Annotated in this window: 420 protein-coding genes, 1 tRNA gene, 1 other RNA gene, 9 pseudogenes and 1 riboswitch (1 of these 432 running past the window's edge); of the genes and pseudogenes, 243 read left to right on the forward strand and 188 right to left on the reverse strand. The window is 63.0% G+C overall.

What is annotated here, in order from left to right:
- Positions 1-175: 175 nt before the first annotated feature.
- Positions 176-394 (reverse strand): hypothetical protein, encoded by a 219-nt coding sequence (locus tag U873_RS0125070; protein ID WP_025130861.1) that lies wholly within the window; start codon positions 392-394, stop codon positions 176-178.
- Between the two features lie 197 nt (positions 395-591).
- Between U873_RS0125070 and U873_RS0125075 the strand changes: the two genes are divergently transcribed.
- The 4 genes from U873_RS0125075 to U873_RS0125090 all read left to right on the forward strand — a co-directional run bounded on the left by U873_RS0125075 (position 592) and on the right by U873_RS0125090 (position 5284).
- Positions 592-993 carry a hypothetical protein gene (locus tag U873_RS0125075; RefSeq protein ID WP_025130862.1) on the forward strand — a complete coding sequence of 134 codons (402 nt, stop codon included), beginning with the start codon at positions 592-594 and terminating at the stop codon, positions 991-993.
- Positions 994-1432: 439 nt separating this feature from the next.
- A complete protein-coding gene (locus U873_RS0125080; RefSeq protein WP_025130863.1) occupies positions 1433-2341 on the forward strand; it encodes a hypothetical protein in 909 nt (302 codons plus the stop codon).
- A gap of 5 nt (positions 2342-2346) precedes the next feature.
- A complete protein-coding gene (locus U873_RS0125085; RefSeq protein ID WP_025130864.1) occupies positions 2347-4356 on the forward strand; it encodes a hypothetical protein in 2010 nt (669 codons plus the stop codon).
- A gap of 28 nt (positions 4357-4384) precedes the next feature.
- A complete protein-coding gene (locus U873_RS0125090) occupies positions 4385-5284 on the forward strand; it encodes a hypothetical protein (RefSeq protein ID WP_025130865.1) in 900 nt (299 codons plus the stop codon).
- A gap of 36 nt (positions 5285-5320) precedes the next feature.
- Here the strand turns inward: U873_RS0125090 and U873_RS0125095 are convergent, their stop codons facing one another.
- Positions 5321-6319 (reverse strand): SIR2 family protein, encoded by a 999-nt coding sequence (locus U873_RS0125095; RefSeq protein WP_025130866.1) that lies wholly within the window; start codon positions 6317-6319, stop codon positions 5321-5323.
- 123 nt (positions 6320-6442) lie between these two features.
- Here U873_RS0125095 and U873_RS0125100 point away from each other — a divergent pair, with 123 nt between their 5' ends.
- A complete protein-coding gene (locus U873_RS0125100; RefSeq protein WP_029978648.1) occupies positions 6443-6889 on the forward strand; it encodes a GFA family protein in 447 nt (148 codons plus the stop codon).
- A gap of 25 nt (positions 6890-6914) precedes the next feature.
- On the opposite strand, the gene U873_RS0125105 is transcribed toward U873_RS0125100, so the two are convergent.
- A complete protein-coding gene (locus tag U873_RS0125105; RefSeq protein WP_025130867.1) occupies positions 6915-8135 on the reverse strand; it encodes an Eco57I restriction-modification methylase domain-containing protein in 1221 nt (406 codons plus the stop codon).
- A 153-nt stretch (positions 8136-8288) separates the two neighbouring features.
- Between U873_RS0125105 and U873_RS36780 the strand changes: the two genes are divergently transcribed.
- Positions 8289-8567: a hypothetical protein gene (locus tag U873_RS36780; RefSeq protein WP_157838124.1), complete on the forward strand. Its 279-nt coding sequence runs from the start codon at positions 8289-8291 to the stop codon at positions 8565-8567.
- 131 nt (positions 8568-8698) lie between these two features.
- Here U873_RS36780 and U873_RS0125115 read toward each other — a convergent pair whose 3' ends face one another.
- The 3 genes from U873_RS0125115 to U873_RS0125130 all read right to left on the reverse strand — a co-directional run bounded on the left by U873_RS0125115 (position 8699) and on the right by U873_RS0125130 (position 11879).
- Positions 8699-10456: a hypothetical protein gene (locus U873_RS0125115; RefSeq protein WP_256244928.1), complete on the reverse strand. Its 1758-nt coding sequence runs from the start codon at positions 10454-10456 to the stop codon at positions 8699-8701.
- Between the two features lie 177 nt (positions 10457-10633).
- Complete coding sequence (locus U873_RS0125120) at positions 10634-11272, reverse strand: antitoxin Xre/MbcA/ParS toxin-binding domain-containing protein (RefSeq protein WP_025130870.1); 639 nt, start codon at positions 11270-11272, stop codon at positions 10634-10636.
- A gap of 211 nt (positions 11273-11483) precedes the next feature.
- A complete protein-coding gene (locus U873_RS0125130) occupies positions 11484-11879 on the reverse strand; it encodes a hypothetical protein (RefSeq protein WP_025130871.1) in 396 nt (131 codons plus the stop codon).
- Positions 11880-12288: 409 nt separating this feature from the next.
- On the opposite strand from U873_RS0125130, the gene U873_RS0125135 reads away from it, so the two are divergent.
- Entirely contained in the window at positions 12289-12732 is a 444-nt protein-coding gene (locus U873_RS0125135; RefSeq protein WP_025130872.1) for a hypothetical protein, read from the forward strand.
- A gap of 34 nt (positions 12733-12766) precedes the next feature.
- On the opposite strand, the pseudogene U873_RS35440 reads toward U873_RS0125135, so the two are convergent.
- From U873_RS35440 to U873_RS0125145, 3 genes and pseudogenes are all read right to left on the reverse strand, one after another.
- A pseudogene (locus tag U873_RS35440) lies at positions 12767-13535 on the reverse strand (NAD-dependent deacetylase).
- A gap of 301 nt (positions 13536-13836) precedes the next feature.
- Positions 13837-14682: pseudogene (locus tag U873_RS0125140) on the reverse strand (YifB family Mg chelatase-like AAA ATPase); the annotation flags it as partial.
- 158 nt (positions 14683-14840) lie between these two features.
- Positions 14841-15101, reverse strand: coding sequence for an accessory factor UbiK family protein (locus tag U873_RS0125145; RefSeq protein ID WP_025130873.1), 261 nt, complete (start codon positions 15099-15101; stop codon positions 14841-14843).
- Between the two features lie 416 nt (positions 15102-15517).
- Between U873_RS0125145 and glnK the strand changes: the two genes are divergently transcribed.
- From glnK to sutA, 4 genes are all read left to right on the forward strand, one after another.
- Positions 15518-15856 carry a P-II family nitrogen regulator gene (glnK, locus tag U873_RS0125150; RefSeq protein WP_002555808.1) on the forward strand — a complete coding sequence of 113 codons (339 nt, stop codon included), beginning with the start codon at positions 15518-15520 and terminating at the stop codon, positions 15854-15856.
- Positions 15857-15889: 33 nt separating this feature from the next.
- Positions 15890-17227: an ammonium transporter gene (locus U873_RS0125155; RefSeq protein WP_025130874.1), complete on the forward strand. Its 1338-nt coding sequence runs from the start codon at positions 15890-15892 to the stop codon at positions 17225-17227.
- A 211-nt stretch (positions 17228-17438) separates the two neighbouring features.
- Positions 17439-17864 carry a secondary thiamine-phosphate synthase enzyme YjbQ gene (locus tag U873_RS0125160; RefSeq protein ID WP_025130875.1) on the forward strand — a complete coding sequence of 142 codons (426 nt, stop codon included), beginning with the start codon at positions 17439-17441 and terminating at the stop codon, positions 17862-17864.
- Positions 17865-17966: 102 nt separating this feature from the next.
- On the forward strand, positions 17967-18290 hold the full coding sequence (gene sutA / locus U873_RS0125165) for a transcriptional regulator SutA (protein WP_025130876.1): 324 nt from the start codon (positions 17967-17969) through the stop codon (positions 18288-18290).
- Between the two features lie 190 nt (positions 18291-18480).
- On the opposite strand, the gene U873_RS0125170 is transcribed toward sutA, so the two are convergent.
- From U873_RS0125170 to U873_RS35445, 6 genes are read right to left on the reverse strand one after another with little or no spacing between them, the layout of a single operon-like run.
- Positions 18481-19176 carry an HAD family hydrolase gene (locus U873_RS0125170; RefSeq protein WP_025130877.1) on the reverse strand — a complete coding sequence of 232 codons (696 nt, stop codon included), beginning with the start codon at positions 19174-19176 and terminating at the stop codon, positions 18481-18483.
- Positions 19176-20072 (reverse strand): tyrosine recombinase XerC, encoded by an 897-nt coding sequence (gene xerC, locus U873_RS0125175; protein ID WP_025130878.1) that lies wholly within the window; start codon positions 20070-20072, stop codon positions 19176-19178. Before xerC ends, U873_RS0125170 begins: the two co-directional genes overlap by 1 nt.
- A 2-nt stretch (positions 20073-20074) precedes the next feature.
- Positions 20075-20800, reverse strand: a complete 726-nt coding sequence (locus U873_RS0125180) for a DUF484 family protein (protein WP_025130879.1) — start codon at positions 20798-20800, stop codon at positions 20075-20077.
- 13 nt (positions 20801-20813) lie between these two features.
- Positions 20814-21644, reverse strand: coding sequence for a diaminopimelate epimerase (gene dapF / locus U873_RS0125185; protein ID WP_025130880.1), 831 nt, complete (start codon positions 21642-21644; stop codon positions 20814-20816).
- Between the two features lie 4 nt (positions 21645-21648).
- Positions 21649-22896, reverse strand: a complete 1248-nt coding sequence (gene lysA / locus U873_RS0125190) for a diaminopimelate decarboxylase (protein ID WP_025130881.1) — start codon at positions 22894-22896, stop codon at positions 21649-21651.
- Positions 22897-22905: 9 nt separating this feature from the next.
- Entirely contained in the window at positions 22906-23058 is a 153-nt protein-coding gene (locus U873_RS35445) for a lipoprotein (protein WP_016966948.1), read from the reverse strand.
- A 240-nt stretch (positions 23059-23298) separates the two neighbouring features.
- Here U873_RS35445 and cyaY point away from each other — a divergent pair, with 240 nt between their 5' ends.
- The 3 genes from cyaY (at position 23299) to rnk (ending at position 24425) form a co-directional block, all read left to right on the forward strand.
- A complete protein-coding gene (gene cyaY, locus U873_RS0125200) occupies positions 23299-23631 on the forward strand; it encodes an iron donor protein CyaY (RefSeq protein WP_025130882.1) in 333 nt (110 codons plus the stop codon).
- Positions 23632-23635: 4 nt separating this feature from the next.
- Positions 23636-23869, forward strand: coding sequence for a DUF1289 domain-containing protein (locus U873_RS35455; protein ID WP_081818712.1), 234 nt, complete (start codon positions 23636-23638; stop codon positions 23867-23869).
- Between the two features lie 142 nt (positions 23870-24011).
- Entirely contained in the window at positions 24012-24425 is a 414-nt protein-coding gene (gene rnk, locus U873_RS0125205; protein WP_025130883.1) for a nucleoside diphosphate kinase regulator, read from the forward strand.
- Between the two features lie 7 nt (positions 24426-24432).
- On the opposite strand, the gene U873_RS0125210 is transcribed toward rnk, so the two are convergent.
- From U873_RS0125210 to U873_RS0125220, 3 genes are all read right to left on the reverse strand, one after another.
- Positions 24433-27279, reverse strand: a complete 2847-nt coding sequence (locus U873_RS0125210) for a class I adenylate cyclase (RefSeq protein ID WP_025130884.1) — start codon at positions 27277-27279, stop codon at positions 24433-24435.
- Between the two features lie 169 nt (positions 27280-27448).
- Positions 27449-27694: a TIGR02647 family protein gene (locus U873_RS0125215; protein WP_025130885.1), complete on the reverse strand. Its 246-nt coding sequence runs from the start codon at positions 27692-27694 to the stop codon at positions 27449-27451.
- Between the two features lie 204 nt (positions 27695-27898).
- Positions 27899-28183: a hypothetical protein gene (locus U873_RS0125220; RefSeq protein ID WP_025130886.1), complete on the reverse strand. Its 285-nt coding sequence runs from the start codon at positions 28181-28183 to the stop codon at positions 27899-27901.
- A 125-nt stretch (positions 28184-28308) separates the two neighbouring features.
- Between U873_RS0125220 and U873_RS0125225 the strand changes: the two genes are divergently transcribed.
- Complete coding sequence (locus U873_RS0125225; protein WP_025130887.1) at positions 28309-28956, forward strand: glutathione S-transferase family protein; 648 nt, start codon at positions 28309-28311, stop codon at positions 28954-28956.
- A 64-nt stretch (positions 28957-29020) separates the two neighbouring features.
- Here U873_RS0125225 and argH read toward each other — a convergent pair whose 3' ends face one another.
- Positions 29021-30415 (reverse strand): argininosuccinate lyase, encoded by a 1395-nt coding sequence (gene argH, locus U873_RS0125230; RefSeq protein ID WP_025130888.1) that lies wholly within the window; start codon positions 30413-30415, stop codon positions 29021-29023.
- On the reverse strand, positions 30405-30638 hold the full coding sequence (locus U873_RS36785) for a hypothetical protein (RefSeq protein ID WP_157838125.1): 234 nt from the start codon (positions 30636-30638) through the stop codon (positions 30405-30407). The genes argH and U873_RS36785 overlap by 11 nt, the downstream gene beginning before the upstream one ends.
- 268 nt (positions 30639-30906) lie before the next feature.
- Here U873_RS36785 and U873_RS37720 point away from each other — a divergent pair.
- From U873_RS37720 to U873_RS0125265, 8 genes and pseudogenes are all read left to right on the forward strand, one after another.
- Positions 30907-31044, forward strand: a pseudogene (locus U873_RS37720) (sensor histidine kinase); the annotation flags it as partial.
- Positions 31041-31787 (forward strand): LytTR family DNA-binding domain-containing protein, encoded by a 747-nt coding sequence (locus tag U873_RS0125235; protein WP_025130889.1) that lies wholly within the window; start codon positions 31041-31043, stop codon positions 31785-31787. The pseudogene U873_RS37720 and the gene U873_RS0125235, both read left to right, overlap by 4 nt.
- A gap of 127 nt (positions 31788-31914) precedes the next feature.
- Positions 31915-32856, forward strand: coding sequence for a hydroxymethylbilane synthase (gene hemC / locus U873_RS0125240; RefSeq protein WP_025130890.1), 942 nt, complete (start codon positions 31915-31917; stop codon positions 32854-32856).
- The gene (locus U873_RS0125245; protein ID WP_025130891.1) at positions 32853-33620 is read left to right on the forward strand and encodes a uroporphyrinogen-III synthase; all 768 of its coding nucleotides are present in this window, start codon (positions 32853-32855) and stop codon (positions 33618-33620) included. The genes hemC and U873_RS0125245 overlap by 4 nt, the downstream gene beginning before the upstream one ends.
- A 16-nt stretch (positions 33621-33636) precedes the next feature.
- Positions 33637-34776, forward strand: a complete 1140-nt coding sequence (locus tag U873_RS0125250; protein ID WP_025130892.1) for a uroporphyrinogen-III C-methyltransferase — start codon at positions 33637-33639, stop codon at positions 34774-34776.
- Positions 34773-36011, forward strand: coding sequence for a heme biosynthesis protein HemY (locus U873_RS0125255; RefSeq protein ID WP_025130893.1), 1239 nt, complete (start codon positions 34773-34775; stop codon positions 36009-36011). Before U873_RS0125250 ends, U873_RS0125255 begins: the two co-directional genes overlap by 4 nt.
- A gap of 157 nt (positions 36012-36168) precedes the next feature.
- Positions 36169-36690: a disulfide bond formation protein B gene (locus U873_RS0125260; protein ID WP_025130894.1), complete on the forward strand. Its 522-nt coding sequence runs from the start codon at positions 36169-36171 to the stop codon at positions 36688-36690.
- Positions 36691-36897: 207 nt separating this feature from the next.
- The gene (locus U873_RS0125265) at positions 36898-37356 is read left to right on the forward strand and encodes an Rsd/AlgQ family anti-sigma factor (protein WP_025130895.1); all 459 of its coding nucleotides are present in this window, start codon (positions 36898-36900) and stop codon (positions 37354-37356) included.
- Positions 37357-37414: 58 nt separating this feature from the next.
- Here the strand turns inward: U873_RS0125265 and U873_RS0125270 are convergent, their stop codons facing one another.
- On the reverse strand, positions 37415-38080 hold the full coding sequence (locus U873_RS0125270; protein ID WP_025130896.1) for an FKBP-type peptidyl-prolyl cis-trans isomerase: 666 nt from the start codon (positions 38078-38080) through the stop codon (positions 37415-37417).
- Between the two features lie 193 nt (positions 38081-38273).
- Here U873_RS0125270 and U873_RS35460 point away from each other — a divergent pair, with 193 nt between their 5' ends.
- Complete coding sequence (locus tag U873_RS35460) at positions 38274-39383, forward strand: AlgP family protein (RefSeq protein WP_043274639.1); 1110 nt, start codon at positions 38274-38276, stop codon at positions 39381-39383.
- Here U873_RS35460 and U873_RS0125285 read toward each other — a convergent pair.
- Positions 39380-39844, reverse strand: a complete 465-nt coding sequence (locus U873_RS0125285) for a TIGR02444 family protein (RefSeq protein ID WP_025130898.1) — start codon at positions 39842-39844, stop codon at positions 39380-39382. The two genes, U873_RS35460 and U873_RS0125285, sit on opposite strands and share 4 nt — an antisense overlap.
- A gap of 50 nt (positions 39845-39894) precedes the next feature.
- On the opposite strand from U873_RS0125285, the gene U873_RS0125290 reads away from it, so the two are divergent.
- From U873_RS0125290 to U873_RS0125300, 3 genes are all read left to right on the forward strand, one after another.
- On the forward strand, positions 39895-41805 hold the full coding sequence (locus U873_RS0125290; protein ID WP_025130899.1) for an ATP-binding cassette domain-containing protein: 1911 nt from the start codon (positions 39895-39897) through the stop codon (positions 41803-41805).
- Positions 41805-42386: a mechanosensitive ion channel family protein gene (locus tag U873_RS0125295; protein ID WP_025130900.1), complete on the forward strand. Its 582-nt coding sequence runs from the start codon at positions 41805-41807 to the stop codon at positions 42384-42386. The genes U873_RS0125290 and U873_RS0125295 overlap by 1 nt, the downstream gene beginning before the upstream one ends.
- A 144-nt stretch (positions 42387-42530) precedes the next feature.
- On the forward strand, positions 42531-43163 hold the full coding sequence (locus tag U873_RS0125300; RefSeq protein ID WP_025130901.1) for a LysE family transporter: 633 nt from the start codon (positions 42531-42533) through the stop codon (positions 43161-43163).
- Between the two features lie 58 nt (positions 43164-43221).
- Here U873_RS0125300 and U873_RS0125305 read toward each other — a convergent pair whose 3' ends face one another.
- The 4 genes from U873_RS0125305 to U873_RS0125320 are packed head-to-tail and all read right to left on the reverse strand — an operon-like array spanning position 43222 to position 46464.
- Positions 43222-43965, reverse strand: a complete 744-nt coding sequence (locus U873_RS0125305) for a hypothetical protein (RefSeq protein WP_025130902.1) — start codon at positions 43963-43965, stop codon at positions 43222-43224.
- 3 nt (positions 43966-43968) lie between these two features.
- On the reverse strand, positions 43969-44556 hold the full coding sequence (gene lpoB / locus U873_RS0125310) for a penicillin-binding protein activator LpoB (protein ID WP_025130903.1): 588 nt from the start codon (positions 44554-44556) through the stop codon (positions 43969-43971).
- Positions 44557-44589: 33 nt separating this feature from the next.
- Positions 44590-44961: a YcfL family protein gene (locus U873_RS0125315; protein WP_025130904.1), complete on the reverse strand. Its 372-nt coding sequence runs from the start codon at positions 44959-44961 to the stop codon at positions 44590-44592.
- A 12-nt stretch (positions 44962-44973) separates the two neighbouring features.
- Positions 44974-46464: a COG3014 family protein gene (locus U873_RS0125320; protein WP_025130905.1), complete on the reverse strand. Its 1491-nt coding sequence runs from the start codon at positions 46462-46464 to the stop codon at positions 44974-44976.
- 451 nt (positions 46465-46915) lie between these two features.
- Here U873_RS0125320 and U873_RS0125325 point away from each other — a divergent pair, with 451 nt between their 5' ends.
- Both U873_RS0125325 and U873_RS0125330 read left to right on the forward strand, forming a co-directional pair.
- On the forward strand, positions 46916-48814 hold the full coding sequence (locus U873_RS0125325) for a cytochrome c/FTR1 family iron permease (RefSeq protein WP_025130906.1): 1899 nt from the start codon (positions 46916-46918) through the stop codon (positions 48812-48814).
- Between the two features lie 81 nt (positions 48815-48895).
- A complete protein-coding gene (locus U873_RS0125330; RefSeq protein WP_025130907.1) occupies positions 48896-49351 on the forward strand; it encodes a YaiI/YqxD family protein in 456 nt (151 codons plus the stop codon).
- Positions 49352-49522: 171 nt separating this feature from the next.
- On the opposite strand, the gene elbB is transcribed toward U873_RS0125330, so the two are convergent.
- Entirely contained in the window at positions 49523-50191 is a 669-nt protein-coding gene (gene elbB, locus U873_RS0125335; protein WP_025130908.1) for an isoprenoid biosynthesis glyoxalase ElbB, read from the reverse strand.
- A 113-nt stretch (positions 50192-50304) separates the two neighbouring features.
- On the opposite strand from elbB, the gene U873_RS0125340 reads away from it, so the two are divergent.
- On the forward strand, positions 50305-51540 hold the full coding sequence (locus U873_RS0125340; protein WP_025130909.1) for a sterol desaturase family protein: 1236 nt from the start codon (positions 50305-50307) through the stop codon (positions 51538-51540).
- Here U873_RS0125340 and U873_RS0125345 read toward each other — a convergent pair.
- Positions 51521-52147, reverse strand: coding sequence for a DedA family protein (locus U873_RS0125345; protein WP_025130910.1), 627 nt, complete (start codon positions 52145-52147; stop codon positions 51521-51523). The genes U873_RS0125340 and U873_RS0125345 overlap by 20 nt on opposite strands.
- 207 nt (positions 52148-52354) lie before the next feature.
- Here U873_RS0125345 and hemB point away from each other — a divergent pair, with 207 nt between their 5' ends.
- Positions 52355-53368, forward strand: a complete 1014-nt coding sequence (gene hemB / locus U873_RS0125350) for a porphobilinogen synthase (protein ID WP_025130911.1) — start codon at positions 52355-52357, stop codon at positions 53366-53368.
- An 18-nt stretch (positions 53369-53386) separates the two neighbouring features.
- Positions 53387-55606: a polyphosphate kinase 1 gene (gene ppk1, locus U873_RS0125355; RefSeq protein WP_025130912.1), complete on the forward strand. Its 2220-nt coding sequence runs from the start codon at positions 53387-53389 to the stop codon at positions 55604-55606.
- Between the two features lie 175 nt (positions 55607-55781).
- Here ppk1 and ppx read toward each other — a convergent pair whose 3' ends face one another.
- Entirely contained in the window at positions 55782-57284 is a 1503-nt protein-coding gene (gene ppx / locus U873_RS0125360) for an exopolyphosphatase (protein ID WP_025130913.1), read from the reverse strand.
- A gap of 577 nt (positions 57285-57861) precedes the next feature.
- Here ppx and trxA point away from each other — a divergent pair.
- The 5 genes from trxA (at position 57862) to U873_RS0125385 (ending at position 63142) form a co-directional block, all read left to right on the forward strand.
- Positions 57862-58191, forward strand: a complete 330-nt coding sequence (trxA, locus tag U873_RS0125365; RefSeq protein ID WP_003206727.1) for a thioredoxin TrxA — start codon at positions 57862-57864, stop codon at positions 58189-58191.
- Between the two features lie 247 nt (positions 58192-58438).
- Complete coding sequence (rho, locus tag U873_RS0125370) at positions 58439-59698, forward strand: transcription termination factor Rho (protein ID WP_007926725.1); 1260 nt, start codon at positions 58439-58441, stop codon at positions 59696-59698.
- A gap of 143 nt (positions 59699-59841) precedes the next feature.
- Positions 59842-61308 (forward strand): 4-hydroxy-3-polyprenylbenzoate decarboxylase, encoded by a 1467-nt coding sequence (gene ubiD, locus U873_RS0125375; protein WP_025130914.1) that lies wholly within the window; start codon positions 59842-59844, stop codon positions 61306-61308.
- Positions 61308-62276 carry a CDP-6-deoxy-delta-3,4-glucoseen reductase gene (locus tag U873_RS0125380; RefSeq protein WP_025130915.1) on the forward strand — a complete coding sequence of 323 codons (969 nt, stop codon included), beginning with the start codon at positions 61308-61310 and terminating at the stop codon, positions 62274-62276. Before ubiD ends, U873_RS0125380 begins: the two co-directional genes overlap by 1 nt.
- Before the next feature lie 215 nt (positions 62277-62491).
- Positions 62492-63142, forward strand: a complete 651-nt coding sequence (locus U873_RS0125385) for a gamma-glutamylcyclotransferase (RefSeq protein ID WP_025130916.1) — start codon at positions 62492-62494, stop codon at positions 63140-63142.
- A gap of 33 nt (positions 63143-63175) precedes the next feature.
- Here U873_RS0125385 and U873_RS0125390 read toward each other — a convergent pair whose 3' ends face one another.
- Together U873_RS0125390 and U873_RS0125395 are read right to left on the reverse strand one after the other, a co-directional pair.
- Positions 63176-63790, reverse strand: a complete 615-nt coding sequence (locus U873_RS0125390) for a flagellar basal body-associated protein FliL (protein ID WP_025130917.1) — start codon at positions 63788-63790, stop codon at positions 63176-63178.
- Positions 63791-63921: 131 nt separating this feature from the next.
- Positions 63922-64899: an NADPH:quinone oxidoreductase family protein gene (locus U873_RS0125395; RefSeq protein WP_025130918.1), complete on the reverse strand. Its 978-nt coding sequence runs from the start codon at positions 64897-64899 to the stop codon at positions 63922-63924.
- Positions 64900-65057: 158 nt separating this feature from the next.
- On the opposite strand from U873_RS0125395, the gene U873_RS0125400 reads away from it, so the two are divergent.
- Positions 65058-65465, forward strand: a complete 408-nt coding sequence (locus U873_RS0125400; RefSeq protein WP_025130919.1) for a flagellar basal body-associated protein FliL — start codon at positions 65058-65060, stop codon at positions 65463-65465.
- A 101-nt stretch (positions 65466-65566) separates the two neighbouring features.
- Here the strand turns inward: U873_RS0125400 and U873_RS0125405 are convergent, their stop codons facing one another.
- From U873_RS0125405 to U873_RS0125420, 4 genes are all read right to left on the reverse strand, one after another.
- Positions 65567-66685 carry an ABC transporter permease gene (locus tag U873_RS0125405; protein ID WP_025130920.1) on the reverse strand — a complete coding sequence of 373 codons (1119 nt, stop codon included), beginning with the start codon at positions 66683-66685 and terminating at the stop codon, positions 65567-65569.
- Positions 66685-69408, reverse strand: coding sequence for a ribosome-associated ATPase/putative transporter RbbA (gene rbbA, locus U873_RS0125410; RefSeq protein ID WP_025130921.1), 2724 nt, complete (start codon positions 69406-69408; stop codon positions 66685-66687). Before rbbA ends, U873_RS0125405 begins: the two co-directional genes overlap by 1 nt.
- Entirely contained in the window at positions 69405-70370 is a 966-nt protein-coding gene (locus U873_RS0125415) for an HlyD family secretion protein (RefSeq protein ID WP_025130922.1), read from the reverse strand. The genes rbbA and U873_RS0125415 overlap by 4 nt, the downstream gene beginning before the upstream one ends.
- Before the next feature lie 185 nt (positions 70371-70555).
- A complete protein-coding gene (locus U873_RS0125420) occupies positions 70556-71005 on the reverse strand; it encodes an EVE domain-containing protein (RefSeq protein ID WP_025130923.1) in 450 nt (149 codons plus the stop codon).
- 197 nt (positions 71006-71202) lie between these two features.
- On the opposite strand from U873_RS0125420, the gene U873_RS37005 reads away from it, so the two are divergent.
- Positions 71203-71352 carry a hypothetical protein gene (locus tag U873_RS37005; RefSeq protein ID WP_015637431.1) on the forward strand — a complete coding sequence of 50 codons (150 nt, stop codon included), beginning with the start codon at positions 71203-71205 and terminating at the stop codon, positions 71350-71352.
- Between the two features lie 33 nt (positions 71353-71385).
- Here the strand turns inward: U873_RS37005 and U873_RS0125430 are convergent, their stop codons facing one another.
- From U873_RS0125430 to U873_RS0125440, 4 genes are all read right to left on the reverse strand, one after another.
- On the reverse strand, positions 71386-71991 hold the full coding sequence (locus tag U873_RS0125430; protein WP_025130924.1) for a 5-formyltetrahydrofolate cyclo-ligase: 606 nt from the start codon (positions 71989-71991) through the stop codon (positions 71386-71388).
- 90 nt (positions 71992-72081) lie between these two features.
- Positions 72082-72260, reverse strand: a non-coding RNA gene (ssrS, locus tag U873_RS34875) — 6S RNA.
- A 23-nt stretch (positions 72261-72283) separates the two neighbouring features.
- Positions 72284-72607: a cell division protein ZapA gene (locus tag U873_RS0125435; RefSeq protein ID WP_025130925.1), complete on the reverse strand. Its 324-nt coding sequence runs from the start codon at positions 72605-72607 to the stop codon at positions 72284-72286.
- Entirely contained in the window at positions 72604-72813 is a 210-nt protein-coding gene (locus U873_RS0125440; protein ID WP_011064144.1) for a TIGR02449 family protein, read from the reverse strand. The genes U873_RS0125435 and U873_RS0125440 overlap by 4 nt, the downstream gene beginning before the upstream one ends.
- Before the next feature lie 235 nt (positions 72814-73048).
- Here U873_RS0125440 and U873_RS0125445 point away from each other — a divergent pair, with 235 nt between their 5' ends.
- From U873_RS0125445 to gcvH, 9 genes are all read left to right on the forward strand, one after another.
- Positions 73049-73606, forward strand: a complete 558-nt coding sequence (locus tag U873_RS0125445; RefSeq protein WP_025130926.1) for a YecA family protein — start codon at positions 73049-73051, stop codon at positions 73604-73606.
- 23 nt (positions 73607-73629) lie between these two features.
- Positions 73630-74964, forward strand: coding sequence for a Xaa-Pro aminopeptidase (gene pepP / locus U873_RS0125450; RefSeq protein WP_025130927.1), 1335 nt, complete (start codon positions 73630-73632; stop codon positions 74962-74964).
- Positions 74961-76148 carry a 2-octaprenyl-6-methoxyphenyl hydroxylase gene (gene ubiH / locus U873_RS0125455; protein ID WP_025130928.1) on the forward strand — a complete coding sequence of 396 codons (1188 nt, stop codon included), beginning with the start codon at positions 74961-74963 and terminating at the stop codon, positions 76146-76148. The genes pepP and ubiH overlap by 4 nt, the downstream gene beginning before the upstream one ends.
- The gene (locus U873_RS0125460) at positions 76141-76626 is read left to right on the forward strand and encodes a DUF4442 domain-containing protein (RefSeq protein WP_025130929.1); all 486 of its coding nucleotides are present in this window, start codon (positions 76141-76143) and stop codon (positions 76624-76626) included. The genes ubiH and U873_RS0125460 overlap by 8 nt, the downstream gene beginning before the upstream one ends.
- A gap of 9 nt (positions 76627-76635) precedes the next feature.
- Positions 76636-77853, forward strand: coding sequence for a 2-octaprenyl-3-methyl-6-methoxy-1,4-benzoquinol hydroxylase (locus U873_RS0125465; RefSeq protein ID WP_177330317.1), 1218 nt, complete (start codon positions 76636-76638; stop codon positions 77851-77853).
- A gap of 138 nt (positions 77854-77991) precedes the next feature.
- Complete coding sequence (locus tag U873_RS0125470; RefSeq protein ID WP_025130931.1) at positions 77992-78993, forward strand: extracellular solute-binding protein; 1002 nt, start codon at positions 77992-77994, stop codon at positions 78991-78993.
- A 138-nt stretch (positions 78994-79131) separates the two neighbouring features.
- Positions 79132-80748, forward strand: a complete 1617-nt coding sequence (locus U873_RS0125475; RefSeq protein WP_025130932.1) for an iron ABC transporter permease — start codon at positions 79132-79134, stop codon at positions 80746-80748.
- Between the two features lie 154 nt (positions 80749-80902).
- Positions 80903-81985, forward strand: a complete 1083-nt coding sequence (gene gcvT, locus U873_RS0125480) for a glycine cleavage system aminomethyltransferase GcvT (protein WP_025130933.1) — start codon at positions 80903-80905, stop codon at positions 81983-81985.
- A 52-nt stretch (positions 81986-82037) separates the two neighbouring features.
- The gene (gcvH, locus tag U873_RS0125485; protein WP_025130934.1) at positions 82038-82421 is read left to right on the forward strand and encodes a glycine cleavage system protein GcvH; all 384 of its coding nucleotides are present in this window, start codon (positions 82038-82040) and stop codon (positions 82419-82421) included.
- A gap of 71 nt (positions 82422-82492) precedes the next feature.
- On the opposite strand, the gene U873_RS0125490 is transcribed toward gcvH, so the two are convergent.
- Positions 82493-83632, reverse strand: coding sequence for a DegT/DnrJ/EryC1/StrS aminotransferase family protein (locus U873_RS0125490; RefSeq protein ID WP_025130935.1), 1140 nt, complete (start codon positions 83630-83632; stop codon positions 82493-82495).
- A gap of 191 nt (positions 83633-83823) precedes the next feature.
- Here U873_RS0125490 and gcvP point away from each other — a divergent pair, with 191 nt between their 5' ends.
- Positions 83824-86703 carry an aminomethyl-transferring glycine dehydrogenase gene (gcvP, locus tag U873_RS0125495; RefSeq protein WP_025130936.1) on the forward strand — a complete coding sequence of 960 codons (2880 nt, stop codon included), beginning with the start codon at positions 83824-83826 and terminating at the stop codon, positions 86701-86703.
- A gap of 233 nt (positions 86704-86936) precedes the next feature.
- On the opposite strand, the gene U873_RS0125500 is transcribed toward gcvP, so the two are convergent.
- From U873_RS0125500 to U873_RS0125525, 7 genes and pseudogenes are all read right to left on the reverse strand, one after another.
- Complete coding sequence (locus tag U873_RS0125500; protein ID WP_025130937.1) at positions 86937-87254, reverse strand: DUF2388 domain-containing protein; 318 nt, start codon at positions 87252-87254, stop codon at positions 86937-86939.
- 70 nt (positions 87255-87324) lie between these two features.
- Positions 87325-87774, reverse strand: a complete 450-nt coding sequence (locus tag U873_RS0125505; protein WP_025130938.1) for an NfeD family protein — start codon at positions 87772-87774, stop codon at positions 87325-87327.
- A gap of 10 nt (positions 87775-87784) precedes the next feature.
- Complete coding sequence (locus U873_RS0125510; protein WP_025130939.1) at positions 87785-88705, reverse strand: SPFH domain-containing protein; 921 nt, start codon at positions 88703-88705, stop codon at positions 87785-87787.
- A 126-nt stretch (positions 88706-88831) separates the two neighbouring features.
- The gene (locus tag U873_RS37725; RefSeq protein WP_370505726.1) at positions 88832-89695 is read right to left on the reverse strand and encodes a methyl-accepting chemotaxis protein; all 864 of its coding nucleotides are present in this window, start codon (positions 89693-89695) and stop codon (positions 88832-88834) included.
- Positions 89687-90439, reverse strand: a pseudogene (locus U873_RS37730) (HAMP domain-containing protein); the annotation flags it as partial. The pseudogene U873_RS37730 and the gene U873_RS37725, both read right to left, overlap by 9 nt.
- 70 nt (positions 90440-90509) lie before the next feature.
- Positions 90510-92288: a GspE/PulE family protein gene (locus U873_RS0125520; RefSeq protein WP_025130941.1), complete on the reverse strand. Its 1779-nt coding sequence runs from the start codon at positions 92286-92288 to the stop codon at positions 90510-90512.
- A gap of 108 nt (positions 92289-92396) precedes the next feature.
- Complete coding sequence (locus U873_RS0125525; protein ID WP_025130942.1) at positions 92397-92714, reverse strand: hypothetical protein; 318 nt, start codon at positions 92712-92714, stop codon at positions 92397-92399.
- A gap of 124 nt (positions 92715-92838) precedes the next feature.
- On the opposite strand from U873_RS0125525, the gene U873_RS0125530 reads away from it, so the two are divergent.
- Positions 92839-93309 carry an Lrp/AsnC family transcriptional regulator gene (locus U873_RS0125530; protein ID WP_025130943.1) on the forward strand — a complete coding sequence of 157 codons (471 nt, stop codon included), beginning with the start codon at positions 92839-92841 and terminating at the stop codon, positions 93307-93309.
- Positions 93310-93337: 28 nt separating this feature from the next.
- On the opposite strand, the gene U873_RS0125535 is transcribed toward U873_RS0125530, so the two are convergent.
- Positions 93338-94705, reverse strand: coding sequence for an inorganic triphosphatase (locus U873_RS0125535; RefSeq protein WP_025130944.1), 1368 nt, complete (start codon positions 94703-94705; stop codon positions 93338-93340).
- 159 nt (positions 94706-94864) lie between these two features.
- Between U873_RS0125535 and argE the strand changes: the two genes are divergently transcribed.
- The 11 genes from argE to coaA all read left to right on the forward strand — a co-directional run bounded on the left by argE (position 94865) and on the right by coaA (position 106363).
- Positions 94865-96022, forward strand: coding sequence for an acetylornithine deacetylase (gene argE / locus U873_RS0125540; protein ID WP_025130945.1), 1158 nt, complete (start codon positions 94865-94867; stop codon positions 96020-96022).
- 136 nt (positions 96023-96158) lie between these two features.
- Positions 96159-97457, forward strand: coding sequence for an amino-acid N-acetyltransferase (gene argA / locus U873_RS0125545; protein WP_025130946.1), 1299 nt, complete (start codon positions 96159-96161; stop codon positions 97455-97457).
- 502 nt (positions 97458-97959) lie between these two features.
- Positions 97960-99357, forward strand: coding sequence for an OprD family porin (locus U873_RS0125550; RefSeq protein WP_025130947.1), 1398 nt, complete (start codon positions 97960-97962; stop codon positions 99355-99357).
- Between the two features lie 272 nt (positions 99358-99629).
- Entirely contained in the window at positions 99630-100268 is a 639-nt protein-coding gene (locus U873_RS0125555; protein ID WP_025130948.1) for a peroxiredoxin, read from the forward strand.
- Positions 100269-100579: 311 nt separating this feature from the next.
- Positions 100580-101173, forward strand: a complete 594-nt coding sequence (ssuE, locus tag U873_RS0125560) for an NADPH-dependent FMN reductase (RefSeq protein ID WP_025130949.1) — start codon at positions 100580-100582, stop codon at positions 101171-101173.
- Positions 101174-101261: 88 nt separating this feature from the next.
- Complete coding sequence (locus tag U873_RS0125565) at positions 101262-102227, forward strand: sulfonate ABC transporter substrate-binding protein (protein WP_025130950.1); 966 nt, start codon at positions 101262-101264, stop codon at positions 102225-102227.
- Between the two features lie 24 nt (positions 102228-102251).
- Positions 102252-103400: an FMNH2-dependent alkanesulfonate monooxygenase gene (gene ssuD / locus U873_RS0125570; RefSeq protein WP_025130951.1), complete on the forward strand. Its 1149-nt coding sequence runs from the start codon at positions 102252-102254 to the stop codon at positions 103398-103400.
- A gap of 9 nt (positions 103401-103409) precedes the next feature.
- Positions 103410-104198, forward strand: a complete 789-nt coding sequence (gene ssuC / locus U873_RS0125575) for an aliphatic sulfonate ABC transporter permease SsuC (protein ID WP_011064108.1) — start codon at positions 103410-103412, stop codon at positions 104196-104198.
- Positions 104195-105001 carry an aliphatic sulfonates ABC transporter ATP-binding protein gene (gene ssuB / locus U873_RS0125580; protein WP_011064107.1) on the forward strand — a complete coding sequence of 269 codons (807 nt, stop codon included), beginning with the start codon at positions 104195-104197 and terminating at the stop codon, positions 104999-105001. Before ssuC ends, ssuB begins: the two co-directional genes overlap by 4 nt.
- 109 nt (positions 105002-105110) lie before the next feature.
- Entirely contained in the window at positions 105111-105326 is a 216-nt protein-coding gene (locus U873_RS0125585; protein WP_011064106.1) for a molybdopterin-binding protein, read from the forward strand.
- Between the two features lie 119 nt (positions 105327-105445).
- Positions 105446-106363, forward strand: coding sequence for a type I pantothenate kinase (coaA, locus tag U873_RS0125590; protein ID WP_025130952.1), 918 nt, complete (start codon positions 105446-105448; stop codon positions 106361-106363).
- 8 nt (positions 106364-106371) lie between these two features.
- Here coaA and U873_RS0125595 read toward each other — a convergent pair whose 3' ends face one another.
- Both U873_RS0125595 and U873_RS0125600 read right to left on the reverse strand, forming a co-directional pair.
- Positions 106372-107010: a TetR/AcrR family transcriptional regulator gene (locus tag U873_RS0125595; RefSeq protein WP_025130953.1), complete on the reverse strand. Its 639-nt coding sequence runs from the start codon at positions 107008-107010 to the stop codon at positions 106372-106374.
- A 142-nt stretch (positions 107011-107152) separates the two neighbouring features.
- Positions 107153-108529 carry a glutamine synthetase family protein gene (locus U873_RS0125600; RefSeq protein ID WP_011064103.1) on the reverse strand — a complete coding sequence of 459 codons (1377 nt, stop codon included), beginning with the start codon at positions 108527-108529 and terminating at the stop codon, positions 107153-107155.
- A 278-nt stretch (positions 108530-108807) separates the two neighbouring features.
- Between U873_RS0125600 and U873_RS0125605 the strand changes: the two genes are divergently transcribed.
- The 8 genes from U873_RS0125605 (at position 108808) to U873_RS0125640 (ending at position 117997) form a co-directional block, all read left to right on the forward strand.
- Positions 108808-109590 carry a gamma-glutamyl-gamma-aminobutyrate hydrolase family protein gene (locus U873_RS0125605; protein WP_025130954.1) on the forward strand — a complete coding sequence of 261 codons (783 nt, stop codon included), beginning with the start codon at positions 108808-108810 and terminating at the stop codon, positions 109588-109590.
- A 38-nt stretch (positions 109591-109628) separates the two neighbouring features.
- Positions 109629-110987: a glutamine synthetase family protein gene (locus tag U873_RS0125610; RefSeq protein ID WP_011064101.1), complete on the forward strand. Its 1359-nt coding sequence runs from the start codon at positions 109629-109631 to the stop codon at positions 110985-110987.
- Between the two features lie 56 nt (positions 110988-111043).
- Positions 111044-112408, forward strand: coding sequence for an aspartate aminotransferase family protein (locus tag U873_RS0125615; protein WP_025130955.1), 1365 nt, complete (start codon positions 111044-111046; stop codon positions 112406-112408).
- A gap of 184 nt (positions 112409-112592) precedes the next feature.
- Entirely contained in the window at positions 112593-113690 is a 1098-nt protein-coding gene (locus tag U873_RS0125620) for a polyamine ABC transporter substrate-binding protein (protein WP_025130956.1), read from the forward strand.
- A gap of 194 nt (positions 113691-113884) precedes the next feature.
- On the forward strand, positions 113885-114979 hold the full coding sequence (locus U873_RS0125625; protein ID WP_025130957.1) for a polyamine ABC transporter substrate-binding protein: 1095 nt from the start codon (positions 113885-113887) through the stop codon (positions 114977-114979).
- Between the two features lie 71 nt (positions 114980-115050).
- Positions 115051-116193 (forward strand): ABC transporter ATP-binding protein, encoded by a 1143-nt coding sequence (locus U873_RS0125630; protein WP_025130958.1) that lies wholly within the window; start codon positions 115051-115053, stop codon positions 116191-116193.
- Between the two features lie 35 nt (positions 116194-116228).
- Positions 116229-117110 (forward strand): ABC transporter permease subunit, encoded by an 882-nt coding sequence (locus tag U873_RS0125635; RefSeq protein WP_177330318.1) that lies wholly within the window; start codon positions 116229-116231, stop codon positions 117108-117110.
- Positions 117107-117997 carry an ABC transporter permease subunit gene (locus U873_RS0125640; RefSeq protein ID WP_025130960.1) on the forward strand — a complete coding sequence of 297 codons (891 nt, stop codon included), beginning with the start codon at positions 117107-117109 and terminating at the stop codon, positions 117995-117997. The genes U873_RS0125635 and U873_RS0125640 overlap by 4 nt, the downstream gene beginning before the upstream one ends.
- A gap of 130 nt (positions 117998-118127) precedes the next feature.
- Here U873_RS0125640 and U873_RS0125645 read toward each other — a convergent pair whose 3' ends face one another.
- A complete protein-coding gene (locus U873_RS0125645) occupies positions 118128-118469 on the reverse strand; it encodes a carboxymuconolactone decarboxylase family protein (protein WP_025130961.1) in 342 nt (113 codons plus the stop codon).
- Between the two features lie 111 nt (positions 118470-118580).
- Between U873_RS0125645 and U873_RS0125650 the strand changes: the two genes are divergently transcribed.
- Positions 118581-119486, forward strand: coding sequence for an AraC family transcriptional regulator (locus U873_RS0125650; RefSeq protein WP_025130962.1), 906 nt, complete (start codon positions 118581-118583; stop codon positions 119484-119486).
- Positions 119487-119518: 32 nt separating this feature from the next.
- On the opposite strand, the gene U873_RS0125655 is transcribed toward U873_RS0125650, so the two are convergent.
- Both U873_RS0125655 and U873_RS0125660 read right to left on the reverse strand, forming a co-directional pair.
- Positions 119519-121930 carry a penicillin acylase family protein gene (locus U873_RS0125655; protein WP_025130963.1) on the reverse strand — a complete coding sequence of 804 codons (2412 nt, stop codon included), beginning with the start codon at positions 121928-121930 and terminating at the stop codon, positions 119519-119521.
- A 110-nt stretch (positions 121931-122040) separates the two neighbouring features.
- A complete protein-coding gene (locus U873_RS0125660; RefSeq protein WP_025130964.1) occupies positions 122041-122619 on the reverse strand; it encodes a DUF6436 domain-containing protein in 579 nt (192 codons plus the stop codon).
- Between the two features lie 109 nt (positions 122620-122728).
- On the opposite strand from U873_RS0125660, the gene U873_RS0125665 reads away from it, so the two are divergent.
- A complete protein-coding gene (locus U873_RS0125665; RefSeq protein ID WP_025130965.1) occupies positions 122729-123667 on the forward strand; it encodes an alpha/beta hydrolase in 939 nt (312 codons plus the stop codon).
- 132 nt (positions 123668-123799) lie between these two features.
- On the opposite strand, the gene U873_RS0125670 is transcribed toward U873_RS0125665, so the two are convergent.
- Positions 123800-124552: a DUF2059 domain-containing protein gene (locus tag U873_RS0125670; protein ID WP_025130966.1), complete on the reverse strand. Its 753-nt coding sequence runs from the start codon at positions 124550-124552 to the stop codon at positions 123800-123802.
- Positions 124553-124981: 429 nt separating this feature from the next.
- On the opposite strand from U873_RS0125670, the gene U873_RS0125675 reads away from it, so the two are divergent.
- Together U873_RS0125675 and U873_RS0125680 are read left to right on the forward strand one after the other, a co-directional pair.
- On the forward strand, positions 124982-125614 hold the full coding sequence (locus U873_RS0125675) for a 2OG-Fe(II) oxygenase (RefSeq protein ID WP_025130967.1): 633 nt from the start codon (positions 124982-124984) through the stop codon (positions 125612-125614).
- A gap of 2 nt (positions 125615-125616) precedes the next feature.
- Positions 125617-126099, forward strand: a complete 483-nt coding sequence (locus U873_RS0125680) for a DUF523 domain-containing protein (RefSeq protein ID WP_025130968.1) — start codon at positions 125617-125619, stop codon at positions 126097-126099.
- Between the two features lie 93 nt (positions 126100-126192).
- Here U873_RS0125680 and U873_RS0125685 read toward each other — a convergent pair whose 3' ends face one another.
- Entirely contained in the window at positions 126193-126978 is a 786-nt protein-coding gene (locus tag U873_RS0125685) for a transporter substrate-binding domain-containing protein (protein ID WP_025130969.1), read from the reverse strand.
- 132 nt (positions 126979-127110) lie between these two features.
- On the opposite strand from U873_RS0125685, the gene U873_RS0125690 reads away from it, so the two are divergent.
- A complete protein-coding gene (locus U873_RS0125690; RefSeq protein ID WP_025130970.1) occupies positions 127111-127548 on the forward strand; it encodes a DUF4399 domain-containing protein in 438 nt (145 codons plus the stop codon).
- A gap of 135 nt (positions 127549-127683) precedes the next feature.
- Here the strand turns inward: U873_RS0125690 and serA are convergent, their stop codons facing one another.
- Positions 127684-128913 (reverse strand): phosphoglycerate dehydrogenase, encoded by a 1230-nt coding sequence (serA, locus tag U873_RS0125695; protein WP_025130971.1) that lies wholly within the window; start codon positions 128911-128913, stop codon positions 127684-127686.
- Positions 128914-129116: 203 nt separating this feature from the next.
- Here serA and U873_RS0125700 point away from each other — a divergent pair, with 203 nt between their 5' ends.
- The 4 genes from U873_RS0125700 (at position 129117) to U873_RS0125715 (ending at position 133314) form a co-directional block, all read left to right on the forward strand.
- Positions 129117-130511, forward strand: coding sequence for an FAD-binding oxidoreductase (locus U873_RS0125700; protein WP_025130972.1), 1395 nt, complete (start codon positions 129117-129119; stop codon positions 130509-130511).
- Positions 130512-130555: 44 nt separating this feature from the next.
- Positions 130556-131221, forward strand: a complete 666-nt coding sequence (locus tag U873_RS0125705; RefSeq protein WP_025130973.1) for a fumarylacetoacetate hydrolase family protein — start codon at positions 130556-130558, stop codon at positions 131219-131221.
- A 163-nt stretch (positions 131222-131384) separates the two neighbouring features.
- Entirely contained in the window at positions 131385-132317 is a 933-nt protein-coding gene (locus U873_RS0125710; RefSeq protein WP_025130974.1) for an SdiA-regulated domain-containing protein, read from the forward strand.
- Positions 132318-132411: 94 nt separating this feature from the next.
- On the forward strand, positions 132412-133314 hold the full coding sequence (locus U873_RS0125715; protein ID WP_025130975.1) for an SdiA-regulated domain-containing protein: 903 nt from the start codon (positions 132412-132414) through the stop codon (positions 133312-133314).
- Here the strand turns inward: U873_RS0125715 and U873_RS0125720 are convergent, their stop codons facing one another.
- Together U873_RS0125720 and rpiA are read right to left on the reverse strand one after the other, a co-directional pair.
- Positions 133315-135261, reverse strand: a complete 1947-nt coding sequence (locus U873_RS0125720; protein ID WP_025130976.1) for an autotransporter domain-containing protein — start codon at positions 135259-135261, stop codon at positions 133315-133317.
- 348 nt (positions 135262-135609) lie between these two features.
- Positions 135610-136281, reverse strand: a complete 672-nt coding sequence (gene rpiA, locus U873_RS0125725) for a ribose-5-phosphate isomerase RpiA (RefSeq protein ID WP_025130977.1) — start codon at positions 136279-136281, stop codon at positions 135610-135612.
- A 333-nt stretch (positions 136282-136614) separates the two neighbouring features.
- Here rpiA and ilvA point away from each other — a divergent pair, with 333 nt between their 5' ends.
- The 4 genes from ilvA to U873_RS0125745 are packed head-to-tail and all read left to right on the forward strand — an operon-like array spanning position 136615 to position 140346.
- Positions 136615-138129 (forward strand): threonine ammonia-lyase, biosynthetic, encoded by a 1515-nt coding sequence (ilvA, locus tag U873_RS0125730; protein ID WP_025130978.1) that lies wholly within the window; start codon positions 136615-136617, stop codon positions 138127-138129.
- Between the two features lie 41 nt (positions 138130-138170).
- Positions 138171-138599 carry a DUF2269 family protein gene (locus tag U873_RS0125735; protein ID WP_025130979.1) on the forward strand — a complete coding sequence of 143 codons (429 nt, stop codon included), beginning with the start codon at positions 138171-138173 and terminating at the stop codon, positions 138597-138599.
- Between the two features lie 26 nt (positions 138600-138625).
- Entirely contained in the window at positions 138626-139882 is a 1257-nt protein-coding gene (locus U873_RS0125740) for an SDR family oxidoreductase (RefSeq protein ID WP_025130980.1), read from the forward strand.
- Complete coding sequence (locus tag U873_RS0125745; protein WP_025130981.1) at positions 139879-140346, forward strand: DUF2269 domain-containing protein; 468 nt, start codon at positions 139879-139881, stop codon at positions 140344-140346. The genes U873_RS0125740 and U873_RS0125745 overlap by 4 nt, the downstream gene beginning before the upstream one ends.
- Positions 140347-140453: 107 nt before the next feature.
- Here the strand turns inward: U873_RS0125745 and U873_RS0125750 are convergent, their stop codons facing one another.
- Positions 140454-141110, reverse strand: a complete 657-nt coding sequence (locus U873_RS0125750; RefSeq protein WP_025130982.1) for an HAD family phosphatase — start codon at positions 141108-141110, stop codon at positions 140454-140456.
- A gap of 144 nt (positions 141111-141254) precedes the next feature.
- Between U873_RS0125750 and U873_RS0125755 the strand changes: the two genes are divergently transcribed.
- Together U873_RS0125755 and ptsP are read left to right on the forward strand one after the other, a co-directional pair.
- Positions 141255-141734 carry an RNA pyrophosphohydrolase gene (locus U873_RS0125755; RefSeq protein WP_011064073.1) on the forward strand — a complete coding sequence of 160 codons (480 nt, stop codon included), beginning with the start codon at positions 141255-141257 and terminating at the stop codon, positions 141732-141734.
- Between the two features lie 22 nt (positions 141735-141756).
- Positions 141757-144036, forward strand: a complete 2280-nt coding sequence (gene ptsP, locus U873_RS0125760) for a phosphoenolpyruvate--protein phosphotransferase (RefSeq protein WP_025130983.1) — start codon at positions 141757-141759, stop codon at positions 144034-144036.
- 73 nt (positions 144037-144109) lie between these two features.
- On the opposite strand, the gene U873_RS0125765 is transcribed toward ptsP, so the two are convergent.
- Positions 144110-144856: an NRDE family protein gene (locus U873_RS0125765; RefSeq protein WP_025130984.1), complete on the reverse strand. Its 747-nt coding sequence runs from the start codon at positions 144854-144856 to the stop codon at positions 144110-144112.
- Positions 144857-144979: 123 nt separating this feature from the next.
- On the opposite strand from U873_RS0125765, the gene U873_RS0125770 reads away from it, so the two are divergent.
- From U873_RS0125770 to U873_RS0125785, 4 genes are all read left to right on the forward strand, one after another.
- Entirely contained in the window at positions 144980-145762 is a 783-nt protein-coding gene (locus tag U873_RS0125770; RefSeq protein ID WP_025130985.1) for a sulfite exporter TauE/SafE family protein, read from the forward strand.
- Positions 145763-145843: 81 nt separating this feature from the next.
- Entirely contained in the window at positions 145844-146653 is an 810-nt protein-coding gene (lgt, locus tag U873_RS0125775; RefSeq protein ID WP_025130986.1) for a prolipoprotein diacylglyceryl transferase, read from the forward strand.
- Between the two features lie 48 nt (positions 146654-146701).
- On the forward strand, positions 146702-147673 hold the full coding sequence (locus U873_RS0125780) for a thymidylate synthase (RefSeq protein WP_025130987.1): 972 nt from the start codon (positions 146702-146704) through the stop codon (positions 147671-147673).
- Positions 147674-147865: 192 nt separating this feature from the next.
- On the forward strand, positions 147866-148453 hold the full coding sequence (locus U873_RS0125785) for an undecaprenyl-diphosphatase (protein WP_025130988.1): 588 nt from the start codon (positions 147866-147868) through the stop codon (positions 148451-148453).
- Positions 148454-148477: 24 nt separating this feature from the next.
- On the opposite strand, the gene cadR is transcribed toward U873_RS0125785, so the two are convergent.
- A complete protein-coding gene (gene cadR / locus U873_RS0125790; protein WP_025130989.1) occupies positions 148478-148927 on the reverse strand; it encodes a Cd(II)/Pb(II)-responsive transcriptional regulator in 450 nt (149 codons plus the stop codon).
- An 85-nt stretch (positions 148928-149012) separates the two neighbouring features.
- The gene (locus U873_RS37290) at positions 149013-149222 is read right to left on the reverse strand and encodes a hypothetical protein (protein WP_256244968.1); all 210 of its coding nucleotides are present in this window, start codon (positions 149220-149222) and stop codon (positions 149013-149015) included.
- Positions 149223-149270: 48 nt separating this feature from the next.
- Here U873_RS37290 and U873_RS0125795 point away from each other — a divergent pair, with 48 nt between their 5' ends.
- From U873_RS0125795 to U873_RS0125825, 7 genes are all read left to right on the forward strand, one after another.
- Positions 149271-151397: a heavy metal translocating P-type ATPase gene (locus U873_RS0125795; protein WP_256244970.1), complete on the forward strand. Its 2127-nt coding sequence runs from the start codon at positions 149271-149273 to the stop codon at positions 151395-151397.
- Positions 151398-151512: 115 nt separating this feature from the next.
- Positions 151513-152376 (forward strand): LysR family transcriptional regulator, encoded by an 864-nt coding sequence (locus U873_RS0125800; protein ID WP_025130991.1) that lies wholly within the window; start codon positions 151513-151515, stop codon positions 152374-152376.
- Positions 152377-152560: 184 nt separating this feature from the next.
- The gene (locus U873_RS0125805) at positions 152561-153637 is read left to right on the forward strand and encodes a putative 2-aminoethylphosphonate ABC transporter ATP-binding protein (protein ID WP_025130992.1); all 1077 of its coding nucleotides are present in this window, start codon (positions 152561-152563) and stop codon (positions 153635-153637) included.
- Between the two features lies 1 nt (position 153638).
- A complete protein-coding gene (locus U873_RS0125810; RefSeq protein ID WP_025130993.1) occupies positions 153639-155363 on the forward strand; it encodes a putative 2-aminoethylphosphonate ABC transporter permease subunit in 1725 nt (574 codons plus the stop codon).
- 50 nt (positions 155364-155413) lie between these two features.
- Positions 155414-156439: a putative 2-aminoethylphosphonate ABC transporter substrate-binding protein gene (locus tag U873_RS0125815; protein WP_025130994.1), complete on the forward strand. Its 1026-nt coding sequence runs from the start codon at positions 155414-155416 to the stop codon at positions 156437-156439.
- Positions 156440-156583: 144 nt separating this feature from the next.
- Positions 156584-157717: a TIGR03364 family FAD-dependent oxidoreductase gene (locus U873_RS0125820; protein WP_025130995.1), complete on the forward strand. Its 1134-nt coding sequence runs from the start codon at positions 156584-156586 to the stop codon at positions 157715-157717.
- A complete protein-coding gene (locus tag U873_RS0125825; protein ID WP_025130996.1) occupies positions 157717-158271 on the forward strand; it encodes a phosphonate degradation HD-domain oxygenase in 555 nt (184 codons plus the stop codon). The genes U873_RS0125820 and U873_RS0125825 overlap by 1 nt, the downstream gene beginning before the upstream one ends.
- A 52-nt stretch (positions 158272-158323) precedes the next feature.
- Here U873_RS0125825 and U873_RS0125830 read toward each other — a convergent pair whose 3' ends face one another.
- Both U873_RS0125830 and U873_RS0125835 read right to left on the reverse strand, forming a co-directional pair.
- Complete coding sequence (locus tag U873_RS0125830; protein ID WP_025130997.1) at positions 158324-159709, reverse strand: DUF3482 domain-containing protein; 1386 nt, start codon at positions 159707-159709, stop codon at positions 158324-158326.
- Positions 159702-161081 (reverse strand): DUF2868 domain-containing protein, encoded by a 1380-nt coding sequence (locus U873_RS0125835; RefSeq protein ID WP_025130998.1) that lies wholly within the window; start codon positions 161079-161081, stop codon positions 159702-159704. Before U873_RS0125835 ends, U873_RS0125830 begins: the two co-directional genes overlap by 8 nt.
- 96 nt (positions 161082-161177) lie before the next feature.
- Between U873_RS0125835 and U873_RS0125840 the strand changes: the two genes are divergently transcribed.
- The gene (locus tag U873_RS0125840) at positions 161178-161690 is read left to right on the forward strand and encodes a dihydrofolate reductase (protein WP_025130999.1); all 513 of its coding nucleotides are present in this window, start codon (positions 161178-161180) and stop codon (positions 161688-161690) included.
- A gap of 92 nt (positions 161691-161782) precedes the next feature.
- Here U873_RS0125840 and U873_RS0125845 read toward each other — a convergent pair whose 3' ends face one another.
- Complete coding sequence (locus tag U873_RS0125845) at positions 161783-163174, reverse strand: L-cystine transporter (protein ID WP_025131000.1); 1392 nt, start codon at positions 163172-163174, stop codon at positions 161783-161785.
- A gap of 242 nt (positions 163175-163416) precedes the next feature.
- Between U873_RS0125845 and U873_RS0125850 the strand changes: the two genes are divergently transcribed.
- The 4 genes from U873_RS0125850 to U873_RS0125865 all read left to right on the forward strand — a co-directional run bounded on the left by U873_RS0125850 (position 163417) and on the right by U873_RS0125865 (position 168940).
- Entirely contained in the window at positions 163417-164472 is a 1056-nt protein-coding gene (locus U873_RS0125850; RefSeq protein ID WP_025131001.1) for a hypothetical protein, read from the forward strand.
- 674 nt (positions 164473-165146) lie between these two features.
- The gene (locus tag U873_RS0125855; RefSeq protein ID WP_025131002.1) at positions 165147-166547 is read left to right on the forward strand and encodes an MBOAT family protein; all 1401 of its coding nucleotides are present in this window, start codon (positions 165147-165149) and stop codon (positions 166545-166547) included.
- Complete coding sequence (locus tag U873_RS0125860; RefSeq protein WP_025131003.1) at positions 166534-167715, forward strand: SGNH family hydrolase; 1182 nt, start codon at positions 166534-166536, stop codon at positions 167713-167715. The genes U873_RS0125855 and U873_RS0125860 overlap by 14 nt, the downstream gene beginning before the upstream one ends.
- Position 167716: 1 nt before the next feature.
- Positions 167717-168940 (forward strand): SGNH/GDSL hydrolase family protein, encoded by a 1224-nt coding sequence (locus tag U873_RS0125865; RefSeq protein WP_025131004.1) that lies wholly within the window; start codon positions 167717-167719, stop codon positions 168938-168940.
- 158 nt (positions 168941-169098) lie between these two features.
- Here the strand turns inward: U873_RS0125865 and ilvD are convergent, their stop codons facing one another.
- Positions 169099-170940 (reverse strand): dihydroxy-acid dehydratase, encoded by a 1842-nt coding sequence (gene ilvD, locus U873_RS0125870; protein ID WP_025131005.1) that lies wholly within the window; start codon positions 170938-170940, stop codon positions 169099-169101.
- A gap of 311 nt (positions 170941-171251) precedes the next feature.
- On the opposite strand from ilvD, the gene U873_RS0125875 reads away from it, so the two are divergent.
- Both U873_RS0125875 and U873_RS0125880 read left to right on the forward strand, forming a co-directional pair.
- Positions 171252-171830 carry a hypothetical protein gene (locus U873_RS0125875; RefSeq protein WP_025131006.1) on the forward strand — a complete coding sequence of 193 codons (579 nt, stop codon included), beginning with the start codon at positions 171252-171254 and terminating at the stop codon, positions 171828-171830.
- A gap of 55 nt (positions 171831-171885) precedes the next feature.
- Positions 171886-173568 carry a DUF4153 domain-containing protein gene (locus U873_RS0125880; RefSeq protein WP_025131007.1) on the forward strand — a complete coding sequence of 561 codons (1683 nt, stop codon included), beginning with the start codon at positions 171886-171888 and terminating at the stop codon, positions 173566-173568.
- Positions 173569-173622: 54 nt separating this feature from the next.
- Here U873_RS0125880 and U873_RS0125885 read toward each other — a convergent pair whose 3' ends face one another.
- Positions 173623-174819: a class I SAM-dependent rRNA methyltransferase gene (locus U873_RS0125885; RefSeq protein ID WP_025131008.1), complete on the reverse strand. Its 1197-nt coding sequence runs from the start codon at positions 174817-174819 to the stop codon at positions 173623-173625.
- A 227-nt stretch (positions 174820-175046) separates the two neighbouring features.
- Between U873_RS0125885 and U873_RS0125890 the strand changes: the two genes are divergently transcribed.
- Both U873_RS0125890 and mutM read left to right on the forward strand, forming a co-directional pair.
- Positions 175047-175859: an HDOD domain-containing protein gene (locus U873_RS0125890; protein WP_177330319.1), complete on the forward strand. Its 813-nt coding sequence runs from the start codon at positions 175047-175049 to the stop codon at positions 175857-175859.
- A 33-nt stretch (positions 175860-175892) separates the two neighbouring features.
- Positions 175893-176705 (forward strand): bifunctional DNA-formamidopyrimidine glycosylase/DNA-(apurinic or apyrimidinic site) lyase, encoded by an 813-nt coding sequence (mutM, locus tag U873_RS0125895; RefSeq protein ID WP_025131010.1) that lies wholly within the window; start codon positions 175893-175895, stop codon positions 176703-176705.
- An 84-nt stretch (positions 176706-176789) separates the two neighbouring features.
- On the opposite strand, the gene U873_RS0125900 is transcribed toward mutM, so the two are convergent.
- The 5 genes from U873_RS0125900 to U873_RS0125920 all read right to left on the reverse strand — a co-directional run bounded on the left by U873_RS0125900 (position 176790) and on the right by U873_RS0125920 (position 181507).
- Entirely contained in the window at positions 176790-177041 is a 252-nt protein-coding gene (locus U873_RS0125900; RefSeq protein WP_011064042.1) for a YfhL family 4Fe-4S dicluster ferredoxin, read from the reverse strand.
- A gap of 134 nt (positions 177042-177175) precedes the next feature.
- Complete coding sequence (coaD, locus tag U873_RS0125905) at positions 177176-177655, reverse strand: pantetheine-phosphate adenylyltransferase (protein WP_003234650.1); 480 nt, start codon at positions 177653-177655, stop codon at positions 177176-177178.
- Between the two features lie 115 nt (positions 177656-177770).
- Positions 177771-179366, reverse strand: coding sequence for a GMC family oxidoreductase (locus U873_RS0125910; RefSeq protein WP_025131011.1), 1596 nt, complete (start codon positions 179364-179366; stop codon positions 177771-177773).
- 134 nt (positions 179367-179500) lie between these two features.
- Complete coding sequence (locus U873_RS0125915; protein WP_025131012.1) at positions 179501-180046, reverse strand: hypothetical protein; 546 nt, start codon at positions 180044-180046, stop codon at positions 179501-179503.
- A 30-nt stretch (positions 180047-180076) separates the two neighbouring features.
- Entirely contained in the window at positions 180077-181507 is a 1431-nt protein-coding gene (locus tag U873_RS0125920; RefSeq protein ID WP_025131013.1) for a coniferyl aldehyde dehydrogenase, read from the reverse strand.
- 149 nt (positions 181508-181656) lie between these two features.
- On the opposite strand from U873_RS0125920, the gene U873_RS0125925 reads away from it, so the two are divergent.
- Positions 181657-182328 carry a TetR/AcrR family transcriptional regulator gene (locus tag U873_RS0125925; protein WP_025131014.1) on the forward strand — a complete coding sequence of 224 codons (672 nt, stop codon included), beginning with the start codon at positions 181657-181659 and terminating at the stop codon, positions 182326-182328.
- A gap of 33 nt (positions 182329-182361) precedes the next feature.
- The gene (locus U873_RS0125930) at positions 182362-183216 is read left to right on the forward strand and encodes a sulfurtransferase (RefSeq protein WP_025131015.1); all 855 of its coding nucleotides are present in this window, start codon (positions 182362-182364) and stop codon (positions 183214-183216) included.
- A 189-nt stretch (positions 183217-183405) separates the two neighbouring features.
- Here the strand turns inward: U873_RS0125930 and U873_RS0125935 are convergent, their stop codons facing one another.
- The 5 genes from U873_RS0125935 to U873_RS0125955 all read right to left on the reverse strand — a co-directional run bounded on the left by U873_RS0125935 (position 183406) and on the right by U873_RS0125955 (position 188900).
- Positions 183406-184239, reverse strand: a complete 834-nt coding sequence (locus tag U873_RS0125935; protein ID WP_025131016.1) for an AraC family transcriptional regulator — start codon at positions 184237-184239, stop codon at positions 183406-183408.
- Positions 184232-185233: a hydrolase gene (locus tag U873_RS0125940; protein WP_025131017.1), complete on the reverse strand. Its 1002-nt coding sequence runs from the start codon at positions 185231-185233 to the stop codon at positions 184232-184234. Before U873_RS0125940 ends, U873_RS0125935 begins: the two co-directional genes overlap by 8 nt.
- A 205-nt stretch (positions 185234-185438) precedes the next feature.
- On the reverse strand, positions 185439-186059 hold the full coding sequence (gene rsmD, locus U873_RS0125945) for a 16S rRNA (guanine(966)-N(2))-methyltransferase RsmD (RefSeq protein WP_025131018.1): 621 nt from the start codon (positions 186057-186059) through the stop codon (positions 185439-185441).
- The gene (locus tag U873_RS0125950; protein WP_025131019.1) at positions 186059-187552 is read right to left on the reverse strand and encodes a pitrilysin family protein; all 1494 of its coding nucleotides are present in this window, start codon (positions 187550-187552) and stop codon (positions 186059-186061) included. The genes rsmD and U873_RS0125950 overlap by 1 nt, the downstream gene beginning before the upstream one ends.
- Positions 187545-188900: a pitrilysin family protein gene (locus U873_RS0125955; RefSeq protein WP_025131020.1), complete on the reverse strand. Its 1356-nt coding sequence runs from the start codon at positions 188898-188900 to the stop codon at positions 187545-187547. The genes U873_RS0125950 and U873_RS0125955 overlap by 8 nt, the downstream gene beginning before the upstream one ends.
- Before the next feature lie 354 nt (positions 188901-189254).
- On the opposite strand from U873_RS0125955, the gene ftsY reads away from it, so the two are divergent.
- The 4 genes from ftsY (at position 189255) to rpoH (ending at position 193472) form a co-directional block, all read left to right on the forward strand.
- Positions 189255-190817, forward strand: a complete 1563-nt coding sequence (ftsY, locus tag U873_RS0125960) for a signal recognition particle-docking protein FtsY (RefSeq protein ID WP_025131021.1) — start codon at positions 189255-189257, stop codon at positions 190815-190817.
- On the forward strand, positions 190814-191485 hold the full coding sequence (gene ftsE / locus U873_RS0125965; RefSeq protein ID WP_011064030.1) for a cell division ATP-binding protein FtsE: 672 nt from the start codon (positions 190814-190816) through the stop codon (positions 191483-191485). The genes ftsY and ftsE overlap by 4 nt, the downstream gene beginning before the upstream one ends.
- Entirely contained in the window at positions 191482-192504 is a 1023-nt protein-coding gene (gene ftsX, locus U873_RS0125970; RefSeq protein ID WP_025131022.1) for a permease-like cell division protein FtsX, read from the forward strand. Before ftsE ends, ftsX begins: the two co-directional genes overlap by 4 nt.
- 113 nt (positions 192505-192617) lie before the next feature.
- Positions 192618-193472 carry an RNA polymerase sigma factor RpoH gene (gene rpoH, locus U873_RS0125975; protein ID WP_025131023.1) on the forward strand — a complete coding sequence of 285 codons (855 nt, stop codon included), beginning with the start codon at positions 192618-192620 and terminating at the stop codon, positions 193470-193472.
- A gap of 146 nt (positions 193473-193618) precedes the next feature.
- Here the strand turns inward: rpoH and mtgA are convergent, their stop codons facing one another.
- Entirely contained in the window at positions 193619-194341 is a 723-nt protein-coding gene (mtgA, locus tag U873_RS0125980) for a monofunctional biosynthetic peptidoglycan transglycosylase (RefSeq protein WP_025131024.1), read from the reverse strand.
- 74 nt (positions 194342-194415) lie between these two features.
- Here mtgA and U873_RS0125985 point away from each other — a divergent pair, with 74 nt between their 5' ends.
- The 4 genes from U873_RS0125985 (at position 194416) to trmB (ending at position 196760) form a co-directional block, all read left to right on the forward strand.
- Entirely contained in the window at positions 194416-194796 is a 381-nt protein-coding gene (locus tag U873_RS0125985) for a DUF423 domain-containing protein (protein ID WP_025131025.1), read from the forward strand.
- A gap of 70 nt (positions 194797-194866) precedes the next feature.
- On the forward strand, positions 194867-195067 hold the full coding sequence (thiS, locus tag U873_RS0125990) for a sulfur carrier protein ThiS (protein WP_043274661.1): 201 nt from the start codon (positions 194867-194869) through the stop codon (positions 195065-195067).
- A gap of 163 nt (positions 195068-195230) precedes the next feature.
- A complete protein-coding gene (locus U873_RS0125995) occupies positions 195231-196025 on the forward strand; it encodes a thiazole synthase (protein ID WP_011064024.1) in 795 nt (264 codons plus the stop codon).
- Between the two features lie 9 nt (positions 196026-196034).
- Positions 196035-196760, forward strand: coding sequence for a tRNA (guanosine(46)-N7)-methyltransferase TrmB (gene trmB, locus U873_RS0126000; RefSeq protein ID WP_025131027.1), 726 nt, complete (start codon positions 196035-196037; stop codon positions 196758-196760).
- Positions 196761-196854: 94 nt separating this feature from the next.
- Here the strand turns inward: trmB and U873_RS0126005 are convergent, their stop codons facing one another.
- The 11 genes from U873_RS0126005 to U873_RS0126055 form a co-directional block, all read right to left on the reverse strand.
- On the reverse strand, positions 196855-197403 hold the full coding sequence (locus tag U873_RS0126005) for an RNA 2'-phosphotransferase (protein ID WP_025131028.1): 549 nt from the start codon (positions 197401-197403) through the stop codon (positions 196855-196857).
- An 80-nt stretch (positions 197404-197483) separates the two neighbouring features.
- The gene (locus U873_RS0126010) at positions 197484-197807 is read right to left on the reverse strand and encodes a DUF3392 domain-containing protein (RefSeq protein ID WP_025131029.1); all 324 of its coding nucleotides are present in this window, start codon (positions 197805-197807) and stop codon (positions 197484-197486) included.
- Between the two features lie 9 nt (positions 197808-197816).
- Entirely contained in the window at positions 197817-199019 is a 1203-nt protein-coding gene (gene hemW, locus U873_RS0126015) for a radical SAM family heme chaperone HemW (protein ID WP_025131030.1), read from the reverse strand.
- On the reverse strand, positions 199016-199612 hold the full coding sequence (gene rdgB, locus U873_RS0126020) for an RdgB/HAM1 family non-canonical purine NTP pyrophosphatase (RefSeq protein WP_025131031.1): 597 nt from the start codon (positions 199610-199612) through the stop codon (positions 199016-199018). The genes hemW and rdgB overlap by 4 nt, the downstream gene beginning before the upstream one ends.
- Positions 199609-200043 carry a DUF4426 domain-containing protein gene (locus tag U873_RS0126025; protein WP_025131032.1) on the reverse strand — a complete coding sequence of 145 codons (435 nt, stop codon included), beginning with the start codon at positions 200041-200043 and terminating at the stop codon, positions 199609-199611. The genes rdgB and U873_RS0126025 overlap by 4 nt, the downstream gene beginning before the upstream one ends.
- Before the next feature lie 25 nt (positions 200044-200068).
- Positions 200069-200689 carry a methionine biosynthesis protein MetW gene (gene metW, locus U873_RS0126030; protein WP_025131033.1) on the reverse strand — a complete coding sequence of 207 codons (621 nt, stop codon included), beginning with the start codon at positions 200687-200689 and terminating at the stop codon, positions 200069-200071.
- A gap of 7 nt (positions 200690-200696) precedes the next feature.
- Positions 200697-201836 (reverse strand): homoserine O-acetyltransferase, encoded by a 1140-nt coding sequence (locus U873_RS0126035; protein WP_025131034.1) that lies wholly within the window; start codon positions 201834-201836, stop codon positions 200697-200699.
- A gap of 162 nt (positions 201837-201998) precedes the next feature.
- Positions 201999-202292 (reverse strand): DUF167 domain-containing protein, encoded by a 294-nt coding sequence (locus tag U873_RS0126040; RefSeq protein ID WP_025131035.1) that lies wholly within the window; start codon positions 202290-202292, stop codon positions 201999-202001.
- Positions 202292-202879 carry a YggT family protein gene (locus U873_RS0126045; protein ID WP_025131036.1) on the reverse strand — a complete coding sequence of 196 codons (588 nt, stop codon included), beginning with the start codon at positions 202877-202879 and terminating at the stop codon, positions 202292-202294. Before U873_RS0126045 ends, U873_RS0126040 begins: the two co-directional genes overlap by 1 nt.
- 24 nt (positions 202880-202903) lie before the next feature.
- The gene (gene proC, locus U873_RS0126050) at positions 202904-203722 is read right to left on the reverse strand and encodes a pyrroline-5-carboxylate reductase (protein WP_025131037.1); all 819 of its coding nucleotides are present in this window, start codon (positions 203720-203722) and stop codon (positions 202904-202906) included.
- A gap of 34 nt (positions 203723-203756) precedes the next feature.
- Positions 203757-204455, reverse strand: a complete 699-nt coding sequence (locus tag U873_RS0126055; protein ID WP_025131038.1) for a YggS family pyridoxal phosphate-dependent enzyme — start codon at positions 204453-204455, stop codon at positions 203757-203759.
- Positions 204456-204659: 204 nt separating this feature from the next.
- Between U873_RS0126055 and U873_RS0126060 the strand changes: the two genes are divergently transcribed.
- A complete protein-coding gene (locus U873_RS0126060; RefSeq protein ID WP_025131039.1) occupies positions 204660-205694 on the forward strand; it encodes a type IV pilus twitching motility protein PilT in 1035 nt (344 codons plus the stop codon).
- A gap of 78 nt (positions 205695-205772) precedes the next feature.
- On the opposite strand, the gene U873_RS0126065 is transcribed toward U873_RS0126060, so the two are convergent.
- Positions 205773-206396 (reverse strand): C40 family peptidase, encoded by a 624-nt coding sequence (locus tag U873_RS0126065; RefSeq protein WP_025131040.1) that lies wholly within the window; start codon positions 206394-206396, stop codon positions 205773-205775.
- 251 nt (positions 206397-206647) lie between these two features.
- Between U873_RS0126065 and U873_RS0126070 the strand changes: the two genes are divergently transcribed.
- Positions 206648-207067 (forward strand): TM2 domain-containing protein, encoded by a 420-nt coding sequence (locus U873_RS0126070; RefSeq protein ID WP_025131041.1) that lies wholly within the window; start codon positions 206648-206650, stop codon positions 207065-207067.
- A gap of 127 nt (positions 207068-207194) precedes the next feature.
- Here U873_RS0126070 and U873_RS0126075 read toward each other — a convergent pair whose 3' ends face one another.
- The 7 genes from U873_RS0126075 to gshB form a co-directional block, all read right to left on the reverse strand.
- Positions 207195-208466: a dihydroorotase gene (locus tag U873_RS0126075; RefSeq protein ID WP_025131042.1), complete on the reverse strand. Its 1272-nt coding sequence runs from the start codon at positions 208464-208466 to the stop codon at positions 207195-207197.
- Positions 208463-209467: an aspartate carbamoyltransferase catalytic subunit gene (locus tag U873_RS0126080; protein WP_011064007.1), complete on the reverse strand. Its 1005-nt coding sequence runs from the start codon at positions 209465-209467 to the stop codon at positions 208463-208465. Before U873_RS0126080 ends, U873_RS0126075 begins: the two co-directional genes overlap by 4 nt.
- 25 nt (positions 209468-209492) lie before the next feature.
- The gene (gene pyrR, locus U873_RS0126085) at positions 209493-209999 is read right to left on the reverse strand and encodes a bifunctional pyr operon transcriptional regulator/uracil phosphoribosyltransferase PyrR (protein ID WP_025131043.1); all 507 of its coding nucleotides are present in this window, start codon (positions 209997-209999) and stop codon (positions 209493-209495) included.
- Positions 210000-210259: 260 nt separating this feature from the next.
- A complete protein-coding gene (gene ruvX, locus U873_RS0126090) occupies positions 210260-210697 on the reverse strand; it encodes a Holliday junction resolvase RuvX (RefSeq protein WP_025131044.1) in 438 nt (145 codons plus the stop codon).
- Complete coding sequence (locus U873_RS0126095) at positions 210697-211266, reverse strand: YqgE/AlgH family protein (protein WP_025131045.1); 570 nt, start codon at positions 211264-211266, stop codon at positions 210697-210699. The genes ruvX and U873_RS0126095 overlap by 1 nt, the downstream gene beginning before the upstream one ends.
- 338 nt (positions 211267-211604) lie before the next feature.
- Positions 211605-212504, reverse strand: a complete 900-nt coding sequence (locus U873_RS0126100) for an energy transducer TonB (RefSeq protein ID WP_025131046.1) — start codon at positions 212502-212504, stop codon at positions 211605-211607.
- Positions 212505-212633: 129 nt separating this feature from the next.
- A complete protein-coding gene (gshB, locus tag U873_RS0126105) occupies positions 212634-213605 on the reverse strand; it encodes a glutathione synthase (RefSeq protein ID WP_025131047.1) in 972 nt (323 codons plus the stop codon).
- Positions 213606-213868: 263 nt separating this feature from the next.
- Between gshB and pilG the strand changes: the two genes are divergently transcribed.
- From pilG to U873_RS0126135, 6 genes are all read left to right on the forward strand, one after another.
- On the forward strand, positions 213869-214273 hold the full coding sequence (gene pilG, locus U873_RS0126110) for a twitching motility response regulator PilG (RefSeq protein ID WP_025131048.1): 405 nt from the start codon (positions 213869-213871) through the stop codon (positions 214271-214273).
- 57 nt (positions 214274-214330) lie between these two features.
- Positions 214331-214696 (forward strand): twitching motility response regulator PilH, encoded by a 366-nt coding sequence (gene pilH, locus U873_RS0126115; RefSeq protein ID WP_011064000.1) that lies wholly within the window; start codon positions 214331-214333, stop codon positions 214694-214696.
- Between the two features lie 11 nt (positions 214697-214707).
- The gene (locus U873_RS0126120) at positions 214708-215247 is read left to right on the forward strand and encodes a chemotaxis protein CheW (protein WP_025131049.1); all 540 of its coding nucleotides are present in this window, start codon (positions 214708-214710) and stop codon (positions 215245-215247) included.
- 140 nt (positions 215248-215387) lie between these two features.
- Positions 215388-217451, forward strand: coding sequence for a methyl-accepting chemotaxis protein (locus U873_RS0126125; RefSeq protein WP_025131050.1), 2064 nt, complete (start codon positions 215388-215390; stop codon positions 217449-217451).
- Positions 217452-217526: 75 nt separating this feature from the next.
- A complete protein-coding gene (locus U873_RS0126130) occupies positions 217527-223427 on the forward strand; it encodes an Hpt domain-containing protein (RefSeq protein WP_025131051.1) in 5901 nt (1966 codons plus the stop codon).
- A complete protein-coding gene (locus tag U873_RS0126135; RefSeq protein ID WP_025131052.1) occupies positions 223420-223878 on the forward strand; it encodes a chemotaxis protein CheW in 459 nt (152 codons plus the stop codon). Before U873_RS0126130 ends, U873_RS0126135 begins: the two co-directional genes overlap by 8 nt.
- A 69-nt stretch (positions 223879-223947) precedes the next feature.
- On the opposite strand, the gene U873_RS0126140 is transcribed toward U873_RS0126135, so the two are convergent.
- A complete protein-coding gene (locus U873_RS0126140; RefSeq protein WP_025131053.1) occupies positions 223948-224508 on the reverse strand; it encodes an NADAR family protein in 561 nt (186 codons plus the stop codon).
- Between the two features lie 193 nt (positions 224509-224701).
- Here U873_RS0126140 and mdcA point away from each other — a divergent pair, with 193 nt between their 5' ends.
- From mdcA to madM, 9 genes are all read left to right on the forward strand, one after another.
- Complete coding sequence (gene mdcA, locus U873_RS0126145; RefSeq protein WP_025131054.1) at positions 224702-226378, forward strand: malonate decarboxylase subunit alpha; 1677 nt, start codon at positions 224702-224704, stop codon at positions 226376-226378.
- The gene (locus tag U873_RS0126150) at positions 226378-227253 is read left to right on the forward strand and encodes a triphosphoribosyl-dephospho-CoA synthase (protein WP_025131055.1); all 876 of its coding nucleotides are present in this window, start codon (positions 226378-226380) and stop codon (positions 227251-227253) included. The genes mdcA and U873_RS0126150 overlap by 1 nt, the downstream gene beginning before the upstream one ends.
- Positions 227253-227552, forward strand: coding sequence for a malonate decarboxylase subunit delta (locus U873_RS0126155; protein WP_025131056.1), 300 nt, complete (start codon positions 227253-227255; stop codon positions 227550-227552). Before U873_RS0126150 ends, U873_RS0126155 begins: the two co-directional genes overlap by 1 nt.
- Positions 227545-228396, forward strand: a complete 852-nt coding sequence (locus U873_RS0126160) for a biotin-independent malonate decarboxylase subunit beta (protein ID WP_025131057.1) — start codon at positions 227545-227547, stop codon at positions 228394-228396. The genes U873_RS0126155 and U873_RS0126160 overlap by 8 nt, the downstream gene beginning before the upstream one ends.
- Positions 228393-229196, forward strand: coding sequence for a biotin-independent malonate decarboxylase subunit gamma (gene mdcE, locus U873_RS0126165; protein WP_025131058.1), 804 nt, complete (start codon positions 228393-228395; stop codon positions 229194-229196). Before U873_RS0126160 ends, mdcE begins: the two co-directional genes overlap by 4 nt.
- A complete protein-coding gene (locus U873_RS0126170) occupies positions 229193-229819 on the forward strand; it encodes a malonate decarboxylase holo-ACP synthase (protein WP_025131059.1) in 627 nt (208 codons plus the stop codon). Before mdcE ends, U873_RS0126170 begins: the two co-directional genes overlap by 4 nt.
- On the forward strand, positions 229816-230751 hold the full coding sequence (mdcH, locus tag U873_RS0126175) for a malonate decarboxylase subunit epsilon (protein WP_025131060.1): 936 nt from the start codon (positions 229816-229818) through the stop codon (positions 230749-230751). Before U873_RS0126170 ends, mdcH begins: the two co-directional genes overlap by 4 nt.
- A 67-nt stretch (positions 230752-230818) precedes the next feature.
- Positions 230819-231235: a malonate transporter subunit MadL gene (madL, locus tag U873_RS0126180; protein ID WP_025131061.1), complete on the forward strand. Its 417-nt coding sequence runs from the start codon at positions 230819-230821 to the stop codon at positions 231233-231235.
- Position 231236: 1 nt separating this feature from the next.
- A complete protein-coding gene (madM, locus tag U873_RS0126185) occupies positions 231237-232001 on the forward strand; it encodes a malonate transporter subunit MadM (RefSeq protein ID WP_025131062.1) in 765 nt (254 codons plus the stop codon).
- 213 nt (positions 232002-232214) lie between these two features.
- Here madM and U873_RS0126190 read toward each other — a convergent pair whose 3' ends face one another.
- Positions 232215-233135, reverse strand: coding sequence for a LysR substrate-binding domain-containing protein (locus U873_RS0126190; protein ID WP_025131063.1), 921 nt, complete (start codon positions 233133-233135; stop codon positions 232215-232217).
- Between the two features lie 154 nt (positions 233136-233289).
- On the opposite strand from U873_RS0126190, the gene U873_RS0126195 reads away from it, so the two are divergent.
- A complete protein-coding gene (locus U873_RS0126195; protein ID WP_025131064.1) occupies positions 233290-233907 on the forward strand; it encodes a hemolysin III family protein in 618 nt (205 codons plus the stop codon).
- Between the two features lie 283 nt (positions 233908-234190).
- On the opposite strand, the gene U873_RS0126200 is transcribed toward U873_RS0126195, so the two are convergent.
- On the reverse strand, positions 234191-235141 hold the full coding sequence (locus U873_RS0126200; protein WP_177330315.1) for a LysR family transcriptional regulator: 951 nt from the start codon (positions 235139-235141) through the stop codon (positions 234191-234193).
- Between the two features lie 61 nt (positions 235142-235202).
- Between U873_RS0126200 and U873_RS0126205 the strand changes: the two genes are divergently transcribed.
- From U873_RS0126205 to U873_RS0126215, 3 genes are read left to right on the forward strand one after another with little or no spacing between them, the layout of a single operon-like run.
- A complete protein-coding gene (locus U873_RS0126205; protein WP_025131066.1) occupies positions 235203-236444 on the forward strand; it encodes a D-amino acid dehydrogenase in 1242 nt (413 codons plus the stop codon).
- Between the two features lie 21 nt (positions 236445-236465).
- Positions 236466-236816 (forward strand): RidA family protein, encoded by a 351-nt coding sequence (locus U873_RS0126210; protein WP_025131067.1) that lies wholly within the window; start codon positions 236466-236468, stop codon positions 236814-236816.
- Positions 236817-236845: 29 nt separating this feature from the next.
- Entirely contained in the window at positions 236846-237748 is a 903-nt protein-coding gene (locus U873_RS0126215) for a transporter substrate-binding domain-containing protein (protein ID WP_025131068.1), read from the forward strand.
- A 331-nt stretch (positions 237749-238079) separates the two neighbouring features.
- Here the strand turns inward: U873_RS0126215 and U873_RS0126220 are convergent, their stop codons facing one another.
- Positions 238080-238799: a 16S rRNA (uracil(1498)-N(3))-methyltransferase gene (locus U873_RS0126220; protein ID WP_025131069.1), complete on the reverse strand. Its 720-nt coding sequence runs from the start codon at positions 238797-238799 to the stop codon at positions 238080-238082.
- Between the two features lie 176 nt (positions 238800-238975).
- A complete protein-coding gene (locus U873_RS0126225) occupies positions 238976-240382 on the reverse strand; it encodes an adenosylmethionine--8-amino-7-oxononanoate transaminase (RefSeq protein WP_025131070.1) in 1407 nt (468 codons plus the stop codon).
- 319 nt (positions 240383-240701) lie between these two features.
- On the opposite strand from U873_RS0126225, the gene U873_RS0126230 reads away from it, so the two are divergent.
- Entirely contained in the window at positions 240702-241253 is a 552-nt protein-coding gene (locus U873_RS0126230; RefSeq protein WP_025131071.1) for a cytochrome b, read from the forward strand.
- A gap of 32 nt (positions 241254-241285) precedes the next feature.
- Entirely contained in the window at positions 241286-241882 is a 597-nt protein-coding gene (locus U873_RS0126235; RefSeq protein ID WP_025131072.1) for a YceI family protein, read from the forward strand.
- A 181-nt stretch (positions 241883-242063) separates the two neighbouring features.
- Here U873_RS0126235 and U873_RS0126240 read toward each other — a convergent pair whose 3' ends face one another.
- The 4 genes and pseudogenes from U873_RS0126240 to ahcY form a co-directional block, all read right to left on the reverse strand.
- Positions 242064-243929: a DEAD/DEAH box helicase gene (locus U873_RS0126240; protein WP_025131073.1), complete on the reverse strand. Its 1866-nt coding sequence runs from the start codon at positions 243927-243929 to the stop codon at positions 242064-242066.
- 230 nt (positions 243930-244159) lie between these two features.
- A pseudogene (locus tag U873_RS34515) lies at positions 244160-244970 on the reverse strand (substrate-binding periplasmic protein); the annotation flags it as partial.
- Between the two features lie 120 nt (positions 244971-245090).
- Positions 245091-245936, reverse strand: coding sequence for a methylenetetrahydrofolate reductase [NAD(P)H] (metF, locus tag U873_RS0126250; protein ID WP_025131074.1), 846 nt, complete (start codon positions 245934-245936; stop codon positions 245091-245093).
- A 187-nt stretch (positions 245937-246123) separates the two neighbouring features.
- Positions 246124-247533, reverse strand: a complete 1410-nt coding sequence (ahcY, locus tag U873_RS0126255) for an adenosylhomocysteinase (protein WP_025131075.1) — start codon at positions 247531-247533, stop codon at positions 246124-246126.
- A 23-nt stretch (positions 247534-247556) separates the two neighbouring features.
- Positions 247557-247663: riboswitch (S-adenosyl-L-homocysteine riboswitch) on the reverse strand.
- Between the two features lie 200 nt (positions 247664-247863).
- Between ahcY and U873_RS0126260 the strand changes: the two genes are divergently transcribed.
- Complete coding sequence (locus U873_RS0126260; protein ID WP_025131076.1) at positions 247864-248268, forward strand: acyl-CoA thioesterase; 405 nt, start codon at positions 247864-247866, stop codon at positions 248266-248268.
- A gap of 122 nt (positions 248269-248390) precedes the next feature.
- Positions 248391-249278: a formate/nitrite transporter family protein gene (locus U873_RS0126265; RefSeq protein ID WP_025131077.1), complete on the forward strand. Its 888-nt coding sequence runs from the start codon at positions 248391-248393 to the stop codon at positions 249276-249278.
- On the opposite strand, the gene U873_RS0126270 is transcribed toward U873_RS0126265, so the two are convergent.
- From U873_RS0126270 to sctN, 9 genes are all read right to left on the reverse strand, one after another.
- Positions 249279-250544, reverse strand: a complete 1266-nt coding sequence (locus U873_RS0126270; protein WP_025131078.1) for a sodium:proton antiporter — start codon at positions 250542-250544, stop codon at positions 249279-249281.
- 168 nt (positions 250545-250712) lie between these two features.
- A complete protein-coding gene (gene sctU / locus U873_RS0126275) occupies positions 250713-251771 on the reverse strand; it encodes a type III secretion system export apparatus subunit SctU (RefSeq protein ID WP_025131079.1) in 1059 nt (352 codons plus the stop codon).
- Positions 251768-252556: a type III secretion system export apparatus subunit SctT gene (gene sctT, locus U873_RS0126280; RefSeq protein WP_025131080.1), complete on the reverse strand. Its 789-nt coding sequence runs from the start codon at positions 252554-252556 to the stop codon at positions 251768-251770. The genes sctU and sctT overlap by 4 nt, the downstream gene beginning before the upstream one ends.
- The gene (gene sctS / locus U873_RS0126285; protein WP_025131081.1) at positions 252553-252819 is read right to left on the reverse strand and encodes a type III secretion system export apparatus subunit SctS; all 267 of its coding nucleotides are present in this window, start codon (positions 252817-252819) and stop codon (positions 252553-252555) included. Before sctS ends, sctT begins: the two co-directional genes overlap by 4 nt.
- Positions 252820-252821: 2 nt before the next feature.
- Positions 252822-253475, reverse strand: coding sequence for a type III secretion system export apparatus subunit SctR (gene sctR / locus U873_RS0126290; protein ID WP_025131082.1), 654 nt, complete (start codon positions 253473-253475; stop codon positions 252822-252824).
- Positions 253472-254404: a type III secretion system cytoplasmic ring protein SctQ gene (gene sctQ / locus U873_RS0126295; RefSeq protein WP_025131083.1), complete on the reverse strand. Its 933-nt coding sequence runs from the start codon at positions 254402-254404 to the stop codon at positions 253472-253474. Before sctQ ends, sctR begins: the two co-directional genes overlap by 4 nt.
- Entirely contained in the window at positions 254401-254844 is a 444-nt protein-coding gene (locus tag U873_RS0126300; RefSeq protein ID WP_025131084.1) for a type III secretion system needle length determinant, read from the reverse strand. Before U873_RS0126300 ends, sctQ begins: the two co-directional genes overlap by 4 nt.
- Positions 254845-255389: 545 nt before the next feature.
- Positions 255390-255857, reverse strand: coding sequence for a type III secretion protein (locus U873_RS0126305; protein ID WP_025131085.1), 468 nt, complete (start codon positions 255855-255857; stop codon positions 255390-255392).
- The gene (gene sctN, locus U873_RS0126310; RefSeq protein WP_025131086.1) at positions 255854-257176 is read right to left on the reverse strand and encodes a type III secretion system ATPase SctN; all 1323 of its coding nucleotides are present in this window, start codon (positions 257174-257176) and stop codon (positions 255854-255856) included. Before sctN ends, U873_RS0126305 begins: the two co-directional genes overlap by 4 nt.
- Positions 257177-257455: 279 nt before the next feature.
- On the opposite strand from sctN, the pseudogene sctW reads away from it, so the two are divergent.
- The 30 genes and pseudogenes from sctW to U873_RS0126460 all read left to right on the forward strand — a co-directional run.
- Positions 257456-258244, forward strand: a pseudogene (gene sctW, locus U873_RS0126315) (type III secretion system gatekeeper subunit SctW); the annotation flags it as partial.
- Positions 258225-258500: a TyeA family type III secretion system gatekeeper subunit gene (locus U873_RS0126320; RefSeq protein WP_025131088.1), complete on the forward strand. Its 276-nt coding sequence runs from the start codon at positions 258225-258227 to the stop codon at positions 258498-258500. The pseudogene sctW and the gene U873_RS0126320, both read left to right, overlap by 20 nt.
- Positions 258501-258509: 9 nt before the next feature.
- Positions 258510-258878 carry a type III secretion chaperone SycN gene (gene sycN, locus U873_RS0126325; protein ID WP_025131089.1) on the forward strand — a complete coding sequence of 123 codons (369 nt, stop codon included), beginning with the start codon at positions 258510-258512 and terminating at the stop codon, positions 258876-258878.
- Positions 258875-259240: a YscX family type III secretion protein gene (locus tag U873_RS0126330; protein WP_025131090.1), complete on the forward strand. Its 366-nt coding sequence runs from the start codon at positions 258875-258877 to the stop codon at positions 259238-259240. The genes sycN and U873_RS0126330 overlap by 4 nt, the downstream gene beginning before the upstream one ends.
- A 5-nt stretch (positions 259241-259245) precedes the next feature.
- Positions 259246-259587, forward strand: coding sequence for a hypothetical protein (locus U873_RS0126335; protein ID WP_025131091.1), 342 nt, complete (start codon positions 259246-259248; stop codon positions 259585-259587).
- The gene (gene sctV, locus U873_RS0126340; protein WP_025131092.1) at positions 259571-261697 is read left to right on the forward strand and encodes a type III secretion system export apparatus subunit SctV; all 2127 of its coding nucleotides are present in this window, start codon (positions 259571-259573) and stop codon (positions 261695-261697) included. The genes U873_RS0126335 and sctV overlap by 17 nt, the downstream gene beginning before the upstream one ends.
- On the forward strand, positions 261694-262128 hold the full coding sequence (locus U873_RS0126345; protein ID WP_025131093.1) for an LcrR family type III secretion system chaperone: 435 nt from the start codon (positions 261694-261696) through the stop codon (positions 262126-262128). The genes sctV and U873_RS0126345 overlap by 4 nt, the downstream gene beginning before the upstream one ends.
- Positions 262129-262170: 42 nt before the next feature.
- The gene (locus U873_RS0126350; protein WP_371261354.1) at positions 262171-262449 is read left to right on the forward strand and encodes an LcrG family type III secretion system chaperone; all 279 of its coding nucleotides are present in this window, start codon (positions 262171-262173) and stop codon (positions 262447-262449) included.
- A 10-nt stretch (positions 262450-262459) separates the two neighbouring features.
- Positions 262460-263392, forward strand: coding sequence for a virulence-associated V antigen (locus U873_RS0126355; protein ID WP_025131095.1), 933 nt, complete (start codon positions 262460-262462; stop codon positions 263390-263392).
- Between the two features lie 9 nt (positions 263393-263401).
- Positions 263402-263908, forward strand: coding sequence for a SycD/LcrH family type III secretion system chaperone (locus U873_RS0126360; protein ID WP_025131096.1), 507 nt, complete (start codon positions 263402-263404; stop codon positions 263906-263908).
- Complete coding sequence (gene sctE / locus U873_RS0126365; RefSeq protein ID WP_025131097.1) at positions 263889-265055, forward strand: type III secretion system translocon subunit SctE; 1167 nt, start codon at positions 263889-263891, stop codon at positions 265053-265055. The genes U873_RS0126360 and sctE overlap by 20 nt, the downstream gene beginning before the upstream one ends.
- A complete protein-coding gene (locus U873_RS0126370; RefSeq protein WP_305809501.1) occupies positions 265003-265953 on the forward strand; it encodes a YopD family type III secretion system translocon subunit in 951 nt (316 codons plus the stop codon). Before sctE ends, U873_RS0126370 begins: the two co-directional genes overlap by 53 nt.
- 123 nt (positions 265954-266076) lie before the next feature.
- Positions 266077-266520, forward strand: coding sequence for a type III secretion system chaperone (locus tag U873_RS0126375; protein WP_025131099.1), 444 nt, complete (start codon positions 266077-266079; stop codon positions 266518-266520).
- 8 nt (positions 266521-266528) lie between these two features.
- Positions 266529-266774: a T3SS regulon translocated regulator ExsE family protein gene (locus U873_RS0126380; RefSeq protein WP_025131100.1), complete on the forward strand. Its 246-nt coding sequence runs from the start codon at positions 266529-266531 to the stop codon at positions 266772-266774.
- Positions 266771-267190: a YscW family type III secretion system pilotin gene (locus tag U873_RS0126385; RefSeq protein ID WP_051586111.1), complete on the forward strand. Its 420-nt coding sequence runs from the start codon at positions 266771-266773 to the stop codon at positions 267188-267190. Before U873_RS0126380 ends, U873_RS0126385 begins: the two co-directional genes overlap by 4 nt.
- 252 nt (positions 267191-267442) lie before the next feature.
- Positions 267443-268258: an AraC family transcriptional regulator gene (locus U873_RS0126390; protein ID WP_025131102.1), complete on the forward strand. Its 816-nt coding sequence runs from the start codon at positions 267443-267445 to the stop codon at positions 268256-268258.
- Positions 268259-268376: 118 nt separating this feature from the next.
- Positions 268377-269210 (forward strand): T3SS regulon anti-activator ExsD domain-containing protein, encoded by an 834-nt coding sequence (locus U873_RS0126395; RefSeq protein ID WP_025131103.1) that lies wholly within the window; start codon positions 268377-268379, stop codon positions 269208-269210.
- A gap of 22 nt (positions 269211-269232) precedes the next feature.
- A complete protein-coding gene (locus U873_RS35470) occupies positions 269233-269655 on the forward strand; it encodes a YscB family type III secretion system chaperone (RefSeq protein ID WP_081818713.1) in 423 nt (140 codons plus the stop codon).
- Entirely contained in the window at positions 269643-271454 is a 1812-nt protein-coding gene (gene sctC, locus U873_RS0126405; RefSeq protein ID WP_025131105.1) for a type III secretion system outer membrane ring subunit SctC, read from the forward strand. The genes U873_RS35470 and sctC overlap by 13 nt, the downstream gene beginning before the upstream one ends.
- A 1-nt stretch (position 271455) precedes the next feature.
- Positions 271456-272760 carry a type III secretion system inner membrane ring subunit SctD gene (gene sctD, locus U873_RS0126410; RefSeq protein ID WP_025131106.1) on the forward strand — a complete coding sequence of 435 codons (1305 nt, stop codon included), beginning with the start codon at positions 271456-271458 and terminating at the stop codon, positions 272758-272760.
- Positions 272723-272929 (forward strand): EscE/YscE/SsaE family type III secretion system needle protein co-chaperone, encoded by a 207-nt coding sequence (locus U873_RS0126415; protein ID WP_043274648.1) that lies wholly within the window; start codon positions 272723-272725, stop codon positions 272927-272929. Before sctD ends, U873_RS0126415 begins: the two co-directional genes overlap by 38 nt.
- A complete protein-coding gene (gene sctF / locus U873_RS0126420; RefSeq protein ID WP_025131108.1) occupies positions 272929-273183 on the forward strand; it encodes a type III secretion system needle filament subunit SctF in 255 nt (84 codons plus the stop codon). The genes U873_RS0126415 and sctF overlap by 1 nt, the downstream gene beginning before the upstream one ends.
- 2 nt (positions 273184-273185) lie before the next feature.
- Positions 273186-273536, forward strand: a complete 351-nt coding sequence (locus U873_RS0126425; protein ID WP_025131109.1) for a YscG family type III secretion system chaperone — start codon at positions 273186-273188, stop codon at positions 273534-273536.
- Positions 273533-274114, forward strand: coding sequence for a YopR/YscH family type III secretion effector (locus U873_RS34840; RefSeq protein ID WP_025131110.1), 582 nt, complete (start codon positions 273533-273535; stop codon positions 274112-274114). Before U873_RS0126425 ends, U873_RS34840 begins: the two co-directional genes overlap by 4 nt.
- Positions 274114-274452: a type III secretion system inner rod subunit SctI gene (gene sctI / locus U873_RS0126435; protein ID WP_025131111.1), complete on the forward strand. Its 339-nt coding sequence runs from the start codon at positions 274114-274116 to the stop codon at positions 274450-274452. Before U873_RS34840 ends, sctI begins: the two co-directional genes overlap by 1 nt.
- Complete coding sequence (sctJ, locus tag U873_RS0126440; RefSeq protein ID WP_025131112.1) at positions 274449-275198, forward strand: type III secretion system inner membrane ring lipoprotein SctJ; 750 nt, start codon at positions 274449-274451, stop codon at positions 275196-275198. Before sctI ends, sctJ begins: the two co-directional genes overlap by 4 nt.
- The gene (locus U873_RS0126445; RefSeq protein ID WP_025131113.1) at positions 275198-275839 is read left to right on the forward strand and encodes a Yop proteins translocation protein K; all 642 of its coding nucleotides are present in this window, start codon (positions 275198-275200) and stop codon (positions 275837-275839) included. Before sctJ ends, U873_RS0126445 begins: the two co-directional genes overlap by 1 nt.
- On the forward strand, positions 275818-276501 hold the full coding sequence (locus U873_RS0126450; protein ID WP_025131114.1) for an HrpE/YscL family type III secretion apparatus protein: 684 nt from the start codon (positions 275818-275820) through the stop codon (positions 276499-276501). Before U873_RS0126445 ends, U873_RS0126450 begins: the two co-directional genes overlap by 22 nt.
- Before the next feature lie 87 nt (positions 276502-276588).
- Entirely contained in the window at positions 276589-278628 is a 2040-nt protein-coding gene (locus U873_RS0126455; RefSeq protein WP_025131115.1) for a patatin-like phospholipase family protein, read from the forward strand.
- Between the two features lie 5 nt (positions 278629-278633).
- Positions 278634-279044, forward strand: a complete 411-nt coding sequence (locus U873_RS0126460; RefSeq protein WP_025131116.1) for a CesT family type III secretion system chaperone — start codon at positions 278634-278636, stop codon at positions 279042-279044.
- 41 nt (positions 279045-279085) lie between these two features.
- Here the strand turns inward: U873_RS0126460 and U873_RS36790 are convergent, their stop codons facing one another.
- The gene (locus U873_RS36790) at positions 279086-279268 is read right to left on the reverse strand and encodes a hypothetical protein (RefSeq protein WP_157838127.1); all 183 of its coding nucleotides are present in this window, start codon (positions 279266-279268) and stop codon (positions 279086-279088) included.
- Between the two features lie 209 nt (positions 279269-279477).
- On the opposite strand from U873_RS36790, the gene U873_RS0126470 reads away from it, so the two are divergent.
- Both U873_RS0126470 and U873_RS0126475 read left to right on the forward strand, forming a co-directional pair.
- Positions 279478-280311, forward strand: coding sequence for an EamA family transporter (locus U873_RS0126470; RefSeq protein ID WP_025131118.1), 834 nt, complete (start codon positions 279478-279480; stop codon positions 280309-280311).
- Positions 280312-280343: 32 nt separating this feature from the next.
- On the forward strand, positions 280344-280730 hold the full coding sequence (locus U873_RS0126475) for an MAPEG family protein (RefSeq protein WP_025131119.1): 387 nt from the start codon (positions 280344-280346) through the stop codon (positions 280728-280730).
- Positions 280731-280797: 67 nt separating this feature from the next.
- Here the strand turns inward: U873_RS0126475 and U873_RS0126480 are convergent, their stop codons facing one another.
- The gene (locus U873_RS0126480; RefSeq protein ID WP_025131120.1) at positions 280798-281970 is read right to left on the reverse strand and encodes a murein transglycosylase A; all 1173 of its coding nucleotides are present in this window, start codon (positions 281968-281970) and stop codon (positions 280798-280800) included.
- A gap of 132 nt (positions 281971-282102) precedes the next feature.
- Here U873_RS0126480 and U873_RS0126485 point away from each other — a divergent pair, with 132 nt between their 5' ends.
- Positions 282103-282552, forward strand: a complete 450-nt coding sequence (locus U873_RS0126485; protein ID WP_025131121.1) for a cytochrome c — start codon at positions 282103-282105, stop codon at positions 282550-282552.
- A gap of 129 nt (positions 282553-282681) precedes the next feature.
- Here U873_RS0126485 and U873_RS0126490 read toward each other — a convergent pair whose 3' ends face one another.
- The 4 genes from U873_RS0126490 to U873_RS0126505 all read right to left on the reverse strand — a co-directional run bounded on the left by U873_RS0126490 (position 282682) and on the right by U873_RS0126505 (position 287307).
- The gene (locus U873_RS0126490) at positions 282682-283077 is read right to left on the reverse strand and encodes a DUF1090 domain-containing protein (RefSeq protein ID WP_025131122.1); all 396 of its coding nucleotides are present in this window, start codon (positions 283075-283077) and stop codon (positions 282682-282684) included.
- 124 nt (positions 283078-283201) lie between these two features.
- Positions 283202-284878, reverse strand: a complete 1677-nt coding sequence (ligB, locus tag U873_RS0126495) for an NAD-dependent DNA ligase LigB (RefSeq protein WP_025131123.1) — start codon at positions 284876-284878, stop codon at positions 283202-283204.
- 223 nt (positions 284879-285101) lie between these two features.
- Positions 285102-286292, reverse strand: a complete 1191-nt coding sequence (metK, locus tag U873_RS0126500) for a methionine adenosyltransferase (protein WP_025131124.1) — start codon at positions 286290-286292, stop codon at positions 285102-285104.
- A gap of 19 nt (positions 286293-286311) precedes the next feature.
- On the reverse strand, positions 286312-287307 hold the full coding sequence (locus U873_RS0126505; RefSeq protein ID WP_025131125.1) for a metalloregulator ArsR/SmtB family transcription factor: 996 nt from the start codon (positions 287305-287307) through the stop codon (positions 286312-286314).
- Positions 287308-287564: 257 nt separating this feature from the next.
- Between U873_RS0126505 and tkt the strand changes: the two genes are divergently transcribed.
- From tkt to fba, 6 genes are all read left to right on the forward strand, one after another.
- A complete protein-coding gene (tkt, locus tag U873_RS0126510; protein ID WP_025131126.1) occupies positions 287565-289562 on the forward strand; it encodes a transketolase in 1998 nt (665 codons plus the stop codon).
- 111 nt (positions 289563-289673) lie between these two features.
- Positions 289674-290753, forward strand: coding sequence for an erythrose-4-phosphate dehydrogenase (epd, locus tag U873_RS0126515; RefSeq protein ID WP_025131127.1), 1080 nt, complete (start codon positions 289674-289676; stop codon positions 290751-290753).
- A 17-nt stretch (positions 290754-290770) separates the two neighbouring features.
- Positions 290771-291934 carry a phosphoglycerate kinase gene (locus U873_RS0126520; protein ID WP_025131128.1) on the forward strand — a complete coding sequence of 388 codons (1164 nt, stop codon included), beginning with the start codon at positions 290771-290773 and terminating at the stop codon, positions 291932-291934.
- A 32-nt stretch (positions 291935-291966) separates the two neighbouring features.
- Positions 291967-292188, forward strand: coding sequence for a hypothetical protein (locus U873_RS0126525; RefSeq protein ID WP_025131129.1), 222 nt, complete (start codon positions 291967-291969; stop codon positions 292186-292188).
- A 60-nt stretch (positions 292189-292248) separates the two neighbouring features.
- Positions 292249-292578, forward strand: a complete 330-nt coding sequence (locus tag U873_RS0126530) for an MliC family protein (RefSeq protein WP_025131130.1) — start codon at positions 292249-292251, stop codon at positions 292576-292578.
- A gap of 254 nt (positions 292579-292832) precedes the next feature.
- Positions 292833-293897: a class II fructose-bisphosphate aldolase gene (fba, locus tag U873_RS0126535; protein ID WP_003229012.1), complete on the forward strand. Its 1065-nt coding sequence runs from the start codon at positions 292833-292835 to the stop codon at positions 293895-293897.
- Between the two features lie 309 nt (positions 293898-294206).
- On the opposite strand, the gene U873_RS0126540 is transcribed toward fba, so the two are convergent.
- Positions 294207-294878 carry a polysaccharide lyase family 7 protein gene (locus tag U873_RS0126540; protein WP_025131131.1) on the reverse strand — a complete coding sequence of 224 codons (672 nt, stop codon included), beginning with the start codon at positions 294876-294878 and terminating at the stop codon, positions 294207-294209.
- 319 nt (positions 294879-295197) lie between these two features.
- On the opposite strand from U873_RS0126540, the gene U873_RS0126545 reads away from it, so the two are divergent.
- From U873_RS0126545 to U873_RS0126555, 3 genes are read left to right on the forward strand one after another with little or no spacing between them, the layout of a single operon-like run.
- Positions 295198-297321, forward strand: coding sequence for a bifunctional diguanylate cyclase/phosphodiesterase (locus U873_RS0126545; RefSeq protein WP_025131132.1), 2124 nt, complete (start codon positions 295198-295200; stop codon positions 297319-297321).
- Positions 297322-297363: 42 nt separating this feature from the next.
- Positions 297364-297876 carry a M48 family metallopeptidase gene (locus U873_RS0126550; protein WP_025131133.1) on the forward strand — a complete coding sequence of 171 codons (513 nt, stop codon included), beginning with the start codon at positions 297364-297366 and terminating at the stop codon, positions 297874-297876.
- A 23-nt stretch (positions 297877-297899) separates the two neighbouring features.
- A complete protein-coding gene (locus tag U873_RS0126555) occupies positions 297900-298196 on the forward strand; it encodes a helix-turn-helix domain-containing protein (RefSeq protein ID WP_025131134.1) in 297 nt (98 codons plus the stop codon).
- Between the two features lie 3 nt (positions 298197-298199).
- On the opposite strand, the gene U873_RS0126560 is transcribed toward U873_RS0126555, so the two are convergent.
- Positions 298200-298652, reverse strand: a complete 453-nt coding sequence (locus U873_RS0126560; RefSeq protein WP_025131135.1) for a GNAT family N-acetyltransferase — start codon at positions 298650-298652, stop codon at positions 298200-298202.
- A 267-nt stretch (positions 298653-298919) separates the two neighbouring features.
- Here U873_RS0126560 and U873_RS0126565 point away from each other — a divergent pair, with 267 nt between their 5' ends.
- Entirely contained in the window at positions 298920-299657 is a 738-nt protein-coding gene (locus tag U873_RS0126565; RefSeq protein WP_025131136.1) for an ABC transporter substrate-binding protein, read from the forward strand.
- Positions 299658-299758: 101 nt separating this feature from the next.
- On the opposite strand, the gene yccS is transcribed toward U873_RS0126565, so the two are convergent.
- The 9 genes from yccS to betI all read right to left on the reverse strand — a co-directional run bounded on the left by yccS (position 299759) and on the right by betI (position 313902).
- Positions 299759-301945 (reverse strand): YccS family putative transporter, encoded by a 2187-nt coding sequence (gene yccS / locus U873_RS0126570; protein WP_025131137.1) that lies wholly within the window; start codon positions 301943-301945, stop codon positions 299759-299761.
- Between the two features lie 343 nt (positions 301946-302288).
- Entirely contained in the window at positions 302289-303467 is a 1179-nt protein-coding gene (locus tag U873_RS0126575; RefSeq protein ID WP_025131138.1) for an NAD(P)/FAD-dependent oxidoreductase, read from the reverse strand.
- Between the two features lie 146 nt (positions 303468-303613).
- A complete protein-coding gene (gene dbpA / locus U873_RS0126580; protein ID WP_256245022.1) occupies positions 303614-304951 on the reverse strand; it encodes an ATP-dependent RNA helicase DbpA in 1338 nt (445 codons plus the stop codon).
- A 241-nt stretch (positions 304952-305192) separates the two neighbouring features.
- Positions 305193-306623, reverse strand: coding sequence for a multidrug transporter subunit MdtD (gene mdtD, locus U873_RS0126585; RefSeq protein ID WP_025131140.1), 1431 nt, complete (start codon positions 306621-306623; stop codon positions 305193-305195).
- Between the two features lie 118 nt (positions 306624-306741).
- Positions 306742-308079: a TldD/PmbA family protein gene (locus tag U873_RS0126590; RefSeq protein ID WP_025131141.1), complete on the reverse strand. Its 1338-nt coding sequence runs from the start codon at positions 308077-308079 to the stop codon at positions 306742-306744.
- Positions 308079-309521 carry a TldD/PmbA family protein gene (locus U873_RS0126595; RefSeq protein WP_025131142.1) on the reverse strand — a complete coding sequence of 481 codons (1443 nt, stop codon included), beginning with the start codon at positions 309519-309521 and terminating at the stop codon, positions 308079-308081. The genes U873_RS0126590 and U873_RS0126595 overlap by 1 nt, the downstream gene beginning before the upstream one ends.
- Positions 309522-309879: 358 nt before the next feature.
- Positions 309880-311583, reverse strand: coding sequence for a choline dehydrogenase (gene betA / locus U873_RS0126600; protein WP_025131143.1), 1704 nt, complete (start codon positions 311581-311583; stop codon positions 309880-309882).
- 143 nt (positions 311584-311726) lie between these two features.
- On the reverse strand, positions 311727-313199 hold the full coding sequence (gene betB, locus U873_RS0126605; RefSeq protein WP_011063942.1) for a betaine-aldehyde dehydrogenase: 1473 nt from the start codon (positions 313197-313199) through the stop codon (positions 311727-311729).
- A gap of 109 nt (positions 313200-313308) precedes the next feature.
- On the reverse strand, positions 313309-313902 hold the full coding sequence (gene betI / locus U873_RS0126610) for a transcriptional regulator BetI (RefSeq protein WP_025131144.1): 594 nt from the start codon (positions 313900-313902) through the stop codon (positions 313309-313311).
- 487 nt (positions 313903-314389) lie between these two features.
- On the opposite strand from betI, the gene U873_RS0126615 reads away from it, so the two are divergent.
- A complete protein-coding gene (locus tag U873_RS0126615) occupies positions 314390-316330 on the forward strand; it encodes a BCCT family transporter (RefSeq protein WP_256245023.1) in 1941 nt (646 codons plus the stop codon).
- 185 nt (positions 316331-316515) lie between these two features.
- On the opposite strand, the gene choV is transcribed toward U873_RS0126615, so the two are convergent.
- From choV to U873_RS0126630, 3 genes are all read right to left on the reverse strand, one after another.
- On the reverse strand, positions 316516-317694 hold the full coding sequence (gene choV, locus U873_RS0126620) for a choline ABC transporter ATP-binding protein (RefSeq protein ID WP_025131146.1): 1179 nt from the start codon (positions 317692-317694) through the stop codon (positions 316516-316518).
- On the reverse strand, positions 317691-318536 hold the full coding sequence (choW, locus tag U873_RS0126625; RefSeq protein WP_025131147.1) for a choline ABC transporter permease subunit: 846 nt from the start codon (positions 318534-318536) through the stop codon (positions 317691-317693). Before choW ends, choV begins: the two co-directional genes overlap by 4 nt.
- A 70-nt stretch (positions 318537-318606) precedes the next feature.
- Positions 318607-319563 carry a choline ABC transporter substrate-binding protein gene (locus tag U873_RS0126630; protein WP_025131148.1) on the reverse strand — a complete coding sequence of 319 codons (957 nt, stop codon included), beginning with the start codon at positions 319561-319563 and terminating at the stop codon, positions 318607-318609.
- Between the two features lie 427 nt (positions 319564-319990).
- On the opposite strand from U873_RS0126630, the gene U873_RS0126635 reads away from it, so the two are divergent.
- Together U873_RS0126635 and U873_RS0126640 are read left to right on the forward strand one after the other, a co-directional pair.
- Positions 319991-321367 carry an L-serine ammonia-lyase gene (locus U873_RS0126635; RefSeq protein ID WP_025131149.1) on the forward strand — a complete coding sequence of 459 codons (1377 nt, stop codon included), beginning with the start codon at positions 319991-319993 and terminating at the stop codon, positions 321365-321367.
- A gap of 456 nt (positions 321368-321823) precedes the next feature.
- On the forward strand, positions 321824-322927 hold the full coding sequence (locus U873_RS0126640) for a GlxA family transcriptional regulator (RefSeq protein ID WP_025131150.1): 1104 nt from the start codon (positions 321824-321826) through the stop codon (positions 322925-322927).
- Here the strand turns inward: U873_RS0126640 and aac(6') are convergent, their stop codons facing one another.
- Positions 322928-323374 carry an aminoglycoside 6'-N-acetyltransferase gene (gene aac(6') / locus U873_RS0126645; RefSeq protein WP_025131151.1) on the reverse strand — a complete coding sequence of 149 codons (447 nt, stop codon included), beginning with the start codon at positions 323372-323374 and terminating at the stop codon, positions 322928-322930.
- Positions 323375-323435: 61 nt separating this feature from the next.
- Positions 323436-323699 carry a hypothetical protein gene (locus U873_RS0126650; protein WP_025131152.1) on the reverse strand — a complete coding sequence of 88 codons (264 nt, stop codon included), beginning with the start codon at positions 323697-323699 and terminating at the stop codon, positions 323436-323438.
- Positions 323700-324011: 312 nt separating this feature from the next.
- Here U873_RS0126650 and U873_RS0126655 point away from each other — a divergent pair, with 312 nt between their 5' ends.
- Positions 324012-324440: a DUF4952 domain-containing protein gene (locus tag U873_RS0126655; RefSeq protein ID WP_025131153.1), complete on the forward strand. Its 429-nt coding sequence runs from the start codon at positions 324012-324014 to the stop codon at positions 324438-324440.
- Positions 324441-324696: 256 nt separating this feature from the next.
- On the opposite strand, the gene U873_RS0126660 is transcribed toward U873_RS0126655, so the two are convergent.
- The 5 genes from U873_RS0126660 to U873_RS0126680 all read right to left on the reverse strand — a co-directional run bounded on the left by U873_RS0126660 (position 324697) and on the right by U873_RS0126680 (position 329449).
- The gene (locus U873_RS0126660) at positions 324697-325857 is read right to left on the reverse strand and encodes a gamma-butyrobetaine dioxygenase (protein WP_025131154.1); all 1161 of its coding nucleotides are present in this window, start codon (positions 325855-325857) and stop codon (positions 324697-324699) included.
- Positions 325858-325878: 21 nt separating this feature from the next.
- A complete protein-coding gene (locus tag U873_RS0126665; protein WP_025131155.1) occupies positions 325879-326355 on the reverse strand; it encodes a thioesterase family protein in 477 nt (158 codons plus the stop codon).
- Positions 326356-326452: 97 nt separating this feature from the next.
- The gene (locus U873_RS0126670) at positions 326453-327418 is read right to left on the reverse strand and encodes an L-carnitine dehydrogenase (RefSeq protein WP_025131156.1); all 966 of its coding nucleotides are present in this window, start codon (positions 327416-327418) and stop codon (positions 326453-326455) included.
- Between the two features lie 110 nt (positions 327419-327528).
- Positions 327529-328416, reverse strand: a complete 888-nt coding sequence (locus U873_RS0126675; protein WP_025131157.1) for a 3-keto-5-aminohexanoate cleavage protein — start codon at positions 328414-328416, stop codon at positions 327529-327531.
- An 88-nt stretch (positions 328417-328504) separates the two neighbouring features.
- Complete coding sequence (locus U873_RS0126680; RefSeq protein WP_025131158.1) at positions 328505-329449, reverse strand: choline ABC transporter substrate-binding protein; 945 nt, start codon at positions 329447-329449, stop codon at positions 328505-328507.
- 194 nt (positions 329450-329643) lie between these two features.
- Here U873_RS0126680 and U873_RS0126685 point away from each other — a divergent pair, with 194 nt between their 5' ends.
- On the forward strand, positions 329644-330603 hold the full coding sequence (locus tag U873_RS0126685; protein ID WP_025131159.1) for a GlxA family transcriptional regulator: 960 nt from the start codon (positions 329644-329646) through the stop codon (positions 330601-330603).
- A gap of 68 nt (positions 330604-330671) precedes the next feature.
- Positions 330672-331850 (forward strand): hypothetical protein, encoded by a 1179-nt coding sequence (locus U873_RS0126690; protein ID WP_025131160.1) that lies wholly within the window; start codon positions 330672-330674, stop codon positions 331848-331850.
- Positions 331851-331869: 19 nt separating this feature from the next.
- Here the strand turns inward: U873_RS0126690 and U873_RS0126695 are convergent, their stop codons facing one another.
- From U873_RS0126695 to U873_RS0126710, 4 genes and pseudogenes are all read right to left on the reverse strand, one after another.
- A complete protein-coding gene (locus tag U873_RS0126695) occupies positions 331870-332286 on the reverse strand; it encodes a DUF3010 family protein (protein ID WP_025131161.1) in 417 nt (138 codons plus the stop codon).
- 34 nt (positions 332287-332320) lie between these two features.
- Positions 332321-332643: pseudogene (locus U873_RS34525) on the reverse strand (helix-turn-helix domain-containing protein).
- The gene (locus U873_RS0126705) at positions 332627-332881 is read right to left on the reverse strand and encodes a type II toxin-antitoxin system RelE/ParE family toxin (RefSeq protein WP_025131162.1); all 255 of its coding nucleotides are present in this window, start codon (positions 332879-332881) and stop codon (positions 332627-332629) included. The pseudogene U873_RS34525 and the gene U873_RS0126705 overlap by 17 nt, the downstream one beginning before the upstream one ends.
- Before the next feature lie 98 nt (positions 332882-332979).
- A complete protein-coding gene (locus tag U873_RS0126710) occupies positions 332980-333894 on the reverse strand; it encodes a LysR family transcriptional regulator (RefSeq protein WP_025131163.1) in 915 nt (304 codons plus the stop codon).
- A gap of 181 nt (positions 333895-334075) precedes the next feature.
- Between U873_RS0126710 and U873_RS0126715 the strand changes: the two genes are divergently transcribed.
- From U873_RS0126715 to U873_RS0126725, 3 genes are read left to right on the forward strand one after another with little or no spacing between them, the layout of a single operon-like run.
- Positions 334076-335413 (forward strand): nucleobase:cation symporter-2 family protein, encoded by a 1338-nt coding sequence (locus tag U873_RS0126715; RefSeq protein ID WP_025131164.1) that lies wholly within the window; start codon positions 334076-334078, stop codon positions 335411-335413.
- Positions 335414-335468: 55 nt separating this feature from the next.
- The gene (locus U873_RS0126720; RefSeq protein WP_025131165.1) at positions 335469-335978 is read left to right on the forward strand and encodes a nucleoside deaminase; all 510 of its coding nucleotides are present in this window, start codon (positions 335469-335471) and stop codon (positions 335976-335978) included.
- Positions 335975-336325, forward strand: a complete 351-nt coding sequence (locus tag U873_RS0126725) for a hydroxyisourate hydrolase (RefSeq protein WP_025131166.1) — start codon at positions 335975-335977, stop codon at positions 336323-336325. Before U873_RS0126720 ends, U873_RS0126725 begins: the two co-directional genes overlap by 4 nt.
- A 107-nt stretch (positions 336326-336432) precedes the next feature.
- Here the strand turns inward: U873_RS0126725 and U873_RS0126730 are convergent, their stop codons facing one another.
- A complete protein-coding gene (locus U873_RS0126730) occupies positions 336433-336834 on the reverse strand; it encodes a lysozyme inhibitor LprI family protein (protein WP_025131167.1) in 402 nt (133 codons plus the stop codon).
- A gap of 236 nt (positions 336835-337070) precedes the next feature.
- Between U873_RS0126730 and U873_RS0126735 the strand changes: the two genes are divergently transcribed.
- From U873_RS0126735 to U873_RS0126775, 9 genes are all read left to right on the forward strand, one after another.
- Positions 337071-338048, forward strand: coding sequence for a dipeptidase (locus U873_RS0126735; protein ID WP_025131168.1), 978 nt, complete (start codon positions 337071-337073; stop codon positions 338046-338048).
- Positions 338049-338259: 211 nt separating this feature from the next.
- Entirely contained in the window at positions 338260-338790 is a 531-nt protein-coding gene (locus tag U873_RS0126740; RefSeq protein WP_025131169.1) for a DUF5943 domain-containing protein, read from the forward strand.
- 15 nt (positions 338791-338805) lie between these two features.
- Positions 338806-340866, forward strand: a complete 2061-nt coding sequence (gene dgcA / locus U873_RS0126745) for a dimethylglycine demethylation protein DgcA (protein WP_025131170.1) — start codon at positions 338806-338808, stop codon at positions 340864-340866.
- A 113-nt stretch (positions 340867-340979) separates the two neighbouring features.
- Positions 340980-342944 (forward strand): dimethylglycine demethylation protein DgcB, encoded by a 1965-nt coding sequence (gene dgcB, locus U873_RS0126750; protein WP_025131171.1) that lies wholly within the window; start codon positions 340980-340982, stop codon positions 342942-342944.
- Positions 342944-344164 carry an electron transfer flavoprotein subunit alpha/FixB family protein gene (locus U873_RS0126755; RefSeq protein WP_025131172.1) on the forward strand — a complete coding sequence of 407 codons (1221 nt, stop codon included), beginning with the start codon at positions 342944-342946 and terminating at the stop codon, positions 344162-344164. Before dgcB ends, U873_RS0126755 begins: the two co-directional genes overlap by 1 nt.
- Positions 344165-344173: 9 nt before the next feature.
- Positions 344174-344944 (forward strand): electron transfer flavoprotein subunit beta, encoded by a 771-nt coding sequence (locus U873_RS0126760; RefSeq protein WP_025131173.1) that lies wholly within the window; start codon positions 344174-344176, stop codon positions 344942-344944.
- Positions 344945-346082: 1138 nt separating this feature from the next.
- Positions 346083-349535 carry a GMC oxidoreductase gene (locus U873_RS0126765; protein WP_025131174.1) on the forward strand — a complete coding sequence of 1151 codons (3453 nt, stop codon included), beginning with the start codon at positions 346083-346085 and terminating at the stop codon, positions 349533-349535.
- A 125-nt stretch (positions 349536-349660) separates the two neighbouring features.
- Complete coding sequence (locus U873_RS0126770) at positions 349661-351529, forward strand: cytochrome c (RefSeq protein WP_025131175.1); 1869 nt, start codon at positions 349661-349663, stop codon at positions 351527-351529.
- A gap of 47 nt (positions 351530-351576) precedes the next feature.
- A complete protein-coding gene (locus U873_RS0126775; protein WP_025131176.1) occupies positions 351577-352833 on the forward strand; it encodes a metallophosphoesterase in 1257 nt (418 codons plus the stop codon).
- Here U873_RS0126775 and U873_RS0126780 read toward each other — a convergent pair.
- Positions 352814-353719 carry a LysR family transcriptional regulator gene (locus U873_RS0126780; protein ID WP_025131177.1) on the reverse strand — a complete coding sequence of 302 codons (906 nt, stop codon included), beginning with the start codon at positions 353717-353719 and terminating at the stop codon, positions 352814-352816. The genes U873_RS0126775 and U873_RS0126780 overlap by 20 nt on opposite strands.
- 266 nt (positions 353720-353985) lie before the next feature.
- On the opposite strand from U873_RS0126780, the gene U873_RS0126790 reads away from it, so the two are divergent.
- Together U873_RS0126790 and U873_RS0126795 are read left to right on the forward strand one after the other, a co-directional pair.
- Positions 353986-355221: a molybdopterin-dependent oxidoreductase gene (locus U873_RS0126790; protein WP_025131179.1), complete on the forward strand. Its 1236-nt coding sequence runs from the start codon at positions 353986-353988 to the stop codon at positions 355219-355221.
- Between the two features lie 14 nt (positions 355222-355235).
- Complete coding sequence (locus U873_RS0126795) at positions 355236-355886, forward strand: c-type cytochrome (protein ID WP_025131180.1); 651 nt, start codon at positions 355236-355238, stop codon at positions 355884-355886.
- 83 nt (positions 355887-355969) lie between these two features.
- Here the strand turns inward: U873_RS0126795 and gbcA are convergent, their stop codons facing one another.
- Positions 355970-357265, reverse strand: a complete 1296-nt coding sequence (gene gbcA, locus U873_RS0126800; protein WP_025131181.1) for a glycine-betaine demethylase subunit GbcA — start codon at positions 357263-357265, stop codon at positions 355970-355972.
- Between the two features lie 290 nt (positions 357266-357555).
- On the opposite strand from gbcA, the gene gbcB reads away from it, so the two are divergent.
- Positions 357556-358656: a glycine-betaine demethylase subunit GbcB gene (gbcB, locus tag U873_RS0126805; RefSeq protein WP_025131182.1), complete on the forward strand. Its 1101-nt coding sequence runs from the start codon at positions 357556-357558 to the stop codon at positions 358654-358656.
- Positions 358657-358726: 70 nt separating this feature from the next.
- Here gbcB and U873_RS0126810 read toward each other — a convergent pair whose 3' ends face one another.
- The 3 genes from U873_RS0126810 to U873_RS0126820 form a co-directional block, all read right to left on the reverse strand.
- Complete coding sequence (locus U873_RS0126810) at positions 358727-359554, reverse strand: nitrilase-related carbon-nitrogen hydrolase (protein WP_025131183.1); 828 nt, start codon at positions 359552-359554, stop codon at positions 358727-358729.
- Complete coding sequence (locus tag U873_RS0126815; RefSeq protein WP_025131184.1) at positions 359551-360996, reverse strand: cytosine permease; 1446 nt, start codon at positions 360994-360996, stop codon at positions 359551-359553. Before U873_RS0126815 ends, U873_RS0126810 begins: the two co-directional genes overlap by 4 nt.
- A gap of 573 nt (positions 360997-361569) precedes the next feature.
- Positions 361570-362610, reverse strand: a complete 1041-nt coding sequence (locus tag U873_RS0126820) for a low specificity L-threonine aldolase (protein ID WP_025131185.1) — start codon at positions 362608-362610, stop codon at positions 361570-361572.
- Between the two features lie 100 nt (positions 362611-362710).
- On the opposite strand from U873_RS0126820, the gene U873_RS0126825 reads away from it, so the two are divergent.
- The 8 genes from U873_RS0126825 to fdhA all read left to right on the forward strand — a co-directional run bounded on the left by U873_RS0126825 (position 362711) and on the right by fdhA (position 373183).
- Complete coding sequence (locus U873_RS0126825; protein ID WP_025131186.1) at positions 362711-363451, forward strand: TraX family protein; 741 nt, start codon at positions 362711-362713, stop codon at positions 363449-363451.
- Between the two features lie 720 nt (positions 363452-364171).
- Entirely contained in the window at positions 364172-365425 is a 1254-nt protein-coding gene (locus tag U873_RS0126830) for a serine hydroxymethyltransferase (protein ID WP_025131187.1), read from the forward strand.
- 23 nt (positions 365426-365448) lie between these two features.
- Entirely contained in the window at positions 365449-366699 is a 1251-nt protein-coding gene (locus tag U873_RS0126835; RefSeq protein ID WP_025131188.1) for a sarcosine oxidase subunit beta family protein, read from the forward strand.
- Between the two features lie 14 nt (positions 366700-366713).
- Complete coding sequence (locus tag U873_RS0126840; protein ID WP_025131189.1) at positions 366714-367016, forward strand: sarcosine oxidase subunit delta; 303 nt, start codon at positions 366714-366716, stop codon at positions 367014-367016.
- Positions 367013-370030: a sarcosine oxidase subunit alpha gene (locus tag U873_RS0126845; RefSeq protein ID WP_025131190.1), complete on the forward strand. Its 3018-nt coding sequence runs from the start codon at positions 367013-367015 to the stop codon at positions 370028-370030. Before U873_RS0126840 ends, U873_RS0126845 begins: the two co-directional genes overlap by 4 nt.
- A gap of 135 nt (positions 370031-370165) precedes the next feature.
- Positions 370166-370798, forward strand: coding sequence for a sarcosine oxidase subunit gamma (locus tag U873_RS0126850; protein WP_025131191.1), 633 nt, complete (start codon positions 370166-370168; stop codon positions 370796-370798).
- A 155-nt stretch (positions 370799-370953) separates the two neighbouring features.
- Positions 370954-371811, forward strand: a complete 858-nt coding sequence (gene purU / locus U873_RS0126855) for a formyltetrahydrofolate deformylase (RefSeq protein WP_025131192.1) — start codon at positions 370954-370956, stop codon at positions 371809-371811.
- Between the two features lie 172 nt (positions 371812-371983).
- Entirely contained in the window at positions 371984-373183 is a 1200-nt protein-coding gene (fdhA, locus tag U873_RS0126860; RefSeq protein WP_015637296.1) for a formaldehyde dehydrogenase, glutathione-independent, read from the forward strand.
- A gap of 99 nt (positions 373184-373282) precedes the next feature.
- Here fdhA and U873_RS0126865 read toward each other — a convergent pair whose 3' ends face one another.
- The 3 genes from U873_RS0126865 to U873_RS0126875 form a co-directional block, all read right to left on the reverse strand.
- The gene (locus tag U873_RS0126865; RefSeq protein ID WP_025131193.1) at positions 373283-373846 is read right to left on the reverse strand and encodes a hypothetical protein; all 564 of its coding nucleotides are present in this window, start codon (positions 373844-373846) and stop codon (positions 373283-373285) included.
- A 150-nt stretch (positions 373847-373996) separates the two neighbouring features.
- On the reverse strand, positions 373997-374671 hold the full coding sequence (locus U873_RS0126870; RefSeq protein WP_025131194.1) for an anti-sigma factor domain-containing protein: 675 nt from the start codon (positions 374669-374671) through the stop codon (positions 373997-373999).
- Positions 374668-375312 carry a sigma-70 family RNA polymerase sigma factor gene (locus tag U873_RS0126875; protein WP_025131195.1) on the reverse strand — a complete coding sequence of 215 codons (645 nt, stop codon included), beginning with the start codon at positions 375310-375312 and terminating at the stop codon, positions 374668-374670. Before U873_RS0126875 ends, U873_RS0126870 begins: the two co-directional genes overlap by 4 nt.
- A 224-nt stretch (positions 375313-375536) precedes the next feature.
- Between U873_RS0126875 and U873_RS0126880 the strand changes: the two genes are divergently transcribed.
- The 4 genes from U873_RS0126880 (at position 375537) to U873_RS0126895 (ending at position 378555) form a co-directional block, all read left to right on the forward strand.
- On the forward strand, positions 375537-376103 hold the full coding sequence (locus U873_RS0126880) for a DUF2780 domain-containing protein (protein ID WP_025131196.1): 567 nt from the start codon (positions 375537-375539) through the stop codon (positions 376101-376103).
- Between the two features lie 136 nt (positions 376104-376239).
- The gene (locus tag U873_RS0126885) at positions 376240-376668 is read left to right on the forward strand and encodes a DUF350 domain-containing protein (protein ID WP_025131197.1); all 429 of its coding nucleotides are present in this window, start codon (positions 376240-376242) and stop codon (positions 376666-376668) included.
- A 10-nt stretch (positions 376669-376678) separates the two neighbouring features.
- On the forward strand, positions 376679-377401 hold the full coding sequence (locus U873_RS0126890; protein ID WP_025131198.1) for a DUF1190 domain-containing protein: 723 nt from the start codon (positions 376679-376681) through the stop codon (positions 377399-377401).
- Positions 377398-378555 (forward strand): glutathionylspermidine synthase family protein, encoded by a 1158-nt coding sequence (locus U873_RS0126895; protein ID WP_025131199.1) that lies wholly within the window; start codon positions 377398-377400, stop codon positions 378553-378555. The genes U873_RS0126890 and U873_RS0126895 overlap by 4 nt, the downstream gene beginning before the upstream one ends.
- A gap of 11 nt (positions 378556-378566) precedes the next feature.
- On the opposite strand, the gene U873_RS0126900 is transcribed toward U873_RS0126895, so the two are convergent.
- Entirely contained in the window at positions 378567-379454 is an 888-nt protein-coding gene (locus U873_RS0126900) for an acyltransferase (RefSeq protein WP_025131200.1), read from the reverse strand.
- Positions 379455-379830: 376 nt separating this feature from the next.
- On the opposite strand from U873_RS0126900, the gene U873_RS0126905 reads away from it, so the two are divergent.
- The 4 genes from U873_RS0126905 (at position 379831) to creD (ending at position 384249) form a co-directional block, all read left to right on the forward strand.
- Positions 379831-380328 (forward strand): ATP-dependent zinc protease, encoded by a 498-nt coding sequence (locus tag U873_RS0126905; RefSeq protein WP_025131201.1) that lies wholly within the window; start codon positions 379831-379833, stop codon positions 380326-380328.
- Between the two features lie 193 nt (positions 380329-380521).
- Positions 380522-381202 (forward strand): two-component system response regulator CreB, encoded by a 681-nt coding sequence (creB, locus tag U873_RS0126910; protein WP_025131202.1) that lies wholly within the window; start codon positions 380522-380524, stop codon positions 381200-381202.
- The gene (creC, locus tag U873_RS0126915) at positions 381202-382620 is read left to right on the forward strand and encodes a two-component system sensor histidine kinase CreC (protein WP_025131203.1); all 1419 of its coding nucleotides are present in this window, start codon (positions 381202-381204) and stop codon (positions 382618-382620) included. Before creB ends, creC begins: the two co-directional genes overlap by 1 nt.
- Before the next feature lie 252 nt (positions 382621-382872).
- Positions 382873-384249 (forward strand): cell envelope integrity protein CreD, encoded by a 1377-nt coding sequence (gene creD, locus U873_RS0126920; protein WP_025131204.1) that lies wholly within the window; start codon positions 382873-382875, stop codon positions 384247-384249.
- A 174-nt stretch (positions 384250-384423) separates the two neighbouring features.
- Here creD and U873_RS0126930 read toward each other — a convergent pair whose 3' ends face one another.
- A complete protein-coding gene (locus U873_RS0126930; protein ID WP_025131205.1) occupies positions 384424-385053 on the reverse strand; it encodes a glutathione S-transferase N-terminal domain-containing protein in 630 nt (209 codons plus the stop codon).
- Positions 385054-385162: 109 nt separating this feature from the next.
- On the opposite strand from U873_RS0126930, the gene U873_RS0126935 reads away from it, so the two are divergent.
- The gene (locus U873_RS0126935; protein ID WP_025131206.1) at positions 385163-385615 is read left to right on the forward strand and encodes a hypothetical protein; all 453 of its coding nucleotides are present in this window, start codon (positions 385163-385165) and stop codon (positions 385613-385615) included.
- Here U873_RS0126935 and U873_RS37010 read toward each other — a convergent pair.
- The 7 genes from U873_RS37010 to U873_RS0126970 form a co-directional block, all read right to left on the reverse strand.
- A complete protein-coding gene (locus U873_RS37010; RefSeq protein WP_177330316.1) occupies positions 385574-385750 on the reverse strand; it encodes a hypothetical protein in 177 nt (58 codons plus the stop codon). The genes U873_RS0126935 and U873_RS37010 overlap by 42 nt on opposite strands.
- The gene (locus tag U873_RS0126945) at positions 385747-386868 is read right to left on the reverse strand and encodes a PepSY domain-containing protein (protein ID WP_025131207.1); all 1122 of its coding nucleotides are present in this window, start codon (positions 386866-386868) and stop codon (positions 385747-385749) included. The genes U873_RS37010 and U873_RS0126945 overlap by 4 nt, the downstream gene beginning before the upstream one ends.
- A gap of 63 nt (positions 386869-386931) precedes the next feature.
- Positions 386932-389361 (reverse strand): TonB-dependent siderophore receptor, encoded by a 2430-nt coding sequence (locus U873_RS0126950; protein ID WP_025131208.1) that lies wholly within the window; start codon positions 389359-389361, stop codon positions 386932-386934.
- A gap of 226 nt (positions 389362-389587) precedes the next feature.
- Entirely contained in the window at positions 389588-390565 is a 978-nt protein-coding gene (locus U873_RS0126955; protein ID WP_025131209.1) for a FecR family protein, read from the reverse strand.
- Entirely contained in the window at positions 390562-391080 is a 519-nt protein-coding gene (locus U873_RS0126960) for an RNA polymerase sigma factor (protein ID WP_025131210.1), read from the reverse strand. The genes U873_RS0126955 and U873_RS0126960 overlap by 4 nt, the downstream gene beginning before the upstream one ends.
- A gap of 307 nt (positions 391081-391387) precedes the next feature.
- Positions 391388-392095 (reverse strand): PolC-type DNA polymerase III, encoded by a 708-nt coding sequence (locus U873_RS0126965; protein WP_025131211.1) that lies wholly within the window; start codon positions 392093-392095, stop codon positions 391388-391390.
- The gene (locus tag U873_RS0126970; RefSeq protein ID WP_305809503.1) at positions 392092-394026 is read right to left on the reverse strand and encodes a putative nucleotidyltransferase substrate binding domain-containing protein; all 1935 of its coding nucleotides are present in this window, start codon (positions 394024-394026) and stop codon (positions 392092-392094) included. The genes U873_RS0126965 and U873_RS0126970 overlap by 4 nt, the downstream gene beginning before the upstream one ends.
- 452 nt (positions 394027-394478) lie before the next feature.
- Here U873_RS0126970 and U873_RS0126975 point away from each other — a divergent pair, with 452 nt between their 5' ends.
- Positions 394479-394925 (forward strand): response regulator, encoded by a 447-nt coding sequence (locus tag U873_RS0126975; RefSeq protein ID WP_025131213.1) that lies wholly within the window; start codon positions 394479-394481, stop codon positions 394923-394925.
- A 136-nt stretch (positions 394926-395061) separates the two neighbouring features.
- Here U873_RS0126975 and U873_RS0126980 read toward each other — a convergent pair whose 3' ends face one another.
- The gene (locus tag U873_RS0126980; protein WP_025131214.1) at positions 395062-397239 is read right to left on the reverse strand and encodes a malate synthase G; all 2178 of its coding nucleotides are present in this window, start codon (positions 397237-397239) and stop codon (positions 395062-395064) included.
- A gap of 494 nt (positions 397240-397733) precedes the next feature.
- Between U873_RS0126980 and U873_RS0126985 the strand changes: the two genes are divergently transcribed.
- On the forward strand, positions 397734-398252 hold the full coding sequence (locus U873_RS0126985; protein WP_025131215.1) for a glycine cleavage system protein R: 519 nt from the start codon (positions 397734-397736) through the stop codon (positions 398250-398252).
- A 225-nt stretch (positions 398253-398477) separates the two neighbouring features.
- Here U873_RS0126985 and rarD read toward each other — a convergent pair whose 3' ends face one another.
- The 5 genes from rarD to U873_RS0127010 form a co-directional block, all read right to left on the reverse strand.
- Complete coding sequence (gene rarD / locus U873_RS0126990; RefSeq protein ID WP_025131216.1) at positions 398478-399365, reverse strand: EamA family transporter RarD; 888 nt, start codon at positions 399363-399365, stop codon at positions 398478-398480.
- Between the two features lie 422 nt (positions 399366-399787).
- Positions 399788-400762 (reverse strand): serine/threonine protein kinase, encoded by a 975-nt coding sequence (locus U873_RS0126995; protein WP_025131217.1) that lies wholly within the window; start codon positions 400760-400762, stop codon positions 399788-399790.
- A gap of 169 nt (positions 400763-400931) precedes the next feature.
- Complete coding sequence (locus tag U873_RS0127000) at positions 400932-402836, reverse strand: PhoX family phosphatase (protein ID WP_025131218.1); 1905 nt, start codon at positions 402834-402836, stop codon at positions 400932-400934.
- A 231-nt stretch (positions 402837-403067) separates the two neighbouring features.
- Positions 403068-403832: a TOBE domain-containing protein gene (locus tag U873_RS0127005; RefSeq protein WP_025131219.1), complete on the reverse strand. Its 765-nt coding sequence runs from the start codon at positions 403830-403832 to the stop codon at positions 403068-403070.
- A gap of 63 nt (positions 403833-403895) precedes the next feature.
- Positions 403896-404636 carry a ComF family protein gene (locus tag U873_RS0127010; protein WP_025131220.1) on the reverse strand — a complete coding sequence of 247 codons (741 nt, stop codon included), beginning with the start codon at positions 404634-404636 and terminating at the stop codon, positions 403896-403898.
- An 89-nt stretch (positions 404637-404725) separates the two neighbouring features.
- On the opposite strand from U873_RS0127010, the gene bioB reads away from it, so the two are divergent.
- The 10 genes from bioB (at position 404726) to U873_RS0127060 (ending at position 417206) form a co-directional block, all read left to right on the forward strand.
- Positions 404726-405781 carry a biotin synthase BioB gene (bioB, locus tag U873_RS0127015; protein ID WP_025131221.1) on the forward strand — a complete coding sequence of 352 codons (1056 nt, stop codon included), beginning with the start codon at positions 404726-404728 and terminating at the stop codon, positions 405779-405781.
- A gap of 168 nt (positions 405782-405949) precedes the next feature.
- The gene (gene bioF, locus U873_RS0127020) at positions 405950-407128 is read left to right on the forward strand and encodes an 8-amino-7-oxononanoate synthase (RefSeq protein ID WP_025131222.1); all 1179 of its coding nucleotides are present in this window, start codon (positions 405950-405952) and stop codon (positions 407126-407128) included.
- Positions 407121-407852 (forward strand): alpha/beta fold hydrolase, encoded by a 732-nt coding sequence (locus U873_RS0127025; RefSeq protein ID WP_025131223.1) that lies wholly within the window; start codon positions 407121-407123, stop codon positions 407850-407852. Before bioF ends, U873_RS0127025 begins: the two co-directional genes overlap by 8 nt.
- The gene (gene bioC / locus U873_RS0127030; protein ID WP_025131224.1) at positions 407845-408657 is read left to right on the forward strand and encodes a malonyl-ACP O-methyltransferase BioC; all 813 of its coding nucleotides are present in this window, start codon (positions 407845-407847) and stop codon (positions 408655-408657) included. The genes U873_RS0127025 and bioC overlap by 8 nt, the downstream gene beginning before the upstream one ends.
- Positions 408654-409334: a dethiobiotin synthase gene (gene bioD / locus U873_RS0127035; protein ID WP_025131225.1), complete on the forward strand. Its 681-nt coding sequence runs from the start codon at positions 408654-408656 to the stop codon at positions 409332-409334. Before bioC ends, bioD begins: the two co-directional genes overlap by 4 nt.
- Positions 409335-409441: 107 nt before the next feature.
- Positions 409442-409738 carry a hypothetical protein gene (locus U873_RS0127040; protein ID WP_025131226.1) on the forward strand — a complete coding sequence of 99 codons (297 nt, stop codon included), beginning with the start codon at positions 409442-409444 and terminating at the stop codon, positions 409736-409738.
- A gap of 297 nt (positions 409739-410035) precedes the next feature.
- Positions 410036-411841, forward strand: a complete 1806-nt coding sequence (locus U873_RS0127045; RefSeq protein WP_025131227.1) for a phenylacyl-CoA dehydrogenase — start codon at positions 410036-410038, stop codon at positions 411839-411841.
- Positions 411842-412062: 221 nt separating this feature from the next.
- Positions 412063-413355 carry a GGDEF domain-containing protein gene (locus U873_RS0127050; RefSeq protein WP_025131228.1) on the forward strand — a complete coding sequence of 431 codons (1293 nt, stop codon included), beginning with the start codon at positions 412063-412065 and terminating at the stop codon, positions 413353-413355.
- 91 nt (positions 413356-413446) lie between these two features.
- Positions 413447-415243 carry an acyl-CoA dehydrogenase C-terminal domain-containing protein gene (locus tag U873_RS0127055; protein ID WP_025131229.1) on the forward strand — a complete coding sequence of 599 codons (1797 nt, stop codon included), beginning with the start codon at positions 413447-413449 and terminating at the stop codon, positions 415241-415243.
- Between the two features lie 184 nt (positions 415244-415427).
- A complete protein-coding gene (locus U873_RS0127060) occupies positions 415428-417206 on the forward strand; it encodes an acyl-CoA dehydrogenase C-terminal domain-containing protein (RefSeq protein WP_025131230.1) in 1779 nt (592 codons plus the stop codon).
- 225 nt (positions 417207-417431) lie between these two features.
- On the opposite strand, the gene U873_RS0127065 is transcribed toward U873_RS0127060, so the two are convergent.
- The gene (locus tag U873_RS0127065; RefSeq protein ID WP_025131231.1) at positions 417432-418361 is read right to left on the reverse strand and encodes a LysR family transcriptional regulator; all 930 of its coding nucleotides are present in this window, start codon (positions 418359-418361) and stop codon (positions 417432-417434) included.
- Between the two features lie 102 nt (positions 418362-418463).
- On the opposite strand from U873_RS0127065, the gene U873_RS0127070 reads away from it, so the two are divergent.
- The 5 genes and pseudogenes from U873_RS0127070 (at position 418464) to U873_RS35485 (ending at position 421823) form a co-directional block, all read left to right on the forward strand.
- Complete coding sequence (locus U873_RS0127070) at positions 418464-419162, forward strand: MOSC domain-containing protein (protein WP_025131232.1); 699 nt, start codon at positions 418464-418466, stop codon at positions 419160-419162.
- Positions 419159-420442 (forward strand): aspartate aminotransferase family protein, encoded by a 1284-nt coding sequence (locus U873_RS0127075; RefSeq protein ID WP_025131233.1) that lies wholly within the window; start codon positions 419159-419161, stop codon positions 420440-420442. Before U873_RS0127070 ends, U873_RS0127075 begins: the two co-directional genes overlap by 4 nt.
- Positions 420442-421167, forward strand: a complete 726-nt coding sequence (locus U873_RS0127080) for a type 1 glutamine amidotransferase (protein WP_025131234.1) — start codon at positions 420442-420444, stop codon at positions 421165-421167. The genes U873_RS0127075 and U873_RS0127080 overlap by 1 nt, the downstream gene beginning before the upstream one ends.
- A gap of 69 nt (positions 421168-421236) precedes the next feature.
- Positions 421237-421551, forward strand: a pseudogene (locus U873_RS34530) (helix-turn-helix domain-containing protein).
- 113 nt (positions 421552-421664) lie between these two features.
- Entirely contained in the window at positions 421665-421823 is a 159-nt protein-coding gene (locus U873_RS35485; RefSeq protein ID WP_011063854.1) for a YqaE/Pmp3 family membrane protein, read from the forward strand.
- 42 nt (positions 421824-421865) lie between these two features.
- Here U873_RS35485 and U873_RS0127095 read toward each other — a convergent pair whose 3' ends face one another.
- The 10 genes from U873_RS0127095 to U873_RS0127135 all read right to left on the reverse strand — a co-directional run bounded on the left by U873_RS0127095 (position 421866) and on the right by U873_RS0127135 (position 432923).
- Positions 421866-423698: a S9 family peptidase gene (locus tag U873_RS0127095; protein ID WP_025131235.1), complete on the reverse strand. Its 1833-nt coding sequence runs from the start codon at positions 423696-423698 to the stop codon at positions 421866-421868.
- The gene (gene pqqE, locus U873_RS0127100; RefSeq protein WP_051586112.1) at positions 423664-424833 is read right to left on the reverse strand and encodes a pyrroloquinoline quinone biosynthesis protein PqqE; all 1170 of its coding nucleotides are present in this window, start codon (positions 424831-424833) and stop codon (positions 423664-423666) included. Before pqqE ends, U873_RS0127095 begins: the two co-directional genes overlap by 35 nt.
- The gene (gene pqqD, locus U873_RS0127105; RefSeq protein WP_025131237.1) at positions 424805-425080 is read right to left on the reverse strand and encodes a pyrroloquinoline quinone biosynthesis peptide chaperone PqqD; all 276 of its coding nucleotides are present in this window, start codon (positions 425078-425080) and stop codon (positions 424805-424807) included. The genes pqqE and pqqD overlap by 29 nt, the downstream gene beginning before the upstream one ends.
- The gene (pqqC, locus tag U873_RS0127110) at positions 425077-425829 is read right to left on the reverse strand and encodes a pyrroloquinoline-quinone synthase PqqC (protein WP_025131238.1); all 753 of its coding nucleotides are present in this window, start codon (positions 425827-425829) and stop codon (positions 425077-425079) included. The genes pqqD and pqqC overlap by 4 nt, the downstream gene beginning before the upstream one ends.
- Before the next feature lie 93 nt (positions 425830-425922).
- Complete coding sequence (pqqB, locus tag U873_RS0127115) at positions 425923-426834, reverse strand: pyrroloquinoline quinone biosynthesis protein PqqB (RefSeq protein WP_025131239.1); 912 nt, start codon at positions 426832-426834, stop codon at positions 425923-425925.
- Positions 426835-426937: 103 nt separating this feature from the next.
- On the reverse strand, positions 426938-427012 hold the full coding sequence (gene pqqA, locus U873_RS35490; protein WP_003194766.1) for a pyrroloquinoline quinone precursor peptide PqqA: 75 nt from the start codon (positions 427010-427012) through the stop codon (positions 426938-426940).
- Between the two features lie 156 nt (positions 427013-427168).
- The gene (gene pqqF, locus U873_RS0127120; protein ID WP_025131240.1) at positions 427169-429631 is read right to left on the reverse strand and encodes a pyrroloquinoline quinone biosynthesis protein PqqF; all 2463 of its coding nucleotides are present in this window, start codon (positions 429629-429631) and stop codon (positions 427169-427171) included.
- 48 nt (positions 429632-429679) lie between these two features.
- Positions 429680-430474: a carbon-nitrogen hydrolase family protein gene (locus U873_RS0127125; RefSeq protein WP_025131241.1), complete on the reverse strand. Its 795-nt coding sequence runs from the start codon at positions 430472-430474 to the stop codon at positions 429680-429682.
- A gap of 111 nt (positions 430475-430585) precedes the next feature.
- On the reverse strand, positions 430586-432268 hold the full coding sequence (locus U873_RS0127130; protein WP_025131242.1) for an NAD(P)/FAD-dependent oxidoreductase: 1683 nt from the start codon (positions 432266-432268) through the stop codon (positions 430586-430588).
- Positions 432269-432461: 193 nt separating this feature from the next.
- Positions 432462-432923 carry an Lrp/AsnC family transcriptional regulator gene (locus U873_RS0127135; protein ID WP_011063845.1) on the reverse strand — a complete coding sequence of 154 codons (462 nt, stop codon included), beginning with the start codon at positions 432921-432923 and terminating at the stop codon, positions 432462-432464.
- Positions 432924-433113: 190 nt separating this feature from the next.
- On the opposite strand from U873_RS0127135, the gene U873_RS0127140 reads away from it, so the two are divergent.
- The 4 genes from U873_RS0127140 to U873_RS0127155 all read left to right on the forward strand — a co-directional run bounded on the left by U873_RS0127140 (position 433114) and on the right by U873_RS0127155 (position 437235).
- The gene (locus U873_RS0127140; RefSeq protein ID WP_025131243.1) at positions 433114-435480 is read left to right on the forward strand and encodes a glucose/quinate/shikimate family membrane-bound PQQ-dependent dehydrogenase; all 2367 of its coding nucleotides are present in this window, start codon (positions 433114-433116) and stop codon (positions 435478-435480) included.
- An 842-nt stretch (positions 435481-436322) separates the two neighbouring features.
- On the forward strand, positions 436323-436562 hold the full coding sequence (locus U873_RS0127145) for a type II toxin-antitoxin system RelB/DinJ family antitoxin (protein ID WP_025131244.1): 240 nt from the start codon (positions 436323-436325) through the stop codon (positions 436560-436562).
- The gene (locus U873_RS0127150) at positions 436552-436845 is read left to right on the forward strand and encodes a type II toxin-antitoxin system RelE/ParE family toxin (RefSeq protein WP_025131245.1); all 294 of its coding nucleotides are present in this window, start codon (positions 436552-436554) and stop codon (positions 436843-436845) included. Before U873_RS0127145 ends, U873_RS0127150 begins: the two co-directional genes overlap by 11 nt.
- Before the next feature lie 93 nt (positions 436846-436938).
- Positions 436939-437235 (forward strand): hypothetical protein, encoded by a 297-nt coding sequence (locus U873_RS0127155; protein WP_025131246.1) that lies wholly within the window; start codon positions 436939-436941, stop codon positions 437233-437235.
- 734 nt (positions 437236-437969) lie between these two features.
- On the opposite strand, the pseudogene U873_RS34540 reads toward U873_RS0127155, so the two are convergent.
- Positions 437970-438553 (reverse strand): annotated as a pseudogene (locus tag U873_RS34540) (hypothetical protein); the annotation flags it as partial.
- Positions 438554-438694: 141 nt separating this feature from the next.
- Here U873_RS34540 and U873_RS34545 point away from each other — a divergent pair.
- The gene (locus U873_RS34545) at positions 438695-439039 is read left to right on the forward strand and encodes a tyrosine-type recombinase/integrase (protein ID WP_256245025.1); all 345 of its coding nucleotides are present in this window, start codon (positions 438695-438697) and stop codon (positions 439037-439039) included.
- Between the two features lie 48 nt (positions 439040-439087).
- Here U873_RS34545 and U873_RS0127170 read toward each other — a convergent pair.
- The 5 genes from U873_RS0127170 to rpsU all read right to left on the reverse strand — a co-directional run bounded on the left by U873_RS0127170 (position 439088) and on the right by rpsU (position 447625).
- Positions 439088-439164, reverse strand: a tRNA-Ile gene (locus U873_RS0127170).
- A gap of 15 nt (positions 439165-439179) precedes the next feature.
- Positions 439180-442923 carry a bifunctional diguanylate cyclase/phosphodiesterase gene (locus tag U873_RS0127175; protein WP_025131250.1) on the reverse strand — a complete coding sequence of 1248 codons (3744 nt, stop codon included), beginning with the start codon at positions 442921-442923 and terminating at the stop codon, positions 439180-439182.
- A 111-nt stretch (positions 442924-443034) separates the two neighbouring features.
- Positions 443035-444882 carry an RNA polymerase sigma factor RpoD gene (gene rpoD, locus U873_RS0127180; RefSeq protein ID WP_025131251.1) on the reverse strand — a complete coding sequence of 616 codons (1848 nt, stop codon included), beginning with the start codon at positions 444880-444882 and terminating at the stop codon, positions 443035-443037.
- Between the two features lie 67 nt (positions 444883-444949).
- Positions 444950-446923 (reverse strand): DNA primase, encoded by a 1974-nt coding sequence (dnaG, locus tag U873_RS0127185; protein ID WP_025131252.1) that lies wholly within the window; start codon positions 446921-446923, stop codon positions 444950-444952.
- 486 nt (positions 446924-447409) lie between these two features.
- Positions 447410-447625: a 30S ribosomal protein S21 gene (gene rpsU / locus U873_RS35495; protein WP_002551877.1), complete on the reverse strand. Its 216-nt coding sequence runs from the start codon at positions 447623-447625 to the stop codon at positions 447410-447412.
- A 200-nt stretch (positions 447626-447825) separates the two neighbouring features.
- On the opposite strand from rpsU, the gene tsaD reads away from it, so the two are divergent.
- On the forward strand, positions 447826-448851 hold the full coding sequence (gene tsaD, locus U873_RS0127195; protein ID WP_025131253.1) for a tRNA (adenosine(37)-N6)-threonylcarbamoyltransferase complex transferase subunit TsaD: 1026 nt from the start codon (positions 447826-447828) through the stop codon (positions 448849-448851).
- Between the two features lie 47 nt (positions 448852-448898).
- Here tsaD and plsY read toward each other — a convergent pair whose 3' ends face one another.
- On the reverse strand, positions 448899-449120 hold the 3' portion of the coding sequence (gene plsY, locus U873_RS0127200; protein ID WP_019094979.1) for a glycerol-3-phosphate 1-O-acyltransferase PlsY. 348 nt of this gene lie beyond the right edge of the window; 222 of the gene's 570 nt are visible here — the last part of the coding sequence; its start codon lies off the right edge, out of view; its stop codon occupies positions 448899-448901.

Consider the following 449120-nt stretch of genomic DNA (forward strand, 5'->3'; position numbering starts at 1 on the left):
GAGAATCCGGGGCGATTCAGATCTATTGCCTCGGCCGGCCGAGCCGTAGCCGAAAACAGCCATTTTTTTGCCATTATCCATGTTTTTCAGGATTGACCGTTACTGTCCGCTATTGGCCGAAAGCGGCCGCTCACGGAATGCCGCTATTGGCCGATTGCTGCCTGCAAAAGCGTTATTAGGATTGCCGAATCCGCATAATCGCATCTGTGATCGCTTTTGCATTTGTGTCTAAGGCTTCCATAGCCATCACAGCGTTGTCTGCAACCACTTCCACGCCATTGGCTGCAAGCCAAACGGCGACCTCCTCGATTGCCGCCGCCAGTGCATGCTGGTTGTGCAGGAGCAATGTCAGGGCGTCCGCAATGGCGATATTGGAAGCCGAGTTACTTGGCATGCTGTCCATCCTGGATATGTGGGGTTTGCAAAGCCTAGCTCATGCGGTGGCAGGAGAATGGTTTAGATACGCATCATCGGAGCCTGCAGCGGCTTTCGACCCTAAGCGGACCTTCGGCAGCACATCTGGCAATATGCCTTTCTGACAAGCCTGTCCTGAATCCATGGCAAAACTGAATTGGCGAGCGCTGTTACACCATGAACAAAGGTCTAAGTGATTACAACCTTGATTACGTACTTACGGTCATTGAAAAGGCCCCAAACACGGAATTGAGTGTGATGTGTGAGCACCTACAGATCGACAGTCGCGATCTTTTGAATCAGTTGGCGATCTCAGTTGCAAGATTGTTTATTACAGGCACCCGCGATTTTCATTACTGTGATGAGGTGATGAATATTGTCATCAGCGATATCATCGACTTGTCCATGCACGAGGATATGCCCCAGCCGGCATTCTCTATCTATCAGGCATTTGACGCAGGCGAGTATTGGCACACCGGTGATGACCGGGATGTATTTCCTTGGGAGAAGTGGTCGCGACCTGAGCTCGAGCGGATTTTGTGTGAGATCGACGACGGCGCAAACGGTCTTTCGATGTAGGTGCGACTTGAGCCTCCAAAGGGCTGCTTTTGGCCGGAAGGTGCCGCTCTCAAATGTCCGCTTTCGGTTGTGGATTCCATCGGTCATCGCCGCTCAGTTTGCTGGTCACATCCCGTGCAAAATGGGTGGTCAAGTCCATGCAATTACGCACATAGTCGTGATACACAGAACGAGTGATTGAAACCACATATCGTTTGCGCGTTTTTTTGCCATCTCCGCTCAGTAGTCGCTTTCCTCTAACTCTTGAGCCTGAGCGACTGCTCACGTGAGCGGCGATGGGACAGTGGCGGTTCTGGAAAATGCTCATTCACGGGTCGTAGTTGCATCGTGCGCGCGATCTATGCAAGTCTCGGTGCAATAGCTGTCAAATGGCCAGTGCTGCTTTGTCGTCGTGGTTTCAACGCCGCGGCATTTCTACGGGCGTAGCAAGGAATGCTTCATGAGTTTTCATGTTCCCGAGAAATACTCCACGCTGTTCGTCGAGGTGCAGCAGCGCTTTCGGATGCTGCTCAAGAAGAGAATCGTCACCGGGATCGATGAAGAAACGCTGGATTGCTGGCTGGCCAACTTCAAAACAGAAGAAGAGCACTACTTCGCCGCCTGTGTGCTGGGTCGATTGATTTTCCGGTCAAAGAGCATGATCGACAGCTCCATTGACCAGTTGCTCCATTGCATGCTGCCTACCTACCTGCGTCAGAAAGAGCTGTATCCCTACGACGATATCGACAGTTTCCTGAGTTCAATCCGCCAGGATGATCCGGCGCACTTCATTCGATTCGTCGGCGTGGACGGCAGCAAGCAGAATGACACCGGCAAAAGTGGTGTGGTGGTGATCCGGCATTACAAACGCCGGGCGAAGATTCCCAAGAGCGTCACGATTCGGCCGGATGCATTGAGCCAGCTCCCCGAGCACGTGAAGTGCGTTGTCTTTCTCGATGACATGCTCGGTACCGGGAAGCAGTTCGAAACCTTTGCCAAGACGCATGCACTGGCCGGAAAATCGGACATCCATATCGTGTATTGCCCGCTGGTCGCCTTTCAGGATGGCCTGGACACACTTGCCAAGCGTTGCCCTTGGCTCACGGTGCTGCCGATCGAAACCCTCAACGCACAACACCAGTTTTTCTGTGAGTCCACCCAGGCGCCCGGCGTCTGGGCCGTTGATGGCACCAACACGGTGGCAGATGCTCGGGCTTTCTATGACCGTCTTGCCACCAAGCGCGGTATTCCTAAATCGACCAGGCATGGCCTGGATCTGCTGCTGGGGTTTGAAGACTCTACGCCCAACAACTCACTGTCGGTTCTCTGGGCGAGCTCAGAGGACTGGAACAACCTGCTGACGAGATAACGTCGATGCCAGCTATTGCAGATGCTTTTCTGAAGAACCGTGCAGACAACCTGCCACCTGATGTCTCGCAGGAATTCATAGTTCCTCACTTTTTTCAGCAAATCAGCATTTTCAAGGACAGCAAGTCCGTGCGCGTGCTGGGCGGGCGGGGATGTGGCAAAACCATGTTCTTGCGATATTTTTGCCATGGGTCGACGTTCAGCCCCCTTAGACCGCAGATCAGCGATGATGAATTTGCCCATATCGGTCTCTACTTCCGTCCAGACACGGGTTTTTGCTCCCTGATCACGCCCGAGTGGCTGGGCAATCAGCAAGATGGCGTGGCCTTTTCTCACTACCTGACGCTTTGCTTGCTCGACGAAGTGACCCAAGCCCTGCAAAAGATCAGTGAAGCCAAAAATCTGGTCAATGGTCCGCTGTCATTGAACAGCATCACGCTGGGCCAGAAGCTGGTGCGGCTCATGCAGCTTAAGGAGCCCACCGTCGAGGCGTTGGCTGAAGAGGTTGATGAGCGTTTGGCCGAGCTCGACCTTTGGGTTCGCAACCCTGGCCGTTGTCCTACTCCGTTGTTCGTGCACTTCACGACGATCATCACCGCGCTTGCCGATGATCTCGCACGGCATGACCCGAGGCTAAAATCCTTGGGTTTCAGGGTGTTCATCGATGAGTTTGAAAACCTGCTGATGAAGCATCGCGAAATTGTGTGCGATGCGATCAAGCATCCCAGCTCACGGCTGGCTGTACACATCGCCCATAAACGTGAGGCCGTCACTGATTTCAAAACCAGTGGGGAGGAGCGAGTTGTAGAGGTACATGACATTCGCACCATCGACATCGAAGCCTTGTTGGTCAATGACAATGATTTTGAGGTGATGGCTGCGGAGCTGTTTCTGTTTCGTCTTCGCCAGGCGGAGGTCAGTGTGTCTTGCCCGGCATTCAAACCTGAACTCCTGCATGACGTGACCCATTTGCCGTACCGCAGTACCGCGTCTTATCGGCAGGACGTGGTGGCCTACACGAAACAGATATTCCCCGAGTTGCGAGCGCCAGAGATTGCGCGTGTGGCACTGGAGGATTTGGCGTTACGCCGGCGTGTTGTGGACATGATTCAGCGAGGGCTCAACTTTCAGGGTCTGACGGGTGTGGTTGACGCCGAAGATCTGGTCAGCGAAAGCGTACCCGAGGCAAGCGTCGTCCTCGGCGCGATTCTCAACCGAAAAAGCCAATCGGGAAAAGAGGCCTTGGGGCTGTTCCAGGACGTGGTCGACAAGGGCAGGTCAAAAAACGATGCCTTCTACAAGACGGGAGGTTGGGTGGATAATAACCTTTACGGGTGTCTGTTCCACCTTTATGCGGGGCTGACAAAGCGGCCAAACATTCTCTACGCGGGGTTTTCCCGCTTCTGCAAGATTGCCGCACCCAATTTGCGGTTTTTCCAGGAGCTCTGTCACAACGCACTGTTGCAGGCGTATCAGCGGCGCTCGGCCGAGGAAATCGACGGTGCGCTGTGCATCGATCTGGATTCGCAGGCAAACGCTGCGGTTCACGTGTCCGACGCCATGTTTGAGGACGTTGTACAGTTGGGCCCCCATGGCGACCGGCTGCTGGATTTCGCAAGACGCCTGGGCGGATTGTTCGAGAAGTTCAACAAGCGCCGCAGCCAAAGCGAACCTGAGATCAACCATTTCTCGATCAACCGGGCTGACACTGCACAGTTGTCTGATGCGGCGCAGGTGATTCTTCGAGAAGCGAAGATCTGGTCGGTACTGGCAGAGTCGAAAGGGACTAAGGACAAGGCGGAATATGACGTCACCCAGTACGAGCTGGTCCTGAACCCGATCTACGCACCGCATTTCAGAATCAGCTACCGCAAGCGGCGAAAGATCACGCTCACCGCTACTCAGTTGGACATCATGCTCACCCAATCCGATAGTCAGTTCGATTCGCTAGTTCGGCAATTGGTGGACTCGCAAGATGATGAGGAAACCGCCAAGAAAACTGGATCGTTGTTCTGAGGTCATCGTGCGATTTATTAGACAAGATTTGATCAACGAACAAGAGCTCGGCCAGTTACCCCTGATGGACATTGCCTTCACAGGCGCTGACGATCTGGACGACCGAAGTGCTTATTCGGTTGAGCGCACAAATCGTTTGGGCGAGCAACGCTTTCGAGTGCGCTATCACCCGGACTCCATGTGCCTTGAGGTCGGTGAGAAGAAGTACCGGGCAAGCGGTGGTGAGCTTGAAGACTTGTCACGTGAGTTTAGCGCCGCGTCCATTGTGATTGATGCCACGACCTTGGACTTTTGCGAAATTGCTTTGCTTCTCTATGCCTATTCCTTCTGTCACAAGAGTCCCAGAATCGGTTTTCTTTATGTCGAACCCAAAGAGTATGTCCGGCGAACCCATGAGGACTCGGCAGTAAACGGCATGGCGTTCGATCTGAGCAGCGGATTCGTGCAGCACGCTATTCCGCCATTTGTCGGCATGCTGGGAACCAAGGACAGCGTTCACCTGGTAGCTTTTCTGGGATTTGAGGGCGGACGGCTCACCCGCGCATTGAGCGCGGACGATGGTCAGTTCATTCGCAAGGTCACGATTGTTTTTGGTATTCCGCCCTTTCAGGCGTCTTGGGATCTGGAAGCGCTGATGGCCAACAGCCGTTTGCTGGAGACGTCTGAGGTTGGGGTTAAATTTTGCGGGGCCAACAATCCAAAGGCCGCGTACGAGGTGCTTGAGAAGGCATATGCTGCGCTCTCGGGGAGTAATGAATGCAACCGGCTGACTGTTTCACCGTTCGGTACCAAGCCCATGGCCATAGGCGCAGCGCTTTTCTGTGCCACACAAAAGCAGCCTCGGGTCATATTTGATCACCCTAGGCGCAAGAAGGGGCGAACCACCGGCATCCACTGCGTGCATTGGTATGAGGTGGACATCAACTGAGGGCTGCTCGTGCGTGTGGAATCGCGTCAGGATCGTCTAACGGGGCCGAGGGAGCTTCAGCTTGCCCTGCCGGGAATCGACGTTCGGCAACGACGTTTTAGGCGGTCTCGTTGTTTCGTGTGTACAGGTGTCGCGTTCCGGGATTGGGAAATGCACGGGGTAATTGGCGATTCTCGTTTCGATCTCGTCCGCTGCCTTCATATAGCACTCTACCCAGGTGGCCTGGGCTATGGGCACGATCTCAACGTTCAGCGAGCGCAACAGTGACGTCACCGGTGTTTCTTTCGGTGCTGCGCCGGCGCAAAGGTGATAGAAAAATACTTTGCCCGTCTGATGCAGTCGGCGTCTCTTGTGCAATAGCAACCACCACAGATCGATCTCGGTAAAGTCCATGCCCAGGCCGACGATGTGAATGTGGTCTCTGAGAAAGTAATCCACCCAAGAGTAGAGCGTCCGGAAGGTGGTGAAATCCAGTAACCCATTTTTGACGGGCGACGAGACCTTGTGCGGCTCTTGTTTGACCTCAATCCCGTCGGTCACATAGTTACGAATTTTTTGCAGTGCGCCGGCGTAGTGATCGAACCCCAGTACCATTGAGCTTGGCCGAGTCGCGTCTCCATGAACATGCCAGACATCGATGCCTGCGGCGGTGTGTCGACGGAAAAGGCTATACCTGGATTCGGGAGCCAGGCAAGTTGAGTGATAAAAGGGACCGGCGAGTGCCTCTTCTATCGTGAAGTCATAATTGGTGGTCATGATGACCTTGAACAAGCGGCATATGCGCTCGTGTGCCGGTATCGGGGCGATCTGCTCGAGCAGCCCGGCGAATGCCACCTTGACCCGGTGCTCTGAACTGGCAAAACGTCCTTGTGCTCGAGCGCAGAGTTCTTCGATGAACATCGACAGCGGCTTTTCTTTGAGGAGCAGGGTCAGGTCCTCCGCGTTGAACTGGTCAGCCAGTTCACAAAGGATTTGGGTCCAGTCCTTTTGCAGTGCCACACGATTGATGCCGTTCCCGAGCAATAAACAGTGCATGATTCCCATCATCCCAAGGAGGTGTCCGGCTCATTCCTTCGCGTGAGCCGCCCAGCAGTCTGATCACTTTCAATCATACCCAGTCATCAAGCGCCCAGGTGCGCGCCCCGAGAGATAATGCTCATGACCATTACAGGATCCTGCCGCTGTGAACAGATCACGTTTGAAATCAAAAGCCCACCTGCCATGACCACTGCCTGTCACTGCGTAGGCTGTCAAAAAATGTCGTCCAGTGCTTTTTCCCTGACGGCGCTTTTCCCAGCGGAAAGCTTCGCCATTACCCAAGGTGAGCCTGTGATTGGAGGTCTGCGCGGCCCGACCCGCCACTATTTTTGCCCAAGCTGTCTGACGTGGTTATTCACCCGACCGGAAGGGGTTGAGACATTCGTGGGGGTGCGCAGCAGTCTGCTGGAAAATCCACAGTTGTATCCGCCGTTTATGGAAACCTGGACAGCTGAGAAGTTGCCGTGGGTCACCACTGCAGCTGCGTTCAGTTATGAGGCCTTTCCGGACCCCTCGGAATTCCCACAGCTTATGGAGCGGTTCCAGGCAGTGGACAAGCGCAATTAAGCTTACACGTTGCAAACCGTATTGATCAGTGTGGAACAGGCATGCTCAGCAGTGTCGAAACCGTGAGGTGCTTGGCGCAGGCCCCTCGCGCTGCTGCCCGGCGCCAAACTGAACACTCCGAGCTGGTTATCCAGCGCACCACTCGTTCGTGGTGTTTCGCCGGCGTGCGTACGCGGAATACGGCTTCGGAATAAGGCGCTTGTCCGCTCACGACAACGGCTTTGTGCTCCAGGCAGCGGGTGCCCACCCTGGGCAGCAGAATGTCGCCAACGGTTGCCTGCTGAAAGTCGGGCGATGGAGCGGTCTTGAACGACACCTCCAACCCGGTTCTTGGAAAGTCCGAGGTGTGAAAGTGCGCGATGCCCAGCTGGGAGAACTGAGCGCGTGTCCGGCTACCTCGCACAATCGACACTTCCATGTCCTTCATCGTTTGGCCTTGGCTGGATTTACGCAATGCCGCATCAATCTCGGCAAATTCATGGTGGCTCAGATCCATGCTTGCCAATGCTTGGGCGGGGCTTACATGGCGCAGTGCAGTGACTTCGAACTGGTCGTTCAGGCGGCCCAGCGAAACGTGGCGGGCTCGGCTTTTTCCATACCGAACGATCAATGCGTATGCCTGAACCTCTGCATAGGTACCAAACGCGGTCTGTGGCAGTTCATAGCATTCAATTTCGCAAGCCTTCTCCAGCAACATTTCGCGAAATTTCAGGCTCTGCGTGCCGCATGGGATGTCGGCACCGACTATGAAAGCTGCCGAGCCGGTTGCCTTGAGTCGGGACAGAGACTCCAGAACGAAATACAGGTCGATCGGCGCCCAGTTGCCGTGAATCTCCAGATCCGGACAAAGCGCTTGAAGGCGTTGAGTAGCTTGTGCAGAAAAACCGTGTATGCCATACGGCGGGTTGCCAATGACGTAGTCGAACTTCGTCTTTGCCAAGGTGTGCGCCAGTTTGTTCACGGCCAGCACATCCTGTTGCACAAAGCTGAATCCAGGAAGTTCGGGGCTCAGGGCGATCATCGAAGGCTCAACTTCAACGCCGAGATAGCTCTTCGGCGCGGCACCAGTGCTGACGGCCTCAGCCAGGCGTCCTGAGCCAGAACCCAACTCAAGCCAATTCCCGCCTTGCGCACCCATCAGGCACACCACCGCGTTCGCCAAAGGTGGCGGTGTCATGACCTGACCTAAGCGGGCACGTGTATTGAAAACTATTCGATAGCGCTTGCCCGCATCGTTCTTCTTCATCTCTCGTCCACCTCCCAGTGAGTGAGAGCTTGTTGGGATTTCGCTTAATTGCTATCGTACCTACCTATGCCAAGAATCGCAACGAAACCATCAGTCGAGCTTCTCGCTGCGCGCAGTGAGCTACGGCGCCATATTTCCGGGCTTGGAATCTCCGTGAACGAGTATTCCCGGCGCTCTGGTGTTCCTCAGTACACCCTGTCGAAGTTCCTCAACGGTCATATAAAAACCATCACTCCAGCGATTGAAGATGCTTTGATTTATGCCAATATTGGCATAATCAGGGATATTGTTGAGCTCACGGAGAACCCGGCCATTCGACGTGCGCTCGGACATGCATGGGATGGAACGGAACAAGGCGCTCAAGCGCTCGCCCTGATGATCGATGCGATGGCTCCAGTCATTCGTTCGGCCCAGATTGGGTCGGTGCCATAACTCTCGTAAGTCGGTCCGCGGTCGCGCAGGCCCGTAGCGTTCCTAGGTGTAGGGAAATTAGCGAGATTATGCTCGGAAGATAAACTGCCAAATTCCAGTACATATCGCGGTAACTCAACCGTGGGAACTCATCAGGCGAGCACAATGCCCAGATGGTAAAACGGGTAGAAAAGCGATCCGTCGGAGGAATGCCGGAAAATGTTATGCGGATGTATGAACGGTTCTAGATTCCGGAAATTGCCATTGGCTAGGCGGATTCTCGTGCAGACTCTGGATATCTCGACCAACGCCTCGGCCTGATTGTTGATCTCGATCAGAAGTCCTGAAATTTCCTCTTCTCCATACACTGCGCCTCTTCGAACTTTCTTGCGCTGAAGTTCAAACAGGTAGAACGAGCGGCTTGCAATCGTTATGCGCGCAACCAATATTCCTCGCCGGCGATTGGCATTGTCCTTGTAGCCCAGCCAAGTCCGGTTCTTGTCGGAAGGTGCCTCAGATAGTGTAAAGGCAGCCAGTGCCAACAATCTGAAGTCTTTGCTCTGCACAAAGCCTTCGCGCTCTGACAACCAAGCCACGCTTGAAAAGAACTTTTTGTGTTTTAGGCGTTGAAGCTCATCCCATACTGCTTGCAGTGCCCCTCCATTCCCCAGGACCCGCTTCGCGGTCGCAGTGAATTTGCCAACACCTTTGTCGTAGCCCTGAGGATCGCCGGTGGAGAATACTCTGGTTGTGCCCGGTGGGACGGGGACGGCGTTTTTCGGAAACAGCGATCGCTCCTCAAGTGTCACGGTATGGGGACATTTTGGCTCCAGAATCTGAAAATTCGGATCTGGTTTGGACCATTGCGCGGATCCCTGATCTGGCTCCTGACGGTCAGTGATAACAAAGGGATCCTGGGGTTTTGGTGTTTCAATCTTGACTCTGATCGTGTCGAGAAGGGCCTGATCCTTTTCGGGATCATCTTTGGAGTATGTAACCCGGCTTATCTCGTAAGGATGATCCTGCGGCTGGCTCATGCCTGTGATTTCGTAGCACAGGAAGGTATTTCGGCTGTTGATCCAGCGACCGCGAACCATCAGCCTGGCGGGGCCCTGAAACCACGGTCTAACCCGCAGGCTCGTTTCTCTCATGTGTTTGCCATGTGCATTGTCCAGCTCTGAATAAAGTAGCTTGGCGACATGTTGGGTGTAGTCGCTGTACAGCGCGTGTGCCAGAAACAGCGCATCGTCGTCAGGAACTTTGGGGTGCGGCTTTACAAGCCAGGTGTGAGGATCTTTCTTGACGTCGGCATAGAGAAGCTCCTGCACCTTCGGCCACGGATAGGTGGTCAATATTCTGGCCATGTCCGACGTGCTGCCATAACACCGGTAAAGGAACTCGATACAGGGGATTAGCAGGTTTTTTTCATTCGGTAGTGGGAAGCTGAGAAACTCGGTCAGCGCGTTTTCCGTTGGCTGGCTTCTAAGTGGATAATCGGTTTTGAAATAGGGGACGGGCTGATGATTGCCTTGGATAGTAACGTAAGACCAGGCACCTTCAGTGAAGTCCACCGAAAACTCTTGGTCTTTTCCGAGATCGGTTTCGGCTATGCATTTTCCCCCTTTCCAAATGGTCCCCAGGCGAAAGCTTCCCAGGCGGCTTACCCCTATCAATGCTGGAGTCAGGCCGGCGGGCACGTCGTTGCGGTCTAAGAACCTGAAAATGACTTCCACGTACGGAATGCTTTCAGCTTCGAAGTTTTTCTTGATGCGCTCGTAAGACCAGACCACCACCGTTCCGTTGCGGATGTGCTTGATGGCTTCGCTGTCATCGGTAGTGCAGAGACTGTCGCGGGGCGGAACTCGCTTTATTCGATGGAACAATTCGCAACTCCGAATACGCAGGAGCATCTAGCTCGTCGCTGATTATGGGCTGACTAAGCTGGACTAAAAGCGTAATTCGCAAATCGTCCTGATCTGTTTGATGCTCCGCCAGAGGGCTCGTACGTTACCTGCAAAACCGCGTCTGCACCAAGTGACCAAACGATGACGCTGTCTGATCGTTTCTTCGCATGATGGCGAACAGAATCAGAGTGACAATCCTTCCGTAGCTTGGGTGAGTAACTCCTCCACTAGGTGTGACCCGACGGTTGTAGAGAGCATTTCTATGGGAGTCTTGCCTGAAAACCGGGACTTCGGTTTGGACAGCCAGCGCATGGCCTTTTCGGTGTCGCCAAAAAAGGATTCGGCTAAGGCAATGGTGTGTGCCAGGCGAAACACGTGATCACTTTGGCTAGCGGTTAATCGCTCATCGGTAGCCAGCTTTGTTTTAAGCGCTGTGGTGGGAAAGATTGCGTCCAGAATATAGGCGCTGATGAGCCCTAAGTCGATCATTGCCGTAAGGGTGGTCGCCTCAAGGCCTGCCTCAATCATGTTGTGAATGTGCTGGACAGTGGCGTCCTCGGGAATACCAAGCAGCGCCGTCATGCGGCTTCGATACCTGGTGTCGAATTGAGCGCGTTTCAGGTTGAGCACTCTGAGAGACTCACGCCCCATGTCGCGGATTGGCGTCAGAATAATTGTGTCGCCGGTGACGGTGATCTCCAGATCGTCTCCAATCGCCAAGCCCATTTCCTCAAGGAGCGCAGCAGGCAAATTGACGATCACGTCGCCACTGCCATCGTTGGTGGCTTGGGCCAAAGCGGTCCAGCGTTTGCCTTCCTTCATCGTCATTCACCCGATACGTCGTCAGCCAAAGGGATGTCCAATGCTCGCGCCTGCAGCGACGCTTGTCATGGAATAAAAGAGAGTTGGTCCAGTGACAGACCTGAAATTGCGATAAGTGGTCCGTCCGGCGATGGATGAGTTTTGGAGCGGCCCTGTCTTGGAGCCGTAAGGGCATTACAACGGCGACAGAGGGCGCGCGGGTGTGGCCGGTTCAGCTCAGGCTCAGGAGGTCACTCAGCGTGATGCTCTGGCGTGTGCCCATACCAAGAAGGACATAAAGCGTGTTTTTTGTGAAAAAAAGCCCTTCGCCTTCGTATTTCAGTTGAAACGTGCTGCGCACCCAGTCGCCTGAATTAAAGCGCCCGCGACTGTCGAACACGACGTTGTGTGCGTAGACCAGCGCCGGTTCCAAACCACGGGAATGCAAAGCGTCATATCCTTCGCCGCAGGGCTCCAGTTCGAGTAGGACCCAGTCTCGCACCAGGCAAAACGATTGCTGGCCAAAATTGGTTTGGACAAAGCTGGCTGCGTCTTCCGCTGACAAGTCACAACCCTTGACGATCTCTCCCTGCCCGTTCAAAAGTTGCTGCAATCGTGCGAGATCCATTACGCAATGCCCTCCGGAGAATGGCTTTTGAATGTGCGGTGGCTGCCTCTGGAAGGCCGCTCGCTGTATGGATAGTACACCGCTAGATTGCCAAGCAGCGGGGGAAGTAATAACTTGCATCACCTTGCTCTTAACCGTCAAAACCGTAGGCAACGCCACGGATGGCGTTATTCCTTATAGACGTCGTGAGAATGATGGACGTAACCTAATTTCCGCTTGCGAAGTGGTTTGGGTGTTTTATTCTCGTGCCGTTGAAATTGTGCGCAGTGATAAAAGCCTGTTGAGGCAATTAGATTTTTGACTGTGAAATCCGCATTTTCCAGAAACTTCGCAACTTGGTGGTGGCCAGTTCATGTAAGTGAAAGCCGAATTTCAATGAAGAAAATACTAAAATCTCAGTGGTTTACTAATGTTTAAAGAAATTATGGATGCGCTTGGAAAAGTAGGATCTAGGTCGCTAACTATCGTGTTAATTGCACTTGCGATCTCAACTTTTGCGGACAATGGAGGCCCTATTGCCGACCCTTTTTCGAAGATCAGTCTAATTCTGCCGTTTCTGGTGTTTTTTTCATCGCTGCTGCTCGTGTGTTGGGTTGATTTGATTCATCGTTTGAATAGCCGGTTGGCTGATCATGATCAGGCAAGCTGGGGGCCGCTGCTTGGAGGCTCACTTTTGGCGTTTTGCTTGACCGTGACTTTTTGGTATGTATCTCACGTGCCTGAACCGCTGAACCTGAAGCTTTTTGGCATGCCCAATTTCATTCGCCTTTTTGCGCTTTATCTCTTCGCTATTGAAACCATCAATATTGGTCGGTCCTTCCGTCAAAGGGAGAGAACCGCAAAGCTGGGATGATGCGGGTAATGAGGTTCGCGCGACCGTTCTTCAATCAGGCTGAGGGTTGAGGGGGCATCAGCGAAACGAGGCTCGGGACATGTTCAGTGGCGCGTCCCACTAAACAAAGCTCCCGAATGCTTGGCTCAGCAACTTGCTCGGGGTTGATGTGCACCACGTAGGCGCCAGCCTGCAAGGCCATCATGGGAATTTCGGCCGCCGGGAAGACAACCCCCGAAGTGCCTATCGAAAGCAGAAGATCACTATCTCTGGCCGCCAGAACCGCTCGTTTCCACGCAGCTGCTGGTAGATCTTGCCCGAACCACACAACACCCGGTCGTAGTTTTCCGTTACACCGCGGACAACGCGGCGGCGACCCTCAAGCCTTCAACGTTGACCAGTTCCTCGAAAGATGAAGCAGGGGGTACGCGATGGCATGCAAAGCATTTGGGTTGTGCGAGGCTGCCGTGTAGATGAATCACCTCCGATGATCCGGCCCGCTCATGTAGGTCATCAATGTTTTGGGTGACCACCGTCACCTCTCGGAGGTTGGCCAATTGCGCAATGGCGTGATGTGCAGCATTTGGCGTGGCTTGTGCGACTTGGGTTCTGCGCCACAAGTACCAACCCCATACCAATGCCGCGTCCTTTCGAAAAGCGCTAGATGTTTCAAGCAATTGGGGGTCATGGCGAGCCCATATTCCGGTCAATGGGTCTCGGAACGTGGGTATACCGCTTTCTGCGGAGACGCCAGCGCCTGTGAACACCACAATTCGCTTCGCATTGCCGATCAGTGCAGCTACCGCTTCGATGGTAGTGGTCATCGCGCCTCCAGTGAAAGCGCTACCTGGGATTATCGTTGTCACTTATCAAGTCTGACCTTGAGCATACAGCGGCGTTCGCGGCCAGCAATGCACCATTCACATGGAGATGAAACGCGATAAGCGTGTTGAAGGCTGTAAGAGATGATTTGCCAGGCGTAAGTGAGCGTGAACGGCGTTCAATGACCATGACCGGACCGAAAGGCCCGTATTTACAGGGCGCTCTCGAAAATCAGTCGTCAGTTCAACCAATGTTCCAGTTGCATTTATTTCCGTTTAGTTGCATTTATTTCCAAATGTCACAGCCGCCGCCTACCAGCGCTGGACCTGAGGCTGAATGGTGAGGCTGGCGAAATGGTCGCTGCGGCCAATGACGCAGGGGCGTGTGGCTGCTCACCGATTGAATCGCCGCCACCTCCAGGGCTTCGTCTTCCTGAAGCGGCGGCAGCAGGCCAGGCAGGCGGCTGGCCAGCAAGGTCTTGCCGGTGCCCGGCGGTCCACTGAACAGCAGATTGTGGGCTCCGGCGGCGGCGATCAGCAGGGCGCGCTTGGCGGCGAGCTGGCCCTGGACTTCGCTCAGGTCGGGGTAGGGCGGTGGATTCGGGGGGAGACCATCGCTGACATGGGGCGCGATGGGGGCGTGCCCGTTGAAATGGGCCACCGCTTCCAGCAGATGATCCACGGCGATTACTTCGAGGCCTGAAGCCAGGCAGGCTTCTTGCGCATTGGCGCGAGGCACCAGCAGGGTGCGTCCGGCATCACGTGCCGCCAGCGCCGCCGGCAGCACGCCGCGTACCGGACGCACAGCACCGGACAAGGCCAGTTCACCGAGGCACTCCATGTTGTCCAGGGCCAGGGCCGGTACCTGCATGCTAGCGGCGAGGATGCCCAGGGCAATGGCCAGGTCGAAGCGTCCACCGTCCTTGGGCAGGTCGGCCGGGGCCAGGTTGAGGGTGATGCGGCGGGCAGGGAAGTCGAAGCCGGCGTTGAGGATGGCGCTGCGCACCCGGTCCTTGCTTTCCTTGACGGCGGTTTCCGGCAGGCCGACCAGGGTTAGGCTGGGCAGGCCGTTGGCCAGATGCACTTCAACGCTGACAGCCGGGGCCTGTACGCCCACTTGGGCGCGGCTGTGGATGATTGCCAGGGACATCGAAAGACTTCCTTGAAACAGCGGGAGCCGCGTCCTGCGGTGCTGCAAGGATAGTTGAGGGGAGTGGGGCGATGGCAGCTTGAATGCAGACAGGATATGTCGTCGGCGCTGTCGTGGCTGTCGCCCGCAGGGCGGGGCCTGCAGGCGAATGCATCAGTTCACTGGGCGGGCGGAGTGAGCCGGGCTTCCAGCTCGGCCACCTTGGCCTCCAGGCTTTCCAGGCGCGCCCGGGTGCGGGCCAAAACCACCATCTGACTGTCGAACTCTTCCCGGCTGACCAGGTCCAGCTTGCTGAAGCCGCTTTGCAGCAGGGCCTTGAACTGGCTTTCGATTTCGTTGCGGGGCAGGGGCGTGTCACCGCTGAGCAAACGCGAGGCGTGGCCGCTCAGGGCGTCGAGAAGGTCTTTGGGCGCGAGCATGGGAGTGTCCTGAATAGCAGATGGCTCGCAGTGTATCACGCACGACAGAGGGGCTTGCGGGTGGCCGGTCTGCACGTTTTTTGCGCATCTGGCCGGGCGCCCGCGCACCGTTATTGTGCGTATCCGGGGCCTCGATTTGCGGTATGCCTCGGCGGTTGCGGGCAAAGGACTGAAATCACTGATTTTTCCCGAGATGGCAAGCTTTCTGCTTAGACCCTGGTGACCCATGCACTGATGCAGTCGCTGTGATGAATGCAGTGCGACAGGCGGAACGGGAAGTGTTTCGTCCGGGGCGGTTAGCTGGCGTCGGCCTGGCTGAGGAAGGCCGACGATGCGTTACAAAGCCAGGCACTGCGCTTAGACTTGAGCCGGGTTTGTTTTCCTGGGGCAAGTCCACCAATTCGGGAGAGAGTTTCATGAAGCTAGTCACTGCCATCATCAAGCCGTTCAAGTTGGACGACGTGCGCGAGTCGCTGTCCGAAATCGGCGTGCAGGGCATTACCGTTACTGAGGTCAAAGGCTTCGGCCGGCAGAAGGGTCACACCGAGCTGTATCGCGGTGCGGAGTATGTAGTCGACTTCCTGCCCAAGGTGAAGATCGATGTCGCCATTGACGACAAGGATCTTGACCGGGTTATCGAGGCGATAACCAAGGCTGCCAACACCGGCAAGATCGGTGACGGCAAGATCTTCGTGGTCAATCTGGAACAGGCTATTCGCATCCGTACCGGCGAAACCGATACCGACGCAATCTAAGCCGCCAAACCCAACGCCCCAGGAGAAAACAATATGACTCTGCGTAAATTCGCAGGGCTAGGAGCCCTTTTGCCCCTCGTAATGCCAGGCCTGGCCATGGCGGCAGACGAAGCGGCGGCTCCAGTCCTCAACTCCGGCGATACCGCCTGGATGCTGACCTCCACAGCCCTGGTGCTGTTCATGACGATTCCTGGCCTGGCGCTGTTCTACGGCGGCATGGTGCGGTCGAAAAACATTCTTTCGGTGATGATGCAGTGTTTCGCCATTACCGGCCTGATCACGGTCCTGTGGTTCATCTACGGCTACAGCATGGCGTTCGATACCACCGGGATGGAAGCCGGCGTGGTCAATCTCAATTCCTTCGTGGGCGGCTTTTCCAAGGCGTTCCTGGCGGGTATCACTCCGGCCAGCCTCACCGGTCCGGCCGCGTTGTTCCCTGAAGCGGTGTTCGTCACCTTTCAGATGACCTTCGCCATCATCACCCCGGCGCTGATCGTCGGTGCCTTCGCCGAGCGGATGAAGTTCTCTGCGATGCTGATCTTCATGGGCGTGTGGTTCACCCTGGTGTATGCGCCGATCGCGCACATGGTCTGGAGCGGCCCGGGTTCCTTGCTGGGCGATTGGGGCGTGCTGGATTTTGCCGGCGGCACCGTGGTGCATATCAATGCCGGTATTGCCGGCCTGGTGGCCTGCCTGGTGCTGGGCAAGCGCAAAGGCTTCCCGACCACCCCCATGGCGCCCCATAACCTGGGCTATACCCTGATGGGCGCGGCCATGCTGTGGATCGGCTGGTTTGGTTTCAACGCCGGTTCTGCCGCCGCCGCCAATGGCACCGCCGGCATGGCCATGCTGGTGACTCAGATTGCAACTGCCGCCGCAGCGTTGGGCTGGATGTTTGCCGAGTGGCTCACCCACGGCAAGCCCAGTGCCCTGGGTATCGCTTCGGGCGTGGTGGCCGGCCTGGTGGCAATCACCCCGGCCGCTGGCACCGTGGGCCCGATGGGGGCTCTGATCATCGGTCTGTCGGCGGGCGTGGTGTGCTTCTTCTGTGCCACCAGCCTCAAGCGCAAGCTGGGCTATGACGATTCCCTGGATGCCTTCGGCGTACACGGCATCGGCGGTATCCTCGGTGCGATCCTTACCGGTGTCTTTGCTGCTCCGTCCCTGGGTGGTTTCGGCACGGTGACCGACATCGCCGCCCAAGTCTGGATCCAGGCCAAAGGCGTGGGGTTCACGGTGATCTACACCGCCATCGTCACCTTCATCATCCTCAAGGTCCTGGATGCGGTCATGGGGCTGCGGGTTACCGAAGAAGAGGAAGCGGTCGGTCTCGACCTGGCCCAGCACAACGAGCGCGGTTACAACCTGTAATCATCGTCGAAACAAAAAGCCCGGCTTCGGTCGGGCATTTTTTTGCCTGGCGTTTGTCATTGAAAAAGGCTGAAAGGATTTTCTGGTGAGCCTTGGCGTGTTTGCCATGGCGATTTTTACCAGGGCAAATGCTTACACTAAAGCAGGATTATTCGGCGCTTTGTTTTTTCCCTGAGCGCGCTAGAATGCGCGCCGAAGCGTGGAGAACGGTATGTGGCAACAGACCCTGATTACCCTGCGGGCCAGGCCCCGGGGCTTTCATCTGGTGACGGACGAGTTGCTGGCCGGCTTGCCTGAGTTGAAGGCATGTCGAGTGGGTCTGCTACACCTGTGGCTGCAACATACCTCGGCCTCGTTGACCATCAACGAGAATGCCGATCCGGCGGTCCGGCGCGACTTCGAGCGTTTCTTCAACACCCTGGTGCCTCAAGGCATGGCCGGGTACGAACATGACGACGAAGGTGCGGACGACCTCCCGGCGCACTTCAAGGCCAGTTTGCTAGGCTGTCAGCTGACTTTGCCGGTAGCGGCGGGGCGTCTGGCGTTAGGCATCTGGCAAGGTGTTTATCTGGGCGAGCATCGTGATCAGGGCGGTGCTCGCAAAGTCCTTGCCACCTTGCACGGTGATAAGGCATAAGCCGCTGAATATCAGTGGATGTTGATTTTTTTCCAGCGGCCTTCGACAGTCGGCACAGCTGGGCTATAACTAATCTGCTTTTCGCAAGTCATGAGGTAGAACATGAGCGACGATGATCTGGAAAACGACGACCTCGAAGTAGGTGACGAAGACGATACCGAAGAAGGTCTTGAAGCGGCCGCCGACGATGTGGCGGAAGACGATGGTGGTGATGCACCAGCGCCGACAGCCAAAGGCAAGGCCAAGGCTGCGGTCTCGGTAGACGAACTGCCAAGCGTCGAAGCCAAGAACAAGGAGCGTGATGCGCTGGCCCGTGCCATGGAAGAGTTCCTGGCCCGTGGCGGTAAAGTGCAGGAAGTCGAGGCCAACGTGGTCGCCGATCCGCCCAAGAAGCCTGACAACAAGTACGGCAGCCGGCCTATCTGAGCCTTGCTACTTGCTTGCTGAAAAAGCCCGCCGTCGCTGCGGGCTTTTTCATGGGCCGCAGAAAAAGCAGCTTTAAGCGGCAAGCGGCAAGCTACAAGCTACAAGCTACAAGCTTGAACCCGGAGGCCCGAAACTGGCAGCTTGAGGCTTGAGGCTTGAGGCTTGAGGCTTGAGGCCGCAAGCCGCTGCCTTATTTCCAGCTGGCCAGCAGCCGTGGCAGCTCGGTCAGGCTGCGAATCTCGGCATCTGGGGCGCGTTCGGCCTCCCAGGCCTTGCCGGCAGGGTTGAACCAGATGGCGCGCAGGCCAGCCTGCTGGGCGCCGGCAATGTCGTCACCCGGATGGTCGCCGATATGCACGGCGGTGTCGGGTGTGGCCCCGCCCCGTTGCAGGGCTTCCTGGAACAGCCGGGCATCGGGCTTGGCGATGCCGATATCCTCGGCGCACAGGGCGAACTTGAAGTAGTCCGCCAGCCCCAGGCGGCGCACATCGGCGTTGCCGTTGGTGACCACGCCCAGGGCGAAGTGATTGGCCAGGGCCTCCAGGGTCGGTAGCACCTCGGGAAAGACCTCCAGCTGATGGCGGGCATGGAGGAACACCTCGAAGCTCTGGTCGGCCAGCCGGTTGGCCTGGGCGTGGTCGTATCCGGCTTCTTCCAGGGCATGAAACAGCACCCGCCGGCGCAGGGCGCTGATCCGGTGCTTGAGAGTCGGCTCGTGGTTCAACACCCGCTCGCGAATGGCCCAGAGATGCTCCACCGGCACGGCCCCCAGGTTCGGCGCGTGCTCCGTCAGCCACTGGCGCAGGGTGGCTTCGGCACTGACGATCACCGGGGCGGTGTCCCACAGGGTGTCGTCGAGGTCGAAGGTGATCAGCTTGATGGTCATTACTCACCGCCTTTGGTGCGTTTGGCCCGTGGGTGGGCGCTGTCGTACACCGCTGCCAGATGCTGGAAGTCCAGGTGGGTGTAGATCTGCGTGGTCTTGATGTCCGAATGCCCCAGCAGCTCCTGCACTGCGCGCAGGTCCTGCGAGGATTCCAGCAAATGGCTGGCAAAGGAATGGCGTAGCATGTGCGGGTGCAGATTCTGCCCCAGCTCACGTTCGCCGGCGGCCTTGACCCGCAGTTGAATGGCACGTGGTCCGAGGCGCCGGCCTTTCTGGCTGACAAACAGGGCGCTGTCCGGCGGGTTGCTCAGGGCTCGCAGCGGCAGCCACAGCGCCAGAGCCTCGCGGGCTTTCTTGCCCACCGGCAGGACCCGGGTCTTGCTGCCCTTGCCCTGGACCTGCACCAGGCCATCCGCCAGGTCCAACTGCTCGAGATTCAGGCTGGTCAGCTCGGAAAGCCGCAGCCCGCAGGAGTAGAACAGCTCCAGGATTGCCTGGTCGCGGTGGGCCAGGAAGTCATCTTCCACGGCGCCATCGAGCAACTGCAGGGTGCGGTCGGTGTCCAGGGTCTTGGGCAGGCGCCGTTCGCCCTTGGGCGGGGCCAGGCCGTTGGCCGGGTCGTGATCGCACAGCCCTTCGCGGTTCAGGTAGTGATACAGCCCGCGCACGGCGGACAACAGGCGAGCCAGGCTGCGGGACGACTGCCCCTGTTGGTGCAGGCGCGCGATCATGCTGCGCAGGGTCTGGATATCCAGGTCGTTCCAGCGCTGCACCTGCTGCTTGTCGCAGAAGCCCAGCACCTTGTCGAGGTCGCGCCGATAGGCTTGCAGGGTATGGGGCGACACCTGGCGCTCACTGCGCAAGTGCGCGCAGTAGGCGTCCAGCTGTTGGTGCATGGTCAGCGTACCGAGCGCAGCGAGTGAGTGAAGCGCGGCAGCACGCGGCCCGTGACCTCGGCAATGTAGCTGAGGAACAGGGTGCCCACCGAACTCTTGTAGTGCTGCGGGTCACGGCTGGCGATGGCCAGGACGCCGTGCATGCCCTGGTGCGCCACGGCGACCACGGCGGTGGAGCCGATCTGCTTGCGCTGCTCTTCGCCGAAGAGAAAATCCAGTTCGTGTTCGCGCAGGCTGCCGCAGATACTCTTGCCTTCCGTCAGCAGGCCGCCGATGGCGCCCTGGGCTTCGGCGGTGGACACCCAGCGACCCACCGGCATGGCGCTGTCGCTGAACAGGATCAGGCTGACGAAGGGCACCTGGAAGTCCTGACGCAGGCTGTCCTCGACGCTCATCACCACCTCTTCCAGGCTACTGGCGTCCATCAGCGCAAGGATCAGGCGGCGGGTCTTGTCGAACAGCCGGTCATTGTCCCGGGCTACGTCCATCAGTTGTGACAGGCGATGGCGCATTTCGATGTTGCGCTCGCGCAGGATCTTCATCTGGCGCTCCACCAGCGAGACGGTGTCACCGCGCTGGTGAGGAATGCGCAAGGCCGGAAGCAGCTCTTCGTGGTCGACGAAGAAGTCCGGATGAGCCTCCAGGTAGGCGGCGACGGCCGCCGCCTCCAGGTTTTCTGGCGCTGATGGGGCGGGCGTTTCGGCGGGAACCTGCGGCTGATCAGTCATGGATTTCGCTCACTTATAGACGCACCTGTCCTTCGTATACGCGCACTGCCGGGCCGGTCATCATCACCGGTTGGCCAGGGCCTGCCCATTCAATGGACAGGCGTCCGCCCGGCAGGTCGATCAATAGGGGCGAATCCATCCACCCCTGGCTGATCGCAGCCACTGCAGCGGCGCAGGCTCCGGTGCCGCAGGCCTGGGTTTCCCCGGCGCCGCGTTCCCAGACGCGCAACTGCGCGCGCTGACGGTCCAGCACCTGGAGAAAACCGACATTGACCCGGGCTGGAAAGCGCGGGTGATGTTCGATTTTCGGGCCCAGTTCGTGCACCGGCGCGCTGTTGATGTCCTCCACCCGCAGTACGGCATGGGGATTGCCCATGGACACGGCGGCCAGTGGGACCTGGCGGCCGTCGACCTCCAGTGTGTAGCTGTCGGCCTGGGCGGGTGCCTCGAAGGGAATGTCCGCCGGCACCAGGCGCGGCGCGCCCATGTTGACACTGATCTGGCCGTCGTTGCGTACATCCAGTTCGATCACGCCGCTCTTGGTTTCCACCCGGATCTGGCGCTTGGTGGTCAGGCGTTTGTCCAGTACGAAACGGGCGAAGCAGCGGGCACCGTTGCCGCACTGCTCCACCTCGGAGCCGTCGGAGTTGAAGATCCGATAGCGGAAATCCACATCCGGGTTGCTCGGAGCCTCGACGATCAGCAACTGATCGAAGCCGATTCCGGTATGGCGATCACCCCATTGCTTGGCGTGCTTGGGCAGAATGTGCGCGTGCTGGCTGACCAGGTCGAGGACCATGAAGTCATTGCCCAGGCCGTGCATCTTGGTAAAGCGCAGCAGCATGGTCTTACTCCGGCAGCAGGCTTTCGCCAGCAAATAACTCGGCTACCGTCTCGCGGCGACGCACTTCAACAGCCTGGTCACCATCGACCAGTACTTCAGCGGCACGGCCGCGGGTGTTGTAGTTCGAGCTCATGACGAAACCATAGGCACCGGCGGAATGCACCGCCAGCAGGTCGCCCTCGGCCAGGGCCAGGGTTCGTCCCTTGGCGAGGAAGTCGCCGGTTTCGCAAATCGGGCCAACGATGTCGTAGGTGCGTGGCTCGCCACCACGCGGGCGTACGGCGCTGACATCCATCCAGGCCTGGTAGAGCGCCGGGCGGATCAGGTCGTTCATGGCGCCGTCGACGATGGCGAAGTCCTTGTGTTCAGTGTGCTTGAGGTACTCGACGCGGGTCAGCAGCACCCCGGCGTTGGCCACGATGAAGCGGCCCGGTTCGAACACCAGAGCCAGGTCGCGACCTTCCAGGCGTTCACGCACGGCCTTGACGTAGTCGGCGGCCAGCGGCGGCTCTTCGTCGCGATAGCGCACGCCCAGGCCACCCCCCAGATCGATGTGGCGCAGGTAGATGCCGCATTCACCCAGGCGATCCACCAGGTCCAGCAGGCGCTCGAGGGCGTCGATGAAGGGTTCCAGGGTGGTCAGTTGCGAGCCGATATGGCAGTCGACGCCGACGATTTCCAGGTTGGGCAGTTGCGCTGCGCGGATGTACACATCCTCGGCGGCGGCAATGGCGATGCCGAACTTGTTTTCCTTGAGTCCGGTGGAAATGTACGGGTGGGTGCCGGCATCGACGTCGGGATTGACCCGCAACGAGATCGGCGCGCGCACGCCCAGCTCGGCGGCCACGAGCTGCAGGCGCTCGAGTTCTTCGGCGGACTCGACGTTGAAGCAATGGACGCCTACTTCCAGGGCACGGCGCATGTCGTCGCGGGTCTTGCCGACGCCGGAGAAGACGATCTTGTCGGCCTGGCCACCTGCAGCCAGGACCCGTTCCAGCTCGCCCCGGGAGACGATGTCGAAACCGGCGCCCAGCCGGGCCAGGACATTCAGTACACCCAGGTTGGAGTTGGCCTTGACCGCGAAGCAGACCAGATGGGGCATGCCGGCCAGTGCCTCGGCATAGGCCAGGTACTGGGCTTCGATGTGGGCACGGGAATAGACATAGGTGGGCGTGCCGAAGCGCTCGGCGATGGCGGACAGGGCTACGCCTTCCGCGAACAGCTCTGCGTCGCGGTAGTTAAAAGCGTCCATGGCGGGCCCTTAGTAGGTGTCGTGCTTGTGCGACTGCGACTTCGCCTGTTCTTCAGGGGACTTGCTGTCATCGGGCAGATACAGCGGGCCTTTCTGGCCGCAGGCGGTAACAAGGCAGGCAACCGCGACGAGCGCAGCAAGGGAAGAGATCAGGCGCTTCATGGCGAAATCCTTGAGAATGCGTAAATTGCGCCCGAGTATACCGGCCACCCGGCAGCTTGCCTATGCAGCGTAACTCCCGTCCAGCGGGCCTTTGCCCAGGGGCCGGAGAAGGCTCTTGAGTCGCGCCTGGCGGATTGCGCATCGCATTTGTCCGCCCGTTCGGTATCCTTTGCATTCGCCGGGGAGCGCCCGTATCTTGCGGCGCTTGAGCGTGAGTAGACACTTTTCGAGGTTCCCGCAATGAGTTTGACTGAAGCCCGTTTCCACGACCTGGTGGATGCCACCCAGCAGACGCTGGAGGATATTTTCGATGAGAGTGATCTGGATATCGATCTGGAGAGCTCGGCCGGGGTACTCACCGTCAAGTTCGACAACGCCAGCCAGGTGATCTTCAGCCGCCAGGAGCCTTTGCGCCAACTGTGGCTGGCCGCCCGCTCCGGCGGTTTTCACTTCGACTACGACGAAGAAAGCGAACGCTGGATGTGCGACAAGAGCGAAGAGCAACTGGGAGAGATGCTCGAGCGCATTGTCCTTGAGCAGGCCGGCATCAAGCTTGAGTTCGAAGGGCTCTGATCACGTGACGCAGCCCGCCGCGGCCCGGCCGCCCAAACCGCTTTACAGCAACGTCAGTCCGGCGGTGAGTTCGCCGTGCATCAGCCTGTGCCGCCTCGATGAGGAAAAGGTCTGCCGAGGCTGTTTCCGGCATGTGGAGGACATCCGCGAATGGCGTTCGGCGGATGATGAACGACGGCGGGCGATCTGCGCCCAGGCGCTGCAGCGCAAACAGAGCGTCGCGCCAACGGGGTTGTAGGTTCGTACCCGTACGGTTTGTTTATTCAGTGTGCTGTGATAGTGTCCAGCTTCGCCTCGCTACATCGAGGCCGGTGAGAACCCCGTCTTATTTGGCGGGGTTTTGCTTTTTTGTGCAGAAAAAATAGGAGTCAGCCAGGATCATGAGTACTGCACCATCCATCATCCTTACCCGCCTTGACGTGCAACGTCTGGAACGTCTGATCGACAGCCTGGACGACTCGCTGCCAGGCGTCATTGCACTGCAAACCGAGTTGGATCGTGCCGAAACCCTGGTGGGCCACGATGAGGTCCCGGCCGGTGTCGTTACCATGAACTCGCGCGTGCATTGCCGTGAAGAAAGCAGCGGCAAGGACTACCACCTGACTCTGGTCTATCCACAGGACGCGAACGCCGATGAAGGCAAGATCTCGATCCTGGCCCCAGTGGGCAGCGCCCTGCTGGGCCTGCAGGTCGGTCAGTACATCGACTGGCCGGCGCCGGGTGGCAAGACCCTGAAGCTGACCCTGCTGGAAGTGGAATACCAGCCGGAAGCCGCAGGCGACTTCCACCTCTGATGCCTGGCTAGGCCTGCTCGAGCGCGTCGTTCAGCGCGCGCTCCAGGCTGGCCTTGTAACGCAGGTAGAGAATGCTCGGGCTTTGCACATCACCGAGCAGGCCGGACAGGTCAAGGTCGGTGATGTAGCAGCGATAGCGCTCCGGTTCGCGGCGCTGCGAGACAATTTCCTGGGCTACCGCGCTGAACAGCTGGTCGCCATATTCCAGTTCGGAAAATTCCCGTTGATTGCAGTACAGCGAGACGTGCACCTGCCCTGGTGCGGCCTTGCCGATAATTGCCTGCACGTCATAAAAGGCTTTGTCGACAGGTGTCAGCGGCGCTGGCCTCGCCTCTACCCGGCGTGCCCGACCGGTGCCTGAGGGCAATATCTGCAAGTAGAGTGTGTCTAAAGGTTTCTCGCCTTGGCTGTTGTCCATGGGCAGCAGTGCTTCGCGGCGGTAGAGAATCGATTGCAGGAATCGCTGCAAAGGCACCAGCAGGCTCTGTTCGTCGTGATAGGGCAGGGTCTGCTGCCAGAGGGCGTTGTGCTCGTCGAGCACATAGAGTTCCGCCTGGCTGTCGATGATCCGGTAGAACACCTGGATGCAGCCCGGCTGGCCCATGGGCAGGATCAGCGCCAGGTCATGATCTTCCAGGGCGTTCGGGTCCAGGTGCAGGGGGCTGTAGCCGGCCTGCTCCTGACCCAGGTATTCCTGCAGCGCCGCCAGCGTCGCCAGGGCCCGATGCCGGACCTGCCCGGGCACCAGCTCGAGAACGTGATAGTGCTGTTGCACCTGGATCAGGTAGCGGTAGTTGAGCTGGCTGAGCAGCAGGCTGTGGGCGGTTTCGAACAGCCCCTCCACCCGTTGGGCGATGAACTGGGCGCGGTTGTGGCAGAAGCAGCGTACCCGCAGTCGCGGTTGCGGTGCGGTTGGCAGATTGTTCAGGTAGGTGCGCAGGCAATCGAGCAGCGCATGCTCGCCGTCGTAACGCCCGACCATGACTTCATTCCAGCTGTTGAGGCTGACCTGGTCCAGGGTCAGCACCAGGTTTTCGCGCACCCCGGCGTAGCTCAGGGAGTCGGTGCGCTCGGTGGTCATGAGGATGTTCAGGTCGCGGTGGTGCTTGAGCGGGTCGACGCCGACGTTCACCAGGATCAGCACCTCGGCGGGCACACTGGCGTGCAGCAGTTGTTCTTCGCTGACGGTGGTCAGTGGCAGGGCAACGGTCTGTTGCAGGCTGCCCAGCAGGTTGAACAGCTCGAATTCGCTCAGGTCGCTGCTGCCGGGGTGCAGCGCCAGGCGGGTGCTGCTGTCGATCACCCCGTTGCGATGGCACCAGGTGAGCAGTTCCAGCAGTTCGCGGCTGCGCTTGATGGGCGCGAAATGCTCCCACTCCAGGGCGGTCAGGTTGCCGTTGTACAGCCCCCAGTGGACCTGCCCAGGTTCCTTCTTGTTTGGCGACTGCACCAGGGTCAGGGTGTCTTCGGCCAGGTCCGGGGCGATGCCCGGGTTGATGAATTCGATCTTGCCCGCCTTGCGTTCGAAGGCGGCGTACAAGCGCCGGCCCAGTACGTTCAGGTCACGCTTGTTGATCAGGCTGGCGGCCTGCTCGGTGCGAGCGAACTGGGTCAGGAAGCGATAGCTGTAGTTGAGCTCGTTGACCAGGGCCCGGCGTTCGGCGCCGACCTGGCGCACCTTCCATTGGCTGCGACTGTCCAGCAGGGCCAATTGGCGCTGATCCCAGCCCCATTCGTTGGCCAGGCGCTCCAGCAGTGCCCGCTGCCAGCTCGGGCTTCGGCCCGCGTTAGCGGTGGTGAGTTTGCGATTGACCTTGAGGTACAGGCTGCGTCGCACCAGTTCCAGGCGCTCGGTTTCGCCACGGGCCTTGAGGTATTCCTCGATGCGCCGGTAGACCACGATGTAGGGGTCCAGCTCGTCCAGGTCCAGGCGGTTGGCGAATACGGCCTGCTTGAAGCGCAGGCTCAGGCAATGGACCTTGGGGTGCTCGCTGGCATAGACCTCGATCAGCAGCAGCTTGAGCACTGACTTGTAGGGCGATTCGATGCCCTTGAACAACTGCCAGAGTCCGGCGCCGATGAACTCGCCGGGAGGGATGCGCGCCATGTGGCCCAGGTCCAGATTCTCCTCGGCGGGAACAAAACGCTTGGACAGCAGTGTGTGAATGTACTGCTCGTAGCGGGACTCTTCGTACACCGGCACCAGCCACCACAGGGGCGTGCGCCCGGCCAGCCAGATAGCGGTGCGGTAGAACTCGTCCAGCAGCAGGTAGTGCTGGGTGGTGCCGCAATCATCCGAACTCAGTTGGGTGTCCCGTTCTCCGCGAACAAAGCGGCTCGGCTCGATCAGGAAGAAGTGCGCTTCTGCGCCCTGGCCGGCCGCCCAGGTTTCCAGCAACTGGCATTTCTTCTGCAACTCGGCCAGCTCGTTTTCGCCAAGATCCGGAGCGTGGCATACCCAGACATCCATGTCGCTTTGATCGGCCTGGGCCAGGGTGCCCAGGCTGCCCATGAGGAATAGCCCATGAATCGGCCGGGGCGGGTTGCCATGGCGAGCCTTGTAGGAAAAGGATCGGGTCAGGCGCTGGGCTTCGGCCAGCGCCTGCGGGTCGGGCTCGTAATTGGACAACCCCGCTGGAGTGGCGCCGGACACGTAACCGGGCAGCAGCGGGTGATTGACGTGAAAGAACAGCGGCAGCAGGTTGAGGACCACTTGCTGGCGGGTCGACAAGCCCTCCATGGCCCGGGCCATGCGTCCTTCATTGAGACTCAGAAAACGGGCGCGCAGTTGGCTGAGAACCTTGCGATCGATTCCTTCATCCAGGTCGGGGCGGATTTCATGGGTATGGGGCATTTCAAGCGGAGCCTGAACGTGACGGTATTAGGGACGGCGAGCAGTTTACCGTCAGACAGGGGTGAGTCTTAAACTGATTTTGTTTTTTGACGCCAGATTTCTAGCGTATTGGCGGGAGGTTGCCTACGGAATCCGACAGACGGGAACCCCGCAGGCTGAGGCGCAGTGATCAGGCGGTTTCTTTGACGCTCAGGATGGTCAGCAGGCCCTGGGCGTGCTCGGCGGCATCCCGGCCAAGGCTGGTCAGGTAGCCTCCATCGGGCTGGGTGATCAGTTCCTTGTCGAACAGGCGTTGGGCGGCGGCGATGGCAGAAGGGGCAGCGGTCTGATGGATTTTCAGGCCTTCCTGGGAGTTGTCCAGGTTGAAGAGTGCAAGGATTTCCAGTTCGGCAACCAACTCAGGGGTATACGACATAAGGACTCCAGACTTTCTAGGAATGAGAGGTCAGCGTTCTTAAGGTGACCGCAGATGCGCGGCGTGTCCAGCGTTCGCTGAGGACTTTTACACCCGGGGGCAGCGGTGTTTGGCCGCAGGGTGGTTGCAGTGTAGCCAGGGCGGGGGCAACGGGTCGTATCGAGTGCAGGAGCGCTGGGGTCGGGCGCGCCCCTGCAGGGCGGCTCACTGCTTTTCGGGAGGCAGTTCCGGCAGGGCGCGCAAGGCCGCTTCGTACCACTGGGTGTCGAAGGCGCGGTCTTCCTCGAGGATCGCATCGATCTCGATGGCCAGGACGTGGGCCATCAGGTTGAGGATCTCTTCCCGCTCGTAACCCACCAGGGTCAGCTTGTTGAAGGTGGCCTTGGCCGCCGGCGGGTTGTCGCTTTCGATCTGGTTCTCGATGGCTTCGATCAGGGTGTTTTCGGCGAACTCTTCTTCGTCGATGTCGATTTCGGTTGGCTCGCTCATGGCAGGCTCCTCAAGGAAAGGTCGCCAGTTTACTCGCATTCAGGGGTGGGGTGCTGCTGGCCAGAGCGGGATTAACCTTCTATAAAAAAGCCCTGCCAACCCCTGCACGGCCTGGAGGCTATGGGATGTACAAGCTTTATGGGTTTGCCATCAGCAACTACTACAACATGGTCAAGCTGGCCTTGCTGGAAAAGGGCCTGCCCTTCGAGGAGGTGTTGTTCTACGCCGGCCAGAGCCCAGCGGCGCTGGCCATCAGCCCGCGAGGCAAGGTCCCGGTGCTGGAGGTGGAGCGGGGCTTCATCAGCGAGACCAGTGTGATCCTCGACTACCTGGAGCAGGTCCAGCCCGAGCCTGCCCTGTTGCCGCAAGATGCGTTCGAGCGGGCCCAGGTGCTGGCGCTGGCCAAGGAAATCGAGTTGTACATCGAGTTGCCGGCCCGGGCCTGTTTTCCCGAGGTGTTCTTTGGTGTGACGGTACCCGAGGCGATCAAGGAGAAGGCTGGGATCGAGTTGCTGCAAGGTTTTGCCGCGTTGCGCCGGCACGCCAGGTTCGAGCCCTATGTGGCGGGCACTCGCCTGAGCCTGGCGGACCTGTATTTCCAGTACAGCGTGAACCTGGCCCTGGTAGTCGGGGACAAGTTGTTCGGGATTGATTTCCTGGCCGAGATGCCGAAAGCGAAGGCCTTGCTGGAACGCCTGGAGCAGACACCCAACGCCAGGCGCATCGCCGCTGACAAGGCTGCGCTGATCAGCGCCAGGCGCTCCGGGAAATAGGCGGCGAAAATGCAAGCGCCCGCGCCGGCAAAGGGTTGCCGGCGCGGGCGCTTTGGGTTTTGGCTTAGCGGCTGGCCAGCAGCGCCTGGCCGCGAATCACGGCAGCCCGGACCTGGGCCGGTGCAGTACCGCCGATGTGGTTGCGGGCATTCACCGAGCCTTCCAGGGTCAGCACGGCGAACACGTCCTGCTCGATCTGGTCGCTGAACTTGCGCAGCTCTTCCAGGCTCATTTCCGCCAGGTCCTTGCCGGTTTCCACGCCGTACTTCACCGCATGGCCGACGATTTCGTGACAGTCACGGAACGGCAGGCCACGGCGTACCAGGTAGTCCGCCAGGTCGGTGGCGGTGGAGAAACCGCGCAGGGCCGCCTCGCGCATGATGGCGTGCTTGGGCTTGATGGCCGGGATCATGTCGGCGAAGGCTCGCAGCGAGTCGCGCAGGGTGTCGGCGGCGTCGAACAGCGGTTCCTTGTCTTCCTGATTGTCCTTGTTGTAGGCCAGGGGCTGGCCCTTCATCAGGGTCAGCAGGCCCATCAGTGCGCCGAATACACGGCCGCTCTTGCCCCGTACCAGTTCCGGCACGTCGGGGTTTTTCTTTTGCGGCATGATCGAGCTGCCGGTGCAGAAACGGTCCGGTAGATCGATGAACTGGAATTGCGCGCTGGTCCACAGCACCAGCTCTTCGGAGAAGCGCGACAGGTGCATCATCGCCACGCTGGCGGCGGCGCAGAATTCGATGGCGAAGTCCCGGTCCGAAACGCTGTCCAGGGAGTTGCCACCGACAGCCTCGAAGCCCAGCAGTTGGCAGGTCAGTTCGCGGTCGATCGGGTAGGTGGTGCCGGCCAGTGCAGCGCTGCCCAGGGGCATGCGATTGGTGCGCTTGCGGCAATCCACCAGGCGCTCGTAGTCACGGCTGAGCATTTCGAACCAGGCCAGCATATGGTGGCCGAAGGTCACGGGCTGGGCCGTCTGCAGGTGAGTGAAACCCGGCATGATGCTCTCGGCTTCGCGTTCGGCCAGCTCCAGCAGGCCTTTTTGCAGGCGAGTGATTTCAGCCAGGATCAGGTCGATCTCGTCCCGTAGCCACAGGCGGATGTCGGTGGCCACCTGGTCGTTGCGGCTGCGCCCGGTGTGCAGTTTCTTGCCGGTGATGCCGATGCGGTCGGTCAGGCGCGCCTCGATGTTCATGTGCACATCTTCCAGGTCCACGCGCCAGTCGAAGCTGCCGGCCTCGATCTCGCCCTGGATGGTCTTCAGGCCATCGATGATGCTGTCGCGCTCGGCATCGGTGAGCACGCCGACCTTGGCCAGCATCGTGGCGTGGGCGATCGAGCCCATGATGTCGTGGCGATACAGGCGCTGGTCGAAAGTGACAGAGGCGGTGAAGCGGGCGACGAAAGCGTCGACGGGTTCACTGAAGCGGCCGCCCCAGGACTGATTGGTCTTGTCAGTGCTCATGAATTCGCTCGTGATCTGCTGAAGGAAGATGGCGTGAAAAACAGGCGCCGATAATAACAGGGTTGCCCGGACTGTCGCTGGCACTGGTCGCCAGCTTTTTTTTGCCGGGCAGCCGCCAGATGGCTTGTCGCCGACCTCGGGGGCGCAGAGACTGAAGCCGGAACCATCCAGGGCGTGCCGGAGTAAAGTCGATGCCTTGAGTGCGGAAGGTGATATCGATCAAACGATATTTATCGATTGAGCAATATCGTCTTGGCAACCGTCTACAGTTGGACAGGAGGATCGGCACAATGGCGTGACACCCTCGTGTGTTCGCAGTGCCGGTTCATTGAGTTCACGCCGCTTCGGTCCAGACAACCCGCCCATGAAACGAGGCGGGCGCGGGCAGGGTGGACGCCGACCAGAGTAACGAGGGGGGCTTCGTGTTGAATACCGGCATTCCCTGCGACGCCGTCGCGCATCCATCGACCTTGGGCGGTATCGGGCAGGTACGGGTAAATATTGGTGCCCGACTTGCGGCACTTTTTGGCCTTCGCACTAGTCTTAGCGTGGATCGCCGTGACGGAGGTCACTCCACCTGTCTACGCTATCCTTGTGCGAGACTCACGCAGGAATCCAGCGCAATATGAATGTCCTGATCGTTGATGACGAACCCCTAGCCCGCGAGCGCCTGAGCCGGATGGTCAGTGAGCTTGAGGGATACAGTGTCCTGGAGCCCAGCGCCACCAATGGCGAAGAGGCATTGAGCCTGATCGACAGCCTGAAGCCGGATATCGTCTTGCTCGATGTTCGCATGCCCGGGCTGGACGGCCTGCAAGTCGCCGGCAAGCTGTGCGAGCGCGAGACGCCTCCGGCGCTGGTGTTCTGCGCGGCCCCGGACGAATTCGCCCTTGAGGCTTTCACTGCCAGTGGCGTCTGCCACCTGGTCAAGCCCGTGCGTTCCGAACTCCTGCTGGAAGCCTTGAAAAAGGCCGAGAGACCCAACCGAGTGCAATTGGCGGTCCTGACCCGGCCTGCGGCAGAGAGTGGCAGCGGTCCGCGCAGCCATATCAGCGCCCGGACCCGCAAAGGCATCGAACTGATACCCCTGGCCCAGGTGGTGTACTTCATCGCCGACCACAAATACGTGACCTTGCGCCATGAGGGGGGCGAAGTGCTTCTTGATGAGCCCTTGAAGGCATTGGAGGACGAGTTCGGTGAGCGTTTCGTGCGTATCCACCGTAACGCGCTGGTGGCCCGCGAGCGGATCGAGCGCTTGCAGCGCACCCCCCTGGGGCATTTCCAGCTGTACCTCAAGGGGCTCAATGGCGATGCGCTGATTGTCAGCCGGCGGCATGTGGCAGGCGTGCGCAAGATGATGCAGCAGCTCTAGATCGGCACTTGAGGTTGGTATTGAGGGGGAGCCTGGCGTCGGGAGGACGCTGCGTTTCTGATACAAGTCAAAGCTGCTTTGGCTGAGCTGTTATTATCTGCCGTATCTATTCAGTACGGATTGATCCATGTCCTCTCGCGAAATCCGCATCGCTACCCGCAAAAGTGCTCTGGCCTTGTGGCAGGCCGAATACGTCAAAGCCCGTCTGCAGGAGGCCCATCCCGGCCTCGTCGTGACCCTGGTGCCCATGGTCAGCCGCGGCGACAAGCTGCTGGACTCGCCCCTGTCGAAAATTGGCGGCAAGGGCCTGTTCGTCAAGGAGCTGGAAACCGCGCTGCTGGAAAACCAGGCTGACATCGCCGTGCATTCCATGAAAGACGTGCCCATGGACTTCCCCGAAGGCCTGGGCCTGTACTGCATCTGTGAGCGCGAAGACCCTCGGGACGCCTTTGTCTCCAACACCTATGCCAGCCTTGAGCAGTTGCCCGAGGGCAGCGTGGTGGGCACCTCCAGCCTGCGCCGCCAGGCCCAGTTGCTGACCCATCGTCCCGACCTGCAGATCCGCTTCCTGCGGGGCAACGTCAATACTCGCCTGGCCAAGCTGGATGCCGGTGAGTACGACGCCATCATCCTTGCGGCCGCAGGCCTGATCCGCCTGGGGTTCGAGGACCGCATCAGTTCCTCCATCAGTGTCGAGGACAGCCTGCCCGCCGGTGGCCAGGGCGCGGTGGGCATCGAGTGCCGCAGCGTCGACACCGAGATTCACGCCTTGCTGGCGCCTCTGCATCACGCCGATACCGCCAGCCGAGTAACCGCCGAGCGAGCGCTGAACAAGCACCTGAACGGCGGCTGCCAAGTGCCGATTGCCTGCTACGCGGTATTGGAAGGCGAGCAACTCTGGCTGCGCGGCCTGGTGGGCGAGCCCAGCGGCGGCCGCCTGCTCAGCGCCCAGGCGCGCGGCCCGCGGGCGTCGGCTGCCGAGCTGGGCGTGCAAGTGGCGGACGAGCTGCTGGCCCAGGGCGCCGATGACATTCTGCGTGCAGTCTACGGCGAGGCGGGCCAAGAGTGACTGGCTGGCGCCTGCTGCTGACCCGGCCGAGCGAGGATTGCGCCGCGCTGGCGGCGATCCTGGCCGAGTCCGCGGTATTCAGCAGCAGCCTGCCGTTGCTGGAGATTCAAGCCTTGCCAGTTACCGAGGCGCAGCGCGCGACAGCGCTGCAGCTGGAGGCCTATTGCGCGGTGATCGTGGTCAGCAAGCCTGCGGCGCACCTGGGCCTGGATCTGTTGCGGCAATATTGTCCGCAGCTGCCACGCCAGGGCTGGTTCACCGTGGGCGCCGCCACTGCGCAGATCCTCGAGGATGCCGGTGTGCAGGTGTCCTATCCTGCGCAGGGTGATGACAGCGAAGCCTTGCTTGAACTTCCCCGATTACGCGAGGCTATCCTGCGGCCTGATCCGCGAGTGCTGATCGTGCGGGGGGAGGGGGGCCGCGAGCTGCTCTCTGAGCGCTTGCGCGGCCTAGGTGCTAGTGTCGATTATCTGGAACTGTACCGCCGTTGCCTGCCGCACTACGCCGAGGCTGCGCTGCCCCAGCGGATTGCGGGGGAACGCTTGAACGGGCTGGTGGTCAGCAGTGGACAGGGTTTTAGTCACTTGCGGCAGTTGGCCGGCGCGGCCTGGCCGCAGTTGGCGAAGATGCCGTTGTTTGTTCCAAGCCCCAGGGTCGCCGACATGGCGCGTGCCGCCGGGGCGGAAAAAGTTGTGGATTGTCGCGGCGCCAGCGCCGCGGCTTTGCTAACGGCGTTACGGGAGCAACCCGTGCCCGTTCTCTAACGCAAAGGATGGATACGTGAGCGAAACAGCCTTGCCTAAAGATGAAGTCCGGCCGGTGCCCGAGACACCGGTTGAACCCACGACCCCAACCGTTGAGCGTCGTGGCAACGGGTTGGCGATACTGGCCCTGCTGCTGGGGGCGGCGGGTGTTGCTGCCGGCGGCTGGGGGATCTGGCAGGTGCGCAGCCTGCAAGCCAATCACCAGCAGCAGTTGAATCAGCTGCAAGCACTGGGGGACCAGGCCCAGAGTTTCAAGCTCAGTGAGCAACGCTTGAGTGCGCGGTTGGAACAGCTGCCGGCGGCCGATGAGCTGGAAGACCGGCGCCGCCTGGTCGCCCAGTTGCAAGCGGATCAACAGCGCTTGAACCAGCGCCTGGAGACCGTGCTGGGTGCCAGCCGCAAGGACTGGCGCCTGGCCGAAGCCGAGCACTTGCTGCGATTGGCCAGCCTGCGATTGTCCGCGCTGCAGGACATCACCAGCGCCCAGGCCCTGGTTCAGGGTGCTGACGACATTTTGCGGGAGCAGAATGATCCGGGCTCCTTCGCCGCCCGTGAGCAATTGGCCAAGAGCCTGGCGGCCCTGCGCAGCACCGAGCAGCCGGATCGTACCGGCCTGTTCCTGCAGTTGGGCGCCCTGCGCGATCAGATCCTTGAACTCAGCGCGGTGGCTCCGGAGTACAAGGACCGCGGCGATTCGCTGCTGGGATTGACCGCCGACGGCGACGGCGCGAGCCGCTGGGCCCAGTGGTGGGACCAGATCTCCCGCTACTTCCGCATCGACTTCAACGCCGACAAGAACATTCGCCCACTGCTGGCTGGCCAGGGGCTGACCCAGGTGCGCCTGGCGCTGAGCCTGGCGCTGGAGCAGGCACAATGGGCCGCCTTGAATGGGCAGGCAGCGGTCTATACCCAGGCGCTGACCGAAGCCCGCGATGTGCTGACCGGCAACTTCAACCAGGACAACCCGCAAAGCAAGGTCATGCTTGAGCGCCTGGTGGAGTTGAGCAAGCAGCCGGTGACTGTGGTCACGCCGGACCTGGCCAAGACCCTGAGTACGGTCCAGGCCTACCTGGAGCGGCGCAACCTGAATGCGCAGGACTCGATCAAGCCTCTGCCCAAGCCTGCGGCGGACACCGCCCAGGAGACGAGTCCATGAAGCGCGCCTATGTGATTGTGCTACTGGTCATTGCCGCTATCGGCTTGCTGGGACTGGCAATCGCCGAGCACCCCGGGTACGTGTTGATTGCCTATAGCAGCTTTCGCTACGAGTCCAGCCTGTGGGCGACCGTGGCGCTGATTGCGCTGATCTGGCTGGTGATCTGGGGCATCAAGTTGCTGGTCGAGCTGGTGATGGTGTCCGGTGGGGTGGTCAATCCCTGGTCGCGGCGCAATCGCAGCCGCCGAGTGCAGATCGCCATCGAGCAGGGCCAGATGGACCTTGCTGAAGGGCGCTGGGCCAGTGCCCAGAAGCATCTTCATCGCGCCGCTGAGGCTGAGCGGCAACCGTTGCTGTACTACCTTGGTGCCGCCCGGGCGGCCAACGAGCAGGGCCACTATGAAGAATGCGATCGCCTGCTGGAGCGAGCCCTGACCCGTCAGCCCCAGGCGGAGTTGGCCGTGGCGCTGAGTCATGCTCAGTTGCAGACCGATCGCGGTGATACCGAAGGTGCGCTGAGCACCCTGCAAGCCATGCATGAGCGTCATCCCCACAGTGTCCAGGTGCTGCGCCAATTGCAGCGCTTGCATCAGCAGCGCGGCGACTGGTCGGCGCTGATCCGCCTGCTACCGGAACTGCGCAAGGACAAGGTCCTGCCAGCCAGCGAGCTGCAGGAGCTGGAGCGCCGGGCCTGGGGCGAGAACCTGACCCTGGCCGCGCGCCGAGAAGAGGATCAGACCGCAGGACTGCAATCGCTCAATCGTGCCTGGCAGCAACTGACCTCGGCGCAGCGCCAGGAGCCGCAACTGGTGCTGGCCTATGCCGAGCAGTTGCGCCAACTGGGCGCTTCGGCCGAGGCCGAGGAAGCACTGCGTACCGCTCTCAAGCGCCACTACGAAAGTCATCTGGCCCGGCTGTACGGCCTGGTGCGTGGCAGCGATCCGTCACGGCAATTGCAGACGGCCGAGCATTGGCTCAAGGATCATCCGGATGACCCGAGCCTGTTGCTGACCCTGGGTCGCCTGTGCCTGCAGAACAGCCTGTGGGGCAAGGCCCGGGATTACCTGGAAAGCAGCCTGCGGCTGCAGCGCAACCCGGAAGCCTGTGCAGAGCTGGCTCGACTGCTGGCGCAGTTGGGCGACACCGAGCGTAGCAACCAGCTGTTCCAGGAAGGCCTGGGGCTGCTGGACGAGCGCCTGCTGGCTTCTCCGTTGCCGGTGCCGGCCCGGGTCTGAGACGCCCACCGGGGCCGGTTGCCTGTTGCAGGTCACCGGCCTTCCTGGGTCTGATTGGACCTTGGCTGATCATCGATCATCTGCGGCATAGCGCTCCTTGAAAGGAGCGAGCGCTTTCTCTACCGTGGCAGCCTGTTTCTCCCGTTACGGATATCTCATGTCGCTGGCCGGCTCTCGCTTGCTGTTCTCCCTGGTGTTCCTGGTGGGGGCCTTGGCCTCGTGGGCAGCGTTCAACCTGCAATCCGGTGGCGGCCTGGATTCCTGTCCGTTGTGGGGAGTCCAGCGTTTGCTGTTGCTGATGTTCGGCGGGGTCAACCTGCTGGCGGTGATACAGGGGCCGGGGCGCCGGGGGCGGGTGGTCTACTGGGGGATCAACCTGCTGCTGGGGGTGCTCGGGGTGATCACCGCCGGGCGCCATGTGCTGCTGCAGAACATTCCTTCCGAACAGCTCCTGGCGTGCTTGCCGGACATGCCATTCATGCTGCGCAATCTGTCCTGGTGGCAGGCGCTGCAACTGACCTTCATGGGCACCGCAGACTGTGCCGAAGTCTCCTGGACCCTGCTGGACATGAGTCTGCCGGAGTGGAGCCTGCTGTTTTTCGTGAGCCTGCTGATCTTCAGTGGCTACCGCCTGCTACGCCTGATGCGCGCTGCCCGCAACGCTGTGGCGTTGCCCTGAGTCAGTGTTTGGCTGAGGGCGGAGGATTAAACGCTTGTATGAACTTTATCTCCTGCGTACCTTGAAGCTGTTGTCGAGCGGGCATAATCTGGCCCGCACGCGTCACTGGAATTATGTTGCTCGATGCTGTTGCACCTGACCGGATCCAGAGTCTCCAACGGGGGGCGGCGGGCAAGCGGCATGACCCATAGGGGAAGAGAGATCACCATGCTCGAAAGTTGTCAGAATGCTCAGGAACGCTGGGGTGGAGTGCACCTGCTGATCGACCGATGGTTGCAGGAGCGTCACGAACTGGTTCGAGCCTATGATGCGCTGGGCGCCGAGCCCGAGGCACTGAGCGAGAGCAAGAAACCCCTGCAGGAATTCTGCGGGATCCTGGTGGACTATGTTTCCGCCGGCCATTTTGAAATCTACGAACAGCTGACCAGCGAAGCCAAGGCTTTTGGCGACACGCGCGGGCTTGAGCTGGCCGACACCCTCTATCCGCGCATCGACGTGATCACCGAGAAGCTCCTGGCGTTCAACGACCTGTGCGATGCCGGCCAGTGCGTGGCGCAGAAGTTCAAGGAACTGGGTGGCCTGTTGCACGAGCGCTTCGAGCTGGAAGATTGCCTGATCGAAGTGCTGCATAACGCCCACAAGCAGGAAGCCGTGGCACAAGCCTGAGACCGGCACCCAATAAAAAAACGGCACGCTTCGGCGTGCCGTTTTTCGTTGTGGCGCTTCAGCCGGAAACGCCGAGCAGTTCGATGTCGAACACCAGTGGCGTATAGGGTGCGATCAAGTCGCCGGCGCCTTCTGTGCCATAGGCCTGACTCGACGGAATCACCAGGCGCCATCGGGCCCCGGTGGGCATCTGCGACAAGGCGCTGCGCCAGCCGGCGATCACGCTGTCCAGGCGAAACCACTGTGGCTGCTGGGTCTGGTCGAACACAGTGCCATCAGGCAGGCGCCCGGTATAACGCACCTGCACCGATCCGTTGGGGCTGGCCTTGTTGCCGCTGCCGGGGCTCAACTCGGTCAGCAGAATGCCCTCCGCCAGTTGGCGAACTCCGGGCTTGGCCTTTTCCTCATCGAGAAAACGCTGCTCGTTCTTCAGCGCAGTTTCTGTCTGGGACTTGGCCGACTGCTCGCTGATCCGGGTGTCGTGCTCGGCGAGAATCTGTTCGATGCGTTCGCTTTTCAGCGCCAGTGGCTTGCCTTGGTAAGCCGCTCTCAAGCCTTCGACCAGGGCCTGGATCTGCAGGTCGGGCACTTCGTCGCGCAAGCGCTCACCCAGGCTTGCCCCCAGGCTGTAGGCAAGATCGTGGGCACTATTGGGTGGTGCTTCGGTAGCCGCTTGAGCCAGTGGCAGGAACAGGCTCAAGGATAAAAACAGGTAACGCGACATGGGCACTCTCCGGCCTGAATTGCGGTGGATTATGCCAGCGACAAAGCGCTCGTTGGTGAGCAACTTCGGTGGGCGCGAAGAACATTTTCAATCGGCTGCAACGCCAGGCTTTCGATACTGTCAACATGCCCTAGCGGCGGTAGCAGCAGAGGTCTAGTATGAGCCGCAACTCACGTCAGCCAGGAGGTAAACCATGTCGGCCAATAAGAAGCCTGTAAATACTCCGTTGCATTTGCTCCAACAGCTGTCGGGCAGCTTGCTCGAACATTTGGAAAACGCTTGTTCCCAAGCCTTGGCTGATGCTGAAAAATTGCTCGCCAAGCTGGAAAAACAACGGGGCAAGGCACAGGAAAAACTGCACAAATCGCGTACTAAACTGCAGGACGCCGCGACAGCTGGCAAGGCCAAGGCACAAGCCAAGGCCAAGACCGCAGTCAAGGAACTCGAAGACCTGCTCGACGCGTTGAAAGAGCGTCAGGCGCAAACCCGTACCTACATTCTGCAACTCAAGCGCGACGCCCAGGAAAGCCTGAAACTGGCTCAAGGCGTTGGTCGTGTGAAGGAAGCAGTAGGCAAGGCATTGAGCTCTCGCGATGCCAAGCCGGCAGCCGTTGCAGCGAAGAAGCCCGCCGCCAAGCCCGCCGCTAAAGCAGCAGCCAAACCTGCAGCCAAGCCAGCAGCTAAACCGGCTGCGAAAAAACCTGTCGCTGCCAGCGCGGCCAAGCCCGCAGCCAAGCCTGCGGCCGTTAAATCTGCTGCGGCAAAACCTGCTGCCAAGCCTGCCGCCAAACCGGTTGCAGCCAAACCCGCAGCTAAAGCCGCTGCCAAACCAGCGGCCAAGCCTGCTGCCAAACCCGCTGCGAAACCTGTTGCAGCCAAACCTGCAGCCAAGCCCGCGGCGAAACCTGCGGCTAAAACTGCAGCTGCCAAACCCGCTGCGGCTAAACCTGCAGCCAAACCAGTGGCCAAGCCTGCTGCTGCAAAAGCACCGGTAAAGGCTGCCGCCAAACCCGCAGCCAAACCCGCTGCCAAGCCAGCAGTAGCCGCCAAGCCTGCCGCTGCATCGTCGGCCGCCAAGCCTGCCACAGCCAAGCCTGCTGCCAAACCGGCGGTGAAAAAGCCAGTGGCCAAACCAGCGGCCGCCAAGCCAGCCGCGGCCAAACCTGCGACCCCTGCAGCCAAGCCGGCGGCACCTGCAGCGGCTGCGGTCAAGCCAGCAGCGCCAGCGGCTCCTGCACCGGCTGCCAGTGCACCCGCAACTCCCGCTGTGCCTGCGGCCAGCACCCCCTCCAGCGCTTCCTAAGCGCCGGTCACCGCGAGGCGCAGCACTTGCAGCGCATCGCGGTTGAGGTCGGCGGCTTCGGCCGCCAGTCCTTCCAGCCAAGCCTCCAGACTCTGTGCCTGAGCTGCGGGCCACCCTTGCGCTCGTGCCTGCAGACGCAGCAGCAGTTGCCGTTCGGCTTCCAGTTCCAGGCTCTTGAGCTGTTCACGCAAGGCGCTTAATTCGGTGTCTGCGCTCGCTGCCTCGCGCCACCCGATCCGCAGGTTGCGCAAAGGCTGCACCACCTCCCGGTCCCAGGGTACCGTCAGCTCTTCAAGCTGCTTCAGGCGATGTTGATCACAGCCTATTCCCTGTCGACCCAGCCAAGCCCCGCAAAGCAACAGGCAGACATTGGCCCCGCTTTCCTGCAATTGCAGGCAGGCCTCCTGCACGCCGGGCAGGGCATAGGTCTTCAGGGCAAAGCTCCACAGGTCAGAGGACATAGTGCTACTCGCGCCAGTTGCGAACGAAGCTGGTAGACTCCGCCGCCATTATGATTCGACTTCAGAACCTGACTTTACAGCGTGGTCCGCAACGTCTGCTAGAAGACGCCGAGCTGACCCTGCACGCCGGCCATAAAGCCGGCCTGATCGGTGCCAACGGCGCCGGAAAATCCAGCCTGTTCGCCCTGCTGCGCGGTGAGCTGCACCCGGACTCGGGTGACTGCTTCCTGCCGGCCGACTGGCGCATTGCCCACATGCGTCAGGAGGTCGATACCCTCGAGCGCCTGGCGGTGGACTATGTGCTTGACGGCGACCTGCGCCTGCGCCAGGTGCAGCATGACCTGGCCGCCGCCGAAGCGGCCCACGAAGGTGCTGCCCAGGCGCGCCTGCATGCCGAACTGGACAGCGCCGACGGCTACACTGCCGACGCCCGCGCCCGCAAACTGCTGGCCGGCCTGGGTTTCACCAACGAGCAGATGGACCGCCAGGTCGGCGACTTCTCCGGGGGCTGGCGGATGCGCCTGAACCTGGCCCAGGCGCTGATGTGCCCGTCGGATCTGTTGTTGCTCGACGAACCCACCAACCACTTGGACCTCGACGCCATCATCTGGCTCGAAGAGTGGCTCAAGGGCTACCCCGGTACTTTGCTGCTGATCTCCCACGATCGCGACTTCCTCGATGCCGTGGTCGATCACGTGGCCCACGTGGATCAACGCAAGATCACCCTCTATCGCGGCGGCTACAGCGCTTTCGAACGGGCCCGTGCCGAACGCCTGGCCCAGCAACAGCAGGCCTACGAGAAGCAGCAGGCGCAGCGTGCGCACATGGAAAGCTACATCGCCCGCTTCAAGGCCCAGGCCACCAAGGCCCGCCAGGCCCAGAGCCGGATCAAGGCCCTGGAGCGCATGGAAGAACTGTCGGCAGCCCATGTCGACTCGCCGTTCGACTTCACCTTCCGCGAGTCGACGAAGATCTCCAGCCCCCTGATCGACCTCTCCGACGCGCGCCTGGGTTATGGCGAGCGCACCATCCTGGAGAAGGTCAAGCTGCAACTGACGCCGGGTGCGCGGATCGGCCTGCTGGGCCCCAACGGTGCCGGCAAGTCGACCCTGATCAAGAACCTGTCCGGTGAGCTGCAGCCCCTGGCCGGCCGCCTGACCCGTGGCGAGAACACGGTCGTCGGCTATTTCGCCCAGCATCAGCTCGACTCTCTGGATGCCAAGGCCAGCCCGTTGCTGCACTTGCAGCGCCTGGCTCCTACCGAGCGCGAACAGCCCCTACGCGATTTCCTCGGCGGCTTCGACTTCCGTGGCGCCCGTATCGATGAGCCGGTGCTGAATTTTTCGGGCGGTGAAAAGGCCCGCCTGGCGCTGGCGCTGATCGCCTGGGAGCGGCCGAACCTGTTGCTGCTCGACGAACCCACCAACCACCTGGACCTGGAGATGCGCCTGGCCCTGACCATGGCCTTGCAAGAGTTCAGTGGCGCGGTGCTGGTGGTCTCCCACGATCGCCATCTGCTCAAGAGCACCACTGACAACTTCTTCCTGGTGGCCGACGGCAAGGTCGAAGAGTTCGATGGCGACCTGGACGACTACACCCGCTGGCTGGTGGATTACCGCCAGCGCAATGCCCCGGTCAGCAATGCTCCGGTCAATCCGGACAAGACCGACAAGAAGGCCCAGCGCCAGGCCGCTGCCGCCCTGCGCCAGCAGCTGGCACCGCACAAGCGAGAAGCCGACAAGCTGGAAACCGAGCTGGGCAAGGTGCATGAGCGCCTGGCCAAGATCGAGGCCAGCCTCGGCGACAGCGGTTTGTACGAGGCAGCGCGCAAGGATGAACTGCGGGACCTGCTGGCCGAGCAGGCCAAGCTCAAGGTCCGTGAGTCCGAGCTGGAAGAGGCCTGGATGGAGGCCCTGGAACTGCTGGAAAGCATGCAGGCCGAGCTGGAGGCGCTGTCCTGATGGAGGCGCTGCAGTTGCCGTTGCCGGCGCAGTGGATCGGTCCGTTGTGGGTTGGCGTGCAGATCTTGCTGATTCTCTTGGCGGGCTATCTGGCCCAGCGTTTCGTGGCCCGTGGCCTGACCCGCCTGGGCGAGCGTTACCCGTTCCCGCCGCAATTGCTGATGCCGCTGCGCGGCGGCCTGCGCTGGCTGATCATGGGCAGCGCGGTGATCTTCGTCCTGGAGCGTCTGGGGGTGTCCGCCACAGTGCTGTGGACGGCCCTGTCCGGCTTCGTCGCGGTGGCGGCCGTGGCCTTCTTCGCGATGTGGAGCGTGCTCTCCAACCTGCTGTGCGCGATCCTGATCTTCACTGTCGGCCCGTTTCGCCTGGGGGATGTGGTGGAGCTGGTGGACACCGTCGACAAGCCCGGGGTCAAGGGCCGGGTCGTGGCGATCAACCTGCTGTACACCACCCTGATCGAGTCCGAAGAGGCCGGCACCGGCAGCGCCATGGTGCAGGTGCCCAACAGCCTGTTCTTCCAGCGCTCCGTGCGCCGGTGGCGCGGCAGCGACGTGCTGCCCGTGGGGACGGGCGAAAAGTAGCCGCTCACTGCTAGAGCGCGCCTGTAGCCGCTGTGGCAGTGACTGCCAGGGTCGAGTAGCGCCTGTCCGACAAAAAAACATGGTCAGTCGCCGGTCGGAGGATTAGCTTAGGCAGTCACGACCAAATTCGATCCGAGGTGTGCGATGGCTTTTGAGACATGGCTGGCGTTTTTTGCCGCCAGTTGGGTGATCAGTCTTTCTCCCGGGGCAGGTGCCATTGCGTCCATGTCCTGTGGTCTGCAATACGGTTTCTGGCGCGGTTACTGGAACGCTTTGGGCCTGCAACTGGGCCTGGCCATGCAGATCGCCATTGTCGCGGCCGGCGTGGGCGCCATCCTTGCCGCCTCTGCCACCGCCTTCTATGCCATCAAATGGTTCGGTGTGGCCTATCTGGTCTACCTGGCAGTGAAACAGTGGCGGGCGCTGCCCAGCGACCTCAGCGACGACGCGGCCATCCGTCCCATCGGCAAGCCCCTGGCCCTGGTGTTCCGCGGCTTCCTGGTGAACATCAGCAACCCCAAGGCCCTGGTGTTCATGCTGGCGGTGCTGCCGCAGTTCATCGATCCTCATGCGCCATTGCTCAAGCAATACCTGATCCTCGGCGCCACCATGATCGTGGTCGACCTGATTGTCATGGCCGGCTACACCGGGTTGGCGTCCAAGGTCTTGCGGCTGTTGCGCACCCCGGTCCAGCAGCGGCGGATGAACCGCACTTTCGCCGGGCTGTTCATCGGCGCAGCGGGCTTGCTGGCAACCATCCGCAAGGCTGCGGTGTAGGTTCTCCGGCGATAAAAAAAGGCGACCCCATGGGTCGCCTTTTTCGTTGGCGTAAGCGTTAGCGCAGAATCACCGGCGCCGTGTCCGGCGGCAGGTTGTTGCGCATCGGCGCCTGCCCCTGCTGCTCGTAGCCGCCACGGCCCAACTGCTCGGCCATCTGCCGAGTGACATCCTCGCCCAGGGCCTTGGACACTTCGCGCACCACCCGCGGCCGGTTCAGCGAGACGCGGATGTCGCGGCTGTTCACCAGCTTGGTGTCCTGGCCTTCGCCCATGGCAGTGAATGCCGAGGTGATCTCGAAGGTGCGGGTGTTGATCAGGCTGAAATCCGCCACCAGGGTCAGGCCCAGCACCGCCGAGTAGCTGTTGGTATTGGCCAGCTCGTTGATGTCCTGGGTGAAGTCGATGTCCGACACGGTGCCGAACAGCACATAGTCGGCACCCTTGAAGTTGCCGGCCTTGATGCGCTTGATCACGTCATAGACGTTGGCCTTGGACGCATCGGTGTGGGGCGAGCCCTGCACCAGCTGGAACATCCCGGACTTGAGGATCCCGCCCTTGATGTCACCGGTGAACTTGCGCAGTTCGCCTTCTTCGATGTAGCTGGTGCTGGCTTCCAGTTCGTTGTAGCTGGCCGAGCCGCTGGAGCTGTAGTAGCCCTCGCGATAGTTCTGCTGGGCCGAGACTAGGTGAATGTACTCCTGCACACGCTCCTGGTAGGCCAGGTCCGTGACTGCGACTTTCGGCGCCGCCTGCGCGCTGAAGGCGTAGGCCAGGGCCAGGATGCCAATCCATGCACGCATCGTTTAGCGCTCCGTGGTCTTGCGGATCTCTTTTTCGTCCATCCACTCGGCCAGACCGCTCTCGACGTCGATCAACTGCAGGCTGAATTTGTAGAAGACGTCCTTGTAATCGCTGCTGCGCTTGACGATGGAGCTGATGGAGCCCTCAAGGCGGTATTTGGCGGCGATCATGTTGCCGGTCTTGGCCACGGTGGATTTCTTGTACAGGCCGCTCTGGTTCTGCAGCTTGAGCTGGTCGACCTGGCTCTGCATGGCGGTGTTATCGCTGGCGAAGCGGGCGGTGCCGGACTTCATCAGTTGGGTCTTGATCGAGGTGGTGATCTCGCGGGTGTCGATGTACTCGCTGGTCTTGTTCTTCACGTCGTAGACCTGCACCACCGGGCGGCCCTGGAGGATGCCGGACTGGGCCAGGGAGCGGGTCATGGATTCGGCGATCATCTGCAGGTCGGTGGAGCCGAACTCGTTGGTCACCAGTTCCACGGCCTTGCTGTCGCCGTAGCTGATGTTCTTGCCACCCAGTACCGGGGAGTTGTTGGCGCAGCCGCTGGCCAGCAGGGCGGCCACGGCGAGGAAGGAAAAGCGTGCAAACATGGAAGTGTTCTCTTGATCGGGTTCAGGGACGGCTTATTGGGTTTTGACTTCCATGCGAAAGTCGGTGGCCTTGGGCACCGGCGCGATGGCCGGCAGGAAGGTGGCCTGGGCCGCGTACAGGTTGAAGACTTTCCAGCTTTCCTCGTCGGCCACCGGGAAACCGTCGTCGCCCAGCCAGACGAAGCGGTAGTACATCGTCATGTTGGTGTGGCTGGTGTTGTTCAGTGCCACCTTGACCGTCAGGAAGCCGTTTTCACGGGCGACCCGCATCGCACCGATGGCGATATTGTTGAACTTGTTCATCACCACCACCTTGCTCGCGGCACTGCCGGGGGCCGGAGGCGCAGGGGTGGTGCAACCGGCCAGGAGGGCCAGTGCGGCAACAGCGAGAAGTTTCACGCGCATGAGGAGCTCCGCTTAGGGACGTTGGTTGCTGGCCATGGCCTGGCCGGCGTTGTTCGGGATGACCTGGGCAGCCAGGCCGCTGCTGAATACCCGGTTGCCCACCACGCGCAGGGCGATCACCTGGTAGCGCTGGTCGACCTTGACCTGTACCTGGGTGCCCCCCAGAGCGTTGGGCAGGCTCAGGCTGTGTTCGCCCTGCTTGAGGCGCAGGCGCGCCACCTGAGTGTTGTCCGGCAAGGTGCGCCAGGTGCGGGTGTCGGCGCCTTCGGTGATCGCCGAAGCCAGGCCGACGGCGAGGCCGGCCAGCGGATTGACTTCGTTGAGGTTCTTTTGCGCGATGCCACGACTCACGGCGCGCACGGTGGTACGCAGGATGATCCCCGGCATGTCGTCACGCAGGGCCCGGCGGGACATGGCAGTGGTGCTGTTGAGCAGGGTCAGGTTCTGCTGCTGGCCGTCGATGCCGATCTGGGCGAAGGCCTGGGTCGAGGTGTCGGCCTTGATCACCGGGAATGACAGCGGGGTGATCACCAGATGGTCGTTGATCGGCAGGGGCAGGGGAATGCGCACCGAGTCACGCGCCGGAGCCAGGCCGCTTTGCACCACGATCAACACGTCGCTTTCGTCAGCCGCGAGGACCGGCACCAGCGCCTTGATCGGGGCCTGGGCCGAAGCCTTGCGCTTGGACTTGGTCGAGGATTTGCCAGGGGCTTCAACCGCTACCGGCGCAGCGGGCTCATCCAGGTTCAGCAGTGCCTGCTCCAGCAGTGGAGTATTGGGGCGCAGCTCGGCGGCCTTGCGGTAGCCGGGTGCCGCCAGGTCCTTCTCGCCCAGGGCTTCATAGACGAAGCCGGCCAGGTAGTGGCTGAAGGCGCTCTGATAGCTGTTCTTCAGGTTGACCACGTCTGGCGCATCGAGGGCTTCCACCGGGTAGCCCTTGAGGTCCTTGTACTGAGTCTTGACCCCCTGCTTCTCGGCCTCGTCCTCGCGCTTGAGGTATTCCTTGTCCCGCAGCTCGGCGATCACCGCTTCGCGCTCGTGGGTTTTCTTGATCGCCATGCGGGCGCCATCGAAATCATTGCTGGCCAGCAGGTTCATGGCCATCTGGGTGGTCAGCATGACTTTTTCGTAGTCGTAGCCTTCGTAGCGGCGGACCTTGTCATTGACCAGAAAGCTGCCGAACTGGGCCAGGTACTTGTCGCTGTCGAACTTGACCGAGTCTTCCCAGTTGCCCACCACCTGGTCGGCATGGCCCCAGGCAGCCTGGCTGCCATTCAGATCGCCCTTGGCTCGCAGCAACTCGCCTTTCTCGAAGTAGTAGAGGAGGTCCTTGTCTTCACCCTGGTTGTTCTTTTCCAGCAGGGTCAGGGCGGCATCGAGATTGCCGGCACGCAATTGCTGGTTGGTTTCCTGAAGTTCGCTGTCGTAGCTGCGAAAGGCCGAGCAACCGGCGAGCAGGGTGACTGCGCTGAGGGCAATCAAGGTGAGGGCGCGGGATGCCATGGGTACTTCTTCCCTGAATGAGACAGCCTGGCGTGCGAGTCGGGCTGGACGAACTCACTGGCAGGAACAATGGCTACCCTGCCAATTCCTCATAAGAAGAGGAGCTTAAATGCCTTATCGCGATAACGAGGGCGCGGCATTATAGACGTGGATTCTGACGCTGTAATGGCTTTTTAGATGCAATTTGATTGGGTATTGCCACTATTCAGGCCGCTGTTCGTTGAGCCTCGATGGGGTATCAAGAACGGGGGTTCCCCTTGGTGGGGGGCGGGCACGCCATGGTGTTGAGCGCCTGCAGGCCGCAGTGCTCCTGCACGCTTGCGGTGCAGTGCGGGCTTGACCCAGGCCGGCCTGCGGCAGTTGAACATGTTTCTGCGGGCCGATAAGCCTTGAGTGAAACCGATAGGGAGGGAACAATATGTTACTTCGTATTTCCCTTTGAGATTCATTCATGACTGCCCCTTCCCGTTTACTGGCATTGCTGGTGCTGCCGGTGCTGGTGCTCTGCAGCTTCAACCTGCTGGCCGATACCGTTGATGGCGCGCCCAAGGCCCTGCATTTGCTGGACTACATTGGCGCCGACTACCCGGCCACCGTCGAGGCAGGCCAGGTTATCGATGAGTCCGAGTACCGCGAGCAGGTGGAGTTTCTCGGAGTCTTGCAGGGGTTGATCGGCGATCTGCCGGCCAAGCCGGAGAAGGCGGAACTGGAGCAAGGCGTTGCCAGCCTGCGCAAGGCGGTTGCCGATCGGGTGGACGGTGACCTCGTGGCTCGCCAGGCGCGGCAGATGGGGGCCCGGCTGGCGGTGGCTTATGAAGTCAGCCAGGCGCCGATCATTACCCCGGACCCGACTCGCGGTGCGCCGTTGTATGCCCAGCATTGCTCGGTCTGCCACGGCGCAAACGGTGCCGGCGACGGCCCGGCCGGTGTCGGCATGACTCCACCACCGGCCAACCTGCGCGATGCCGCGCGGCTCGATCGGTTGAGCCTGTATGCCATCTACAACACCCTGGGGCTGGGTGTCGAAGGCACTGATATGCCGTCTTTCACCGATCAGTTGGATGATCGCCAGCGTTGGGACCTGGCTACCTACATCGCCAGTTTCAGTGCCGACCCCGCTGCCGCCAAAGGCGCGCAGAGTTTCAACCTGTCCGATCTGGCCCGGCAGACTCCCGGCGAAGTGCTGGCGGCCCAGGGCCCGCAAGCGGCGGCCAGCTTCCGCGCCCAGCGTGCCCAGCCACCCCAGGTCAAGCGTGGCCCGGCGCAGTTGCTGGACTACACCGCGTCGACCCTGGACAAGAGTCTTGCGGCCTATCGCAACGGCGATCACGAGCAAGCCTACGACCTCTCGGTAGCGGCTTACCTGGAAGGCTTCGAGTTGGTGGAAAGCTCCCTGGACAATGTCGATGCCACGGTGCGCAAGGACACGGAAAAGGCCTTGATGGCCTACCGCCAGTCGCTGCAGGACGGGCTGCCGGTGGCCCAGGCCGAGCAGCGCCTTGATGCGGCCAAGGCCAAGCTCAAGGCGTCCGCCGAACTGTTGGGCGGTGACAGCCTGAGCGCGTCCCTGAGCTTCATCTCCGGCCTGCTGATCCTGCTGCGTGAAGGCCTGGAAGCGATCCTGGTGCTGGCGGCGATCCTCGCGTTCCTGCGTAACACCGGGCAGCAATCGGCGGTGCGCAGCGTCAACGTCGGTTGGGGCCTGGCCCTGCTGGCCGGCCTGGGAACCTGGGCCCTGGCGGCGTACGTGATCGATGTCAGCGGCTCCCAGCGGGAACTGCTGGAGGGCGCTACCGCGCTGTTCGCCAGCGTCATGGTGCTGTGGCTCGGGGTGTGGATGCACGACCGCCGGCATGCGGCGGCCTGGCAGGACTACATCAAGAGCAGCCTGGTGGGCGGTGGTGGGCGTTTTGGTTTCGCGGTGCTGGCATTTTTCTCGGTCTACCGCGAGTTGTTCGAGGTGATCCTGTTCTACGAGACCCTGTGGCTGCAGGCCGGCCCTGCCGGGCACAACGCGGTGCTGGCCGGTGGCGCCACCGCCCTGGTGCTGCTGGTAGGCCTGGCGTGGGTGATCCTGCGGGGCTCGGCCAAGCTGCCGCTGACGCTGTTCTTCAGCATCAACGCGGCGCTGCTCTGCGCCTTGTCGGTGGTGTTTGCCGGGCACGGGGTCAAGGCGCTGCAGGAGGCGGGTATCTTCGGCACCCGCCCGGTGCCATTCTTCGACTTCGATTGGCTGGGCATTCATGCCGACGCCTATTCGCTGGCCGCCCAGGCGCTGGCCATTCTGGCGATCGTGGTGCTCTATAGCCGCAGTCGGATGAGTGAGAAGCGGCGTTTGCAGGCTTCTTGAGCCACAGGCTGTACTGATCGCGGGCACGCCCGCCCCTGCGGGGGCGGCTTGCCCGTTTTGCATGTTGCAGGGAGAACTTCAATGCGTGTCTGGATCGATGCTGACGCTTGCCCCAAGGCAGCCAAGGACCAGGTGGTGCGCTTTGCCCTCAAGCGCCAGTTCGAAGTGGTGCTGGTGGCTGGGCAGGCGCAGATCAAGCCGGCCTTTGCCTGTGTCAGGTTGATCGTGGTGCCCAGCGGCCCGGATGCGGCCGATGACTACCTGGTGGAGCACGCGGTGCCCGGTGAACTGGTGATCTGCAGCGACGTGCCGCTGGCCGACCGGCTGGTGAAAAAGGGCGTGGCGGCCCTGGACCCGCGGGGCAAGGAGTTCGATGCACAGAACATGGGTGAGCGCCTGGCGGTGCGCAACCTGTTCACCGATCTGCGGGAGCAGGGGCAGGTCAGTGGCGGGCAGGCGCCCTATGGCGATCGTGAGAAGCAGGCCTTCGCCAATTCCCTGGATCGGATCCTGACCCGGCTGGCACGCCAAGGTTGAAGGGGGGAGGGAGCGGGTTGTAGAGAGGCGGCTTGCTCCCGCTCAAGGGCGCAGCAGTGGTGAAATCGGCTGATGCGCAGTACCTGGTTCACCGCGTCAGCCGATCTTGCGGGCGCTATGCGCGAGTGCCTCAACCTGGCCCTGCGGGAGCAAGCGCCCTCGCTACAGGCTTTACTGCTCGCCTTCGTGGGTCAATTCCAGTACCCGGTCCACCAGCTTGTTGATGCCCGAGGCGGCTTCGCTGATGGATTGCGCAAGCATGTACGCGGGGGTGCTCACCAGCTTGCGCGCCTTGTCCTCGATGATGTCGCCCACCGCGCATTCAGCGTGGGTGGCGCCCATCTTGCCCAGGGCCGCGGCCGTGTCGGCGTCGTTGCCGATGGTGCAGGTCACGCCGGGGCCGTAGATCTTCGCCGCCAGGGCTGGGGCGATGCACATCAGGCCCACCGGCTTGCCCGCTTCGGCAAAGGCTTCGGCCAGGGCCAGGACGTCTGCCTGGACACTGCAGGCGGCGCCTTCGGTGGCGAAGCTGGAGAGGTTCTTGGCGGCGCCAAAACCGCCAGGAACGATCAGTGCGTCGAAGTCCTCGACCTTGGCTTCGCGCAGGTCCTTGACCTGTCCCCGGGCAATGCGCGCCGACTCCACCAGGACGTTGCGGGTCTCGGGCATGGCTTCGCCGGTCAGATGGTTGAGCACGTGCATCTGGGGAATGTCAGGGGCGAAGCACTGTACCTGGGCGCCGCGTTGGTCGAGGCGCAACAGAGTGATCACGCTTTCGTGGATCTCGGCGCCGTCAAACACACCACAGCCGGAAAGGATCACTGCAACTTTTTTGCTCATGGGTTTTTCTCCAGATTCATGGCGCTAAATGTCCGCCGTTTTGTCACCTGTCGCCATAGGGGAATGTCAGGCTCGGACCTAATCTTGGCTATCGATTCCGATCAGGTCGCGCCATGAACCTCATTCTCTATGCGGTGCCGTTCTTCTTCGTGTTGATTGTCGCCGAATTGTTGGCCGACCGCTGGCGGGGAGTGCACAACTACCGGGTTGCCGATGCGGTCAATAGCATCAGCACCGGCGTGTTGTCCACCACGACAGGCCTGTTGACCAAGGGCCTGGGGCTGGTCACTTACGCCTTTGCCCTCAAGCACCTGGCGCTGTTCGAGCTGTCCGCGCAGAGTGCCTGGGTCTGGGTGGCGGCCTTTGTCCTGTATGACTTGTGCTACTACTGGCTGCACCGCTGTGGCCATGAGCGCAACATCCTCTGGGCCGCCCACTCGGTGCATCACCAGAGCGAGGACTACAACCTTTCCACGGCGTTGCGCCAGACCAGCACCGGGTTTCTCCTGGGCTGGATCTTCTACCTGCCCCTGGCGGTGCTTGGGGTGCCGCTGTCGGTGTTCGTCACTGTGGCGGCCCTCAACCTGCTCTATCAGTTCTGGGTGCACACCCGGCACATCGGCAAGCTGGGCTGGTACGAGTGGTTCTTCGTCACCCCGTCCAACCATCGGGCGCATCACGCGCAGAACACTCTTTATATGGATCGCAACTACGGCGGCGTGTTCATTCTCTGGGATCGGCTGTTTGGCACTTTCCAGGAGGAGGATGACAACGAACCGGTGGTGTTCGGGGTGACCACGCCGCTGGCCAGTTGGAACCCGCTATGGGCCAACCTGCAGTTCTACGCGCAGTTGTGGGATGACGCCCGGCACACGTCCAGTTATTGGGACAAGCTGCGGATCTGGTTCATGCGCACCGGTTGGCGTCCGGCGGACGTGCAAGCCCGCAATCCTTTGCCCAAGCCGGACTTGAGCCGGTTCCGCAAGTTCGAGGTGCCTTTGCAGAGGCGTCGGCAGGTCTATGTGGTGCTGCAGTTCGCAGTTTATGTGGCGCTGGGCAGCTACCTGATGAACGCCGAGGACCGCCTCTCGACCCAGGCCCTGGTCCTGGGCTGGAGCGCCCTGGCATTTGGCCTGTTCGTGCTGGGGGCAGCCCTGGAAAACCGGCCCTGGAGCTTGAAGCTGGAGCTGGCACGGCTGCTGTCGAACCTGCCACTGGTGTGGCTGGCGCCCATCGTCGGCCTGTGGCCGGCCGGCCACCTGGCCTGGGTGGCGCTGGGCTGCTACAGCCTGTTGAGTGTCAGCCTGCTGTACTGCTGCGGCCAGCGCTTCACTCGACTGGCGTCGTAGATTCCTTGGCCTTGGCGTGTTCACCGGCCTGTTCGGCTTCGTAGATCTGCTTGGCCAGGCGCGCGTTCTTGAACCGCCGGCGCAACCACAGGCCAAAGCCCAGCACCAGCAACGCGCCCAGTACCCAGAGCTCGTACTTCTTGATGCTGCCGAGCATGCCTTCCATGACGGCGCCGAAATGGTAGGCCGCCGAGGCGAGGGCGATTGCCCAGATGGCCGCGCCGATACCATTGAGCAGCAGGTAGCGTCCTGGCGGATAGCCGGACAGGCCGATGGCCACCGGCATCACCGTGCGCAGTCCGTAGACGAAGCGAAAGCTCAGCACCCAGATGTCCGGGTGCTTGCGGATGTGCTCCAGCGCCCGGTCACCCATCATTTGCCAGCGCGGCTTGCGCGCCAGCAACTTGCGGCCATGCTTGCGTCCCAGGAAGTACCACAGCTGGTCACCGGCGTAGCTGCCGAAGAAGGCAACCACCATCACCAGGTTGATATCCATGTATCCGCGGAACGCAAGAAACCCGGCTAGAACCAGAATGGTTTCGCCTTCGAAAAACGTACCGAGAAAGAGGGCGAAGTAGCCGAAATCCTGAAGAAATTGTTGGAGCATTGTCTGGATGCTGGCGAAATGAACGCGCAGCCTACCCCTTCGACGACGTTCGGGAAAGTATCGAAATGTGTCTCGACGTGAACATTCCCCCCTATGACAATGAGTGTTGCTGTCGGTCAACACCTTGAGCACAACTGTCATCTGTTCGTCATAATGCCCGCTTATAACTGTTCCGCTCGCCCGCCAGCGCGGGCCCTGGAGTCCGCCGTGAGCTTTACCCCCGCCAACCGCCTGTTTCCTGCCACTCGTCTGCGGCGCAACCGCCGGGATGATTTTTCCCGCCGTCTGGTGCGTGAGAATCGCCTGAGTGTGGATGATCTGATCCTGCCGGTGTTTGTGCTCGAGGGTGAGAATCGCCGTGAGGTGGTGGCCTCGATGCCTGGGGTCGAACGCCTGACCATCGACCTGCTGCTGGAAGAAGCGGCCCATTGGGTCGAGCTGGGGATTCCGGCGCTGGCACTGTTTCCGGTGACGCCGGCCGGGCTCAAGTCGCTGGACGCCGCCGAATCCTGGAACCCCGAAGGTATCGCTCAGCGCGCCACCCGCGCTTTGCGTGCGCGGTTTCCCGCGCTGGGGGTGATCACCGATGTGGCCCTCGATCCATTCACCACCCACGGCCAGGACGGTATCCTCGACGAACACGGCTACGTGCAGAACGACATCACCGTCGACGCCCTGGTGCGCCAGGCCCTGTCCCACGCCGAGGCGGGGGCCCAGGTGGTGGCGCCGTCCGACATGATGGACGGGCGGGTCCAGGCGATCCGCGAGGCACTGGAGCTGGCGGGGCACGTCAATGTGCGGATCATGGCCTACTCGGCCAAGTACGCCAGCGCCTACTACGGGCCTTTCCGTGATGCGGTGGGTTCGGCGCTGAACCTGGGCAAGGCCGACAAGGCCTCGTACCAGATGGACCCGGCCAACGCTCACGAAGCCTTGCAGGAAGTGGCCGCGGACCTGGCGGAAGGGGCGGACATGGTCATGGTCAAGCCGGGCATGCCGTACCTGGATATCCTTTTTCGGGTCAAGGATGAATTCAAGGTCCCGACCTTTGTCTATCAGGTCAGCGGCGAGTACGCCATGCACATGGCGGCGATCCAGAATGGTTGGTTGGGTGAAGGGGTTATTCTTGAATCCCTGACCGCTTTTAAACGTGCAGGTGCCGATGGCATCCTGACTTACTTTGCCGTTCGTGCTGCTCAATTGTTACGAGAGCAAAAATAGCCCTCCCAGGAACACGCGATGAATACTGAAGGACTCTCAGAAGTTGCCGTAAAAGACGCCCAGCCGGTGATCGAGCCCGTGGCCGAGACCCCGCCGGAGCTGGAGCCCGCGCCGGCGGCCGGCGTGGCGGAGGCGCAACCGGCGCCGGCTATCGTCATTCCCAACCTGGATGACAGCAGCCTGTACATCCACCGCGAGCTGTCGCAACTGCAATTCAACATCCGCGTGCTGGAACAGGCGCTGGACGAGTCCTACCCGCTGCTGGAGCGCCTGAAGTTCCTGCTGATCTTCTCCAGCAACCTGGACGAGTTCTTCGAGATCCGCGTGGCCGGCCTGAAGAAGCAGATCACCTTCGCCCGTGAACAGGCCGGTGCCGATGGCCTGCAGCCGCACCAGGCGCTGGCGCGCATCAGCGAGTTGGTGCACGGTCACGTCGATCGTCAATACGCGATTCTCAACGACATTCTGTTGCCGGAGCTGGAGAAACATCAGATCCGCTTCATCCGTCGCCGCTACTGGACCACCAAGCTCAAGACTTGGGTGCGCCGCTATTTCCGCGACGAGATCGCGCCGATCATCACCCCCATCGGCCTGGATCCGACGCACCCGTTCCCATTGCTGGTGAACAAGAGCCTGAACTTCATCGTCGAACTCGAAGGCATCGACGCCTTCGGCCGCGACTCGGGCCTGGCGATCATCCCGGCGCCGCGCCTGCTGCCACGGATCATCAAGGTGCCGGAAGAAGTCGGCGGCCCTGGCGACAATTATGTGTTCCTCTCGTCGATGATCCACGCCCACGCCGATGACCTGTTCCAGGGCATGAAGGTGAAGGGCTGCTATCAATTCCGCCTGACCCGAAACGCCGACCTGGCGGTGGACACCGAGGACGTCGAAGACCTGGCCCGTGCCTTGCGCGGCGAGCTGTTCTCCCGTCGCTACGGTGATGCGGTGCGCCTGGAGGTGGCCGACACCTGCCCGAAACACCTGTCGGACTACCTGCTCAAGCAGTTCAACCTGCACGAGACCGAGCTGTACCAAGTCAACGGCCCGGTGAACCTGACGCGGCTGTTCAGCATCACCGGTCTGGACAGCCATCCGGAGCTGCAATACACGCCGTTCACGCCACAGATTCCGAAACTGCTGCAGAACAGCGAGAACATCTTCAGCGTCATCAGCAAGCAGGACATCCTGCTGCTGCACCCGTTCGAATCCTTCACTCCCGTGGTCGACCTGTTGCGCCAGGCCGCCAAGGATCCGCACGTGCTGGCGGTGCGCCAGACCCTGTATCGCAGTGGCGCCAACTCGGAGATTGTCGACGCCCTGGTGGACGCGGCGCGCAACGGCAAGGAGGTCACCGCGGTGATCGAGTTGCGGGCGCGCTTCGATGAAGAGTCCAACCTGCAGATGGCCAGTCGCCTGCAGGCGGCCGGTGCGGTGGTGATCTACGGTGTGGTGGGGTTCAAGACCCACGCCAAGATGATGCTGATCTTGCGTCGCGAAGCCGGCGAGATCGTGCGCTATGCGCACCTGGGCACCGGTAACTACCACGCGGCCAACGCCCGGCTGTACACCGACTACAGCCTGCTGACCTCCGACGACGCCCTGTGCGAAGACGTCGGCAAGCTGTTCAGCCAGTTGATCGGCATGGGCAAGACCCTGCGCATGAAGAAGCTGCTGCATGCGCCGTTCACCCTGAAGAAGGGCATGCTCGACATGATCGCCCGGGAGACTCAGTTCGCCCTGGACGGCAAACCGGCGCACATCATCGCCAAGTTCAACTCGCTGACCGATCCGAAGATCATCCGCGCGCTGTACAAGGCCAGCCAGTCGGGCGTGCGCATCGACCTGGTGGTGCGGGGCATGTGCTGCCTGCGTCCAGGTATTGCCGGGGTCTCGCACAATATCCACGTGCGCTCGATCATCGGCCGCTTCCTCGAGCACACCCGGGTGTTCTACTTCCTCAATGGCGGCGAGGAACAGATGTTCCTTTCCAGCGCCGACTGGATGGAGCGCAACCTCGACAAGCGGGTCGAGACCTGCTTCCCGGTGGAGGGCAAGAAGCTGATCCTGAGGGTCAAGAAGGAGTTGGAGAGTTACCTCACCGACAACACCCACAGCTGGAGCCTGCAGTCCGACGGTCGTTACATCCGTAACACGCCGACCGGCAACCAGAACCCGCGCAGCGCCCAGGCGACCTTGCTGGAGCGCCTTGGCAGCCCAGTGTTGCCAGTGCGCTAAACGCTACAGGCGCCCATGAAAAAGGCCAGCCCGATCACCGGGCTGGCCTTTTTTATTGGCTTGCGTGGGTGACCTGTAGGAGCTGGCTTGCCAGCGAAAGCGCCGGTAAGGGTGATTCAAGGCTTGGGGGCCTCTTCGCCGGCAAGCCGGCTCCTACATCCGCGGTGGGGCAGGGTCAGCGGACGTTGAGTACGATACCGACCCGGGTCAGCCAGTCCGCTTCAAGGGCGAAGTCGGCCTGGGTCAGCTGGTTTTCGTCCAGCCAGTTGGCCGGGAATTCCACGTCCAACTGGTCGCCGTTGGCGCTGAGTTTCACCTGGGGCATTTGCTGGGTGCCGCGGATATGGTGGAACAGGATGGCGAAACGCAGCAGCACACAGAGGCGGATCAGCTTGATGCCGTCGTCGCCGAACTCGGCGAACTTCTCCTTGGGAATGTTGCGGCGATGGCCGCGTACCAGCAGGGCCAGCATCTGCTGGTCTTCCCGGGAGAAACCGGCCAGGTCGGAGTGTTCGATCAGGTAGGCGCCATGCTTGTGGTAGTGATAGTGGGCGATGTCCAGGCCCACTTCATGGACCTTGGCCGCCCAGCCCAGCAACTCACGCCAGACACCGTCCTCCAGGTCCCAGTCCGCCGCCACCTGGTCGAAGGAGCGCAAGGCCTTGCCCTCGACCCGCGAAGCCTGTTCCAGGTCCACGTGGTAGCGCTCCATCAGCGAGCCTAGGGTACGTTCACGCACGTCTTCGTGGTGATGGCGGCCCAGCAGGTCGTAGAGCACGCCTTCACGCAGGGCACCTTCACAATGGTCCATGCGTTGCAGTTCCAGGGCGTCGAAGATGGCTTCGAGAATCGCCAGGCCGGCGGGGAAGATCGCCCGGCGGTCGGGCTTGATGCCTTCGAAATCGATCTTCTCGGCATCGCCGAGCTTGAACAGCTTGCGCTTGAGCCAGGCCAGGCCTTCGGCATTGACTTCGCCGCTGCCCTGGCCGCCGGCCTTGAGGGCCAGGCCGATGGCGCGGATGGTCCCGGAGGAGCCGATGGCTTCGTCCCAGGTCAGGCGGTGCAGGGCGTGCTCGATGCTCATGATCTCCAGGCGCGCTGCGGTGTAGGCCTGGGCATAGCGGGCGGGGGTGATCTTGCCGTCGCGGAAATAGCGCTGGGTGAAGCTCACGCAGCCCATCTGCAGGCTTTCGCGCAGCAGCGGTTCGAAGCGCTGGCCGATGATGAATTCGGTGCTGCCGCCGCCAATGTCGGCCACCAGGCGCTTGCCCGGGGTGTCGGCGAGAGTGTGGGAAACCCCGAGGTAGATCAGGCGCGCTTCTTCGCGGCCGGAGATGACTTCCACCGGGTGGCCGAGGATTTCCTCGGCGCGGTGGATGAATTCGCCGCGGTTGCGTGCTTCGCGCAGGGCGTTGGTGCCGACGATGCGTACGGTGCCCAGGGGCATGCCGTTGATCAGTTGGGCAAAGCGCTTGAGGCAGTCGAGCCCGCGCTGCATGGATTCTTCATTGAGCCGACGCTCTTCGTCGATGCCGGCGGCCAGCTGAACCTTTTCACCCAGCCGCTCGAGAATGCGGATCTCACCGTTCCGGGCCTTGGCCACGACCATGTGAAAGCTGTTGGAGCCCAGATCTATTGCAGCGATCAGGGACAGATTCTTGGCTTGGGATTGGGGCATGGTTGGGGGTCTCGGTCGATAACCTCGCCATCCTGCCACGATCACAGGCTCGCGCCAACGCGCAGTGTCCAATGGCTTGATTCAACGCATGAAACCGCTCGCCGCAGATCCTGGCGAGCATTCTCGGGCGAGGGATGCAGGGCTCCTCAATCGAGGTTTCGAGCGCAGTTGCAGGCAGCGGTAGCGGTTCTCGGGACCGCCTCGACTTCCCCGGCAAAAAAGCTATGTGCGTGCTGCTCGGTTTGACTCGCGAGCGGGGCAGGGAGGGCTCTTGTACATTTTGTGCACGACCGTTCATCCGACCTGAACGGGGCGTGGAAGCTGGGCAGTTTGTCGCCAGAACAGTTGCCCCTGGCCCTGGCCGCTTGGTACGCCGCATATAAAGGCGTGCAGGAACCGCCTTTGCGGGGCCGTGCAGGCCGGCGGAATCGCCTTGGCAGCCGCCGCTTCTTCCCCAGCTGAGCTATACCCAAATTCATGGGGCACCATAGTGAGAGTCAATCATCTCCGGCTTCCTGAACGAGGGAAGGGCAGATATGATGGGCCACGTTTTTTTGCTTACAACCTGGAGAATTCCATGAGCAGCGATCTTATCAAACACGTCAGCGACGCCAGCTTCGAGGCCGACGTACTCAAAGCCGAAGGCGCTGTACTGGTCGACTACTGGGCTGAGTGGTGCGGCCCATGCAAAATGATCGCTCCGGTTCTGGACGAAATTGCTGAAACCTACAAAGGCAAGCTGACCGTTGCCAAGCTGAACATCGACGAAAACCAGGAAACCCCGGCCAAGCATGGCGTGCGTGGTATTCCGACCCTGATGCTGTTCAAGAACGGCAACGTTGAAGCGACCAAGGTCGGTGCGCTGTCGAAGTCGCAACTGGCGGCATTCCTCGACGCCAACATCTGATTGTCGGTTTTGGCGTGATTGAAAAGGCCCCGCAATATGCGGGGCCTTTTCGTGATTGAGGGCTAGACGCTCCGAAACTCAGGTGTTACATTCGGTCCCGCACTGGTTCCTCCAGTGCCCCCTGCAAGCCGTCGCCGACGCTCTCCTTTTCGAATTAGTACGCGATCCTGTCGCCTTCTCTGCGGCGCGGCCTCATTAAGCCAAAAGCTTAATTTCCCCCCTCTATAAATGATTACGTCATTCCTATATGAATCTGACTGAACTCAAGCAAAAGCCGATTACCGAACTGCTCGAATTGGCCGAACAGATGGGCATAGAAAATATGGCCCGTTCGCGCAAGCAGGACGTGATTTTCTCCCTGCTGAAAAAGCACGCGAAAAGCGGTGAGGAAATCTCCGGTGATGGCGTGCTGGAGATCCTCCAGGACGGCTTCGGCTTCCTTCGCTCCTCCGATGCCTCCTACCTGGCCGGCCCGGACGATATCTACGTCTCGCCAAGCCAGATCCGTCGCTTCAACTTGCGCACCGGTGACACCATCGTTGGCAAGATCCGCCCTCCCAAGGAAGGCGAGCGTTACTTCGCGCTGCTCAAGGTCGACACGATTAACTACGACCGTCCCGAGAACGCCAAGAACAAGATCCTGTTCGAAAACCTGACGCCGCTGTTCCCGACCGTGCGCATGAAGATGGAAGCCGGCAACGGTTCCACTGAAGACCTGACCGGTCGCGTGATCGACCTGTGCGCCCCGATCGGTAAAGGCCAGCGTGGCCTGATCGTTGCTCCGCCAAAGGCGGGCAAGACCATCATGCTGCAGAACATCGCGTCGAACATCACCCGCAACAACCCGGAAGTTCATCTGATCGTGCTGCTGATCGACGAGCGTCCGGAAGAAGTGACCGAGATGCAGCGCACCGTGCGCGGCGAAGTGGTCGCCTCCACCTTCGACGAACCGCCAACCCGCCACGTGCAGGTTGCCGAGATGGTGATCGAGAAGGCCAAGCGTCTGGTCGAGCACAAGAAGGACGTGGTGATCCTGCTGGACTCCATCACCCGTCTGGCCCGTGCCTACAACACCGTGATCCCGAGCTCCGGCAAGGTACTGACCGGTGGTGTGGATGCCCACGCCCTGGAGAAACCGAAGCGTTTCTTCGGCGCTGCGCGCAACATCGAAGAGGGCGGCTCGCTGACCATCATCGCCACCGCGCTGGTTGAAACCGGCTCGAAGATGGACGAAGTGATCTACGAAGAGTTCAAGGGTACCGGCAACATGGAGCTGCCTCTGGACCGCAAGATCGCCGAGAAGCGTGTGTTCCCGGCCATCAACATCAACCGTTCCGGCACCCGCCGCGAAGAGTTGCTGACCGCCGACGACGAGCTGCAGCGCATGTGGATCCTGCGCAAGCTGTTGCATCCCATGGATGAAGTCGCCGCCATCGAGTTCCTGGTCGACAAGCTGAAACAGACCAAGACCAACGATGAGTTCTTCCTGTCGATGAAACGCAAGTAAGTCGAGCGGGACCGCAGAAAGCCGGGGAAACCCGGCTTTTTGCTATCTGATTATTGATCAAACGGCAGTTCACTGTTCTGAACAGTGGGGTTCGGCGCTAAACTGCCTGCCCTGAACGCCACGGCGAAACACGAGGCTCAAGCATGCAGTATCGCGACTTGCGCGACTTTATCAGCGGCCTGGAACAGCGCGGTGAACTCAAGCGCATCCAGGTTCCGGTGTCCCCAGTGCTGGAAATGACCGAGGTCTGTGATCGCACCCTGCGTGCCAAAGGCCCGGCCCTGTTGTTCGAAAACCCCACAGGCTATGACATTCCGGTGCTTGGCAATCTGTTCGGCACTCCCGAACGAGTAGCCCTGGGCATGGGCGCCGAGGCCGTCAGCGAACTGCGGGAAATCGGCAAGTTGCTAGCCTTCCTCAAGGAACCGGAACCGCCCAAGGGGCTCAAGGACGCCTGGTCCAAGCTGCCGATCTTCCGCAAGATCATTTCCATGGCGCCCAAGGTGGTCAAGGATGCGGTGTGCCAGGAAGTGGTGATCGAGGGTGATGATGTCGACCTCGGCATGCTGCCGGTGCAGACCTGCTGGCCGGGCGATGTCGGCCCGCTGATCACTTGGGGCCTGACGGTGACCAAGGGCCCGAACAAGGATCGGCAGAACCTGGGCATCTACCGCCAGCAGGTGATCGGCCGCAACAAGGTGATCATGCGTTGGCTGAGCCACCGCGGCGGCGCCCTGGATTACCGCGAGTGGTGCGAAAAACACCCGGGCCAGCCGTTCCCGGTGTCCGTGGCCCTGGGCGCGGACCCTGCGACCATTCTCGGCGCCGTGACCCCGGTGCCGGACAGCCTTTCCGAATACGCCTTCGCCGGCCTGCTGCGGGGCAACCGTACCGAACTGGTGAAGTGCCGCGGCAATGACCTGCAGGTGCCGGCCACTGCCGAGATCATCCTGGAAGGGGTGATCCATCCTGGCGAAATGGCCGATGAAGGCCCGTACGGCGATCACACCGGCTACTACAACGAGGTCGACAGCTTCCCGGTGTTCACCGTGGAACGCATCACCCATCGCATCAAGCCGATCTACCACAGCACCTACACCGGCCGGCCGCCGGATGAGCCGGCGATCCTCGGCGTAGCGCTGAATGAAGTGTTCGTGCCGATCCTGCAGAAGCAGTTCCCGGAAATCACCGACTTCTACCTGCCGCCCGAAGGCTGCTCGTACCGCATGGCGGTGGTGACCATGAAGAAGCAGTACCCGGGGCACGCCAAGCGCGTGATGCTGGGCGTCTGGTCGTTTTTGCGACAGTTCATGTACACCAAGTTCGTTATCGTCACCGACGACGATATCAATGCCCGGGACTGGAACGACGTGATCTGGGCCATCACCACGCGCATGGACCCCAAGCGCGACACGGTGATGATCGACAACACGCCGATCGACTACCTCGACTTCGCCTCGCCGGTCTCCGGCCTGGGTTCGAAGATGGGGCTCGATGCCACTCACAAGTGGCCTGGAGAAACCACCCGCGAGTGGGGCCGGGTCATCGTCAAGGATGAGGCGGTCACCCGCCGGATCGATGCCATCTGGAATCAGTTAGGAATAGATTGATGCGTGTAACCTTGCAGCCCTCCGGAGCAGTGCTTGAGACGCTGCCCGGCGAGCGGATTCTCGATGCGGCGCGGCGTTTGGGCTATGAATGCCCGCAGAGCTGCCGCAATGGCAACTGTCATGTGTGTGCTGCGTTGCTGGTGGAGGGCAGCGTGCAGCAGGCTGGCGATGTGAGGGATCACGGCGAGTTCTACACTTGCATTGCAGAGCCGCTGGAAGACTGCATCGTGCTGTGGGATGGCGTCCTTGCGCTGGGAGAATTGCCGGTGCGCAGCCTGTCGTGTCAGCTTACTGAATGCCTGGAGGTTGGCGGTGACGTCTGGCGTGTCAGGCTGCGGGCGCCGGCCGGCAAGCCGCCGCGTTATCACGCCGGGCAGTACCTGATGCTGGAACGCGACAATGGCGAGAAGTCGGCATTCTCCCTGGCTTCGGCGCCTCACAGCGGGCGGGACCTGGAGTTGCATGTGCTGGTGCGTGAAAACAGCGCTCAGAGCCTGATGGCGCAACTGCAGCGCACGCGCATGGCGCGGGTCGAGCTGCCTTTTGGTGACACCCACCTGGCCGAGCTGCCGGATGGCCCGTTGGTGCTGATCGCCGCCGGTACCGGTATGGCGCAGATGCACAGCCTGATCGAACATTGCCGGTCCGAGGGCTTCAAGCATCCGGTGCACCTGTATTGGGGAGTGCGTCGTCCGGAAGACTTCTACCAACTGGATCACTGGGACGAGTGGCTGCAATTGCCCAACCTCTACCTGCACAAGGTGGTCAGTGACCTGTGCGGCTGGGAAGGGCGCTGCGGCATGCTGCATGAAGCAGTCTGCGAGGACATCGCCGACCTGTCGGCGGTGCACGTCTACGCCAGCGGCTCGCCGGCGATGATCTACGCCACCCTGGATGCGCTGGTGAACGCCGGGATGGATGCCCATCAGATGCGCGCCGACGTCTTTGCCTACGCCCCGCGGCCCTGACTGCATCGGGCCGGCATGCCGCGTTATAACGCTGTATATAGCCCATCGGTATTTATCTAATTAAATAAATGCCGGTAGGTTATATATATGCCTCCAACTTAAGTGGCCAGCGCTTAGTGGCACTTAACTTGCCTTGAAACATATGTGTCTTGCAGTTACTGCCAAGCGTTCTATTTAGTAACTTCTTTTACGCGGGGAGCCGAACGCTATTCGCCATGACAGCCCTTGAATCCAGTTATCTGAATCTGGCTTATCCTCCCCGGCTCGACCTTGGGCCGCAGTTGACTCGCGAGCAGTTGCTCAACTCCATGCAGTCCACCATGTCCCGGCATAAAGGCGGCCCGGTCTGGCTGTTCGCCTACGGTTCATTGATCTGGCGTCCTGAGTGCTCGGCGGTGGAGCGTATGCGTGGGCGCGTGCATGGCTACCATCGGGGCCTGTACCTGTGGTCCCACGAACATCGCGGTACACCGGAGCGGCCGGGGCTGGTCTTCGGCCTGGACCGCGGCGGCTCCTGCAGCGGTTTTGCCTATCGCTTGCCGGAGGAGCAACTGGATGCTTCGCTGTATGCCCTGTGGCAGCGTGAGATGCCCTATCCCTCCTATCGCCCACACTGGCTCAACTGCCGTCTTGAGGATGGCAGCCTGGTGCAGGCCCTGGGGTTCGTGCTGGAGCGCCACCTGCCCAGCTACGCCGGCAACCTACCGGATCATGTGTTGAACCAGGTGTTCGAAAGCGCTTGCGGGCGTTATGGCACGACCCGCGACTACGTCGAGCAGACCGTCCAGGCCCTGCGCAGCCACGCCATGCCGGATCGCAACCTGGAGGCGCGGCTCAAGCGCTGCAAGACGTCGAGCGCCTGCTGAGCCGCTCTGCCCAGAGCGGCCCAGGAGTGTTTGTCAGTCGCCGTCCCCCGGCAACAAGTGTTCCTGAATCTTCTGGCTGCGAGACTCGGACAGCTGTCCCTTGTCGTCGAAGCGCAGCACGATCAACCAGTCATACACCGATTCCGGCCAGGATTTCTGCCCGGTCAACTTCTCGCCGTCGCCACCGAAAGCCTCGATCAGCTTGTAGATCTTCCCGTGGTGCCAGGCAATCAACAGGACCTGGGCCTGGTTGTCCTTGCCCAGGGACTTCACCAGCTTGTCGAACTCGTTGTTGTCATAGGGTTGTTCGATGTTCAGGTTCAGACGCTGGGCGAGCGGTACCAGGGTCAGTCGCGGGCGCGCGCTGTCCTTGCTGTCGCTGGTAGCGATCAGGCGCTGGGGAACCAGGCGCTGGCCTTCCAGTTGCAGCGGGTCAAAATACCTCCCATAGGCCTGGGCACGCTCCTCGCCCCTGGGGCTCAGGCCGCTGCCCTGGTCAGGTTTTTCCGCGTGGCGAACAATCAGCACGGTGGTATTGCGCAGCCCCTGCACATCCCGGGCAAGGTCCTGCGCCGGGGTGTGCATGGCCATCATCAATGCCGGTAGCGCCACCAGCCCCCGTAGTAGCTTGCGTAGCCTCATGCTCATCATTCGCCCTCTGGTTGGGGAAGGTGCTGCGCTCGAACCGCAGCGAAACCTGCCCATGATTGAAGACGAAAATGCCCTGAGGGGTGGGTGAGCCGGAAGAAAATCTTCAGCAGCACGCCACCGTGGCGGGCTCAGCGAACCTGCACCACCACCTTGCCCACGGCCTTGCGCTGGCCGAGATCGTCGATGGCTCGGGCAGCCTCGGCCAATGGATAGACTTGAGATACCAACGGCTTGAGCTTGCCCTCGGCGAACCAGCCGAACAGTTGCTGGAAGTTTGCCGCGTTGTCCTGGGGCTGGCGCTGGGCAAAGGAACCCCAGAACACGCCCACCACGGCCGCTCCCTTGAGCAGCGCCAGGTTCACCGGCAGCTCGGGGATGCGTCCGCTGGCAAAACCCACCACCAGCAAGCGTCCGTTCCAGGCGATGGAGCGGATGGCCTGGTCGAACAGGTCGCCGCCCACCGGGTCGTAGATCACGTCGGCGCCATTGCCGTCGGTCAGGCGCTTGATCTCGTCCTTCAGGCTGGTTTCGCTGTAGTTGATCAGCTCGTCGGCCCCGGCGGCCTTGGCCACCGCGAGTTTCTCCGCGCTGCTGGCGGCGGCGATCACCCTCGCCCCCATGGCCTTGCCGATCTCCACGGCTGCCAGCCCGACCCCGCCCGAGGCGCCGAGCACCAGCAGGGTTTCACCGGGTTGCAGGTTGCCGCGTTGCTTGAGGGCGTGCATCGAGGTGCCGTAGGTCATGCTGAAGGCCGCCGCGGTGTTGAAGTCCATGGCGGCGGGAATCGGCAGCACGTTGTAGCCCGGCACGGCCACCTGCTCGGCAAAGCTGCCCCAGCCGGTCAGGGCCATGACCCGGTCGCCGGGCTTGAGGTGGCCGATCTTTTCGCCTACGGCGCTGACCACGCCGGCTGCCTCACCACCCGGGGAAAAGGGGAAGGGCGGCTTGAACTGGTATTTGCCCTCGATGATCAGGGTGTCCGGGAAGTTGACTCCCGCAGCGTGCACGTCCAGCAGGATCTCGTTCTTCTTCGGCACGGGACTTGCGACCTCTTCCAGCATCAGCGTTTCGGCGGGGCCGAAGGCTTTGCACAGCACGGCTTTCATCAGGGCTATTCCTTTGGGAGTGGTGGCCGATAAGTGTAGGAGTGTGAATCAGGCGGTCAACGAGCATGCCCGGTCCTGATAGCCAGCCATAAGCTTGTGCTTGGGCTCAGGCGGACGGGCCTTTATGCTAGGCCGCAAACCGGATTAAGGAGTGAATTGTGAAAGCGTGGATCATGTTGCTGCTGGCCCTTTCCCTGCCCATGGCAGCCGTGGCCGAAGAGGCCAAAGAAGGCGAAGCCCCGAAAGTCAGCTACATCAGCCTGAGCCCGCCATTCGTGGGCAACTACGGCCTCGATGGCAGTCCGAAGCTCAAGGTCTACAAGGCCGATGTGGCACTGCGAGTGACCGGCGATGCCTCGGCCCAGGCGGTCAAGGCCAATGAGCCGTTGATTCGCAACCAGTTGGTGGCCTTGTTCGCCCAGCAGACCAGCGACACCATGAACAACGTCGAGGCCAAGGAAAAGCTGCGCCAGGAAGCCCTCAAGCAGGTGCAGCAGGTGATGAACGACGAGACCGGCAAGCCGGTGGTGGAAGACCTGCTGTTCAACAACCTGATCATCCAGTAGGCCTGCCCGCTGTAGGAGCTGGCTTGCCAGCGAAGACGCCCGAGAGGGCGATACAGGGCTGAGGCCCCTTCGCCGGCAAGCCGGCTCCTACGAGGTGTGGGTCATGAGGCCAGGCTCTTGCGAAAGCGTGCCAGGGCGATGGCGAAGAACAGCAGGCCGATGGTCGCCAGGGCCAGCAGGTCGGGCCAGACCACATTGACCCCGGCATCACGAAACAGGATCGCTGCACTGAGGCTGACAAAGTGCGTCGAGGGCGAGCCCTGCATCACCCATTGCAGCCACTGCGGCATGCTGTCCAGGGGGGTGCTGCCACCGGACAACAGCAGCATCGGGATGATCACCGGAATCGCCAACAGGCCGAACTGCGGAGTCGAGCGAGCCAATGTGGCGAGGAAGATGCCCAGGGCGGTGCTGGCGAACAGGTAGAGCGCGGTGACCATCAGGAACAATCCCATGGAGCCCGCCAGTGGCACCCCCAGCACGCCTTTGACTATCACCTCCAGCGACACCCAGGTGCACAGCACCACCACCAGCATATTGCTCCAGACCTTCGCCAGCATGATCTCCAGGGCTGTCAACGGCAGTACCAGCAGGTGGTCGAGGGTGCCGTGTTCCCGTTCACGCAGCAGCGCGGTGCCTGTGAGCACAATGGCCAGGATAGTGATGTTGTTGACGATCTGGATCACCGCCAGGAACCAGCCGCCTTGCAGGTTGGTATTGAACAGCGCGCGGGTGGTCAGAAGGGCCGGGGTCTGGCTCGTGGCATCCGCCTGATTGGCATAGTTGAGCAGCTCGCGCTGGAAGATCCGGCCAATGTAGCCGGCGCCCATGAAGGCCTGGCTCATGGCGGTGGCGTCGACGTTGACCTGGACTGCGGGCTGGCGCCCGGCCAGCAGATCGCTCTGGAAGTTGGCCGGCACATTGATCACGAAGGTGTACCGGCCACTGTCCATCACCGCGTCCAACTGGTCATAGGGCAGTGGCTCCGGAGCCTGGAACTCCGGGGGTTGCAGGGATTCGGTCAACTGGCGCGACAGCAGGCTGTGGTCTTCATCCACCACGGCCACGCTGGCGTTGTGCACCCCGATCACCGAGCCGGCGGCGGGCAGGTAGATGGCCACGGTGAAGGCGTACAGCAGGAACAGCAACAGGACGCTGTCGTGGCGCAGGCTGGTGAGCTCCTTCAGGCCCAGGCGCAGGATATGGGCAAGCCGATTCATCAGACCTCCTGCTTTTTCAACATGACCAGGCTGAGCCCGGTGAAGCCGAGGAAAAACCCGACCAGGGCCAGGCACTGGGGCCACAGCTCGCGCAGGTCGAGGGCTTTGGTGAAGGTGCCGACGGCGATATCGAGGAAATACCCGGCCGGGAACAGCTGCCCCATGATCGCTGCCGAACCGTCCAGGGACGAGCGCGGCACGATCAGCCCGGAGAACTGGATGGTCGGCAGGCTGGTGATGATCATGGTGCCGAGAATCGCCGCGATCTGGGTGCGGGTGAAGGCCGAGATCAGCAGCCCCATGCTGGTGGTGGCCAGCACGTAGAGCACGCCGCCCAGGGCCAGGGTCAGGCCGCTGCCCTTGAAGGGCACGCCGAACAGCCAGCGGTTCATCGCCACCAGCAACGCCAGGTTGATCAGGCTGACCGCCAGATAAGGTGCCTGCTTGCCCAAGAGAAACTCCAGGCGGGTCAGGGGTGTGGCGTAGAAGTTGGTGATCGAGCCCAGCTCCTTCTCGCGGACGATGCCCAGGGCCGTGAGCATGGCTGGGATGAAGGCCAGGATCAGTGCCATGACCCCGGGGCCGATGGCGTTGACGCTGACCACGTCCTGGTTGTACCTGAAGCGGGTTTCCAGCTTGGCTGCGGGCCTGGAGTTGAGGGCCGGGCTGCTCTGTTCCGCCAGCCGTTCCAGGTTGGCCTGGTGCACGGCCTCGACATAGTTGCGGCTGGTTTCCGCGCGAAACGGCATGCCGCCATCCAGCCAGGCGGCCACCGCCGGCTGGCGACCGGCATACAGGTCTCGGCCGAAGCCGGGCGGGATCTCCAGGGCCAGCTTGATGTCCGAGCGCTGCAGGCGCCGGTGCAATTCGGCGGAGCTGCGAATGAGCGGTTTTTCCTCGAAGTAGCGCGAGCTGCGAAAGGCCTCCAGGTAGGCGCGGCTTTGCGGCGTCTGGTCCTGGTCGTAGACGGCGAAGGCGAGTTTTTCCACATCCAGGGAAATGCCATAGCCGAAGATCACCATCATGAAGATCGCCCCCAGCAGGGCGAAGCCCAGGCGCACCTTGTCCCGCAGCAGTTCCTTGCCTTCCCGGGTGGCCACCGCCAGCAGGCGGGCCAGGCTCAGGCCCGAGCGGGGCGGCGCGATGGCGGTGGCGCTGGCCGGTGCCGTGGCCTCCGGAGGCGGTGGGCTGTCCGGTGCTCCCTGCGCCTCCTCCAGGCAGCGGACGAAGGCCGCCTCCAGAGTGTCGCCGGCAAACTGTTGCTGCAGCGCTGCCGGGGTGTCGCAAGCCAGTACCTTGCCTGCGTGCATCAGCGAGATGCGGTCGCAGCGTTGCGCCTCGTTCATGAAGTGGGTGGACAGGAAGATGGTCACGCCCTGTTCCCGGGACAGTTCGATCAGCAGGCGCCAGAAGTCGTCGCGGGCTGCCGGATCCACGCCGGAAGTGGGTTCGTCGAGGATCAGCACTTCCGGGCGGTGCAGCACCGCGACCGCCAGGGACAAGCGCTGGCGCAGGCCCAGGGGCAGGGCGCCGGACTGCTGTTCGGCAATCGCTCCGAGGTCGAAGCGCTGGATCAGTTCCTCGATGCGCGGAGCGCTTTCGGCGGTCGGCAGGTCGAACAGGCGAGCGTGCAGCTCCAGGTTCTGGCGCACGCTGAGCTCGCCATACAGGGAGAAACTCTGGGACATGAAACCGACCCGCTTGCGGGTGGCCAGGTCCTTGGCGTTCACCGGGTTGCCCAGCAGCTTGGCACTGCCTTCACTGGCCGGCATCAGCCCGGTGAGGACTTTCATGGTGGTGGTCTTGCCACAGCCATTGGAACCGAGGAAGCCGAAGATTTCCCCGCGGCCGATGGCGAAGCTGACCTTGTTGACTGCGGTGAAGTCGCCGAAACGCAGGGTCAGCTCGTGGGCTTCGATGGCGATGTCCTGGTTGTCGCTGCAGCGGGGCGGGATCACCAGTGACTGATTGTCATGGCCCGTGTCGCCCTGGAAATGGGTGAAGGCGTCATCCAGCTTGCCGCTGGGCGTCACTTGCGCCAGTTCCTGGCTCAGGCCCTGGGCAATCATCCGGCCCTGGTCGAGCATCAGGCAGTGTTCGAACTGCTCGGCCTCCTCCATGTAGGCGGTGGCCACCAGCAGGGTCAGTTGCGGGCGTTGCTGGCGCACGTCCTCCACCAGCTCCCAGAAACGCCGGCGCGAAAGCGGGTCGACCCCGGTGGTGGGTTCGTCGAGGATCAGCAGGTCCGGTTCGTGGATCAGCGCACAGCACAGGCCGAGTTTCTGTTTCATCCCGCCGGACAGCTTGCCCGCCGGACGTTCGGCGAAGCGCAGCAGATCAGTGGCCAGCAGCAGGCTGTGCATGCGCTGTTCGCACTCGTCCTTGGGCAGGCCGAACAGGGTCGCGAAGAAGCGGATGTTCTCGCTGATGGAGAGTTCGGGGTACAGGTTGCCCCCCAACCCCTGGGGCATGAAGGCGATGCGCGGGTAGAGGCTGCTGCGGTGGCGGCGCTGGGAAATGGCGCCGCCGAGCACTTGCAACTCGCCTTGCTGGAGTTTCTTGACCCCGGCAATCAGCCCGAGCAGGCTCGACTTGCCGGCGCCGTCGGGGCCGATCAGGCCGCAGCGGGTGCCCGCCGGCAGGCTGAAGCCGATGTCGATCAGGGCCTGCTGTGAGCCATAGCGATGGCTGAGCCCGCTGGCTTGCAGCGCCAGGGCGCTCATTTCAGGTTGGCCGGCCAGTCCACGGGAGCGGTGCGCACATAACCGGCGCCGGGCATTCCCGGTTTGGCCTGGGGCACGGCGGCGGGTTGAGTCAGGCGCACCTTGACCCGGAACACCAGCTTCTGGCGTTCGTCCCGGGTTTCCACCTCTTTGGGGGTGAACTGGGACTTGGCCGCGACGAAGCTGATCTTCGCCGGCAGGGGCTGGTTGGGCAGGGCGTCGAGGAGGATCCGCGACTCGTCGCCAACGGTCAGGCGGCCGGTGACCGAAGTCGGCAGGTAGAGGTTCATGTACTGGTCGTTGGGGTCGATCAGCAGCAGCACACGGCCGCCGGCGCCCAGCACTTCGCCGGGTTCGGCCAGGCGCAGTTGGATGATGCCGTCGATGGGCGCCCGCAGGCTGCTGTCGTCGATTTCGCTGGTGAGCTGGGCAACCTGGGCCTGGGCGGCGCCGATGGCGGCCTTCACTGCCGCGACCTGGGCCTGGGCAGCCAGCACCGCGGCGTTGCCGGTGTTCAGTCGGGCCTGCTGCTGATCGATGATCTGCTGGCTGGCGAAGCCGCGCTTGAACAGTTCCTGGGAGCGCTTGAGTTCCTGGTTGGCCAGCAGCAGTTCGCTCTGGCGCAGTTGCACATTGGCTTCTGCTGCGGACAGGTTTTCCCGGGCCCGCACCACCTCGGCCTCGGCCTGGCTGCGCTGGGCCTCCAGGGTGCGGGTGTCCATGCGCGCCAGCAACTGGCCCTGGAGCACCTTGTCGCCTTCATTGACCCGCACTTCTGCCAGGCGCCCGGGGATCTTGCTGGCGATCTGAACTTCGGTGGCCTCGAGTCGACCATTGCCCATGCTCAGCCCTTCGGGCAGGCGATCCTGCAGGGACTTCCAGTAACCGAAGCCACCGGCGGCAACCAACAGAATCAGGAGGGAAACAGCAAAAAGGCGGGAAGAACGGTGGTTCGTCGACATGTGTTCTGCGTCCTGCGGCAATAGCGTCCTAGTCTGACGAAGCAAGGCTCTTGCTAGCTTGATGCTCGTCAAATGAAAGGGCCAAGCCTAACCCTATTGTCCGCAGGCTGCATGGTGATCAGGACAAAAATGCGCTGAAGCCTGGGTCTTTGAGGCTGCGCTGTCCCGGCGCCCAGGGCTTGTACTCAACGCAGAGCGAGTATGGCCGCCCACTGATCGGCGCTGACCGGCATCACCGACAGGCGACTGCCTTTTTGCACCAGGGGCAACTCGGCGAGGGCTGATTGCTGCTTGAGGTAGTCCAGGCGCAGGACCTTGCCGAAGGTCTCCACATGGGCCACGTCGATCGCGCTCCAGGCGTTCTTCTCGGCACTGGACTTGGGGTCGAAATAGACGCTGTCCGGTTCCAGGGCGGTCGGGTCCGGGTAGGCGGCCCGAATGATCCGGCCAATGCCGGCGATACCCGGTTCCGGGCAGCTGGAGTGGTAGAAGAAGAATTCGTCGCCTACCGCCATGGCGCGCAGGAAGTTGCGCGCCTGGTAATTGCGCACTCCGTCCCAGCGGGCTTGGCCGAGGTGCTGCAAACCCTGGATCGAGAGCTCGTCGGGCTCGGATTTCATCAGCCAATAGGCCATCTTTCTTACCCTCCAAAGGGTGATTGGGCAGGTTGTCGGGCAATTTTATGACAAACCGACGGTCGGTTGACGTCAGCGTTTGCGTGTCGGTTCACGTTATCGCAGAATGCCGGGATTTTAAGCTTGACGCTGCTGCACGGGCCGTTGTTAGAACCGTTGCTGTCATCGTGTGTGACTTGCCCGAGGGGGGGCAATCGATGAAACGCCAACCGGATTTACTATGGATTTTGGTTATTTTGTTCGGTTTGGGCGTTGTGACCACCGGTTATGCGCAGAGCTTGTGGGCAAGCAAGACCGATGCCCCCATCGAAATCGCACAACAGCAGCCGCAGCCTTTCAAGCGCTGAACCATCTCGGGTGCCGCTGATCGAACGCGGCACCTATCGAGCGAAGTACCAGCCCCGATCCGTCACCGTTCCCTGCAAGGGTACATCCCAACTGGCCTGGTCCAGCTTTCCGACTTTCTGACATTCATGGGCCAGCCCCAGCAGCTTCGGCTTGCGCCAGTTCTGGCGCCGCGCAAGGTAGGCCAGGCTGCGGTCATAAAAGCCGCCACCCATCCCTAGGCGTCCACCTTCTTCATCAAAGCCAACCAGGGGCAGCAGCACCAGGTCCAGGGCCCAGACCTTGCGTTGCCGCGCGCAATTGACCCGGGGCTCGAGAATGCGAAAACGATTGGGCCGCAGCGTTTCTCCCGGGAGGATGCGTTGGAAAACCATCTTGGTCCGGGGCCAGGCGCTGAGCACCGGCAGGTAGGTGGCCTTGCCCCGGCGCTGGGCGGCACGCAGCAGCAGGCGCGGGTCGATTTCACCGTCGGTGGGCAGATACAGGGACAGGTGCCGGGCCCGACGAAACACCGGGTCCTGTGCCAGTTGGCGGTACAGGCCGAGGGCTGCCTGGCGTTGTTCGGCAGGGCTCAGGGCGCGACGGGCCTTGCGCAGCATGCGGCGAAGTTGCGGGCGGGAAAGCGGCGCAGGTTCGGTCATGAAAGAGGCTATGAGAAGGTCGGATTTGGCAGAACAGCCTACCCGGAAAAACCAATGCCAGCATGGATAACTGGCATTGGCTGACAATTCAGGCTCCCCAGGCGAACCGCTGTCGACTTAGCCCTTGAACCCGAAAGTTCAAGGCGGAAGATGCAGCAGGCTTTAAGGCTTTCCGTCTAGCGGACATGCACACCAGCCCAACGTGCAACTTCCAGGGTAGTGCGAATCGGCTCAGGGACATCGCCAACTGGCAAGCACCCCAGGGAGTGGCGGGAGTATACCGCAACCGCTGTCAGGAATCAGCTTTGCTTGTGTCCGAATCAGTGGCCAGGACCAGGTCGACACGCTCCAGCAGGTCGCGCACCTGTTCACGGGTTGTCGCATTGGCTTGCACGTCCGGGCGCTCCTGGCGGTGCAGCAGGTCGTGGGTGATGTTCAGCGCGGCCATGACCGCAATGCGATCGGCACCAATGACTTTGCCGCTGCTGCGGATCTCGCGCATCTTGCCGTCCAGGTAGCGGGCGGCGCTGACCAGGTTGCTGCGTTCTTCCTGGGGACAGATGATCGAATATTCTTTGTCGAGGATCTGCACGGTAACGCTATTGCTTGAACTCATGAGTCTTGCTCCAGGGCCTTGAGGCGCGAAATCATCGATTCGACCTTACGCCGGGCGATTTCGTTTTTTTCAATGAGGTGCGCGCGTTCCTCGCGCCAGGTCTTTTCCTGAGCTAATAAGAGTGCGTTTTGACTCTTTAGTTGCTCGACCCGGGTAATAAGCAGCTCGAGTCTGGCCATCAGTGCGTGCAGGTCGGTGTCTTCCATTGTGTCCCACTGAAGTTGGTCTGATGAGTGGCAACTGGCTGGGCAGCGTCTGGACGGGGTGAACAATCCTGGCGCATCGGGCGCTGTCCGGTCGGTAATCTGTCGGTCGCCCAAGGCCCTGCGGACCTCTGTAGCGGGGCGCAAGGCACAACACGGCGCTGGCAATGAATGATGACACGCCCTACGATACAAGGCCTTCATTCTAGACATTGCGCCGCCTGGCGCCTAGCTGCCCATGCCCATTCAGAATTCCCCGTATAACGCCTTCGCCACCCTGCTCAGCAGCAGCGGTCATCCTGTTTCCCCTGCCGAATTGCACGGCCTGTTGCTGGGGCGCAGTTGCGCCGGTGCCGGCTTTGAGGTCGATGGCTGGCTGGTGGACGCCGCCGAACTGCTCGAAGGCGAGCCGCAAGACAACGTACGCAACGCCTTGATTGGCCTGCAGGAAATGGTCAAGGGCGAGCTCACCAGCGATGACATGACCGTGGTCCTGCTGCTGCCCAGCGATGATGCGCCCCTGACCGAGCGTGCCGCGGCCCTGGGCCAGTGGTGCCAGGGGTTCCTCGCCGGTTTCGGCCTCAACTCCCGTGACAGCAGTGCCCTGAGCACGGAGGCCACGGAAGTGTTGCAGGACCTTGCAGCGATTGCCCAGGTGCAGGACGCCTTGGAAGAATCCGAGGACGGCGAAAGCGACTATATGGAAGTGATGGAGTACCTGCGGGTTGCCCCGTTGCTGCTGTTCACCGAAACCAACAAGACCGTTGCACCGGCTGCCAAGCCTTCTCTGCACTGATCGACAGGGAATTCTGTCTGCCCATGATTCATATCCCGAAATCGGAATACGGCCGTCGCCGCAGGGCGCTCATGGCGCAGATGGAACCCAACAGCATCGCGATCCTGCCGGCTGCGGCCGTGGCCATTCGCAATCGCGACGTGGAGCACGTCTACCGCCAGGACAGCGACTTCCAGTACCTCAGTGGCTTTCCCGAGCCCCAGGCCGTGATCGTGCTGATACCCGGTCGCGAGCATGGCGAGTACCTGCTGTTCTGCCGCGAGCGCAATGCCGAACGCGAGCTCTGGGACGGTCTGCGGGCCGGCCAGGAAGGAGCAATCCGTGACTACGGTGCCGATGATGCCTTCCCCATCACCGATATCGACGACATCCTCCCGGGCCTGATCGAAGGGCGTGACCGGGTCTACTCGGCCATGGGCAGCAACCCTGAGTTCGATCGCCACCTGATGGACTGGATCAACGTGATCCGCTCTAAAGCCCACCTTGGCGCCCAGCCACCGAACGAATTCGTTGCCCTGGATCATCTGCTGCACGACATGCGCCTGTATAAATCGGCGGCAGAAGTGAAGGTGATGCGCGAGGCGGCACGGATTTCCGCCCAGGCCCATATCCGGGCAATGCAGGCCAGCCGTGCCGGCCTGCATGAATTCAGCCTGGAGGCCGAACTGGATTACGAGTTCCGCAAGGGCGGGGCGAAGATGCCGGCCTATGGCTCCATCGTCGCGTCGGGGCGCAACAGTTGCATCCTGCATTACCAGCAGAATGACGCCGTGCTCAAGGACGGTGACCTGGTGCTGATCGACGCCGGTTGCGAGATCGATTGCTACGCCAGCGACATTACACGGACCTGGCCGGTCAATGGCAAGTTCTCGCCTGAGCAGCGGGCGATCTACGAGTTGGTGCTGGCTTCCCAGGAAGCGGCCTTTGCCGAGATTGCCCCGAACAAGCACTGGAACCAGGCCCATGAGGCAACGGTTCGGGTGATCACCGCCGGCCTGGTGACGCTCGGCCTGCTGCAAGGTGAGGTCGACGAGCTGATTGCCAGTGAGGCCTACAAGGCGTTTTACATGCACCGTGCCGGTCACTGGCTGGGCATGGATGTACATGATGTCGGCGAATACAGGGTCGGCGGCGAGTGGCGGGTGTTGGAGGTCGGCATGGCGCTGACCGTCGAACCGGGCATCTATATCTCCCCGGACAACCAGCAGGTAGCGAAGAAATGGCGCGGCATTGGCGTGCGCATCGAGGACGACGTGGTAGTGACCAAGCAGGGCTGTGAAATTCTGACCGGTGGCGTGCCCAAGCGTGTTGCCGAGATTGAGGCACTGATGGCCGCAGCCCAGGGTGGTGTGGCATGAACCGGGTCAATCTGGCGATCATTGGCGGCGGCCTGGTAGGCGCCAGCCTGGCCCTGGCGCTGCAGGCCGGAGCCAAGGCCCGGGGCTGGAAGATCGTGCTGATCGAGCCCTTTGCCCCGGGCGACAGCTTCCAGCCCAGCTACGACGCCCGCTCTTCGGCCCTGTCCTTCGGCGCCCGGCAGATCTATCAGCGCCTGGGCCTGTGGCAGTCGATTTCCCGACGCGCCGAGCCGATCAAGCAGATTCACGTGTCCGACCGTGGGCGGTTTTCCACCGCGCGCCTGTCGGCCATGGAAGAGGGTGTCCCGGCCCTGGGCTATGTAGTGGAAAACGCCTGGCTCGGCCAATGCCTGTGGCAGGGCCTGGACAAGGACGTGATCAGCTGGCGCTGCCCGGCCGAGGTCACTCGCCTGGAGCCGCTGCAAGGCGGTTATCGCCTGACCCTCAATGATGAAACCACCCTGGAATGCGACCTGGCGGTGCTCGCCGACGGCGGACGCTCCGGGCTGCGCGAGCAACTGGGCATCGGGGTCAAGCATCGCCCCTATAACCAGAGCGCGCTGATCGCCAACATCACCCCCAGCGAAGCCCACAATGGCATGGCGTTCGAGCGCTTTACCGATGACGGCCCGATGGCCTTGCTGCCGCTGCCGGAGAATCGCTGCGCACTGATCTGGACCCGCCAGGGCATGGATGCGCAGCGCCTGGCCGAGTTGGACGAGCGGGCTTTCCTCAGCGAGTTGCAGGGTGTGTTCGGCTATCGCCTGGGCACCCTCAAGCAAGTCGGCGCGCGGCACCTGTACCCACTGTCACTGGTAGAGGCCGAAGAACAGGTGCGTCCGCACCTGGTGGTGCTGGGCAATGCCGCCCACAGCCTGCATCCGATTGCCGGCCAGGGCTTCAACCTGTCATTGCGCGATGCCCAGGCTCTGGCGGATGCCTTGCTGGCCAGCGAGCGGACGCCGGGGGACTTCTCGGTGTTGCAGGCCTACCGCGAGCGCCAGCGCCTGGACCAGGACCTGACCGTGGGGTTCTCCGACCAGGTCACGCGATTGTTCGGCAGCAAGCTGCCTCTGCTGTCGGTGGGGCGCAATCTGGGCCTGCTGGGGCTGGACCTGCTGCCTCCGGCCAAGCGCTGGTTCGCCCGTCAGGCCATGGGCCTGGGTACCCGCCCGGATGCGTGACTGGTTGACCCGGCGTGTCGGCAAGGCACGTTTGTTGCGCTGGTTGCTCAGCCTGTACCCACCCTATCTGGGGGCGGGTGTGCGGGTGCGGCACATCAGCGAGGATTTCCGTGAAGCCCAGGTCGCCATGGGCTTGGGCTGGTACAACCGCAACTATGTCGGGACCCAGTTCGGCGGCAGCCTGTATTCGATGGTGGACCCGTTTTTCATGCTGATGCTGATGGAGAACCTGGGGCGCGACTACTTCGTCTGGGACAAGGCTGCGGCCATTGATTTCATCGCCCCGGGCAAGGGCCCGGTGTTCGCTCGGTTCAACATCGATCAGGCGTTGCTCGACGAGATCCGCCGGCAGACCGCCAATGGCGAGAAATACCTGCCGCAGTTGCAGGTGGAGATTCATGATGGCTCCGGCACCCTGGTGGCGCGGGTCGATAAAACCCTTTACGTGCGGCGCAAGCCGCAAGCGAGACAGGCCTAAAGCATGGAAATGCGCGCAGATGTGCTGATTGTCGGAGCCGGAATGGTCGGCAGTGCCTTGGCGTTGGCATTGCAGGGCAGCGGACTGGAAGTGCTGCTGCTCGATGGCGGCTCCCTGAGTGTCAAACCCTTCGATGCCCAGGCGCCGTTCGAGCCCCGAGTCAGCGCCTTGTCGGCGGCCAGCCAGCGGATCCTGCAGCGCCTGGGTGCCTGGGACGGGATCGCCCGGCGCCGCAGCAGCCCCTATTGCGACATGCAGGTCTGGGACGGCAGCGGCACCGGGCAGATCCACTTTTCGGCCGCCAGTGTGCATGCCGATGTCCTCGGGCATATCGTCGAGAACCGCGTGGTCCAGGATGCCTTGCTCGAGCGGCTGCATGAATGCGACATCGGCCTGCTGGCCAATGCGCGACTGGAGCAGATGCGCCGTTCCGGTGATGACTGGCTGCTGACCCTGGCCGACGGTCGGGTCCTGCGCGCGCCATTGGTGATCGCTGCCGATGGTGCCAACTCGGCCGTGCGCCGTCTCACCGGTTGCGCCACTCGCGAGTGGGATTACCTGCACCACGCCATCGTCACCAGCGTGCGCAGCAGCCAGCCTCACCAATTGACAGCCTGGCAGCGTTTTACCGACACCGGCCCGCTGGCGTTCCTGCCCCTGGTGCGGGACGGGCAGCACGATTGGTGCTCCATCGTCTGGTCCACCACGCCTGCTGAGGCCGAACGCCTGATGGCCCTGGACGACGAGGCATTCTGTGCCGAACTGGAGCGTGCCTTCGAAGGTCGACTGGGCACTGTGCTGGCCGCCGATCCAAGGCTCTGCGTGCCACTGCGCCAGCGGCATGCCAAGCGCTACGTGGCCGAAGGCCTGGCCCTGATCGGCGACGCCGCCCATACCATCCACCCGCTGGCGGGGCAGGGGGTCAACCTGGGCTTTCTCGATGCCGCGGTGCTGGCCGAGGTGCTGCTGCAAGCCGCCAGTCGTGGCGAGCGCCTGGCCGAGGTCAAGGTACTGAGCCGCTTCGAGCGTCGGCGCATGCCCCACAACCTGGCGCTGATGGCGGCCATGGAAGGCTTCGAGCGGCTGTTCCAGGCCGATCCGCTGCCAATGCGCTGGTTGCGCAATACCGGGCTCAAGGTGATCGACCAGATGCCCGAAGCCAAAGCCGTCTTCGTGCGCCAGGCCCTGGGCCTGAGTGGCGACCTGCCGGAACTGGCCAGGGCCTAGCCGGCGCCCGGCGCAGGGTGTCCTGTGCCCTGGCGCCCTCGCGCAACATCTGGTAACTCCTCAACGCCGGGTTCGGTTGAGATGGCAAATGGGAGTCCTTATCATTTCGCTTCACTTTGAAATCGAGAGACCGCTCCCATGTTGGCACCGAAGCGTCTACTGACCGCCCTGGCACTCACACTCATCGGCGGCACTGCCTACGCCGCCGATGAAGTCGTGGTCTACTCCTCGCGTATCGATGAGCTGATCAAGCCGGTATTCGATGCCTACACCCAAAAGACCGGGGTGAAGATCAAGTTCATCACCGACAAGGAAGCGCCGCTGATGCAGCGGATCAAGGCCGAGGGCGAGAACGCCACCGCCGACCTGTTGCTGACCGTGGACGCCGGCAACCTTTGGCAGGCCGAGCAGATGGGCATCCTGCAGCCGTTCACCTCCAAGGTCATCGACAGCAACATTCCTCTGCAATACCGCTCATCCAACCACGCCTGGACCGGCCTGAGCCTGCGGGCGCGGACCCTGGCCTACTCCACCGACCGGGTCAAGCCTTCCGAACTGACCACCTACGAAGCCCTGGCGGACAAGCAGTGGGAAGGCCGCCTGTGCCTGCGCACTGCGAAGAAGGTCTACAACCAGTCGCTGACCGCCACCCTGATCGAGACTCACGGCGCCGAAAAGACCGAAGAGATCATCAAGGGCTGGGTCAACAACCTGTCCACCGACGTGTTCTCCGATGACATCGCGGTGCTGGATGCGATCAACGCCGGGCAATGCGATGTCGGCATCGTCAACACCTACTACTACGGCCGCCTGCACAAGCAGAAGCCGAACCTGGCGGTGAAACTGTTCTGGCCGAACCAGGGCGACCGTGGAGTGCACGTCAACCTGTCGGGCATCGGCTTGACCCGGCATGCGCCGCACCCTGAAGCCGCCAAGGCCCTGGTGGAGTGGATGACCACGCCTGAAGCGCAGAAGATCTTCGCCGACGTCAACCAGGAGTTCCCGGCCAACCCGGCGGTGGCGCCTTCCGCGGAAGTGGCCAGCTGGGGCAAGTTCGTGGCGGACACCCTGCCGGTTGAAATTGCCGGCAAGCGCCAGGCCGAAGCGATCCGCTTGATGGACCGCGCTGGCTGGAACTGAGCCTGCCGTTATACTGCGCCCCGCTTTTGCGGGGCGTTTTCTTTCGCGGCTGGGCTGTTGGGACGAGGGAGCAAGCGCCCTTGCCATCCGCACAATCTGCAAGCGCCTTTGTCTGTTCCACCTGCCCGAGAGTTTTTTGTGGCCCATCCTGCCCAACGCCGCTGGTATCCCCTGGTCTTTGCCGTCGCGGCCCTGGTCCTGCTACCGCTGAGTGTGCTGCTGTTGTCCTGGCAGGCGATCGACCCGCAGATCTGGTCCCATCTATGGGATACGCAGATGCCACGGTTGTTGAGCAACACTCTGACCCTGGTACTGGGGGTCGGGCTTGGCGTCACGCTACTGGGGGTGAGCCTGGCCTGGCTCACCAGCCTCTGCGAATTCCCCGGGCGGCGCTGGCTGGACTGGGCGCTGATGCTGCCGTTCGCAATCCCGGCCTATGTACTGGCCTTTGTCTTTGTCGGCCTGCTGGATTTCTCCGGCCCGGTGCAAAGCCTGCTGCGAGAGTGGTTCGGCAGCGGCCTGCGCCTGCCCAGGGTGCGCTCCACCGGCGGGGTGGTCCTGGTACTGGTGCTGGTGTTCTATCCCTATGTCTACCTGCTGGCACGCAATGCTTTCCTGGCCCAGGGCAAGGGCCTGATGGAGGCCGCCCGGGTGCTCGGCCAGTCGCCCTGGCAAGCGTTCTGGCGGGTGGCGCTGCCCATGGCGCGACCGGCCATCAGTGCCGGGGTGGCCCTGGCGCTGATGGAAACCCTGGCGGATTTCGGCGCGGTGTCGGTGTTCAATTTCGATACCTTCACCACCGCCATCTACAAGACCTGGTACGGCTTCTTCAGCCTCTCCAGCGCTGCGCAACTGGCCAGCCTGTTGTTGCTGGCGGTGATGCTGGTGCTGTACGGCGAGCGACGTGCTCGGGGTGCCAGCCGCACGGGCAACGAGCGGCCCCGGGGCAAGGCCCTGTATCACTTGCAGGGGCTCAAGGCCGCGGCGGCCACGGGCTGGTGCCTGCTGGTGTTCGCCTGTGCCTTCGTGATCCCCCTGCTGCAATTGCTGGTGTGGTTCTGGCAGCGTGGGCGCTTTGATCTGGATGAGCGCTATGCCGGGCTGATCATCCACACCCTGTACCTGGGCGGCATGGCGGCGCTGATCACTGTCAGCGTGGCCCTGCTGCTGGCTTTTGCCCGGCGTCTGGCGCCGACCCGGGGCATTCGCGCCGGGGTCAGTCTGGCCAACCTGGGTTATGCCTTGCCCGGCTCGGTGCTGGCGGTGTCGATCATGCTGGCCTTCAGCTACCTGGATCGGGAGCTGGTGATTCCGTTGTCGGGGTGGTTGGGCGGGGCGGGCAAGCCGCTGTTGCTGGGCAGCCTGGCGGCGTTGCTGCTGGCGTATCTGGTGCGCTTCATCGCGGTGGCCTACGGGCCTCTGGAAAACAGCCTGGAGCGAATTCGCCCGTCATTGCCCGAAGCGGCTCGCAGTCTGGGGGTTGGCGGTCCACGACTGTTTTTCAAAGTGTATCTGCCGCTTCTGCTGCCCGGGACCTTGAGCGCGGCCTTGCTGGTGTTTGTCGATGTGCTCAAGGAAATGCCCGCCACCTTGCTGATGCGCCCGTTCGGCTGGGACACGCTGGCGGTGCGGATCTTCGAGATGACCAGTGAGGGGGAGTGGGCGCGTGCTTCATTGCCGGCGCTGACCCTGGTGCTGGTGGGGCTGCTACCGGTGATTGGGCTGATTCGTCGCTCGGCCCATCGAATCGGTTAGGTGCCAGCCCTCCACCTTGCGGCTACAATGCGCGGCATTCGGTGCGGTCTGTTGTTTGGCCGGGACGCTGAGATCGGCTGTAAGCCATACATATCAAGGCTTTCACCCTTGCAGCGCCAGTCCGCACCCTCGCCACGCCCGGAAGGAGAAACCCATGGGACAGCGTACGCCTCTGTATGACCTGCATCTCGCCCTCGGCGCGAAAATGGTCGATTTTGGCGGTTGGGATATGCCCTTGCACTACGGCTCGCAGGTCGAGGAACACCATCAGGTGCGACGTGATTGCGGTGTGTTCGATGTATCCCACATGACCGTGATCGATGTCGGCGGTGCCCAGGCCAAGGCCTGGCTCCAGCAGTTGCTGGCCAATGATGTCGAGCGCTTGCAGAGCCCCGGCCAGGCGCTGTACAGCACCATGCTCAATGAGCGCGGCGGTATCGTCGACGACATGATCGTCTACCGCCTTGAAGACGCCTATCGCCTGGTAGTCAACGCCGCCACCCGGGAGCAGGACCTGGCCTGGATGCAGGCGCAGCGTGGGGACTTCCAGGTGCAACTGCACGAACGCCCGGAGCTGGCCATGCTGGCGATCCAGGGCCCCCAGGCGCGCAGCCGGATCGCCGAGCTGGTGAGCCAGTCACGGGGCGCCCTGATTCAACAACTCAAGCCCTTCGAAGGCCGTTGCGATGGCGACTGGTTCATTGCCCGCACCGGCTACACCGGTGAGGACGGTCTGGAAATCGTCCTGCCCGCCGAGCAGGCCCCGGCATTCTTCAACGACCTGGTAGGGGCGGGGATCTCGCCCATCGGCCTGGGCGCCCGGGACACCCTGCGCCTGGAAGCCGGGATGAACCTCTATGGCCAGGACATTCACCAGGATGTATCGCCGCTGGCGGCGAACATGGCCTGGAGCATCGCCTGGGAACCGGCCTCGCGCAGATTCATCGGCCGTACTGCCCTGGAGGCCGAGCGAGCCGGTGGCGTGAAGCAGAAACTGGTCGGCCTGGTGCTGGAAGAGCGCGGGGTTTTACGGGCGCGCCAGGTGGTTCGTATCGCCGATGTTGGCGAAGGTGAGATCACCAGTGGTAGTTTCTCCCCTACGCTGAGCAAATCGATCGCACTGGCGCGGGTGCCGATGGCTACCGGCGACCGTGCCGAAGTGGAAATCCGTGGCAAGTGGTACCCGGTCCGGGTGGTCAAACCGACCTTCGTGCGCCATGGCAAGACCTTGATCTAACCCATTACAGCCGGCATTGCGCCGCTGACACTTATTCTTGAGGACACAGAACATGAGCGATATCCCTGCCCACCTGCGTTTTGCCGATAGTCACGAATGGGCCCGTCTGGAAGCCGACGGCAGTGTGACCGTGGGTATTAGCGATCACGCCCAGGAAGCCCTGGGCGACGTGGTGTTCGTCGAGCTGACGGAAGTCGGCACCGTGTTTGGGGCAGGGGACCAGGCCGGTGTGGTGGAGTCGGTGAAAGCCGCTTCCGACATCTACGCTCCGGTGGCCGGTGAAGTGATCGCGGTCAACGAAGAGCTCAGCGCCAGCCCCGAGCTGCTCAACAGCGATCCTTACGGTGCCTGGATCTTCAAGCTCAAGCCGAGCAACCCGGCTGATCTGGACAAGCTGCTGGACGCCGCAGGCTACCAGGCCGCCATCGGCGAATAAGCCCATGCCGCCAGCACGCCTGCCCGGATACGGGGACAGGCGTGCCGGCAGATGCTTCTGCAGCTCGGCCTTTAAGGCTGCAGCACCTCTTTTACCGCGGCCACCGCACGTTCCACATCGCCCTTGTTCATGGCGGTGAACATGGGCAACGAGACGATCAGTCGACCGACTCGCTCCGCCACCTTGAACATCCCCTCCTTGAAGCCGCGCTCGCGGTACAGGCTCAGCAAATGAATCGGCGGGTAGTGATAGCCGATGCCGATCCCCCGTTCCTGCATCTGCTCCATGAAGGTGGCACGGGCCGGCTTGCCGTCCTGGCGTTCGGGCAGCACCAGCTGGAACAGGTGCCAGTTGCTGTGGGTGAAGTCCGCCGGTGGCAACTGGGCGCCATAGCGGGCTTGGAAATCACTGCCAAAGCACTCGAAGTAATGCCGGGCCAATTCACGCCGGTGGGCGGTGATCGCTTCGATATGGGCAAACTGCCCCAGGCCGATGGCCGCCGCGACGTCGGTCATGTTGAACTTGCCCCCCAGCACATCCACGTCCAGACCGTCGAAGCCGGTGCGGGTGACCCCTTGCAGGCGGTACTTCTCGGCCAGGCGCACTTCCTCCGGGGTGTTCAGCACCAGGCAGCCGCCCTCGGACGAGGTGACGTTCTTGTTGGCCTGGAAACTGAAGGACACGAAATCGCCAGTGGCGCCGATTCGCTGACCGTCCCAGCTCGAGCCCAGGGCCTGGGCTGCGTCTTCCACGATCCGCAGGCCGTGTTTTTTGGCCAGGGCATAGAGGCGGCTCATGTCCACCGGCAAGCCGGCCAGGAACACCGGGATGATGGCCTTGGTACGGGGGGTGATGGCTGCCTCGACCTGGTCCAGATCGATGTTGCGCGTCACCGGATCGATGTCGGCGAACACTGGCGTGGCACCGACTTCGAGAATCACGTTGGCGGTGGCGACCCAGGAAATCGGCGTGGTGATGACTTCATCCCCAGGGCCGATACCTGCGATCCGCAGGGCGATTTCCATGGTGCAGGTGCCGGAGTTGAAGGTGCGCACCGGACGCCCGCCGAAGAATTCCGAGAGCTGGGCTTCAAAGGCCTGGACCTTGGGTCCGCTGGTGATCCATCCCGAGCGCAATACATCGCCGACGGTGGCGATGGTGGCTTCATCGATGGTGGGTTTGGAAAACGGCAGAAAAGGCAGTTGGCTCATGACGATGGGACACCCGATAGGCGGACGATGACAGCGTGGGTTGTGGCGCACCGGAGCGGGTGCGCTGGCGCCCTGCATGATGGTACCGATTGCCTCGGGATGCCAGTGCGTCGACCGGCGAAATCGGCTGCTATGCTGCTTTGCACCCTGTTGTATCGACGCCGAGCGCCGCTTATCGGAGAGAGCCTGTCATGTCCCAGTCGCCATCCCTGAGCCAGTTACGCGAGCCCAATGCATTTCTCCAGCGGCACCTGGGCCCTGATGCCGAAGAGCAGCAGGCCATGCTTGCCAGCCTCGGGCTGGGGAGCCGGGATGAGCTGATCGAACAGACCGTGCCGCCGGGCATTCGCCTGAATCGAGCCCTGGACCTGCCTCCGGCCCTGGATGAGCCGGCCGCCCTCGCCAGGCTCAAGGGCTATGCCGCACAGAACCAGGTCTGGACCAGCCTGATCGGCATGGGCTATCACGGCACCCTGACGCCGTCGGTGATCTTGCGCAACGTGCTGGAGAACCCCGGCTGGTACACCGCCTACACGCCTTACCAGCCCGAGATCGCCCAGGGCCGGCTCGAGGCCCTGCTGAACTTCCAGCAATTGACCATTGACCTCACCGGCCTCGACCTGGCCAACGCCTCGCTGCTGGACGAGGCCACTGCGGCGGCCGAAGCCATGGCCCTGGCCAAGCGCGTGGCCAAGTCCCGGAGCAATCTGTTCTTTGTCGATGAGCACTGCCATCCGCAGACCATCTCCGTGGTGCGCACCCGTGCCGAGGGTTTTGGTGTCGAGCTGGTCGTCGATGCTGTGGATAACCTGGCGGCCCATCAGGTGTTCGGCGCCTTGCTGCAATACCCCGATACCCATGGCGAGATCCGCGACCTGCGGCCGCTGATCGACCAGTTGCATGCCCAGCAGGCCCTGGCGTGCGTTGCAGCGGACCTGCTCGGCCTGCTGTTGCTGACTCCGCCGGGGGAACTGGGGGCCGATGTGGTCCTGGGGTCTTCCCAGCGTTTTGGCGTGCCCATGGGCTACGGCGGTCCTCATGCGGCATTCTTCGCCTGCCGCGACGAGTACAAGCGGGCGATGCCCGGGCGCATCATCGGTGTGTCCAGGGATGCCCGGGGCCAGGTGGCCCTGCGCATGGCCCTGCAAACCCGGGAGCAGCATATCCGCCGCGAGAAGGCCAACTCCAACATCTGTACCGCCCAGGTGCTGTTGGCCAATATCGCCAGCTTCTATGCGGTCTACCACGGGCCTGAAGGGCTCAAGCGCATTGCCCAGCGGGTGCACCGGCTGACCTGCATCCTCGCCGCCGGCCTTGAGCGCCACGGCATGGTGCGGATCAACCGGCATTTCTTCGACACCCTGACCCTGGATGTTGGCGGCAGCCAGACGGCCATCATCGAGAGCGCCAAGGCGCTGCAGATCAACCTGCGGATTCTCGGGCGCGGCCGGCTGGGGCTGAGTCTGGATGAGACTTGCGATGAGACCACTGTCGCCCGGCTGCTGGATGTGTTCCTCGGCGCCGACCATGGGCTGGACGTTGCCGAGCTGGATGCCGAAGCGCTGGAGTCGGGTCTTCCCGAGCACCTGTTGCGCCGCAGCCGCTACCTGACTCACCCGGTGTTTTCTGCCCATCGCAGCGAAACCGAAATGCTGCGCTACCTCAAGCAATTGGAAAACAAGGACCTGGCGCTCAACCAGTCGATGATCCCCCTGGGCTCCTGCACCATGAAGCTCAATGCCAGCAGCGAGATGATCCCCATCACCTGGCCGGAGTTCGCCAACCTGCATCCCTTTGCCCCAAGGGAGCAGGCTGCCGGCTACGGTGTGCTGATCGAAGAGCTGGAGCGCTGGTTGTGTGCCATCACCGGTTTCGATGCGATCTGCATGCAACCCAACTCCGGGGCCCAGGGTGAATACGCCGGGCTGCTGGCCATTCGTCGCTATCACGAGAGCCGTCACCAGGGCGAGCGGAGTATCTGCCTGATCCCGGCCTCGGCCCATGGCACCAACCCGGCTTCGGCGCAGATGGCCGGGATGCAGGTGGTGATCGTCGAGTGCGACGAAGCCGGCAACGTCGACCTGGACGACCTGCAAGCCAAGGCCCAGGCCGCGGGCAATCGCCTGTCCTGCCTGATGGCGACTTATCCTTCGACCCACGGCGTCTATGAAGAAGGCATCAGCCGCATCTGCGAAGTTATCCACAGCCACGGCGGCCAGGTGTACATGGACGGTGCCAACCTCAATGCCCAGGTGGGGCTGGCTCGGCCCGCAGACATCGGTGCCGATGTCTCCCACATGAACCTGCACAAGACCTTTTGCATTCCCCATGGCGGCGGCGGGCCGGGGATGGGGCCGATCGGCGTGCGCGCGCACCTGGCGCCTTTTGTTGCCAATCACCCGGTGGTGCCGCTCGACGGTCCGCTGGCGGAAAACGGCGCGGTCAGCGCAGCTCCCTGGGGGAGTGCGAGCATTCTGCCCATCAGCTGGATGTACATCGCCCTGATGGGGCCGCAACTGGCAGATGCCAGCGAGGTGGCAATCCTGGCAGCCAACTACCTGGCCGAACAGCTCAACGGAGCCTTTCCCGTGCTCTACAGCGGGCGCAATGGTCGGGTGGCCCACGAATGCATCCTCGATTTGCGCCCGCTCAAGGCCCTGACCGGCATCAGCGAGGAAGATGTGGCCAAGCGCCTGATGGACTACGGCTTCCATGCCCCGACCATGTCGTTTCCGGTGCCGGGTACGCTGATGGTGGAGCCCACGGAAAGCGAGTCCAAGGCCGAACTCGACCGGTTTATCGAGGCCATGCTGAACATTCGCGCGGAGATTGCCCAGGTACAGGAGGGCAACTGGCCTGCCGAGGACAATCCGCTCAAGGGCGCGCCCCACACGCTGGCGGACATCACCGGACTCTGGGAGCGGCCCTACAGCATCGAGCAGGCGGTGCTGCCCAGCGCCCACACCCGCGCCCACAAGTACTGGCCGACGGTGAACCGGGTGGACAACGTCTACGGTGACCGCAACCTTTTCTGCGCCTGTGTACCGCTGGACACCTACCGCGAGCCTTAGTCCCTCGCTTGTGGCCAGGGAGCTTGCTGGCGCTCGGTCGACCGGCTCCGGCGCGTAGCGGTCGCAAGCTCCGAGTCTGCGGCGGCCCTTGAGGCCTCAGTCATCTCCTCTGAAGGCGCCTGGCCTCGGTTGCACCCCGCATGCCTGGTGGCTTGCGAGGCCTTTTGTCGGGTGTTTTTCCGGCAAAAAAAATGCCGCTCATTCGAGCGGCATCATGATTTCCTTATGCGATGTCACTCCCCAGCCACCGCATTCTTGGCCAGGATCGCGTTGGCCAGCTCCATATCGGTGGCCTTGAGGCCGGGGTTGTCGGCACGAACTTTCTGCATGGCGGCTTCCAGATAGGGGCCGCGAATGCTGCCTTCACTGGCGACGAAGCTGCCGGCATCGTCCTGGGCGGCCACGATCAGCTTGTGGTCCTTGAAGGTCAGGTAGGTGGAGCCGGTGGTGGCACCGGAGGAAATGACGTTACGCCAGAAGGTGTCGGCCATTGCCGAACCAACGGGAAGAGAAAGCAGGGCAAGGGTAACGACAGCTATTTTCAGACGCATGATGGGTGACTCCAACTGGGGGGATCTGCACTGTTTGATTCTAGATAGCCTGGCGGAGTTCCGTGACCCATCAGTCAAGGTTTTCGACCAGCAGGACGGCCCCTTCCTGACCGGTCACCCGCACCCGGGCGCCCACGGGGGCATCGGCGCCCTTGGCGATCCACACGCCGTCGGCAACCTTGATCCGGCCGCGGCCGTCGACGATCGCCTGATGCACCACGAAGGTCTTGCCGATCAGTTCCTGGCCCCTCAGGTTCAGGTTGGGCTGGTCGCTGGGACGCGCCACGCTGCGCTGGCGTCGCCACCAGTACAGCGCCGTCATAACCGACAGCAGGCCGAACAAGAGGAACTGAACTTCCCATGACAAGCCGGGAATCAGGAAGGTCAGGACCCCCACGGCGGCGGCTGCCAGGCCGATCCACAGCAGATAGCCGCCGGCACCGAACACCTCGAATATCAGCAATACGGTGCCCAGGGCCAGCCAGTCCCAGAACGATAGTGCTTGCAGGAATGCCAACATGGATCGCGCCTCAGACCTTCTTGCCGTCGAACGTGGCTCTGACGATCTCGCCGATGCCGCCCACGGCGCCAATCACCTGGCTGGCCTCCAGCGGCATCAGGATCACTTTGCTGTTGTTGGCCGAGGCCAGCTTGCCCAGGGCATCGACGTACTTTTGGGCCACGAAATAGTTGATTGCCTGAACGTTGCCGTTGGCTATCGCCTCGGACACCACCTGAGTCGCTCGGGCCTCGGCCTCGGCCTGGCGCTCCCGGGCCTCGGATTCGAGGAAGGCTGCCTGGCGCTCGCCTTCGGCTTCCAGAATCTGCGCCTGCTTCTTGCCTTCGGCGGTCAGAATGGCTGCTGCCCGCAGCCCTTCGGCTTCGAGGATCTGTGCGCGCTTGACCCGCTCGGCCTTCATCTGCCCGGACATGGCCGCCATCAGGTCGGCGGGCGGGCTGATGTCCTTGATCTCGATCCGGGTGATCTTGATCCCCCAGGGCGCAGTGGCTTCGTCGACGGTGCGCAGGAGCTTCTCGTTGATCCCGTCACGCTGGCTGAGCATCGCATCCAGCTCCATGGAGCCGAGCACGGTGCGGATGTTGGTCTGCAGCAGGTTGCGGATGGCGTGCTCGAGGTTGTTGACCTCATAGGCCGCCTGGGCGGTATTGACCACCTGGAAGAAACACACGGCGTCGATCTGCACCGTGGCGTTGTCGGCGGTGATGACTTCCTGTGGCGGAATGTCGAGCACGCTTTCCATCACGTTGATCTTGCGTCCGATGCGGTCCATCACCGGAATGATGATGTTCAGCCCCGGCTTCAGGGTGTTGGTGTAGCGGCCGAAGCGTTCCACGGTCCATTGGTAGCCCTGGGGCACGACCTTGAAACCCATGAACACGATGGCCACGGCGAGGCCGACGAAAAGTAACAACACGCTTCCGATCTGCATAACATTCTCCTGCTCAGAGGTGATCAAGGGGCACAGGTGGGCGAGTGTACGGCGGCGCCCGGTCGTGCGCAGAGATACCGTGGCCCTTGTATCATCAGGACACACATCACCGGCGTGCCCGTGGCCTCACAGTTGGAAGCGGGTGACCGAGGTCTGCAAGGTGGCCACGGAGTTTTCCATCTGCTCGACGGTTTGGGTCAGCTCACGCATGGCCTGGCTGTTGCGCCGGGCTACCAGGCTGATCATCTCCACCCGTTGCGCCACTTCGCTACTGGCCTTGGACTGCTCGCCGATGGTGAGGGAAATCTCCTCCACCATCACCGCCGAGCGCTGGGCGCCCTGGCGGATCTCGTTGATCGAGGTGCCCGCCTGCTGGGCCATCTGGACCCCGTCGTTGACCCGGCTGACCCCGGTTTGCATGCTGTTCACGGCTTGTTCGGTGGTTTCCCGGATGCGTTCGATCATGCCGGTGATTTCCCGGGTGGACTGTGCGGTGCGGGCTGCCAGATTGCGCACTTCGTCAGCCACCACGGCGAACCCCCGGCCGGCTTCCCCGGCTCGGGCGGCTTCGATGGCGGCGTTCAGGGCCAGCAGGTTGGTCTGCTCGGCGATGCCGTTGATCACCTGGATGATCGAGTGGATCTCTTCTGAGGACTGGCCCAGGGCGGTGATGCTGCGGGAAGACTGGTTCACCGCCTCGGCAATATGGCTCATGCCGTCCACGACCCCGAGGATTACCTGGCCGCCGCTACCGGCCAGGGATTCGGACTGGGCGGCAATGCCCTGGGCATTGCGCGCGTGTTCGGCCACCTGGGCGATATTGCTGATCATCTGCTCCATGGCGGCGGCCATGTTGGTGGCGCCGTCGGCCTGCTCGCTGGCGCCGTCGGCAATGCTCAGCGACGTGTCGCTGAGGCTGTGGGAGCGGCCACGCAACTCTTCGCTTTCATGACGGATGGTGGTGATCATCTGCCGCAGGTTGTCTTGCATTTCTCCAAGGGCCTGTTGCAGTTGGCCGGCCTCGTCATGCCTGTCGACGCTGATGGGCGTGGTCAGGTTGCCCTGGGCAATGGCCCGGGCCGTGGCCACGGATTTTTCCAGGGGTTTGAGCACCCGGTTGAGCAGTTGCCGGGTCAACAGGGCCAGTGCCAGGGCGGCCAGCAGACTGCCGCCGATCAGCCACCAGGCGGCCTGGCGGACCGCACTTTCACTGAGTTCGCGGGTTTGGGCGGTGCTGGCTTCGATCTGGCTGCTGAGGGCGGCGTTGCGGCTCTCCACTTCGCTGAAGCGCTGGGAGAACTCCGGCATGTGCAGGCGCGCGGCCTGTGGGTCGTTGAGGGCCTGCCCGGCGATGTTCTCGGCGGCATGAATGTAGTTTTCCAGCACCGGTTGCAGCTCGGTGATGGCGTTGCGGATTTCCGGAGCCAGGGGCAACCTGGCGTTTTCCGCCAGGGCCTTGCGGAACCAGTCGCCGTGTTCGCGCAGGCTGTTGCGGACCTCATCGCCAGCGGCGGCATCGCCGGGCTGGCTGCTCAGGGCCTCCAGCACATCGGCCCGCAGGGCGTCGTGCATCATGTCGGCCTCCAGGTGGTTGCGCAGGGCGCTGGCGTTGAGCTCGTTGTCCACCAGTGCCCGCGCCAGGCGTGACTGGCCCCATAAACCCAGCCCGGCCACCAGGGCAATGGCCAGGAGGCTGACAACCCCGGTGGCGAGCATGTTTTGACGAATGTTCATACCGGGCTCCTTGCTTATCTCGGCGGTGATTCAAGCGTAGTCCAGCGCCTGGGGTTCGCCTCCGGTGCTGCTATGGGGGCTGGTTGCCGGGCGTGACCCGTAGCACTTCCTCAAGGCTGGTCAGGCCTTGGGCAACCTTGTGCGCGGCAGCCAGGCGCAGGCTGCGCATGCCATCGGCGCAGGCCTGGCGGTGCAGGCGGGCAAGATCCAGGTCGCGATGGATCAGGGCCTTGAGGGATGAACCCAAGGGCATGATTTCGTAGACCCCGGTGCGCCCGTGGTAACCGGTACCCCGGCATTCGGCGCAGCCCACCGCGCGCTGGCCGTCGGCAGCAGGTGGCAGGTGCTGGGTTCCGGTCAGGTTTTCCCAGTCACCCGCCGTCAGCTCGGCGGGAACCTTGCAGTAGGGGCAGAGGGTGCGCAGAAGGCGCTGGGCCATGACCCCGATCAGGGTGGCCTTGATCAGGTAATGGGGCACCCCCAGTTCCAGCAACCGGCTGATGGCGCCGGGGGCGTCGTTGGTGTGCAGGGTGGACAGCACCAAGTGCCCGGTGAGCGCAGCCTGGATGGCCATTTCCGCGGTTTCCAGGTCGCGGATCTCGCCGATCATGATGATGTCCGGGTCCTGGCGCATCAGGGCCCGGACACCGCTGGAAAAGCTCAGGTCGATGTTGTGCTGGACCTGCATCTGGTTGAACGCCGGCTCGATCATCTCGATCGGGTCTTCGATGGTGCACAGGTTGACCTCGGGGGTCGCGAGCTTTTTCAGGGTGGTGTAGAGGGTGCTGGTCTTGCCCGAGCCGGTGGGGCCGGTGACCAGGATGATGCCGTTGGCCTGAGTGGTCATGGCCTGCCAGCGGCTCAGGTCGTCGGCGCAGAAGCCCAGCTGGTCGAAATCCTTGAGCAGCACCTGGGGGTCGAAGATGCGCATCACCAGCTTTTCGCCGAAGGCGGTGGGCAGGGTCGAGAGCCGCAATTCGATTTCGCTGCCTTCGGGCGTGCGGGTCTTGACCCGGCCATCCTGGGGTTTGCGTTTTTCCGCGACGTTCATCCGCCCCAGGCTCTTGAGGCGGCTGACGATGGCCAGGGTGACCTGGGGCGGGAACTGGTAGACGTTGTGCAACACCCCGTCGATGCGAAAACGCAGGGTGCCTTGCTCGCGGCGGGGCTCGATGTGGATATCGCTGGCCCGTTGCTGGAAGGCGTACTGGAACAGCCAGTCGACGATATTGACGATGTGGGCATCGTCGGCATCGGGTTCCTGGTCGCTGGCCCCGAGTTTGAGCAACTGCTCGAAGCTGCCCAGGCTGCTGGCCTTCTGCTCGCTGGTGGCCCCGCTCACCGACCTGGCCAGGCGATAGAACTCCAGGGCCAGGCGCTGGATTTCCACGGGGCTGGCCACCACTCGCCGGATCGGGCGCTTCAGGACATGGGCCAGATCGGCCTCCCAGGCACTGACGTAGGGCTGGGCACTGGCCACGGTCACGCCCTGGGCATCCACGGCCACGGCCAGGATCTTGTGCCGTTGGGCGAAGGTGTAGGACATCAGGGGGGTGATGCTGGCGACGTCGATGCGCAGGGGATCGATGCGCAGGTAGGGCTGACCGGCCTGCTGCGCGAGCCAGCAGGTGAGGCTGTCCAGGTCCAGGCGTCGGTCCGGGTGGTGCAGGTCCGGCAGGTGCTGGTTGGCGAGGAACTCCAGGGGATGCAGGGAGCTGCCGAGCCCCTGGCGACGGGCGCTCATCGCCTGCTCGGCAGCCTCCTGGCTGATGCGGCCCTGGCCAAGCAGGTCCCGCAGCAGGTCATTGAGGTCCAGCCAGCGATCCTGGGAAGTGTGCGCTGTGGCCATTGAGGCTCCTTGGGGCAATAGAGAGATGGGTCTCTGACCACAAAGTGCCAAGAATAGTCCCGCCAAGCCGAGGAGCCGTCGGCCAAGGGTTGCAGGGTTTTACCGGCTTTAGCCCGCGGCCTGCAGGCGGGCTGGTTCGGCCAGTTGCAGTTCCACCGAGCAGACGCTGATCAGGTTGCGCAGCTTTTCACTGATCACTCGGGCCCGGTGCCAGCTCAGGCCGTCGAGCTCCACTTCGATGTACAGCGTGGCGTCTTCTTGCAGCACCGCGACCCGTTGTGGCACCAGGAACTGCAGGGCGAAATGATTGAGCACCCGACACAGTACGTCGGCTTCGGCGTCGGCGACGACCTGATAGTGCACGCGGCAGTGAGCGTTGTTGACGCACCAGGCGTCGGCGCGGGGAGCAGGGTCAGGAAGGGGCATGGCGGTCTCCAGATCAGTGGAGAAATTTTTACATGCGGTTTCGGGTATTTCTTATCTAAGATTGGCTAGTTCTGGATTAAATCGAATTGTTCTATTCGATAAATATAAATTTAAGGAATTGATTATGCATAGCGAGCTGGACGCCTACGATCGCCGGATTCTCGCGTTGCTGCAAGAGGATGCTTCGCTCTCCAGCGCACAGATCGCCGAGCAGGTGGGATTGTCCCAGTCGCCGTGCTGGCGACGGATTCAGCGCTTGAAGGAAGAAGGGGTGATTCGCGGCCAGGTGACCTTGCTCGACCGCAAGAAGATCGGCCTCAACACGCAGATTTTTGCCGAGATCAAGCTCAACGCCCACGGGCGCTCCAACTTCACCGAATTCACCGAAGCGATCCGCGGGTTTCCGGAGGTGCTGGAGTGCTATGTGCTGATGGGGGCGGTGGATTTCCTGCTGCGCATCGTGACCGCGGATATCGAGGCGTATGAACGGTTCTTCTTCGAGAAGCTGTCCATGGTGCCGGGGATTCAGGAAGTGAACTCGATCGTTGCCTTGTCGGAGATCAAGTCCACCACCAGCCTGCCGGTCATGGGCTGAGCGGCGGCGGGCTGGGGCGGCGCTGCCGTTACATGCGCAGCAGGGTCTTCCAGGCACGGTTCTGGAACACCGCGATGGCCTGCTGCTTGCGGGCATCGAGGGTTTCATCGGTGATCGGCTCGTTGGCCAGTTGTGCCAGTTTGTTCAGTTCACCGTAGAGACGGTCCAGTTCCGCAATCTCCAGCACGGCCCGGGCGTGATGCAACCAGGCCTGGATGCGTTCGATACGCGGCAGTTGCTCGGCCAGGTCTTCGGGTTGCTGCTGGTAGCGCGGCAGCTGCAGGGAGGTAGCTTCCTCGGCCAGCAGGCGCGGCAGCCAGCTGCCCAGTTGCGCGGCGCCCTGACGGTTGCCACGGGTGTTGCGGTCGCCGGTCCAGGCGCGGGCCAGCAACCAGCGCGAGGTGTTCAGGGAGAACAGGCCCCAACGCACGTCCTGCAACTCTTCGATGAACTGCTCCGGTGCGGCCTTGCGCACGTCTTCGTCGTCGAGGCCGGCCTGCACCAGTGGCCGCCAGTCTTCGAGCAGGGCGTCCAGGGCGCTGCGCAGTTGCGCAGTGGACTGGCGTGGCGCGGCCTGGCCCAGGCTGCTGGCCAGGGCCCGCAGTTCGGCGAGGTTGTCTACCCAGTCCTGCAGCAGGCGCCAGTGACCGTTGAAGCGATATTGCTCGGCCAGGCGCTGGCTGCTTCCCAGCAGGTGCCAGGCGAGGGCGGCGAAGGCGTCGTCCAGCGCCAGTTCGGCACTCAGTTGCGGGGCGGGCAGGCTCAGGGAATAGCTGTCGGCATCGAACAGGCGATAGCCACGCTCGGCCTTGCTGATGTCGCAGGGCATCAGTGGCAGGGTGAGAGCCAGCTCGGCCGCCAGTTCCAGCAGCGCGGCCGGTTCGCCCTCACGCAGCTCCAGTTCCAGCTCGCAGATTTCTTCCTTCTGCTTGCCGGCAATGACCTGGCCCAGGTCCAGGGCCGCCTCGATCACTACCTTGGCCTTGCCACGGCCCCAGGCGATTTCTGCACGCTCACGAACAAAATCCGTGGTGAACAGTGGCTTGAGGGTCTTCTTGTCCAGCTCGGCCAGGGCCTCGGGCCAGCACTCGCCTTCGAGCTTCTTCACGTCGAGCTTGGCTTTGGGCAACTGCCAGTCGTACTCGTTGCGTTCGGACAGGCCGGCGACACTCTGGCCGCTGGTCTTGAGGGTCTGGATCACTGCGTCACCGTCGCGGCGCAGGCGCAGGGCAACCTTGGCCCGGGCCAGGTCGCGTTCTGGGGTGTCGAAGTACTGGTTCATCAGTTCACGGCGTTCCCAGCCACTTTTGTTGCGCTTTTTCAGCAGCGGGTGCTCGCGCAAAGCGGCGAGGGTTTCGCGGCTGACGCGGAGTTTGATTTCGGTTTCTTTCTGCATGGCCGGAAAATCCAGGATCGGGAGCGCAGCCGGGGAAGAGTTGGCTGCCAAGGCCGTGCAGTGTACAGGACAAGGCGCCAGGAGGTGCCGCGACGGTTCCTTCCGTTCACGTGATGCCTCTATGATTGACCTCATCTTGGGATCTTCCGGAGCCAGCTCATGTCATTGCCGTCCATGAAGGATCAGTTCGCCGCATTGATCGCCACGCCATCGGTGAGTTGCACCCAGCCGGCCCTGGACCAGTCCAACCGCCCGGTGATCGACCTGCTGGCCGGTTGGCTCGGTGATCTGGGGTTCGCCTGCGATATCCAGCAGGTCGGCCCGGGCAAGTTCAACCTGCTGGCCAGCTTTGGCAGTGGCCCCGGCGGCCTGGTGCTGGCCGGGCACAGTGATACGGTGCCGTTCGACGAGGCGCTGTGGCAGACCGATCCGCTGAAGCTGACCGAGGCTGATGGCCGTTGGATTGGCCTGGGCAGTTGCGACATGAAGGGTTTTTTCGCCTTGATCATCGAGGCGGTGCAGCCCCTGCTCGAGCAGCCGTTCAAGCAGCCCTTGCTGGTCCTGGCCACCTGCGACGAGGAAAGCTCCATGGCCGGGGCGCGTGCCCTGGCCGAGGCCGGTCGTCCCCTGGGACGTGCGGCGGTGATCGGCGAGCCTACGGGGCTCAAGCCGATCCGCCTGCACAAGGGGGTGATGATGGAGCGCATCGAGATCCTCGGGCGCAGCGGCCACTCCTCGGATCCGAGCCTGGGCCGCAGTGCCCTGGAAGCCATGCATGACGCCATCGGCGAACTGCGCGGGCTGCGCCTGCTGTGGCAGCGTGAATACCGCAATCCGCAGTTCAGCGTGCCGCAGCCGACCCTGAACTTCGGCTGCATCCACGGGGGCGACAATCCCAACCGCATCTGTGGCCAGTGCTCCCTGGAGTTCGACCTGCGGCCCTTGCCGGGCATGGACCCGCAAGCCCTGCGCGAGGCGATCCGGCAGAAGCTGCGGCCGATTGCCGAGCGCCATGAGGTGAAGATCGACTATGGGCCACTGTTCCCGGCGGTGCCGCCGTTCGAGCAGCCCGAGGATGCCGAGTTGGTGCGAGTGGCGGAGCGGCTGACCGGGCATCGCGCCGAAGCAGTAGCGTTTGGCACCGAAGCGCCTTATCTTCAGCGCCTTGGCTGCGAGACTCTGGTGCTCGGCCCCGGCGATATTGCCTGCGCCCACCAGCCGGGGGAGTACCTCGAAATGTCACGCTTGCAGCCTACCGTGCATCTATTACGAGAGTTGATTGAACATTACTGCCTGACGCCGGCCCAATTTCAGTAAATTGCCGGTGCCTTTGTCCGTACCCATGAGGAGAGTAAGCGTGTTGCCAAGCCTGTTCCGACGATAACCATCAGCCCGCTGTGCGTTTCCCGTTTCGTCCTTTCATAGGCTGCTTTTTATTTACAGGCTCAGGTTCATGCCCGAATACGTCAATTGGCTTCGCCACGCGTCTCCCTATATCAACGCCCACCGCGACTGCACCTTCGTGGTCATGCTGCCCGGCGACGGCGTTGAACATCCCAACTTCGGCAACATCGTTCACGACCTGGTGCTGCTCCACAGCCTGGGCGTACGCCTGGTGCTGGTGCACGGCTCGCGCCCGCAGATCGAAGCCCGCCTGGCCGCCCGTGGCCTGACGCCGCATTACCACCACGGCCTGCGGATCACCGACGCCGCGACCCTGGAGTGCGTGATCGACGCCGTTGGCCAGCTGCGCATTGCCATCGAGGCGCGGCTGTCCATGGACATGGCCTCTTCGCCGATGCAGGGCTCGCGGTTGCGGGTGGCCAGCGGCAACCTGGTCACCGCCCGCCCGATTGGCGTGCTGGAAGGCGTCGACTATCACCACACCGGCGAAGTGCGTCGGGTCGATCGCAAGGGCATCAACCGCCTGCTGGACGAGCGCTCCATCGTGTTGCTGTCGCCCCTGGGCTATTCGCCCACCGGCGAGACCTTCAACCTGGCCTGTGAAGACGTGGCCACCCGCGCGGCCATCGACCTGGGGGCCGACAAGCTGTTGCTGTTCGGCGCCGACCTGGGGCTGCTGGACGAAAATGGCAAGCTGGTGCGCGAGCTGCGCCCGCAGCAGGTCCCGGCCCACTTGCAGCGTCTGGGCAGCAACTACCAGGCTGAGCTGTTGGATGCAGCGGCCGAGGCGTGCCGCGGCGGGGTCGGACGCAGCCATATCGTCAGCTATGCCGAGGACGGCGCCTTGCTCACCGAACTCTTCACCCGCGACGGCGGCGGCACCCTGGTGGCCCAGGAGCAGTTCGAGCGGGTGCGCGAGGCGGCGATCGAGGATGTGGGCGGCTTGCTGGACCTGATCAGCCCGCTGGAAGAGCAGGGCATCCTGGTGCGGCGTTCCCGCGAGGTGCTGGAGCGCGAGATCGAGCAGTTCAGCGTGGTGGAGCGCGAGGGCATGATCATCGCCTGTGCGGCCCTGTACCAGATTGCCGATTCCGATGCCGGCGAGCTGGCGTGCCTGGCGGTGAACCCCGAGTACCGCCATGGCAAGCGCGGCGACGAACTGCTGGAAAGGATCGAGGCCCGCGCTCGGGCCCAGGGCCTGAAGACCCTGTTCGTCCTCACCACCCGTACCGCTCACTGGTTCCGCGAGCGTGGTTTCGTGCCCAGCAGTGTCGAGCGCCTGCCATCGGCCCGGGCCTCGCTGTACAACTACCAGCGCAATTCGAAGATCTTCGAAAAAGCCCTCTGAGCCCGCCTCTTTGCACAACTAGCCGCCACGGCCCGATCAATCGATCGAACCGCGGCGGCCAGCTGCACATGTCAGAAAAATTTCATTTCGATACAAAAACTGTAACAAATTGACGGGAGGATAGGCTCTTAGCCATGATTGCGTCGCTTTTTTGATCCTGAATGACGTTTTGCGCTTGTACACGCAGGGGATCTTGGGGGCTGAGCCAGGGGAATATCTTTCAGAAATAAGCTTGCAAGCGTCTACGCTGCATCTCTTGTCGGGAGAGTGGCGAGCTTTATTCCTGAAAGGTATGAAAAAGAATTAAACAATTCTTTTTGGGTTTATGAGTAATTCATTACCCTGCATGGACCAAATAACTGCGATTAGACCATGGTCGTAGACACAGATCGTTACGATTGACTTATCGGTCACGGTCTGGCGCTAATCGCGCATCTGTGGCACCCGGGCATTCGATCCGGGGCCAGGAACCACAAAAATTAGAAAACGAGAGGAGCGATACATGAACAAGTCCACCTTGGCCCTGGCTGTGGCCGTAGGGGTTTTGGCGCAGCAGGCAGGCGCCGCGGGTTTTGTCGAAGACAGCAAAGCTACCTTGGGGCTGCGTAACTTCTACATCAATACCGACAACCGCGACGGCGATACCAAAGCCGCGAAGGCCCAGAGCAAGCAGGAAGAATGGGGCCAAGGCTTCATTTTCAACTTCACCTCTGGCTACACCGAAGGCACCGTAGGTTTTGGCCTGGACGCAATCGGCCTGCTGGGCGTGCGTCTGGATTCCGGCGGCGGCACCAACGGCGCGAGCACCACTTCTTCCGGTGGCACTGTTTTCCCGACTCACTCCTCCAGCGGCAAGAACGCTCAAGCGGTGAACGATTATTCCAGCCTGGGTCTGACCGGCAAGGTCAAGGTTTCCCAGACCGAGCTGAAAATCGGCACCCTGATGCCTAACAACCCGGTGATCAAGTACAACGATGGTCGTCTGCTGCCACAAACCTTCCAGGGTGGCCAGATCACTTCCAACGAGATCAAGGACCTGACCCTGACTGCAGGTCAGATCGAGCACGCCAAGGGCCGTAACTCGAGCAACAACGAAGGTCTGTCCATCGCTGGAGCCAACGCCGGCTCCAACTATGATGCCGGCAAGTTCAGCAACAAGTTCTACTACGGTGGTGCGGACTACAAGATCACCAAGGATCTGACCGCTTCGTACTACTACGGCGAGCTGAAGGACTTCTACTCGCAGAACTTCCTGGGCCTGGTGCACAACTGGTCCATCGGTCCTGGCGTGCTGAAAAGTGACCTGCGCTACTACCGCAGCCGTGACAACGGTTCCAACGGCGACACCGCTGCCTACTACACCACCGGCTACTACCCGGACAAAGGCCTGTCGGCAATCACCAAAGGCAAGGTCGACAACAACCTGTACAGCTACCTGGCCCTGTACTCGGTTGAAGGCCACACCTTCGGTGGCGGCTACCAGTACAGCAACGGTGATAGCGATTTCCCTTGGTTGAACCAGGGTGACGGCTCGTCCAACAGCACCATTACCGACATGCAGATCCAGAAGTTCGCCCGTGCTGGCGAGCGTACCTGGCAGGCTCGCTACGCCTATGACTTCGCCAAGGTCGGTGTGCCTGGCCTGACCGCCGGTATCATCTACCTGCGTGGCAACAACATCGACACAGCCGGTAAAGTTGGCGCTGCGCAGAAAACCACTCTGGGCACTGGTGGCACTGAGTGGGAACGTGACCTGACCCTGTCCTACGTGGTTCCGCAAGGCCCACTGAAGAACCTGGGTCTGACCTGGAAAAACGCCATGTGGCGTAACGACATTCCGGGCCAGCGCGACCAGGACGAAAACCGCCTGATCGTCAGCTATTCGATCCCGCTGAAGTAATTGCGGTTGAAGCCTCGCCCGGCGCAATGCCGGGCGAGGTGTTGCTTCAAGTCAGGCCCACCCCCGTGAGCCCTTCCTGAGTCCCCCTCTTTTTACAGCTACTCAAGGCCTTCTCGAACCTTGTTGAGAAGGGTGGTCTTCCTGTGTCCGATGGTCCAGTGAAGAGATTTTTAATATTCAATTAAGTTATTAATAAATCGATATATATTCTTTTTAAATAGTCTCCCGTGCAGGCAGAGTAGCTCCATAACGCACTCACAGGAGCAGCACCCATGAGCCTCAGACTGGGCGACATCGCCCCCGACTTCGAACAGGATTCCAGTGCCGGCAAGATTCGTTTCCACGAGTGGCTGGGCGACAGCTGGGGCGTGCTGTTTTCCCATCCGGCGGATTTCACCCCGGTGTGCACCACCGAGCTGGGGTTCACTGCCAAGCTCAAGGACGAGTTCGCCCAGCGTTCAGTGAAGGCCATTGCCCTGTCGGTGGACCCGGTGGACTCCCATCACCGCTGGATCGAGGACATCAACGAAACCCAGCACACGGTCGTCAACTTCCCGATCCTGGCGGATGCCGATCGCAAGGTCTCGGACCTCTACGACCTGATCCACCCCAATGCCAGCGACACCTTGACCGTGCGTTCGCTGTTCGTCATCGACCCGAACAAGAAGATTCGCCTGACCATCACCTACCCGGCCAGCACCGGGCGCAACTTCAACGAAATCCTCCGGGTGATCGATTCACTGCAACTCACCGACAACTACAAGGTGGCCACCCCGGCCAACTGGCAGGACGGTGACGAGGTGGTGATCGTGCCGTCGCTCAAGGACGAGGAAGAGATCAAGCGACGCTTTCCCAAGGGGTATCGCGCAGTGAAGCCCTACCTGCGCCTGACCCCGCAACCCAACCGCTGACCCACTAACCGCTGTAGGAGCCGGCTTGCCGGCGAAGGCGGTGGTGAGGCCGGTTCAAGTTTCGCGGACCCTTTCGCGGGCAAGCCCGCTCCTACGCAGCACGCAGGAGTAACAGATCCACAAGGCAGGGGATTTGGGCCGTTTCGACGGCCTATTTTTTTGCCTGTCGTCCAGGGATTTGCATATGCATATATGGAATAAACAAATGAATAAATAAGATTTATGGATATAAAAATAGGCTGTTAATGTCTGTTCAGTCCGGCGAGATCGCATCCCGCGAATCGCTCTCTTTCGTTCAAGGAATTCCCTGCATGCTGGTGGTCTCTCTCGGTGGCAGTCCCAGCCAACGCTCCCGTTCCGGGGTGCTGCTGGAGTTGTCCAAGCGCTGGTTACAGCAGCAAGGCGTGGAAGTGGTCGGTTACCAGGTCCGGGACTTCCCGGCCGAGGATCTGCTTCACGCACGCTTCGACAGCCCCAAGGTCATCGACCTGCTGCAACAGATCGAACAGGCCGATGGCCTGCTGATCGCTACGCCGGTCTACAAGGCATCGTTCTCCGGCGCCCTGAAAACCCTGCTCGACCTGCTGCCGGAGCGCGCCCTGAGCCACAAGGTGGTGCTGCCCATGGCCACCGGCGGCAGCATTGCCCACATGCTGGCGGTGGATTACGCCCTGAAGCCGGTGCTGTCGGCGCTCAAGGCCCAGGAGATGCTCCAGGGCATCTTTGCCGAAGACAGCCAGATCGCCTACGGCGAGGGCAGCGCCCAGCCACAGTTGGCCCCAGCCCTGGAGCAGCGCCTGCACGAGGCCCTGGAGCAGTTTCACAGCGCCCTGGCCCGTCGTCCCAAGCCGCTGGATCCGAACCTGCTCAATGAACGCCTGTTGAGTGCTCGCTGGAGCATTTGAGCTTCACCCTGATTGAAACACTCGCCTTACTCGCCCGCCAACGGGCAAGCAGGTGCAGCCACAACCCCACAGCAAAAAGGAGAGCGCCATGCGCCCTGTCATTTTGCGTCGCGGTCTGGTCGCTCTGTTTGCTGCGGCTGTGTCCTTCGGCGCCATTGTTCAAGCTCAAGCCGACACCTTGCGTATCGGTTATCAGAAATACGGCACCCTGGTGTTGCTCAAGGCGCGGGGTTCGCTGGAGAAACGCCTGGCGCAGCAAGGTGTCGACGTGCAATGGACCGAGTTCCCCGGCGGCCCGCAACTGCTGGAAGGGCTCAATGTCGGCTCCATCGATTTCGGTGTGACCGGCGAGACACCACCGGTGTTCGCCCAGGCTGCCGGCGCCGACCTGCTCTATGTGGCCTATGAGCCACCGGCTCCCCACAGCGAAGCGATCCTGGTGCCCAAGGACTCGCCAATCAAGACGGTGCAGGACCTCAAGGGCAAGAAGGTGGTGCTGAACAAGGGCTCCAACGTCCACTACCTGCTGGTTCGCGCCCTGGAAGACGCCGGCCTCAAGTACAGCGACATCCAGACCGTGTTCCTGCCTCCGGCCGATGCCCGCGCCGCGTTCGAGCGTGGCAGTGTCGATGCCTGGGTGATCTGGGACCCCTACCAGGCGGCCGCCGAGCAGCAACTGCAGGCGCGCACCCTGCGTGACGGCAGCGGCATTGTCGACAACCACCAGTTCTACCTGGCGACCAAGCCCTACACCCAACAGCATCCCGAGGTGATCAAGGCCCTGGTGGAGGAGGTGCGGGCGGTAGGCGAGTGGTCCAGGGCCAATCCGCAGGAGGTCACCGAACAGGTGGCGCCGCTGCTGGGCTTGTCCACCGATATCACCCTGACTTCGGTCAAGCGCCAGGGCTATGGCGCAGGCTTCCTGACCCCGGAAGTCATCGCCGCACAGCAGAAGATCGCCGACAGCTTCTATCAGCTCAAGCTGATTCCCAAGCCGCTGCGCATTGCCGATGTGATCTGGACACCGACCGCCACCGTGGCCAAAGCGCCGTAATTCGACCCCTTAGGAGACCACTCCATGAGCCTCAACATCTTCTGGTTCCTGCCCACCCACGGCGACGGCCATTACCTTGGCACCGCCGAAGGCGCTCGCGCCGTCGACCATGGTTACCTGCAGCAGATTGCCCAGGCGGCCGATCGGCTCGGCTTTGGCGGCGTGCTGATTCCCACCGGGCGTTCCTGCGAGGATTCCTGGCTGGTGGCGGCCTCGTTGATTCCGGTGACCCAGCGCCTGAAGTTCCTGGTGGCCCTGCGCCCGGGGATCATTTCCCCGACGGTGGCGGCGCGTCAGGCGGCGACCCTGGATCGGCTGTCTGGCGGCCGGGCGCTGTTCAACCTGGTGACCGGTGGCGATCCGGACGAACTGGCCGGCGATGGCCTGTTCCTCGACCATGAAGAGCGCTACCAGGCTTCAGTGGAGTTCACCCGTATCTGGCGCCGGGTATTGGAAGGCGAAACCGTGGATTACGACGGCCAGCACATCAGCGTGAAGGGCGCCAAGCTGCTCTATCCGCCGCTGCAGCAACCCCGCCCGCCGCTGTATTTCGGCGGTTCCTCGGAAGCGGCCCAGGACCTGGCGGCCGAGCAGGTGGAGATGGTTCTGACCTGGGGCGAGCCGCCGGCCGCCGTGGCCGAGAAGATCCAGCAGGTGCGAGACAAGGCCGCCAAGCTTGGGCGCACTGTGCGCTTCGGCATTCGCCTGCACGTGATCGTGCGGGAAACCAATGCCGAGGCCTGGCAGGCCGCCGAACGCCTGATCTCCCACCTGGACGATGACACCATTGCCCGGGCCCAGGCGTCCCTGGCGCGCTTCGACTCCGTGGGCCAGCAGCGCATGGCGGCCCTGCACGGTGGCCGCCGCGACAGGCTGGAAGTCAGCCCCAATCTGTGGGCCGGCGTCGGCCTGGTGCGTGGTGGTGCCGGCACCGCCCTGGTGGGCGATGGCCCTACCGTGGCGGCGCGGATGCAGGAATACGCGGACCTGGGCATCGATACCTTCATCTTCTCCGGTTATCCACACCTGGAAGAATCCTATCGGGTGGCGGAACTGCTGTTCCCGCACCTGGACATCGAGCGGCCCAAGCTGCCCGAGACCGCAGGTTATGTCAGCCCGTTCGGAGAGATGGTCGCCAATGACATCATTCCCAAAGCCGCGTCCCAGAGCTGAGGTGCGGTCATGAATGGACAACGCATAGTGCAGCGGCTGGCGCCCTGGGGGCTGCCGCTGCTACTGCTCGCAGTGTGGCAGTTATCGGTGTCGGCCGGCTGGTTGTCGACCCGCATCCTGCCGGCTCCCAGTGCAGTGATCGAGGCCGGTGTCAGCCTGGTGCGCAGCGGCGACATCTGGACTCACCTGGCCATCAGCGGCTGGCGCGCCGGCCTGGGTTTTGTCATCGGTGGCGGCATCGGCCTGGCGCTGGGCTTTATCACCGGCCTGTCGAAGTGGGGCGAGCGGCTGCTGGATAGCTCGGTGCAGATGATCCGCAATGTGCCGCACCTGGCGCTGATTCCCCTGGTGATCCTGTGGTTCGGCATCGATGAGTCGGCGAAGATTTTCCTGGTGGCCCTGGGCACGCTGTTCCCGATCTACCTCAACACCTACCACGGCATCCGCAATGTCGACCCGGCGCTGGTGGAGATGGCCCGCAGCTACGGCCTGTCCGGCTTCGCCCTGTTCCGCCAGGTGATCCTGCCCGGCGCCCTGCCTTCGATCCTGGTGGGGGTGCGCTTTGCCCTGGGCTTCATGTGGCTGACCCTGATCGTCGCCGAAACCATTTCCGCCAGCTCCGGCATCGGCTACCTGGCAATGAACGCCCGGGAGTTCCTGCAGACCGACGTGGTGGTGCTGGCAATTGTTCTGTACGCGGTGCTCGGCAAGCTGGCGGACCTGGCCGCGCGTGGCCTGGAGCGGGTCTGGCTGCGCTGGCATCCGGCCTACCAAGTCGCCAAAGGCGGTGCCCAATGACGGCTCAACAACCTCCGCGGCTGCTGCAGGGCATTCCCCTGGCAGTGCGCAAACTGCAAAAGACTTTCGGTTCGCGGCAGGTGCTGCGGGAAATCGACCTGCACATTCCCGCCGGCCAGTTCGTGGCGGTGGTAGGGCGCAGCGGCTGCGGCAAAAGTACCTTGCTGCGCCTGCTGGCCGGCCTCGACCAGCCCAGCGCCGGCGAACTGCTGGCCGGTTCCGCGCCCTTGAGCGCCGCCATTGAAGACACCCGGCTGATGTTCCAGGAAGCGCGCCTGCTGCCCTGGAAAAAGGTCATCGATAACGTCGGGCTCGGGCTCAAGGGCAACTGGCGCCCGCAAGCCCTGCAAGCTCTGGAAGCCGTGGGCCTGGCGGACCGCGCCCAGGAATGGCCTGCGGCCCTGTCCGGTGGGCAGAAGCAGCGCGTGGCCCTGGCCCGCGCCCTGATCCACCAGCCGCGGCTGTTGCTGCTGGACGAGCCGCTGGGGGCGCTGGATGCCCTGACGCGGATCGAGATGCAGCAGTTGATCGAACGCCTGTGGCAGCAGCATGGCTTCACCGTGCTGCTGGTCACCCACGATGTCAGCGAAGCGGTGGCGATTGCCGATCGGGTGATCCTGATCGAGGACGGCGAGGTCGGTCTCGACCTGCACGTCGAGCTGCCACGCCCGCGGGTGCGGGGTTCCCATCGCCTGGCGGCGCTGGAAACCGAAGTCCTCAACCGTGTGCTGTCACTGCCCGGCTCGCCACCGGAACCGGAACCCGTTTCACCCTTGCCCACGCAGCTGCGCTGGGCGCTCTAGAGCAGCGGTAAGTTTCCAGCTGCAAGCGGCAAGCAAGAGCGTCGTGCTTGTGCTTGCAACTGACGGCTTGAAGCTTGCAGCTCTGTTTTTCGACCTTAGGAGAAATACCATGACCATCAAGGCCATCAACGTACGCAACCAGTTCAAGGGCACCATCAAGGAAATCGTCGAAGGCGACGTGCTGTCGGAAATCGACGTGCAGACCGCTTCCGGCATTGTCACTTCGGTGATCACCACCCGCTCGGTGAAAGAGCTGGAGCTGTCGATTGGCAGCGAAGTGATCGCCTTTGTGAAGTCCACCGAGGTATCGATCGCCAAGTTGTGAACGACGCACGATCAAGGCCCCGAACGGTGCGAGCCCTTCGGGGCTTTTTTCATGGGCGCTGTAAATAACGGTCAGATTTGATACTTTCCCTGCTTTCGGCAAGGCCTGACAGTACAGACATGACAACAAAGCAGGGTCCAAACGTGGGGTATCTGGAGTTCGATCGCGACCATTGGTCCGCTCTCCGGGCCGCAGAGCCGATGAACCTGTCGCCCTCCGATATGGAGGCGCTGACCAGCCCGACCCAGCCCATGGCGCCCGATGAAGTGCGGCAGGTCCTGCTGCCGCTGTCGCGCCTGCTGCATTTGCATGCGGCCCAAGTGCAGTCGCTCAAGGTGCCGCAGATCGGTTTCAAGGCCCCCTACGTGATCGGTGTTTCCGGCAGCGTGGCGGTGGGCAAGAGCAGTTTTGCCCGGGTCCTGGCGGCGCTGCTGGCCTATTGGCCGGGCAAGCCCAATGTGCACCTGGTGACCACGGATTCGTTCCTGTTCCCGCTGGCCACCCTGCAGGAAAAAAACATCCTGCACCGCAAGGGCTTTCCCGAGTCCTATGACGAGCCGCTGTTCGTGGATTTTCTCCAGGCGGTGTGCCGCCGGGGCGAAGCGGCGCGGATTCCCATCTATTCCCATGTGCGCTACGACATCCTGGCCGATGAGGCGCAGTCGGTGGAGGCGCCGGACATCATCATCCTGGAAGGCTTGAATGTGTTGCAGGGGGAGCAGGGCCAGGGCCTGAATGCCCTGGATTTCATCGACTTCTCGATTTATGTCGACGCCCCTGAAGCGACCATCAAGACCTGGTACCTGGAGCGGTTCGTCTACCTGAAGAACACGGCCTTCCAGTCGGCGGATTCCTATTTCAACAAGTACAAGGGCCTGTCCGATTCCGAGGCGCTGTCAGTGGCCTCCGATACCTGGGACCGGGTCAACCTGAAGAACCTGGTTGAAAACATCCTGCCGACTCGGGAGCGGGCCAACCTGATCATCCACAAGTCGGCGGACCACAGCATCGACCGATTGCTGCTGCGCCAGGCCTGAGCCGGCGTTCAGCGCGGGGTGGTGCGCTTGGCCAGGTAGGGCGGCAGGTACAGGCCCAGGTAGGCATCGAACACGCGCATGCCTTCCTCGGCCATGCGTGGGGTGATCTGCCCGTGCTGCTGCACAGAGCGGGCATACACCCGATCTCCCAGCTCCATGGCCAGGGCGAACACGTCCACATCGGCGGGCAGCGTTGGCAACTCGAAATGATGATCGAACAGCTTGTGCATCAGGTCCCCCAGCTCGATGTCGTGCTGGCGGTCGGCCTGGGTGACTTCGGTCAGGCCGTGCTGGGCGAGAATCAGTTGGCGGGCCGCCGCGTCCTCGCCGTAGATGTCGAGCATGCGTTGTTCCACCAGGCGCGACAGGTCGCGCCAGCTGCCGAGCCGCTCATGATCGATAGGTTCCAGCAGGCAGGCGCGGAACGCCGCGTGGACATCGGCGGTGAGGGCCTCCAGCAGGGCCGGGACGCTGGCGAAGAAGTGATAGACCGAGGATGGCGGGATCTGCGCCTTGTCGGCCACGCTGTAGATCGACAGGCTGGCCACGCCCTCGGCCGCCAGCAGGGTTCGTGCGGCGTCGAGTATCGAGTCGATCCGGGCCTGGCTGCGTGCACGGGGTTTGCGAAGCGGTGCGGTGCGCGTCATCAGTCTCTCCTACAGGGCAGCGGGCATTGTACGCGAGTGGGCGGTTATCCCTGTAGCCGCAGCCTGGGGCGCATCCGAATCACGGGCATAAAAAAAACGCCGCCGGGATAAACCCTGCGGCGTTCTTCAATGCAGCTGGCGCTTACACGGTGTGCAGGTACCAGTTGTATTCGAGGTCGGAGATGGAGTGTTCGAACTCCTCCAGCTCACTTTCCTTACAGGCGACGAAGATATCGATGTATTTCGGATCGATGTACTTGGCCATGACTTCGCTGTCGTCCAACTCGCGCAGGGCATCACGCAGGTTGTTCGGCAGGCTCTGCTCGTTCTGCTCGTAGGAGTTGCCTTCGGTCGGCGCCCCCGGCTCGATCTTGTTGGTCAGGCCGTGGTGCACGCCCGCCAGGACCGAAGCCATCAACAGGTAGGGGTTGGCGTCGGCGCCAGCGACCCGGTGTTCGATGCGCACGGCATCGGCCGAGCCGGTCGGCACGCGGATGGCCACGGTGCGGTTGTCCAGGCCCCAGCTTGGCGAGTTCGGTACGTAGAACTGTGCGCCAAAACGACGGTAGGAGTTGACGTTCGGGCAGAGGAAAGCCATCTGCGCCGGTAGGGTCTCGAGCACACCGCCGATCGCGTGACGCAGTGCGGCGTTCTGCTCGGGATCCTCGCTGGCGAAGATGTTCTTGCCATCTTTGTCCAGAACCGAAATGTGAACGTGCAGACCATTGCCCGCCTGGCCCGGGTAAGGCTTGGCCATGAAGGTGGTGTCCATCTCATGGTCGTAGGCGATGTTCTTGATCAGGCGCTTGAGCAGGACCGCATAGTCGCAGGCCTTGATCGGGTCGGCGACGTGGTGCAGGTTCACTTCGAACTGCGCCGGGGCGCTTTCCTTGACGATGGCGTCGGCCGGGATGCCTTGTTCCTTGGCACCTTCGAGGATGTCCTGGAGGCAGTCGACGTATTCGTCGAGGTCGTCGATCAGGTAGACCTGGGTGGAATGCGGGCGCTTGCCGGAGATCGGCGAGCGTGGCGGCTGTGGCCGGCCGTTCACATTCTCCTGGTCGATCAGGTAGAACTCCAGCTCGAAAGCGGCGCAGATGGTCAGGCCCAGTTCGTCGAACTTGGTGACGACCTGGCGCAGCACTTCCCGCGGGTCGGCGAAGAACGGATCGCCTTCCAGTTCGTGCATGGTCATCAGCAATTGCGCGGTAGGGCGCTTCTGCCAAGGCTCGTTGCACAGGGTGTCGGGGATTGGATAGCAGATCCGGTCAGCATCGCCGATGTCCAGGCCCAGGCCGGTGCTTTCCACCGTGGAGCCGTTGATATCCAGGGCAAACAGCGAGGCCGGCAGGTTGATGCCTTTCTCGTAAACCTTGTGGAGGCTGGTGCGTTCGATGCGCTTGCCGCGCACCACACCATTCATATCCGCAATCAGAAGGTCAACGTACAGAACTTCTGGATGTTCCTTGAGGAACGCGTTCGCTTCGTTGAGCTGAACGGCACGCGGGGGTACCGACATGATGCAACACCTTTGTTGTTAAAAATATCAATCATTGATCTTTTCTGGTTTCAGTCAACCCGAACGGCATGCCGAAGTCAAGCAAGGCCTTTTATGCCCTAATAAAGGGCTACCGAGGCTCTTTTGAGGCAAAACAGGGCGTTTTTTGGGCCTTGACCACCATGTGCACCGCAGGCTTGAGCGGGCCGTGTTGTATTTTTTACGGGGGTGTTGTGTAAAAAAATGAACAAGGCTAAGCTCGAATCAAACCCATAACAGCAATAATACCGGGGTGTTTCATGTCTCGCCTGCCGTTAATCGGCGTCACCGCCTGCTCCAGGCAGATCGGTTTGCATGCCTATCACATCAGTGGCGACGAGTATGTCCAGGCAGTAGCCAGCGCAGCCCAGGGCTTGCCGGTGATTCTTGCCTCCATGGCAGACTTGCTTTCCCCGTCCGATATTCTGGACGGTCTGGACGGCATCCTCTTTACCGGCTCACCTTCCAATATAGAACCTTTCCATTACCTGGGGTCGGCCAGTGCACCAGGCACTGCTCATGATTCTGCACGGGATGCGGCCACCTTGCCGCTGCTCACTGCCGCCGTCGAGGCCGGGGTGCCGGTGCTGGGCATCTGCCGTGGCTTTCAGGAAATGAACGTGGCCCTGGGCGGCAGCCTCCACCAGAACGTGCATGAGGTGGGGCCCTTCAACGACCACCGGCACGCAGAAAAACCAGGCCAGCCCCTGGATGACTGGTACGCGCCAGCCCACGACGTGCACATCCAGGCAGGTGGCGTCCTGGCGGGCCTGGGCCTGCCCCGGGATATCCAGGTCAACTCGATTCATGCCCAGGGCGTAGAGCGCCTGGCACCAGGCCTGCGGGTCGAGGCGCTGGCGCCTGACGGCCTGATAGAGGCGATCTCCGTCGATACCGCCAAGGCATTTACGTTGGGGGTGCAATGGCACCCCGAATGGCAGGTAAGCTGCAATCCTCACTACCTGGCGATTTTCCAGGCTTTTGGGGATGCCTGTCGCAAGCGGGCAAAACAGCGCGACGCCGAAGCGTCATACAACGCCTGACTTAATAGAGAGTCAGGAAACTCAGCCTAGAGGCATTTATGAGTAACAACCTCGACCAGCTCACCGATTGGTTGAAAGACCACAAGATCACAGAAGTCGAATGCATGATCGGCGACTTGACCGGGATCACCCGGGGCAAGATCTCGCCGACCAACAAGTTCATTGCCGAAAAAGGCATGCGCCTGCCCGAGAGCGTGCTGTTGCAGACCGTGACCGGCGACTATGTCGAAGACGACATCTATTACGAGCTGCTGGACCCGGCGGACATCGACATGGTCTGCCGCCCCGACCAGAACGCGGTGTACCTCGTGCCCTGGGCCATCGAGCCCACTGCCCAGGTGATCCACGACACCTACGACAAGCAGGGCAACCCGATCGAGCTGTCGCCGCGCAACGTCCTGAAGAAGGTCCTGAAACTCTATGCCGACCACGGCTGGCAGCCGATCGTGGCGCCGGAAATGGAGTTCTACCTGACCAAGCGCAGCGACGACCCCGACTACCCGCTGCAGCCGCCGATCGGTCGTTCCGGTCGCCCGGAAACCGGGCGCCAGTCGTTCTCTATTGAGGCGGCCAACGAATTCGACCCGCTGTTCGAGGATGTCTACGACTGGTGCGAGCTGCAGGAGCTGGACCTGGACACCCTGATCCACGAGGACGGCACGGCGCAGATGGAGATCAACTTCCGTCACGGCGATGCATTGTCCCTGGCCGACCAGATCCTGGTGTTCAAGCGCACCATGCGCGAAGCCGCGCTCAAGCACGACGTGGCCGCCACCTTCATGGCCAAGCCCATGACCGGCGAGCCTGGCAGCGCCATGCACCTGCACCAGAGCATCATCGACATCAACACGGGCAAGAACGTCTTCTCCAATGAAGACGGGACCATGAGCCAGCTGTTCCTCAACCATATCGGCGGGCTGCAGAAGTTCATTCCCGAGTTGTTGCCGCTGTTCGCCCCCAACGTCAACTCGTTCCGCCGCTTCCTGCCCGACACCTCGGCGCCGGTGAATGTGGAGTGGGGTGAGGAGAACCGCACCGTGGGCCTGCGGGTGCCGGATGCCGGGCCACAGAACCGCCGGGTGGAAAACCGCCTGCCGGGCGCCGACGCCAACCCCTACCTGGCGATTGCCGCCAGCTTGCTGTGTGGCTACATCGGCATGGTCGAAGGCCACAACCCAAGCGCGCCGGTGGTCGGTCGTGGTTACGAGCGGCGCAACCTGCGCCTGCCGCTGACCATCGAGGATGCGCTGGAGCGTATGGAAAACAGCAAGACCATCGAGAAGTACCTGGGCCAGAAGTTCATCACCGGCTATGTCGCGGTGAAGCGGGCCGAGCATGAAAACTTCAAGCGCGTGATCAGTTCGTGGGAGCGGGAGTTCCTGTTGTTCGCCGTCTGATCCGCCGGGCGCCACTGCCCGCCAGTGGCGCCTTCACTGACACTTAGGAGAGATTGATGACTCATAAAAACCCGCAAACCCGCGAGTGGCAGACCCTTAGCAATGATCACCACTTGGCACCTTTTAGTGACTTCAAACAGTTGAAGGAAAAGGGGCCGCGGATCATCACCCATGCCAAGGGTGTGTACCTCTGGGACAGTGAAGGCAATCAGATTCTCGACGGCATGGCCGGCCTGTGGTGCGTAGCCATCGGTTATGGCCGTGACGAGCTCGCCGAGGCCGCCAGCAAGCAGATGCGTGAGCTGCCTTACTACAACCTGTTTTTCCAGACTGCCCACCCGCCTGTGCTGGAGCTGTCCAAGGCGATTGCCGAGGTGGCGCCGGAAGGCATGAACCACGTGTTTTTCACCGGCTCCGGCTCCGAAGGCAACGACACCATGCTGCGCATGGTTCGTCACTACTGGGCGATCAAGGGCCAGCCGAACAAGAAAACCATCATCAGCCGGGTCAACGGCTACCACGGTTCCACGGTGGCCGGCGCCAGCCTCGGCGGCATGACCTACATGCACGAGCAGGGCGACCTGCCGATTCCGGGCATCGTCCACATCCCGCAGCCGTACTGGTTCGGCGAGGGTGGCGACATGAGCCCTGAAGAGTTCGGTATCTGGGCCGCCAACCAGCTCGAAGAGAAGATCCTCGAACTGGGCGTGGACAATGTCGGCGCCTTTATCGCCGAACCGATCCAGGGCGCCGGAGGCGTGATCATCCCGCCGGACAGCTACTGGCCGCGGATCAAGGAAATCCTCGCCAAGTACGACATCCTCTTCGTCGCCGACGAAGTGATCTGTGGCTTTGGCCGCACCGGTGAGTGGTTCGGTAGCGATTTCTACGACCTCAAGCCGGACATGATGACCATCGCCAAGGGCCTGACCTCCGGCTACATCCCCATGGGCGGCTTGATCGTGCGCGACGAAGTGGTGGCGGTGCTCAATGAGGGCGGCGACTTCAACCACGGCTTCACTTATTCCGGGCACCCGGTGGCCGCCGCCGTAGCCCTGGAAAACATCCGCATCATGCGTGAAGAGAAAATTATCCAGCGCGCCCATGAAAAAGCGGCACCTTATTTGCAGAAACGTCTGCGCGAGCTGAGCGATCACCCGTTGGTGGGCGAAGTTCGCGGGGTAGGGCTGCTGGGGGCCATCGAACTGGTCAAGGACAAGGCCACCCGGGCGCGTTACGAAGGCCGTGGTGTGGGCATGATCTGCCGGCAGTTCTGCTTCGACAACGGCCTGATCATGCGCGCCGTGGGCGACACCATGATCATTGCGCCGCCCCTGGTGATCAGCGAAGCGGAGATCGATGAACTGGTAACCAAGGCGCGCAAGTGTCTGGACCTGACCCTGAGTGTGCTCGAGGGCTGAGTGCTAGGCTTTGAGCGCGGTGCTTGCGGGCACTGCGTTCAAAGCAGATATAAAGGCCTGGTCTTTTCTTGAAAGCCGGCCTTGGATCTTGCCAGACTACCCGCCGTTCCGTTTGCCCGGACTCTGGCCGCTGAACGAGTGGTTAAAAAGAATAATTGGAGCATTACGCATGAAGGCATTAGGTATGAAGTTAGCTGGCAAGACCCTCCTCGCCATGTCCCTGATGGGCGTGATGGCGGCGGCAGCACAAGCGGACGATAAGGTGCTGCACGTTTACAACTGGTCCGATTACATCGCGCCGGACACCATCAAGAAGTTTGAAGCCGAATCGGGCATCAAGGTTGTCTATGACGTGTTCGACAGCAATGAAACTCTGGAAGCCAAGTTGCTCGCCGGCAAGTCCGGATATGACGTGGTAGTGCCTTCCAACAACTTCCTGGCCAAGCAGATCAAGGCCGGTGTCTACCAGGAACTGGACAAGTCCAAGTTGCCGAACTGGAAAAACCTCAACGAATCACTGCTCAAGGCGGTGTCGGTGAGTGACCCGGGCAACAAGCACGCCTTCCCTTACATGTGGGGCTCGATCGGTATCGGTTTCAACGCCGAGAAGGTCAAGGCCGCGCTGGGTGCCGATGCGCCGACCAACTCCTGGGACCTGCTGTTCAAGCCGGAAAACGCCGAGAAGTTGAAGTCCTGCGGCATCAGTTTCCTCGATTCGCCAACCGAGATGATTCCGGTGGCGCTGCACTACCTGGGCTATCCGACCGACAGCCAGGACAAGAAGCAACTGGCTGAAGCCGAAGCGCTGTTCCTCAAGATTCGTCCTTCGATCGGCTACTTCCATTCCTCCAAGTACATTTCCGACCTGGCCAACGGCAACATCTGCGTCGCCGTGGGTTATTCGGGTGACGTCTACCAGGCCAAGGCCCGCGCTGCCGAAGCCGGTGACAAGGTCAAGGTCAGCTACAACATCCCCAAAGAGGGTGCTGGCAGCTTCTACGATATGGTCGCCATCCCCAAGGATGCTGAAAACGTCGAAGGCGCCTACAAGTTCATGACCTTCCTGCAGAAGCCGGAAATCATGGCCGAGATCACCAACGCCGTGCGTTTCCCCAACGGTAACGCGGCTGCAACCCCATTGGTCGATAAAGACATCACCAGCGACCCGGGCATTTACCCACCTGCTGATGTACAGGCCAAGCTGTACGCGATTGCCGACTTGCCGGCCGCAACCCAGCGCATCCTGACCCGCAGCTGGACCAAGATCAAATCCGGTAAATAAGCCGGTTTGCAGCACTACCCTGTTGCCGTCGTCATGGCGAGGGCGGCAACAGGAAACAATTAAATGACAGAAAGTTTTGCTGGATTGGTTTATCGAGGGTAAGTTGCGCGCCGGTTTTGTTGCTGGGCAGTCCAGGGCTGTCAGGTAGCGCGGGGCCACTTGAGCCCAACTATTCAAGTTAAGAGGACCTCCACTTGCCTATTTCTTTATTTCGCAAGGCCATGCTGGTCGCCGCCAGCCTGACGCTGGTGGCTGGCGCTCAGGCGGCACCGACCGTGCATATTTATAACTGGTCCGATTACATCGGTCAGAACACCCTGGCAGAGTTTGAAAAAGCCACGGGTATCAAGCCGGTGTATGACGTATTCGATTCCAATGAAACCCTGGAAGGCAAGTTGCTGGCCGGGCGTACCGGCTATGACGTGGTGGTGCCGTCCAACCACTTCCTGGGCAAGCAGATCAAGGCCGGGGCCTTCCAGAAGCTCGACAAGAGCCTGCTGACCCATTATTCGAACCTTGACCCGGCCCTGCTCAAGCGCCTGGAAATGAACGATCCGGGCAACCAGTACGCGGTGCCGTACCTGTGGGGTACCAACGGCATCGGCTACAACGTGGACAAGGTCAAGGCCGCCCTGGGTGTGGACAAGATCGATTCCTGGAGCGTGTTGTTCGAGCCGGAGAACATCAAGAAGCTCAACAGCTGCGGCGTGGCTTTCCTCGATTCCGCCGATGAAATGATGCCTACGGTCCTCAACTACCTGGGGCTGAACGCCAACAGTACCAATCCCCAGGACTACAAGAAGGCCGAGGCCAAGCTCCTGGCGGTACGCCCTTACGTGACCTACTTCCATTCCTCCAAGTACATATCCGACCTGGCCAACGGCAATATCTGCGTGGCCATCGGTTTCTCCGGCGATGTGTTCCAGGCCAAGGCCCGGGCCGCGGATGCCGGCAAGGGCGTGAACATCGCCTACAGCATCCCGAAGGAGGGCGGTGCCCTGTGGTTTGACATGCTGGCGATTCCCAAGGATTCGACCAACGTCAAGGAAGCCCACGCCTTCATCAACTATTTGCTGCAACCTGAGGTGATTGCCCAGGTCAGTGACTACGTCGGTTACGCCAACCCCAACCCGGGGTCGGACAAGCTGATGGAGCAATCCATCCGCACCGATGAAGCGGTCTATCCACCGCAGGCAGTGCTCGACAAGACCTATGTATCCACCGAGTTGCCACCCAATATCCAACGCTTGATGACCCGCAGCTGGACCAAGGTCAAGACGGGCAAGTAGTACTACAGGCTCAAACTATCCAAGGCCCGCCGGCGTGCGGCGGGCTGCAAATTTTGTTGGGAGTTTCGCAAATGGCAGTTGCCTCCGGCGCCTATAAGAAAGCCCTCGAGGGCGACCAGACACCTAAACAGGTGCTGGTCAAAATCGACCGGGTCACGAAGAAGTTCGACGAGACGGTTGCCGTGGACGACGTGTCCCTGGAAATCAAGAAAGGCGAGATCTTCGCCCTGCTCGGCGGCTCGGGTTCGGGCAAGTCCACCTTGCTGCGGATGCTGGCCGGTTTCGAACGGCCAACGGAGGGGCGAATCTTCCTCGATGGCGTGGACATCACCGACATGCCGCCCTACGAGCGGCCGATCAACATGATGTTCCAGTCCTATGCCTTGTTCCCGCACATGACCGTGGCGCAGAACATCGCCTTCGGCCTCAAGCAGGACAAGATCCCGACCGCTGAGGTCGACGCCCGAGTGGCGGAGATGCTCAAGCTGGTACAGATGAGCCAGTACGCCAAGCGCAAGCCGCACCAGCTTTCCGGTGGCCAGCGCCAGCGCGTGGCCCTGGCCCGCTCCCTGGCCAAGCGCCCGAAACTGCTGTTGCTCGACGAGCCCATGGGGGCCTTGGACAAGAAGCTGCGCTCGCAGATGCAGCTGGAACTGGTAGAGATCATCGAGCGCGTCGGCGTGACTTGCGTAATGGTGACCCACGACCAGGAAGAGGCCATGACCATGGCCGAACGCATCGCCATCATGCACCTGGGCTGGATCGCCCAGATCGGCAGCCCGATCGACATCTACGAGACGCCGGTCAGCCGCCTGGTGTGCGAGTTCATCGGCAACGTCAACATCTTCGAGGGCGAAGTGGTGGACGATGCCGAGGGCCATGCAGTGATCACCTGCAAGGACGTGGACCGCAGCATCTATGTCGGCCACGGCATCAGCACTTCGGTCCAGGACAAGTCGGTGACCTACGCCATTCGCCCGGAAAAGCTCCTGGTGACCGCCGAGATGCCGACCTGCGAATACAACTGGTCCAGCGGCAAGGTGCACGACATCGCCTACCTGGGCGGCCACTCAGTGTTCTACGTCGAGCTGCCGAGCGGCAAGCTGGTGCAATCCTTCGTCGCCAATGCCGAGCGCCGTGGCGCACGGCCGACCTGGGGTGACCAGGTCTATGTCTGGTGGGAAGACGACAGTGGCGTGGTACTGCGCTCATGAACATGCGAAAGCTCAAGCGCCGACTCAGTCGAATAATTCCCGGTGGCCGCCAGCTGGTCATCGGGGTCCCGTTCATCTGGCTGTTCCTGTTCTTCATGCTGCCGTTCTTCATCGTCCTGAAGATCAGCTTCGCTGAAGCGGACGTGGCTATCCCGCCGTACACCGAGATCTACAACTTCGTCGACCAGAAGCTGCAGGTGCTGCTCAACCTCGGCAACTACGCGATGCTGGGAGACGATGAGCTGTACATCGCCGCCTACCTCGGCTCGTTGAAGATGGCGTTTTTCAGCACCATCCTCTGCCTGCTGATCGGTTACCCGATGGCGTATGCCATCGCCACGGCGCGCAAGGAAATGCAGACCGTGCTGGTGCTGCTGATCATGATGCCGACCTGGACCGCGATCCTGATCCGCGTCTACGCCTGGATGGGCATCCTCAGCAACAACGGCCTGCTCAATGGCTTCCTGATGTCCATGGGCCTGATCAACGAGCCGCTGCAGATCCTCAACACCAACCTCGCGGTGTATATCGGGGTGGTCTATTCCTACCTGCCGTTCATGATCCTGCCGCTGTACGCCAACCTGGTGAAGCACGACCACAGCCTGCTGGAAGCGGCGTCCGACCTGGGTTCGAGCACGTTCAACAGCTTCTGGCAGATCACCGTACCGCTGTCGAAGAACGGCATCATCGCCGGCTGCATGCTGGTGTTCATCCCGGTCGTGGGTGAGTTCGTGATTCCTGAGCTGCTGGGCGGCCCGGAAACCCTGATGATCGGTAAGGTGCTGTGGCAGGAATTCTTCAACAACCGTGACTGGCCGGTGGCTTCCGCCCTGGCGGTGGTGATGCTGGCGATCCTGATCGTGCCGATCATCCTGTTCAACCGCAGTCAGGCCAAAGAAATGGAGGGCAAGGAATGAAGCGCTTCAGTTTTTCCAGCCTGATGCTGGTGATCGGCCTGTTGTTCATCTATCTGCCGATGCTGATCCTGGTGATCTACTCGTTCAACGCCTCCAAACTGGTGACGGTATGGGGCGGCTGGTCGATCAAGTGGTACGTTGGCCTGCTGGACAACACCCAGCTGATGGGGTCGGTGGTGCGCTCGCTGGAGATCGCCTGCTACACCGCGATTGCCGCGGTGGCCCTGGGTACCCTGGCGGCGTTCGTGCTGACTCGCATCACTCACTTCAAGGGGCGCACGCTGTTCGGTGGCTTGGTCACCGCGCCGCTGGTCATGCCCGAGGTCATCACCGGTCTGTCGTTGTTGCTGCTGTTCGTGGCCATGGCGCAGATGATCGGCTGGCCCCAGGAGCGGGGGATCGTCACCATCTGGATCGCCCACACCACGTTCTGTGCGGCCTATGTGGCGGTGGTGGTGTCGGCGCGCCTGCGTGAGCTGGACCTGTCCATCGAAGAGGCGGCCATGGACCTTGGCGCGCGTCCGTGGAAGGTGTTCTTCCTGATCACCATTCCGATGATCGCGCCGTCCCTGGCAGCCGGCGGCATGATGTCCTTTGCCCTGTCCCTGGACGACCTGGTATTGGCCAGCTTCGTCTCCGGCCCGGGTTCCACCACCTTGCCGATGGAAGTGTTCTCGGCGGTGCGCCTGGGGGTCAAGCCGGAGATCAATGCCGTGGCCAGCCTGATCCTGCTGGCGGTGTCCCTGGTGACCTTCCTGGTCTGGTTCTTCAGCCGCCGTGCCGAAGAAGCCCGCAAGCGGGCGATCCAGCAAGCCATCGAGGAGAGCGCTGCCGACTCCTGGAAGCAGCCGGACGTGCGTCGCCCGCAGAGTGTGGAAACCGCCTGACCGGTGTGTTGCCCTGAAAAAAACCTCGCCCCGGATTGGGAGCGAGGTTTTTTTTGCCCTGGGTTTTCCCTTCGTGCCGATCGGGATAACGCCGGGGCAAGCGCCACGCAGCGCGTTGCTCGCCGTGGGATCAGGGCTTCAGGCTGTCATACGCCTCCAGGGTGCGCAGCGAGTAGATATAGGCCGCCCCGGCGTTCAGCGAGATCGCCGTGGCCAGTGTCGCGGCCACTTCCTCGCGGGTGGCGCCGGCCTTGATCGCAGCGTCGGTGTGTACGCCAATGCAGCCGTCGCAGCGGGTGGTGATGGCCACGGCGATGGAAATCAGCTCGCGGGTCTTGGCGTCGAGCACGTTGTTTTCTTCAGCGGCTTCACCCAGGGCCATATAGGCCTGGACCATTTTCGGGTTGCTTCTGCCCAGGGAAGCAAAGGCTTTCTTGATGGTAGGCAGCAGTTCTGACCAGTTGTGGAACATCGTATTCACTCCGGGATGGGTTGGGGTGTACTGTTGCGACACCCTCAGTCTTGACCATCCTGGTGCGCCTCGTTTGTCCGATTCGCTCAGGTATCTGCCCGATACGCTCATATGAATGCCATCGATACTCTCATTGCCCAGGCCGGCGTTCGCGGCAGCCTCGATCTGCGCTGCCAGTTTCAAGGCGACTGGGCGCTGGACCATTCCCAGGAGGCGTTGGGTACGGCGCCTTATCACATCGTGCTGGCGGGCGGATGCCGGATCCAATTGCCTGACGGCCAGCGCCAGACGTTGCGCGCGGGCGACATTCTGCTGTTGCCCGGTGGTTCGGGGCATCTGCTGCTGAGTGCCGGGCGCGAGGTGGCGCCGAACCTGCCGCGGGTGGAAGAGGGCGGTGTGTTGCCGGTGCATCGCTTCGGCGAGCCCGGCATCGAGCTGGATATGCTGTGTGGGCGTTTCCACTACAACCCGGCGTCCATGCTGCTGTCGGCCCTGCCACAGCATCTGGTCATTGGCGGCGCCGATCTGGCCGCCGACAGCTCGCTGAGGGCATTGGTGCAGCTGTTGCGCAGTGAGGCAGAGGCAGAGCAACTGGGCGCGGGGGTTTTACTGGATGCGCTGTCCTCGGCCCTCTTCACCCTGATACTGCGAGCTTACCTGGCCCAGGTGCAGCCGTCGGCGGGGCCCCTTGCCCTGCTGAGTGACAAGCGCCTGAAACGGGCCTGGCAGGCCATGCTGGAGGCCCCGGCCAATGATTGGACCATTGAGCGCCTGGCGGGCATTGCGGCCATGTCCCGGGCCACTTTCATGCGGGTTTTCGTGCGCGTGGCGGGGGTATCGCCCTGGGTGTTGCTGACACAGGTGCGTATGGAGCGTGCGTTCAATCTGCTGAGCCATTCGCCCCTGGGCTTGAACGAGATTGCCGCCCAGGTCGGTTATCAATCCCAGGCGGCGTTCAGCAAGAAGTTCAAGCAGGTCTACGGGCAGGCGCCAGGCCGGGTGCGTCGGGCCCTGTAGGTGACGCTTGCCGGCCATGGCTGACCTCTGCCTTATTGGACGGCGCGCGCCGGTAGCAGTTTCAGGGTGCTTCGGGTGTTGGCGGTGACTTCCTCGTCGCTGAAGTGCGCCTGCTGGTACACGCCCTCGATGAAGGCCTCGGCCTGATCGTCATAGTGCTTGTCGAACAGTACGCCGCTCTGGCCCACCGGGTTGATGGTCAGGCTATGGGCCGGGTCGGCGAAGTCGATGATGCGCCGGGTCGACGGGCCATACACCACCGACCAGGGCGCGGGGCCGATCTTGGCGGTGAGGTTGTTCGGCACTTCATGGCTGCCGGGAGCCTCCAGCGGACCGACGTTGAACAGGCGATCCAGGGGCTTCTGCATGCCCAACGGATGGCCATGGGTCAGGGTATGGGCGGTGCCCCAGCGCCACTGCGCCGGGTTGTCTCCCAGGGTGCGCTTGAGGTGGTCGATGCTGGCGCGCCAGGCCACCTTCAGCGTATCGGCCCGGCTTTCACGTTGAGGCGTGGTGCGGTCGTCCCACCAGGGGGAGTCGGGGTCCGCGGCCAGGCGCGGCAAGGCAGCATCCACCACCCGGGCCTGGATCAGGGCATCGAAATAGGCATCGCCGAGCTTTTCATGGAAGGTGGCGTTGGCCAGTTCGAACAGGAACTGGTTGAACAGGGTGGCGCTGGTGGAATCCAGCGGGTAGTCGCCTGGCCACTTCGCCAGTTGCTCCAGCAGTTTCAACTCTTCGGGAGCGCTGACCACTTCCCGCAGCACCGGCAGCAAGGGTGCCAGGAGGCGTGGGCCGTAGGCAGTGGTGGTACCCAGTTGCAGCTTCTGGGTGTTCTCCAGGTCCCACTTCAGGTTCTTGTCGCTGAGTTGCCGGTCCAGTTGCTGGCCGCGGTCGGCGAGGTTGTAGTAGCCGGGAATCTCCATGCCAGTGGGAGACACCGGCTGGAAGTTGGCCGAGACGATATAGCCCCGGGCCGGGTTTTCCTCCTGCGGATTGGCGCTGAAGGGGTAGAAGCCTTCCTTGTCCGCCATGGCGGTGCTGCCATCGAGAATGAACGCCGGCTTGGCGCCGACCGGGCGCTTGGGCAGCAGCGCAGACGCCCACCAGCCGATATCTCCCTTGGCACTGGCCCAGATGATGTTCAGGCCCGGTGCCTGGACCTTGGCCGAAGCCGCACGGGCCTTGGCCAGGGTGTCGGCGCGGTTGAGCTGGTAGAAACCGTCGAGGATCGGGTTCGGGGTTTCCAGAAAGGCCCACCACATGGCCACTGGGGCCTTGCCTACGGTGGTGCCGAGCATGTCGTTGATGATCGGGCCGTGGGGCGACTGGCGCAGGGTCAGGGTGACCGGTGCCTGGCCTTTGACCGCGATCTGCTGTTCGCTGCTGACCAGGTCGACCCATTTGTCCTGGTACCAGACCTGGTTGGGGTTCTGCGGGTTGAGCTTCTCGGCGATCAGGTCGAGGTCGTCGTTCTGGAACATCGTCAGGCTCCAGCCGAAGTCCAGGTTGTGGCCGAGAAAGGCGAAGGGTACCAGGGCCTGGTGATGACCATAGAGTTCGAAGCCGGGGGCCGAGAGCTGGGCCTCGTACCACACCGACGGCAGTGAATAGCGGATATGCGGATCACCGGCCAGCAGTGCTCGGCCACTCTTGGTTCGGGCCCCTGCCACTGCCCAGGCGTTGCTGCCCTCGAACTGCGGCAGGCCTGCATCGGCCAGGGCTTGCTGGCTGAGGCGGGCGATCTGGCCCAGTTCCTGCCAATCGATGGCGGCCAGGGGCAGGGCGGCTTGCGACTTGCCCTTGGCCAGCACGCCCTTGGGCTGCCAGTCGAGGTCGAAGACCTTCAGGTAGTCATTACCCAATTGGTCGCGGATATAGGTCAGCAGCGGTTCTGTGCGAAAGGCCATGGCGAAGCTGTAGGCCATGAAGCCGGCAATGCTGATGGTGTCTTCTGCGGTGAACGGCCGCTTGTGGATGCCCAGGACGTCGAATTCGAGAGGGCTGGCGTGGCTGTCCTGATACTGGTTGATGCCGTCCAGATAGGCCTCCAGGGCCTTCCATGCGGGGGACTGGCGATCGAGCCCGGCCACATAGCTGTCGGCGCGCTCGCGAATGCGCAGGCTGCGGAACAGTTTGTCGGTGTCCAGCAGCTTGGGGCCGAGGACTTCGGCCAGTTCACCGCGGGCCAGGCGCCGCAGGGACTCCATCTGGAACAGTCGGTCCTGGGCGTGGACATACCCCAGGGCGCGATACAGGTCGGCTTCGTTCTCGGCACGTATATGGGGCACGCCGCGCTCGTCGTAGCGCACGGTGACCGAGCCCTGCAGGCCTTTGAGTTCGACCTGGCCCTGGCGCGTCGGCTGCTTGCTGTACAGATAGGCGCCGGCCCCCGCCAGCAGGGCGAGGATCAGGATGGCGACGACGGTCAGGCTGCGTTTCATGGGGGCTCCTTGCTGTTGTTGTGTCCGGTGCCGTTCCGGGAGAGCTGCCAACATGTAGCACAAGTCTCGGGCTGCGCGTATGGGGCAGTCCTTGAATAGTCGCGAATGCCTTAGTCGGCAGCGGGTGGCCACGGGCAGTAGCAACCGACCGCCAGGGTATGGGTGGCGTTGACCGCGCGGTTCTCCTGCAGTGCTTGAAGGATGGGCTCGATGAAGCTGTTGCTGGAGTTGCAGGTCAAGCCTTCGCTGTAGGGGCCGAAGTAGGCCAGCTTGCCGCTGCGGTCCCAGATTGCCACGGCCGGGCTGGCGGGGATCTGTTCGGCTCCGGGCAGGTGCTCGAGGGTTTTCAGCTGGCCCAAGGTGGCGGGCAACTGGCCGTGGCTGCCAGGCTTCTGCACCGCATAGAACTCCACGCCCCGGGGGCCGTAGATGTCGATCAGTTCGGCCAGATGCTGCTGGTTGCCGACGTTGCAGGGGCAGGCCGGGTCCCAGAAGTGCACCAGGCGGATCGCCCCGGGACCGGCCAGCTCGGCGGGCAGTTGCAGGGGATCGCCGGAGAACATCGCGGTGTGCTCGCTGAAGGCTCGCAGATACCGTCCCTGGAACCAGTCGTAGGCAGCCCACAGCACCAGGGCGCAGATCAGTACAAGCAGGCTGGCTAGCAGGGTCGTGCGGTGGCGCTGGGGCATTGGGAACGGTCCTCGAAGGTCGCGTAGCTTGCCATGCTTGCCGCGACAGATGAATATCGCAGGCCGATAAAGCCTGTTTTGTTCCTGGTACCCCGTTTTGGAAACCCCCATGTCCGTGACCTTCGACCCCGATCATCTGCGCACCAGCCTGCAACCCTTGGTTGCCGGGCAGCCCTTGTCGGTGGAGGGGCAGGCCTACCAGCGCTTCTACGGTGTGGATTTTGCCGGGTGTGCCACGGTGCCGCGCAGCCGCCTGGGGCGTTTTCAGGTGGACGGTTTTGAGGTGGTCAGCCAGGTCTGGTGGCCGCAGGAACCACGGGCAACTCTATTCCTGTTCCATGGCTTCTACGACCACATGGGCCTGTATCGGCACGTGATCGAGTGGGCCTTGCAGCGCCAGTTCGTGGTGATTTCCTGCGACCTGCCCGGGCACGGCCTATCCAGTGGCGAGCGGGCCAGCATCGATGATTTCGCCGTGTACCAGCGGGTGCTGCAAGGCTTGTTCGCCGAGGCCCGCTCCCTGGATCTGCCCCAGCCCTGGCACTTGTTCGGCCAGAGCACGGGAGGTGCGATCATCATGGATCACCTGCTGTTGCAGGGCAGCGAGAGTCCGGCCCAGGGGCAGGTCATGCTGCTCTCGCCCCTGGTGCGGCCGCGAGCCTGGGGTTGGTCGATGCTCAGTTATTACCTGCTACGGCCTTTTGTCACCGGGATTGCCCGGCGTTTCAGCGAGAACTCCAACGACCCGGACTTCCTTGCCTTTCTCCAGGTCGATCCGCTGCAGCCCCAGCGCCTGCCCACGGCCTGGGTCGGTGCACTGGCCCGCTGGATCAAGCACCTGGAAGCGGCGCCCCGCAGCTCGAGGCAACCGGTGATCGTGCAGGGGCAGGCGGACATGACCGTGGATTGGGAGCACAACCTGCAGGTGATTCGCAGCAAGTTCGCCACACCCGAGGTGCTGATGCTGCCCGAGGCACGGCATCACCTGGCCAATGAAATTCCGTTGTACCGCGACCAGTATTTCGCCTTTCTTACCCAGCATGTCTGACCGGCCCTCTCCGAACGTGCGGCGTCGCCCGTAGCCGCTGCAGGCTGCGCTTTATCTGCCCGGCACTGCGCCGGCGGCGGCAGGGATGCTGAGAGAGGCCTGTTCTCCTGGCTATCGGGAGAAGGGGTGGGGTCAGGGCGCCAGGCTTGAGGTGCTCTGGCCCACGGCGAGGCCGGCGCGAATCGCTGCCAGGGCCGCTTGATAATAGGCCTTGCCTTCGCTGGACTCGGCAAAGGTCGCGAACTCTTCCAGCTCGGTGTCGGACAGCTCCCGATAGACATACAGCAGGGTGTTGTTCAGGTCATTGCCGATCTGTTGCATCAGGCGCTGGCGCTGGCCGTTGAGCATGCCCTGGGCCTGGCCGCCCCCCAGCAGGCCGGGAATCATCTGGCTCAGGCTGTCGGCGGCGACCCCGGCAATCGCCAGGCTGACTTCTGCCCCGGCTTCCCTGGCCGGCAGCGCTTGCGCCAGATGGCCGATGATCAGTTGGCGGTTGTCACTGGCCTGCATTTTCGGCAAGCCCTGGGCATTCTTGGCCAACTGGTCGCGACGGGTCGCCAGCAGTTCGGCGGCGACGATCTTGCGACCCAGGGGCGACTGGAAGAAGGCCAGTGCGGGTGCTGGATCCACCAGGTTCTGCCGCAGTTGCGCTTCGGCGCGACGGTCAACGGCCTGGGGCGCGAAGCGCTGGTTGCTGTTATCCACCAGGGCCTGGTAGACCGCCGGTGGCAAACTGTTCTGGTAGCGCTGCTGGGCGGCGCTGAGGGCATCATTGAAATGCGCGCGTTGTTCCGGCCAGCCGGCGACCTTGTACAACTGGTCGTAGCTGTCTGCCCAGGCAGGCAAGGCGCAGAACATCAACAGTGAGAAAAGCAGACGACGCATAGGGACTCCTGTCAGCAGGCGACTATTCTCCGGGGCAAGGCGGTGGTTGTCGAGAATTCGTATCAGGTTCGTCCCTCGGCAAGTGCTGATGTCCGATGGCAGGTCGTGCCGGCGACCCGGTTGGGGCGCGGCAGGAGGCGTGGAGCATGCCTGGCCTGCTCCGGGCAAGGCTTGGGCGATAGCGCCGCGCGCCAGGCGGATCGTGGCCTTTTCGGCGTGCTGGCAAAAGTCTGCGAAGCGGCATTGCGGGGCTTGCCCTGGGCGCGATCCCAGGCGGTATCGCCTGTCATGCCTTGCACCTTTTGCGATGGCCATCGGGCTCGTCGGCAACGGTCTTCACTCCTGAAGTAATGACGGAAAAGTGCAGGTGAAAAAAATGCATCGTCCTCCGCTCTGTGGCTCTGTCGAATTTATCCGATGCTGGATACTATGCGCGCCATGCACATACCCTCTGATCACCCGCTGTTGTTGCGAATCGTCGACGACCTGGCCGTTTGTGGCTGGTCGCAGCAGAGCATTTTCCTGCCCGAGGCTTTGACCCTCGAACTGGCGGCCGAGTGCCGCAAACGTGCAGCCGAAGGTGAGCTGGCTCCCGCAGCGGTGGGGCGAGGCCCGGCCCAGGAGATTCGCGAGGGGATTCGGGGCGATCACATCCAGTGGATCGAACCTGGCGAGGCTGGAGCCAGTGACACCTACCTGGGGCTGATGGACAGCCTGCGCGAGGCCTTGAATCGGGGGTTGTTTCTCGGGCTCGAGGATTTCGAATGCCACTTTGCGCTGTACCCGCCGGGCGCCTTCTACAAGCGTCACGTGGACCGTTTTCGCGATGACGATCGGCGCATGGTGTCGGCGGTGATCTACCTCAACTCGCAATGGCTGCCGGAGCACGGCGGACAGTTGCGCATGTACCTCAAAGACCAGGGACAATACGATGTGGTCCCTGTAGGGGGGCAACTGGTGGTGTTTCTTTCCGGCGAGGTGCCCCATGAAGTCCTCCCCGCGACCCGCGAACGCCTATCCCTGACAGGCTGGTTCCGGCGTCGTGGCAACGAGCCATTTTGATGATGCACAAGATTCTGGTCAGCCGCTGCCTGCTGGGTCACCGCGTACGCTACGACGGTGGGGCCAGCGGGCCGTTCGCTCAACTCGCCAGTTGGCAGCAGGAAGGGCGGGTGGTTGCCCTGTGCCCGGAAGTGGCCGGCGGCTTGCCGACGCCGCGGGCGGCGGCAGAGATTCCGGGCGGGCAGGGGGTGGACGTACTGGAGGGCAAGGCACCGGTGCTGACCCGCGACGGCGAGGACGTCAGCGGCGAGTTCCTCGGCGGTGCCCGGCAGGCCCTGGAGCTGGTGGAGAAACACGGGATTCGCATTGCCGTACTCAAGGCCAATAGTCCTTCCTGCGGCAATCTGCTGACGTATGACGGCACCTTCAGCGGGGTCCGGGTCCAGGGCGAAGGGGTTACCGCTGCGCTGCTGAGGCGCCACGGGGTCCGAGTCTTCAGTGAGTTGCAACTGGCCGAAGCCGCTGCTGCCCTGGCCGCCCTGTAGCCTTAGCTGCGGGTGGGACAGAGTCTGCCGGGCTTCCTGCGCCCTGGAAGTCCTCGGCACCCCCGCCCCATCGATATCCTTGTAATTGCCGATCTACTGCCCGGCTTCGGCCTTGGGTGGCTTGCTCGCATCCATGCCGAACCATTTTTCCGACAGGGCCATCAGCCGCCCATCGGCCTTGATCCGTTGCAGGGCGCTGTCCAGGCTCGCACGAAAGGCCGGGCTGCCCTTCTGGAAGGGAATGGCCAGGCTCAGGGTCGGTCCTACCTTGGCGCCTTCCTTCACCGGCAGGCGGCTGTCACGAATGGCGTAGGGAATCAGCAGGCGGTCGCTGATGGCGGCATCGATCTGCTTGTCCGCCACGTCCTTGATCGGCTGCTGGGCATCGGGATAGCTGCGCAGGTTGATACCTTCTACCGTGCGCGCCTGATCGACGAACTGACTGCCCTGGGCCACGCCCAGCGCCTGGCCGCGCAGGGCCTGCAGGGAAAACAGCGGACGCTGCTCTTCCTTGCGCACGATCAACTGCGCACTGGAATAGCTGTAGGGCTCGCTGAAATCGAAACGATCCTTGAGTTCCGGGGTCACTGCTATGTGGTTGATGGCGACATCGAACCTGCCGCTTTCGACTCCGGGCAGCAAATCGGCGGACTCGGTCACCACGAAGTCCGCGCGCACGTCCAGTTCGCTGGCCAGCAATTGCCCCAACTCGACCTCGAAACCGGTCAGCTTGCCGTCATCCTTGAAGTTGAAGGGTGGCGTATTGGCTTCCAGGGCGATGCGCAGTTCCCCGCGGTCATTGATGTCGTCCATCAGTTCGGCTTGAGCGCAGGTGCTCACAAGGGGCAGCAAAAGTATCAGGCCAGGCAGGAAACGCATGGTCACTCCTTGAATTTATATGAGCGATGCGCCGTTCAGGCTCGCTTTGCTAAGGTGATGAGTGCCTTCGACAACGAATTGCCATGAAGTTGTCATCACCGTAAAAGATTTACGGAAAAACTGGAGAAGATAATGAAAAATTTTATGTCGCGTGCTGCCTTGACCGGTCTGTTGCTGGGGGCCTCGATGCTTGCCGGTGCAGCGGAAATCCCTCGGACCCCGGCTCCTGCCGGTGCCAAGGTGTTGATCGTTTCTCCCGCTGACGGGGCCACCGTGGACAAGACCTTCACGGTCAAATTCGGCATTGAAGGCATGGCCCTGGCCCCGGCTGGCGACCAGACCCCGAACACCGGCCATCATCACCTGCTGATCGACGTCGATCAGTTGCCGGCCGAGAACCTGCCGATCCCGATGGACGCCAACCACCTGCACTTCGGCAAGGCCCAGACCGAAACCGAAGTAACCCTGGCCCCGGGCAAGCACACCCTGCAACTGGAGCTGGCGGACAAGAACCACGTGCCCTTCAACCCGGTGATCGTCTCCAAGAAAATCACAGTAACGGTGAAATAAACGTAAATGCCGCACAAAAAAGGGAGCCTATGAAGGCTCCCTTTTTTGTGCAACTAGCTGCAAGGTTTCAGCTACAAGCCGCAAGTAAGAGCGGGCTCTGGCTTGCAGCTTGGAACTTGCCGCTGGTAGCTGCTTTTAGAACAGCACGCGGCAACGGATGGTGCCGTTGATGTGCTGCAGCTTCTCTTGCGCCAGGTCCGAGTACTCGGCGTCGACGTCGATCACCACGTAGCCGACCTTCTCGTTGGTCTGCAGGAACTGACCGGAGATGTTGATGCCGTTTTCGGCGAAGACCTTGTTGATCTCGCTCATCACGCCCGGGATGTTCTCGTGGATGTGCAGCAGACGGTGCTTGCCCGGGTGGGCCGGCAGCGCTACTTCCGGGAAGTTGACCGAGGACACCGAGGTACCGTTGTCGCTGTACTTGACCAGCTTCTCTGCCACTTCCAGGCCGATGTTGGCTTGGGCTTCAGCGGTGGAGCCGCCGATGTGCGGGGTCAGGATCACGTTGTCCAGGCCGCGCAGCGGGCTTTCGAACATTTCGTCGTTGGAGCGTGGCTCCACCGGGAACACGTCGATGGCGGCGCCGATCAGGTGCTTGTCCTTGATCGCGTCGGCCAGGGCGTCCAGCTCGACCACGGTGCCGCGGGCGGCGTTGATCAGGATCCCGCCCTTCTTGATGGCGCGGATCTCCTTCTCGCCGATCATCCACTGGGTGGCCGCGGTTTCCGGCACGTGCAGGGTGACGATATCGGACATGCCCAGCAGGTCGTGCAGGTTGCCTACCTGAGTGGCGTTGCCCAGGGGCAGCTTGGTCACGGTGTCATAGAAGAACACCTGCATGCCCAGGCCTTCGGCCAGGACAGACAGCTGGGTACCAATGGAGCCATAACCGACGATACCCAGCTTCTTGCCGCGGATTTCGAAGGAGTTGGCCGCGCTCTTGATCCAGCCGCCACGGTGGCAGGAAGCGTTTTTCTCGGGGATGCCGCGCAGCAGCAGGATGGCCTCGGCCAGCACCAGTTCGGCAACCGAACGGGTGTTGGAGTAAGGCGCGTTGAATACGGCGATGCCGCGTTCGCGAGCGGCGGACAGGTCAACCTGGTTGGTGCCGATGCAGAAGCAGCCCACTGCGACCAGTTTCTTCGCGTGGTCGAAGATCTCTTCGGTCAGTTGAGTGCGGGAGCGAATGCCGATGAAGTGTGCATCGGCGATCTTTTCCTTGAGCTGGGCTTCCGGCAGAGAACCGGTGAGGTACTCGATGCTGGTGTAGCCGGCGGCCTTGAGGACGTCGACAGCGGATTGGTGGACGCCTTCGAGGAGAAGGAACTTGATCTTGCTCTTATCGAGAGAAGTCTTGCTCATCTGCGTAAACCTGTGTCCCGGAGAAAAATGGCAGGGAAGTGGACAGCTTGAGCTGACCTGGGCGGCACTGGGCCGACACCGCAGAAGGCCCTTGGGCACTCTGCTGCGGGGGCGGTATGCTAGCATACGCGCCCCGCTAAACACTCATTCCTGCGACGTGAAGCGTTCTCAGGATGACCATGAATTGTTCGAGAGTTCTGTCGATGACCAATCCTGCCCTGATTGATGAGCTGAAGACCCTGGTTGAGCCTGGCAAGGTGCTGACCGACGCTGACTCCCTGAATGCTTACGGCAAGGATTGGACCAAGCATTTCGCTCCGGCCCCGACGGCCATCGTGTTTCCCAAGACCACCGAGCAGGTCCAGGCCATCGTGCGCTGGGCCAATCAGCACAAGGTTGCCCTGGTGCCTTCTGGCGGGCGCACCGGGCTCTCGGCTGCTGCCGTAGCGGCCAACGGCGAAGTGGTGGTGTCTTTCGACTACATGAATCAGATCCTCGACCTGAACCTGACCGATCGCACCGCTGTGTGCCAGCCGGGTGTGGTCACCGAGCAGTTGCAGAACCTGGCGGAAGACAACGGCTTGTACTACCCAGTGGATTTCGCCTCGGCAGGTTCCAGCCAGATTGGCGGCAACATCGGCACCAATGCCGGCGGAATCAAGGTCATTCGCTACGGCATGACCCGTAACTGGGTAGCCGGCATGAAAGTGGTCACCGGCAAGGGCGACCTGCTGGAACTGAACAAGGACCTGATCAAAAACGCCACCGGCTACGACCTGCGTCAGTTGTTCATTGGCGCGGAAGGCACCCTGGGCTTCGTGGTGGAAGCCACCATGCGCCTGGACCGGGCGCCGAAGAACCTGACGGCCATGGTCCTGGGGACCCCGGATTTCGATTCGATCATGCCGGTACTGCACGCGTTCCAGGGCAAGCTTGACCTCACGGCCTTCGAATTCTTCTCCGACAAGGCCCTGGCCAAGGTCCTGGCCCGCGGCGATGTCCCGGCGCCGTTCGAATCCGACTGCCCGTTCTATGCCCTGCTGGAGTTCGAAGCCACCACCGAGGAAGTGGCCAACCACGCCCTGGAAACCTTCGAGCACTGCGTCGAGCAGGGTTGGGTGCTGGACGGGGTGATGAGCCAGAGCGAGACCCAGTTGCAGAACCTGTGGAAGCTGCGCGAGTACATCTCCGAAACCATCTCCCACTGGACCCCTTACAAGAACGACATCTCGGTCACTGTCTCGAAAGTGCCGGCGTTCCTCGGGGAAATCGACGCGATTGTCGGCAAGCATTACCCGGATTTCGAAATCGTCTGGTTCGGCCACATCGGCGACGGCAACCTGCACCTGAACATCCTCAAGCCGGACAACCTGAGTAAGGACGAGTTCTTCGCCAAGTGCGCCACGGTCAACAAGTGGGTGTTCGAAACCGTCGAGAAGTACAACGGTTCGATTTCCGCCGAACATGGCGTGGGCATGACCAAGCGCGACTACCTGACCTACAGCCGCTCGCCAGTGGAGATCGAATACATGCAGGCGGTCAAGGCGGTGTTCGACCCCAACGGCATCATGAACCCGGGCAAGATCTTCGCTGTTTGAGCCCAAGCAGCGTCCTGATAAAGCAGACGAGCAGGAGTCGGTAAATGAGCTATCAGCACCAGTATGTCGACGGAACCCGGATTCATTTCCCGGTGGGCAAGGTGGTATGTATCGGTCGCAATTACGCCGAGCATGCCAAGGAGCTGGATAACCCAGTTCCTACCGAGCCTCTGCTGTTTATCAAGCCGGGCAGTTGCGTGGTGCCACTGGAAGGCGGTTTTGCCATTCCCACCGAGCGTGGCTCGGTGCACTACGAAGCCGAGATCGCGGTGCTGATCGGCAAGCCGCTGTCCACCAAGCCCAGCCGTGAAGAAGTGCTGGATGCCATTTCCGGTTTCGCCCCGGCGCTGGACCTGACCCTGCGCGACAAGCAGGCCGAGCTCAAGGCCAAGGGGCTGCCTTGGGAAATTGCCAAGTGTTTTGACGGCGCAGCGGTGATCGCGCCGTTCGTGGTGGGCAGCACCTTTGCCGATCTGACCGACATCGGCATTCGCCTGACCATCAATGGCGAAGTGCGCCAGGATGGCAACAGCAGCGTCATGCTCAACCCGATCGTGCCGATGATCCAGTACATGGCCGGCTGTTTCTCGCTGCAGGCCGGTGACGTGATCCTGACCGGTACCCCGGTCGGTGTCGGGCCGTTGAACGTCGGTGATGAGCTGGTGCTGGAGTTGCCGGGCGCCAGTCGTTTCACCAGCAGCGTCCGCTGATCCGAAACTTTTTGCGGGTGGCACGGGAATGCCGTGCGCCTCGCAGAAAGGGCGCTGCCTTTTACCGTTTTTTCACATATCTTCCGGATAATTCCCAAGTTTATGGTTCGCGAACCTGAAATTCGTGTGCTATTACCTATGGCCGATCTCTGGAACTCTTGTGATGGATGCCCCCCCTCTGTCTGACCCTCATGGTGTTCGCCGATTGCGTGTGCGGCTGTGCATGCGCTGGTATTCCTGGCTGTTGCTGGTGGGCGTGATCGCTTATGGCGTTGCCAGCATCATGCATTGGGATGACCGCGGCGCCCTCTGGGTGCAGGAGGGGTTCGTCGAGCCTGCCGAACGCAGCGCCAGTATCTGGCTGCCCGCCTACCGTGCGGTCATCGATGCCAAGGCATTGCCTGGCATGGAGCGCGATGAGGCTTCCGACCTGGCCTATAGCCCGCAAACCAAGACCCTGTTCTCGGTCATGGGCAAGCACCCGTTCCTGGCCGAGCTGACGCTGCAAGGCGACGTCCTGCGCAAAATCCCTCTGGTGGGCTGGAGCAACCCGGAAGGGGTGGCGGTCATGGAAAACGGCCTGTTGGCGATTGTTGACGAGCGCCAGCATTCGCTGGTGATCGTCAAGGTCGACGCTGCCACCAAGGAGCTGAATATCGCCGACTTCCCGAGCTACGACCTGGGCCCTTCTGCAGACCAGAACAAGGCGTTCGAAGCGATCGCCTGGAATCCGCGCAAGCAGCAGCTGTTGCTGGGTGAGGAGCGTCCTCCAGCGCTGTTCACCTGGAGCAGCGATGGCAGCCAGGTCCTCAAGGGCGACAAGCAGAAGCTGCCCAGCGACGAACTGGACCTGCGCAACCTGTCTGCCCTGGGCATCGATCCACGTACAGGCCATACCCTGGTGCTGTCGGCCGACTCCCATTTGCTGCTGGAGCTGGACGAGGCGGGCGAGCAGGTCAGCTTCATGGCGCTGCTCGGTGGTTTCAACGGCCTGAAAAGCACCATTCCCCGCGCCGAGGGCGTGGCCATGGACGAGGCCGGCAACCTGTACATCGTCAGCGAGCCCAACCTGTTCTATCGCTTCGAAAAGCAATAAGCCTTCCGATTCCGGCCTGTACCCGGCCGATTAAGTTTGAATTCAGTCAGCTGTGATATTTCATCAGCCTGTCCTGAATTCGAGCTTTTCGACCATGTACCGCCTGACCCGTCTGCACCCTGCCTTCCTGATCCTTGGCCTGCTGGTCGTCCTGCTGGCGGTCTTGGCCCACAATCACCGCCTGTGGCAGCGGGCCTGGTTTGACTGGCAGTCCCTCTGGCAGGCCGCCGACCCTCAGTCGCTGGGGCTTGGCGACTATCGTGCGAGTCTCCAGGCGCAGCCTATCCAGGGGCTCGACGAAGTCTCGGCCTTGACCTACGACCCACTGCGCAAGAGCCTGTTCACCGTCACCAACAAGAACTCCGAACTGATCGAGCTCTCCCTGGATGGGCAGATCCTGCGCCGTATCGATCTGCTGGGGTTCGGCGATCCCGAGGCGGTGGAGTTCATCAGTGCCGACACCTATGTGATCAGCGACGAGCGCCAGCATCGGCTGATCAAGATCCAGTTGCGCGACGACACCACTTTTATCGATGCCGCGGATGCCGAACAGATCAGCCTGGGTGTTCATATGAGTGGTAACAAGGGATTCGAAGGGCTGGCCTATGATGCCTCGGGCAAGCGTCTGTTCGTGGCCAAGGAGCGGGATCCCATGCTGATTTACGAGGTCCACGGGTTTCCCCATTTCAAACCGGAAAAAAACTACTCGGTGCACGTCATCAACAACCCCAAGCGCGATGCCGGGCTGTTTGTGCGTGATCTGTCTAGCCTGCAATACGACGAGCGCAGCGGCCACTTGCTGGCGCTGTCCGATGAGTCGTTTCTGGTGCTGGAGCTGGACATCGACGGCCGCCCGCTGAGCAGTCTCTCGCTGCTCGGCGGGCGCCATGGCCTGAAAAATCGTGTCCCTCAGGCGGAAGGGATCGCCATGGATGACGAAGGCTCGCTGTATCTGGTCAGCGAGCCGAACCTGTTCTATGTGTTCAAGAAGCCCTGATCAGAACATCCACTGCACGCCCAGTGAATAGCCGGTCTGGCTCCCTTCGGCATGCCCAAGGCGGCTGTTGACCTCGGCGTACATGCCCAGTTGTGGGGTGATCGCCAACTGGCTGCCGACTTGCGCGCGGCCAAAGCTCTTGTCTACTGAACCCAGTTTGGCCGTGCGCGCCTGGCCATCGGCGCGGGCGGTTAATTGCAGGTCATCGAGGCGGCCGTCGGCCAGTTCCTTGACCCAGGCGATGTCGCCGTAAGGCAGAAGGCTCAAGCCGTAGGGCAGGGCAACGGCGCCGCGCACGCGCCAGCCAAGGCTGGCTTCCAGGGAGTCGAAAGACTGCTCTTGGTACTCCAGCGCGGTGCGCAGATCCTGTTTCTCATGGAATTTGTCGATACGGTAATGGGTGTAGTCCAGGCCGGCGAATGGCCCGCTTTTGATGGCGCCGAAGTCGAAGTCATAACCGCCCAGTACGCGCGCGCCCAAGGACAGCGCGTCGGTGTTGCCGCTCAGTTGCTGGTTGAGCAGGATCGGGCCGCCACTGGCCTGGATCAGCAGGTTGCGCTTGGCATCAAAGCGTGTGCGGCCGACGTTCAAGTCGCCGGCCAGCCAGCTCGGTCCGCCATCATTGAGCAAGGCGTAGACCGCCGCCTGCCAGGTGTCGCTGTCCAGTTTGCCGCGGTGCTCCAGCTTGTCGCGACTATTGAGGTAGCTGAGGCTGGCGCCGATGTTCAGGTTGGAGCTCAGCTGGTAGTCGCCCAGGGCATGTACGCCCAGGCGCCGGGCGTCACGGTTGAGCGGGCTGTCGAAGCCGCTGTCTGGGGTGTATTCGCCGTCCACGCCCACTTCGCCATCGAAGCTGCCGACCTCGCGGCTGGCCGCCTGAAGCGTGAGCCAGCGCCGATCATGCAGGCGCACCATGGCTTGGTGCTGGCGTTGCAGATTGTCTTGCATGTTGCGCGCAACGGCACCGCCGGAGGCCGTTGAGGCCATCAGGTCGGCGTTGGTCAGCTCGAGCACCAGGCGGCTGAGCAGGCGCGAATAGTCGCGCAGGCGCTGGTTGATGCGTTCCTGGCCGAAGGCATCGGTGAGCACGGCTTTGTTGTCCTCTGCCGGGTCGTGCCAGGTCGAGCCGCCAGGGATTTTCGGGTTGTTGGTCTGGGTGTAGCCGTCCAGGGCGCCCAGCTCCCAGTTGGTGGCTTCTATATACAGAATCGGGATGTTCAGCGGCTCGAAAGGCTCGCCATCACTGCAGCAGCCGGTGCCTTTGGGGTATTGCGGGTCCAGGCCGGGATTGGTGAACAGCGGAATGTTCAATTCCTTGGCAATCTGGAAAGTGTGTTCGCGCAATGACGCCAAGGCCGGGTTGGCGGTGCTGTTCTGGCCGGCGTGGGCGTACATCATGTCGCCGGTGATCAGGCTGTCGAGGTTGATCATCGCCAGCATGTTGGCCCGTTGGCTGGCGCTCAGTGAGTCGACAAAGGCTTTGGAGCCGCGCAGGCCTTCCTCTTCGGCGCCGAAGCCGACAATCTGCAGGCCGTTTTCCAATTGCAAGCCGCCAAGGTTCTTCGCCACCTCGGTCAGCACGCTGGCGCCAGAGCCGTTGTCGTCCAGGCCTTGCAAGGTAGGGCGGCCAAAGTAGGTGTCGAAATGCGCACCGATCACCACGTATTGCGGCTTGGTGCCGGCGGCGTAGGCCACCACGTTCTGCGAGGCGCGACTGCCGTTGTTCCAAGTGAAGTTCTGGCGGCTGATGCTATAGGCCGAGCCCATCTGGCTTTGCATCCAGTCTGCCGCGCCGATGAAATTGGCGGTGCCGCGATACCGGCCGGGGTAGTCGTTGATCAACTTTTCCAGGGTGGTATTGGCGTGCTGGCCGTAATCGTAGGCCTGGGTTTGCGTTGCCAGCAGGCTGCCGATAACGCTGATTGCGAGGGCGAGGGGCTTTATCACAAAGTCTTCCTTGAGCTGAGAAGGAGGGGTTAAGCCCAGACCCTTTGCACGATGCGCGCCTCATTCCCTGGGCGATTGCGAAGTGGCGCATTGTTAAACGCGTGGGTCGCCTGGCTGTAATTTGTAACGGATTTGATACCAATGAAGGCGTGGGATGCCGTGACTCAGTGCACGGTTTTGGAGAGGCATGCTGCGAAAAGTAGCGTTTTTGTTACACGGATCGGGTGAGCGAGCAGGATTGAATGTGGGAGCGGACCTGCCTGCGATGGCGCCACCTCGGTGCTACTGACACACCGATTCGTTTGCATCGCAGGCAAGCCAGCTCCTGCATGAAGCTGGCCGTGCGCTTTAGGCGTTGAGGGTTTTCACCCCTTCCGAAGTCCCCAGCAACAGTACGTCTGCCGGGCGCGCGGCGAACAGGCCATTGGTGACCACGCCGACAATGGCGTTGATCTGGCTTTCCAGCTCCACCGGGTTGGTGATCTGCATGTTGTGCACGTCGAGGATGATGTTGCCGTTATCGGTCAGCACGCCTTCGCGGTACACCGGATCACCGCCCAGCTTCACCAGTTCCCGGGCTACGTGGCTGCGGGCCATGGGGATCACTTCCACAGGCAGCGGGAAGTTGCCCAGTACCGGCACCAGCTTGCTGGCGTCGGCGATGCAGATGAAGGTCTTGGCCACGGCGGCAACGATCTTCTCGCGGGTCAGGGCAGCGCCACCGCCCTTGATCAGGTTCAGGTGCTCGTCGCTTTCGTCGGCGCCGTCGATGTAGAACTCCAGGTCGCTGACGGTGTTCAGTTCATACACCGGAATCCCGTGGCCCTTGAGGCGCGCGGCGGTGGCTTCGGAGCTGGCCACGGCGCCGTCGAAGGCGCCCTTGTGCAGGGCCAGGGCATCGATGAAGCAGTTGGCGGTGGAGCCGGTGCCGACCCCGACGATGCTCTTGTCGTCGAGTTGCGGGAGGATAAGGTCGACGGCGGCCTGGGCGACAGCCTGTTTGAGTTGATCCTGGGTCATGCGGGCTCCGAAGCGGGCAAGGGGGGCACAAAGGCCGGCATTATAGGCGCCGGCGCAGGTCAGGTCATTGCCCGTTTGGCTAATCGGCCAGGGTCGGCGGTGGTGATCGGGGTGGGTTGCTGGCGCCGAAGGGCGAAGCGTTCCCGGGTTGTTGCAAGCCAGCCGTGAGGGTGGAGGCCGCGAGGGTTTTGCTGTCGAGCGCGAGCACGCCTGCTCTGCATCATCAGCGGGGGCAGGGCGGCGGGCTTAAAACCTCTGTTTTCGTGTGGTCGCCCGGCTGAACGCTGGGTTAGACTCCTGGGCCCTGCCCAACCCGCTCAGTGATGCTTTCCGATGCTCGAACAGTACGTCAAGAAGATCCTCACCTCGCGCGTTTACGACGTTGCCGTAGAAACCCCATTGCAGACTGCCCGCCAGCTCTCCGAGCGGCTGGGCAACAAGATCTGGCTCAAGCGCGAAGACTTGCAGCCGGTGTTCTCGTTCAAGATCCGTGGTGCCTACAACAAGTTGACCCAGCTCAGCGAGGCCGAGCGCGCCCGTGGCGTGGTTACTGCCTCGGCGGGCAACCATGCTCAGGGCCTGGCGCTGGCCGCCAAGGTGCTGGGGGTCAAGGCGACCATCGTGATGCCCAAGACCACGCCGGAAATCAAGGTCGAAGGCGTGCGTTCTCGCGGTGGCAAGGTGGTGCTGCACGGTGACAGCTTCCCGGAAGCACTGGCCTATTCGCTCAAGCTGGTGGACGAGAAAGGCTACGTCTACATCCATCCCTACGACGATCCCCATACCATTGCCGGGCAGGGCACCGTGGCCATGGAGATCCTGCGTCAGCACCCGGGCCCGCTGGACGCGATTTTCGTTCCGGTCGGCGGCGGCGGGCTGATTGCCGGCATCGCGGCCTATGTGAAGTACCTGCGTCCCGAGATCAGGATCATCGGTGTCGAGCCGGATGATTCCAATTGCCTGCAAGCCGCCATGGCTGCTGGCGAGCGGGTGGTATTGCCGACCGTGGGAATCTTCGCCGACGGCGTGGCGGTGGCACAGATCGGCCAGCACACCTTCGACATCTGCAAGGATTACGTCGATGAAGTGATCACCGTCAGTACTGACGAGATCTGCGCGGCGATCAAGGATATCTACGACGATACCCGCTCGATCACCGAACCTGCCGGTGCTCTGGGCGTGGCTGGGATCAAGAAATACGTCGAGCAGCGCGGCGTCAGCGGCCAGGTCCTGGTGGCCATCGACTCCGGCGCCAACGTCAACTTCGACCGCCTGCGCCATGTGGCCGAGCGCGCCGAGCTGGGTGAAGGCCGCGAAGCCATCATCGCCGTGACCATTCCCGAGAAGCCGGGCAGCTTCAAGGCCTTCTGCGAGGCGGTGGGCAAGCGCCAGATCACCGAGTTCAACTACCGCTACAACACCGGCAGCGAGGCGCACATCTTTGTTGGCGTGCAGACCCACCCGGAAAACGATCCTCGCAGCGCCCTGATCGCCAGCCTGAGCGAGCAAGGCTTCCCGGTGATCGACCTGACCGACAACGAACTGGCCAAGCTGCACATCCGCTACATGGTCGGCGGCCATGCCGAGAAGGTCAGCGACGAAGTGGTGCTGCGTTTCGAGTTCCCGGAGCGTCCGGGGGCGCTGTTCAACTTCCTCAACAAGCTGGGCGGGCGCTGGAACATCTCGATGTTCCACTACCGCAACCATGGTGCGGCGGACGGCCGCGTGGTGGCGGGCCTGCAAGTACCGGCCGACGAGCGCCACCTGGTGCCGGCGGCCCTGGAGCAGATCGGTTATCCGTACTGGGATGAAAGCGACAACCCGGCGTACCAGCTGTTCCTTGGCTGAACGACTACGCTGAGGATCGGAGCCTTTAAGGAAGCGATGACATGGAAACACTGACCACGCTGAAGACGCTTCATGTGCTGGCTACCGTGCTGCTGCTGGGCAGTGCGCTGGGTCTGGCGATCTGGGTCTGGCGCCTGCGCCGCCAGGGCGACGCCACCGTTTATACCCGGGTGCTGCAGCGTCCGGGGCTGTTCGGCTGGTTGCTGCTGGCGCTGGGGTTGCTGGCTCTGCCTTTTACCGGGTGGTGGCTGGTGCACCTGATCGGCTGGCCCTTGGGGCAGACCTGGGTCCTGGGTTCCAGCGTGCTCTATACCTTGGGCGCACTGGCGTGGCTGTGGCTGATGGTGCGGCTCAACCGCCTGCGGCTGGCCAAGGTTGCCAGTGGCCTGACCTTCACTCTGGTGCTGGCGGTCTTCAGTGCCGTGTGTTTTGTCGCCATCGCCGGCCTCATGGGTGCCAAGCCGGTCTGATTCCGGTGTAAGCCTTAAGGATTGCCATGAAGGTTGTTCTGGTGGGGGCCACGGGATTTATCGGCCGTCATCTGCTGGCGGCGTTGCATGCCGCCGGCCATCAATTGATCGCTACCAGCCGTTATCCACAGCCGCGGAGCCTGCCCGGGGTGGAGTGGCGACAATTGGATCTCGATCACCTGGGCCGCGAGTCCCGGCCCTTTGTCCTGCCTGCCGATACCGATCTGCTGATCAATGCCGTCGGCCTCTTGAGCAGTGATGCCCAGGCATTGGCCCGGACTCAGGACCAGGGCACTCGGGCGCTGTTCGATCTGGCGGCGGCCCAGGGTGTGCGGGTGCTGCAGATTTCCGCGCTGGGCGCCGGGGCACAGCCCCATGTACCGTTTCTGGCCAGCAAGGCTGCGGCGGATGAATACCTGCTGCGCCTGGCTATCCCGGCGGTGGTGTTGCGGCCATCCCTGGTACTGGGTGCCGGCGGGGCCAGCAGTCGCTGGCTGGCGCGGCTGTCGCCCTGGCCGCTGATCCCGCTGTTGTCGTCCCGGGCGCAGTTGCAGCCCTTGCATGTGGATGACCTGAGCGCCGCGGTACTGGCGCTGCTCAGGCACTGGCCCGAAGCATCCATGGTGTTGCCGTTGGTGGGCCCCGAGCGGATCACCCTGGCCCAGTTGCTCGATCTCCTGCGGGCGGCCCAGGGCTGGGCTCCAGCGCGTTATTTCCAGCCGCCGTCGATGATCCTGACAATGCTCGCCGGCCTGGGTGATCGCCTGGGCTGGCGGGCCTTGAACCGCCAAAGCTTGAGCATGGCTCGCACCGATAACCTGGCGGATTCCGAGGTCCTGGCGTCGGTCTGTGGTTACCACGCGGCGCCCCTGGCGGCGCGCCTGAATGATTGGCCGCAGGCCGGGCAAAGCACGCAACTGACTCTGCGTCCCTTGTTGCTGGCGGTGCTGGTGCTGATCTGGCTGGGGACGGCGGCGGTGTGCATCGGTCCCGGTTATGACTGGGGCCTGCGGATCATGGCCGAAGCCGGTGTGCGCGGCGCCTGGGCGACACTGGCAGTGGTCGGTGGCTCGCTCTGCGACGCCGTGCTGGGCGCCGGCCTGCTGCTGCGGCGCTGGCGCCGGCGAGCCCTGCAGGCGCAGTTGCTGCTGATGTTCGGCTACACCCTGATCATCAGCCTGATCCTGCCGCATTTCTGGTTTGACCCTTATGCCGCCGTGGCCAAGAACCTGGTGCTGATGGTGGCGACCCTTTGGCTGTTGTGGACCGAACCCCGCCGATGAGCGCTTATCTGCTGTTGAAAACCCTGCACATCCTGTCGTCGACGATTCTTTTCGGCCTGGGCGCCGGTTCTGCCTATTACGCGTTACGGGCCTGGCGCGGCGGCAAGGTGCAAGTGATCGCCGTGACTTTCAGGCACCTGGTATTCGCCGACTGGGCCTTCACCGCCACCACGGCGGTATTCCAGCCCTTGAGTGGCTTGGGGCTGGTGCACCTGGCTGGCTGGCCGATCCAGCAGGCCTGGCTGATGTGGAGCCTGGGGCTGTATGTACTGGCGGGGCTGTGCTGGCTACCGGTGGTCTGGTTGCAGATCCGGGTGCACAAGATGGCCGAACAGGCGCTGTGCGATGGCACGCCGATGCCGCTCAAGGCCAGCCTTTATATGCGCTGGTGGTTTGCCTTGGGCTGGCCGGCGTTTCTGGCCTTCATGGTGATTTTCTACTTGATGGTGGCCAAGCCGGCCTGAAGGCCTGTCGCCGCTGCCCGGGGCACGAGCCAGCCCCAGGCGCGCAAGCCCTGGCCGCGGTAAGCGGTCTTGGGCTTGCGCGGCTTTCAGTGGCGGTGACGGCGATTTCAGTCACGCAAGCTGATGACCTGCCAGCCGCGCTTCTCGGCTTCGGCCCGCAGGTTCGGGTCGGGATCGACAGCCACCGCAGTGGTCACTTGCTCCAGCAGCGGCAAGTCGTTCATCGAGTCGCTGTAGAAGTGGCTGCCCTCGAGGCTGTAGCCGGTTTCTTCCAGCCAGCGGTTCAGGCGCGTGACCTTGCCCTCGCGAAAGCACGGTACGTCGGTGCTGCGCCCGGTGTAGCGGCCGTCCTGCATTTCGCATTCGGTGGCGATCAGGGTTTCAACCCCCAGGCGCTCGGCGATAGGGGCGGTGACGAAGCGGTTGGTGGCGGTGATGATCACCAGCTTGTCGCCGGCGTCCCGGTGCCTGGCCAGTAGCGCCAGGGCCTTGGGCAGGACGATGGGCTCGATGCAGTCGCGCATGAAGTCGCGGTGCCATTGTTCGAGCACGGCCATCTCGGTGCGGCCGAGGATTTCCAGGCAGAAGTTCAGGTACGCGGCGTTGTCCAGCTTGCCGGCCAGGTAGTCCTGGTAGAACTCGTCGTTACGGGTCTTGTAGGCGATCGGGTCGAGGAAGCCTTTCTCGCACAGGTAATCGCCCCAGGCGTGGTCGCTGTCGCCGCCCAGAAGGGTGTTGTCCAAGTCGAATAAAGCCAGACGCATTGCAGTTACTCACTGAAAAGTCGCTGAAAAAGGTGCCCAGAATACGGTCTTTTCACAAGAGTGCACATAAGGTAAGCAGCCTCGTTGCTGCATTCCCAAGCTTTGTGGAACAATGCGGCGACATGCGTTTGCGAGGTTGTAGCCGTGATCGACCCCGATGGTTTCCGCCCCAATGTCGGGATCATTCTGACCAATGATGCCGGACAGGTGCTATGGGCTCGCCGTATCAATCAGGACGCCTGGCAGTTTCCTCAAGGGGGCATCAACCCCGACGAGACGCCGGAAGACGCCTTGTACCGCGAGTTGAACGAAGAAGTGGGCCTGGAGCGCGAAGATGTGCAAATTCTCGCCTGCACCCGGGGCTGGTTGCGCTATCGTTTGCCGCAACGTCTGGTCAGGACCCACAGCCAGCCGCTGTGCATTGGCCAGAAACAGAAATGGTTTCTCCTGCGCCTGATTTCCAACGAACAGCGGGTGCGGATGGATTTGACCGGTAAACCGGAGTTCGATGGCTGGCGCTGGGTCAGTTATTGGTATCCGTTGGGCCAGGTGGTGACATTCAAGCGCGAAGTGTATCGCCGCGCTCTCAAAGAGCTTGCCCCGCGCCTTTTAGTGCGCGACTGACGACGGAGTTCGACCCCGAGCCATGCTCAATACGCTGCGCAAGATCGTCCAGGAAGTTAACTCCGCCAAGGATCTCAAGGCGGCGTTGGGGATTATTGTATTGCGCGTCAAAGAGGCCATGGGCAGCCAGGTCTGCTCGGTCTACCTGCTGGACCCGGAAACCAACCGTTTCGTGCTGATGGCCACCGAGGGCTTGAACAAGCGCTCCATCGGCAAGGTCAGCATGGCCCCCAACGAAGGCCTGGTGGGCCTGGTGGGCACTCGGGAAGAACCCCTCAACCTGGAAAACGCCGCCGATCACCCGCGCTACCGCTACTTCGCCGAAACCGGTGAAGAGCGATATGCCTCGTTCCTCGGCGCGCCGATCATTCACCACCGCCGGGTGGTGGGTGTGCTGGTCATCCAGCAAAAGGAGCGTCGCCAGTTCGACGAAGGCGAAGAAGCCTTCCTGGTGACCATGAGCGCGCAGCTGGCCGGGGTTATCGCCCATGCCGAAGCCACGGGCTCGATCCGTGGCCTGGGCCGCCAGGGCAAGGGCATCCAGGAAGCCAAGTTCGTCGGCGTACCGGGCTCCCCCGGCGCGGCGGTGGGCAGCGCGGTGGTGATGCTGCCGCCGGCCGACTTGGATGTAGTGCCGGACAAGCACATCACTGACATCGATGCCGAACTGACTCTGTTCAAGAGCGCCCTGGAAGGGGTGCGTGCGGACATGCGTGCGCTGTCGGAAAAACTCGCCACCCAGTTGCGCCCCGAAGAGCGCGCCTTGTTCGACGTCTACCTGATGATGCTCGACGACGCTTCCCTGGGCAGCGAAGTGAAGACCGTGATCAAGACCGGGCAATGGGCCCAGGGCGCGCTGCGCCAGGTGGTCACCGATCACGTCAACCGTTTTGAACTGATGGACGATGCCTACCTGCGCGAGCGGGCCTCGGACGTCAAGGACCTGGGGCGCCGGCTCCTGGCCTACTTGCAGGAGGAGCGCCAGCAGACCCTGGTCTACCCCGACAACACCATCCTGGTCAGCGAAGAGCTGACCCCGGCCATGCTCGGCGAAGTGCCGGAAGGCAAGCTGGTGGGGCTGGTGTCGGTGCTGGGTTCGGGCAACTCCCACGTGGCGATCCTGGCGCGGGCCATGGGTATCCCGACGGTGATGGGCCTGGTGGACCTGCCGTACTCCAAGGTCGACGGTATCCAGATGATCGTCGATGGTTACCACGGCGAGGTCTACACCAACCCCAGCGATGTGCTGCGCAAGCAGTTCGCCGATGTGGTGGCGGAAGAGCGGCAACTGGCCCAGGGCCTGGACGCTCTGCGCGATCTGCCCTGCATCACCCCTGATGGCCATCGCATGCCGCTGTGGGTCAACACCGGCCTGCTGGCCGATGTGGCCCGGGCGCAGAAGCGCGGCGCCGAGGGTGTCGGCCTGTATCGCACCGAAGTGCCCTTCATGATCAACCAGCGCTTCCCCAGCGAGAAGGAACAGCTGGCGATCTACCGCGAACAATTGGCGGCCTTCCACCCGCAACCGGTGACCATGCGCAGCCTGGACATTGGTGGCGACAAATCGCTGTCGTATTTCCCGATCAAGGAAGACAACCCCTTCCTCGGCTGGCGCGGCATCCGCGTGACCCTCGACCATCCGGAAATCTTCCTGGTGCAGGCCCGAGCCATGCTCAAGGCCAGCGAGGGCCTGAACAACCTGCGGATTTTGCTGCCGATGATTTCCGGCATCCACGAACTGGAAGAAGCGTTGCACCTGATCCACCGTGCCTGGGGCGAGGTGCGTGACGAAGGCACCGACGTACCGATGCCACCAGTTGGGGTGATGATCGAAATTCCTGCTGCGGTGTACCAGACCAAGGAACTGGCGCGCCAGGTGGACTTCCTCTCGGTGGGCTCCAACGACCTGACCCAGTACCTGTTGGCGGTGGACCGCAACAACCCGCGGGTTGCCGACCTCTACGACTACCTGCACCCGGCGGTGCTGCAAGCCTTGCAGACCGTGGTCCGCGATGCTCATGCCGAAGGCAAGCCCGTGAGCATCTGTGGCGAAATGGCCGGTGATCCGGCGGCGGCAGTGCTGCTGATGGCCATGGGTTTTGACAGCCTGTCGATGAACGCCACCAACTTGCCGAAAGTGAAGTGGATGCTGCGTCAGGTCAGCATGACCAAGGCCAAGGAGCTGCTGGCAGAAATGATGACCATCGACAACCCGCAAGTTATCCACAGCTCGCTGCAACTGGCGCTGAAGAAACTCGGATTGGCGCGGATGATCAACCCGGCGTCAAGCAAGACCCTGTAATCGAGGTGTCTTCTTCGCCGGCAAGCCGGCTCCTACAAAGGCCTGTGTAGGAGCCGGCTTGCCGGCGAACGCTTCAAACCCTCAGCTCGACCTCTCCCAGATGCCCGCCATACGGGCCGAAACTGCGCTCCAGCAGATGCCGTGAACCGTCGGCGTTGACGATCAATGCCGTGCTTGCTCGGGTGCCGTAGCTGGGGCTGGCGATGAACACGCTGGACAGCAGGTTTTCCGTGGCCAGCCCGACTCCGGTATCGGGCAGCTCGGCATATGGCGCGGTCTGCGGGTCGCTCAACAGCGCCAGCAGGGCCTCGGGCCGGGGATCATGCAGCACCGCTTGCAGCGCAGCCCTGGCCTTGAGCAGCTTGGGCCAGGGCGTATCCAGCCCGGCGTTGGACAAACCGTAGACACCGGCTGCAAGGCGCTGGGGCTCAACGGCCTGGGCGTTGTAGTGCCACAGCTGGTCCGTGGTCCCCAGCAGCAGGTTGAACCCGGCGTACTCCACCGAGCGTCCCACCACATCGTGCAGATAGTCTTCCAGGGGAGTGCTGCCGGCGAGAAAGCGCGCCACCAACTCGCCGCGGGAGCGTCGCGCCGGGGGCTGGTGGGGGTTTCGGATATTGGTCAGGGCGGCGAAGCGGCCATCGGCCCCCACGCCGAGCCAGGTGCCACCGGCCTCCAGATCGCGGCCGGCGTGGATCTGTGGCGATTCCGGCCATTGTGCCAGCGGCAGGCTGGGCCGGGCATAGAACTCATCACGGTTGGCCGCGACGATCAACGGCTGCGGATGACCCGGTCGCCAGGCGAAAACGATCAAGCACATGAAGGTGGCCCCCTGTGTGTTTTGGCTCACTTTACCCACAGAACCGATGGGTATCCATCGCCATTCAGTGGAGTCCAAGGCGGCGCATCCGTTACCATGCCGGTCTATTTTTCGGATGCTCCCATGGAATTTCTGCTCTATCTGCTGTTGGGCGCCTGTGCCGGGGTGCTGGCCGGGCTGTTCGGTGTGGGCGGCGGGATCATCATTGTCCCGGTGCTGGTATTCAGTTTCACCCTGCAGGGGTTCGATGCCTCGATACTGACTCACCTGGCGGTCGGTACGTCGCTGGCCAGCATCATCTTCACCTCGATCAACTCCGTACGCGAACACCATCGCCGTGGTGCGGTGCGCTGGCCGATCTTTGCCTGGATGACGCTTGGCATCTTGCTGGGGGCCGGGTTCGGAGCGCTGACCGCCGAGGCCATTTCCGGCCCGCACTTGCAGAAGATCATTGGCGTCTTCGCCTTGGTGATCGCTCTGCAAATGACCCTGGAGCTCAAGCCCAAGGCCAGTCGCCAGGTGCCCGGAAAACTGGGCTTGGCCGCGGTCGGCAGTGTGATCGGCTGGGCTTCGGCGATTTTCGGTGTGGGTGGCGGCTCGCTGACGGTGCCGTTCCTCACCTGGCGCAGCGTGCCGATGCAGCAGGCCGTGGCCACGTCCTCGGCCTGTGGTTTGCCCATTGCCCTGGCCAGCGCCTTAAGTTTCATGATTCTGGGCTGGCATGATCCGCTGCTCCCGGCCCATAGTCTGGGTTTCATTTATCTGCCGGCGCTGTTGGGCATCGCCCTGACCAGCATGGTGTTTGCCCGTATTGGCGCGCGCCTGGCCCATAGGCTGTCGCCGCGTTTGTTGAAGAGGCTGTTTGCCGCACTGCTGTTCTGTGTGGGGCTCAGTTTCCTGTTCTGAGTGCTGCCGCAATCCTGGCTTAATCCTGGCGTGACAGGTTTGCCCGGGAATTTAGAGTTCTAACCCTTACGAGGAGTCGCAATGCTGCCTTACCCGCAGATTGATCCGGTGGCCCTGGCCATCGGCCCGCTGAAAATCCACTGGTACGGCCTGATGTACCTGATCGGCATCGGCGGAGCCTGGCTGCTGGCGTCGCGCCGGCTGAACCGCTTCGATCCGACCTGGAGCAAAGAGAAACTCTCGGACATGGTGTTCTGGATGTCCATGGGGGTGATCGTCGGCGGACGCCTGGGTTATGTGCTGTTCTACGACCTGAGTGCCTACCTGGCCAATCCGACCCTGATTTTCGAGGTGTGGAAGGGCGGCATGTCGTTCCACGGTGGTTTCATCGGCGTGATGCTGGCGGCCTGGTGGTTCGGCAAGCGCAACAACAAGACCTTCTTCGAACTGATGGACTTCGTCGCACCGATGGTGCCGATCGGCCTGGGTGCCGGGCGGATCGGCAACTTCATCAACGCCGAACTGTGGGGCAAGCCGACCGATCTGCCCTGGGCGATGATCTTCCCGCCGTTCAGCGACCCGTCGCAGTTGCCCCGTCACCCTTCGCAGCTCTACCAGTTCGCCCTGGAAGGGGTGGCCCTGTTCGCGATCCTGTGGCTGTTCTCGCGCAAACCCCGGCCGACCATGGCGGTTTCCGGTATGTTCGCCCTGTTCTACGGGATCTTCCGCTTTATCGTCGAGTTCGTCCGGGTGCCGGACGCGCAACTGGGCTATCTGGCGTGGAACTGGTTGACCATGGGTCAGGTTCTTTGCGTGCCAATGATTCTCGGCGGCCTGGGGCTGATCTGGCTGGCGTATCATCGCGCTCCGGCCAAGAGCGCGGCGCAATAAATTCGAACCCCGGGACGCAGGTCCCGGGTTCAAGGATGCAGGTACTTCATGAAGCAATATCTTGATCTGGTGGCCCACGTCATCAACAACGGCACCAAGCAGGCCAACCGCACCGGTGTGAACACCATCAGCTTCCCCGGGGCGATGCTGCGCTACGACCTCAAGGAAGGTTTTCCGGCCATCACCACCCGCAAGATGGCCTTCAAGTCAGCCATCGGCGAGATGGTCGGCTTCCTGCGCGGGGTGAACAACGCGGCGCAGTTTCGCGCCCTGGGCTGCAAGGTCTGGGACCAGAACGCCAACGAAAACGCCCAGTGGCTGGCCAATCCGTTCCGCCAGGGTGATGACGACCTGGGCGAGATCTATGGCGTGCAATGGCGCAAGTGGCCGGCCTACAAGCAGATCAAGACCAGCAACCAGGCGGCCATCGACCTGGCCCTGAGCCAGGGCTACCGGCAGATCGCCGCGGGTGAGGAAGAGGGCCAGGCCTACGTGGTGCTGTACAAGGCCATCGACCAGGTCCGCCAGTGCGTCGACACCATCATCAACGACCCAGGCAGCCGGCGGATCCTGTTCCACGGCTGGAACTGCGCGCAGCTGGACGAAATGGCCCTGCCGCCGTGCCACCTGCTGTATCAGTTCCACCCCAATGTCGAGACCCGGGAAATCTCCCTGACCCTCTACATCCGCTCCAACGACCTGGGCCTGGGCACGCCGTTCAACCTCACCGAAGGGGCTGCGCTGTTGAGCCTGATCGGCCGCCTGACCGGCTACACTCCGCGCTGGTTCACCTATTTCATCGGTGACGCCCACGTCTACGAGAATCACCTGGACATGCTCAACGAGCAGCTCAAGCGCGAGCCGTTCCCGATGCCCAAGCTGGTGATTTCCGAGCGCGTGCCGGAGTTCGCCAAGACCGGTCAGTACCAGCCGGAGTGGCTGGAATTGATCGAGCCGAGCGACTTCTCCCTGGAAGGCTATGAGCACCATGCGCCGATGACGGCGCCGATGGCGGTCTAAGCGATTCTTCGGCAGTACCCGAGGGCCGCGCAGCAGACACTGCGCGGCCCTTGTCGATTCACCCCGTTGCCTTTTTCGACCTTGCCCGGGAGGTATTCCGGGTATTGCCGTGCCTGGCGGGCGACTACGCTCCTGGGAGCGGCCCTGCGAGGCGCGGGGTGTTGTCCTTGTGATAGTGAGCGTGAGCCCTGTATGGAAGAACTCAATCGCAGCCTGTTCCTGCTCATCAATGCCAGTGCCGAGGCGTCGTTGCCGGTGCGTGAGCTGGCGGTTTTCCTCGCGCAAGGGTTGGTCCTGAGCGTACCGCTGCTGCTCCTGGTGTTCTGGGTCTTCGGCGATCGGCGCCAGCGCATGATCGTCCTGCTGGCGACCCTGAGCATCGTCTTCGCCCTGGCCTGCAACCTGTTGATCCGCGAGCTGTGGTTCCACCCGCGGCCCTTCATGCTGGGCCTGGGGCAGAATTTCCTGGCCCACGCCCCCGGCGCCTCGTTTCCCAGCGACCACGCCAGCGGCATGTTCGCCATGGCCTTTGCGTTGATCCTTGCGTCACTGCGCAAGACCGGTGGGGTGATGCTGGCCCTGGCGCTCCTGGTGAGCTGGGCGCGGGTCTACCTGGGGGTGCATTTCCCTTTCGATATCCTTGGCGGTTGCCTGGTGGGGCTGTTCAGCGCCTGGCTGGTGCGTCGGAGCATGATCTGGCGGCAGCTGGACCAGCGTTTGCTGGCGCTGCTGGAGGGGATCTATCACCGCCTGATACCGATGGGACGCCAGGGTTCTTGAAGCCGCGAGGCCTGAGCTGCGGGCTCAATGCCCGTGGCTGCGCCCGACATGGGAGGGCTCGGCCTCGCTGGGGGCCACCGAGCCGCTGACCTCCAGGCGCTGGAGAATCCCGCAGTGGTCCAGGTCCGGCTCTTCGCCGCAGCGCTGACGTAGGTCCAGCAACTGGGCCTGGAGCACCAGCAGCCCGTCGATGCGCGCCTTGACGTGGTGGATATGCTCGTCGACCAGGGCGTTGACGCTGGCGCATTGCCCTTCGGGGCTGTCTCGCAGGTTCAACAGGCTGCGAATCTCCTCAAGGGTCATATCGAGACTGCGGCAGTTGCGAATGAAGGTCAGGCGCTCGGTGTGGGCTTGGGTGTAGAGGCGGTAGTTGCCTTCGCTGCGGGCCGGCTCCGGCAGCAGCCCCTCGCGCTCGTAGTAACGGATGGTCTCGACCTGGCAGTCGGTGAGTTTCGCCAGTTCGCCAATCTTCATTGTCGTCGTCTCCGAATAGGGGCTTGACCCTATAGTGGCTACAGGGTGTTCACTTGGCAACAAGCACCTTAATTCGGAAGGGACCCTAATGAGCGATTCTCTCCACAGCCCGCGCAAAACCGCGGATCAGCAGCCCCAGGCTGATCACGATCACGATCACGATCACGATCACGATCACGATCACGATCACGATCACGATCACGATCACGACCACGGTCACAGCCATGGCCCCAGCCATTCCCAGGCACCCGCGGGCCAGTTGCAGCCGGTCAAGGCGCACGATCATGCCGCCCACGGCGCATCCTGCTGCGGTTCCGCTGGCCTGGCGCCGTCCAGGGTCACCTTGAGCGAGACCCCGACCGCCGGCGCGCGCCTGAGCAGCTTCCGCATCGAAGCCATGGACTGTCCTACCGAGCAGACCCTGATCCAGAACAAGCTGGGCAAGCTGGCCGGGGTCCAGGCGCTGGAGTTCAACCTGATGAACCGCGTGCTGGGGGTGACCCACGACCTGCCGGACACGGCGCCGATCATCGCGGCGGTGAAATCCCTCGGCATGCACGCCGAGCCCCTGAACCCAAGTTCGGACGCCGCGCCGGCAGCTGCGGCGCCGGTGAAAAAGCCCTGGTGGCCGCTGGCCCTGTCCGGGATCGGTGCCCTGGCGGCCGAAGTCATCCATTTCACCAATGCTGCCCCCGATTGGGTGATCGCGCTGGTAGCCCTGGTGTCGATCCTCAGTGGCGGCCTGGGTACCTACAAGAAGGGCTGGATTGCCCTGAAGAACCGCAACCTCAACATCAATGCCCTGATGAGCATCGCCGTCACCGGCGCGGTGCTGATCGGCCAATGGCCGGAAGCGGCGATGGTGATGTTCCTGTTCACCGTGGCCGAACTGATCGAAGCCCGCTCTCTGGACCGTGCTCGCAACGCCATCAGTGGCCTGATGCAGATGACCCCGGAACAGGTCACGGTGCAACAGGCGGACGGCAGCTGGCGTGAGCAGGAGGCAAAAAGCGTCGAGCTGGGGGCGCGGGTTCGGGTCCGGCCCGGCGAGCGCATTGGCCTGGACGGCGAAGTGCTGTCCGGCAACTCCACCATCGACCAGGCACCGATCACCGGTGAAAGCCTGCCCGTGGAAAAGACCGTGGGCGACAAGGTCTTCGCCGGCACCATCAACCAGGCCGGCTCCCTGGAGTTCCGGGTTACCGCGGCCGCCAACAATTCGACCCTGGCGCGCATCATCCATGCCGTGGAACAGGCCCAGGGCGCCCGGGCACCGACCCAGCGCTTCGTCGACAGCTTCTCGAAGATCTACACCCCGGCGGTGTTCGCCTTTGCCCTGGGCGTGGCGCTGATTCCGCCCCTGTTCATGGCCGGTGCCTGGTTCGACTGGATCTACCGTGCCCTGGTGCTGCTGGTGGTGGCCTGCCCGTGTGCCCTGGTGATCTCCACCCCGGTGAGCATTGTCAGCGGCCTGGCCGCGGCGGCGCGCAAGGGCATCCTGGTCAAGGGCGGGGTCTACCTGGAGGGTGGCTACAAGCTCGATTACCTGGCCCTGGACAAGACTGGCACCATCACCCACGGCAAGCCGGTGCAGACCGACTTCCTGCCCCTGGATCCGCTCGCCGAAGACTCGGCGCCCGCCCTGGCCGCCAGCCTGGCCGGGCGTTCCGACCACCCGGTGTCCCTGGCCATTGCCCAGGCGGCTGTGGATAAACAGCTGGCGATGCACCCTGTGGATAACTTCGAGGCCCTGACCGGCCGAGGGGTGCGCGGTGAAATCAACGGTGAGCTGTATCACCTGGGCAACCACCGCCTGGTGGAAGAGCTGGGCCTGTGCTCGCCTGCCCTGGAAGAAAAGCTCTTCGCCCTGGAGAAGCAGGGCAAGACCGTGGTCCTGCTGCTGGATCGCAACGGCCCGCTGGCCCTGTTCGCCGTGGCCGACACCGTCAAGGAGTCCAGTCGCGAAGCCATCCAGCAGCTGCATGAGCTGGGAATCAAGACCCTGATGCTGACGGGCGACAACCCGCATACGGCCCAGGCGATTGCCGCCCAGGTAGGCATCGACCAGGCCCGGGGCGACCTGTTGCCTACCGACAAGCTGCAAGCCATCGAAGCCCTGTACGCCGAAGGCCACCGGGTGGGCATGGTGGGCGACGGGATCAACGACGCCCCGGCCCTGGCCCGCGCCGAGATTGGTTTTGCCATGGCAGCGGCGGGCACCGATACCGCTATCGAGACCGCCGATGTGGCCCTAATGGACGACGATCTGCGCAAGATCCCGGCGTTTATCCGCTTGTCGCGCCAGACCTCGGTGGTCCTCAAGCAAAATATCGCTCTGGCGCTGGTCATCAAGGCGATCTTTCTTGGGGTAACCTTTGCCGGACTGGCCACCATGTGGATGGCAGTATTCGCCGACATGGGGGTCAGCCTGTTGGTGGTGTTCAACGGCTTGCGCCTGCTGCGCAAATAGCCAGGGCAGCGGCGAGCTACAAGCTGCAAGCGATCGAGGTGAGAGTCAGCGTGATGAACCTACAAGGACCTGTATCGGCTTGCAGCTCGCAGCCACAAGCGTGTCGCGGCCTTCCATGTTGAGTGCGGAGCTCAAGGCCTTCTACATGGTCGCTCGCCTGGGCAGCATCACCCAGGCGGCGAAGAAGCTCGGTCTCAGCCAGCCCACAGTGACTACCCAGATCCGCAATCTGGAAAGCCAGTATTCGGTGGAGCTGTTCTTTCGCGGTGGCCGGCGCCTGAGCCTGAGCGATGAGGGCGCGCGCCTGCTGCCGATGGTCAAGGACCTGTTGCAGCAGGAGGCCGACATCGAGTTCTTCCTGCGTAACAGCGGCCAGGTGCAGGGCACTCTGCGCATCGCGGCCACGGCGCCTTATTACATCCTCGACCTGGTGAAGACCTTTCGCCAACGCTTGCCGCAAGTGGAGGTCTCGGTGGAAATCGGCAACTCCCAGCAGGTGCTGGAGGCACTGGAGGAGTACCGGGTGGATGTGGCGGCATCCTCGCAGTTGCTGGAGGATTCGCGGTTGATCCGCCGGGTACTGGGCAGCGATCCGCTGGTGCTGGCGGTGCACCGCAATCATCCCCTGGCCGCCCTGGACCATGTGCCCCTCAACGCCCTGGCCGGACACACCCTGTTGATGCGCGAACCCGGGTCCACCACCCGCAGCCTCACCGAGGACCTGCTGAAGAACGCCAACGTCAGCTTCGGCCCACTGTTGGAAATCGGCAGCCGCGAGTCGATTCGCGAAGCGGTGCTGCGCAATATCGGCATCAGCATCATTGCCCGCCAGGAGGTTCCTCACGATCCGCAGTTGCGGGTGCTGAGCATCGAAAATGCACCGCAGATAGCCGAATACCTGTATTGCCTCAAGGAGCGCAAGAACGCGCGGCTGCCTGCGGCTTTCCTCGGGCTGGCCCAGGAAATGGCGCCTCTTTAGTCACAGCTGCTCCGGCCGCCATCCCTTGCCCGGCGCCTCATCATGCCCCCGGCCGCTACCGGCTCTGTGGCCCGGCGCCAACCCAAATCTGCCAATACCACTATCGGCAGCTTTTGCCTGTTTGCCACAAGAGCTACGCATTCGCCCCCTAGGATGGGTTTCATCTGCCAGATGAGGCCCGTCCATGAACAACCCGACTGCAACTGCCCTGAGCAACCCCGGCGCACCGATGAAGATTCGCGGTGTACAGAAGCGCTTTGGTGCCTTCACCGCGCTGGATAACGTTTCCCTGGACGTGGCCGCCGGCGAACTGGTGTGCCTGCTGGGGCCGTCTGGCTGCGGCAAGACCACCTTGCTGCGCTGCATCGCCGGCCTTGAGCGCCAGGACCAGGGCGAGTTGTACCTGGGGGAACGGGATGTGTCGCTCCTGCCGCCACAGGCCCGTGACTACGGCATTCTGTTCCAGTCCTACGCGCTGTTTCCCAATCTCACCGTGGAAGCCAACATCGCCTACGGCCTGGCCGGCAGCGGGCGCGAGGAAACGCGCAAGCGCGTGGCGCAGATGCTGGAGCTGGTTGGCCTGTCCGGCAGCGAAAAAAAATACCCCGGCCAGCTTTCCGGTGGGCAGCAGCAGCGGGTCGCCCTGGCCCGGGCCTTGGCGCCGGCACCTTCGCTGCTGCTGCTGGATGAGCCAATGTCGGCCCTGGACGCCCGGGTCCGCGAGCACCTGTGCACCGAACTGCGCCAGCTGCAGCGGCGCCTGGGAATCACCACCCTGATGGTCACCCACAACCAGGACGAAGCCATGCTGATGGCCGACCGGATTGCCGTGATGAACAACGGCAAGGTCGAGCAGTACGCTACGCCCCAGGAAATCTACGACCGTCCGGCCACGCCGTTCGTCGCCGAGTTCGTCGGCCAGGGCAACTGGCTACCCTTCAGCCGCAACAGCGACAGCCATGCCCAGGTCGGCGGGATGAATGTGCGCCTGGCCGACGATTCGGCCAAGGCCGCCTCGGGCCGCTTGTTCTGCCGTCCGGAAGCCATCAGCGTCAACCCGCCGGTGCATGAGGAAAACCTGTTCGCGGCCAAGGTCCGGGAAATCACCTTCCTCGGCAACCGCTGCCGCATGAGTTTTGAACTCAATCATTTGCCAGGGCATCCGCTGCTGGCCGAACTGGCACCGGAAGCCATGCCGCGACTGGGCGCCCAGGACATCTGGGTCGCCTTGCCGCCGCGCAGCCTGCAGGTGTTTGCCTGATATGAGCGTGCAAATGTCCCTGCCGCTACCTGCAAAGCGGGCGCGGCAGACTTCCCGTGCCGAACTCGGCGACCGTCTGTTCGTCGTGGGTGGCAAGTTCCTGCTCCTGCTGTTGCTGGGGGTTGCGGTGCTGCTGCCGCTGCTGGCGATCTTCTGGCGCGGCTTCAGCGCCGAGGCCGGGCAGGGCGGTGGCCTGGTCGCGGCCCGTGAACTCATCAGCAGTGACAATTTTCACTGGCTGCTCGGCAACAGCCTGAAAGTCTCCCTCAGCGTTGCCGCCATCGTGGTGCCCCTGGCCTATCTGTTCGCCTACGCCCTGCAGCGCACGCTGATTCCCGGCAAGGCGATCTGGCGCGGCCTGTCGCTGTTGCCGCTGATGGCACCGTCGATGCTGCCGGGTATTGCCCTGGTCTACCTGTTCGGCAACCAGGGCATGCTTCGCGGTCTGTTCGCCGACAACATCTACGGTTTCTGGGGCATTGTCCTCGGTGAGGTGATCTACACCTTCCCCCATGCCCTGATGATTCTGCTCTCGGCCCTGTCCCTGGCGGATGCGCGGTTGTTCGATGCGGCGTCGAGCATGGGCGCGAGCCCGGCCAAGGCCTTTCGCAGCATTACCTGGCCGGCCACCCGGCAGGCGGTATTCGCCGCCTTCTGCCTGGTGTTCACCCTGACCATCACCGATTTCGGCGTGCCGGTAGTGGTCGGCGGCGACTACCAGGTGCTGGCCCTGGAGGCCTACAAGGCGGTGGTCGGCCAACAGCAGTTCGGCCGCGGCGCGCTGATCGGCATGGTGCTGTTGCTCCCGGCGCTGTTCAGCTTCGGCGTCGATGCCTGGTTGCGTCGCCGCCATGGCGACTCCATGAGCGGCCGGGCCCAGGTGTTCAGGCCGGCGCCGTGCAAGCGCCGCGATGCCTGCTACCTGGCCATCGTGCTGTTGATCTGCGCAGCGTTGCTGCTGGTGTTCGGCATGGCGGTGTATTCCTCCCTGGTGAAGTTCTGGCCCTACAACCTGTCGCTGTCTCTCAATCACTATCAGTTCAATGACACCGCCGGCGGTGGCTGGCTGGCCTACCGCAACAGCCTGACCATGGCCCTGTGCACGGCGCTGATCGGCAGCGTGCTGATCTTCACCGGTGCCTACCTGATGGAGAAGACCTCGGGGCAGCGCGGCCTCAACCTGGCGCTGCGCATGCTCAGCTTCGTGCCCATGGCGGTGCCCGGCCTGGTGCTGGGCCTGGGCTACGTGTTCTTTTTCAACCTCAACGGCAACCCGCTGCATGTGCTCTACGGCACCATGACCCTGCTGGTGGTGTGCACCATCGCCCACTACCTGACCACCGCGCAGATGACCGCCACCACCGCCCTGCGCCAGCTGGACGCGGAGTTCGAGGCGGCTGCGCTGTCGCTCAAGGCGCCGCTGTACCGGCACTACCTGCGGGTCACGGTGCCGATCTGCCTGCCGGCGCTGCTGGACATCGTGCGCTACCTGTTCGTTTCGGCGATGACCACGGTGTCGGCGGCAATCTTCCTCTACAGCCCCGACACCATCCTCGCCGCCGTGGCCGTGCTGAACATGGACGATGCCGGCAATGTCGGCGGCGCCGCGGCGATGTCGACCCTGATCCTGTTCACCTCGGCCGGCGTCTCGCTGTTGCTGGCCTGGGCGTCGCGGGGCCTGCTGCGCCGCTCCCAGGCCTGGCGCCAGGGCGCACCCGGTCACTGATTCCGTTCACCTCCCCCAACCCTGATCTGCACTCACTAAGGAACCGCACCATGTTCAAGCCCCTGGCTCTTGCCGCTGCCGTCCTCTCTGCTGTCAGCCTGAACGCCTTTGCTGCGAAAACCGAACTGACGGTCTATACCGCCCTCGAAGCCGAGCAACTGAAGTCCTACAAACAGGCTTTTGAAAAGGCCAACCCGGACGTGGAGATCAAGTGGGTACGTGATTCCACCGGCATCATCACCGCCAAGCTGCTGGCCGAAAAAGCCCGTCCGCAGGCGGATGCGGTGTGGGGCCTGGCGGCGTCCAGCCTGGCGATCCTCGACCAGCAGGGCATGCTGCAGAGCTATGCACCGAAGGACCTGGGCAAGATCGGCCCGAACTACCGCGACGCCGCCAACCCGCCGGCCTGGGTCGGCATGGACGTGTGGGCCGCGACCATCTGCTTCAACACCGTGGAGGCCCAGAAGCAGGGCCTGACCAAGCCGGTGAGCTGGCAGGACCTGACCAAGCCCGAGTACAAGGGCAAGATCGTCATGCCTAACCCGGCATCCTCGGGCACCGGCTTCCTCGACGTCAGCGCCTGGCTGCAGACCTTCGGCGAGAAGCAGGGCTGGCAGTACATGGATGAGCTGCACCAGAACATCGGCCAGTACGTCCATTCCGGTTCCAAACCGTGCAAGCTGGCCGCCGCCGGTGAATTCCCCATCGGCATCTCCTTCGAGTACCCGGCGGTGCAGTTGAAGCGCCAGGGCGCGCCGCTGGACATCGTCCTGCCCAAGGAAGGCCTGGGCTGGGAAATCGAAGCCACCGCAGTGATCAAGGGCACCCCCCACGAAGAGGCGGCGAAGAAGCTCGCCGACTTCTCCGCCAGCCCGGCGGCCATGGAGCTGTACAAGGAAAACTTCGCCGTGCTGGCCCAGCCCGGCATCGCCAAGCCGCAGACCGAACTGCCGGCGGACTACGAGCAGCGCCTGATCAAGAACGACTTTGCCTGGGCTTCGAAGAACCGCGACGAAATCCTCAGCGAATGGCGCAAGCGCTATGACGGCAAGTCGGAAAAGGTCGCCGCACAGTAACGCCCAGGGCAGCTGTGGCGAGGGAACTGGCTCGCGCTGGGCGGTGAAGCAGCCCTGAGTCCGGACAATGCGCTGCAGCTGCCTGGGAGTGCTGCGCACTCCAGCGGGCGCACGCTCCCTCGCCACACTCAATGAGACATGAACATGACCAATCACAGCGATCTGCTGATCGTCGGCGCCGGCATCCTGGGCCTGTCCCACGCCTATGCCGCCGCCAAGCGCGGTTTGCGGGTGCAAGTTTTCGAGCGCAGCGCCACGCCCCTGGGCGCGTCGGTGCGCAATTTCGGCCAGGCCCTGGTCACAGGCCAGCCGCCGGGGATGATGCTGGAGCTGGCCAAGGCCAGCCGGGAAATCTGGGGCGACTGGCAGCAGTTGGCGGGCGTGCAGCTCAAGCGCAACGGTTCCTACCTGTTCGCCCGCAGCGAAGCCGAAGAGCACCTGCTGCAGGCCTTTTGTGCCGGCCGGGCGCAGGAACACGGTTACCGGGTCGAGCTGCTGCGCGGCGCGGCCTTGAATGACCTGTATGGTGGCCAGTTCCGCCATCACCGGGCGGCCCTGCACGGCCTGGACGACCAGCAACTGTATTCCCGCGAGGCGATTCCGGCGCTGATCGACTACCTGCGCCGGGACCTGGGGGTGCAGTTCCACTTCTCGACCCTGGTTCGGGACATCCAGCCGGGGCTGTTGCACAGCACCGCCGGCAGTTTTCGTGGCACGCGGACCCTGGTCTGTTCGGGCCACGACTACCAGACCCTGCTGGCCGAGCCGATTGCCCAGTTGCACCCGCAGGTCTGCCGCCTGCAGATGCTCCGCGCCCGTCCCCAGGCCGAGCTGAACCTGCAGCACGCGCTGCTCACCGGCTTGAGCTGTGTGCATTACGGTGCCTTTGCCGACCTGCCGGAAGCGGCGGCGGTGCAGGCCGAGATCCTGGCCCAGGCCCCCCATCTGCATGAGCATGGGATTCATCTACTGATCAGTCCGACCCCCTATGGTGAGCTGATCATCGGCGATTCCCACGATTACGGCGGGGATCCGTCGCCATTCAACGGCGAACAGGTGGATAACTGGATGATCGAGCTGGCCGAGCAGACCCTGGGCTGCAAGGTCCAGGTGGTGGAGCGCTGGCAGGGTGTCTATGGTGCCCGTGGCCCGGCGCCGTTTTCCTTCCTGGAGGCGGCCCCCGGGATCAATGTGTCTCTGATGCATACCGGGGTCGGCATGAGCGTCGGTCCGGCCATGGCCGAGCGCAACATCGCCCGGATACTGGAGGAGCAGTGATGAATCGACCGCAGCAGGTGATCGCCGAGGTCTTCGGCCTGTATGAGCGCTTCGGTGACAGCGACTACATCGGCGAGCCGGTGTCGCAGATCGAGCACATGTCCCAGGCCGCTCAGTTGGCCATGGCCGAGGGCTATGACGATGAAGTGGTGCTGGCGGCGTTCTTCCACGATATCGGGCATATCTGCGTGCAGGATGCCGAGAACATGGGGGGCTATGGCGTGGTCAGCCATGAACGCCTGGGGGCGGACTACTTGCGCCGGGCGGGTTTCAGCGAACGCCTGGCACGGCTGGTGGAATACCACGTCCAGGCCAAGCGCTACCTGACCTTCAAGGACCCCGGTTATTACCAGCGGCTGAGCGAAGCCAGCCGGCGCACCCTGGAGTACCAGGGTGGGGTGATGAGCGCGGCAGAGGCGGCAGCCTTCGAACTCGACCCGTTATGGGCGGTGAGTTTGCGCATGCGTCACTGGGACGAGCAGGCCAAGGAAATGTGGGTCCCGGTGATGGATATGCAGGTGCTCAAGGACAAGGCGCTGACTGTATTGGCCTGAGGGCCCTTTCGCCGGCAAGCCGGCTCCTACAGGGCTTGCCGGCGAAGGCGATCTACGACACCAGCAACGTCTCAGCCAGCGCCTCGATCTGCTCCTGACGCTCGGCCTGGCTCAGGCGCGCATGGGGATTGAGCGACGACCACTGCGGATGAGCCCTAGCCTTGCTCAGGGCTTCCGGCAACTTGCCCTCGCGCCAGCTCTTATCCTCCGGCGTGGCCAGGCGAATGCTGTCCATGGCCGCATGCCCGCGCAGGTTCAAGGCCTGTACCAGCTGGCGCTGACGCAGGGCCAGCAGGCGCAGCACGCTGTCATCCACGGTCAGTTCGCGCTGGCCCTTGAGCTTGCCCAGCAAGCGGCTGCCGTAGCTGCGGGCGGTTTGCAGGGCGCCACCGGCAATAGCCCCGGCCAGCGCCGCGGCGCCCAGGGTCAGGCCACCAACCAGCAGGTCGACCCCGGCTCCGGCCGCCGCGCCCGCGGCGATGCCGCTGCCTACCCGCACCCCCAGTTGCTTGAGGGTTTCCGGGTTGAACAGGTCGTCGCCCCAGCGCCCGTCCAGTAGCGGCAGGTCGCTGGTCGACGCGTCCTCGGGGCGGAAGGCGTAGAGCTTGAGCAAGGCTTCGACGCAGCGCTGCTCGCGCTGGCGGATGGCCTGGCGCAGTTCGCCAATGGCTTGTTGTTCCTGTTGGGCGTCGCTGGCCACGCTGCGGCGGCAGGCGGCGCAGTCCACCAGCAGTTCGGCAATCAGCCGCGCTGCGCTGTGCTGGCGCGCCCGGCGCTGGGCCTGCTGGTCGTCCATCAAGCGTTGCAGGGCCGGGCGGGCGTGCTCCAGCAACAGCGCCAGGCTCTCGTACAGGCGCTGTTCGCCGTCTTGGGGCGGCGCCACGCTGTCGAAGCGCACCAGGGCATGCAGGCCCAGGCGGGCCAGGGCTTCACGCCAGTCGCCTTCGCGCTGGTCGGCGCTGCTGACGAAGTTCAGCACCGGCAGCAGCGGCTTGCCGCAGCCAGTGAGCACCTCAAGCTCGTCGCGGTATTTGGCCAGCACCGGTTCCCGGGCATCGATCACATACAGGCCGGCGTCCGAGGCCAGCAGCTGGCGCAGCACCTTGGCTTCCTGTTCGAAACGCTGGCGGGCCTCGCTGCCGTCGAGAAAGCGTGCCACCCGCGCCGGGCCATCCAGGCGTTCGCCCGGGCGTTCCAGGCGTTCCAGGTAATCCAGCAGGGCGATGGCGTCCTCAAGGCCGGGGGTGTCGTACAGCTCCAGCAGGGCTTCGCCCTCCACCGACAGCCGCGCACCTTCCACATGCCGGGTGGTGCTGGGGCGATGGGACACTTCCCCGAAACCCACGTCCCGGGTCAGGGTGCGCAGCAGCGAGGTCTTGCCCACGTTGGTGTGGCCGACCACCGCCAGTTTCAGCGGCTTGTGGCGGGCATCAGTCATGACCGGTCTCCAGCCAGTTGAGGGGGGCGCAATCGGCGAACGGCAGTTCCAGCTGTTGCAGGGCGCTGTGCCAGTCACCCAGGCGCTCGGCATCCAGGGCCTGGCCGGGCGGTGCCTGCAGCAGCCAGACCCGGGTGGCGCTGGCATTGCGCGCCAGCTCGGCAATCAGCCCCAGGCTGCCGCGGTCCGGCGAACGCCGGGGATCGCAGGCGATCACCAGGCGCGCCGGGGGGAAGCGGCTCATCTGTTCCAGCAGGCGATGGCGTGATTCGCGGCTGTCGAGGATGCCGGCGTCCTTGACGTTATCCGGCAGCTGCGGCGGCCAGGGGCGCTGGTCGTCGAGCTCGATGGCCACCAGCAGCGCGCCGCTGCTGTCCAGGGTGTTGGCTGCGCCTTCGACCCGGTGCAACAGTTCGGGAGCCGCATCGTTGACCCCCAGGCGTTCGCTGCTGGGCATCAGGGGTTCACGCAGTTGCGCGTAGCCCGGCAGGTTGAGGTCCAGTTGCAGGCGTGCCTGTCCGTGTTTCCAGCGCCAGCGGCAGAACAGCATCAGCAGCAGACGCGGCAACACGCCGTAGATCACCACCAGCACCACCAGCCAGATGGCCCACATCTGACGGACCAGCTCAGTGTTGTAGACATCCCGGGTACTGGCCTGGATGGTCGCCAGGCTCGGGGCGCCCAGGCCCAGTGACCGGGGCAGGGCGCTGAGGAAGTTGGTGATGGCAGCGAAGGCATCGGCGCCCAGCAGGGTACTTTCCCAGACAAAGCTGTAGCGATGGGTGGTCAGCAGCAACAGCAGCATGGCCACGGCGCTGAGCAGGGCCAGGCACCACAGGCCGTTGATCAGGCTGCCCAGGGCCCAGCGGTTGAGCTTGCGCCGTTGCAGCAACAACAGCAGGGCCGGTGGCAGTTGGGCGGCCTTGGCATCCCGGGAGAATTTCTCGCTGAGCCACAGCCACAGGCGGCCCAGGCTGGCACCGTGCTCGCCGGCGAACAGCAGGCCGGCCAGCCAGCTCAGCAGCAGGATCAGGTTGATCCCCAGCAGGCTGCCCAGGGCCCAGAACACGTTCACCGGCTGCTGGGTGTTGCCCAGGGCGCTGAAGGCCAGGCCGGCGCCGCTGATGACCGCCAAGACCGAGAGTGCCAGCAGTGCCAGCCGCGCACCTTGCTGCCAGTGCAGCAGGGCACTGTGCAGGCCGTCACGCTGGGCCAGCCACAGGGCGCGGTTCTGGATCCGGGTCGCCAGGTCGCCGCCCTGGTTGCGGGCCAGGCGGTTGGCTTCCTGATCTTCCAGCGGGCCGGCGTGCTCCTCGCGCAGGCGCACGGTTTCGGTCAGCCACAGGCGTTGCAGGGGAGTCAGTGCAGTCACGCGTCATTCCATCGCTCAAAAGTGCGCTGAGCATAACTGCTGCAGCGCGGATCGGGGTACGTTGCCAGGTCCTGGTCCTCTGGTATCCTCGCCGGCATGAAAAAATCTCTCCCTCTCAGCCTGATCGCGGCCCTCGGTGAAAACCGCGTGATCGGCGTCGACAACAGCATGCCCTGGCATTTGCCGGGGGATTTCAAATTCTTCAAGGCCACCACCCTGGGCAAGCCCATCATCATGGGGCGCAAGACCTGGGATTCGCTCGGCCGGCCCTTGCCGGGGCGGTTGAATATCGTGGTCAGTCGTCAGACCGATCTGGCGCTCGAAGGTGCCGAGGTCTATCCGTCGCTGGAAGCCGCGGTGGCCCGGGCCGAGGAATGGGCCCTGGAGCAGGGCGCCAGCGAACTGATGCTTATTGGGGGCGCACAGCTCTATGGACAAGGGCTGGAGCAGGCAGATCGCCTGTACCTGACGCGGGTAGCGTTGAGCCCGCAGGGCGATGCCTGGTTCCCAGAGTTCGATGAACAGCAGTGGAAGCTGGTATCAGAGGTACCGAACCCGCCCGAAGGCGACAAGCCGGCGTACAGCTTCGAGGTGTGGGAGAGAAGCTGACAGCAGGCAGCTGCAAGTTTCAAGCTTCAAGCTGCAAGCAAGAGCCCGTCGGCTTCTACTTGCAGCTTGTAGCTGGCGGCTTGCAACTGCTTTTATACGTGCTCCAGCTCCGAATGCTCATCGGCGTCCAGCAGCGCCTTGTCGGTCTGCTGCATCACCTGGCTGGTGATCGCGCCGGCGGTCATCGAACCGCTGACGTTGAGGGCGGTGCGGCCCATGTCGATCAGCGGCTCCACGGAAATCAGCAGCGCCACCAACGACACCGGCAGGCCCATGGCCGGCAGCACGATCAGCGCGGCAAAGGTCGCGCCACCGCCGACCCCGGCCACACCGGCCGAACTCAAGGTCACGATGGCCACCAGGGTGGCGATCCACAGCGGGTCCAGTGGGTTGATGCCTACGGTCGGCGCTACCATCACCGCCAGCATCGCCGGGTACAGGCCGGCACAGCCGTTCTGGCCGATGGTCGCGCCGAATGAGGCGGCGAAGCTGGCGATCGATTGCGGAATGCCCAGGCGCCGGGTCTGGGCCTCGATGCTCAGGGGAATGCTCGCGGCGCTGGAGCGGCTGGTGAAGGCGAAGGTCAGCACCGGCCAGACCTTGCGGAAGAAGCGCAGCGGGTTGATCCCGGCCAGGGCCACCAGCAGGCCGTGAACCACGAACATCAGGCCCAGGCCGATGTAGGACACCACCACGAAACTGCCGAGCTTGATGATGTCCTGCAGGTTGGAGCCTGCGACCACCTTGGTCATCAGCGCCAGCACACCGTAGGGGGTCAGCTTCATCACCAGGCGCACCAGGCGCATTACCCAGGCTTGCAGGGTGTCGATGGCGTTGAGCACCTTCTGGCCCTTGTCGGCATCGTCCTTGAGCAGTTGCAGTGCGGCGACGCCGAGGAAGGCGGCGAAGATCACCACGCTGATGATCGAGGTCGGCTTGGCCCGGGCCAGGTCGGCGAAGGGGTTCTGCGGGATGAACGACAGCAGCAACTGCGGCACGTTGAGGTCGGAGACCTTGCCCGCGTAGTCGCTCTGGATCACTTGCAGGCGCGCCAGTTCCTGGGTGCCGGCCACCAGGCCTTCGGCGGTCAGGCCGAACAGGTTGGTCAGGCCGATGCCCACCAGTGCTGCGATAGCGGTGGTGAACAGCAGGGTGCCGATGGTCAGGAAGCTGATCTTGCCCAGGGACGAGGCGTTGTGCAGGCGCGCCACGGCACTGAGGATCGAGGCGAACACCAGCGGGATCACGATCATTTGCAGCAACTGCACGTAACCGTTGCCCACCAGGTCGAACCAGCCGATGGAGGCCTTGAGCACCGGATTGCCGGCACCGTAGAGGCTGTGCAGGGCGATGCCGAACACCACGCCCAGCACCAGGGCCAGCAGGACTTTCTTGGCCAGGCTCCAGGTGGTGTGGCGGGTTTGTGCCAGGCCCGCCAGCAAGGCGAGGAACACCAGCAGATTGAGGATCAGCGGCAGATTCATTGTGACTCCGATAAGACGAGTGCCAATCGCGGCTCAGGGCGATTGCGAACCGGCAAGCCTAACAGCTTGAAATCTATTGAATTAATAACGATATCGCATGGCGACTGTCGTTTTTGGAATAAGCGGCTGGCGCTCAGGCGCATGTGGCTGGCGCTTACGGAACGCAAGCGGTCGTGTAGAGACGAGAACTGTCACAGGGATTTGTTAGCGTCGAGTGCTTTCACTCAGGGAGAAAACCGCCGATGAAACTCGTCCCGAAACTGCTCGCCGCCGCACTCTGCCTGGGCCTTGCCGGTCAGGCCCTCGCCACCGAGTTGAAGCATTGGCCGCCAGAGCAGGCCAAGCAGCTGGACGCGATGATCGCAGCCAACGCCAACAAGGGTAACTACGCGGTGTTCGACATGGACAACACCAGTTACCGCTACGACCTGGAAGAATCCCTGCTGCCCTACATGGAGAACAAGGGCCTGATCACCCGCGAGACCCTCGATCCCTCCCTGAAGCTGATTCCGTTCAAGGACAGCGCCGAGCACAAGGAAAGCCTGTTCAGCTACTACTACCGTCTCTGTGAAATCGACGACATGGTCTGCTACCCCTGGGTGGCCCAGGTGTTCTCGGGCTTCACCCTCAAGGAACTCAAGGGTTACGTAGACGAGTTGATGGCGTCGGGCAAGCCGGTGCCGAGCACCTATTACGACGGTGACGTGGTCAAGACCATCGAGGTCAACCCGCCCAAGGTCTTCACTGGCCAGGCCGAGCTGTACAACAAGCTGATGGAGAACGGCATCGAGGTCTACGTGATGACCGCCGCGTCCGAAGAGCTGGTGCGCATGGTCGCTGCCGACCCCAAGTACGGCTACAACGTCAAACCGCAGAACGTGATCGGCGTGACCACCCTGCTCAAGGATCGCAAGACCGGCGCCCTGACCACCGCGCGCAAGCAGATCAGCGAGGGCAAATATGACGAGAAGGCCAACCTCGGCCTGGAGCTGACCCCCTACCTGTGGACTCCGGCCACCTGGATGGCCGGCAAGCATGCGGCGATCCTGACCTACATCGATGAGTGGAAGAAACCGGTGCTGGTCGGTGGTGACACGCCCACCAGCGACGGCTACATGCTGTTCCACGATGTCGACGTGGCCAAGGGCGGCATCCACCTGTGGATCAACCGCAAGGACAAGTACATGACCCAGCTCAACGGCATGATCGCCAAGCACGCCGCGGCCCAGGCCAAGGAAGGGCAGCCGGTGACCGCGGACAAGAACTGGGTGATCGTCAAGCCGGAAGACATCCAGTAACCCCTTCATCCCGTAGGAGCCGGCTTGCCGGCGAAGAGGTCCGCGAGGCTGCGGCGCTCTCGGGGGCGCCTTCGCTGGCAAGCCAGCTCCTACAGCAAGCCAGCGCACACCTTCTTCCGTAGGAGCCGGCTTGCCGGCGAAGAGGCCCGCAAGCCTTGCGTCGCTCTCGGGGGCGTCTTCGCTGGCAAGCCAGCTCCTACAGCAAGCCGCCGTGCCCCTTCCTCCGTAGGAGCCGGCTTGCCGGCGAAGAGGTCCGCAAGTCCTGCATCGCTCTCGGGGGCGCCTTCGCTGGCAAGCCAGCTCCTACAGCAAGCCGCCGCACACCTTTCTCCGTAGGAGCCGGCTTGCCGGCGAAGAGGCCCGCAAGCCTTGCGTCGCTCTCGGGGGCGCCTTCGCTGGCAAGCCAGCGCCTACAGCAAGCCGCCGTGCCCCTTCCTCCGTAGGAGCCGGCTTGCCGGCGAAGAGGTCCGCAAGTCCTGCATCGCTCTCGGGGGCGCTTTCGCTGGCAAGCCAGCTCCTACAAGCGGCGTGTGCCGTTCGTTGTCGGGTCAAGATGGGAATGTTTCAACTTGTGACCGCCAAACCCCCTCTGCCATAATCGCGCCCGTTTCCTATCCCCCGCCTGCTCTCCCTTGTGCCGGGTTTGTCCCCGACTGCACGTAATGGACTACGTTGTGAGCTATCTCTCGATCGAATTCGGCCTCTGTTTCATCCTGTTCTTCATGCTGTATTGGGGGCTGGGCTTCAGTCTGCGTTTGCAGAACGCCCTGCTGCTGGTCGCCAGCTACGCGATCCTCGCCAGTTTCAGCCTGAACTTTCTCTACATCCTGCTGGGCTACACGGCCCTGGTGTACCTGCTCGGCCTGTTGAGCCAGCGTTACCCCGGGCGAGGCTGGGTCAACGGCCTGATGTTGCTGCTGGTGCTGGGGGCTTTCTACCTGTTCAAGTACCAGGACTTCTTCACCAGCACGGTGCAGAACGCCTTCGCCCAGTTCGGCGTCGAGGTGTCGCTGCCGCTGCTGGAAGTGCTGCTGCCGGTGGGGCTGTCGTTCTACGCCTTCCACTCGGTCAGCTACCTGGTGTCGATCCACCGCCGTGAGCTGACCCCGGGCTCGCCTTTCGACCTGGCGCTGTACCTGGCGTTCTTCCCCAGCCTGATCGCCGGCCCGGTGAACCGGGCGCTCCCCATGCTGGCGCAGATCAATCCGCCGCAGCTGCGCCAGGTGCTGGAGCCACAACGGGCCCTGGGGCTGATCGCGGTGGCGGTGGTCAAGCTGTTCTTCCTCAGTTCCTGGCTGGCCAACGAATGGGTCGACCCGGTATTCGACAGCCCGGTGGCGTTTTCCGCCGAGCAGATCCTGCGGGCGGTCTACGGCTATTCGTTCCTGATCTACTTCAACTTCAGCGGCTACACCGACCTGGTGACCGGCATCGCCCTGCTGCTGGGGTTCCGCCTGCCGCAGAACTTCAACTACCCCTACGCGGCGCGCAACCTCAAGGAATTCTGGGGCCGCTGGCACATCAGCCTGTCGACCTTTATCCGCGACTATGTGTACATCCCCCTGGGCGGCAACCGTGGGCCGGTCTGGCGCGGCAACCTGAACATGCTCCTGGCAATGCTGATCTCCGGCTTGTGGCATGGCGCCAGCGCCAACTTCATCATCTGGGGCGCGCTGCACGGGATTGGCCTGGCGCTGTACAAGCTGTGCAGCCCGCTGCTGGCCCGGGGGCCGAGCTGGATCGGCGCCGATCTCAGCGCCCGCCTGCTGACCTTCCACTACGTGGCCTTCGCCTGGATCTTCTTCCGCTGCGCGACCCTGGCCGATGCCCTGGACATGCTCAGCGGCCTGGGCGACCTGTCCTTCGCCGGGCTGGCCAGCGCTGCCGTCTCGTTGCTGGGCTGCCTGTTGTTCGTCGCCTTCTACCCACGGATCGTGGCGCTGCTGCGCCGGCTGTTCGACGCCGCCACCGGCTTGCCGTGGCTGCTCTATCCAGTGCCGCTGGGGCTGTTCATCTGCGTGGTCATCTTCGCCTCACCGTCGGGCGTGCCGGGGTTCATCTATGCCAGTTTCTAACCGTTCGCCCTTGTCGGTCAGCCTTGGCAGCGCGGCCAAGGTGCTCTATGCGCTATTGGTAACGAGCCTGTTGCTGGTGTGGTTCAACCAGCAGTCGATCCGTCTCTATTGCCAGCAGAAGTACCACGAAGGTTGCGAGATCCCGGGCTTGTCGCAGAACCCGCAGTGGCGCTTCGGCGCGCAGCTCAACCAGGCCCTGGAGAACGCCAGGCTGGCCTTTGTCGGCAGTTTTGACGCCGCGGCCGACCTGAGCCTGGTGGCCCAGGCGGAAGCGGCCGCGGATGAAGAGCCGACGCCGCCACCGCAGGTTGCGGTTGTGCCTGTTGCCAGCCACCCGGTGCCTGCAGCCAACCTCCATCCGACCCCGGCCCAGCCGGTCGCCGCGCATCCCGCGCCCGTTGCCGAGGCTGTCGCGGTTGCAGCGCCTGCGGTGCATCCGCAACCGCTGGCAGCGCCGCCCGTGGCCCACCCGCCAACCGCGGGTCAGCCGTACAGTGACCATCCGCTGAGGGTCAGCCTGGCGACCGGCGATGAGGTGTTCTTTGTCGGCGATTCGTTGATGCAGGGCGTGGCACCACACATGGCCAACACCTTGCGCAAACGCTACAACGTCAAGAGCCTGAACCTCAGCAAGCAAAGCACTGGCCTTGCCTATCCGAGCTTCTTCAACTGGCCCAAGACCGTTGAAAGCACCCTGGCCGGCAACCCCAACATTCGCCTGATGGTGATCTTCCTCGGCCCCAACGACCCCTGGGACATGCCGGAGGTCAAGGGCAAGCCGTTCCTGCGGTTCAAGAAGCCGGACTGGGAAGAAGCCTATCGCCGGCGCATCGATTCGATCCTCGACACCGCCCAGGCGCATAATGTGCAGGTGATCTGGGTCGGCCCGCCGAACATGGAGAAGGCCAAGCTGTCTACGGCAATGGCCTACCTGAGCGACCTGTACCGGAGCCAGATCGAGCTGTACCACCAGCACTTCGTCTCGGCTAACGAGATTCTCGGCTACCAGAACGACGAGTTTTCCTATTACCGCACCACCGGGGATGGCAAGAAGGTCAAGACCCGGGTCGACGACGGTATCCACTTCACCACCACTGGGCAAAAGCTGATCGCTGAGCGTGTGATCTCGCTGATCAACTTTCCCAGCCAACAATTGACGGAGCACTGATATGGGGCGACTGCAAGGCATTGCGCTGTTGCTGGGCATCACCTTGCTGAGCAGTTGCAGCCCGACCACCGAGGTTCAGGCCACTCCCGCTTCGGCGCTGGCCAGGCCCGGAGCCGGGGCGAAGAAAGTCGTGGCCACGGGTACCGACCCGAACCTGGCGCTGCTGGCACGCAAGTTCAGCACCTCCAACCGTACCCCCATCAGCATCGTGCAACTGGGGGATTCGCACACGGCGGCGGATCTGTTCAGCGGCGAACTGCGGCGCCTGCTGCAGGCGCAGTACGGCGATGGCGGTATCGGCTTCGTGGCCGCCACACCGGTGCCCGGTACTCGCTACGAGCGGGTGATCCTCAGCATCGCCAAGCGCCAGTGGTCCCAGGTGTCGGCGCGCAACCAGCAGAGCAACCAGTTTCCCCTGGGGGGCTACCTGTCGTTGCCGACGACCCCGGGCGCGCGGGTGCATATCGCCGAGCGCCAGCCGAGCAACCAGCAGTACCGGATCTCCGCGCTGTACCAGGCGTCCAGCAACAGCACCTTGACCGCCCGGGACAACCTCAACAAGAGCAGCCGCATGCTGGCGGCAACGGGTGGGCAGTGGCGCTTCAGCCCGCCGTTCAACAACCTGACCCTGCCCCTGGACCTGAGCGTGGCCAACAACCAGGGCCTGGCGCTGGGGGGCTGGAACATTCTCGGGCAGAAGAGCGCCGGGGTGATCTACTCCTCCCTGGGGATCAATGGCGCGCGCCTGGATGTGCTGGACAAGTGGCAGCCCGGCTGGCTGGACGTCCTCAAGGGCCTGCGCCCGGACATGGTAGTCCTGGCCTACGGCACCAATGAGGCCTTCGATAACGACCTGGACCTGCAGCTGTATCGCAGCCAGTTGCAGGAGAAGGTCGCGCTGCTGCGCAAGAACCTGCCCAAGACCGTGATCCTGCTGGTGGGGCCGCCAGACTCCATCAAGCGCCGCAATGCCGGCAGTTGCGCCGCCTCGCAACCCCAGCCATTGCGCCCGTTGATCCAGATCCAGAAGGACGTGGCGAAGAACAGCCGCACCCTGTTCTGGGACTGGCAAGCCTTCATGGGCGGGGACTGTTCGATCATCAAGTGGCAGGCCAACGACCTGGCGCGGGGTGACCTGATCCACCTGACGGCCGATGGCTATCGCAAGAGTGCAGACGGGCTGTATCGCTACCTGCGCGGGCAGTTGGGTGAACGCACTCCCTGAGGGCCCTTTCGCCGGCAAGCCGGCTCCTACAGGGGTTGCGTCGGGTTTGAGCGGCCGTTTGTGGTAGGAGCTGGCTTGCCAGCGAAGGCGCCCGGGAGGGCGCTGCAGGGCTTGAGGGCCCCTTCGCCGGCAAGCCGGCTCCTACAGGGGCGTTTTGATCACAGGCCGTCGAGCATGGCCTTGTTGCGCACCGCGCCCTTGTCGGCGCTGGTGGCGAGCAGGGCGTAGGCCTTGAGCGCGGTGGTCACCTTGCGTGGACGTTTCTCCACAGGCTTCCAGCCCTTCTTGTCCTGCTCGACACGGCGCGCCGCCAGTTCCTCGTCGCTGACCAACAGGTTGATCGAGCGGTTGGGAATGTCGATCAGCACCTTGTCACCGTCCTGCACCAGGCCGATGGCGCCGCCGGCAGCGGCTTCCGGCGAGGCGTGGCCGATGGACAGGCCCGAAGTACCGCCGGAGAAACGCCCGTCGGTGAGCAGGGCACAGGCTTTGCCCAGGCCCTTGGACTTCAGGTAGGAGGTTGGGTAGAGCATTTCCTGCATGCCCGGGCCGCCCTTGGGGCCTTCGTAGCGAATGATGACGATGTCGCCTTCCTTCACTTCGTCGGCGAGGATGCCACGCACGGCGCTGTCCTGGCTTTCGAAGATCTTGGCGTTGCCTTCGAAGACGTGGATCGACTCGTCGACCCCGGCGGTCTTCACCACGCAGCCGTCCAGGGCGATATTGCCGTACAGCACCGCCAGGCCGCCTTCCTTGGAGTAGGCGTGTTCGAAGCTGCGGATGCAGCCGTTTTCACGGTCGTCGTCCAGGGTGTCCCAGCGGGTCGACTGGCTGAACGCGGTCTGGGTCGGGATGCCCGCCGGGCCGGCCTTGAAGAAGTGGTGCACGGCTTCGTCGCTGGTCTGGGTGATGTCCCACTTGGCGATGGCTTCTTCCATCGAGCGGCTGTGCACGGTCGGCAGGTCGGTGTGCAGCAGGCCGCCGCGGGCCAGAGAGCCGAGGATGCTGAAGATGCCGCCGGCGCGGTGCACGTCTTCCATGTGGTACTTCTGGATGTTCGGCGCCACCTTGCACAGCTGCGGCACGCTGCGGGACAGGCGATCGATGTCGCGCAGGTCGAAGTCGATCTCGGCTTCCTGGGCGGCGGCCAGCAAGTGCAGGATGGTGTTGGTCGAGCCGCCCATGGCGATGTCGAGCATCATGGCGTTCTCGAACGCCTTGAAGTTGGCGATGTTGCGCGGCAGTACCGACTCGTCGTTGTCGCCGTAGTAGCGCTGGCACAGCTCGACGATGGTGCGCCCGGCCTGCAGGAACAGCTGTTCGCGGTCGCTGTGGGTGGCCAGGGTCGAACCGTTGCCCGGCAGGGCCAGCCCCAGGGCCTCGGTCAGGCAGTTCATGGAGTTGGCGGTGAACATGCCGGAGCACGACCCGCAGGTCGGGCAGGCGCTGCGCTCGTACTCGGCAACCTTCTCGTCAGAAGCGCTGGAGTCGGCGGCGATGACCATGGCGTCCACCAGGTCCAGGCCATGGCTGGCGAGTTTGGTCTTGCCGGCTTCCATCGGGCCGCCGGAGACGAAGATCACCGGGATGTTCAGGCGCAGGGCGGCCATCAGCATGCCGGGGGTGATCTTGTCGCAGTTGGAGATGCACACGATGGCGTCGGCGCAGTGGGCGTTGACCATGTATTCCACGGAGTCGGCGATGATCTCGCGGCTCGGCAGGGAATACAGCATGCCGTCGTGGCCCATGGCGATGCCGTCGTCCACGGCGATGGTGTTGAATTCCTTGGCCACGCCGCCGACGCGTTCGATTTCGCGGGCGACCAACTGGCCCAGGTCCTTGAGGTGCACGTGGCCCGGGACGAACTGGGTGAAGGAGTTGGCAATGGCGATGATCGGCTTCTTGAAGTCGGCATCTTTCATCCCCGTGGCGCGCCACAGGGCACGGGCGCCGGCCATGTTGCGGCCATGGGTGGACGTTTTCGAACGGTAATCAGGCATGAAGCACTCCGGGCGGCTAATCAGGTGACAAATGGGGAGTGAGCTTCTACTGACCTCGGGAACACTCAGAAATGGCCGTGTGTCCGAAGCTGCCGATGACCCCGCGGGATCGCCGCGAGACTCAGCCTGAGCTCATAAACCCGCCGGGGGATGACTGGCGATGAATCTGCCGATTCTACACCGCTGGCGCCAGGAAGGAATGCCGTGGCCGCTCTGCGGCGTGAAGAGTGTCTTGAGCCGCTACCCGCTGCGCGAATTCGGGGGGCTGAGGTAGACTGCGCGCCCTTCGACCGCTCTCCAATGGATCTGGAATGACCGCGACACTTCGAACCTTGAGGTTTTACCTGGGCATGGGCCTGGTGCAGGGCGCGTTGCTGCTGGCCGTGGTCTTTTCCGGCGAACTCTCGGAGCTGGCCATCGGCGCGGCCTGTGCCGCGGTGCTGATGGGCGGCGGTATGCTGCAGCTGGCTCCCGAGCGCCGGAGTGAATGGCGCACCTGGGGGGCGGCGATGGCCCTGGCCCTGGCTACGGCGGGGCTGGTCATGGCCTGTGGAGGGCTGCCTTTGACCTCTCGGGTGCTGGGCAGCCTGGCCGCGGGGCTGATCCTGCTGACTGTCCTTTGCGCGGCCGCGCTGCAAGGGCGTGACAGTCTGGGGCGGCGCTTTCTGGCTTATGCGCTGTGGGTGCTGCTGGCGCTGCCGATGCCGTGGATCGCCCAGGCGATCTTCAAGCACTGGATCACCCGCTCCCATCTCGATCCTTTCAAGGACGGCTTTCTGTCGCTGGTGTTCTTTGCCGGCCCGACCCTGGCGTTTTCCCTCGGCCTGTTCCTGGTGCGCCTGTGCCTGCCGCTGCTGCGGCGCCTTGGGCGTCCGCTGGCGGGGGGCTAGCGGTGGCGGTTTATCCGCGTCACCTTGACCACACATCTTCATAAAAGGATTTGCCATGCCTGCGCTGAGTCGCTCGCTGTTGTTTTACATCGCTATTGCCCTGGTGCAGGGCTTGCTGTTGGTCGCCGGCCTGTTGCATGAACAACCCGCAGTGAGCTCGGCCCTCTGGACCCTGGCTCTGGTGGCCGGGAGCAACCTGCAACTGCTTGGCAGTGCAGTGCGCGAGCGCGGCACCTGGGCCCTGGTCATTGGCCTGAGTGTGCTGTTGAGCGGGTTTTCCTACTGGGTGCTGCTGAACAATGCCAATGGCTGGCTGAGCATGTTCTGGTCGTTCACCGCGCTTGTACTGGGCTATATCGGTACTGCGTTCATCTTGAGCTGGCCGACCCGCGAGGGCCTTGGTCCACGCTACCAAGACCTGTTCCGGCATGCCTGGAACAACGCCTTCATCGTGATCCTGGCGTGGTTGGTGACCCTGGCCTTCAGCATGCTGCTTTGGCTGTGCGGTGGTTTGTTCAGCCTTCTCGGCATGTCGCAGTTGGATGAGCTGTTCGGCTCGCAGTACTTCATGTGCTTCAGCATGCCGCTGTTTTTCTCCCTGGGCATGCGCATGGGCCGCGTGAACCAGAGAGTCATCGGCTTGCTGCGGGATATCCTGCTGACGGTGTGCCGCTACCTGCTGCCGTTGTGCGCACTGATCACGGTGGTCTTCACCCTGACCCTGGCATTCACCGGCCTGCAGCCGATCTGGAGCACCGGCTATTCCTCGCGAATCCTGCTGTGCCTGGTGGCCAGTAATCTGTTCCTGATCAATGGCGTGTTCCAAGACGGTCGGAGCGATGCCAGCTACGCCAGATTGCTCAAGCTGCTGATCAACGCCAGCCTCTGCTGTCTGCCCTTGCTGGTGCTGATGGCCGGTTATTCGAGCTGGTTGCGGATTGATCAATATGGCCTGACGCCATCACGTGTTCTGGCCATGTTCCTCGTGGCCCTGGCTCTGGTCCACAGCCTGGCGGCGCTCTGGGCGGTGCTAGGCAGGCAGGGGGCCTGGCTCGCCCGCCTGAGCCGCAGCAACCCCTGGGTCGCGCTGTTGAGTTTCGTCGCGCTGTTGTTGCTGTTCACCCCGGTGCTGGACCCGCAGGCGCTGAGTGCCAGCAACCAGGTACAGCGCCTGCTGAGCGGGCGTACCCCAGTGGCCGACTTCGATGTCAGGGCGCTGCGCCGGCATCTGGGCGAGCCCGGTCGGGCGCAGTTCAATGCGTTGCTCGAACAGGTGCGCCAGGGGCAGGTTCTGCAGGAGCCGGACCGGACCAGCCTGCGCGAACTGCTGGAATCGGTTTCCCGGGATGACCAGTCCGTCGATTACTTGACCGCCAAGGTGCAATGGCTAGGCCCGGAGGTGGATGATAGCGCGCAATTGGTCGAGGTGCTGACGTCCAGAAGTGACTGCACGCCGCCCGGTTGTTTCGCCTGGGCGGTGGACCTGAATGACGACGGTGTCAACGAAGTGCTGCTGATCGGCAAGCACGCCTGGGAGTCTTCGGCGATGCTCTTTGCCCGTGATGGGCAGGGCAAGGTCCTCTGGCGTTACACGGGCAAGTTCAACGGGATCCCGGATGCTGCGGGGCTGATCGCGCAGATCCGCGAGGGCAAGATCAAGCCGGTGCGCCCGCACTACAAGACGTTCAAGGTCGACGGTGTGGAGCTGGACTTCCAGCAGGCCTACCGGCACCCATGACGGGCTGAAACAAAAAATCCCGGCACATGGCCGGGATTTTTCTGTTCACTGCACTCAGCTGTTGGGCAGCAGGCGGCAGGTGATGCTCTTGATGTAGCGGGTTTCCTGGATGGCCGGGTGCACCGGGTGATCCGGGCCCTGGCTGCCGCGCTCCAGCAGCTGGATGTTGCGGTCCAGGTGGCGGGCGCTGGTCAGGAGGATGTTCTGCAGGTCGTCCTCGGGCAGGTGCATGGAGCACGAGGCGCTGACCAGGATGCCGTCCTTGCTCAGCAGGCGCATGGCTTGCTCGTTCAGACGGCGGTAGGCGCCTTCGCCGTTCTTCATGTCCTTCTTGCGCTTGATGAAGGCCGGCGGGTCGGCAACGATCACGTCGAAGCGCTCTTCAGCGGCTTTCAGCTCTTTCAGGGCTTCGAACACGTCGCCTTCAACGCAAGTCATCTTATCGGCGAAGCCATTGAGCGCGGCGTTGCGCTCCACGCCGTCGAGGGCGAAGGCCGAGGCGTCGACGCAGAACACTTCACTGGCGCCGAAGGCCGCGGCTTGCACGCCCCAGCCGCCGATGTAGCTGTACAGGTCGAGTACGCGCTTGCCCTTGGCATAAGGCGCCAGGCGGGCACGGTTCATCCGGTGGTCATAGAACCAGCCGGTTTTCTGGCCCTGGATCACCGGGGCTTCGAACTTCACGCCGTTCTCTTCCAGGGCCACCCACTCCGGCACCAGGCCGAACACGGTTTCCACGTAGCGGCCCAGGCCTTCGGCATCGCGGGCGGCGGAGTCGTTCTTGAACAGGATGCCGCTGGGCTTGAGCACCTGGGTCAGGGCTGCAATCACGTCGTCCTTGTGGGCTTCCATGGTCGCCGAGGCGATCTGCACCACCAGGATGTCGCCGAAACGGTCCACCACCAGGCCCGGCAGCAGGTCGGAGTCGCCGTAGACCAGGCGGTAGAACGGTTTGTCGAACAGGCGCTCGCGCAGGGACAGGGCCACGTTCAGGCGGTGCACCAGCAGGGACTTGTCCAGGGGCAGCTTGGCATCGCGAGACAGCAGGCGAGCGCAGATCAGGTTGTTCGGGCTCATCGCGACGATGCCCAGGGGCTTGCCGCCGGCGGCTTCCAGAATGGCCTGGTCACCTGCCTTGAAGCCGTGGAGTGGGGTGGCGGCTACATCGATTTCGTTGCTGTAGACCCACAGGTGGCCGGCGCGCAGGCGGCGATCGGCATTGGCTTTGAGGCGCAGGCTTGGCAGGGACATGACGTCGCTCCGGAAAAAAGGGCGCGATTATACCCCTTCGCGGGGTTCAAGCGATGGCCATTGGACCTGCGGCCAGGCCTTGTGGACCAGGCCCGGGGGTAAAGTTCCTGTCCGAACGCCCAACATTGTCTGGTTAAGGGTTAGAATCGCCGCCTGACCCAGAGTGCGTACCTATGTCCCAAGAGCTATCAGCCGAACAGATTCAACAGGCCCTGCAAGGCATCAGCGTGCCGCCCCAGCCGCAAATCATGGTGGATTTGCAGATGGAGCAGTACATGCCCGATCCCGACCTGGAAGTGATTGCCAAGCTGATATCCCAGGACCCGGGGCTGTCCGGCGCACTGCTGAAGATCGTCAACTCGCCGTATTACGGCCTGAGCAACAAGATCGCCTCGATCCAGCGTGCGGTGAACCTCCTGGGCAGCCGTTCGATCATCAACCTGATCAATGCGCAGTCGATCAAGGGCGAAATGAGCGACGAGACCATCGTCACCCTCAACCGCTTCTGGGACACCGCCCAGGACGTGGCCATGACCTGCCTGACCCTGGCCAAGCGCACCGGCTCCCAGGCGGTGGACGAAGCCTATGCCCTGGGCCTGTTCCACGACTGCGGCGTGCCGCTGATGCTCAAGCGCTTCCCCAACTACATGGCGGTGCTGGAAGAGGCCTACGGCAGTGCCGGGCCGGAGCGGCGGGTGGTGGACACGGAAAACCGTGCCTTCAACACCAACCATGCGGTGGTCGGTTACTACACGGCCAAGTCCTGGCGCCTGCCGGAGCATGTGACCAATGCCATCGCCAATCACCACAATGCCCTGGCGATCTTCAGCGACGAGTCGTCGCGCAACAGCCAGTTGAAGAACCTGCTGGCGATCCTGAAGATGGCCGAGCACATCTGTGCTTCCTACCGGGTGCTGGGCAACCAGGTCGAAGACCATGAATGGAACAGCATTGGCCACCTGATTCTCGATTACGTCGGCCTGTCGGACTACGACTTCGAGAACCTCAAGGAAACCGTGCGCGAGCTGGGCGCGCACTGATTATTCATACCGCGATGAATGCCCGAGGCGCAGATGCCTGAATTACCGGAAGTCGAAACCACCCGGCGCGGGATCGCGCCGCATCTGGAAGGCCAGAAGGTCAGTCGGGTTGTCGTGCGTGAACGGCGCCTGCGCTGGCCGATTCCCGAGGACCTGGATGTGCGCCTGTCCGGGCAGCGCATCGTGCAGGTGGAGCGGCGGGCCAAGTACCTGTTGATCAACGCCGAGGTCGGCACCCTGATCAGCCACCTGGGCATGTCCGGCAACCTGCGGCTGGTGGAAGTCGGCTTGCCGGCGGCCAAGCACGAGCACGTGGACATCGAGCTGGAATCGGGCCTGGCCCTGCGCTACACCGACCCGCGGCGCTTTGGTGCCATGCTCTGGAGCCACGACCCGCTGAATCACGAACTGCTGATACGCCTGGGGCCGGAGCCGTTGACCGACCTGTTCGATGGCGAGCGTTTGTATCAGCTGTCCCGGGGACGCTCCATGGCGGTCAAGCCGTTCATCATGGACAACGCCGTGGTGGTGGGAGTGGGCAATATCTACGCGACCGAAGCGCTGTTCGCTGCGGGCATCGACCCGCGCCGCGAAGCCAAGGGCATTTCCCGGGCGCGCTACCTGAAGCTGGCGATCGAGATCAAACGCATCCTCGCGGCAGCCATCGAGCGCGGCGGCACCACATTGCGCGACTTTATCGGCGGTGACGGCCAGCCGGGGTACTTCCAGCAGGAACTGTTCGTCTACGGCCGTGGCAATGAGCATTGCAAGGTCTGTGGCACGGGCCTGCGGGAAATCAAGCTGGGGCAGCGTGCCAGCGTCTACTGCCCGCGCTGCCAGAGCTGAAAAACTTCGCCGGCCAGCCGGCTCCTGCAGGCGTTCGCGGGGGCCGGTCTGCCGGTGCAAGCGCCAGCACAGGCGCTGAATTCCTCACGCCTTGCCGGTGATCTTCCGGTACTTGGCCATCAGCTCTTCTTCGGTTTCCGGGCGCGCTTCATCCAATGGAATGCAATCCACCGGGCACACTTGCTGGCACTGCGGCTCGTCGTAGTGGCCGACGCACTGGGTGCACAGGTTCGGATCGATCACGTAGATCTCTTCGCCTTGGGAAATGGCCGCGTTGGGGCACTCGGGTTCGCAGACGTCGCAGTTGATGCAATCGTCGGTGATGATCAGGGACATGGGGGACTCCGGCCTGGGCGGCAGGCCCGGGCATGTAAAATCGAATGCGCGCAATTGTGCCGTATTGGCGCCCGCAGTGCACGCGGGCGCGATGGCTGACGCCTGGCAAGGGCCCCGGAGCGGGGCCGGGCGGCTTACTTCTTGAAGCGCAGGGTCAGTGCGTCGGCGACCGCCGGGTGGACGAACTTGGTGATATCCCCGCCCAGGGCGGCAATTTCGCGGACCAGGGTCGAGGAAATGAACGAATAGCGCTCGGAGGGCGTCAGGAACAGGCTTTCCACATCCGGTGCCAACTGGCGGTTCATGTTGGCCAGCTGGAATTCGTACTCGAAGTCCGAGACTGCCCGCAGGCCACGCAGGAAGACGTTGGCGTTCTGCTCCTTGGCAAAATGCGCCAGCAGCGTGGAGAAGCCGACCACTTCAACGTTGGGCAGGTGCCTGGTCACCTCGCGCGCCAGCTCTACACGCTGCTCCAGGGGGAACAGCGGGTTTTTCTTGGGGCTGGCGGCAACGGCGATGATCACGTGGTCGAACAGCCGCGAGGCGCGCTCGACCAGATCGCCATGGCCCTTGGTAATCGGGTCGAAGGTACCTGGGTACAACACTCGGTTCATCGCGTCGTCCTGGCGGGAATCCGTTGGGGAGTCGGATGGTATCGCAGCATTCCCGGTGGGCCAAGTCGCCTTTTAAGGAAGAAAGCACTATAGACGCCGGGAATACCTGCCTTTTTCAGGCTGTTTTCAGACGCTCCGCCAGGGCTGTCGCCAGTTGTGCAGTCAGGCCGTACACCGACAGCTGCGGGTTGGCGCCGATGCTGGTGGGGAACAGCGAGCCGTCGTGAATCGACAGGTTGTGCAGTTGATGATGGCGCCCGAGGCTGTCGGTAACGGCGTTTTTCGGGTCTTCGCCCATGGCGCAGCCGCCCATCACGTGGGCGCTGCCCAGGCGCGTGCGGTACAGCGCCAGGTCCAGGCCGTCGATCTGGCTGCGCACCTCGGCGAGGGTCTTGGCGAACCGGGCATCGCTGTGCAGCGGCTTGACCGCCTTGGCGCCGCCGGCGAACTGGATCTCCGCCATGCTGTGGAAGGCCCGGCGCAGGCCATCCCAGGCGTAGGGCGAAACTTCGTAGTCGAGCACTGGAGTGCCGTCGCCCCGCAGTTCGACGTTGCCACCGACGCTGTCCGGGTGAAACCCGTCCCGTAGCAGGGCGAGCATGGCGTGGGTGTGGGGCAGTTGCTCCATGGACAGGCCGCTCTGGGGCCCGAAACCGCCCAGCAGGGTACTGGCCAGGGCCGGTTGCAGGGGCGGTACTTCGAGTTTGTAGGACATTTTCCCGGTGGTGCCGTCCTGCCATTGGAAATGGTCGGAATAGATCGACTGCGGCGCACCGTAGAAGGGGTTGATGACTTCGTCGAACTGCCCGGCGGAGAAGTTCACCAGGTGCAGGAAGGTGCGCTTGCCCAGGCGCGAGTGCGGGTCCGGGGCGTCGGAACGCAGCAGCAGGGCCGGGCTGTTGATGCCGCCGCCGGCCAGTACGTAGTGCCTGGCCTTGACGGTGATGGTCCGGCCGGTGGGGGCCACGCAACGCTCGTCCATGGCCACGCATTGCAGGCTGGAGACCTTGTCGTCCTTGATCTGCAGGCGATCGGCCCGGGCCAGGTACAGCAGTTCGCCGCCTTTCTCCAGGGTCGCGGGAATGGTGGTCACCAGCATCGACTGCTTGGCATTGGTCGGGCAGCCCAGGCCGCAGTAGCCGAGGTTCCAGCAGCCGCGCACGTTGCGCGGAATCACGTGCCAGCTGTAGCCCAGGGCCTCGCAGCCCTTGCGGATCACGTCGTTGTTGGCGTTGGGCGGCATGACCCAGGGCGCGACCCCCAGGCGCTGTTCCATTTTCTCGAACCAGGGCGCCATCTCGGCGGAGCTGTGGCCCACCACACCATGTTCCCGGGCCCAGTGCTCCAGGGTCGGGTCGGGGGTGCGAAAACTCGAGGTCCAGTTGATCAGGGTGGTGCCGCCTACGGCGCGGCCCTGGAGGATGGTGATGGCGCCGTCCTTGCTCATGCGCCCGATGCCTTCCTGATAGAGGCTGGTGTAGGCCTGGTCTTCGAGCATCTTGAAGTCGTCGCTGGTTTTCAGCGGGCCTTCTTCGATCAGCAGCACCTTGTAGCCGGCAGCGCTGAGGATTTCGGCGGTGGTGCCACCGCCGGCGCCGCTGCCGATGATGGCGACATCGGCTTCCAGGGTCAGGTCCTGCTCCAGCTGCGAGCCGTTGTAGGTTTTCCAGCCACGGTTCAGGCCTTCGCGGAACAGATCAGGTACAGGCATATCGGGTGCTCTCTTATTATTGATGTCGTGGCAAGTTCCGGTGGCCGCTGCCGCGGGTTGCGATGGTCGCCGGATAAAACCGGCGCTCGGGGCCCTTTGAACGTCCTCTGGGCCTTGTCGCGATAAACGGCAGGTCAGACCTTGGGCGGACCGGGGTAGCCGCAGTGAACCCAGGACTCGGGGCGGGTGTACCAGGCCATCATCACCAGTTGCAGCAGCGAGGCATGGCCCATGCGCAGCAGGGACAGGAAGCTGTTCTCCCAGCGACTGAGGAAATGGCGGATATCGTCGCCACTGGCGTTCTCCCAACTGCCCCAGATCCCGGTCAGCGGGCCGCGGGTGACCGCCATGCCCAGCACGTCGAACAATTGCTGGGTGAGCTTGAACATCTCCGGCGACAGATGGTTGAGGGCGTTGTCCAGGTTGCGCAGGGTGCCGTCGATGGCGGCGGGCATCTGCTCTGCGGCGACCGCGCCTTCGAGCATCACCGGGATCAGGGCGCGCAGGAACGGCAGGTCGTTGCTGCGCAGCAGGGCGAAGCCACTGGCGGGTGTGCTGGCGGAGCAACCGCTGAGGCTGGCGCCGAGCCCGGCAGTGGCCAGGAAGGCGCTGGCACAGAGGCCGATTTTCAGCAGGCCGCGCCGTGACAGCGCGGGTGTTTCAGACAGGCTAGGGGTGATCATTATTGTTATTACCCGGCGATGTACTGGTTAACGGATGAACAGCTTCTGGATGAGCTTCTGGATCGATTTTCCATAGGGCGGGTAGATCAGGCGCGCTGCGTTGAAGCGCTGCTTGATGAACACGCCCTTGGCTTTGCTGAACGTCAGGAAACCCTCATGGCCATGGTAGTGGCCCATGCCGGAAGGGCCGATGCCGCCAAACGGCAGATCGTCCTGGGCCACATGCAGCAACGTGTCGTTGAGGCAGGCGCCGCCGGAGTGGGTTTCGTTGAGCACCCGCTGCTGCTCGGCCTTGTCATAGCCGAAGTAGTACAGCGCCAGGGGCCGTGGGCGCTGGGTGATATAGGCGAAGGCCTGATCCAGGGTCTTGTAGGGCACGATCGGCAGGATCGGGCCAAAGATCTCGTCCTGCATCACCGTCATCTCGTCGGTAACGTTCAACAGCAGGCTGTGGCCCAGGCGCCGCTCCTGGTTCTGCTCGAACAGCGGCACCAGCTGTGCGCCCTTGCTGGTGGCGTCGCTCAGGTAGCCGTTGAGCCGTGCCAGCTGGCGCTGGTTGATGATCGCGGTGTAGTCGGGGTTGTCTGCCAGGGTCGGGAAGAAGTTGCGCACGACCTGGCGATAGGCTTCGACAAAGTCGCCGACGCGTTCTTCCGGCACCAGTACGTAGTCCGGGGCGACGCAGGTCTGCCCGGCGTTCAGGGTCTTGCCGAAGGCGATGCGTTCCGCGGCATCCTTGAGGGGCACGGTGCTGGAGACAATGGCCGGGGACTTGCCGCCCAGTTCCAGGGTCACCGGAGTCAGGTTTTCTGCAGCGGCGCGCATTACATGCTTGCCGATGCTGGTGGCGCCGGTGAACAGCAGGTGATCGAAGCGCAGCTTGGAGAAGGCCATACCCACTTCAGCTTCGCCCAGGACCACGCACACCAGGTCCTCGGGGAAGACCCTGGCCAGCAGCTGCTTGAGCAACTGGCCGGTGGCCGGGGTCGATTCGCTGAGTTTGAGCATCACTCGGTTGCCGGCGGCCAGGGCGCCCACTAGCGGGCCCATGCACAGGTACAGCGGGTAGTTCCAGGGCACGATCACCCCGACCACGCCCAGGGGCTGGTAGACCACCTTGGCCGAAGCCGGCTGAAAGGCCAGGCCGACGGCGCGCCGGGAGGGTTTCATCCAGCTCTTGAGGTGTTTCCTGGCGTAGTGGATGCCATGCAGGCTGGGCATCAGCTCGGCCAGCAGGGTTTCATCGGCGCTGCGATTGCTGAAGTCCTGGCTGATGGCGTCGATCAGCGCCTGGCGCTCAGTGTTCAGCAGTCCCTGCAGGGCATTGAGCCATTGCTGGCGCTGGGCTGCCGGCGGCATGGGATTGGCGGCATAGGCCCGGCGCTGGGCTTCGAACAGCTCAAGCAGCTCGTCCTGTTGCTGAAGGGAATCCTGCAGGTAAGCGATTTCGGCAGACATGGACGGGCTCCGGTTTTTTTATGGGTGGCTAGTTTTTTAGAGCTTATACTCTAAATTGTCAATTACCCTCCTGTGCCGACCGTGATTTATCCGCTTGGGGATAGACCGTAAGATGCAGGCCTGCCTCCACACGATTAAAGCTCAAGCCCATGGCCCCACGCATAAAAACCCGCGAACGCATTGTCCAGTTCAGCCTGGAGCTGTTTAACCAGCAGGGCGAACGCAATGTCAGCACCAACCATATTGCGGCGCACATGGAGATTTCTCCGGGCAACCTCTATTACCACTTCCCCAACAAGCAGGCGATCATCGCCGTGCTGTTCGCCGAATACGAAACCCTGGTGGACAGCTTCCTGCGTCCGCCGCCGGGGCGCGCGGTCACCGTGCAGGACAAGCGCTACTACCTGCAGGCACTCTTGGCGGCCATGTGGCGCTATCGCTTCCTGCACCGCGACCTGGAGCACCTGCTGGACAGCGACGCCGAGCTGGCGGCCCGCTACCGGCGTTTCTCCCAGCGCTGCCTGATCCAGGGCATGGCCATCTACGGGCGCTTCGTCGAGGCGGGGATCATCGCCATGGACAAGGTGCAGATCGAATCCCTGACCCTCAACGCCTGGATCATCCTCACCTCCTGGGTGCGCTTTCTGTGCACCACCCGGGAGAATTCCACCCACCTGAGCGAGGAGGCGATCAAGCGTGGGGTCTATCAGGTGCTGGTGCTGGAAGCCGGGTTCGTTACCGACCAGGCCCGGGAGGCGGTCAACGGCCTGTTCGACGAGTTTTACGTGCCCCTGGCCCAAGCCCTGGAAGAAGTGCAGTAGGATCAGCTTCCGAGTTATTCACAGGAGCCCGCTATGCCCATCGCGCAATTGATCAGCCCGCTTGCCCTGGACCAGAGGAAGCAACAGCCCGGGCTGGTGATCCTGGATTGTCGATTTGCCCTCGAAGACCCGGACTACGGGCAACGCAGCTATGCCGAAGGGCATATTGCCGGGGCGCATTTCGCCGATTTGAACCGGGACCTGAGTGCTCCGGTGATCAAGGGTGTGACCGGTCGGCACCCGCTGCCCGATCCGCTACAGCTGCTGGCGCGCCTGCGGGCCTGGGGGATCGAGGATCACAGCGACATCGTGCTCTATGACGACGGCCCCGGCGCTTTTGCCGCCCGCGCCTGGTGGTTGCTGGCCTGGCTCGGCAAGCGTGACGGCGTGTTCATTCTCGATGGTGGCCTCAAGGCCTGGCACGCGGCCGGCCTGCCCCTGAGCCTGGATCCGCCGCAGACCGTGCCGGGACAGTTCAACGGCCAGCCGGACCACCGCCTGCTGCTGGATGCCGAGCACTTGCAACAGCGCCTGGGCCGGCCGGAGCTGACCTTGCTGGATGCCCGGGGCTTGCCGCGCTTTCGTGGCGAGGTGGAGCCCATCGATCCGGTGGCCGGGCATATTCCCGGAGCGCAGTGCGCAGCATTCACCGACAACCTGGGCAGCGACGGGCGTTTCCTGCCGGCGGATCAGCTCAAGCAGCGCTTTGCCGAGAAGCTGGGGGACCGCTCCCCTGAGCAGCTGGTGGCCTATTGCGGTTCCGGTGTGACGGCTTGCCACAACCTGTTCGCCCTGTGCCTGGCGGGTTATCCCCTGGCGCGGCTGTATGCCGGTTCGTGGAGCGAATGGATCACCGATCCTCAACGGCCTGTCGCCACCGGTGACTGAACCAGTGGTCGAGAGGGGCAGCCGTGTGGCGAGGGAGCGCGCTTGCGCTTGACGGCCAGGCCGTCACACCGCCTGGCTGTGGGGATCGTCCGCAGGCGGGTTGCACCAGGGATTAGGGCCGCTACGCGGCCCAGCGGGAGCAAGCGCCCGCGCCACACACTGGCTCAGTGGCTTGTCGGGCCGGGGCCTTCAGTCCGAACGCCGGGCATTGCGGTAGGCCGCCGGCGCCACGCCATAGACCTGCTTGAACTGGCGGCTGAGGTGGCTCTGGTCGGCGAAACCCAATTGTGTCGCCACTTCCAGGGGCAGGCAGCCATCGCGCAGCAAGGCCCGGGCCTTGGCGATGCGTTGTTGCATCAGCCAAGTATGGGGTGGAATGCCGGTTGCCCGGCGGAACACCCGGGCAAAGTGGAAGGGCGAGAGGTTCACGGCCGCCGCCAGCTCCTCAAGGGAAGGCGGTGCCGCCAGTTGCGCGCTCAGCAGTTCCTTGGCTTGGACGATGGCCCGGTGTTCCAGCCCCGGCTCACCGGGCGCCTTGACCCCTGCATGGCGGCGCAGCAGCAGGAGCATCATCTCGCGCCACAGGGTCTGCTGTTGCAGGGCGGTGGCGGGGCTTTCCAGCAGGTGATGCAACTGCGCGAACCCTTTCACCAGGTCCGGATCGCGGTACAGCGTGGCGCCAAAGGCCGGCAGGCTGCCGCTGGGCAGTTCCAGCTCGTCGAGCAGGCCGAGGATCTGCTGGTTGTCCGGGTAGAAGGCGCGGTACAGCCAGCCGTCTTCGGCGCCTTTGGCACCGGTGTGCAACTCGTCGGGATTGATCAGCACCAGGGTGCCGCTGCCCGCCAGGTGCTCGGCGCCGCGATAGCGGTAGCGCTGGGCACCGGCCATGATCATGCCAATCACATAACCGTCGTGCACATGGGGCACGAAGCGGTGTTCGATATAACGTGCCGCCAGAAGCTCGACCCCCGCCAGTGGCGCGGTCTGCCAGAAACGGATCGACTCGCGGTTGGGCTTATCCATGGCGGCCCAGGCTCGTCAACCACTGTGGAATGCGTCGCTCCAGGTAGTAGCCGGGGCGTTTCAGGCTGCCCTCGACAAACCCCACGTGGCCGCCCTTGGCCTGCAGTTCGAAGCGGGTGCTGGCGGACAGTTCACTGGCTTCGGGCAGGCTGTGGCGGAACACGAAAGGGTCGTCCGCCGCCTGGATGATCAGGGTTGGGGTGCGGATCTCCCCGAGAAAGTAGCGGCTGGATGCGCGACGGTAATAGTCCTGGGCATCGCTAAAGCCATGCAGCGGCGCGGTGACCCGGCCGTCGAAATCCCAGAAGGTACGCATCTTCTCCAGGGATCCCAGCTGCGCCAGGGTCGCCAGGCCATCATGGCGGCCGTCGTGCTGGAACTGGCGCTGCTTGTCCTTGATGTAGGCCAGCATCTCGCGCATGAAATGGGCCTGGTAGATCTTGGAAAACCCCTGGCCGATACGGTCGGCGCACTGGTCCAGGCGAAACGGCACCGATACCGCCGTGGCCCCTTGCAGCGGGCTGGCGCTGCCGCTTTCCCCCAGGTACTTGAGCAGCACGTTGCCCCCCAGGGAATAACCCACGGCGTACAGCGGTGCCTGGGGACGCAGGGTGCGCAAATGCTCGATGGCGGCTGCCAGGTCTTCGCTGGCCCCGGAGTGGTAGCTGCGGGGCAGCAGGTTGGGTTCGCCGGAGCAGCCGCGCCAGTTCAGCGCGGCGCTGGCCCAGCCCTGGGCGGCCAGGGCGCGCTGCAGGCCGGCCACATAGGGCGAGTTGGAGGAACCGGTCAGGCCATGCAGCACCAAGACCAGAGGGGCCTCGGCGCTATGAGGTCCGTGCCAGTCGAGATCAAGGAAGTCACCGTCCTCCAGCCATAGGCGTTCGCGCTGGCGTTCGAGGTGGGTGGTCGGGCGCCACAGTGGGCCCCACAGGGTCTGCAGGTGCGGGTTGCCCAGGCCGAAGGCGGGGGTGAAGCGATCTGGCGAGTCAGGCACGGGGAGGCTCTCGATGCAGCGGTGCGCAACCCGGGCGGGCCGCGCGCCTTGTTCCAGCCGGCTGAAGCACCGGCTCACGATCTGCTGGGTCTAGCTCATTTGGCGTTGAGCATGGCGTCGAAATGCGCATTTCGCGGCCTGAGCTGCGGGCGCTCAGGCATGTTTGCCTGGCCTGAGCGTCGCTGGCGGGATCGTGAGCCGCTTCTTAAGCGGCGTTGTCTGCCATACGTTGCCACAAGGAGTAATACACCTGCCCGGATTTTTGTTCACGGTGCAGGCGCCAGCTCCCCGGCAGGCCCAGGGTCGAAGGCGGGGTTTCGCTTTCGGTGTAGATCCAGGCGTCGTTCGCCAGCCAGCCGCGCTCTTCCAGCAGGGCGCAGGCCGCCGGCAGCAGGTTCTGGTTGAACGGCGGGTCGAGGAATGCCAGGTCGAACGGCGTTGCCGGCTGGGTTTCCAGGTAGCGCAGGGCATCGGCGGTCTGCGCCTGGCCGACGGTGCAGCGCAGGGTGCCCAGGTGCTCGCGCAGGCTGGAGATCGCTACGCTGCTGCTGTCCAGGGCCAGGCCCGTGGCGGCGCCACGGGACAGGGCTTCCAGAAATACCGCGCCGCTACCGGCGAACAGGTCGATGACCTTGGCCCCGGCCACATAGGGGGCGAGCCAGTTGAACAGGGTCTCGCGCACCCGGTCCGGTGTCGGTCGCAGCCCTGGCAGGTCGGGAAAGCTCAGTTTGCGGCTGCGCCATTCGCCACCAATGATGCGCAACTGGCCCACGCCATTGTGCTGGTTGTGGACGGGTTTCTTGCTGGGACGGGCTGGACGGGCCATCAGTGCTCCGGAACCCCGAGCGGCTGCTCGGCGGGTTTGTCAGTAGGGGGCGGCAACGGCTTTTGCGCAACGGTCGGACCGGCGCTGACGATGACCATCTTGTCGACGCTCAGGTGTTTGTTCATGGCGGCCTTGACCTGTTCCACCGTCAACGCCTGGGATTGACGCATGAAGTCTTCCAGGTAGCTCAGCGGCAGGTTGTAGAAGCCCATGGCGCCCAGCTGGCCGACGATATCGGCGTTGCTGGCAGTGGACAGCGGGAAGCTGCCGGCCAGTTCGCGCTTGGCGTCGTCCAGTTCCTTCTGGGTCGGGCCGTTCTGCAGGTAGTCGGCGAACACGTCTTGCACCAGTTTCAGGGTGCCTTCGCTCATTTCGGCGCGGGTCTGCAGGTTGATCATGAACGGGCCGCGGGCCTGCATCGGGGTGAAGCCGGAATAGACACCGTAGGTCAGGCCGCGCTTCTCGCGCACTTCGCTCATCAGCCGGGTGCCGAAACCACCCCCGCCGAGGATCTGGTTGCCCAGGGATACAGCGGCGTAGTCCGGGTCGTCACGGTCGATGCCCAGTTGCGCCAGCATCAGGTTGGTCTGGCTCGAAGGAAACTCGATATGGCCGATGCTGGCCTTGGGTTCTACCGGTTGCTCGACCTTCGCCAGGGCGGGGCCTTTTGGCAGTGCGGCGGAGACTTGCGCGGCAATCGCCTCGGCGTCGCTGCGCGAGAGGTCGCCCACCAGGGCGATCACCACATTGCCGGCGGTATAGGCCTTGGCGTGGAATGCCTGCAGTTGCGCCAAGCTGATGTTCGGAACGCTCTTGGCATTGCCTTCGCTGGCATGGGCATAGGGATGGCTGCCGTACAGGCGCTGCATCAGTTCCAGGCTGGCCAGCTTGCCAGGGTTCTGCTTCTGGTACTCGAAGCCGGCGAGCAACTGGTTCTTGATCCGCGCCAGGGAGTCGGCAGGGAAGGTCGGCTTGCCCACCACTTCGGCGAACAGATCCAGCGCCGGCTGGCGCTTATCCACAGCGCTGAGACTGCGCAGCGAGACCACGGCCATGTCCTTGTAGGCGCCGTTGCCGATATCTGCCCCCAGGCTTTCAAAGCCCCGGGCGATGGCGCCCACATCCTTGCCAGCCACGCCCTCGTTGAGCATGGCGTTGGTCAGCAGGGCCAGCCCGGAGGTGTTGCCGTCCTGGCTGCTACCGGCGGAGAAGATCAGGCGCATGTCGAACATCGGCAACTCGCGGGCCTCGACGAACAGCACCTTGGCGCCTTCGGCGGTGTTCCAGGTCTGTACGTCGAGGGTGCGGTGGGCCGGCGCCTTGCCATCCAGCTCGGCCAGCGATTGCAGCTTCTGGCTGGACTTGGCGTTGTCCAGGGCCTGGCTGGCATCGGACTCGCCAGAGCGCGACAGCAGGTAGAGGCCGCCTGCGGTGAACAGGGCGACCAGCGCCAGGCCCAGCAGGACTGGCGAAGCATTCTTGCGCTTACTCATGAGCGGACTCCTCAGGCAGTACATGGGCCACGCTCATACGCTCCCGGGTGAAATAGGTGCGGGCGGCCTTCTGGATGTCTTCCGGGGTCACGCTTTGCAACTCGGCAAGCTCGGTGTCCATCAACTTCCACGACAGGCCGACGGTTTCCAGCTGGCCGATGGTGGTGGCCTGGCTGGTGATCGAGTCGCGTTCGTAGACCAGCCCGGCGATGACCTGGGCCCGCACCCGCTCCAGCTCCTCGGCGGACGGCGGGGTGGCCTTCAGTTGGTCCAGCAGGCGCCACAGCCCGGCTTCGGCCTGGGCGATGGTTTTCTTCTTCTGGCTGTTGGGGGTGGCGGAGAGCAGGAACAGGCTGTCACCGCGGCTGTAGGCGTCGTAGCTGCTGGAACCGTTGGACAGCAATTCTTCACCGCGCTCCAGCTGGGTCGGGATGCGTGCGCTGTAGCCGCCATCCAGCACCGCGGCCGCCAGGCGCAGGGCGTTCACCGAGCGCTTGTCCTCGGCGGTGGCGATGCTCGGCACGTTGAAGGCCAGCATCAGGCTCGGCAACTGGGTCTTCACGTGCAGGGTGATCAGGCGCTCGCCGGGCTCGGCCAGTTCCAGCGGGGTCTTCGCGGGCGGTACCTCACGTTTGGGGATCGCGCCGAAGTAGCGCTGGGCCAGGGACTTGACCTCGTCCGGGGTCACGTCGCCAACCACCACCAGGGTGGCGTTGTTGGGCGCGTACCAGGACTGGTACCAGTGGCGCAGCTCCTCGACCTTCATCCGGTTCAGGTCGGCCATCCAGCCGATGGTTGGCGTGTGGTAGCCGCTGGCCGGATAGGCCATGGCCTTGAAGCGCTCGTAGGCCTTGGACATCGGCTTGTCGTCGGTGCGCAGGCGGCGTTCTTCCTTGATCACTTCGATCTCGCGGGCGAACTCGTCGGCCGGCAGGCGCAGGCTGGCCATGCGGTCGGCTTCCAGCTCCAGGGCCACGCCCAGGCGGTCACGGGCCAGCACCTGGTAGTAGGCGGTGAAGTCGTCGCTGGTGAAGGCGTTTTCTTCGGCGCCCAGGTCCCGCAGGATCAACGATGCCTCACCGGGGCCAACCTTCTCGCTGCCCTTGAACATCATGTGCTCCAGGGCGTGGGACAGGCCGGTCTGGCCTGGGGTTTCGTAGCTGGAGCCGACCTTGTACCAGACCTGGGACACCACCACCGGTGCGCGATGATCTTCGCGGACCACGACCTTGAGGCCGTTGTCCAGGGTGAATTCGTGGGTGGGTTGGGGGTCGGCAGCCAGGGCTGCAAGGGGCAGACAAACTGTGCTGAGCAGCAGGCCTGCGGCGCGGCGGGCTAGAGCATTCATTCGTTTTTAAACCTGTTGAGCTGCCCGCTTGGTCTTAGCCTGCGCGGGCGAGGAGGTGCTAGGATACTGATCCGTTTTACTGGCGGCCACGCCTATCAGGTTCTCGCGGATCAGGATGTACTTGAGCAGGTTGTATGGGTTGCCGGCAAGAAGCGCTGTTTTATCCGCTAAACTTCGCTCTTTCGCCGATTTTGCCGTTCTAGTCCTAAGTAAAATCGATCGTTGAAGTGCTTTTGGGCATTTCGACAACATGTTGCGCGTGAACAAGCTGGGCTAAATACAGTCTGTTCTGCATCGAATATTTATTTACCGAAGCGCCCTATGGCGCATCGCTACCTTGAGATAGCCGTCTCCATGTTTGGTTCCAACGACGACAAAAAGACCCCAGCCCCGGCTGGCGAGAAGAAAGGCCTGTTCGGATGGCTGCGCAAGAAACCGCAGGAAGCCGTCGTCGAGCAGCCCCCCGTTCCTGTTGAGCCGGCTCCGGCACCAGTTGCTGAGCCTGCTGCGAGTGTTTCCCCGGTGGTGGAGGTCGCTCCGGCCGCACCTGTGGTGCTGCCGCTAGCCGAGCCGATTCTGCAGCCTCAGCCCGAGCCCGAGCCGGCACCGGTTGTTGCGGCCGAGTTGCCGCTGACCCCGAGCCCCGAACACAAGCCCTGGCTGACCCTGCCGGTGGCGGAAGAGCCGGTGGCCTTGGTGGAGGATGCCCAGGCGGAGCATGTGACTCCGCCGATTCCGGCCGTGACCGCCAGCCCTGAGCCAATCGTTGCAGAGCCGGTGATTTCCCCGGCCCCTGTGGTCGAGGAGCAAGCACCAGTAGCGCCGGCATTCACCGCCCCCGAGCCTGTTGCTCCTGCTCCTGCTCCTGCTCCTGCTCCTGCTCCTGCTCCTGCTCCTGCTCCTGTCGCGCAAGCGCAAGTCGAGCCAGTAGCCGCTGCGCCGGAAGCCGAGCCCGTTGCCGAGCCTGCTCGCAGCGAGGAAGCCAAGGTCGGGTTCTTCGCCCGTCTCAAGCAGGGCCTGTCCAAGACCAGCGCCAGCATCGGCGAAGGCATGGCCAGCCTGTTCCTGGGCAAGAAGGCCATCGACGACGAGTTGCTGGAAGACCTGGAAACTCGCCTGTTGACCGCCGATGTCGGGGTCGAGGCCACTTCGGTAATCATCCAGAACCTGACGCAGAAGGTTGCGCGCAAACAGTTGACCGACTCCGATGCGCTGTACGCCTCGCTGCAGGCCGAACTGGCCGGCATGCTCAAGCCGGTGGAGCAGCCGCTGAAGATTGTCTCCCAGAACAAGCCGTTCGTGATCCTGGTGGTAGGCGTCAACGGTGCCGGGAAGACCACCACCATCGGCAAGTTGGCGAAGAAACTGCAGTTGGAAGGCAAGAAGGTCATGCTGGCCGCGGGCGACACCTTCCGCGCCGCGGCGGTGGAGCAGCTGCAGGTGTGGGGCGAGCGCAACAAGATCCCGGTAATTGCCCAGCACACCGGCGCCGACTCGGCCTCGGTGATCTTCGATGCGGTGCAAGCGGCCAAGGCGCGCAATATCGATGTGTTGATCGCTGACACCGCCGGCCGCCTGCACACCAAAGACAACCTGATGGAAGAACTGAAGAAGGTACGCCGAGTGATCGGCAAGCTCGATGCCGACGCGCCCCATGAGGTGCTGCTGGTGCTCGACGCCGGTACCGGCCAGAACGCCATCAACCAGGCCAAGCAGTTCAACCAGACCGTGGAATTGACCGGCCTGGCCCTGACCAAGCTCGACGGTACGGCCAAGGGTGGGGTGATCTTCGCCCTGGCCAAGCAGTTCGGCTTGCCGATTCGTTACATCGGTGTGGGTGAAGGCATCGATGACTTGCGTACTTTTGAAGCCGAACCCTTTGTCCAGGCACTGTTTGCCGAGCGGGAGCGTTCATGATTCGTTTCGAACAGGTCGGTAAGCGCTATCCCAACGGCCACGTCGGCCTGCATGAGCTGAGCTTTCGCGTCCGTCGCGGCGAATTCCTGTTTGTCACCGGCCACTCCGGTGCCGGCAAGAGCACCCTGCTGCGCCTGCTGCTGGCCATGGAGCGCCCGACCACCGGCAAGCTGCTGCTGGCCGGCCAGGACCTGGGGCAGATCAGCAACGCGCAGATCCCGTTCCTGCGGCGGCAGATTGGCGTGGTGTTCCAGAACCACCAACTGTTGTTCGATCGCACCGTGTTCAACAACGTAGCCCTGCCGTTGCAGATTCTCGGCCTGTCCAAGGCGGAAATCGCCAAGCGCGTGGATTCGGCCCTGGAGCGCGTGGCGCTCTCGGATAAAACCGATCTCTACCCCGGCGACCTGTCCACCGGCCAGCAACAGCGCGTGGGCATCGCTCGGGCCATCGTCCATCGTCCCGCTTTGCTCCTGGCGGACGAACCCACCGGTAACCTCGACCCGCGTCTTGCGGCGGAAATCATGGGCGTGTTCGAAGATATCAATCGCCTGGGCACCAGCGTGCTGATCGCCAGTCACGACCTGGCCCTGATCGCCCGCATGCGCCACCGCATGCTGACCCTGCAGCGCGGCCGATTGATCGGCGACGGGGAGGCAGGCGTATGAGTGCTACACGTACCCCTAAAGTCGCGGAGCGCGTAGCGCCCAAGGCCTCCGAAGCACCACCGCCGAAGAAAAAGCGCGACGAAGACGACGGCCCGGATTTCGGCACCCTGCTGCACGCCTGGATCGAGAGCCACCGCGCCAGCCTGCTGGACAGCCTGCGGCGCCTGGGCAAGCAGCCCATCGGCAGCTTCTTTACCTGCCTGGTGATGGCCGTGGCCCTGAGCCTGCCCATGGGCCTGTCGTTGTTGCTCAACAACGTCGAGCGCCTGGGCGGTTCCTGGCAGCGCGCGGCGCAGATCTCGCTGTATTTGGCGCTGGATGCCAGCGCCACCGAAGGCGAGAAGCTTCGCGAAGAGATCAAGGGGCTGCCCGGCGTGGCGGATGCCGAGTTCATCAGCAAGGAAAAGGCCCTGGAAGAGTTCCAGCAGCAGTCCGGGCTGGGCGAGGCGCTGCGGGAGCTGCCCCATAACCCATTGCCGGGCGTGGTGCTGGTAACGCCGAACGAGGTGGACAAGGCAACGCTGGAAGCCCTGCGTCAGCGCTTGGCGGAAATGCCCAAGGTGCAGCTGGCACAGCTGGACCTGGTGTGGGTCGAGCGGCTGGCGGCGATCCTCAAGCTGGGGGATCGCTTTGTCTTCGGTCTGACGGTGTTGCTGGTTTCTGCATTACTTTTGGTGATAGGCAATACCATTCGTCTTCATATTGAAAACCGCCGCACCGAGATAGAAGTGATTAAACTCGTCGGCGGCACGGACAGTTATGTTCGTCGGCCCTTCCTCTATATGGGCGCGCTGTATGGTTTTGGCGCGGGGATCCTGTCCTGGGGAGTGCTGGCGTTCGGCCTGGACTGGCTGAACGATGCGGTAATCGGCTTGGCCGGCTTGTATGGCAGTGATTTTGCCCTCGCCGGTGTCCCGGTTGCCGATGGTCTGTCGCTCTTGCTAGGGGCGGTGCTGTTGGGTTATATCGGTGCGTGGATTGCGGTGGCCCGCCACCTGAGGGAGCTGGCACCGAAGTAATGTCTTTTTGCTTGTATTGACCTTTCAGCATTTATGGGAACTTGTTTCGCGGTTTCCGGTCAATTTTCGCAGTGCTGAATGGCACGAGTTATGTGAGTCGGAGGTTTTTTCGTATGACCACTTCTTTGCAACCTGCTTATGCATTGGTTCCAGGCGCAAACCTGGAGGCTTATGTACACACGGTGAACAGCATTCCATTGCTGACCCCGGAGCAGGAGCGTGAACTGGCCGAGAGTCTCTACTATGAGCAGGATCTTGAGGCGGCTCGGCAGATGGTGCTCGCCCACCTGCGTTTTGTCGTACATATCGCCCGCAGCTATTCCGGCTACGGGCTGGCCCAGGCCGACCTGATCCAGGAAGGCAACGTTGGCCTGATGAAAGCCGTGAAGCGTTTCAACCCCGAGATGGGTGTGCGCCTGGTGTCCTTTGCGGTGCACTGGATCAAGGCGGAGATTCACGAGTTCATCCTGCGTAACTGGCGGATTGTGAAGGTTGCGACCACCAAGGCGCAGCGCAAGCTGTTCTTCAACCTGCGCAGCCAGAAGAAGCGTCTGGCCTGGTTGAACAACGAGGAAGTCCATCGCGTGGCCGAAAGCCTGGGCGTGGAGCCTCGCGAAGTGCGCGAGATGGAGAGTCGCCTGACCGGTCAGGACATGGCCTTCGATCCGGCTGCCGAAGCGGACGACGACAGTGCATTCCAGTCTCCGGCCAACTACCTGGAAGACCATCGCTACGATCCTGCGCTGCAACTGGAAGATGCGGACTGGAGCGACAACTCCAGCAGCAACCTGCATGAGGCGCTGGAAGTGCTGGACGAACGCAGCCGGGACATCCTCTACCAGCGTTGGCTGGCGGAAGAGAAAGCGACGCTGCATGACCTGGCGCAGAAGTACAACGTTTCGGCTGAGCGGATCCGCCAGCTGGAAAAAAGCGCGATGAACAAGCTGAAACTGTCCATCGCCGCCTAAGTGTCAGGCACCCCGCAAAACGCCCCGAGATGATCGGGGCGTTTTTGTTTGTGCGCCTGCCGTAGGGGCCGGCTTGCCGGCGAATCCCCGGCCCGTCACCCGTCTCGAACATGCTCGAGAAGAGCGGGTACAAAGCCGATTCCGACTCACTCAGCCCAGGGCGCCCTGCGCGACTCGTTCAGCCGATTCAGGTAGTCCGCTCCGCCCAGCTGGCTCATCTGCCGACGGATCCAGCCGGCCCGTTGCAGGACGTAGGTGCTGGGGCGCGCTGCGCTCCATACCCGCGGGTTGGGCAGGACCGCAGCCAGCAGGCTGGCCTGTTGTCGGGAGAGATTGGCGGCACTGACGCCGAAGTGATGGCGCGCAGCCGCTTCGGCGCCGAACACGCCTTCGTCCCATTCGACGCTGTTGAGGTAGACCTCAAGAATCCGCTGCTTGGGCCAGAGCACCTCGATCAGCGCGGTAAACCAGGCCTCCAGGCCTTTGCGCAGGTAGCTGCGGCCGGACCACAGGAACAGGTTCTTCGAGACTTGCTGGCTCAGGGTGCTGGCGCCACGGATCGAGCCGCCGCGTTCGTTGTGGGCAAAGGCCGCTTGAATCGCGTCAAGGTCGAAGCCCCAGTGATCGGGGAACTTCTGGTCCTCGCCGGCGATGACCGCCACCTTGAGGTTGTCGGAGATTTCATCCCAGGGTTTCCAGGTGCGTTGCAGGTCGATGGGGTCGTTGTCGACCCAGGACTCGATCTTGCGCTCCACCATCAGGGCAGTGCCCGGTGGTGGCACGAAACGTAGCACCAGTACCAGCAGGACACTGCCGACCACGAACCACATCAAGGCTTTTACAAGGCGACGAAACAGAAAACGCAGCATAGAGATGGCTTGGCCGAACCCGTTGAGCGCGCCATTATACAGACCCTTTGTGCTGAATCTGACTGGAGTTCCTCATGTTGCGTGGCTTCCTGATGCTGGCCGCCTTCTTCGGTTTCACCGGGGTTGCCCTCGGCGCCTTCGCCGCCCACGGCCTGAAAAACCGCCTGAGCACGGAGTACCTGGCTATTTTTCATACCGGCGTGACCTATCAGCTGGTGCATACCCTGGCGCTGTTCGGCGTCGCCCTGCTGGCGGCGCACATTCCCGGGCGCCTGGTGACCTGGGCCGGCGGAGCCTTCATCCTGGGCATCCTGCTGTTCTCCGGCAGCCTGTACCTGCTGACCCTGACCGGCATCAGCAAGCTGGGCATCATCACCCCCTTCGGCGGTGTGGCCTTCCTGGTCGGCTGGTTCCTGCTGGGGCTCGCCGCCTGGCGCCTGCAAGTCGCCGCCTGACGCTTGTAGCTGACCTTTAGGTCATGATCGGGCTAGAATGCTGGCCCCTAAAAATGATGGCGGCCTTGGCATGCGCATTCAGTTGAACGGTGAATCCCTTGAACTGCCCGACGGCTCGACCGTTGCGGCCCTGCTGAGCCATCTGGAACTGACCGGACGGCGGATCGCGGTGGAACTCAACCTGGATATCGTTCCGCGCAGCCAACACGCCGAAACCATCCTCAACGAGGGCGATCAGGTGGAAGTGGTTCACGCCATCGGTGGCGGCTAGTCACTGGCGTCAACCGCGCTGCTGCTAATCTGCGCAGCGCCCTGGCCCGATTCCGGGCCCTCTCATGGACGACAGGCGTTCACCGGCCCCGGATCGAGGGTCACCAGCGCCCCGGGCCTGATACAGAATTCTGCAAGAACCTCACCCCAACAGAGGATTTCCGATGAGCAACGTTCGTAGTGACAAGCCTTTCGTCCTGGCCGGTCGGACGTACCAGTCGCGTTTGCTGGTAGGCACCGGCAAGTACCGTGACATGGAAGAAACCCGCCTGGCCATCGAGGCCTCGGGTGCCGAGATCGTCACCGTCGCGGTGCGCCGGACCAATATCGGCCAGAACCCGGGCGAACCGAACCTGCTGGATATCCTGCCGCCGGATCGCTACACCATCCTGCCCAACACCGCCGGTTGCTATGACGCGGTCGAAGCCGTGCGCACCTGCCGCCTGGCCCGTGAGCTGCTCGATGGCCACAACCTGGTGAAGCTGGAAGTGCTGGCCGACCAGAAGACCCTGTTCCCCAACGTGCTGGAAACCCTCAAGGCCGCCGAAGTGCTGGTCAAGGAAGGGTTCGACGTGATGGTCTACACCAGCGATGACCCGATCATCGCTCGCCAGCTGGCGGAAATGGGCTGCATCGCGGTCATGCCCCTGGCCGGCCTGATCGGTACTGGCCTGGGGATCTGCAACCCGTACAACCTGCAGATCATCCTCGAAGAAGCCAAGGTCCCGGTGCTGGTGGATGCCGGTGTCGGCACCGCCTCCGATGCCACCATCGCCATGGAGCTGGGTTGTGAAGCGGTGCTGATGAACTCGGCCATCGCCCACGCGCAGCAGCCGGTCATGATGGCCGAAGCCATGAAACACGCGATTGTCGCGGGCCGCCTGGCCTACCTCGCCGGTCGCATGCCGAAGAAACTCTATGCCAGCGCCTCCTCGCCGCTGGATGGTCTGATCAAGTAAGAGCCATTGATGACTGAATCAAACGACACGCCAATCCAGCCGGAAGAAGGCGACGAGCGCCAACACCGCCGTATCAAGAGTTTCGTGATGCGCGCCGGGCGCATGACCGAAGGCCAGCAGCGCGGCCTGGACCAGGGGGCACCGCTGTACGTGCTGCCCCTGGCCGATGCCCCGGTGGATTACGACCAGGTGTTCGGCCGTTCGGCGCCGCGCTCCCTGGAGATCGGCTTCGGCATGGGCCACTCGCTGCTGGAAATGGCCGCGGCGGCTCCGGAGCAGGATTTCATCGGTGTGGAAGTTCACCGTCCGGGTGTTGGCGCGCTGCTCAACGGCGTGCTGACCCAGGGCCTGACCAACCTGCGGGTCTACGATTGCGACGCCATTGAGGTGCTCAACCGTTGCATCGCCGACAACAGCCTGGATCGGCTGATGCTGTTCTTCCCCGATCCCTGGCACAAGAGCCGGCACCACAAGCGCCGTATCGTCCAGGCGTCCTTTGCCGAACTGGTGCGCAGCAAGCTCAAGGTCGGCGGCATTCTGCACATGGCCACCGACTGGGAGCCCTATGCCGAGTACATGCTGGAAGTGATGAACGTTGCCCCGGGTTATCGCAACCTGGCCGAAGACGGCAAGTGCGTACCGCGCCCGGCCGAACGCCCGATCACCAAGTTCGAACGTCGTGGCGAGCGCCTGGGCCACGGTGTGTGGGACTTGAAGTTCGAAAAGCTCGCCTGAGCCACGCAAACCCGCGGTTGTAGGAGCTGGCCGAGCGGCGTTCCGCTTGCCAGGGAAGGGGCCCTCAAGGACGCCTTCGCCAGCAAGCTGGCTCCTACAAGGGCTTGATGAAACCGACCGGTACCTGGTCGGTCAGCCACACCCCATTCTCCGCCTGATAGAAGGTGAACCCCTGGGCCTGCATGGCCTGGGCGTCGATCTGCAGGATCACCACCTGGCCATAACGCTGGCCCACGGCCCGGGCGGTATCGAGGTCCTGGGACAGGTGCACGTGATGGCGTGACCCCGGGATCAGTCCTTTCTCGTTGATCGAAGCCATGAAGCGCGTGGCGGTGCCGTGGAAGAGCACGGCGGGCGGTTGCCGGGCCTCCAGCTGCAGTTGCACGTTTTTGTTGGAGTGCCCCTGGACGGCGCGAATCCGCTGGCCGTCGGCGGACAGGGCGAAGCGCTTCTTGTCATTGCCTTCGACCACCAGCGCGATCAGTTCCCGGCTCATTTGCCGGCCGTGCTTGGCCGCGCCGCTGATCAGCGCGTCGATATCGCCCCAGCCTTCGCTGTCCAGTTCCAGGCCGATGGCCTGGGGTTCGTGGCGCAGCACGTAGCTGAGGAACTTGCTGCTTTCCTCGATGATTTTCTGGCTCATGCTCTTCCTTGATAACGGGGGGCCGTTAGATTGCGTTGGCTGGCAAGCCGGCTCCTACGGGGTAGGAGCGGGGCTCAAGGTCAGCGGCGATCAGCGACCACGCCAATCAGCACCAGCACCACCAGCAGCACCGGCGCCAGGCTGTAATTGTTGAACTGGCTCAGGCCGCGGACGATCCACGGTGTCGCATAGATCAGGGCCAGGCCGCTGCCGATCATGCACAGCAGGGCCATCAGCGGCACCCGCAGGGCGCCGGCCATGCCACCCAGGCGTTGTTCGACCCAGCCCTTGATGTCTGCGCCGAACAGCACCAGCAGGCAGCCCACCAGCGCCAGGGAGATTTCCGAAAGGTTGCTGCGACTCCAGCGGGACACGGTGGCAAGCAGGTCGAGTACCAGATCCATGTGATTTCCTTAGATCAGAAAGTATTGCAGCAGGTCGTTGAGGAAGAGTTGCCCACGGGGCGTGGCCGCCAGGCGTGAGGGTTCGACCTGCAACAGGCCGCTTTGTTCGGCCTGGCGCCGGCCTTCGGCGAGGCTCGCCAGGTCCAGCCCGGTGCGCTGGGCGAACAGCGCCGCGTCGACGCCGTCGGTGAGGCGCAGGGCGTTCATCAGGAACTCGAACGGCAGCTCTGCATTGCTCAGGGCCTTCTCGCCGGCTTGGTACTGCTTGGCCGGGTTCAGGTAGTCCTTGGGCAGGCGGGTCTTCCAGGTGCGCAGGATGCGCCCGTCCGGGTGGCTGAGCTTGCCGTGGGCGCCGGCGCCGATGCCGATGAAGTCGCCAAAGCTCCAGTAGTTCAGGTTGTGCCGCGCCGCACGGCCCGGCTGGGCGTAGGCCGAGACTTCGTACTGGGCATAGCCGTGCTCGGCCAGCAGGGCCTGGCCGGCTTCCTGGATATCCCACAGGGTGTCGTCTTCCGGCAGCACCGGCGGCTGGTTCCAGAACACTGTGTTGGGCTCCAGGGTCAGCTGGTACCAGGACAGGTGGGTCGGCTTCATCGCAATGGCCTGGCGCAGGTCGCCCAGGGCGTCGTCCAGGGACTGGTCCGGCAGGCCGTGCATCAGGTCCAGGTTGAAGTTGTCGAACCCGGCCTGGCGCGCCATGCCGGCAGCGCGAATGGCTTCATCGCCGTTGTGGATGCGGCCCAGGGCCTTGAGTTTCTGTTCCTGGAAGCTCTGGATGCCAATGGACAGGCGATTGATCCCCAGGGCGCGGTAGGCGGTGAACTTCTCTTGCTCGAAGGTCCCGGGGTTGGCTTCCAGGGTGATCTCGATGTCGCTGGCGAAGCGGATACGCTGTTCCACGCCCTTGAGCAACCGGCCCAACGCCTGGGCGCTGAACAGGCTGGGGGTGCCGCCGCCGAAGAAGATCGAGCTCAGCTCGCGGCCGTGCACCGCATGCAGGTCCTGGTCGAGGTCGGCCAGCAGGGCGTCGACGTACTCCTCTTCCGGCAGCGTCGGGCTGGCGGCGTGGGAGTTGAAGTCGCAGTACGGGCATTTGCGCACACACCAGGGGATGTGGATGTACAGCGCCAGGGGCGGCAATTGGGGCAGGGCCGCCCGGGGCGTTTGCGCGCCGCCGTGAATCAGCGGCGACGCGGAGGGCTCATGACTCATTTCAGGCCCAGGCGTTGCCGCAGAATGGCCATGGCGCGGGCGCGGTGGCTAAGCTGGTTTTTCTCCACGGGGCCCAGTTCGGCACTGGAGCAGTCACGCTCGGGCACCCAGAACAGCGGGTCGTAGCCAAAGCCGTGCTCGCCGCTGGCGGCGGTCAGGATGCGCCCGTGCCACAGGCCCTCACAGAGGATCGGCAACGGGTCGTCGGCGTGGCGCACCAGGGCCAGGACGCAGACGAACTGCGCGCCGCGCTGGGCTTCGGGCACGTCCTTGAGCGCTTCCAGCAGCTTGGCGTTGTTCGCCGCATCGCCCTGGCCGTCGGCGTAGCGCGCCGAGTAGATGCCCGGCGCGCCGCCGAGGAAGTCCACCGCCAGGCCGGAATCGTCGGCCAATGCCGGCAAGCCGGAAATGCGCGCGGCATTGCGCGCCTTGAGGATGGCGTTTTCGACGAACGACAGGCCGGTTTCTTCCGGCTCGACGCTGCTGAACTCGCCGATCGAGCGCAATTGCACCGAAGCGCCGAGCATGGCCTGGAGTTCTTTGAGTTTGCCGGCGTTATGGCTGGCCAGTACGAGTTGCGTGAGGTTCATTATTCGCCCGGGAATAGCTCTTGGTTGAAGCTGAAGCTGTTGGTGTCACCGCCAGTTTGCACATTGATGGTGAACGTACGGTTTTCCTGCTGCTCCACCGGGAACTGGGCGATGTAGTAGATCGCGCCCTGTTCAGTGATCTGCCGGAAGTTCAGGGTGATGCTCTTGCTGGTCAGGTCCTTCACCGTGCCACTGACCTGGGCGACCAGCGGTTTGCCGTCCTTGATCAGGGAGACGTTGATGACCCCCTGGTTCTTGCTGCGGATCAGCTCTGCAGCCTTGGCGATGTCCGGTTGCAGGTAGGTGGAGTTAAAGGTGTTGTAGTGCACGGTAACGTCACCGAACACTTCCTGGCGCTCGCCCTTGATCGGATCCGCCGCCAGGGCCGCAAGGCTCAGGCAGGCAGTCAGTAGAAACGTAATCCAGCGACCCATGATCGTTCTCCTCGATGCAGCGTGGTTAAACCGCGACTTTGTGATCCTGCAGGCCGGGACTGCTGACGCGGTAGATGCCGATCTCTCCTAAGAGATTAGGCCATAGCTTACTGGCCCACCCGTGGCGGTGTTGTTGATCGACGGCAAGGCGATTGATGACCCGGGCTTCGCGCTCGCGGCACAGCTCTTCGAAGTCCTCGAAGGTGCAGAAGTGGATGTTCGGCGTGTTGTACCAGGTGTACGGGAGGAATTCCGAGACCGGCATCCGACCCTTGCTGGCCAGGTACCAGCGGCAGCGCCAGTGACCGAAGTTGGGGAAGGTGATGATGCACTGGCGGCCGACCCTGAGCATCTCGTCGAGGATCTTGTCCGGGTAGTGCACGGCCTGCAGGGCCTGGGTCATGACCACGATATCGAAGCTGTTGCTGGCAAAGTTGCCCAGGCCCTTGTCCAGGTCCTGCTCGATGACGTTGATGCCCTTGGACACGCATTCGGCGATGTTGTCCGGGTCGTTTTCCAGGCCGTAGCCGGTGACTTGCTTGTGTTCCTGCAGCCAGCTCAGCAGCTCGCCGTTGCCGCAGCCCAGGTCGAGGACGCGGCTGCCGGCGGGGATCCATTCCTGGATGATTTCCAGATCGGCTCTCATCGATTCCTCACAAGGTGATGCGGTTCATGTAGTGACTGAAAGCCTGCAGGTAGCGCGGGATCGGGATCAGGAAGGCGTCGTGCCCCTGGGGGGCGTCGATTTCCAGGTAGCAGACGTCCTTGCGCGCGGCCATCAGTGCGTCCACCAGTTCCCGGGAGCGGGCCGGGGAGAAGCGCCAGTCGGTGGTGAAGGACATCACGCAGAACTTGGCAGTGGCGTTGGCGAAGGTCTTGGCCAGGTCATCGTCGAAGTTGGCCGCCGGGTCGAAGTAGTCCAGGGCCTTGGTCATCAGCAGGTAGGTGTTGGCGTCGAAACGCCCGGAGAACTCCTCGCCCTGGTAGCGCAGGTAGCTTTCGACCTGGAACTCGACGCTGTGGAAGTCGTAATTGAGCTTCTCGCTCTTGAGGCCGCGGCCGAACTTCTCGCCCATGGAGTCGTCGGACAGGTAGGTGATATGGCCCACCATCCGCGCCAGCATCAGCCCGCGCTTGGGGATCACCCCCTGCTCCTGGAACGAGCCGCCGTGGAACTCGGGATCGGTGAGGATCGCCTGGCGCGCCACTTCGTTGAAGGCGATGTTCTGTGCCGAGAGCTTGGGCGCCGAGGCGATGGCCAGGCAGTGCCGGACCCGGTCCGGGTAGGTGATGGTCCATTGCAGGGCCTGCATGCCGCCGAGGCTACCGCCGATCACCGCGGCCCATTGGCCGATGCCCAGGCGATCGGCCAGGCGTGCCTGGCTGTGTACCCAGTCTTCCACGGTGAGTACCGGGAAGTCGGCGCCAAATGGCTTGCCGGTGTCCGGGTTGAGGCTGCTGGGTCCGGTGGAGCCGTTGCAGCCGCCGAGGTTGTTGAGGCTGACGACGAAGAATTTGTTGGTGTCGATCGGCTTGCCCGGGCCAATGCAGCTGTCCCACCAACCGGGCTTGCGGTCGTCGGGACTGTGGTAGCCGGCGGCATGATGATGGCCGGACAGGGCGTGGCAGATCAGAACCGCATTGCTGGCGCTGGCGTTGAGCTGGCCGTAGGTTTCATAGACCAGGTCGTAAGCGGCCAGCGCGCGTCCGCAGGCCAGGGCCAGAGGATCGTTGAAGTGCGCTGTTTGCGGCGTGACCAGACCAACAGAATCGGGGGGGAAGGCAGTTGGCATCGACCCTGCTCTCATTTAAATGAGGCGTAAGTCTAAAGACCGCTGCACCCAGCGGCAAGCAAAGCCCGGGGCTGTGTTCGTTGCGGGAAATGACCTGGGAGGTTCGCTGGCAAGCCAGCTCCTACAGCGGACACAGGACGTAGGAGCCGGCTTGCCGGCGAATCAGGCGGGGCGAGCCAGCCCCGGCAGCTCCGGCAGCTTCTTCGGCGCTTGCAGGCGCACCCGCTTTTGCCGGTTCAGCTCGCCGCTGACCAGGCTGACGTGGCTCTTGGGAATGCCGAAGGCCTTGGCCAGGAACGCCATCAGGTGGGCATTGGCCTTGCCTTCGACGGGCGGGGCGGTCAGGCGGATCTTCAGGCGATCACCGTGCAGGCCAGCGAACTCATCGCTGCTGGCCTTGGGTTGCAGGTGACAATCGAGGATCAGATCGTCACCGTCCCAGCGGAAATAGCTCATCAGATCAGGCCAAACAGCTCACGGGGCATGAAGGTGTAGAACGCCATCCGTGGGATCAGCCACTGTTGCAACAGCTGGATCACGATGAAGGCCAGGATCGGCGAGATGTCGAGGCCGCCCAGGTTCGGCACGATACGGCGGAACGGCGCCAGGAACGGCTCGCTGATCTGGTAGGCCAGTTCGGCGCCCGGGCTCTGGCTGCCAGGGGCGACCCAGGACAGGATCACGCTGATGATCATGGCGAAGAACCAGATCTTCAGCAGCAGGGCGAAGATGCCGATCGGGGCCCAGAGCAGCAGGCCAAGCACGTTGAAGGGGATGTAGCTGAGGGTGAGGATGATGGCGAACAGCACCATCTGCACGATCAGCGCCAGCACCAGCGAGGACAGGTCCAGGCCGAACACGCTGGGGATGATCCGGCGCATGGGCTTGAGCAGTGGCTGGGTGGCCCGCACGATGAACTGGCAGATCGGGTTGTAGAAGTTGGCCCGTACCACTTGCAGGATGAAGCGCAGCAGGACCACCAGCAGATACAGGCTGCCGAGGGTCTGGATGACGAAAATGGCAGCGTCGTTGAGTCCGAACATCATTGATTCCTTTGTAAGGGCGAATTAACGGCCGAGTTGTTCAGCCATTTCGGCCGAGCGGTGCGCGGCGGCACCCAATGCTTTTTCCACCAGGGCTTCAAAACCGTCAGCCTGGAATGATTTGATCGCCGCCTCCGTGGTGCCGGCCGGCGAGGTCACTCGGCGGCGCAGTTCGGCGGCGTCGACATCACTCGAAACCGCCATGTGGGCAGCCCCCAGAGCGGTCTGCAGGGTCAGTTGGGCGGCGGTTTCCCGCGGCAGGCCGAGTTTTTCCCCGGCCGCGGTCATGGCCTCGATCAGCAGGAAGAAATACGCCGGTCCGCTGCCGGAGACAGCGGTCACTGCATCCAGTTGCTGTTCCTGTTCCAGCCACAGGGCGATGCCGACGGCGGACAGCAGCGCCTCGGCCTGGTGGCGTTGCTCGGCGCTGACCCGGGCGGTGGCGTACAGGCCGCTGACGCCCTGGCGCAGCAGCGCCGGGGTGTTGGGCATGCAGCGCACGATCGGCTGCTCGCCGAGCCACTGGTTCATGCTGGCGCAGGTGATGCCGGCGGCGATGGACACCACCAGTTGCTGCGGCTTCAGGCTCGGGCGCAGGGCCTCGCACACCGCTTTCATGGCCTGGGGCTTGACCGCCAGGACGATCACCTCGACGCCGTCGATGGCCTCGGCGTTATCGGCAAACACCTGGATGCCGTGTTCGGCGGCTACCTTGGCACGGGTTTGCTCGCCCGGGTCGCTGGCGCGGATCTGCGAGGCATCCAGGCCCTTGGCCCGCAGGCCACCGATCAGGCTGGCCGCCATGTTGCCGGCACCGATAAAAGCGATACGAGTGGTGTTCATGACAGGTCCTTATGTGAGGTCGGGGTCAGTCGCATCAGGACTGACTGTAGTCGCGGGCACCAAACAGCGCGGTACCGATCCGCACCCAGGTGGCGCCTTGGGCGATGGCCGCTTCCAGATCGTGGCTCATGCCCATGGAAAGTGTGTCCAGGGGCAGCCCGAGGCTGTCCCGCAGTTGGTTGTTCAAGGCCTGAACCGCGGCGAAGGCCGCGTCCTGGGCATCCCGATCCTCGGTGGGTTCGGGGATTGCCATCAAGCCGCGCAGTTGCAGGCGTGGCAAGGCGCTGATGGCGGCCGCCAGGGCGGGCAGCTCGGCTGGGGCGCAGCCGGACTTGCTGGCCTCGCCACTGACATTCACCTGAATGCAGATGTTCAGCGGCGCGAGCTCGGCGGGGCGCTGCTCGGACAGGCGTTGGGCAATTTTCAGACGGTCCACGGAATGCACCCAGTCGAAGTGTTCGGCGATAGCGCGAGTCTTGTTCGACTGAATGGGGCCGATGAAGTGCCAACTCAAGGGCAGGTCGGCCAATTCCTGCTGTTTGCCCAGGGCTTCCTGCAGGTAGTTTTCGCCGAAGTCACACAGACCTGCGGCATGGGCTTCGCGCAGGGCCGCGGCGGGCTTGGTCTTGCTCACGGCCAGCAATCGGACGCTGTCCGGGTTACGCTGCGCAACCTGGCAGGCGCTGCGGATCCGCTCGGCTACCTGGGCAATGTTGTCTGCTATCGTGGACATTCGATTTCGTCTCAAAAGTACCTGCGACCGGCTGCCTGCGACCCTGGCCGCCACCTGCCGCGTGAATCCACCAGACCCGGTCTGCCAGCCGGCCCGAGCAATGCTCAAGGGCCGCGCCGGAGGTTGTCCGCTACCGGGCAATTGAATCTGCCGGGCGTACAGGGGTCTGAAGCTCGCGGCATTCTACTGGAATTGGGGAGCACTATGGACATCACCGAACTCCTGGCCCTGAGCGTCTCCCTGGGCGCTTCCGACCTGCATCTGTCTGCCGGGTTGGCGCCCATGCTGCGCATCGATGGCGATATCCGCCCGAGTGGTGGCCCGCCCCTGGACGCGGAACAGGTGCAGGGGTTGATCCAGGGGCTGATGAGCGAGCCGCAGCGTCAGGCATTTGCTGCCCATCAGGACCTCGATTTTGCCTATGAACTGCAAGGCCTGGCGCGATTTCGGGTCAATGCCTTCCGCCACGCTCGGGGCGCTGGTGCGGTACTGCGCCTGATTCCCCAGCGCGTACGGAGCCTGGAGGAGCTGGGGCTGGGTGAAGTATTTCGGCAGATTACCGAGCTGCCCCGGGGGCTGGTGCTGGTGACCGGGCCCACCGGCAGCGGCAAGTCCACCACCCTGGCGGCGATGATCGATCACCTCAACCAGCATCGGCAGCAGCATATCCTCACCATCGAGGATCCCATCGAGTTCATCCATCCGCAGAAAAACTGCCTGGTCCACCAGCGCGAGGTGCAACGCGATACCCAGGGGTTTGCCACGGCGCTGCGCGCGGCCTTGCGGGAGGACCCGGACGTGATTCTGCTGGGAGAGCTAAGGGACCTGGAAACCATCCGCCTGGCGCTCACCGCCGCGGAAACCGGGCACCTGGTGTTTGCCACCCTGCACACTTCATCGGCTGCCAAGAGCATCGATCGGCTGGTGGATGTATTTCCGGGAGAGGAGAAAGCCCTGGTGCGCTCGATGCTGGCCGAGTCGCTGCAGGCGGTGGTTGCCCAGGTGCTGGTGAAGAAAGTCGGTGGCGGCCGGGTGGCGGCCCACGAGATCATGCTGGGCAGCCCGGCCATTCGTAACCTGATCCGCGAGGACAAGGTGGCGCAGATGTATTCGGCGATCCAGACCGGGGGCGGCCAAGGCATGCGCACCCTGGACATGAGCCTCAAGGCATTGCTCGGGCAGGGGCTGATCAGCCGCGATCAGGCCCGGGAGCAGGCGCGGATGCCGGAGAGCTTTTGACGGGACTGGAAATGCATTCGCCGGCAAGCCGGCTCCTACAGGTGGGTGTAGGAGCCGGCTTGCCGGCGAAGCGGGGTATCAGCGTTGCACGACCCGCAGGGGCGCGTGCTCCTTGGGCAGGACCCGCTTGGCAACCACGTAGTGGCTCTGCCAGTAGGGTTTTTTCAGTGTGTCGATGGTCACCGCCTTGCCGCGCCGCGGGGCGTGGATGAAGCGGTCTTCGCCCAGGTAGATGGCGACGTGGTTGACCTTGCGGCTCTTGATGTTGAAGAACAGCAGGTCGCCGGGTTTCAGGTCCTTGCGCTCGACCTTCTGCCCGTGGCCGCTGGCCATGGCATTGGAGGTGCGTGGCAGGTCCACGGCGGCGACGTCGTTGAAGGCATAGCGCACCAGGCCGCTGCAGTCGAAGCCTTTACTTGGGCTGCTGCCGCCCCAACGATAGGGTGTACCGAGGACGTTGACCGCGCGGCTGAGGACCGTGGTGCTCGGCCGGCCGGCGTTGTTGGCCACCAACTTGCTGTCGGCCTTGCTCAGGCGGGTGGGGTGCTTGATCGAAGTCTTGTTCTTGGCGGTGACCGTCGAAACGTGAGATTTCGGGGTGTAGCCATTAACGTTGGGAAGTCGTTGCTCACGGTTGGTGGCGTGGGCGGCCAGTGGCATTAATAGGCAAATGGTTAGCCATGTCTTGAAAAATGGACGCATTAGGCAAGGCTCTTATTTGGTTAGCGCGCAACTTTATAACAGCTTTCAGGTCACTTCCGAGGCCGTTTGTCGATTCAACCTTGGGGTCAACTTCGGCAAAGAGGTGGCAACTTGACGCAGAAAACCGTCAGAAGTCAGGCAGTACAAGGCTTTGGCGCAAGAGAAGGTAACATTGGTCACACGTCGAACGCCTGTAAAAAAGTCACAAAGTTTTTAAGAATATTTATCTATCACCTGCAAAGAGGCTCTTAATGAACACCTATCGTCAGGATGCATCCGCCCATGACACCCATAGCAAGGTGATCGGCTACCTGTTGTGGATCTTCGGTTTTACCGGTGCCCACCGCTTCTATTACGGCAAGCCGGTGACCGGGACCATCTGGTTCTTCACCTTCGGCCTGCTGGGCATTGGCTGGCTGATCGACTTGTTCCTGATTCCGTCCATGGACCGGGAAGCCGACCTTCGCTTTACCGCAGGTCCGGTGGAATACAGCGTGGCCTGGATTCTGCTGACCTTCCTCGGGGTTTTCGGCGTGCACCGCATGTACCAGGGCAAATGGCTGAGCGGGGTGCTCTACCTGTTCACCGGCGGCCTGTTCTTCCTCGGGGTGCTGTACGACTTCTGGACCCTGAACGATCAGGTATCCCTGGAAAACGCCAAGCGCCGTTGATCCCGTCATCGGCGCAGACGGTGCTGGCGCAGCATGTAGCCACTGCCGCAGGGCGCCATCAGCAGCGGCGGCTCCTTCGGAGCCGTTCGCAACCTGCGGCAGCGGCTACAGGGTGTTTGCCAGGCAATCAGCCCTGATAGCTGATATGCCCGTCCACCAGGGTGTAGCGCACCGCGCCCGGCAGGCTATGGCCGAGGAACGGGCAGTTTTCGCCCTTGGACAGCCAGCGCTCGCCGGCCACGGTGGAACTGGCCGGGTCGAACAGCACCAGGTCCGCCGCACCACCGGCTGCCAGCTTGCCTGCCGGCAGGCGCAAGGCCGCGGCCGGGCCGGCACTCAGGCGCGCCAGCAGGGTCGGCAGGTCCAGCAGGCCGTCCTGCACCAGGGTCAGGGCCAGGGGCAGCAGCAATTCGACGCTGCTGATACCCGGCTCGGTGGCGCCGAACGGTGCCAGCTTGGCGTCCCGCTCGTGGGGCTGGTGATGACTGGAGATGGCTTGCACCACCCCGGACTTCACGGCTTCGCGCAGGGCGTCGCGGTCGGCCCGCGAGCGCAGCGGCGGCTGCACGTGGTACAGGCTGGAGAAGTCGATCAGCGCCTCATCGGTGAGGATCAGCTGGTACAGCGCCACATCGGCGGTGACCGGCAGGCCGCGGGCTTGCGCCTGGGCAATCAGTTCCACGCCGCGGGCACTGGTCAGTTGGCTGAAGTGCGCGCGCACGCCACTCTGTTCCACCAGCAGCAGGTCCCGGGCCAGGGCCACGGTTTCCGCGCTCTCCGGAATGCCCGGCAGGCCGAGGAAGCTGGCGGTGGGGCCTTCGTGGGCCAGGCCGCCTTCGGCCAGGTCACGGTCCTGGGAGTGAAAGATCACCGTCAGGTCGAAGGTGGCGGCGTATTCTAGGGCACGGCACAGGGTGCGGGTGCTGCGGAAGCCTTCCAGGCCGTTGCCGAAGGCCACGCAACCGGCATCGCGCAGGGCAATCAGCTCAGCCAACTGTTCGCCTTCCAGGCCCTTGCTCAAGGCGCCGATGGGGAACACCTTGCTGTTGCCGGCCTCCCGGGCGCGGTCGAGGATCAGCTCGGCCACGGCCGAGGTGTCCAGTACCGGCTTGGTCCGCGGTGGGCAGCACAGGCTGGTGACGCCGCCGGCCGCGGCAGCGCGGGTTTCGCTGGCGATGCTGCCCTTGCGGCTGTAGCCCGGCTCGCGCAGGGCGACGCTCAGGTCCACCAGGCCGGGTGCGGCCACCAGGCCCTTGGCGTCGATAACGGTGACGGCATTGAAACCGCCGGGAGCGGCGCCGATGGCGACGATCTTGCCGGCTTCCAGATGCAGATCGGTGGTTTGATCCAGGCCGCTGCTTGGATCGATGACGCGGGCGCCGAGAATGCTGAGCTTCACTGGGCGTTCTCCTGCTCGAATTGTCGCTGGGCGGTCTGCCCGCTCATGGCCATGGACAGTACCGCCATGCGCACTGCGATGCCGTAGGTCACCTGGTTGAGGATCACCGAATGCGGGCCGTCGGCCACCGCCGATTCGATCTCCACGCCGCGGTTGATCGGGCCCGGATGCATGACGATGGCATCGGGCTTGGCCCCGGCCAGGCGTGCGGTGGTCAGGCCGAACAGGCGGTAGAACTCGCCTTCGCTGGGCAAGAGGCCGCCCTGCATGCGCTCACGTTGCAGGCGCAGCATGATCACCACGTCCACATCTTTCAGGCCTTCGGTCATGTCGGTGTAGACCTTCACGCCGTACTGCTCGATGCCGATGGGCAGCAGGGTTTTCGGCGCGATCACGCGGATGTCCGGGCAGCCGAGGGTTTTCAGCGCCAGCATGTTCGAGCGCGCTACCCGCGAGTGCAGGATGTCGCCGACGATGGCCACCGAAAGGTTCTCGAAGCCGCCCTTGTGCCGGCGGATGGTCAGCATGTCGAGCATGCCCTGGGTCGGGTGGGCGTGACGGCCATCGCCGCCATTGATGATCGCCACCTGCGGGCACACGTGTTCGGCGATGAAGTGCGCGGCGCCGGAATCGCCGTGGCGGACCACGAACATGTCGGCGGCCATGGCTTCGAGGTTGCGCAGGGTGTCCAGCAGGGTTTCACCCTTGCTCGCCGAAGAGGTCGAGACATTCAGGGTGATCACGTCCGCCGACAGCCGCTGGGCCGCCAGTTCGAAGGTGGTGCGGGTGCGGGTGGAGTTCTCGAAGAACACGTTGCATACGGTCTTGCCGCGCAGCAACGGGACTTTCTTCACCGCCCGGGCGCCGACTTCGAGGAACGAGTCGGCGGTGTCGAGGATTTCCGTCAGCAGCTCGCGGTTCAGACCGTCGAGGGACAGGAAGTGGCGCAGCTGGCCCTGATCGTTGAGCTGCAGCGGGCGCTTGGCGTCTAGAGGCGTCATCGCAATGGACTCTTAAAAGGGCGAGTTAGAGGGCGAGGTCTTGGAGCTCGAGTTGAAGCGGCGCAGGACCGGACAATTTTACCCGCTCGTGGGCTGCCAGCGACAGGGTCGCGCCCACCACATTCGGACGGATCGGCAATTCACCGGCATCCAGGTCCAGCAGGCAGACCAGGGTCACGCTGGCCGGGCGGCCATAGTCGAACAGCTCGTTGAGGGCGGCGCGGATGGTCCGGCCGCTCATCAGTACGTCATCGATCAATACCAGGTGCTGGCCTTCGATCTCGAACGGCAGTTCCGAAGGGCGTACCTGCGGGTGCAGGCCGTTCTGGCTGAAGTCGTCGCGGTAGAAGGACACATCCAGGGTGCCCAGGGGCGAGTCGCTGCCCAGGGCCTCCAGCAGGGCCTGGGCCACCCACACGCCGCCGGTACGGATACCGATGAAGCGTGGTTCGCTGATGGCGCGCTTGGCCAGGTGAGCATTGAGATCAGCGGCCATCTGGCTGATCAGGGCGGCGGGATTGGGCAGGCTCATGGTGGCTCCTTCGTGGGCTCGCGCCTGCTGCCGGGCAGCGGGCGCGTGGACTTAGAACCTGTTCAGGATCTGCTGCGCTTAGCTGATGCGGCGTTAAAGATGGCTTCGAAATGCTCATTTAGGTGCCTAAATTCTGCTTTCTTTGCCATTTTTGCCTTGCCTGAGCGTCGCTCGCTAGATCGTTAACAGGTTCTTACGGCTGGTGTTGGGCCAGGAGGCACGCAGCCCTTGAGCCGCGCATCTTCGGGATGTCTGGGTCTTCAGGTGTTCAGCAGTGCGGGGTTTTCGTCGAGCCAGCCCTGCAGCAGCAGGGCGGCGGCGATGGCGTCCACCGGGTTGTCGCGGTAGCTGCCTTTCTGCCCGCCCCGGGTCAGGCGTTCGCCCTTGGCCTCGAAAGTGGTCAGGCGTTCGTCATGGGTATAGAAGGGCACATTGAAGCGGCCGTTCAGGCGTCGGGCGAACTTCTCGGCACGCAGGCACATATCGCTGGGCGTCCCGTCCATGTTCAGGGGCAGGCCCACCACTACCGCATCGGGTTTCCATTCCTTGATCAGGGCCTCCACCTGATTCCAGTCGGGCACGCCGTTCTGGGCTTTCAGGGTGCACAGCTCGCGGGCCTGGCCGGTGATGGCCTGGCCGACGGCGACGCCGATCTGCTTGGTGCCGTAGTCGAAGCCGAGGATCAGTCGCAGGGCCATCAGGCGTGGCCCGCCTGGCTGGTGAGCAGGCTGAGGTTGACCCCCAGGTGCCGGGCCGCGGCTTCCAGGCGCAATTCGCTGCTGGTGTTGAACAGGATGTCGGCGTCGAAAGGGCAGGTCAGCCAGGCGTTGTCCGCCAGTTCGGCTTCCAGTTGCCCGGCTTCCCAGCCGGCATAGCCCAGGGCTATCAGGCTCTTGGCTGGCCCCACGCCGTCGGCGATGGCGAACAGCACGTCCTGGGACGTGGACAGTGACAGGCCTTCAAGTTCCACCGTGGCCTGGTAGACCGGGCCAGTGGGGTGCAGGACAAAACCGCGATCGGTCTGCACCGGCCCGCCGCTGAAGATCGGCACATGCTGGCACAGCAAGGGCGTGTCTTCCTCGGGGCGCAGTTGTTCCAGAATCTCGGCGAGGTTGAGGTCCAGGGGCCGGTTGATGACCAGGCCCATGGCACCACTGGCGTTGTGCTCGACGATGTAGGTCAAGGTTTGCGCAAAATTCGGGTCGGCCATATGGGGCATGGCGATCAGGAAGTGATGCTTGAGGTAGCTGGGGCTGACATTTTTCATGAGCGCTAGTGTGGCGTTGGCGGGGCCGGCTGACAAGCGCAACCCTGTTGCAGGCGCTGGCTTGCCAGCGAAGGCGTCATTGAAGGTTGCACAGGGCTTGCGGGCCCCTTCGCCGGCAAGCCGGCTCCTACGGGGGGCGGGGGGTGTTGTAGGAGCTGGCTTGCCAGCGAAGGCGTCATTGAAGGTTGCACAGGCCTTGCGGGCTCCTTCGCCGGCAAGCCGGCTCCTACGGGGGCGGGGGTGTTGTAGGCGCTGGCTTGCCAGCGAAGGCGTCATTGAAGGTTGCACAGGCCTTGCGGGCTCCTTCGCCGGCAAGCCGGCTCCTACGGGAGGGCGGGTCAGTTGCTGGAGAGCTTGTCGCCCCGGGCGAAGCGCCAGGTGCGGATGATTTCCAGGCGGTCGATGTCCGACAGGTCGCCGGTAAAGGGTGCAAACGGTGCCGCCAGGCGCACGATGCGCTGGGCCGCCTGGTCCAGCAGCGGCTGCCCGGAGGACTCCAGCACCAGCACTTCATACAGCGAGCCGTCGCGGTTGATCGAGACCATCAGCCGCAGGTTGCCGTAGATCTGCTTGCGCCGGGCTTCGTCGGGGTAGTTCAGGTTGCCGATGCGCTCGACCTTCTTGCGCCATTCGTCCTTGTACCAGGCGCCCTTGTCGCGCATGGTCGAGGCCGCGCTCAGGCGGTGGATCCGTGGGCGCTTGGCGTACAGCTGCTGTTCATTGGCCAGTTCGGCTTCCAGGCTGGAAATCTCGCTGGACAGCTGGGAGCTGTCAAACGTCGGGGTATCGGCCTTGGGGGTGGGCTCTTTCTTGACCTCTTCTCGGGGCACCACGGTCTTTTTCGGCTTGGGCGCGGTGGTGGCGACCGCGGCCTTGGGCGCGACCTCCTTGACCTGCGGCTTGACCGATGGTGGCGGCGTGACCTTTTTTACCGAGTTGTCCTGGAAGGGCGCCACTTCGGTGGTCTTCGGCAGGGCTTTCTTGTCCAGGGTGCCGCTGCCCTCCTGGTTGTCCTGGGCGAGGAAATCGGCCTTCTTCGGCTTGGTCTCGCTCTTGAAGGTGGCCAGGGTGATTTCCAGGGTCTTGCTGATGGCCTTGGGTTCGGCGAAGGAGAAGCCCAGGCCGAGAATCAGTGCCAGGTGCAGGAGCGCCGCGAGGAACAGGGTAAACCCCAGGCGATCGGCCGCACGCACGCCGCCATGGGCAAGCTCGGGGGGCAGATCGGACGGGAGGCTCATAGGCAGTTCGACATCACTGGAGGCATTGCACAACCAACATCACGGTTTCTCAGGCGGCGCATGATAACGCAATGTTGGTTTCAAGCCTCCAGCAGCAAGCGGCAAGCGACCAGCTGCAGGTGACACAGATCAAGCTTGCGGCTTGTTGCTTGTGGCTTGCAGCTTGCTCTGTATGGCATCCATCAGCTGTGCGCCGATGTTGGTGCCGAAGGCGTTGTCGATTTCGCGGATGCAGGTCGGGCTGGTGACGTTGATTTCCGTCAGGTGCTCGCCGATCACGTCGAGGCCGACGAACAGCAGGCCCTTGGCCCGCAGGGTCGGGCCGACCTGGGCAGCAATCCAGCGGTCCTTGTCGCTCAGCGGGCGGGCTTCGCCACGGCCGCCGGCGGCGAGGTTGCCGCGGGTTTCACCGGCCGCGGGGATGCGCGCCAGGCAGTAATCCACCGGCTCGCCGTCGATCATCAGGATGCGCTTGTCGCCGTCCTTGATCGCCGGCAGGTAGGCCTGGGCCATGATCTGCTGGCTGCCGAGCGCGGTCAGGGTCTCGAGGATCACCGACAGGTTCGGGTCGCCTGCGCGGTGGCGGAAGATCGACGTGCCGCCCATGCCGTCCAGGGGCTTGAGGATCACGTCGCCATGTTCGGCGGCGAATTCGCGCAGCACGTCGGCGCGACGGCTGACCACGGTGGGCGGCGTGCACTGGGGAAACAGGGTGGCGAACAGCTTTTCATTGCAGTCGCGCAGGCTCTGGGGCTTGTTCACCACCAGCACGCCGGCGCTTTCGGCCTGCTCCAGCAGGTAGGTGGAGTAGACGAACTCCATGTCGAAGGGCGGATCCTTGCGCATCAGGATCACGTCCAGATCGCTCAGCGGGCAGTCGATCTCGGCGTCCAGCTCGAACCATTTCTCCGGGTTGGCGAAGACCTGCAGCGGGCGCATCCGTGCCCGGGCCACGCCGGCACCCTGGTACAGGTCGCGCTGTTCCATATAGAAGAGGGTCCAGCCGCGTTCCTGGGCGGCCAGCAGCATGGCCAGCGAACTGTCCTTCTTGTAGGAGATGCTGGCGATAGGGTCCATGACAATCCCGACGCGAACGCTCATGGGTGGGTTCCTTCAAAAAATGGGTGGACGCAAGGCTGGGGCCTGCCACCTGAGCGGCACAGCCTCCGAAAGTGGCGTCAGAGTGGCGCTGACATGAGCCTGGGTCAAGGAAAAACCACTGCCTGGCGTGGTCCATAGATTGCAGGGGGGAGAGTGTGCTAAAAAGGCTCGCATGCCGGGCCGAGGCCTTGAAGTTCAAGGGTTTGGGGCGTTGGCCAGGGGTACCGGATCAAATCATTCGCTGGGGCGATGGCAGAGCAGATATGGAACAGCATTCCAACGCCTTGAAGGTGATGGTGATCGACGACTCGAAGACGATTCGCCGCACGGCCGAAATGCTGTTGAAGAACGTCGGCTGCGAGGTGATCACCGCAGTGGACGGCTTCGAAGCCCTGTCGAAGATCGTCGACCATCATCCCGGGATCATTTTCGTCGACATCATGATGCCGCGGCTCGACGGTTATCAGACCTGCGCGCTGGTGAAGAACCACAGTGCGTTCAAGTCCATTCCAGTGATCATGCTGTCCTCCAAGGATGGGCTGTTCGACAAGGCCAAGGGCCGGATCGTCGGCTCCGACCAGTTTTTGACCAAACCCTTCAGCAAGGAAGAACTGCTGAGCGCAATCAAGGCCCACGTCCCGGACTTTGTCGCGCTTGCGCCACAGTAGACACGCACAGCGGCGTCCGGCCAGCGGGCCGGGCGCCAATACCGTATGGGGAAGACCATGGCTCGTATTCTGATCGTCGATGACTCGCCGACTGAAATGTACAAACTCACCGGCATGCTGGAAAAGCACGGCCATGAAGTGCTCAAGGCCGAGAACGGCGCCGACGGCGTGGCCCTGGCCCGTGAGGAAAAGCCCGATGCCGTGCTGATGGACATCGTCATGCCCGGCCTCAATGGTTTCCAGGCCACCCGCCAGTTGACCAAGGACGCCGAGACCAGCCATATCCCGGTGATCATCATCACCACCAAGGATCAGGAAACCGACAAGGTCTGGGGCACCCGCCAGGGCGCCAAGGACTACCTGACCAAGCCGGTGGACGAAGAGACCCTGATCAAGACCCTGAACAACGTCCTGGCCGGCTGACCGCCCCGGCCATGAGCGAATCCCAGACCGCCTTCGAGCTGCTGCTGGAGATCGACCAGCGCTGCCGCCTGCTGGCCGCCGACCTGCCGTCCCAGGAAACCCGCGAGCACAGCTGGAGCGGCATCGGCTTTCGCCTGGGCGAGCACTGGTATGTGGCGGCCATGGGCGAGATCAGCGAGGTCCTGCCCGAACCGCGCTACACCCTGCTGCCGGGGGTCAAGCCCTGGGTCAAGGGCGTGGCCAACCTGCGCGGGCGGCTGCTGCCGATCATGGACCTGTGCGGTTTCTTCGGCCATGAACTGTCGCCCCTGCGCAAGCAGCGGCGGGTACTGGTGGTGGAGTACAAGGAACTGTTCGCCGGCCTGCTGGTGGACGAGGTGGCCGGCCTGCAGCATTTTGCCCAGGACAGCCTGGAGCCCGGCGTCGGCGACGCGGTCTTGGCAGCGATCAATCCCTACCTGCAGGGCCAGTTCCGTCGCGAGCAGGTCTGGCAGGTCTTCAGTCCCTTTGCCCTGGCCCGCTCGACGGATTTTCTCGAGGTGGCCGCGTGAAGGGCGCTCCGGCGCTGGTGCAACCCGTTCGTCGTGCCATGGGAGGCCCGTGCTTCCCTGGGTCAACCCATGCTGCCCCGGTGATGCGTGCGCCCCGGGCACCTGAATGCGGGACCGCCCGCTCGCCACAGGCCTGATCGATGACCAAAGCCAAAACCGGCAAGCCCCTGGAGGGCTCCCGCAGTCGTTCGCAGATCATCGTGCTGTTCATCGCGCTGATCGTGTTCATCATGCTGCTGTTCGCCAACTTCGCTTACCTCAATACCCAGGCCACCTACGACAAGCAGTACATCGGCCATGCCGGTGAGCTGCGGGTGCTGTCCCAGCGTATCGCCAAGAACGCCACCGAAGCGGCGGCCGGCAAGGCCGCGGCGTTCAAGTTGCTGGGGGATGCGCGCAATGACTTCGCCCAGCGCTGGGGTTATCTGAAGAAGGGCGACCCGGTCACCGGCCTGCCCGGCGCCCCGGTGGTGCTGCGCCAGGAAATGCGCGCGGTGCAGTTGGATTGGGAAAAACTGCTGAAGAACACCGACGCCATTCTCGCCAGCGAACAGACGGTGCTGTCGCTGCACCAAGTGGCGGCAACCCTGGCGGAAACCGTACCGCAGTTGCAGGTGGAATACGAAAAGGTCGTGGAAATCCTGCTCCAGCGCGGCGCCCCCGCGGCCCAGGTGGCCATGGCCCAGCGCCAGTCGCTGTTGGCCGAGCGGATCCTGGGGGCGGTCAATACCGTGCTGGCCGGTGACGAAAACGCGGTGCAGGCGGCCGATGCCTTCGGGCGTGATGCCGCGCGTTTCGGACAGGTGCTCAATGGCATGCTGCAGGGCAACCCGGGGCTGAAGATCAGTCAGGTCGAGGATCCCGATGCCCGCGCCCGCCTGGGGGAGATTTCCGAACTGTTCGAATTCGTTTCCGGCTCCGTGGACGAAATCCTCGAAACCTCCCCCGAGCTGTTCCAGGTCCGTGAATCGGCGAGCAGCATCTTCAGCCTGTCCCAGACCCTGCTGGACGAGGCTTCACTGTTGGCCACCGGTTTCGAGAACCTGGCCGGCAGCCGCAAGCTGGACACCATCGGCGGCTATGTCCTGGGCCTGCTGGCGCTGGCCTCGATCATCCTCATCGGCCTGGTGATGGTGCGCGAGACCAACCGCCAGCTGCGCGAGACCGCCGAGAAGAACGAGCGTAACCAGAACGCGATCATGCGCCTGCTGGACGAGATCGAAGACCTGGCCGATGGCGACCTGACGGTGACGGCCTCGGTAACCGAAGACTTCACCGGCACCATCGCCGACTCGATCAACTATTCCGTCGACCAGCTGCGGGACCTGGTGGCCACCATCAACCTCACCGCCGGCCAGGTAGCCGGCGCAGTGCAGGAGACCCAGGCCACCGCGATGCAACTGGCCGAGGCCTCGGAGCACCAGGCCCAGCAGATTTCCGAAGCCTCCACGGCGATCAACGACATGGCCCAGTCCATCGACCAGGTGTCGGCCAATGCTGCGGAGTCCTCGGCGGTGGCCGAGCGTTCGGTGGAGATTGCCAACAAGGGCAACGAGGTGGTGCACAACACCATCCATGGCATGGACAACATCCGCGAGCAGATCCAGGACACCGCCAAGCGCATCAAGCGCCTGGGTGAGTCTTCTCAGGAAATCGGCGATATCGTCAGCCTGATCGACGACATTGCCGACCAGACCAACATTCTTGCCCTGAACGCGGCGATCCAGGCGTCCATGGCCGGCGATGCCGGTCGCGGTTTCGCCGTGGTCGCCGACGAAGTGCAACGGCTGGCCGAGCGCTCCTCGGCGGCCACCCGGCAGATCGAGACCCTGGTGCGGGCGATCCAGACCGACACCAACGAGGCGGTGATCTCCATGGAGCAGACCACCAGCGAAGTGGTGCGCGGTGCGCGCCTGGCCCAGGACGCCGGGGTGGCCCTGGAAGAGATCGAGGGCGTGTCCAAGACCCTGGCGGCACTGATCCAGAGCATTTCCAACGCGGCCCAGCAGCAGACCTCCTCGGCCGGGCAGATATCCCTGACCATGAACGTGATCCAGCAGATCACCTCGCAAACCTCGTCCGGCTCGACCGCGACCGCCGAGAGCATCGGCAACCTGGCGAAGATGGCCAGCCAACTGCGCCGCTCGGTGTCGGGCTTTACCTTGCCGGCGACCCGGGGGCCGGCGCCGAATGACAACCGTTGACGCTAAAAAACCAGGTTCAGCGCTCCATGAGCTCGCGCAAACAGGTTCTGACAGAAGGTTTTGACTGGAGTGGGTATGGTTGATCGGCACGACTATGTGGCCTTGGAATGGGTCAAGGGTGAAATTGCCGAGACCCTGAAGCAGGCCTATCAGGCGCTGGAGCATCTGGCCGACGACCCCCAGGCCCCGGATGCCCTGGGCCAGTGCCTGGAGGGCATCCACCTGGTGCACGGCAGCCTGCAGATGGTGGAGTTCTACGGGGCCGCGCTGCTGGCCGAGGAAATGGAGAAGCTCGCCCTGGCCTTGCAGGAGCAGCGCGTCGCCCAGCGTGACGAAGCCATTCGCCTGCTGCGCCAGGCCATCAGCCAGTTGCCCCAGTACCTGGACCGGGTGCAGAGCGCCCGGCGCGACCTGCCGCTGGTGGTGCTGCCGCTGCTCAACGACCTGCGCAGTGCCCGTGGTGAAAGCCTGCTTTCGGAAACCAGCCTGTTCAGCCCGCAACTGCCCAGCCTGCCGCCCCTGAGCGACAAGGCCCTGGCGGCCCTGGAGCCGCTGGAGTTCCCGACCCAGCTGCGCAAGCTGCGGCACATGCTGCAGAGCGCCCTGGTGGACTTGCTGCGCGAGCAGGACGATGAAACCAGCCTGGGCCACATGGCCAAGGTCTTCGAGCGCCTGGAGGCTTTGTGCCAGGATGCGCCGCTGGCGCCCTTGTGGCATATCGCCTCGGCCCTGGTGGAAGGCATGCGCCAGGACGTCATCGCCAACAGCCCGGCGGTGCGCAGCCTGCTCAAGGATGCCGACAAGGAGCTCAAGCGCCTGCTGGAGCAGGGCATGCCCGGAATCAACCAGCCGGCCCCTGATGAGTTGCTCAAGAGCCTGCTGTTCTATATCGCCAAAGCGCGCCATCCCACGCCATTGATGCTGACCATGAAAGAACGTTACGGACTGGATGACGCATTGCCCGACAGTGCGCTGGTCGATGAAGAGCGGGCCCGCCTGACTGGCCCTGACCGGGACGCCATGCGCTCGGTATTGATGGCGGTGTGCGATGGGCTGGTGCGGGTCAAGGAGCGCCTCGACCTGTTCGTGCGCAGCGACCGCCAGCATGCCGATGACCTGGACAGCCTGTTGTCGCCCCTGCGGCAGATCGCCGACACCCTGGCAGTGCTGGGGTTTGGCCAGCCACGCAAGGTGATCATCGACCAGCTGGCGGTGGTCCAGAGCCTGGCCCAGGGCCAGCGTGCGCCGGATGATGCGGTGTTGATGGATGTCGCCGGGGCCCTGCTCTATGTCGAGGCGACCCTGGCCGGGATGGTCGGCACCGTGGAGCCGGAAAACCGCGAGGACAGCCGCCTGCCCACCACCGATCTGAGCCAGATCCATCAGTTGGTGATCAAGGAGGCACGGATCTGCCTGCAGCAGGCCAAGGACCTGATCGTCGAGTACATCGAGGCTGACTGGGAGCCCGAGCAGCTGGTTGCTGTCCCCGAGTTGCTGACCCAGGTGCGCGGCGCCCTGGCGATGATTCCGCTGCCCCGTGCCGCCGGCCTGATGGAGGCCTGCAACCAGTTCATCAGCGAGCGTTTGCTGGCCGCCCAGCCCCACCCGGACTGGCAGAAGTTCGAGCACTTGGCGGATGTGATCACCAGCCTGGACTATTACCTGGAGCGCTTGAGCGAGGACCACGAGGCGCCGGGGGAGAAGATCCTCGATATCGCCGAAGAGGGGCTGGCCGCCCTGGGTTATGTGCCGGTGGTCCGGGCCCCGCTGGCGGAGCCGTCTGCGGGGCTTGACGAGCAGGCCTCTGCGGCGCTGGACGATCCCCTGGCGGCGTCCCTGGCCCAGGTGCTGGCAGTGCCGGTGTCGGCCCTCAACCCGCCGGCCCTGGTCACGCCGGGCAGCTTGTTGCCGCCCCCGGGGGATGAGCCGCCGGTGGATGACGAGTTGCGGGAAGTCTTCCTCGAAGAAACCGAGGAAGTCCTGGAAATGCTCCACGAGTACCTGCCGCGCTGGCTCGCCGACCCTCAGGGCAAGTCTGCCCTGAGTGAACTGCGCCGGGCCTTTCACACCCTCAAGGGCAGCGGGCGCATGGTGCGTGCGCTGGTGCTGGGGGAACTGGCCTGGGCGGTGGAGAACCTGCTCAATCGGGTGCTGGAGCACAGCGTGGCGCCCAGTGCCGAGATCCAGCAACTGGTGGGCGACACCCTGGCGCTGCTGCCGGGGCTGATCGCCGAGTTTGCCGCCCAGGAGCAGCGCCAGCGTGATGATGTCGACCGTCTTGCGGCTCGTGCCCATGCCCTGGCCACAGGCAATGCCGCGGCGAGCACCGCGGCGTCTCGGGACGAAGCCCTGGACCCGCAGCTGCTGGAGATCTTTCGCAGCGAAGCCCAGACCCACCTGGACAGCATCAATCGCTTTCTCGATCAGGCTGCCGAGCAGTTGCCACTGCAGGCCAGCGATGAACTGCAGCGCGCCTTGCATACCCTCAAGGGCAGCGCCTCCATGGCCGGGGTGCTGCCGATGGCCGAGCTGGCCGGCCCCTTTGACCAATTGGCACGGGAATACCGTGCGCACCTGATTGCGCTGGATCTGGATGAAGTGGAACTGCTGCTGGAAGCCGAAGGCCTGTTGCGACGTGGCCTGCGGCAGTTGGACAGCGACCCGCTGGCCCCCATCGACGGCGCCCGCTCACTGGTGGGCCGTGCCCTGGCCCTGCTGGGCGAGCGCCTGGAAAACCTGCTCAGTGCGCCGGACAGCGCGCCCCGGGCCAAGCGTGATCCGCAACTGATCAACAACTTTCTGGCCCAGGGCATGGATATCCTGCTGGATGCCGAGAGCCTGCTGCTGCGCTGGCAGCAGCATCCTGGCGAGCGCCAGGAGCTCAGTGCCCTGCTGGATGAACTGACCACCCTGGGCGAAGGCGCGCACCTGGCGGACCTGCACCCGATGGATGAGCTGTGCGAGGCCCTGCTCGACCTCTACGGCGCGGTGGAGGAGAGCAGCCTGGCGGTCAGCGAACGGTTCTTCCATGAGGCGCAAGGTGCCCATGAGGCCTTGATCAACATGCTCGACGAACTGGCGGCGGGCCAGGAGGTCAGCCCCCGTCCGGAGCGCGTCCAGGCCCTTCGCGAGTTGCTGGACGAGGCGCTCGATCCGTCCGCCACCGGCCTGATCAAGAGCGACGGCAGCCGCACCCTGAGCATCAGCGAGCTGGGGGCTGCCACTGCTCGCCTGGAACAGGCTCCGGCCGCACCGGCCGCGGACCAGGAGATCGTCGAGATCTTCCTCGAAGAGGCGGTGGATATTCTCGACAGCGCCGACCAGGCCCTGCAGCGCTGGTTGGGCGACCCTGAAAACGGCGCGCCGCTGTCGTCCCTGCAGCGGGACATGCACACTCTGAAGGGCGGCGCGCGGATGGCCGAAGTCGCTCCCGTGGCCGAACTGGCCCAGGAGCTGGAGTCGCTGTACGAGGGGCTGGTGGACCGGCGCTACAGCTACAGCCCGCACCTGGGCCTGCTGTTGCGCAGCAGCCACGAGCAGTTGGCATTGTTGCTCGAACAACTGCAGGGGCAACGCGCCCTGGATGACTCGCGGGGCCAGGTCGAGGCGGTCCGCGCTTATCGGCAGCAGGCTGCCAGCCCCACCGACGTGCCGGAGAGCGCTGTGCCGGAAGACAGCACGGCCCAGGACCCGGAACTGCTGGAGATTTTCCTGGAGGAAGGTTTCGACATCATCGACAGCTCGGCCGCAGCGCTCGGCCGCTGGCAGGCCGACCCCCAGGCGCGCCAGGAGGTGGAAACCCTGCTGCGCGACCTGCACACCCTCAAGGGCGGTGCACGGATGGTGGAAATCGCCCCCATCGGTGACCTGGCCCATGAACTGGAATTTCTTTTCGAAGGCCTGTCCGCCGGCTTGCTGCAGCCCAGCCCGGTGCTCTTCACCCTGTTGCAGAAGAGCCACGACCGACTGGCCCAGATGCTCGATGCCGCCCGGGCGGGGCAACCCATCGAGGCCGCGCAGAAACTCATCGAGGCCATCCATGACTTGAGCCACCCTCGTGTGCCGTCCGGTCCCGGCCAGGATGCACCGCTGCTGCTGGCCAAGCCGGAAGCCGTGGTCCCGGTGCCGGACGCGGCCGGCGCAGGAGACATGGTCAAAGTCTCCGCCGAACTGCTGGACGACCTGGTGAACCTGGCCGGGGAAACCTCGATCTTCCGGGGGCGCATCGAACAACAGGTCAACGATGCCCGGGTGGCCCTGGGCGAGATGGAAACCACCATCGAGCGCATGCGCGATCAGTTGCGGCGGCTGGACACCGAAACCCAGGGGCGGATCCTCAGCCGCCAGCAGGTGGAGGCCGAGCGCCTGGGCTACGAAGAGTTCGACCCCCTGGAAATGGACCGCCACTCACAATTGCAGCAACTGTCCCGGGCCCTGTTCGAGTCGGCCTCGGACCTGCTGGACCTCAAGGAAACCCTCGACCGGCGCAACCACGACGCCGAGAACCTGCTGGCGCAGCAGGGGCGGATCAACACCGAGCTGCAGGAGGGCCTGATGCGCACGCGCATGGTGCCTTTCGAACGCATGGTGCCGCGGCTCAAGCGCATCGTCCGCCAGGTGGCCGAAGAGCTGGGCAAGGACGTGGAGTTCGTGGTCGGCAACGCCGAAGGGGAGATGGACCGCAACGTTCTCGAACGCATGGTTGCGCCGCTGGAGCACATGCTGCGCAACGCGGTCGATCATGGCCTGGAGTCGGCCCAGGCGCGCCTGGCGGTGGGCAAGCCGGAGCAGGGACGGATCACCCTCGACCTGTCCCGGGAAGGGGGCGACATCATCTTCGACATGCGCGACGACGGTGCCGGTGTGCCCCTGGAAGCGGTGCGCAAAAAGGCCATCAAACGCGGATTACTGGACCCGCAGGCGCAGCTCAGCGACCGCGAGGTGCTGCAGTTCATCATGCAGCCGGGGTTTTCCACCGCCGAGAAGATCACCCAGATTTCCGGACGCGGCGTGGGCATGGACGTGGTCCATGAAGAAGTGCGCCAACTGGGCGGCACCATGAGCATCGATTCGATTGCCGGGCAGGGCGTGCATTTTCGCATCCGCTTGCCGTTCACCGTCTCGGTCAACCGAGCGCTGATGGTGCAATGCGCGGACGAGCAGTACGCGATTCCGCTGAACACCGTGGAGGGCATCGTGCGGGTGCTGCCGGGCGAGCTGGATGCCTTTTACCAGCTTGATCCGCCGCACTACGAATACGCCGGCCAGGGCTACCAGCTGTGTTACCTGGGGGAGCTGCTGCATACCGTGCCGCGGCCAAAGCTGCTGGGCCAGGTACTGCCCTTGCCGGTGCTGCTGGTGCACTGCAACGACCAGCGGATAGCGGTGCAGGTGGACGCCACCTTTGGCACCCGGGAAATCGTGGTCAAGAGCCTGGGGCCGCAGTTTGCCGCAGTCCAGGGACTGTCCGGGGCGACCATCCTCGGCGATGGCCGGGTGGTGCTGATTCTCGATCTGCTGGCGCATATCCGCGCGTTGCAGGTCCAGGCGCCACTGCCGCGCCTGGCGGGTGACGAACCGGCCAGCGAGGTGCAACCGCCACGGCCGATGCTGGTACTGGTGGTGGACGACTCGGTCACCATGCGCAAGGTCACCAGCCGCCTGCTGGAACGCCACGGCATGAACGTGCTCACCGCCAAGGACGGGGTCGACGCCATGGCGTTGCTGGCCGAGCACACGCCGGACCTGATGCTGCTGGACATCGAGATGCCGCGCATGGACGGTTTCGAGGTGGCGATCCAGGTGCGCAACGACCCTCGCCTGCAGCACTTGCCGATCATCATGATCACCTCCCGTACCGGCCAGAAGCATCGCGACCGGGCCATGGCCATCGGCGTCAACGACTACCTCGGCAAGCCCTACCAAGAGTCGGTGCTGCTGGAAAGCATTGCCCTGTGGAGCAAGACCCATGCTTGATCACCGCGCCAGCACTCTCACCGGGCTGCTGCTGCCCCTGGCCGACCGCACCCTGATCCTGCCCAATGTCGCGGTGGCCGAGCTGATCGACTACCAGCAGGGCGCCTTCGACCTGGATTCACCGCCCTGGTACCTGGGGCGGGTGCTCTGGCGCGAGCGCTGGATTGCGCTGATCAGCTTCGAGTCGGCCTGTGGCGCTCGGACGGTGATTGGCGAGCGGGCGCGGATCGTCGTGCTCAACGCTCTGGGTGGGCGCCCGGAGCTGAAGTTCATGGCCTTGCTGGTGCAGGGCATTCCCCGCTCCTGCAAGCTCGACAGCCAGTTGAGCTATGTCGATGTGCCCCTGGCGCCGCTGGAAAAGGCCGCGGTGCAGGTGGCCGAGCAGGTGGTCAAGGTGCCGGACCTGCTGGCGCTGGAAGAGTTGCTGGTGGATGCCGGACTGTCTCTCTAGGGTGCGCGCCGGCCGCTTGGTGCCTGCAGTGCTGTCCGGGGCGCCGGCCGGCGAAGGTGCCGCGTGGCATCAGGCGCCTTGCAGCCGCTCCCGCACTTCCATCAGGGCATAACCCAGCAGGTTGAGCCCGCGCCATTGCTCCGGCCGGCTGGCTTTGGGGTCTTCGGCGGCCAGGCCAATGCCCCAGATTCGGTCCACCGGGCTGGCTTCTACCAGCACCTGATCGGTGGTGGACAGCAGGTATTCACCCAGGGCCGGGTGCTGGCTGAATTTGGCCAGGTTGCCGCGCACCACGATCTCGAAACGTGCCTCGGTCCAGCGGGCATCATCGAAACCGCGCACTTCACGGCCCAGTTGCTTGACGTCCGCCGGAGTGACCGCCTTGAGGATCCGCGAGTGGGTTTCCCGGTCGTCGAACAGCAGGGCCTTGCCGGCCATCATGAAATGCTCGGCGCTGGGGTAGTGAATGCCCTCAAGCTCGAAACCGCTGGCGAACCACTGGCTGAAGCAGCTTTGCGAGATGCGTCCGTCGCGGGTTGGATGGTGCCCCCAGAACATCAGGTAGTCGGGCTTCAGGCCCAGGCTGATCTGCTCCAGCAGCGTCTGGTTTGAGCGAATCGGTGTGTTCATGCTGACTCTCATCGTTGTCTGCCTCGACCGTTGATTGGCCGTTCCGGCGCGCATTGTGTACCGATTGGGGGATGGGGCGCCAATGGCCTTGCAATCATTACGCTCAGCGTAACTATCCGGCGTCATGCTTGATTGATGCCCTCCGTTTTCACTCCTATGGTGACTGCCACGACAGCGAACCTGTGGAGTGAGCATGACAACAACAATTTCCCCCGACGCGCGCTGGTCGCGGCGGCGCAGCGAAAAGCTGCGGCGCCTCGAGCAGGTGCGGGCCCTCGCCGACGGCGTGGTGTTGCCGACCGACAAGATTGTCGCGGCGCTGGAAGCGCTGATCCTGCCGGGCGACCGGGTGGTGCTGGAGGGCAACAACCAGAAGCAGGCGGATTTTCTCTCTCGCTCCCTGGCCAAGGCAGATCCGGCCAAGCTGCATGACCTGCACATGATCATGCCCAGCGTCGGCCGCTCCGAGCACCTGGACCTGTTCGAGCGCGGCATCGCCCGCAAGCTCGACTTCTCCTTTGCCGGCACCCAGAGCCTGCGCATCAGCCAGTTGCTCGAGGACGGGTTGCTGGAAATCGGTGCGATCCATACCTACATCGAACTCTATGCGCGGCTGGTGGTGGACCTGATCCCCAATGTGGTGCTGTCCGCCGGTTTCATGGCCGACCGTGCCGGCAATATCTACACTGGCCCCAGTACCGAGGACACGCCAGCGTTGATCGAACCGGCGGCCTTCAGCGACGGTATCGTCATCGTTCAGGTCAACCAGTTGGTGGATGACGTCAGCGAGTTGCCCAGGGTGGATATCCCGGCCTCCTGGGTCGACTTCGTGGTGGTGGCCGACAAGCCGTTCTACATCGAGCCGCTGTTCACCCGTGACCCGCGCCACATCAAGCCGGTGCATGTGCTGATGGCGATGATGGCGATCCGCGGCATCTACGAAAAACACAACGTGCAGTCGCTGAACCACGGCATCGGTTTCAACACCGCGGCCATCGAGCTGATCCTGCCGACCTACGGCGAGTCCCTGGGGCTCAAGGGCAAGATCTGCCGCAACTGGACCCTCAATCCCCATCCGACCCTGATCCCGGCCATTGAAAGCGGCTGGGTGCAAAGCGTGCATTGCTTTGGCACCGAACTGGGCATGGAGAACTACATTGCCGCACGCCCGGACGTGTTCTTCACCGGTCGCGACGGCTCGCTGCGCTCCAACCGGATGTTCTGCCAACTGGCCGGGCAGTACGCGGTGGACCTGTTTATCGGTGCCACCTTGCAGGTGGACGGCGACGGCCACTCCTCCACCGTGACCCGCGGCCGCCTGGCGGGGTTCGGCGGGGCGCCGAACATGGGCCACGACCCCCGCGGGCGCCGCCACGGCACCCCGGCCTGGCTGGATATGCGCGTCGATCAGAGCGATGCGCCCGAGGCCATGCTTGAGCGCGGCAAGAAGCTGGTGGTGCAGATGGTCGAGACCTTCCAGGAAGGCGGCAAACCGACCTTTGTCGAAACCCTTGACGCGGTGGACGTGGCGCGCAAGAGCGGCATGCCCCTGGCACCGATCATGATCTACGGCGACGACGTCACCCACCTGCTGACCGAGGAGGGCATTGCCTACCTGTACAAGGCCCGCTCCCTGGAAGAGCGCCAGGCGATGATCGCCGCCGTAGCCGGGGTCACCGCCATCGGCCTGCGACACAACCCCAAGGACACCGCGCGCATGCGCCGCGAAGGCCTGATCGCCCTGCCGGAAGACCTCGGCATTCGCCGTACCGACGCCAGCCGCGAACTGCTGGCGGCGAAAAGCGTCGCCGACCTGGTGGAGTGGTCCGGCGGCTTGTACAACCCGCCCGCCAAGTTCAGGAGCTGGTAATGCACGCATTCAATCTGCAATCGCGCCCCTTGAACCTGGCCGAACGCTTGGCGGACCTGGCGGTGGACGCACTGATCGACGAAGCCGACCTGTCGCCCAAGCCGGCCCTGGTGGACCGCCGCGGCAATGGCGCCCACTGCGACCTGCACCTGGGGCTGATGCACGCCTCGGCGCTGTCCCTGTGGCCGGCCTTCAAGCAGATGGCCGATGCCGCGCTGGAAAGGGGCGAAATCGGCCTGCCCCTGCGCGAAGCCCTGGGCCATATCGGCCGTGAAGGCGAGCGGGCGATGCTTGCCACCACTCAGGGGGTGAATACCCATCGCGGAGCGATCTGGGCCCTGGGCCTGCTGGTGGCCGCTGCCGCGCTGGAGCCTGAATCCACAGGGGCCAGCAGCATCGCGCTGCGGGCTGCCCGCCTGGCGCTGCTGGAAGATCGTTATGCGCCACGGCCCCTGAGCCACGGCGCCCAGGTGGCGCTGCGCTACGGTGTGCGCGGTGCCCGGGAAGAGGCGCAGCAGGGCTTTCCCGCGGTGCTGCAGAGGGGGCTGCCCCAGCTCAGGCGCAGCCGCGAGCAGGGCCATGGCGAACAGAACGCCCGGCTCGATGCCCTGCTGGCGATCATGAGTCGCCTGGCGGACACCTGCGTGCTCTACCGCGCCGGCGAGGCGGGCCTGCAGGCGATGCAGCAGGGCGCCCGGGCGGTGCTCGAGGCGGGGGGCAGTGCCAGCCTGGCCGGCCGCCGTCGCCTGCACGAGCTGGACCTGCAACTAGTGACCTTGAATGCCTCGCCCGGCGGCGCCGCAGACCTGCTGGCAGCCAGCCTGTTGCTCGACCGGATCGAATCCGGCGATGCCTTTATCCAGGGAGCGATGTAATGGAAACCTTGAATTTCGAATTCCCCGCCGGCCAGCCCGGCCGTGGCCGTGCCCTGGTGGGCTGTGTCGGTTCCGGCGACCTGGAGGTGCTGCTGGAGCCGGGGCAGGCCGGCAAGCTGCTGATCCAGGTGCAGACCTCGGTGAATGGCAGCGCCTCCCGTTGGCAGCACCTGTTCGAGCGCATGTTCGATGGCCAGACGCCGCCGGCGTTGCTGATCGACATCCATGATTTCGGCGCCACCCCCGGCGTGGTGCGCCTGCGCCTGGAACAGGGCTTCGAGGAGATCGGCCATGACTGACAGTGCACGTTTGCTGAACAAGCACAGTTTCGTCGAGCTGGGAGCCCGACAACGGGCCCGGGCGCTGCTGGACGACGGCAGCTTTCGCGAATTGCTCGACCCGTTCCAGCGGGTCATGTCGCCCTGGCTGGAACGCCAGGGCGTGGTGCCCCAGGCTGATGACGGGGTGGTGATCGCCAAGGGCAGCATCGCGGGTTCGCCGGTGGTGATTGCTGCCATCGAAGGCGCTTTCCAGGGCGGCAGCCTCGGTGAAGTGGGTGGGGCGAAGATTGCCGGCGCCCTGGAGCTGGCCGCCGAAGACAACCGCAACGGCATCCCGACCCGCGCCGTGTTGCTGCTGGAAACCGGCGGTGTGCGCCTGCAGGAAGCCAACCTGGGGCTGGCGGCGATTGCCGATATCCACGCCGCGATCGTCGACCTGCGCCAGTACCAGCCGGTGGTCGGCGTGGTGGCCGGCAGTGTCGGCTGCTTTGGCGGCATGTCGATTGCCGCCGGGTTGTGCAGCTATCTGCTGGTCACCCAGGAAGCGCGCCTGGGGCTCAACGGCCCGCAGGTGATCGAGCAGGAAGCGGGCCTTGAGGAATACGACTCCCGGGACCGGCCGTTCATCTGGAGCCTGACCGGCGGTGAGCAGCGTTTCGCCAGTGGCCTGGTGGACCGCTACGTGGCCGACGATGTGGCACAGATCCAGGCCCAGGTTCGCGAACTGCTGGCCCTCGGTTTGCCGCCGCGCCAACGCAGCCGCGAGGCCGACCTGTATCTGCAGCGCCTGGCCCGCCTGGACACGGCGCCGCAAATCGATGCGGCAACGGTTCGTCATCTGTATCAAGGAGACCGCTCATGAGTGTCTGTTCCCTGAGGGGGCTGAACTGGTTCAACGCCTTGGCTGGCGGGGCGAGGGAGGTCAAGGACCTGCCGCCGTCGCTGAAGGTGGCGGACGGTCAGTTGGGCGGCCAGCCGGTGCGTTTCATTGCCGTCGTGGCCGATCCTGAAAACCGCTTTGTCCGTGCCCGCCAGGGTGAGGTCGGCCTGCTCGAAGGCTGGGGCCTGGCCAGGACGGTGGATGAAGTGATTGCCGCCGACCAGGATCAGGCTCACAAGCGAACGCTGATCGCCATTGTCGATGTGCCCAGCCAGGCCTATGGCCGGCGCGAGGAGGCCCTGGGCATCCATCAGGCCCTGGCCGGTGCCGCCGACAGCTACGCTCGGGCGCGGCTGGCCGGGCACCCGGTGATTGCCCTGCTGGTGGGCAAGGCCATGTCCGGTGCCTTCCTGGCCCACGGCTACCAGGCCAACCGGCTGATTGCCCTGCGTGACCCGGGCGTGATGGTGCACGCCATGGGCAAGGCCTCGGCGGCCCGAGTGACCTTGCGCAGCGTCGAGGAACTGGAAGCCCTGGCCGCCAGCGTGCCGCCCATGGCCTACGACATCGATAGCTACGCCGGCCTCGGCCTGCTCTGGGAAACCCTGTCGGTGCAGCAGATCGAGCAACCGACGGCGCAGGACCTGGCCCGGGTCGAGGAGTGCCTGCTGCAGGCCGTGGCCGATGTGCGGGCCAAGGGTGTGGACCTGGGCAGCCGCCTGGGTGCAGCGAACCGCGCTGCCTCCAGCCGGGTCCGGCAACTGCTGCGGGAGCAGTGGTGAAGGGCGCCGGCCCCTGGCTGCCCCACGATCTGCTGTGGGGCATGACCCCGGCGCAGTTGCCGGCCGACGCGCCGGCCTGGGCCCATGCGGTGCTGGCGGCCGGGCAGCCGGTGGTGGTGCGCCGGGCCCTGACTGCACCCGGGCTGGTGGCCGTAGGGCTGCGTGGCACGTCCCGGGAGCAGCGTTATCCGGCGTTGCTGGAGCTGGACACCGTGCAACGCGGGGTGTGCCCTGAGGCGTTGCGTCATGTGGCGTCGTCTCGGCAATGGCCGGCGCTGCGGGCACTGGATCGACTGCGGGACGAGCTGGACGCCCTGGAGTGGGCATGGGGCGTCAGTGGCAGTGCCGGTCTCGAGTTGGCCAGTGGCGTTGGCGCGTTGCATCAGGGCAGCGATCTGGACCTGATCCTGCGTGCGCCAGAGCCCCTGTCCCGGCCCCGTGCCCGGGCGTTGCTGGCGCTGCTCGACAGCGCCAACTGCCCGGTGGACATGCAATTGCAGGTGCCTGCAGGGGCCTTGGCGTTGCGCGAGTGGGCCGGCTCGGCGCCCCGGGTGCTGCTCAAGAGCGCGGAAGGCGCGAGGCTGGTGAGTGACCCCTGGGACGTTCGGGAGCAGGCAGCGTGAGCAGCCTGCTGGTGTTCCCGGGCCAGGGCGCGCAGCAGCCGGGCATGCTCCAGCGCCTGCCGCCAAGCCCCGAGGTGCTGGCGTGCCTGCAAGAGGCCGGCGAGGTGCTGGGCCAGGACGTACTGCAGCTGGATTCGCCCCAGGCCCTGGCCTCCACCCGGGCAGTGCAGCTGTGCCTGCTGATCGCCGGGGTGGCTACTGCCCGGACCCTGCTGCAATCGGCGGCCACGGTGGACTACGTCGCTGGCCTGTCCATCGGCGCCTACCCGGCAGCGGTGGTGGCGGGCGCCCTGGAGTTCGCCGATGCCCTGCGCCTGGTGAGCCTGCGGGGGGAACTGATGCAGCAGGCTTATCCACAGGGTTATGGCATGACCGCGTTGATCGGCCTGGAGCTTGCGGCCGTGGAGGCGCTTCTGGCCCAGGTTCACAGCCGGGATATGCCGGTGTACCTGGCCAATATCAATGCCGACAGCCAGGTGGTGATCGCCGGCAGCGACGCCGCGATGCAGGCGGTGGCCGAACGGGCCCGTCGCTCGGGCGCGGGGGTGGCCAGGCGCCTGGCGGTCAGCGTGCCGTCCCATTGCCCCTTGCTGGAGCAGCCGGCCCAGGCCCTGGCGGCGGCCTTCGCCGAAGTGCGCCTGCAGGTTCCCCGGATCGGCTACCTGAGCGGCAGTCGGGCGCGGCCCATGCGTGGGGTGGAACAACTGCGCGACGACCTGGCCTGCAACATGTGCCGGGTGGTGGATTGGCGCGGCACGGTGCAAAGCGCCTACGAGCGTGGCGTGCGCCTGCAGATCGAGCTGCCTCCCGGTGCGGTGCTGACCGGGCTGGCGCGTCGGGTATTCGAGCAAGGAACGGTCATCGCCTTCGACGGTGCCCGCCTGGACACCTTGCAGGCACTGCTGCGCGAGGAGGGCAACCGCGACCGATAGAGCACCGACTCAGGCTGACGAAGCACAAGAACAACAACTTCGACGATGCACTTTGAGGACAACGACAATGATTATCTACGGTGTGGCCTTGCTGGCGATCTGTACCCTGGCGGGCGTGATTATCGGTGACATGCTCGGCGTGTTGCTGGGAGTGAAGTCCAATGTCGGCGGGGTCGGCATCGCCATGATCCTGCTGATCTGTGCGCGCCTGTGGATGCAAAAGCGCGGCGGCATGACCAAGGATTGCGAGATGGGCGTCGGCTTCTGGGGTGCCATGTACATCCCGGTGGTGGTGGCCATGGCTGCCCAGCAGAACGTGGTCACCGCCCTGCACGGCGGACCCGTGGCGGTGTTGGCCGCCATCGGCTCGGTGCTGCTCTGCGGTTGCACCATTGCCCTGATCAGCCGGACCCACAAGGGCGAGCCATTGCCGGCCGAGCCGCTGGAGCCGGGCGCCGATGCAGCGCCGGCAGGGGGGCGTTGAGATGTGGGATCTGATCGAGAAAGGCCTGGAGCACAACGGTCTGGTCACGGCGTTCGCTTTCGTCGGGGCGATCATGTGGGTCTCGGTGCTGCTGTCCAGGCGCCTGACATTCGGCAGGATTCACGGCTCGGCGATTGCCATCGTCATCGGCCTGGTGCTGGCCTGGGTCGGCGGTACCGTGACCGGCGGGCAGAAGGGCCTGGCGGACCTGGCGCTGTTCTCCGGCATCGGCCTGATGGGCGGGGCCATGCTGCGGGACTTCGCCATCGTCGCCACGGCCTTTGAGGTACAGGCCACCGAGGCGCGCAAGGCCGGGATGATCGGCGCAGTGGCGCTGCTGCTGGGCACGGTGCTGCCGTTTATCGTGGGTGCGAGCATCGCCTGGGCCTTTGGCTATCGCGATGCGGTGAGCATGACCACCATTGGCGCGGGGGCCGTGACCTATATCGTCGGCCCGGTGACCGGTGCGGCCATCGGTGCCAGTTCCGATGTGGTGGCCCTGTCGATTGCCACGGGCCTGATCAAGGCCATCCTGGTGATGGTGGGCACACCCATGGCGGCACGCTGGATGGGCCTGGACAATCCGCGTTCGGCGATGGTCTTCGGCGGGCTGGCCGGAACCGTCAGCGGCGTGACCGCAGGCCTGGCGGCCACCGACCGGCGGCTGGTGCCTTACGGCGCCTTGACCGCCACCTTCCATACCGGCCTGGGTTGCCTGTTGGGGCCGTCGCTGCTGTTCTTCATCGTCCGCGGCCTGGTGGGCTAACCCCTGCAGGAGCCGGCTTGCCGGCGAACAGGCCCCAGAGACGTGCACCGCTCTTGCGGACGCCTTCGCTGGCAAGCCAGCTCCCACATAGGAGGGTGGAGCCACAGATGCCGTGCTTTTGTAGGAGCCGGCTTGCCGGCGAACGGGCCCCTGAGACGTGCACCGCTCTTGCGGACGCCTTCGCTGGCAAGCCAGCTCCTACAGGGGCGGGTGTCAGGACGGGGCTTGGCGGTTGGCGTACATCCGGCATTCGGCCAACAGCGCCAGCAGGTTCGGGTCGCGCTCCTTGGCCTTGAGGAACACCACGCCGATATGCTGCTGCAGGCGATAGCGCGCCTGCAGCGGTATCAACTTCACGCGGTTTTCATAGACCGCGGCAATCCTTCCCGGCAGCAACGCATAACCGACCCCTGAGCTGACCATGCTCAACAGGGTGAAGATATCGTTGACCTGCATCGCCACCTTGGGCTCGAAGCCCGCCTGCTTGAACACCCGTGCGCCGTCCTGGTGGGTGGCGAAACCCTGGGTCAGGGTGATGAAGGTGGCGTCGCGCACGTCGGCCAGGTCCACCTCGTGCTGCTGGGCGAAGGGCGAGTCGGCGGGGGTGGCGAGGAAAATGTCGTCGGAGAACAGCGGCAGCTGTTCGCAGTCCGGGTCGTTGACGCTGTCGTCCAGGGAAATCAGGATGGCGTCTACTTCCATGTTCTTGAGCTTGTACAACAGGTCGATGTTGGAGCCCAGGATCAGGTCGATGTTCAGCTCGCTGCGCCGCAGCTTCAGGCCCATGATCAGTTGCGGCACGGTTTTCACCGTCAACGAGTAAAGCGCGCCGAGCTTGAAGCGTTCTGCAGAGAAGCCCGCGGCTTCCCGGGTCAGGCGCACGCTCTCGACCACGTCCTGCACCAGCTTCTGCGCCCGCTCCTCCAGCACATAGGCACTTTCCAGCGGGGTCAGGTTACGCCCTTCATGCTTGAACAGTGGGCAGCGGAGGGCGTTTTCCAGGGAGTGGATGGCCCGGTGCACGCTGACATTGCTGGTCTGCAACTCGCTGGCGGCGCGGGCCAGATTGCCGGTGCGCATGAAGGCCAGAAACACTTCGAGCTTTTTCAGGGTCAACTCTTCGTCGATGAGCATGGTCCGGACTCTGGTGAGGAGGGCCTGATGATGCACGATGAGTCAGCCGGTGGCCGCTGGTTTTTTACCGGCCACGCCCCAATAGAAATATTGCGCTTTCAAGCTGCAGGCCTGAGCCTTGCGTGTTTTTTCATGTTTTCAGGGTAAGCGAACGATGTATCACGGAGAAAGATTCAACGCCTGGACCCACCTGCTGGGGGCCATCGCGGCGTTTGTCGGCGGCATCTGGCTGGTGGTGCTGGCCAGCCTCGACGGCAGCCCGTGGAAGATCGTCAGCGTGGCGATCTACTCCTTCACCCTGCTGGTGCTCTACAGCGTGTCCACGGTCTATCACAGCGTGCGCGGACGGGCGAAGAACATCATGCAGAAGGTCGACCACTTCTCGATCTACCTGCTGATCGCCGGCAGCTATACACCGTTCTGCCTGGTGACCCTGCGCGGGCCCTGGGGCTGGACCCTGTTTGGCATTGTCTGGGGGCTGGCGCTGATCGGCATTCTCCAGGAGATCAAGCCGCGCTCCGAGGCGCGGATCCTCTCCATCGTGATCTATGCGGTGATGGGCTGGATCGTGCTGGTGGCGGTCAAGCCGCTGTTGGCGGCCCTGGGGCCTGCCGGGTTTGCGTGGCTGGCCTCGGGCGGGGTGCTGTACACCGTGGGCATCATCTTCTTCGCCCTCGACAGCCGCCTGCGCCATGCCCACGGCATCTGGCATCTGTTCGTGATCGCCGGCAGCCTGCTGCACTTCGTCGCGATCCTGTTCTACGTCCTGTAGGAGCCGGCTTGCCGGCGAAGAGTCCCTCGGGACTTGCGCCGGGCTTTCGGGCGCCTTCGCTGGCAATCCAGCTCCTACGGGCGGGATGCTGCGGTTTGTTGTAGGAGCCGGCTTGCCGGCGAAGAGGCCCTTGGGACTTGCGCCGGGCTTGCTGGCGCCTTCGCTGGCAAGCCAGCGCCTACGGGCGGGATACTGCGGTTTGTTGTAGGAGCCGGCTTGCCGGCGAAGGGGGCCTTGAGGGTTTGCCCCGGGCTTGCGGGCGCTTTCGCTGGCAAGCCAGCGCCTACAAGGGGTGGTCGAGTTGGGCCTGGGCCTGGCGAGCGAAGATCTCCAGCAGGCTGGCCAGGGTGTGGGGCGGCGGTTCGGCGGCGCGGGTCACCGCGTACAGGGTGATCGGCAGCGCCGGGCTCAGGGGACGGATCGCGGTGCTGGCCGTTGAGGCGCCCAGGGCGGTGAAGGGATCGATCAGCGCCAGCCCGGCGCCGGATTCCACCATGGCCCGGGCCAGGGAATAGGTTTGCACGGCAATGTGCACCCGCGGTGCCGGCTCCACCGACTTGAGGTAGCTGTCGAGCCGGGCCGACAGCGGATCGGCGCTGCTCAGGCCAATCAGTGGCGCATCCGCCAACTCCATCAGCGCCAGGGGTTGGCCGCGGGTTGCCGCTGGCCAGTAGTCCAGCGGCGCCAGCGCCACCAGCACCCCCTGGGCCAGGGCCTGCCCGCTCAGTCCGGGGTGATCCGGGCGTTGCAGGGTCAGGGCCAGGTCGATCTCGCGCATCAGCAGGTTCTGCACCAGTTCGCGGCTGTGGGCGCTGGACAGCTCGCACAGGCTGTCCGGGTAGCGCCGGGTCCATTCGCTGATGGCCGGAGGCAGCAACGCCAGGGCCAGGGCCGGAGTGGCGCCGATGCGCAGGCTCTGGCCCGGCTCCCGGCGCAGGCTCTGGGCCAGGCGCCGGACTCCTTGCAGGCTTTCACTGACCTTGTCCACTTCGCGCTCCAGCTCCAGGGCCTCCGGGGTTGCCTGGAGCTTGCCGCGCACCCGCAGAAACAGCGCAAAGCCCAGTTGCAACTCGGCGTGCTGCAGCACCTTGCTCACCGCCGGTTGCGAGACGTGCAGCAACTGCGCGGCACCGCTGATGGAGCCGGTCTGGCGGATGGCCTGGAAGATTTCGATATGGCGCAGGCGCATGGGCAGTCCATAACCTTTGTTTATGGGAGGTCCATCTTTATTCATTGTTCGCCCGCTGTCACCTGCCCCTAACCTGAAGCCGTTCAACAACAGGCCAGGGGCAATCATGAGTCAGCGGGTGTGCATCATCGGGGGAGGGGTCATCGGCCTGGCCAGTGCCTACGCTCTGGTTCGCCAGGGTTTCGAGGTGACGCTGGTGGAAGCCCAGGACTCCCTGGGCAGCCAGACCAGCTTTGCCAATGGTGGGCAGCTGTCCTATCGCTACGTGGCGCCCCTGGCCGATGCCGGCGTGCCCTGGCAGGCGCTGGGGTGGATGCTCAAGGGCGACTCGCCGCTCAAGCTGCGGCCGCGCCTGGACCCGGCGCAATGGCGCTGGATGGCGGGATTTCTCGGGGCTTGCCGGCGCTCGGTGAACCAGCGCAATGGCGCGCACCTGCTGCGCCTGGCACTGCTCAGCCAGGCCACCTTGCAAGGCTGGCGTGAAGAGGACCACCTGCAGGGCTTCGACTGGCGGCGCAACGGCAAGCTGGTGACCTTCCGCGAAAGCGCAAGCTTCGAGCATGCCCGGCACAACCTGGCGGACCGCCATCGGCAGCAGGTGCTGTCGGCCGCTGAATGTGCGGCCCTGGAACCTGCCCTGGGGGATGTGCCGTTTGTCGGTGGCATCTACACCGCGGATGAAGAGGTCGCCGATTGCCATGGGTTCTGCCAGCAGTTGGCGGCGCGGCTGCGGGCTTCCGGGCGCTGCGAGATCCTCCTGGGCCAGCGAGTCCGGGCCATTCGCCATGCCGGTGACCGGGTCCAGGCCATCGACCTGGGCGATTACCAACTGCCGGTGGAGCACCTGGTTCTGGCCGCCGGCCATCGCAGCGCCGACTTGCGCCTGCCGGGACTGCACCTGCCGCTCTACCCGCTCAAGGGCTACAGCCTCAGCGTACCCATCGGCCCGCAGCACCGGGCGCCGGAGATCAGCCTCACCGACTACAACCGCAAGATCGTCTACGCCCGCATCGGCCAGCAGTTGCGGGTCGCGGCCATGGTCGACATTGTCGGCTTCGACCCGGCACCGGACCCTGGGCGCCTGGCCCTGATGCGCCGCCAGGCGGCCGAAAGCTTCGCCAACGCCGGTGACTACGCGGCCGCGGTCGAGTGGGCCGGCATGCGCCCGGCCACCCCCAGCGGCGTACCACTGATCGGTGCCACCGCCTACCGCAACCTGTGGCTCAACCTGGGGCACGGCGCCCTGGGTTTCACCCTGGCCTGCGGCAGCGGCCAACTGCTTGGCGAACTGATCGGCCAGCGTTCCACCAGTATCGACATGCAGGGCCTGACGCCCCGCGTGGCCTGAACCTTGAACAGGAGTTTCTTGATGAGCATTCAGCGTATCCACAGCAACAACCGCCTCAGTGGTGCCGTGACCTTTGCCGAACTGGTGTTTCTTTCCGGTCAGGTGCCGGGCCCGAGCAGCGATATCAGCGGCCAGACCCGCGAAGTGCTGGAGAAGATCGACGCCTTGCTGGCCGAGGCCGGCAGCGATAAGGACCACCTGCTCAGCGCGACCCTCTATCTGAAGGATATCCAGGCTGACTTCGGCGCCATGAACGAGGTCTGGTCGGCGTGGCTGTCCCCGGGGCAGGCGCCGGCCCGCACCACTTTGCAGGCGGCCCTGGCGCGTCCGGAAATCCTCGTCGAAATCAGCGTTATCGCGGTGCGCCGCTGAATCACCCTTACCCACAACGGAGAATAACAATGCATAAGATCACGTTGCTCGGCTGCACCCTGGGCCTGCTGTTCGGCGCCACGGCTCAGGCCGGTGAGGCGCCGCTGGACGGCACCCTGGCGAAGATCGCCAACAGCGCGAGTATTACCTTGGGTTATCGCGATGCTTCGGTGCCGTTTTCCTACGTGGGTGACCACAGCGGCAAGCCCATGGGCTATTCCGTGGAGCTGGCGGGCAAGGTGGTGGAGCGCATCCAGCAGCAGCTGCAACTGCCCAAGCTGGCGGTGAAGTACAACCTGGTGACGTCCCAGACCCGCATTCCCCTGGTGCAGAACGGCACCGTGGACCTGGAGTGCGGCTCCACCGGGGTGACAGCCGAGCGGCAGAAGCAGGTGGCGTTTTCCTATGGCTTCATCTACGTCAAGGGCCAGCTGCTGACCGCCAAGGACAGCGGAATCAAGAACTTCGCCGACCTGCGGGGCAAAAACGTGGTGACCACCGCGGGCACGACCAACGAGCGGTTCCTCAAGAGCTATAACGTCGAGCACAAGATCGATATGTTCGTGATCAGCGCCAAGGACCACGGCGAAGCGTTCCAGATGCTGCAGTCGGGACGTGCGGCGGCCTTCTACATGGACGATGCGCTGCTCTATGGCGAGCGGGCCAAGGCGCGGGACCCGCACAACTGGGTGGTGGTGGGGGAAGAGCAGTCACGGGAGATCTACAGCTGCATGGTGCGCAAGGACGACCCGCAGTTCCTGGCTCTGGTCAATGCGACCCTGGCGGACCTGTATCGCACCGGAGAGATCAACGGCATCTACCAGCGCTGGTTCCAGCAGCCGATCCCGCCCAAGGGCCTGAACCTGGAATTTCCCATGACCAGCGAGCTGAAGGCGATCATCGCCAAGCCGACCAGCGATCCGGTGGAATAACCGGCGAACTGCGAAGTGGCGCTTGCCTGTAGGAGCCGGCTTGCCGGCGAAGGGGCCATTGAACCGGGCGCATGCCTTGCGGCTGCTTTCGCTGGCAAGCCAGCTCCTACGATGTGTTGCGGGGGGCGTGTAGGAGCCGGCTTGCCGGCGAAGGGGCCGTTGAACCGGGCGCATGCCTTGCGGCTGCTTTCGCTGGCAAGCCAGCTCCTACGGTGTGTTGCGGGGCTCGTGTAGGAGCCGGCTTGCCGGCGAAGAGGCCGTCGCGCCGGGCGCATGCCTTGCGGGTGCTTGCGCTGGCAAGCCAGCTCCTACCCAGGGATGAATGGCGGGGTCAGAAATCGCCCCAGAGTTGCTGCGCCACCGCCAGGGCCACCACCGGTGCGGTTTCGGTGCGCAGCACCCGTGGTCCCAGGCGCGCAGGCAGGAAACCAGCGCCCTGCGCCTGCTCCACTTCGGCGTCGGACAAGCCGCCTTCCGGGCCGATCAGGAATGCCAGGGTCCCGGGCTTGGCATGGCTTTCCAGGGGCGCTGCCACCGGGTGCAGCACCAGCTTGAGGTCGGCCGTGGATTGCTTGATCCAGTCTGCCAGCAGCAACGGCGGGTGGATCACCGGCACTCGTGAGCGGCCGCATTGCTCGCAGGCGCTGATGGCCACCTGGCGCCAATGCAGCAGGCGCTTGTCGGCGCGCTCGTCCTTGAGCCGGACTTCACAGCGCTCGCTGAAGATCGGGGTGATCTCGGCAACCCCCAGTTCCGTGGCCTTCTGGATCGCCCAGTCCATGCGCTCGCCGCGGGACAGGCCCTGGCCGAGGTGGATCTGCAGCGGCGATTCGTCCTGGCCGGCAAAGCTCTCATCGAGCCGGACCCGCACGCGCTTCTTGCCGGCTTCCACCAGCGTGCCGCGAAACTCCATCCCCGAGCCGTCGAACACTTGCAGGGCGTCGCCTTCGGCCATGCGCAACACGCGGGCGATGTAATGGGCCTGGGCCTCCGGCAACTCGTGTTCGCCAAGGCTCAGGGGGGCATCGATAAAGAAGCGGGACAATCTCATCAGGGATCTCTGTTGAATCTGAATGGTCGGTGGCGAGGGGCGCTTGCTCCCGCTCGTTGGCGAAGCCGTCCGTACATGCCTCGGGCGCTTGCATGAGATGGCTTAGGCCTCTGGTTCCTGGACCGCAGCGCGGTCCAGCGCGAGCAAGCGCCCTCGCCACAAGGAGCGAAAGCCTTTCAGCCCGGATCGCGAAAGCCCGGGTGGAAGTCCTTGGGTACTGACACGCTGACCTTGTCGCGGGTGGCAAGATCGATACCTTCGCTGGCGACTTCGGCCAGGAAATCGATCTGCTCCGGGGTGATCACATACGGTGGCAGGAAATACACCACACTGCCCAGGGGGCGCAACAGGGCGCCGCGTTCCAGGGCGTGCTGGAAGACTTTCAGGCCGCGGCGTTCCTGCCATGGGTAGGCGCTCTTGCTCGGTTTGTCCTGGACCATTTCGATGGCCAGCACCATGCCGGTCTGGCGTACTTCCGCAACATGGGGGTGATCGACCAGGTGCGCGGTGGCGCTGGCCATGTGCCGGGACAGGGCCTGGTTGTTCTCGATGACGTTGTCCTGCTCGAAGATATCCAGGGTCGCCAGGGCCGCCGCACAGGCCAGCGGGTTGCCGGTGTAGCTGTGGGAATGGAGGAAGGCCCGCAGGGTTGGATAGTCGTCGTAGAAGGCGCTGTAGACCTCATCGGTGGTCACGCACGCGGCCAGGGGCAGGTAGCCGCCGGTCAGGGCCTTGGACAGGCACAGGAAGTCCGGGCGGATACCGGCCTGCTCGCAGGCGAACATCGTGCCGGTGCGACCGAAGCCCACGGCGATCTCATCGTGGATCAGGTGCACGCCGTAGCGGTCGCAGGCTTCGCGCAGCAGCTTGAGGTACACCGGGTGGTACATGCGCATGCCGCCGGCGCCCTGGATCAGCGGCTCGACTATGACGGCAGCGACGCTGTCGTGGTGTTCGGCCAGGGTCTGCTCCATGGCGGCGAACATGTTCCGCGAGTGTTCCTCCCAGCTCATGCCTTCGGGGCGCAGGTAGCAGTCCGGGCTCGGCACCTTGAGGGTGTCCAGCAGCAGGGCCTTGTAGGTTTCGGTGAACAGCGGCACGTCGCCTACAGACATCGCGGCGATGGTCTCGCCGTGATAGCTGTTGCTCAGGGTGACGAAGCGCTTTTTGTTCGGTTGCCCGCGGTTGATCCAGTAATGGAAGCTCATCTTCATCGCCACTTCGATGCATGACGAACCGTTGTCGGCGTAGAAGCAGCGAGTCAGCCCTTCGGGGGTGATCTGCACCAGGCGCTCGGACAGTTCGATCACCGGCTGGTGGCTGAAGCCGGCGAGGATCACGTGTTCGAGCTGGTCGACTTGATCTTTGATGCGCTGGTTGATCCGTGGGTTGGCATGGCCGAACACATTGACCCACCAGGAACTGACCGCGTCCAGGTAACGCTTGCCCTCGAAGTCTTCCAGCCAGACGCCTTCACCGCGCTTGATCGGGATCAGGGGCAGTTGTTCGTGGTCTTTCATCTGGGTGCAGGGATGCCACAACACCGCGAGATCGCGTTGCATCCACTGGTTATTCAGGCTCATGTACAGTCTCCTGGGGCGGCCCGCCAGGTACGCGGGCGAACAATCGGGCAAGCCTATGCAATGCATGGCCGTGGGACAACCTATTGTGTGGAGCGGCCGCTTCAATGGCGGCACTTGCTGTGCAAAGACGTGTCCAAGGAGGGGCGAGACACCAAGGGCTGGCCAGCAAGGGGGAGAAAACAGGGGGCCTTAATCTTTTCTTAACGCGCTCGCCCCACACTCATCATCGTATTTCTCGATATTTCAAAGCGAATTTTTCCGCTTTAATTCGATAGGTAAATCGTTAGTCTTGCTCTGCGTTTCTTACAGGATTCAACTCATGCAGCTACGTAATTCTTCTTCGCGCTATGGCTGGGTCAGCATTGTTCTGCACTGGGGTGTGGCCCTGGCGGTGTTCGGACTGTTCGCCCTGGGCCTGTGGATGGTGGGTCTGGACTACTACAGCACCTGGCGCAAAGATGCGCCGGATCTGCATAAAAGCATTGGCCTGACGTTGTTTGCGATCATGTTGCTGCGGGTGCTGTGGCGGTTTGTCAGCCCACCACCACCGGCACCGGCCAATCATGGACCTCTGACCCGTCTCGGGGCCAAGTTGGGGCATGCATTCCTCTACCTGGGCCTGTTTGCGGTGATGATTGCCGGTTACCTGATTTCCACCGCCGATGGCGTGGGTATTCCGGTGTTTGGCTTGTTTGAAGTGCCTGCCCTGGTCTCCGGACTACCGGACCAGGCAGACGTAGCAGGTGTGGTGCATCTGTACCTGGCCTGGGCGTTGGTGATTTTCGCCGGCGTTCATGGCCTGGCTGCTCTGAAACACCACTTTATCGATCGTGATGCGACCCTCACCCGTATGCTGGGCCGCAAAGCCTGATGTTCAACCTTGACTCAAAAGGAATAGAAAGCATGTTGAAAAAGACTCTCGCCGCTCTGGCAATCGGATCTGCCCTGTTGACGGCCGGTCAAGTGATGGCAGCGGACTACGTGATCGACAAGGAAGGCCAGCACGCCTTCGTCGATTTCAAGATCAGCCACCTGGGCTACAGCTTCATCACCGGTACCTTCAAGGACCTGGACGGCAAGTTCAGCTTCGACGCGGCCAAGCCTGAAGACGCCAAGATCGAAGTCAATGTGCGCACCGCCAGCGTGTTCACCAACCACGCCGAACGTGACAAGCACATCACCAGCAAGGACTTCCTCGACGCTGGCAAGTTTGCCGACGCCAAGTTCGTCTCCACCAGCGTCAAGCCCACCGGCAAGAACGCCGACGGCAAGCTGACCGCCGACGTGGCGGGCGACCTGACCCTGCACGGGGTGACCAAGCCGGTCGTGGTCAAGGCCACTTTCCTGGGCGAAGGCAAGGATCCATGGGGCGGCTACCGCGCTGGCTTCGAAGGCACCACCAGCTTCAATCGCCAGGATTTCGGCAAGATGATGGACCTGGGCCCGGCGTCCAACAACGTCGAGCTGTACATCACCTTCGAAGGTGTGAAAGCGAAGTAAATCTCGCAGGCTTCAACAAAACGCCGACCTTGTGTCGGCGTTTTGCATGGTGGCGGTCGTTGCCGGGTCAGCCTGTGCATGAAGGCTGTGTTGATTCTGGCTGAGGCTTCCTGGATGGCCCGCCATAAAAAAACGCCCCGGGTCTTGCGACCAGGGGCGTTTTTCATTTCAGCGTCGGGATTCAGCGGTTGCGTGTCAGCAACGCAGGCTTTTCGCCCCGTGGACGGCTTGGCAACTGGTCCAGTTGCTCAGGCGTCGGGAAACGATCGGCCTTGGATTCCTTGTGCATGATCTTCGGCTGGTTGCCCCGTGGGTTTTGCACGGCAGGTTCCTGGCGCGAGCTGTCATCGCGGTTTGGTCGGCGGTTGCTCGAGTCTTCGCGACGGCCCTGGCCATCACGCGGGGCACCACTGCGTGGGCCATTGCGCTTGGCTGGAGCAGTGCCGGTGGAGCTGCCATTGCTGTTGCGTGGATTGCCCGAGCGACCCTGGCCGCCTCCGGTGCCGCCACGTGGCGAGTTGCCTGCGCCTGCGCCCTGGACAGGCGCGCCTGGACGGCGGCCACGGCCCTGGTTGCCCTTGTTCTGGTAAGGGCTGACGTAGTCAGCACGGTTGCCGAAGTTGTCCACATCGTCGTCGAGGAACTCGTCCGGCGCGCGGTCGGCACGTGGTGTTGGCTGGCGCTGTTCGCGGGCCGGGGTGCCTTCACGAGGTTTGTGCTCGCGGGCCGGGCGCTCGCCACGGGCCGGCTTGTCCTTGCCGCCCTTGTCCTTGCCCTTGTCCTTGCGACCACCGCCGCCACCGCCACCATTCGGGCCGTCGCCACGAGGGCCACGAGCATTACGCGGGTTGCGTACATCCGGGCGCTCGCGCACTTCCGGCTTCTCGGCTTCCACGGCACTGGCATCGAAGCCCATCAGGTCGCCGTCGGCGATTTTCTGCTTGGTCATGCGCTCGATGCTCTTGAGCAGCTTCTCTTCATCCGGGGCCACCAGGGAGATGGCTTCACCCGAGCGACCGGCACGGCCGGTACGGCCGATGCGGTGCACATAGTCTTCATCGACGTTGGGCAGCTCGAAGTTGACCACGTGAGGCAGTTGGTCGATATCCAGGCCGCGGGCGGCGATATCGGTGGCCACCAGGATCCGCACGTCGCCGGCCTTGAAGTCGGCCAGGGCCTTGGTGCGGGCGTTCTGGCTCTTGTTGCCGTGGATCGCCACAGCGCTCAGGCCGTGTTTGTCCAGGTACTCGGCCAGGCGGTTGGCGCCGTGCTTGGTACGGGTGAACACCAGGACCTGTTCCCAGGCACCGGCGGTGATCAGGTGTGCCAGCAGCGCGCGCTTGTGGCTCGCCGGCAGGCGGAATACCCGTTGCTCGATACGCTCTACCGTGGTGTTCGGCGGGGTGACTTCGATGCGCTCGGGATTGTGCAGCAGCTTGCCGGCCAGGTCCGTGATGTCCTTGGAGAAGGTCGCGGAGAACAGCAGGTTCTGGCGCTTGGCCGGCAGGCGGGCGAGGACCTTCTTGACGTCATGGACGAAGCCCATGTCGAGCATGCGGTCGGCTTCGTCGAGCACCAGGATTTCCACGTGGGACAGGTCGACGCTGCCTTGGCCGGCCAGGTCCAGCAGGCGGCCGGGACAGGCCACCAGCACGTCCACGCCGCGGGCCATGGCCTGCACCTGCGGGTTCATGCCGACGCCGCCGAAGATGCAGGCGCTGACGAACTTCAGGTCGCGAGCGTACAGCTTGAAGCTGTCATGCACTTGCGCGGCCAGTTCGCGAGTCGGGGTCAGGACCAGTACCCGCGGCTGGCGTGGGCCATGGCGCTGGGACTTGTCCGGGTGACCATTGGGAAACAGGCGTTCCAGGATCGGCAGGGCGAAGCCGCCGGTCTTACCAGTACCTGTCTGTGCCGCGACCATCAGATCGCGACCTTGCAACACGGCGGGAATGGCCCGCTGTTGCACCGGAGTAGGCTGGGTATAGCCGGCGGCTTCGATGGCACCGACTAAAGCCTCGGAGAGACCGAGGGAAGCAAAGGACATGAGTAATCCTGTTTTAGTGAGGGCTGGGCCCAAAGGGATAATCTTGCCGGGCGTGAATGGCGTTTAAGAGGACGCAATCCCGTCCGGTCCTGCTGGCCTGAAGACTCATCGACCCCAGGCTCGCGCGGGCCGGATTGGCTGCGCCGTAGCGTGGTCGAGATGCCTTGAACAGGGTCCAGCGTCCGGGCGTGAGCCTGGCGGGAGGCCGGAGTATAACAGAGCATTGAGTGTGCGCTGCTTTCCTGCTGCTCAACGGCTTTTTTCTGATTCGCGGGTCGATGAGGACCTGACCGGGGGCAAGGCCGGCTCCGCACCGTACTTGGCGCTGAGTTCGGCGTAGGCCGGCTCGCGCTTGAAACGCTTGAGTTCGGCGCCGAAGCGCTGCACCAACAGGTCCATGCCGGCGTTGCGTCGCACCGCCAGGTACTGGCTCTGATGGCTGATGACCACGGGGTTCTGGCTGACCTGGTCACGAATGCCCAAGGTGTCCAGCAGGTGCTGGCCAACCCGTTTGTCGGTGATCAGCAGGTCGATCCGTCCCAGCAGCAGCTTGCCGAAGTTGGCCTCGTGAGTGGGGGCCGGCTCGCGGTTGAACAGGGTCGAGCCGCTGAAGTCATCGCTGTACAGGTAGCCGGGGGAGGTGCCGATGGTCAGTCCCTTCAGTTCATCGAGGTGTTTGAACGGATGGGGGCGCTGGTTGGCATAGAACATCACGAACTCGACCTCGGAGAGCGGCTCGCTGGGGTAGAGCAGGGTGCTGTCGCGCTGGTCGCTGTGGAAAATGTCCAGGGCACCGTCGGCCTGGCCGGTCTCGAGCATGGCCAGGCAGCGCTTCCAGGGCAGGAACTGCCATTCCACCTCTATTCCCAGGCGCTGGAAGACAATGGCCGTGGTCTCGTAGTCGAGCCCCAGGGACTGGCCATTCTCCTCGTAGACATAAGGTGCCCAGGGTTCGGTGACAATGCGCAGCTTCTCGCCATGGGCGGCGAGGCTCAGGCAAGTGCAGAGAAGGGCTGTCAGCAACTGGGCGATGACGGACATGGCTGGAGATTACGACGAGAGATCATGCAATTGCTAGGGGCAGTTCCAGCCGCTCTAGTTCAAGCCTGACATCAACAAAAAGGCCCCGCTTTGCAGCGGGGCCTGAGGAGCTTTTGCGCCTTAGCGCGGCAACTTCAGGTTGTTCCAGATCGCCAGGCTCGGGTCGGCCTGGTTCAGGGTATAGAAGTGCAACCCGGGCGCGCCGCCCTGCAGCAGACGCTCGCACATCTCGCTGATGACCTGCTCGCCAAAGGCCTGGATGCTGGCGCTATCGTCACCGTAGGCTTCCAGTTGCTTGCGGATCCAGCGTGGGATCTCGGCGCCGCAGGCGTCGGAGAAGCGCGCCAGCTTGCTGTAGTTGGTGATCGGCATGATGCCCGGCACGATCGGGATGTTGACCCCCATTTCCCGTACGCGGTCGACGAAATAGAAGTAGCTGTCGGCGTTGAAGAAGTACTGGGTGATTGCACTGTCGGCGCCGGCGTTGGCCTTGCGCACGAAGTTGCTCAGGTCGTCTTCGAAATTGCGTGCCTGCGGGTGCATTTCCGGGTAGGCGGCGACTTCGATGTGGAAATGGCTGCCGGTCTCTTCACGAATGAAGCTCACCAGATCATTGGCGTGGCGCAGCTCACCGCTGGCCATGCCCATGCCCGAAGGCAGGTCGCCACGCAGTGCAACGATGCGCTTGATGCCGGCCGCCTGGTACTGCTGCAGCAGGCCGCGCAGGTCGTCCTTGCTGTCGCCAACGCAGGACAGGTGCGGTGCGGCAGGGACTTTCACTTCGCTCTCCAGCTGCAGCACGGTATTGACCGTACGATCGCGGGTCGAGCCACCGGCACCGTAGGTGCAGGAGAAGAAATCGGGGTTGTAGCCGGCCAGCTGACGGGCAGTGGCGAGCAGTTTTTCATGCCCAGCATCGGTCTTGGTAGGGAAGAACTCGAAGCTGTAACGACGGTCTTGGGACATGGAGGGAACCTCCAGCTACAGGCCGCAAGCCGCAAACTGCAAGAGCAGCGGGGGTGCGCTCGTCTCTTGTGCCTGAACCTGGCTGCCTGGAACTGTTTAAGCAAATAGGGGCGAAGCCCAAGGCCCAGGCGGCAAGCTGGGCTTGTGGCCCGGCTTGCCGCCTGAAGCTCAAGGCTTGCAGCTGCTCTTAGTACCGATAGGTGTCTGGCTTGAATGGGCCTTCGACGGTCACGCCGATGTAGTCGGCCTGTTGCTTGGTCAGTTGAGTGACCACGCCACCGAAGCCGCGAACCATTTCCAGGGCCACTTCTTCGTCGAGCTTCTTGGGCAGAACTTCAACGGTCAGGCGCTCGGCTTTCTGGGCCGGCGACAGGTCGGCGTATTTCTGGCCGAACAGGAAGATCTGGGCCAGGACCTGGTTGGCGAACGAACCGTCCATGATGCGGCTTGGGTGACCGGTGGCGTTGCCCAGGTTCACCAGGCGGCCTTCGGCCAGCAGGATCAGGTAGTCGTCGTTCTGTGGGTCGAAATCGCCATGGCCGGTGCGATGGATCTTGTGCACCTGTGGCTTCACTTCTTCCCATGCCCAGTGCTTGCGCATGAAAGCGGTGTCGATTTCGTTGTCGAAGTGACCGATGTTGCAGACCACGGCGCGCTTTTTCAGGGCCTTGAGCATGTTTGCATCGCAAACATTGACGTTGCCGGTGGTGGTCACGATCAGGTCGATCTTGCCCAGCAGGGCCTTGTCGATGCTGGCCTCGGTGCCGTGGTTGATACCGTCGATGAATGGCGAAACCAGTTCAAAGCCATCCATGCAGGCTTGCATGGCGCAGATCGGGTCCACTTCGGACACCTTGACGATCATGCCTTCCTGGCGCAGGGACTGGGCCGAGCCCTTGCCCACGTCACCGTAGCCGATGACCAGCGCTTGCTTGCCGGACAGCAGGTGGTCGGTGCCGCGCTTGATGGCGTCGTTGAGGCTGTGACGGCAGCCGTACTTGTTGTCGTTCTTGCTCTTGGTCACCGAGTCGTTGACGTTGATGGCCGGGATCTTCAGTTCGCCCTTGGCCAGCATGTCCTGCAGGCGGTGCACGCCGGTGGTGGTTTCTTCGGTCACGCCGTGAACGCGCTCCAGTACCGCCGGGTATTTCTTGTGCAGCAGTTCGGTCAGGTCGCCGCCGTCGTCGAGGATCATGTTGGCATCCCAAGGCTGGCCATCCTTGAGGATGGTCTGCTCCAGGCACCACTCGTATTCGGCTTCGGTCTCGCCTTTCCAGGCGAACACAGGAATGCCGGCAGCGGCGATGGAGGCAGCGGCCTGGTCCTGGGTGGAGAAAATGTTGCAGGACGACCAGCGCACTTCGGCACCCAGGGCAACCAGGGTTTCGATCAGCACGGCGGTCTGGATGGTCATGTGGATGCAGCCGAGGATTTTTGCCCCCTTGAGTGGCTGCTCACCAGCGTACTTGCGGCGCAGACCCATCAGGGCCGGCATTTCCGATTCGGCGATGATGGTTTCGCGACGGCCCCAGGCGGCCAGGGACATGTCGGCGACTTTGTAGTCGTTGAAATCTGCAGGCGTGTTGACAGCGCTCATGAAGAGCCTCCATTCGTAATGTATGCGAATGGGCGCCGTTGTGCGTTTAGTGACCGATCGCGTCATCACGATCAATCAACGCCCCATCCGAGCCTGACAGGCCAGGCCTGCTGCAGCGCCCCTCGGACAGGTGGCGGGAAAACGGTATCCAGTACAGATGACCGTTTTTGAATCGGTGGCGATTATAGCCGCCTGAGCCACACTTCCAAAAGTGTTTATGTCGACTGCATGAAGTTCATTAATAGCGACCATAGTCGATGGTGCATGGAGGCTGACCGGCCGGTCTGCCATCATGTCGCGCATCAATCGGCAGGACGGTCAGGAGTGAATATGAATTTCCACACCCGCAAGTGGGTAAAACCCGAAGACCTCAACCCCAACGGCACGCTGTTCGGCGGCAGCCTGTTGCGCTGGATCGACGAAGAGGCGGCGATCTACGCGATTGTTCAGCTGGGCAACCAGCGGGTGGTCACCAAGTACATTTCCGAAATCAACTTCGTCAGCGCCTCACGCCAGGGCGACATCATCGAACTGGGCATCACCGCCACCGAGTTCGGTCGCACTTCCATCACCCTGACCTGCGAAGTGCGCAACAAGATCACCCGCAAGTCCATTCTCACGGTGGAGAAAATGGTCTTCGTCAACCTGGGTGAAGACGGTTTGCCAGCGCCTCACGGGCGGACCGAGATCAAATACGTGAAGGACCAGTTCAAGGAAGACGAGCCCGCCGAGTGAGTGACCTGCATGGCCGGTTGCCGGAGCCGCCTGGCGCCAGTAACGGCTAAACCCGGGTAAGCACTGAACAGCCCTGCAACCTGTGTGTCGTAGCTACATGACCCACGGGTTTCAGGAGTCCCATGGACACTCAAGAAGACGGCAAGACCCCCGACCTCTCCGCGAAAGAGCGGCATGAGGTTGAACACAACCAGCCGCCTCGCGCGGCGGTCCTGCATGAAATCATCCGCACCCAGGGCGATCAGGAACTCGAACGCAGTGTCGCCGCTCTGTGGTGGTCGGCCCTGGCGGCGGGCCTGACCATGGGCCTGTCCCTGATGGGCATGGGCCTGCTCAACTCGCGCCTGCCCGATGGCGAGGCCTTCAAGGTGATCGCCAGTTTCGGTTATTGCGCGGGCTTTCTGGCGGTGATTCTCGCGCGCCAGCAATTGTTCACGGAAAACACCCTGACCGCGGTACTGCCAGTGATGAGCAAGCCGACGTGGGGCAACGCCGGGCGTTTGCTGCGCCTGTGGGGCGTGGTGCTGGTGGGCAATCTGTGCGGCACCCTGTTGGTGGCCTACGTGATGCTGCACTTGCCGATATTCGACAGCAGGACCGATCAGGCCTTCCTGGAAATTGGCCGCAAGGTGATGGAGAACGACCGTGCGCAGATGTTCTCCAAGGGCATCATCTCCGGTTGGATGATCGCCACCATGGTGTGGATGATCCCCTCTATGGAAAGCGCCAAGCTGTGGATCATCATCCTCATTACCTACCTGATGGCGCTGGGGGACTTCACCCATATCGTGGTGGGTTCGGCGGAGGTGTCCTACCTGGTATTTGCCGGCGAGCTGACGTGGCGGGATTTCTGCTGGGTATTCGCCGGGCCGACCCTGGCAGGAAACATCATCGGTGGCAGTTTCATCTTCGCCCTGATCAGTCATGCCCAGGTGCGCAGTGAGAGTGGCAGGTCGAACCGGGACGCGGACCGGGCAGCAGTGCCCGATCCACGCCGGATCAAGAAATGATCAGTGCGCCTCGGTTTCGGCCTTGGTCGCCGGCGCATCGCTGGTGACGTGGCGTACCAGCTTGCCGATGCTCAGGCCCTGCAGCAGGATCGATGACAACACCACGATGTAGGTGATGCTCAGCACCAGGTCGCGCTCCGGTCCCAGGGGCAGCGCCAGGGCCAGGGCCACCGACACGCCGCCGCGCAGGCCGCCCCAGGTCAGTACGCGGATGGTGCCCCGGGGAACGCTGCGCCAGCGCCGCAGCAGGAGAATCGCCGGGGCCACGGTGAGCAGGCGCGAAAGCACGATGGCCGCCGCCAACAGGCTGGCGGCTGCCAGGTGCAGCCAGTTGAATGGCAGCAGCAACAGCTCCAGGCCGATCAGCGCGAACAGCAGGGCGTTGAGCATGTCGTCGAGCAATTCCCAGAAACCATCCAGGTAGCGCCGGGTCATCTCGTTCATCGCCAGGTTGCGCCCCAGGTTGCCGATGATCAGGCCGGCCACCACCATGGCGATCGGGGCTGACACATGCAGTTCACTGGCCATCGCCGAGCCGCCGATCACCAGGGCCAGAGTCAGCATCACTTCGATCTGGTGCTGCTCGATGCTCTTGATCATCAGGTACACCAGGTAGCCGATCAGCGCGCCGAACAGCACGCCGCCAATGGCTTCGTGGACGAACAGCCAGGAGGTGGCGCCCAGGGTCGGGGTCTCGCCCAACTGGGCAATGCCCAGCAATACGGTGAACACCACCACCGCAGTGCCGTCATTGAACAGCGACTCGCCGACGATCGTGGTTTTCAACGGCTTGGAGGCATTGGCGGTCCGCAGCACGCCCAGTACCGCAATCGGGTCGGTGGGGGAAATCAGTGCACCGAACAGCAGGCAATAGAGGAAGCTCACCTGCCAGCCGAACAGGCCGAAGATCCAGTAGGCCAGGCTGCCAATCACGAAGGTGGCGATCAGCACGCCCACCGTGGCCAACAGCCCGATGGGCCAGCGATAGCTGCGCAGGTCATTGAGGTTGACGTGCAGGGCGCCAGCGAAGAGCAGGAACGACAGCATCCAGTTCATCAGCAGATCGCCGAAGTCGATCTTGCCGATCAATTCCTCGACATGCTCCTCGAGCCCGGGAAAGCCCAGGTAGCTCAAGCCTTGCAGCAGCAAGGAAAACAGCAGGGCGGTCACCATCACGCCGATGGTCGGCGGCAGGCCGATAAAGCGGAAGTTGACGTAGGTCAGCAGGGTCGTCAGGCAGATAAAGGCAGCGACAAGTTCAAGCATCCGGGGTCCTTTGGAGGGGTGCGTGAGAAGACTGCCCGACGTGTCGGGCATGACTTTGATGCGTGGTTTTCCACAGGAGATACATCCAGCGAGGCTTTAGTCTCCGTCTGCGTTGACCGCAGGATTGACACGCCGTTACCGCTTGGCGTGAAAAAAACCGCAGGGATGTTACAGCTCCGGTGGTGATGCCTGTTGCTGGCTGTCGAGCCAGCGCAACACTTCGGCCGTGGTCTGAATCAGGTCGGCGGGGATGTACTGGTCGACATGACCGTCCTGATGCAGCGCCCGGGCCAGCGGCACGCGGTGCAACACCGGGATGCCTTCTTCCTCGGCAATCCGTCGCACCTGCAGGGCCAGTGCGTCGGTATGTTTCAAGGTGACGACCGGCAGCGGCGTCTCACCCTTCACGTAGCGAATACCCACGGCGATGTGGGTGGGGTTGGCAATGATCACTGAGGAGCGCTTGACGTCGGCACGCAGGTTGCTCGACTGCAGCTCCTGGTGAAACTGGCGCCGTTTGCTTTTGATCTCCGGGCTGCCTTCCATCTCTTTGTATTCGCGTTTGACTTCGTCCTTGCTCATGCGCAATTGCTTGGTGTGCTGGTAACGCTCGAAGGCGTAGTCGAGCGCCGAGATCACGATGAATCCGACACCGCAGACCAACAGCAGTTGCCCCAGCAGCTGGCCGATCACCGGTGCGACACAGCTCAGGCCACAGCCAGGCAGGCGAACCAGGGCATTGATGTTGTCGGCCAGAATCGTCCACACCAACACCGAGAGCAATGCGACCTTGAACAGCGACTTGAGAAAGTCCACCAGGCTGCGGATCGAGATGATCTTCTTGGCGCCTTCCACCGGGTTGATCTTTTGCAGATCGGGCATGATCGATTCACTGCTGAGCAGAAAACCGTACTGCGCCAGATGTGCCGCGATCACCACCACGGCCGCGACGACCAACAGCGGCAGGCAGAGGTAGATCATCTCCTGGAACAGGTTCTCCACCATCAACTGCAAGGCCAGCCGGAAAGGCAGGTTCAGATACGCCTCGGGCATCAGCATCAATTGCCCGAGGTGCTCCATGTAGTACTCGGAAAACCCCATGAGTGTGGCGATCAATGCAAGGATCAGGGCGGTGGACACCACTTCCCGGCTTTTGACGACCTTGCCTTTGGTCCGGGCATCGCGAAGCTTCTTCGGTGTGGGTTGTTCGGTTTTCTCCGCGCTCATGGTGTCTCCAATACCGGGCGCAGTTGGCGCAGCGGGTCGATGGCGATCAGCAGGCTGTCATAGGCGTGGTCCATCAACACGTTCAGGTACAGCACCAGCAGCAGGCTGGCGACGATACTTTTGATCGGCATGGAGAGGATGAACACGTTCAACGACGGGGCGAAGCGGCTGATCAGGGCCAGACCGAATTCGGCCAGGAACATGGCGATCAGCAGAGGCGCGGCCAGCAACAGGCATAGGCGCAGCAGTTGTCCGAACTGACCGTAGAAAAAGTCCACCCACTGGCTACCGATGTAGGGGAAGAAGGTCGCGACCGGCCAACTGACGTAGCTCTGGTACAGCGCGCCGATCAATGCCAGGAACGCGCCTCCGGTGAAAAACAGGGTGATCAGGGTTTGTGTCAGCAACAGGCCGGTAGGGCTGGTCTGGCTGCCAAGTGTCGGGTTGAGTGTCGAGGCAATGGAGGCGCCGCGCTGGTTGTCGATGATGAAGCCGGTGGCCTCGATGGCCCAGAACGGGATTGTCACGACAAAGCCGATCAGCAGGCCGAGCAACACTTCTTTGCCGATCAGCATTGCCAGGTCTATGCCGTCGAGCGTTACCGGCAACGTACCGGCGATGGTCGGGTAGGCGAACAGCGCCAGCGAACAGGCCACGCCATTGCGCACCAGGCCGCCACCGAGCATTTGTTTGCTGAGAATCGGCATGACCACAAAACAGCTGATGATTCTGGGCAGCAGCAGGGTATAGGCCAGCAGAAGCTCTTGCAGGTCCTGAATGCTCATCGCACGAGAGGAATTTTCAGCAGGGTCAGCTCGGCAAAGGCATAGAGTTCATTTCCCATCCAGCCAGCTGTGACAAACAGGGTGATGACCACGGCAATCAGTTTGGCGACGAACCCCAGCGTTTGCTCCTGGATTTGGGTCAGCGCCTGCAGCAACGACACCAGTGTGCCGACGGCAGCGGCCATGAGTACGGTGGGCATCGACAGAATCAGTACCAGCCACAAACCCTGACTGGTGAAATGAAGGATCTCGGCGTTGTTCACCTTCAACCTCCGTAACTGATCACAAGGCCGTGGGTCAGCCGCGCCCAGCCGTCCAGCAGGACAAACAGCAGCAACTTGAACGGCAAGGAGATGGTCATCGGGGACACCATCATCATCCCCATCGCGAGCAGGATGTTCGAGATGATCAGGTCAATTGCGATAAATGGCAGGTAAATCAAAAAGCCGATTTCAAAGGCGCGGGTCAACTCGCTGACGGTGAACGCTGGTAGCAGGATCAGCAGGCTGTCGGGTTCGAGGCGGTCCGCGTACTCGCTGGGCCAGACCTGACGGGTGCTGTCGACGAAGAATTCGTGTTCGCGGGCCAGTATCTGCTTTTTCAAAAAGCCCCTATACGGCTCCATGCCCTCGTCTAAAAACTGCTCCACCGATTCGGTGTTGCTGAGACTGACGTCATGCGTGCGCAAATAGTCGCGGGTGGCGAAACCCACCGGGGCCATGACGTACAGGCTCAAGATGATCGCCAACCCGTACATCGCCATGTTTGGCGGGATCTGCTGCACGCCCAAGGCATTGCGCAGTAACGAGAAGACCACGGTCATCTTGATGAATGAGGTCGCCATGACCGCGATGAACGGCAGCAATGCCAGCAGCGCCAATCCGAAAATCAGGCTGAGCTCGTCAGGCAGTTGAATCATGTGGGCTGATCCTGCAACAAGCGGGTGATGCGCACGCCCAAGCGATCCTGAATATTCACCAGCTCACCCACGCCCAGGCAGCGCTGGTTGACGAGGATTCGCACTTCGCCCTCGAGCGGCGTGGCCAGGTCGATCAACGATCCTGGTTGCAGGGTGGCCAGGGTGTGCAGATCGAGGGTCTGACGGCCGACTTCGAAACTGACCTGGACCGGGAGTTGCTCCAGGCTGGCCAGATCCGGCAGGGTTTCGACGGGCGCTTCGTTGTGCATGGTGAGCAATTCCAGTTGAGAATCGTGGTGGCGAAATCGTGCCCATGGGCGGTCTTCGACTACGCCGAGCAAAGGACTGGCGGCGTCGTGACGTGGTGGCAGGAGTAACAGGTCACCGGTGGCCAGTGAATGCAGTTGCGCGGGGAGCAGGCAGACCGGTCCCCATTGCAGCGAGAGTCGCAAGGCTACGGCCGTCAGCTCCGCCAACGGGCGTGCGGGCACGTGCGCCAGCAGTGCGTCAGGGTCACTTTCCAGCCAGATCACCAAGCGCTGTGCGCCGCGTGACAGCGTCAATGCCAGTGTCGGTGTGTCCGTGCCAGGCTCGGCCTGGCACGGTTCAATGCTTTTCCAGATGAGCCCCGGCAGCACTGCTGTTTCCAGCTCCAGCAATGCCAGTTGCAGCGGTGGCGGCAGGTTGCTGAGCGCGGCCTCCTGCAGCAGGGGTTCAAGCCATCCGGCCAGGGCTGCACTGTGGCAGCGCCAGCGCAGGAACAGACCTTGCCAGTGGACATTGAGCCGTACATCCAGCGCCTCGGGTTGCGGCACAATCGCCAGCCGGGCTTCACCGTCGGCGAGCGGGTAGCGCGTGCGGCAACGACTGACTTTCTGTTGCAGGGCCAGTGTGTGTGGGGCAACGCGAGCCAGCGTCAGGCCGCTCATGAGTCTTGCTCCCACTCGTCTTGCACGTGCCGGCGCTGACGAGAGCCCTGGTCGCTTCCAGATTGATGCTGGTTAAAGGTCAGCTGGATCGGTTGTCCGGGGTTCAGGCGTTGCAGGCGCTCCATCAGGTCGCCACGGGCGAGTTGAAGCTGCAGCAGGCTGCCGGGACTGGCCTGAATGTCGACATGCAGGTGTCCATGAGAATGGGCGAGCTGGATGCCGACCTGTCCCAGTTGCGTCAGGTTCACCTGCAGCAGCGTGGTGCTGCCATTGCGGGTAATTGCGGCATGGATCTGCGGTTGCAGGGTTTGCAGCAACTTGTCGAGGTCTTTACTCAGCGGTGGCGGCTCGATGTTGTTGAGCAAGCGAGCCAGTAGCTTGTCACCCGGGGTCTGGGTCATGCCTGCAGCCGCCGTTGGCTCTTCGAGCAGGGCACTCAAGGGCGGCTGTTGCTCCTGCTCTGGGGAAGAATCCTGCTGCTCCGAGGGCATTTCAGCGACGGGCCCAGTGGCAGACGGGCCAGGGGGAACGGGCAGCCCCGGCTCCTCATGCTTGGCGGTTACCGGGGCGTTTTCACGCTGGCCTGCTGCAACAACGGGGCGCTCGGGCGCCACCTCCGGCTGTTTCTCCGCAGCTGTGGGAAGCCGCGGTGGTACGGATTCAAGCTCCGATTGCGCGCTGGCCTGGTGTTTTTCCGCGGGCTCATCCGTCGGGCCAATGTCTGACTCAGGCTCAGTGAGCGGTTTTCGCTGCTGGCTGGGTTTATCTGCTGCTTAGCGCAAATCACCCTCCGGAACCCACGATGCATCTGGGTCGCCGCTATCGAGCCTGTGCGCCTCTTCGTCCCGGCGTTGCTCATGGGCATCCGGTTTATGGTTGAGTGCCCGCTCGAATTCAGCCTGACGTGCCCGGTCGGCGGCAACTCCTGTCGGGGCTGGTGTACGGGCAAAGACTTCCTGCGGAAAGTCTGGTGGGGAAGTTCTGCTCATGAAATGGCCTCGGCACGACGAAAATCTTCGAGCTCCTGTTCTTCTTTGAACTCAAGTAGCAGCCGCTCCTCGGCGAGGGCGTGGCGGTTCAGTTCGGTGAATTTTTCCACTTGCTGTTGGGCCTCCTGCAAGCGACGTCGGCTCAGGCGCAGGCGTTCGCGCTCCTGAGCCAGGTTTTCCGCGTGCTCGGCGATGGCCTGCTCCAGTGCGGCCTCTTTTTCTCGCAGCAGGGCCACTTGTTGCTGCCATTGTTCAAGTGCTTTGCGGTTCATGGGCTTGGCCTTGCAGCGCTCGAACAGCTGGTGTTCTTGCGCCTGGCGCCACTGCCGGTATTGCTGGTGTTCGGTGATCGCGGACTGATGGTTGCGGTGGGCTTCGGCGACCTTCTGTTCCTGGCGTTGCAACGCCTGTTCGGCGCGTTCGACGCGCAAGCTCTTGATGCGCAGCAGGGTGGGCAACGTCATCGGGTCAGGCTCGCGAGCTGTTCAAGGCAATGGGGCAGATCACTGGGTTCGTGGGTGCCTTGACGCAACCAGGCACGGATATCGTCCATTTTTTCGATGGCTCGATCAGCCACGGGGTCTTGGCCTTTCTGGTATTCACCGATCTTGATCAGCAATTCGACTTCTTCGTAACGAGCCAGCCATTCGCGCAATTGGTTGGCGCCGTTGCGGTGTTCAGGGCTCACGATCTGGTTCATCACCCGGCTGACCGATCGCAGCACATCGATGGCCGGGTAATGGTTGGACGCGGCCAGCTTGCGCGAAAGGATGATGTGCCCGTCGAGAATCGAGCGGGTCTCGTCCGCCACGGGTTCGGTCATGTCATCGCCTTCGACCAGCACGGTATACAGCGCGGTGATCGAGCCTTTGTCCGACTGGCCGGCCCGCTCCATCAATCGCGGCAGGGCGGCGAACACCGAAGGTGGGTAGCCGCGCCGGGTCGGCGGTTCGCCCGCGGCCAGCCCGATTTCGCGCTGGGCCCTGGCAAACCGGGTGACCGAATCCATCAGCAGCAGTACGCGTTTGCCCTGATCGCGGAAGTACTCGGCAATGGTGGTGGCGACAAACCCGGCCTTGGCACGCTCCATGGCAGGTCGGTCCGACGTGGCGACCACCAGCACCGAGCGCTTTAGGCCTTGTTCGCCGAGATCGGACTCGATGAACTCGCGAACCTCACGCCCCCGTTCACCGACCAGCGCCAGGACGATGACGTCGACGTCCGCGCTGCGCATCAAGGTTGCCAGCAGCGTACTTTTACCGCCGCCGGCCGCCGCGAAAATGCCCATGCGCTGACCCTCACCGCACGTCAGCAGACCATCGATGGTGCGCACGCCGAGGCAAATCGGCTGTTCGATCAGCTTGCGGCTCATGGGGTCTGGCGCATCGCGGTAAACCGGGTACCAGGCAGCAGGCTCACCGAGGCTGATGCCGTTGAGCGGCTGGCCGAGGCCGTCAAGCACCTGGCCCAGCAAGTGATCGCCGACGCCAACCTGGTGCATGGTGGCGGTCGGGCTGACTTCGGTGTTCGAGGAAATGCCGAGCATTTCACCCAGCGGGGTCAAGAGCGCCTGATGCTGCTGAAATCCGATGACTTCAGCCATCAGCGACAGCGACTGGTCCGGGTTGCGCAATTGGCACAGTTCGCCCACGCGTACGCCCGGGACCACCGCTTTAAGCAGTGTGCCGGTGACCTGAGTGACCCGGCCGCGAATTTGAATCAGCCGACATTTATCGATGGCCTGCTGCATCTGGCCGGTGATGTGTTCGAGTGAGAGGTGCATGGTCGGCTTGGGTGGAGGGGTGACGGCCACTATAAGTAAAGGCCCGCTGCAGTGATTTCAGTGCCGGTCGCAAGTTTTTAGAAATTGGTTGGCGCAAGGCCTAAAAAAAAGCGACCGATTTTGGCAGAGCCCCTGGCAGGCGGGTTTCTACAATGGGGCTCACATCAGCGTTTTCTGCAAGCGAGTGCTTCCATGGCCAATATTCAGAGTGTCGTTCCTGCAGTGTCATTGCCGGACCGACAGGACCCATCGGGTATTGAGCGCGACAGCCGGCCGACCGGCAGTTTCCAGGGGGAGCGTGTGCAGTACGTTTCTGCCAGCCAGTCGATGGCCGACGCCGCTGAAGAGCTGACTTTTGCGTTCTCCGAGCGGGTCGAAAAGTCGTTGGCCAAGCGCAACGTCAGCGATGGCCATGCGCGGATCAGCGAAATCCTCGAAATGCTGGAGGAGCACCTCAAGAAAGTCCCGGACCTTGAGTCGCAACAAAAGCTCGAGGCCCTTGTTGCGCACCTTGGCAGCGGCCAGTTGAGCAATCTGGCGCAGCTCAAGGCGTACCTCAAGGGGTTCTCCCGGGAGATCAGCCATCAGTTTGTTGCCCTTTCCCATGCGCGCCAGGAACTGGCCGGCAAGACCGACGCCTGGGCGATGGTCGAGCTGATTGATCAGGCTCTGCTGGAGATGGCCCAGGAGCATGGGCATGCCATCGAGCTGGGGGTGCAGATCGGGCCGCTGGCCAAGGAGGCGGCAGAGCAGGGGGTCGGCGACATCCAGTCACTGCGAGACACCTATCGCGATGCGGTCATGGACTATCGCGGGCTGAGTGCGGCGTGGAACGACATTCACGCGCGTTTTGGCAATAGCGCACTTGAAGGCGTGACCGGATTCCTGATGAAGGCATTGAGCGCCGACCTCGACAGCCAGCAGCTCAGGCTCGACCCGGTCAAGCTCGAACGGGTAATGAGCGACATGCACAAGTTGCGGGTGCTGACGGGGCTGTCGAACCAGGTCAATGCGCTCTGGCAGGCGCTGGTAACGGGGGAGCGAGGTCATGGCATACGGGCCTTCTGACCTGATGGGCGGGGTGATCGGCCTGGTCGACAAACGCTGGGCGAGTGTTCAGGACGTGCAGCGTCTGATCGCGCCGCTGGCGATCAAGGATGCGGCACGCCGGATCCATTTCTTTCGTGAGATCAAGCGTCTGATCCGCCTGATTCCTACGGAAATCTTTAGCGATGAGGAGCAGCGTCAAAACCTGCTCAATGCCTGCCAGCTTGCGCTGGACCAGGCAATCGATCAGGAAGAAGACGAATGGCAGGCACAGTGAGTAAACGACATGCCCTGGATTGACCAAGCCTTGGCCCAGTTCTGCCAGGACCTCGGGGTGGCCGTACCTGCTCCGGCGGGGGCGCTGATCCAGCTGGAGTTCGAGGAAACCGGCACCCTGCAACTTGAACAGCATGACCGCAAGCTGACGCTGTGGCTGGCCGTGGATCTGGCGTGGCATCAGGTTCATCAGGGGGGGATTCGTGCCCTGGCGTTGACCTTCAGCGGCACTGGGCCGCAATTGCCACTGCGCTGTGCGTGGGCGAGTGGCCGCCTGTTGCTGCTGATCACCCTGGATGAGCGACGTATCACTGCCCCGGTACTGCACCAGGCGTTGCATACCCTGAGTTCGGCGCGCCGCACGGTGCTTGAGCCGTGAGTCGGATCAGTGCCCCGCACATCGGCATCGAACGGCTGACCGAGGTCGGGGAACAGCATCGCAGCTGCGCCTTGCCCGAGCGGTATGTGCTGCCGCCCGATGGTCATTCGCTCGAGACCCATCTGGATAACCTCTACCCGGCGGATCTCGCCGGGCGTCGGCTGCTGGCCTTTGCCTGCCCTACTGAAGGCTTTCACGAGTTGCTCCGGCCACAGGCGTTTCGCCAGGCCCTGAAAGACCTCGCGCAGCAGATCTCCTCACCCGAGGTGCCCGAGTTGCAGGCGGCGTTGGCGCTGCTGCAAACCCGTAGCGAAGATGAGTATCTGCTGCAGATGGCCCTCCATATGCTGCACAAGGTATGACCCCAATGATGTTAGAGCCGGTACAGCAAAACCTGTTGCTCCTGCTTGGCTGGCTACAGCTGCAGTGCGGCCAGCCGGGTCGAGCGCGGATATTTCTTGAAGCCCTGCTGGTGGTCGAGCCAGCCCATGGCCAGGCGCGTCGGGCACTGGTGGTGGCGCTGTTGCAACTGGAGGAGGGGGTCTTGGCCGAACGTCAATGCGACCGGTTGCTGGCCGATGGCGAAGGTGACCTGGCGCTGTGGGGCTGTATCAGCCGTGCTTGCCAGTTGCAGGGGCGCATGGCCGATGCGCGCGTCGCTTACGAGCGGTTCCTGAGCCCGCGGGAGTCTTATGAACGCGTTGTCTGATTTCCTCAGGAAGGTGGGCGAGCGCCAGGACATCATGCTGGCCGTGATGCTGCTGGCCGTGGTCTTCATGATGATCCTGCCGCTGCCGCCCTTCCTGCTCGACATCCTGATCGCGATCAACATCACCGTGTCGGTGGTGTTGATGATGATGTCGGTGTACGTCAGCTCACCGTTGCAATTCTCGGTATTTCCGGCGGTGTTGTTGATCACTACGTTGTTTCGGCTGGCGTTGTCGGTCAGCACTACGCGCATGATTTTGCTTGAAGCCGACGCTGGTCAGATCGTCTACACGTTCGGGAATTTTGTGGTGGGCGGCAATCTGATCGTCGGTTGCATCATCTTCCTGATCATCACCATCGTGCAGTTCCTGGTCATCACCAAAGGTGCCGAGCGCGTGGCCGAAGTCAGCGCGCGGTTCTCCCTGGACGCCATGCCCGGCAAGCAGATGAGTATCGACGGCGACATGCGCGCCGGTGTCATCGACGTCAATGAGGCGCGGGACCGGCGAGCAGTGATCGAGCGCGAGAGCCAGATGTTCGGCTCGATGGATGGCGCGATGAAATTCGTCAAGGGCGATGCGATTGCGGGCCTGATCATCATCTTCATCAACATTCTGGCGGGCATTACCATCGGTATCACCCAGAAGGGCATGACCGCCGGCGACGCCTTGCAGTTGTATTCGGTGCTGACCATCGGCGATGGCATGGTCAGCCAGGTGCCTGCCCTGTTGATTGCGATCACGGCCGGGATCATCGTGACCCGGGACTCCTCGGATGGCGCCTCGGACCTGGGCAATGACATCGGTGTCCAGGTCGTTGCGCAGCCCAAGGCGTTGCTGATCGGTGGAGTGCTGCTGGTGTTGTTCGGGCTCATCCCCGGGTTCCCAACGGTGACCTTCATGGTATTGGCTGCCGTGGTGGGCGGTGGCGGCTACTTCATGTTGTTGCGCCAACGCGGACTGGCAGCCGAGAACAACCCCAGGGACTTGCCAACGCTGTTGGCCCAGGGGGCGGGTGCCGCGTCATCGGCCAAACCCAAAGCCAAGCCCTCAGGCAGCAAACCCAAAAGCTCGCGGTTGGGCGACAAGGAAGAGTTCGCCATGACCGTGCCGTTGTTGATCGATGTCGACGCGGGCATGCAGCAGGAGCTTGAGGCGCTCGCCCTCAATGACGAACTGGTGCGGGTGCGACGTGCGCTCTACCTGGACTTTGGCGTGCCGTTTCCGGGCATTCACCTGCGCTTCAATGAGGATCTGAAAGACGGCGAATACCTGATTCAGTTGCAAGAGGTGCCGGTGGCACGCGGGCGACTGCGCAGTGCGCGGTTGCTGGTGCAGGAGCGAGCCAGTCAGCTGGAGCTGATGGGGGTGCCGTTTGAAGAAGGCGAGCCGGTGTTGCCGGGCCAGCCGACGTTGTGGGTCGACGCCGCGCACGAAGGACGGCTGGAGCGCTCCGGTTGCGCTTTCCTGAGCATGGATCAGGTGCTGACCTGGCACCTGTCCCACGTGCTGCGTGAATACGCCGAAGACTTTATCGGCATCCAGGAAACCCGCTACTTGCTGGAGCAGATGGAGCACAGCTATTCGGAACTGGTGAAAGAAGCGCAACGCATCATTCCGTTGCAACGCATGACCGAGATTCTCCAGCGCTTGGTGGGCGAGGACATTTCGATCCGCAATATGCGGGCGATTCTGGAAGCCATGGTCGAGTGGGGGCAGAAAGAGAAGGATGTGGTGCAACTCACCGAGTACATCCGCAGCAGTCTCAAACGCTACATCTGCTACAAGTATTCGAGCGGCAATAACATCCTGCCGGCCTATCTGCTCGACCAACTGGTGGAAGAGCAAATTCGTGGTGGCATCCGCCAGACCAGTGCCGGCAGCTATCTGGCACTGGATCCGGCTGTGACCCAGTCCTTTCTCGAGCAGGTCAGGCAGACCGTCGGTGACCTCTCGCAAATGCAGGCCAAACCGGTGCTGGTGGTGTCGATGGACATCCGCCGCTACGTGCGCAAGTTGATTGAAAGTGATTACTACAGCTTGCCCGTCCTCTCGTATCAGGAGCTGACCCAGCAGATCAACATCCAGCCATTGGGCCGGGTTTCGTTATGACGCGCGACCCGTTGATTGATTGGCTGCAGGCGCGGGGTTACCGCATCCGTGAGCATTTTTTGCGCAAGAGCACGCTGCCCCTGGGCTGGAAGTTCGTGCATGGCGGTTGCGAACTGGCCTGGCGTTGTGAGGGCAAGCGCGTGTGGATCGTCATGCTGCGTCGAACTGATGGACGCCAGGGGCTGTGCAATTCCTTTGCCGCGTTGTACGTGCTGGCGGCGGCAGTCCTTGCGCAGCTGGGGCCTCACGCCAGCCTGTACGGCCAGGTGCAAGCGATGTCGGGCAGTCCGTTGTTGGCTGGGCGTATGGAGCGCTTCTACCGCCACTGGGCCGGCGCGATCGAGCCTCTGCCAGGCTGGTTCGAGTTGGAGGCCGGGCGGGTGTGTTCGCTGCGATCAATGAGAAAACGACAAAAAATCGACTGTACCTGACAGGAAACCCGATGCCCTCTCCCTACTATAGGAGCCATGGACGTGTCTGACGAAACCCACGCCGCAACCGTTCAAGCCGCTGTCCTGGCCATTGAAGACAACGAACATCGCGCGCGCCTGCTCAGCGAAATGTGGCAAGGCCTGGCGTTGTCCGATGAGGTCCGTGATCAGGTTTTTCAATCGCGGGACAAGTCTCTGGTCCAGGCGGCAGAGCAAGAGCTGTTAAAGGAAGTGCAACGGATGCGGGCTTCCCGCCCACCCGTTGCCGATGAAGGAAAACGATTACGCCGTCCGACTTCGATGCGTGGACTTGCGGTGTAAGGAACCCCCTATGCAAATCAAGCATTACCAACAAGATCTGTCGGGCTTGCTCAATCAGCTGCAGGCCTTGCCCATGGATCAACTGCGCGGCAGTCGGTCCGAGTCGCTCGCAGAGCTTCAGGCGCTGATCAAAAGCCGCAACATCAGCTTCACGCATGACGGGCAAACCCTGTCGGCTGCCCAGGTCGAAAAGCTGCTGGCGTATTTTCTGCCGCCTGGCCCGAACGCCGACGGCGGGCTGTATGAGCTGCAGGTCAAGTCCGGGGTCGAGTCCGTCAAGCAACTGATCAATCAGTACGCCGATGCCCATCCGGGGCAGCCGTGGCCGCTGAAGGAGTTTCTCGCCAAGGCGCATTTCGGGCTGACCGCTGACCGCATCGACGATGACGTGCGGGACGTCTATGGCGAGGTTCTGCTGATCCAGGACGGCAAGCGCACGGCACTGCGCGACGAGCTCAAGTTGCTGACCGCCGAACTCAATATCTTCAGCAAGATCCAGTCGCAGATCAACGCGAAGCTGGCGGCCAAGAAGGAGATCGAGATCGAGCCGGGGCTCAACCTGTTTGATCGCACCTTGTACGGTTATCCCGATGACAAGAGTTGGCAGGCCAGTTCGGAATACAAGTTGCTGACCGGGCTCGACACTTACCGTGCAGGCAATCCGCTGAGCATCAAGGCATTCCTCAAGGGTGATCCCAAGGAAAGTGGTGCGATGAAGGATGGCGACTTGCAGAACAAGTATGAGTTTAAGGACGAGAACAACCCGATCGCCAACTTCTCCACGACGGTGAGCGATCGCGCGCGTCCGATCAACGACAAAGTCAGTGAAAAAACCACGCTGTTGAACGATGTCAGCTCGCGCTACAACACCGCGATCGAGGCCTTGAATCGCTTTGTCCAGAAGTACGACAGCATGATGCGCGACATTCTAAATGCCATATAGGAACGGTTGATGACCCAGCAAGAACACGATGTTTCCGAGGCGGTCGAGAAGGAGCTGGAGGCGTTTTTGCGCGATGGCGGCACGCTGGCCATGCTCAAGAATATCTCCAGCGACAGTCTGGAGCAGCTTTATTCCCTGGCCTTCAATCAGTACCAGGCTGGCAAGTGGCAGGACGCCCACAAGATCTTTCAATCGCTGTGCATGCTTGATCACTACGACGTTCGGTTCTTCCTCGGGCTGGGCGCGTGTCGCCAGTCGCTGGGGCAGCTCGAGCTGGCATTGCAGAGCTTCAGTTATGGCGCGTTGATCGACATCAATGAGCCCAGATTTCCGTTTCATGCTGGCGAGTGTCACCTGCAACTGGGTGATCTCGACGGAGCCGAGAGTGGCTTCTACTCGGCTCAGGCCTTGGCCTCGGCACAGCCGGCACACGCGGTTTTGGCCGAGCGTGCCGGCGCCATGTTGGAAGCCGTATTAGCGAGAAAGGATCAACACAATGAATCCGATAACGTTTGATCGCGTTGCGTTTGCCACAGGGGGCGTTTCTGCAAGCGATCCTGTGGTTCGTCCACGCAATGATCGAGAGGGGGGCGCACTTACGGTCTCCCGGGTCGAGGCGGATGGCCGTCAGGCCATTCATTCCCAGGGTGTGCAACTGACGGCGCCGCTGGCGGCCAGTCAGCAGCCTGTGGATGCCAGCACTCGGGCGGACGTCAGGCGTCTGCTGCAGTCGGTGCGCGAGGACAGTGCACTGGCCCAGCGGGTGGTCGCTGAAAGCTCGCGTCTGGGCTTGGCACGGCTCAGTTCGGTGGAAGACTTCGAGATTGAGCTGGCCAAGCTGACTGGCGAACTGGAGTCCACGCAGAAGAAGCTCAAGCTCGAAGAAATCAAGCAGGCGCGTGAGCAGAATCTGCAAAAGATGGAAGAAAACCAGAAGAAGATTCTGGAGTCGACCGAGGCAGCTAAAGAAGCCCAGAAGTCTGGTCTGGTCGGCAAGATCTTTGGCTGGATCAGTGCCATTGCGTCGATCATCGTCGGTGCCATTCTGGTCGCTACCGGCGTGGGTGCAGCGGCTGGCGCATTGATGATTGCCGGCGGTGTCATGGGGGTGGTTTCCCAGGCGGTGCAACAAGCGGCGAAGGACGGATTGATCAGCAAGGAAGTGATGGAAAAGCTCGGACCGGCTCTGATGGGGATTGAAATCGCCATCGCCGTGATCGCTGCGGTAGTCAGTTTCGGGGGGGCTGCCGTAGGGGCGGTCGCCAAGGTGGGTGCAAAAATCGGCGGTAAGGCCGCCGAGCTCACCGCCAGTCTCGCCGGCAAAGTGGCGGATCTGGGAAGCAAGTTCGGCAATGTCGCCAGCCAGTCGCTTTCCCATGGCGCCAAGCTCGGGATGCAGATTAGCGATGTGACCCTGGATGTGGCCAATGGTGCGGCGCAAACCGCCAATTCGGTGATGCAGGCCAAGGCCGCCGACAGACAGGCGGATGTTCTCGAGGGGCGTTCACAGCTTACCCAGGTCCAGGCGGTGCTCGATAAGCTCAAGGAGGAGCTCAGCCGCATGGTCGAGTCGTTCTTGCAAGTCATGGAGCTGATTTTCCAGATGCTCAATGCCAAGGACGACAGCCTGCACAATCTTTCCAGCCGCCCTGCGGCTATCTGAGGAGCACATTATGATGATTGAAACAGGGTATGGCGCTCAGGGCCTGGGGCAAATCGGCAACACCCAGCCGCTGGAAAAACCCCAAGCGGCCGCGCGCGGTGAAACCGTGCACCAAGCGGGCCTATCGTCCGGCGCGGCGAAAAGGAGCTCGGGTGTCGAGCTGATTGAACCGCGTCAAGTGTTCAAGCCAGAGGGGCTGGGCAAGGTCAGCAGTGAGCTCAATGGCACTGTGGATATGCTGGTGCTGCTGCTTCGCTTCGCGCAGAAGGCGCGTGAACTGGGCATCGTTCAGCGCGACAGCGAGAACAAGTCGATTATCAGTGCGCAGAAATCCCAGGTGGACGAAATGCGCAGCGGCTCCAAGTTGATGATCGCCATGGCCGTGATCTCTGGTGTGATGGCTGTTGGCTCGGCGATCACCGGGGCCATCGGTGCGATCAAGAACGGCAAGGCGATCAGCCAGGAGAAAACCCTCGAGAAAAACATCTCCGGGCGCAACGAACTGATCGACGCCAAGATGCAGGCAATGGGCAAAACCTCGAAGGCGGATCGCGCCGAAATCGGCCGGATCTGGTCCAAGGACCAGGCAGCCGACACCAGCGCGCTGAAGTTGACCGGGCAGGGTGTGGATAGCCGCAATGCCAAGCTGCAAAGCATCAACTCGGTCAATCAGGCGCTCGGACAGATGTCCAGCAACGCGGTGCAGGTCCAGCAGACGGCGGTTCAGGCCAATGCCAAGGAAGATGAAGTCAATGCGTCGATTGCCCAGAGCGGAAAGCAAAGGGGCGAAGACCAGGTGAGCTTCAACTCCGAGTTCTGGAAAGAGATGCTGCAGCTGCTTGCGCAGTACACCCAGAATCACAACCAGGCGGTACGAGCAGCAGCTATCGGCGCTTGATGTGATTTTGTCTATAGGAAAAAAGCCGCATTGATGCGGCTTTTTTCTTAAAAGAAAAGCCCGTCAGTGACAAAGCCGTTGCATGGCCGGGTGCTAGCATTTGCCTAGCTCGAGGAGACATGCATGGATTTGAGTATCAAGGTCAATCAGCTGCTTGCCGAATTCGCCAGTCGCAGTGGCCTTCCCGCTTTGTCGTTGGATAAAGAAGGCGTTGCAAGCCTTCTGTTTGACGATCAGTTGGGCGTAACGCTGGTATTGCTGGCCGGACGTGATCGACTGGTTCTGGAAGCCGATGTGGCGGGGATTGAGACCGTTGGTGACGGGATTTTCCGCCAACTGGCGAGCTTCAATCGACGCTGGTATCGCTTCGACCTGCATTTTGGTTTTGACGAGGAAACCGGTGTGGTGCAGTTGTACGCCCAGATTCCGGCCGCCGAGTTGACCTTGTTACGCTTCGAAACCACCTTGGCCAATCTGCTGGATCACGCCGAGTTCTGGCAGAAATTGCTGCCCGCACAGGACAGTACCGCCCAAGTGCAATCCATACCTGCCGGCATGAGGGTTTAAGCAGAGCTATGAAGATAGACAGCGCTGGCATTTCACTCGCGGCCAAGAGCGACGAGGTGCAAGTGTCCGGGAGTTTTGCCGGACGCTCGCTCAGTCAGGTGCCCAGCCGCCAGGCAGGAGTTGCCAGTGTGGCTGATCTGGGGCGCTGGCTGGCGACGCAAGTGGCTACCGATCAACAGAGTGAGCAGCACCTGCAGCGCTTGGTTGATGGCGATGTATCGGCGGTTTATGAGCGTCAGGTTCGTCAGCCATGATCAAGGCGCTGCTGTGCAGTGTTTTTTTGTTCCTGGTTGGCTGTGTCGGTGTGTCACCCGCGCTGCCGGTGCAGGGGGTGAATGTGAAGGGCGAGGTGCGCATGCCGTCCCCCGTCACGCGCCCGGCCTATGTCACTGTTCGTCTCTACGCCCAGGTCGAAGGGACGCCGCGACTGATCGCCCAGGCTCGCTACCGGGTGGCGGCGTTGCCCGTGCATTTCGCCTTTCGTCTGATGCCGCAACAGGTGGTCGGTGAGGGGCTATTGTTGCGCAGTCAGTTGGCCTGGTCCGAAGAGGGGCCTGTTCAGGCTCGAAGTTGGCAGCCTGTGGTGACCGACAGCAACATGAAAGTAAATCTTGGGCAACTACCGTGTTACCCCAAGTGTGCTGTTCGGTCAGCATCGATGCATCTTTGAAATTTTTTGTATCGTTTTTTTACTGGTTGCTTTGTTAAGTATTCGGATAATTCGCTCGTTATAGAAAGATAGGCGTTAGTTGGTTAAATAAGAGCAATTATTCTAATTCGATAATTAACCATTGTTTTGCAACTGTCGTTAGGCAGCTCATTGTTCAATGCGTCACGTCGTATTACGTCGAGGGTGAGTTGTCGTACGTCGCCTACCTGGGCGCGGTACAAACTGTATGTGCAGGTAGGGGTCACAAAAAAAATGCAAGGTGCCAGCGTCCGAGCTCGGAAACAAATAAAGCTGTGCCGATGGGCTATTCCTACGTTTGAGTTTGTCTCGAACGGTGAAGCTGGGATTTATATCCTGATTGAGGGGCAGCTCACACTTCAAGATTGCAATACAACAGTTTGTCTCATGCCGGGTGAACTGGTTTTCGCTCGTAGAGGCAACTACGTCATCAGTACGGGCGGACATGAAAGTTGTTTAATCTGGATTCCATTATCTGTCCGGTTCCTACAAGAATTCATTCAACGTTTCGGTTCACTGTTGAGTGAGGTCGAGCGCTGGGACGGACCTGGAGTCAGTCTTGTCGCGTTTGCCAGTACTCCATTGATGGCTGACTGCATCAAGGGGCTCGAAGGCTTGATGGTGCACGAGCACCCACCGATGCTGGCCTTGTTGCGGGTCGAAGAATTGTTGATGTTGTTTGCGTTCAGCCCTCAAGGACCGGCGCTGATGTCGGTGCTGCGCCAACAGGGCAGTCGGCATGTCGAGCGACTGCAGGTGTTCATGGAGCAGCACTATCTCAAGGAGTGGCGGCTCTGTGAGTTCTCTCGGCAGTTCGGCATGGGCTTGACGACGTTCAAGGAGCTGTTCGGTTCAGTCTATGGCGTTTCCCCTCGTGCCTGGATCAGCGAGCGGCGTATCCTCTACGCCCATCATTTGTTGCTTAACAGTGAGGTGAGTATTGTGAACATCGCGATGGAAAGCGGTTTTTCCAGTCAGTCCTACTTTACCCAAAGCTATCGTCGCCGTTTCGGATGTACGCCCAGTCGCTCCAGGCAAGGAAAGGAATAGCGTCAGACTAAAAAAAAATGACGTTTTTTGTAAGTTTGGTCCATTGGCCCTCAGTAAGATTGGTCGCAGTGAAAGATGCTGGCGGGTGTGCTACGAAACGAGATAGTCAAGGCAGAGAATGAGCCAGGAAGATCATAATCAACGTCCTCAAGCCGGAATTTTCGCAGGCCGCCGGGTCTCCGTAGTGGGGCAGGATGCCCGGAGTCGAGGCAGAGCTGCGGGCTGTGTATCAGCCGGCTTGTACCGTGAATGGGGAATCATCAGCGCACGCCAGTTGAGCTTGTTACAGCGCCTGTTGTCGCGTGTGCAACTGGAGCAGCTGTTTCAGTCCAATTGGCTGCAGCAGCGTCTTGCCCGCGGAATGGCCCTTGAGCGTGGGGACATTCAATTGGTGTTGCGTTACGCCTCGGCCCAGGGCGAGGACTGGTGTGACTGGCTGGGCGACCGAATCAACCTGGCCTCGAGCCAGGCAATCATCGATTGGGTCCTGTTGCCGGTCTACAGCTGGTGGGAAAGCCTGTTCGACGAAGCCATCCCCAGTTGGCGTTCTGCACTGATCGAGTATGAAACCCAGGCTCGTCAATTGCGCATCAGAGCCGAGTTCTGGCGCCAAGTCAGCGCAACCGATTCGCAACTGTCTGAGCAGGAGTTGGCCAAAGTCGAGCGCTGTGAGGCCAAGACCCAGGCCGAAATGGCGGCGCTGCTGCTCAAGCTGAGTGATGTTTGCGAGCAGGCGAGATTGGCCTGGCCCAATTGGAATCAAGGGATGGCTGTGTTGCTGGCTGACGGCAAGCTCGATGGCTTTGCGCCTGTGCCGGTGGCGCTGACCTCGCTGTGGGAGCCGTTGGGCAAACTTGACGAGGACGCTGACGCAGCGGGCGCAGTGCAGCACTTTCTGCGAGAACGGAGCCTGTGTCGGGCTCACGATCATTTTTACTGGCAGAGCCTCTGACTGCCAGATACGTTGAGGAACTATGGAACATTTACTGACTGGATTGGCCGCGCGAACGGGCCAAGGGCCCTTTGTGGTCGATCGATCAGGTCGCTATCACCTGCGGATCGACGGGCATAGCCTGTATTTTCGGCGTCAGGGTGATGACCTGGTGCTGTTCAGTCCGCTGAACTGGCAGGTTCAGATCCAATCCCCAGCGGATCGAGACTTGCTCGTCAACTTGCTGGGCCAGGTGACCCGTTGGAGCCGGCATTATCCCCAGGCGCTGGCGACCGACGAACAATCCAATCTCATTCTTGAAGCACGCCTTGATCTGGGTGTCCTCGGGCTCGACGAACTGGAGCAGGCAATGGCGGCGCAGGTCGTCATTCTGGAAACGATCAAGCCAGAGCTGCTGCTGGCCGGCCTGGAGCCGCAGTGGAAGCAAACGTTATGGCGTCCTTGAGTGTTTCGCGGTACTTGGGGCTGGTGCTTGCGTGGCTGTTGACTACCACCGCCCACGGCCAGGATCTGGACTGGCCAGCCGTCCCCTACAACTATGTTGCGCAAGGTGAAAGCCTGCGCGATGTGCTGGCCAATTTTGGCGCCAACTACGACGGCTCGGTGATTGTCAGTGACAAGGTCAATGACCAGGTCAGCGGGCGCTTCGACCTCAAGGATCCGCAGTCCTTCCTGCAGTTGATGGCCTCGCTTTACAACCTCATCTGGTATTACGACGGGGCTGTTCTGTATGTATTCAAATCCACCGAAATGCAGTCGCGGCTGGTCAAGCTGGAACAGGTCAGCGAAACCGAACTGAGGCAGGCGCTGGAAGCGGCCGGGGTTTGGGAACCGCGTTTTGGCTGGCGCCCGGACATGAGCGGGCGGCTGGTGTATGCCGCTGGCCCTTCGCGCTACCTTGACCTGGTGGAGCAAACTGCCATGGCCCTGGAGCAGCAACACGCATTGCGCAGTGAAAAAACCGGCGACCTGGCGGTGGAGATCTTCCCGCTCAAGTACGCGGTCGCTGAGGACCGGCGAATCAAGTACCGCGAGGATGATATTGAAGCCCCTGGTGTGGCGACTATCCTGGCCCGAGTGTTGAGTGACGCTAACGTGGTGTCGGTCGAAGGGCAGGACAGCCCACGGCAGCCGGTACAGTCCGGGCGGGCGGTGGTTCAGGCCGAGCCCTCGCTCAATGCCATCCTGGTGCGCGATACCAAGGAGCGCATGCCGATGTATCGGCGCCTGATAACGGCGCTGGATCGTCCGTCGGCGCGTATCGAAGTCGGCTTGTCGATTGTCGACATCAACGCAGAAAACCTCGCCGAACTGGGGGTGGACTGGCGCGTCGGGATCAGTGCCGGTCCTCGCCATTTGGTCGACATCCGCACGACTAGCCAGAATCTCGGCGGTCCCGCTTCCGCTGCGGAAGCCGGTGCCAGTCTGGTAGACAGTCGTGGCCTGGATTTCCTGCTGGCGCGAATCACCTTGCTGCAGAGCCAGGGGCGCGCGCAGATCGGTTCGCGGCCGACTGTGCTGACTCAGGAAAATACCCTGGCGGTGATCGACCACAGCGAAACCTATTACGTCCGTCTCATCGGTGAGCGTGTGGCTCAACTCACGCCCATCACTTACGGGACCATGCTCAAACTGACGCCGCGGGTGATCCAGTTGGGGGACAAACCGGAAATCAGCCTTAGCCTGCACATCGAGGACGGCAACCAGAAACCCAACAGTTCCGGGCCTGGAGGCATTCCCACTATTGCCCGTACCGTGGTCGACACTGTGGCGCGCGTCGGGCACGGCCAGAGTCTATTGATCGGCGGTATCTACCGCGACGAACTCAACGAGTCGGTACGCAAGGTGCCGCTGCTGGGCGATATCCCGTACCTGGGCGCACTGTTCCGTTTCAAGTCCAGTCTGACTCGCCGTTCGGTGCGACTGTTCCTGATCGAGCCGCGGCTGATCGACAACGGTCTCGGTCACTTCGTGGCGTTGGGCAGCAAGCGTGGCTATATGGATGAACTGCTGCAGATCGATGAGTTGTCGAACCAGAGCCTTTCGTTGCAGAAATTGCTCGGCACTGCGCAGTGCCAGGCTCTGGGGCCGGCTCGCGAGTTGCAGCAGATACTGGCGCAGGCCGGTAAGGACTCTTCGCTGACCGCCTGCAATCAGGGCAACGACACCCCGGGCTGGCGCATTGCCGAAGGGGCCTGCGTCGAAGGTGTCGAACAGTGCGTCCGTGCGCCTGAGAAGCCCTGAAATGAGCTGGAAAATTCGTTTCTACAGCGGCCTCAATCAAGGGGTCGAAGTACCGCTGGCCGAAGGGCGCGTGGTCATCGGTAGCGATCCTTTGCAAGCCGATCTGGTGCTGGTCGATGAAGGTATTGCGCCGGTCCATCTGGTGTTGGAGGTCGACCCGCAAGGTGTTCGCCTGCTGGAGTGGGCTGAAGGGCATCAGCCGCTTCAGGAGGGCCAGCCGCTGGCCGGCGGCAGCACGTTGCAGGCGCTGGTGCGACAGGCTTGTGGGCCGTTGCTGTGGGCCTTCTGTGCTCAGGAACGGCAGTTTTTCGAGCAGTTGCCGATGGCTGCCAACCCTCAAGAACGACGTGCGCCGGCGCCCCGGGCTTATTGGGCCGGGCGCCTGATGCTCACCGCCAGCCTGTTGCTGCTGGTGGGGCTCGTGGGGCTGCTGGGAGCGCCATGGTCGAGTGGCAGCAGTGGTATGAGCAGCGAAGATCCGCTCGTTGCGTTGCGCATGTTTTTGCGTGATCGCCAGTTCCAGTCCGTGCAAGTCGGTGAGCCTCAGGCCAATGGCAGTATCACGCTCACCGGCTACCTGGAAGATAACCGCACACGGCTGTCACTGCAGCAATACCTGGAGCGCAGCGCACTGACGTATCGGCTCGACGTACGCAGCATGGAAGAGATTCGCCAAGGGGTGGAATTCATCTTGCAAAAGTTCGGTTATCGCCAGGTACGCACTGTCAATGCCGATCAGCCCGGCTGGATTCGCCTCACTGGCGAGCTGGCGCTGGAGGATGATCACTGGCTGCAGATCGATAACCTGCTAAAGGCCGATGTCCCCGGCTTACTGGGTGTGGAAAACCGCGTACGCCTGGCCGGCTCGCACCTTAAGCGACTCGACCAGATGCTTGCCGATTTCGGGCTTGAAGCGGCGCTGGCCTATCAAGACAAAGGTGAACGCATCGAGTTGCGCGGGGCGCTTGATGAGGCTCAGCTCAACCAGTTCTATAAGTTGCAGCGTGAATTTCGTCAGGAGTTCGGTGCACGCCCAGCCCTTGAGCTGCTCAGCCGCAACAAGCGCGCCAGCAGCGATGAGCTGGAGTTTGTGGTGCGTTCGGTGTCCTTGGGCAAATTGCCTTATGTGGTGCTGGGCGACGGCCAGAAATACCCGGTTGATGCGTCGACTCCCCAAGGCGTGAGGGTGTTGGCGATCAATGCTGACGCTGTGGTCGTCAGTCGCGGCAAGCAACAGTTCATCATCAATCTCAAAGGAGAGCCGCTTAATGATGACGGTTTTGGAGGAGCGTCTGCGCGCCGCTGACGTAGATTTTGAACGGCAGATACGCACGCAGTTGGAGCAGGCCCAGGCCCAGGTCAAATGTCGCTTGATGAGCGGCGGTGAGCCTCGGCAATACCAGCAATGGCAGATGGAAGCCCAGGCAGTCGAGGCCGCCATCAATATTCTCAACACGCTCAAGGGAGCTTCGTGATGGCATCGATCTTTACCAATGACAGCAGCGTCAACACCCTCGACAAAGTCGCGGATAACCTCAAGGAACAGGCGAACAACGCCAATAAGGAAGTTGGCGACGCTATCGCGGCGCTCAAGGACTCCGCCGACAACCCGGCGCTGTTGGCCGAGCTTCAGCACAAACTCAACAAATGGTCGGTGATTTACAACATCAACTCGACCGTTACACGTTCGATGAGAGACCTGATGCAAGGCATCTTGCAGAAAATCTGATGATGGACAGTTCATTGAAAGGGCTGATGGCAGAACTAGCCCTGGCCGGTACCGGCCACCATTGCCACGAAGAAGCCCAACAGATTGCCAACTGGCTCGAGCAGGTTGAAGGGCCGGCGCAAGTCGTGTGCCTGATCCGTCTTTCCAGCCTGATGAATCAAGGGCATTACCAACAGGCGTTGGTGTTGGGCGAGCGTCAGTCGTGGCCGGAGCTGGAGCCCTGGCTGGCGTTGTGTGAATGGCGACTGGGTCTGGGGTCGGCGCTGGATCGGCGTCTGGCCGGGCTGGCTGCGAGCGAGGACCCGCGCCTGTTGCAGTTTGCCCATGGCATGCGCAACCCGGAGGGGGCATGAACAAAATTGATGGGGCGCCCGCTCAGTTGCCGCTGCGCCATGGACTGGATGCAAGGCCCGCAGCGCCGGCCGAGCCCGGTCAGGTGCAGGCCTTCGAGGCGGCGATGAAAAGCCCTCCAGGGGCGTCCCGGCCGGCTCCGACCGATGCCCCGCTGCAGCTGTGGTTGCAAGGTGCGAGCCTGGCCACAGCCCTGACGGGGATGGACCGCACGCAGCAGCGCGAGACGGTCTGGAAATGGTATCGCCAGGACCTGCCGGAGTCGGCTGAGGGCCGTCGTGACGAGCTGCGCGAGTGGCTCATGCACGGTTTGTCGGATCGCTTGCTGGCGCATTTCCCGCAACAGCGAGGCGGGCTTGAGCCCGATCGTCTGGCGCTCAAGGATCTGCTCAAGGAGCAGGCCCCTTTTGGCAAGCAGCAGGAGACGCTGTTGCTCAATGTACTGGGCGAGATCAAGGGCGTTGAGGGTAGCGAGTACCTGAGCTCCCTGGTGCGCAGCGAGTTGCAGACGCTGATTCCGCTCAACGCAATGATTAAAAACTTGATGAGCTTTACCCACTCACCCGATCTGGAGTCGTGATGGACGTTAATCAGATAAGTCAGGCCGCGGTCACCTCGCTCGATGAGCTCAAGACCCCCCAGGCCAGTGTCGGGCAAATTGCCGATTTCGAGCAGGCGATGGCCAAGGGCGCTGAGAGCCTTGGGGGCGACCTGCTCAATGAGATCGGACAGATGAAAGAGCGTTTCTCCCAGGCCAAGCGCGAGCTTGAGGTCGAGTTGTCGACCCCCGGCGATGACCCGAGCAGCCTGATGCAGATGCAGTGGTCGTTGATGCGCATCAGCATGCAGGAGGAACTGATAGCCAAGACGGTCGGACGCATGAGTCAGAACGTCGAAACGCTGATGAAAACCCAATAAGGTGTTGCGTGAAGAGACTCAATCGAACGCTGATGTTGCTGACCGTTTTGCTGCTTGCCGGTTGCAAGGTCGAACTCTATGCCGGTATCAGTCAGAAAGAAGGCAATGAAATGCTCGCGTTGCTGCGCACCGAGGGAATCGAAGCGTCCAAGCAGCCGGACAAGGATGGCAAGATCAAACTGCTGGTCGAGGAGTCCGATATCGCCGAGGCCATCGATGCGCTCAAGCGCAAGGGCTATCCGCGTGAGAGTTTTTCCACACTCAAGGATGTGTTCCCCAAGGAGGGGTTGATCTCCTCGCCGGTCGAGGAGCGCGCCCGGCTCAATTACGCCAAGGCTCAGGAAATTTCCCGGACACTGTCGGAAATCGACGGTGTGCTCGTGGCGCGCGTCCATGTGGTGTTGCCCGAAGACCGTGACGGTTTGGGCAAGAAATCTTCACCGGCCTCGGCGTCGGTGTTTATCAAGCATGCGGCGGACATTCAGCTCGACGCTTACATTCCGCAGATTAAACAATTGGTGAACAACGGCATCGAGGGCCTGAGTTACGACCGCATCAGCGTGGTCCTGGTGCCTTCGGTGGACGTCCGCCAGGTTCCACTCGCGCCGCGATATGACACGGTGTTCTCGATTCAGGTGACGGAAGCCTCTCGTGGGCGTTTGCTCGGGCTGTTCGGTCTGCTGGTCGCGCTGTTGCTGGTGAGTAATCTCGGCCAGTACTTGTGGCTGCGCAGCAGGGCTTCGTAATGACGTTGTTGCTGACGCCCTATCAACTGCGGTTTTGTCCTGCCCGCTACATCCACCCTACGCGCGTCCCGCCTGCGCTGATGCAACTGGCCGACACCCTGAGCCATTGGCGTCGGCACAGCGGGATCAATGCCTGGCTGCTCAGTGAATGCGCGCTGGACATCGACTACGAGTTGCCAGCGACCCTTGGAGGGTTGGCGTTCTTCGAGCAAGCGGCGCTGGAGAAGACCCTCGGTTACCTGGGCGCGCTGCTGCATGGCCAGGCTATTCGCCAAGTGCTGGACGCGAGCAACCTGCGCCGGGTTCATGCCGCAATCGGTGAGGCCGGGCATCGTTACTGCCTGGAACAGCTGGAGCTGATCATAGGTACTTGGCCGCCAGGCTGGCAGCTGCCATTGCCTGAAGGTGAGCTCGGTGATTGCCTGCGCCAACGCGCGCTGGCGTTCTGGTTGCTGGCCTGCGCTGACGCCGCCCCGGGTTTTGCCCGACGTGTGGCCTTGCGCCTGGGGCTTGCCGAGCCCGGTTTGCCCGCGCCTGCGGTGCATTGGGTGATGAGCAGCAACCAGCGTTCATTGGCCCAGGCGTTGTGCCTGAAAATCGCCCGACAAGTGAGCCCGCAATGCTTCCATTTATTGAAATAAAAGCCTCCGAAGTACGACTCGCGCCGGATCAGGTCTTGCTGCGTAGCAGCGACTATCAGGATTACCTGACGGCGGGCGAACTGGTCGACATCGCCCGTAAACGCGCCGCTGAAATCGAACAGGCCGCCCATGATGTCTACGTGCAACAGAAGGCGTTGGGCTGGCAGGCCGGTGTCGAAGAGGCACGTATCCGCCAGGCCACGCTGATTCAGGAGACGCTGCTGCAATGTCATCAGTATTACCGTGAGGTCGAACAACAGATGAGCGACGTGGTGTTGCAGGCAGTGCGCAAGATTCTCCAGCACTACGACAACATCGAGCTGACATTACAGGTCGCGCAGCAGGCGCTGTCGCTGGTCAGCAATCAGAAGCAGGTGATTCTGCATGTGCAGCCGGATCAGGTGGTTGAGGTGCGCGAGCAGATCTCCCGAGTGCTCAAGGACTTCCCGGAAGTGGGCTATGTCGAAGTCATTGCCGATGCCCGCCTGGACCAGGGCGGCTGTATCCTGGAGACCGAAATTGGCATTATCGATGCGAGCGTGGACGGTCAGTTGAGCGCTCTGGAAGCGACCTTGAAGCAAGCCTGGATGCACAAGGACAGAGTCATCGCGACTGTGAGTGAGAGTGCCGTCGAAGCACCCACGCTTGAAGTTCTAAATTGACAAAAATACGTCCGATACTGGAAAAACAAAAAAAGTCATTCCCTTAGTCTTTGCTCCTGAAAGAACCAACGTTCCCTGGGAGCCACTATGTTAATTCCTTCCTCAATCAACGCGCTTGCCAGTACCGGCAAGCCGCAGGAAATCACCCCGCCGAAAGACTCGCAACCGGCCAAGGGCACCTTGTCTACCGACGCCGTGGGTCAGAGTCTGACGGCAGCGCTCAAGAATACGGTCGGCATCGCGGTCAGCGCGCAATTGCCGGACTTCAGCCGTGCCAGCCTGGTCACGCCGCAGCCTGAAGGTGCGTCGCAGTTGATCGCCGACGCGGCCGGACAGCGCAAGATCACGCTGCGCAGTTTCGAGAACGGCGTTACCGAACTGCAGTTGACGCGTCCACCCTTGACCAGTCTGGTCCTCAGCGGAGGGGGGGCTAAAGGCGCGGCGTATCCGGGGGCGATTACGGCGCTTGAAAACAAGGGCGCGCTCGAAGGTATCAAGAGCATTTCCGGCTCGTCGGCCGGCGCTATCACGGCTTCGCTGCTGGCGTCCGGGATGAACGCCACTTCGTTCAAGAATCTGTCGGACAGCATGGACCTGATCTCCCTGCTCGACAGCGGTACAGGCTGGCAGAAGAAAGCCCAGCATCTGATCTCCGGTGCCGGCACCCTGATGACCGGGGGCAAGTTGGGCGTCGTCGGCAGCATCATTCGGCTGCTGTCCAACATTCTGCCGCGCATGGGCTCTGAAGCGGCGCCGTTGGAGAAGGTTCTGCGCACGGAGTCCAGCAAGTCCGTACTGAGCCAGATCGCGGCTCATCCGGACGTTGCTCGGCAACCCGCCGTCAGCGCTATCGCGCAAAAACTGGAGAAAGGCGGGGCGGTGACATTCCGCGACCTGGCCGTGCTCAGCAAGCAGATTCCGCAGATTAAGGAACTGAACATGACCGGCACGGCCATGTTTGAAGGGCGTCCGCAGTTGGTGGTGTTCAGCGCCGAGCTGACCCCCGACATGGACATCGCCCATGCTGCGCACATCTCAGGCTCGTTCCCGCTGGTGTTCAAGAAATCCGCTGAAACCGCGCAGCCGTTCCAGGAACAGGGTGAGCGCACGCTGTTTCAGGACGGTGGCGTCATGCTCAACGTGCCAGTGCCAGAGATGATCGATCGGCAGTTCTCGAACAGTCCGTTGCGTCAGGCCGATAACCTCATCCTCAAGTTCCCTGAGGATGAGGTTGCACAGAAGGGCCCTGGCCGAGGCGCGATCAATCTGGCGGAGGGGATTGTGGGCGCTCCACTGGGCGCACGAGCGGCATTGCAGGATCGTGGGCTCGCCGCGTTCGAAGACCAGACCGTTGTAGTGCCGCTCAAGACTGAATCGGGCGACTACAGCGGGATGCTCAGCGGCACCCTGAATTTCACCATGCCCGACGCCGTCAAGAATTCGCTGCAGGCGTTGTTGCAGGACGAGGTGGGTGGCCACCTCGACAACCGTTTGCAAGCCCGCGAGGCCCACACGTTTGCGACGATGGAAGGCGCTTTGCTGGCGCTGGACGATGAAATGCTGGCCAGTGTCGCCCAGCAAGACCCGGTGCGCACAGCGGACGTTGTGCAGTTCCGGCAGGCGGTGGGCGAGGCGTTATCCGGTCTGACGGTGGCGATCGTCTCGGCCGAAGACATGAAATTGACCGACGACATGCGTTCGGCCTTCTCGCAGTTGGACGCTTTGGCGACGACGCCAGAGCGCAAGGAGTGGTTGAGCAAAACCTTGAATAACGCGGATAACAAGGACCATCAACGTTTGCTCGGCGCTCTGCGCAACACGCCGGTGGAGTCGCCAGTGCTGAAGGCGGCGGTGGACGAAATGCGCAAGCGTGATGTAGCGGTGATTGCCGACAACATTCGCAAGGAAGTGATCTTGCCGTCCCTGTTCCGGACTGGTCAGCCGGACTCCAACGTAGCATTGCTGCGCCGCGTCGAGCACAGCCTGATGCGTGCCATCAACCCAGCGCAGATCAATCAGGCTCTGGATGATCTGGCCGACAACTACGGTGCGCGGAACAAGCCCTGGAGCAAGGCGTTCAGCTCTACCACCATCGACATGGCCCGGGCCTGGCGGATCAAGGAGTAAACCCCATGAGCGTAAAAGCCTGGCTGGACCAATGGGACCTGGAGTTGCCGCCAGAGGCGCAGCATACCTGCCGCCTGCGCATTGGTGAGGGGCCTGAATTGTTGCTCGAGCGCACACCAGGCGGCTGGTTGATTGCCTTGCGCCTGGGCGCGTTGCCCAGCCCCCTGCTGCAGGGTGTGGTGCTGCAATTATTGCAGGTCAACAGCCCGTTCTCGGTGCTTGCCCCGGTCAGACTGACGGCTGACGTTGCCGGTGATCTGGTGCTGTGGATCGAGGCGCTTGAGGGGCAGGCAGACGTCGAGCAGTTGAACGCCTGGTATGGCAAATTGCTGCAAGGCCATACCTCGTTCAGTTCGTTGACTGCGCCCGGCGCGACCCTGACTGATGCGCCTATGCGAAGTGGGGTATTTGTCTGAGCTGACTGTTTGAATAACACCGGGCCCTTATGGGCCCGGTGTCATTTCAAGCGGGCATCCACATGGCAAGGTGCGGTGACCAGGCGCGTGGTCATGAGCAGGCCGGCGTGAGGAGTGTTCATCACGAGGTCGCGGGCGGCATCGGGCAACCGATCCTTGATGCCGAATTCAGGGGTGTCGATACCGAGCGCGGCAACGGCAAGTGCAGATAAAGCGGCTGGCACGGGCAAGGCCTCTGTCTGTAGTCTTGACGCTCTGATCGGGCATACGCATGCCGGCTTTGCTTCTGCAGCGGCTCAGGTCCAGCAAATCGAGCCGTAACCGGAACGATCGGAATAGATAGGCGCAACTGCGTGCGGCGTGATCGGCGTCACTATAGACCGCCGCCGAGCCTAGATGAATCGATTCTCTTCAGGCAATCAGGGAGTGTGAGGTGCTGGCGACAAGTCTGGTTCTGGTGGCCGCGCTGCTGCATGCGGCCTGGAATACCCTGATCAAGTTCAGTGGCGAACGCCTCCTGGTGGTGGCTTGCATGGACAGCGTGGCGCTGCTGTTCGTCGCCGGCATGCTGTTTTTCCTGCAAGCGCCGCCGCCGGAGATCTGGCCCTGGATCCTGGCCTCGGCGGCCTTTGAATTGCTGTATCGCTATCTGCTGATCCAGGCCTATCGCGTGGGGGATCTGGGGCTGGTCTATCCACTGATGCGCGGGCTGTCGCCCCTGGTGGTGCTGGCACTGACCCTGTTTTTTGCCGGCGAGGTACTCAGTACCCAGCAAATCCTTGGCATCCTGTTGATCCCCTTTGGCATGCTCTGCCTGCTCTGGCAGGGAGGAGGCGGTGCGCGCCTGCCCTGGTCGATGCTGCCGGTGGTGGCGTTGATTGGCCTGTGCATCGGTTGCTACACCTTTATCGACGGGCAGGCCTTGCGCCGCTGGCCGCACCCGCTGGACTACCTGACCTGGGTCACGCTGCTCAGCGCCTGGCCCTTTCCGCTGGTGGCGATGGTGTGGAAACGCCCGGCTTTTGCGCGGTTCTGGCGTGAGCAATGGCGCCTTGGCCTGAGTGTCGGATTTTGCGTGTTGTTCAGCTACGCTCTGGTGCTTTGGGCCATGCAGCTGGGATCGATCGCCGAAGCGGCGGCGCTGCGTGAGATCAGTGTGATTCTGGTGGTGCTGTTCGGTATGCGCTACCTGAAAGAACCTTTCGGCCGGCCACGGCTCTTAGCCTGTGGGTTGGTGCTGATTGGCATGTTGGTGATGAAGTTCTGACCTCAAACAACTCTAAAAAAGGAATTTGCGCTATGACTGTCGCTTTCTGGTGTGTATTGATCGCTATCTTGTTGCCGTACCTGTGTACCGGCGTGGCCAAGTTCGGTTCAGGCAAGTATGGAGCTGGACAGAACCACGATCCGCGAGCCTTCCTCGACACCCTGCAAGGTTTTGCCCGGCGGGCGCACAATGCCCAGCTCAACAGTTTCGAGGTGACCCCGGCGTTTGCCGCTGCGGTGATCATCGCCCATGTAGCGGGCAACGCCGAACTGGTGACCCTCAACGTGCTGGCGGTGTTGTTCATCACCAGTCGCCTGCTGTACATCATCTGCTACCTGGCGGACTGGGCCATCCTGCGTTCCCTGGTGTGGTTCGTCGGCATGGCACTGATTGCCAGCTTCTTCTTCGTTTCGGTCTGACGCTTCGGCGCTTGGTCGCCTGCAGCAGCGACTGCAGGCGAGCGGTTGGCAAGCCGGATCGCTCCGGTCATTTGCTGTCTGGAACGTCCGGCACCTTGGGTAGCGCCATGCCCTTGGGCCAGAGCATCCAGATCTGACCCTGCTGTTTCATGTCGCCGGCCAACTGGCCGGCGGCGTCTCCGGTACCCCAGAACAGGTCGGCGCGGACTTCGCCGGTAATTGCGCCTCCGGTGTCCTGGGCGGCCACCGGGCGTACCAGGTTACTGCCGTCGGGGCGGGTGGTGGATAGCCACAGCAGGCTGCCCAGGGGGATCACCTTGCGATCCACGGCAACACTGTAGCCAGAGGTCAGCGGTACGTTCAGCGAGCCTCGCGGGCCCTCGTTGCTGTCCGGGTTGCGGTTGAAGAACACATAGCTCGGGTTGCTTCCCAACAGCTCGGGAATCCGCGTCGGGTGGGCCTTGGCCCAGGCGGCAATGGTACCCATGGTCACGTCTTCCTTCTTCAGCTCGCCCTGCTCCACCAGCCAGCGGCCAATGGGACGATAGGGGTGGCCGTTCTGGTCGGCATAGCCGATCCGCAGTTGTCGTCCGTCGTCCAGCTGGATCCGCCCGGAGCCCTGGATCTGCAGGAACTGCAGGTCCATCGGATCGGTCAGCCAGGCAATTACCGGCGCCTTGACCCCCTTGGTCTCGATGGTCGCTGCATCGTCATAGGGCTTGAGTACCCGCCCCTCGAGCCGGCCTCGCAGGCGCTTGCCCTTGAGCTCCGGGTAGAGGCTGTCCAGGGCGACGATGATCATGTCGTCCGGCACGCCATACACCGGCACATTGGCAACCGGGGTCTGGGTCAGGCTGCCGGGATACACCGGTTCGTAGTAGCCGGTGATCAGGCCGCTGCTGCTGCCATTGCCCGAGCGCAGGCCATGGACCTCCAGATGCTCCTTGAGAAAACGGCGTATGGCTTGCGGAGTTTGCGGCACCGTGGCGGCCGCGGCGCAGGTGGCGCCCCACACCGGATCGGCTTTCAGGCGGGTGCAGGCACTGCGCCAGGAGCCGAAGCCGGCCAGCAGGTCGTTGTCGGCAACGCTGGGCAGGGATTCCCAGGTCGCGCTGTTGTAGGTAGCCAGGGCGTGAGTCTGTGGTTTGCCACTGTCACCGCCGTTGCAGCCAGCGAGCAGTGCCAGGGCTGGGAAGGTCCAGAACAAATGGCGGCGCCAGCTGAGGAAGCTCGGGTTCATGCTGTGTGTCCTTGAAGGGTTTTCCGCAACGCTCTTGGGTCGGGACAACCCATATTATTAATAGGGCTATTGGTGTTTGCCGGGGAGGCGAGGATACTGGCCGCCGTTTCCGTGACCTGAACTGAAGCCACCATGACGCTAAAAAGACTTTCCGTTGTATTGCTGGCCTGCCTGACGCTCTCCGCCTGTGGCGGTGTCGATCCGAACTCTCCTTTGGGCCAGCGCAAGGCGATCTTCAAACAGATGCTCAAGACTGGCGAGGACCTGGGGGGCATGCTCCGTGGGCGGATTCCCTTCGACGGCGCGCGTTTTGCCGAAGGCGCAGTGAAGCTCGACAGCCTGTCCCATGAGCCCTGGAAACACTTCCCTGAGGTCAAGGAAGAGGATCACACCAGCGCCACCGATGACGTCTGGCGCAAACAGGCGCGTTTCCAGGAACTGGCGCGCAACCTCGAGGCAGCCACCGGTGAGCTGGTGACCATCAGCCAGGTCCAGCCCTACAAGGCCAGCAACCTGGGGCCTGCGGTGCAGAAGGTCGAGGACGTCTGCAGTGCCTGCCATAAAGAGTTCCGCAACCACTGATTGCCAGGCTCGGGTGAACAATCCTGCCGGGTGGGGCAAGCCTGGGTGTGCTTGCCTGTCCCGCAGGCCCGAACCTCCTCGCAGCGATTGACTTGAGCACTCCAGGTGGCGTGGCCGGGCCCTGTGGCTTTACTTGTCCAGTTCGTCCAGGGCTTGCTGCAGCTCCTTGCGCGATTCGGCGAGCTTGTCCTTGCGCTTGTTGATCTTCTCCGAGTCGCCCTTTTTCATGGCCTTTTCCAGGTCGGCCTGGCGCCGGCTGACTTCGTGCTTGGCCTCCAGCACCTTGTTTTCCCGCTCTTTTTTCAGTGAAGCGTCGGTGCAGTGGGCGGTGACTTCACTCAGGGCCCGTTCCAGGCCTTGCTGCTGAGCGCTGTTGCCATAGGCCTTGGCCTGTTCGATCTGGGTCATGATGGCCTGGCGCTTGGCGGCGCAGCCGGTCAACTGCGGGGCGGGTTCGGCAGCCAGCAGCGGTGCGCTCATGAGGCTGCACAGGGTCAGGGCGGTGAGCGTGGGAAAAAGCTTCATTGACGGCTCCAGGTGAAAAAGATCAAAAAATAACCAAATAAAAATACGCTGGGGTGCAGCGGGAATGGTCTCTTGGAGCCTATTCCCGCCTGGGTGGTTCAACAGTCGTCCCCAGGGTGACGGATTAAAAACCTTCGATTCCAGCGGTGTTCAGGGTGTCGCGCAAAGCCAGCACCTCTGGGGCGCGGAAAAATGCCGCCAATTGGGCAGCGCGTTCTGCGCCGATACCGGCCTCATTCTGCCAGTCCTGGCTGCTTCTTGGCGCGAGCGTTTGCCACGGCCCACTCAGGTCGGCAGCTCCGCTGGGCGGTAGCCCCAACGCTTTCAGCCAGCGTGTGAAGGGCTGCTGCCTGGCTTCGTGCAAGCTCCTGAGCAGGCGAGCGCTGCTGCGTTCGCCGAAGCCGGCAATGTTAGCAAGCTCTGCCTGATCGAGGGTCAGCCAATCCAGCAGGCCTTTGATACGGCCTGTTTCAATCAATCGAGCCCAGGTGTGCTCCCCGACATTCTGCATGTTCAATCCTTGCTTGCTGCTGAGCCAGGTCAGTCGCGCGAGGAACTGCCCTTCACAGCCGGGTGATGGCTGCCAGCAGCTCAGGGGGTGAAAGTCGGCCTGTGTCGGGGCCTGGATGGCCCGGCGTTGCGCGTGCCTGAACACCACGCTGTCCAGGCGGGGGATGGTCAGGCCGGCGAGGCTGATAGCCACCTGGTCACCGGGAATGATGTCCAGGGCCCGCCAGCGCTGCAGCGAGCCGACGCTGACGCGGCGGACCTGCCGGTCGTCCAGGGTGACCGGCTCGATCTCCAGCAGGGGCGTGATGCGCCCAGTGCGTCCGATGCGAAATCGCACCTGGCGCACGCTGGCGAGGGCCTGGGCGTAGGGGTATTTCCAGGCGGCTATCCAGTAGGGAGCCTTGGCCTGCCAGCGTTCGGCGGCGGGGCGCCGGCTTTGCCGCAGGATGATGCCGTCGCTGGCAAAGGGCAGGGGCGAACGGTACCAGTGTTGCCGCCAGCGATGGACGTCGGCGAAACGGGCGATGGCGTGGCTGAATTCACGGCCTTCGGCAAACCCCAGTCCTGCGAGCTGCTCCAGGCGTTCCTCCAGGTTGGCGGGGCCTTGAGGCCAGTCCCAGACAAACAGGCCGATCTGCTCGGCGTCCGCGCTCGCCATTGGCTTGCGAGCCATCCATCCGGCCACCCGGCTGCGGGCATTGAGGCTGCCGGAGCTGGCCTGCACGTGTTGCTCCAGGCGCTGATAGAGCTCTCCTTGCACAAGCAGGTCGATAGGCTGTGGCAGCTGTTTGGGAATAGCCGCGATCTGCCGTGCCGCGGCGCTCCAGTCCTGCCCCTGCAAACCGTCACCCCGGCTCAGTGCCTGATGGAAGCGGCCCTGCCGATAGATCAGGGTCACGGCGACACCGTCGACCTTGGGTTGTACCCAGACTTCCTCGCGATCCTTGAGCCAGAGCTGTACGGCATTGGCATCGGGGAGTTTCTCGACGCCCGTGTGGGCAACCGGATGGGCGATGCTGCCGCGGGCGCCGAGCAGGGGCTGGGCTGGCGCCCTAGGTATCTGTGGGAAGCATCGCTCGAGGCGGTTCAGGCGCAGGCGTGACTGATCGTAGATTTCGTCGGCCACCAATGACTCGCCATGCAGGTGATAGCGCGCATCCCAGTGCTGCAGCCGTTGCTGCAGGGCAGTGATTTCCTCGATGGCTTGCGGGGTGGGCCAGTCGGGGCAGCGGGCTTGGGCGTCCAGCGAGATGAGCAGCAGCATCAATAGCAGGTGGAGTCTTGGCAGCATGGGGAGCGTCCTTGCTCTGGGGGCATGCTGTAAAGGGTAGGGGCTGGAGGAGTGGGCGCGCGAAGGAGGTGTTTGCCAGGTATGTCCCCGGTGCGAAGGCGCCTTTCGCGACGGGCTGGCAGTGGCGCAACGCGGGCGTTCCGAGGGAATCGGGGGAAACCTTCGGCTACAAAAAAGCCCCGCCGGGGTTGCCGGCGGGGCTCTGGATGTGGCCAGGTTCTGCTTACAGGCCGGCAGCGGCGCGCAAGGCGTCGGCGCGGTCGGTTTTTTCCCAAGTGAAGGTGGTGAAAGTATCTTCGCCCACGGTCTTGGTTTGCGGAGCACGACCAAAGTGGCCGTAGGCAGCTGTTTCCTGGTACATCGGGTGCAGCAGGTCGAGCATGGTGGTGATCGCGTAAGGACGCAGGTCGAAGTGCTCGCGGACCAGCTTGACGATCTTGTCGTCGCTGATTTTGCCGGTGCCGAAGGTGTTCAGCGAGATCGAGGTCGGTTGGGCTACGCCGATGGCGTAGGAGACCTGGATCTCGCAGCGCTCGGCGAGGCCCGCGGCCACGATGTTCTTGGCCACGTAGCGGCCGGCGTAGGCGGCGGAACGGTCAACCTTGGATGGATCCTTGCCGGAGAACGCGCCACCGCCGTGGCGGGCCATGCCGCCGTAGCTGTCAACGATGATCTTGCGGCCGGTCAGGCCGCAGTCGCCCACCGGGCCGCCGATGATGAACTGGCCGGTCGGGTTGATGTGGAACTGGGTGTCCTTGTGCAGCAGCTCGGCTGGCAGCACGTGCTTGACGATCAGTTCCATCACGCCTTCGCGCAGGTCGGCGTAGGACACTTCCGGGTTGTGCTGGGTCGACAGCACGACTGCGTCGATGCCGACCACGATGCCGTTTTCATAGCGGCAGGTCACTTGCGACTTGGCGTCGGGGCGCAGCCATGGCAGCAGGCCCGATTTGCGGGCTTCGGCCTGGCGGTGCACCAACTGGTGGGAGAAGGCGATAGGTGCCGGCATCAGCTCGGTGGTTTCGTTGCTGGCGTAGCCGAACATCAAGCCCTGGTCGCCGGCGCCCTGGTCTTCCGGCTTGGCACGGTCCACACCCTGGTTGATGTCGGGGGACTGCTTGCCGATGATGTTCATCACGCCGCAAGTGGCGCCGTCGAAGCCGACGTCGGAGCTGGTGTAGCCGATTTCGCAGATCACATCGCGAACGATCTGTTCCAGGTCGACCCAGGCGCTGGTGGTGACTTCGCCGGCAACGATGGCAACGCCGGTCTTGACCAGGGTCTCGACCGCAACGCGGGCGTGCTTGTCCTGGGCAATGATGGCGTCCAGTACCGCATCGGAAATCTGGTCGGCGATTTTATCCGGATGCCCTTCAGACACGGACTCGGAGGTGAAAAGGGAGTATTCGCTCATCTCGACGGTTTCCTAAAATTTACCGATGGTGAGTGTCGCCAGCCGGTCGCTGAAAATGGCGAACCTGGATCTGGAAACCATTACGTAAGCCCACATAGAGGCTTTCCCCGGGAGTCAGTCCCGCAGCGGTGGCCCAACGGGCCAAATCATCTTGTTCGAACCCTAGCCAGAGATCGCCGCAAGCCTCTTTGGCCCAGCTCTGGTTGTGGCTGCACAAGTCTGTCACTAACAGGCTGCCGCCTGGTTGCAGCAGTTGGGCCATCTGCTTGAGGGCCTCGGCCGGTGCGGCGAAATGGTGCAGGACCATATTCAGTACCACGCAGTCGGCGTTGAGTTGCACACCGTCCAATGCATCGGCCAGTTTCAGACTGACGTTAGCCAGCGTTTCGCGCTCACACAGCTGGCGTGCCAGTTCAAGCATCGCCGGGCTGTTGTCCACCGCGGTTACCTGGGCAAAGCGCCGGGCCAGCTCGGGGAGAAATCCACCGTCGCCGGGCCCGACTTCAATCGCCGTGGCCGCAGGGTTGAAGCTCAGTTTGTCCAGCAGCGCGAGCACACTGTCGCGGTACTGGGGCAGTCCTGCGATCAGGTCCTGCTGGGCGCGGAACTTCTCCGCCACCCGGGAAAAAAAGTCCTGGCTGGCGGCAGCCCGTTGCCGGTGCACCAGGCCGATCCGCCCCTGGACTTCGATCGGCAGAGCCAATTGATCGACTTCATCGAGCAAGGCTGCATGCAGCTTGCCACCCAGCAGCTCGGTGTGGGGCAGGGCGCGGCGATAGAAAATCGCATTGCCTTCACGGCGGGTCGCCACCAGGCTGGCCTGGGCCAGGACTTTCAGGTGATGGCTCATGCCGGATTGGCCGATGGCGAAGATCTGTGCCAGCTCCAGCACGCCGAATGAATCGTTGCTCAGGGCGCGCAATACATTCAGCCGCAGTGGATCGCCACCGGCCTTGCACAGGGCAGCCAGTTCGTCGCAATCGTCATGGGCAAGGGTTGGTGCACGCAAGTTCATAAGGGCAGCAGTCTAGTGATGCAGGAAGGCCCCTGCAAGGCCAATATCAAAAAGTTTTGATATTGGTTGCCAGGCCTTCGTGGAGGCCTGTGTACCTCCAATCAACGAGCGACAGCGGGCGTTCACCAGTCGATTCAACCTCTATCTGTGGGAAAAACATGCCTGAGTGACTATCTGTCATTGCCCCGGCCTGGCGCCTGAGGGAAAATGCAGGCCTTTTTTCCGTTTCGTTTTATTCAATCCCCAGGAGATCAGCGATGCCAAGCCGTCGTGAGCGTGCCAACGCCATTCGTGCCCTCAGCATGGATGCCGTGCAAAAAGCCAACAGCGGCCATCCCGGTGCCCCCATGGGTATGGCGGATATCGCCGAAGTACTTTGGCGTGACTACCTGAAGCACAACCCGAGCAATCCATCCTTCGCCGACCGTGACCGCTTCGTGCTGTCCAACGGTCATGGCTCGATGCTGATCTACTCGCTGCTGCACCTGACCGGCTACGACCTGTCGATCGATGACCTGAAGAACTTCCGCCAGCTGCACAGCCGTACCCCGGGCCACCCGGAATTCGGCTACACCCCGGGCGTGGAGACCACCACCGGTCCGCTGGGCCAGGGCCTGGCCAATGCCGTGGGCTTCGCCCTGGCGGAAAAGGTCCTGGGTGCGCAGTTCAACCGCCCGGGTCACAACATCGTCGATCACCACACCTACGTGTTCCTGGGTGATGGCTGCATGATGGAAGGCATTTCCCACGAAGTCGCTTCCCTGGCCGGCACCCTGGGCCTGGGCAAGCTGATCGCCTTCTACGATGACAACGGCATTTCCATCGACGGCGAAGTCGAAGGCTGGTTCACCGACGACACGCCCAAGCGCTTCGAAGCCTACAACTGGCAGGTGATCCGCAACGTCGACGGCCACGATCCGGAAGAGATCAAGACCGCCATCGACACCGCGCGCAAGAGCCCGCTGCCGACCCTGATCTGCTGCAAGACCACCATCGGCTTCGGTTCGCCGAACAAGCAGGGCAAGGAAGACTGCCACGGCGCGCCACTGGGGGCCGAGGAAATCGCCCTGACCCGTGCCGCCCTGAAGTGGAACCACGGCCCGTTCGAAATCCCTGCCGACATCTATGCCGAGTGGGACGCCAAGGAAGCCGGTCGCGCGGCGGAAGCCGAGTGGGACCAGCGTTTCGCCGCCTACTCCGCAGCTTTTCCCGCTGAAGCCAACGAACTGGTGCGTCGCCTGAGCGGCGATCTGCCGGCAGACTTCGCCGAGAAGGCCAATGCCTACATCGCCGAAGTGGCGGCCAAGGGTGAAACCATTGCCAGCCGCAAGGCCAGCCAGAACACCCTGAATGCCTTCGGCCCGCTGCTGCCCGAGTTCCTCGGTGGCTCGGCGGACCTGGCCGGCTCCAACCTGACCCTGTGGAAAGGTTGCAAAGGCGTCAGCGCCGAAGATGCCAGCGGCAACTACATGTACTACGGCGTGCGTGAGTTCGGCATGACCGCGATCATGAACGGCGTGGCCCTGCACGGCGGCCTGGTGCCTTACGGCGCGACCTTCCTGATGTTCATGGAATACGCGCGCAACGCGGTGCGCATGTCGGCCCTGATGAAGCAGCGGGTGATCCACGTTTACACCCACGACTCCATCGGTCTGGGCGAAGACGGCCCGACTCACCAGCCGATCGAGCAACTGACCAGCCTGCGCACCACGCCAAACCTCGACACCTGGCGTCCAGCCGATGCCGTGGAATCGGCGGTGTCCTGGAAGCACGCCCTGGAGCGCAAGGACGGCCCTTCGGCGCTGATCTTCTCCCGGCAGAACCTGCAGCACCAAACCCGCGATGCCGGCCAGATTGCCGACATCAGCCGCGGTGGCTACGTGCTCAAGGACTGCGCGGGCGAGCCTGAGCTGATCCTGATCGCTACCGGTTCGGAAGTGGGCCTGGCGGTTCAGGCCTTCGACAAGCTGAGCGAGCAGGGCCGCAAGGTGCGCGTGGTTTCCATGCCGTGCACCAGCGTGTTCGACGCCCAGGATGCGGGTTACAAGCAATCGGTGCTGCCGTTGCAGGTCAGCGCGCGGATCGCTATCGAAGCCGCCCACGCCGATTTCTGGTTCAAGTACGTGGGCCTGGAAGGCCGCGTGATCGGCATGACGACCTACGGCGAGTCGGCGCCTGCGCCAGCCTTGTTCGAAGAGTTCGGCTTCACCCTGGAAAACATCCTGGGCCAGGCCGAAGAGCTGCTGGAAGACTAAAAAAGCACGCGGTGGCCTGGCCACCGCGATCCCCTGCAGGAATGGGTTCGCCGATTCCTGCAGCCGGGTGCGCATAACAAGTTTGTCTGCCTGTGCCTGATCGAGAACCCCATGCCTCAACCGCGTCCCTATAAAGTTGCACTCAACGGCTACGGCCGGATTGGTCGTTGCGTCTTGCGTGCTCTGTTCGAGCGAGGGGCTGCGGCCGGGTTCGAGATCGTCGCCATCAATGACCTGGCGGACATGGCCAGTGTGGAATACCTGACACGCTTCGACTCTACCCATGGCCGGTTTCCCGGTGAGGTGAAGGTCGATGGCGACTGTCTGCATATCAATGGCAATTGCGTGAAGGTGTTGCGCAGTGCCACCCCCGAAGGCATCGATTGGGCGTCCCTGGACGTCGATCTGGTGCTGGAATGCTCCGGTGCCTACCACACCCGCGAAGACGGCCAGCGTTTTCTCGACGCCGGCGCCCCGCGGGTGCTGTTCTCCCAGCCGATGGCCAGCGAGGCGGATGTCGACGCCACCATCGTCTACGGGGTGAACCAGGATTGCCTGACCGGTGCCGAGCGGCTGGTGTCGAGCGCGTCCTGCACCACCAACTGCGGTGTGCCGCTGCTGCGCCTGCTGGACCAGGCCATCGGCCTGGAATACATCTCGGTGACCACCATTCACTCGGCAATGAACGATCAGCCGGTAATCGATGCCTATCACCACGAGGACCTGCGCCGTACCCGTTCGGCGTTCCAGTCGGTGATCCCGGTGTCCACTGGTCTGGCCCGTGGCATCGAGCGCCTGTTGCCGGAACTTGCCGGGCGAATTCAGGCCAAAGCTGTGCGGGTGCCGACGGTCAACGTGTCCTGCCTCGACATCACGATGCAGACCGTGAGTGATACCGACGCCACCGAGGTCAACCGGATCCTGCGTGAGGCCGCCACCAGCGGCCCGCTCAAGGGCTTGCTGGCCTACACCGAGTTGCCTCATGCCAGCTGTGATTTCAATCACGATCCCCATTCGGCGATCGTCGATGCTAGCCAGACTCGTGTTTCCGGCCCTCGGCTGGTGAACATCCTGGCCTGGTTCGACAACGAATGGGGCTTTGCCAACCGAATGCTGGATGTTGCAGGCCACTACCTGCAAACAGCTGCTCCACTTTCTGTCTCTAAACTCTCTGCTTCTAAAGAACAGTAACCCAGGAATTGCGACCCATGACCGTGTTGAAGATGACCGACCTCGATCTGCAAGGTAAGCGCGTGCTGATCCGTGAAGACCTCAACGTCCCAGTCAAGGACGGTGTCGTCACCAGCGACGCGCGGATCCTGGCTTCGCTGCCGACCATCAAGCTGGCCCTGGAAAAAGGCGCGGCAGTGATGGTCTGCTCGCACCTGGGCCGTCCCACCGAAGGCGAGTTCTCGGCCGAGAACAGCCTCAAGCCGGTAGCCGACTACCTGAGCCGTGCCCTGGGCCGTGAAGTGCCGCTGGTGGCCGACTACCTGGGCGGCGTTGACGTCAAGGCCGGTGACCTCGTGCTGTTCGAGAACGTGCGCTTCAACAAGGGCGAGAAAAAGAACGCCGACGAACTGGCCCAGCAATACGCGGCCCTGTGCGACGTGTTTGTGATGGACGCCTTTGGCACCGCGCACCGCGCCGAAGGCTCGACCCACGGCGTCGCCAAGTTCGCCAAGGTGGCGGCTGCCGGCCCCCTGCTGGCCGCTGAACTGGATGCCCTGGGCAAGGCCCTGGGTGCCCCGGCCAAGCCGATGGCAGCCATCGTCGCCGGCTCCAAGGTGTCGACCAAGCTCGACGTGCTCAACAGCCTGAGCCAGATCTGCGACCAGTTGATCGTGGGCGGCGGCATTGCCAATACCTTCCTGGCGGCCGCGGGTCACCCGGTGGGCAAGTCGCTGTACGAGTCGGACCTGCTGGACACTGCCCGTGCCATCGCTGCCAAGGTCAGCGTGCCGCTGCCGGTGGACGTGGTCGTGGCCAAGGAGTTCGCCGAAAGCGCAGCAGCCACCGTCAAGCTGATCGCTGATGTGGCGGATGACGACATGATCCTCGACATCGGTCCGCAAACGGCCGCGCAGTTCGCCGAACTGCTGAAATCGTCCAAGACCATCCTCTGGAACGGTCCGGTGGGCGTGTTCGAGTTTGACCAGTTCGGCAATGGCACCAAAGTCCTGGCCCAGGCCATCGCCGATAGCGCCGCATTCTCCATCGCTGGCGGTGGCGACACCCTGGCCGCCATCGACAAGTATGGCGTGGCCCAGCAGATCTCCTACATTTCTACCGGTGGCGGTGCCTTCCTCGAGTTCGTCGAGGGCAAGGTCCTGCCGGCAGTTGAAGTCCTGGAAGCCCGGGCCAAGGCCTGAGGCCCGGATTGGCCGGGCAAAGGAGTGTTCTGATGGTCAAGACGTTGTCACTGTTGATCGCCGTGGCGTTGCTGGCGGGGTGTTCAAGCGCCCCTGAGGCAAAGCCTGAGGATGCCGCCGGCGAGCCGGAGAAGGGCTGTTACCAGGCGGACTGGCAGGCCGAGACGGCCCCGGTGATCAACAAGCGCCTGGGCCCCGAGGGGCTGGAGAAGTACGAGACACCGTCAAAGGCCAGGGAACAGGGTTGCCCATGACGGGTCAGATTGGATAACGCAACGTGCTGGGGCCCGCGGGCCGCCCGCCGAGGAACATCGATGAAAGGTTTGATCGCCGTGGCGATGCTGGGCTTGCTTGCAGGGTGCGCCAACCTCAACCTGCTCAAGTCGCCCACCACCGACAACTGGACCACCTGGGTCTGCGACAGCCAGGCACAAGTGCTCTGGCGTTACACCGACGACAGCCGCAAGGCCGTCGACGTGCGCCTGGGAGGCGACGATCAGGTGCGCCGCCTGAAGCTTGAACCCAGCGGTTCGGGTTCGCTGTACAGCGATGACATGCTGGCGTTTCACGTAAAGGGTGAGGAAGGCCTGGTGTACTGGGTCGCCACCAATGACTTGATCGGCCGCGGCTGCAAGGCGCAATGACGGCAGCCTGTGCCCGAACCTGATGCCTCCTCCAGGTGTCCGGCGCTTGCAGCACGGCCGTGTCAGCTGGAGGCGTGAAGCCAGGCCCTCGAATGCGATTGCGTTCATTCGCGGCCTGGGATTCACAGGACTGGAATACTGTTTTACCGAATCCGCAGAGCGGGCTGACCCCCGATCTGCAATCACTTGAATAGCAGCCGCCGCTCCGGCAGGCTTGCACGATTAACGACCCTCGACCGGGAGAGACACACACAATGGCACTCATCAGCATGCGCCAGATGCTGGACCACGCAGCCGAGTTCGGCTACGGCGTTCCAGCCTTCAACGTCAACAACCTTGAGCAGATGCGCGCCATCATGGAAGCCGCTGACAAGACTGACTCCCCGGTGATCGTTCAGGCGTCCGCCGGTGCGCGCAAGTACGCCGGTGCACCTTTCCTGCGTCACCTGATCCTGGCCGCCATCGAGGAGTTCCCGCATATCCCGGTGTGCATGCACCAGGACCACGGCACCAGCCCTGACGTTTGCCAGCGCTCCATCCAACTGGGTTTCTCCTCGGTCATGATGGACGGCTCCCTGGGCGAAGACGGCAAGACCCCGACCGATTACGAATACAACGTCCGCGTGACCCAGCAGACCGTGGCCATGGCTCACGCCTGCGGCGTGTCGGTTGAAGGCGAGCTGGGCTGCCTGGGTTCCCTGGAAACCGGCATGGCCGGTGAAGAAGACGGCATCGGAGCCGAAGGCGTGCTGGATCACAGCCAGATGCTGACCGACCCGGAAGAGGCCGCGGACTTCGTCAAGAAGACCCAGGTCGACGCCCTGGCCATCGCCATCGGCACCAGCCACGGCGCCTACAAGTTCACCAAGCCGCCTACCGGCGACGTGCTGGCGATCGACCGGATCAAAGAGATCCACAAGCGCATCCCCAACACTCACCTGGTGATGCATGGTTCCTCTTCGGTTCCGCAAGAGTGGCTGGCGATCATCAACCAGTACGGCGGTGACATCAAGGAAACCTACGGCGTGCCGGTTGAGGAAATCGTCGAAGGCATCAAGTACGGCGTGCGCAAGGTCAACATCGACACCGACCTGCGCCTGGCGTCCACCGGTGCCATGCGTCGCCTGATGGCCACCAACCCGAGCGAATTCGACCCGCGCAAGTTCTTCGGCGCCACCGTGACCGCCATGCGCGACGTGTGTATTGCCCGTTACGAAGCCTTCGGTACTGCAGGCAACGCTTCGAAGATCAAGCCGATCTCCCTGGAAGCGATGTTCCAGCGTTACCTCAAGGGTGAGCTGAACGCCAAGGTCAACTAAGCCTTTGCGCTGAACGAAAAAGCCCGCAGTGATGCGGGCTTTTTTGTGCCCGGAATTCCCGCCTCCGTAGCCGCCGGCAACCCGGCTCCCACAGGAGATCCAGGCGTTTATTGTAGGAGCTGGCTTGCCAGCGAAGAGGCCCTTTAGGCCTGCGCAGCGTTCAAGGACGCCTTCGCCGGCAACCCGGCTCCCACAGGGGATCCAGGCGTTTATTGTAGGAGCTGGCTTGCCAGCGAAGAGGCCCTTTCGGCCTGCGCAGCGTTCAAGGACGCCTTCGCCGGCAACCCGGCTCCTGCACGGGGAGGGGGTTTAGATTTTGTTGTGGTCGATGTCCAGCTTGCTGAAGGTCACCTTGCCGCCTTCGCTGGTGTAGCCGGTGTTGTCCTGCACATAGACCCCAGCCTTGAAATACAAGGGCTTGTCGCGCCAGGTGGCGCTCAGTTGGGTGTCCCACTGGTAGCCCGCCGCGCTGATGCCCAGGGCGCCGCCCGGACTGAGGTGGATCAGGTAGGAAAACTCCCGATCCATGGGCACGTTCTCGGCAATGGTGATGACCCGGCCTTCCTCGTCGTCCGGACGCAGGCGCACCTTGGCCACGATGTTGCCGCTGCCCTTGCTGGTCTTGTACTGGTACTCGACCTTCACCAGGGGCTTGGTGCTGTTGTAGGCGTGGATCTGGCCGATGACGATCTTGCCCGACGAGGGCACCTGGTTCACCGCGAGGGTGGCATACAGCAGGTTGTCGGCTTCGGGATAGGTCCAGTTGCGCAGCGTGCCGTTGGCGTAGGTCTCGCGCAGTTCGGTGCGCGGGTAGATGGCATTCTCGGTTTTCGAGCCGGTGACCGGCGACCAGAAGAACAGCGTGCCGGTGTCGGAGTGGAAGTACTGGTCCTTGAAGCCTTGGACCAGCCTCGGAGTGTCGATGGTGGTCGGTGGGCTACCGACAGGAACGCTGAGGTTCCAGGTTGCCAGGTCGATCATGGTGAAGATTCCGCAAGGAGCGGCCTGCAGCAGGCCGGTGAAGGCTTTGGTCTGAGCTTCTCAGGGCGTCTTTATAGCGCAGAAGCACGCCTGGGAAAGGTCCGTACGGCAGATAGTTGGCGCCGGCAAAATGTCGAAATGCCATCTTTCCCGGTTTTCCTGCTGCAAAAGTGTGACCGTTAGTCGGGAGTCGGGGCCATTGGCAGAGCGATGGCGTACTGACAGCTTCTGCTTTGCGGTATCCGGGTCTAGAGTGAAACCTCAGTTTTTGTCAGGTTTTCTCAACCGTTCGGTCTTATCTACAGACAAGAGAAGCAGCATGGAATGCGTGCAACCGGAGGCAGCCCAAGGTCACTCCACTCTTTTGATCGTCGATGACTATCCTGAAAATCTCCTAAGCATGCGCGCGTTGTTGCAGCGTCAGGATTGGCGGGTGATGACCGCTGCCTCCGGCGTGGAGGCCCTGGGCCTGTTGCTCGAGCATGAGGTGGACCTGGTGCTGCTGGACGTGCAGATGCCCGGCATGGACGGTTTCGAGGTCGCCCGGCTGATGCGTGGCAGCCAGCGCACCCGGTTGACCCCGATCATTTTCCTCACCGCCAACGAGCAGTCCCAGGACGCCGTGATCAAGGGCTATGCCAGTGGCGCGGTGGACTACCTGTTCAAGCCTTTCGACCCGCAGATCCTCAAGCCCAAGGTCCAGGCGCTGCTCGAGCATCAGCGCAATCGCCGGGCCCTGCAGCACCTCAGCCATGACCTGGAGGTGGCCAGGGCATTCAATGCCTCGGTATTGGACAACGCTGCCGAAGGCATCCTGGTGGTGGACGAGGGCGGTTACGTACGCTTTGCCAATCCGGCTGTTTCACGCCTGCTCAGTGCCCAGGTGAAGGAGCTGGAGGGCTCGCCCTTTCTCGACTACCTGCAAAAGCCCCATGTTCCCGACTGGAGCGATTCGCAGCTGTACGCCTGTTATCGCCGGGGTGAAACCTACCGCCTGCATGACGCTCTGCTGCGCACCGTCCCCGGCCAGCAGATCAGCGTGGCACTGTCCTGTGCGCCACTGCCCAGCGAGCAGAAGGCCATGGTGGTGACCCTGCTGGACATGTCTGAGGTGCGCCACTTGCACCAGCAGTTGGAGTACCAGGCCGTGACCGACCCGCTGACGGGGCTGCTCAACCGCCGGGGCTTTTACCAGACGGTGGAAAACATCCTGTTGCGCAGTGATCGCTCGGACAAGTCCCTGGTCCTGCTGTACCTGGATCTGGACGGCTTCAAGCGGGTCAACGATTCCCTGGGCCATGACGCCGGCGACCGGGTATTGCGCTGGGTCTCGGAGCAGTTGAAGGAGTGCCTGCATTCGTTCGACATTCTCGGGCGCATGGGCGGGGATGAGTTCACCGCCTTGCTGGAGCTGAGATTCCCCGAGCAGGCAGCGAAGATCGCCGAGAAACTGATCGAGCGCCTGTCCATCAACCAGCAGATCGATGGCCTGGAGGTGGTGCTGGGGGCGAGTATCGGCATCGCCATTTACCCCGACTGCGGCTCCAACCTGGATGGCCTGCTGCGGGCCGCGGACATTGCCATGTACGAGGCCAAGCGTGCCGGTCGACAGCAGTACCGCTACTACGATCACGAAATGAACGGACGCGCCCGCTCCCGGCTGATGCTCGAGGAAAGCGTGCGCAGCGCGGTGGAGCGCAAGGAATTCACCCTGGTGTATCAGCCCCAGGTGGCCATTGCCGATGGGCGCTTGCGCGGGTTCGAGGCGCTGCTGCGCTGGCGGCATCCGAGTGTTGGCGATGTGCCGCCGGGGTTGTTCCTGCCTTTGCTTGAAGAGGCCCGGCTGATCAGTCGGCTGGGCAGTTGGATCTATCAGCAGGGCGCCGCCCAGCGCAAGGAATGGGAGCAGGTGTTCAGCCCTGATCTGGTGCTCGGCATCAGCCTCAGTGCCACCCAGTTCAGCATGCCCAACCTGGCCTCGGAACTGCGTCAGGTTCTGATGCGCCATGGCTTGGAACCGCGCCAGCTGGAAGTCGAGGTGACCGAGGCGGCGTTGACCCAGAACCTGGATGACACCCGCAAACAGCTGCAGTTGTTGCATCAGTTGGGGGTGCGGGTGGCCCTGGACGATTTCGGTTCAGGCAGCTGTTGCCTGGCCTACCTGCGTGATTTGCAGCTGGACACCCTCAAGCTCGACCGGCACTTGATCGCCCGCTTGCTCACGTCACCGCGGGACGCCGCGATTGCTCGCAGCGTGATCGATCTGTGCAAGCAGTTCGGTTTGCTGGTGATCGCCGAGGGCGTGGAAACCCTCGAGCAATACCAATGGCTCAAGGCTTGCGGCTGTGAGTACGTGCAGGGTTTCCTGGTGGCCCGACCCTTGACCGTCAGCACCGCCAGCCAGTTCGTCCAGCCGTTCGACTGGAGCGCGCTGCAGGCTTGAATTCGCTACACTGGCGACCTTTGCATCTTGCGTTGTTCCCCCATGACTGCACTCAAATACCTCCAGGCCTATCCCGCTGCCTTGCAAGAGCAAGTGCGCCAGCTGATTGTCGAGGGGCGTCTGGGCGACTACCTGAGCCAGCGTTATCCGGCCAAGCATGGGGTGCAGAGTGACAAGGCGCTGTACAGCTATGCCCTGGAACTGAAGCAGGAATACCTGCGCAACGCACCGCCCATCGACAAGGTGCTGTTCGACAACCGCCTGGACCTGACCCATCGCGCCCTGGGCCTGCACACCTCGGTGTCCCGGGTGCAGGGGGGCAAGCTCAAGGCCAAGAAGGAGATTCGCATCGCCTCGCTGTTCAAGGAAGCGGCGCCGGAATTCCTGCGGATGATCGTGGTGCACGAGTTGGCGCACTTCAAGGAATCCGATCACAACAAGGCGTTCTACAAGCTCTGCGAGCACATGCTGCCGGGCTATCACCAGTTGGAATTCGACCTGCGGGTCTACCTGACCTGGCGCGACCTGCCAGCCAGGGTAGAGGTGTCGGGTTGATCCTTAGCGACCAGGAGTAGGCGATGGATGTGAGCAAGACCAAGAGCAGTTTCTACCGCCGGCTGTATGTGGCGTACCTGATCGACAGCGGTCTGGCCAGTAGCGTGCCGGCGCTGACCGAACTCACCGGCATGCCCCGGCGTACAGCCCAGGACACCATCGCCGCTCTGGCGGACCTGGACATCCACTGTGAGTTCGAGCAACAGGACGGCGCCCGCAATCATGCCGGTTGCTACCGGATTCACGATTGGGGCGCGATCGACAAGGCCTGGATCGAGCCGCACCTGCCGCAGATCAAGGCCGTGCTGGGTTATCCCTGAGGTTCAGGCGCGGCGCATGCCGATATGCGGGATGTCGTCTTCCAGGTATTCATCACTGGCGACATTGAACCCGTAGCCGGCGTAGTACCCCTGCAGGTGCGCCTGGGCCGAAAGGTAGATCGGGGTATCGGGCCAGTGCCGTTGCGCCTGTTTCAGCGCCTGCTCCATCAAGCTGTGGCCCAGGCCTTGGCCCCGGGCCTGGGCAGCGGTCACGACGCGACCTATCACCACGTCGCCGCCCTGGGAGATCGGGTCCAGCAGGCGCAGGTAGGCCACCAGGCTGTCGCCGTCCCAGGCCATCAGGTGGCAGGTGTCGCCTTCAAGGTCGCGTCCATCGACTTCCTGGTAGGGGCATTTCTGTTCCACGACAAAGACTTCGGTGCGCAGTTGCAAGATCGCGTACAGCTGTTCCTTGGCCAGGTCGGTGTGGTGTTTGCAGACCCATTCGATGGTCATCTTCATATCCTGTGAAAAGTGCTGCGCGAAATAGTAAGCAGATCGGCGCAGTATGTCTTGTCGAGTGTGCCCGGGAGCTTGTTTCTGTGAGTTGGGTCAAAATGCCACTATTGTGTTTCCTGACGCTTGTCTTCTTTGTGTAATCTGCTTTCAGGTTCTGTGCATGAGCTAATGTTAGGACCTGGGTCGACCTGCCGAGTCAGGGCCGGGCCCCTGGAGTGTGGGCTGGAACGCGCCGGGCCCTGTGCCCGCTAAGGATCTTTTAGCATGCTGCGATTGCATCGAGCTTTGGCCTTGATCGGATTGCTGTTGCTGAGTCAGGGCGCTTCTGCAGAGAAGCTGCGGCTGGTTGCCGATGTCTGGCCCCCCTTTACCGACGCGACTCTGGTCAATGGCGGTGTGGCCACCGACATTGTCAGCACGGCCCTGGCCCGTGCCGGCTACTCCAGCGAATTCGAACAGGTGCCCTGGGCCCGGGCCCTGCTGGGCATTGGCGAGGGGCGCTACGACGTTCTGGTGAATGCCTGGTACAACGACGAGCGCACCCAGTTGGGGCAGTTCTCTTCGGAGTACATGGTCAACCGGGTGCGCTTCATCAAGCGCAAGGATGCGGTTCTGGAATACAGCAACCTCAAGCAGCTGCATCAGTACCCGATCGCCGTGGTGCGCGGGTATGCCTACTCATCGCAATTCGACAACGACCCTGATCTGCAGAAAGTGCCGGTGCACAACTTCGCCATGGCCGTGCGCATGCTGGCAGCGGACCGGGTCAAGCTGACCCTGGAAGACGAATACGTAGCCCGCTATTACCTGGCCCGGGAATCACCGCGGGTGCGCAATGCCGTGGAGTTCCTGCCCAAGCCCCTGAGCGAGAACAGCCTGCACATCCTGGTCAGCCTGAAGAACCCCGAGCACGCACAGATCGTGGCCAGGTTCGACAAGGAAATTGCCGCCATGAAAGCCGACGGCAGCTACGACCGCCTGCTGCGCCAGCACGGCATGTAACCGGGCAGTGGGCTTGTGTAGGAGCTGGCTTGCCAGCGAAGAGGCCCGCGGATTTCCCGCAGCTCCCGCGGCCCCTTTCGCCGGCAAGCCGGCTCCTACGGTTATTCAGCGCTGCTGGTGTCCTTGATCAGGTGCGCTGCCAGGGTCCGCAACGGGCCCAGCTGGCGGCAAATCAGCGCCAACTGGGTCTGCACCAGGCGCTGGCCTTCGTCGATCTCGTCGGGCATCTGTTCCAGTTCATTGGCCAGCGCTTCCTCGGCGTCGCTCTGAAGGGCGATTGGGGTCTTGTTGGCCAGGCCCTGGGCAATCTCGTCGATGCTCGCCGTCAGGCTGGCCCCGGCGCCCTCGATCAAGTGTTCGCGAACTTCGTCCGGCAGCCGGGTTTCCCGGTGCGCGCCCAGGCCCGAGAGGTAGCTGAGCAGGGTGTGGGACAGCACCAGGAAGCGAAAGCCCACGTCCGCTTCCTTACGGAAATGCCCCGGTTCCATGAGCATGTTGGCCAGGGTGGTGGACAGCGCTGCGTCGGCGTTGTGGGCGTTGCGCCGGGCCAGGCGGTAGGCCAGGTCATCGCTCTTGCCGGCGGCGTACTGCTGCATGATCTGGCGCAGGTAGATGCTGTTGCAGGTCAGGGTGTTGGCCAGCACCTTGTTCAGGCGCCGGCCCTGCCAGTCCGGCAGGAACAGGAACACCGCCAGGCCGGCGATCAGGCTGCCCAGCAGGGTATCGAACAGCCGGGGCAGGAACAGCCCGTAGCCATCGCCCACCTGGTTGAAGCAGAACAGCACCATCAGGGTGATGGCGGCGGTGGCCAGGGTGTAGCGAGTGGTGCGGTTGGTAAAGAACACTACCCCGGCGGCAATGGCGAACAACGATTGCACCAGCGGGCTGGGGAACAGGTCGAACAGCGCCCAGGCGATGGTCAGGCCGATGGCGGTGCCGACGATCCGCTGGCCCAGCTTGCGGCGGGTGGCGCCGTAGTTGGGCTGACAGACGAACAGCGTGGTGAGGATGATCCAGTAGCCCTGGGACGGGTGGATCAGGTGCACCATGCCGTAGCCGATGCTCAGGGCCAGGGGCAGGCGCAGGGCATGGCGGAACAGCAGTGAAGTCGGCGTCATCTGGGTGCGCAGGCGCACCCAGACATCCTTCAGGTTGCGCGGCGAGCGGTCCAGCAGGCTGCTGTCGGTGGCATCGGCCAGGGCATCGGGGTTGCTGGCATCGCTGAGCAGGCGGTCGAGGGTGCCGAGGTTGGCGGCCAGGGCCCGCAGCGAACGCAACAGGCCGCGCCAGGCCGGGTTGCTCTGGATCCGCAGGTGCTCCAGGGACGCATGCAGATCGCCCAGGGCCTCGGCGAAGCCGGCGTCATAGACGAAGGGCTGGCGCAACTGGATGGATTCACCCAGGGCACGGCAGGCCTTGCCCTGTTGGCGCAGCAGGCGCTGGCAGCGAAACAGCACGTCGCTGTGGAAGAAGGCGTCAGTCAGGGCGTTGTAGGGGTAGTGGGACGAACTGGCTCGCTCGTGGATGTCCTGGGCGAGGAAATACAGCTTCAGGTAGCGGCTGACCTTCGACCCCGGACGGCCGTTGCCGACCCGGTGCAGGATGATCTCCTTGGCCGCGTTGAGGGCCGCCACCACCTTGCCGTTCTGTCGGGCTAGCTCCAGGCGCTGGGCTTCCACATCCAGCTGGCGGATAGGCTCGAACAGCGACGACTTGAGCTTGAGATAGAAACCCAGTTCACGGAACAGCCGGGCCAGGCTCTGCTGCACCGGCTGGTTGGAGAACAGTGCCTGCCACAGCACCGAGAGCAGGCCGTACCAGGCGGCACCTGCCACCAGCAACAGCGGCTCATGCCAGAAATCGATCACCGCGCCGCCGCGCTGGTCGACGCCGATCATGGTGTAGACCGACAGAATCAGGGTTGCCGAAGCGATGGCTCCGTAGCGTTCCCCGAGGGCGCCGAGCATGGTCAGGCCGAAGCTGGCCAGGGCCAGGGCGATGGCGAAGATCCAGGGGTAGGGGAACAGCAGTTCCACCGACAGTGCGGCGATGCTGAAGCACACCAGGGTCACTGCCAGGGCATTCAGGCGGCCTTGCCAGCTGTCGTCGGTTTCCGCCAGGGCGCTGGCGATGATGCCCAGGAACAGGGGGATCAGCAGGGCCATTTCATCCTGGTACCAGCACAGCGCCATGCTGCCGGTCAGGGCGATGAACACCCGCACGCTGTAGCTGAATTTGTCCAGTGCCCAGAGACGGCGCAGGGATTGGCGAAAAGAGGTCGATGACATGAAGTGGGTAAGGCCTTCCGGGGCGATGCAGCTAAATTGAGCCAGTATTGACGACGGCGCAATGCCGCCGTCACATCCTTGAGCAAAATCTGTTCCTCTTTGCGAGGTTCGATCTGGGGTGTGAGCGCTGGGGCGGAGCCTGAGAGGCGGGCAGGTTGGGCGATGGGGCTGCTTGTGAGGCAGCTCGTGGGACAGTGGTACTGGACTGGGCCCGGCTACGCGGGCCCGCGGGAGCAAGCGCCCAGGCCAGACAAACCACAGCAACCATGGACGCTACACGAGCAGGAATTCCAGGAGCGGCGGTTGCGGCAGCCAGCAGGCCTGCCGCAGGTGTTCGGGAGGATCAGGCGTACTGCGCGGCCGCGTAGCCCGAGGCCCAGGCCCACTGGAAGTTGAAACCGCCCAGGTGGCCGGTGACGTCCAGTACTTCGCCAATGAAATACAGCCCCGGGCTTTTCAGTGATTCCATGGTCTTGGACGACACTTCGCGGGTGTCGACGCCGCCCAGGGTCACCTCGGCGGTGCGGTAGCCTTCGGTGCCTGCCGGCACCAGTTGCCAGTTGCCGAGCTTGCCGGCCACCTCCGCCAGCTCCGCCGGGGTGTACTGCTTCATCGGCTTGGAGACGAACCAGTGATCCGCCAGCAGGCCGGCCATCTTCTTGGTGAAGATCTCCCCCAACAGGGTCTTGAGCTCGCTGTTGGGGCGCTCCGCCTGCTGCTGTTGCAGCCAGCCCAGGGCGTCGTGGTCCGGCAGCAGGTTGATCTCGACGGCGTCGCCGGGCTGCCAGTAGGAGGAAATCTGCAGGATCGCCGGGCCGCTGAGGCCGCGGTGGGTGAACAGCAGGTTCTCGCGAAAGCTCTGGTCGTTGCAGCTCACCAGGCAATCCACCGAGGTGCCCGACAGCTCGCCGCACAGCTCCTTGAGCTGGTCGGTGATGGTGAAGGGCACCAGGCCGGCGCGGGTCGGCAGCAGTTGGTGGCCGAACTGTTTGGCCACCTGATAGCCGAAGCCGGTGGCGCCCAGGGTCGGGATCGACAGGCCGCCGGTGGCGATCACCAGGGACTGGCACTGCACCGGCCCCAGGGTGGTTTGCAGCAGGTAGCCCGACTCCAGTTTCTCGATCTGCTGGATCGAGGTGTCCAGGTGCAGCTCCACGCCCACCTGGTCGCACTCGTCCAGGAGCATGCCGAGGATGTCGCTGGACTTGTTGTCGCAGAACAGCTGGCCGAGCTTTTTCTCGTGGTAGGGCACGCCGTGCTTGGCCACCAGGCCGATGAAGTCCCACTGGGTGTAGCGCGCCAGGGCCGATTTGCAGAAGTGCGGGTTCTGCGAGAGAAAGTTGGCCGGCTCGGTGTACATGTTGGTGAAGTTGCAGCGGCCGCCGCCGGACATCAGGATTTTCTTCCCGGCCTTGTTGGCGTGGTCCAGCAGCAGCACCTGGCGTCCCCGGCCAGCCGCGGTCAGGGCGCACATCAAACCTGCGGCGCCAGCGCCAATGATCACGACTTCGGTAGAGCGCAAAACGGTGTCCTCTCACAAAACTCACGACAGGCGCCTGCCGTAGGAGCTGGCTTGCCAGCGAAGGCCGCGCCGCGGTCCGTGGCGCGGACCGGGTTATGGGTGTTTGGCGGCGCCTGGAGCGCCGCCCGAGCGCTGCTGGCGCGGGGTCAGAGAATCCGCACGCGCAGCGAACGGCCCTTGATCTTGCCGCTGTTGAGGCGCTGCAGGGCCTGCTTGGCGATGCTGCGGTCCACGGCCACGTAGGCCTGGAAGTCGAAGATCGCGATCTTGCCGACCTGGGTGCCGGGAATGCCGGCTTCGCCGGTCAGGGCGCCGAGGATGTCTCCTGGACGCACTTTGTCCTTGCGCCCGGCGCCAATGCACAGGGTGCTCATGGCCGGTAGCAGCGGGCCGCCGCCCTGGCTTTTCAGGCTGTCGATCTGTTCCCAGTTCAGCGGGGCTTTCTGCAGTTGCTCGATGGCCTGGGCGCGGTGAGCTTCGGACGGCGATACCAGGCTGATGGCCACGCCTTTCTCGCCGGCACGACCGGTACGGCCGACGCGGTGGATGTGGATTTCCGAGTCCCGTGCCAGTTCGACGTTGATCACCATGTCCAGGGCGTCGATGTCCAGGCCGCGGGCGGCGACGTCAGTGGCCACCAGCACCGAGGTGCTGCGGTTGGCGAACATCGCCAGCACCTGGTCGCGGTCGCGCTGTTCCAGGTCACCGTGCAGGCCCACGGCGGACATGCCCTTGGCGGTCAGGTGGTCGACGGTTTCCTGTACCTGCTGCTTGGTGAAGCAGAAGGCCACGCAGGACTGAGGGCGGAAGTGGTTGAGCACCTTGACCACCGCGTCCATGCGTTCTTCCGGGGAAATTTCGTAGAAGCGCTGTTCGATCTGGCTGTCGGCGTGCAGGGCTTCGGCCTTGACCTGCTGCGGATCGCGCATGAACTTCGACGCCAATTGCTTGATGCCCACCGGGTAGGTGGCGGAGAACAGCAGGGTCTGCCGACGCTCCGGGGTGTAGGCGATGATTTCCTCGATCGGGTCGTAGAAGCCCATGTCGAGCATGCGGTCGGCTTCGTCGAGTACCAGGGTGTTGAGGCCGTCGAGTTTCAGCGAGCCCTTGCGCAGGTGCTGGGAGATGCGTCCCGGGGTGCCGACGATAATGTGCGCACCGTGCTCCAGGGAGGCGATCTGCGGGCCGAAGGACACGCCGCCGCACAGGGTCAGGACCTTGATGTTGTCTTCGGCGCGGGCCAGCCGGCGCACTTCCTTGGCCACCTGGTCGGCCAGCTCGCGGGTTGGGCAGATCACCAGGGCCTGGCAGCCGAAGTAGCGCGGGTTGATCGGGTTCAGCAGGCCGATGCCGAAGGCCGCGGTCTTGCCGCTGCCGGTCTTGGCCTGGGCGATCAGGTCCATGCCCTTGAGGATCACCGGCAAGCTCTGCGCCTGGATCGGCGTCATCTGGGCATAACCGAGGGAGTCGAGGTTAGCCAGCATGGCGGGAGACAGGGGCAAAGTATTAAAAGCGGTGGCGATGGTGGTCACGGGACTGGCCTGCAAAACAAAATGTCGCGCAGTGTATCAGTCCCGCTGCCACAACCTGCAAATTCTGGACGAGCAGCCGCGCAGGGGCGGTTCCGGGTAGGAACTGGCTTGCCAGCGAAGGCGGCCGCGAGGTTGGCGCGGGGCTCGGGGCCTCTTCGCCGGCAAGCCGGCTCCTACGGAGGGGATGTGCGGGTCAATGCTCGATGTGCTGCTCCTCGAGCTTGCGTGCGCGGCGGCCATCGGTGGGCGACAGCTGGAGGAAGATCGCCGCCGCCAGCATCGCCATGATGCCCACGGTGAGGAAGGTCAGTTGGAAGGCGCCGAGCACGGTGTCCACGCCATCGTTGCCGACTTCGGCGGTAAAGCCGCCCAGCAGCGCACCGGCGCAGGCCACCCCGAGGCTCAGGGACAGTTGCGCCACCACCGACAGCAGGCTGTTGCCGCTGCTGGCGGCGGCATCGTCGAGGTCGATCAGGGTCACGGTGTTCATGGCCGTGAACTGCAGCGAGTTGATCGCCCCCAGCACCGCCAGCATGCCCAGCAGCAGCGGGTAGGGCGTCTGTTCGCTGACCAGGCCCATGCTGGCCAGCATGATGCCCAGGGCCAGGGTGTTGCCGGTGAGCACGATGCGGTAACCCAGGCGTTCGATCAGCGGGCGGGCAATGGACTTGGCCAGCATCGCCGCGGCCGCCAGGGGCAGCATGCTCATCCCGGCCTGGGACGGTGAGTAGCCCAGGGCGACTTGCAGCAGCAGCGGCACCAGGAATGGCAGGGCACCACTGCCCAGGCGGGCGAACAGGTTGCCGAGGATGCCCACGGCGAAGGTCCGCACCTTGAACAGCGACGGGGCGAACAGCGGGTTGTCGATATGCCCGGCCCGCAGCCAATAGGCCGCCAGGCAGGCCAGCCCGCCAAACAGCAGCAGCATCACCCGCAGGTGGGGCAGGTGCAGCTCGCCGAGGCCCTCCATGGCGATGGTGATCAGTACCATCGCCGCGCCGAACAGCAGGAAGCCCAGGCCATCGAAGCGCGTGCGCTCGCTGCCCCGCAGGTCGGGGATGAAGCGCCATACCGCGTAGCAGCCGAGGGCGCCCACCGGCAGGTTGATCAGGAAGATCCAGTGCCAGGTCAGGTACTGCACCATCCAGCCGCCCATGGTCGGGCCGATCAGTGGCCCCAGCAGGCCGGGAATGGTGATGAAGCCCATGATCCGCACCAGTTCCGAGCGCGGGTAGGCCCGCAGCACCACCAGCCGTCCCACCGGCAGCATCAGCGCGCCGCCCAGGCCCTGGATCACCCGGGCGCCAATCAGTTGGGTCAGGGTGTTGGACAAGGCGCAGAGCAGGGAGCCGATGCTGAACAGCAGGATGGCGCCGAAGAAGATCTTCTTGGTGCCAAAGCGATCGGCGATCCAGCCCGAAGCGGGAATCAGCAGGGCCACGGTGAGCATGTAGGCGATGATCACCCCCTGCATGCGCAGCGGGTTTTCCGCCAGGTCCTGGGCCATGGCCGGCAGCGCCGTATTGAGGATGGTGCCGTCCAGGGACTGCATGAAGAAGGCGATGGCCACCACCCAGGGCAGCCAGCGGGCGGTGGTAGCGTCGAGAGGCGGGCGTGCGGGCATGGGACCTCGATGTCAGTTCAGGTAGGAGCCGGCTTGCCGGCGAAGGACGCGCTGCATTCGGGCCGGGGCGTTGCATCGTTCGCTGGCAAGCCAGCTCCTACAGCTTTGCGGGCAGTTCCTACAGGGTCAGGGTCAGGCGGCTGACCAGTGCCCCTGGCAGATGCATCGAAGCGGTCTGGCGCTGGCCGTAGGTACTGGCCGACAGCAGCAGCTCGCGCTGTTCGGTCAGGGCTTCCAGCTGCGAGCCCAGCAGGCTGTAGACGCTGTCATCGAAACGCATGGTGCTCACCGGGGCCTGGATCTCGCCGTTCTCCACCCAGAAGGTGGCGAAGCGGGTCATGCCGGTCAGGCGTGCGGCGGGCAGGTCCGAGTAGTTCAGGTACCACAGGTTGCTGATGTACAGCCCAGTGCCCAGTTGCTTGAGGATCTGCTGCTGGGACAACTGGCCCGCGGCCATGTTCAGTGCGCTGGGGTATTCGCCGCTGCCGGCGCCGTTGGCGGTGAGGCCATACTCGGCGGCGCTGCGGGAGTTGATCAACTGGGCGTTGGCAGCACCCTCGGCGATCAGCTTGAGGTCACTGCGGGGGTAGCCTTCATCGGAAAACGCCGGGCTCAGGGAGCCGCTGACCTGCTCGTCCAGGTTGACCAGGGGGCTGAGGCGGGCATCGCCAGCGTAGAGCTTCTGCAGCGGGCTGTGCTTGCTGGCGATGGACTGGGCCGAGAAGCCACCCCAGGCCAGCATGCCCATGATTTCCTCCAGCGCCGCCGGGGCCAGGTACGCCCGATATTCTCCCGGGGCCAGGGTCCGCAGCGGCCGGCCAAGGAACTCCAGTTGCTGACGGGCCTGCTGGAAGCGCTGGGCGAAGTCCTGGTCGCTCCAGGTGTGACCGGCGTAGCTGGCCTTCACCGCTTCGCCGTTGTCGTGGAACAGGCTGAAGTCGAAATTGAAGCTGTTGGCCTGGTGCCAGCCAAAGGCCCCGGCAGAGCTGGCGAAGCCACGACTGATGGGGCCGGCGGCATAGATGCCCACCAGGTCCAGGCCGGCGGCGGCCTGGGCGATTTGCGCCACCACCTGTTCGCTGCCGGGCAGCGGCTGCTCCTGCACGTGGTGGGTCTTCCAGCTCGTGTGGTTGAGCATCAGGTACGGGTCGGCCGGCAGCAGCGGCAGGGTGTCCCGCAGTTGCTGCAAGCCTTCGGCCAGGCGCTGGCGGTCCGTCTCGGGATCGTTGCTCAAGGTGATACTGAGGTCGGCGTGGCGGCCGTCATCGATCAGCTTGAAATGCAGGCTGGCCTGCTGCACCTGGCCAGCCTGGCGCACCTTGGCGTGGTTGAAGCGGATGAACGCCGAGGCTTCGGCGGCGTAACCCAGGGTGAACTGCTCCGACTCCTTGAGCGCATCGCCGAGCCACTGCACCAAGGCCTTGAACTGATCGGCCTGATTTATCGTCCTGGTCATCAGGCGTCTCCTCCAAATACGTCAATCTTGCTGAACACGCAGGCCGGCGAAGCATGGCCAACGCGGATCACCTGGTTGGGTTCACCCTTGCCGCAGTTCGGTGTGCCCAGCACCTGGAAGGTGCTGCGGTCGCCGACGGCGCTGAGGTTGCGCCAGAACTGCGCGGAAATGCCCCGGTAGTTGGGGTTCTTCACCACGCCCTTGAGTTCGCCGTTTTCGATCAATTGCCCCCACTCGCAGCCGAACTGGAACTTGTTGCGCGCGTCGTCGATGGACCAGGAGCGGTTGGTGGACATCAGGATGCCGTGCTCGATCTGGCCGATCAGCTGTTCCAGGGGCTGGTCGCCGGGCTCGATGTTGAGGTTGGCCATGCGGTCGATGGGCGCGCGGTTCCAGCCACAGGCGCGGCTGTTGGCCACGCCGTCCAGGCCGCTGCGGTACTGCGACAGGGCGCCACCCAGGGGGCGTACCAGCAGGCCTTCGCGGATCAGGAACTGCTTGTCGGCGGCGCTGCCGTCGTCGTCATGGCTGTAGCTGGCCAGCTCTTCGGGGATCTGCGGGTCGAAGGTCACGTTGAGCAGCGACGAGCCATATTGCAGGCGGCCGAAGTCCTGCTGTTTGACGAAGCTGGTGCCGGCGTAGTTGCGTTCGTCGCCGAGGATCCGGTCCAGCTCCAGAGGGTGGCCGATGGACTCGTGGATCTGCAGCATCATCTGGTCCGGCATCAGCAGCAGGTCGCGGGTGCCTTGCGGAGTGTTCGGGGCCAGCAGCAGTTGCAGGGCCTGGTCGGCCACCCGTGGCGCCGCCCCCAGCAGCCCGCAACGGCTGATCACGTCACCGGAGCCCTGCTGGCCGAAGTTCTCCCGGCCCAGGCTGCGGGTCTGGCTGTCGCTGCCGTCGTAGGCGGTGACGTCCAGGCCCGGATAGACGAAGCGCTGGGCCTGGCGCAGCTCGGCACCGGCACTGTTGAGGTAGATCTGTTCGACCTGGGTGACGCCGATGCCCACCTGCCAGTTCACCAGGCGTTCGTCCTTGGGCACCGAGGCCGATTCATCGCCGAGCAGCTGGTAGCAGTCGCTCAGGGACGGGAAGGGCTGTTCCAGGTTCGGCGACAGGTAGTCCGCGCGATGACTGGACACCGGCTGCTCGCGCAGGTCCAGCAGGGCGTGGGCGGCAATCACCCGGGCCTGCTGCTCGGCTCGATCGAGAGCTGCCTGCAGGCCGCTTTGCGACAGGTCGTTGGTGGCCGCGTAGGCTTCCACGCCCCGCACTCGCACGGTCAGCATCGCGCCTTCGTCACGGCCCAGGCTGGGTGGTTCGGCAACGTTCTTGCGCACCGACAGGTACTGATCCGACTCGCGCACATAGCGCAGGGAAAAGAATTCGGCGCCCGTGCGCAAGGCAGCGAAGCGCTGCTTGAGCTGGGGGTGAAAGTCGAACATGGAGGACCTCCTTGTGAGGCTCGATAGCGGGCCGGCGCGTTTCGCCAGCAAGCTGGCTCCTACAGGTATAGGTGCTGATGGGCTCGGGGACGAAAGGGGATGTGCAAGTTGCAGAACTGTAGCCGCTGCCCAAGGCTGCGATCAAGGACGCAGCCCTTGCCGCCAGGCGATGGCCGAGCGTGCTGAAGGCTGGAGCGGGACGGGGAGGTTGATGGTTGTCGATCGACAGCCGGAGGTTTTCGTTCGCGCCTGTTCCAGGCCCGGGGCCGGGAGGGAGGCATGGGCGGGGAGTGTGGTGCCGCAAGGGCGGGACGAGGGTGGAAGTGGCGCCGACCCAGGCGGTCGGCGCCAACATCGTTTACTGCGCGGTCGGGCCTACTTCACGCATCGGCTTGCCACGTACCGGGGCTTCGCCCGCAACGTAGTAGTCGGCCTTGCTGCGTGGCAGTGGCTGGCGGCCACGGATCTTGTCGGCGATTTTCTCGGCCATCATGATGGTCGGCGCGTTGAGGTTGCCGGTGGTGATGATCGGCATGATCGAGGCATCCACCACACGCAGGCCTTGCATGCCGTGCACGCGACCCTGGCCATCTACCACGGCCATGTCGTCGGTGCCCATCTTGCACGAGCAGGATGGGTGGAACGCGGTCTCGGCGTGCTCGCGGACGAATTTGTCCAGCTGCTCGTCGGTCTGCACTTCGATGCCCGGGCTGATCTCGCGACCACGGTAGGCGTCCAGGGCCGGTTGCTGCATGATTTCCCGGGTCAGGCGGATGCCATCGCGAAACTCCTGCCAGTCCTGCTCGGTGGCCATGTAGTTGAAGAGGATGCTCGGGTGCTGGCGCGGATCCTTGGACTTGACCTGCACACGGCCACGGCTCGGCGAGCGCATGGAGCCCATGTGGGCCTGGAAGCCGTGTTCCTGCACGCCGTTGCTGCCGTTGTAGTTAATCGCTACCGGCAGGAAGTGGTACTGGATGTTCGGCCACTCGAATTCCGGACGGGTACGGATGAAACCGCCGGCTTCGAACTGGTTGCTGGCGCCGATGCCGGTGCCCTTGAACAGCCATTCGGCACCGATGGCCGGCTGGTTCCACCACAGCAGCGATGGGTACAGCGATACCGGTTGGGTACAGGCGTACTGCAGGTACAGCTCCAGGTGGTCCTGAAGGTTCTCGCCGACACCCGGCAGGTCGTGGACCACCGGGATGTCCAGGCTTTCCAGGAGCTTGGCCGGGCCGACGCCGGAACGTTGCAGCAACTGCGGCGAGGCGATGGCGCCGGAGCTGACGATGACTTCCTTGCGCGCACGGGCTTCCACGCGCTCTTCGGTGCTGCCTTGCAGGTAGCTCACGCCCACGGCGCGCTTGCCTTCGAAGAGGATCTTGTCGGTCAGGGCGTGGGTGACGATGGTCAGGGTCGAGCGCTGCTTGGCCACGTCCAGGTAACCGCGGGCGGTGCTGGCGCGACGGCCTTTAGGGGTGACGGTACGGTCCATCGGACCGAAGCCTTCCTGCTGGTAGCCGTTCAGGTCTTCGGTACGCGGGTAACCGGCCTGCACGCCGGCTTCGACCATGGCGTGGAACAGCGGGTTGTTGCCGGCCTTGGGTGTGGTCACGCTGACCGGACCGTCGCCGCCGTGGTAGTCGTTGGGGCCGATGTCACGGGTTTCCGCCTTGCGGAAATACGGCAGGCAATCCAGGTAGGTCCAGTCTTCCAGGCCAGGCAGCTTGGACCAGCCGTCGTAGTCCATGGCGTTGCCGCGGATGTAGCACATGCCGTTGATCAGCGACGAGCCGCCCAGGCCCTTGCCGCGACCGCATTCCATCCGGCGGCCGTCCATGTGTGGCTCGGCATCGGTTTCATAGGCCCAGTTGTAGCGACGGCCTTGCAGTGGGTACGCCAGTGCCGCGGGCATCTGGGTACGGAAGTCGAAACGGTAGTCCGGGCCGCCGGCTTCCAGCAGCAGGACGGTGACGCCTGCGTCTTCGGTCAGGCGGGTCGCCAGGGTGTTACCGGCAGAGCCGGCACCGATGATGATGTAATCGTATTCTTTGGCCATTGGAGCCTCCGTGGGGAGCTGCAAGCCTCAAGCTTCAAGCGGCAAGAAACAGCGGCGAAGCAGGCTTGGCAGGAAATGGGGAGCGGGCGGCAAGCAAGGCTGTTGCCTGTACTTGCCGCGTGTAGCTAGCTGCTGACCGCTGCTCAGAACACCGAGGCGTAGTCGCCCAGCTCGACCTGCACCGACTTGATGCGGGTGAAGTTGTTCAACGAGCTGATGCCGTTCTCACGGCCCACGCCCGACTGCTTGTAGCCGCCAACCGGCATCTTGGCGTCGGATTCGCCCCAGGCGTTGATCCAGCAGATACCGGCTTCCAGTTGATGGATCACGCGGTGGGCGCGGTTCAGGTCCTTGGTCACCAGGCCGGCGGCCAGGCCGAAGTCGGTGTCGTTGGCGCGACGGATGACTTCTTCCTCGGTCTCGTAGGTGAGGATGGCCATCACCGGGCCGAAGATTTCTTCACGGACGATGGTCATGTCATCGGTGCAATCGGTGAACACGGTCGGGGCCACGAAGGCGCCCTTGGCGAATTCGCCGTCGGTCAGGCGCTCGCCGCCGCACAGGACGCGGGCACCTTCTTCTTTACCCTTGGCGATGTAGCCCAGCACGCTTTCCATGTGCGGGAAGCTGACCAGCGGACCGAAGTTGGTGTTTTCGTCTTCCGGGTTGCCGATGCGGATGCGCGCAACGCGCTCGGCGATCTTGGCTTCGAAAGCGGCCTTCAGGTGGCTCGGTACGAACACCCGGGTGCCGTTGGTGCAGACCTGACCGGAGCTGTAGAAGTTGGCCATCATCGCGGTGTCGGCGGCGCGATCCAGGTCGGCGTCGTCGAAGATGATCAGTGGCGACTTGCCGCCCAGTTCCATGGTCACGTCTTTCAGCGAGGAGCTGGAAGCGCTGGCCATGACCTTCTTGCCGGTGTCGGTGCCGCCGGTGAAGGAGACTTTCTCGATGCGCGGGTGCTCGGTCAGCCAGGTGCCGACTTCGCGGCCGCTGCCGGTCAGAACGTTGAACACGCCATCCGGCAGGCCGGCTTCGGTGTAGATCTCGGCCAGTTTCAGGGTGGTCAGCGAGGTCACTTCGCTCGGCTTGAAGATCATCGCGTTACCGGCCGCCAGGGCCGGTGCGGATTTCCACAGGGCGATCTGGATCGGGTAGTTCCAGGCACCGATACCGGCCACTACGCCCAGGGGCTCGCGACGGGTGTAGACGAAAGAGGTGGTGCGCAGCGGGATCTGCTCGCCTTCGATGGCTGGCACCAGGCCTGCGTAGTATTCCAGCACGTCGGCGCCGGTGACGATGTCCACGTACTTGGTTTCGGAGAAGGCTTTACCGGTGTCCAGGGTTTCCAGGGCGGCCAGTTCGTCGTTGCGCTCGCGCAGGATCTCCACGGCGCGACGCAGGATGCGCGAACGCTCCATGGCGGTCATCGCGGCCCAGATCTTCTGGCCTTTCTCGGCGCTGACCACGGCACGTTCAACGTCTTCCTTGGTGGCACGTTGCACTTGTGCGAGAACTTCACCGTTGGCCGGGTTGATGGCATCGAAAGTGGCGTCGCTGCCGGCGTCGGTGTAGCCGCCGTCGATGTAGAGTTTTTGCAGTTCGAAACGGGCCATAGTGTCCTCGCAAGTGCATTAAGTAGTTGGCTTGACCACCGCAGGCGCCCGGAAGTTCGGGGCGCGCTGATCAGTGGCGGTTCAGGGGCCGAGCGTTTTTGGTTGTGCTCTAGCGCTCCTGCTTAGCCAGTTGGAAATCCATGTATTCGTAAGCGATCTGTTGCGCCTGCTCGGTGTCGAAAGCGTCTCCCGACAGTGCACCGCGCAACCACAAACCGTCGATCAGGGCTGCCAGACCACGGGCCGCGCTGCGTGCTTCATCCAGAGGCAGAACGCGACGGAACTGGCAGCACAGGTTGGAGTAGAGGCGGTGATCGTTGATCCGCTGCAACCTGTGCAATGACGGGTGGTGCATGCTGGTGGCCCAGAAGGCCAGCCAGGTTTTCATTGCCGGGCCATTGACCTGGCTGGCGTCGAAGTTGCCTTCGATGATCACCTGCAGATGGGCCCGCGGGCTGTCATCTGTCAGCGCCTGACGGCGCTCGGTGACGTTCTCTATCAAGGCGTTCATCAGGTACCGCATGGTGGCGGCGATCAGGCCATTCTTGTCCTGAAAGTAGTGACTGATGATGCCGTTCGAGACACCGGCCAAACGGGCGATCAGCGCAATGCTGGCGTCCCCCATTCCGACCTGATCGACCGCTTGCAGCGTGGCTTCGATCAATTGCTGGCGGCGTATGGGTTGCATACCGACCTTGGGCATCTGCTACCTCTCCTTAGGCCCGTCGACGGGCGTCATACGCCTGTCGACTTGTGGGCCAGTCTATTTTGTTTTGATTGAACGTTCAATCAACAAAGAATAAGATCTGCGACAAATCGTCGCTGCCTGAAGGAGTTCTTCCTCCTCGTAGACGGCGCAATAACGACCTCCGAAATAGCCCGAAACCTACATGTGGCATGGCGTGGACCGGCAAGAGAACGGACGTGTTGAAGGGGCAGGACGCTCTGGGGACCAGGGGATGAACTGCAGGTTCGTCACCGACCTTGGATGCGGGTGCGCAACGCGGCTTTTGCGGTTTCGGGTTTTTTCGGGGTGTCTTTATAACACCCGACGATCGGCTGCCAACTAACCGATTGGTCGGGTGCCGTGTTGCCTTGTGTCCTTCTCTCGCACTGCCTGGAGCATCTGTGCAATGAGTTCTGCCTCGCTTATAAAGACCCCACCGGAGAAGGTGCGGGTCAACGGTTGGGTGTTCTACACCTCGACCGCGTTGATCCTGTTGTTGACCGCCATTCTGATCATCGCCCCGCAAGAGGCCGGCAGAATGCTGGGCATTGCCCAGGCCTGGCTGTCCCGCAGTTTCGGCTGGTACTACATGGTGGTGATCGCCGCCTATCTGGTGTTTGTGGTGGGCCTGGCGTTTTCCTCCTACGGCAAGCTCAAGCTGGGCAGCAAGGACGACACCCCGGACTTCAGCTACGGCGCCTGGGCGGGCATGCTGTTCTCCTCCGGCATCGGTATCTCGCTGCTGTACTTCGGTGCCTCCGAGCCCCTGGACCACTACTTCAACCCACCCGAAGGCGTGGCCGGCAGCAACCTGGCCGCACGCCAGGCGGTGCAACTGACATTCCTGCACTGGGGCCTGCATGGCTGGGCGATCTACGCCCTGGTCGGCCTGGCGGTGGCGTATTTCGCCTACCGGCATAACCAGCCGCTGGCACTGCGTTCGGCCTTGTACCCGCTGGTGGGTGAGCGTTGGGTCAAGGGCGCGGCCGGCCACGCGGTGGACGGCTTCGGCATGTTCGTGACCCTGCTGGGCCTGGTGACCAACCTGGGGATCGGCTCGATGCAGGTGTCTTCCGGCCTGGAAAACCTGTTCGGCATGGAGCACAGCAACACCAACCTGCTGATCGTGATCATCGTCATGAGCACGGTAGCGACCATCGCTGCGGTGTCCGGTGTGGAAAACGGCATCCGCCGCCTGTCCAACCTGAACATCGTGCTGTTCAGCGGCCTGCTGATCTTCGTGCTGCTGTTCGGTCCGACCCTGCACCTGCTCAACGGCTTCGTGCAGAACATCGGTGACTACCTCAACGGCGTGGTGCTCAAGACCTTCGACCTCTATGTGTATGAAGGCGACAGTGCCAAGTCCGATCGCTGGCTGGGCCTGTGGACCCTGTTCTACTGGGCCTGGTGGATTTCCTGGGCCCCTTTTGTCGGCATGTTCATTGCGCGGATTTCCCGCGGCCGCACGGTGCGTGAACTGGTGGCCGGCGTGCTGCTGATTCCCCTGGGCTTCACCCTGGCCTGGCTGTCGATCTTCGGTAACTCGGCCCTGGACCTGGTGATGAACCATGGGGCGGTGGAGCTGGGCAAGACGGCGCTGGAACAGCCGTCCATGGCGATCTATCAGTTGCTTGAGCATTACCCGGCGTCGAAGATCGTGATCGGCGTGTCGATTTTCGTCGGCTTCGTGCTGTTCCTGACCCCGGCCGACTCCGGCGCGGTGATGATGGCCAACCTGTCCTGCAAGGGCGGTAACGTCGACGAAGACGCCCCGCACTGGCTGCGGATCTTCTGGTCGGTGGTGATCACCCTGGTGACCATCGGCCTGCTGTTCGCCGGCAACTTCGAAGCCATGCAGACCATGGTGGTGCTGGCGGGGCTGCCGTTCTCGGTGGTGCTGGTGTGCTTCATGTTCGGCCTGCACAAGGCCATGCGCCAGGACGTGCAGATCGAACAGGAGCAGGCGCAGTTGGCCGAACGCGGACGTCGTGGTTTCAGTGAACGCCTGACCGCCCTCGACCTGCAACCGACTCAGTCGGTGGTCCAGCGCTTCATGGACCGAAAGGTCACTCCGGCGCTGGAAGAAGCGGCGGCGCAACTGCGGGCCCAGGGCCTGGACGTGCAGACCCTGCTCGGCAAGTCCAAGCGCTGCATGGGCGTGCGGATCGAGATGGAAGAGGGCAACCCTTTCGTCTACGAAGTGAGCCTGGACGGCTACCTGGCGACGCCGAGCGAATCGGCCGACGCCGAGGAAGAGCGCACCCGCTACTACCGCGCCGAGGTGTACCTGCACAACGGCAGCCAGGAATACGACTTGATGGGCTTCACCCAGGAACAGATCACCCGTGATGTGCTCGATCAGTTCGAAAGCCATCGGCAGCTCCTTGGCCGTGTCTATAGCTGAGTGAAGTCACGGGCCGCTCCCGCTGGAGCGGCTCTACCGGATGCAGGAGCCGGCTTGCCGGCGACGGCGCCCTCAAGCGCTGCAAGGCTTCAGGGCCTCTTCGCTGGCAAGCCAGCGCCTGCAGAAGGTGGTGTGCCGTTAAAGCAAAACGCCGCGATTGCTCGCGGCGTTTTTGTGTCTGCTGCTTAACCCAGGTTCTTGCCGAGCAGCGCGTGGTAGAGCTCGCTGTCGCCAAGAATGCCCACCACCTGCTGGTTGTCGTGGAGCACCAGTTTGTTGCCGGTCTGGTAGCGGATCTGCAGGGCGTCGCGCATGCCGATGTTGGAGTCCACCAGGGTCGGGCGCCGTCCCAGCTCCTCCACCGCTTGTCCTGGTATCCAGTTCTGCAGGTCCATCTGCGAGCCGTTGCGGCGGGCGCCCTTGATGGTGTTGCCTTCTGCCAGGTCCAGCCAGGAGTCGCCGCCCGGGTCCAGGCACACCGAACCGTTGACTCGCTTGCAGTTGTCCAGGCTGCGCATCAGGCTGCGGCCGCACAGCACGTTCAACGGGTTGGTGTGGGCGACGAAGGTGCGCACGTAGTCGTCCGCCGGGTTGAGGACGATTTCTTCCGGCTTGCTGTACTGGATGATCCGGCCGTCTTTCATGATGGCGATGCGGCTGCCGAGTTTCAGTGCTTCGTCCAGGTCGTGGCTGACGAACACGATGGTCTTGCTCAGCTTGCGCTGCAGTTCCAGCAACTCGTCCTGCAGGCCCTGGCGAATCAGCGGGTCAAGGGCCGAGAAGGGTTCGTCCATCAGCAGGATGTCGGCGTCCATGGCCAGGGCGCGGGCCAGGCCGACCCGTTGCTGCATGCCGCCGGAAAGCTCGTCGGGTTTCTTGTTGCGCCACTGGGTCAGGCCCACCAGCTCCAGTTTCTCGTCCACCAGTTTGCGCCGTTCCTTTTCCGGCCGGCCCTGCATCTCCAGGCCGAAGCTGATGTTCTCGCGTACCGTCAGCCAAGGCATCAGGGCGAACTTCTGGAACACCATGGCGATGCGCTGGGTGCGCATCATCTTCAGTTCCGCCGGGCTGCAGGAGGCAATGTCGATCTGCTTGCCTTCGTGCTCGACGAACAGTTTGCCGCGGCTCACGGTGTTGAGGCCGTTGATGCAGCGCAGCAGGCTGGATTTGCCGGACCCGGAGAGGCCCATCAGCACGCAGATCTCGCCTTTCTCGATGTCCAGGCTGGCATTCTCGACGCCGACGATCTGCCCGGTCTTCTTCAGGATCTCGTTGCGGGTCATGCCCTGGTCCAGCAGCTTGAGGGCCTCGCGCGGGTCCTTGGAGAAAATCACATCGACCTTGTCGAAGCGGATAATGCTCATGCGTCACCTCCTACTTTGGCTTCAGGTTGCTTGCAGATGCGGTCGAGCATGATCGCCAGCAGCACGATCGCCAGGCCGGCTTCGAAGCCCAGGGCGATGTCCGCGGTGTTGAGGGCGTTGACCACCGGCTTGCCCAGGCCGTCGGCGCCGACCAGGGCGGCGATCACCACCATCGACAGCGACAGCATGATGCACTGGGTGATGCCGGCGGCGATGCTCGGCATGGCATGGGGCAGTTCAATGCGCGACAACAACTGACGGCGCGAGCAGCCAAAGGCCTTGCCGGCATCCATCAACTCTTGTGGAACATCGCGAATGCCCAGGTAGGTCAGGCGAATCGGTGCGGCAATGGCGAACACCACGGTGGAGATCAGTCCGGGCACTACGCCCAGGCCGAACAGGGTCAGGGTCGGGATCAGGTAGACGAAGGTGGGCACGGTCTGCATCAGGTCCAGCACCGGGCGCATCATGGTGTAGAACAGCGGCTTGTGGGCGGCGACTATCCCCAGGGGTACGCCGATGAGTACGCAGACCAGGGTGGCGAACAGCACCTGGGCCAGGGTTTCCATGGTTTCCTGCCAGTACCCCAGGTTGAGGATCAACAGGAAGGACAGCACGACAAATACGGTCAGGCCCCATTTGCGCTGGATCAGGTGCGCGAGCAGGGCGATCAGGCCGATCAGGGCCAGGGGGTTGAACCAGGTCAGCGCGAACGTCACGCCGTGAATCATGGTTTCCAGGGTGGTAGCGATCGCATCGAAGGTACTGGCGCCGTGTTTCGTCAACCACTCTACGAAAGCCGCGATGTACTGGCCCAGGGGGATTTTCTGATCAATGAGCATGGTATTGAACGTCCGCATGCAAGGAAAAAACAGCCCGGGCGGGCGGGCCCGCCCGGCGTAAGCGTGCTACTTAGTTGGAGGCCTGCGCGAGCTTGGCTTTCACGGCTTCAAGGCCTGGTTTGCCGTCAATGGTGGTCACCCCTGCGAGCCAGGTGTCGAGCACCTGCGGGTTCTTCTTCAGCCAGGCCTTGGCGGCCGCATCAGGCTTCATCTTGTCGTCCAGCACGTTGCCCATCAGGCTGCTTTCCATGTTCAGGGTGAACGACAGGTTCTTCAGCAACTGGCCAACGTTGCTGCATTCGCTGGTGTAGCCCTTGCGGGTGTTGGTGTAGATGGTCGCCTGGCCGAAGTTGGGGCCGAAGAAGTCATCGCCGCCGGTGAGGTACTTCATCTTGAAGCGGGTGTTCATCGGATGGGGTTCCCAGCCCAGGAACACCACGGCGGTGTCGCGTCGTTGTGCGCGTTCAACCTGGGACAGCATGCCCGCCTCGCTGGACTCCACCACCTTGAAGCCGGCGTCCTTGAGGCCGAAGGCGTTCTTGTCGATCATGCTCTGGATGGTGCGGTTGCCGTCGTTGCCCGGTTCGATGCCGTAGATCTTGCCGTCCAGCTCGGTCTTGAACTTGACGATGTCGGCGAAGTCCTTCAGGCCCTTGTCATACAGCGACTCGGGCACGGCCAGGGTGTACTTGGCGTTCTCCAGGTTGGCCCGAACGGTCTCCACGGTGCCGGCGTCACGGTACTGCTTGATGTCGTTTTCCATGGTCGGCATCCAGTTGCCGAGGAACACGTCCATGTTCTTGCCATCGGCCAGGGACTTGTAGGTCACCGGCACGGAAATCATCGTGGTCTTGGTCTTGTAGCCCAGGGCATTGAGCACGACGCTGGTGGTAGCGGTGGTCACGGTGATGTCGGTCCAGCCGACATCGGAGAAGTTGACGGTACTGCATTGTTCCGGTTCTGCGGCTTGTGCCAGTAGCGGCAGACTCAGCATGGCGGCCAACAACAGCGAGGGGGAACCTTTCATGGGGGGGACTCCTGGATGTTTTTCTGGCGGCGTATGGACCGCGCTTATAAGTGTGGCGGTTGGTGTGCCGGGGACAGCTCTACCACCGTGCCGTGCAATCGAGTCGAGACTGATCATGTACCAGTGAAAAACTGTCGCCTACAGGGTGCGTCGTATCCAGTACAGGGAGGGTCGCATCCAGTGTCGGTGAGGTCGCATACAGTGTTTTTCCGCAATTTTTCCTTCATCTGAGCCGCAAAAAACGCCCAGAACCCAAGCATGGCGCCTGGCGGCGTTGGTGGGCATGAGTGGGTCGGTGTCAGACGTTGCGGGGTACGGCAAAAGCCCGATGATGCGCCCTTCTCGGCGGATTGCAGCTTGAGCGTAGCAGCTCCGCCAGAGGGCGCTTTGGGCGCCTGGGCAGTGCTCATCGAGGGGTCACGCAGTAATGGCTATCAGTGTTTTCGACTTGTTCAAAATCGGCATCGGTCCTTCCAGTTCCCACACGGTCGGACCCATGCGTGCGGCGGCGCTGTTTGTCCAGGCATTGAAGGCGCGCCAGCTGCTGGAGCAGGTGCGACGGATCGAGGTGCAGCTCTTCGGCTCGTTGTCCGCCACCGGCATCGGCCACGGCAGCGACAACGCAGTGATCATGGGGCTGATGGGCGAATGGCCGGACGCAATCGATCCGTCGCTGATCGGGACCCGCATCGAGCGGTTGCGCGAAACCGACACCCTGCTGCTGGACGGGCGCCTGCCGGTGCCTTTCCTCTGGTCCCGGGACATGCGCCTGCTGGACGAGAACCTGCCCTTTCACCCCAACGCCATGACCCTGGTGGCCGAGGGGGAAGGAGGGGAGCTGTACCGCGACACCTACTATTCAGTGGGGGGCGGCTTTGTCGTCGACCAGGCCCAGGCCAGCAGTGGCGTGGCGGACCTGGACCGCAGCGAGTTGCCCTACGATTTCTCCAGCGCGGTGGAACTGCTGGGCCTGTGCCAGAAGCACAACCTGCGGGTGGCCGAGCTGATGCTGGCCAACGAGAAGGTCTGGCGTTCGGAGGAGGAGATCCGCACCGGCCTGATGGCGCTCTGGCGGGCCATGCAGGCATGCGTGGAGCAAGGCCTCAAGCATGAGGGCATTCTCCCGGGCGGGCTCAACGTGCGGCGTCGCGCGGCCAAGTTGCACCGCAGCTTGCAGGAGTTGAACAAGCCCAATGTGATCGGCTCGACCCTGAGCGCCATGGAGTGGGTCAACCTGTTCGCCCTGGCCGTGAATGAGGAGAATGCCGCCGGCGGGCGCATGGTCACGGCGCCCACCAACGGTGCGGCCGGGATCATTCCCGCTGTGCTGCACTACTTCATGAAATTCAGCGAGGAGGTGACCGACGCCAACGTGGTGGATTTCTTCCTCGGCGCAGCGGCCATCGGCATCCTGTGCAAGAAGAACGCCTCGATCTCCGGCGCCGAAGTGGGCTGCCAGGGCGAGGTCGGGTCGGCTTGCGCCATGGCCGCGGCCGGCCTGGCGGAAATCCTTGGCGCGACCCCCGAGCAACTGTGCAACGCCGCGGAAATCGGCCTGGAGCACAACCTCGGCCTGACCTGCGATCCGGTGGGCGGGCTGGTGCAGGTGCCTTGTATCGAGCGCAACGCGATTGCCGCGGTCAAGGCGATCAATGCTGCGCAAATGGCCTTGCGCGGGGATGGCCAGCACTTCATTTCCCTCGACCGGGTGATTCGCACCATGCGTGATACCGGCGCGGACATGCATGACAAGTACAAGGAAACCTCTCGTGGCGGGCTGGCGGTGAGTGCCGTGGAATGTTGAACCGGCCTTGGGCCCGGTGGGGGCGGCCAGTGGTGCCGGCCCGGGCCATGGCGCGCGCAAATCGCCCACGATCCCGGGGCCGCGCCACCTTTTAGCGCGTCGCAGATAGACACGTCGCGGCCCCGGCTGATGAACGCCCCCGTTCGTCGGCCGTTTGTGCTTTGAGTGACACTCGCCGGTTCCAGCAGCAGGTGCTGGCCGCGCAAGTGCTACCTAAGTGCTCACAGCTTGTTCGCCGGGCGTTTGCCTGCGCCCTGCCGCGCTTCTAATCCGCACATTGAGAAGGGGCTATATAGACGGGTCGCGACGTCGTTTTCAGGAGTTATTGAATGCCCATTCAACTTTAGGCATGGCAATTGCTCTGTGAATATCAAGCCCGTCTCCCTTGAGGAACAGGGCACATAAAAAGAGCCTCCGCCTGAGGCCATCACCCGCTTTGTGTGAGGAGATATCGCGATGACGTCGTTCAACTCCGGGGCCCAACCCCAGAACCGTGCGCCTCAATCCATCGGCTTTCTGCTGCTGGACAATTTCACGCTGATTTCCCTGGCCTCCGCAGTCGAACCCCTGCGCATGGCCAACCAACTGTCCGGTCGCGAGCTGTATCGCTGGACCACCCTCAGCGTCGATGGTGGCCAGGTCTGGGCCAGCGATGGCCTGCAGATCACGCCTGACGCCTCCATGCACAAAGCCCCCAGCCTCGACACCGTGATCGTCTGCGGCGGCATCGGCATCCAGCGCACGGTGACCCGCGAACACGTCTCCTGGCTGCAAAGCCAGGCCCGTCAATCGCGCCGTCTCGGCGCGGTATGCACTGGCAGCTGGGCCCTGGCCTGTGCCGGCCTGCTGGACGGTTTCGATTGCAGCGTGCACTGGGAATGCCTGGCGTCGATGCAGGAAGCCTTCCCCCGGGTTGCCATGAGCACCCGCCTGTTCACCCTCGACCGCAACCGCTTCACCAGCTCCGGCGGCACCGCGCCACTGGACATGATGCTGCACCTGATCAGCCGCGATCACGGCCGCGAGCTGTCGGCAGCAATCTCGGAAATGTTCGTCTACGAGCGCATTCGCAACGAGCAGGATCACCAGCGTGTGCCCCTCAAGCACATGCTTGGCACCAACCAGCCCAAGCTGCAGGAAATCGTCGCGCTGATGGAAGCCAACCTCGAGGAACCGATCGACCTCGACGAACTGGCGGTGTACGTCGCGGTATCCCGGCGCCAGCTGGAGCGGCTGTTCCAGAAGTACCTGCATTGCTCGCCGTCGCGCTACTACCTCAAGCTGCGGCTGATCCGCGCCCGGCAACTGCTCAAGCAGACGCCGATGTCGATCATCGAGGTGGCATCGGTGTGCGGCTTCGTGTCGACACCGCATTTCTCCAAGTGCTACCGCGAATACTTCGGCATTCCGCCGCGGGATGAGCGCATCGGTTCCAACACCACCCAGCAAGTGGCGATGATGCCGCTGCCGCAAGCCATGGTGCTGTCGCCGCTGTCCGGCCCGCTGTCGGCCCTGAGCCAGGCGCGCAACGAGTCGACCTTCGCCAGCGTGCGCCTGTAGTCACAAGCGTTTCTTGAAATACACCACGCGCTCGGTTTCAACGAAGCCGAGCGCCTGGTGCAGGCTCTGGCTGACCAGGTTGTCCAGGCTGGTGTCCGAGGCCATCTCCACGCATCCGTGCTGTTGCCCCCAACTGGCGACCTGTTCGATCAGGTGCTGGGCGATGCCCTGGCGACGGTAGCCGGGGAGCACAAAGATGCCTTCGAGAAAGACCACGGGGGAGCTGTCGGTGCCGTTGACGTAGTCGTGGCGCAACGCCGCCTCCGCCAGGCCCACGGCCTCACCGTTCTCGGCATGGGCCAGCCAGCACCCGTAGCGCTGAGGCTCGGCCAGCATCTGCCGGATTTCCGCCTGGTGCTCGTCCGGCGGGCAATCGGGCCACAGGGCCTGGCGCAATTGCAGCCACCCGCCAGTATTGGCGGGTGAGCCTGGTTGAATGGAGATCATGGGCGTGCCTGTATTTTCCGCAGGACCCGCACTCTAGCAATTGCCTCGGGTCCGGGGAAATTCACGCACGTTTTTGCTGCAGGTACTCGGCCAGGGCTGGCAGCAACTGGCGGTCGATGGCCTGGCGCACTGCCGGCAGAATCGTCGCATTGCCGGTGAGCATCTGCTCGACCATGCCCTTGAGCGCCTTGGCTCGTGCATCGCTCAAGCCCCTTACCGCACATTCACAGGCCTGCTCGGCGCTGGCGCCTGCGGGCATCTCGAAACCCAGGGCCCGCAGTTGCCCCAGCAGGTCGTCCTGATCAATCAAATCCGCATGCATCATGACTCTTATCCTTTTTCAGGGAGCGTGGTCGTCAGTCGATTCTGGTAGGCCGTCCCGGTGGCGGCAAGGGCAGATTGTCGCGATGGCCCGTTTACCTATGAACAGGTCGTTTTCGGCTAACTCGACGATCGGCAGGCGATGGCCACTGCCGGTTGCAACGGCTGTGCAATTGTCTCCCGGGGCTTGCTTGTGGGGCCTGGGGCTTGCATAAAGGCGGGTACTCAAGCGGGTCGGTCGCCTAGGACCAGGCTGCACCGCCGGTGGCGGTTTGACAGAACCACCGCTGGATTGGAAACCATGGAGCTGTAGTCGATGAAACTGATGTTCAGAGTGTGTTGGGCCGGTTTGTTCTGGATGATTTCCAGCGCGGCTTCGGCGTCTCCCGAGTGTGCGGATTTTCTCCGAGCCATGGCCGAGCCACCGCCGTCCCTGGAGTTTTTGCGCTGTGAGTCGGCGCCGGCATCCCAGGGGGCCCCGCTGACCGCCAGCTACAGAGTCAAAGGCCGGGATGCCCATGAGGTCGAGCGGTATCTGCAGCGGAAAATGGGCTTGGAGCATGACCTGAGGTTCGTCTGCTGTGGCTGGGAAACCCAAGGCTTCTTTTCCTATCGAGACAAAGCCAGCGATCGTCGTTACCAGATCGGCATGGGGTCTGAAGAGACGCCCTACAACCAGCGGCAGGACTGGGACAAGATCGGTTATTTCTACGTGACGGTGGTGTTCTATACCGAGGAAGTCTGAAGGCGCCGGAATGGCCCTTTTACCTACGGCCAGGTCGTTTTCGGCTAATCGATGCCAGGGCGGAGTCGGCAGACTGCAAGCAGCTGGCGTCGTGTGGGTTTGGTCACCTTCTCACCGCAGCTCCTCAAAGCAGTAGTCCCTGCCTCGATCCTGTCACGGCTTGATCGGGGCTTTTTTTTGCCTGTGGAAGGCTCGCCGGCAAGTTTCGCCGGCAAGCCGGCTCCTACGGGGGAGCTGGGGGCGGGTGGGGTGAGGATCAGCGTTCCAGCACGAGGATTCTGGAGAGCAGTTCGTCACGGTCGATGTAGCACCCCTGGAAATGCCGGGCGCCGCTGGCCGGATCGAAGGCATTGCGCGCGTGCAGGGTACGGCGGTTGTCGAAACACCAGAGCTGGCCCGGGTCCAGGCGGCGAATCACCCGGAACCGGGCCTCGCGGGTCATGGCGATAAAGCGCCGGTAGGCGCGATACAGCACCGGCATCTGTTCCTCCGAGGTGTCGAACGGGCCGCGCAGGAAGTTGGCCATGCGGATTTCCGCGACCTGGCCCAGGGCGTCCAGGGCAATGATTGGCGCCAGGCAACGGTAGTCGCTGTGGCGGTCCTTGTTGCGAAACTCCACGGGAATTTCGCACAGCGCACGAAACGCCTCGGGGGCTTCCCGGCGTAGGGCATCGGCGATGGCAAAGCCGTCGACGAAAATGCTTTCACCACCCTCTGCGTCATTCACCAGGCAGTGGAGAAATTGCAGCCCCGGCTGCAGTTCGCGGGTTGGCAGGTCGCTGTGCAACGGCAAGTTGAAGGCGGTATAGGCGTTGCTGTCGGCATCGGCCTTGGATTGCACGTTGAACAGCACGCCGAAATTGCTTTCGCGGATAAACGAGATGCGCTTGGCGATCAACGCCAGGGAGCCGGGTTCGGTGGGTGCTCCCCGAACCTGGGTCAGGCCGGTATCGCGCAGGGCCCGCAACCATTGCAGCAGTGCTTGAGGATCCTCCATCAGCGCCCGGTACTCGAACACGGGCAGCTGCAGGCTGGCGTCCCACAGCTGGCGTCGAGCCCTGGCGGCCTGCCGTTCCTCGCGTGATTGCCAGTCGTAGGCGTGGGCTCGCAGCCAGCCGGGGTCGAAGCGGCTGCGGTGGCCGTCCGCCCAGTCGAGGTTCAGGCAGCCATCGGCATCGATGCGCGCTGCAGTGCACGCGAGGTCTTCGGCAACATCGACGATTTCCAGCACCTGTTCGCGGGTCACGCTGTAGACGCATTGCGAGCAGGGGCAGTTATCCCGCAGCCATTGATGGTGAAAAGGGCTGAGACGCCCGTCGGCCCAGTGCACCTGGACCCGGTCCGGCAGGACCTGGGCACTGGCCAGCGCGCTGATCAACGGATAACTGCGGTAGTCGGCAAGGGCGGCGGTGTTCACGGCGATCTCCTGTTCTGCTGATTATTTTTCCGCGGGCAAGCCGATCACCCGGCCCAGGTAGGTCGGGCGCGGCAGGTCGGCCTGCTCGGCGGCCAGGGTTTGCAGGCGTTGCAGCACCGGCTCGCTGAACGGCGCCGAACGCGGCCCGGCCAGGTCGACGTGGAGCAGCATCTGCTCGTTACCGGCCAGCTCCAGCGGGTCACCGACCTGGTGCAGGCTGTGGTACAGGTGCAGGCGCTTGCGGTCGTGGCCGATGATCTGGGTATGGACTTCGACCTCGCTGTCGAGCTTCACCTCGTGCAGGTAGTTGAGGTGCAACTCCAGGGTGAACAGCGAGTGGCCGCTGGCTTCGCGGTTGTCGCTGTCGAGCCCCAGGCGATCCATCAGGGCATCGGTGGCGTAGCTGAAGATCAGCAGGTAGAAGGCATCGCGCAGATGGCCGTTGTAGTCGACCCAGTCGCGGATGATGCGGGTGCTGTAGGTGGTCAAGGCAGGCATAGGGTCACCGGATAACTGTAGGAGCCGGCTTGCCGGCGAAGGCGTCCGTTGGGTTTGAGGGCCTCTTCGCTGGCAAGCCAGCTCCTACGGGGTTGGGTTAGTCGTGAAAGTGCATGCCGTGCTTGGACTTGGTGGTTTTCACCGCCTCCAGCACCGCCAGCAGGCAGTCATCACGATAGCGCTCCAGGGCCGCAATGCTGTGGCTGCCCAGTTGCTCGGCGGTGCCTTCGACCACATCGTCGATCAGCTTGTCGGTCAGCTCCGGGGCCGGCAGGTAGGTCCAGGGCAGTTGCAGCGCCGGGCCGAACTGGGCCATGAAGTGGCGCATGCCGGCGTCGCCGCCGGCCAGGGTGTAGGTGAGGAAGGTGCCCATGAACGACCAGCGCAGGCCGGCGCCAAAACGGATCGCATCGTCGATTTCCCCGGTGGTCGCCACGCCGTCGTTGACCAGGTGCAGGGCCTCGCGCCACAGGGCTTCGAGCAAACGATCGGCGATGAACCCGGGGACTTCCTTGCGCACGTGCAAAGGCCGCATCCCCAGGGATTCATAGACCTTGATCGCGGCCTGGACCGCTTCGGGTGCGGTGCGCTGGCCGCCCACCACCTCCACCAGCGGCAGCAGGTACACCGGATTGAACGGGTGGCCGACCACGCAGCGTTCCGGGTGGCTCGAGTCCTCGTAGAATTCGCTGGGCAGCAGGCCCGAGGTGCTGGAGCCGATCAGTGCGTCAGGCTTGGCCGCGGCGCTGATTTTGCGGTGCAGTTCCAGCTTGAGTTCCAGGCGCTCGGGGGCGCTTTCCTGGATGAAGTCGGCATCCTTCACGCATGCCTCGATGGTGTCGACGAAGCGCAGGCGCTGTTGGGATGCTCCAGGGGCCAGCCCTTGTTTTTCCAGCGCGCCCCAGGCATTGGCGACGCGCTTGCGCAGGGCCGCTTCGGCGCCGGGCGCCGGGTCCCAGGCCACTACGTCGAGGCCGTGGGCCAGGGCCCGGGCCACCCAGCCGCTGCCGATCACGCCGCTGCCCAGAGCGGCGAAGGTTTTGATGTTGGTGATAAAAGTCATCGCGTCTTCCTGGAAAAAGAGTCTGTAGAACCGGGCTCGCCAGCGAAGCGGTTGGCGGCCTTGCGGGCCTCTTCGCCGGCAAGCCGGCTCCTACGGGGGGGGGGAGCGGCTTAGCCGCGTTGCTTCAGGCCCATTTTCTGCCGGCCTTCGGCGGGGGTCAGGACCCGGGCGCCGAGGCGGCTGAGGATCTCCGTGGCCCGTTCCACCAGTTGGCCGTTGGTGGCCAGCACACCCTTGTCCAGCCACAGGTTGTCCTCCAGGCCGACCCGCACGTTGCCCCCCAGCAGTACCGCTTGCGCGGCCATGGGCATCTGCATGCGGCCAATCCCGAAGCCGGCCCAGACCGCGCCCTGCGGCAGGTTGTCGACCATGGCCTTCATGGTGGTGGTGTCGGCCGGTGCGCCCCAGGGAATGCCCAGGCACAGTTGGAACAGCGGGTCATCCAGCAGGCCTTCCTTGATCATCTGCTTGGCGAACCACAGGTGGCCGGTGTCGAAGATTTCCAGCTCGGCCTTCACTCCCAGCTCCTGGATACGCTTGGCGCCGGCCCGCAGCTGGGCCGGGGTGGAGACGTAGATGGTGTCGCCATCGCCGAAGTTCAGGGTGCCGCAGTCCAGGGTGCAGATTTCCGGCAGCAGCTCCTCGACGTGGGCCAGGCGGGTCAGCGGGCCCACCAGGTCGGTGTTGGGGCCGAACTCCATGGGGTTCTCGCCGCTGCCGATCTCCAGGTCACCGCCCATGCCGGCGGTGAGGTTGACGATGATGTCGATGTCGGCTTCGCGAATGCGCTCCATCACTTCGCGGTACAGCGCTACATCGCGGCTGAACTTGCCGGTGGCGGGGTCGCGCACATGGCAGTGGACCACGGTGGCGCCGGCCTTGGCGGCTTCTACGGCGGCCGCGGCGATCTGTTTCGGGGTGACCGGCACGTGGGGACTCTTGGCGGTCGTGTCGCCAGCACCGGTGAGTGCGCAGGTGATGATGACGTCGTGGTTCATGGTGCGGTTCCTTACAGGCGTGTTTGCTGGGGGCGTGAGCTGGCCGTGCGCAGCCCGGGGCGGGCTGCGGGGCGCTGGTGGCGGTGGCTTATTTGCTGGTCAGTTGCAGGTGTTCGGCGGCCGGCCGGCCATCGAAGGTGGTGACCCCCTCCAGCCAGCGCTGCTGGTCCTGCGGGTGGTCCTTGAGCCATTGCCGGGCGGATTCCAGGGCATCCTTGTGATCCAGCAGCGGCTGCATCATGCGGCTCTCGTCTTCGGCGCTGAAGGTCAGGTTGGTCAACAGCCGGTGCACGTTCGGGCACTGCTCGGCGTAGTTCGGCGCGGTGACGGTCCACACCGTGGCCTGGCCTTCGTTGGGCCCCAGGGCGTTTTCGCTGCCGCTGAGGTAGGTCATCTTGAAGTTGACGTTCATCGGGTGCGGTGCCCAGCCGAAGAACACGATGGCTTCGTTGCGTTTCACCGCCCGGGCCACCGCCGACAACATGCCCGCCTCACTGGATTCCACCAACTGGAACTGGCCCAGGCCGAACTGGTTCTTGGCGATCATTTCCTTGATCTGGGTATTGGCTCCCGAACCCGGTTCGATGCCGTAGATCTTGCCTCCCAGTTCCTTCTGGAACTTGGCGATGTCGGCGAAGGTCTTCAGGCCCTTGTCTGCCAGGTAGGCCGGCACGGCCAGGGTGGCGCGGGCGTCCTTGAGGCTCGGTTCGTCCAGGACCTTGACCTGGTTGGCGTCGACGAAGGGGGTGATGGTCTGGGTCATCAGCGGGTTCCAGTAGCCCAGGAACAGGTCCAGGCGCTGGTCACGGATGCCGGCGAAGATGATCTGCTGGGAGGCGCTGGTCTGCTTGGTCTTGTAGCCGAGGCCGTCGAGCAGGACCTGGGTCAGGGCGCTGGTGGCGATCACGTCGGTCCAGTTGACCACGCCCAGGCGCACGTTCTGGCAACTGGCGGCATCGGCGGCCAGGGCCCCGTTGCTCAGAAAAACGCTACCACTAAGCGCAAGCACACAGCTGCTGATCAGTTGTTTCATGATGCTTTCCTCGGCAGGTCGTTATTGTCGGTCCCGGCGTCTTTGTGCGCAGGTGATGCCAAGGTACGCAGGCGCCGCCGCTGGCAAGCGCACAGCGGCGACCGACTCTTGCACTGCAGCGACCTGCCCCCTTGTGGCACCGGGGCATTTGGCGTATCACAAGGCCCACGCTGGCCGTCACCGGAGTGCGTTGCATGTCCCAGGACTTCTACTTCCTGCTGATGCCGGGGTTCTCCGCCATCGGTTTCATTTCCGCCATCGAGCCGCTGCGGGTGGCCAACCGCTTTCGTGGCGAGCTGTACCGCTGGCATGTGCTGAGCGCCGACGGCGGCGCGGTGCTGGCCAGCAATGGCATGTCGGTGAATGTCGATGCGGCCCTGGAGCCGCTGAACAAAGGCGCAACCTTGTGGGTGGTGGCCGGTTTCGAGCCGCTGAAGTTCCTCACCCCGGCCCTGGAGCACTGGTTGCGGCGGCTGGAGGTGGAGGGGGTGACCCTGGGCGGGATCGACACCGGTAGCGTGATCCTCGCCGAGAGCGGTTTGCTGGAGGGGCACCGGGTGACCTTGCACTGGGAGGCCATCGAGGCCTTCAAGGAGTCCTACCCGCAACTGAGCGTGACCCAGGAGCTGTTCGAGATCGATCGACGGCGCATCACCTGTGCCGGCGGCACGGCATCCATCGACATGATGCTCGACCTGATCGCCCAGGCCCACGGCCCGCAACTGGCGGTCCAGGTCAGCGAGCAGTTCGTGCTCGGGCGCATTCGCCCGCGCAAGGATCACCAGCGCATGGAAGTCGCCAGCCGCTACGGCATCAGCAACAAGAAGCTGGTGCAGGTGATCGGCGAAATGGAACAGCACAGCGAACCGCCCCTGAGCACCCTGGCCCTGGCCGAGTCGATCAAGGTCACTCGGCGCCAGCTGGAGCGCCTGTTCCGCCTGCACCTCAACGACACCCCGAGCAACTTCTACCTGGGCCTGCGCCTGGAGAAGGCCCGCAAGCTGCTGCGCCAGACCGACATGAGCGTGCTGGAGGTGAGCATTGCCTGCGGGTTTGAATCGCCTTCCTACTTCACCCGCAGCTACCGCGCACGTTTCGTGCAGTGCCCGCGCGAGGACCGGCGCCAGTTGGGAGGCGGCCGGGAGCTGGTTTGACAGGGTTTTATAGTTAATTATACTCGCGACTATAAATTATAGTCCTGGCAATAATTGAGTATAAAACCATGTCGAAAAACACCGGTTTCGTGTTTCGTCGTCCTGCCCTGGCGCTCAATATTGCCGATGGCCTGGTGGGCTCCGGGATCCAGGACTACAGCTCGGGGTTGTTCCTGGCGGCGCCGCGGCGTACCGGCAAAAGTACCTTCCTGCGCGAAGACCTGCTGCCCGAGTGCCTGCGTCGAGGCTGGCTGGCGGTCTATGTGGATCTGTGGGCCAACCGCGAAAAAGACCCCGCCGAGCTGATCGCCGGGGCCATTGCCGGCGCGCTGGTGCCGTTCGAAAAGGGCATACGCAAGCTGGCCAAGTCATGGGGGGTGGAGAAGCTCAGTTTCCTGCGGACCCTGTCCTGGGACTTCAGTCGATCCCAACTGCCGGAAGGGGCCACCCTGACCCAGGCTCTGGAGCTGTTGCACAGCGCGGCGGGCAAGACCGTGGTGCTGGTCATCGATGAAGCCCAGCATGCGCTGAGTTCCGAGGCCGGGTTGAATGCCATGTTTGCCCTCAAGGCCGCCCGTGATCAGCTCAACCAGGGCCGCGACATGGACACCAGCGGCCTGCGCCTGGTGTTCACCGGGTCCAACCGGGACAAGCTGGCCCATCTGGTACTCAACCGCAACCAGCCGTTCTTCGGGTCGAGCATCACCCCCTTTCCCTTGCTGGGGCGTGACTTCACCAAGGCCTACACCGCGCACCTGAACGCTCACTTGGCGTCCACCAACCAGTTCAATGCCGAGGATCTGGACCAGGCCTTCGAGTGGGTCGGCCGGCGCCCGGAAATGCTCCGCAGCATCATTGGCCAGGTGGCTCTGGAACTGGGTGAGGCGAGCCAGCTCAACGAGCTGTTGCGCAGCAGTGCCGAAATCCTACGGGCCGGGGTCTGGAGCGAATTTGAAAGCGCCTGGAACGGCCTGACCGCCGCGCAGCGGGCGGTGCTGGAAGTCATGGTCGAGCGCTCGATCAGCAACCTGCCCTTTGCACCCTTTACCGATGACACCCTGGCAGCAGTGGGCGAGGCCCTGAAGGCCTCGGGCAGCAGCACCATGCCCGGCACCCAGACCATCCAGGCCTGTATCGATGCCCTGCGGGAAAAGGAGCTGGTGTGGAAGTCCAGCCGTGGCGCCTATGCCCTGGAGGACAACTCGTTCGCTGACTGGCTGCAGCACTACCGGCGCAAGTCGGCCTGAGCCCAGGGCTGGCGCGGCCTCACTTCTTCAGCAGCGCCGCGCAGGCGGCCTTGTAGGCTTCATGCTGGTACTTGTTCAGGCTCGCCGGCAGGTCGAAGGCGTGCTTCTTGTACTGGGCATTGAGGGTCTGTGGCGACAGCAGGGTCACCGCGCAGTCTTCCAGCAGTTGGAACACACCTTCGATCTTGAAGGTGGTGGGGCCGCCGGCGAACTCGCCCTTCTTGCTGCGTTTCTTGATGGCGATGTGCTGGATCCCGTTGCTTTTCACGAAGGCTGCCACTTGAGCTGCAAAGGCCTTGACGTTGGCGGCCTCGTCGTCATCCTCCAGGGCGATTTTCTTGGTGGCGATGGCCAGGTGCTGAGGGGCGCCGTCTTGCAGGGTGGCGAGGGCGAAGATGGCTTCGCTGCCCTTGATTTCGATACCGCAGATGCTCATGAGTAACCCTTTCAATCAGTCAGTGAGGCGCAGCTTACAGCTCTAGCTGGTCGGCGCGTATACCGAAGACGGCGGCAATTTTTTCCCGGGTGGTCTTGCGGGGGCGGGCCACGCTCTCTTGTTGGGCGAAGGCCGGCTGAGAGATCCCCAGGCGCTTGGCTACCTGGTCCTGGGTCAGGTGCAGGTGCTCGCGCCAGGCCCGGATCGGCGTGGCGCCATCGACCATGTAACTGACCACGCCATGGGGGATCAGGCCAGGCTCCTTCTGCTGCGCAACGTACTGCGCGTAGGGAATTACCACGAACGCCGGCTGCCATCCGGGCTGTGGATGATCTGGAGGTCAGTAGATGCCTTCATCACGTTTTTTTGACCTCTCGAACACTGACGATATGGATGACCCATCCCAATCGAACAGCACGCGGTACTGGCCAACCCGCAGGCGATAGGCATAGGTGTGGCCGGACAGGGCTTTGACGTTGCCATTGGCGGGCATGTCGGCCAGCAGGGCGATCGCATCACGAACCTGGACCTGGTGTTCGGGGTGCAAACGCAGCAATTGCTTGACCGCTTTCCGACTCCAGAGGATTTCGTGCATGCGGGCTATATAAGCCTTTCATAAGGATTGCGACTCCTTGCTTATATCCACTGCCCGGCCAAGCGCAGAACCTTGTCCCTTTGTTGCCCGCGCCGCCGTTACCAGGTCGTCGACTGCCCGCGCCGATCCACCTCGTACACCTTGTGCCGCAGCAAGCGTTCCTTGAGCCAGCGTTCGGCCTTGCCCAGCACCCGTTGCCGGGCCCAGAGCAGGTCCACCCCCACCAGCCAGTCGGTGTGGGGGTAGGCGTTCAGTTGCAGCTCCACCAGCTCGCCCTTGGCCAGCTCACGCTGGATCAGTTGCCGGGGCAGGGTGGCCCAGCCAAGGCCGGCGCGGACCATCTCCAGGAGTGCCAGGTAGTTTTCCGCCTGCCACAGTTGGCTGCAGCGCAGGTATTCGCTGCTGGGCAGCTTGTCGGCATGGGCGCTGAAGGCCAGGCGTCGATGCACATGCAGATCGTCGAAGGTCACGCTGTCCAGCCGGGCCAGGGGATGATCCGGGTGGCAGACGTGCAGCATGATCAGCTTGCCCATCTGCTGGAACTCCAGTTCCTGGGCATAGCCAGGCTGGGAAAAGGCGATCCCCAGCACCGCTTCGCCCCGGGCCACCAGCTCGCTGGCATCACCGGACAGTGGGTGACGGATCAGCAGGTCGACATAGGGGAAGGCCTGCTCGAACTCGCGCAAGGCCGGCATCAGCGGGCCGTAAGGGGTTTCGATGACGATGGACAACTGCGGCTCCACCACCTCGGACAAGCAGTCGGCGTTGGCCTGCAGAGTCAGGCAGCGCTCCAGCACCGCCTCGGCCTGCAGCAGCATCTTCTGCCCGGTGGCTGTCAGCACCGGGTTGCGGGCACTGCGGTCGAACAGCTCGACCCCCAGGTCCGCCTCCAGGTTGCCGATGGCCACGCTGACCGTGGACTGGGTCTTGCCCAGCTTGCGTGCAGCGGCCGAGAACGAGCCGCTGTGCGCGGCCTGTACGAACATCTGCAGTTGATCCAGCGAAAAGCGCATCGCGGCTCCCGGCCCTGGGACAGGGCTGTCTGATCCATCGTTAAAAGCGATGGCTGCTCATTTGTTTCATCGTATTCAAGCACAGATCATGGACGCCGACGTTCGTACATCCTGCCGGGGCACCGCTCCCGGATGCCTGCCAGAACAACAACAAGAGCTGCACCTTCAGGAGATCTGCGACATGAACATTCCCCGGGTTCACCCAGTGGACGAGGTCCTGCCCGTTCGCCAGCTGTTCACCTTCGGCTTGCAGCATGTGCTGGTGATGTATGCCGGTGCGGTGGCGGTGCCGTTGATTCTAGGCAATGCCCTGGGCCTGACCCCGGCGCAGGTGGTGCTGTTGATCAACGCCAACCTGCTGACCTCGGGCATCGCCACCCTGATCCAGACCCTGGGGTTCTGGCGTTTTGGCGCGCGGCTGCCGTTGATCCAGGGCTGCTCGTTCATCGCCCTGGCACCGATGATCATGATCGGCAAGCAGTTCGGCCTGGCCGAGGTGTTCGGCGCGGTGATCGCCGCGGGCGTCATCACCATTGCCCTGGCACCGCTGTTCAGCCGTCTGCTGCGGTTCTTTCCACCGGTGGTGATCGGCAGCCTGATCACCATCATCGGCATTTCCCTGATGCCGGCAGCGGCGATCTGGCTCGGCGGCGGCAACCCGGCGGCGGAGGATTTCGGCGCGCCGGCCAACCTGCTGCTGGGGCTGGCCACGGTCGCCGTGACCCTGGTGATCTACGGCAAGTTCTCGGGCTTTATCGGCAACCTCAGCGTGCTCATCGGCTTGCTGGTAGGCAGCCTGATCGCCGCGGCGTTCGGCATGACCGACTTCGCCCAGGTGAGCCAGGCGGCCTGGTTCGAACTGAGCCGGCCCATGGCCTTCGGTGCCCCGCAGTTTTCCCTGCTGCCGATCCTGATCATGACCCTGGCGATGCTGGTGATCATGGCCGAGACCACCGGCAACTGCCTGGCCATCGGCAAGCTCACCGGCAAGCCGACCACCCAGCGCACCCTGGGCGATGCGTTCCGCGCCGATGGCCTGTCGACCATGCTCGGTGGCCTGTTCAACAGCTTTCCCTACAACGCCTTTACCCAGAACACCGGGCTGATCGCGCTGTCCAGGGTCAAGAGCCGCTTCGTGGTGGCGGCAGCCGGGGCAATCATGGTGCTCATGGGGCTGTTTCCCAAGCTGGGTGCCCTGGTGGCCGCGGTGCCGACCCCGGTGCTTGGCGGCTGCGCCATCGTGATGTTCGGCATGACCACCGTGGCCGGCATCCAGGAACTGTCGCGGGTGAAGTTCGAGGGCACGCGCAACGCCATCGTGGTGGCGGTGTCGGTCAGCGTCGGGGTGCTGCCGATGTCCTTCCCGGCGCTGTTCGCCCATCTGCACGGTCCCCTCAAGCTGGTGCTGGAAAGCGGCATCTTCCTTGGCGCCATCACCGCCATCGTGCTCAACCTGCTGCTCAACCCCCGTGAGCCCGCCGCCCAGGTGCTGGCAGCCCATGTCGAGCTCAATGACTGACGTTTTTCTCGCCGCCATTGCTGTGGCGGCTCCTGTCCATGAAAAGGAGGTCAAGATGACCCAGATTCTTTCTTCCATCCCTGCCGGCGTCACCGAACTGGACCTGCACCTGCTGCGCCAGAGCATCCTGCTCGCCGAAGAGGCCAAGGCCCGTGGCCGTCATCCGTTCGCCGCCCTGGTGGCCGATCGCGACGGCAAGGTCATCGCCAGCGCCGGCAACAACTCGATGCCCCCCGAAGGCGACCCGACCCAGCACGCCGAACTGGCGGCAGCGGCACTGGCGGCCAAGCGCCTCAGCCCCCAGGCCCTGGCCGAGTGCACCCTGTACACCAGCGCCGAGCCCTGCTGCATGTGCGCCGGGGCCATCTACTGGACCGGCATTGGCCGGGTGGTCTACGCCTTGTCCGAACATGAGCTGCTGGAGTTGACCGGCGATCACCCGGAAAACCCGACCTTTTCCCTGCCGTGCCGTGAAGTCTTCGCTCGGGGGCAGCGGCAGATCCCGGTGTTCGGGCCGATGCTGGAGAGCGAGGCTGCGCTGGCGCACAAGGGCTTCTGGAAATGAACGGCGGCCTATCCATCCATGTGGTGGACGTCGCCAGCGGCAAGGTGGCCGAAGGCATGGCGGTGCGGGTGCGGCCTGTGGGCGGCGCCTGGCTGTGCCAGGGGCGGATTGGCAGCAATGGCCTGTTGAACGAGCTGAGCGAACTGGCGGCAAGCGTTGGCCAGGGCGTCTACGAAGTGGAGCTGGAGGTGGCGGCGTTCTATCGCGAGCAAGGCCAGGGGCTGCCGTCGGTGCCCTTCCTCGAGGTGCTGGTGTACCGCTTCGGCCTGGACGACCCGCGCCAGCACTACCACTTGCCCTTCAAGCTCACCGCCTGGGGCGTCTCGTGCTTTCGCGGCGGCGCCTGAACCCCCGGAGCCCGTAGGAGCGAGCTTGCTCGCGAAGCTCTTCCCGTCGCGACAGGGATTTGCGCCGGAGTTTCTTCGCGGGCCAGCCCGCTCCTACCGGGGGCGGGTCATTCCTGGGCGATGGACTCGATGAACTCCGAGCGTTCGTCGCTCATCCGCGCCAGGCAGTCATTGGTGGCGATGCTGTAGGCCTTGGTGCCGGGCTTGGCCGGGAAGGATTCCAGCGCGCAGTCGGCATCGCGCTGTTTCTGCCACAGCTGCTGGGCGTTCTTGACCTTGGCGCTGATGTCGCTCAGTTGCGCCTTGTCGTTGCCGTACAAGGTACCGAGGCGTTCCAGCAGACTCTGCACGTTGTCGCCCAGCAATTGCTCGGCGGTGGTCCGGTTGTAGGTCGCGCATTCCAGGGTCTGCACGTCGTTTTCCACACCGTCGCAGGGCGTGTTGTCGGCCTCTTCGGCCGCCTGTACGCCGGTCGCCATCAGTACCAAGGCCAGGAAGATCGGTTTCATTGCATCACTGCCCCTAATCCGGTGAAGCATCCACTAAAGGCGCGAATTCTGGCGCAAGCCCCGGGCAAAGAACAGAGGCCACCCATGCCCTCCGTCCGGCCCTTTGTCAGTGCTTGACGCTTTCGGCAATTCCCCTGTCGTTTTTGCACCGAGGCGCCCCGGCCCTCAGGCATATGCTGGCCCCAAAGCGCCGGCAGACGATTCGGCGCAGGAATCGCCAATAAGGGGACAGCCTGATGAGCCCAGCCGAATTACACGCCGACAGCATCGTTATCGACGGGCTGATCATTGCCAAGTGGAACCGCGAGCTGTTCGAGGACATGCGCAAGGGCGGCCTGACCGCGGCCAACTGCACCGTGTCGGTGTGGGAAGGCTTCCAGGCCACCGTCAACAACATCGCCTCCAGCCAGAAGCTGATCCGTGAAAACAGCGACCTGGTGATGCCGGTGCGCACCACTTCGGACATCCGCAAGGCCAAGGAACTGGGCAAGACCGGCATCCTCTTCGGCTTCCAGAATGCCCATGCCTTCGAAGACCAGATCGGCTACGTCGAGGTGTTCAAGCAGCTGGGCGTGGGCATCGTGCAGATGTGCTACAACACCCAGAATCTGGTGGGCACCGGCTGCTACGAACGTGATGGCGGGCTCTCCGGGTTCGGTCGTGAGATCGTCGCCGAGATGAACCGCGTCGGGGTCATGTGCGACCTGTCCCACGTCGGCTCCAAGACCAGCGAGGAAGTGATCCTCGAATCCAAGAAGCCGGTCTGCTATTCCCACTGCCTGCCCTCGGGGCTCAAGGAGCACCCGCGCAACAAGTCCGATGCCGAACTGAAGTTCATCGCCGACCACGGCGGTTTTGTCGGCGTGACCATGTTTGCGCCGTTCCTGGCCAAGGGCATCGACTCGACCATCGACGACTACGCCGAAGCCATCGAATACACCATGAACATCGTCGGTGAAGACTCGATCGGCATTGGCACCGACTTCACCCAGGGCCACGGCCAGGACTTCTTCGAATACCTGACCCACGACAAGGGCTATGCCCGGCGCCTGACCAACTTCGGCAAGATCATCAACCCGCTGGGCATCCGCACCGTGGGCGAGTTCCCCAACCTCACCGAGACCCTGCTCAAACGCGGCCACAGCGAGCGCGTGGTGCGCAAGATCATGGGCGAGAACTGGGTCAACGTCCTGAAGGACGTCTGGGGCGAGTGAATGCCTCCGGAGCCTACTGCGCTCGTCGATAGCTGCGTCAGGTCCTCACGCCAAGCTCGCCGTACGTTCCGTACTGTCTCGCTTGTCGTTCCGGTCCTTCCTTGCTCTCGACGTCCTCGCTACGGCTCCACAGGCATTCACAGAGCTTTTTTATGAATGCAAAGCCAAGGCTTTGCTAAGCCAAAAACGAATTATCTGGAGTCACGTTTCCATGGCCAAGATCGCCCCGCAATTGCCTATCGAAGTCGACAGCGAAACCGGTGTCTGGACCTCCGACGCCCTGCCGATGCTCTACGTGCCACGGCATTTTTTCGTCAACAACCACATGGGCATCGAAGAAGTGCTGGGCAGCGACGCCTACGCCGAGATTCTCTACAAGGCCGGCTACAAGTCCGCCTGGCACTGGTGCGAGAAAGAAGCCGAATGCCACGGCCTGGAAGGCGTGGCGGTGTTCGAACACTACATGAAGCGCCTGTCCCAGCGCGGCTGGGGGCTGTTCAAGATCCAGGACATCGACCTGGATAAAGGCACTGCCAGCGTCAAGCTCGAGCATTCGGCGTTCGTCTACGTCTACGGCAAGGTCGGGCGCAAGGTCGACTACATGTTCACCGGCTGGTTCGCCGGCGCCATGGATCAGATCCTGGCCGCCCGTGGCAGCAAGATCCGCACCTTGGCCGAGCAGCTTTACGGTGGTTCCGAAGAAGGTCACGAAGATGGCCTGTTCGTCGTCAAACCGTTGTAAGCGGAGTTAAGAAAAATGGCTTTCGAAGCGATGTTCCAGCCGATCCAGATCGGCAAACTGACCATCCGCAACCGTGTCCTGAGTACTGCCCACGCCGAGGTCTACGCCACTGATGGTGGCATGACCACCGAGCGCTACGTGAAGTACTACGAGGAGAAGGCCAAGGGCGGCATCGGCCTGGCCATTTGTGGTGGCTCCTCGGTGGTGGCCATCGACAGCCCCCAGGAATGGTGGAGCTCGGTGAACCTGTCCACCGACCGGATCATCCCGCACTTCCAGAACCTGGCCGACGCCATGCACAAGCATGGCGCCAAGATCATGATCCAGATTACCCACATGGGCCGGCGCTCGCGCTGGGACGGTTTCAACTGGCCGACCCTGATGTCGCCGTCCGGGGTGCGCGAGCCGGTGCACCGTGCTACCTGCAAGACCATCGAGCCGGAAGAGATCTGGCGGGTGATCGGCAACTACGCCCAGGCCGCGCGCCGGGCCAAGGCCGGGGGCCTGGACGGGGTCGAGCTGTCGGCGGTGCACCAGCACATGATCGACCAGTTCTGGAGCCCGCGGGTCAACAAGCGCACCGACGAATGGGGCGGTACCTTCGAGAAACGCATGCGCTTCGGCCTGGAAGTGCTCAAGGCGGTGCGCGCTGAAGTGGGCGACGATTTCTGCGTGGGCATGCGCCTGTGCGGCGACGAGTTCCACCCGGACGGCCTGTCCCACGAGGACATGAAGCAGATCGCCAAGTACTACGACGACACCGGCATGCTGGACTTCATCGGCGTGGTGGGCTCGGGCTGCGACACCCACAACACCCTGGCCAACGTGATCCCCAACATGAGCTTCCCGCCGGAGCCGTTCCTGCACCTGGCGGCGGGCATCAAGGAAGTGGTCAAGGTGCCGGTGCTGCACGCACAGAACATCAAGGACCCGAACCAGGCCACGCGGATTCTCGAAGGCGGCTACGTCGACATGGTGGGCATGACTCGCGCCCACATGGCCGACCCGCACCTGATCGCCAAGATCAAGATGGGCCAGATCGACCAGATCAAGCAGTGTGTCGGCGCCAACTACTGCATCGACCGCCAGTACCAGGGCCTGGATGTGCTGTGCATCCAGAACGCCGCCACCTCCCGTGAATACATGGGGGTGCCGCACATCATCGAGAAAACCACCGGGATCAAGCGCAAGGTGGTGGTGGTCGGTGCCGGCCCGGCCGGCATGGAAGCGGCCCGCGTGGCTGCCGAGCGCGGCCACGACGTGACCCTGTTCGAGAAAAAGGAGGCCATCGGCGGGCAGATCACCACCGCCTCCAAGGCCCCGCAACGGGATCAGATCGCCGGCATCACCCGCTGGTACCAGCTGGAGCTGGCGCGGCTGAAAGTCGACTTGCGCCTGGGCACCGCGGCGGACACCGCGACCATCCTCGACCTGCGCCCCGACGTGGTGGTGCTGGCGGTGGGCGGCCATCCGTTCATCGAGCAGAACGAACACTGGGGCGCTGCTGAAGGGCTGGTGGTCAGCAGCTGGGACATCCTTGACGGCAAGGTGGCGCCGGGCAAGAACGTGCTGGTCTACGACACCATCTGCGAATTCACCGGCATGTCGGTCACCGACTATATCGCCGACAAGGGCGCACAAGTGGAGATCGTCACCGACGACATCAAACCCGGCATCGCCGTGGGCGGCACCTCGTTCCCTACCTACTACCGCAGTCTGTACCCCAAGGAAGTGATCATGACCGGGGACCTGACCCTGGAGAAGGTCTACCGCGAAGGCGACAAGCTGGTGGCGGTGCTGGAGAACGAATACACCGGCGCCCGCGAAGAGCGAGTGGTGGACCAGGTGGTGGTGGAGAACGGCGTGCGTCCCGACGAAGAGCTGTATTACGGGCTCAAGGAAGGTTCGCGCAACAAGGGCCAGATGGACGTCGAGGCGCTGTTCGCGATCAAGCCGCAGCCGTGCCTGAGCGAGAGCGGGGAGGGCTACCTGTTGTTCCGCATTGGCGACTGCGTATCCCAGCGCAACACCCATGCCGCGATCTACGACGCACTGCGCCTGTGCAAGGATTTCTAAGCCACTTCCTGTAGGAGCCGGCTTGCCGGCGATCGGCACTGGCGAGATACCGCGTCCTGCCTGATCGCTGGCAAGCCAGCTCCTACAAGGCCCAGGTCTTTGGGAGCTCCACCATGTTGAACACCCTTCTTCCCATTCTGTTGTTTGCCGCCGTCGGCCTTGCGGTCCTCGGCGCGCTGCGACGCGTGGCCATGTGGCGCCGGGGGCGAGCCTCCAAGGTCGATCTGCTCGGCGGGCTGCTGGCCATGCCCAAGCGCTACATGGTGGATCTGCACCATGTGGTGGCCCGGGACAAATACATGGCCAACACCCACGTCGCCACCGCGGGCGGTTTTGTCCTGGCTGCGGTGCTGGCGATCCTGGTGCATGGCTTTGGCCTGCATAACCGCATCCTCGGCTACGCCCTGCTGCTGGCCACCACGCTGATGTTCGTCGGCGCGCTGTTCGTCGCCAAGCGCCGGCGCAACCCACCGGCGCGCCTGTCCAAGGGGCCGTGGATGCGCCTGCCGAAAAGCCTGCTGGCGTTCTCGGTGAGTTTCTTCCTGGTGACCTTGCCGGTGGCTGGCATCCTTCCGGAAAACTTCGGCGGCTGGCTGCTGGCGGCGATTCTGGCGGTCGGGGTGCTGTGGGGCGTGTCCGAGCTGTTTTTCGGCATGACCTGGGGCGGGCCGATGAAGCACGCCTTCGCCGGCGCCTTGCACCTGGCCTGGCACCGTCGCGCCGAACGTTTTGGTGGCGGTCGCTCCACGGGTCTCAAGCCCCTGGACCTGGCAGACCCGTCCGCTCCGCTGGGGGTGGAAAAGCCCAAGGATTTCACCTGGAACCAACTGCTGGGCTTCGACGCCTGCGTGCAGTGCGGCAAATGCGAGGCCGTGTGCCCGGCCTTCGCCGCCGGCCAGCCGTTGAACCCGAAGAAACTGATCCAGGACATGGTGGTGGGCCTGGCCGGAGGCACCGACGCCCAGTTCGCTGGCAGCCCGTACCCATCCCTTGACGGCAGTGGCAAAGCCATTGGCGAACATGGCGGCAACCCGCACCAGCCCATCGTCAACGGCCTGGTGGACGCCGAGACCCTGTGGTCCTGCACCACCTGCCGGGCCTGCGTCGAGGAATGCCCGATGATGATCGAGCACGTCGACGCCATCGTCGACATGCGTCGCCACCTGACCCTGGAAAAGGGTGCCACCCCGAACAAGGGCGCCGAGGTCCTGGAAAACCTCATCGCCACCGACAACCCCGGCGGTTTCAACCCGGGTGGGCGGATGAACTGGGCGGCGGACCTGAACCTGTCCCTGCTCAGTGAAAAACAAACCACCGATGTGCTGTTCTGGGTCGGCGACGGCGCCTTCGACATGCGCAACCAACGGACCCTGCGGGCCTTCGTCAAGGTGCTGAAGGCGGCCAAGGTGGACTTCGCCGTGCTCGGCCTGGAAGAACGCGACAGCGGCGACGTGGCCCGGCGCCTGGGGGATGAAGCAACCTTCCAGCTATTGGCCAAGCGCAATATCCAGACCCTGGCCAAGTACCGCTTCCAGCGCATCGTCACCTGCGATCCCCACAGTTTCCATGTGCTGAAAAATGAATACGGCGCCTTCGACGGCAACTACCTGGTGCAGCACCACAGCACCTATCTGGCCGAGCTGATCGGCGCTGGCGCATTGAATCTTGGTCAGCACAAGGGCAGCAGCGTGACCTATCACGATCCTTGCTACCTGGGTCGCTACAACGGCGAGTACCAGGCCCCGCGGGACGTACTGCGGGCCCTGGGTATCGAGATCAAGGAAATGCAGCGCTCGGGCTTCCGTTCCCGTTGCTGTGGCGGTGGCGGCGGGGCGCCGATCACCGACATTCCCGGCAAGCAGCGCATACCCGACATGCGCATGGAAGACATCCGCGAGACCGGCGCCGAGCTGGTGGCCGTGGGTTGTCCACAGTGCACGGCGATGCTCGAAGGGGTGGTGGAGCCGCGGCCGATGATCAAGGACATCGCCGAACTGGTGGCCGATGCCTTGCTTGAAGATGCCGCCCCGAGCAAAGCGCCGGCCTCGGTGAAACCCGAACCTGCGGAGGTGCACTGATGAGCGACATTATCCGCCGTGATCCCCGGGCCGAGTGGATCGCCCGCAACCGCCTGCACCCGCTGCATGCGGCCATGCAGCCGGCGCAACACAGCTGGATGGGGCCCAATGGCCTGATTCGCAAGAACCCCCACGGCATCGGTTTTATCGGGCCCAACGGCCTCAAGCGCATCGACCGCAGTGGCGCCCAGCAGGGTGGCAGTGCCAAACGCACGGCAGCGGCCGAGGTGCAGTTGCCGTTGCATCAGGTGCCGCAGCCGGCGTTCTACATCAGCGTGGTGCCGGACATGGTCGGTGGTCGCCTGAGCAGCCACGACCGCGACCTGTTGGGCCTGGCCCATCAACTGGCAGGCCAGGACGGTGCGGTGCTGGCTGTGGTGTTTGGCGAGCACAAGGAGTCGGCCTTTGCCACGGCGGGTGTCGACCGCCTGTTGGTGCTGGTGGGCGACGAGTTTGAAGGTTATGCACCGGAGCAGCGAGTGCAGGGCTTGCGGGCTGTGGATAACCAGTTCAGCCCGCGTCACTGGCTGCTGCCTGACAGCCGCACCGGTGGTGGCGAACTGGGTCGGCGCTTTGCCGCGGCCCTGGGCGAACGCCCGGCGACCCGGGTCTGGCAGGTCAAGGACGGGCAGTGCATCGGCCGTGCCGGTGCCGGCCTGCAGGATCTGGCACAGCCGGTGGCACGCTTGATCCTGGCCGCGGCCGAATGCGCCGAGCCGGTCAGCGAAACCCGCCACGAAGCCTTGCCCGTGGAGTTATCCACAAGCGTGGCCCGCAGCCTGGCGCGGATCGAGGACCTGGGCGCGGTGGCGGTGGACCCGGCGGCGATTCCCATGGCCGAGGCCGAGTTCATCTTTTCCGGGGGCAACGGGGTCAAGGACTGGCCACTGTTCCACCAGACCGCCGCGGCCCTGGGGGCCACCGAAGGCGCTTCGCGGGTGGCGGTGGACGACGGCTTCATGGCCCGTGACCGGCAAGTGGGGGCCAGTGGTATCTGGGTCACCGCGCGGGTCTACGTGGCCGTGGGGATTTCCGGGGCGATCCAGCACCTGCAGGGCATCGGTGCCTGCGACAAGGTGGTGGCGATCAACCTCGACCCGGGCTGCGACATGATCAAAAGAGCCGACCTGTCGGTGATCGGCGACAGCGCCGAGATTCTTCGAGCCTTGATCGCGGCGGTACAGCTCTACCGCAACGGCGCCAAGCGCGATGCGGCTTAAGGGGACGTTATGAACAGCAATGTGATCAGCCTGGTATCGATTGGCGCGCACCCGACCTCGGGCCGTCCACGGCGCGCCGAACAGGATGCCCGGGCGGTAGAGCTGGGCCTGCAACTGGCCGGTGGGCAACTGCAGGTGCTGCATGCCGGCGACGTCGCCGAACCGGCCCTACGCGCCTACCTGGGCATGGGCCTGGAGCAGTTGCATGTATTGGAGCAACCGGCGGGCGCCGACGCCCTGCCGGCCCTGACCCAGTACCTGCGGCACGCCGGGGCGCAGGTGGTGCTCACCGGCAGCCAGGCGGAAACCGGCGAGGGCTCGGGCATGCTGCCGTTCCTGCTGGCAGAGAACCTGGGCTGGCCGCTGGTGGTGGGGCTGGCCGAGGTCGAATCCCTGGCCGATGGCGTGGCCCATGTGCTGCAAGCCTTGCCCCGGGGCCAGCGGCGCCGGCTCAAGGTGCGCCTGCCGTTCCTCGCCACTGTGGATAACGCCGCGCCGAAACCGCGCCAGAGCGCCTATGGCCCGGCGTGCCGTGGTTTGTTGCAGGCCGATCAGGTTGTGGTGGTGGAGGACCAGTTACTCACAGCCTGCAGCCTGCAACCGGCCAAACCCCGGCCCAAGCGCCTGAAAGTGATCAAGGCCAAGAGCGGCGCGGATCGCATGAAGGCCGCCACCGCCAAGGCCAGCGGCGGCACCGGCCAGGTGCTCAAGGGCGCCAGCCCGGAGGCCGGCGCCGAAGCCATTCTCAAATTGCTCATCGAAGAAGGCGTCGTACGCTGAACCCAGGTTCATGCAAAAACCTCAAGCCGTGCCCCTAGCGTAGGAGCCGGCTTGCCGGCGAGGGGGCCGTTAGGGTTTTGCACACCTCTGGGCAGCGCCGTTCGCTGGCAAGCCCGCTGCTGCCAGAGTCGCGATCGGGTTACTCACAATCCCTGTGTGCGTACCTGTGGATAAGGTGTTCGCGCCTTGCTCAAGCCCATGTGGAACAAGCCCTGTAGCCAGCTGTACGAAATTTGAACAGCCTAAGCTGCCGATTTTTATGGCTTTTTTCCCAGGGTAGAGAAATAGCCGAAAAGACTTTTGCACAGCACTTGCCCCCAAAGTCTGTTGGCGCTTCTGTGGATAAGATGTTCGCTTACCGCTGCAGGCCCCGCAAAACCTGGCTTTGAATGGTTTGATCAAAAAACACCCAACTATGCTGTTCTGGCTCGATTATTCGGGTAAAGCCTCGATATTTCGCGGCTTGCAGGGGTTTTCCACAGTCGCTGCTGCCCCAGGCCCCAGTTGCCCCCAAAGTCTGTTGGCCGTTCTGTGGATAAGGTGTTCGCCTTCCGCTACAGGCCTTTTAATACGGCTGTTCCAGAGCTTTGTTCAATAATTGATCAATTGCGGGAAAAACGGCAGTTTGCCCATAAGTCACGGATTTTCTTGCCATTGCCCACTGAAATATCCCCAACGCCTGGGCACTTGCCCACAGTTGCTGTGGGTCAAGCTGTGGACAAGATGTTTGCGCAAGGCTGCAGCCCGCGTAATCCATAGCGTGTACGGCAATAGATCAAATTTCATACAGTTCTAATGGCTTTCTTGACAGTGCCAGGTGGCCTGTCTTCACTGATGGCACAAGGACTTAGCAGCTACTTATCCACATTCGGTTCAGGGAGCGCAGGCAATGGATTGTCGTTTATCGCAGGCTTCCCCGATCCGGATTTCCCTACCTCGACGTACCCGGCGTCGCGCCGCCAACCAGCGCGCTCGTCTATAGCCCTGCCCGCGAGCCATCGGCTCCGACGCCATCACTGATCCCCCTGTTTGTGTTTCTGGCGCCAAGGCCTGCCTGTCCGGCTGCCTGCTGCGCGCTCGGCTTCACCCATTAGAGGCGACCCCAGAGTTGCCCCATCTGCCTGAGAGGAACTTTGTCATGACTCGGATCGCGACCCCCATCAGCGAGATCCAGGAACGCTACGACGTGATCGTCATCGGCTCCGGCTATGGCGGCGGCATTGCCGCTTCCCGTCTGTCCCGGGCCGGGCGCCGCGTCTGTCTGCTGGAGCGAGGGCGCGAGATCCAGCCCGGCGAGTACCCCAACACCCTGGCCACCGCCACCGAGGAGTTGCAGGTGCACGATCCCGACGGCCACATCGGTTCGCGCACCGGGCTATTCGACCTGCACGTCAATGCCCAGCAGAACGTGGTGGTCGGCTGCGGCCTGGGGGGCACTTCGCTGATCAACGCCAACGTCGCCCTGGAGCCCGAGCCCGGGGTGTTCGACGATCCGCGCTGGCCGCGGGCGGTACGCGAGCACCGCGATACCCTGCTCAAGGAGGGCTATGCCCGGGCCCGGGAGATGCTCAAGCCCAATCCCTATCCCGATTCGGCGCCGACCCTGCCCAAGCTCAAGGCCAACCAGAAGTCCGCGGAGTTCCTCAAGCAGGGCACGCATTTCTACAAGCCGCCGATCAACGTGACCTTCGCCAAGCTGCCCAACAACCTCAACCACGTCGGGGTCGAACAGTTGCCCTGCAACCACTGCGGCGACTGCGTCTCGGGCTGTAACAACAAGGCCAAGAACACCACCCTGATGAACTACCTGCCGGATGCCTGCAACCATGGCGCCGAGATCTTCTGCCAGGCCCAGGTGCGCTACCTGGAGCGTGACGGCGATGGCTGGATCGTGCACTTCCAGTACCTGGACAGCGGTCGCGAGAAGTTCTCGGCACCGACCCTGTTCGTCAAGGCCGACATCGTCGTGCTCAGTGCCGGCACCCTGGGCTCCACGGAAATCCTCCTGCGCTCCAAGGCCAAGGGCCTGTCCACCTCGGACCAGCTGGGCGAGCACATGAGCGGCAACGGCGACATCCTCGGCTTCGGCCACAACTGTGAGCAGACCATCAACGGCATCGGTTTCGGCACCCACCCGGCCAGTGAGATGGAGCCGGTGGGACCGTGCATCACCTCGATCATCGACATGCGTACCCAGGGCGACTGGCGCAGCCGCATGGTCATTGAGGAAGGCTCGATCCCCGGCGCCCTGGGCCGGGCCATGGTACCGAGCATGGCGCTGTTCGCCGGGACCCTGGGCAAGGCCACCGACGACAGCCTCAGTGGCAAGCTGGGGTACAAGGAACGCGAGGCCGAAAGCTTCCTGCGCGGGCCCTACCACGGTGCGCTGCACAACATGCAGACCTACCTGATCATGAGTCATGACAATGGTCGCGGTCGCATGCTGCTGGACGCCAAGGATCAGCTGCGCATCGACTGGCCGGGGGTTGGCCAGCAACCCAACGTGATTCTTGGCAACGAGCGCCTGTACCAGAGCACCAAGGCGCTGGGCGGAGTCTGGGTGGAGAACCCGATCTGGACCAAGCTGCTCAAGCACAGCATCGTCTCGGTGCACCCGTTGGGCGGCTGTGTGATGGGTGAAGATGCCGGCCAGGGCGTGGTCAACCACAAGGGCCAGGTGTTCAGCGGCGTCAGCGGCAACCAGGTCTATCCCGGGCTGTATGTGGCGGACGGCGCGGTGATTCCCACCTCGCTGGCGGTCAATCCGTTGCTGACCATTTCAGCGGTCAGCGAGCGCAACATGCGCCTGCTGGCAGAGGATCGCGGCTGGAAGATCGACTACAGCCTGCCCTCGGCCCCGAGCAAGGCGGTGGCGGCGCCGACCCTGGGGGTACAGTTCACCGAAACCATGAAGGGCTATTTCTCCAACGCCTTCACCCAGCCCCAGGGCACCGACCTGGCGCTCTATGAGGCGGCGGCCAAGCGCGGCGAGGCGCAGAACTCGCCTATCGAATTCACCCTGACCATCACGGCCAACGACCTCAATCGGATGATCAAGGAGCCCGAGCACGCCGCGACCCTGGTGGGCACCCTGGAGGCTCCGGCGCTGTCGGCACAACCCCTGGTGGCCAGCCACGGGGTGTTCAACCTGTTCGAGGAGTTCCAGCAGCAGGTGGGCGTGCGCCACATGAACTACGACATGCGCCTGAGTGCCGAGGACGGCAACGAGTACTATTTCAGCGCCTTCAAGACCGTGCCCGAAGACCACGGGGTACTGAATATCTGGCCCGATACCAGCACCCTCTACGTGACCCTGTACCGCGGCCAGGACAAGAGCGGCCCGGTGCTGGGCTCCGGGGTGATGCACATTCTGCCGGCGGACTTCGCCAAGCAGATGACCACCATGAAGGTGCTCAACGCCCGCAACGAGCGTGAGCGCATCGAGGCCCTGGCGCGTTTTGGCAAGTTCTTCGCCGGGATTCTCTGGGAGAGCTACGGCGGCGTGTTCGCCGGGGACATCTACTTCAACCCCGACGCGCCGCCACGGATCAAGCGGCCCCTGGATGCGCCGGTGCCGACGGTGCAGTTCTTCGAGACCGAAGACCGGGTGCAGCTGCGCCTGACCCGCTACCAGGCCGGCAGCAAAGGCCCGGTGATGTTGGTCCATGGCCTGGGGGTGGGCTCCAACATCTTCTCCACCGACACCATCCAGACCAACCTGCTGGAGTACCTGTGCAAGCACGATTATGACGTCTGGCTTCTGGATTTCCGGGTCAGCATCCTGCTGCCGGCGAGCAAGCAGGAGTGCAATGGCGACCAGATCGCCGCCTATGACTTCAAGGCCGCCATCGGCCAGATCAAGCAAGCCACCGGCGCCCGGGACGTGCAATGCGTGGTGCATTGCTATGGCGCCACGACTTTCTTCATGTCGTTGCTGGCGGGCCTGCAGGACGTGCGTTCGGTAGTCTGCTCGCAGATTGCCGCCGACACCGTGGTGGCCACCGCTACCGGGATCAAGGCCGGCCTGCACCTGCCGGGAGTGCTCGACGCCATTGGCATCAAGTCCCTGACCGCCTATGCCGACAGCAAGGAAAGCTGGTTCAACAAGCTCTACGACACGGCCCTCAACGGCTATGCCCGGCTTGAGGCCCAGGGCTATTGCACCAACCCGGTGTGCCACCGCATCACCTTCATGTACGCCTCGCTGTACCGCCACGACACCCTCAACCAGAGCCTGCACGACAACCTGCACGAGCTGTTCGGCGCCTCCAATATCGAGACCTTCGAGCACCTGGCGCTGATCTGTCGCAAGGGGCACCTGGTGGACTTCAAGGGGCGTGACGTCTACATGCCGCATTTCGACCGGCTGAAGTTGCCGATCTGCTTTATCAGCGGCGCCGACAACCAGTGCTACCTGCCGCAAAGCACCCTGAAAACCTATGAACGTCTGTGCCAACTCCATGGCCCCGAGTTGTTCAGCCGCCACGTGGTGCCAGGTTACGGGCATATCGACTGCATTTTCGGCAAGAACGCCGTGGTGGATGTGTACCCGCTGATGCTGGCGCACCTGGAGAAGACCGCCCAGGGCTGACGACGGCCGGCTCGCGGCCTGCGGCGCGCCCGTACCGCAGCCGGGCTTGGCGATAGGTACCGCAGGGCAGGCTCCGGGAGCCTGCCCTGTGGCAGCGGCTACACATGGATGCAGGGAAGGCTCAGATGAACGCTTATATCCGCTGGTTCCAACGCTTTATCTGGATGGGCATCGCCATGAACATGGTGTTCGCCCTGCCGGCGCTGTTTGCCCCGGCATTGCTGACCGCGGTGGTCGGCCTGCCGCCGGTGCTGTCCGATCCCTGGCTGGAAAACGCCGGCATGCTGCTGGTGGGCATCAGCCTGTTCTACATGCCTTCGGGCTGCAACGCGCCACGCTTCGTGGTGCATTCCTGGCTGTGCGTACTGTCGCGGCTGATAGCCGTGGCGTTCTGGATCTACCTGATCGACACCAGCAACCAGGCCACGGTGTTCGTGCCCATGCTGATGGGCGACCTCAGCATGTTCCTGATCCTCGGCATCCTCCTGTACCTGGGCAGCGCCCCGGCCAACCGGCCCTGGGCCTTGCTCTGTGCCGGGCTGCACGACTGGCGCCAGTACTGGGCCGCGTGCTGGAAGCGCCACAGCTTTCGCGTGGGCAGCCTGGTCCTGCTGCTGGTCCTGGGGGTGGTCGGCTATGCCACCTGGGTCAACATGATTCGCGAGGTGCCCCAGCCGCCTGAAGCCTCCGACGAGGATCACTTCAAGTACGCCGCCATCGGCCTGGGGATAGAGGCGCGGATTCCCTACTACCTGTTTGCCGTCCTGCCGCAGATGTGCCCGGAAAAACTCCCGCGCCCCGGTGGCTACGAGGTCTTCGGCTTTCTGTATGAGAATGGCCGGGACCTGCCGGTGGGCATGGCCAAGCGTCAGTTGGGCTACCCCACGGTGGAGCCCAACTGCGCTCTGTGCCACACCGGTGCCTACCGCGTCAGTGCCAGCGATGTATCCCAGGTGGTGCCCACCGCTCCGGCCAACCTGATGCAGCTCCAGGCCTTCCAGTGGTTCGCCTACGATTGCGCCAGCGATCCGAAATTCACCGTGGACGCGGTGATGAACGCGATCAACGCCAAGTTCCAGCTGGGCTTTGTCGAGCGCCTGTACAACCGCTACCTGATCATCCCCATGGCCAAGAGCGCGCTGCTCAAGCAGAAGCAGGCCTATGCCTGGCAGAAGCTGCGGCCGCAGCAGGGCCCGGGGCGCACCGACACCTTCAACCCGACCAAGATGGTGGTGTTCGGCTTCCCCGACGATTCCACCATCGGCACCGTGGACCTGCCGCAGATCTGGAACCAGAAGCCCCGGGAATCGATGTACCTGCACTGGGACGGCAACAACAACCAGATCCGCGAGCGCAACTACGCCGCGGCAATGGCGGTGGGCGCGACCCCGGAATCGGTGCTGCCCCAGAGCTTCAATCGGGTCACCAACTGGCTGCTGGGGCACCAGCCACCGGCCTGGCCGTTCGCCATCGATCAGGCCAAGGCCGCCCAGGGCAAGCCGCTGTGGGAGGCCAACTGCGCCGGCTGCCATGACTTCGGCAAGGCCGATACCGGCCAGGTCACCACCAATATCCAGGCACTGGGCACCGACCCCCATCGTCTGGACTCCTTCACCAGCGGCCTGGTGCAAGCCTTCCACGGGTTCAAGAAGCCGCCTTTCGACTTCGGCGCCTACCGCAAGACCCAGAGCTACAGCAACACCCCCACCGACGGTGTCTGGCTGCGCGCGCCCTACCTGCACAACGGCTCGGTGCCGAGCCTCTGGGACCTGTTGCAGGCACCGGAGCTCAGGCCCCAGGTGTTCTACACCGGCTCGGATGTGTATGACCCGCAGAAGGTCGGCTTCATCACCAGTGGCGCGGCGCTACAGGGGCCGGGCCACTTCAAGTACGACACCCACCTGGAGGGCAACAGCAACAGCGGCCATGTGTACGGCACGCAGCTCTCCGACCTGCAGAAATGGCAGTTGATCGAATACATGAAGACCCTGTGACGCCCGTTCGGCGCCTGTGCAAAGGGACCATCAAGAGGGATGCCAGCATGTCATTTGTGAGCAATCTGGAACATGAATACGAACAGGTGAAAGCCCGGGTCGACGGCTTGCTGGCCAGGCTCGACCTGGCCTGGAAAAAACTCCGCAGCCAGCTTGAGCCGCAGGAGCTGCAGGCAATCGTGCAACTGCTGCAGCGCGCCCATGACCAGGCGCAGTACGCCCTCATTCACGGCGACTTGCCCCCCGGGCAGGCGCCGGTGCCCTGGGAGCTGGCCCACGGTCTGTCGGTGCTGCACCTGGGGAACGCCTCGCCCTTGCCGCAAACGGTGGACGAATTGAAGACCCAGGTGATGAAGGACGGCACCCTGCTGGGCTGTCGCCAATGGGAGCTGCTGGACCTGCGCTGGAGCGAGGCCCTGCTCAACTGGATCGAGAACCTGCGCAAGCATGCGCCCTTCGGCACCACGCCGGCGCTGATCGAGATGGCCGACAACGTGCTGCTGGACATGGCCGGAGACTGGGGCACCGGGTATTTCCAGCCCGATTCGGCAGCGCAGCGGGTGGCGGACCTGATCACCCAGGACAAGCCGGATTTCACCATCCACCTGGGCGATGTGTATTACGCCGGCACCGGCAGCGAAGAGAACGCAGACCTCACGGACTGGCCCATGGGCAGCCAGGCGTCATTCAGCCTCAACTCCAACCACGAGATGTACAGCGGCGCCCACGGCTACTTTGCCGAGATCCAGACGCTGTTTCCCAAGCAGCAGGGCACCAGCTACTTTGCCCTGTTCAACAGCCACTGGCTGATTGTCGGCCTGGACAGCGCCTATGCCGCCGACGAAATGAACCTGTACATGGACGGCAACCTGAACCCGCCGCAGCAGCAATGGCTCAAGGACCTGGTGGCCAGCAAGGGGCAGGGGCGCCGGATCATCGTGCTCAGCCATCACCAGGGGCTGGATATCAGCGGGCAGCAACAGACAGCGCTGTACCAGCAGGTGGTCGCGGCCCTGGGGCGGGTGCCGGACTACTGGTATTGGGGGCACCTGCACAATGGCATCTGCTACGCGCCCAGTGCCGGCATGTACGGACGCTGCATCGGTCACGGGGCGATTCCCTATGGCCCCACCAGCGAGCTCAAGGGCAACCCCCGGGTGCAGTGGTCGGAAACCTTGTCGGCCGATGACCCGAACTATCCGCTGCGGGTGCGCAACGGTTACGTGAGGGTGAAGTTGCAGGGCGAGACGATCACGGAGGACTTCATTGGCGAGAATGGTGCCACTAGCTGGCCGCTTCGTTGACGCTGGAAAAGGATTCGCAACAGGTCCAGAAACGTTCGAGGGCGGGTGAGACAAACTTTTCGCCATGACGTAGAAGATAGAAGTGCCGCCGCAACGGCGGCAGGTCACTGCTGAGGGCGATCAGTGAGCCACAGCTCAGTTGCTCCTCGACCACCCAGCGTGAAAGGCAACTGATTCCCAGGCCTGCGGCCACGCTGTGCTTGATGGCTTCGGACCCGCCCATCACCAGGGTATCCGGCAAATAGTGCAGCTGTGGCAACAGCAGGTGGTTGACCTCATCGCGCGTGCCGGAGCCGTCTTCTCGCAGCAGCCAGCGAGCCTGGCGCAGTGCCTCGAGCGACACTCGGCCCTGGTTGGCAAACGGGTGGAATGGGGCCGCTACCAGGATGAGGTCATCCTCAAGCCAGGGCTCCACCAGCAGGTGGGGTGAGCGGCATGGCCCTTCGATCAGGCCTACGTCGGCATCGAATCCCTGTACCTGATCGATCACCGTGCCGGTGTTGGCAATGTTGATGGTGACCTGGATGTTCGGATGCGTCTTCTGGAACGAGGCCAGCAACCGTGGCAACACGTAATTGCCGATGGTGCTGCTGGCCGCCACCGCGAGGTTGGCCGGCATGCTGGCTGCGTTGCCAAACTGCTGTTGTAGCTGCTGCACGTCATCCAGCAGGCGCAGCGCCTGTGGCAGCAGGGCACGGCCTGTTTCGTTGAGGTGCAGGCGCTTGCCTACGCGTTCGAACAGCCGGCTGCCAAGCTGCGCTTCCAGTTCGTTGAGGGCGGCGCTGGTCGCCGACTGTGACAGTGAAATGGATTCGGCAGCGGTGGTCGTGCTGCCTGTACGGGCGACCGCACAGAATATGTGTAGCTGACGGAAACTGAAGGCCATGGTCTTTACCTGTTTTTCAGGTATTTGATAGCGAAATTATCCGTTTAACAAATTTACTTGGTCGTCTTAAGGTTTAAGCGTTATCTCACCAGAGAAACTTCCCATGCATAGCCTCGCCGTCAATCTCGGGACCGGACAGCCGGACCCTGGTTTCCCGCCTCTGTCCCTGCCTGTTGCTGAGCCTTGTCTTGGCTTCACTGGCCTTCTCCTGGCCTGCGCCCCCCTGATGCCGGCTTGAGCCGCAGTCATCCACCCGGAGAAACGTGATGAACCCTTTCGACAAACGCGGCGGCCTGGATCGTCGACACTTCCTGCAGGCCAGTGTTCTCGCGGGCCTGGGTCTGGCCACTCAACCTTTGCAAGCGTTGGCCGCAAGCCTGGAACAACAGCCTTTTGCCAATGGCGAACGGGAGTTGATCGCTTACCCGCAGAAGCGGCCGCTGATGCGCATCACCACTCGTCCACCCCACCTGGAGACCCCGTTCGAGGTGTTCAACCAGGGACTCTTGACCCCCAATGATGCGTTCTTCGTGCGCTATCACCTGGCCAACATTCCGACCCGGATTGATCCGGGTACCTATCGTCTGAAGGTGTTCGGTTGTGTACGCCAGCCGCTGGACCTGAGCCTGCAAGCACTGAAGGCACTGGGGGACCCGGTGGAGGTGGTTGCAGTGAACCAGTGCTCGGGCAACAGTCGCGGCTATTTCGAACCTCGGGTTTTTGGCGCGCAACTGGGACACGGTTCCATGGGCAACGCGCGCTGGATCGGTATGCCGTTGCGCAGGGTGCTGGAGCAGGCCGGGGTCGAGGACAACGCCGTTCAAGTAACTGTTCGCGGTCTCGACCAACCCATCCTGCCGGCAACGCCGACGGTAACCAAGGCGCTGGACATCAACCATGCACTGGCCCCGGAGCCGTTGATCGCCTGGAGCATGAATGGTGAGGATCTGCCCTTTCTCAATGGCTACCCGATCCGTCTGATCGTGCCGGGCTACTACGGTACCTACTGGATCAAGCACCTGAGTGAAATCGAGGTCATTGATCATGATTTCCAGGGGTTTTTCATGAGCAAGGCCTATCGCGTGCCCGACAACCAGAGCCTGTCTGTAGCGCCCGGTAGTGAACTGACGGCCAGCCGCCCGATCGCGGTTTTGCCGGTGCGCTCATTCGTCACCAGTGTGCACAGTGGACAGCGCCTGCCGATGGGGCAACTGCAGGTCTTGCGCGGCATTGCCTTCGACGGCGCCGGTGCCGGTATCCAGAGCGTGGAGTTTTCCGATGACAACGGCCGTACCTGGCACGCCACCCGCCTGAGTGAAAGCCTGGGGGTCTATTCGTTTCGCGAATGGCTGGCGGACTGGCGACCGCGTCAGCGCGGCATCGTCCAGCTACTGGTACGAGCACGCAACGTTCAGGGCCAGACCCAGCCAATGACACCGACCTGGAACCCCGGTGGCTATGCCCGGCACTCCGTCGAATCACTGCAACTGCAGATTATTTGAAAGGGCCTCATTCCATGAGCAGACTTCCTTGCCTCCGGGTCATCGTGCTATTGGCGGCCCTCGTTTTACTCACGGGCTTGCAGATGAGCTGGGCCGCTCCACTGAGCCTCGAACTGCCAGCGGAAACCGCGCGCTTCGAGCCGTCATCCCTGCCGGGCTATGCCATTGCCAACGCCAAATGCAGCATTTGCCATTCAGCGGACTATATCCAGTTGCAACCACCTGGCATGAGCCTGCAGCAGTGGCGCGGCGAGGTGGCCAAGATGCAGCATGCCTTTGGTGCGCCGGTCGATGATCGAGAGGGGGATGCGATTGCAGCCTACCTGGAGCAAACCTATTCGGGAGAGCCCCGCGCCAAGGTCGCGGAGCCGCCAGTGGCAAGCGTACAGGGCAGCGTCCGGCAGGACGCCATGAGCGTACTCAATGCCAACGGGTGTCTGGGGTGTCATGCCATTGATCATCAAGTGGTCGGTCCGGCCTATCAGGCAGTCGCCGAGCGTTACCGTAACGATCCCAAGGGCGAGCAGACACTCATCGAGCATATTCGAGAGGGCGGCGTAGGGCGCTGGGGAGCAATCCCGATGCCGCCTTTTTCGACCCTGAGTGAGGTGCAGCTCAAGACGCTCAGCGAGTTCATCCTCGGGCAGCCTGAGACCGCGCCTTAGTCGTACCCGCCTGGAAGACAGCTGGAAAATAGCGTTCAGGCAGCCATTGCAGGAGCGAGCAGGCTCGCCCCTGCAAGAGCGTGTCAGCCGTGTACGGGTACGCCCTTGAGATAAGGCGCCGGTTCCGCACCGAGGTTGCTCAGCATGCGCTCGCTGTACCAGTCGACGAAGTTGACCACGCCGAACTCGTAGGTCTTGGAGTACGGACCCGGCTGGTAGGCGGTGGAGTTTATGCCGCGCTGATTCTCTTCCGCCAGGCGCCGGTCCTGGGCGTTGGTGGCGTCCCATACCTGGCGCATGCGCTCGACGTCGTAGTCCACGCCTTCCACCGCGTCCTTGTGCACGATCCACTTGGTGGTGACGATGGTTTCCTGGGCGCTGATGGGCCACACGGTGAACACGATGATGTGGTCGCCCATGCAGTGGTTCCACGAGTGCGGCAGGTGCAGGATGCGCATCGAGCCCAGGTCCGGGTTCTTGATCCGCCCCATCAGCTTGGCGCAGCCCTGCTTGCCGTCCAGGGTCATGGACACGGTGCCCTTGAGCAGCGGCATGCGCACGATGCGGTTGCGCAGGCCGAAGCTGGCGTGGGCGTAAGGGATCTTCTCGGCTTCCCAGGCGGCAGCGGAGGCAGCCACGTGGTCCTTGAAGGCCTGGTCGGCCCGCGGGTCGGTGACGTCGTCCCATTCCAGCAGGGTTTTCAGCAATTCGGGGTGCGAGCCGCCGCAGTGGTAGCACTCGCGGTTGTTCTCCAGCACCAGCTTCCAGTTGGCCTTTTCGTGCAAGGTGGTCTGCACCGCCACCTTGGTGTTCTCCATGTCGTAGGGCTCCATGTAATGGGCCAGGGTGGAGAGGAAGTCGTCGATGGCCGGCGGGTTCTCGGCCAGGGAGATGAAGATGTAGCCGCCGGCAGTCTTCACGTTCACCGGTTTCAGGCCGTACTGCTTCATGTCGAAGTCGGCGCCCATCTCGGTGCCGGCGAACAGCAGGCGCCCGTCCAGTTCGTAGGTCCACTGGTGGTAGTGGCAGACCAGCTTGGCCACCTTGCCCTTGTCGCTGGTGCACAGCCGTGAGCCGCGGTGGCGGCAGACGTTGTGGAAGGCGTGGACCACGCCGTCGGCGCCACGGATGACGATGATCGGGTTCTTGCCGATCTGCAGGGTGATGTAGTTGCCCTTGGTGGGAATCTCGCAGGTCATGCCGGCGATCAGCCATTCCTTCTGGAAGATCTCCTGCATGTCGATATCGAACAGCCTTTCATCGCAGTAGAACGGCTGCGGCAGGGAAAAGGTCCGTTCGCGTTCCTGCAGCATCTGTGCAGTGGCCTTGCGTGCGGGTTCCAGTGGATCGCCCAAGCTCAGGGTTGCGGTGACGTCCATCGTTCAAGTCCTCATGGCCGTTCGGTGCGGCCGGCGAATTAAATAGTGGCTACGGTGGGTGCTACGCAAGTCACGAAAAATCGGCTGTCGTGTTGGAGGCGAGTGTGGGTCCGCAGACGCCTTGAACCTTATCCATGGGCGACATGGCCCAATCTGTTCCCGACGCGCAAGCCCCTGTACCTGGGGGCTGGTCGCGATAAGCATGTGAATGTCGCAGATAGGTAAATGGGCGCGGGAAGCCTTACGCAGAATCGCTGACAAGACGCCGACGCCCGGCCGTGGAGATCAGCATGTCCAACACCTTCCTCAACCCGGTCACCACCCAGACCTGGGCCAATGGCCGTCACATCGTCCGTTGCGTCAAAGTCATCCAGGAAACCTGGGACGTGCGGACCTTCTGCTTCATGGCCGACCAGCCGATCATGTTCTTCTTCAAGCCGGGGCAGTTCGTCACCCTGGAGCTGGAGATCGAAGGCCTGCCGGTGATGCGCTCCTACACAATCTCCAGCTCGCCGTCGGTGCCCTACAGCTTTTCGGTCACCATCAAGCGCGTGCCCGGGGGCAAGGTTTCCAACTGGCTGCATGACACCCTGCACGAGGGCCAGGAACTGGCGGTGCACGGGCCGGTGGGGCTGTTCAACGCCATCGACTTTCCGGCGCCGAAGATCCTCTACCTCAGCGGCGGCGTCGGCATTACTCCGGTGATGTCCATGGCGCGCTGGTTCTACGACACCAACGCCAACGTCGACATGGTGTTCATCCACAGCGCCCGCTCACCCAAGGACATCATTTACCACCGCGAGCTGGAGCACATGGCCTCGCGGATCGACAACTTCAGCCTGCACCTGATCTGCGAAAAGCACGGTCTGGGCGAGCCCTGGGCCGGTTATCGCGGTTACCTGAACCACAAGATGCTGGAACTGATGGCCCCGGACTTCCTCGAGCGGGAGGTGTTCTGCTGCGGCCCCACGCCTTACATGAGCGCGGTCAAGCGCCTGCTGGAAGCCGCCGGTTTCGACATGACGCGCTACCACGAGGAGTCCTTCGGCGCGACCCCGGCCGAAGCCCGGGCCGATGCCGTGGAGCACGCCGAACAGGCGGCCGAGGCGCCGGAACCGGACCTGGCGGACCTGCATCAGGTGGAGTTCACCGCTTCGGGCAAGAGCATCCGCGTGGCCCCGGGGGAAACCGTGCATGCGGCCGCGGCCAAGCTCGGCCTGATGATTCCCAAGGCCTGCGGCATGGGCATCTGCGGCACCTGCAAGGTGCTCAAGCTGGGGGGCGAGGTGGAGATGGAGCACAACGGCGGGATCACCGAGGAAGACGAAGCCGAAGGCTACATCCTGTCCTGCTGCAGCGTGCCCAAGGGCGACGTGCGGGTGGAGTTCTGATCGCCGCCAAGCCGGCTCCTACAGCCGTTTCCTGTAGGAGCTGGCTGGCCAGCGAACCGAGACAACCAGGTTACTGATACAGCGCCGGGCGCCGATCCAGGTGCACATGGTTATGTTCACTGATGGACTTGTGCCAGGCCTGGGCCAGGTCCAGGTCCGCCAGCAACAGTTGTTCACGGCGCTCCCGATCCTTGCCCGCCAGGGGATAGCCATCGGCATCGACAATGGTCGAGCCTCCGACCCAGTCCACTCCACGCTCCTCGCCGCAGCGATCGCAGGCGGCAATGAACATCCGGTTGACCGCCGCGTTGGCCTGGACCCGGACCATTTCCGCCGGGCGCTCGCTGGCCGGGCGCGGGCCGTCCGGCCAGTTCACCGGGGCGCACAGCAGGGCGGCGCCGGCCAGGGCGGGCAGGCGCACCCACTCGGGGAACTCCAGGTCGTAGCAGATCATCATGGCGATCGGCCCGAAGCGCGTGGCCACCACCGGCGGCGGTTCGTCGCCGGCGGTGAAGATCAGGTTTTCCTGATCCCACAGGTGGGCCTTGCGGTACACCGTCAGGCTGCCCTCGGGCTCGATCAGCGCGGCGCTGTTGGCCACGCGTTCATCGTCCAGGCGCTCGCAGAAACCGGCGACTATCACCACCTGCAGTTCCTCGGCGAGGCTTTTCCACAGGCTCAGGGTCGGCCCGTCGAGGGGCTCGGCCAGGGCCAGGGCCTCTTTCAGGTCGGTGAACACATAGCCGCTTTGCACCAGTTCGGGCAGCACCACCACCTGGGCGCCGCGGGCGGCGGCCTGGCGGATGGCCTCGGCGCTGAGGGTGCGGTTGTAGTCCAGGTCGCCGATCCGTGGCGCCAGCTGCTGGCAGGCCACTTTCAGGGTGGGCTGGGGAATCATTGGGCGCCTCCTTCCAGTTGCTGTTCGCTGGCCTGGATGGCCAGACGCTCCGCATCCAGGTCGAGGTTGCGGGTCAGGCCCCAGTAAACCAGCCCGGCCACGGCCAGGCCAATCACGAAGGCAATGTCGGCGCCGCCCAGTGCCACCGACAAGGGGCCCTGGTAGAAGCTCAAGGACATGAACGGCACCATTGCCAGCAGGCCGAGGAAGTACGCCAGCAGCCCGGCGCTGGACCAGCGGCCGTAGATCCCGGCGGGGTTGAAGATGTCGCTGATGGCGTAGCGGCCTTTGCGCACCAGGTAGAAGTCCGCCAGGTTGACCGCGGTCCAGGGCACCAGGAAATACAGCATCAGCAGGACGAAGGTGTTGAAACTGCCCAGGTAGCTTTCGGGAATGTTCATGGCGATCAGGAAGATCACTACCGCCACCAGCAGGATCCCGGTCACCCGGCTCTTGAGGTTGGGCTTGATCGATTTGAAACCGTCGATGGCGCTGATGCCGGTGAGCATGGCGCCGTAGCAGTTGACTGCCATGATGCCCACCAGCGCCGGCACCGCAATCAGCACGGTGAAGGTGCCGAACCCGGGAATCACCCGGTTGCCCACTTCGCGCACGCTGGCGATGGCGTCCGGCGAAGGCAGGGCGGAAGCCAGAAAGGCCCCCAGGGACATCAGCCACAGGGCCGAGCCGGCGGCGCCCAGGTAGGTCCAGAAGATCACCTGGCGTGACGGCGTCTTGTGTGGCAGGTAGCGCGAGTAGTCGGAGACGTACACCGAATAGCTGATCTGGTAGCCGGCGGCGGCCGACAGCTGGATCAGGAACGCCGACCAGGAAAAGTGCGCATCGGCCACTGCGGCGTCGGCCTGCAGGGTCAGTAGGGCGCTGACGGTGAGCACCGCGAACACACTGATCATCACGTAGGTCAGCCAGCGTTGCACGGTGTGCAGCAGGTCATGGCCGATCACCGCGATCAGCACCGCCACGGCGATCATCAAGGTGTACCAGGGCGCCCGGGCGCCGGGAATCACCGTGTTGATGGCGTCAGTGGCGAGGATCACGTTGAACACGTTGAAGCCGATGTAGACGAACACCACCGCGGTGAAGGGCACGATGGCGCCCCGCAGGCCGAACTGGGCGCGGGACTGGATCATCTGCGGCAGGCCCATGCGCGGGCCCTGGTTGGCGTGGAAGGCCATGCAGAAGGTGCCCAGGCACACGCCGATGACGATCGCCAGGATCGCGTATTGCAGGCTCAGGCCCAGGGCTGCGCCGGTGAATCCGGTGACCATGGTGGTGAGCACGAAGTTGCCGGTGAACCAGAACGGGCCCTGGTGCCAGACCTTGCCGTGGCGTTCATCGCGGGGCACATAGTCGATGGAGCGGGTCTCGATCTTCAGGCCGGGAGGCGGGGCTTTCTCGGTGACGCAAGAAGAGGTCGTCATGGGGTACAGCCTTGTTTTTATAGGTCGACCCTGGAGTCTCGGACAAACGCAGCGGTTGTTGAATCAGTGGGGGCAAATAATCAGTTCAGGAATCTGTGAACTGATGGCGGCCGGAGGAGACGTCGGCGGGATTTGCGCCTGGCTTGCGGGCCCCTTCGCTGGCAAGCCAGCTCCCACGGGAGGGGAGAGGACGTGGCCTTTGTAGGAGCCGGCTTGCCGGCGAAGGCGTCGGCGGGATCGGCGTCTGGCTTGCGGGCCTCTTCGCTGGCAAGCCAGCTCCTACGGAAGAGGGGCTGGCGCGGCCCTTGTAGGAGCCGGCTTGCCGGCGAAGGCGTCGGCGGGATCGGCGCCTGGCTTGCGGGCCTCTTCGCTGGCAAGCCAGCTCCTACGGAAGAGGGGCTGGCGCGGCCCTTGTAGGAGCCGGCTTGCCGGCGAAGGCGTCGGTGGGATTTGCGCCTGGCTTGCGGGCTCTTCGCTGGCAAGCCAGCTCCTACGGGAGAGGAGCTGGCGCGGCCTTTGTAGGAGCCGGCTTGCCGGCGAAGGCGTCGCAAGGATCGACGCCTGGCTTGCGGGTCAGGCGCTCATCACCGTGCGGATATCCGCCGCCAGCTCCCGCACCCGTTCTTCCTCGGTGTCCCAGGAACACATGAAGCGCGCGCCACCCTTGCCGATGAAGGTATAGAAGCGCCAGCCCTTGGCCGTCAGCGCGGCAATCGCCGGTTCCGAAAGCTGCAGGAACACGCCGTTGGCCTGCACCGGGAACATCAGCTCAACGCCGGGAATGTCTTCCACCAGTTGGGCCAGCAACTGTGCGCAGTGGTTGGCGTGGCGCGCGTACTTGAGCCAGGCGTCGTTTTCCAGCAAGCCGACCCAGGGCGCCGAGAGAAAGCGCATTTTCGAGGCCAGCTGGCCGGCCTGCTTGCAGCGGTAGTCGAAGTCTTCCGCCAGTTTGTGGTTGAAGAACAGGATCGCCTCGCCCACCGCCATGCCGTTTTTCGTGCCGCCAAAGCACAGCACGTCGACCCCGGCCTTCCAGGTCAGCTCCGCCGGGGTGCAGCCGAGGAAGGCGCAGGCGTTGGAGAAGCGTGCGCCGTCCATGTGCAGGTTCAGCCCCAGTTCCTTGCAGGTGGCGCTGATGGCGCGAACTTCTTCCGGGGTGTAGACGCTGCCCACTTCGGTGGCCTGGGTCAGGGTCACCACCCGCGGCTTGGGGTAGTGGATGTCCTGGCGCTTGAGGGCCACCTCGCGGATCGATTCCGGGGTCAGCTTGCCGTTATGGGTGCCGGCGATCAGCAACTTGGAGCCGTTGGAGAAAAATTCCGGGGCGCCGCATTCGTCGGTCTCGACGTGGGCGGTTTCCGAGCAGATCACGCTGTGGTAACTCTGGCACAGCGACGACAGCGCCAGGGAGTTGGCGGCGGTGCCGTTGAAGGCGAAGAACACTTCACAGTCGGTTTCGAAGAGTTTGCGGAAATGATCCGAGGCGCGAGCGGTCCACTGGTCGTCGCCGTAAGCGCGCTCGTGGCCGTGATTGGCCTGCTCCATGGCTGCCCAGGCTTCGGGGCAGATGCCGGAGTAGTTGTCGCTGGCGAATTGTTGGCTCTTGTCGGTCATGGCCGGCTCCGTGGTCGATGATGGTGCGCACTTTAACCAAGAATAATGGCCCAGCACACGCTCTGTTTATGCCGGAATAATGCATGGCCTATAAGGATTTATGCGTGACGCGATGCTGAAACCCGATACTGCCCGGCGCGACGGGGCACTGGATGCGCTGAAATGGCTGGCGCTGCTGAGCATGGTCCTCGATCACCTGCGATATGTGGGCCTGAGCCTGGACTGGCTGTACGTACCCGGGCGCCTAGCGTTTCCCTGGTTCTGCCTGGCCATGGCGGTGAATCTGACCCGGGCCAGGGTTGAAACCGACAACCGACCGGGACAATGGCGTTACCTGGGCTGGTTGTTGCTGTTCAGCCTGCTGAGCGAGATTCCCTATCGCCTGTTCATTCCAGACCCCGACACCTTGAATGTCCTGCCCACCTTGGCCCTGGGGCTGCTGGTGGCCCGGGGCTGGCAGCGACGCCAGGGCCTGGACCTGGGGCTTGGCCTGCTGGCCTTGCTGCTGGCGGTGGTTTTCAGTGAGCGGCTGATGTTCGGCGCCTTCGGGGTGCTGCTGCCGCTGGCCCTGGTGCTGGTGCTGCGTCGGCCCTGGTATTTCAGCCTGCTGCCTGGGGCGTTGTGCCTGGCGGCCAATCAATGGCAGACCTTGTTCCCGGTGGCGCGCCTGGGCAACCCAGTGGCGACTTATGGTATTGCCGCCTGTCTGCTGGCGCCGTTGCTGGGGCTGTTGCTGCTGCAAACCTTGCACGGCCGCCTGTTCCCGGCGATGCGCCGCTGGGCCTACCTGCTGTACCCGGCGCACTTTCTCCTGCTGTTGGCCCTGCGCACATCCCTGTAGGAGCCGGCTTGCCGGCGAAGGCGTCGGTCGGGTTTGCGCTCGGCTTTAGGGCCTCTTCGCTGGCAAGCCAGCTCCTACGGGGGAGGTGGTGGCCGCTTTTGTAGGAGCCGGCTTGCCGGCGAAGGCGTCGGTCGGGTTTGCGCTCGGCGTTAGGGCCTCTTCGCTGGCAAGCCAGCTCCTACGGGGGGGCGCTTTTGTAGGAGCCGGCTTGCCGGCGAAGGCTGCCGTCGGGTTTGCGCTCGGCGTTAGGGCCTCTTCGCTGGCAAGCCAGCTCCTACGGGGGAGGTGGTGGCCGCTTTTGTAGGAGCCGGCTTGCCGGCGAAGGCGTTCGTCGGGTTTGCGCCTGGCTTTAGGGCCTCTTCGCTGGCAAGCCAGCTCCTACGGGGGAGGTGGTGGCCGCTTTTGTAGGAGCCGGCTTGCCGGCGAAGGCGGCAGTCGGGTTTGCGCCTGGCTTGAGGGCCTCTTCGCTGGCAAGCCAGCTCCTACGGGGGAGGGGCGTTGCGGTGCGGGGGAGGGACAGGCCCGATCCAGAGCCGTTGGCGGGTGGCGCAGGCGGGCATCTATCCGTGGGCGCCAGGGCATGTCGTAAACGCACCTTTGCGTGGCGTCCATAGGCATTTGAGTTCGCCGTCCCGGTCATACCATCGCATCCAAAGGGCGCAGCTGTAAGGCTCGCCTCACCGAGACGAAAGGCGCAGCGCCGCCGCTGGGAGAGACGTGATGTTCAGCAAGCAAGACCAGATCCAGGGTTACGACGATGCACTGCTGGCGGCGATCAATGCCGAGGAACAACGCCAGGAAGATCACATCGAGCTGATCGCGTCGGAAAACTACACCAGCAAGCGGGTGATGCAGGCGCAAGGCAGCGGGCTGACCAACAAGTACGCCGAGGGCTATCCGGGCAAGCGCTACTACGGCGGCTGCGAGCATGTGGACAAGGTCGAGGCCCTGGCCATCGAGCGCGCCAAGCAGCTGTTCGGCGCCGATTACGCCAACGTCCAGCCGCACTCCGGCTCTTCGGCCAACAGCGAGGTGTACCTGGCCCTGCTGCAGGCTGGCGACACCATCCTCGGCATGAGCCTGGCCCACGGCGGCCACCTGACCCACGGGGCCAAGGTGTCGTCCTCGGGCAAGCTGTACAACGCCGTGCAGTACGGCATCGATAGCCGTACCGGGCTGATCGACTACGACGAAGTCGAGCGCCTGGCCGTGGAACATAAGCCGAAGATGATCGTCGCCGGCTTCTCGGCCTACTCCAAGACCCTGGATTTCCCGCGCTTCCGGCAGATCGCCGACAAGGTCGGGGCGCTGCTGTTCGTCGACATGGCCCACGTTGCCGGGCTGGTGGCCGCCGGTCTGTACCCCAACCCGCTGCCCTATGCCGACGTGGTCACCACCACCACCCACAAGACCCTGCGCGGCCCTCGTGGCGGGCTGATCCTGGCCAAGGCCAACGAAGAGATCGAGAAGAAACTCAACGCCGCGGTATTCCCCGGCGCCCAGGGCGGCCCGCTGATGCACGTGATTGCGGCCAAGGCGGTGTGCTTCAAGGAAGCGTCGGAGCCGGGCTTCAAGGCCTATCAGCAGCAAGTGATCGACAACGCCCAGGCCATGGCCGGCGTGTTTATCAAACGCGGCTACGATGTAGTGTCCGGCGGCACCGACAACCACCTGTTCCTGGTCAGCCTGATTCGCCAGGGCCTGACCGGCAAGGATGCCGATGCTGCCCTGGGCCGCGCCCATATCACTGTGAACAAGAACGCCGTGCCCAACGATCCGCAGTCGCCGTTCGTCACGTCCGGCCTGCGCATCGGCACCCCGGCGGTCACCACCCGCGGATTCAAGGTCACCCAGTGCACCGAGCTGGCGGGCTGGATCTGCGACATCCTCGATCACCTCGGCGATGCCGACGTCGAGGCCAATGTCGCTCGCCAGGTGGCGGCCCTGTGTGCTGATTTCCCGGTTTACCGCTGAGAGCCGCAACTGGAGCAATGACTATGCAACGCTATTCGGGCTTCGGCCTCTTCAAGCACTCTCTCAGCCACCATGAAAACTGGCAGCGCATGTGGCGCACGCCGACCCCGAAAAAAGTCTATGACGTGGTCATCGTCGGCGGCGGCGGGCATGGCCTGGCCACCGCCTACTACCTGGCCAAGGAACACGGCATCACCAACGTAGCGGTGGTGGAGAAGGGCTGGCTGGGTGGTGGCAACACCGCGCGCAACACCACCATCGTGCGCTCCAACTACCTGTGGGACGAGTCGGCGCAGCTCTACGAGCACGCCATGAAACTCTGGGAAGGCCTGTCCCAGGACCTCAACTACAACGTGATGTTCTCCCAGCGCGGGGTCTACAACCTGTGCCACACCCTGCAGGACATCCGTGATTCCGAGCGCCGGGTCAGCGCCAACCGCCTCAACGGCATCGACGGCGAGTTGCTCAACACCCAGCAGGTGGCGGACGAGATCCCCTACCTGGACTGCTCGAAGAACACCCGCTACCCGGTGCTCGGCGCCACGGTGCAACGCCGCGGCGGCGTGGCCCGTCACGACGCCGTGGCCTGGGGCTTTGCCCGGGCCGCCGACGCCCTGGGCGTGGACCTGATCCAGCAGACCGAAGTCATTGGCTTTCGCAAGGAAAATGGCGTGTGCATCGGCGTCGAGACCAACAAGGGCTTTATCGGCGCCAAACGCGTCGGGGTGGTCACCGCCGGCAACTCCGGGCACATGGCCAAGCTCGCGGGCTTCCGCCTGCCGATCGAATCCCACCCGCTGCAAGCACTGGTGTCGGAGCCGATCAAGCCGATCATCGACAGCGTGATCATGTCCAACGCGGTGCACGGCTACATTAGCCAGTCCGACAAGGGCGACCTGGTGATCGGCGCCGGCATCGACGGCTGGGTTGGCTACGGCCAGCGTGGTTCCTACCCGGTGATCGAGCACACCATCCAGGCCATCGTCGAGATGTTCCCGATCCTGTCCCGGGTGCGCATGAACCGCCAATGGGGCGGCATCGTCGACACCAGCCCGGACGCCTGCCCGATCATCTCCAAGACCCCGGTGCCGAACATGTTCTTCAACTGCGGCTGGGGCACCGGCGGCTTCAAGGCCACTCCGGGCTCGGGCAACGTGTTTGCCGCGAGCCTGGCCAAGGGCGAGATGCACCCATTGGCCGCACCTTTCTCCATCGACCGTTTCCACAACGGTGCGCTGATCGATGAACACGGCGCTGCTGCGGTCGCCCACTAAAAGGACAAAACCCTATGTTGCATATCTTCTGTCCTCACTGCGGCGAACTGCGCTCCGAAGAGGAATTCCACTCGTCCGGCCAGGCTCACATTCCACGGCCCCTGGACCCTAACGCCTGCACCGACGAGGAGTGGGGCGACTACATGTTCTTCCGCGACAACCCCCGTGGCCTGCATCACGAGTTGTGGATCCACGCTGCCGGTTGCCGCCAGTACTTCAACGCCACCCGCGACACCGTCACCTACGAAATCCTTGAAACCTACAAGATCGGCAGCAAGCCGCAATTCACCGCCAAGGCTGCTGGAGAGAAGGTATGAGCCAGACCAATCGCCTGTCCAACGGCGGACGCATCGACCGCAACAAGGTCCTGACCTTCACCTTCAACGGCCAGAGCTACAAGGGCTTCGAGGGCGACACCCTGGCCTCGGCCCTGCTCGCCAACGGCGTGGACATCATCGGCCGCAGCTTCAAGTACTCCCGGCCCCGAGGCATCTTCGCCGCCGGTTGTGAAGAGCCCAATGCGGTGCTGCAGATCGGTGCCACCGAAGCCACCCAGATTCCCAACGTGCGCGCCACCCAGCAGGCGCTGTACCAGGGCCTGGTAGCCACCAGCACCAACGGCTGGCCCAGCGTCAACAACGACATGATGGGGATCCTCGGCAAGGTCGGCGGCAAGCTGATGCCGCCGGGCTTCTACTACAAAACCTTCATGTACCCGCAATCGTTCTGGATGACCTACGAGAAGTACATCCGCAAGGCCGCAGGCCTGGGCCGTTCGCCCACCGAGAACGATCCGGACACCTACGACAACATGAACCAGCACTGCGATGTGCTGATCGTCGGTGGTGGCCCCGCCGGCCTCGCCGCCGCCCTGGCCGCCGCCCGCAGTGGCGCCCGGGTGATCCTCGCCGATGAGCAGGAAGAATTCGGCGGCAGCTTGCTGGACAGCCGCGAAAGCCTGGACGGCAAACCGGCCTCGGAGTGGGTAGCCAGCGTGGTTGCCGAGCTGCAGTCCCTGCCGGACGTGTTGCTGCTGCCGCGGGCCACGGTCAACGGCTATCACGACCACAACTTCCTGACCATTCATCAGCGCCTTACCGATCACCTCGGTGACCGTGCGCCGATTGGCCAGGTGCGCCAGCGTATTCACCGGGTGCGGGCCAAGCGCGTGGTGCTGGCCACCGGCGCCCATGAGCGGCCGCTGGTCTATGGCAACAACGATGTGCCGGGCAACATGCTGGCCGGCGCCGTCTCCACCTACGTGCGTCGTTACGGCGTGGCCCCGGGCAAGAAACTGCTGCTGTCCACCAACAACGACCACGCCTACCGTGTGGCCCTGGACTGGCTCGACGCCAGCCTGCAGGTGGTGGCCATCGCCGACGCGCGGCACAACCCCCGCGGCGCCCTGGTGGAAGAAGCCCGGGCCAAGGGCATTCGCATCCTCACCTCCAGCGCGGTGATCGAGGCCCGTGGCAGCAAGCACGTGACCGGCGCGCGGGTGGCGGCCATCGACGTCAAGGCGCACAAGGTCACCAGCCCCGGCGAATGGCTCGACTGCGACCTGATCGCCAGCTCCGGCGGCTACAGCCCGGTGGTGCACCTGGCTTCGCACCTGGGCGGCAAGCCGGTGTGGCGCGAAGACATCCTCGGTTTCGTGCCCGGTGAAGCACCGCAGAAACGCGTGTGCGTGGGCGGCATCAATGGTGTCTACAGCCTCGGTGATGCCCTGGCGGATGGTTTCGAAGGCGGCGTGCGCGCGGCCAGCGAAGCCGGTTTCCAGGCCGTGGAGGGCGTGCTGCCCAAGGCCCTGGCCCGTCTTGAAGAGCCGACCCTGGCGCTGTTCCAGGTGCCTCACGAAAAAGGCACCGCTCGGGCACCGAAGCAATTCGTTGACCTGCAGAACGACGTCACCGCTGCCGCCATCGAACTGGCGACCCGCGAGGGCTTCGAGTCGGTGGAGCACGTCAAGCGCTATACCGCCCTGGGCTTCGGTACCGACCAGGGCAAGCTGGGCAACGTCAACGGCCTGGCCATTGCCGCCCGTTCGCTGAACGTCAGCATCCCGCAGATGGGCACCACCATGTTCCGTCCGAACTACACGCCGATCACCTTCGGCGCCGTGGCCGGCCGGCACTGCGGGCACATCTTCGAGCCGGTGCGTTTTACCGCGCTGCATCACTGGCACCTGAAGAACGGCGCCGAGTTCGAGGACGTCGGCCAGTGGAAACGTCCCTGGTACTTCCCGAAAAACGGCGAGGACCTGCATGCCGCGGTCAAGCGCGAATGCCAGGCGGTGCGCGACAGCGTCGGCCTGCTGGACGCCTCGACCCTGGGCAAGATCGACATCCAGGGCCCGGACGCCCGGGAATTCCTCAACCGCATCTACAGCAACGCCTGGACCAAGCTCGACGTGGGCAAGGCCCGCTACGGCCTGATGTGCAAGGAAGACGGCATGGTCTTCGACGATGGCGTCACCGCCTGTCTGGCCGACAACCACTTCCTGATGACCACCACCACCGGCGGCGCGGCTCGCGTGCTGCAGTGGCTGGAGATCTACCAGCAGACCGAATGGCCGGACCTCAAGGTGTACTTCACCTCGGTCACCGACCACTGGGCCACCATGACCCTGTCCGGGCCCAACAGCCGCAAGCTGCTGAGCGAAGTCACCGACATCGACCTGGACAAGGACGGCTTCCCGTTCATGACCTGGAAGGAAGGCCTGGTGGGCGGCGTGCCGGCCCGGGTGTTCCGCATCTCGTTCACCGGCGAGCTGTCCTACGAGGTCAACGTCCAGGCCGACTACGCCATGGGCGTGCTGGAGCAGATCGTCGAGGCTGGCAAGAAATACAACCTGACCCCCTACGGCACCGAGACCATGCACGTGCTGCGGGCCGAGAAGGGCTTCATCATCGTCGGCCAGGACACCGACGGCTCGATGACCCCGGACGACCTGAACATGGGTTGGTGCGTGGGCCGCACCAAGCCGTTCTCGTGGATCGGCTGGCGCGGCATGAACCGCGAAGACTGCGTGCGTGAGCAGCGCAAGCAACTGGTGGGCCTGAAGCCGATCGACCCGACCCAGTGGCTGCCGGAAGGCGCGCAGCTGGTGTTCAACCCCAAGCAGGCGATTCCCATGAGCATGGTCGGTCACGTGACCTCCAGCTATGCCCACAACTCCCTGGGTTATTCCTTTGCCCTGGGCGTGGTCAAGGGCGGCCTCAAGCGCCTGGGCGAGCGGGTCTTCGCGCCCCTGGCCGATGGCCGGGTGATCGAGGCGGAAATCGTTTCCTCGGTGTTCTTTGACCCCAAAGGTGATCGCCAGAACATTTAGGGCTAGGAACCGGCTTGTGTAGGAGCTGGCTCGCCAGCGAAGGCGGCCTCAGGGCTGGCACCAGGCTCAAGGGCCTCTTCGCCGGCAAGCCGGCTCCTACAGGGCGTTATCAACAGAATTCAGCACAGGTGCTCTATGACCGCAGTCAACGTTTACCCACAGCGCCCCACCAGCGGGGCCAAGGCCGAATCGTCGTTGCACCACGCCGACCTGCCGAGCCTGGTGGGCAAGGGCCGCAAGAACGCCGGGGTGACCCTGCGCGAGAAAAAACTCCTTGGCCACCTGACGATCCGTGGCGACGGCCACGATCCGGCTTTCGCCACCGGGGTGCACAAAGCCCTGGGCATCGAATTGCCAGGCGCCCTGAGCGTAGTGGTCAAGGGCGAGACCAGCCTGCAATGGCTGGGCCCGGATGAGTGGCTGCTGATCGTGCCCAGCGGCGAAGAGTTCGCCGCCGAGCAGAACCTGCGGGCCGCCCTGGGCGAGCTGCATATCCAGATCGTCAACGTCAGCGGCGGCCAGCAGATTCTCGAACTGTCCGGGCCCAACGTGCGCCAGGTGCTGATGAAGTCCACCAGCTACGACGTGCACCCCAACAACTTCCCGGTGGGCAAGGCGGTGGGCACGGTGTTCGCCAAGTCGCAGTTGGTGATCCGCCGTACCGGCGAAGACACCTGGGAACTGCTGGTACGCCGCAGCTTTTCCGATTACTGGTGGATGTGGCTGCAGGACGCCGCCGCTGAATACGGCCTCAGCGTCCAGGCCTGACGCCCGGCTTTGGCTGTGAGCGGTAGGAGCGAGCTTGCTCGCGAAAGATCCAAGGGCGCTGTGGTCTTCCGGGACATCCGTCCTTCGCGAGCAAGCTCGCTCCTACAGCGAATCGACCGCGCTGCGGTTGCCTTAACGAACAGGAGTTATCCCGTATGAGCCGCGCCCCCGACACATGGATTCTCACCGCCGACTGCCCCAGTGTGCTCGGCACGGTGGACGCGGTGACCCGCTTTCTGTTCGAGCAGGGCTGCTACGTCACCGAGCACCATTCCTTCGATGACCGGCTCTCGGGGCGCTTCTTCATCCGCGTGGAGTTCCGCCAGCCCGACGGCCTCGACGAGCAAGGTTTTCGCCAGGGCCTGGCGCAGCGGGCCAAGGCCTTCGAGATGAACTTCGAACTGACCGCGCCCAACTACCGGCCCAAGGTAGTGATCATGGTCTCCAAGGCTGACCACTGCCTCAACGACCTGCTCTACCGCCAGCGCATCGGCCAGTTGCCCATGGACGTGGTGGCGGTGGTGTCCAACCACCCGGACCTCAAGCCCCTGGCCGACTGGCACCAGATTCCCTACCACCACTTCCCCCTCGACCCCAACGACAAGCCGTCCCAGGAGCGCCAGGTGTGGCAGGTGATCGAGGAGTCCGGCGCCGAACTGGTGATCCTTGCCCGCTACATGCAGGTGCTGTCGCCGGAGCTGTGCCGCAAGCTCGACGGCAAGGCGATCAATATCCACCACTCCCTGCTGCCGGGTTTCAAGGGTGCCAAGCCTTATCACCAGGCCTACAACAAGGGGGTGAAGCTGGTGGGAGCCACGGCGCATTACATCAATAACGACCTGGACGAGGGGCCGATCATCGCCCAGGGCGTGGAGGTGGTGGACCACAGCTACTACCCCGAAGACCTGATCGCCAAGGGCCGGGATATCGAAGGCCTGACCCTGGCCCGGGCGGTGGGCTATCACATCGAACGGCGGGTGTTCTTGAACGGCAACCGCACGGTAGTGCTCTGATGATTCTTGGGGCTGCTGCGCAGCCCTTCGCGAGCAAGCTCGCTCCTACAGGCGTTGCGCCTGTTCGCATGAAAGCGGTTGTGAAAACGAAACAGCATCTGTACCCGAGCAATCCACGTGTTTCCCCCCTTTGGGTTACGCGGTTCCATAACAACAACAGCGAGGTGAAAGCATGTCTGGTAATCGTGGTGTCGTGTATCTCGGCAGCGGCAAGGTCGAAGTACGGAAAATCGACTATCCAAAAATGCAGGACCCGCGCGGCAGGAAGATCGAGCACGGCGTCATCCTGCGCGTGGTCTCCACCAATATCTGCGGTTCGGACCAGCACATGGTCCGTGGTCGTACCACCGCCCAGGTCGGCCTGGTCCTGGGTCATGAAATCACCGGCGAGGTGATCGAGAAGGGCAGTGACGTCGAGAACCTGAAGATCGGCGATCTGGTCTCGGTGCCGTTCAACGTGGCGTGCGGGCGCTGCCGCTCCTGCAAGGAGCAACACACCGGGGTCTGCCTGACCGTCAACCCGGCCCGCGCCGGTGGTGCCTACGGCTACGTCGACATGGGTGACTGGACCGGTGGCCAGGCCGAGTACGTGCTGGTGCCTTACGCCGACTTCAACCTGCTGAAGCTGCCGAACCGCGACAAGGCCATGGAGAAGATCCGCGACCTGACCTGCCTCTCCGACATCCTGCCCACCGGTTATCACGGCGCTGTGACTGCCGGTGTCGGCCCGGGCAGTACCGTTTATGTGGCCGGTGCCGGCCCAGTGGGCCTGGCGGCCGCTGCTTCCGCGCGCCTGCTGGGGGCGGCGGTGGTGATCGTCGGTGACGTCAACCCGGTGCGCCTGGCCCACGCCAAGGCCCAGGGCTTTGAGATTGCCGACCTGTCCAAGGACACCCCGCTGCACGAGCAGATCGCCGATTTGCTCGGCGAGCCGGAAGTGGACTGCGCAGTGGACGCCGTGGGCTTCGAAGCCCGGGGCCACGGCCATGCCGGCGCCCAGCACGAAGCCCCGGCCACCGTGCTCAACTCCCTGATGGGCGTGGTGCGGGTGGCGGGCAAGATCGGCATCCCCGGCCTGTACGTCACCGAAGACCCGGGTGCGGTGGACGCCGCAGCGAAGATGGGCAGCCTGAGCATCCGTTTCGGCCTGGGCTGGGCCAAGTCCCACAGCTTCCACACCGGCCAGACGCCGGTGATGAAGTACAACCGCCAACTGATGCAGGCCATCATGTGGGACCGCATCAACATTGCCGACGTGGTGGGGGTTGAAGTCATCAGCCTCGACGACGCCCCGCGCGGCTATGGCGAGTTCGATGCCGGCGTGCCGAAGAAATTCGTCATCGACCCGCACAAGCTGTTCAGCGCTGCCTGAGGTTTGCGGCAATAGGAGCAAAGGGCGACCCACGGGTCGCCCTTTGGCGTTTCAGGGAGCAGGCCAGGGCCGGACGCAGTGAGCGCCGGCGATGACAGGTCAGTAACCCCGGCCCGGGTAATCGAACCAGTGCTCTCCACTCAGGATCTCTTCCATGTGGTCATCGCTGAGAATGCCGGGCGCATCCCGTTGGAAGCGCGACCGCCACTGGGGCAGCCACCAGTAATTCAGGGCCGTGCTTCTTGGCAGAAGCACCATGCTCATGACAGATCGATCGATGAGCCCGCGCTGGTACAGCTGGTGACTGCGGTCCATGAAGTCCAGGTAGTAGTCGAGGGGCAGGGACAGCATCAAGGCCGTGGTGTGCACCTTTTCCGTCTGGGTTCGCTGTGGGTCCTGCAGCAGGTTCAGGGCTTCGCAGTAGTAAAGCTCGGGTTGGCGGGCGAATGCCTGGGCCTCGGGAACTTCAAGAATGCCCAGGGCACTGCCGTCGTCGCGCCAGTCGGCTCCCTGGCGATCGCTGAAGTGCTGGCGGATGAAGTCGGTCAAGGGGCCTGGGGCCGCATCAGTGCATTGGCGGCTATCAACCGGGGTGCCGATTCGCCAGAGCAAGACGACGATTGCCAGGGCCAGCAGGAGGCCGCTGTAGAGCGCAGCTTTCATAAGAGTCCGTTCGAGTGATGGCGCCAGGTGGCGCAGGGTCTTCCATGGCCGGCAGGGGGCTGCCTGCAAGGGCGCGGGTGGGGGCCTGGGCGCGGAGTTTACCTTGAGGGCGTTCGCGGGCAAGCCCGCTCCTACGCCAGCAGGTGCCTGTTACAGCGCCGCCAATTGCCCCTGGTACAGCACCGGGCCGGTGGGTTTCCCGGTGGGCGAGCCGCCGTGAGGTTCGAGGCTAACCGCCAGGGCAATCGGTGTGCCCAGCAGGTCGCGCTGGGCCTGGGTCAGGTTGATCCGGCCCTTGCCTCCCACGGGCACCACGCCAAGGGAAATCGGTTTGCCGTCGGCCGGGATCGCCCAGAGTTCCAGGCTGCGGTCCAGGCCGATGGCCGCCAGGGTCAAGGGTTCGACTTGCAGGTACTGGGCATGGGCCTTGATCTGCAAGGCCGGTTCCTGGCTGGCGCTGAGCAGGGTGGCGCTATAGCGCACCTGGTCGTCCTGCCGGATAAAACCGATGTACAGGGTCGCCAGCACGGCGCAGGCGGCAATCGCCAGGCGCAGGCGCATCCACAGCGGGTTCTTCTGCGGCAGGTGCAGGACCTGGGGCTGGATGCGCGCCTGGATACCCTGCCACACATGCTCCGGCACTTGCTGTTCGGGAAGGGCTTCGGTCAGGCTGGCGAGGCTTTCCTGCCACTGCGCCAGTTCTTCACGCAGGGCCGCGTCGTCCAGCAGCAGTGCTTCGAAGCGCCGACGCGCGGCGCCCTGCATCAGCCCGATGGCGTAGTCGGCGGCCAGGGCGCGGCGTCGTTCAGGGGTTTGATAATTCATGATTCAAGGCACCTGCGCAGGCGTTCCATGCCCCGGCGAATCCAGGATTTGACCGAGCCCAGGGGCGCCGCCAGGTGGTCGGCCAACTCTGAACAGGACAGGCCCTGGAAGTAGGCCACGGTGATCGACTGGCGTTGCATGCCCTCCAGGCTTTCCAGGCAGTGGTTCAGGGCTCGGGCTTCACGGGCGCTGTCCAGCAGCTCGTGGGCCGAGGGGGCTTCATCCACCAGTTGTTGTGCTTCGAGTTCGCCAAGGGGGCGCTCGCGCTGCTTGCGCAATTGGTCGATGGCCTGGTTGCGGGTGATGTTGATCATCCAGGTCAGGGGCGCGGACAGGTGCGGCTGGTAGCGCGCTGCGTTGTGCCAGATCCGTACGAAGCTTTCCTGCAGGACTTCCTCGGCCAGGTCCCGGCGGCCCATGAAGCGCAGGGCGACGCCGTTCAGGCGCGGGGCAACGCTGCGGTACAGGCTTTCGAAGGCGCGGCGATCGCCCAGTGAGCACTGGGCCAGCAGGTGCCTGAGCTGATCGGGGTCGAGTGCGGAAATGGCGATTCTCCAGGCGAGCGGCAGGTGGACGGACCACGATTGGCAGCGGCCGATGCAGCCAGAGGGTAGTCCAGGGTGATCGGTTGTTCCATTCACGGCTTGCTACCTCATGCTACGGCCGGTGCCGATGCACGCTGCGCCGGTCGTCGATGCTGGATATACGCAGGGCGGCGGGCCGTGGATGCGGGATTCTCGACTAAAATCCAGAAGGTGCGGGCGCCGCTGCGCCATTTTCGGAACATTCGCCCGGCTATTCAGTCAAAAGGCTGTTTTCCAGCCACCCGAACACGGATGGTTTCCTGCCCCATGAGGTTGTTTCGATGAATATTCCACGCGGTTTCGCCCTGGCTACCCTGATGACCCTGGCAGCCGGTTCGGCCCTGGCCGGCGGTTTCAGCCTGAACGATGCGGCCAACGCCATTTCCGGGATGCAGGGCGGCGACAAGGCTGCCGCCGCGGCCCCGACCTCCCAGACCGCCGGCCTGCTCGGCAGCCTGGGCTCGCAGCTGAATGTCACCCCCCAGCAAGCCATCGGCGGTACGGGCGCGATGCTCGGCCTGGCGAAGAACCAGTTGAGCAGTTCCGACTATTCCCAGTTGAGCAAAAGCGTGCCCGGCCTGGACAAGCTCTCCGGCAGCAATGCCCTGGGCAGCCTGGGTGCCCTGAGCGGCGTGCTGGGCCAGTCGTCCGGGCAGACCAAGGGCCTGGACAGCGCCCTGGGCAACGTCAAGGACACCAATGACCTGAACAACGCCTTCGGCGCCCTGGGCATGGACAGCGGCATGATCGGCCAATTCGCGCCGGTGATCCTGCAGTACCTCGGTCAGCAGGGCGTGGGCGGCTCGCTGCTGCAAAGCCTGAGCGGCATCTGGGGCGTGGCCAAGTAAGGCACCCTTGTACCGACGCCGGGCATGCCGGAGTCGTTGATCCTCGAGGGATTTGTTCCAGGCCTGTTTCGGAGTTTTCGCCGAATCAGGCCTGTGTTATATCTCGCGCCCGTTTTTTCAAGGAAGCTCGAACGCGATGTTCATGGATGCACTGAAGATGTCTCTGCCCGCTGATGCGGTGCTCGGTTTCATGCTCTACATGCTGGGCGCGGCTCTGGTGTTTGCCCTCTACGCGTTCATCTACACGCGCCTGACCCCCTATAACGAATTCGCCCTGATCCGCCAGGGCAACAGCGCCGCCGCCATTGCCCTGTCCGGCGCCTTGCTGGGCTTTGCAATCCCGGTGGCCAGCGCGATTGCCCATTCCATTTCGATCATCGACTTCCTGCTCTGGGCCGGTATCGCCGCGGTGGTGCAGTTGCTGGCGTTCTTTGTCGTCAGCCTGACCCTCAAGGGCCTGTCCCAGCGTATTGCCAACCAGGAAAACGCCGCGGCGATCCTGGTGGCGTCGGTCTCTGTCGGTGTCGGCCTGCTGAACGCAGCCTGCATGACCCCCTCGGTCTGAGGGCGCCGTCATGAAACGCAGTAAAAGCGTGCGCCTGGTGCTGCTGGGCAGCGTGCCGTTCGCCCTGGCCGCCTGTGACGGCCAGCCCCAGGCGACCCGAGAGGTTCGCCAAGTCCAGCATTTCACCAGCCCGCAGGAATGTGAGCAGGCGCAGATTTCACTGGATATCTGCCAGTCAGCCCGCGACGACGCCTGGGAGCGTAGTGACGTGGTGGCCCCGCGTTACAAGGACTTGCAAGACTGCGAGGAGGACTTCTACCCCGGCCATTGCAAGGTCTCCATCTACAACCGGACCTACATACCGACCTTCCAAGGTTTTGCCCTGACCAGCCAGCGCACGGTGCCGGTCAAGCCCGGCGAGGAGGAGCAACAGCAAGCTGGCTCCGGTTCCAGCGGCACCACCAGCAGTGGCGGCAGCGCGATGAGCGTCGGCAATGGCGGCTCTTCCAGTTCCGGCTCGAGTTTCTGGCGCTGGATCGGCCTGGAACCGGAGCCACGCTACTTCAGCGAGGCCCTGTACAAGGAGCGCGACGGTCGTGGCGGCTCGCAGTTGAGCACCCTCACCCAGCAAGTGGAGGCCGGCAAGACCTTCAGTAATGCCAGCAACGGTGGTCGTTTCGGCATTTCCAGTCCGGAGCGCTTCACTCGCGCCGGCGACGCCATGGCCGGCGCCCATGAGGTGGTCAGTCGAGGCGGTTTCGGTTCCGGGCACAGCTGGGGGTTCGGTTCTTGAAACGCATCCTCAGCACCCCGCGGGCGGACTGGCAGGCCACGGCGGAGCAACTGGGCTTTGCCTTCCACACCTTCGACGGCGAGCCGTACTGGGACGAGTCGGCTTACTACCGCTTCAGCTTGCGGCAGATTGAGGACGACCTGGAGGACCCGAGCCAGGAACTGCACGAACTGTGCATGGCCCTGGTGGCCGAGGTGGTGGACAGTGAAGAACTGTTGCAGCGCTTGGCGATTCCCCCGGCCTTCCATGAATTGATCCGCCAGTCGTGGAAGCAGGGCGACCCTCATCTCTACGGGCGCATGGACCTGTGCTACGACGGCAGCGGCCCGGCCAAGCTGCTGGAAACCAACTACGACACCCCGACCTCGCTGTATGAGGCGAGTTTCTTCCAGTACGTGTGGCTCGAGCAGCAGATGCAGCGCGGGCAGTTGCCGGCCGGCTGCGATCAGTTCAACAGCATCGAGGACAAGCTGCTCCAGGCGTTCGTCCAGGGCGGCTTCAAGTCGCCGATGCACTTTGCCTCGGTCAGGGATTCCCTGGAGGATCGCGGCACCGTCGAATACCTGCGCGATATCGCCCGCCAGGCTGGCCTGGGTACGCGGCTGATCGCCATCGAAGACATCGGCCTGAATGCCGGCGGGCGTTTCGTCGACCTGCTGGAGATGCCCATCGAGAGCCTGTTCAAGCTCTACCCCTGGGAGCAGATGTTCCACGAAGCCTATGGCCCGGCGATTGCCGGCAGCCGCACGCAGTTTGTCGAACCGCCGTGGAAGGCGATCCTCTCCAACAAGGGCGCCATGGCCCTGCTGTGGGAGCGCCATCCGGGGCACCCGAACCTGCTGCCGGCGTTTATCGACGACGATCCCAGCGCCAGCCTGGGCGCGGGTTGGGTGCGCAAGCCGTTCTTTTCCCGGGAAGGGGCCAACGTGGAAATCTGCACCGCAGAGGACGAGCGCTTGGCCGAGACCGGGCCCTACGGTGGCGGCCCCTGCATTCGCCAGCAGTTTCACCCGTTGCCGGTGTTCGCCGGCAATCACACGGTGATCGGCAGTTGGCTGATCGGTGATCAGCCGGCGGGCATCGGCATTCGTGAGGACAGCTCGCCGATCACCAAGGACAGCAGCCGCTTCCTGCCCCATGTGATCAGCGATTGATCAAGGATTGATCAACGGCCCTCAGCGAGCAGTTGGCTGATGCGCCGGTCCTTGTCGGTCCACAGCTGGTTGACCCAGTCCTGGACCTGCTGGCGGAACGCCGGGTCGTTCTCGTAATCGCCGTGCCACAGCGCCGGGTCCAGTTCGCGGGTACGGATATCGATGATCACCTTGGGCACGCTGCCGCTGATCAGGTCCCAGAAACCCGGCGTGTGCGCCTGTGGATAAACCACCGTGACATCCAGCATCGCATCCAGTTGCTCGCCCATGGCCGCGAGGACAAAGGCCACGCCGCCGGCCTTGGGCTTGAGCAGGTGCTGGAAGGGCGAACCCTGCTGCTCACGCTTGGCGGGGGTGAAGCGGGTGCCTTCCAGGTAGTTGACCACGGTCACCGGCTGGCGCTTGAACAGCTCGCAGGCGGCCTTGGTGATGTCCAGGTCCTTGCCTTGCAGTTCCGGGTGCCGGGCCAGGAAGGCCTTGCTGTAGCGCTTCATGAAGGGGTAGTCGAGGGCCCACCAGGCCAGGCCCAGGAAAGGCACCCAGATCAGTTCCTTCTTGAGGAAGAACTTGAAGAACGGCGTGCGCCGGTTGAGGGTCTGGATCAGCGCCGGGATGTCGACCCAGGACTGGTGGTTGCTCACCACCAGGTAGGAGGTGTCCTGGCGCAGGTTCTCGCCGCCACGAATGTCCCAGCGGGTCGGGATGCACAGGGAGAAGATCAGCTTGTCGATCTCGGCCCAGGTCTCGGCGATCCACATCACCGCCGCCGAGGCGTAATCGCGCAGGCGTCCCGGCAGGACCAGCTTGAGCAGGGCGAACACCATCAACGGGCCGAACAGCACCAGGGTGTTGAGCAGGAGCAGCAGGGTGACGAAACAGCCGGTGAGCAGGCGGCGCATAAGGCACTCTTTACAATCTTTTGGGCGCGCCATGATAAGCAGCTTCGGCGGACAGGCCAAATTCTAGTGTGCTGACGAATGTTTCACCTGGGGTGGGGTAGGCTTTTTCCTGGGGCTCAACCGAATGCCCCTGTGGCGCGGGTGCCCGTTTGGCTCGTCGGGGCGCAACGGTCGCAAGGCCCGCCGCCGAGGATTGCCTGCGACGGCACATCGGCTGAAGCTGGGCGCGCCAGGTTCTGCCGCGCCCGGGCGCCTCGCCACGCCACGAACGGCCGAGTGAACCCTGTGCTGAATCCAAGATACAAAGATCCTGCGAACCAATTGACCGGCAGCGGTCTAAAATCCCGCTGCCCCATTCCACGAGGAAACCTGCGCCGTGAAATCCGTCCTTGCACTTTTGTCTCTGCTGGCGCTGCCGGTCATGGCCGCCGAGCCGACCCTGTACGGTCGTTATGAATACATCCGCCTGCCGGAAATCGGCGAGACCCTGCAGGCCAAGATGGACACCGGGGCCCTGACCGCGTCGCTGTCGGCCAGGGATATCCAGACCTTTAGCCGTGACGGCGAGGATTGGGTGCGCTTTCGCCTGGCCACCAAGGATGCCGGCGGCAAGGTCTACGAGCACAAGGTGGCGCGGATCAGCAAGATCAAGAGCCGCTCCGACGAGGACGATGGCGAGGAGCCGCAGTCGGCCAAGCGCCCGGTGGTGGAGCTGGAGATGTGCCTGGGCAACGTCAAGCGCACGGTGGAGGTCAACCTCACCGACCGCAGCAGCTTCAACTATCCGTTGCTGATCGGTGCCAAGGCCCTGCGCGAGTTCGGCGCGGCGGTGAACCCGGCGCGGCGCTACACCGCAGACAAACCGGACTGCTGATCCAGCCTGCCGTCTTCAGACGGTAGCTGGCGTGCATGGGCCCGTGCACCGGCCCCAGTGGCTCATGCGCGCCTCCCGACCTGTGTTGCCCGCGCTTTTGCCCGGCCTCGCACCGGCGTTTTCTCAGGGTTTGATTGACGGCGTATAAGGCATCCGGCACCGTTCGCCCATTGAACTTCTGTGCCTGGATGCCATGCCCCATATCCTGATTGTCGAAGACGAAGCGGCGATTGCCGACACGTTGATCTTTGCCCTGCAGGGCGAAGGCTTCACCACCACCTGGTTGAGCCTGGGCCACGGCGCCCTGGAATATCAGCGGGCGACCCCGGCGGACCTGGTCATCCTCGATATCGGCCTGCCGGACATCAGCGGTTTTGAAACCTGCAAGCAGCTGCGGCGCTTCAGCGAAGTGCCGGTGATGTTCCTCAGCGCCCGGGACGCCGAGATCGATCGGGTCGTGGGCCTGGAGATCGGTGCCGACGATTACGTGGTCAAGCCGTTCAGCCCGCGGGAAGTGGCGGCGCGGGTCAAGGCGATCCTCAAGCGCATGGCGCCACGGACGCTGGTCGAAGCCCCCCCGGCGCTGTTCGTGATTGACCCGGAGCGGGTGCAGATCAGCTACCGGGGGCAGCCGTTGAGCCTGACCCGGCATGAGTTCCGTCTGCTGCAGTGCTTGCTGGAGCAGCCCGAGCGGGTGTTCAGCCGTGAGCAGTTGCTGGACGCCCTGGGGGTGATGGCGGATGTCGGCTACGAGCGCAATATCGACAGCCATGTAAAAAGCCTGCGGGCCAAGCTGCGCCTGGTGGCGGCCCAGGCCGAGCCGATCCAGACCCACCGGGGCCTGGGCTACAGCTACAGCCCGGGTCACGCCTGATGACCTTAGGGCTGCGGATCTTTCTGGTCTACCTGCTGTTCATCGGCCTGACCGGTTACTTCGTGTTGAATACGGTGATGCAGGAAATCCGTCCCGGGGTGCGCCAGTCCACCGAGGAAACCCTGGTGGACACCGCCAACCTGCTGGCGGAGATCCTGCGGGACGATTTCAAGGCCGGCACCCTGAGCGAGAACCGCTGGCCGGAGTTGTTGCGGGCCTATGGCGAACGCAAGCCGGCGGCGAGCATCTGGGGCCTGGCGAAGAACCAGGTCAACCACCGCATCTACGTGACCGATGCCCAGGGCAAGGTGGTCCTGGACTCCAGCGGCCTGGCGGTAGGCCAGGACTATTCGCGCTGGAACGATGTCTACCTGACCCTGCGCGGGCAATACGGCGCACGTTCGAGCCGGGCCTTGCCGGACGATCCCAATTCCTCGGTGATGCACGTGGGCGCGCCGATCCGTGACAACGGCCAGATCATCGGGGTGGTCACCGTGGCCAAGCCCAACAGCTCCCTGCAGCCCTATGTCGACCGCACCGAGCGGCGGCTGCTGTGGTACGGCGCCGGGCTGATCGCCATGGGCCTGCTGCTCGGTGCGTTGCTGTCCTGGTGGCTGAGCGCCGCATTGCGGCGCATGACCGCCTACGCGTTAGCGGTGAGCGAGGGGCGCAGGGCCGAGCTGCCGCATTATCGCGGCGGGGAACTGGCGCAACTGGCCAGTGCGGTGGAGCACATGCGCACCCAGCTGGAGGGCAAGGCCTATGTCGAGCGTTACGTGCACACCTTGACCCATGAACTGAAAAGCCCTCTGGCGGCAATCCGTGGGGCGGCGGAACTGTTGCAGAGCGAAATGCCTTTGGCGCAGCGCCAGCGATTCGTCGGCAATATCGACAGCGAAAGCGCGCGCATGCAGCACCTGATCGAACGCCTGCTGAACCTGGCGCAAGTGGAGCAGCGCCAGGGGCTGGAAGAGCGGGTCGAGGTGCCGTTGGCGCCGTTGTTCAAGGAGTTGCTCAATAGCCAGCATGGGCGCATCGAGGGCAAGCAGTTGCAGGTCGAGCAGGCGATCGCTGCGGACCTGATGTGGTCGGGAGAGCCGTTCCTGTTGCGCCAGGCCCTGGGCAACCTGCTGGCCAACGCCCTGGATTTCAGCCCTGTCGGCGGCCTGCTGCGCTGCACTGCGCAGCGTGTGGAAGACGGCGTGGAATGGGTGCTGTTCAACCAGGGCGAGGCAATTCCCGATTACGCCCTGCCGCGCCTGTGCGAGCGGTTCTATTCCCTGCCGCGTCCCGACAGCGGGCGCAAGAGCACGGGCCTGGGGCTGAATTTCGTCGAAGAGGTGGTGCAACTGCACGGCGGCCAGATGCGCATCGAGAATGTGCCCGGTGGTGTCCAGGTGACCCTGCGTCTGCGCTGATTCGTCTGGCGAGAGAGCCCGCCTCCGCTGGGGTGTTGGGCGCCTCAGGGGCCGTCACTGCCTCAGTGTTCCCCCTGGTTCCCGGCCCCAGGATTGACCAGCGCTGTGCATCGGGGCGCCGGCCGGCCGCGGGGAACAGGCCCACGCCACCGTCACGCTGGCCGGGGATTCTCCACAGAGTCTCCACATTGCTTCCATCAAACCCCCATCCCCGCGCGCCAGACTCTCTCCCATTCGCACAAGGAGAGATCCATGAACCGCAATCTGAGCTTCAAACTCGGGGCCATCGCCCTGTTGATTATCTTGTTGCTGATCCCGCTGATGATGATCGATGGCCTGATCTCCGAGCGTCAGCAACTGCGCGACGGCGTGCTTGAAGACATCGCCCGCAGCTCCAGTACCCGCCAGCAGATCAGCGGGCCGGTGATGGTGGTGGATTACCGCAAGACCGTGCGCACCTGGAAGACCGACGAGAAAACCCAGAAGCGCTACCAGGAGGCCCATGAGAAACAGGGGCGGTTGTACTTCCTGCCGGAGCACTTCGAACTCGACGGCAAGGCCCAGACAGAGCTGCGGGCCCGGGGTATCTACGAGGCCCGGCTGTTCCATGCCGACAACCACATCAGCGGCCAGTTTGCCGTGCCCGAGCAGTACGGGATCAAGGACGACTTCGCCGATTACCAGTTCGACGCGCCTTTCCTGGCGGTCGGTATCAGCGATATCCGCGGCATCGAGAACGCCCTGCAGTTGCAGCTCAACGGCCAGACCCTGGACTTTGCTCCGGGCACCTTCGTCAGTTGGCTGGACGAAGGTGTGCATGTGGTCTTGCCGCCCCTGGACGTGAAGAAAGCTACCCGCCTGGACTTCGCCTTCGACCTGCGCCTGCAGGGCACCGGGCAGTTGGAAGTGTTGCCGGTGGGCAAGACCAGCAAGGTGCGCCTGTCTGCCAACTGGCCCCATCCAAGCTTTATCGGCAACTACCTGCCGGCCCAGCGCGAGGTCACTGAACAGGGTTTTGTCGCGGCCTGGCAGACCTCGTTTTTCTCCACCAACCTGCAACAGGCCATGGAGCGCTGCGCCGTCTCCAGCGAGTGCCATGACTTCAACGGCCGCAGCTTTGGCGTGAGCTTCATCGACCCGGTGGACCAGTACCTCAAGAGCGACCGGGCGATCAAGTACGCGTTGCTGTTCATCAGCCTGACCTTCGCCGGTTTCTTTCTCTTCGAAGTGCTCAAGAGCCTGTCGGTGCACCCGATCCAGTACGGCCTGGTGGGGGTGGCCCTGGCGTTCTTCTACCTGCTGCTGTTGTCACTGTCCGAGCACCTGGGCTTTGAGCTGGCCTATGGATTGTCCGCCGGTGCCTGTGTGCTGCTGATCGGTTTCTACGTCAGCCATGTGTTGCACAGCTGGCGCAACGGCGCGGCGTTCGCCGCTGCCCTGGCTGCCCTGTATGGCTTGCTGTACGGCCTGTTGAGCGCCGAGGACTATGCGCTGCTGATGGGCTCGCTGCTGCTGTTCGGCCTGCTGGGTGTGTTCATGGTGCTGACCCGCAAGCTGGACTGGTACGGCATTGGCTTGCGCAAGGAGCCGGCGCCCCTGTCGTTCGACCTGGAGGTGGGCCATGAGTAGGTGGTTGGGACTGCGCGAGGATCAGTGTCTGCGCGAACACCTGGCAGTGCGGATCGCCGGCCTGTTTCCTCCTGCGGCGTACCGGCAGCCGCGTCGGCCGATCGGCCCCTGCAAAGAGCGGGAGGTGGTTGCAGGAGCCGGCCGGGTGGCGTCGTATTCGCCACGCTTCACCGATTAGGCCGGCGGGCGGGTGTCGAGCATCGACCCACGCTGGCTGACCTCGGCGTACCAGGCGGCGAGTCTGGGCTGGTCCTGGCGCCAGTCCAGGTCCGGGTGGCGAAAGTCCAGGTAGGCCAGGGCACAGGCGACGCTGATGGCGGCCACATCGAAGTGGCTGGCCAGCTCGGCAATGGCCTCGGCTTCAAGCACCGCCAGGGCGCGGCGGATCTTGTCGCGCTGGCCTTCGAGCCACTGCTCCCAGTGTTTTTCCGGGGCCCGCAGCGCCAGCTCGTAGCGGATCAGCACCGAGGCGTCCATGACTCCGTCGGCCAGGGCTGCCAGGGTCAGGCGCCGCCAGCGGGCCGGGCCTTCGCGAGGGATCAGCGGATTGCCGACATGTTGCTGGTCCAGGTAGTCGAGGATCACCCGGCTGTCGTACAGCACCTGGCCGTTATCCAGGCGCAGGGCGGGAATCTTGCCCAGGGGGTTGTCGTGGTTCAGCGCCGCATCCGGGTTGACCGGAGTCAGCTGGGACGCCTGCAGGGCCACGCGGTTCAACTGACCGGTTTCGTGCAGCAGCACCATGACTTTGCGTACATAAGGTGATGCCGGGTTGTGGAACAGCGTCATGCTGGGGGTGGACATGAATATTCCTCGCGGGTGGGAGTGTGGCAAAGGCTCACGCCCCCGGGATCTTAGCGCAGCCTGGAGCAGGGGCTACAGGGCGCAATGCAGGACAGGCAAGGAGTGAGGAATGCGCGAACGGTATCTTAGACATGGGTTGTACAGCCTGGCCTTGACCCTGCTGGGCGGGCTGGCGGTGTACCTGGCCCTGCAGTACGAGTTTCGCCGTCATGGCGAGGGCGAGCCGGAGCTGATCATGGCATTTGCCTACATGGCCTGCTATTGGGCGCTGCCGGCCCTGGTATTGCCGGCTCTGGTGTACACCCTGCTGACCCTGTGGGGCCCCAACCCGGTGACCCAGCCCTGGCGCTGGGGCCTGGCGGCCAGTTATGTGCCGCTGCTGGGGCTGGCGCTGTTCAGCGTGCTGGTGGCCATCGAGGCACTGATGGAGAACCGCATGTTCATTCCGGTGATGCTGGTCGGCCTCGCGCTCTCGATGTACCTGTGGCGCGGTTTTCCGGCACCGGGCTCAGGCCGCAGGTTAGCGCCGCAGCAGGCCGCGCAGGGCGATCAGCGTCGGTAGGCCCAGGCCGATCCAGCTCAGGCTGTCCCAGACCCCGTCCCCCAGCAGCGCCGCAAACAGCCCGGCAGCGCTGAGCAGGGCGATCAGCGCCGGTAGGCCGAAGACCTTCCAGAAGTTTGACTGCCGGGGCTTCATGGCCGTGTCTCCGGGGAGGGCCTGCCGGCTCGGCGGCGGACGATCCACAGGTACAGGCCGCTGCCCAGGACGATGATGGTCAGCACGTCCATCGAGGCCCACAGCACCTTCATCGGCATGCCGCCGTAGTCACCGAAGTGCAGGGGCTGGGACATGCCCATGGCATCCATGTACCAGGGGCGCTCGGCCACCGCAGTGACCTCGAGGGTACTGGCGTCGATCAGTACCGGGGTCAGTAGGTGCGAGGTCAGGTGGCTGCCGCCCTTGAGGAACACCGCATAGTGATGCTCGCTGGAGAAACGGGTGCCGGGAAAGGCGATGAAGTCCGGTTGCATGCCCGGGACCACGTCCCTGGCGATTTCCAGCAGGCGGCTGGCCGGGGCCAGTTGGGCCAGTGGCGGAGCGTCGCGGTAGGGGGCGACCATGGCGCTCAGGCTGTCATTGCGCCAGGCGGCGATGATCAGGTCGGCGCAGGCGCTGATGACCCCGGTCACGCCCACCACCAGGGCCCAGGTCAGGGTTACCACGCCGATCAGGTTGTGCAGGTCGAGCCAGCGCAGGCGGCTGGACTTGTCCTGGCGCACCGTGGCGAATTTCAAGCGGCGCATGAACGGCAGGTAGAGCACCGTGCCGGAAATGATCGCCAGGATGAACAGCAGGCCCATGAATGCCAGCAGCAGCTTGCCCGGCAGCCCGGCGAACATGTCCACGTGCAGGCGCAGCATGACCATCATCAGCCCGCCGTTGGCCGAGGGCATTTCCAGCGCCTCGCCGGTACGGGCATCGAGCATAAAGGTGTGGGATGAATTGGGTTCGGTGCCGGCGGTCCTGGCCATGATCGTCACCACCCCGTTGGGCTCGTCGTCTTCCCAGCCGAAGTACTGCATCACCTCGCCCGGGCGATGGGCTTGGGCGGCCTGCACCAGTTGCTGCAGGTCCAGGTGCGGGGTGCCGGCGGGCATGTCCCGCAGCTCGGGGGCGTCCCCCAGCAGGTGGTCGATCTCGTGGTGAAAGATCAGCGGCAGGCCGGTAAGCGCCAACAGCAGCAGGAATACGGTGCAGATCAGACTGGTCCAGGTGTGGATGAAGGACCAGCGGCGGATCGTCTTGCTTTTCATTTCTTTGCCTTCAGATGCACCAAAGCCGTCCTTGTCGGACGGCCTGGTGGTGAACTCAGCCGGTTACCATTGATAGGTGGCGCTGGCCACCACGCTGCGCTGGTCGCCGAAATAGCAGTAAGAGCCATCGCAGGTGGACAGGTAGTCCTTGTCGAACAGGTTGGTGGCATTGAGTTTCAGCGAGGCGCCCTTGAGGCTGCTGTCCAGGCGGCCGAGGTCGTAGTGCACGGCAGCGTCGAACACGGTGTACGCATTGGCCTTGCCCAGCCAGGTATTGCCCTGGTCGCCATAGGTATTGCCGGTATAGCGGGCACCGGCACCGATGCCGAATCCGTCGAGCACGCCACTGTGCCAGGTGTAGTCGGTCCACAGGGAGGCTTGCTGGTTGGGCATCAGTTGCAGGCGGTTGCCTTTATAGATGCCTTTTTGTATCTCGGACTTGGCCAAGGTGTAGGCAGCGATGACCTTGAGGTTCTCGGTCACATCGGACACGGCTTCCAGCTCCAGGCCCTTGACCTTCACTTCACCGGTCTGGCTGGTGATCGACTCGCCCCCCGCCCCGATACTGGTCACCTGGACGTTTTTCTGGGTCAAGTCGTAGACCGCCGCACTCAGCAGCGTATTCGAACCTGGCGGCTGGTACTTGATGCCCAGTTCCCACTGCTTGCCCTCGGTAGGCTTGTAGGACTCGGTAGGCGAGGCACTGGCATTGCTGGCCGGCTGGAACGATTCGGCGTAGGACAGGTATGGCACCACACCGGAATCAAACACGTAGCTCAGCGCCGCATTGCCGCTGAAGTTCTTGCTGCGGTCGGTGTTGGTCACGTCGTTCTTGTTGAAGTAAGTGGTGCCTTGGTGCACCCAGTCTTCACGGCCACCCAGTGTCAGGCGCCATTTGTCCAGTGCCATCTGGTCCTGGACGTAGAGGCCGGTCTGCACGGTTTTCTGGTTGTAATCGTAGTAAGCACCGGAGCGCGCCGGGCGTACGATCGGCTGTCCATAGACCGGGTTGAAGATATTGGTCTTGCCACCGTCACCGTAGATCGACAGGTAGGAGGTGTCGGTGCGTTGGTGATCCAGGCCGATCAACAGGGTATGGCTGATGTCGCCGGTGGTGAAGTCGGCCTGGAAGTTGTTGTCGACGGCGAACTGGCCGATGTCTTCGTTCACGTTGGTCGAGGTACGGCTGATGTTACCCGCCGCATCTGCCGGGGAGTAGGCGTAGGAGCCAACGGTCAGTTGCTGGAAGGCCAGCTCCGACTTGGTGTAGCGCAGGTTCTGGCGGAACTGCCAGACGTCGTTGAAACGGTGCTCGAAGGCATAACCCAGGGCGTAGTAGGTGCGATCATAGAACTCGTAGTCCGGGTCGCCGAGGTTCTTGTGATGGGAAACGTCGCCCAGGGGAGACTTGATCTTGGTGCCCTGGATTGGCATGAACTGGCTGGTCGCCCCGGTATCGTCGCGGGTGAACTGCGAGAGCAGGGTGAGCTTGGTATCGGTGTCGATGTTCCAGGTCAGGCTGGGGGCGATGTTGTAGCGTTTGTTATCGATGTGATCGACCTGAGTGCCAGCATCCCGCACCACGCCGCTGAGGCCGTAGAGGAATTGCCCTTCATCATCGATCTTGCCGGTGCTGGCGAAATTGATCTGGCGATAGTTGTCGCTGCCGTACTGAATCTGCACGGCATGGCTGGCCTCGGCGCTGGGGCGTCGGCTGACCATGTCCAGCAGGCCACCCGGAGGGGTCTGGCCATAGACCGAGGACGCCGGGCCTCGCAGCAAGGCAAGGCGATCGAGGTTCCAGGTTTCTGCCTTCGGGTTGGCATACACGCCGCGAGGCAATGGCAGGCCGTCGAGGAATTGTGTGGGCTCGAAACCACGTACCAGCATCCAGTCGTAACGGGTATCGCTGCCATAGCTGGCGGAAACGATACCGGGCATGTAGCGAACCGCATCATCAAGATTCTGCACGTTGCGGTCTTCCATCTGCTGACGGGTAGCCACGGAGATCGAGCGCGGCGCCTCAACCAGAGCAGTGTCGGTCTTGGTGCCAGCGGCGGTGCGGGTGGCCACATAGCCTTCCACCGGGCCCCAGGCCGTTTCATTGCTGCCCTGGGCCGTGATACTGGTCTCCGGCAAGGCCACCACGCCTTCGGTGATGGCCACCAGGCTGTAGGTGCCGGCGCTGCTGTGCTCCAGTTGCAGGCCGGTGCCACGCAGGGCTTCGCGCAGGGCGCCCGGGGCGTCGAACTGGCCTTTGACCGGGGCCGAGGTCTTGCCCGCGGCCAGGGACGGATTCAGGCTCAGGGCCAGGCCGGCCTGGCTGGCGATCTGGTTCAGGGTGCTGGCCAGCGGGGCCGCCGGCAGGTTGTAGGCGCGCACGCTGGACGCCTGCTCGGCGGCAATCAGTGGCGAGCTGAGCAGGGGAGCGCTGAAGGCAATGGCAACGGCCAACAGGCTGGGGCGCAACAGGGTGTCTAGCGAGCGGGACATACGGCAGCTCCTGAATGGAAATGTTTCGCAATTGCCTATCTGCCGAACGAAACTGCAAAAGTGATAGAGCGAATTGAAAATAATTTAGATTCAGCAGCCGGCCCTGCTGAAAGCAGCGCCGTAGCAGGGCACGGAAGCCCGTGGCGTGCTGCGCTGCAGCCGCCATCCGTTGCGGGTTATCGAAGTTTTCTCGGGCCAGGCCCCGTGCCGGCCACGGGGCCGGGTTTCAGGGCTGGGTGTCGGATTTGGCGACCACGGTCACCCACCAAGGGGCGTGGCGTTCAATCTTCACCGGCAGGGTCGGCAGCAGGGCATCGAGTGCCAGGTCCGGGTCCTGCAGCGGGAAGCTGCCGGTGATGCGCAAGTCGGCAATGTTCCCTGCGACCCCCAGGTAACCGCGACGATAGCGTCCCAGTTCGTTGATCAGGTCGCCGAGGCGGGCGTTGTCCACCACCAGCATGCCGCGGGTCCAGGCGTCGGCCCCGGGGCCCAGAGCCTGCAGTGAGCCCAGGCCGTCCTGGCGCATCAGCACCTGCTGGCCTGCCTTGAAGACTTGCTCGTCCTGGCCGGCTTGCGGCCGCGCGGCCACCGCCGATTGCAGCACGCCGAGGCGGGTGCCCTGGTCTTCACGCTTGACCAGGAACCGCGTGCCCAGGGCGCGCATCCGGCCATCGCGGGTCTCGACGATGAACGGACGGCTGTCGTTGTGCCCGGTCTCGATGAGAATCTCGCCTTCTTGCAGAACGATTCGTCGCTGCTGCTCATCGAAGCGCACATCCAGTGCACTGTGGGTATTGAGATTGATCACCGTGCCATCGGACAGGTGCAGGGTGCGCTGTTCGCCGGTGGCGGTGCGCTGGTCGGCCAGCCAGTAATCCACCGGCAGGTAACGCTCCCCGGCAAACAGGGCCAGGCCGGCCACCAGCACAATGCTGGCGACCCCACGACCGAGTTTGCGTACGCGCCGGCGCAGCCCCTCGCGCGATTGCAGCAAGGCACTCCGCGCCGGGCCCGAAGCCACGCTGAAGCGTTGATCAAGCATGCCCAACTGGCGCCAGGCCCGTGCGTGTTCCTCGTGGGCCGCGTGCCACTTGGCGAATTCCTCGCGCTCCAGCGCACTGCCGCCGCCATCCAGCGACAACTGCCAGGCGATGGCGGCGTCCAGGACCCGGGCAGACACCGGCTTGGAACTGATAGGGGTCATACCGGCTCCCCGTACAGGGCGATATAGCACTGGCGGATGCCCTGAGCCAGGTACTGGCGCACCCTGGGCACCGAGACCCCGAGGCGCTCGGCGATCTCGGCGTGGCTCAAGCCGTCGAGGCGGTTATAGAGGAAGGCGGCCCGGGCCTTGCTGGACAGCTTGCCCAGCAGGCGGTCGATGGCCTTGAGGTCTTCGAGGATCATCTGCTGTTCTTCCGGCGACGGTTGTTCGCCTTCCGGGATCAGCATCAGCTCACTGAGGTAGGCCTGTTCCAGCGCGGCGCGGCGGAAGTAGTCGAACAGCAGGCCCTTGGCAATCGCCACCAGAAAGGCTCGTGGCTCCCGCGGCGCCTTGAGTTCGTCGCGGCCCAGCAGGCGCACGAAAGTGTCCTGGCTCAGGTCTTCGGCCCGCTGCGCGCAAGCCACGTTGCGCCGCAGCCAGGCCAATAGCCAGACACGATGGTCGCGGTACAACGCACCAACCAGCTCATTGTGAGGGCTTTGGACTGACGACAACGGAACTCACCAATCGAGAAGTTTAAACTAACGAGAATTATTCGCGATTGTCGCAGAGGCGAAACAGTGGCGCAATTGACGCTGGTCGGCTGCCTTGCTGCTGACGCTGGCGGGTGTTGCAGACTTTTGTCTGAAGAGGACGCCCGTTGTGGCGAGGGCGCTTGCTCCCGTTGGCCTGCGTAGCACGGCCAAGGCCCGGGGTCAGTTGGATTCGGGACTCAGGTTTACCGCCGCGGCGCGCCGGGGCAGCGGTCGAGCGAGGGCGAGCAAGCGCCCTCGCCACAGGAGCTTGCGCCACAGCTGTGGGTCAGAACGAAGGTGCCTGCTGCCGACGTTTCCACTGGCCCAGGCGCTGCTGCAGGTTCAAGGGACTGTGGATCTGCTGTTGGCGCGCCCGATGGAACAGGATCAGCGCCAGCTCCGCCGTGGCCAGGGCGTCGGCCGCCGCGTGGTGCCGCTCCACCACCTGCAGCTTGAACCACTGGGTCCAGTCATCCAGCCCGGCTTCGCGGATATTGGCCTGGGGGCACAGCAAGGGCGCCATGTCCGCCACATCGAGGAAGTGGTGCTGCAGGCGATAGCCCAGGCTGTCCTTGAGTGCCCGGCCGAGCATGTGCTGGTCGAATGGGGCGTGAAAGGCCAGCAACGGGCTGTCGCCGACGAACTCCATGAAGTCCAGCAGGGCCTCCACCGGGTCGCAGCCGGCGGCGATGGCGCTGGGGCCCAGGCCATGGATCAGCACACTGGGGCTCAACTTGTGCCCCGCGCGCTGCAGAGTGCGTTCGAACTGCTGGCTGAAATCGATGGCGCCGTCCTCGATCACCACGGCGCCAATGGACAGCACCTGGTCACGGTTGAGGTTGAGGCCGGTGGTTTCCACATCCACCACCACCCAGCGCTGCTCGCGCAGGCTGCATTCGCTCAGTTCGGCATAGGCCGGCAGGCAGTCGCGGCGCAGTTGCTGTTGCGTGGTCAGGGCGCTGACCGCAGGACGGAGCCAGGCAAACAGGCTCATAGCTGGTACCGCAGGGCCAGGCTGCTTTGCAGGCGCTGGGCCTGGCGCAGGGATTCTCGCAGGATGCGCCGGTCCAGGTGGTTGAGGCTGTCGGGATCGACCCGATTGGAATAGGGCTGGTTCTCCCGGGTCTGGCGCTGGTGCTGTTGCATGCGGGTCTGCTGGATGAAGTGGTAGGCCTCTTCATAGGCGGCGCCGTCCAGGGGCTCGATGACCTGCCTGGAAACCAGCTGGCGCAGGCGCTCCAGGGTATTGATCGCGCCGATGCCGTTGGCCAGGGCCAGCAGCCGGGCGCCGTCGACAAAGGGCGTGAGGCCCTGGACCTTGAGGTCAAGGGTGGCTTTCTCGCCGTTCTTCCTGGCCAGGACGAACTCGCGGAAACGCCCCACGGGCGGGCGCTGGCGCAGGGCATTTTCCGCCATCATGCGTTGGAACAGGCGGTTGTCCGCGACCTGGTCGAGGATGCCCCGGCGCAATTGCTCGGTGCTTTGTTCGTCGCCCCAGACCACCCGCAGGTCGAAGTAGATGCTCGACCCCAGCAGGTTCTCCGGGGTCGCCTCGCGGATGAAGGCGGCAAAGCGTCGGGCCCATTCGGCACGGGACAGACACAGCTCGGGGTTGCCGGCCATGATGTTGCCCTTGCACAGGGTGAAGCCGCACAGCGCCAGGCTCTGGTTGATCTGTTGCGCCAGGGGCAGCAGCTTGCCGCGGACCTCTGCGGCGTGGGCCGCGTCTCGGGCCTCGAACAGGATGCCGTTGTCCTGGTCGGTGTGCAGGGTCTGTTCGCGCCGGCCTTCACTGCCGAAGCACAGCCAGGTGAAGGGCACGCCGGGGTCGCCCTTGTCGGCCAGGGTCAGTTCGATCACCCGGCACACGGTGTGGTCGTTGAGCAGGGTGATGATGTGGGTGATCTGGGTCGACGAAGCGCCGTGGGCCAGCATGCGCTCCACCAACTGGCCGATCTCGCCCCGCAGGGCCACCAGGTGTTCGACCCGTGGCGCATTGCGGATAGTGCGCGCCAGGTGCACCAGGTCGACCCGTTGCAAGGAAAAAAGATCGCGTTCGGACACCACGCCGCACAGGCGCTGTTCCTTGACCAGGCAGACGTGGGCGATGTGTCGCTCGGTCATGGCGATGGCGGCGTCGAAGGCGCTGTGGTCGGGGCTGAGGAAGAACGGCGCCTGGGTCATGTGCCGCTCGATCGGCTGGTTGAGGTCCTGGGTGCCGTCGGCCACCACCTGGCGTAGATCGCGCAGGGTGAAGATGCCCAGGGGCGCCTTGCGTTCGTCCACCACCACGATGCTGCCCACTTGCTGCTCGTGCATCTGCGCCACGGCTTCACGCAGGGGAGTCTGCGGGCTGCAGGCCACCGGGTGGCGCATGGCCAATTCACCGAGGCGGGTGTTCAGCGAGTATTGGGTGCCGAGGGTTTCCACGGCCTTCTGCTTGACCTGCTGGTTGACCTGATCCAGCAGGCTACTGACACCGCGCAGGGCAAAGTCGCGAAATTCCGCAGACAGGGCGAACAGCTTGATGAAGGCGCCCTTGTTCAGTTGCAGGCAGAAGGTGTCTTCGGCGGCCCGGTGCTCGGTGCGGGTCGCTCGCTCTCCGAGCAGCGCGGCCAGGGGAAAGCACTCGCCGGTGGTGATTTCGAAGGTGGTTTCGGTGCTGCCCTTGGCGGCGTGGGTGCGTTCGCCCACCACACGGCCCTGCTTGACGATGTAGAAGTGCTCAACCGGTCCGTCGGCAGGCTTGATGATGCTGTCGCCCGGACCGTAGAAACGCAGTTGGCATTGTTCCACCAGATAGGCCAGGTGCAGGTTCTCCATCTGGTTGAAGGGCGGGAACCGCTGCAGGAACTGAACGGTCCCTTGAATGTTCTGCAACACCGCGGTCTTCCCGGCCTGGATGAAGGCGTCCGTTTTATTCATAACGATTACCGCAGTCTTTTTGGATTTGTTGTGGTCGTATCGCAGCCATGGTCGGTCCCCCTGCCTGGGGTGCCCATTGGACGTAAGTCTAGGTCCACGGGTTAAACGCTCGGGGCCCCGAGCGTGGGGTGTTGAAAACAGCCCGGGAGGCGAGTTTGAGCGACAGGCAGAGGGGGGATTTGCCGGTCGCGGACGGGTTTCCGGCATTCTTCGCCAACGTGGATGGGCCACGACCCTGCTGGCTGTTACCGCCATGGATTGGCGTGTCTTGCCTGATGATGCCCGGCCAGTTTGCGCAGCGCGGCCATTTGGCTTTGAACCGCCTGCGATCAATGCAAAAAAGCTCTGATCAAGACTCTTGGAAATTTTTCCGACGAAGTGCACATTGGAGGCCTGCTTAGCGATGTCTGACCACTGTGCTAGGGGATTGAACTGTTCATGTAGAGAAATGTATGCCCGACCACGATATTTTGAGTGATGCCGAGCGCGAGGCGCTGAGTGCGGTCATGCTGGAGCCCGATCTACCAGCCCAGCGGGTATTGATCGCTGATGACGACAAGGATGCACGGGAGTTGCTGGCGGAGATTCTCGGCCTGGATGGTATCCGTTGCATCACGGCCGCCAGTGGCAAGGCTGCACTTGAATTACTCGAATCGAACAAGTCCATCGGCCTGCTGATCACCGATCTGCGCATGGCCCCCTGCAGCGGCCTGGACCTGATCCGCCAGGTGCGCGAATCGGAACGGGCAGCGTTGCCGATCATCATCATTTCCGGCGATGCCGATGTGCGTGACGCCATCGCCGCCATGCACCTGAGCGTGGTGGATTTCCTGCTCAAGCCCATCGATACCAGCAAGCTGCTGGCGCTGGTGAAACACGAATTGGGCGTGGTCCTGTAGCCGCCTTCAGTGTGGCGAGGGAGCCGGGTGGGGCTGTTCTTGAGCCGGGCGGGAGCCTGTGAGCCCTGGGCTGGAGGGGACAAACCGCAAGAAAAAAGCCCCGGTCACTGGACCGGGGCTTTTTTAGTGGCGCAGGTTACAGGCCGTTCTTGGCCTTGAACTCGCGACGACGACGGTGCAGCACCGGCTCGGTGTATCCGTTGGGCTGCTGGGTGCCCTCGATCACCAGTTCGACCGCCGCCTGGAAGGCGATGTTGCTGTCGAAGTTCGGTGCCAGCGGACGGTACAGCGCGTCGCCGGCGTTCTGCCGGTCAACCACCGGGGCCATGCGCTTGAGGCTTTCCATCACCTGGGCCTCGGTGACGATGCCGTGGCGCAGCCAGTTGGCGATGTGCTGGCTGGAAATGCGCAGGGTCGCGCGGTCTTCCATCAGGCCGACATCGTTGATGTCCGGCACTTTCGAGCAACCCACGCCCTGGTCGATCCAGCGCACCACGTAGCCGAGAATGCCCTGGGCGTTGTTGTCCAGTTCGTTCTTGATCTGCTCTGCCGACCAGTCCGGGTTGACGGCCAGGGGGATGGTCAGGATGTCGTCCACCGAAGCGCGGGGGCGCTTGGCCAGTTCGGCCTGGCGGGCGAACACGTCGACCTTGTGGTAGTGCAGTACGTGCAGGGCTGCTGCGGTCGGCGACGGTACCCAGGCGGTGTTGGCGCCGGCCAATGGGTGAGCGATCTTCTGCTCGAGCATGGCGGCCATCAGGTCCGGCATGGCCCACATGCCCTTGCCGATCTGGGCGCGGCCTTGCAGGCCGGTGGCCAGGCCGATGTCGACGTTCCAGTTCTCGTAGGCGCCGATCCACTTCTCGGCCTTCATGTCGGCCTTGCGCACCATCGGGCCGGCCTCCATGGAGGTGTGGATCTCGTCGCCGGTGCGATCGAGGAAGCCGGTGTTGATGAACACCACGCGCTCGCTGGCCGCCTTGATGCAGGCCTTGAGGTTGACCGTGGTGCGGCGCTCCTCGTCCATGATCCCGACTTTAAGGGTGTTGCGTGGCAGGTTCAGCACCTCTTCGATGCGACCGAACAGCTCGTTGGTGAACGCCGCTTCTTCAGGGCCGTGCATCTTCGGCTTGACGATGTACACCGAACCGGTGCGGCTGTTCCTGCGCGAGGTGCTGCCGTTGAGGTTGTGGATCGCCGCGAGGCTGGTGACCAGGCCATCGAGGATGCCTTCCGGCACTTCGTTGCCGTTTTTGTCGAGGATCGCGTCGTTGGTCATCAGGTGACCAACGTTGCGCACGAACAGCAAAGAGCGGCCGTGCAGCTTCACCGGCGAACCGTCGACGCCGGTGTATTCGCGGTCGGCGTTCATGGTGCGGGTGAAGGACTTGCCACCCTTGGACACTTCTTCCGCCAGGTCGCCTTTCATCAGGCCGAGCCAGTTGCGGTAGATCACCACCTTGTCATCGGCATCGACTGCGGCGACCGAGTCTTCGCAGTCCATGATGGTGGTCAGGGCCGCTTCCATCAGCAGGTCCTTGACCCCGGCTGCATCGGTCTGGCCGACCGGGCTCTGGGCGTCGATCTGGATCTCGAAGTGCAGGCCGTTGTGCTTGAGCAGGATCGCGGTCGGGGCCGCGGCGTCGCCCTGGTAGCCGATCAGCTGGGCATCGTCGCGCAGGCCGCTGTTGGTGCCGCCCTTGAGGCCGACCACCAGCTTGCCGGCGACGATCTTGTAGCTCACCGAGCCAACGTGGGAACCGGCGGCCAGCGGCGCGGACTCATCGAGGAAGGCGCGGGCGAAGGCGATGACCTTGTCGCCGCGAACCTTGTTGTAGCCTTTGCCTTTTTCCGCGCCATCGGCTTCGCTGATCGCGTCGGTGCCGTACAGCGCATCGTACAGCGAGCCCCAGCGGGCGTTGGAAGCGTTGAGGGCGAAGCGCGCATTCATCACCGGCACCACCAGCTGCGGGCCGGCCATGCGGGCAATTTCTTCGTCGACGTTCTGGGTGGTGGCCTGGAAGTCCGCGGCTTCTGGCAGCAGGTAGCCGATGTCTTGGAGGAAAGCTTTGTAGGCCACGGCGTCATGGGCCTGGCCGGCGCGGGACTGGTGCCAGGCATCGATCCGCGCCTGGAAATCATCGCGTTTGGCGAGTAGGGCTTTGTTCTTCGGTGCCAGGTCGTGAATGACCTTGTCGGCTCCGGCCCAGAACGCGTCGGCGGTGAGGCCGGTACCGGGAATGGCTTCGTTGTTCACGAAGTCGAACAGGACTCTGGCGACCTGCAGGCCACCGACTTGAACGTGTTCAGTCATTGCTTGCCTCACTCTGCTCAGCTATTTCGCTTTTCAGCTCTTCAAATTAACAATGAAGCCGGCGGCCATTTAAAGCACAACCCTGTTCACCAGTACATGCCATTGCGGGCGGCTGGGTCCTTCCAATCAACGGCGGAGCCTTGCTGATGGGCGTTGCGGGGGTTGCGGTCAGGCCTTGGCGGACATCGTTCCAACGTTATGTAGTGCGCGCTGCGGCATACTACATGATGAACTGCGGTTGTGAAAATCAGACTAAATACGTCGTTCCGCGACTCGGGAAAGCAGTGCGGTCACGCTGGGGAACGTGATGTTCTCAAAAAACCGGTGGATTGTTCCATATAAATACAAAAAGTTGTACACGATTTGTGTTTTACCTCCCTGGCTGAGGTTTTTCCCGGAAGAAGCCGGCTCTGCAGGCCAGTATCCGCAGGACCAGGGCGCGAAGGGCGAGGCTGCCTATAATTGCTCTTCCACCATAAATAGAGGGCTGCGCCATGGACCATCTCGTTCTCACGGTATTCGCCCCGGACAAGGCCGGACAAGTCGAGCGCATTGCCCAGTGCATTGCCGAGCATGGCGGCAACTGGCTGGAAAGTCGCCTGTCGCGCATGGCCGGGCAGTTCGCCGGTATCTTGCGAGTCGGGGTGCCCGCCGAAGCCTACGATGAGCTGGTGGATGCCCTGCAGGGGCTCTCGGCCCAAGGGATCCGGGTGCTGATTGCCGAAAGCGGTATCGAACAGTCCTGTACCTGGAAACCCATCGCCATGGAGCTGGTGGGCAATGATCGCCCGGGAATCGTGCGCGATATCACCCGGTTGCTGGCGGAGCAGGGGGTCAACCTGGAACGCCTGGTCACCGAAGTGCGTCCGGCACCCATGAGCAGCGAACCGCTGTTTCATGCCGAGGCGATTCTGGCAGTGCCCCTCACCCTGTCCCTGGAAGTGCTGCAATCGCGGCTGGAAACCCTGGCGGATGATTTGATGGTAGAGCTGGTATTGCGCAGCGACGCCTGATTCCCGCCTTGCGGGTTATCCCGTTAAACCGTGCATGTGCCTGTGGATAACCTGTAGAGACCCCGCGCCAGCCCACGGCTGTCGGGGGTTACCGGCAACTGATCAAAAAACCGGCAGTTTCAAGGGCTTGTGCACAAATGGCGGGGATCAGGTTGTGGATAACCTTGGGAAGAACGGCTGCAGGCCATGAAAGACATGGCCTGTAGAGGGTTGTACGTTTATTGATCAGCGGCGACCGCGCAGGCTGAACCAGGCATCGACGCTGTATACCGCAAGACCCGCCCAGATGAACATGAAGGCCAGCAGGGTGCTGGACGACAGGTGCTCGCCGAACAGCAGCACTGCCTGGAGCAATACCAGGGTCGGCGCCAGGTATTGGAGGAAGCCCAGAGTGGTATAGGGCAGGTCGCGGGCGGCAGCATTGAAGCACACCAGGGGGATCAGGGTGATCGGGCCGGCGGCCACCAGCCACCAGGCTTCGGACGAACTCCAGAATGCGGCATGGGCGCTGCTGGCCTCCGGGTGCAGCAGCAGCCAACCCAGGGCGATGGGCACCAGCATCCAGGTTTCCACCACCAGGCCGGGCAAGGCCTTGACCGGAGCCTGTTTGCGGATCAGCCCATAGAAGCCGAAGCTCAGCGCCAGCATCAGCGAGACCCAGGGCAGGCTACCCACTTGCCACACCTGCTGGGCCACACCGACTGCTGCCAGGATCACCGCCAGCCACTGCATGCGCCGCAGGCGTTCGCCAAGAATCAGCATGCCCAGCAGCACGTTGACCAGCGGATTGATGTAGTAACCCAGGCTGGCCTCAAGCATGCGCCCGTTGTTCACCGACCAGACGTAGGTCAGCCAGTTGGCGGCGATCAGGGTGCCGCTCAAGGCCAGGATTGCCAGGCGCTTGGGGTTGTCCCGCAGTTCGCGCCACCAGCCCGGGTGTTTCCAGACCGTCAGCAGCAGGGCTCCGAACAGCGCCGACCAGAGCACCCGATGGACGATGATCTCCACGGCAGGCACGCTGGCGATGGCTTTGAAGTAGATCGGAAACAGACCCCAGATGATGTAGGCGGTCAGGCCCAGGATGTACCCGCGGCGCGGGTTGGCGGCTTGCATGCAGAGTCCTTGCTTAGGCAGCTAACAAAGACGGGATTGTAAGGACAAATGTCTAGACCTGTCCTGACTTTCGCGCAGCCAGTTTCTGTGGGGGGCGGCGTGTGAGGGAGGGTGATCTTTCGGGCCTCTTCGCTGGCAAGCCAGCTCCTACGGTTGGCGCTATTGGGAGGCGGGTTTCTGTGGGGGCGGCGTGTGGGGGAGGGTGATCTTTCGGACCTCTTCGCTGGCAAGCCAGCTCCTACGGTTGGCGCTATTGGGAGGTGGGTTTCTGTGGGGGCGGCGTGTGGGGGAGGGTGATCTTTCGGGCCTCTTCGCTGGCAAGCCAGCTCCTACGGTTGGCGCTATTGGGAGGCGGGTTTCTGTAGGAGCCGGCTTGCCGGCGAAGGCGATCTCGCGGGCTTCTTCGTCGCCCGCGCATGGATTCAGAACAGTTTGAGCGGCTCTTCGTTGAGGGCTGCCAGTTGCTCGCGCAAGGCCAGCACCTGATCGCCCCAGTAACGTTCGCTGCCAAACCAGGAGAAGCTGCGGGGGAACGCCGGATCGTCCCAGCGCCGGGCCAGCCAGGCACTGTAGTGCATCAGGCGCAGGGCTCTGAGGGGTTCGATCAGGGCCAGTTCGCGCGGGTCGAAGTCGTGGAACTCGCTGTAGCCATCCATCAACTCGGACAGTTGGCTGAGGCATTCCTGGCGGTCGCCGGCGAGCATCATCCACAGGTCCTGTACGGCCGGCCCCATGCGGCAGTCATCCAGGTCGACGATATGGAACATTTCGTCGCGGCACATCATGTTGCCGGGGTGGCAATCGCCGTGCATGCGGATGTTCTGATGCGCGGTGGCCTGGTAGACCTCCTCCACGCGCTTGAGCAGGTCGCGGGCCACCGATTCGTAGGCCGGCAGCAGGCTCTTGGGAACGAAGTTGCCCTCCAGCAGGGTTGCCAGGGAGTCGTGGCCGAAGTTCTGCACTCCCAGGGCTTCACGATGCTCGAATGGGCGGGTGGCGCCCACAGCATGCAGGCGGCCCAGCAACTGACCGAGGCGATAGAGCTGGTCCAGGTTGCCCGGTTCGGGGGCCCGGCCGCCACGGCGGGGAAACAGGGCGAAGCGAAAGCCCGCGTGCTCGAACAGGCTGGCGCCTTCATGAATGATCGGCGCCACCACGGGCACGTCGCATTCGGCGAGTTCAAAGGTGAAGCGGTGCTCTTCGAGAATGGCGTCGTTGGTCCAGCGCTGTGGCCGGTAGAACTTGGCAATCAACGGTTCGCTTTCGTCGATGCCCACCTGATAGACGCGATTTTCGTAACTGTTGAGCGCCAGGACTCGAGCGTCGCTGAGAAAGCCGATGCTTTCCACGGCGTCGAGAACCAGGTCGGGGGTCAGTGTTTCAAACGGGTGCGACATGCTTACTCCTGCGCGCAGCAGGCTGCCGCGTCCGGCCAAGCATGGTAGCGCAGACCGGCAGGCAAAGGGGGAGGGTTTACCGGGTACGCCGAGGTTCTCGGGCAGGGCTTTTGCCAACCGGCCGGCCCCGGCATTGGAAATGCAGAAGCCGGCTTGGCGAGGATGGCGGTCAGGCGCCGATGATGCCCCCGTCTTCCCGGGTGATGGCCATCACCGAGGAGCGCGGCTTGCCGTTGGGCAGGTGTTCGGGGAAGGTCGAACCGCCGTTTTCCCCCGGGTGCTGGATGCCCACGAACAGGGTCTTCTGGTCCGGGGCGAAGGCGATCCCGGTGACTTCGCAACCGACCGGGCCGACCATGAAGCGGCGGATCTCGCCGCTGTCCGGGTCGGCGCAGAGCATCTGGTTGTTGCCCATGCCGGCGAAGTCGCCGCTGTTGCTGTAGTCGCCGTCGGTGAGAATCCACAGGCGCCCGGCCTTGTCGAAACCCAGGCCGTCGGGACTGTTGAACATGTTCTGCGGGTTGATGTTGGACGAGCCGCCCTTGGGCTGGCCGGCATGCACGCTGGGGTTGCCGGCGACCACGAACAGGTCCCAGGAGAAACTCATCGCCCCATGATCATCGCCGCCGGTGCGCCAGCGCAGGATCTGCCCGTAGACGTTCTTCTCCCGCGGGTTGGGGCCGCCCACCGGTTGGCCGTCTTCACCGCGCTTGGAATTGTTGGTCAGGGTGCAATAGACCTGGCCGTCCTTGGGGCTGACCACGATCCATTCCGGACGGTCCATGCGTGTGGCTTGGACCACGCTGGCAGCCAGGCGGGCCTGGATCAGCACCTGGGCCTGGTCGGCGAACCCGCTGCTGGCGTCGATGCCGTTCTTGCCGTGGCTCAACTCGATCCACTGGCCCTGGCCCTTGGGGTGGTCCGGGTTGCTGTCGCCGGCGTCGAAGCGCGCCACATACAGGGTGCCGTGATCCAGCAGGTCGCGGTTGGCCTTGGGATTGCGGTGGTTGATCTTGTCGCGGCTGATGAACTTGTAGATAAATTCACCACGCTCGTCGTCGCCCATGTAGACCACGGCGCGACCGTCGCGGGTTTCGGCCAGGGCGGCGTTCTCGTGCTTGAAGCGGCCCAGGGCGGTGCGCTTGACCGGGGTCGATTGCGGGTCGAACGGATCGATTTCCACCACCCAGCCGTGACGGTTGAGTTCGTTGGGGTTCTTCGCCAGGTCGAAGCGCGGGTCGTGGGGGTGCCAGTTGATCTCCTTGCTGGCAACCACTGCGCCGTAACGCTTCTGCGCGGCGTCGAACTTCTGCTCGGCGTTGCTGCTGCCGAAGCAGTCGGTGAAGTTCTCTTCGCAGGTCAGGTAGGTGCCCCAGGGGGTCTTGCCGTTAGCGCAATTCTGGAAAGTGCCGAGGACTTTCTTGCCCTTGGGATCGGCGGCGGTCTGCAGCAGTGCGTGGCCGGCGGCCGGGCCGCTCAGGCGGATCGGCGTGTTGCCGTGGATGCGCCGGTTGTAGCGCGAGCCCTGGACGAATTGCCACTGGCCGTTCTTGCGTTGCACTTCGATTACCGACACGCCTTCAGAGGCCAGGGCCTTGCGCACGTCCGCGGCGGATTGCGGCTGGCCGCCGTGGGGATAGAGGTAGCGGTAGTTGGTGTATTCGTTGTTGATCGCCATCAGCGCACGGTGCCTGTCGTCCGGAAAGGCGAACAGGCTCATGCCGTCGTTGTTGTCGCCGAACTGCACTTCCTGAGCCTGGGCGGTGCCGTTGCCGCTCGGGTCGAAGGCCGGGCCGTTCTTTTGCAGGGGCTGGCCCCAACTGATCAGCACCGAGGACTTGTAGCCCGGTGGCAGGGTGATGCTGTCGCTGGTGGCTGCGGCAATCCCGGCAAATCCCAGCAACTGGCTGTTACCGGCGCTGACACCGGCGGCCAGGGCGCTGCGGCTCAGCAGGCTACCGCCGAGAAACAGGGCGGCGCCGCACAGGGCGCCGGCACCGATGAAGCCTCGGCGGCTGAGGCCGACCATCTGTTCCAGGTCGGTGGGTTGGTCTTCTTCTAGTAACAGGCTCATATCAGGCTCCCTGCGGGTTTTTGCAGCCACCTTAATGAGCGCCTATGACGAATAGGTTGCAGTCAGACGTCGCCGCCGGGGCGAATGCCCTGCCTTCGCTGTGGGCGACATCAACCGCTGGCGTACTGGCCAGGCGAGCCTCGGGTGATAGTCGGCAAGCACGGCCGCGGTTGCCTGCTGACGCCCATTGCAGAGTCTTTCTGGCCGCACCAGGTACGCTGCAGGCCTTGCTTAGAGCGGGGTGCCGAGGAGTACGTGGGAGGGCGAGAACTGCACCTGGACCGGGTGTTTCTCGGCCAATTGCAGGGTCTTGAGTTGCAGCGGCTCGGCCAGGGCACAGAGCGTCTGGCCGTTGGGCAGGGTGATCCGCACCTCGCAGGGACCGTCTTCGGCGTCGAGAATCTGCTCGATCGTTCCGCTGAGACAATTGTGTCCAGTTGTTACCGGGGCGCCGACTGCCTGAACATCCAGCCAGCCGGCCTTGATCAGCGCCACCACTTCGGTACCGGGCAGCAGCTCCAGGCGCTGGGTGCTGTCGTGGGTGATCTGGGCGTTGAGCACCAGCCCCTCGGGCAACTCCAGGCTGATCAGGTCGTTGCAGCCTTGCGCTGCGATCATCCGGACCTTGCCATGCAGCTGGTTGCGGGCGCTGGTGCGCAGCATCAGGCGGCCCAGCAGATCGAGGTCGCTGGCGTCTTCCGCGGCTTCCAGCACCTGGGCCTGCAGCACCTGCAAGCGCTGATAGAGGCGCAGCACACGCTGGCCCTCGACAGAAAGCTTGGCGCCACCGCCGCCCTTGCCGCCGACACTGCGTTCCACCAGCGGGCTCTGGGCCAGGTTGTTCAATTCGTCGATGGCATCCCAGGCCGCCTTGTAGCTGAGGCCGGCACTTTTGGCCGCCCGGGTGATAGAGCCCTGTTCGGCAATGTGCTGCAACAGGGCGATACGCTGCGGGCGGCGGACGATGTGCTGGGTCAACAGGGTGGGCAAGGACATGGCGGGAGGCTTCGAGCACGGAAGATGGATTGGGAGTTTGCGGCTTGAGCGACGAGAGTCAAGTCAGGTGGAGGGACCGGGCCTTGGGGTCCGGGCCAGGCAGTACACGTCCACCCGCTGGGCTCCGGCGTCAAGCAGCAAGCGGGCCAGGGCCTGGGCAGTGGCGCCGGTGGTCAACACATCGTCCACCAGGGCCAGATGGCGGCCGGCGACAGGTGCATGAGCGGCCAGGGCGAACGCCTGGCGCAGGTTGCGATGACGGGCCCTGGCATCCAGTCCCTGTTGTGCCGGGGTGCCCTGGATACGCTTGAGCAACTGGGCATCTACCCTCAGCTGCAGTTGACTGCCGAGCCAATGGGCGAGCATGCCCGCCTGGTTGAATCCACGTTGGCGCAGGCGACGGCGGGACAGCGGTACCGGCAACAGCAGGTCCGGGCGAGGCAGGTCCTCATCGAAGCGATATTGCAGCAATTGCCCGAGAAGTTCGCTCATCAGCCGGCCATAGGGCCATTTCTCCTGATGCTTGAAACGACTGATCAGGCTGTCCATCGGGAAGTCGTAGCGCCAGGGCACTATGACCCGCTGAAAAGCCGGAGGCCGCTGCAGGCACTGGCCGCAGACCATTCCGGCTGCGGGCAGTGGCAGGGCACAGATCGAGCACTGGGCGCCGAGCCAAGGCAGGTCGTCCAGGCAGGGGCTGCACAGGGCCAGCGCCGAATCGCTGGGCTCATCGCACAGCAAACATGTTTGTATGTTTTTTGACCAGATGTAAACCGGTCCTTTGTATTCTGGTTGACAGCGCATGACGCTTCCTTAAATATGCCGAACATCCGTGTCGCGGGTGGGGCTTTCCTGCCCCCCGCCGCCTGCCCAGCATAATCAAGGAATCGCCCATGAGCGCCAGCACCACCGCTACCCTGCGTCATGACTGGACTTTGGCTGAAGTCAAAGCCCTGTTCGTCCAGCCGTTCAATGACCTGCTGTTCCAGGCGCAAACGGTGCACCGCGCGCATTTCGATGCCAATCGGGTCCAGGTTTCCACCCTGCTGTCGATCAAGACCGGCGCCTGCCCGGAAGATTGCAAATATTGTCCGCAGTCCGGTCACTACAACACCGGCCTGGAGAAGGAAAAGCTCCTCGAAGTCCAGAAAGTCCTGGAAGAGGCTGCCCGGGCCAAGGCCATTGGTTCCACGCGTTTCTGCATGGGCGCTGCCTGGAAGCATCCGTCCGCCAAGGACATGCCCTACGTGCTGGAGATGGTCAAGGGCGTGAAAGCCCTGGGCCTGGAAACCTGCATGACCCTGGGGCGCCTGGATCAGGAGCAGACCGAATCCCTGGCCAGGGCTGGCCTGGATTACTACAACCACAACCTCGACACCTCGCCGGAGTTCTACGGCAACATCATTACCACCCGTACCTACAGCGAGCGCCTGCAGACCCTGGCCTACGTGCGCGATGCCGGCATGAAAATCTGCTCCGGCGGCATTCTCGGTATGGGCGAGTCCCTCGATGACCGCGCCAACCTGCTGATCCAGCTGGCCAATCTGCCGGAGCATCCGGAGTCGGTGCCGATCAACATGCTGGTGAAGGTCGCCGGTACGCCATTGGAAAACGCCGATGACGTGGACCCGTTCGACTTCATCCGCATGCTCGCGGTGGCGCGCATCCTTATGCCACAGTCCCACGTACGGCTGTCCGCCGGCCGCGAGGCTATGAACGAGCAGATGCAGGCCCTGGCGTTCTTTGCCGGTGCCAACTCGATTTTCTACGGCGACAAACTGCTGACCACCGCCAACCCCCAGGCCGACAAGGACATGCAGTTGTTCGCGCGATTGGGCATCGCCCCGCAAGCCCGGGAAGAACATGCCGATGAAGTGCACCAGGCGGCCATCGAACAGGCCCTGGTGGAGCAGAAAAGCAGCGAGCAGTTCTACAACGCTGCAGTCTGAGCGGCCGCTCGCCTGTAGTCGCTGCCGTCGACTGCGACCGGTTGGACGCCGCTGTGTTGCGCCGCCTGCCGCCGCCCCGTTGGGCTGGCAAGGCTGGTGGCGCAGAGGCCCGACCTGTCGCAGTGACGGGCAGTTGCTACAGATCATTTCCTGATCATCGAGGCCTGCATGTCTTTTGATCTCGCCGCGCGCCTTGCTGCCCGCCGTGCCGAACATCTCTATCGCCAGCGTCCGCTGCTTGAAAGCCCTCAGGGGCCGCAAGTGCTGGTCGATGGCCAGCCGTTGCTGGCTTTCTGCAACAACGATTACCTGGGCCTGGCCAACCACCCACAGGTGATTGAGGCCTGGCGCGCCGGTGCCAGTCGCTGGGGCGTGGGCGGTGGGGCTTCTCACCTGGTGATTGGCCATAGCGCTGCGCATCATGCGCTGGAAGAGGCCCTGGCCGAATTCACCGGGCGTCCTCGTGCGCTGTTGTTCACCACCGGCTACATGGCCAACCTCGGTGCGGTCACCGCATTGGTGGGCCAGGGCGACACGGTGCTGGAGGATCGCCTCAACCATGCGTCGCTGCTGGATGCCGGGCTGCTTTCCGGTGCGCGCTTCAATCGCTACCTGCACAACGACGCGGCGAGCCTGGCCAAGCGCCTGGAAAAGGCTTGCGGCAATACCCTGGTGGTCACCGACGGCGTGTTCAGCATGGATGGCGACGTTGCCGACCTGCCGGCCCTGGCCCGGGAAGCCCAGGCCAAGGGTGCCTGGCTGATGGTGGACGACGCCCATGGCTTCGGGCCTCTGGGCGCCAATGGCGGAGGATTGGTCGAGCATTTTGGCCTGGGCCTGGAGGAAGTTCCGGTGCTGGTGGGCACCCTGGGCAAGGCTTTTGGCACCGCCGGTGCGTTTGTCGCGGGCAGCGACGACCTGATCGAGAGTTTGATCCAGTTCGCCCGGCCTTACATCTACACCACCAGTCAGCCACCGGCCCAGGCTTGCGCCACCCTGAAAAGCCTGGAGTTGCTGCGCAGCGAGCACTGGCGGCGTGCGCACTTGGCGAGCCTGATCGGTCAATTCCGCCGGGGTGCCGAGCAGATTGGCCTGGAGCTGATGGACAGCTTTACCCCGATCCAGCCCATCATGATCGGCGACAGCGCCCGGGCCGTGCGCCTGTCGCAGATGCTGCGCTCACGGGGGACCCTGGTCACGGCGATCCGTCCACCCACCGTGCCGGCCGGCAGTGCGCGGTTGCGGGTGACCCTGTCCGCGGCCCACAGCGAAGCTCAGGTCCAGCTATTGTTAAACGCGTTGGCAGAGTGTTTCAGTGAACTGCAAGCGGGGCCGAGCCATGCGTGATCGACTGATTCTGTTGCCTGGCTGGGGGCTGGGGGTGTCACCTCTGGAGCCCTTGGCCGCAGCGTTGCAAGGCCTGGACGAGCATTTGCGGGTAGAGATCGAGCCGCTGCCGGAGCTGGCGTCCAGCGATCCGCAGGAGTGGCTGGATGAGCTCGACGCAGCCTTGCCGGACAACGCCTGGCTCGGCGGCTGGTCCCTCGGAGGCATGCTTGCCTCGGAGCTGGCGGCGCGGCGCGGCGAGCGTTGCTGCGGCTTGCTGACCTTGGCCAGCAACCCCAGCTTTGTCGCCCACGAGCACTGGTCCAGTGCCATGTCTGCGGACATCTTCGACGGCTTCCTGGCCGGTTGCGCTGCCGATCCTCGCACGACCCTCAAGCGTTTTTCCCTGCTCTGTGCCCAGGGCGCCGCCGACCCGCGGGGCCTGTCGCGACTCTTGCTGGGTGGGGCTCCGGTCACCTCGCCGGCGGTGCTGATGGCGGGCTTGGAGTTGCTCGCGCAACTGGACACGCGGGACGCCCTGCAAGGGTTTCGCGGACCGCAGTTGCATCTGTTCGCCGGGCTGGATGGCTTGGTTCCTGCCGAAGCCGCGGGTGAATTGCTGGCATTGCTGCCGGATATAGAAGTTGGTCTGATTGAACAGGCCAGCCACGGGTTTCTTCTGGAGGACCCCCACGGAGTGGCGGGGGCGATCCAGGTTTTCTTGCATGAGTCTGGTGATGACTGACCTGTCTGTTCCTGCCTTTCCCGGCAACTTGCCTGACAAGCGTCAGGTCGCGGCTTCGTTTTCCCGTGCGGCGGCCAGCTATGACAGTGTTGCCGATCTGCAGCGCGCGGTCGGCCAGCAGTTGCTGGACCGTTTACCTGAAGGTTGGACGCCCGCTCGCTGGCTGGATCTGGGGTGTGGCACTGGGCATTTCAGTCGGGTGCTCGGAGCGTGCTTCCCTGATAGCCAGGGACTGGCGGTGGATATTGCCCAGGGCATGCTGGCTCACGCCAGGCCTCTGGGGGGCGCCGAGCATTTCATTGCTGGGGATGCCGAGCGCCTGCCCCTGCAAACAGACAGCTGTGGACTGATCTTTTCCAGCCTGGCGGTGCAATGGTGCGCCGATTTCACGGCGGTGCTCAGCGAGGCACGGCGCGTGTTGAAGCCAGGTGGTGTCCTGGCGTTCGCCAGCCTGTGCGTCGGCACCCTGCATGAGCTGCGTGAGAGCTGGGGCCAGGTCGACGGCCAGGTGCACGTCAATCGCTTTCGTGAGTTCGAACGCTACCGGCAACTCTGTGACGCCAGCGGCTTGCAAGTGCGTAGCCTGGAGAAGGTTCCCCATGTCCTGCATTATCCGGATGTACGTAGTCTGACCCATGAATTGAAAGCCCTGGGCGCGCACAATCTGAATCCCGGGCGCCCGGGCGGCTTGACAGGGCGGGCGCGGATCGCCGGGCTTATCGAGGCCTATGAGGGGTTTCGTCAGGCCGAGGGATTGCCCGCTACATACCAAGTGGTCTATGCCGTGTTGGAGAAACCGCTATGAGCCCTGCCTATTTCATCACCGGTACTGACACCGATGTCGGCAAGACCACCATTGCCGCAGGCTTGTTGTACGCAGCCCGGCTGGCCGGGTTGAGCACTGCGGCGGGCAAGCCGGTGGCATCCGGCTGCGAACCGAGCCCCCAGGGCTTGCGCAACGCCGATGCGCTGGCGCTGCTGGCACAGTCGTCATTGTCATTGAGTTATCAGGAGGTCAATCCGATTGCCTTCGAACCGGCGATTGCTCCGCACCTGGCTGCGCGGGAGGCCGGGGTGGCGCTGACGGTGCAGTCGCTGCTGACGCCCATGCGCCAGATCCTGGCCAAGGGTGCAGATTTCACCCTGATCGAAGGGGCGGGGGGCTGGCGAGTGCCCTTGGCCGATCAGGACAACCTGTCGGACCTGGCCATGGCCCTGGGCCTGCCGGTGATCCTGGTGGTGGGGGTGCGCCTGGGGTGCATCAACCATGCCTTGCTCACCGCCGAGGCCATTGCCCAGGACGGTCTGCAACTGGCAGGTTGGGTGGCCAATATCATCGATCCTAAGACCTCTCGTCTGGAAGAAAACCTTGCGACCCTGGCCGAACGATTGCCAGCACCGTGCCTGGGAAGAGTGCCGAAGCTCAAGGCTGCTGGAGCCGAGGCGGTAGCGGAGCACTTGCAGTTGGACCTGCTGGACTAGATTTTGCCTATGACAAGGCATATTGCCATTAGTGTTTTTGACGGGCGTTTTCTTGACAGGTCTGCTTCAATTACCCTCGTCACTCATTCTCAAGGTCGAGACCTCCCATGGAAATCTCCGGGAACAACGCTTTCTACGCCGGACTGAACGCGATTCAGACCGGGCAGAATCGTGTCGATCAAGCCGCTGGCCAGATCGCCAGCACGGCCGTTGAGCGCTCCGCCGGCAGCCAGTCATCAGAACTCCAGGTGAATCGCCTGCGTGGCGTGGATCGCAGCCAGGAATCAGACCTGGCCAGCAGCATGGTGGAAATGTCCATGGGCAAGATCCAGGCTGAGTTGGGCGTCAAGGTGGCCAAGGCATCTGACGAAGTCCTCGGTACCCTGATCGATACCTACGCCTGATACCCCTCCTTCTCTGGCCCGATTTCCTGATGGAAAGCGGGCCTGCTGCATGCTTTTACTTTCTATAACACCTTAATTCCGCTCGATAGCTGAACGCCGCCAGGTCGCCTCCTACACTTTCACGGCAAGTGCTGTGGGCGTTCGGCTGCGCGTGCATTTGTGCCTCGGTGACGAAAGGCGTTTGCACGATGCTTGACAAGATTTGGGCGTAAACGTATGTTTCAAACAACTGTTTGACCGCTATAAAAATTCAACGCGGTTGTTCATTCCCGGTTACATCAGCAGAGGTTTATCGCTATGCCTGACTACAAGGCCCCCTTGCGTGATATTCGCTTCGTACGTGACGAGCTGCTCGGTTATGAGGCGCACTATCAGAGCCTCCCGGCTTGCCAGGACGCCACTCCAGACATGGTTGACGCCATTCTCGAGGAAGGTGCGAAGTTTTGTGAGCAGGTGCTGGCTCCGCTGAACCGTGTGGGCGACCTGGAAGGTTGCACCTGGAGTGAAACCGGCGTTAAGACCCCGACCGGCTTCAAGGAAGCCTACAAGCAGTTCGTCGAAGGTGGCTGGCCAAGCCTGGCCCATGACGTCGAGCATGGCGGTCAGGGCCTGCCTGAATCCCTGGGCCTGGCGGTCAGTGAAATGGTCGGCGAAGCCAACTGGTCGTGGGGCATGTACCCGGGCCTGTCCCATGGCGCGATGAACACCATCTCCGAACACGGCACGCCTGAGCAGCAAGAGGCTTACCTGACCAAGCTGGTATCCGGTGAATGGACCGGCACCATGTGCCTGACCGAGCCGCACTGCGGTACCGACCTGGGCATGCTGCGCACCAAGGCCGAACCTCAGGCTGATGGTTCCTACAAAGTCACCGGCACCAAGATCTTCATCTCCGCCGGTGAACACGACATGGCCGACAACATCGTCCATATCGTCCTGGCTCGCCTGCCGGATGCGCCGGCTGGCACCAAAGGTATCTCGCTGTTCATCGTGCCCAAGTTCCTGCCTAACGCCGATGGCTCTGTTGGCCAGCGCAACGCAGTGAGCTGCGGTTCCCTGGAACACAAGATGGGTATCCACGGCAACGCCACCTGCGTGATGAACTTCGACGCGGCCACCGGTTTCCTCATCGGCCCGGCGAACAAGGGCCTGAACTGCATGTTCACCTTCATGAACACTGCTCGTCTGGGTACTGCCCTGCAGGGCCTGGCCCACGCCGAGATCGGTTTCCAGGGCGGCCTGAAATACGCTCGTGATCGCCTGCAGATGCGCTCCCTGACTGGCCCGAAAGCGCCGGACAAGGCCGCTGACCCGATCATCGTGCACCCTGATGTACGTCGCATGCTGCTGACCATGAAGGCGTTCGCCGAAGGCAACCGGGCCATGGTCTACTTCACTGCCAAGCAGGTCGACATCGTCAAGTACGGTGTGGACGAGGAAGAGAAGAAAAAGGCCGACGCCCTGCTGGCGTTCATGACTCCGATCGCCAAGGCGTTCATGACCGAAGTCGGCTTCGAATCCGCCAACCACGGTGTGCAGATCTACGGTGGCCATGGTTTCATCGCCGAGTGGGGCATGGAGCAGAACGTTCGCGACAGCCGCATCTCGATGTTGTACGAAGGCACCACCGGCATCCAGGCCCTGGACCTGCTGGGCCGTAAAGTACTGATGACTCAAGGCGAGGCCCTCAAAGGCTTCACCAAGATCGTCCACAAGTTCTGCCAGAACAACGAAGGCAACGAAGCGGTCAAAGAGTTCGTCGCACCGCTGGCAGCACTGAACAAGGAATGGGGCGAACTGACCATGAAAGTGGGCATGGCCGCCATGAAGGACCGTGAAGAAGTCGGTGCTGCTTCGGTGGATTACCTGATGTATTCCGGTTATGCCTGCCTGGCCTACTTCTGGGCTGACATGGCGCGTCTGGCGGCTGAGAAGCTGGCAGCCGGCACCACCGAGGAAGCCTTCTACACCGCCAAGCTGCAGACTGCGCGTTTCTACTTCCAGCGCATCCTGCCGCGGACCCGCACTCACGTTGCAACCATGCTGTCGGGTGCCAACAACCTGATGGACATGAAAGAAGAAGACTTCGGCCTGGCTTACTAAGCCTTAGCGGATGTCATGCAAAAAGCCGCTGGCCCCTCGGGGCCAGCGGCTTTTTTGTAGCTGCAGAATCTTGGTGAAAATTCCCGACTAAATCGCTAAGCAGATACGATTGCCTGCCGTTAAAGAGATGGCAATGTGATGTCTGTCACACTGCATGTGCTTAACTTCTGCAAATAGAGGCACAATGCCATCTATTGGTCAGCCGGGTCGGAGTTTTACCCTTGCCGCGTTCTTCCGCTGTACGTTTCAGTCATTTTCTACCGTCTTTACTGCTTTTGCTTGCTGGGCTGGCGGCCGCCTACGTCAAGGACCTCAACGTCTTCTTCACTTCACTGTTCAACGTGCTGCCAACCCTGGTGCTGTTGCTCGGTGGAGCCTATTGCGCGGTGTACCGTCGCCAGCGCGAACTGTTCCTCATGGTCACGGTGTACATCGCCTACTTCCTGCTGGACACCCAGACCGACTTCTACCGGGATAACGGTAGGGTCCGCGAGGATGCGGCGGTGGTGTTCCACCTCTGCTGCCTATTGCTGCCTTTGCTGTTCGGCCTGTTCGCCGCCTGGCAGGAGCGCACTCACCTGTTCCAGGACATGGTGGCGCGTTTCGCCGTGTTGCTGGCCTTTGGCAGTGTGGCCCTGGGGCTTGAGCAGAGTTACCCACAGGCGTTGCTGAACTGGCTGGCGGAAATTCGCTGGCCAGCCCTGCACGGCAGCTGGATGAGCCTGATCCAGTTGTCCTATCCGGTGTTCTTTGCTGCCTTCCTGCTGTTGGCCATCCAGTACTGGCGCAGCCCGCGGCCGTTGCACGCCGCGCAGTTGGTGGGGCTGCTCGGGCTGTTCTGGATGCTGCCCAAGACCTTCATCCTGCCGTTCACCCTGAACATCATGTGCAGCCAGGTGATGCTGATGATCGCCGCAGCGGTCGCTCACGAGGCGTACCAGATGGCGTTCCGTGACGAGTTGACCGGCTTGCCTGGGCGCCGAGCCCTGAATGAGCGCATGCAGCGGTTGGGCCGCAACTATGTGCTGGCCATGACTGACGTCGATCACTTCAAGAAATTCAACGACACCCATGGCCATGACGTGGGTGACCAGGTGCTGCGCCTGGTGGCCAGCAAACTCTCGAAAGTCACCGGTGGCGGTCGGGCCTATCGCTACGGTGGGGAAGAGTTCGCGGTGGTGTTTGCCGGCAAGAGCATGGACGAGTGCATGCCGCACCTGGAGATGATTCGCGAGGTCATCGCCACCTACAACATTCAACTGCGCAACCAGGACAACCGTCCTCAGGACGATCAGCAAGGCCGACAGCGGCGCGGGGTTGCTGCGGCTTCCAGTGTTTCGGTCACCATCAGCATCGGGGTTGCCGAGCGCCTGATGGAGCACCGTACGCCCGAGGAGGTACTCAAGGCCGCCGACCAGGCGCTCTACAGCGCCAAGGGCGCAGGGCGTAACTGTGTGGTGGCATTCGGACAGAACCGTCGCGGCGCAGTGCGCATGGATACGGCTGCGGGTTGAGTGATGATGGCGCATTCAGCGCCTGCACAGTCATTGGCAGGTCGAGGGCGGCAGCAGTAGGTTGATTTGATCTGCTGCCGGAGGAATCACCATGCCCGAGTATCAAGCCCCCCTGCGCGACATGCGCTTTCTGATCGACCACGTCTTTGACTTCCATGCCGGTTACGCGGCCCTTGGGGCTACCGATGCCAGCCCGGACATGGTCAGCGCGATCCTCGAGGAAGGGGCCAGGTTCTGTGAAAACGTCCTGGCCCCGCTGAACCGCTCCGGTGATGAGGAGGGCTGTCATTTCGACAATGGCGTGGTGACCACCCCCAGGGGGTTCAAGGAAGCCTTCGCCCAATATGTGGAGGGCGGCTGGCATGGGCTGGCCGCCGACCCCGCATACGGCGGCCAGGGGTTGCCTCACTCGCTGGGGCTGGTGATCAGCGAGATGGTGGGGTCCAGCAACACTTCCTGGGGCATGTACCCGGGGCTGACCCACGGCGCCATGTCGGCGATTCATGCCCATGGCACCCGCGAGCAGAAACAGTTGTACCTGAACAAGCTCACCGCCGGGCAATGGACCGGCACCATGTGCTTGACCGAGGCCCATTGCGGCACTGACCTTGGCATCATCAAGACCCGCGCCGTGCCTCAGGCCGATGGCAGCTATGCGCTGTCCGGCAGCAAGATCTTCATCTCTGCCGGTGAGCACGACCTGAGTGAAAACATCATTCACCTGGTCCTGGCCAAGCTGCCGGATGCACCGGCCGGGACCAAGGGCATTTCGCTGTTCATCGTGCCCAAGTTCCTGCCAGACGCGACGGGGGAAGTGGGCGAGCGCAATGGGGTGAGCTGCGGCTCCATTGAGCACAAGATGGGGATCAAGGCGTCAGCCACCTGCGTGCTGAACTTCGATGGCGCCCAGGGCTTCCTGATCGGCGAGGCCAACAAAGGCCTGAACTGCATGTTCACCATGATGAACCACGCACGCCTGGGCACCGGAATGCAGGGGTTGTGCCTGGGCGAAACGAGCTTCCAGGGGGCGATCAAATATGCCAACGAGCGCTTGCAGATGCGCGCCCTGACAGGCCCCAAGGCCCCGGAAAAGACCGCGGACCCGATCATCGTCCACCCCGACGTGCGACGCATGCTGCTGACCATGAAGGCCTTCAACGAGGGCAACCGGGCCTTGGCCTATTTCACCGCCCAGTTGCTGGACGTGGCCCATTTGAGTGATGACCCGGCGCAGCGTCAGGAGGCGGATAACCTGCTGGCATTCCTCACCCCGATCTGCAAGGCGTTCATGACCGAGACCGGGTTGGAAGTCACCAACCATGGCATGCAGGTGTTTGGCGGCCACGGCTTCATCCGCGAGTGGGGCATGGAGCAGTTGGTACGTGATTGCCGCATTGCCCCCATCTATGAGGGCACCAATGGCATCCAGGCCCTGGATCTGCTGGGGCGCAAGGTGCTGGGCAGCCAGGGCAAGCTGCTGCTGGGCTTCACCAGAATCGTGCACAAGTTTTGCGTGGCCAACGCCGAGCATCCGCAGCTTGTGGGCTATATCGCGCAACTTGACGGCTTGAACCGCCAGTGGGGCGAATTGACCACCAAGGTGGGCATGGCGGCGATGAAGAACCCGGATGAAGTGGGGGCTGCCGCCCTGGATTATCTGATGTACAGCGGCTACATCATCCTGGCCTATCTTTGGTTGCGTATGGCCCTGGTGGCTCAGCAGCAGTTGGAGTCCGAGCAGGGTGATGGAGACTTCGCCAAGGCCAAGCTGGCCACCTGCGAGTTCTACTTCAAGCGCTTGCTGCCCCGCACCGGCGCTCATCTGGCGGCGATTGAGTCTGGCAGTGATTGCTTGATGAAGCTGCCGGCCCAGTTGTTCGCGCTGTGACCTTGAGCTGCCCTGAATAAAGCCTGCTGCTGCGGGCTTTATCCTGCTGGCATTTGTCGATGACTAAAAATAACAAAAAAGTCACTAGTTGACCCTATGTGTCTTAAAAGTTGTTCGGGTACACTCGGGTTTTCGTAAATGGGCCTGTTTCGGCCCACTTGTCTTCGATCTTGCGAGGTTTGCCATGGCTGACTACAAAGCCCCCCTGCGCGATATGCGCTTCGTCCTCAATGAAGTGTTCGAGGTCGCCAAACTCTGGGCCCAGTTGCCGGCTTTGGCTGAAACCGTAGATGCCGAGACAGTCGAGGCCATTCTCGAAGAGGCAGGCAAGGTCACTGCCAGAAGCATCGCGCCCTTGAGCCGCAGCGCCGACGAAGAAGGTTGCCATTGGAACAATACCGAGGTGACCACCCCGCAAGGTTTTCCACAGGCCTACCAGACCTACGCCGAGGGTGGCTGGGTTGGCGTGGGAGGCGATCCGGAGTTCGGTGGCATGGGCATGCCCAAGGCGGTGTCCGCCCAGGTCGAGGAAATGGTCAACTCCGCAAGCCTGGCATTCGGCCTGTATCCGATGCTGACCGCTGGTGCCTGTCTGTCGATCAATGCGCATGCTAGCGAAGAACTGAAAGCCGCGTACCTGCCGAACATGTATGCCGGTGTCTGGGCCGGCTCCATGTGCCTGACCGAGCCCCATGCCGGTACCGACCTGGGGATTATCCGCACCAAGGCCGAGCCTCAGGCGGATGGTGCCTATGCCATCAGCGGGACCAAGATCTTCATCACCGGCGGTGAGCACGACCTGACGGAAAACATCATTCACCTGGTGCTGGCCAAACTGCCGGATGCCCCGGCCGGCCCGAAGGGCATTTCCCTGTTCCTGGTGCCCAAGTTCATGGTCAACACCGATGGCAGCCTGGGGGCGCGCAACCCGGTGAGCTGTGGTTCGATCGAGCACAAGATGGGGATCCAGGCTTCGGCCACCTGCGTGATGAACTTCGATCAGGCCATTGGTTACTTGGTGGGTGAGCCGAACAAAGGCTTGGCGGCCATGTTTACCATGATGAACTACGAGCGCCTGGGGGTCGGTATCCAGGGCCTGGCGACTGGTGAGCGCTCTTACCAGAACGCGGTGGAATATGCCCGTGATCGCCTGCAAAGCCGTTCGCCTACCGGTCCGCAAGCCAAGGACAAGGTCGCCGATCCGATCATCGTGCACCCGGATGTACGGCGCATGCTGCTGACCATGAAGGCTGCCAACGAAGGTGGCCGCGCATTCTCGACTTACGTGGCGATGCAACTGGATACCGCCAAGTTCAGCGAAGACGCCCAGACCCGCAAACGCGCGGAAAGCCTGGTGGCACTGTTGACACCCGTGGCCAAGGCATTCCTCACCGATCTGGGGTTGGAAACCACTGTTCATGGCCAACAGATCTTTGGCGGCCACGGCTACATCCGCGAATGGGGCCAGGAGCAATTGGTTCGCGACGTGCGGATCACCCAGATCTACGAAGGCACCAACGGCATTCAGGCGCTGGACCTGGTGGGCCGCAAGATCGTCGGCAGCGGCGGAGCGTTCTATACCTTGTTCGCCGATGAGATTCGCCACTTCACCGCCACCGCCGATGAGCAACTGGCGGAGTTCACTCGCCCCTTGAATGCGGCGTTGGACAACCTGGATGAGTTGACGGCATGGCTGCTGGATCGGGCAGTCAGCAACCCCAACGAAATAGGCGCGGCCTCGGTGGAGTACCTGCAGGTGTTCGGCTACACCGCCTATGCCTATATGTGGGCATTGATGGCGAAGGCCGCCTTGGGCAAGGAGCAGGAAGAGGATTTCTATGCCAGCAAGCTGGGCACTGCACGTTTCTACTTTGCCCGTTTGTTGCCGCGGATCCATTCGTTGACCGCGTCGGTCAAGGCAGGTAGCGAGTCCCTGTTCCTGCTGCAGGCTGAGCAGTTCTGACGTGTAAGTAATCTCTTACATGACGTGCTGCAGATCGCCCATATCGGCAGATGACGGCTGGAGCTAATCTACTTCACATGGACGTCGCGCAGGAAGCGCAAAGCAACAACACGGACACGTAGGATTCCGCCAGGATGGTGGAGTGAAAAGGATGTCAGGGAAACAGTCTGCAAAGCCCCGCTTCGGCGGGGTTTTCTTTTGCCCGGATTTTTTGTTGCTGTGGTTTCAACCCAGCACTTCCACCACTCCGACACCGCTCAGGCGCCCGTCCTGAGCGTTCATCGAATCCTCCAGTAGCGCACGCAGCAATTCCAGTGTCCCTTGCTGACGCTGCAGATCACGACAGACCAACCCCACCTTCAACGGCACCCTGGGCTCACTCAGAGGTTTCCACAGCAGCTCCTTGTTGCCGTGCTGCTGTTGTGACCGCCCCGGCAGCACAGTGGCCAGCTGTGTATGGGGCAGGCTGTCGAGAATGCCGGCCATGTTGTTCAACTCCGCCTGGACTTGTGGGCGTCTCCCCAGATTGGCCAGTTGTGCCTGCCAGATCTGGCGGATCTGAAACTCCTCACCCAACAGCAGCATGGGCAACTCTGCCGCCTGGCTCATGGACACTTTCTTGAACTCACGCAGTGGGTGTTGCTCGGGAATGACCAACGTCAACTCGTCTTCGTACAGCGGTACACCGTGCAGCCCTGGCTGGCGGGGCGGCAGGTAGCTGATGCCGATGTCCAGCGAGCCATTGAGCAAGCGCCGCTCGATCTCCAATCCAGTCAGCTCGTAGATCTGTACCACCAGATGCGGCTGGGCCTTGCGCACCCGTTCGAGCATCTGTGGCACCAGGCTGGTGTGCACCGTTTGCAGCACGCCAATGGCCAGAGTGCGCAGGGCCTGGCCCTTGAAGTTGCGCAGGGCTTCACGGGCCTGTTGCAGGCCGTCGAGCAGGGGCAGGGCATGGTTGTACAGGGTGTGGGCGGCGAGGGTCGGCAGCAGGCGCTTGCTGCTGCGCTCGAACAGGCTGACGTCGAGGTTCTGCTCCAACTGGCGGATTTGCTGGGAGAGCGCCGGTTGTGAGATCGACAGGCGTTCTGCAGCACGCCCCACATGGCCTTCTTCATACACCGCGACGAAATAACGCAGTTGCTTAAAATCCATAAGTATTTCTTATCGAAAAAGCTTAAAAAACGAAATGGCCCGAAGCCCTGGAGAGGCCTAGTCTAGCGCCTATTCACTAGGCTTACAGGGCCACGAAGGGCGATGAATACCGTTTATGTCGATGGTGTTTACATAGGCAAGGCAAAAAATATCGGTCAGGGTCTGCTGAACGATACCGACAAGCACTCGGTTGCCAACCGTCTCTGGTTGTGGCCACAGGGCCTGGGTAGCGACGAGCATGGCGATCCTCGCTTTCACACCGGCCCTGAACGAGCGCTGCACCATTATCCTGCCGAACATTACAGGCACTGGCGTAAACGTTATCCGCAGTTCGACTGGGGCGCGCCGGCCTTCGCGGAAAATCTTTCGACTCATGGCCTGACCGAAGAACAGGTCTGCCTGGGAGACATGTTCCGCTGGGGTGGGGCGTTACTGCAGATCAGCCAGCCTCGTTCACCCTGCTACCGCCTGAGCCAGCGCTGGGGCTTGAGCAATCTGCCTCGGCAGGCCCAGGAAAATGGTCGCTGTGGCTGGTTCTATCGAGTGCTCAAGCCCGGCTTCGTGCAGGCGGACGAACCCTTCGAACTGATCCAGCGCAGCTATCCCGAACTGACAGTGGCCAGTGCCCTGCACTACTTCTTCCAGGAGCCACTGGAGCCTGCCGGGCTGCAGAAACTCATAGACTGTCCGGCGCTGTCTTCGCGCTGGCGTGACATTGCCATCAAGCGTCTGCGCACTGGCTGCGTCGAGGACTGGTCAGCGCGCTTGCTGGGCTTGCCCCTGGAGGGCCTGCGAGCATGAATCTGTTCGGTTTGCGCCGTACCTCTCCGAGTCTGGAAGACCTGGCCGTCGAGCCGGGTGCGTCCATCCCGGACACTTCCCTCTCCAGCGAGTGCCTGATGCCCAGTGTGCAGCGTCCTCAGCCGGTATTCGTCCGCGGCCAGGGTTCCTGGCTGTGGGACAGTGACGACCGCACCTACCTGGACTTCACCCAGGCCGGTGCCGCCAACAGCCTGGGCCACAGCCCTTCGGCGCTGGTCAATGCAATTGCCGCCCAGGCCCAGTCGCTGATCAACCCCGGTTCGGGCTTCTACAACCGCGGCATGCTCAAGCTTGCCGATCGCTTGTGCCGCAGCACTGGCAGTGATCAGGCTTACCTGCTGAGCAGCGGCAGTGAAGCCTGCGAGGCGGCGATCAAGCTGGCACGCAAGTGGGGGCAACTGCATCGCGGCGGCGCCGCAGGCATCATCACCGCCAGCCGAAGCTGCCATGGCCGAGGTTTTGCCGCGCTGTCGGCGGCCGGCGTGGGGGCTTCGGGCAACCGCTTCGAACCGCAATTGCCGGGTTTCAGCCAGGTGCCATTCAATGACTTGCCGGCCCTGCATGCCGCGGTGGACGCGCAAACAGTGGCGATCATGCTCGAGCCGATCCAGAGCGAAGCCGGAGTCATTCCGGCCACCGAGCATTATCTCAAGGGAGTCGAGCGTCTGTGCCGTGAGCTGGGCATTCTGCTGATCCTCGATGAGGTCCAGACCGGCGCTGGCCGCTGTGGCACCCTGCTGGCCGAGCAGTTGTATGGCATACGCGCCGATATCATCAGCCTGGGCAAGGGACTGGGCGGTGGCGTGCCCCTGGCGGCCTTGCTGGCACGAGGCAAGGCTTGCTGCTTCGAACACGGCGAACTGGACGGCACCCATCACGGCAACGCCCTGATGACCTCGGCCGGCCTGGCGGTGCTGGACAGCCTGCAAGAGCACGGTTTCATGCAGCAGGTGCGGACTAGCGGTCAATACCTGGGGCAGGGGCTGAATCGCCTGGCGGTTCGTTATGACCTGGGCGAGGTTCGTGGCCATGGGCTGCTCTGGGGCATGTCCCTGACAGACGACTCGGCAGAAGCCGTGGTCAAGGCCGCGTTGCAGGAGGGGCTGTTGCTCAGTGCCCCGCAAGCGGACTGCCTGCGCTTCACTCCGGCACTGACGGTCAGCAAGGGCAATATCGACGAGATGCTCCTGCGCCTGGCCCGGGCCTTCTCCCGGGTGCGCACGGCGCAATTGCAATGTCGTAAAGGAGTATCCGTCTAATGCGCGTGCTGATCCTGCAGCACTCCTGCGCAGCCGGCCCGGGCCGGATCAACCAGTGGTTGCTGGAGCGGGCGAGTGCCGTGCATATCTGCCATCTCTATGCCCAGGCACGGTTGCCGCGGCTCGACAGCTTCGACTTGCTGATCGTCCTGGGGGGCCCCATGAGCGTGCATGACGAGGTTCAGGCTCCCTGGCTGGCGGCGGAAAAACGCCTGCTGCGCAAGGCGTTGTCCGCAGGCAAGCGGGTGCTGGGCATTGGCCTGGGAGGCCAACTCCTGGCGCAGGCTCTGGGGGCTCAGGTGCGCCCTAGCGCTGTCAGGGAAATTGGCTGGTGGCCGGTGGAGAAATACCCCCATGCCCAGGATTCGCCCCTCGGGCTGGCGCTGCCGGAACGCCTGATGGCCTTTCATTGGCATGGTGAGAGTTTCGACCTGCCCAAGGGCGCGCTGCCCCTCTATCGTTCTGCAGCCTGCGCTCACCAGGGTTTCATCTGGCAGGAGCAGGCCATTGGCCTGCAATGCCTGTTGCAGAGCGACCTGCAGAGCATCGAGGCGCTCTTGCAGAGCCGCCCCAGCGACTGGCTGAACGCCGAGCACAGCGCCAAGCCGGACAGCGTCGAGGACCAACAGGCGATTCTTGCCGGGATCCCTCATTGCAGCGGCCTGGCGCCGACCCTATTCCGAGTCCTGGATTATCTGTCAGGGCCACATCCGACCTTACGTTGACTGAATTACTGAACCGTCTCGCGGTATAACGCGTCGCCCCGTGTCCGATTTTTCGCACGGGGCGTTTTTTTGTCTCGGTCTTTTTCAAAACCCCACTTTGACCTTGAAAATGTCGCCGATTACAGGCTCGTTGTACTCATCGGCAAGACCACCATGCGCCGTTTCGACGAGGCTTGCATCGCCGCTGCTCCCGCGCAGGTCCCCGCAGAACAGATCAAGCAGCTGCGGTGACGCAATCAGGTCAGCCAGCCGGTGTTTGCGCGTTATCTGAATACCAGCGCGTCCAGGGTGAAGAAGTGGGAGACCGGTGAAAAGCACCCCAGCGGCATGGCGCTCAAGCTGTTGAGCATCGTGCAGAAGCACGGTATCGAGATGCTCGCCTGATACTTGGCAGGAGAGCTGGAGGCGAGCAGGCGCAATCGGTCTGAACCCTGGCCTGGGCCCAGGGTCGATTGCAGGTAAGGCTCGCCCGAGCCGATGACCCTCAGGAGCTGCCCATGGACTTGATCCGTATTATTTTCGCCATCCTCTTGCCGCCCTTGGGGGTCTTTCTGCAAGTAGGCTTCGGCGGCGCCTTCTGGCTGAATATCCTCTTGACCCTGTGCGGCTACATCCCCGGTATCGTGCACGCGGTATACATCATCGCCAAGCGCTGATCCCCAGACTTGCCCGTTCCGATGGAGCGGGCAAGGCGCTGTTCAGTGCTGCCCCTGCAGTACCTTGCAATAGAACCGCCATTCCTGCTCCAGCGCGTGGGCCTGATTGCTGGCCTTGCGAAAACCATGACGCTCATCCGGGTAGTAATGGGCCTCGGCGGCTATGCCCTGGTCTTGCAGTGCCTTGAGCATGTCGCGGGTTTGCTCGGGCACCACCACGGCGTCCAGTTCGCCCTGGAAAAACACCACCGGCACGCTGATCTTGTCCGCGTGCAGCAGCGGGGTCCGGGCCTGGTAGCGTGCGTTGTCCTGTTCCGGATCGCCGATCAGCCAGTCCAGGTAGTCACCTTCGAACTTGTGGGTGGCGCGTGCCAGGGCTACCGGCTCGCTGACCCCATACAGACTGGCGCCAGCGCAGAAGACCTTGGCGAACGCCAGAGCGCAGAGGGTGGTGTAGCCTCCGGCGCTGCCGCCGCGGATGAACGCCTGCTGCGGGTCGATCAGCCCTTGCTGGTCCAGGTAGGCCACCACTGCGCAGGCGTCCTCCACGTCCACTTCGCCCCAGCGCAGGTGCAGGGCCTGGCGATAGGCACGGCCGTAGCCACTGCTGCCGCGGTAGTTCAGGTCGGCCACGGCAAAGCCGCGCTGGGTCCAGAACTGGATGCGCGGGTCGAGCATCGGGTAGCAGGCGGACGTCGGGCCACCGTGGATGAACACCACCAGGGGCGGCCGGCTGACACCGTTCATGGCCGTGTAGAAGAAACCGTGAGCCTGGCCTTCTCCACTGGGGTAGCACAGGGTTTGTGGCCGGCTGATGCGCTCTGCCGGCAGAGGCGCGACCCCGCCCGCCAGTACCTGAACCTGATGTGTATCGCGGGCGATGGCGATCACTGCAGAGGGGCTGATGGGCGATGCAGCGATGCAATACAGGTGCTGCTCATCCAGCGCCAGGCTGCGAAAGCGACTGTAGCCGCCGCTGAAGTCCTGTGGTGAACCGGCGCTCTGGTGCAGCCCTAGGCGTCCAAAACCGTGTTCGGTCCAGGTGCCCAGCCAGGCATCTTCACCAAGGGGGATCCAGGTACAGCCACCCAGTTGCCAGGGCGCCGGAGCATGGTCGGCAGCTGCGCTTGGTAATGGACGCAAGCCATGGTCGGCCTCGGCCCAGGGTTGCCAGAAGCCCTGGCGATCACTGAGGCAGTAGAGCTGGCCGTGCTGATCGAATCGTGGTTGTTGCAGGGACTCCTGTTCACCTTCTCCGGCCACGCAGCGAGGGTCGCCCCAGGTTCCGTTGGCCAGGCGTTCGGCAAGCATCAGGCGGGTGCAGGTCCAGGGTTGATGGGGGCGGTCCCACTCGATCCAGGCCAGGCGCTGGCCATTGGGGCTCAGGGTTGGGGCAGCGTAGAAGTCTGCTCCAGCGGCGAGCAGGTGTTGGCGCCCGCTTTCAATGTCGATGCTGACCAGTCGATGTTGCTTGGCATGCTCTTCGACTGCCAATACCTGATCGCCATGACTGTGCAGGTCACCGTAACGGCATTCGCCCTGAGTCAGGGCCTTGGGTGCGCCGCCCGCCAGGGCTTGCCGATACAGCTGTTGGTCTGATTCGTTGACGAACACCAGCACCTCGCCACTGAGGCAGAAGGCACCACCACCGTATTCATAGACCCGGCTGCGAGCGCTGAAGCCTGGCGGCGTCAGGCAATGGGCCTGCCCCTCCCGCCAGTGCCAGATCCGGCAGCTGGCGTCGGTGGGACGGTACTCATTCCAGAGCAGGCCATGGGCGGTCAGTTGCAGTTCGGCAAAGTCGACCCCGGCAGCGGTGGCCAGGCTGGCGCTGAAGGGCTCAGCCCTTGGCGATGAGGCGGGAGTTTCGTTCATTGCGAAAGGCCAGTTGCTCGATGGTTTGGGTAGCGGTTTCGGACGCTTCGCGGGCTTGGAGAATTATCCCGTGGTGCTCCGATTTGCTGCACACCGGGTCGGCATTGCTGGCGTCCCCCGTGAGCATGAAGGCCTGGCAGCGGCAGCCACCGAAGTCCTTTTCCTTCTCGTCGCAGGAGCGACAGGGCTCCGGCATCCAGTCGTACCCGCGAAAGCGGTTGAAGCCGAAGGAGTCGTACCAGATGTGCTGCATGCTGTGGTCGCGCACGTTGGGAAACTGCACCGGCATCTGCCGCGCGCCATGACAGGGCAGGGCGGTGCCGTCCGGGGTCACGGTGAGGAAGATGCTGCCCCAGCCGTTCATGCAGGCCTTGGGACGTTCCTCGTAGTAGTCCGGGGTGACGAAGATCAGCTTGCAAGGATGTCCCTGGGCTTCCAGCTTGGCACGGTATTCATTGGTGATGCGTTCGGCGCGGAGCAGTTGCTCGCGGGTCGGCAGCAGGCCGACGCGGTTGAGCTGGGCCCAGCCGTAGAACTGGCAGGTGGCGAGTTCGACGAAGTCGGCTTCCAGGGCTATGCACAGTTCGATGATGCGGTCGATCTTGTCGATGTTGTGCCGGTGGGTGACGAAGTTCAGCACCATCGGGTAGCCGTGGGCCTTGACCGCGCGGGCCATCTCCAGCTTCTGGGCGAAGGCTTTTTTCGAGCCGGCCAGCAGGTTGTTCACCTGCTCGTCACTGGCCTGGAAGCTGATCTGGATGTGGTCCAGGCCGGCTTTCTTGAAGTCGCTGATCTTCTGTTCGGTCAGGCCGATGCCGGAGGTGATCAGGTTGGTGTAGAACCCCAGCTTGCGTGCCTCGCCGATCAGCTCGGCGAGGTCCTGGCGCACCAGCGGCTCGCCGCCGGAGAAGCCCAGCTGCGCGGCGCCCATCTCCCGGGCTTCGCGAAATACCTTGATCCACTGCTCGGTGCTCAACTCCTTGCCCTGCTGGGCAAAATCCAGGGGATTGGAGCAGTAGGGGCATTGCAATGGGCAGCGATAGGTCAGCTCGGCCAGCAGCCACAGCGGCAGGCCGATTTCCGGCTTGCCGGGCACGGCGGCGGGCTCAGCCGAGTTCGATCCAGTGTTGAGCACGGGCGACCTCCATGAACTGCTCGATGTCATCGCCAAGCTCGGGCACCCCGGGGAACTGGACCTCCAGCTCGGCAATGATCGCCGCCACGTCGCGCTCGCCGTCGATCAGGCCACCAATCAGTGCAGCGCTGTCATTGAGCTTGATCATGCCTTCCGGGTACAGCAACACGTGGCCCTTTTGCGCCGGCTCGTACTGGAAGCGATAGCCGGGGCGCCAGCGTGGGGTTTTGCTGCGGTCGAAATTCATAGGCTGATCCCCTTATGCCAGACCCGCTGGTCGGTGACGCTGTGATAGGGCGGGCGGTTCAATTCATAGGCCATGCTCATGGCGTCGAGCATGCTCCAAAGGATATCCAGTTTGAACTGCAGAATCTCCAGCATCCGCTCCTGGCCGGCGCGGGTGGTGTAGTGCTGCAGGGTGATCGCCAGGCCGTGTTCCACATCTCGCCGGGCCTGGCCCAGCCGGGTGCGGAAGTACTCGTAGCCGGCCGGGTCGATCCAGGGGTAGTGCTGGGGCCAGCTGTCCAGGCGCGACTGGTGGATCTGCGGGGCGAACAGTTCGGTCAAGGAGCTGCTGGCGGCCTCCTGCCAACTGGCCCGGCGGGCGAAATTGACGTAGGCATCCACCGCAAAGCGCACGCCGGGCAGCACCAGTTCCTGGGAGCGCAGTTGGTCCGGGTCCAGGCCCACGGCTTGGCCCAGGCGCAGCCAGGCCTCGATGCCGCCGTCTTCCCCGGGGGCGCCGTCATGGTCCAGCAGGCGCTGGATCCACTCACGACGGATTTCCCGGTCAGGACAGTTGGCGAGGATCGCCGCGTCCTTCATGGGGATGTTCACCTGGTAGTAGAAGCGATTGGCGACCCAGCCCTGGATCTGCTCGCGGCTCGCCCGGCCTTCATACATCGCCACGTGATAGGGGTGATGGATGTGGTAGTAGGCGCCTTTGGCGCGCAGTGCCTGCTCGAATTCGGCAGGCGACATGGGGGTGTCGGTCATGTTGATTCTCCGGGTGTTTCGGCCGCTTTGCGGGCAGACCCGCTCCTGCGCATAGAGGCCCAAGGCTCTGGTCGAGCTTGTAGTCGATTGGTCCTACAGCTCAATACTCATTCCGTCGTAAGCCACTTCCACCTTTCGGCGTACCAGTTCGGCACGTTCGGCGGAGTCTTCGTCAAGGATCGGGTTGGTGTTGTTGATGTGGATCAGCACCTTGCGCTGGCGGGGCAGTTGCTCCAGTACTTCGAGCATGCCGCCGGGGCCGTTCTGGGCCAGGTGGCCCATTTCCCGGCCGGTGCGGGTGCCGACGCCGCGGCGCTGCATCTCGTCGTCTTCCCACAGGGTGCCGTCCAGCAGCAGGCAATCGCTGGCAGACATGATTTCCAGCAAAGGACCCTCTACCTTGCCCAGCCCTGGGGCGTAGAAGAGTTTGCCGCCGCTGCGCAGGTCCTCGACGATCAGGCCGATGTTGTCTCCCGGGTGAGGATCGAAGCGGTGGGGCGAATAAGGAGGGGCCGCGCTGCGCAGGGGCAAGGGAGTGAAGCGCAGGTTGGGGCAGGCAGGAACGGTGAAGCTCTGGTCGAGCTCGATGCGGTTCCAGTTCAGGCCGCCGTTCCAGTGGCTGAGCATCTTGAACAGGGGAAAGCCGGTGCTCAGGTCTTCATGGACCATGTCGGTGCACCAGACCTGATGCGGGCAACCTTCGCGCAGGCTGAGCAGGCCGGTGGTGTGATCGATCTGGCTGTCCATGAGGATGATGGCGCCGATCCCGGTGTCCCGCAGCGCACGGCCCGGCTGCATGGGGGCGAAGCTCTGGAGCTGGGCACGGATGTCCGGGGAGGCGTTGCACAGCACCCAGTTCACCCCGTCATCGGAAATCGCGATGGACGATTGAGTGCGCGCCTGGGCCCGCAGGCTGCCGTCGCGAAACCCTGCGCAGTTCACGCAGTTGCAGTTCCACTGCGGAAAACCACCGCCGGCGGCGGAACCTAGAATCTGGACGAACATGAATGCTCCCTGGATGAGGACTGGAAAAAAGATGGAGAACTGAAAATAAAAACGCCCCGGACGGGCCGAGGCGTTGCGCTGCGTTTCTGGCCAGAGGCAGAAATTAGCGGCTGGCGAAGTACATGGTGACTTCGAAGCCGATACGCAGGTCGGTGTAAGCCGGTTTGGACCAAGTCATAAAAGTGCTCCTATGGGGTGGATGGGACGATTGTTGCCTATACATATAGTCCACCTCCAGCGGGAGATGTTCAGATGCTTAGGGGGCTATCTTACTAAATTCCTGCTGCAGGTTGCCCGCAATTCTGAAGAAAGCTCATTGCAGCGCGGGTAATGATCATTCTGCCACTTGCCAGGGCGAACCCGGGCAGGGCCCGTTGGCCCAGGCCCTCCAGCCTCCGCTCGCTTCCTTGAGGTGCTCGGCGGCCTGGGCCGTGCCCTCAGGCGTGAGCGCGTCGATGCAGGTCTGCAACTGCTGCAGGTAATCCGACGGATGGCCGGCCAGCTTTGCCTGCCATAGCAGTTCCATGGCATGGAGCAGGGGCAGCGTTGCTGGTTCGAACTGGCGCGCCAGAGCCGTCCGCTGTTCGTTCCAGGCCGGTTCGCTGAGCGACATGATCCCCTCAGGCAGACGCTGGAGGAACTCTTCGAGGTGCTGGAGTAGGTGCGTGGCGTTGGCGTTGGGAGATTGCACGCCGAACAGCAGGCCGGTCTGGCCATTACGCTGGCGCACTGCACTGAATACCGCATAGCCCAACTGCAACTCGACTCGCAGCCGTTGATAGAACGGTGTCTGGCAGACCTGCCCCAGCATGCGCCAGGCCGCTTCATCGGCAAGGCTGGCACCCGGTGTCGGGCAGAACAGCAACAACCCATGTTCGCCGGGCTCTCCAGACAAGCAGTGCCACTGGTACCGGCCTTCAGGCGCTGCCGGCTGGCGGAGGGTGGTATCCGCCGTACCGGGCATTTGATGCAGCGCCCGGCTGAGGGCTTCTTGTGCACTGGCCGGCAATGCCAAAGCCAGCCCATCCCAGCGGGCAGCGGCCCACAGTGCTTGCAGTGCCTGCGGGCCCTGCGCTGATGGGCCGCTGGGCAGGGGTTGCTCGCTGAATATCTTCAGCAACTGACGGATCGGCATCAACGGTGCTTGGTCGGTGGTCGCCTCGTTCTGCAGCCAGAATGATTCGGTGGGATGGCTGAGGGTCTTCAAGGCTTGCTGCAGTACGGCAGGCAGAGGGGCGTGCAGGCCGCTCAGTGTCAGCAACCAGTCTGGTCCTGCCGTCGAGAAACCCAGTTCCACCCCGGCTTGGCGAGCATCAATGCGCAACGGCTCCAGACTGCGATCCAAGCGCGCGTGGAGGCCGGCCGGTGCGGGCGAGGCCAGGCGCCAGCGCAACCTCAGTGCCGCCTCGGCACTCTCGCTTGGCAGCGCCTGGCTGAAGCTCAAGGCCGACGGTTCTCGCCTCCCCCGGGAACGGTCCTGGGCAAAGGTACGCAGTCCCCGATGAGCGCTGGTCTGGCCGCGAATCAATCCCGCCCGCGGTGCTTCGCTGGTCGGGCGCAGGAACGGGTTGGGCGGGGGCAGGCGCCAGTCGCTGCTGAAGTTGTCCATCGCCTGGGGCTGCAGTTGCTCGAGCACTTGCTTGAGGGCAACCAGCCCCAGCTCATCCAGTTCGCCGACGATTTGCCGGCAGTCTCGTTGCGCCAGCTCCAGGGCGCTGCTGGACTGGCTCCGGCGTTGTTGCAGCAAGGCATATTCTTCCTGCAACTGTGGCCAATCGGCCTGGGCGCTGAAGAACCCCAGCCATTCCATCAGCAGCGCCTGGGTCTGAGCCGCTGCTGTCGGTTTTTCTGTGCAAAGGCCGAGCTCCAGGTGCAGCAGGGCTTGTCCGGCAAACTGGTACAGCGGCGTCGCTTTCAGGCTATGGGCCAGGTGACGTTGCTGCAGTTCGGCGAGCAGTCCGCCGGGTTTGGCCGATTGCAGCCAGGTACAGAGAAAGTCCAGTGCGGCAGCTGCGCCCTCGGGTAGCTGTTCAAGGGCAAACAGCAGATCCTGGCGCTGTGCGCCGAGTTGTTGATAAGTCGTGGTGGAGGATGTCAGCAACGCGGGTGGGCGACTCTGCGCAATACGCTTCCCACTGGGCAACTCCACGGCGCAGCGCTCGGCCAGGGCCCGAAGCTCTTCCAGGGGCTGTGGCCCGGCGAGGCTCAGGGTCATCTGCCCGGTCTGGTAGAAAGCCCGATAAAACTGCTGCAGGGCGTGCTGGAAAGCACTGTTGGGCAGGTTCAGGCTGTAGCGGTTGCCCGCGTGAAAGGCCCGCAGGGGATGGGCCGCAGACAAGCCGTCATACAGTGCGAACTGACGTTGCGCCGCCCCATCCCGGGACCAGGCGATGAACTCCGCGTGCAGGACTTCCCGTTCCCGTCGCTGATCTTCCAGGCTCAGGCGCGGCCGGCCGAGCATGTCGCCCAGGCGCTCGAGGGCACCGGCAAACGCTGCGACCGGCAGCTCGAAAAAGAACTCGGTACTGCGCTCGCAGGTCTTGGCGTTCAGTTGCCCACCCTGGGCGCGGACATAGGTCATCAGTCCCTGATCGGCGGGAAAGCGCTCGGTACCGAGAAACAGCAAGTGTTCCAGGAAGTGCGCCAGGCCCGGCCAGGCCAGCGGCACATCGTGACTGCCGGCAGCTACACGCAGGGCCGCCGCGCAGCGTTTCAAATGGGGAGCATGACGCAAGGACACCTGCAGGCCGTTGGCCAGGGTTTCCAGGTGGGGCAGAGGGTGGTTCAGCGCGGGCATGAGCACTTCCAGAACAGAGAAGCGCTCATGCTAGCGGATATCCCTGGATCAGCGCTTGTTCAGGTCGTCGTAAAGCTCGGGACGGCGATCGGCAAGATAGCGGTTGAGCGCTCGAGACTCGGCCATCAACTCTCGGTCCAGGGTGCCGATGATCAAAGCCTCGTCGAGCCCGGCCAGGGCAATCCGGCTACCGTCGGGGGCGGCGATGCTGCTTTGCCCGCAGTAGCGGATCTGCTCTTCATGGCCACAGTAGTTGGCATAGGCCACGTAGCACTGGTTCTCGAAGGCCCGGGCGCGAATCGTCACGTCGGCGACGAAGTCGTAGGGCACCATATTGGCGGTCGGCACCAGAATCAGCTCGGCACCCGCCAGGGCCAGGCGACGCGCATTTTCCGGGAACTCGATGTCGTAGCAGATCAGGAAGCCGAGCGTCCAGCCGTCCAGTTCCACGAGGGGGAAATCATCGTCGCCGGCGCTGAACATCGAGTGGTCGAGGTCGCCGAACAGATGGGTCTTGCGGTAGTTGCACAGGCGCTGGCCATGGGCATCGATCAATTGCACGGCGTTGTAGATCTGGCCGTCGGCACTGCGCTCCGGGTAGCCATAGAGAATCGCCGTGCCGGCCGCCTGGGCGATGGCGGCGATGCGCTGGGCCGACGGGCCGTCCTGAGCCTCCGCCAGGGCAGCAACTGCTTCCAGGCCAATGTTGTAGCCGCTGAGGAACATCTCCGGCAGCACCAGCAGATCGGCATCGGTGGCTTCCATGGCCACCTGATGCAGGCGTTGCAGGTTGCCGGCCACATCCAGCGGCCGTGGCGGGCACTGATACAGGGCGACGCGCATGGTCTTCACTCCACTCACTGACAGACCGGCCACTGTAGCCGTTGTCACAGGTTCATACGACATCCCCGCAGAGGGTACCTGCGGGGACGAGCACCTGCCCGGCCGCCGGTTTCAGTCGGCCAGGGCAATTGGCCCGATCTCGTGGAACACATCCCCTGGGCCCGGGTTCTCGGCATGAGTGGCGCCACCGAAGTGCTTCATGATCCCCCACACCGCGTTCAGCGAGGTCTGCACTGCGCCTTCGACCCAGGCCGGGGTCCAGGACACGTCGTCGCCGGCGATGAAGATACCGCGCTGCTCGGCGGGCATGTCGTCCTGCATGAAGTGCGCATACATCCGTTGGTTGTAGCGATAGTGGCCCGGCAGCGCGCCCTTGAAGGCGCCGAGGAAGTGCGGATCGGCCTCCCAGGACACGGTGATCGGGTCGCCGATGATGCGACTGGCGATGTCCACCTTGGGGTAGATCTTCTTCAGCGCGTCCAATGCCAGCTTCACGCGTTTTTCCACCGGCTGCGGAAGCATCTTCAGGGCATCGCTCATCCATGAGTAGGACAGGCAGATCACCCCCGGCTTGTCGTCGCCATTATCGAACAGGTAGGTGCCGCGGGTCAGACGGTCGGTGAGGGTCATGCTCATCAGATCGCGACCGGTTTCCGGATCCTTGTCCTTCCAGAATGGCCGGTCGACCATGACGAAGGTTTTCGACGACTGCATGTAGCGGGTGCGGTCCAGGGCCATCCACATCTTCTGCGAGAACAGCGACTCCTCGCATTCAATCTGGGTGGTCAACAGCCAGCTCTGGCAGGTGGTCAGTACCGCTGCGTATTCCCGGGTATCGCCCCAGTTGTCGGTGACGCTGAAACGGCCGTCGGCAGCCCGGGCAATGCGCTTGACCCCGGTGCGCGGCGCGCCGTGGTGCAGCGAGCTGAGGCTGGTGCCGGCCGGCCAGTGAGCGCAGCGCTCAGGGACGTGGCGCCAGATGCCCAGGGGCACCTGCTCGACGCCGCCCACCACCAGGTGCTGGTGATCGTCGCAGTTGGTCATCACCACGCGGAAGATTTCCAGCATCGAGTTGGGGAAGTCCGAGTCCCAGCCACCGGTGCCGAAGCCCACCTGGCCGAACACTTCACGATGGTGGAACGACAGCTTGGCAAAGGCCTTGGAGGTGGCGACGAAGTCGTAGAAGGTGCGGTCGTCCCACAGCGGCACCAGGGTGTTCCACAGCTCCTTGAGGCGCGGCACGTCGCGGTCGCGGATTGCCTGCTGGATCTCGCTGAAGCGTGAGCCATCTTCCAGGGCGTCGGCCCAGGCGTCGGCGACTTCCTGGAACAGTGCCGGCAGGTCGGCGAGCTTCTGAGCGTAGTGGGTCTGGCCTTCGAGGTCGATGACCGTGCTGCCCGAGGCCGGGGTCAGCGGGTTGGGAAAGGGCTTGGTCTGCAGGCCGAGCTTGTCGACGTAGTGGTAGAAGGCCGTGGATGACACAGGAAAGCGCATGCCACCCAGCTCGGCGATGATCCCTTCGGCGCCTTCGAAGGCCTGGGAGCGCAGGCGGCCGCCCATTTTCGATGCTTCGTAGACCACCGGCTTGAGGCCCAGCTTCATCAGCTCGTAGGCCGCCACCAGCCCGGCGATGCCGGCGCCGACAATTGCCACTTCGGTGCCGTGCTGGGCCTGGGGAATACTGCCCAGGCCGGCGGGATGCTCGATCCAGTCGTCGAAGGCGAAAGGGAAGTCCGGGCCGAAGATGGTGATCGGCTTCTTACCGTCTGCAGGATGGCGATTGTTCTTGTTCATGGCTGACCTTGGCGGGCGGCTCAGCAGTGTGCTGAGTATAGGAAAAGATGGCAGCCATTTTAGAGAGGGTAAAACACGTTAATAAGACGCAAACTGTCGTCGTTATGCATTGTTATTTATCTATGTGACGAACCATTATCGCAAAACGACGAGTTCATCTTGGCTATGCCGTTGCGAGTGCGCCGGGACTGCCTCACAGCGCATGGCCGCGATCGATCTTGCTGCTGAGGATGATCGAGGTGGTGGTCTTTTCCACGCCATCGACGCTGCCGATCTGGTCCAGCAATTGGTCCAGTTGCTCTGGCGAGTCGGTGCGCAGCCAGGCCACGTAGTCGAATTCGCCACTGACCGCGCACAACTGCTGGACCTGGGCCATGCCGCTCAAGCGACGCAGGACTTCCTTGCCGGAACGCGGCTGGACCTTGATGCCGACATACGCCTGCAAGCCGCCATCGACCACACGCTGGCCCAGGCGCACGCCGTAGCCGGTGATCACCCGGGTTTTCTCCAGGCGTGCCAGGCGCGAGGTCACGGTGGTGCGGGCGATACCCAATTGCCGGGCCAGCATCGCCACGCTTTCGCGGGCGTTGATCTGCAGCGCGGCGATCAATTGACGGTCGACTTCGTCAAGAACGGGAGGGCGGCTATCGGACAAGGTGGGCTCCAGCACGGCTATCGAGAGCGCCCATGTTACAGCCTCGCTCTCGGTCCCGGGCGGTGACGAGTGCTGCGCCTGCGTGCAAGCGCCGGAATTTTTTTGAAACAAATGGCCTGCGGCAGATTGTCATAAGTAACTGGTTAGTACATTCTCGCGGACTGGTTTACAGATGGCAGAGGTATTCACGATGAGACACACAGGGGCTGCCGCCGGCAGCAAAGGGTTGCTTGCGGGGTTGGGTATCCTGATTGCCCTGATCGGGTTGGGCCTGGCCGGAGGCGGGGGTTACCTCGTCAGCCTGGGGGGCAGTGCCTATTTCCTGCTGATGGGCCTGGCGATGCTGGTTTCCGGGTTGCTGATTGCGCGTCGCAATCCGCGTGGTGCCTGGCTGTACGGCGTGGCCCTGGTGCTGACCGCGCTCTGGGCCGTCTGGGACGCGGGCCTGGAGTATTGGCCGCTGGTTTCGCGGGTGCTGACCTTCGCCGTGATAGGCCTGGTGGTGGCGCTGGTCTATCCGACCCTGATGCGAGCTTCCGGCGCCCGTGCCGGGCGGGGTGCCTATGCTGTGGCGGGATTGCTGGGAGTCGGCGTTGTGGCGACCTTCGGCTACATGTTCGTACCTACTCACGTGGTCTCGGCTGATCAGGTGCCGGCGATCCAGCCAGTGGCTCCAGGCACTGAACAAAAAGATTGGGCCCACTGGGGCAACACCACGGCGGGCAACCGTTTCGCCGCACTGGACCAGATCAACAAGGGCAATATCGATCAATTGCAGGTGGCCTGGACCTTCCGTACCGGCGACTTGCCTGAAAGCAACGGGGCCGGCGCCGAAGACCAGAACACACCGCTGCAGATCGGCAACACGGTCTACACCTGCACTGCCTACGGCAAGGTGTTCGCCCTGGACGCCGACACCGGCACCGAGCGCTGGAGGTTCGACCCCAAAGGCTCCGCGCCAAACTGGCAGCGCTGCCGTGGCCTGGGCTATTTCGAGGTTTCCACCACGTCGGCTGCCGAGTCTGCCTCCACACCTGCTGCCTGCAGCAAGCGGCTGTTCTTGCCCACCGGTGATGCAAGGCTGATTGCCATCAACGCAGAAACCGGCAAACCCTGTGAGGACTTCGGTGACAAGGGCACGGTCGACCTGAAGACCGACATGGGCGAGATCAAGCCGGGTTACTACCAGCAAACCTCCACGCCGCTGGTGGCCGGCACCCTGGTGATCGTAGGCGGCCGAGTGGCGGACAACTTCTCCACCGGGGAGCCACCGGGCGTGGTGCGGGCCTTCGACGTGCGCAGCGGCGAGTTGAAGTGGGCCTGGGACCCGGGCAACCCGACAACCACCAAGCGTCCACCCGCAGGTGAAACCTATACCCGCGGCACGCCAAACGTCTGGTCGGCAATGTCCTATGACGCCAAGCTGGGCCTGGTGTACCTGCCGACCGGCAACGCCACCCCGGACTTCTTCGGCGGCCAGCGCACCGAGTTCGATGACCAATGGAACTCCTCCATCGTCGCCCTCGACGTCAAGACCGGCCAGGTGCGCTGGCATTTCCAGACGACCCACCACGACCTCTGGGACTTCGACCTGCCGGCCCAGCCGCTGCTGTACGACATTCCGGATGACAAGGGCGGAGTGCAACCGGCGCTGGCCCAGGTCACCAAGCAGGGCGAGATCTTCCTGCTCAACCGCGAGACCGGGAAACCCATTGCCCGGGTCGAAGAGCGTCCGGTGCCCCAGGGTAATGTGCCGGGTGAGCGTTATTCGCCAACCCAGCCGTTCTCGGTGGAAATGCCGTCCATCGGCAACCAGACCCTGAGCGAGTCCGACATGTGGGGCGCCACGCCCTTTGACCAGTTGATGTGCCGCATCCAGTTCAAGGGCATGCGCCATGAGGGCGTATACACCCCGCCGGGTCTGGATCATGCGCTGCAGTTCCCGGGATCCCTGGGTGGCATGAACTGGGGCAGCGTGTCGGTGGACCCCACCAGCAACTACATGTTCGTCAACGACATGCGCCTGGGCCTGGCCAACTACATGATCCCCCGGGACCAGATCGCCGCCGGCGCCAGCGGCATCGAAATGGGCGTGGTGCCCCAGGAAGGCACGCCGTTCGGCGCCATGCGCCAGCGCTTCCTCTCGGCGGCGGGCATTCCCTGCCAGAAGCCGCCGTTTGGCACGATGTCGGCCATCGACCTGAAGACCCGCAAGCTGGTATGGCAAGTGCCGGTGGGCACCGTGCAGGACACCGGCCCGCTGGGGATCCGCATGCACCTGCCGATCCCGATCGGCATGCCGACCCTGGGCGCTTCCCTGGCCACCCAGTCCGGCCTGCTGTTCTTCGCCGGCACCCAGGACTTCTACCTGCGGGCCTTCGACTCCGGCAACGGCAACGAAATCTGGAAAGCCCGCCTGCCGGTGGGCAGCCAGTCGGGGCCGATGACCTATGTCTCTCCCAAGACCGGGCGCCAGTACATTCTGCTCACCGCAGGCGGTGCCCGACAGTCGACCGACCGGGGCGACTACGTGATTGCCTACGCGTTGCCCAAGTAACCGCTGTACGCCGGGCCATGCACAAGCCGCGCATAGCGCGGCTTGTGCATTGATGAGGGGCTGCGGCATCAGGCCTGGGCAACCCTGGCGAAGGCGGCACGCAAGCGCTGCGTGCCCTGTTCGGCGCCGACGCTGATGCGGCCCAGTGCGGCCAGTTACTCCACCCCCTACCGATTTTCACCCGCCGCGCGGCCAAGGCGTCGACGAGTTCCTGAGGCGGCGCTTGAGTTCTTTTGAAGGGAGCAACGAGAGGCTGGCGGAGATGATTTAAGGTGGCGGTTTGCCAGATAACAGCCGATGCAGAGGGATCGACAGGCACAAAAAAGCCGCGCCAGTGCGCGGCTTTGAAGGTGGTGGGCCCACACGGACTTGAACCGTGGACCAAAGGATTATGAGCCCCCAAAAAAGACCCGCATCCATTGGGAAAACCTTTATAAGTTCAGGTTTTACTGGGCGTCTTGTCCCATATTCCCCATAGAGTGCTCGGGTGCCTGGACACATTCTGGACACTTTTTGCAGTGGCCATTGCACACCCTTACAAAACCTTTCACACCGTGCAATGGCCACCACCAGCCCAGGCCCTGCGGCTGGCCTGGTCCGCAGTCCCCTTTGCATCTCCCGCCGGTTTGCACAAAAAAAGGACGCAGAGCCCGTCGGCGGGAGGAGGATAAGTGCTTTTTCATGAGGTTTTTTTCCGTGGTCGGGATTTTCCGACTGCGAAAGACTCTGGCTGAGTTGCGAGGGCAATTGGGAGGGGGAAGACAGCCCCGGCCTTGCAGTCTTGCCCAAAAACTCTCCTTGCATTAATGTAATGACAAATGTCATTACGCGAGGGCTATTCCATGGCTTCTATCAATATCCGTGTCGACGACGACCTCAAAGCGCGTGCTTACCAGGAACTTGAGAGGCTCGGCGTCACCCCATCCGAACTAATGCGGCAAGCCTTGCAGTACGTGGCAGAGCGCGGCCAACTGCCTTTCCGCCCCGTCCTGATGACAGAGGACGATGAAGCGCTGATCGCCACTGTTCGCGAGAGACTGAGCGCCCCCCAAAGGGTGAAGGTTTCGCTAGATGACCTATAGCCTTGAGTTCGATGCTCGAGCCTTAAAAGAGTGGCAAAAGCTGGGGGGCACCGTGCGCCAGCAGCTCAAAAAGAAGCTGGCAACGATACTGGCTAATCCACGGATTGAAGCCAACCGCCTGCATTCTTTGCCTGACTGCTACAAGATCAAGCTGCGTAGCAGTGGCTATCGGCTGGTCTATCAGGTGATTGATCGGGAGGTTTTGGTGTTTGTGGTAGCTGTCGATAAGCGCGAGCGTGATCAGGTCTACCGTAAGGCGGCTGAACGACTGAGCGACGAATAACACCACATGCACAAAAAAGGGCGCCTCGGCGCCCTTTGTCGTTACAGCGTGATCGGCTTGAGTTTTCCCGACAGCGCCGAATAGGTGGTTTCTATGCAGATGTTGGTAACGCCTATGCGACGAGAGGGCATCGCGCTCAATCCGGACGAAAGGAGGCGCTACAGGGCAATAAAGGCTGACGTGAGGGTGAGGGCTGAAATAGACCCCGAACTGGGCAGCAGTACGACGGTTGCAAGGCTTCTAGGCGTAATGCCGCTTGATCCTGAGCACTTGCCCCAACTACGGGATGCATCGCTATCCAGCATGGCTCCCACAGGCTTTGTACTGAGCGGGATCGAGTACATCGATGGCTGCGCCTATGCGCAGTCCTGGTGGTGCCGGGAGGTGTAATGATTACAGAATGGGGAAGTGAAAACGGGGGCCGAAGCCCCCGCCTGTTTCCGTTATGGCTGCAACAAGATACGTACCAAACGGATTGACCAGTACGCGGCTTGCAACGCACGGATCAATTCTTCAGGGATAAAACGGAGGTTGAAATTCACCGTTTAAACTCTCCACAAAGTGAAAAGAAAAGTTCTATTAAATAGAACTTACCTCCCGCCGCCTAACATGCTCTGAAACCAGCGATCCTATACTTAGAGCAACTTACATACGTACTTACGTAAGCAGTTCAAGGTTCACCCGATTGACTGAGAGGCAGCTAGACCATAACCTTCGATTTGCGGATACAAAGAGAAATGGCTGAAGCGGTGGTTGAGGGAATGATCTGGTTTTTTTTGAACCGGAGCAACCACAGATTTTCAGCACGAGCAGCCCGGGCGGGGCCAGTCCCCGCCCGGGCTTCCTCGTTTTAGAGAGAGGCAAAAATGATGCGCTTCGGTCTAACGCCTAGAGCATAAGGGTTTGTCCTCAAGCGTGACTAAATCCGCATTACCGTTAGAAGAAATAAACGACAACACTTTACAACACTATGATTGCAGAACTTTCCGATGAGCGGTCATTTGTGCATTGATCTGTATTGTGCAATACACAATTTTATTGTGACCTAGGTCATACGGTATATCTCGTATATCCGGTCAAACAGGTAAAGGACTACTTTGCTCGCTTAACTTTCAATACTCACTTTACTTAGTAATCGGTTTAAGCCATTCGGCTTGCTGTTTTGCGGTCATGGATGCGGCGGCATTACTCGGTGGTGGTGTTGGGCCGTGAGTATGGCCAGCCAGTTGAATGTTCATCTCCTGCACCAGGTCCAGCAGGTCGCACAACACCTGCAGCACGTTGACCGATTCTGGCCCGAGCCAGGTCTTGGGCGCCTGCAGGCTCTGACTGATCCCGCTCACGCTCTTGCGCAACCCCAGGATCTGCTCCTGCAGGTCACCGCCCGCTGTGGCGTTGACCTTCTGCCCCACCACCAGGTTCAAGCCGCCGCCGGTGGCCTGGTGCAGGTCATCCACTGCGGCCGGGATGGCAGAACCGCCTGAAAGCAGCTTGAGCGCTCCATGGCCTGGATCTTCTTGACCCCTCCCACTGACTCGGTTGAATGGTCGTCCACCGTCCTGGTGTGATTCTGGAAGCGCTCGGCGTTGTCCAGGGCTTCCACCTCGCGCTCGATCGCCTTGTCCTGGATCTTTCCATCAGTCTGGTGCAGCCAGTTGCCATCGGCATCGACCCGCTGCTGGCAGGCCTTGCTGTGCTGCCATACCTGTCTGCAGGAAATGGACGCTGAGGCGCTGCTGATAGCCGAGGTGTGCTTATCGACGTGTGCACGGTGGGGCGGCAGCAGGTACGTCAGGTGCGCCAGCAGCGGATTCACTACAGTAAAACCAAGGCCAGCAAGAACAGAACCGTGCCGATCTCCAAGGCGCTTGAGCAGCGGCTGCACAAGGCTCTGCCGTTTAAGCCGTGCTATGAGATTTTCAGGCGGGCGGTTGATGCTGTCGCGCTGGATCTGCCACCTGGGCAGTTGACGCACGTCCTGCGGCATACGTTCGCCAGCTGTTACATGATGAACGGTGGGGACATCATCACCCTACAAAAAGTGCTCGGGCACTCGTCGTTGGCAATGACTCAGAAGTACGCGCACTTCAGTCCTGGACACATGGCCGAGGTGGTCAATTTGAACCCTATGGCCAAACGTCCTGGACACATTCTGGACACATCCGATGTTGTGCAATCTCCCCGCCCTGAATAATTCATTGCGCCAGATACACGAAAGCCGCGCAGTGCGCGGCTTTGAAGGTGGTGGGCCCACACGGACTTGAACCGTGGACCAAAGGATTATGAGTCCTCTGCTCTAACCAACTGAGCTATAGGCCCTCAGTAGGCGGCGGATTATAACGATGGTTTCTCGGCTGTGCTATCCGAAAAATCGGAAACCCGGATCTGCAGGAAGGTTGTGCAAAACTCTTCGGCCTCCAGCGGCAGGCTGACGATGTAGCCCTGTATCTGTTCGCAGCCTTCCATGGCGAGAAAGGTCTGCTGGTCCTGGTTTTCAACGCCTTCGGCAATCACCGTGAATTGCATGCTGCGTCCCAGGGCGATGATGGCACGTACGATTGCCACGTCGTGGGGGTCATCCGGCAGCCCGCGGACAAAGGACTGGTCGATCTTGAGGAAATCCAGGGGCAGGCGCTTGAGGTAGCTGAGGGACGAGTAGCCGGTTCCGAAGTCGTCGATGGCCAGTTGGACACCCAGGTGCTTGAGCTGATGCAGCACCTCCAGGGCTTCCTCGGTCTGGCTCATGATGAAGTTCTCGGTGATCTCCAACTGCAGCATCCCGGGCTGCAGGTCGTATTCGCGCAGCAATTGTTCGATGCGGCTCAGCAGATTGGGTTGGCGCAGTTGGGCGCCGGCCAGGTTCACCGACAGCGGGCCGAAGCTTTCGTAGCGCTGGTGCCAGGCATTGAGCTGCTGGCAGGCCCGTTCCAGCACCCAGTCACCGATCAGCAGGATCATGCCGTTCTCTTCGGCCAGCGGGATGAAGTGCTCGGGAGGCACATCGCCGAAGCTGGGATGGTGCCAGCGGATCAGAGCTTCGGCGCCCACCAGTTCGTGGTTGCTGAGGCTGATCTTGGGCTGGAAATACAGCGACAGTTCATCGCGTTCGATGGCCCGTCGCAATTCGTGTTCCAGGGCCACCCGTTCGCTGGCCTGAGCCGTGAGGTCGCGGGTGTAGCGTTCGACCCGGTTGCGGCCCTTGGCCTTGGAGCGATACATGGCGGCGTCAGCGTTCTTGATCAAGGTGGCGACGTCGCAACCATCCTTGGGATACAGGCTGGTGCCGATGCTGGCACTGATGAAGAACTCGTGTTCGCCGGCCTGAAAGGGCGCGGTAAAGCAATTCAGCAGCTTGGTGGCGATATGGTCGGCGTCGCTGGACTGATGCAGGCCCGGCAGCAGGATGATGAATTCATCCCCGCCCAGGCGGGCCACGGTGTCGATGTCGCGCAACTGCTCCTTGAGGCGTACCGCGATGCCTTTGAGCAGCAGGTCGCCCACCGGGTGGCCGAGGCTGTCATTGATGTGCTTGAAGCGGTCCAGGTCGAGAAACAGCACCGCGCCCTGGCTGCCGCTCTCTTCCTGGCTGTTGAGCGCCGTCAGCAGTCGGCTCTCGAACAGGGTCCGGTTCGGCAAGCCGGTCAGCGGGTCGTGGTGAGCCTGGTAATCGAGCCGCGCCTGAGCGTGCTTGAGGCTGGAGATATCGGCGAACACCGCTACGAAATGAGTGATTTGCCGGTCGGCGTTGCGTACCGCGTTGATGGTCAGCCAATTGGGGTAGTACTCACCGTTCTTGCGGCGATTGGAAATTTCGCCCTGCCAATGGCCTTCAAGGGTCAGTTGATGCCACATCGCGGCATAGAAGGCGCTGTCATGCAGCCCGGAAGCGAGCAGGCGTGGAGTGTGGCCGAGGGCTTCACTTTCGCTGTAGCCGGTGATTTCGCTGAAGGCGCGATTGACTGCACTGATGCGCTGCTGGGTGTCGGTGATCATCACCCCTTCGGCCGTACTTTCAAACACGGTGGCGGCTTGCAGCAGTTTTTCCTGCATCTGGTGGCGGTCGGTGATGTCGCGGGCAATGGTCAACATGCAGTTGTCGTCGCCGATGGGCAGTGGTCGACTCGACAGTTCGCAGAGGCGGATCTGGCCATCGCTGCGGCGGATATGGCAGCTGAAGTCACGGACGAAGCCGTCGCGCTGCAGCAGGTCGAGCATCTGTTTGCGCTCATTGAGATTGACCCAGATGCCCAGGTCGAGGGTCGAGCGATCCAGGGACATGGCGCTGTTGAAGCCGGTGATGCGGCTGAAGCCCTCGTTCACCTCAATCAGCAATCCGTCTCGCTGCCGGGTCAGCAGCAGCCCATCCGGCGAGGCATGGAACGCCTTGGCGAATTTCTCCTCGGAGGTTTGCAGTTGCTGTTGGGTTTCCTTGAGTTGGCTGATGTCGCGAACCACGACCACCAGCGCCGGTGTGGTGTCGAGGTCAAAGGGCTCGGCCGAGATCAAGCCAGTGAAGAGCTGGCCGTTGTGGCGGCGAAAGGGCATTTCCAGGTTGCGGATGCTGCCTGCCTGCAGGCGCTGCAGAAGACCTGGCCCCACGCCGGGAATGCCCCAGATATTGAGGTCGGTGGCGGTCTGGCCGACGACTTGGCCGGCGCTCAGGCCGATCTGTTCCTCGAAGGCCTTGTTGACCTCCAGCAGGCAGCCGTCGGACAGGCGCGCGATGACCAGGATGTCCGGGCATTGCTGGAACACCGAGGCGAACTTCTGTTCCGACAGGCGCAAGGCCTCTTCGGTGTGCTTGGTCTCGCTGATGTCGATCATCAGCCCGCGCATCACCGGTTCGTGGCCGTGCTCGATCAGGCTGACGATGTCGCGCACCCAGAGGCAGCGACCGTCGGCGGTGATCACCCGGTAGTCGAGGCTGTGGTCGCGTCCGGCCTGCACTTCGTGGTCGCAGAAGGCCTGGGCGCGGGTCAGGTCGGCGGGGTGGATGATGTTGCGCCAGAACCCGGGGATCAGCCAGTGGGACAGGGGGTAACCCAGCAAGGCCTCGGCGTGGGGCGAGACGTAGCTGTAGGTGAAATCACTGATGCGGGCTTCCCAGGCAATGGCTGACAGGCTCTCCACCAGGCTGCGGTAATGGTATTCGCTACTGCGCAGTTCCTGTTCAAGGGCGACCCGGCGGGAGATTTCCGAACTCAGGCGGCGGTTGATGCGGATCACCACGGCCAGCACGGTGACCAGAAGCAGCAGGCCGGGGAGGCCATAGAGAAGTACGTCCGACCAGAAGGTGCGGTGATCCAGCACGCTGCCGACCCAATGCTGCTGGATCGCGCTGATTTCCTCGGGGCTCAGGTCCGCCAGGACCTTGTCGAGAATCCCCACCAGGATCTTGCTGTCCCGGGGCACGCCCATCGCAAGTTGGTAGCGATACGGGGTTTCGCCGCTGACGTAGAGGCCGTCGAGCTTGAGCTGACGCAGGCTCCAGACGCTGGAGGCCAGGTCGCCGACCACCGCGTCCACTTCATCGGTGGCCAGGGCCTGCAGGGCCGAACTGACATTGGGCAGGGCCACTAGGTTCAGATCCGGGTGATGGGTGCGCAGCAGCTCATGGGGGGCATAGTTTTCCACCACGGCCACCTTGAGGCCGTAGAGGTCCTGAAGCGTGTGGGGTTGTGCGCCACCTTCATGGGCGAGGATCACAATGGGAAAGTCCAGGTAGGGCCGGGTGAACGCCATGTAGCTCTGGCGTTCCGGGGTCGACATGATCCCTGGCAGCAGGTCCAGCTTGCCTTGCTTGGCGTCCTCGAGCACGGCAGTCCAGCTGGCGGGCTCGACTGGCTTGAGGGTGATCGACAAGCGTTCCTGGATCAGCTGGATGTAATCCGCGGCAAGGCCCTGATAGCGGCCTTCCTCGTCCCGATATTCGAATGGCGGCCATGAGGCGTCTACACCTAGGCGTAGTTCCGGGTGGGCTTTGAGCCAGCTACGTTCTTCATCGGTGAGAGTCAGCGCGCCAGCCGTTGCAGTCCAAGTGAGCAGCGCCAGCAAAAGCATGGCCGACAGTCTGGGCATAAACCGTCTCGTCATGGAACGGGGAATGTGTCGAGTGTAGACGGGCTGGGCAGCAGGGGGAGGGAGGGGCGCTAAAAAGCAAAACCCCCAGCAGGGCTGGGGGTCTTGGGCTTACTCGTCGAGGAAGGAGCGCAAATGCTCGCTTCTCGTCGGGTGGCGCAGCTTGCGCAGCGCCTTGGCTTCAATCTGACGAATCCGCTCGCGGGTTACATCGAACTGCTTGCCGACCTCTTCGAGAGTGTGGTCGGTATTCATGTCGATGCCGAAACGCATCCGCAGCACCTTGGCTTCACGAGCAGTGAGGCCGGAGAGTACTTCGCGGGTCGCTTCCTTCAGGCTCTCAACGGTGGCCACATCGATTGGCGACTGCATGGTCGAGTCTTCGATGAAGTCGCCCAGATGGGAGTCTTCGTCATCACCGATCGGGGTTTCCATGGAGATCGGCTCTTTAGCGATCTTCAATACCTTGCGGATCTTGTCCTCGGGCATTTCCATGCGTTCGCCCAGCTCTTCCGGGGTCGGTTCGCGACCCATTTCCTGCAGCATCTGCCGGGAAATGCGGTTGAGCTTGTTGATCGTCTCGATCATGTGCACCGGAATACGGATGGTGCGGGCCTGGTCGGCGATCGAGCGAGTGATCGCCTGACGGATCCACCAGGTGGCATAGGTCGAGAACTTGTAGCCGCGACGGTATTCGAACTTGTCCACCGCTTTCATCAAGCCGATGTTGCCTTCCTGGATCAGGTCGAGGAATTGCAGGCCACGGTTGGTGTACTTCTTGGCGATGGAGATCACCAGACGCAAGTTGGCTTCGACCATCTCTTTCTTCGCGCGGCGGGCCTTGGCCTCACCGATCGACATGCGACGGTTGATGTCCTTGATCTCGGCAATCTTCAAGCCGGTTTCGGCTTCAAGAGCAGACAGCTTCTGCTGGCAACGGATGATGTCCGGCTGCAGGCGGGCAATGGCTTCGGCGTACTTGCTCTTGCCTTTGGCCAGGGCGTCGGTCCAGCTTTCATCCACTTCGTTGCCCGGGAACTGGCGCAGGAAGTCGGCACGCGGCATGCGGGCATCACGCACGCAAAGCTGCATGATGGCGCGCTCTTGCTGACGCAGGCGATCCAGGGCGCTGCGAACACGTTCAACCAAGCCTTCGAATTGCTTCGGTACCAGCTTGATCGGCATGAACAGCTCAGCCAGGGCCAGCATTTCGGCGATGGCTTGCTTGTTCTCGCGACCGTGCTTCTTCAGCGCCTTGCGGGTGATCTCCATCTGATCGGCAACGGCACCAAAGCGCTGTGCGGCGATGACAGGATCCGGACCGCTTTCGGTTTCCTCTTCCTCGTCGCTCGCTTCAGCTTCTTCTTCGTCGCTGTCGTCGTCCGCTTTCGCGGTCTTGGTGTCGACAGGCGGTGGCACTTCGGCGGCAGGCGGCGTAATGCCGTCATCCGGGTCGATGTAACCGCTGAGAACGTCAGACAGGCGGCCACCTTCGGTGGTGACGCGAGTGTATTCGGAGAGGATGTGATCCACAGTGCCAGGGAAGTGCGCGATAGCGCCCATCACTTCACGGATACCCTCTTCGATACGCTTGGCGATTTCGATTTCGCCTTCACGTGTGAGCAGCTCTACCGTGCCCATTTCGCGCATGTACATGCGCACTGGGTCGGTAGTGCGACCAATGTCGGTTTCCACGGCCGCCAACGCTGCGGCGGCTTCTTCAGCTGCTGCTTCGTCGGTGTCGGCTTCGGCCAACAAAAGGGCATCCGCATCCGGAGCACTCTCGAATACGTTGATCCCCATGTCGTTGATCATGCGGATGATGTCTTCCACCTGTTCCGGATCTGAAATATCCTCCGGCAGGTGGTCGTTGACCTCCGCGTAAGTCAGGTAACCCTGCTCACGTCCACGGCTGATCAACTCTTTGAGGCGAGACTGCTGTTGCGCTTTTCCGGACATAACACCCTATCCACTGAAGGTCTTGGCGGGCAAAAAACAAGCCGAGGATTATACCCGAGCTATGACCTCACGCGCCAGTTGAGGTCGGGTTTGATGCGGGAACATTGCGTTTTAGGAGCTCAACCAGCTGTTTTTTCTCTTCGCTGTCGAGTTCGCTTTGACGCGATTTCCTCAGAAGTTGCTCTAAAACACGCTCGCGTTGGCGAGCGGACAAACTATTAATGGTGTCGAAAAACTGTTGTTCAAGGTTATCTCCGTCGATCAGCCATTCTTTTTCCGCCAGGGCGGTGAGCAAATGCCCTTGCTGAGTGCCGTGCCAGCGCGCCATCAGCTGATGAATAGAGCGTAGCTTAGGATTTTTCTGAACGGCTTCGATCAGAGCCACCAGCAACTGCGTGTTGGTGTTGTCGTCATCGGCAAAATGCCCGGCATCTTCAACTTTTTCTGCCAGTTGCGGGTGATGCAGCAAGGTCCGCAAGGCAGCCAGCGTTGGGGGTTCCACGGCCGCCGGGATGCGCGGGCCGCGTGGCTGATCACGATCGCCCTGGCGCTTGCCCTTGCCATTCTTGTCCCAGGGCTTGTTTTCCCACTTCTTGCCGCTGCCACTCTTCTTCGGCGTCCACTCTTGTTGTGGGGTGTAGGCTTCCTGGTGGGGCTCATGGTAGTCGGCGAAATCCGGCATGGCGTCGTAGTCGATGCCGGCGTCGTAGGTCGGCGGTGCCTGCACGGGTGCGCTATGGGCCAGTTGGTTGACCGTGTCATGGGTCAGCCCGGTGATCTCGCTGAGGCGCTGGCGCATCAGGGTCTTCAGGTTGGCCCCGGGGATTTTCTCGATCAGCGGTGCGGCCAGGGTTGCCAGGTGGGCCTTGCCCTCCAGGGATCGCGGGTCTGCCTCATCGATCAACTGCTGGAAAAAATAGTCGGCCAGCGGTTGTGCGTGCTGGTTGATCCGGGCGCGGAAGGCGTCAGTGCCTTCGGAGCGAACCAGGGTGTCCGGGTCTTCGCCTTCCGGAAGAAACAGGAAGCGTGCGCGGCGCCCGTCCTGAAGGCAGGTCAGGGTGGCCTCCAGGGCGCGCCATGCCGCCTTGCGTCCGGCCTGGTCGCCGTCGAAGCAGAACAATACGTTGGGCACGATACGGAACAGGCGCTTGAGGTGCTCCTCGCTGGTGGCGGTGCCCAGGGTCGCAACCGCATTGCGCAGGCCTTGCTGGGCCAGGGCGATCACGTCCATGTAGCCCTCGACGACGATGATCTCGTCGAGGTTGCGGTTGTGCGTGCGGGCCTCGAACAGGCCGTAGAGCTCCTGACCCTTGTGGAAGACCGGGGTTTCCGGAGAGTTCAGGTATTTGGGTTTGTCGTCCCCTAAAACCCGGCCGCCAAAGGCGATGATGCGCCCGCGAGTGTCGCGGATCGGGAACATCACTCGATCACGAAAACGGTCGTAGCGCTTACCGGTCTCGGCATTCTCGATCAGCAGGCCGGCGTCGATCATGGCCTTCTGCTGCAAGGTGTCGCTGCTCAAGTGCTTGAACAGGTTGTCCCATCCGGGGGGCGCAAAACCCAGGCCGAAGTCTCGGGCGATCTCGCCGGTCAGTCCGCGGCCCTTGAGGTAGTCGACCGCGGCCTTGCGTGCTGGGTGGCTTTTCAGTGCCTGGCGATAGTAGTCGGCAGCCGCGGTTAGCAGCGGATACAGCGGTGAGTCGGTCGGTTGTCGGGGCTTGCGCTGGCCGCGACCGCTTTCCTCGCGTGGGATCTCCATGCCCGCGGCTTTCGCCAGTTCCTCGACGGCCTGGGGAAAGTCCAGGTTGTCGTGGTCCATGATGAAGCCGAGGGCGTTGCCGCCGGCGCCGCAGCCGAAGCAGTAGTAGAACTGCTTGTCGGGGCTGACGCTGAAGGAGGGGGTTTTTTCTTTGTGGAACGGACAGCAGGCGGTGTAGTTCTTGCCGGCTTTCTTGATCTGCAGGCGCGAGCTGACGACATCGACGATGTCGGTGCGGTTCAGAAGGTCGTCAATAAAGCTCTGGGGAATAAGCCCGGCCATGGCGTTCTCGTCATCACTGCGCGGAAAAATAGCCCTGGCGACGCTGTCGAAAGGTCGGGTGCGGCGAAGCGTCGGGATTGCTTGGCTCGGCCCAGGTTTTCGGCGTGATCGCAGTCGGGAAGTGTATCTGCCGAACGTCAACTGACGTTAGTTTCAATCAGTATTCGACACTATTTGAAGATGTTGCGCTGAGTCCGACAGTGGCCGTTGGCAGGCCTCGGACAGCTCATTCAAGCGAGCGCGAGAGAAAGGGCGCCTTGGGCTGATCGTCTGCAGGAATCAGTTAAGGGTGTGCTCGTCAGTAGCCTTGGAAGGCTCGTCAGAAAAGACGTGCACCGCTGGCAGGAGCCAGGTCTGACGTGGTGAAGCAGATTCGTCTGGGTCGCATGGGCGGCTTCGACGGTGAAGCATCAAGCGTTGTCCGCAAATGCCATTAGCCCGGCTGAGGGCCGGGCTTGGCAGAAGCTTGCAGCGAACGTCTGTGTATTAGTACAGACGTACGGCGCGGCGCTGTTCGCGCTGAACTTTCTTGGCGTGACGCTTAACAGCGGCTGCTGCTTTGCGCTTACGCTCGGAAGTCGGCTTCTCGTAAAATTCGCGGCTACGAACTTCAGCCAGAACACCGGCTTTTTCGCAGGAGCGCTTGAAACGACGCAGAGCTACGTCGAAGGGTTCGTTCTCTTTAACTTTGACGGCTGGCATCCAGAGCTACCTTCATTCATTACCGGGGTCAACGTTCTCGTCGCAAAAATCGCGGCTGAGGTCGTCGGTTTTTAAGGGTTGCGGATGTTAACCCCTCAACGCTCGGAATGCAAAGCCTCTGATCGAAAACCGCTGGTCGGGCGCGGGAGTGGCGACTATTATGCGCGCCTTCGAATTCAGCCTCTACAAGGCGCAAACCCATGCTAGTACTGGGATTAGAAACCTCCTGCGACGAAACCGGCGTCGCACTTTACGACAGTGAGCGCGGCCTGCTGGCCGACGCGCTGTTCAGTCAGATCGACCTGCATCGCGCCTACGGTGGCGTCGTGCCTGAGCTGGCCTCCCGCGACCACGTCAAGCGCATGCTTCCCTTGATCCGCCAGGTGCTGGCCGAGGCCGACTGCGTGCCCACCGAGATCGATGCCATCGCCTACACCGCCGGCCCGGGCCTGGTGGGGGCGTTGCTGGTGGGCGCCTCCTGCGCCCAGGCGCTGGCCTTTGCCTGGGGCATTCCGGCGTTGGGTGTCCACCACATGGAAGGGCACCTGTTGGCTCCGATGCTGGAGGCGCAGCCTCCGCAATTCCCGTTCGTCGCTTTGTTGGTGTCGGGTGGGCATACCCAACTGGTCCGGGTCGATGGTATCGGCCAATACGAACTGCTGGGCGAGACCCTGGATGACGCTGCCGGTGAGGCCTTCGACAAGACGGCGAAGATGATTGGCCTGAACTATCCGGGCGGTCCTGAGATTGCTCGCCTGGCGACCCAGGGCGTGCCAGGGCGTTTTGTCTTCCCGCGGCCAATGACTGACCGCCCAGGGCTGGATTTCAGCTTCAGCGGTTTGAAGACCTCGGCCTTGACTGCCTGGCAGCAGTGCGTCAGCGCTGGGGACGACGGTGAGCAAACCCGTTGCGACATCTCCCTCGCGTTCCAGCAGGCGGTGGTGGAGACTCTGACCATCAAGTGCAAGCGGGCCTTGAAGCAGACCGGTCTGAAACGTCTGGTGATTGCCGGCGGTGTGAGTGCCAACAAGGCCTTGCGGGCTTCCCTGGAGCAGATGCTCGACGAGATGAAGGGCAATGTGTTCTACGCTCGTCCCGAGTTCTGTACCGACAACGGTGCGATGATCGCTTTTGCCGGTTGTCAGCGTTTACAGGCCGGGCAGCAGGAAAGTCTGGCGATCAGCGTGCAGGCACGTTGGCCGATGGAGCAGTTGTCGGCGCTCTGATCGAGGCATGGCGGCGGCACCAACTGAGACCTTTTCTCCCGAGGGATTCAAAAATGCCGTTCGCGCCCGGCAAACAGGTCGCGTAAATTGCCGCGATGGCGCCAGACGATCAGCAGCGTGAGCACGCTCATCGGCAGCAGCGCCTCGGGCTCCTGCCAGGCCAGCAGTGGCAGGGTCAGGGGCGTGGCAATCAGGGCTGCCAGCGAACTGGTGCGAGTGAGATAGAAGGTCAGTGCCCAGGCGGCAATGGCCAGCAGGGCGGCCGGGGG

Origin of the sequence: Pseudomonas sp. PH1b (assembly GCF_000633395.1) — a bacterium.
Classification (GTDB): Bacteria; Pseudomonadota; Gammaproteobacteria; order Pseudomonadales; family Pseudomonadaceae; genus Aquipseudomonas.

Excerpts from the sequence above, each read along its gene's own strand:
- U873_RS0125555 (WP_025130948.1), top strand. The coding sequence starts at position 99,630 with ATGAGCCTCAGACTGGGCGACATCGCCCCCGACTTCGAACAGGATTCC.
- U873_RS0126655 (WP_025131153.1), top strand. The coding sequence starts at position 324,012 with ATGAAACTGATGTTCAGAGTGTGTTGGGCCGGTTTGTTCTGGATGATT.
- U873_RS0125600 (WP_011064103.1), bottom strand. The coding sequence starts at position 108,529 with ATGTCGGTACCCCCGCGTGCCGTTCAGCTCAACGAAGCGAACGCGTTC.
- U873_RS0125440 (WP_011064144.1), bottom strand. The coding sequence starts at position 72,813 with ATGGAAGACACCGACCTGCACGCACTGATGGCCAGACTCGAGCTGCTT.
- U873_RS0125650 (WP_025130962.1), top strand. The coding sequence starts at position 118,581 with ATGAATGCCATCGATACTCTCATTGCCCAGGCCGGCGTTCGCGGCAGC.
- U873_RS0126885 (WP_025131197.1), top strand. The coding sequence starts at position 376,240 with ATGTTCATGGATGCACTGAAGATGTCTCTGCCCGCTGATGCGGTGCTC.
- U873_RS0126565 (WP_025131136.1), top strand. The coding sequence starts at position 298,920 with ATGCTGCGATTGCATCGAGCTTTGGCCTTGATCGGATTGCTGTTGCTG.
- U873_RS0127040 (WP_025131226.1), top strand. The coding sequence starts at position 409,442 with ATGGAAATCTCCGGGAACAACGCTTTCTACGCCGGACTGAACGCGATT.
- ubiH (WP_025130928.1), top strand. The coding sequence starts at position 74,961 with ATGAACCGGGTCAATCTGGCGATCATTGGCGGCGGCCTGGTAGGCGCC.
- U873_RS0126525 (WP_025131129.1), top strand. The coding sequence starts at position 291,967 with ATGGTCAAGACGTTGTCACTGTTGATCGCCGTGGCGTTGCTGGCGGGG.
- U873_RS35460 (WP_043274639.1), top strand. The coding sequence starts at position 38,274 with ATGTCGGCCAATAAGAAGCCTGTAAATACTCCGTTGCATTTGCTCCAA.
- U873_RS0126980 (WP_025131214.1), bottom strand. The coding sequence starts at position 397,239 with ATGACTGAACACGTTCAAGTCGGTGGCCTGCAGGTCGCCAGAGTCCTG.
- U873_RS0125290 (WP_025130899.1), top strand. The coding sequence starts at position 39,895 with ATGATTCGACTTCAGAACCTGACTTTACAGCGTGGTCCGCAACGTCTG.
- U873_RS0125470 (WP_025130931.1), top strand. The coding sequence starts at position 77,992 with ATGTTGGCACCGAAGCGTCTACTGACCGCCCTGGCACTCACACTCATC.
- U873_RS0126640 (WP_025131150.1), top strand. The coding sequence starts at position 321,824 with ATGACGTCGTTCAACTCCGGGGCCCAACCCCAGAACCGTGCGCCTCAA.
- madL (WP_025131061.1), top strand. The coding sequence starts at position 230,819 with ATGATTATCTACGGTGTGGCCTTGCTGGCGATCTGTACCCTGGCGGGC.
- choV (WP_025131146.1), bottom strand. The coding sequence starts at position 317,694 with ATGAGCATTATCCGCTTCGACAAGGTCGATGTGATTTTCTCCAAGGAC.
- metW (WP_025131033.1), bottom strand. The coding sequence starts at position 200,689 with ATGAGAGCCGATCTGGAAATCATCCAGGAATGGATCCCCGCCGGCAGC.
- U873_RS0126650 (WP_025131152.1), bottom strand. The coding sequence starts at position 323,699 with ATGATGCATGCGGATTTGATTGATCAGGACGACCTGCTGGGGCAACTG.
- U873_RS0125510 (WP_025130939.1), bottom strand. The coding sequence starts at position 88,705 with ATGCAGATCGGAAGCGTGTTGTTACTTTTCGTCGGCCTCGCCGTGGCC.
- trmB (WP_025131027.1), top strand. The coding sequence starts at position 196,035 with ATGACTGAATCAAACGACACGCCAATCCAGCCGGAAGAAGGCGACGAG.
- U873_RS0125130 (WP_025130871.1), bottom strand. The coding sequence starts at position 11,879 with ATGGATCTCGCACGATTGCAGCAACTTTTGAACGGGCAGGGAGAGATC.
- U873_RS0126715 (WP_025131164.1), top strand. The coding sequence starts at position 334,076 with ATGAACATTCCCCGGGTTCACCCAGTGGACGAGGTCCTGCCCGTTCGC.
- U873_RS0126155 (WP_025131056.1), top strand. The coding sequence starts at position 227,253 with ATGGAAACCTTGAATTTCGAATTCCCCGCCGGCCAGCCCGGCCGTGGC.
- U873_RS0126195 (WP_025131064.1), top strand. The coding sequence starts at position 233,290 with ATGTATCACGGAGAAAGATTCAACGCCTGGACCCACCTGCTGGGGGCC.
- U873_RS0125745 (WP_025130981.1), top strand. The coding sequence starts at position 139,879 with ATGAGCGCTTATCTGCTGTTGAAAACCCTGCACATCCTGTCGTCGACG.
- U873_RS0125950 (WP_025131019.1), bottom strand. The coding sequence starts at position 187,552 with ATGAGTAAGCGCAAGAATGCTTCGCCAGTCCTGCTGGGCCTGGCGCTG.
- betB (WP_011063942.1), bottom strand. The coding sequence starts at position 313,199 with ATGGCCCGTTTCGAACTGCAAAAACTCTACATCGACGGCGGCTACACC.
- U873_RS0126425 (WP_025131109.1), top strand. The coding sequence starts at position 273,186 with ATGGACAGTTCATTGAAAGGGCTGATGGCAGAACTAGCCCTGGCCGGT.
- U873_RS0126840 (WP_025131189.1), top strand. The coding sequence starts at position 366,714 with ATGTTGCATATCTTCTGTCCTCACTGCGGCGAACTGCGCTCCGAAGAG.
- U873_RS0125380 (WP_025130915.1), top strand. The coding sequence starts at position 61,308 with ATGCGTGTAACCTTGCAGCCCTCCGGAGCAGTGCTTGAGACGCTGCCC.
- U873_RS0125465 (WP_177330317.1), top strand. The coding sequence starts at position 76,636 with ATGCGCGCAGATGTGCTGATTGTCGGAGCCGGAATGGTCGGCAGTGCC.
- ubiD (WP_025130914.1), top strand. The coding sequence starts at position 59,842 with ATGCAGTATCGCGACTTGCGCGACTTTATCAGCGGCCTGGAACAGCGC.
- U873_RS0125955 (WP_025131020.1), bottom strand. The coding sequence starts at position 188,900 with ATGAATGCTCTAGCCCGCCGCGCCGCAGGCCTGCTGCTCAGCACAGTT.
- bioB (WP_025131221.1), top strand. The coding sequence starts at position 404,726 with ATGAGCGCCAGCACCACCGCTACCCTGCGTCATGACTGGACTTTGGCT.
- U873_RS0125605 (WP_025130954.1), top strand. The coding sequence starts at position 108,808 with ATGTCTCGCCTGCCGTTAATCGGCGTCACCGCCTGCTCCAGGCAGATC.
- madM (WP_025131062.1), top strand. The coding sequence starts at position 231,237 with ATGTGGGATCTGATCGAGAAAGGCCTGGAGCACAACGGTCTGGTCACG.
- gcvH (WP_025130934.1), top strand. The coding sequence starts at position 82,038 with ATGAGCGATATCCCTGCCCACCTGCGTTTTGCCGATAGTCACGAATGG.
- U873_RS0125210 (WP_025130884.1), bottom strand. The coding sequence starts at position 27,279 with ATGCCCCATACCCATGAAATCCGCCCCGACCTGGATGAAGGAATCGAT.
- pilG (WP_025131048.1), top strand. The coding sequence starts at position 213,869 with ATGGAACAGCATTCCAACGCCTTGAAGGTGATGGTGATCGACGACTCG.
- U873_RS0125080 (WP_025130863.1), top strand. The coding sequence starts at position 1,433 with ATGAGTTTTCATGTTCCCGAGAAATACTCCACGCTGTTCGTCGAGGTG.
- U873_RS0127140 (WP_025131243.1), top strand. The coding sequence starts at position 433,114 with ATGAGACACACAGGGGCTGCCGCCGGCAGCAAAGGGTTGCTTGCGGGG.
- U873_RS0125800 (WP_025130991.1), top strand. The coding sequence starts at position 151,513 with ATGTTGAGTGCGGAGCTCAAGGCCTTCTACATGGTCGCTCGCCTGGGC.
- U873_RS0126265 (WP_025131077.1), top strand. The coding sequence starts at position 248,391 with ATGGACACTCAAGAAGACGGCAAGACCCCCGACCTCTCCGCGAAAGAG.
- U873_RS0125325 (WP_025130906.1), top strand. The coding sequence starts at position 46,916 with ATGACTGCCCCTTCCCGTTTACTGGCATTGCTGGTGCTGCCGGTGCTG.
- U873_RS0126550 (WP_025131133.1), top strand. The coding sequence starts at position 297,364 with ATGACTGCACTCAAATACCTCCAGGCCTATCCCGCTGCCTTGCAAGAG.
- ssuE (WP_025130949.1), top strand. The coding sequence starts at position 100,580 with ATGCTGGTGGTCTCTCTCGGTGGCAGTCCCAGCCAACGCTCCCGTTCC.
- U873_RS0125100 (WP_029978648.1), top strand. The coding sequence starts at position 6,443 with ATGACCATTACAGGATCCTGCCGCTGTGAACAGATCACGTTTGAAATC.
- U873_RS0126345 (WP_025131093.1), top strand. The coding sequence starts at position 261,694 with ATGACGCGCGACCCGTTGATTGATTGGCTGCAGGCGCGGGGTTACCGC.
- hemC (WP_025130890.1), top strand. The coding sequence starts at position 31,915 with ATGTCCTCTCGCGAAATCCGCATCGCTACCCGCAAAAGTGCTCTGGCC.
- U873_RS0125180 (WP_025130879.1), bottom strand. The coding sequence starts at position 20,800 with ATGACTGATCAGCCGCAGGTTCCCGCCGAAACGCCCGCCCCATCAGCG.
- U873_RS0125875 (WP_025131006.1), top strand. The coding sequence starts at position 171,252 with ATGACCGCGACACTTCGAACCTTGAGGTTTTACCTGGGCATGGGCCTG.
- U873_RS0126685 (WP_025131159.1), top strand. The coding sequence starts at position 329,644 with ATGTCCCAGGACTTCTACTTCCTGCTGATGCCGGGGTTCTCCGCCATC.
- U873_RS0126560 (WP_025131135.1), bottom strand. The coding sequence starts at position 298,652 with ATGACCATCGAATGGGTCTGCAAACACCACACCGACCTGGCCAAGGAA.
- rnk (WP_025130883.1), top strand. The coding sequence starts at position 24,012 with ATGAGTACTGCACCATCCATCATCCTTACCCGCCTTGACGTGCAACGT.
- U873_RS0125420 (WP_025130923.1), bottom strand. The coding sequence starts at position 71,005 with ATGGCCTATTGGCTGATGAAATCCGAGCCCGACGAGCTCTCGATCCAG.
- U873_RS35485 (WP_011063854.1), top strand. The coding sequence starts at position 421,665 with ATGGACTTGATCCGTATTATTTTCGCCATCCTCTTGCCGCCCTTGGGG.
- U873_RS0126320 (WP_025131088.1), top strand. The coding sequence starts at position 258,225 with ATGGCATACGGGCCTTCTGACCTGATGGGCGGGGTGATCGGCCTGGTC.
- argH (WP_025130888.1), bottom strand. The coding sequence starts at position 30,415 with ATGAGCACTGACAAGACCAATCAGTCCTGGGGCGGCCGCTTCAGTGAA.
- ligB (WP_025131123.1), bottom strand. The coding sequence starts at position 284,878 with ATGCTGCCAAGACTCCACCTGCTATTGATGCTGCTGCTCATCTCGCTG.
- U873_RS0125255 (WP_025130893.1), top strand. The coding sequence starts at position 34,773 with ATGAAGCGCGCCTATGTGATTGTGCTACTGGTCATTGCCGCTATCGGC.
- tsaD (WP_025131253.1), top strand. The coding sequence starts at position 447,826 with ATGCTAGTACTGGGATTAGAAACCTCCTGCGACGAAACCGGCGTCGCA.
- U873_RS0125665 (WP_025130965.1), top strand. The coding sequence starts at position 122,729 with ATGTCCGTGACCTTCGACCCCGATCATCTGCGCACCAGCCTGCAACCC.
- U873_RS0125525 (WP_025130942.1), bottom strand. The coding sequence starts at position 92,714 with ATGCCCCTTCCTGACCCTGCTCCCCGCGCCGACGCCTGGTGCGTCAAC.
- U873_RS0125320 (WP_025130905.1), bottom strand. The coding sequence starts at position 46,464 with ATGGCATCCCGCGCCCTCACCTTGATTGCCCTCAGCGCAGTCACCCTG.
- sctN (WP_025131086.1), bottom strand. The coding sequence starts at position 257,176 with ATGCACCTCTCACTCGAACACATCACCGGCCAGATGCAGCAGGCCATC.
- U873_RS0125820 (WP_025130995.1), top strand. The coding sequence starts at position 156,584 with ATGACCAATCACAGCGATCTGCTGATCGTCGGCGCCGGCATCCTGGGC.
- U873_RS0125735 (WP_025130979.1), top strand. The coding sequence starts at position 138,171 with ATGGAAACACTGACCACGCTGAAGACGCTTCATGTGCTGGCTACCGTG.
- U873_RS0126005 (WP_025131028.1), bottom strand. The coding sequence starts at position 197,403 with ATGAGCCAGAAAATCATCGAGGAAAGCAGCAAGTTCCTCAGCTACGTG.
- U873_RS0126545 (WP_025131132.1), top strand. The coding sequence starts at position 295,198 with ATGGAATGCGTGCAACCGGAGGCAGCCCAAGGTCACTCCACTCTTTTG.
- U873_RS0126865 (WP_025131193.1), bottom strand. The coding sequence starts at position 373,846 with ATGAAAGCTGCGCTCTACAGCGGCCTCCTGCTGGCCCTGGCAATCGTC.
- U873_RS0125085 (WP_025130864.1), top strand. The coding sequence starts at position 2,347 with ATGCCAGCTATTGCAGATGCTTTTCTGAAGAACCGTGCAGACAACCTG.
- betA (WP_025131143.1), bottom strand. The coding sequence starts at position 311,583 with ATGGCCAAAGAATACGATTACATCATCATCGGTGCCGGCTCTGCCGGT.
- U873_RS0126755 (WP_025131172.1), top strand. The coding sequence starts at position 342,944 with ATGAGCGACATTATCCGCCGTGATCCCCGGGCCGAGTGGATCGCCCGC.
- sctQ (WP_025131083.1), bottom strand. The coding sequence starts at position 254,404 with ATGAGCGGCCTGACGCTGGCTCGCGTTGCCCCACACACACTGGCCCTG.
- U873_RS0126595 (WP_025131142.1), bottom strand. The coding sequence starts at position 309,521 with ATGTTCGACTTTCACCCCCAGCTCAAGCAGCGCTTCGCTGCCTTGCGC.
- rsmD (WP_025131018.1), bottom strand. The coding sequence starts at position 186,059 with ATGGCCCGTCCAGCCCGTCCCAGCAAGAAACCCGTCCACAACCAGCAC.
- U873_RS0126490 (WP_025131122.1), bottom strand. The coding sequence starts at position 283,077 with ATGAAGCTTTTTCCCACGCTCACCGCCCTGACCCTGTGCAGCCTCATG.
- bioC (WP_025131224.1), top strand. The coding sequence starts at position 407,845 with ATGACTGACCTGTCTGTTCCTGCCTTTCCCGGCAACTTGCCTGACAAG.
- U873_RS0126695 (WP_025131161.1), bottom strand. The coding sequence starts at position 332,286 with ATGAGCATCTGCGGTATCGAAATCAAGGGCAGCGAAGCCATCTTCGCC.
- U873_RS0126335 (WP_025131091.1), top strand. The coding sequence starts at position 259,246 with ATGATGTTAGAGCCGGTACAGCAAAACCTGTTGCTCCTGCTTGGCTGG.
- U873_RS0126445 (WP_025131113.1), top strand. The coding sequence starts at position 275,198 with ATGACGTTGTTGCTGACGCCCTATCAACTGCGGTTTTGTCCTGCCCGC.
- U873_RS0125620 (WP_025130956.1), top strand. The coding sequence starts at position 112,593 with ATGAAGTTAGCTGGCAAGACCCTCCTCGCCATGTCCCTGATGGGCGTG.
- U873_RS0126725 (WP_025131166.1), top strand. The coding sequence starts at position 335,975 with ATGAACGGCGGCCTATCCATCCATGTGGTGGACGTCGCCAGCGGCAAG.
- U873_RS0126360 (WP_025131096.1), top strand. The coding sequence starts at position 263,402 with ATGACCCAGCAAGAACACGATGTTTCCGAGGCGGTCGAGAAGGAGCTG.
- rpoD (WP_025131251.1), bottom strand. The coding sequence starts at position 444,882 with ATGTCCGGAAAAGCGCAACAGCAGTCTCGCCTCAAAGAGTTGATCAGC.
- gshB (WP_025131047.1), bottom strand. The coding sequence starts at position 213,605 with ATGAGCGTTCGCGTCGGGATTGTCATGGACCCTATCGCCAGCATCTCC.
- U873_RS0126040 (WP_025131035.1), bottom strand. The coding sequence starts at position 202,292 with ATGAGCTATTTCCGCTGGGACGGTGACGATCTGATCCTCGATTGTCAC.
- U873_RS0125985 (WP_025131025.1), top strand. The coding sequence starts at position 194,416 with ATGTTGCGTGGCTTCCTGATGCTGGCCGCCTTCTTCGGTTTCACCGGG.
- U873_RS0126260 (WP_025131076.1), top strand. The coding sequence starts at position 247,864 with ATGAATTTCCACACCCGCAAGTGGGTAAAACCCGAAGACCTCAACCCC.
- U873_RS0126930 (WP_025131205.1), bottom strand. The coding sequence starts at position 385,053 with ATGTCCACCCCCAGCATGACGCTGTTCCACAACCCGGCATCACCTTAT.
- pqqC (WP_025131238.1), bottom strand. The coding sequence starts at position 425,829 with ATGACCGACACCCCCATGTCGCCTGCCGAATTCGAGCAGGCACTGCGC.
- choW (WP_025131147.1), bottom strand. The coding sequence starts at position 318,536 with ATGCTCATTGATCAGAAAATCCCCCTGGGCCAGTACATCGCGGCTTTC.
- dgcA (WP_025131170.1), top strand. The coding sequence starts at position 338,806 with ATGGCTTTCGAAGCGATGTTCCAGCCGATCCAGATCGGCAAACTGACC.
- U873_RS0125535 (WP_025130944.1), bottom strand. The coding sequence starts at position 94,705 with ATGCAGAAAGAAACCGAAATCAAACTCCGCGTCAGCCGCGAAACCCTC.
- U873_RS0125435 (WP_025130925.1), bottom strand. The coding sequence starts at position 72,607 with ATGAGTTCAAGCAATAGCGTTACCGTGCAGATCCTCGACAAAGAATAT.
- U873_RS37005 (WP_015637431.1), top strand. The coding sequence starts at position 71,203 with ATGAAACGCCAACCGGATTTACTATGGATTTTGGTTATTTTGTTCGGT.
- U873_RS0125460 (WP_025130929.1), top strand. The coding sequence starts at position 76,141 with ATGCGTGACTGGTTGACCCGGCGTGTCGGCAAGGCACGTTTGTTGCGC.
- U873_RS0125705 (WP_025130973.1), top strand. The coding sequence starts at position 130,556 with ATGAGCTATCAGCACCAGTATGTCGACGGAACCCGGATTCATTTCCCG.
- elbB (WP_025130908.1), bottom strand. The coding sequence starts at position 50,191 with ATGAGCAAAAAAGTTGCAGTGATCCTTTCCGGCTGTGGTGTGTTTGAC.
- U873_RS0125785 (WP_025130988.1), top strand. The coding sequence starts at position 147,866 with ATGGAAGAACTCAATCGCAGCCTGTTCCTGCTCATCAATGCCAGTGCC.
- sctR (WP_025131082.1), bottom strand. The coding sequence starts at position 253,475 with ATGATTCAACTGCCTGACGAGCTCAGCCTGATTTTCGGATTGGCGCTG.
- U873_RS0126200 (WP_177330315.1), bottom strand. The coding sequence starts at position 235,141 with ATGAATAAAGATGGACCTCCCATAAACAAAGGTTATGGACTGCCCATG.
- U873_RS0126985 (WP_025131215.1), top strand. The coding sequence starts at position 397,734 with ATGGACCATCTCGTTCTCACGGTATTCGCCCCGGACAAGGCCGGACAA.
- argA (WP_025130946.1), top strand. The coding sequence starts at position 96,159 with ATGCCCGAATACGTCAATTGGCTTCGCCACGCGTCTCCCTATATCAAC.
- metK (WP_025131124.1), bottom strand. The coding sequence starts at position 286,292 with ATGAGCGAATACTCCCTTTTCACCTCCGAGTCCGTGTCTGAAGGGCAT.
- mtgA (WP_025131024.1), bottom strand. The coding sequence starts at position 194,341 with ATGCTGCGTTTTCTGTTTCGTCGCCTTGTAAAAGCCTTGATGTGGTTC.
- U873_RS0125530 (WP_025130943.1), top strand. The coding sequence starts at position 92,839 with ATGCATAGCGAGCTGGACGCCTACGATCGCCGGATTCTCGCGTTGCTG.
- U873_RS0126935 (WP_025131206.1), top strand. The coding sequence starts at position 385,163 with ATGCGCGAACGGTATCTTAGACATGGGTTGTACAGCCTGGCCTTGACC.
- U873_RS0126830 (WP_025131187.1), top strand. The coding sequence starts at position 364,172 with ATGTTCAGCAAGCAAGACCAGATCCAGGGTTACGACGATGCACTGCTG.
- U873_RS0126160 (WP_025131057.1), top strand. The coding sequence starts at position 227,545 with ATGACTGACAGTGCACGTTTGCTGAACAAGCACAGTTTCGTCGAGCTG.
- U873_RS0126060 (WP_025131039.1), top strand. The coding sequence starts at position 204,660 with ATGGACATCACCGAACTCCTGGCCCTGAGCGTCTCCCTGGGCGCTTCC.
- U873_RS0126235 (WP_025131072.1), top strand. The coding sequence starts at position 241,286 with ATGTTGAAAAAGACTCTCGCCGCTCTGGCAATCGGATCTGCCCTGTTG.
- dbpA (WP_256245022.1), bottom strand. The coding sequence starts at position 304,951 with ATGCTGGCTAACCTCGACTCCCTCGGTTATGCCCAGATGACGCCGATC.
- U873_RS0126945 (WP_025131207.1), bottom strand. The coding sequence starts at position 386,868 with ATGAAAAGCAAGACGATCCGCCGCTGGTCCTTCATCCACACCTGGACC.
- U873_RS35445 (WP_016966948.1), bottom strand. The coding sequence starts at position 23,058 with ATGAAGCGCCTGATCTCTTCCCTTGCTGCGCTCGTCGCGGTTGCCTGC.
- U873_RS0126675 (WP_025131157.1), bottom strand. The coding sequence starts at position 328,416 with ATGAACCACGACGTCATCATCACCTGCGCACTCACCGGTGCTGGCGAC.
- U873_RS0126230 (WP_025131071.1), top strand. The coding sequence starts at position 240,702 with ATGCAGCTACGTAATTCTTCTTCGCGCTATGGCTGGGTCAGCATTGTT.
- U873_RS0126810 (WP_025131183.1), bottom strand. The coding sequence starts at position 359,554 with ATGATTCCCCAGCCCACCCTGAAAGTGGCCTGCCAGCAGCTGGCGCCA.
- U873_RS0126680 (WP_025131158.1), bottom strand. The coding sequence starts at position 329,449 with ATGAAACAACTGATCAGCAGCTGTGTGCTTGCGCTTAGTGGTAGCGTT.
- creD (WP_025131204.1), top strand. The coding sequence starts at position 382,873 with ATGAACCGCAATCTGAGCTTCAAACTCGGGGCCATCGCCCTGTTGATT.
- U873_RS0125995 (WP_011064024.1), top strand. The coding sequence starts at position 195,231 with ATGAGCAACGTTCGTAGTGACAAGCCTTTCGTCCTGGCCGGTCGGACG.
- ppx (WP_025130913.1), bottom strand. The coding sequence starts at position 57,284 with ATGCCCCAATCCCAAGCCAAGAATCTGTCCCTGATCGCTGCAATAGAT.
- U873_RS0126950 (WP_025131208.1), bottom strand. The coding sequence starts at position 389,361 with ATGTCCCGCTCGCTAGACACCCTGTTGCGCCCCAGCCTGTTGGCCGTT.
- U873_RS0125660 (WP_025130964.1), bottom strand. The coding sequence starts at position 122,619 with ATGCCCCAGCGCCACCGCACGACCCTGCTAGCCAGCCTGCTTGTACTG.
- U873_RS0125340 (WP_025130909.1), top strand. The coding sequence starts at position 50,305 with ATGAACCTCATTCTCTATGCGGTGCCGTTCTTCTTCGTGTTGATTGTC.
- U873_RS0126220 (WP_025131069.1), bottom strand. The coding sequence starts at position 238,799 with ATGAGATTGTCCCGCTTCTTTATCGATGCCCCCCTGAGCCTTGGCGAA.
- U873_RS0126505 (WP_025131125.1), bottom strand. The coding sequence starts at position 287,307 with ATGAACTTGCGTGCACCAACCCTTGCCCATGACGATTGCGACGAACTG.
- U873_RS37725 (WP_370505726.1), bottom strand. The coding sequence starts at position 89,695 with ATGCAAGACAACCTGCGGCAGATGATCACCACCATCCGTCATGAAAGC.
- U873_RS0126635 (WP_025131149.1), top strand. The coding sequence starts at position 319,991 with ATGGCTATCAGTGTTTTCGACTTGTTCAAAATCGGCATCGGTCCTTCC.
- argE (WP_025130945.1), top strand. The coding sequence starts at position 94,865 with ATGTCATTGCCGTCCATGAAGGATCAGTTCGCCGCATTGATCGCCACG.
- thiS (WP_043274661.1), top strand. The coding sequence starts at position 194,867 with ATGCGCATTCAGTTGAACGGTGAATCCCTTGAACTGCCCGACGGCTCG.
- U873_RS0126375 (WP_025131099.1), top strand. The coding sequence starts at position 266,077 with ATGGATTTGAGTATCAAGGTCAATCAGCTGCTTGCCGAATTCGCCAGT.
- U873_RS0126845 (WP_025131190.1), top strand. The coding sequence starts at position 367,013 with ATGAGCCAGACCAATCGCCTGTCCAACGGCGGACGCATCGACCGCAAC.
- sycN (WP_025131089.1), top strand. The coding sequence starts at position 258,510 with ATGCCCTGGATTGACCAAGCCTTGGCCCAGTTCTGCCAGGACCTCGGG.
- ftsY (WP_025131021.1), top strand. The coding sequence starts at position 189,255 with ATGTTTGGTTCCAACGACGACAAAAAGACCCCAGCCCCGGCTGGCGAG.
- U873_RS0127145 (WP_025131244.1), top strand. The coding sequence starts at position 436,323 with ATGGCTTCTATCAATATCCGTGTCGACGACGACCTCAAAGCGCGTGCT.
- U873_RS0125850 (WP_025131001.1), top strand. The coding sequence starts at position 163,417 with ATGAAACTCGTCCCGAAACTGCTCGCCGCCGCACTCTGCCTGGGCCTT.
- U873_RS0127000 (WP_025131218.1), bottom strand. The coding sequence starts at position 402,836 with ATGAGCCTGTTACTAGAAGAAGACCAACCCACCGACCTGGAACAGATG.
- U873_RS0126795 (WP_025131180.1), top strand. The coding sequence starts at position 355,236 with ATGAGCAGACTTCCTTGCCTCCGGGTCATCGTGCTATTGGCGGCCCTC.
- U873_RS0127005 (WP_025131219.1), bottom strand. The coding sequence starts at position 403,832 with ATGTCCTTGCCCACCCTGTTGACCCAGCACATCGTCCGCCGCCCGCAG.
- U873_RS0126035 (WP_025131034.1), bottom strand. The coding sequence starts at position 201,836 with ATGCCAACTGCCTTCCCCCCCGATTCTGTTGGTCTGGTCACGCCGCAA.
- bioF (WP_025131222.1), top strand. The coding sequence starts at position 405,950 with ATGTCTTTTGATCTCGCCGCGCGCCTTGCTGCCCGCCGTGCCGAACAT.
- U873_RS0126730 (WP_025131167.1), bottom strand. The coding sequence starts at position 336,834 with ATGAAACCGATCTTCCTGGCCTTGGTACTGATGGCGACCGGCGTACAG.
- U873_RS0127155 (WP_025131246.1), top strand. The coding sequence starts at position 436,939 with ATGCAGATGTTGGTAACGCCTATGCGACGAGAGGGCATCGCGCTCAAT.
- sctC (WP_025131105.1), top strand. The coding sequence starts at position 269,643 with ATGGCGTCCTTGAGTGTTTCGCGGTACTTGGGGCTGGTGCTTGCGTGG.
- U873_RS0125445 (WP_025130926.1), top strand. The coding sequence starts at position 73,049 with ATGCCCATTCAGAATTCCCCGTATAACGCCTTCGCCACCCTGCTCAGC.
- U873_RS0126070 (WP_025131041.1), top strand. The coding sequence starts at position 206,648 with ATGAACACCTATCGTCAGGATGCATCCGCCCATGACACCCATAGCAAG.
- U873_RS0126210 (WP_025131067.1), top strand. The coding sequence starts at position 236,466 with ATGAGCATTCAGCGTATCCACAGCAACAACCGCCTCAGTGGTGCCGTG.
- U873_RS0125860 (WP_025131003.1), top strand. The coding sequence starts at position 166,534 with ATGCCAGTTTCTAACCGTTCGCCCTTGTCGGTCAGCCTTGGCAGCGCG.
- U873_RS0125345 (WP_025130910.1), bottom strand. The coding sequence starts at position 52,147 with ATGCTCCAACAATTTCTTCAGGATTTCGGCTACTTCGCCCTCTTTCTC.
- U873_RS0126880 (WP_025131196.1), top strand. The coding sequence starts at position 375,537 with ATGAATATTCCACGCGGTTTCGCCCTGGCTACCCTGATGACCCTGGCA.
- U873_RS0126385 (WP_051586111.1), top strand. The coding sequence starts at position 266,771 with ATGATCAAGGCGCTGCTGTGCAGTGTTTTTTTGTTCCTGGTTGGCTGT.
- U873_RS0125810 (WP_025130993.1), top strand. The coding sequence starts at position 153,639 with ATGAGCGTGCAAATGTCCCTGCCGCTACCTGCAAAGCGGGCGCGGCAG.
- U873_RS0125880 (WP_025131007.1), top strand. The coding sequence starts at position 171,886 with ATGCCTGCGCTGAGTCGCTCGCTGTTGTTTTACATCGCTATTGCCCTG.
- U873_RS0125840 (WP_025130999.1), top strand. The coding sequence starts at position 161,178 with ATGAAAAAATCTCTCCCTCTCAGCCTGATCGCGGCCCTCGGTGAAAAC.
- U873_RS0125160 (WP_025130875.1), top strand. The coding sequence starts at position 17,439 with ATGTGGCAACAGACCCTGATTACCCTGCGGGCCAGGCCCCGGGGCTTT.
- rpoH (WP_025131023.1), top strand. The coding sequence starts at position 192,618 with ATGACCACTTCTTTGCAACCTGCTTATGCATTGGTTCCAGGCGCAAAC.
- U873_RS0126740 (WP_025131169.1), top strand. The coding sequence starts at position 338,260 with ATGGCCAAGATCGCCCCGCAATTGCCTATCGAAGTCGACAGCGAAACC.
- ahcY (WP_025131075.1), bottom strand. The coding sequence starts at position 247,533 with ATGAGCGCTGTCAACACGCCTGCAGATTTCAACGACTACAAAGTCGCC.
- U873_RS0125805 (WP_025130992.1), top strand. The coding sequence starts at position 152,561 with ATGAACAACCCGACTGCAACTGCCCTGAGCAACCCCGGCGCACCGATG.
- coaA (WP_025130952.1), top strand. The coding sequence starts at position 105,446 with ATGACAACAAAGCAGGGTCCAAACGTGGGGTATCTGGAGTTCGATCGC.
- dgcB (WP_025131171.1), top strand. The coding sequence starts at position 340,980 with ATGTTGAACACCCTTCTTCCCATTCTGTTGTTTGCCGCCGTCGGCCTT.
- U873_RS0125830 (WP_025130997.1), bottom strand. The coding sequence starts at position 159,709 with ATGACTGATGCCCGCCACAAGCCGCTGAAACTGGCGGTGGTCGGCCAC.
- U873_RS0126010 (WP_025131029.1), bottom strand. The coding sequence starts at position 197,807 with ATGGATCTGGTACTCGACCTGCTTGCCACCGTGTCCCGCTGGAGTCGC.
- U873_RS0126690 (WP_025131160.1), top strand. The coding sequence starts at position 330,672 with ATGTCGAAAAACACCGGTTTCGTGTTTCGTCGTCCTGCCCTGGCGCTC.
- U873_RS0125155 (WP_025130874.1), top strand. The coding sequence starts at position 15,890 with ATGACTCTGCGTAAATTCGCAGGGCTAGGAGCCCTTTTGCCCCTCGTA.
- U873_RS0125925 (WP_025131014.1), top strand. The coding sequence starts at position 181,657 with ATGGCCCCACGCATAAAAACCCGCGAACGCATTGTCCAGTTCAGCCTG.
- U873_RS0125680 (WP_025130968.1), top strand. The coding sequence starts at position 125,617 with ATGCACAAGATTCTGGTCAGCCGCTGCCTGCTGGGTCACCGCGTACGC.
- creB (WP_025131202.1), top strand. The coding sequence starts at position 380,522 with ATGCCCCATATCCTGATTGTCGAAGACGAAGCGGCGATTGCCGACACG.
- cyaY (WP_025130882.1), top strand. The coding sequence starts at position 23,299 with ATGAGTTTGACTGAAGCCCGTTTCCACGACCTGGTGGATGCCACCCAG.
- U873_RS0126480 (WP_025131120.1), bottom strand. The coding sequence starts at position 281,970 with ATGAACCCGAGCTTCCTCAGCTGGCGCCGCCATTTGTTCTGGACCTTC.
- U873_RS0126460 (WP_025131116.1), top strand. The coding sequence starts at position 278,634 with ATGAGCGTAAAAGCCTGGCTGGACCAATGGGACCTGGAGTTGCCGCCA.
- U873_RS0125395 (WP_025130918.1), bottom strand. The coding sequence starts at position 64,899 with ATGAAAGCCGTGCTGTGCAAAGCCTTCGGCCCCGCCGAAACGCTGATG.
- rpiA (WP_025130977.1), bottom strand. The coding sequence starts at position 136,281 with ATGACCCAGGATCAACTCAAACAGGCTGTCGCCCAGGCCGCCGTCGAC.
- mutM (WP_025131010.1), top strand. The coding sequence starts at position 175,893 with ATGCCTGAATTACCGGAAGTCGAAACCACCCGGCGCGGGATCGCGCCG.
- pilH (WP_011064000.1), top strand. The coding sequence starts at position 214,331 with ATGGCTCGTATTCTGATCGTCGATGACTCGCCGACTGAAATGTACAAA.
- U873_RS0125610 (WP_011064101.1), top strand. The coding sequence starts at position 109,629 with ATGAGTAACAACCTCGACCAGCTCACCGATTGGTTGAAAGACCACAAG.
- U873_RS0126130 (WP_025131051.1), top strand. The coding sequence starts at position 217,527 with ATGGTTGATCGGCACGACTATGTGGCCTTGGAATGGGTCAAGGGTGAA.
- U873_RS0125865 (WP_025131004.1), top strand. The coding sequence starts at position 167,717 with ATGGGGCGACTGCAAGGCATTGCGCTGTTGCTGGGCATCACCTTGCTG.
- mdtD (WP_025131140.1), bottom strand. The coding sequence starts at position 306,623 with ATGCCCGCACGCCCGCCTCTCGACGCTACCACCGCCCGCTGGCTGCCC.
- U873_RS0126190 (WP_025131063.1), bottom strand. The coding sequence starts at position 233,135 with ATGCTCATCGACGAAGAGTTGACCCTGAAAAAGCTCGAAGTGTTTCTG.
- fdhA (WP_015637296.1), top strand. The coding sequence starts at position 371,984 with ATGTCTGGTAATCGTGGTGTCGTGTATCTCGGCAGCGGCAAGGTCGAA.
- ftsX (WP_025131022.1), top strand. The coding sequence starts at position 191,482 with ATGAGTGCTACACGTACCCCTAAAGTCGCGGAGCGCGTAGCGCCCAAG.
- rarD (WP_025131216.1), bottom strand. The coding sequence starts at position 399,365 with ATGCAAGCCGCCAACCCGCGCCGCGGGTACATCCTGGGCCTGACCGCC.
- U873_RS0125595 (WP_025130953.1), bottom strand. The coding sequence starts at position 107,010 with ATGACGCGCACCGCACCGCTTCGCAAACCCCGTGCACGCAGCCAGGCC.
- U873_RS0126395 (WP_025131103.1), top strand. The coding sequence starts at position 268,377 with ATGAGCCAGGAAGATCATAATCAACGTCCTCAAGCCGGAATTTTCGCA.
- U873_RS0127080 (WP_025131234.1), top strand. The coding sequence starts at position 420,442 with ATGCGCGTGCTGATCCTGCAGCACTCCTGCGCAGCCGGCCCGGGCCGG.
- U873_RS0126900 (WP_025131200.1), bottom strand. The coding sequence starts at position 379,454 with ATGCGCCGCCTGCTCACCGGCTGTTTCGTCACCCTGCTGCTCCTGCTC.
- sctF (WP_025131108.1), top strand. The coding sequence starts at position 272,929 with ATGGCATCGATCTTTACCAATGACAGCAGCGTCAACACCCTCGACAAA.
- sctD (WP_025131106.1), top strand. The coding sequence starts at position 271,456 with ATGAGCTGGAAAATTCGTTTCTACAGCGGCCTCAATCAAGGGGTCGAA.
- mdcE (WP_025131058.1), top strand. The coding sequence starts at position 228,393 with ATGAGTGTCTGTTCCCTGAGGGGGCTGAACTGGTTCAACGCCTTGGCT.
- U873_RS0126970 (WP_305809503.1), bottom strand. The coding sequence starts at position 394,026 with ATGAATAAAACGGACGCCTTCATCCAGGCCGGGAAGACCGCGGTGTTG.
- U873_RS0127125 (WP_025131241.1), bottom strand. The coding sequence starts at position 430,474 with ATGCGCGTCGCCCTGTATCAGTGCCCGCCACGGCCGCTGGATGTGGCC.
- U873_RS0125385 (WP_025130916.1), top strand. The coding sequence starts at position 62,492 with ATGACAGCCCTTGAATCCAGTTATCTGAATCTGGCTTATCCTCCCCGG.
- U873_RS0125265 (WP_025130895.1), top strand. The coding sequence starts at position 36,898 with ATGCTCGAAAGTTGTCAGAATGCTCAGGAACGCTGGGGTGGAGTGCAC.
- U873_RS0126630 (WP_025131148.1), bottom strand. The coding sequence starts at position 319,563 with ATGAAAGGTTCCCCCTCGCTGTTGTTGGCCGCCATGCTGAGTCTGCCG.
- U873_RS0126975 (WP_025131213.1), top strand. The coding sequence starts at position 394,479 with ATGCCCGACCACGATATTTTGAGTGATGCCGAGCGCGAGGCGCTGAGT.
- U873_RS0125500 (WP_025130937.1), bottom strand. The coding sequence starts at position 87,254 with ATGCGTCTGAAAATAGCTGTCGTTACCCTTGCCCTGCTTTCTCTTCCC.
- U873_RS0126665 (WP_025131155.1), bottom strand. The coding sequence starts at position 326,355 with ATGCCTGCCTTGACCACCTACAGCACCCGCATCATCCGCGACTGGGTC.
- cadR (WP_025130989.1), bottom strand. The coding sequence starts at position 148,927 with ATGAAGATTGGCGAACTGGCGAAACTCACCGACTGCCAGGTCGAGACC.
- U873_RS0127095 (WP_025131235.1), bottom strand. The coding sequence starts at position 423,698 with ATGAACGAAACTCCCGCCTCATCGCCAAGGGCTGAGCCCTTCAGCGCC.
- U873_RS0126205 (WP_025131066.1), top strand. The coding sequence starts at position 235,203 with ATGAGTCAGCGGGTGTGCATCATCGGGGGAGGGGTCATCGGCCTGGCC.
- lysA (WP_025130881.1), bottom strand. The coding sequence starts at position 22,896 with ATGGACGCTTTTAACTACCGCGACGCAGAGCTGTTCGCGGAAGGCGTA.
- U873_RS0125550 (WP_025130947.1), top strand. The coding sequence starts at position 97,960 with ATGAACAAGTCCACCTTGGCCCTGGCTGTGGCCGTAGGGGTTTTGGCG.
- sutA (WP_025130876.1), top strand. The coding sequence starts at position 17,967 with ATGAGCGACGATGATCTGGAAAACGACGACCTCGAAGTAGGTGACGAA.
- xerC (WP_025130878.1), bottom strand. The coding sequence starts at position 20,072 with ATGCACCAACAGCTGGACGCCTACTGCGCGCACTTGCGCAGTGAGCGC.
- trxA (WP_003206727.1), top strand. The coding sequence starts at position 57,862 with ATGAGCAGCGATCTTATCAAACACGTCAGCGACGCCAGCTTCGAGGCC.
- U873_RS0125685 (WP_025130969.1), bottom strand. The coding sequence starts at position 126,978 with ATGCGTTTCCTGCCTGGCCTGATACTTTTGCTGCCCCTTGTGAGCACC.
- ruvX (WP_025131044.1), bottom strand. The coding sequence starts at position 210,697 with ATGGCCCTGCGACTGATCCTCGGCTTCGACTACGGCACCAAGCAGATC.
- U873_RS0125640 (WP_025130960.1), top strand. The coding sequence starts at position 117,107 with ATGAAGCGCTTCAGTTTTTCCAGCCTGATGCTGGTGATCGGCCTGTTG.
- U873_RS0127075 (WP_025131233.1), top strand. The coding sequence starts at position 419,159 with ATGAATCTGTTCGGTTTGCGCCGTACCTCTCCGAGTCTGGAAGACCTG.
- U873_RS0125765 (WP_025130984.1), bottom strand. The coding sequence starts at position 144,856 with ATGTGCTTGATCGTTTTCGCCTGGCGACCGGGTCATCCGCAGCCGTTG.
- U873_RS0126710 (WP_025131163.1), bottom strand. The coding sequence starts at position 333,894 with ATGCGCTTTTCGCTGGATCAACTGCAGATGTTCGTACAGGCCGCGCAC.
- U873_RS0126735 (WP_025131168.1), top strand. The coding sequence starts at position 337,071 with ATGAGCCCAGCCGAATTACACGCCGACAGCATCGTTATCGACGGGCTG.
- U873_RS0127010 (WP_025131220.1), bottom strand. The coding sequence starts at position 404,636 with ATGCGCTGTCAACCAGAATACAAAGGACCGGTTTACATCTGGTCAAAA.
- U873_RS0126065 (WP_025131040.1), bottom strand. The coding sequence starts at position 206,396 with ATGCGTCCATTTTTCAAGACATGGCTAACCATTTGCCTATTAATGCCA.
- U873_RS35470 (WP_081818713.1), top strand. The coding sequence starts at position 269,233 with ATGGAACATTTACTGACTGGATTGGCCGCGCGAACGGGCCAAGGGCCC.
- U873_RS0126720 (WP_025131165.1), top strand. The coding sequence starts at position 335,469 with ATGACCCAGATTCTTTCTTCCATCCCTGCCGGCGTCACCGAACTGGAC.
- U873_RS0125430 (WP_025130924.1), bottom strand. The coding sequence starts at position 71,991 with ATGACCGAACCTGCGCCGCTTTCCCGCCCGCAACTTCGCCGCATGCTG.
- U873_RS0126485 (WP_025131121.1), top strand. The coding sequence starts at position 282,103 with ATGACGCTAAAAAGACTTTCCGTTGTATTGCTGGCCTGCCTGACGCTC.
- U873_RS0125075 (WP_025130862.1), top strand. The coding sequence starts at position 592 with ATGAACAAAGGTCTAAGTGATTACAACCTTGATTACGTACTTACGGTC.
- U873_RS0125935 (WP_025131016.1), bottom strand. The coding sequence starts at position 184,239 with ATGGATAAGCCCAACCGCGAGTCGATCCGTTTCTGGCAGACCGCGCCA.
- U873_RS0127055 (WP_025131229.1), top strand. The coding sequence starts at position 413,447 with ATGCCCGAGTATCAAGCCCCCCTGCGCGACATGCGCTTTCTGATCGAC.
- U873_RS0125825 (WP_025130996.1), top strand. The coding sequence starts at position 157,717 with ATGAATCGACCGCAGCAGGTGATCGCCGAGGTCTTCGGCCTGTATGAG.
- U873_RS0126150 (WP_025131055.1), top strand. The coding sequence starts at position 226,378 with ATGCACGCATTCAATCTGCAATCGCGCCCCTTGAACCTGGCCGAACGC.
- U873_RS37010 (WP_177330316.1), bottom strand. The coding sequence starts at position 385,750 with ATGAAGCCCCGGCAGTCAAACTTCTGGAAGGTCTTCGGCCTACCGGCG.
- U873_RS0125145 (WP_025130873.1), bottom strand. The coding sequence starts at position 15,101 with ATGCTCGCGCCCAAAGACCTTCTCGACGCCCTGAGCGGCCACGCCTCG.
- lgt (WP_025130986.1), top strand. The coding sequence starts at position 145,844 with ATGCTGCCTTACCCGCAGATTGATCCGGTGGCCCTGGCCATCGGCCCG.
- U873_RS0125415 (WP_025130922.1), bottom strand. The coding sequence starts at position 70,370 with ATGTCGACGAACCACCGTTCTTCCCGCCTTTTTGCTGTTTCCCTCCTG.
- U873_RS0126590 (WP_025131141.1), bottom strand. The coding sequence starts at position 308,079 with ATGACCAGGACGATAAATCAGGCCGATCAGTTCAAGGCCTTGGTGCAG.
- gbcB (WP_025131182.1), top strand. The coding sequence starts at position 357,556 with ATGTCCAACACCTTCCTCAACCCGGTCACCACCCAGACCTGGGCCAAT.
- U873_RS0125655 (WP_025130963.1), bottom strand. The coding sequence starts at position 121,930 with ATGAAACGCAGCCTGACCGTCGTCGCCATCCTGATCCTCGCCCTGCTG.
- U873_RS0125740 (WP_025130980.1), top strand. The coding sequence starts at position 138,626 with ATGAAGGTTGTTCTGGTGGGGGCCACGGGATTTATCGGCCGTCATCTG.
- U873_RS0126305 (WP_025131085.1), bottom strand. The coding sequence starts at position 255,857 with ATGACGTTGCCCACCCTGCTGCGCATCAAGAGCTTGCGCGTCGAACGC.
- U873_RS0125390 (WP_025130917.1), bottom strand. The coding sequence starts at position 63,790 with ATGAGCATGAGGCTACGCAAGCTACTACGGGGGCTGGTGGCGCTACCG.
- proC (WP_025131037.1), bottom strand. The coding sequence starts at position 203,722 with ATGAACACCACTCGTATCGCTTTTATCGGTGCCGGCAACATGGCGGCC.
- U873_RS0126100 (WP_025131046.1), bottom strand. The coding sequence starts at position 212,504 with ATGAGCCTCCCGTCCGATCTGCCCCCCGAGCTTGCCCATGGCGGCGTG.
- ilvD (WP_025131005.1), bottom strand. The coding sequence starts at position 170,940 with ATGCCTGATTACCGTTCGAAAACGTCCACCCATGGCCGCAACATGGCC.
- U873_RS0126965 (WP_025131211.1), bottom strand. The coding sequence starts at position 392,095 with ATGAGCCTGTTTGCCTGGCTCCGTCCTGCGGTCAGCGCCCTGACCACG.
- U873_RS0125630 (WP_025130958.1), top strand. The coding sequence starts at position 115,051 with ATGGCAGTTGCCTCCGGCGCCTATAAGAAAGCCCTCGAGGGCGACCAG.
- U873_RS0125115 (WP_256244928.1), bottom strand. The coding sequence starts at position 10,456 with ATGCTCCTGCGTATTCGGAGTTGCGAATTGTTCCATCGAATAAAGCGA.
- U873_RS0126770 (WP_025131175.1), top strand. The coding sequence starts at position 349,661 with ATGAACGCTTATATCCGCTGGTTCCAACGCTTTATCTGGATGGGCATC.
- U873_RS0126520 (WP_025131128.1), top strand. The coding sequence starts at position 290,771 with ATGACCGTGTTGAAGATGACCGACCTCGATCTGCAAGGTAAGCGCGTG.
- U873_RS0125220 (WP_025130886.1), bottom strand. The coding sequence starts at position 28,183 with ATGAGCGAGCCAACCGAAATCGACATCGACGAAGAAGAGTTCGCCGAA.
- U873_RS0125700 (WP_025130972.1), top strand. The coding sequence starts at position 129,117 with ATGACCAATCCTGCCCTGATTGATGAGCTGAAGACCCTGGTTGAGCCT.
- U873_RS0125920 (WP_025131013.1), bottom strand. The coding sequence starts at position 181,507 with ATGTCTGCCGAAATCGCTTACCTGCAGGATTCCCTTCAGCAACAGGAC.
- U873_RS0126095 (WP_025131045.1), bottom strand. The coding sequence starts at position 211,266 with ATGAAAAATGTCAGCCCCAGCTACCTCAAGCATCACTTCCTGATCGCC.
- sctE (WP_025131097.1), top strand. The coding sequence starts at position 263,889 with ATGAATCCGATAACGTTTGATCGCGTTGCGTTTGCCACAGGGGGCGTT.
- U873_RS0125845 (WP_025131000.1), bottom strand. The coding sequence starts at position 163,174 with ATGAATCTGCCGCTGATCCTCAATCTGCTGGTGTTCCTCGCCTTGCTG.
- U873_RS0126955 (WP_025131209.1), bottom strand. The coding sequence starts at position 390,565 with ATGACCCCTATCAGTTCCAAGCCGGTGTCTGCCCGGGTCCTGGACGCC.
- U873_RS0126140 (WP_025131053.1), bottom strand. The coding sequence starts at position 224,508 with ATGAACACACCGATTCGCTCAAACCAGACGCTGCTGGAGCAGATCAGC.
- lpoB (WP_025130903.1), bottom strand. The coding sequence starts at position 44,556 with ATGTTTGCACGCTTTTCCTTCCTCGCCGTGGCCGCCCTGCTGGCCAGC.
- U873_RS0126120 (WP_025131049.1), top strand. The coding sequence starts at position 214,708 with ATGAGCGAATCCCAGACCGCCTTCGAGCTGCTGCTGGAGATCGACCAG.
- sctV (WP_025131092.1), top strand. The coding sequence starts at position 259,571 with ATGAACGCGTTGTCTGATTTCCTCAGGAAGGTGGGCGAGCGCCAGGAC.
- hemW (WP_025131030.1), bottom strand. The coding sequence starts at position 199,019 with ATGAGTCATGAGCCCTCCGCGTCGCCGCTGATTCACGGCGGCGCGCAA.
- U873_RS0127175 (WP_025131250.1), bottom strand. The coding sequence starts at position 442,923 with ATGCCCAGACTGTCGGCCATGCTTTTGCTGGCGCTGCTCACTTGGACT.
- fba (WP_003229012.1), top strand. The coding sequence starts at position 292,833 with ATGGCACTCATCAGCATGCGCCAGATGCTGGACCACGCAGCCGAGTTC.
- U873_RS34840 (WP_025131110.1), top strand. The coding sequence starts at position 273,533 with ATGAACAAAATTGATGGGGCGCCCGCTCAGTTGCCGCTGCGCCATGGA.
- U873_RS0126125 (WP_025131050.1), top strand. The coding sequence starts at position 215,388 with ATGACCAAAGCCAAAACCGGCAAGCCCCTGGAGGGCTCCCGCAGTCGT.
- U873_RS0127130 (WP_025131242.1), bottom strand. The coding sequence starts at position 432,268 with ATGAACAAGAACAATCGCCATCCTGCAGACGGTAAGAAGCCGATCACC.
- yccS (WP_025131137.1), bottom strand. The coding sequence starts at position 301,945 with ATGTCATCGACCTCTTTTCGCCAATCCCTGCGCCGTCTCTGGGCACTG.
- U873_RS0125300 (WP_025130901.1), top strand. The coding sequence starts at position 42,531 with ATGGCTTTTGAGACATGGCTGGCGTTTTTTGCCGCCAGTTGGGTGATC.
- U873_RS0126390 (WP_025131102.1), top strand. The coding sequence starts at position 267,443 with ATGCAAGGTGCCAGCGTCCGAGCTCGGAAACAAATAAAGCTGTGCCGA.
- U873_RS0125770 (WP_025130985.1), top strand. The coding sequence starts at position 144,980 with ATGGAATTTCTGCTCTATCTGCTGTTGGGCGCCTGTGCCGGGGTGCTG.
- U873_RS0125315 (WP_025130904.1), bottom strand. The coding sequence starts at position 44,961 with ATGCGCGTGAAACTTCTCGCTGTTGCCGCACTGGCCCTCCTGGCCGGT.
- U873_RS0126240 (WP_025131073.1), bottom strand. The coding sequence starts at position 243,929 with ATGTCCTTTGCTTCCCTCGGTCTCTCCGAGGCTTTAGTCGGTGCCATC.
- U873_RS0125565 (WP_025130950.1), top strand. The coding sequence starts at position 101,262 with ATGCGCCCTGTCATTTTGCGTCGCGGTCTGGTCGCTCTGTTTGCTGCG.
- sctT (WP_025131080.1), bottom strand. The coding sequence starts at position 252,556 with ATGAGCATTCAGGACCTGCAAGAGCTTCTGCTGGCCTATACCCTGCTG.
- ilvA (WP_025130978.1), top strand. The coding sequence starts at position 136,615 with ATGCTCGAACAGTACGTCAAGAAGATCCTCACCTCGCGCGTTTACGAC.
- U873_RS0125225 (WP_025130887.1), top strand. The coding sequence starts at position 28,309 with ATGTACAAGCTTTATGGGTTTGCCATCAGCAACTACTACAACATGGTC.
- gbcA (WP_025131181.1), bottom strand. The coding sequence starts at position 357,265 with ATGGACGTCACCGCAACCCTGAGCTTGGGCGATCCACTGGAACCCGCA.
- metF (WP_025131074.1), bottom strand. The coding sequence starts at position 245,936 with ATGTCCCAAGACCGTCGTTACAGCTTCGAGTTCTTCCCTACCAAGACC.
- U873_RS0126890 (WP_025131198.1), top strand. The coding sequence starts at position 376,679 with ATGAAACGCAGTAAAAGCGTGCGCCTGGTGCTGCTGGGCAGCGTGCCG.
- pqqD (WP_025131237.1), bottom strand. The coding sequence starts at position 425,080 with ATGAATTTCGACCGCAGCAAAACCCCACGCTGGCGCCCCGGCTATCGC.
- bioD (WP_025131225.1), top strand. The coding sequence starts at position 408,654 with ATGAGCCCTGCCTATTTCATCACCGGTACTGACACCGATGTCGGCAAG.
- U873_RS0125615 (WP_025130955.1), top strand. The coding sequence starts at position 111,044 with ATGACTCATAAAAACCCGCAAACCCGCGAGTGGCAGACCCTTAGCAAT.
- U873_RS0126790 (WP_025131179.1), top strand. The coding sequence starts at position 353,986 with ATGAACCCTTTCGACAAACGCGGCGGCCTGGATCGTCGACACTTCCTG.
- U873_RS0125215 (WP_025130885.1), bottom strand. The coding sequence starts at position 27,694 with ATGTCGTATACCCCTGAGTTGGTTGCCGAACTGGAAATCCTTGCACTC.
- U873_RS0127150 (WP_025131245.1), top strand. The coding sequence starts at position 436,552 with ATGACCTATAGCCTTGAGTTCGATGCTCGAGCCTTAAAAGAGTGGCAA.
- U873_RS0126530 (WP_025131130.1), top strand. The coding sequence starts at position 292,249 with ATGAAAGGTTTGATCGCCGTGGCGATGCTGGGCTTGCTTGCAGGGTGC.
- U873_RS0125780 (WP_025130987.1), top strand. The coding sequence starts at position 146,702 with ATGAAGCAATATCTTGATCTGGTGGCCCACGTCATCAACAACGGCACC.
- U873_RS0125670 (WP_025130966.1), bottom strand. The coding sequence starts at position 124,552 with ATGCGTCGTCTGCTTTTCTCACTGTTGATGTTCTGCGCCTTGCCTGCC.
- U873_RS0127025 (WP_025131223.1), top strand. The coding sequence starts at position 407,121 with ATGCGTGATCGACTGATTCTGTTGCCTGGCTGGGGGCTGGGGGTGTCA.
- purU (WP_025131192.1), top strand. The coding sequence starts at position 370,954 with ATGAGCCGCGCCCCCGACACATGGATTCTCACCGCCGACTGCCCCAGT.
- U873_RS0125645 (WP_025130961.1), bottom strand. The coding sequence starts at position 118,469 with ATGTTCCACAACTGGTCAGAACTGCTGCCTACCATCAAGAAAGCCTTT.
- U873_RS0125120 (WP_025130870.1), bottom strand. The coding sequence starts at position 11,272 with ATGAAGGAAGGCAAACGCTGGACCGCTTTGGCCCAAGCCACCAACGAT.
- U873_RS0126135 (WP_025131052.1), top strand. The coding sequence starts at position 223,420 with ATGCTTGATCACCGCGCCAGCACTCTCACCGGGCTGCTGCTGCCCCTG.
- U873_RS0126850 (WP_025131191.1), top strand. The coding sequence starts at position 370,166 with ATGACCGCAGTCAACGTTTACCCACAGCGCCCCACCAGCGGGGCCAAG.
- U873_RS0125520 (WP_025130941.1), bottom strand. The coding sequence starts at position 92,288 with ATGGCCACAGCGCACACTTCCCAGGATCGCTGGCTGGACCTCAATGAC.
- U873_RS0126870 (WP_025131194.1), bottom strand. The coding sequence starts at position 374,671 with ATGAATTATCAAACCCCTGAACGACGCCGCGCCCTGGCCGCCGACTAC.
- pyrR (WP_025131043.1), bottom strand. The coding sequence starts at position 209,999 with ATGAGCCTGCCCAATCCCGCCGCCCTGATCAGCCAGATGGCCGCTGAT.
- rho (WP_007926725.1), top strand. The coding sequence starts at position 58,439 with ATGAATCTGACTGAACTCAAGCAAAAGCCGATTACCGAACTGCTCGAA.
- U873_RS0125070 (WP_025130861.1), bottom strand. The coding sequence starts at position 394 with ATGCCAAGTAACTCGGCTTCCAATATCGCCATTGCGGACGCCCTGACA.
- U873_RS0125270 (WP_025130896.1), bottom strand. The coding sequence starts at position 38,080 with ATGTCGCGTTACCTGTTTTTATCCTTGAGCCTGTTCCTGCCACTGGCT.
- pqqF (WP_025131240.1), bottom strand. The coding sequence starts at position 429,631 with ATGCCCGCGCTGAACCACCCTCTGCCCCACCTGGAAACCCTGGCCAAC.
- U873_RS0126775 (WP_025131176.1), top strand. The coding sequence starts at position 351,577 with ATGTCATTTGTGAGCAATCTGGAACATGAATACGAACAGGTGAAAGCC.
- U873_RS0126780 (WP_025131177.1), bottom strand. The coding sequence starts at position 353,719 with ATGGCCTTCAGTTTCCGTCAGCTACACATATTCTGTGCGGTCGCCCGT.
- coaD (WP_003234650.1), bottom strand. The coding sequence starts at position 177,655 with ATGAACCGAGTGTTGTACCCAGGTACCTTCGACCCGATTACCAAGGGC.
- U873_RS0127045 (WP_025131227.1), top strand. The coding sequence starts at position 410,036 with ATGCCTGACTACAAGGCCCCCTTGCGTGATATTCGCTTCGTACGTGAC.
- ptsP (WP_025130983.1), top strand. The coding sequence starts at position 141,757 with ATGCTCAATACGCTGCGCAAGATCGTCCAGGAAGTTAACTCCGCCAAG.
- ssuD (WP_025130951.1), top strand. The coding sequence starts at position 102,252 with ATGAGCCTCAACATCTTCTGGTTCCTGCCCACCCACGGCGACGGCCAT.
- U873_RS0125170 (WP_025130877.1), bottom strand. The coding sequence starts at position 19,176 with ATGACCATCAAGCTGATCACCTTCGACCTCGACGACACCCTGTGGGAC.
- U873_RS0126450 (WP_025131114.1), top strand. The coding sequence starts at position 275,818 with ATGCTTCCATTTATTGAAATAAAAGCCTCCGAAGTACGACTCGCGCCG.
- U873_RS0125305 (WP_025130902.1), bottom strand. The coding sequence starts at position 43,965 with ATGCGTGCATGGATTGGCATCCTGGCCCTGGCCTACGCCTTCAGCGCG.
- U873_RS0125675 (WP_025130967.1), top strand. The coding sequence starts at position 124,982 with ATGCGCGCCATGCACATACCCTCTGATCACCCGCTGTTGTTGCGAATC.
- U873_RS0125505 (WP_025130938.1), bottom strand. The coding sequence starts at position 87,774 with ATGTTGGCATTCCTGCAAGCACTATCGTTCTGGGACTGGCTGGCCCTG.
- U873_RS0127060 (WP_025131230.1), top strand. The coding sequence starts at position 415,428 with ATGGCTGACTACAAAGCCCCCCTGCGCGATATGCGCTTCGTCCTCAAT.
- U873_RS0126825 (WP_025131186.1), top strand. The coding sequence starts at position 362,711 with ATGCGTGACGCGATGCTGAAACCCGATACTGCCCGGCGCGACGGGGCA.
- U873_RS0126215 (WP_025131068.1), top strand. The coding sequence starts at position 236,846 with ATGCATAAGATCACGTTGCTCGGCTGCACCCTGGGCCTGCTGTTCGGC.
- tkt (WP_025131126.1), top strand. The coding sequence starts at position 287,565 with ATGCCAAGCCGTCGTGAGCGTGCCAACGCCATTCGTGCCCTCAGCATG.
- pqqB (WP_025131239.1), bottom strand. The coding sequence starts at position 426,834 with ATGTTCGTCCAGATTCTAGGTTCCGCCGCCGGCGGTGGTTTTCCGCAG.
- creC (WP_025131203.1), top strand. The coding sequence starts at position 381,202 with ATGACCTTAGGGCTGCGGATCTTTCTGGTCTACCTGCTGTTCATCGGC.
- U873_RS0126820 (WP_025131185.1), bottom strand. The coding sequence starts at position 362,610 with ATGACCGACAAGAGCCAACAATTCGCCAGCGACAACTACTCCGGCATC.
- U873_RS0126045 (WP_025131036.1), bottom strand. The coding sequence starts at position 202,879 with ATGTTCGGACTCAACGACGCTGCCATTTTCGTCATCCAGACCCTCGGC.
- U873_RS0126080 (WP_011064007.1), bottom strand. The coding sequence starts at position 209,467 with ATGACGCCTCTAGACGCCAAGCGCCCGCTGCAGCTCAACGATCAGGGC.
- U873_RS0126270 (WP_025131078.1), bottom strand. The coding sequence starts at position 250,544 with ATGCTTGAACTTGTCGCTGCCTTTATCTGCCTGACGACCCTGCTGACC.
- U873_RS0126355 (WP_025131095.1), top strand. The coding sequence starts at position 262,460 with ATGCAAATCAAGCATTACCAACAAGATCTGTCGGGCTTGCTCAATCAG.
- ssuB (WP_011064107.1), top strand. The coding sequence starts at position 104,195 with ATGACGGCTCAACAACCTCCGCGGCTGCTGCAGGGCATTCCCCTGGCA.
- ssuC (WP_011064108.1), top strand. The coding sequence starts at position 103,410 with ATGAATGGACAACGCATAGTGCAGCGGCTGGCGCCCTGGGGGCTGCCG.
- U873_RS0125885 (WP_025131008.1), bottom strand. The coding sequence starts at position 174,819 with ATGTCCCTGCCAAGCCTGCGCCTCAAAGCCAATGCCGATCGCCGCCTG.
- U873_RS0126705 (WP_025131162.1), bottom strand. The coding sequence starts at position 332,881 with ATGCACGAAATCCTCTGGAGTCGGAAAGCGGTCAAGCAATTGCTGCGT.
- U873_RS0126835 (WP_025131188.1), top strand. The coding sequence starts at position 365,449 with ATGCAACGCTATTCGGGCTTCGGCCTCTTCAAGCACTCTCTCAGCCAC.
- gcvP (WP_025130936.1), top strand. The coding sequence starts at position 83,824 with ATGTCCCAGTCGCCATCCCTGAGCCAGTTACGCGAGCCCAATGCATTT.
- U873_RS0126765 (WP_025131174.1), top strand. The coding sequence starts at position 346,083 with ATGACTCGGATCGCGACCCCCATCAGCGAGATCCAGGAACGCTACGAC.
- U873_RS0125135 (WP_025130872.1), top strand. The coding sequence starts at position 12,289 with ATGTTTAAAGAAATTATGGATGCGCTTGGAAAAGTAGGATCTAGGTCG.
- U873_RS0125900 (WP_011064042.1), bottom strand. The coding sequence starts at position 177,041 with ATGTCCCTGATCATCACCGACGATTGCATCAACTGCGACGTCTGCGAA.
- rbbA (WP_025130921.1), bottom strand. The coding sequence starts at position 69,408 with ATGAGCGCCCTGGCGCTGCAAGCCAGCGGGCTCAGCCATCGCTATGGC.
- U873_RS0126055 (WP_025131038.1), bottom strand. The coding sequence starts at position 204,455 with ATGTCCACGATAGCAGACAACATTGCCCAGGTAGCCGAGCGGATCCGC.
- U873_RS0126225 (WP_025131070.1), bottom strand. The coding sequence starts at position 240,382 with ATGAGCCTGAATAACCAGTGGATGCAACGCGATCTCGCGGTGTTGTGG.
- U873_RS0125285 (WP_025130898.1), bottom strand. The coding sequence starts at position 39,844 with ATGTCCTCTGACCTGTGGAGCTTTGCCCTGAAGACCTATGCCCTGCCC.
- U873_RS0126415 (WP_043274648.1), top strand. The coding sequence starts at position 272,723 with ATGATGACGGTTTTGGAGGAGCGTCTGCGCGCCGCTGACGTAGATTTT.
- U873_RS0125710 (WP_025130974.1), top strand. The coding sequence starts at position 131,385 with ATGGATGCCCCCCCTCTGTCTGACCCTCATGGTGTTCGCCGATTGCGT.
- rpsU (WP_002551877.1), bottom strand. The coding sequence starts at position 447,625 with ATGCCAGCCGTCAAAGTTAAAGAGAACGAACCCTTCGACGTAGCTCTG.
- U873_RS0125330 (WP_025130907.1), top strand. The coding sequence starts at position 48,896 with ATGCGTGTCTGGATCGATGCTGACGCTTGCCCCAAGGCAGCCAAGGAC.
- U873_RS0125260 (WP_025130894.1), top strand. The coding sequence starts at position 36,169 with ATGTCGCTGGCCGGCTCTCGCTTGCTGTTCTCCCTGGTGTTCCTGGTG.
- U873_RS0125690 (WP_025130970.1), top strand. The coding sequence starts at position 127,111 with ATGAAAAATTTTATGTCGCGTGCTGCCTTGACCGGTCTGTTGCTGGGG.
- gcvT (WP_025130933.1), top strand. The coding sequence starts at position 80,903 with ATGGGACAGCGTACGCCTCTGTATGACCTGCATCTCGCCCTCGGCGCG.
- pepP (WP_025130927.1), top strand. The coding sequence starts at position 73,630 with ATGATTCATATCCCGAAATCGGAATACGGCCGTCGCCGCAGGGCGCTC.
- U873_RS0126370 (WP_305809501.1), top strand. The coding sequence starts at position 265,003 with ATGCCAAGGACGACAGCCTGCACAATCTTTCCAGCCGCCCTGCGGCTA.
- dnaG (WP_025131252.1), bottom strand. The coding sequence starts at position 446,923 with ATGGCCGGGCTTATTCCCCAGAGCTTTATTGACGACCTTCTGAACCGC.
- U873_RS0125105 (WP_025130867.1), bottom strand. The coding sequence starts at position 8,135 with ATGAAGAAGAACGATGCGGGCAAGCGCTATCGAATAGTTTTCAATACA.
- ftsE (WP_011064030.1), top strand. The coding sequence starts at position 190,814 with ATGATTCGTTTCGAACAGGTCGGTAAGCGCTATCCCAACGGCCACGTC.
- U873_RS0125095 (WP_025130866.1), bottom strand. The coding sequence starts at position 6,319 with ATGCACTGTTTATTGCTCGGGAACGGCATCAATCGTGTGGCACTGCAA.
- U873_RS0126815 (WP_025131184.1), bottom strand. The coding sequence starts at position 360,996 with ATGACGACCTCTTCTTGCGTCACCGAGAAAGCCCCGCCTCCCGGCCTG.
- sctI (WP_025131111.1), top strand. The coding sequence starts at position 274,114 with ATGGACGTTAATCAGATAAGTCAGGCCGCGGTCACCTCGCTCGATGAG.
- mdcA (WP_025131054.1), top strand. The coding sequence starts at position 224,702 with ATGACAACAACAATTTCCCCCGACGCGCGCTGGTCGCGGCGGCGCAGC.
- U873_RS0127070 (WP_025131232.1), top strand. The coding sequence starts at position 418,464 with ATGAATACCGTTTATGTCGATGGTGTTTACATAGGCAAGGCAAAAAAT.
- U873_RS0126025 (WP_025131032.1), bottom strand. The coding sequence starts at position 200,043 with ATGGGTCGCTGGATTACGTTTCTACTGACTGCCTGCCTGAGCCTTGCG.
- U873_RS0125235 (WP_025130889.1), top strand. The coding sequence starts at position 31,041 with ATGAATGTCCTGATCGTTGATGACGAACCCCTAGCCCGCGAGCGCCTG.
- U873_RS0125490 (WP_025130935.1), bottom strand. The coding sequence starts at position 83,632 with ATGAGCCAACTGCCTTTTCTGCCGTTTTCCAAACCCACCATCGATGAA.
- U873_RS0125295 (WP_025130900.1), top strand. The coding sequence starts at position 41,805 with ATGGAGGCGCTGCAGTTGCCGTTGCCGGCGCAGTGGATCGGTCCGTTG.
- dapF (WP_025130880.1), bottom strand. The coding sequence starts at position 21,644 with ATGCTGCTGCGCTTTACCAAGATGCACGGCCTGGGCAATGACTTCATG.
- U873_RS0125405 (WP_025130920.1), bottom strand. The coding sequence starts at position 66,685 with ATGAATCGGCTTGCCCATATCCTGCGCCTGGGCCTGAAGGAGCTCACC.
- U873_RS0126555 (WP_025131134.1), top strand. The coding sequence starts at position 297,900 with ATGGATGTGAGCAAGACCAAGAGCAGTTTCTACCGCCGGCTGTATGTG.
- serA (WP_025130971.1), bottom strand. The coding sequence starts at position 128,913 with ATGAGCAAGACTTCTCTCGATAAGAGCAAGATCAAGTTCCTTCTCCTC.
- U873_RS0126760 (WP_025131173.1), top strand. The coding sequence starts at position 344,174 with ATGAACAGCAATGTGATCAGCCTGGTATCGATTGGCGCGCACCCGACC.
- U873_RS0126455 (WP_025131115.1), top strand. The coding sequence starts at position 276,589 with ATGTTAATTCCTTCCTCAATCAACGCGCTTGCCAGTACCGGCAAGCCG.
- U873_RS0125815 (WP_025130994.1), top strand. The coding sequence starts at position 155,414 with ATGTTCAAGCCCCTGGCTCTTGCCGCTGCCGTCCTCTCTGCTGTCAGC.
- epd (WP_025131127.1), top strand. The coding sequence starts at position 289,674 with ATGCCTCAACCGCGTCCCTATAAAGTTGCACTCAACGGCTACGGCCGG.
- U873_RS0127065 (WP_025131231.1), bottom strand. The coding sequence starts at position 418,361 with ATGGATTTTAAGCAACTGCGTTATTTCGTCGCGGTGTATGAAGAAGGC.
- glnK (WP_002555808.1), top strand. The coding sequence starts at position 15,518 with ATGAAGCTAGTCACTGCCATCATCAAGCCGTTCAAGTTGGACGACGTG.
- U873_RS0126475 (WP_025131119.1), top strand. The coding sequence starts at position 280,344 with ATGACTGTCGCTTTCTGGTGTGTATTGATCGCTATCTTGTTGCCGTAC.
- U873_RS0125585 (WP_011064106.1), top strand. The coding sequence starts at position 105,111 with ATGACCATCAAGGCCATCAACGTACGCAACCAGTTCAAGGGCACCATC.
- betI (WP_025131144.1), bottom strand. The coding sequence starts at position 313,902 with ATGCCCAAGGTCGGTATGCAACCCATACGCCGCCAGCAATTGATCGAA.
- ppk1 (WP_025130912.1), top strand. The coding sequence starts at position 53,387 with ATGAATACTGAAGGACTCTCAGAAGTTGCCGTAAAAGACGCCCAGCCG.
- U873_RS0126995 (WP_025131217.1), bottom strand. The coding sequence starts at position 400,762 with ATGTCGCACCCGTTTGAAACACTGACCCCCGACCTGGTTCTCGACGCC.
- U873_RS0125930 (WP_025131015.1), top strand. The coding sequence starts at position 182,362 with ATGCCCATCGCGCAATTGATCAGCCCGCTTGCCCTGGACCAGAGGAAG.
- U873_RS0125715 (WP_025130975.1), top strand. The coding sequence starts at position 132,412 with ATGTACCGCCTGACCCGTCTGCACCCTGCCTTCCTGATCCTTGGCCTG.
- U873_RS0126540 (WP_025131131.1), bottom strand. The coding sequence starts at position 294,878 with ATGATCGACCTGGCAACCTGGAACCTCAGCGTTCCTGTCGGTAGCCCA.
- U873_RS0126670 (WP_025131156.1), bottom strand. The coding sequence starts at position 327,418 with ATGACTTTTATCACCAACATCAAAACCTTCGCCGCTCTGGGCAGCGGC.
- sctU (WP_025131079.1), bottom strand. The coding sequence starts at position 251,771 with ATGAGCGCGGAGAAAACCGAACAACCCACACCGAAGAAGCTTCGCGAT.
- U873_RS0125750 (WP_025130982.1), bottom strand. The coding sequence starts at position 141,110 with ATGCGTCTGGCTTTATTCGACTTGGACAACACCCTTCTGGGCGGCGAC.
- U873_RS0126380 (WP_025131100.1), top strand. The coding sequence starts at position 266,529 with ATGAAGATAGACAGCGCTGGCATTTCACTCGCGGCCAAGAGCGACGAG.
- U873_RS0125910 (WP_025131011.1), bottom strand. The coding sequence starts at position 179,366 with ATGCCTGTACCTGATCTGTTCCGCGAAGGCCTGAACCGTGGCTGGAAA.